Below are 461,373 nucleotides of genomic sequence, written 5' to 3' on the forward strand. Positions count from 1 at the left end.
AACATAATGCGTTGGATCTGATCAGGATTGCTCATATTAATAAAATCTATTCGCTTGTTCGGAATAAACTTGAATATCTAAATTGATATTCAAGACAAGGAACTTATTTTATCATACCCTTCCTACTATTCGAGCCAACGACAGACACAAATATAACAATGACAACTATTAGCGTTTTTAATACTCAATGGAATTTCAAAGCCCTAATCATCAGCCACCTGCTAGCCGCGTTTTGGCTAGGTTTTTTCCTAACGGATACTGGTTTTGCTGTCTGGCGGAGTATTGATCAAAACATATTCTTTCTATTGAACGGTACGTTATCGGAAGATAACAGTTGGACACGCTTCTGGGCTTGGGCCAATGTCCGTATTTTCGATCTTATTCCGCTCCTCATTATTTTAGTCAGTGTTACTTTCCCAGGTATGGGGCTAAAGCGCGATCGGCTACAACAAGGCTTTATTGGTTTTGTTCTCTTACTTGTATTGATGTTTCTTATTCGCGAATCAGTTTACGCCTATGCGCGCGCTATTGATTTGAGCGGAGCCAGCCCATCATTAATATTAGAGCCCGCTTTCAGGCTCAGTCAGATCGTGCCAGACATTCCCGCCAAAGATTCCGCCGGCCATAGTTTCCCAGGCGATCACGCAACGGTCGTCTTAACCTGGGCTGGGTATATTATATTGAATGCGAGAAGTACACTCTCAATAGGCGCGTTTCTTTTAGCCCTATTATTTATGCTACCCCGCATAGTAGGCGGTGCTCACTGGGCCAGCGATAATTTAGTCGGGGGGGCATTCGCAGCGGCCATTACATTGAGCTGGGCCTTTTGCACGCCGCTTATGCACTACTTAACCTCAGGTGCACATAAACTACTAAGCCCTTTGATTCGTTTATTTGGAAAAATCCCACTGGTGAATCAACTACCTATTCTAAAACAATCCAATTAAAACGCATGTTGAATACGTTAGTCGTTACATAAGGCAACGTAACGACTAACGTAGCAATTCTAAGTATTACTTATCAAAAATACCGCGCCCTTCGTCTTTAAAAGATATGATCTGGCGACGCTCTTTCTTATTAGGACGATTACGTGGATTCAAACCACTTCCCATAGCTTTACGTTGGGCCGCATGTTCTTCACGCTTTTTAATACTCGCTTCGGTTTCTTTATAAAGCTTTTGCGCATCAGGTGCGCCTCCCCGACGATCAGACAGCTCCACAACAACGATCTCTTTTTCATCGAACCCTTGGCGAATCGTCAAGGTGGCACCCACCTCAACATGACGACTACATTTAGTTCGCTGTCCGTTATAGTGGACTTTACCACCATCAATCATCTGCTTAGCAACTGCCCTGGTTTTATAAAACCTAGCAGCCCATAGCCATTTATCTAAACGAACCTTATCTTCAGGCTGTGTCATTCTGTTCCGTTCTATTTCGGTGTGATTTCATTGAAATGGTCGATGGCAGAAAAACCATCGATCTCTCTTTTTGGCTGCTGACTATCCGGCTGAAAGATGGAGAGTAGATAGCGGATTCCATATTCACGAGCACTTTCAAGTACCGCAAAACTATCATCCACCAGCAAAGTTCGGTCTTTATTAAACGACTCTACCTCTTGTAGTCTATCCCAAAAACCAAATGTTTCCTTAGCAAGTCCAAAATCATGTGAGCAGATAACATGATCAACCAATTGGTCTAAATTAGTCGTTTCAGCCTTAAGAGATAAACTATCCTGATGCGCATTAGTCACAATAACAGTGCGGATACCCTGCTGTTTTAAAGACAAAAGAAAGTCCTGCACATGAGGTCTAAAGGCAATTTTTTCTGCCACTTCTTTTTTTAATTCGGCAACAGGTACATTAAGCTCTCGCGTCCAAAAATCTAAGCAATACCAATTGAGCGAGCCCTGCTCCTCTATGATACGCTCATGGAGCCACTGACGAGCTTCCTCTATTTCCATGGAATGAATCTGCGCATAGCGTAAAGGAAGATGCTCAAGCCAGAAAAACGTGTCAAAGTGTAGGTCAAGAAGCGTGCCGTCCATATCTAACAACACTGTATCGATATTTTGCCAATCAAACATTACTCAGGCCATTTGTAGAAGGAGACTTCAGTATGCCGATTAAACCTGAGATTTTAAAGATTACGAACACGGCTAACAGCCGATTATTTAAAATAGAAGAGATTGAGCTCCGTTTTTCCAATGGAGCAGAACGCATTTATGAGCGTCTAGCCAATCGTGGCCATGGTGCGGTTATGATCATCCCCATCACAAAAAATAACGAAGTATTACTAATTCGAGAGTATGCGGTTGGCATAGAGGATTACACCTTAACCCTACCTAAAGGCTTAATTGACCCCGGTGAAGACGAGCACACAGCCGCTGACCGAGAATTAAAGGAAGAAGCTGGATTTGGTAGTAACCGCTTACATACGTTAAAAGTAATGTCATCCGCGCCTAACTATATGGGCCATACAGTCACCGCTGTCGTAGCACAGGACCTCTACCCATGTAGATTAGAAGGTGATGAACCTGAGGAGATGGAAGTTGTCTGCTGGCCACTAGATAAACTAGAGCAATTAATTGAAGATCCCGACTTTACCGAAGCTCGCGCAATAGCTGCTTTATATATGGTTAGAGATTTTTTGACTAAACAATCGACAAAAGGCGACTAATATAAATACAGAGATAGGTCTATGCTGATTTTATAATTAGAAGAAAGGGCCATAATGATGAATCATCAACAACTCATCAAATCGCTTATCCCTCTATGTCAGCAAGCGGGCGCAGCGATCATGCAAGTCTATGAACATAAAGACTTTGCAATTGATACTAAGCAGGATCAATCCCCCGTTACCTCCGCAGACCTTGCTGCGCATGAAATCATTCAGCAAGGGCTACTTGCTCTTACACCCAATATCCCACAGTTGAGCGAGGAAGGTAAGGCCGTTTCCTTTAAACAACGTCAGCAATGGAATAGGTTCTGGTGTATAGATCCATTGGACGGCACTAAAGAATTTATCCAAGGTAACGATGAGTTCACTGTCAATATTGCACTCATCGAAAACAATAAACCTGTGCTTGGCATCATCTATGTTCCTGTATCAAAAACCTGTTACTGGGGCAGCACACAGCTTCAAGCTAAAAAGCAAATAAATGGTCAACATTCTATTCACATTCGTAGCAGACCACTTGGGCAAGAATTAGTGATCGCAGCCAGCCGCAGGCATGGTGAGGATAATAATGACGGTCTGCTTAAACAGCTATACAAGCACTTTAGGCATGTACACAATCATGCGATGGGAAGCTCTTTAAAGATGTGCCTTATTGCTGAAGGTGTCGCAGACTTTTATCCCCGGTTATATCCAACGTCCGAATGGGATACCGCCGCTGCCCAAGCAATTGTTGAAGCCGCTGGCGGGCGTTTAGTTAATGCAACTAACTTGCAGCCTCTTGCCTACAATGAGCAGGAATCATTAGAGAATCCTTTCTTCTACGTGTGTGGCGACCCACAGTTCCCACTCGAAGAGATAACTCTACGTGATAAAACAATGTCGATCTAAATCTTAGAGATAAACTAAATCGTGCTTGGAGATGGGCAGGGATATGCACTTATCCGCATATCCCTGTCAATGGGAGTTTACTCGTAGCAGGGCAGTTACTTAACCTCGCTAAATAAAGAAAGTTTTTAATTAGAAATCATTCTACAGAACAAGCCTTTGAGCCACTGCTAACCACTTCTTCAACCTTCAGTTTGAAGTCTGGATCGCTAAGCTGATTCGACATGATCAATTTCACTTCGTTATCACTAAAATGCTTATGAACATATTTTGCCAAACAATCACAACGCTCCTCTGTTGCTCCCTCCCCTTGCATGCAGCCCTCTTTAAAAGGCTCAAAAGTGTCAGAGGTTAAAAACTGTGTTTTAACAGCCAAAATACCCAATGCAACAAACGCAATCCAAATAAGAACTTTATACATTGTTAAATAATCACTTTTTTATCGTTATATAAAATAAAACAGCCGTCATTCTAGGGCTAATAAGCAACAGTTTCAGCAAACTTTAGTCGCAGGACAACCTTAAACATAGATATTTGATAACAAATGAACGAGTAAACACACTTTTTGTACCATGAAATATAGAGTATTGAGTGCTATCATTCACCCGAATTAGTTTTTACTGGCTGCCATACCATAGTGAGAGTACTAAAATGGTGAGCAGCTGCCTGATAATCTGTCTAAAAATAGACTGACAAAATAAGGTGACACTTATGAGCTTTGAACTTCCGCCGCTACCTTATGCTAAGGATGCTCTGGAACCACACATTTCTGCAGAAACTCTGGACTTCCACCACGGCAAGCACCACAACACATACGTTGTTAAGCTAAACGGCCTTGTTCCAGGTACTGAATTTGAAGGCAAAACGCTAGAAGAGATCATCACTTCTGCGCCTGCTGGCGGCGTATTCAACAACGCAGCACAGATCTGGAACCACACATTCTACTGGAACTGCCTAGCACCAAATGCAGGTGGCGAACCAACAGGCGCTATTGCAGATGCAATTAACGCTAAATGGGGTTCTTTCGCTGCGTTCCAAGAAGCACTTAACGACAAAGCAGTTAACAACTTCGGCTCTAGCTGGACTTGGTTAGTTAAAAACGCTGATGGTTCTCTAGAAATCGTTAACACTAGCAATGCTGGCTGCCCACTTACAACAGGTCAGACACCTTTGCTGACTGTTGACCTTTGGGAACATGCTTACTACATCGATTACCGTAACGTTCGTCCTGATTACCTAAAAGGTTTCTGGGCGCTGGTTAATTGGGATTTCGTAAACGCAAACTTCGCATAAGTTTTCGTTTTACTATAAAAAGGCACCTAAGTTAGGTGCCTTTTTTTTGCCGTAGCTCATCGCTCTATGAATAACTAAACACTGAAAGCCCTAATCTATATTTTCCAATAAAGCTTCAAGGTGAGGCCAAACAGTCTCTAACAAGTAAGGCTGCCCTTTAGCATTAGGGTGAATGCCATCAGCCTGCATACGTTCTGGCACAAGCGCAACCTGCTCCATAAAAAAGGGAACGAACACAGCGCCTGTCTCGTCTGCAATATCAGGATAGATCTCTCTAAACGCTTCCGTATATGCAGCACCATAATTAGCGGGTAGTTGAATACCCAACAGGACAACATCCGCTTCAGCATCTTCAACCATATCGATCAGCCGTAGTAGATTGTTACGAATAGCAAAAGGTGGGGTGCCCCTTAAGCCGTCATTACCGCCCAATTCAATAATAACAATATCTGCATCAATCTTTTGCAATAGCAATTTGAGACGCGCTATTCCATTTTGCGTAGTATCTCCACTAACACTGGCATTAATAACATCTAATGCATAGCCTTCACGCTGTATACGTTGCTCTAAAAGATGCACCCAACCTTGTTCTGGTTTCATGTTGTGTGCAGAGGATAAACTATCCCCTAAAACAACAAGGGAACCTGCACTAGCCGGTAACGTCAAAGCAAAATGACCTAGAATGAAAAGTAGTGAAAGTAGAATTCGCACAGGGACACCTAATGAATCACAAAAAAGACACAGTTATCAGTGCTCAGCATCTCGCAAAACAGTTTAAGACTCAAGCAGGGAATTTAGAGTTATTTAAAGATCTTAATCTCGACATTCAGCGAGGAGAAACGGTAGCTATTATTGGTCCATCAGGTACAGGAAAATCATCCTTGCTGGCTATCTTAGCGGGATTAGATCAGCCCAGCGCAGGCTCGATACTGCTCAATGATACAAATCTAGAACATTTAAGCGACAAAGAGCGCGCCGAATTTCGTAACCAACATATTAGTTTTGTTTTCCAAGCCTTCCATCTACTACCCGATTTAACTGCATTACAAAATGTCATGCTCCCATTACAGATACGCAACAGTAGAAATGCAGAACAGGAAGCTGCCCGTTGGTTAGAAAAAGTGGAATTAGGGGCTCGTCTACATCACAAACCCGCTGAGCTGTCCGGGGGTGAACAACAGCGCGTTGCTATTGCCCGTAGCTTTGCTACACAACCGACTCTATTATTTGCAGATGAGCCCACAGGCAACTTAGATGAGCAAACTGGAGAGCAAATTATCCAACAGCTATTCTCATTAAATACAGAACAAAATACGACGCTGATTTTAATCACCCATGACCCCTCCCTCGCTAAACGTTGCCAACGGGCTTTACGATTACACAATGGCGAGCTAACTGAGATAAGTCTATGAGTGCAACAACACCTATTAAATTAGCCGCCCAACAAAGTATAAGCTGTCTTAAACTCAGCGAATGGCGCTCCCTAATTATCGCATTAGTCTTAGCCATTACTATCGCAAGCCTAATGGCTGTTTTAGGCGAACGAATTGAACGGACATTACTACGCCAAGGTAGCGACATATTAGGCGCAGATCTCATTCTTAGTAGTAGTCGCGGGCTTACGGATAACTCAGCGCTTGTCGCCGAAGAAATGGGAATAACGTCAAGTGAAGTCGTTCAACTCGGTACTATGGCCAGTAGCGGGGGAAACTTTTTATTAGTCACTATACGCGCACTTCAAAGCACTTACCCCCGTGGCACAATCGTTCTAGACCCTCCCCTAGATAGCGAAATACCCAATCTAGGAGAGGCTTGGGCTGAGCAAAGTGCATTAGATCGGCTAAACCTTAAACTAGGCGATCAAGTCACTTTAGGGAGCACTGCTTTTACTATCAGCGCCGTTATTAAATCAGCGCCCGACCGCGGGCGAGGTTTTATTAGCTTTAACCCGCAATTAATCATTAACCGGCAACAATTAGAGCAAACAGGCTTACTTGGCCCCGGCGCTAGATTAAGATATAGCCAACTTTTCGCGGGTACACCTGAGCAGATTAGCGCGCTAGAACAAAGTTTAGAACAACATCTAAAAACCGGCGAGAAGCTCACCTCCATTGCATCGGAAGAGGGCCAGCAGAATAGCGCACTAAGCAAAGCATCCTCCTACCTACGACTCGGGGCTCTCTTTGCACTGCTGATCTCGGCAATGACCATTTTTCTCAGCCTTCGGCGCTTTACTCAGAGTCAATACAAACGTGCCGCATTACTAAAAACCTTAGGCGTAAGCGACCATCAAATACTGCTGCTGTATATCACACAGTTTATCTTCGCTTGGGCCTTATGCTCTATAGCGGGAGTCTCCCTTGCACTCCTATTAGAAAATCTAGGTCTGACCCTTTTACAAGGTGTTCTTCCTCAACCAGTTCCAGCAGCGTCCTCTTTTACCTATTTATCGGGCCCCTTGCTGGGGATAAGCATCTTGCTATGCTTAGGTCTGCCCTCCCTCTTTAAACTACAAAAAAGTAATCCACTGCAACTTATTCAAGATCAAACGGCCTCGCTTAGCTGGGGGAGCAAGCTGCCTTACCTGATCGCTATTGGCCTACTGATCATTTCGACCACTTGGTATCTCAACAATATTCTATTAACGATCAGCTTAATTCTTTGCTTGCTCCTAATTGGAGGGCTCCTTGGTAGCTTTGGTGCTTATGTCAGCAAACAGATTACCAAGAAATTGGCTCCTCACCATCCTATGGGGAATTTGCTTCTTAGCCGTGTGCAACAGCAGCAGCGCTGGTATAGGGTACAGATCCCCGTGATCTGTCTATTATTCTCCCTGCTGAGTATTAACCTTATCGCTTTAAACGATTTACTCAGTCGTTGGCAGGATCAACTGCCAGAAGACACCCCCAATCATTTTTTAATTAACATTCAGGAGTGGGAGAAGGACGACCTACAAGTATTGTTACAGCAAAATAAGATTGATAATCCGCTGTGGCCTATCTATCGCGGCCGTTTAAACAGTATTAATGATCTGCCGCTGTCAGAAGCCCTAACAAAAAAACAGCAAGATCACCCCTCACTTAATCGCGAGCTCAATTTAACCTCTACCGCTACGATGCCCGCCCACAACACCTTAATAAAAGGGCAATGGGACACCCAGACTAAAGCAGCTGAGACACAGGATACTCAACCAGCCTCTGTTTCCATAGAGGAGAAAATCGCCTCGGAGTTAGGACTAAAATTAGGTGATATTGTCGGTTTTAATATTGGGGGAATCGAACGTAAGGCTGAAGTCCAAAGCATACGTAGAGTTCAATGGGATTCATTCCAGCCCAACTTCTATTTTATCTTCTCTCCAGGGCTGCTAGAGGATCTATCCGCCAGCTATTTAACCAGTTTTCATTTAGACAAAGATAACGCTTCAGTTAGCCGACAGTTAATGGAAACCTTTCCAACCTTAACGCTAATTGATGTACGGCAAATACTGGAACAACTGCAACACCTGCTGACTCGGTTATCAATGCTATCAAGTTTATTAATGCTACTGACGACAAGTGCAGGACTCATACTACTGTATGTCACGCTTACCCAAGAGCTTGAACAACGCCGCTATGAAAATGCACTTTTACAAACACTCGGTGCAAGCCAGCAGCAATGTAGGCAACTTGATCGTATGGAGATGGGATTAATTGGTTTAATTAGTGGATTTTTAGCGGTGGTTATTACCGAAGTCAGCTTATGGCCAATTCATCAACAACTCTTAAAACTTGATCCAGTCCTGCATCCTTACCTGTGGATAAGTTTACCTCTATTGAGCTGTGCACTATTTATGCTGATTAGCAAACTGAGTCATCGTCAACAAAGCTTAGCCAAAAGTTACAACACTCTGATCAGCCGCTAAGTCAGTAACCTGTTAGTTTTTATAACAGCCCCACAGTTCAAATACCTAACTATTTGAACTGTGGGGCGCTTACTCTAAGCTTTATAATCCTAAAGTTACTTGTGGCTTCTCTTTAGTTTGCAGATCAACTTTAGGGTAACAGCTAAATAATCGCTCTATATCAACCCCCTGTTTATCTGAAAGCTCGCTCTTAACCGCATCGCTACGCTCCTGCGCTAAAGCTTGCAAAGCGGGTTCTAACTCAAGTAACAAGATCTCCTCATCTACAGGCTTATCCCGTTCTTTATTCTCAGCCTGTAACTGCTCCCATATTGCAGGCTTATCCGCAATAACAGCTAAACCGCAAATATTCATACGCATCCCTTTACGCTCATTCATCATCTCAGCCAATTTAGCCATATAAAGTTTTGATTCGGATGATAGCGTCGTTTGCGCAGGGGAGAAAAAGACAGGCTGCAGCTTAATAAATGAACCTTTATCTTGAGCATCCATCACCATCTGGCTAATAGAAATCAACGCGCCAAAAGGTTGAAGTGCTTTAGTTAGATAACCCATAGCTGCATTTTTAAGCCCTTTTCCTGCCAGCTTATTAATAACCGTCTGATAACCAAATTTAGGATCATCCAACGAGCCATCTAAAGGTATTTGTAGATCAATATTATTATCATTATCTTGAAGAATCATGATGGCGGTGCCTAAAGGCATAGATACTTTTTTATCGAACTCTCCGCTACGTTTATTGTTACGTGCTTCCACCTCAAGCTTGTTTAGACGAATATCTGAATCTCCATCTAACTTCCGATCTTTAATTGAGCCTTTAGTGGTCAATGTTAGTTGACCACTTTGTAAATAATAACCGGTATATTCTAACGAATAAGGGCTAACTTCTGGTAACTCAAGCCCTTTAATCACCGCATCCCAATGACCACCGTAATTGCCACTAAAGAGCTCCATCGCCCCTTTTGCAGTAATCGTAGAAAACTTGCTTTTGGCTGCTAACTCAAAACTCGTTTCACCTTTAGACCCTGTATCTAAAGACCGCAGATTAATTTTGCTAATATCAAGCTTTGTTTTAAAAGCGGGTTTTACACCCTGATCGACAACACTGACCTGATTATTGCCGGAGAGTAATACTTGATTAAGTTTAACGCGGAAAGGTTTGCCACCCGCTGCTGTACTTTTAGACTCGGAATTCCCTTTGCTTGATGGGACATGAGCCAACAACCAATCTAGATCCGACAAGCTACGCGTAGACGTTAAATGTAAGCGGGTTTGACTATCATTTAAAAGGAGCTGATTAATACTAAGGGTCTGTAATTGGTTTAGCTGGATTTTTTTCGCACGAATACCCTTCCACTGAGTGAACACCCCTCCATCCCCAGCCACTTTTAACTGTTCAGTGTTCAGTTCAGCTAATGTCATCTGATCTAAACCCTGTAAAGAAGCTGACGCCAGAGTTAACCCTTTTACTGAAACAAGCGAGTCACCGGATACTGATAGGTCAACATCTGTTACATCCAGTTTAGGTACAGATAGTTGCAACTCAGGTAAGTTTGCAGCTTCAGATCCAAGTTTATGCTGCAATGATGCCGATGCTAGCGCGACACCTTTAATCGAGATCAAAGCATCTGCCGCAGATAAACCAACATCCGTTAAATTTAAGCTGGGTAAAGACACTTTCCAAACATCCATATCTGCTGTTTCAGCACTGGCAGCAAGATCTAGAGCATCGATATTGACAGCCTGATCCGCTTGCGAAAGCTTTAATTTGCTCAGGTTAAGGACTAAATCAGAGACTCTAAGTTGTTTTAAATTTTGTGCTTCAGCACTGGCATTTAGGGTCAGTGCATCGATATCGACGGCCTGATCCGCTTGTGAAAGCTTTAATTTACTCAGATTAAGGGCTAAATCAGAGACGTTAAGTTGCTTTAAACCTTGTAGGTTAATCGCTGAATTTAACTGCAGGTCATCTAATGACAACTGACTTCCAGCCTGAGTTAAATTTACCCCTTTAAGTGCTAGTTTTCCCTTAGTATTTAAGGACTTTAATTCGCTTTTGAGTAACGCCAGATTAACACTACCGCTCCACGCTAAACTTTGTTCATTGATCTTTAAATCGTCTTGCTCAAAGGCGAGATTACGTACACGTATAGAACCATTCTGTACAACATTAGTTAAATGGCTGCCTATATTACTCTGCGCTTTAATATTTAAATCAAGGTCTATATGGGCACGAAGTGTCGGTAAAAAGCCCCCTGTAACACTGTGCAATGGGAAGTTTTCTAATTTAACTTTAAGCTCTGAGCTCTTCTCTTCAGGTAAAGGTAAAGAACTAGAAGAGAGGGTTATTGGTGCATTGTTTAACTTACCATCTAGATCAATAGAAACGAGCTGATTCTGATCCCATAGATAAAAGTCAGCAACACGGCCCGTCTTTAATTGCAACTGATGTTTCTGACCTGCTATATCAGCAGACCATTTAATATCAGTTAAGCGTAATTCAGCTAAACCAAAGCTCCAATTAGATGGTTCATCATCGGTTTCCTCTTCAGGCTCTGCAGGACTATCGCTCTTCGTTAATCCATTCAGATCAATAGGGCCCAACCACAGACTTTCACCCTGCTCACGAAGACCTAGATTAATACCCATTAGCTCAACAGCAGTTAATACTATCTTTTCATCTTTTAATTGCGAGTAATCTAAATCAACGCTGAGCTGATCAACCACTAACGCCGGTTTATCTGGCGTTGACGCTTTAAGTCCATCAATAAGGATATGACCGGTAAACCAGTTAACTTTAATTGCCTTTAATTCCGCTTGCTCTGCGCCATTATTTAACAACCAAACAACAACCTGATCTCTAACAAGATAAGGCACACTGTGAAACAGTAAAGCAAGAGTAACAATGGAGATAAGAAAGAAACGCAACATAATTATTTTTCACTCATTAATCTAACGCTAGTCTATTCATCATAATAGAATTTTATGAATAGGATCCTAACGTTCTATAAAAAAATCAATATATTAATCACTAAAAGATCAGATCTTGTCAGCTAACGCAAAAAACCACATAAAAAGCAATGATATAGCACCACTATTAAGTGCTAATACACCAATATAAATAACCTATTAAATTTTAAACAATCCTGTTAAAATCCCGCGCAATTGGCGAATCTACTATAGACCACCAAGACAGTTCTATGCACATTAACACGGTTTTAGCCGTTCTCTACACCCTGCCAAAAAGAAGCTCTTAAGGGCTCAGGCTTAACATGGGTTGAAGTCATCTCTATTGATTTACTTCACAGAACAGGCTGGCATCGTTATATCTTTAATTAGGGGTGACTATCATGGCAGAACATAACGAAGATTTCCGCGACTCCTCTGGCTTCTCTTGGATCATTATTAACTTAATAGCTATGGCTTGGATTACTATGCCAGCAAGTATAGCTATTAGCCGAATGACGTTCTAAGTATTATAAGCAACTGATAAAAAAGCATTAGGCTGTTTTTAACTCACTAAGAAAACAGCCTAATATTCCCGCCCCCGCTTATACATCTCTCTATGCGCGACAGCTATCTGCATATCCTTAGTATCTCAACACGAAAAGAGACGGATAGTTTGCTTAAAAGCAGCTAACAGTAAGTCCTATTTAACCTCACCGTAATAAAACCTTAATATCATCTGTAACTGGTTTTTCGACCTTAACTATAGATTGACCCGAATACTTTGGAGTCCCATGGAAAATATAACCCCTATTGCCATTTTACTGAGTTACTGGCTGACCATTGGCCTATTGGCAAAATGGTGCGTAAAAAAAGAACAACCAATTTACGTTGCTTTTGCTATAGGAGCGATTACCTGCGTTATTAGTGCGGGTCTAGTCTTGGGCATATCAAGCATCTATCACGAAAAACTGATGCTGATAAATAACAGCCTAGCAATGACCCTATTTCTTTTTGCAGGACTTGCGATTATGGGTGGTTGGCGCTGTACCGATAGAGTAAAAAAGGCAAGCCGATCAGAATAAGTTATCCATAACAAAAAGCCCCGCAGATGCGAGGCTTTGAGCGATATAAGAGTGCCAGCGAGTTATAGAGTAATTGTCTCTACACCCGTCTCTGTGCCCATCAAGACGACATCAGCACCACGATTCGCAAACAACCCGTTGGTCACTACGCCAACAATGTTATTTAGCTGCGTCTCTAGTTCTTTGGCATGCATAATTTCCATATCATGGACATCTAAAATCAAGTTGCCATTATCAGTAACAAAACCTTCCCGCCACTCAGGCATACCATCTAATTTCACGATTTCACGTGCCACATAAGAACGCGCCATAGGGATCACTTCTACCGGCAACGGAAAAGCACCGAGCACTCCCACCTTCTTAGTACCATCCACAATACAAACAAACTCTTTCGCCACAGCAGCAACAATCTTCTCGCGAGTTAATGCGCCACCACCACCTTTAACAAGGTTTAAACCGGAGTCAAATTCATCCGCCCCATCAACATAAACGTCCATTTCAGAAACAGAATTAAGATCAAACACCTCAATACCATGTCCTTTTAGGCGTTCAGCAGTCGCTTCTGAGCTTGCAACAGCGCCATCAAACATATGCTTTATCTCTGCCAACGCATCAATAAAGAAATTTGCAGTAGAGCCTGTACCTACACCAACAATACTCTCTTTGCTTAGTTTAGGTTTGATGTATTCTACAGCAGCATCGGCAACTGCTTTTTTCATCTCATCCTGCGTCATGATTGGCACCTGTGCTTAACGGGCAGTTAAAACACCCGTATTTGCTAATAAATGTTAATTTCTGCGTAAATTATACGCTGCATCGCCTCCATCGTGTAGACGCAATACCGCTTTGCCTTTACCATTTCTACCCTATTTGGTTTTTCAGATGAAGTTATCCCTATGCCAGACCGTTATATAAAGAAAATTTTAGAAGCCCGCGTTTATGATGTAGCAATAGAAACGCCATTGGATGAAGCCAAAGGCCTGTCTGAACGTCTGGAAAATCGAATTTTACTTAAGCGTGAAGATAAGCAGCCCGTTTTCTCATTTAAGATTCGCGGGGCTTATAACAAAATGGCTCAGCTCACGGAAAAACAAAAAGCATGCGGTGTTGTGGCAGCCTCTGCAGGCAACCATGCGCAAGGCTTGGCAATGTCAGCTAAATACCTCGGTGTTAAAGCAACCATCGTCATGCCAAAAACCACACCCGACGTAAAAGTAAATAATGTACGTCGCTTAGGTGGAAAAGTGGTCCTGCACGGAGATGCATATGACGATGCGTCCAGCTATGCTCAGAAACTCGTCAAAGAGAAGGGAATGACCTACGTGCATCCTTTTGATGACCCTGATGTTATCGCGGGCCAAGGCACTGTTGCCATGGAGATATTACGTCAAGAATCAGGCCCTATAGATGCGATTTTTGTTCCTGTAGGCGGGGGCGGTTTAATCGCAGGTATCGCTGCCTACGTTAAGTACCTTCGCCCAGAGACAAAAATCATTGGCGTCGAATCTGAAGACTCCGCTTGTCTAAAAGCTGCATTAGATGCCGGTAAGCGCGTTACACTGGATCAGGTGGGCATTTTTGCTGACGGCGTTGCTGTTGCCATCATTGGTGAAAATACCTTTGAGGTTGCCAAAAAGTATGTCGATGAAGTAATCACTGTATCGACCGATGAAATTTGCGCAGCGATTAAAGATATCTATGATGATACCCGCTCTATCTGCGAGCCGGCAGGTGCCTTAGGTGTCGCGGGTATGAAAAAATATGTTAACCGAGAGCAATGTTCAGATAAAACACTGATCGCTATAGATTCTGGCGCGAATGTTAACTTTGATCGTTTACGTCATATTGCAGAACGTTCTGAACTAGGTGAAAAACGTGAGGCAATTATCGCCGCACGCATCCCTGAGCAAGCAGGAAGTTTTAAAAAGTTCTGTTCAGCCTTAGGTAAACGTAATATCACCGAATTCAACTACCGCTATAGCGATGATAGCAATGCGATTGTTTTCGCTGGAGTGCAGCTAACGCCCAACAGCAATGACCGTACTGAACTCCTCACTGAACTCCGTGAGCAAGCTTATGAAGTTGAAGACCTAACAGATAATGAGATCGCCAAACTCCACGTTCGTTATATGGTGGGAGGGCACTCACCTGACAGCCTTAATGACGAGGTTATTTATCGATTTGAGTTCCCGGAACGTCCTGGGGCACTGATGAATTTCCTTAGCAAACTAGGTGGTAAATGGAATATTTCCATGTTCCATTACCGTAACCATGGCGCAGCTTATGGACGCGTATTAGTTGGCATGCAAGTACCCAACGCTGAACGCGACCAAGTGGGTAAATTCCTATCTAAAATCGGTTACAACTACTGGGAAGAAACGGACAACACTGCTTACAAACTATTCCTTGGCTAAATCAGGAGAATTAACTACAGGTGCGAATAGGCATCTGTAGTAATTTCCACCTTTTCGTCTGGTAGTGACAGAACAACCTTAACCGCTTCTAATCGCTGATAGGGACTGCTTAGACATTGATAATCCAATGCTGAAAGCCCCTCTGTTAATCGCTGAAGATAATACCGCCCTTGATGAGCATATATTTTATCACCCAAAATGGGATGCCCTAAGTAGGCTAATTGAGCTCTAATTTGATGTTTACGCCCAGTACATAATTCACACTCAATCAGCGTATAGCCTGCTTTACGCTGCAGCACTGTAAATATTGTCTTACTGTATTTAGGCTTTTTAAAAAGATCAGCGCTATCTGGTTCAACAACGTATACCTGACTGCGAATTAAGCTACCCTCTTTTTCTGATAACTCACACTCAAACCGATGAACATCCCAGCTTGGCTCACCACTTACCCACGCATGATAGACTTTTTTTAGCATCAACTGATTAAGTTTAGGCTTCCACTTTCGATCAGCAGCCCGATCTTTAGCAAGCAGAATCACCCCCGCTGTTTCCGTATCCAAGCGATGTAGTAATTGGCACTGATCGTAGACGGTTTCACGCCGAACCAAAGAGATAAGTGTGTGGTAAAGATTGCGCGTGGTACGACTTACAGGTAAAAGATGAGGCTTATAAAGAGCAAGTAGCTCTGTATTTTCCCATAGTAGTTCCCAGCGAGTATCGACAACCTCCTCCTGATGCTCTGGCAGGAAAACTGTCACCTTTTGCCCAGCATCTAAAGCTTGATTTAAAGAAGCCGGTTGATTATCAATAAGAATACGATGAGAACTAGACAGATCGGCTAACTGTGCGCCGTGAGCATCAACTAAGCGGTGACGCAAAAACTGGAAAACTGAACGCTGCGCAGAAAACACCCTGAAGGTTAAGGAAAACTCATCAGATTCAGGAATCATATTTGCCGTTAAGGCATCTCAGGCGAGTGCTCAAAACTCTGTCCAAAAAAAGCTTGTAAGGTAAACAAGAATAACGATGTCACACCCCAAACTAAACCGGTAACAACGCCTAAATCGATAATCCCTCGCCAAGGCTGTTCAAGCTGATGAACAAGAAGAACCATCCCGACAATCCCTAACGTCAAGCAATAGGTCACTATCATCCTTTTACGCACAATGGAGAAAAAGCCCATACAAAACAACGGTGCTAAGAACACTCTTAAAGGGGAGGCGTTCTGAGAAAGATATAAAATACGTGCAGCTACCCGCGGAGCCCAAGCTTTTTGGAATCCACGATAACCTTCAGCAAACCCCATAAAAGCAATAGAAACGGCCATCGCCAACCAATGATACCACTCCAGCTCATATGTGAAGGTTTGCCAACCTATCGAACTTAACCGATAAATCGCACTGCCTAACAATAAACTGATGCCGGTAATACCCCACAGCGCTGCTAAATAACCTAACACCCTAGTATCTCTTTTCTGCCGTAAATAGTTTGAACGGCGGATTATACCTGTTGCAACACGAACTGCCCAATAGTGCTAAATAACAAAGTAGCACTAAACAAAAAAAACCACCGCAAGCGGTGGTTAAATGCACTAATCAACAGATTAGAAATGGGAAGTTTTAAGGGAAACCTCCCAGGGACGAGATTAATTAATAACCATTTAATTGGTCGATATATTCTGGCAGGAATAATGATATCTGAGGAACATAAGTAATCAGCATCAAGAAACCTAAGAGCAAACACAACCAAGGTAGACACGCCTTGATAACCCATATCATGTTTTCCCCGGTTATCCCGGCTGTGACAAAGAGATTGAGCCCCACCGGCGGGGTCAGCATCCCTATCTCCATATTCACCACCATAATGATGCCTAAATGGATAGGATCGATACCCAGCTTCATAGCAATCGGGAACAAGATAGGCGCCATAATCAACAATATTGCTGAAGGCTCCATAAAGTTACCGGCAATCAATAACAAGATATTGACTACGATGAGGAAGCCCCAAGCAGGTAAGCCCCAAGCAATAATTTGCTCAGCAATGGTATGAGGGATACGCTCTGTCGTCAGTACATGGGCAAACAGCATTGCGTTGGCAATGATAAATAGCAGCATCATTGAGACTTTAGATGCATCCAGCAACACTTTACGTACTTCCGGATCACTGATGGACTTAGGAATAGCAATAATCATCTGCACAGAGTTACGTACTGCTGCAGCAATGATATTCTCCCCCGATTTCTGCCAAGGAATGCCTTTCATAGGACCTATATCTCGGTACCCCATCACAGCAATAAAATAGCCATAAACAGCCGCAACCGCCGCAGCTTCAGTTGGCGATGCCACACCACCGTATATAGAACCTAATACGATAATAATCAGCATTAAGCCGCCTAAAGCAATCAAACCCGATTTAGCCAGCGCTTTAAAACCTGGGAAAGGCTGAGAAGGCAATCCTTTAACTCTCGCTACAATATAGATAGCGATCATCAAAATAAGACCCATCATCAAACCTGGAAGAAAGCCCGCCATAAACATGCGCGATGCAGATACTTCTGTAGCTGCAGCATAAACAAGCATCACAATCGAAGGCGGTATCAAAATACCTAAAGTACCCGCATTGGCAATAACGCCCGCAGCAAATGCTTTTGGATAGCCGGAACGCACCATACCTGCGATACAGATAGTACCTATAGCCGCCACAGTGGCAGGCGATGAACCTGATACGGCTGCAAACAGCATACAAGCCATAACCGATGCCATCGCTAAGCCGCCTCGAATATGACCAACAGTATCAACTGCAAAGTTAATCAATCGTTTAGCAACACCACCCGTTGATAGGAAGGATGAGGACAAAATAAAGAAAGGTATAGCGAGTAATGTATAGTGTTCTGATGTCGCTTCAAATAGCTTCAACGAGATTGAAGCAAGGGAATCATTTGAAAACAACAGAATCGTTGTTACAGAAGATAAACCTAGAGCAATAGCGATCGGCATACCGATCAACATGCAACCAAAAAGCATGATAAATAGCACGGCAATAGTCATTATTTATCCCCTTCTTTAGATACTTTCTGGGGCTGCTCATCACCAAGTGCTGTTTCTTTTAGCTCTTTAGCGATCTCCATAGATTCTTCCGCTTCATCAGCAAAATGAAAACCATCTGCTTGATTAGTCACAACCTTCCAGCCTAGTTGCAAGAAACGAATAATTAGTAAAACAAAACCGATGACAAGAATACTCATAGGAATCCACTTAGGTATAGGTAGATCCTCCAACTCAATTCCGATCATTTTCATCTTGCTTAGGTAGATCCAAGAACCGTAAAGAAACAGCCCGCAATAAACCAAGCATAATGCTACGGCCACTAACGTAATAAAACGGTGTGTATTTTGAGGTAATAGTTTTACGAACACATCAACGCCGATGTGTGCACCTACTTTAACGCCGTAAGAGGCACCAAAAAGGACAAACCAAGCCGCAAGAAGAAGCGTTACTTCCTGCGCCCAGTGGATGCCTGCATTAAAACCAAAGCGAGCAATTACTTCAGCAAAAACAAGCAAGGTCATTGAAACTAGAAGCGCAGATAAAAAGCCCTCTTCCAGCTTAGTTACGAGATTACGTACCATAATGGCCCCCGTAGCGACTCACGTCGTTCGATTAGAATAGTTAGGTGAAACAACATTCACAGGACAACTCCAATAAATAATATTGGTTTGTCTGAAGCTCTCCTCTGAATGTGGGAGAGATAGATACCGGGTAGAAGGAGCGAGATTCCTACCCGGTGAGAGTCCCAACTTATATTAGTTGTTAGACGCTTCGGCAGCTTTGATTAGATCGGCACCGATCTGATCTTCAAACTTTTTCCAAACTGGCTTCATCGCTTCAACCCACTGAGCGCGTTCAGCGTCAGAAAGTGTTAGCACTTCAGAGCGTTTAGAATCAATAATCTTCTGCTTATCAGAATCCGCTTTCTGAGCAGCAATAGAATTACCATGTTTAATTGCTTCATCTAGCGCTTTCTTAACTTCAACTTTCAGATTGTTATCCAAGCCCATCCAAAATTCAGCAGAAGTTACCACTAAGTAATCAAGAACACCGTGGTTCGATTCTGTGATGTACGGCTGCACTTCGAAGAATTTTTTCGAGTAGATGTTAGACCATGTATTTTCTTGACCATCAATTGCTTTAGTCTGAAGTAATGTGAATACTTCGGAGAATGGTTTTTTCAATGGTACAGCATCAACCGCTTCAAACTGCGCCTGAAGTACATCAGATGTCATGATGCGGAACTTTTTACCTGACGCATCACCTGGTACTTGTAACGGGTTGCTAGCAGAAAGCTGTTTCATACCATTATGCAGATAACCAAGACCGACAAGGCCTTTCTTCTGCAGAGCATTCAATAATTTCTGGCCTTCTGGACCGTTCTGAAATTTCTCTACCGCTGCCATATCTTTAAATAGGAACGGAAGGTCAAAAATCTGAAGCGTTTTAGTGTACTTCTGGAATTTAGACAGTGAAGGCGCAGCCATCTGCACATCACCTAACAGCATAGCTTCAAGTACTTTGTTATCACCAAAAAGCTGAGAGTTAGGAAATACTTTTACTTCAACCTTACCAGCAAGACGCTCATCAACAAGCTCTTTAAACTTAATTGCCATCTGGCCTTTAGGTGTGTTTTCAGCAACTACGTGTGAGAATTTAATCTCTACTGGAGCAGCGGAAACAGCTTGCGCTCCAAAAGTTAAAGCTAGGGTAGTGACTGCAGCAGTCAGTAAACGCATGTGAAATCTCCTGTTATGGGACTTTTATTTATCGTTCTTGTTTTTAAACTCAGCGCTATTCCACTTTTTTACGCAGACTTGCCTGAATCTATATACCCAATACAGCAAAAAGAAGGCCAACTCAGATAAAAACGTATATCGCTAAGCTGGAGAACCCATAGTTACTGATATAAATAGATAAACTACGGTTTAAAGAAAGCTCTATTCTTGAGCCGAAAACGGCGGATAACCACACATCCAAAAAAAATTTAAGGCGGATACTGACCCCTTTTTTGTAGAACAATAGTGGACGCAAAACCTTTTCCTATAGTTGTTTGATCTGCATCTATCTTATTGAGCTATAAGCGGTATACGAAAATATCACTTCACCTTAGTATAAATATACAGCTAATATGATCCCTAAACCTATGAAAAACAGGAGCTAGAGTGTGAAACTAGATGGCCTTTCAATTCAAACAAAAGTAAACCTCTCATTAGCGGCTGTTTTTCTTATTATCTTAGTCAGCTCCCTAACCGCCATCTATAGAAGTGAATCGGGACTAGTTTCAGAAGTAGTAAAAAAGAACACCAGCGATACAGCAGATTCCTATTTTGACAGTATAAATATACTGATGCTCAGTGGCGCAATGTCGAATCGTGGAGCGCTACAAAAAAAGATTTTAGCGAACCCCGATGTGTTGGAAGCAAGGATTATTCGTGGGGATATAGTCTCCAACATATACGGCCCAGGCACCGCGGATTCAAAAATTGAAGATGAGCTTGATCTTAGAGCAATGGGTGGCGAACATATAGTTGAGGAGGTTAATGATACGCAAGGACACCGCCTCACGATTATTACTCCTATGAAAGCCCTATCTGATTACAAAGGGACCAACTGCTTACTCTGCCACCAAACGGAAGAGGGTAATGTTTTAGGTGCAGTACGCGTAACCTATTCTTTTGAAAATTTAGATAACACCATTCGTAGCAATCTAATTAGCGTTGCCGTCACAGAGCTAGTGCTCTTCATTGGCGGACTCATCCTTATCAGTTTACTTTTGGGTCACCTGGTTATCCGCCCTGTACGCAAAATGGGTAACACTATTAATACCATCCATAAAGATTCTAACCTTAAGCTCAGAATCGAGGTCAACTCCAAAGATGAGATAGGCATGATGTCTAACTCTCTAAATGTCATGTTGGAAGATTTCCACGGCAGTTTAAGCAAAGTAAGTTCCACCGTTCACCAACTAAGTACATCAAGCACCTCGATTAATGATATTGCCGACTTAGCGAATAGCGCAGTTCATAGCCAACAGGTACAAACCGATGCGGTTGCGGTTGCAATGGAACAGATGGAAATATCCACCCAAAATGTAGATACGAATGCCAGCAACACAGTTTCAGCTTCTGATATGGCATTAAAACAAAGCCAAGAAGGTACCCTCATCACCGAGCAGGCACTGAATGCCATCGAGCAGCTAAAAAATAACATTGATCGTGCTCTCGAAGTTATCAACAAACTTGACCAACAAAGTCAGAGTGTCGGCACTGTTCTAGAGGTAATTCAAAAAATAGCAGAGCAAACCAACCTCCTCGCACTTAACGCCGCAATCGAAGCAGCACGCGCTGGTGAGCAAGGCCGTGGCTTCTCCGTAGTTGCAGATGAGGTGCGTACTTTAGCCAGTAAAACGCGCTCCTCCACGGAAGAGATCAATACCATTATCGAAGAACTGCAAGAAAATGCTAAAGACGCAGTAACGGTCATGGATCAAGCACATATTAGCGCTGAGGCGGGTGTCACAAAAGTACAAGAGACCTCTGTGGCTCTTACAAAGATCTCTGACGAGGTACGTAGGATCAACGATATGAACCATATGGTTTCATCTTCAGCAAAAGAGCAAACAGTGATGACTTCCAGCGTAGATACAAGCGTCCAAGAGATTGCTCGAACAGCTGCACAAACCTCATCCCGTGCTGGAAAACTAAATCAAGTGGCCCATGAACTGAATACTTTAGCTGGGCAGCTGGAATCTATGGTGCAGAAGTTCAAACTTTAAAAATACTACAAACCCAAAAGCCCCTAAACCTGAATGTTATAGGGGCTTTTTAGTATATGGGATCTCATAACAGCGATCTAACTCAGTACAAACAACTTAGTTTCACTTATTCGAGCTATTTAAAATCTTTCTTATCTAAGCCATATTTCTTCATTTTGTCGTACAGTGTTTTTCTTGGTAGGCCTAAACTGATTAATGTTTCTTTGATAGACCCTCCACAACGAGATAACTCAGCTTGGATCAACATACGTTCAAATTGGTCTACTTTATCAGGCAAGGTCATATGGTTGCTTGCGTTAACATCAGTAATCGGCCTATTTTCAAAATCGAATGAACAGCTCTCCCCGAGTAATACATAGCGTTCAGCCAAATTACGCAACTCACGCACATTGCCAGGCCAATCATGCATCATTAAACTATGCATCCGTTCAGGGGATAATAAAGGTACCTCTCGGCCATATTGAGAAGATGCTATTAAGGCAAAATGTTGAAATAACATGCCAACATCATCTCTACGCTCACGTAAGGCTGGAATATCAACCCGCACTACATTTAAGCGATAATACAGATCCTCTCTAAATTCACCTCGCTCCGCCGCTTCCTTTAAATCCACTTTAGTGGCGGCGATTACACGCAGATCCAGAGGTATAATTTCATTCGCGCCTAAGCGCTCTATTGACCTATCTTCCAATACCCTCAATAACTTAATCTGCAAAGTCATCGGCATGCTCTCTATCTCATCGAGAAATAGAGTACCTTCATTGGCATATTCAAATTTTCCGATCCGTCGAGCCTTAGCATCAGTAAACGCACCTTTCTCATGCCCAAACAGCTCTGACTCAATTAAATTTTCAGGCACCGCACCACAATTAATCGCTACAAAATTTTTATCGCTACGATAACTATGTTCATGAATATAACGCGCGAGTAGGTCTTTCCCTGTACCGGTTTCACCTAAAATCAAAATATCAGCGGGGGTATCCGCTATGGTATGCACTAAGTTTCGTACTTGGGCAATAGGTCCTGTTTTACCAATAATTCGAGGGCCCGGCACACTTTGCGCTTCAAGCTCCTGCTTTAGACGACGGTTTTCAATAATAAGATGACGCTTTTCTATAGCTCGACGTACCACATCAAGCAACAGCTCAGAGGAAAAGGGTTTTTCTATAAAGTCATAAGCACCGTCACGCATTGCGCTTACAGCCATAGATATATCACCATGTCCAGTAATCAAAATAACGGGCAGCGTGGCATCTAAAGCCACCACTTGCTTCATCAAATCTAAACCATCTATACCGGGTAGATTGATATCGGTAATTAAAATCCCTGGCCAATCAGATGTAATAATATTCAACGCTTGTTCGGCTGTTTCTAGCGCCGTAACGTCATACCCTCCAAGCTCTAAAGCCTGCCCCGCTGCCAAACGGATATGCTTCTCATCATCAACAAGAATAATGGGCAGGGGACTCTGATCACTCATATAAGATTCCAACTATCTATTTTAAGAAATAACATTATCAGGTGCTTGAGCTATAGGTAAACAAATCTTAAAGACAGCACCACCTTGGGGATGATTCTCTACTGATAATTGCCCTCCCATACTTTCAATAATTCGGAATGAGATTGATAGCCCTAAACCTAAACCTTGCCCTGCTTTTTTTGTTGTATAAAACGGTTCAAAAACTCGATTTAAATCATCTTCAGGAACCCCTAGCCCATGGTCTCTCACCAGTAGAACCGTCCACTTTGGTTCGTTATATAGTTCGATATCAACCACGGGGGCCTGTTCGCTTTCCATCGCCTGAAGCGCATTACTGATCAGATTCACTAGCACTTGCTCTAAACGCACAGTATCACCCATTACATAACTACGATCTAAGTCATGTGGCCAGTTAACCTGGGCTTTTACCTTATTAAGGCGGCCATACATTATCGACATAGCCCCATCATGTACGTTTTTAAGACAGACAGGTTCAGCATTTCCTGACGTTTTTCGTGAGAACTCTTTCAATGGATGGATAATTTTAGCCATCCTTTCCGTTAATTTACTTATCTCATTCAAATTCTTTTCAGCCGTATCCGTACGCCCTAGCTTAAGAAAAGCCTGTGCATTATCAGCATAAGTACGAATAGCCGTTAGCGGTTGATTAAGCTCATGGTTAATACCAGCTGACATCTGCCCTAATACCGCCAGTTTTGCCGTCTGAATCAACTCATCTTGTGTATTCTGATGTTTTTCAACCTCTTCCAACAGCTTTCTATTCGCATCTGTTAGATCAGCCGTTCGCTCTTCAACACGGTGTTCAAGAAGCTCTCGAGCATGCTTCAGCTCCTCTTCATACTGCTTACGTTGCGTAATATCGTGGATCGTGACAATAAACCGTTTAATCGCACCATAATCCATATGCCCAATAATTAATTCAATTGGAAAAACCGAACCGTTTTTACGTAAGCCCCGCGCCTCGGTGAATAACTCACTTTGACGATCCTCATCTGATGCGGTCAGATGCTGCCAACAGATTGCTCTATCTTCTTGGGCTAAGAGTTTACTGATATATTCAGATCTAACATTGACCTCATCATACCCAAATAGCTTCTCACCCATAGAGTTCATGCTTTCAATCCGCCCTTGAGCATCTAAGGTAATCAAGCCCGCTTGGGTATTATCAATTATCGCCCTAACTCTCGTTTCATTCTCTTCTAGTGCTTTTGTTTCAAGTAATTTAAAACGTGCCCGCTCCCGAGTAATACGCTGTCGAGTCAGTAATACCATGATCAACAAAACTAAGGCGATAAAGATAAACCCTATAGTCAAAGCGGTATAAAACATTTTAACTTTGACAGACTTAGTACTCGCTAAGACAACAACCGTAAGACCGCTATCTTCTAAGTCTCTACTTTGTAGAAGAAATTCTTTCGCTTGAACCCCGTCTAAGGCTTCGTTATTGATCCTATCCCCATCCACCAGTGTGACGAGTGTACCGCCCTCTTCACGCTCTTTTTTCTCAATAATATCTAGGGCTGTTAATTGGTGATCCCCGTACCTTAAACTTTCTGCTATTCGCTGAACCGTTTGTTGAGATAAAGGTTTAAGGGTTCGAAACTTCCAGTCGGTCTGAGTTGATATAAAAATCACCCCATCTTCATCTGTTACTAAGATGTCTAAATCAGGGTCTGTCCAATCCGATTCAATCTCATTTAAATCAATTTTAACAACCACGACACCAATAATTTGATGATGCTCGTAAACTGGGTAGGAAAAGTAATAGCCTCTTTTTTTCGACACAGAGCCTAACGCAAAATAACGCCCTGCTTTTCCTTCCATGGCATCTTTAAAGTAGGGCCTAAACGCATAGTTATTACCTACAAAAGAGCGCTCATTCGCCCAATTGCTTGCAGCAATAGTCAGCCCGAGGTTATTCATCAAATACACATCTGCAGCATTGATCGATTGATTAACCTGTTCCAGATAGATATTAGCCCGCTGTGTCGATAAATTATCCGGCCATTGAAGCGCATCGGTCAAAGTAGAATGAGATGATAAAAGTTTAGGTAGGTCTTTATAGCGATCCAACTTTTGCTGAAGGCTCAAAATATAACGGTTTAAATCAGCACTAGAACGATGCTGTAGCTCATCCAGCCCTTGAGTACGACTGATTAAGGTTGTTTGCACAACAACAACGACAAAAGTAGAAACCAGAAAGGTCACGAATAGCAATCGGTAACGACGCCAAGTTGTCGATAAAATATGAGACATAAATTTATGGCCAGTGAGGTTATCTGCTCGTTTATTAAAGCTCTTTTTATACTTAGTATCTAGAAATACTTAATTCGTACACTTAGTAGCACTATACTAGAGTCTAATGTTTCTCAAATACGGAGCAAATTTTTCTCATGTTGAAACGTACAAAAATTGTTGCCACTTTAGGCCCATCCACTGACCAGCCTGGTGTATTGGAAGAGATTCTTCGTAATGGGGTAAACACAGTCCGCCTAAATTTCTCCCATGGCAGCGCAGCAGATCACCGAAAAAGAGCCAGTGACATTAGAAAAACAGCACGTAAACTGGGATTATCCATCGCAATACTTGGTGATTTGCAAGGTCCAAAAATTCGTATTGCTCGTTTCAAAGATGATCGCATTACTCTTAAGAAAGGTGATCAATTCACATTAGATGCACAACTCGGCAACCAAGATGGCAACCAACAGCAAGTTGGAATTGATTATAAAGCGCTTCCAGAAGACAGTTCGGCTGGAGATATTTTGCTGTTAGATGATGGCCGCGTGCAGCTCAAAGTTTTGAGCATTGATGGAAGCCGAATTCTGACAGAAGTTGTGATTGGCGGCCCACTTTCAAATAATAAAGGCATCAACCGTCAAGGCGGTGGCCTTTCTGCTGCCGCCCTAACAGAAAAAGACAGAAGAGATATTAAAGTTGCTGGCGAAATCGATATGGACTACATCGCCGTATCGTTCCCTCGTAATGCAGAAGACCTGCACGAAGCCCGTAGATTATTGGATGAAGCGGGAAGCCGTGCGGAGATAATTGCTAAAATTGAACGTGCAGAAACCGTTGCCAGCAATGAAGCGCTAGATCAAATAATCCTTGCCTGTGACGGTATTATGGTTGCCCGTGGTGATCTAGGAGTAGAAATTGGGGATGCGGAACTTATCGGTGTACAAAAACATCTGATTCAACGCTCCAGAGAACTAAACCGCTTTGTCATTACCGCAACACAGATGATGGAGTCTATGATCGAAAACCCAATGCCAACCCGTGCAGAAGTTTTCGATGTTGCTAACGCTATCCTTGATGGAACCGATGCCGTCATGCTGTCAGCAGAGACCGCAGCAGGTCAACACCCTATAGAAGTCGTTAAATCAATGACCTCTATATGCCAAGGCGCGGAGAAACATCAAATAGCACGCCCAATGGAGACAAATATCTCCATAAAAATGGAACGTTTTGACGAAACTATCGCACGGTCTGCAATGTATACGGCTAACCATCTCATCGGTGTAAAAGCGATAATCTGCCTAACAGAATCAGGGTCTACTCCATTATGGATGTCACGTATCCGCTCGGGCTTACCTATATTTGCGCTAACTCGCAATGAAAGAACTATGCGCCGCACCGCACTTTATCGAGGTGTTGAACCGATCTTCTTTGATGCAACCCAGATCAGCGAGGATAAACTTAATACCGAAGTCCTTGCAGGTCTCAAAGCACGTAATCTACTCCAAACCGGCGATCTTGTTATCCTTACCCGTGGCGCAACTTTAGGAAAAGATGGCGGCACCAACTCAATGCAGGTATTAAGCGTACCCTGAGCCATTTTCATTAGAGCAGGTATTTTCTTTACCTGCTCTAATGAATTATTTCATTTAAATCCGGTCAATATTGCGAACAATTCGTTTCATTGCAGCAATTTAGCGTTTGCTCAATTATAATGCCCCCCTTCAATGAGTGACTTAAAGGATCAGCGTTTGTCTTCCACAACATCCTATTCCCAACTACAGCAGAAGCTCAGCTGGTTAAAAGAAAGTGGCCACGTTAATTTATTAACTCAGCTTCAGCATGGTTTAGAGAAAGAAGGTTTACGTGTAGATCTTGATAAAGAACTCGCACAAACTTCTCATCCTGTAGCCCTTGGGGCTGCTCTTACTCACGAATATATAACTACGGATTATTCTGAGTCGTTACTGGAGTTTATTACCCCAGTCTTTGAGCAGTCATCTGATGCATTACAATTTTTGGCGGATCTACATCGCTACACCTACCAAAATTTGGACGAAGAGCTGATCTGGCCAGCCAGTATGCCATGCCACCTTTTAGATGAATCAATAATTCCAATTGCCCGTTACGGCGATTCCAATGTTGGGAAGATGAAATACATCTATCGCGTAGGTTTAGAAAACCGCTACGGTAAGATGATGCAAACCATTGCCGGTATTCACTATAACTTTTCAATGCCTACCGACTTTTGGCCGATACTCCAAACCTACATGGGCGACAGCGGCTCCCTGCAAGAGTTCAGATCAGCCTCCTATTTTAGCCTTATAAGAAACTTTCGCCGCTACTCTTGGTTATTAATCTATTTATTTGGTGCATCACCTGCGCTTTGTAGCTCTTTCCTAAAAGGGAAGAAACACGCACTAGAGAGCTTATCAGGAGATACCCTCTATCTGCCTTATGCAACCTCTTTACGCATGAGTGATTTGGGTTATTCCAACAAAGCACAAGCGGGCCTTAATATCTGCTTTAACCACTTACATACTTATGCTAGCTCACTGAACCGAGCGATCCGCACACCCTACGAACCTTATGAAAGCTTAGGTGTTAAGGTCGATGGGCAGTACAAACAGTTAAACGCTAACGTACTGCAAATTGAGAATGAATATTACAGCGATATCCGTCCTAAGCGTGTGACACAATCTGGCGAAAAGCCTGTACACGCATTGATTGCTCGCGGCGTGGAATATATCGAAGTACGTAATACCGATATAAATCCATTTTTACCTCTAGGTATAGATCAATGCCAAGCTGATTTCTTAGACACCTTCTTGCTAACTTGCCTTCTAATGGAAGAAAGAGAGATTAGCACCGAAGAGTGCGATCAGATTAGTGAAAACCACCAGCGCGTTGTTAGCCGAGGCCGAGAACCAGGGTTAACGCTTCTCAAAAATGATCAGGAGATCGCTCTAGACCAATGGGGTAGTGAACTATTGCTAAAGATGCAACAAACAGCCGCTCTATTGGATGAAGCTTACGGAAGTACGAACTACGTACAATCGGTACAAGAACAACAAAAGAAATTAGACAATCCAGAACTCACTCCTTCAGCACAAGTACTAAAAGTAATGCGTGAGCAAAACCTAAGTCATAGCGAATTTGTTATGCAACAAGCCAAACTGCATAAACAAGCGCTCTTGTCTGACCCTATTGATCAGAACATGGAAGTTAAACTGAGAGATATGCAAGGTGACTCTCTGCAAGAACAGCGTGAGATTGAAGCGACTGACAGCCAAGATTTCGATAGTTATCTAGCTGAATACATGTCAAATTAAAGAGTTATATCTTGGAATAAAAAATGCGGGCTTAGCCAGCATTTTTTATTCCAACGAACAATATATAAGCTTACTGAACAACAAAGCTGGTAAAAAACAGGTCAGACACAAAGCTCTCGCTTTCTTCTGCAATAAGAACATCCTGTACGACTTTCAACGCTTTTTTAGCCAATATATTTTGTGCTTCAATCGTCCCAACCGTTTCATCATTTTGAGAACTTAACAAAAAGACCAAATCATTTCTGATTTGCGGCATGTGAGCATTAACCGCATGATGTGCCGATTCACTCGAAACTTGAATTGTTACTTCGCATTTAAGAAAACGAGGTTTACCTACACCATCCAAGTTCGTTGTGAATGACTTCAATTCGATATAGTTCACATAATCTTCAACTGTTTTCTCTGTATCACCTTCAGCCCAAGCCAACTGCACAGAAAAAACCAATACCATTAATAAAGCCAGTCGTTTAAACATTTATCGCCCCGTAAAATCCAACAATATTCCGAGTATAACCCGCTCAGGTAATGCCCAACAGCCGCTCTGGAGAATATTTTCACTCAAGTACAGAAAAATAGCACTGGAACCATGAAGCAACTCAATAAAAATGCGTTTTTCAGACAATGGCTGTTGCGCCTTGAAACAGCTTAGGAATATGATGGTTAAACCAAAGAGCAAAAGTATTGTTACAAACTTATTCTTATATGACTGCCTAAATTAAAGGCAGCAAAGGAGCGCATAATGTTAGAAAAATGTAAGAGCGCTAAGGAACGTTGGGGCGGTGTCAGCGAAATTATTGATAATTGGTTAGAGGGACGGCAGCGATTGATCAGCCTATTTGTCCATCTACCTGAACAACCAATCGATGATGAACTCAATCTACGTGTTCAAACCTTCTGCCAAGTAATGATGGATTACCTCTCTTCTGGACACTTTGAAGTTTATGAACAGCTACTACTTGAAGGCAGTGACTTCGCTGACGGTAGTTTAGAAGAGGGTCAAGAACTCTTACCTAAAATTCAGGTAAGTACGGACATTGCTCTAGACTTCAATGATAATTTTTCGACTTTATCTGAGCCGACCGTACAGACAATCAGAGAGTTCTCTGAGAATTTATCTAAACTCGGTGAAGCATTAGAGGAACGTTTTGAGTTAGAAGATAAAATGATCGCTGTACTGCATACTTCTCATCAAGATGCTGTAGTGGCTGAGTAAGGATTAAATCATGCCGCGTGTCGTAAAATCTATTCTAGCCGCTAGTGGTTTACTCGTCCTTGCAGGGTGTGACAGCGGCGATGCACCCTCAGCATGGAAAGAGTACGCCCTCCGAGGGGCGTACACGGCAAGCATATCCACAGAAGGAACCTACAGCGTGATCGGCTCATTCGATCACGGTGGAAGTTTATGGGAACTCGACAACCACGAGCGTCTCTACAATTGGAATCATCGAGCAAATACACCTTCTATTATTGCCGCGACCGCCTTCTCTCCTGAAGAGAGTTATGCCGCCACAGCGGACCAACAGAATCTTGTTCTTTGGAGCCTAAGCACAGGTCAGGCAGAAGGGTTCTGGAGCTCTCCAGCCGAAATCATGCAAATGGATCTATCACCCAATGGCAATTATGCTCTTTTAGGATTAGCTAACCATACCGCCGTTTATTTTGATGTGAAAAGAGGTGGGGTTAAACGGACATTTCGCCATGATGCAAGAGTAAGGAGCGTCGATCTAAGCGATGATGGTTCTTTAGCTTTAACGGGATCAGACGCTTACAAAGTCAAACTCTGGAGTGTTGAAACCGGCGAACTACTACAAGAGCTAACCTTAGGAAATGTAGTCGATACCGTTGTTCTTTCACCTAATAAAAAAACGGCCTTTAGTTCAGGTAGTTTGGATAAAGCGATTCTCTGGGATATTGATTCAGGTAATGAAATTCATACACTGAGCAACATCGCTAGTTTTTCTCAAAAGAGAATCAGTTATCTCAGTGCCCGTTTTTCCCCTGACAGCCAACAATTACTCACAGGCACCGCCTCAGGTTTAGTGCAATTATGGGATGTAAACACCGGGGAAGAGCTAAAAAGCTGGAGAGTTCACCGCAGAGACACCTACGGCCCAGTGCAAGCTGGAGTCTATGCCGTTGGCTTTGGCCAAGGAGAATATTATGCCCTTGCCTCTAATGGCATAATGAACGAACTGAAATAATAGTTCGATAAAAGCACCGCGCACTACATAACAAAAAAGGCCGCAACATTATTAAATAATGTTGCGGCCTTTTTATTAATCCAAAGAGAAGAGGTTATTTAGTTTCTTCTTTTGCTTCTTCAGCTTTTGGATTAATTTCAAGTAACTCAACTTCAAAGATCAGTGTTTCGTTCGGCCCAATAGCACCGCCCATACCACCAGGTCCATAAGCTAGCTCAGATGGAATAACTAAGCGTGCTTTACCACCCTCTTTAATAAGCTGTAGACCTTCAGTCCAGCCTGGAATAACACCATTCAGAGGGAAAGAAACAGGCTCTTTACGCGCATAAGAACTATCAAACTCAGTCCCATCAATCAACGTACCACGGTAATGAACTTTTACTATATCTTCAGCCGTTGGCTTTTTACCTTTACCCGCCGTTAGCTCTTCATACTGAAGACCTGATTTAGTTGTTTTGACAGCTTTCTTTTTGCCATTTTCTGCAAGGTACTTTTTACCTTTTTCCAGATTGTTTTGGCTTAACTCATCAAATTTCTTTTTCTGTTCGGCAACTTGACGCTCTTGGAAAGCTTTCATAATCTCTCCAACTTGATCGGGTGTCAGCTGTGGCTCTTCACCAGCATAAGTCGTCTTGGCAGCAGTGATGAAAGTATCAAAATCGAGATTAGAAATCGTTTTAAGTTGCTCGCCTACCATTAACCCAACGCTGTAGCTAACTTTCTGTTCTTCAGTTTTTAGTTCTACCGCTGTAACAGCTGGAGAGATTAACGCGGCACTAAGAGCAACCGCTAATAAAGTTTGTTTCATCTGTTCTTATCCTTATTTATTATTCATTGGAAGTCCGTATTTATAGATAACTTCCTAATAACCAAAACCATTCAAGGGCCAATGCAAACGTCTTTCCAGTCCACTTCAGTGTTGCTTAGTCCACGATTAAACCGCAAAGTTCACTCGTAAACCACCCCATTTATTCATAAGTAGTGATTTAGTGCTGAAAAAATAGGTCCAATTGCTAATTCAAGCTCCGGGCTCAATTCAACATTCACTTCTGCTATATACTGCTCAAGATTAATTTGTACTAAATAGCGTGAGCCTTTAGGCTGCATATAGAGTTTCTTTTGCTGATATAACATAGCCAATTCAACCTGCTCACAGGCAAGTTCAGCTTGTTTCAATTTATCATAACATTCAGCGAATGCTCCACAATCAGCCTTCTGCTCCCGCACCCGAAAGCGTATATCCCTCAATGCACCTGTGACCTCAAGCTGCCACTGATCAGCATCATCACTTGCACCAACCTCCGTTTTTTCACCTTGGCAGCCACACCAAACGGCATAGATAACCCGATTGATACTCAAACCAAATTGATCTTGCAGTAACAAACAAGCCGATTCAATACCGGGTTGTTGATAAAAATTGAGCGCAAAGTCCCATAGATCGTTTTTCAATTGCATCTGTATGTTAAAATCCGCCGCCATGATTCAATTACAAAAAGTAAGCTTACAACGCGGCCATAACATTTTGCTAGAGCAGGCCGACTTAACACTACACCCTGGCTGGAAAGTAGGGCTTGTGGGTGCCAATGGCGCAGGCAAAACTTCGCTATTCAAACTGATTTTAGGTGAACTCCACTGCGATAGTGGTGATTTAGAGCTACCAGGGGGATTACGTATGTCCCATATGGCTCAAGAAGTCCCTACATCCTATAGGTCAGCGCTTGAGTATGTGTTAGACGGTGATATTGAACTGCGTAAAGTCCAAAACCAATTAGCCCTCGCGGAACAAGAGCATCAACATTCCCGTATTGGCGAGTTACATGCCGAGCTAGACAATCTCGATGGTTATACAGCTGAATCTCGTGCAGCACAGTTACTGTCTGGACTTGGCTTTAGCCATACCGATATTACCCGCGGCGTAAAAGAGTTTTCAGGGGGTTGGAGAATCCGTTTAAATCTAGCGCAGGCACTGATGTGTCCCTCTGACCTTTTGTTGCTCGATGAACCCACCAACCATTTAGACCTAGATGCCACAATCTGGCTAGAGCAGTGGCTTCGACAGTACCCTGGGATGCTTATTCTTATCTCCCATGACCGCGACTTTTTGGATAATGTTGTCACTCATATTACCCATGTAGAACAGAAGAAGTTGCTGCTATATAAAGGTGGATACTCAGCGTTTGAACGCCAACGAGCAGAGCGCTTAGCTCAACAACAAGCGGCCTTCGTTAAACAGCAGCAGCGAATTAGCGAAGTAGAAGATTTTGTCCGCCGTTTTCGTGCAAAAGCGACAAAAGCAAAACAAGCACAAAGCCGTATAAAAGAGCTAGAGCGCATGGAGAAGATTGCACCTGCGCACATTGATAGCCCTTTCAGTTTTCAGTTTTGCTCTTCTGATAAGATGTCCTCACCCTTGCTCACATTATCCGATGCTGAATGTGGATATGATGGAAAAACGGTACTCAACAAAAGTTCGCTTTCTCTAACACCGGGAACACGTATTGGCCTGCTTGGCCCTAATGGCGCAGGCAAATCCACCTTAGTTAAAACCTTGGTTGGTGACTTAGCGCTCTGCAATGGGGAGCGGCAGGAGAGTGATAATTTACAAATAGGTTATTTTGCCCAACATCAGCTTGAAGCTTTAGATATGGCGGCATCCCCTCTACTCCATATCAAACGGATAACGCCCAATGCTTCAGAGCAAGAAATCCGCAATTTTTTGGGTTCCTTTGGTTTTATAGGCGATCGAGCATTAGAGCCTGTACAGAATTTCTCCGGCGGTGAAAAAGCACGTGTTGCCCTCTCTATGATCGCTTGGCAAAAGCCGAATCTATTATTAATGGATGAGCCGACCAACCATCTCGATCTTGAAGTTCGTCACGCGCTCACACTCGCCCTGCAATCATTTGAGGGGGTACTCATTTTAGTCTCCCATGACCGCCACCTGCTTAGGAATACTGTTGATGAGTTCTTATTGGTCGCTAATGGCCAAGTATCAGAATTTAAAGGTGATTTAGATGATTATCAAAACTGGCTTTTAGAACAGAAACGCCAAGACCAAAAGGCTGAAGCCGACGCCTTCTCTAGGGAAAAAACGGACGAGAAAAAATCTCTCTCGGCAACTGAACGAAAAGAGCAAAAACGCTTAGCCGCGGAACGTAGAAATCAACTACGACCTATCAAGAAGCAAATTGAAAAACTCGACGCTGATATGGAGAAACAACACGAGCAGTTAACAGCAATAGAAGCGGCGCTCAGTGAAAGCTCAATCTACGAAGCGGTAAATAAAAACAAACTGAAAGAGCTCCTGCAGCAACAAGCTAGTTTAAAGCAACAAGCAGAAATAACAGAACTTGAGTGGATAGAACAACAAGAAGCTCTGGAACGTTTAGAAGAAGAACTCAGCGAATTGGAAAAATAACACCCACAGCCACGGGGATCATTATGCGACACCGTGGCTGTAGTCCAGAGAGCCTAATCACCCAATATTTTAGTTAACTCTTTGATATTATTTTCATTACGCATTAGCTCCTGCAGCGTCTCAGCCACTTCATCTTCATTTAAGCCTAGCTCTTGGTACAACTCATCAGGTATCTTATTTACAGGCCCATCACTAAGTCCTTGCTGCCGAAGTAAGCGATTGGATAGATAGAGCAGTTTAGCGTATTGCTCATGCTCACCTTTGTACTCCAGATTATTTTGCTGCCTAATCGCGACAGTTACAGGCTCTGGAAGATCCCAGTTCGCCAACAACCAGCTCCCTATTTGCTCTCGAGTAACACTCAAAATTTGCTTCTCTATCGCATCTAAAGCGAAGTGTGGATTAGCCTCAATATAACGGGAAAGCAATGAAAAATGAGGAGGAAAAAGATGCGCTAACAACAAATAGCCGAAATTATGTAGTAAGGCAGACAGATACACTAAGCCCGGCAGTGGACGATCATCCGTCGCCATCATACGACAAAGCTTCTCTGCAAGGCTCGCATTATAGACCGCTTGCATCCAATAGGGGGTCGCACCACGAGGTAAGTCATCGGGAATAGTCAACATCTGTCCCATTGCCGTACCTAACGCCATATTGATCACAAGATCAAAACCAAGAACTCGAATCACGGCATCATCAATAGAATGCACATCCCCAGGTGCTGCATAGTAAGGCGAAGCCGCCCAACTCATAACCTGAGCAGACAAGCTAGGATCGAGTTTCACCACAGGAACTAATTCTTTAACACCCGCCTCGGGATCCGAGCGTAACATAATAATTTTCTTAACCGTTGGCGGCAACGATGGTAAGCCCAACGTATCTTCAAGTCGCTGCTGTATACGCAAAACCGTAAAACGCTCCACGGCCTTAGAGATCACAGCAGTATCACTACCTTCCGGCTGAAGCTCTGTAATCTGATCCAAAGTCAGCCCCAACTCTAAACGCTGGCCCATTTCCAACTGCTCAACGATAGCAATAAAACTTAATCCCGAATGAGGTTCAATTAGCTCCAACTGCTCATGCTGCAAGCATTCTGAAGCGATAAACAACTTCAATGAAAGCAGTTTGGCTTGCCCATCAGGGAAATTCAATGCATCTTGGCTAAAATATCGGCTTGCATCTTCACCTTTAACCGGCTGAAGCTGACGCTCGGTTTTTTTCCAAATCGCAACAAGGTTAAGGAGCGAATTAGCTGGTAATATAGCTAACGCTTTTCCTTCAGCATCATGCAATAACACTAATCGGAACTGCGGCAGTTCACCGCGTTTTTCCTGAACGCATACACCTACTGACAATTTCCTTTCTCCAAATGCTAGTCTTAGCTTAATGTTAAGAGTAGATTATTAGTAACACTTTTAGAAAGCAAAACTCTTGATTAATTATTCACTTATAAGTGCAATTTTTACCATTTTAACTATGAACTTACCGCACATACATCGAATTGTACTACTTTTTCTTCTATTTTCGCCTTCAATAACTTATGCAGTTAAGGAAGACTTAGCACCTGAAAATAGTACAGGGCTTCAAAAAAACATTATTTCAAGTGAATATAACTCCCTTGTTGTCACAGCCAATCCCCACGCAACAAAAGCCGGTTTACATATACTCAAACAAGGCGGTACTGCTGCGGATGCAGCTGTTGCCATTCAGGCAATGCTCACCTTAGTTGAACCACAATCATCTGGTATTGGTGGCGGAGCCTTTCTCTTATATTGGGATCAAACAACCGAAAAGCTAGTTGCCTTTGATGGTAGAGAAACAGCCCCTCTCGCGGCTAATCCACAACTATTCTATCGTAACAAAAAACCTATGCGCTGGGTTGATGCACTTGTGGGTGGACGTTCTGTGGGTACACCTGGTGTACTAAAAATGCTGGAGCTAACACAATCTAAGTACGGTAAACGGCCATGGAAAACCTTATTCAATGATGCAATTAACCGATCAAAAGAGGGCTTTAAAATAAGCCCTCGCCTGCACAAATTAATCGCTAGCGGCATTAACCCAGGCTTAAATAGATATCCGGAAGCACGAGAGTATTTTTATCTAAAAGACGGCTCACCATTACCTACTGGTTTTCTTCGCAAAAACCCTGCTTTGGCCGATAGCCTTGAGCTGATTGCCCAACAAGGGAGTTCAGTCTTTTATCAAGGCACTATAGGCACTAAAATCGTCAGTCAGGTTCAAAACGGAACAGATAATCCCGGCTTACTCAGTACCGCTGACCTAAAGCAGTATAAAGCGATTGAGCGCGCCCCCATTTGCTTACCCTACCAAGCGTATAAAGTTTGTGGTTTTCCACCCCCCACATCCGGCGGCGTAACTGTCTTACAGATATTGAAGTTGCTAGAGCATACAAACTACTCAGCACTCGCACCTGACAGTTCAACCGCGAAGCACCTATTTACACAAGCATCACGTCTCGCCTTTGCTGACCGTGGTCGTTATTTAGCTGATAGTGATTTTGTTGATGTGCCGGTTTCCGGCCTATTAAATGAAAACTATATTCAGCAACGTGCCCAGTTAATCAATCCCAGCAAAGATATAGGCACCTTAGCACCGGGACGCCCTCAAGGGGTAAATACTGCATGGCAAGACGACCAATCACCGGAGCTTCCCTCCACCAGCCACTTTGTCGTTGTAGATCAATGGGGTAATGCGGCCTCTATGACAAGCAGCATAGAGATGGCGTTTGGATCTACACTCATGGCGGGGGGCTTCCTACTCAACAACCAGTTGACCGATTTCTCATTTACTCCTGAAAAACAAGGTCGTTTAATTGCCAATAGAGTTCAACCGGGCAAGCGCCCACGTAGCTCTATGTCTCCTTTTATGATATTTGATTCGGAGGGCAAGCTATATGCCGCTGTTGGCTCACCCGGCGGGAGCCGTATTATTAGTTATGTTGCAGAAAGCTTATTAATGATGCTGAATACAGAGTTACCGTTGCAGCAAGCAATCAATACACCCCACGTCAGTAACCGTAATGGCATTACAGAATTAGAGGCAGAAACGGCAGCCACACAGCTGGTTGAGCCGCTGAGTCAAATGGGACATGAAATAAAAATTCGTGATCTCAACAGTGGATTACATGCATTTCGCCGTACAGATAATGGTAAATGGGAAAGTGGTGTTGATAATCGAAGAGAGGGCTTAGCCTTAGGCCAATAAGTATAATACGTGCTATTCCCGCGTGATCCGGTTAACACTCTTCAAGTTACGCAACTTTTTCATCACACGAGCCAGATGAATACGGTCAGTCACAGTTACCTCCATATGTACATTAGCTAGCGGCCCTTCATGATCTCCTATATCAATCGCTACAACATCAACACCCGCACTTGCAGCGGTTGTTGCGAGCTCAGCAATAATACCTCGATGAGACTCAACCTCAGTCTTCAAGTTAACGCTAAACTCTTCCTCTAACTTATCGGACCATTCAAGGTAGATACATTTTTCTGGATCATCACGGAGGTAGCCAATATTCCGGCAATCGGTTTGATGGATCACTAACCCTCGCCCCGTACTAATATGGCCGATGATTTTATCGCCAGGAATGGGCAAACAGCATTTCGCATATTGCAGCACCATACCCTCTGTCCCTTTAATGGACATTGGTTTTTGATTACGTAAGCGCTCACTTCCCACTTCATCGCCATTCACAGGCTGCTCGGGGCGCAGGCGTCGTGCTACCACATAGGCCATCCGGTTACCCAATCCAATATCCTCGAGCAGATCATCTAGGCTTGCAAGCTCAGCTTCATGGAGCAGATCACGTAATTTAAACGGATCTATATCATTAACCGAGGTGCCATAATTAGCGAGAAACTGGTTTAACAGGCGCTGGCCAAGCTCGACAGACTCATGCCGCTGTTGGTTTTTCAGATAGTGTCGAATCGCTGTGCGTGCTTTACCTGTTACAACAAAGTTTAACCATGCCATGTTCGGCTGTGCACTAGGCGTCGTGATCACCTCGACAGTTTGACCATTTTCCAAAGGTTGGGACAACGGCGCTAAGCGGCGATTAATACGACAGGACACACAGGAATTTCCTACATCAGTATGTACCGCATAAGCAAAATCAACTGCCGTCGCGCCACTCGGTAATTCCATTATTTTGCCTAAAGGCGTAAAGATATAAACTTCGTCGGGAAATAGGTCCGTCTTAACACTATCGATAAATTCCATGGAGTTGCCCGCACTTTGGTGCATCTCCAATAATCCTTTAACCCACTTGCGAGCGCGCTTATAGGAACCTAAAGCGCTTTCTGAAGCATCACTACCATCATCATTTTTATAATGGCTATGTTCAGCAATTCCTTGACTAGCGACAACATCCATTTCATGGGTACGAATTTGCACCTCAATAGTAATATCTCGTGCACCAAACAGGTCTGTATGCAAAGACTGGTAACCATTTGCTTTAGGAATCGCTATATAATCTTTAAAACGTCCGTGCACAGGCTTATATAAGTTATGTACTGCGCCTAAAGCACGATAACAATCATCTACGTTATCAGTAACTATGCGAAACGCAAACACATCCATAATTTCTGAAAAAGATTTACGCTGCGCTTTCATCTTAGAATAGATGCTATAAAGATGCTTTTCCCGTCCTGTGACAGTACCGCTTAGCCCCTCTTTTTCTAACCGTTTTTCAATTGTTTCCTGAATCGAGCTAATAACATCTTTACGCTGCCCCCGAGCTTGAACCACAGCTCGACGTATATATTTAGCACGCATCGGATAATGAGACTGAAATGCCAAGTCTTCTAGCTCAACTTGAACATCACGCATCCCTAAACGAGCAGCGATGGGTGCATAAATATCGAGTGTTTCACGAGCAATACGGCGCTGTTTATGAGGAGGCATCGCACCTAAAGTGCGCATATTATGTAGACGATCAGCCAACTTAACCAAAATAACGCGAATATCTTCCGCCATGGCCAAAACCATTTTTTGGAAGTTACTCGCTTGCGCTTCGGCTTTAGTTTCAAATTCAAGGTGAGTTAGTTTAGAAACACCATCAACAATATCCGCCACAGATGTACCAAACTGAGACTCGATACCGTCATAGCTGATATCTGTATCTTCAATAACATCATGCAACATCGCCGCCATTAGACTCTGATGGTCCATACGCAGCTCGGCCAAAACATTAGCGGCTGCCAATGGGTGAGTTACATATGGTTCACCACTTTTACGCTTTTGGCCATCGTGCGCCTGTTCTGCGTAAAAATAGGAACGACGCACCTGCTGGATCTGCATTGGATCCAGATAATCGCTTAAGCGTTGTGATAGTGCGTCTATTGTTTGCATTGCCTCTCCATACCACCTGCGTTATACAGAAATAATGCCGTAATAACGCCACTAGGAAAAGTCTTTAATAACGAAAACGCCCTGATAAATCAGGGCGTTTGAAAAGAAATTCTTAACTGAGTAATTAATCGCGTTCGATTTCGTCCAAAATAGAGCGTCCAGTATGGCCTTCAGCGATTTCGCGTAATGCCACAACAGTAGGTTTATCATTCTCCCACTCTACCTTAGCTTCTTTACCGCCAGTAGCCAGCTGACGTGCGCGCTTAGCAGCAACCATTACTAACTGGAAACGGTTATCTACATTTTCCAGGCAATCTTCAACTGTAACTCGTGCCATCGGTAAAACCTCGAAAATTTTGGGGTGTATTTAAAGACCGCGTAGTGTACCGCTTGATCTATATTATGACAAGAGACTAACCAGCAAATCGTGGCAATGATCTTTTTGACGATCAATCTTCATCCGTTGTGCTAAAAAGATACCGTGTAGCTCCATTAGAGCGGTATCAAAGTTGTCATTAATCACCAGATAATCATATTCGGAATAATGACTCATCTCACTTGCCGCTTCAGACATACGTAAGCCAATAACTTCCTCACTATCCGTGCCACGCCCATTCAAACGCTGCTCTAAAACTTCACGCGAAGGCGGCAGGATAAAAATAGATAAGCAATCAGGCATCAAACGCCGGATCTGTTGCGCGCCTTGCCAATCGATCTCTAAAATAACATCTTTTCCTTGTGCTAACTGAGCCTCAACCCAACGCTGAGATGTGCCATATTTATTAGTGAACACTTCAGCAAACTCAAGAAAATCAGCGTCCTCAATCATCTGATTGAATTGCGTCATCGATACAAAATTATAATCAACGCCATCGACCTCGCCAGGTCGCATATCCCGCGTAGTATGAGAAACCGATACAACGATCTCACTATCTTGTTCCAACATTGCTTTAACTAAACTAGTTTTGCCCGCACCAGAAGGGGCAGAAACAACATACAAGGTGCCTTTAGCCATTAGATCATCTACCCTAATCAATCAGATATTATTGAATATTAGTCATTACCGACATATCTATTCATGCAAGTTAGCAAGATAAACTACCCTATTATTTCACTTAAATAGATCTAAAAAATCACATCAATTATTATTTTATCACTAAAATAGTGACTACGCGCAGAGTTACAGTTAGTAAATACGGGCCTTTCAGCCATTAATAATATATGATTAAAATAATATAATTCTAATTTTTAGTATGATGGTAAATTAATGCGCTGGATTTCATCCTCAGCCAATTTTGTTACAGCACTGCCTAAAATCCACCGCAAAGCGCTGGCATTTTTAGCCGTACTGCTACTCATAGCACTCCTTCTTCCCTCTTCGAATAGCTCGGTTAGTACGCCGTTATCCCTGGATCATCTTGTAGATACTGATGCACCTTTATTTGAAACACCCACACTCAGTATCCGTCAATTAAAAGCACCTTGGGCTTTTGACTCAGTGCCCGAAAACGAAACCTTATTGGTACCTGCGGCAGGCCTGCGTAATAGCTATCAATATATTGTGCGTAAAGGCGATACCTTAAGCAGTATTTTTGAGCGTCTACAGCTGCCACAAAAAACCATGTATCAACTTTTAGAGGCCGACCTTAACGTCTTAGCCTTAGATAACTTAAAACCTGGCCATACCTTAGTCTTTGAAAAGCAAGACCAGCTGCTGCAGCGTTTAGAATTACAATTTAGCCTTGCGCACAAAGTAGTCTATCAACGTAAAGAAGGCGACGGCTTTGAGTTTAATGAAGTGCAGCTGGAAGGTGATTGGAAACAGCAACTGATAAGCGGCGAAATTCTTTATAGCTTCACAGGCTCCGGCAAACAAGCAGGTCTAAGCCAATGGGAAGCACAAACCATCACCGAACTACTCAAACAACGTGTTGATTTCCGTCGCGACATCCAACGTGGAGATAAATTTGAAGTACTACTCTCGCGCCAATATGTAGATGGCGAAGCGACTGGCGATAATAAAATTGAGGCGATTCGTATTAAAAATCGGCGCCATGAGATCAATGCCTTCCTGTTTGAAGATAACTATTACGACGAGAAAGGCCGTAATTTAGAGAAAGCCTTTCAACGTTATCCATTCAATGGAAAATACCGCCTTTCCTCTAACTTTAACCCCAAACGACGCCACCCAATTACAGGCTTAATTAGGCCTCATAATGGTACTGATTTCGCGATGCGCGTAGGCTCTCCCGTTGTAAGTATTGGCGATGGCATCGTATCTCGCGTAGTTCGCCATAAATATGCCGGCTTATATATAGAGATCCAACATGGCCAAAGTTATAAAACACGTTACCTCCATTTAAGTAAATCTTATGTAGTTAAAGGGCAACGAGTGAAACGTGGCGAGCGAATCGCCAAATCCGGTAATACAGGCCGATCTACCGGTGCTCATCTTCACTTTGAGCTGCACGTGAACGGTCGCCCAGTTAATGCGATGACCGCAAAAATCCCAATTGCAGTCTCCCTAACCGGCAAGAAAAAATCTGCATTTCAGCGTCAGTTAAAGGATTATTTAGCGAGAATAGAAACTGCCCACAAGCAACAATTAGCGTTAAATAAGCAAGACCCTAACAAACAGGAATCAACACTTTAATACCGACTCCGTAATCTGGCACAATGAGAGAGCAGGTCGATAGGCAGCCTGCTCTTCGTTCACAGCCCAAACTTTACAGTTCTTTACAGTTCCTTTAACCCTTATTTACCCTTACCCCTGTTAATTTACCTCCATTAAAATTAGAGGACGTAAAAATGGACAGGAACCTATCGGGTGCAAGGAATGTAGCTCGCTATACTTTACTGGTCGGGTTATTGACATTAACAGGCTGCTCCGTAACTGAACCCCTAACATTCAGTACTCAAGCACATAATGACCTAGACAGTATAGAGCACTGGGAACAATCAGCGGTGTCCTCCCAAACGTCAGCCAAACTACTGGACCTTATTGATTCAAAAGAGGTTGAATATCTTCTTGAGATTGGTCTAGCTAATAGCCCAGACATCAAACAAACCACCTTAGCTATGCAGATCGCCAACCTATCTGTCACTAATGTTGAGGGCAATAATCTTCCTCAAGCAAGCCTATCTCTCAACCAAGAAAAAACAGAAAGTACTGACTCCGTATTCAATTCAGCCTTACAAATTAGTTGGGCGGTAGATATCTGGGGCCAGATGCAGGACAGCATTAACGCGGAACAATCGAATCTTTCAGGCTCCATCGCTGCGGACAAATATGCTCGCGATCTACTCGCTGCCAGCATCATCGACAATTGGTTGCTGCAAACGGAACTTCAGCAACTCATCAGTATTGAACAGCAACGTACCGCTATTTTAGAAACAAATGAAGCCACTATTGAAGAGCGATACCGTCTAGGTTTAGACAATCTCTCTGACCTTGATACAGCAAAGAGCTCCACTGCCAGTTCACAAGCAACATTAACGGCTTATAAAGAGCAACTACAAGTAAGTCGGCGAGCGCTTAAAACCCTGCTCGGCGGCCATGACGAGCTCCCAGAAACAAACGCTCGCTTCCCTAAAACGAGTATCCCGCTCGCCTCTTTACCCGCACAGGATTTAGGCCGCAGACCCGACCTACAAGAAGCTTACTTAACAATCAAAAACGCTGAATTTAACGCCGATGTGGCATACAAAGCCTTACTTCCCTCCTTCTCTCTAGAAGCCGCTTTTTCAGGGAGCAACGGAAATCTAACGGACGCTCTTTATCAAAGTGCCGCATGGAGTTTATTAGGTCAACTAACCGCGCCGATCTTTCAGGGCGGAAAATTAAGAGCGCAAGCAAGCAGCGCAAAACTAGAAGCAGAACAAGCTTACTGGGCCTATCAAAAAACTTTGCTAGCCGCCGTCAACGAAGTGGAGAACGCTTTAGGGCAGGAAGCTTCGCTGAATAAACAACAACAGCATATCTCCCAAGCGCTAGCTCATGCCCAGCTCAGTAGCGATACCTATAGAGAGAAATATCGTCAAGGGCTGGTTAGTTTTCTTGATCTATTAGAAGTACAGCAGCAAACATTTAATTTAGAAGCTCAACTGACAGAGATTACCTATCAGCGACTAACAAACAGAATAACACTCGGCTTGGCCTTGGGTTTAGGTGTGTAGACAAGCCTATAGCGCTTGAGGAGATTCAACATGAAAGTTTCAAAAATACAATTAGTCATCACATTTATTGCTGCTGGTAGTATTGCCTTAGCCTTTGCGGTTAGCAGTAACGATTTAGAAAGCTTGCAGAGAAAGACCCCTCCTAAAAAGCAGGCTGAATATCCAGTTGTAACAACGGTGCCGGTTTCTACAGGTACTTACACCGCACTAGTTAAAGGGTTTGGTTCTGTCACACCCAACCAATCATTACAGCTAACATCTGAAGTCAGTGGGCGGATCGTCCATCTATCGCCAAAACTTAAAAGCGGCCAAACCTTCAAAGCAGGTGCTGAACTATTAGTCATTGATGACGTGGAGTACCAAGAGGCCGTTGCCAGCGCAAAGTCGGATTTAGCCACCACAGAAGTTGAACTGCTACAAGAACAGCTCAATCAAAAACAAGCCCAAGAGGAATGGAAACGCTCAGGTTTAAAAGGACAACCGAACTCTGATTTAGTTTTCTATATTCCCCAAGTCAAAGCGGCTCAAGCAAAAGTAGAATATGCACGTAAAGCCTTAGAAAAAGCCAAATCAGACCTAGCCTACACCCGGGTTAAAGCGCCATTCAATGCTCAGGTTATATCCCGCTCAGTTGAAACTGGAAGCTATGTGCAAACAGGAACTGAACTGGTGCAACTATACGATACAGACCTAGTGCAAATTTCAGTGCCACTCTCTTCACAGCAGTGGAATAATTTGCCAAATATAGAAGCTATGCAGGGAAAAACAGAAGTCACATTAACAAGTGCTGATGGGAACAAACACTGGACAGGCTTTGTTGCTAGGGCCGAACAGCACCTAGATAGTACAAGCCGTCAACGCTCACTTATTATCACCGTTGAAACCCCCCTCAAGTTAGATACGCCTCTCTACCCAGGTAGTTTTGTACAAGCGTCAATCCCCGGAAAGGCAGTCGGTAATCTCTGGCAGATACCTGCATCATCTCTGACCCAAGATAATAAAATTTGGTATTTGGATGCCAACAGCACACTGCAAGCGGCACAAGCCAATATTCATTTTTCTGCCAATGATTACATTTTTGTCAGTCCTATCGAGGGTTTAAAAGAAACCAATATTGTTATTCACCCCTTAAGCAGTTACCTGCCAGGCATGCGCGCAGTGGATAGAAACGCAACAAAGCAAACAACACAGCAACAACCTAATCGACCAACATCTGTTGAAACTGACAAAAGGGATCAACAATGAGTACATCCAACGAAAGACGCATAAATTACAATGGCATTATTGGTTGGTTTGCAGGTAATAGCGTAGCTGCCAATCTACTCATGATCTGCATTCTTATTTTAGGTGTACTCTCCGTCGACAATCTACGCAAAGAGGCGTTCCCCTCTCGCGAATCAGACACCATTTCCGTATCTGTAAGTTATGACAGCGGTGATGCTTTATTAACTGAAGAAGGGATCGCAGTAAAAATAGAGGAGGCATTAACTGATGTATTAGGCATTAAACGTGTCACTTCAGTATCCAACGCCAGTAGCTCTACTGTTAGTATCGAAAAGAAGAGTGACTATGATCTAGACATCCTTCTAAGGGATGTAAAAAACAAGGTTGATGCGATCTATAACTTCCCCGCGGATGCGGAAAATCCGGTTATTGCCAAACAGGAACGTCTAAATCACGCCTACTCAATTAAAATTTTTGGTGATACCGACCGCTCCACACTGCAAACCTTAGCTGAACAGCTAAAAGCCGACCTTCTTACTAAATCTGCGATCAGCAATGTCACCATTAACGGCGAAGCCGACCGACTTATCTCCATCGAAATAGACGAGAAAAAGCTCGAAGCTTATGACATTACACTGACTGATATAAACAATGCCATCAATGCCGAATCCTCTTCTCCCATATCCACCAGCTTAAGAAATGAAAACAAAGTTATTCAACTCAAAGCATCGACCCAAGCCTATTACACAAGAGCATTCTCTCAAATTCCCCTTATTACAACTGAAACAGGGGCGATTATCCGCTTAGGTGATGTAGCAAAAGTTGAAGATACCTTTGAGGATAGCAGCCTAATTTTATCCCGATATGATGGCCTTAACGGTATAGGCATTGAACTCAGCGTTGATCAAACCGGCGATATAATCAAAATTGTTGATGTGGCCAAAACCGTGGTTGAAGAGTGGAAATCACGCTCAACACTACCCGCCAATATCAGCGTTGAAACATGGAATGATGGCAGTGAAATGATCAGCGACCGCTTATCTCTGCTAATGAAAAACGCCCTCTCCGGTATCGCATTAGTTTTTCTTGTTCTTGCTCTCTTTCTCAACTTGCGTGTGGCCCTATGGGTCACCGCAGGCTTGCCTTTTATATTTAGTGGCACACTGTTTTTTATGACCGACAATTTTACCGGCATGTCGATCAATGAAATGACTACCTTCGGCTTTATTCTTGCCTTAGGTATTGTGGTAGATGACGCTATTGTTGTGGGCGAAAGTATCTACTCCACACGAAGCCAAGAGGGTGACAGCCTAAAAAGTACAATCAAAGGCACCTTAAAAGTCGCTACACCTACTATTTTTGGTATGCTGACGACTATCGCAACCTTCATCGCCTTAAGTAATGTTGAGGGCGGCCTAGGCAATGTTTATGCTCAATTTGCTGTGATTGTAACAATCTGTTTGCTTCTATCATTGGTCGAATCAAAGCTAATCCTCCCCGCTCACTTAGCCCATATTAACACCCACCGAAAACGCGGCAATGGCTGGAAAGATAGTTGGGCGCACGTTCAACACGCCTGTGATAGCGGGCTAAAATGGGTCAACCATAAGCTTTATCTACCACTTATTAAGTGGGCAATCACGTTTCGCTATGCGGCAGGCCTATTTTTTATCGCCATTTTTGTCCTCGTTATTAGCATGCCTTTTAACGGCAATGTCCGCTTAGCCTTCTTTCCAGAAATACCGGGCAGTTCTGTAGAAGCAAGCCTAACCATGCAGGATGATGCCAGCTATGGACTAACGCGAGACAACTTGCTCTACCTAGAAAAACTCGCTACAGAAACAGATAGCGAGTTGCAAAATGGTCACACCCCCAGTGCTATCACTACTGTGGAGGTCATCGCTAGTGATGATTACAACGGTTCCGTTACTATAGAGTTAGCAGATGACGCCCCCTACTCTTTAACCGAATTTGCTGCCCACTGGAAACAGCGGGTAGGTAGCCTAGAAGGGGTGAAAAAGCTCAATATTAAATCACGCTTTGGTAAAGTCGATAATTTCAAAGTAGAGCTCAAAGCTTGGGACGATCAATCCCTAAAACTGGCCGGTCAGCAATTTAGACAAGCACTAGAAAGCATCCCAGGGGTGCAAGGGATCGATGATAACTTCAACTCGGGGCAAGCCCAGCTAAAATTCACCTTAACCGAGCAGGCCTACACGCTCGGCATGACCACTGCAGAGCTATCTCGACAGCTATTACAAGCCTTTGGCGGCGAAGTTGTACAACGCTACCAACGGGGCAAAAACGAAATAAAAGTAAGGGTTCGTTACCCTGAACAATCTCGCCAAACGATTGAAGATGTAATGAATGCCAACGTACGTACTAACGATGGCACCGTAGTACCTCTATCATTAGTCGCCACCGTTACAGCAGATTATCAACAAAACACACGTACTCGAATTGGCGGGCTACCCGCCTACTATGTAAGCGCCAGTGTTGATAAAGAACTCATATCATCCAATGAGTTAGTGCAACAATTACAGCGAGACCTTGTCCCTCAGATAACGGAAGCCTATCCAGACTTATCCATTCACTTTGCGGGAGAAGCCGAAGAGCAAGCAGAAACTGCGGGATCTATGAGTGAGCTATTTATAATGGCGATGCTGGCAATCTATATACTATTGGCCGTGCCGTTAAGATCCTATATCCAGCCTATCATTATCATGACCGCTATCCCCTTTGGCTTAGTCGGGGCTATTCTAGGTCATTGGCTCAATGATATGACACTCACTATCCTTTCCTTTAACGGTATCGTGGCCTTAAGTGGAGTGGTTGTGAACGATAGTTTACTGCTGGTTTCTCGAATTAATGAGAGTTTGAATGCAGGCGAAGATATTCGCAGCGCTATTATTGAAGCCTGTACCGGACGTTTAAGAGCGGTCTTACTGACCTCATTCACGACATTTGCCGGATTAGTGCCCCTATTAAGTGAGACCTCAGCTCAAGCACAATTTATTATTCCGGCTGCCACCTCACTAGGTTATGGCATTCTCTTTGCGACTGTCATTACCCTTATCCTGATCCCTTCATTAATCATGATCCAACATGATGTGATTGCTCTATTACAAAAAATAGGTGTAATGCAAGCAAAACCGATTCTTGGCAATGACGAGACCAGCGTATTAAGCGACAGCAACGCCTGATATAGCTATCAAGGCAAACGCTCGCAGCATTTTATGCGTCCATAAAATGCTGCGACATCTCGACTAAGCCCTCTGACAACAAATTCATAGCATGAATCTATTCAGGAAAAAGAGAGACGGCCCCAAGCTTAAAAAGAGAAGTCGAACAACTGATAAGTTTTTCCTATCAGAAATAGGGTCAATTATTGATTAGACGCCTCCCCTCCTTTCAGCCATGATGACTACTAAGTATGCGTTAAAAGGAAAAGGCCTAAGCAAAATGAGCGATAAGAAAAATAGCACAATACCACTAAATCAATTTCTGGATATCCGCCATGTTGATGAAATAATGAAAGCGGATGAAAACAGTTGGTGGGTACAGCGCCGCTCTATAGGCGTAAACGGCAAGCTCAGCAGCCAATCACGTATTGTATTTTTTGCTCATACCCAAGCCGCCGCCGAACAATGGATAAGAACGCAATAAGAATCTATCCTTAATCTCGCACTACCGATCCGCTTAATAAGGGGTTCATCGTTGCAAACTTCCGCGGATAGATAACTGAAAACTATAGATTCCAGCTCACCATATATAGGGTTAGATATGACATCAGATAAAACGCCTTTACAGATTCGCCAGATGATTCGTCACGGTGAACATAATGCAAATACCTCTGGTCTAGCTCAAGGTTTCGTACAGGGTAACTTGGCCATTATGCCGCAAGACTGGGCTAATGATTTTTTAAGATTTTGCCAACTAAACCCTAAACCTTGTCCTATTGTTGGCATGTCTAACAAGCCCGGTGACTTTATGCTGCCAGATCTAGGTGAAGATTTAGATATTCGCCGCGATGTACCTAAATATCGTATCTATGAAAATGGCCAACTCACACAAGAACTTAATGATGTATCAGAGGTTTGGCGCGATGATCTTGTTACTTTTGTGCTAGGTTGCTCCTTTTCTTTTGAGGAAGCACTGATAGCCGACGGGCTAGAGATCAGAAACATTACAGAAGGCGTCAATGTGCCTATGTATCGAACCAATATTGAATGCCGTCCTGCGGGTCGCTTCAGTGGATCAACGGTTGTTAGCATGCGTCCAATGAAAGCCGCCGATGCAATTCGCGCAGTCCAGATCTGTACACGTTTCCCTTCTGTACATGGTGCGCCACTCCATTTAGGTGATCCATCACAGATTGGTATCACTGATATCAACCAACCAGACTTTGGCGATGCTGTCACAATTAAAGAGGACGAACTACCTGTTTTCTGGGCCTGCGGAGTGACACCTCAGGTCGCTATAGAGCAAGCAAAACCGCCCTTCTGTATTACACACAGCCCCGGTCATATGATCATTACTGATCTACCCAATTCTCGTTTAGCTATTCTTTAATAAGGAGCGGTCTATGTCATTACGCTTAAATTGTGATCTGGGTGAAAGCTTTGGCTCTTGGAAGATGGGCTTAGATGAAGCGGTCATGCCTCATATTGATCAAGCAAACATAGCCTGCGGATTTCACGCAGGTGATCCGTTAGTAATGCAAAAAACATTGGAATTAGCTAAACAAAATAAAGTCACTGTTGGGGCTCATCCTGGCTACCCCGATTTAGTCGGTTTTGGTCGTCGCAGTATTAAAGCCAGCAGCGCTGAATTAAAAGCTATGCTGACCTATCAGATATCGGCTATGGATGGGATGGCTAAATCCGTAGGCTTAACCTTGGAATACGTTAAACCCCACGGTGCAATGTATAACGATATGATGGCTGATAAATCGGTTCGTGAGATTGTTATGCAAACCATCGCAGATTACCACCAGCCGCTGATATTAATGTTACAAAGCACGCCTGAGGCAGAACAGCATCAACAGGAAGCCGATGCTATAGACATCAAACTCTGGTTTGAGATCTTTGCCGACCGCTGTTATGACGACGATGGCAAATTACTCGCACGCAGCCGCGAAGGTGCAGTCCACAATAAAGAAAAAATGCTCGAGCAAGTAAAACAGCTAAAAGAGACAAGTACAGTCACTACTGTCAGCGGAAGCCGACTTAAGCTTCGAGCCGATACACTCTGCGTCCACGGTGACAATATGGATGGTATTAATGCAATCCAGCAGATCCGCGAGCTTATTAGATCATGAACATTAAAGTTGCCGGTGAAAATGCACTCATCATCTACTTTGATGAAAAAACCGACCCCGCCACATCCGCCAAAGTGCAGCAAGCGGTCACTATTTTAGAAACCGAGTTGGCTGACAAACTGATCGACATGGTACCCTCATACGCCTCACTCTTAGTGATCTATGACATGCTCCGCTGTGATCACTTGGAGATTCGTAGTCAATTACGCAAACTCCTTGGCCAGCTAGAAGAAAGCAGCGCTATATCTGGAAAAATAGTGACTTTACCGGCGTACTACAGCACAGAATCAGGCCCCGACTTAGAGGCATTAGCAACACGGGCTCAACTCAATATCGAAGAGGTTATAAAGATCCACAGCGATATGGAATACCGAGTTTATGCTATAGGTTTTGCACCAGGATTTGCTTATCTAGGAGAAGTTGATCCACGTATTGCTGCACCACGTCTATCTACACCTCGCCAGAAAGTACCAAAAGGTGCGGTTGCTATCGCCGATCAGCAAACTGCTGTCTACCCGGCGGTGTCACCGGGTGGATGGAATTTAATCGGCCTTTGTCCAGCGCCTATGTTTGACCCAAAAGCCGAACCGACAATGCCTGTCCAAGTGGGTGATAGAGTTAAATTTGAACCTATTAACCGTGAACAGTTTATCGCGTTAGGAGGCCAACTATGAGTGGTTTTAAAGTACTTCAGCCCGGCCTCCTTACACTTATTCAAGATGCGGGGCGTTTTGGCCACCACCGTATTGGGCTAACAACCGGCGGCCCTTTAGATGCACAAGCCTTCAAATGGGCTAATCGTCTATTGGGAAATGCATTAAATAGCACCCTACTTGAAGTCAGCATCGGCGGGCTCGTACTAGAATCAGAAGTCGACACCCATTTAGTCGTTACTGGCGCTGAAATGCCACTGAAGATCAACGGGGTGGAACAAGATCGTTGGCATGCCCATCACATACACCAAGGAGACCGCATCGAGCTTGGCTTTTCTACTCAAGGGGCTAGAGCCTATTTAGCTGTCACTAATGGCTTTAACGTAGAACACAGTTTTTCCAGTAGCTCGACCGTCTCCCGCGAAGGCATTGGCGGGCTGAATGGCGGAAAACTACAGCAGGGTGATTATCTACGCTGCGAACCTGACACTCAAGGTCAAGCGTTTCGCTTAGCTGAGCATCATCGCCCAAGTTACACCGATAATATAAGCCTACGTGTTATTACTGGCTATCAAGAACAAGCCTTCAGCGATCTTGATAAACGTATGTTTTTTAGCAGCGAATATGAAGTAACTAATCGGGCAGACCGTATGGGCTATCGCCTTTCAGGCCCGGAAATAAAAGCATCAATGGATGGTATTTTATCGGAAGGGATCTGCCATGGCGCTATTCAAATTCCAGCCGATGGCCAGCCAATAGTACTGCTTAATGATCGCCAGACTATTGGCGGTTACCCCAAAATAGGCTCAATGATCTCCCTTGATACCGCCCGCTTAGCACAGCAATTACCAGGCTCTACCGTCTCATTTGAAGAGATCAGTATTGATGAAGCCCATAACTTACACTGCCTTGCCCACGTAAAATTTGAACGAACAACACCCGAAAACATAGGCAAGTAGTACGTTAAGAGACGAATACGCGTTCGCAGCCTAGCTGCGGGTCAACATAATTTTGGAAACAAAACCTATGCAGAACAACTCGATCAACGAAGCAGTATTAAGCAAACAAATTGAAGATCTATTAGTTGCGCGTAATCTACGTGGAATGAAAACAATACAGCCAGCACTAGCCAGCGGCTACTATCTGCGTGCCGCTCGCACACTCAACAAATGTAAAGGCCATGTATTGATTGGCACAGGCTTTCCGGTTGTTGATACGTTTGAAACCGATGGTCCTGTAGGAGCGATCGCCCTTTACCAAGCATTAGAAGCCTTAGGCGCTACCCCCGTTATTGTTTGTGGCCCTCCCGTATCCCAAGCACTAATGAACAATTACCGTATACACGAGATCAGCGTCGGTGAGCATCAAGAGCGTACGCTAGAAGCTTTCAAAGCTTTATATAACTACAACCCTGACGCAGTATTATCAATTGAACGTCCAGGACAGGCGGAAGATGGCGAATACTACAATATGCGCGGTGAAAGCATCAGCGATCGCACAGCCTGCTTCGATACCTTCGTCCGTAATGCAAAATGCCCAACAATAGGCATTGGCGATGGCGGTAACGAGATCGGCATGGGCAATATTCAAGAAGCCCTGAAAGAGCTCGATATTATGGCATCCGCCACAAAAGTAGATGAACTGCTTATTGCCGACGTCTCTAACTGGGGCGCATACGGAATTATCACGTTTCTAAGCCTCTGGAACGACAAAGACCTACTTAATGATATTAAGCCTATCGAGATTCTGAAATACCTATCAAAACTAGGTAGTGTCGATGGCGTCACCCGTGAAAACGAGCTAACCGAAGATGGTTTACCCGTTTCCGAGGGAGACAGTATTATTGCCGAACTACGTGGATTAATCGGTTATAACTAAAACCGAACGACGATTTTAAGCTATATTCGTATGCCAATCTTGGCTCTTTATGACCCTAGATTGGCTGAACAGACTTAGTTATAGTGAGTAGCTTCATTTTAATGAGATGCGCACTATGCGTCTAAGAAATCTAAACACCTTTGTAAAAGTCGCAAGACTCGGTAGTTTTCATGCTGCTGCTCAACAACTCCATGCGACTCAGCCCACAATCTCTGCTCGAATCAATTCACTCGAAGATGAATTAGGCGTACAACTTTTTATCCGCGATCAACGGGGCACTCATCTCTCTCCACGCGGCGTACAACTACTTCCTTATGCAGAAAAGATTCTCGCTATCAGTCAAGAGATGAAGGAGCAGGTCAGCGAAGAGAACCCTCAACGAGGTACATTACGTATCGGCATTACCGATACCCTCTCGTACCTGTGGCTATCTGACTTACTTAAGCACTGGCAAAAGCAATATCCACTTATATCGTTTGAGCTTATTAGTGATGTCACTACAACACTAACTAAGCAACTAGAGGAGTATCAACTCGACTTAGCACTAACCGTCTCCAACCTTACTCCCCACCCAAAACTGGTAAGCGAACCCTTATGCAGTTATCCACAGCACTGGGTTGGCTCACCCAATCACCCAAATATTGATAAAATAACCACTATCGCCGACCTTACTCGCTACTCAATTCTTAGTTTTCCCCGCAATACTCGCCCATGGGAATATATGCAGCAGCTATTTGCACCTTACAAGGACGACCCACTGCTTTTTCATACCTGTAGCTCCGTTATAAATCTATTATCCTTAGCTCAACAAGCTATTGGGGTTGCTCTACTTCCTGAGCCTGTTATCAAAGACTCCTTAGCGCAGGGATCACTTATAAAACTCGACATCGGACAACGCCCCCCCGATTTAGGTTTTAGCTGCCACTGGCGTTTAGATGACGATCGAATTTTGCCTAAACTATTAGCCGACAGCAGTCGTGAAATCATTACCGGCTAACGCCTTAAAAATTAATCATCAACAGCACGCACCTTAATGATTAGCTAAATAAACTGACATTTAATAAAAAAACAGATAAAAAACCTTTATCTTAAAACCAGAAAAGAATATTTCCTTATTTTTATTGAGGTATTGAAAGAAATAAACTTTTACTAGAAACTTCGCATCCAGCTGCTTCAGCCTAAAGATCGGCCCTGCTGTTCTGTCGATACGTAAAAATCAACAGACTCACTAAACAGCGCTCAACACATTCCAGTGGTGTGTGACTAAACAAAGCCGACTAGTGCTATGCCCTTTTATATACAACGCTATACTTAGTAAACGACTAGAAGCAGAAAACCCATAAGCATATAAGTGGAAGGAACGTTAGTATGAGCATTTCATACCTGAATGGCGAATATCAGCCCCTGTCAGAAGCACGAATTTCGCCTCTCGATCGAGGCTTTTTATTCGGCGACGGCATTTATGAAGTTATCCCATACTATGCTGGGAAATCTGTAGGCTTAATGCCCCACATCGAACGTATGATCAATGGCCTTGCCGCGATTGAGATCAAATGCACAAAGACAGCGGAGGAGTGGAAAGCTCTTCTGGATGATCTTGTTGCACGCAACAGCGACTTAGCAACTAATCTAGGCGTCTATGTTCATATCTCACGCGGAACCGACGTAAAGCGTTACCACGCCTACCCAGAAAATGTTGAGCCGACGGTCTTTGCTTTCACATTCCCAATCAAAGACCCAGAGCCTGTAGATCGCGCTAAAGTAACTCAATACAGCATGATCAGCACTGAAGATCTTCGCTGGCAGCGTTGTCACATTAAATCGACTGCGCTACTAGGTAACGTGATTCATTTCCAAGAAGGCTACGCCTCTGGAAACGATGAAGCCCTACTCTACAACGCCGACGGTGAATTGACAGAAGGCAGCTCATGCAACGCCTTTATCGTAAAAGATGGCGTCGTCATCACACCGATTCAGGACAACCAAATCCTACCGGGTATTACCCGTCGTATTATTTTGGACAGCCTAAGAGCTGACGGCTCGCTAAAAGTAGAAGAGCGTGTTGTGACAATGGACGAAGTGCGCAATGCAGACGAGCTATGGATTACTAGCTCATCGAAAGAGATCGCACCCGTAACTAAACTTGACGGCAAACCGGTCGGCAACGGTGAAGTGGGCGAAGTTTGGGAAAAAGCGTTCCAGATCTATACTGATACGAAATATGATTTCTAAAGAGTAGGCATCATCTATCGTAAAAAAACGCATCCAATGTGAAGTGACCCCCAATAGTTGGACAACCAACTCTGGGGGTTTTTATGGCAAAGTACAGCAGAGCATTTAAAATTGCTGCAGTTAAACAATACCTTAACGGTACATCTTCCCTATCATTGGGAGCTGAACTAAACGTTCCCGCTTCTCTGATTCGTTACTGGACTCAGGTTTACCGGTTTCATGGTGAGACCGCTTTTCAACCTCCCATCTCCCCTTATTGCGCACAAGATAAACTTCGCATGCTTAATAAAATGTGGGCAGAACAATGGTCTTTAGGTTATACAAGCGCATACTACAATCTCGTATCCCCTGGTACTCTCTATGTTTGGCAGCGCCGCTATAGGTCTTCAGGCATAAAGGGATTAGAACCCAGTAAACGCGGAAAAACGTTTATGACACAACAGTCGTCACCCCCTCAGTCCTCAAAAATTAGTGAGATGACGCCCGAGGAAATGCAAAAAGAGCTTGAATACCTTAGAGCGGAGAACGCTGTTCTAAAAAAGTTAGATGCCTTGTACCTGAAAAAACAATCTCAAACCAAGAGAAAGCGTTAATCGTTCAGGAACTCAAGGCGACATTTAAGCTGACGCTTCTTTTGAAAGCGTGTGAGTTATCACGCAGTGTCTTTTACTATCAGTGTCAGGCGCTGCAGAAGCCTGATAATTACGCTCGAGAGAAAGTAGTGATTCGTCAAATTTTTGATGAACACAAGGGACGTTATGGCTACCGACGGATTCTATTGGCATTACGGGCTTTCGATATATGGTTAAATCATAAGACGGTACTGCGTCTGATGACGGCGCTGAAATTAAAGTCGATCGTTCGTCCTAAGCGCTATCAGTCCTATAAAGGCGATATAGGAAAAGGAGCACCACATGTACTGCAGCGTAATTTTGATGCGCAGAAGCCTAATGAGAAATGGGTAACGGATGTCACAGAATTTAATGTTAAAGGCCAAAAGATTTATCTGTCTCCAATCATTGATCTGTTTAATCGGGAAGTAGTGACGTATAGGACAGCAAAGTCTGCACGTTTACCGTTAGTTACAGATATGCTTGAGGAGGCCGTTGAGGGGCTTAAAGAGTGTGAGTGTCCGATATTTCACAGCGATCAGGGTTGGCAGTATCGAAATCCACTGACTCAGAAAATTCTTTCTGAGAGAGGTCTTACACAGAGTATGTCAAGAAAAGGGAACTGTTTGGATAATGCGGCCGCCGAAAGCTTTTTCGCCGTACTCAAAACAGAGATGTATCATCAACAAGAGTTTAAGAATGCAGACGACCTGATAAATCAGATCGACGAGTACATCGAGTATTACAATACAAAACGTATTAAAGTAAAACTAAAAGGCCTGACTCCGGTTGAATACCGCAAGCAGGCCTTATTAACAGCCTAATAAAAAAGTGTCCAACTTTATGGGGTCACTTCACAATGGATGCGTTTTTTTTGTAGAGAACTTAATTAAGCACTGTACTAAGGCGAAGATAAATCTATTCTGTGATAAACCAAGAGAGAATAGACTCCCGCTCGCCTAAAGCGACGCGCAAGAGACTATCCATATCCTAAAACTAACTCTGAGTGCATGCCATCACTTAGTTGTAGTAGCTCAGACTTGATCTGACAGTTACCCGTTTTTTATCTGGTGTCTGTCAGTTTAGATCTGGGCTAAATTCTTCTCGGCCCAGACCCGTTTACCATCAAGCAACGTTTCCATTGGCGTTCTACCGCAACATACCTTGCCCTGATGAGTTCGTTCATTGTTGTAGTATTCCATCCAGCCGTCCAGATCTTTTTGTAGTTCCTCAAGTGATTCGTAGAGCTTTTTACGGAAAGTTACTTGATAGAACTCATTCAAGATCGTTTTATGAAAGCGTTCACATATACCATTTGTTTGTGGGGACATCGCTTTAGTTTTGGTGTGATCAATATCGTTTATAGCAAGATAAAGCTGGTAATCATGCTGATCGACCCGACCACAGTATTCAGTTCCTCGGTCTGTAAGAATACGCAGCATAGGAAGCTCCTGTTCTTCAAAGAACGGTAATACCTTATCGTTGAGTGTATCTGCAGCAGTAATCGGTGTTTTAGTGGTATAGAGCTTACAGAAAGCGATTTTGCTGTAAGTATCCACAAAGGTCTGTTGGTATATACGGCCAACGCCTTTCAGGTTACCTACGTAAAAGGTGTCCTGAGACCCCAGATAACCTGGGTGTATCGTCTCAATTTCACCGCATGCTTCATCATCAGATTTCTTTTTCTCAAGCGCTGCAACCTGAGCATCGCTCAGGATGATGCCGTCGTTAGCAACTTTATCTTCTAAAGCTTTCAGTCTCTTTTTAAAGTTCTCAAGATTATGTCGAACCCAAATTGAACGGACGCCACTACCTGATACAAAGACACCCGACTTACGTAGTTCATTACTGGTACGGTGCTGACCATGAGCGGGTTGTTCAATGGCATAAGCAACGACAGCTTGTTCTGTTGCTTCATCCACTCTGTTCTTGGGATTCGGTGCTCTACGGCTTTTGTTGATCAGGCTATCGATACCACCTTCTTCAACAAGTTCCTGATAACGATAAAACGTATCTCGTGATACGCCCATGACTTTGCATGCTTTGGACACATTCCCAAGCTCTTCTGCCAAATTCAGCAAGCCAGCTTTGTGTTTAATGATTGGATTGTTAGTATGGATCATGAGAGTTACCTTTTGTTTTGATTTAAGATTCGACACCTTTATCAAAACGGGTAACTCTCTCTTTTTCAAGATGATGTGTCAGATCTAGTCTGAGCTAATTCAACTTAGTATTTACCCACTAGATTGATAAACCAACCTTTGGCGTCATAATCCAAGTCAGTAAGATCATCAGTGAACTCAGTCGCATTGTAACCAACACCAATTTTGGTATTTTCATTCACATGTCGGTATATAGCACCTAAGAAACCATCACGGGAGTCATCCGCTGCATTCTCCGTACGACGCCTCCACTCTAAGGCCATATCCCACTCTTTAACGACATGGAAATCACTACGAATTACCACTAAACCACCTTCACTTGAGAACCAATCAGCACTGTCATCACGGCTATAACGTAACTCACCTAAACGGTAAGCGTATTTACCCCCCACAGTCCATTTAGGAGTCAGATCATAGGTTGCATCGACCGCAAACACCTGACTACGCTGTGCATAATCAACCGTTCCACTTTCAGAAGGCGTAAGTTGCTCTGGCGCAGCAAGATCATACAAATAGGTATATTTAAATAGCAGATTCAGCTCATCATTATCTACTGGACGATAAGCATAACCCCATGAACTTTCAATGTATTCGCCATCGAACTCATCTCCTCGACTTGAATTACTGTAAGACAGGTCTAGCTGTGCGATAGCCTTCCAATCATCATTAATATCCGTTGAGTAGTTATTACGCATTAACCAAGTAGTACGCTCTTCGGTCAAGCTTTCATCTTCACGATACTCCAACGCTCCGGCGTATCTATGATCATCCCCTTTGTAACTCAGGCTACCGGTTACTGCCACACGTTCTATTTCGCTAGTAGTTTCCTCATTCAACTTACCATGCTCTAACGATACACCGTAATGCCACTTTTCCGACGGCGTATAATCGACACCGTAAGCTTGCATTAAGCCTGGCTGATCACCTGTCTGTAATCGACCTTCTGCGTAAACCGACGTGTCATGGGTAATCTTAGAACGAACACCACTAACAAGCTGCCCGTTGCGACTACGATTACCATTCTCCAAATCGTCCGAGTCTTGTGAATAATTGAGGTATAGACTAGTACGATCTGACCATTGGTAGTTAACACCTAGCTTGGCACCAACCCCTTGGTTACCCGTAGATATTTCTCCATTTGCCGTCGCCTTTTCAGTCAGCTGACGTTCGGTTCCAACCCCTATGCGGTTGTTCTTACCACGTTCCTGATCTCGCTGAACCGTTCCCTGAATAAAGCCCCAGTTAGTGGTTTCCGGATCGTCACTATGAATAAGTTTTACTGCGATATCGTCACGACTACCTTCATCAACACTACTGCCTGATTGCGAGTCATGTCGGAGACCAATCCCCATATCCCAAGATTCATCAAGACTGACAATATGACTAATTTCAGCGACTTGTTTATCGTTGTTCCCATCAGTTTTAATTTCGTCATACTCAAATGCGATTTTCGAATCATCATTTAGGTCAGTAGCATAACGCGCACCAGTTTTCAGTGTATCTGTATCAGTCAAACGCCCAGGCGCTGAGAAGCCCGCCTCACGCGACTCAATATAAAAACTCCCTTCCCCTGATGCATTTTCATCCCCAGTAAGATCTGCCATAGAAAAGGAGCCATCAATACGACCCGCATTGGCAGAACCACCACTTTGCATTTTCTCGGCGTAAATAAAACCGCCATCATCTGAAATAAACTCGCTAAAGCCATTACCATGAGTATTAGCTATTTCAATATTCAACTGCGTGCTATCGGACTGACGATAAGTGAAGTCTAATCCCCTTAGCTCTTGCTTTTCACCGTTCTGGTCTTGATTACTTACAGTCAAACCAAGTTCAACATTATCGTTGAGCCAATGACTTACTCGACCATAAGTTGCCATATCGGATAAGTCCGTAGTACCCGGTGTATATTCATAATTAACGACCAAGTAAACCGGATTTCCCGCAAGGCTCCCCGCTTGTACTAAACCTGAATTAGTCGCTGTGGACGACAAGGGCTCACTTAATAAAATACGACCTTGAATTGCATCAATATCGTAATCATTACCTTCCGTCAGCGTAGTGTTTGACAACACCTCACCGGAATCTTTATCACGAATTTCAAGACTAACCAGTTCACTCCCGGTCGTAATGTCCTGATGTCGAAGGAAATAGACCGAACCACCTGTGCCACGATAATCCTCACGCGCCGCCAAAGTACCGGGTTCAGCTACAAACACACGAACTTGAGTGGCATTCTCGTTATGAGCGACCTGCGCTTCACTGTTATAGTGCAGTTGAGCACCATAGAGCGCACGATCCACCTGACTAAGCTGGGTATCTTTTTGAGATTCTTTAAAATTACCCCAGAGGATATGAGAGCGTTCATCTTCCACTTTTACATAAAGCTTACCTTGTGTCGGTGCATCTTCATGTAATGACGATCCATCACCAAACGTTGGCCAATGACGAGAGGTATCCAAGCGACGCAATAAAGCGCGAGAATTTTTTTCATCAAAGTTAGATAGCAATTGACTCAACTCTTCCTCACCAGTATCGGCACTAGCGGTCAATCGGTAACGTTCGTTTAATGGTCCCTTAGCATAAAAGGCCAAACGACCATCCACATAGGTTTTACCATCTTTATAATGTGGATTGTCTTCGTTAAGTAACTCAGCGGCTCCCGTGGTTTTATTTTGCCCTAAGGTTAAATCAGCAAAGCCGACGATGAACCAGTCATCTTGGTTCAATTCAAGGTTGCGATAATAACGCTGCTGTTCGTCCCCTTTAGCAGTAAGCACCTCAACGCGATGATAACCTTTTGGCAAGATCTGCTGAGCAACCGCTTTACCTTTATTATCAACCGGAACGGGCGAACCAAAAACAAACAAGGAGTGCTCATCCAACTCTTTTACGTTTACCGTCACCATACCGCCACTGACAGGGATTTTTTCCTCCCTCAGACGACTTTCACCATAACCAGCAAACTGTACACTTTGAGCATCTTCCGATGTCGGTTCTGACATTACCCAGATAGGTAACAATTCCGTTTCGTCATAACGCTGTTGATGGTCATAAACCCTCAACTGATAATAAAACTTATTCGTTTTAGTCAGGGTGTTTTTCCACTGGCCCTGCAGTTGTTGGTTTAAGGGTACTGTAGCAACCAGTTTCCCTCGTTTGTCCAAAATTCTAACTTCTGCTTTCTTCACCCAAAAAAGATAGTTGCTATAACCTTGAAACTCGAGGGTTTGTGAAGGCCCTATACGCCTTGTTTGGGTACTGATGTTCAAACGTTTATGTAGATTACGGCTGTCATACTGAATTTGAATCGCATTATCAGCTAATTGAACATCCTGACAGCGCTGCTGGTCTGCGACCTGAGCCGCTTCGCCCCCAGTCGGCTGACCATCAATACTTATCTGTAAATCTGACGTTGGTTGCCCTGATCGTTCACAAATAAAAGGCTCAATAACCTGCACCGGACGTGACCATACGGTAAAGGTCACTCGACGGTTTTGCGCCATACCTTCTGCCGTTTTATTAGTAGCAATGGGAGCTGAATCGCCTTGGCTCTGAGCACTAATCTGAGTATCCGTTAAGCCGAGCTGTCGCTGCAATAATTCAGCCACCGCTTTTGCTCGGTACAGACCCAACTCATAGTTATCCTTAAAGTATTGTCTCGACCTTGCCGATAAACGCTGGCTATCGGTATGACCAACAACTTCAATACGGACAATATCCTGTCCACGTAATGTTGAAACTAATTGTTCTAATGGCCCAAGATCCGTCGGGTTAACTTGAGCTAGTCCCGACGCAAAATGAAAGCGAAGGTTACTGGACTCAACCTGAACATTATCTTTCGATTGTCCCTGCTGTTCAGCCGTTTGCTCTTCCACACCCCAAAGTGTGTACGTTTTAGCAACTAACTGCTGCTCTTGATTGTTTTCGTAACCATGAATAAAAACTTGGTTATCATCATCCATCGCCCCGCGATCCGCAGACACCGTTTTATCATTATCCGACCACACCAATGAGGAACTACAAATTGCACTTAAACCGAAGCTTAAAAGAGATATTTTCTTATTCATGACTGGGCCTCCACTGACAGTACAGGCTCGATCATTTCAATCTCGATATTTAGGTCATATCCTGGTTTATCTAGCCTTTTCCATAATTCTTCCCACAATGTTTTTATGTGGTTACTAACCTGACTTGCACGAGCAGAAGCGTCACTTTCATCTTCTTGCTGACCTCGTTGATAACCTATACGAAGGACTGCGGGCTGTTGCTGTAAAATCTCCAATAATTGGTCAAGTTTCTCATGATGTTTGTCTGCGATCTCGTCGCCTTCAAACATGCGCTGATTAATATCTAACCGCACAACTCGATGCAGACTGGCACCAAAGTTAAGCTTACTGATCTTACCTTGAGTAAGACGAATCACTCGGGGATTCTCGGTAGTAACTCGGTACCCTGAAGGCAAGGTCTGAGGGTCTAATTTTAAAATGAAATTACTACCCTTCAATTCATCAGGCACCGCCGCACAAGCGATGTGATACCGACCATGCTTATCCGTTGTAATAAGCTCGCCATTGACGGTGGCAACACGCACCCCAGGCAGACCCGGCTCACCCTTATCTTGATAGCCATTAGTATTTTGATCATCAAACACTTTGCCAATAATATCGCTACACTCGAACGTAGGGTCCGGCACTAACTGTACGGTAGCAGTCGCTACATTTGAGGCCCGATTATTCTCGATAGAAGCCCAGGCCTGGTTGACATATTCACCATCGCTAACCCCTGTACCGGGTACTAATAGCAAAGTAATTGTATGAGACTCACCCGCATTAAAATCTATATTGCTCCACGTCAGCGCACGCCCCTCGACCACAGGTTCTAACGCCACCCCATCAATACGGGATGAGCCTGCAACATACTTGAAACCGGGCGGGGTTTGGTCAATTAACTCAACATCCTCAAGCCCCACAGTATAAGTATTGATGGCCTGAATAGTGTATGGAATCAATTCACCTTGGCTTACTGCGTCTTTCGCGGCAGTTTTAACCATATTGATTGCACCGCCCAAGACCGGATCCAAGGGAATATGATTATTCAGCACGTTGCCCGAAGGTAACCCAGGATCTAAAACAAAAGAGAAAAAGTATTGTGTACTATTCGCTCCTGCTGCGAACCCTGCTGATGTTGCAGGACAAGCATTAGCATCATGTAGCGCTGCACTAGAAACCGGTGCTGCATTATTGTTTTGTACTAATGCAGGATTAGGCGCTGCACCAACCGATGGCGTATTAGTACAAGCAGGAATAAAGATCGATTCTCCAGACAAATAACCGCTAGGTGATGCCACTGAAAGCGTATAAGTCCCTGCTGGAGCGCCCGCGTTTAAAAGGTATTGGTACATACCTAGACTTGATGTAGTTTGCGACAGATTACTGCTACCACCAATAAGGTGAGAATCCGCATCAAAGCCGGCTGGACCGCTAAGCGTAACGACAGCCCCTTCAACCGGTTGACGACTGATCGCGTCATAAACCACACCACTCGGATCTATAGGTAAACTCTGTTCCTCAACCGTCTCACCTGCAAGCAAGGTCATATTACTTAAAGTAAAGCCTGTATTATCTGCCCCAGCAGGGTTCGCGTTATCGTCATCAACACCTGGGGTAAAAGCAGCACCGCTTTCATTAGGCACAGGCTGGCCCAAATTATTACCTGTGCTTGGCTCTTGGAATTCAACTTCATAGCCACTACCCGGTGAAATATTAGTAAAGCTATAACTGCCATCACTGCCAGTCGTTGTGGTGGCCACGGTTTCACCATTGCGTTTTAACAAAACCTTCCAGTTTTCGAAATGAGATTCCCCCACATCACGAATACGGTCATGGTTATCGTCACGCCAAACATGACCACTAACACTCGCACCGGCATTAATCGCGGCAGGGTCCACATCCGTATTATTACCTTGCAAATGACTCGCTTCATTACCACCACTAACGACTGATTCAGCATTTAGCACTTGGCCTTCCAAACCACTACCAACACTGACATCAATAAAAATATCTTCTCCACTGCCGCCAGACGTGATCTCTGTGCTACTAGTACAAGTCACCTCTTGACCCGCGATAGAACAATTCCAATCACCATTCGATCGTGTCCCTGTAGGAGTAATTCCCGCAGGAATAGTAGTGACAACAGTCACTACGCCATTACTATCTGCATCACCAATATTAGATGGGGAGACGGTGTAATAATCATTGGATGAACCCGCAGCCAAATCAGCTGGACTATGGGTTAACTCCACTGTTAAATCGACAACGCCCGAAGGTTGCTCCGCAAAATAGTTATCCCCCGATACTTTGTTCATATCAGAAATAGTGATATTCGAAATACTACTAGGTGTGGTTGCTGTATTAGTGGCCGTACCGCCTCCGCTTCCTGCGGTAGTAATGCCATTCGTTGTATCTGCTGGCTGATCCGGCTGAGTCAGGGTGTAGCTCCCTGCTGGAAGATCATCAAAAGTAAAATTACCTTCATTATCCGTCGTGGTAGTTTCATTAACGGAGTTGCCGTTAATATCAGTACCGGTCAAGTTGATAGTTTGGCCATTGATGCCATTATCACTACTATTAGGTGAACCATTGTTGTCGTAATCAACAAACACCTTGCCCGAGATACGTCCACTATCAGGAATTTCAGCAAAGTTATTATCTGAAACTGTCGTATTCGGCGGCAGAACGATTGTGCTAATCTGGCTTGGCACTGTCGTTATAGCTGAAACTGATCCGGTCGTACCTCCATTACTTACCGTACCTGCCGTCGTGATGCCATTAGCCGTACTATCCGGCTGATTGGGTTGCCGAATACTGTATGTGCCGGGCGCTAAATCGGTAAACTCATAAAAACCGTCACTATCTGTAGTTGTACTGGCAATAACATTATCACCACTGTCCAACAACTCGATCGTTTCACCGATCAGTCCAGTATCCGCGCCATTTTTAATGCCGTTATTATTTTCATCTTTAAACACATAACCGCTTAAGATTGAAGGCACTACTTCAGCGAAATTATTACCTGTAGCACCACTAACTTCAGCAGAACCACCATCATCATTAAGTACGATACCCGTGATCTGGCTCGTTATATTAGTAGGGTTAGCAGCGGAACCAGCAGTACCAGTGCTACCGTTATTGGCAACAATGTCACCGGCACTGGCAATACCATTTTGCGTACCTGTTGGCTGCTCTGTTTGGCATACTGAATAAGTGCCAGCAGGTAATGAGCCAAAGAGATAATTACCCGAGGAGTCGGTTGTCGCAGGATTACTAACACCCGCAATCGCCACCAAGGCACCGCTACAGGAAGCACCTGATATCAGCGAAACCTCAGCGCCGGCTAACGGCGTATCTGTAGCGGTATATATGCCGTCTGGTGTGACATCATGATCCTGAAAAATTCGGCCACTGATATAACCTAGCGCACTAACAAACAGACTGCTGTTCGTGGGTGACAGATTGCTACCAGCCGACGTTTCTAAAGCCCCTGCTGGGATATTATTGACATGCTCACCTACAGCAGTAGCAGTGACGTCAACACTAATTGAACACCCCCCTGCTGGAATACTGGCCCCATTGGCGTAACTTACCAAATTAGCACCGGCATTCGCCGTTACTGACGCTAAGGTACAGTCAGTACTCAAATTAGGCGTTGTAGCAACAAGCATCGCCCCTGGAGAGGTTGGTAACTCATCCGTAAATATGGAGCTTAACGTAATAGCGCTGCTATTTTCGTTAGTGAAATTAATAGTAAGTGTTGATACTCCCCCACTCGGAATAACAGCAGGGTTAAACTCTTTTAATACCGCCGGTGGCGTTGCAATAATAAGCTCTGCTGCTGTGCCCTCTTCATTGCTCACCCCTTCGTTCGTAGTAATTTCACTAGAACCTATATCATTTACATAACTGCCTGATACGTTACTAATAACATCAACACTAACTGTACAGCTGCTGGTCGCACCCAAAGTGGCTCCCGATAATTGCACGCTGGAGCCCGTAGCGGTGGCATTCACAACACCATCGGTACAGGTTGTCGATGCATTAGGAGTTGGCGCTATAGAGACACCACTAGGTAAGGCATCCACTAAATTCATACCACTAACCGCTTCATCATTCGGGTTCTCGATATAAATGGTCATGGTCGCGGGAGTACCAGCTAAAGTAGTAGCTGAATCAGTTGTAAACCCAGCGGGATTGCCAGCATCCAACGTCTGGTCCTTAAACGCCACATGAGTAACTAGAGGTTCTTTGGCAAACAGTTCTGCAGATGCAGGCTCTTCGTTAGTTGCTGATGTGCCCCCTGACGTCGCAACAACGGCACCAGCAGGGATAGTGTTTACGTAAGTTCCGCCTATATTAGTAGTAACATCTATTTCCAAATAACAGGTTGAAACTGTTGTCCCAACCATTCCCGCCAGGCTACCACTCGTCAACGAAACCGAATTGCTACTGTAGTTCACCACACCTCCTAAACAGCTTGTTTGAGGATTAGGGCTTGCAGGAACAGTAACGTTTGCAGGCAACGTATCAGTAACAGAAACCTCGTTGATACTGAGAGGCGTGGCATTGTGAAGAGTTATGCGTAAGCGGCTACGCTCACCCGGCTCAATGACGGCAGGAGTAAACTCTTTAGTCACGCCGATATTGCTTTGCGTTGTTAAACTCGTGGTAGCGGCACCACTATTCGTGAGCCCTTGATCCGTGACCACAGCTCCCACAGGAATAATATTAGTAATACCACCCACAGTTTTCGCGGTAATATTCACACTAAAAGTACAGCTACCATTGGCAGGTAAAGAAACACCACTAATGGCGACAGATTCTCCACCGCTTTCTGCACTCAAAACACCATTAGGACAATCAGTGGTTAACCCTGGTGTCGCAGCGACAACCATGCCGCTTGCCGCTGACCCCGATAAACCGTCTACAGTAAAATAGTCAACCACTTTTAGACCCGTAGCCTCCGCCGTGCCATTGGTTAAAGTGACCGTTAATTGACTCTCTTGACCAGGAAAAGCCAATGTACTTGGGTTAGTGGTTTTGGCAACAGCAATATTAGTTGCCGCCACGAAAGTTAAGGTTGCATTCACCGCGGTCGTATTGCGAATCCCTCCATCGGCGGTAACATCGCCCGCGGCGAGCGTATTGATCCAATTGCTGCTGCCTGTCGCAACAACATCAAAAAGAACATCGCATGAACCATTACCGGCGATATTAGCACCAGTAAAACTGATAGATGAATCGCCGGGATTTGATGAGCTAAAAGAGGAACTACCCGCACAAGTGGTATACGCATTAACTGGATTTGCAAGCGTCATACCGCTCGGCAAATTATCCACCAGCGAGGCATTATTGAGCTGAATATCGCTTGTATTATTTAAAGTAATGCGAACAGTGCTTGTTCCACCAGAGCTAATAGCACTAGGCGAGAACTCTTTATTAACACTCAAAGCGCTTAAATAGGTTAATGTTGCCGTATCTGTATCAAAAGGATCCAGAGTATCTGTTACACCATTAGCAAAGGTTTGGGTCCCTGCAACTTGTGCTGTATTCGGATAAACACCGGCAGGGCCAATAACATCAACACTCAAACTACAACTACCCGGTGCGCCTGTGCCTGTCTCTTCTCGGGCAGGAACGATTGCACCATTCATAGATACTGATGTTGCACCTGGTGTAGCAGTGATAGTAGCAGGGCCACAGGTACTAGAAGCATTCGCTGGACTGGCGACTTGAAGCTGCCCGCTACCATCCGTAGGGAAAGTATCGGACAAGGAAACGTTCGTGAGAGGGTTAGCCGAAATATTTGATATTATGAACGTTAGGGTTGTAATTGTACCTTCTGAAAGGGTCTGATTTTGAGTTCCATCAAAACGTTTTGTCGCTGACGCAACCGTTGTTTCAACCGCAGTAGAACCTGATGAGCTCGTACTACTCTGATTACAATTAGCGCCTGCGTTATAACAAACATCACCGGCCTCAAGCGTATTTTGTGTCGATGAACCATCCACCGCTGCACTATCGGTCATCGCCCAGAAAGTCACACTACATTGACCCGGTGTATTCTCGTCAATACGTGTAGGAAGTGTCCCGATTACAAAGTCAGCGTCGGTGTCCCCAAGAGCACTATTAACTGCCAGTCCAGAACAACCGGTACCCGATAATATCGGGGTAAAATTGTTACTTCCTATAGTCCCCGCCAAGAACGTCATACCCGCAGGTAAGGAATCCTTAATAGTGACATTATTGATATTTGAATTAGTAAAATTCTGCGTAGTAATGGTGTATTTAACAGGACTTCCCGGAGCCGCTTTTGTTGGCGAGGCTGATTTCAACACCCGTAAATCGTCTGCCACTAAAATTGAAGCTGAACGGGTACGGCTGACAATTGCAGGATCACCAACATCCACCGCTCCTTCAGGGATCAGGTTTGTGTAAGTGATCGGTACACCCGCACTGGCGACCGTACCCACAAACTCCACCGTAATAGAACAAGATCCACCCGCAGGGATGACCCCACCTGTTAGCTTAATACCTGTATCGTTATCAATGGCAGTAACTACGCCGCCACTACAAGTGGTTAACTGGTTAGAGACTCTTAACCCGGAGGTGTTGTCGTTATCAACCCCATCGATCGGTGAATCCTCGAATTCATTGACAGTAAGATCAGTGTTTCCCGAGTTAGTCAGCGTAATAGTAAAAGAATCTGTTTGGTTGTTAGATAAGCTACTATGGGCAAATGATTTATTAACATTAAGCGGGGAAATAACTGTAATATCTGCCGTCGCATTAGATTGCGCAGGAAGACCAATATCATTGGAAAAATCGGTACTACGGTTGATAGTATTAGTTTGAGCACCGGTTGTGTAATCGCCATCGGTAGTAGCAGCTTCTATATCAACAGTGATCGTACACAGGCCATTACTGCCACCAGATTTGGCGGGAATCGTACCTGTAACCGTTATACTGCCATCCCCAGCATTTGGGCTAAATGTTGGCGACGCACCGCCATTATTACAACTGGCCGTCGCATTAGGGACTGCTGCCACCTTTATGATGGCATTACCCCCTAACATTGGGAAGGTATCAGTAATGCTGAAGCCTTCAAGGTCAACAGGGTTAGTATTGCGTAGCTCAACGGTTAAGGTCTCGGGATCACCACCGAGAACGATATTGGATGATGAAAAGCTTTTTACAATCGAAGGCTTTGTTAACGCGCTAACATTAATACTTTGACTCACTGTACCCGTATTAGCGACGGCTCCTCCATCATCATTACCGGTCACAGCACCATCAGTAATTTCGTAAGCGTATGTTGCACTACTACCCGAAGATGTACCCGCCGTTACAGGGACCAAAATGGTACAGGTACCATCAACACCATTTGACCTTGCAGGAATAACCCCGCCACTTAAATTGATCGCTTGCGAGTCAGTAGTCGCAGTCAAAACACCACTACCCACCAGAGTTGTAGGTCCTGAAGGGTCATAACAGCTATAAGTCGCCAACTCACTGATTTTTAAACCATTCGGCAAGGTACCAGGCAATGAGGTATTAAATTCAACATTACTTACCTGAGCCCCAGCATTACTGTTAGCCAAAGTGATTTCAATAATAGTTACTTCACCTGGATAAATCCCCGTAGGCTCACCGCTTTTTAGTGTGACCGACGCACCCAAAGCCGCTACAGCCTGAGAAGGCAGTACAGATAGGACGGAGATGAACAGAACGCCAGCGAACCTGGCTAGTCGATTGATAGAAAAATGCTTTGAGATATTCACGACAGTCCCTTATTTAACTAAATATTTAGTCCGTAAAACGAGCTCTAACTTCGTACCGATGATAATCCTCGGCACTTTTTAATAGTTATTTGAAAGTAACGATTGCCTGTCAAATCAAACAGACGCTTTAATTTTTATATTTCATACTCTTATTACTCATCAGTGCGACTAACAGCTTTACATTGAAAGGCCGTCTCTTTTTCAGCCAAGGAAGAAGGTACCGTCCAATATTAAGACCACTATTTAACCCACCTGATATATGGCTGATTGATTAATATAAGTACCCTCACAATAACCCCTAAAAAAAGGGGTTTAATGTTCGCCGATAGCTCCTGAATGAAAGATGAATATTTTCACTTATTATATCAAAAAGTGCGCACCATTCACTCAAGGAGCTTAACTCATAAAATTGTATATTCCTGCCTAATAAAATCAATGAGTTAAAAAGCTTGCGCTGACAGCACAAGTTTCAAAAATGATTAAAACGCTTTACATAGCAAGCAAAGAGGAAGTTTTTCGGTGTTGCCCATACACAGTTAAATGAACAATATTTTGAGGGGAAAATTTATACGGGTGCTGGCTTTAATTTATAAATAAGAGGTAGGGAATGAAATAAAAAATGAATCAGTTACCGAAAAGAAACCGCTCAAAAGCACTTATTTCTCACCACTCCCCTTGGCTTTTACTGAATGTTAGTGATACTTCTTGGCTATTGAGTGTGTAAAAACAGTGCTGTTTTCACACTGTGGTTCGGGGTAAAAAATAGCAGTGTTGAAGGGCTTTATAGAGTAATTTTTTCAACACCCCATCCAGCAATGGATACAATAATATCCACTTTCTGTTTTATTTCGCTATAATAGATATAACTGTATCCATTTGATCTTTGCGGATGAATTTTACCTTACTTGATGATACCGATGTAAGCCAGGCCTATGCGGCTTATTTACGTGAGTTACGTCAACGAGCAAAGCTATCACGAGCTGCGTTGGCTGAGCGAAGCTGTGTACCTGCGGCCACCATTAAGAAATTTGAGCTAACTGGGCAAATTTCATTTCGCCAATTATTGTTGCTTTGGCAGACCCTCGACTCATTGGATAGGCTTTATCAGCTCACACAACCTAACAAAGAGCGCGCCACTATGCCCTCTAGTATTGATGAGGTGCTAAAAGATGAGTTTTAAACCCATTCAGAAACTCACTGTAACTCGTACGTTAAGCTCAGGTGAACAGGTTACTGTAGGGGTCTTGGCGCAGAATCCGCAAGGCGTTTTTTTTCAGTATGCAGACAGCTATTTGATGCAGTTTGGCAATTTATCACCTTTTACCTTGCAAGCGAACGCGCAAGTTCAAGCCGCACCTAAAGCGCCGCATCAAGGAGTACATGGCGTATTTGGAGATTGTTTACCCGATGGTTGGGGTATGTTGTTGCAAGATCGTATTTTCCGGCAAAAGGGCATCCTGCCTAATCAATTAACGGCGATGGACCGGCTAGCCTTTGTTGGTGATAAAGGCATGGGAGCATTGTCTTTTTCTCCGGTGTCTGAGTTTTCAGCCACCACGCACGCGGATATTGATTTAGCGACGTTAGGCTTAGAAGCGCAAACGCTGTTCGATGCTTCAATGTCAGATTATATGGACGACAACCACGATGAGTTAGATGGGTATACTCAACAGGTATTGGCAGCATTAGTCGCCGGAGGTAGTTCGGGGGGGGCAAGGCCCAAGGCGCAGATTTATATGCCTGCTGGGGAAGTTCAGCATTGTCGAACCTTTGCACAGGCAGGTGATGAAGCTTGGCTGATTAAGTTTACCTCTAAAAATCTCGCGCTCGGCCATGAAGAAGGTTTGTGCGAGGCGGTCTATTTACAAATGGCTGAGCAAGCTAAGTGCCAACCACCGCTATGGCAACTCATTGAAGCACCAACTACAAGCGGTGCGTCTGCCTGGTTGGCGCTTAAGCGTTTTGATTATGTCGCTAATACCGACTTAGTCAGTAATCACAGTTCGGGCCGCTGGCATATGCACAGCGCTTGCGGACTGTTGGATGCAGACTTTCGAACGCCAAGTTTAGATTACATTGACTTGATTAAAGCCAGCCGTCAGCTGTGTAAATCCCCAGCGGCTGGACAGCTGCAATTTCGCCGTGCCGTTTTTAACCTGCTGTCGTCTAATCAAGACGACCACAGTAAAAACTGGGCGTTTTTGCAAGCGGATGACGGTCAATGGGATCCTGCGCCTTTTTACGATGTTACTTACAGCCCACATCCATTCAACGAACATGCCACTGCGTTCGGAGGTTATGGCAAAGCGCCACCGCTTAAGGTGATGCAAAAACTAGCGACCAGTGCTGGCTATGGGAGTTGGCATGATGCAAGGAAAGTCATTGAAGAAGTTGCAGAAGCCATCAGCCAATTTACTCACCTTGCACGGCAGCAAGGGATCAGTAAAACAACAGTGTCTGCGATTGCTAAGAGATTGGATCAGCGCAAACAAGAAAATGCAGCGCTTTATTATCGCTAAGGCTCATCCTAATGCTCAGTTAAACGGTGTTTGTGGCAGGGGCGCTTTTACGCCCCTTTGCGTAGCACAAACATGTGGTACCCAAACTCGCCAAGGTAGCGTTCATAAATCGCAATTTCTCGCTCGATATCTGCGATGGCGTTTGAATTAGGCATGCTTGCTTTTACTTCCGCAACCCGCGCTTTGAGTGGTTGGTAGTAATCGTGCCATGCTTGTTCCCTTAAGGTGAAATGATCAATCACATCAAAGCCTGCTTGGCGCATTTGGCTTAAGCGTTTTTCGATGGTTTGCATATCTGGGTATTCACCTTCCCAGAATGCGACTGCCTCTTGGCTTGGGTTATCGGTTAACCATACTAGGTCACTGACTACCATGAAGCCGCTACCAGTCAGCAATTTACGCCACTGGGTTAACGCTTGCTCAACACCCATTATATAAGCTGAGCCTTCTGACCAGATGCAATCAAAGCTTTCAGGTGCAAAGGACAGATCCGTCATGCCGGCGCAGCTTAAGGTAACGCGGGTATCCAACCCCTGCTCAGTGAGGCGTTCACCGAGTTCATCCAGCGCACTTTGCTCGTTATCCAGCGCCACAATCTCGGCTTGGGTGTGCTTTGCCAATAACCGGGTTGAAAAGCCTTTGCCGCAGCCAATATCAATGATCTTGGTGGATATTGTTGGCAGCGTTGATAAGGCTTTTAGCGTATCTGCATCAGAACTTGGTCCCCAGCGCTCTAAACGTTGGAATACCGTCATAAAATCGGCCATGTATTGCTCGTGTTTGTTCATATCTTTTGATAACCATTTCAAATGCAGGGCTTGTTGTTCATTAAAGCCTTGCTGCTTTAACCAGTCCAGATGGGCGTCTGGCGCTAACTTATCGGTCTGTTGGTGCCAAAGACGCAGCGAACCTCCACCAAGCAAGGCGGCAAGTAACTCGCGAGCTTGTTGCTTTTGAACGATGTCTTCGTCCAGCTGCTGCAAGCGCTTTTCAAGTACAGAGCGCTGCACCTTGCTGCCCAAAAAGGATTTACATTCCTTAAGTGTCAAACCGCCTGCTTGCAGTTGTTGTAACAAGTGCAACTGCTGAGCATCTTTATCTGAATACAGACGATAGCCGTTGGTTTGGCGAATACCCTGCAACAAACCTAGCTTTTCGTAGTAGAGCAAGGTTGACCGTGACAGCCCGACTTTTTCAGCTAACTCAGAAATGCTATACACAAATAAAACGTCCTTTCCGTTAATTTTTTACGATGTGGTGGCTGTCTCAAACAGACCAGAACACGAATGACGATAAACTATGAAGTTATAGACAGGTCAAATGTTGTTAGCAAAAAATATCGTTCAGTTTTGATTGGTTAAAAGCTTGAAGCAGCATTCAGATCCACAAATTGTTACCTATGAAGTCACTTTGTGTAGACCTCTAACCGCTGCATTTTCCCGTTCAGTAAAATACACAGATGATTACTTACCTTGCATCCCACACTTTTACGCGCAGAAAAGTGTGTAATTTTACATTTTTATGCGCATAAAAGTTTAATTTGATGGCCTTTGGCATTCAGGGATTCACATTTTCGCCTTGGCCAACGCGCAAACCAAACCTAAAAACAGGATATAAATCCAATTATATTGAGTAAAATGGGAATATAGTCCCTTTGGTTGGTGTTATGGCTAAACGTGATTTGCACAATGTACTGTTTCCAAAGCAGCGCAAAATTCTGACTCATTTTGGTGAAGACTTGCTGTTGGCTATGAAACGACGTGGTTTTACAAAAAAGCTGCTGTGTGAACGTACTGGCTTTGATCATAAAACCGTGAACAAAGTCTTCGCAGGTGATCCGGGCGTTGCCATAGGCACTTACTTAAAAGTGATGGCCGTTCTTGGCATGGAAAGCAACTTTGCAGAAATGGCCGCTCATGATGAAGTGGGTATCAAGCTGCAAAACATAAAATTGCTGGAAGGTTCAAGATGAGCCGTGAAATCGTCGAAGTCTATGCCGACTGGCAGCCAATTGAGCCCCCTTTGCTAATAGGACAGCTGACTTACAGCGATTCAAGCCGAGGTGGCGTGTTTAGTTTTGCCTACGATAAAGCATTTTTAACTTCAGCCTATCGTTTGCAAATTGATCCCATCCTGACCCTCCACTCCGGTGAACTCTACAACGATGAAGCCAATAAAAACTTTCGTGCATTTCTTGATTCATCGCCTGATAGATGGGGGCGTATTTTAATGCAGCGGCGTGCGGCCATTGAAGCGCGCAAAGGTATTCGAGCAACAAGTCGATTAAACGAGCTAGATTACCTGCTGGGCGTACACGACTCTTACCGGATGGGTGGTATTCGATTTAAGCGAACAGGCTCGGCTGCGTTCTTAGATGACAACGCTGAGTTTGCTGCGCCGCCAATGGCTTCTTTGCGAGAGCTAGAGTACGCAGCAATCCAGATTGAAAAAGACGATAACATCGACAGTGACGAGTATTACTGCTGGTTGAAAATGCTGATTTCCCTAGGCTCATCATTAGGTGGTGCAAGGCCCAAGGCTTGTGTCACAGATGAACAAGGCCACTTGTGGATTGCCAAGTTTCCCAATTTAAACGATACCCATGACGTGGGGGCGTGGGAGATGGTCTGTTATGAATTGGCGTTAGCAGCAGGTGTTGACATGTTTCCAAGTGAGATTAGGCAGTTTTCCTCTGGGTATCATACATTTTTAACAAAACGGTTTGACCGCGACGGTGAAAAGCGGCTGCATTTTTCATCGGCCATGACACAGCTTCGCTATTTTGAAAACGAAAAGTATGATGGTGAACAATCTCAAGGTGCCAGCTACTTAGAGATTGCTGAATTTATTTCCAATTCTGGTGCACAAACCAAAGCTGATTTAGCACAGTTATGGCGACGTATCGTGTTTAATATTGCGGTGTCCAACACGGATGACCACCTGCGTAACCATGGGTTTTTATTAACAAAGAATGGCTGGAAGTTATCACCCGCTTATGATTTAAACCCGATAGTGGGTAAGCATGGCCTGCATCTGAATATTACCGATGCAGACAACGCTTTAGACTACCAATTAGCGTTTGACGTAAAAGACTTCTTCCGACTTTCGCAAACCCAAGCCATGCAAATTTACGATGAAGTATTAATGGCGGTTAAGCAGTGGCAAACTGTTGCTAAGCAGCTAGGGATCAGCCGAGCAGAGCAAGCCATGAAAGAATCGGCGTTTAACGTTTAATGAGTAAGTGAAACACTATTTCATTTTTGGTTGGATAATGAAGTTATAGTTTCACGTTCATTCTTTACCTCACACTCCATGTGTTGTAACACGCCACTTACCTCTTGGGCTTTTGGGGCAGTTTGGGCAAAGCCTTAATTCACGCCATTTAGCCACACACCAACCCTGCCCGCACGGTATTTATTTTTTTGGGCATTATGTCAATTCTGGGGCAGGTTGTTAGCAATACCCTCAGAAAGCTGCACGATCTGGGCATTTATCTACTCTTCACCACCATGACGGCTCAAAAACAAAACCTGTATTGGGCCAATATGAACTTACATCAAGCCCATATCAACCTATATCAGGCCAATATTAACCTACATTAGATTTATATAAATAAAGATAATCAAATACATGGGGTCAGAATAAAATTACTTAAGTAAAGTAAAGGATAAGCGCTTTGAAGCTCGCTCTTCGGTTATCTATTTCCGCAACTTATCCCCTTAAAAGCTATCCAACGCATTGTAACTCACACCTCTCAATAAAAGAGTTTACTGCGATCATTGATAAAAACAGATCGAGTACAAGTGCACATGACATAAGGCTCATACAAACCTAATTCAGGTTTATATCTATAAATTAAAAACACAAAAAAGCCCCGAAAAACGGGGCCTTAGCTGTTCATGCTTGTTCACTTAATATCACTTAAACATCATTCTATATTTTAGATCTGCTCATTGAGCAGCGGCCTAGACCTTAATAAACTCAATGAGTTATCGAAAAGAAACCGTTCAAAAATGCCCGTTTGCCCACCAAACTGCCCACCACTTGCCTATGGCTTTTACTAAATCTTAGTGGTTAGCAATGGAAAAACAGTGCCGTTTTTACGCTGCTGTTAGGGTTTAAAAATAGCAGTTTTGAAAGGCTTTATCGAGCACGATTTCTATCAGTATAGCTTTACCATTTTTTACGCTCAAAATGAGTTGATGCTATTGCTATCTTTTGTCATTAACGTCATCAATCGCGGGTGTACAAATAATTTTTCCTTACCGGAATTTATTTCTTGCAGCACACCAATATCCGCTAACTGCTTTAAATACGTTGAAGCAGTTTGGCGTTTTGCAATGTCACGTTCAACTAGATTATTGATACGGCAGTAGGGTTGTTCAAAAATAAGCTGAACTAGCTCATAGCTATATATTTTAGGTAGCTGTGCTTTTATGTAATCGGTTGTACTTTCCATAAGTGCCCTAATCGCTGTGATCTTATCACTAGTCCATATTGCAGTTTGCTCGACACCTTTTAGCATAAATAACAGCCAATCTTCCCAATTCTGATCTTTGGTCACTTGGTTCAATAGGCGATAATAGTCTTGTTTGTTATGAACGATGAAACGGCTTAAGTACAAAATAGGTAGCGTTAAAAGGCCGCATTCAATAAGGTACAAAACGTTCAAAATACGTCCTGTTCGACCATTCCCATCATAAAATGGATGTATCGCTTCAAATTGATAATGGCTAACAGCCATCTTTATTAATGGATCTATATCATCGTCATCATGAAGAAATCGCTCCCAGTTAGTTAACAAGTCGCGGATAACGTTCTCTCCCGCAGGCGGGGTATAGATAATTTCTCCAGTCGTCTGGTTGCCTATAAAAGTCCCCGGTACTTTACGAATATCCATTTCGGAGTGCTTTAACGTGCTGCATACTTCAATGGCAGTCGCTGTGCAAAGCGGCTTTCTTTCAAGTTGTATATAACCTTGATATAACGCTGTTCTGTAACGTAAAGCTTCCTTTGTTGCATGATCAGCGCCTTTATCTTCTAGCGCATACTGAAAAAGCTTATCGGTAGTGGTGACAATATTTTCAATTTCTGAACTGTCTTTTGCTTCCAGCAAAGGCAATAAGTTAATTAGCATGCTTTGGTTAGGTATGAGTTCGCCTGCCTTTTTTAACTCTGCTACAGCGGCGCGTGCAGAAATACAGGCTTTCAGAACGGCCTTCGTTTCTATGGAATTTAGACTTGGCGGTAATGTGGGTAATTGGTTGTAAGGCTGCTCTGCTTGCCAGGTCATGTTTAAATTTCCCGTTTATATCGACATAAATGAACTATTGGGCCAGTTTATGTCGATTAGATCGACATATCAATTTTATATGTCGATTTCTTGCTGTTTTTTCGACATGACTTTCTTGTGTGTCGATACACTCGACATATCAACACTCAATCCATACGACTCACCAAAACCGAGTTTTGAGAAGGAAGCTTCAAAGTCGTAAGGCATCCCTTGGGCTTTTGGGGCAGTATGGGCAACGCCTTAATTCACGCAGCTTAGCCGCACACTAACCCTGCCCACAGGGTATTTATGACTTGGGGTATTATGTAAATACTGGGGCAAGTAGCTACTTGTACCCTCAGAAAGCTACACGATCTAGGCATTTATCTGCCTACTGTGTCCGTTTAACTCTTTAATAATAGCGGGGCAAACTCCTAAGAGAACTTAACAGATCAGTGAGGCTTATTTTGGAAAAGATAGAAACGATGAACCCAACTACACAATCACCCACAAACTCAGGACACCTAGCGCGTCAGCAGCGGATTTTGCGCTTGCCAGAGGTCAAGGCAAAAACAGGCTTTGGCTGCAGGCTACTTAATCCCCGATGGCAACCGACCACAGCGCAAAGTCAGCCTGCCCGACAACACACGCCCACGCATGTACTGTGTTAAAGGCAGCATTTTGGATGACTAAAGAGGCGATGAATCCTGTGTGGGCTTGTCGCCTTGAAGTGAACCGCCAGTCAACCTAGGGGCAGGGCGAGGATTAAAGTCCAATGCGGACAATACTGCTAGTGTACTGGCTGTGTACTTGCTGTGATTGGTGATCGCCATTGCGCTGATTGATGGAAAATAATCTTGTGATCTAATCAGTAGATGATAAGATGTCGGGCATGTATAAATGCACAGTTATCTAGGGCCGTGTAATGGAAGAGCTTAAATTTGGGTTTGATTCTCACGATATACCAGTAACGCTGGTTAACAATACATCGCCAAACGATGCTTGCGCGTCATTCTACTTTCGTCAGGATAGCGAGTACTATCTGCTTTGGGTTGAGCACCAAAATGTTGAGTATCGAGAGAGTGATGACTTACCAAGATATGCCATAAGCTGTGCCATCAATGAAGGGGATGATGAAAATCCCGAAATTTATAGCGATACATCCAAAAACGATATTTTTAGATCCGATGACGTTAAAGACTTGATCGCTTATTTCCATTCTTAGGTTTCATCTTCAATTTTTGTCAGTAGAGAAATATGAAAAACCTCAAACAATCGCGCTGCGTGATTGGCATTAAAGGGCAAACGCCCGACCCCGATTTCCCCGTTGATATCTGGTTCGATTCGCTGAAATCGGTGGCCAATGTGCTGTCGAAAGAAAACCAGCAGTTGTTAAAAGTAATCGCCGAGCAACAGCCACAATCATTGACAGAAATCGCGACTATTTCAGGAAGAGCTTTAAGCAATATAAGTCGTACGCTAAAAACTATGGAAAAGCATAGTATTGTAGAAATGATCCCTAATGGGAACTCAGTTCAAGTTAAAGTATTAGCCGATAATTGGCTTGTAGTATTAGGTAAACTCTAAATATGAAGAAAAAAGCCATGAAACCCATAAAAGTTGTATCTCTATTTACTGGTGGAGGTGGACTCGATCTGGGTTTAGAAGCTGCAGGCTTTCACACCATTTTTGCAACAGATATAGATGAGCATAGCTGTATCACTTTAAAGAGCAATAAAGAAAGATGTGCAAGTTTAAATAAAAATATCTTAGAAGATGCAATTATTATGCAGAAAGATATTAAGGAGCTTAGTTCTAATTTTATTTTAGAACAGTTAGGTCTCGTAGTTGGCGAACTTGACCTTCTGGCCGGTGGACCGCCCTGCCAAGCTTTTAGTGTGTTTGGAAAGCGTAAAGGAAAGGAAGATCCAAGGGGCTTATTAGCTTATGAATATCTACGTTTACTTTCTGAAATAGAGCCAAAAGCTTTTTTCTTTGAGAATGTTTATGGTCTGCTAACTATTGATGGTGGCAGTGTTTTTGAAGAGCTTTGTGAAAAATTAAGTAAACCAAAAAATGGTTTAAATTACACACTTTCGATTTTTAGATTGAACGCGGCTGATTATGGTGTGCCGCAATTTAGAGATCGTGTGTTTATTATAGGTAGTAGAGAAGGTAAATCAATTAAAGAAATCTCTCCAATATGTGGAGGGTCAAAATCGGAAAACAAAGAGTCTTTAATGCCATATCGTACCGTTGCTGATGGGTTAAGGAATATTCCTCCTATGGGAGAAGTTCTAGCTAACCATGTAGGCAGAAAGCATAGTGATAGAATTATTGAACGTTATGCGTCACTTAAATTTGGGGAGCGAGACCCGAAAACTAGAATTAATAAGCTTGATCCAAATAGACCTAGCTTTACCATTATCGTCGGGTCTGATAAGGGTGGTGGTAAAGGGCACGTTCATCCTTATGAGCCTAGGGAAGTTACTCCGAGAGAATCTGCTAGGATGCAGACTTTCCCAGATTGGTGGGAGTTCTCAGGTACATCTCGCCACCCGATAAGACAGGTTGGTAATGCAGTACCTCCTCTGCTGTCTGCGATGATTGGAAGAGAAATCGCCAGTTCAATTTTCGGTGAGCCTAAAGAAAAGCTTGCAAACATAATTGAAAAATTGTCCTTGGAATATTTATTTAAGGAAAATATAAATGAGATATGAGCATTGGACAAAGATAGATGATGGTGCAGAGGGGGCGTGGGCAGCTGATATATGGCTTAGTGCTTTAAGGATAATAAGTCGACATGAAGGCGAATCAATTTATGACGCTGATTCGCCAATATATGTTGAATTAGAAAGGGAGATCCCAGAACTAACTTGGCGATCATTTGAAGGTGATTCGTTCAGGCCATACTTTAGAGATTTTTCTAAACCATGGACAATACCAAACGTTGCTAGTTTCGAATCGACTTTTAAGGTTACTGAAATAGGGCAAGAGTTATTAAAAGGGAGTGTTTCAGAGTTAGAGTTTTGGATAAAGTTCTTATCAAGATACCAAGAAGGAACTGATTTTCCATTTGTAGAGCTAAGCTGTGCTTTTCTTAAGACGGATAAGTCACTAACTCTTGATGAAGTATATTGGGGTGTTGTTAGAAGTTTCCGCTCAGAAAACAATGATCAACTTGTATTTAGTGACTTACCAAATGAGGTGATTCCATCAACTGCTAAAAGACGATTGACCTTAATGTTGCAACTTATGGAGCGTACAGGTGCAATTTTAAAGATAGGCAACGGCTCGAAGCAACGATGGAAGCAGTGGGATCGTAAGACTTTAAAAAAATTGTTTAAGAAAGCTATCAATAGTGGAATTGATCGTGGCCAATACAGTGCTGTTAATAAGCCTTTCCTCCTTCTCGCAGGTATCTCAGGAACAGGTAAAACCCGCTTTGTGCGTGAGCAAGCAAAAACATCAAAGCAGTTTGCTGAAACCTATTGTTTAACCTCAGTGCGCCCTGACTGGCATGAGCCGAGTGATTTACTTGGGTATATTTCTCGTCTAGCAAAAGACGGCGAAGCCGAATATATCACTACCGATGTATTGCAATTTATCGCCAAAGCGTGGCGTGCCATTGCTGATAGTGGCTTAGCCATCGAAGTTCAAGAAAGCGAAGAGCAAGGCGAGCGCCTAGTGGTATCAGGTGAGCGTAATGTACTTGAACAGGTATTACCTTACTGGTTGTGTTTGGATGAAATGAACCTTGCCCCTGTTGAGCAGTATTTTGCCGATTACTTGTCTGTATTGGAAACCCGCGAATGGTGTTGGACAGGTGATAGCTTTACATACAGCTGTGATGCGCTATTAAAACCCGCCACCATTAATGAAGTTGCTGATATAGAAAAACTACGCAAAGCGCTAGGCTTTGATGGTGCGCAATACGATGCACTGTGGGCAGATATTTGCCAATATGGTTTAGGTATTCCGTTTAATCTGCTTGTTGCAGGCACAGTGAATATGGATGAAACCACCCATGGCTTTTCACGCAAGGTAATTGACCGAGCGCTGAGCTTTGATTTTGGTGCGTTTTTCCCTAACGATTATAACGACTTTTTCACCCCAACCAGCTGCAATAAACGCCTTAGCTATCCTATTTGGTCAAATGCCAGCAAAGCGGATTTAGCTGATACGTTTGATGTTGATGGTACCAAAACCGTTGCGTTTTTATCGGCCGTTAATGCCGTGCTAAAAAATACACCGTTTGAATTAGCGTTCCGTGCGCTCAATGAACTGCTGCTTGCGGTTGCTAGCAGCCAACCACAAGATGACCTGACCCTAAAAGCCGTATGGGACGACTTTATGATGTGTAAGGTTCTGCCGCGTATCGAAGGCGATACCGACAAGCTGACGACATCTGATGGTAAGGCTTTGTTGGTTGAACTGAATACTGTGCTGGCTGCTCAGTTAGCCCCCATTTGGTTAGCGTCTGACACAGACGAAGCCAATCAACGCCCTGACTTGTATCGTGAGAAAATAGTGGCCGACGGTGCTACTGAAGAGGAAAAAGTACTTCGCATACCTTGCCGTTCAAAAGCTAAGTTGCAGTGGATGAGCGGGCGATTAGCCAGTGCCACCTTTACCAGTTTCTGGCCTTAATGAGTCGGTGCTGTTTGATGCTTTTTGCAATGAATGCAACCTATAAGCAGAACCCGTACAGTGATGGTGTAAGGAGTGGTAGGGAATGCCAGAGTTAATACGATTACAAACCCCCGACTTTGAGTTTTCGGTCTGGGCGAATGATATTAGCCAGCGGTTGCGTGTGTACCAGAATACAGTGGCGCACAGGGCGAGCGCTAATGATGTACAACCTAGCTATGAATTGCGCTTTGCGCCAGCAGCGCAGCTGAGCAATGCTATTGAACCGCAAGGGCTAGTTGCAGATGGCTTAGTACAAAGTGGGTTAGATGAAAGTGACTTAGCCGAAAATGACCTTGTTGCCAATGACTTAGCGAAACACGCTGAGCTGACATTAAATTCCCCGCTGTTTTTTGAGAATACTCAGTACCAGTTTGAGTGGGTATTTTTTAGTGAAGTTACTAATGCGCGGCTAACTCACCGAAGCCAAAACGTGAATGAGGCATTTCGTTTTGCTCCCGAAGTAAAAACCGCAAGGGGCGTAGTGCCCGCACGTTTAACCGGCACCATTAATACTGGCAATGATGTGGGCTGGTTACGCTTGCCACTTACCTTTGAGCACAATGGCAAAACACAGACTCAGCACATAGCCTTTGAAGTGTTGCCAACCAAAATGGCACTGCACCAAGACTTGCCCGCCATGTATCAAGCCATTGATAAGGTTTACCCCCTTTGGCGCTTTAGTTTGGTAGAAAAAACCGAACAAGACGCAGCAATTAGCCAACAACGCGGGCATTTTCCACTCATGTGGTTGGCTAATTTTGCCGCGTTACGGGAGCGTTTTGAGCAAGGCTTAAAAGTGATTTGTGCCGCACCCCATAGCCGTTTGCAACCGACGGTAGCTAATATTAAAGCGGCCAAATTAAAAGGCCGCCTGCCACATAAGTTAGCCGAGAAAGTTAAGCAAGACTTTGTGAATGGCCAGTACGATAAGCGCTATGCAGTCGAAAAAAAGCAACTGAGTGTCGATACCCCAGAAAACCGTTTTATCAAAATGGCGGTGAGTAAAAGTAAGCGGCAATTAGCGGAGTTTGAACAAAAGCTTAGGCAGAGTAACCAAGCACCAGAACGGCAACGGTTGTCAGATTCATTTTTAAATGAGCTGCATAGTTGGCAACAACCGCTGCAAAAAGTGTTAGGTCAGAGTTTTTTAAAAGAGGTTGGTGCATACACAGGGTTAAGCCGTGAGTCGTTAGTGCTACAGCAAAAAACCGGTTACAGCGCGGTGTATCGCATTTGGCAGGAGCTGAAATTTTATTTAGATGTGTTTGGCAATCAGTCGAGCATTTCAATGAAATCAGTGGCCGAGATTTATGAAGTGTGGTGCTTTTTGTGTTTGAAGCAGATTTTAGAGCAGGATCTCGGCTTTGAATTGGTGGAAAACAGTGCGACTAAGCTCGCCCAAAATGACTTTTTTGAGTACCAACTAAAAGATGGGTTTGCCGGTGCCTTTCGCTTTAAGCGTAGCGATGGTGTGACCGCTAGGCTGGCACACGAGCCGAAATTTACCAAAAAGGGTCAATCAATCCGCTCGTACTTGGTGAACCAAGAGCCGGATATTGTCTTGGAAGTGACACTGCCTAAAAGCGCTCACTTAACAAAAGCAGACTCATCAGCAGAAAAGCAGTTTATTTGGCTATTTGATGCCAAGTACCGTATTAAAACTGAGAAAAATCGCTTTGATGACAGTAATGAAGATATCGAAAGTAAGGATTACGTACCAGACGATGCTATCAACCAAATGCACCGTTATCGGGATGCCTTGATTCGCCTATCAGAGCCCCGTTTGTCAGAGCCGCGCTTGTCTGAGTCACCATCCAGTAAAATCGAAGGACAACCAGCTAAAAAAAGCCGCCCAGTTTTTGGTGCGTTTGCTCTATATCCAGGCTTTTTTGATCAAGCCACAACACCCAACCCCTACGCAGCCGCGATAGAAGAAGTGGGTATTGGCGCGTTTGCCCTCTTACCTAGCCAAGATGAGCCTAGTCAAACTGATCCTACCCAGACTAAGAGCAGATATTCCGGCCATCAGTGGTTGCTAGAGTTCTTGCAAGCTCAAATTGGCACTGCGCCGAATGCACAAACAGGGCAAAACAATGAAGCCATGTATCCCGTGGCTGGCATGGCGGAAAGGCTCTATGTACAAGAAGCCGCACGCATACCGTATTACGGCATGCGTCAAGTACTGTACCCTGATTTAACGATGACAGTGGCATTGGGTGGGCAACGTGGCCGTGATAATGGCTACTTTGAACAATTTGAGCAAGGTACAGCGCAGTGGTATCACCTGCCGCAAAGCACGTTTTTGCAGAAATTTAAGCAGCATATTGCCGAGGAAATTCGCTATTTAGCGTTGGCGTCTACCTCAGACACTCAAAGTTCAACCAAGCAAATTGACAAACTTTGGCCGGTTAAACGAGTCACCGTGTTACCACGCTACGCCATTACTGAAGATCAAGCGGGTAAGAAGTCAGGTTCTGCTGATTTGTATTATTTATTTGAGTTAGGCAAACCACTGTCACTGCAAACGCCAGTGACCAACGTGCCACATCGCCCAATGAAAAACTCGATGAAACTCACCACCTTAACTCGCCTAGAGAGCGTCACTAAGTTTACCGAGGTTGAAAAAGTGTACGAAGCGGCAATGGTGTAAGGCTAAATGTTCAACTTTAACTGGATTAAATTACCATTATGGTAAATAATGCGATAAATGTAAGCGCCTATAAAGGCCTACCTCCTAGCGAAGTTGGGGATGACAGACATTATATCTCTGACGGGCCGTTATATCCGGTAAAAGATGTATTAAACCTATTGGAAGTAGGTGAGAGTGCAACTATTTTATGGACTAGGCAGTGTAAAAGTCATGTTCAGCAGCTGTCGTATGAGATAGCTGATGTGCAAAAGCTTATAAGGCAAGCTATTACTCAAGGTCAGTATGTGAATTCGCAATGGTGTGTACAAAAACCAACTGGACCTTGGGCTGCATGCGATGGTTACCGCTTGTTTCGGGATGAATGGGTGGAGTATGCGTACAAAGAAATGCGCCACGAATACTATGTGAAATTTGCGATAGGCAAGACAGGTAAATTGTTATTATTGGTTTCTTGTCATTTGTCGCGCTGAGGATATGTGATGAATAGTCAAACTTGTCCAATTTGTGAGATGGGCCAATTAACTCTCCATACTGAGAGGGTTACAGTTGAGCATTTAGGTCAACAAGGTCAAATTGAAAGCCAGTATGCAGTGTGTGATTGCTGTGGCAGTGAACAGACTGGTACTGCTGAAGCTCGCTTTAACAAGCGTGCAATGATTGCTTTTAAAAAGCAGGTGCAAGGCTTGTTAACGGGTAATGAACTCCAGGTCTTGCGTAAACGCTGGGGCTTAAAACAGGCTGATGCTGCAAAAGTGTTTGGTGGTGGCCCTGTTGCTTTTTCCAAGTACGAATCAGACGATGTGATGCAATCAGACGCAATGGATAAACTGCTCCGTTTAGCGGCGGAAGTGCCAGCTGCTTTAGATAAGTTGATGATGGATGCGGGTGTTGAGCGTAATATCCAGACAAGCTGGAAAAATGTAGCTGTAGTGGATTTCTCATCGACTGCTCGAAAGACGAGAGTTGTTGCATCGCACGAACTCGAACTAGAGGCGTGTTATGGTTAAAAAAGTATCAAAATCGTTACAACAGGCTATTGATGCTTTAGTGATACAGGATGTATACGTTAAATCGTGCCAAGCTAAGTGTGTTGAAGACTTTGACCCAAAATCCACGGAACTTGAAGCGTTGTTAGTGCAACAAATGCATGTTGTTCTTCGAAGTGAATTGATCGATATTGATGGCGATGGCCATCTGGTACGCATTTATATCCGTTTGGGGACTCGTTGGGTGAATCCTAAGGAAAATGGCGATCCTGATATTAAAGCCTTTGTTGAAGCAGACTTTATTGCAGAATACCAAGTCGCAGCAGAACTAGAGCAGGCAGCGATTGATGAATTTGCACTGAAAAATGCTAGCTACCATGTTTGGCCTTATTGGCGCGAGTTCTTGAGTACTCAATGTGAACGACTGCGTTTGCCAAGAGTTGTTTTACCAACTGTGCAATTTAGCAAACAGTAACTAAAAAGCGACATCAAATAATATCGCGCTATTTGGCGCTTTTGATATTAAAATCGCGTCAACAACACCCCTCCCGCTACCCGTTAGATCAGCGCCCTGTGAGGGGTTACTCGTTTCTGGTGCTTGTGATTTCGAGTAGTTGTAAGAGATAAGCCCCAGTCTTAACGGCGACTGAGGCGCAGCCACGAGCCAAAACGCTAGGTAAAGGCTCAACCAGCTTCAATGAGCTTGTGTGAAATTGTGGTTTTCTTCATAACAAATATCAAGCTATTTAGCCTTGTTGTTGAGTTTCCTTCTCGTCGTTAACAAAGCATTTGTTCGTAATCCACACATCATTCTCCGGCCCACAAATGTGGTGCAGCAGCGCTAAGTTAATCTGGTGGCTGATCACGTTGCCGTTTCGTTTTTGGCTTTCTTTTCGTAAACCGCTCACTAATAACCCTGTGCATGATTTTCCTATTTGCTCCGGCGAACTGGGCAGGCAAAAAGCTCGGTTTTGCTGTTTGGGGTGTAAGGTAGCGCGCTTTCCTGTTTTAGACAAAGGCGTGATGCACCAAAAAATACGGGCGTTGGCCGGTGTGTTTGCTTGCAATATTCTAGTTTGAATCGTGCCATCCCTATTTGTCGGTAACAAATGTGCCGGTAACAAAACCAACCCGCCTTGCGCGTGGCCATCAACCTCAGGTAAAGGTAGCCAATACAGGTTTGGCCATTGCTCGGGGCTTTGCCATTTTTCTACGATCACTTGTGCGCCAATGCTATTTAGCCATTGGTGAATCGGGCAGCCTGGGTGTGCTTGTTTAACGCGTGGTAACTGAAAAGTCAGCCAGCGGGTTAAGCGTTCGGCTGCATTATCGCACTGGCTTAATGCTGGGTAGAGGGTAAACGCGCCATGCCCAACCAGTAAAGCGACCACCTGCTGTATCCATTCTCTATCCCAATCGTTACCACTTGCCCATAACACGTCACTTATCACCTTATTGGTTTTTCATGCCGTCTATTTTCAGTGGTCGGGTGCAGACGCGGTGGTGAATTAGATGAAAGAAATGGCCATCAAACTAACCAGTCAAATCGGTTTTTTATGATGACCTGTGCGCGGCTAACTGTTTGATATACACAGTCCAATACAGCGCTGTTTGACGGCATTTAGCCCATGCAAAAAAATCGAGACGCCAAACGATCGTTTGCATTCTGGGTTAGAAAAAACAAACGGTTTGTACTTTGGATTCGAGGTTGGTTTAGAGTACAAAAAGTGCCAAACCTTGCTTTGAACCAGTACTGGCAAGGCCTGCCGGCTTTGGACTTCAATCGAGACGCCAAACAGTAAATGGGCTAATTTCCCTGTTTGGCGTTTCGATCCAAAAGCCAAACGGATAGTGGTTTTGGCGTATGGGGGTAAAGGCATGGGGAAGTGTGTTTGCGAACACGTGAATGATTGCTCTGTAAAACCAATCGACAAAAACGCCAACTTGGTTTATATTTTTAAAATTATTTTAGTTTTTATAAACCAGAGGTCTGTATGATTGGAGAGCGCATAAAACGAGCCCGTGCAGCCGCTGGCCTGTCGATGCAGGCCTTGGGTGAGCAAGTTGGTATTAGTGCCAACATGGTTAAGAAATACGAGCACGACCAGAGCATGCCTTCGTCGGGAGTTTTACTTAAATTGGCGACGGCTTTGTCGGTTCGTACTGAATACTTCTTTCGCCCAGCACAGGTGACTTTGGGGGAGGTGGAGTATCGTAAAAAAGCCTCAGCTTCAGCTAAGTTGCTAAAGAAGATTGAGTCTGATGTGGTTGACCAAGCTGAGCGCTGGTTATCGCTTAAAAATGTATGGCCAAACTTCCCGATAGCGAGTTTTAACTACCACCCCGAGGTTCCTGTTGTAAGCACTTTAGACGCAGTAGAACAGGTTGCTGCTAAAGTCCGTACTGATTGGCAGTTGGGTATGAATCCATTGCCAGACTTAATCGACTTGCTTGAGTCTAAAGGTATTCTTGTGATTGTCAGTAACGTACCCCAAGCCGATAAATTTGATGGGTTACAAGCCAAAATATCAGGGCAGCCAATTGTTGTAGTGTCTTCTCATTGGCCTGGTTGCCGTCAGCGGTTTACATTGGCGCATGAACTTGGCCACCTTGTTTTACATGGCTTACTAGATGAATCCATTGACGAAGAGATGGCCTGCAACCGCTTTGCTTCTGCGTTTTTACTGCCTGAAGTAGGCCTTTTTCAGCATCTAGGAGAGCGACGTTCGAACGTAGACCCCAAAGAGCTGTATTTCCTGAAACACGAATATGGCTTAAGCATGGCAGCTTGTTTGTATCGTAGTGCCGACCTTGGTGTGATCACTGAAGAGAAAAAACGCCAAATATTTATACAGTTCTCAAAAAACGGTTGGCGTAAGCAGGAGCCAGGGAATCCTTATCCACAAGAACAGACATTATTGTTTGAGCAGTTGGTTTATCGTGCATTGGCAGAGGGAGTTGTTAGTGAATCCAAAGCCGCTGAGCTGTTACAGATGTCAGTAATGGCATTGCATAAGCAGCGTCAAATGTTGACTGAGGCGGTGTAAATGTATTTGTTGATCAGTGATGCCAATATTCTCATTGATCTCGAAGAAGGCCAATTATTAGAAGTCTTTTTCAATTTGCCTTACCAGTTCAAAGTTCCAGATGTGTTATTCCACGAGGAGCTAAGCGATCAACATGGCTATTTACTCGGGTTAGGCTTGTTGCTGGGTGAGTTAAGTGCTGAGTCTATGATGTACTCATTTGAACTGAGGCAAAAGTATGCTGGCCCTAGCATGAACGATTGCTTTGCGCTTGCACTGGCGAAACAAGAACAGTGTCCATTGCTAACTGGGGATATGGCACTTAGAAAAGCAGCGGAAAAAGAAGCGATATTGGTTCAAGGTACGCTATGGGTTGTCGAGCAGCTCGTCACCCATGGTGTATTGTCAGTTGAAGAAGCTCAAGCTGCCTACGATAAAATGGCAAAAGCTGGTCGTCGCTTACCTTGGGCGCTTGCAAAACAGCGTTTAACCCAATTATAAACTTTACATAGTCCCGATTGCCCCATTCTTTGGGGCGGCTCAAATTCCTCTTATTCACCCTCTAAAGCTTGCGGTATCAAGTGTTGCCCCACTGTCCCAACTGCCCACAGTAATTGAGCGCGCATGTTACGATCTATCTATAATTGCATATCAAAAAGTACAAGATGATACATAATAGCTGATCATTCTTGTGTTTGTGGGATTGCGGTGATATGTTTTTGTATATAATTATTCTTAATTGATGCATTAAGGCGTATCGAAATGAGTTATGTAACAGAGCAGATACTAGAAAGTCTTCGAGAAGCTCGGGTACGCAAGGGGTTTAGCCAAAGAGAGTTAAGCGCGCGTTCGGGGGTGCCGCAAAGTCATATTTCGAAAATCGAGTCTGGCGGTGTTGATTTAAGAATATCCAGTTTGATTGCACTTGCCCGTGTACTCGACCTAGAGCTATTGGTTGCGCCTAAAAAGTCAGTTCCTGCCATCAAGTCGATCATTCGAAGCAGCCAAGGGATTAGCGATGAAGGTGAGGCAATGTCGCCCGCATATCAGTTAGAGGAAGACGACGATGACTAATCATGTTTCTACGCTCAACGTGTTGCTCTACGGGGAACCTATCGCAACGATCACCAACGTGGGCAATGACAGAACGCTTTTTGCCTTTATGGATTCGTACATTCATGATGAATCACGGCCCGTGTTAGGGCTGGGCTTTAAAGATTCGCTAGGTGGCTTGCTGACTAACTTTAAACCGACCCAAACCAAGTTAACTCCGTTTTTCTCTAACCTTTTGCCAGAAGAAACCATGCGAAATTACCTGGCAGAGCGTGCCGGAGTGAACCCCGCACGAGAATTTTTTCTATTGTGGGTGTTAGGACAAGATTTAGCAGGTGCGATCACGGTTGAACCTGCTGATGGCGAAGCGCTGCCGCCTAATGTGCAGCAAGACATTGACGATGAAACGAAAATAGATGTTCCAATGCGTTTTTCATTAGCGGGTGTACAGTTGAAGTTTTCAGCCGTACAACAGGCAAACGGTGGTTTGACTATTCCAGCAACCGGTCAAGGTGGCTCTTGGATTGTGAAATTGCCATCGTCTCGCTTTGACGCTGTGCCAGAAAATGAATATTCGATGATGGAATTGGCTCGCATGTTGGGGATGGATGTGCCAGAAACGCAGCTACTCCCGATTAACCAGATTGCTAATATCCCAGATGGTATTGGTAAATTTGGCGATGCTTTTAAAAATGCTCAGGCGTTTGTGATCAAGCGCTTTGATCGTGCAGGTGATCAAGCCGTACATATTGAAGATTTTGCGCAAGTGTTTGGCGTCTATCCTCAAGATAAATACAAAAAAGCCAGTATGCGCAATATTGCCCAGGTTATCGGCATCGAAGGTCAAGACGAAGACATTGCAGAATTTACGCGTCGATTGGTGTTCAATACCCTAATTGGCAATGCGGATATGCATTTGAAGAATTGGTCTGTGATTTACAAAGACAAGCGCGCAGCATCGATTGCACCTGCTTATGACTTTGTCTCGACCATTCCTTATATCCCCGATGATAGTGCATCGCTGAAGGTGAGTCGTAGCAAGAAATTCAGTGATTTCACGCTGGATGAGCTGTCACACTTGGCGGCTAAAGCCATGCTGCCAGAAAAATTGGTGTTAGATACTGCCAAGCAAACCGTGGCAGGCTTTCATGAAATCTGGGCGAAAGAAAAAGCGCATTTACCGCTCACCAAGTCAATGATTGAAGCAATTGAAAAACATTTGCGAAGCATACCGCTACGCTAAAATGAGAACCGACGCGTACAAAGATACAGAGGCGTCGGTCATATTGGTTTAAAGATTATGTTTGGTGGCTTGTTTTGTTAATCCAAGCCCCGATTGCCCCATTCCTTGGGGCAGTTTAATATCCTCTTATTCACCCTCTAAAGCTTGCGGTATCAAGTGTTGCCCCACTGTCCCAACTGCCCACGGTAAGTGACCAAATGGGGGCTTGTTAGTTTCGCCTGATGGGCCTTTTCGGCATGCGACTGCGTTTGCCATCGAAAAAGGCCAATACTCTGAACCAATAGAGTGATTCTTCATAACCTAGGCTATGCGTTGGGCGTGCTGGCGGGATGAGCCCCAGTTTGCGTCCTAGGCTGACAATCACGTAGAACGTAAGTTTTAGCGTCAGCCAAGGAGCGAGTACCACGAATACCATCAGGCAATATCGAGTCAGTGCGTAGCCTATACCATGAGGTTGATCGAGTAAGGCAATGCCAATACACCAACCAAGGCCTGCCAGCATGGCTATTGGAAAGGTAATGGGGGCGAGTCGCATCATCAGTTGCATGTTAACGCCCTCCTGTGTTGTGCTGTGAAGGGTGCTCAAAGTTCACCAGTGGTTCGATCACATCAGCCACTGTTTGATGGGCAATACGGCGCTCTTCAAAGTAGTCGTGGCGGTCGTAGATGCCCTCAACGCCTTTTAGCTTATGGTTAAGACAGCGTTCGGCCACGTTGCCTGCGATGCCTAAAGAGGCGGCAAGGCTGCGAAAGGTGCGGCGTAAATCGTGTACGGTGAAGTGTTCAAGCTTGCCCATTTTATTGGGTGGTTGCTTTTTCCGGCCTGGTTCTCGACCAAAGAGTTTAGAAATGGCACGGTTCAGCGTATCTGGCCCCATATGCGGACGGTGGCTTGCTCGTCTGGCTGGAAAAACATAAGGCGAGCCACAAGCGCGGATTTGCAGCTCGTTAAACCAAGCAATGGCTTGGCGCGGTAAAGGGATGCTAATTGGCACGCCAGTTTTACTGCGTTCTTTGGGTAGGTCCCATACGCCTGTGGTTAAATCCATTTCACGCCACATGGCTTCGCACAATTCGCTTTTGCGCACGCCCAATACCAAGAACAGGCAGCAAGCGAGGTAGTTGTCGCGGCCAAAGCTATTGATATGGGTATGAAATACGCTAAAGGCGTAGTGAATTTCCTCTTTGCTGAGCATTCTGTCTTTACTGGACTCCACGCCACCGGCATCGTCCACGGTAAAGGCTGCGGCGGGGTTGTTCAGCGTTAAGTCGAGCTTTATCGCATGTCGAAACAGCTGCTTCATGTACATCAAGGTATCGTTGGCAATGGTAGGACGGTTACTTTCTCGAATGCGCTCTAATACTTCGCGTACGTCACGTGCGGTCACCTCAGCAATACACTTTATGCCAATGACTGGGCTTATGTCTTTGGTGTAAACCCGATACGGAATCTTGGGATGCTTAGGTCGTCTACTCAGATCGGTTCGATACCAGTCATGAAACAGTTGATCCACGGTTTCAATGTCAGGTAACTCGATTTTCTGTTTTTCCAGAAGAGGATCTATGCCGTCACGTACTTCCTTTCGAAAGTATGCGCCGGCAATTCTGGCGTCTGCCAACGACATTAAAGGAAATTGCCCCAAGGTTGCTTCTCGTCTTCCTTTGGCTGTGGTGTAGCGGATCATCCAGTAAGGCGAGCCTTGTTTGCGGACGCAAAAGTATAACCCTTCACCATCTGAATATTTTTTTGGGTCGGCTTTGCTGTATGCAATAACCTGTTTTCCTGTGAGTTTTCCCATGTTTACTCCATAGTTGCTGAAATAATGGAGGGGGCAATAATGGCTGCCCACCACCGATTTGCTTATTGAATCAGCAGCTAACCTGTTGTGGTGGCGAGTTAAATGCGAAAATTGGGTAACTTACTGCCCACCAATTTGCTCACCGCAAAATGCTTATTGAGCAAAAATGAGGGGACTGCCCACCATTCTGCCCACCACTAAACAGGTAGTTGGTAACGGACATCTGCAAACCGATTTGGACGGGGAAAATAAAAAAGCCCTGTATTTACAAGCAAATAACAGGGCTTTTAAGACATTCTTGGATGGGTGAAAAAACTATTCGATGTTTTGGATCTGCTCTCGCACCTGCTCAATCAGCACTTTAAGTTCAACTGCGCATTGGGTAGTGCTGGCGACAATTGATTTTGAAGAGAGTGTGTTCGCTTCCCGGTTAAGCTCCTGCATAAGGAAGTCTAAACGGCGGCCGACGGGCCCCTTCTGTTTTAAAACACGGCGCACTTCTTGAACATGGGTGTCTAAACGATCCATCTCTTCGTCTACGTCAGCTTTTTGCGCCAGTAATGCAATCTCTTGCTCTAACCTACCTTCATCTAGGTCAGCTTTTAGTTCAGCAAGGCGCTGAGCTAAGTTTTCTCGCTGATTTTGCAGGATTTTAGGCATGCTTTCGCGCACTTCTGCCACTATAGCGCTGATAGAGTCTAGACGTTGATTGATTAATGTCGCGAGCTCGACACCTTCACGCCCTCGCCCTTCCAGCATGTCGTCCAGCGCTTTAGTAAAAAGTGCTTTTGCTGAGTTTTTAACGAGATCCATATCTAACTTGGTGTCTTGTAGAACGCCAGGCCAACGTAATAACTCTAAAGCGTCTAAGGGTTGGTGATTCTCAACCATCGCTTGTAACGACTCAGCGGCCTGAATAACTTCTTTAGCATAAGGTTTATTAACCACAAGTTGTTGCTCTGTGGCTTCTGGATTAAATCGCAGTGTGCATTCAACTTTGCCGCGACTCAGTGTTTTTCGCAGCGTTTCGCGTAAGAAGCCTTCTAATTCTTTCAAGTTATCTGGCAAACGCAAGTGAGGTTCTAGGTAACGATGGTTAACTGATCTGATCTCCCAACTAAGGGAACCCCATTCATGCTCGGCTTCCTGTCGAGCAAAAGCTGTCATGCTGCGTGTCATATGATCCATTCTCGATTAAAATGCGTTATTGAATACAATTGTAACAGTCTGGCACCGCTCTGCCACGCCATGACTGACTAGAAAATTGATTAAAGGACCGGCATGACTTCATCTATCTCAGAACAACTGCAAAATCTTGGTATCAGCAAGCATCGTCCAAGTGGACGTGAAAACGATCAGATGCGTGAGGTTAAGATCACACGTAACTTCACTATGCATGCGGAAGGCTCTGTATTAGTTGAGTTCGGCAATACCAAGGTCCTTTGTACAGCAACGGTTGAGCGTGGTGTACCGCGCTTTTTACGTGGTTCTGGCCAAGGCTGGGTGACGGCCGAATACGGTATGCTGCCTCGCGCGACCACCAGCCGTACAGGCCGCGAAGCGGCTCGCGGTAAGCAGAGTGGCCGTACGGTTGAGATTCAACGTCTGATTGGTCGTTCTTTACGTGCGGCACTGAACCTTAAGAAGATGGGCGAAAACACAATTACAATCGATTGTGATGTATTACAGGCAGACGGTGGCACACGTACGGCATCGATCACGGGTGCTTTTGTAGCCTTACAGGATGCGATTAATGTGTTGAAAAAAGATAAGCATGGCGCGATGAAGGGCGACCCCGTTGTTCAGGCGATTGCTGCTGTGTCTGTAGGCATCTATGACGGTGAGGCGGTGCTGGATTTAGATTACGCTGAGGATAGTAAAGCAGAAACCGATATGAATGTTGTGATGACAAGCAAAGGCGGCTTTATTGAGGTTCAGGGAACCGCCGAGGGCGCGCCTTATTCTCAGGAAGAGTTGAATGCAATGCTTGATCTCGCCCGTAAAGGGATTAATGAGTTAGTCGAAGCGCAAAAGATAGCATTGGCTGAATAGCCTTTCGTTAGCGCACAAAAAAAGGAGCGATTAAGCTCCTTTTTTTAATTGTGCTACGCCGTTAGCCAATATCATAATCAATAATAATCGGCGCGTGTTCGCTAAATGATTGATCTCGATAGATCCGTGCGTTTTTAACTGTCTTACGCAGATTAGCCGTAGTAATCTGATAATCTAAACGCGCACCTTCATTAAGCTTACGAGCACGATTGTAAGCCGGCCACCAGCTAAATTGACGTTCCGCCTTGTTAATCTGGCGGAATGCATCCACATAGCCCATCTCATCAAATATATCAGCCATCCAATCACGCTCAACTTGTAAAAAGCCGGAAACAGTTTGGTTGGCATACCAGTTACTTAGATCTACGGTTTTATGGGCAATATTTGTAGTACCACAGAAGATAAATTCGCGGCGTTTACGTAAGGTTTTACTTAAATGCCCTAAAAATTCGGCCATAAAAGCTTCTTTTTCTTGCTGGGCTTCTTCGCTCTTCAAACCTGAGGGGATAAAAAAGGAAGAAACACTTACATGCTCAAAGTCCGCCTGTATAAAACGGCCATGCTGGTCACATAACTCAAAGCCTAAACCGGTCATGATCGCTTTAGGTATCTCACGAGTGTAGATCGCAACGCCGCTATAACCATCTTCCCAAGCATCAAAAAAATAGGAGTGATAGCCTTCCGGATGGTAGCGTTCATCATCGAGCTGATATTCTTTTGCTCGTAAATCCTGTAAGCAAATAACATCAGCATCCTGTTGGACCATCCAATCGAAGAAGCCGTTTTCTGCAGCCTGTTCAATACCTTGAGTATTGAAGGTGATGACGCGCATAGAGTGTGTTCCTGTCTGAAAGCAGACCAATAGCAAATTAGTATTATTTTTACTCTGAGGGTCGAATTGTATAGCGAAGTGAACAAAAATGAAATTTTTTGCTGCATATCAGAACAATGGAGCCGAAGGCCGCTCACTGGTAGAATAGCCTCTGCCTATTTACCCCCTATTTTAACCTTATTAACCAGCGGAGATTGCTATGCAGGATTATCAGCGTGAGTTTATTGAATTTGCTATTGAACAGAACGTGCTACGCTTTGGCGAATTCACGCTTAAATCCGGCCGTACAAGCCCCTACTTCTTTAATGCAGGCCTATTCAACACAGGAAGTGCGCTAGCCAAATTGGGCCGTTTTTATGCCCAAGCGATTAAAAACTCGGGGGTTTCATTTGATGTTTTATTAGGCCCTGCGTACAAAGGGATTCCGCTGGCAGCAACTACCGCCGTCGCGTTGGCCGATCACCACGGCGATGATGTTCCTTATGTATTTAATCGTAAAGAAGCTAAAACCCATGGTGAAGGCGGCAGTTTAGTTGGAGCAGCACTCGAAGGCGGCGTCATGATCATTGATGATGTGATCACTGCTGGAACAGCTATTCGTGAAGTAATGACGATTATTGATCAAGCAGGCGCAACACCGGCGGGGGTTGTTATCGCACTTAACCGTCAGGAAAAAGGTAAAGGCGAATTGTCCGCGATCCAAGAGGTCGAACGAGATTACAATATGCCTGTTATCAGTATCGTGAGTTTAGGTGATCTTATCGATTACTTAACGGAAAAAGGTGATAAAGCGGAAGAGCTTGCGTCGATCCGTAAATATCGTGACGAATATGGTATAGAGGCTTAAAGAGTAATGACCTGAGTTAGAGCGGCGTTTATTGAGCCGCTCTAATGACTACACGCCTAGATGCACCATCTAAGCCATCCCCTCCACAAAACCCCGTACTATCGATAGTCCAGAACTGCCCGACAGATGAGCTCACCGTATAGTAATAAACTTCAGCGTAGCAATCTTTAAGACCCGTGACAGAAAAACGTGAGTTGGACGTTGGCCCTGGCCAATAATCCCAGCTTGTGGGCATGCTCCCAACAGCAGCAGAAGCAGTACAACCTGATACCCCATGTTCTAAACAGGTTAACTCTAACTCTATCCCTGTCTGAGCGGCTGTAATAGCTCTAGCGCCCAAAAACTCCTGTGCAGTAACATTCTGACCTATAGAAAAAAACCGTGTCATACCGGCGATAATGACCGCTAAGATGGTAATAACAAAAATTGCAGAGATGAGCCCTAATCCCTTTTGGGACTGCCGAGATACGTTCGCCTTCCAGCCGCTTTGCTTCGTATTAAGGTACATTTTTCACCTGCACCTCAAATTGGATACGGATACTTTCTTGTCTGTTGTCTGCAACGGATAACTGTTGGTTTTCAACAAAAAGGTCAAATAATACGATGCCATTACGCAGTAACGTTGCTTCACTGTATTTAAACGGAGTACTTCCCGACGGTGCAATTACATCGCTTGCCAATAATCCTCTTTGTGGCTCAGCGAGGTCTGCGAATAACGTAGCGCCATCAGGCTGATTAATCGCATAAGTATAGTTGCTTGCCGCTACTCCCTGAAAACGATATAGGTCAGTTCCAACAACACAAAAACTAACCGGTTCATCCACTATAAAATAACGTTTAGAGGGAGAATCGGTTGGAAACGCATGGTTAGAGGTTAAGAGGACATCAACCGTACCAGATGCAGATTCTAAAGCACTACTGGCACTCATCGGCGGTGAGATAATAGACCAGCTATCTAAATCGTAAATAGGGTTTGATGTACGAGTCGGCTCATCCCCATTATTTGTATCTATAGGGTACACCGCAATGCGTCCTTGACTAGGCTCCAATGCAAACGGAACAGAAACAAAGCTGTTCATCGCTGCAGAGGCCGATAGAGGTATAGATATATAACGTGAGGCCGCAAGCGAAGGAATAAACTCAATACAACTCCCCTCATTATTGACCCGAATACTATTGGGCAATGCATTTCTGATCTCTCTTGCCATACGCTCAACTGCAACCCTTACGGCTGATGACAACTGATCACGCCGTGTGAGATCCGCATAACCTTGCATCGTTGATGTGATAAAGCCCACCGTAACAAGGGAGATAATACCTAATAATGTAATAACAACGATCAGCTCAATCAACGTAAAGCCTTGTTGTGTATTACTACGAAGCCCCATTAATAATTCCCCCGTAACGCACTAAACTGCACAGGGTTTTGGCCTGTGTTTTTGGGGGGAGTCACCGTCACCACAATCTGCTTCACCAGCTCATGATTACTCGCTGAAAAATAACTATCGCCAGCATACTGCACCTGCACGCTGACTTGATAGCCGTTATAAGATTGAATGCCTCCGGCTGTAACCAGAGAGTTAAATAAACCAACAGCGTTTTCTGTTAAACCATGATAGTCGTCAACATCATCAAATGTTTCCCGTGTTTCACTACCATCTGGACCAAAACTGCCCTCAGCCGTACAGGGATCACAAAGAGGGCTCCCGCCTGCAGGCGTTAATTCGTCATAACGGCGGGATAAAATTTCTTCTAAATAGGCTTGTCCAAGATACGATACTCTGGTCTGCCACATCACATCAGAACTATGTCGTGCGATATTACCCCATCCAGCTATCGCAGCCGTTAAAGCAACACCAATAATAACAATGGTGATAACGACCTCAACCAGAGAGAAACCTTTTTCAGCGACAGGTCGATGCATAATTATAACCCGTCAAAGAGAGACAAAAATCGCCACTGCGATCACTAAACTGCAAACTACTATCCACTGAGTTCGCAACATTAGGGAAAGAACTTTCGCTAGTTAAGGCAACACCATTTTTAACACTGATCATATCGCCTAACTGATTATACAAAATCACTAGATTATCACCCGTAGAGAGTGAACCTGCTAAGCTTCCACCCGCATCTAGTGACACAGAATAGGACAGGCTAATATCACCAGGAATTGACGTTTGAAGCTGCGGCGGCGATATATCTACAGGAGGAATGCCGTCATTAGTATCGGCATCAATCACTAAGCTAATCTGCCATTCATCAAGGGAGGGACGTTCTAAAACCCAATATACCGATGATGCATGCTGAGCTAAGGCTGTTTTTTGAGCCAATCTTAAGGCTCCAAGAATGGAGCTACGAAGGGAGGACTCTTGGTAACTAGATACATTACCAATACGCGGAATGGCAACGGCTGAAAGAACGCCCAATAGAATAATTACAACAATAATCTCAACCAGCGTGAAACCACGCTGGCGAGATTGAGAGCAGCTATATTTAACTGAAGAAGATAAATGTTCACCGCTCATTTGCGTCACATCTGAGTTAGCAATTACTCGTCAGCACCGTTAACGGTTACGTTACCCGATTCTGCATCGTAAACAATCTCACGAGGATCGCCTGAAGGTGCATCTTGACGGTACGTGAATGTACACTGAGTAGCGCTATCAAAAGTTGCCTGATAATCAACCCCTGGCACTAACGAAGGATCAGCATCAGAAGCCACCGGCCTGCTACCTTGCAACACGTTATTCCAAACCTCAACGCATTCAATATTGCTATCAATTGAAGAATTTGCGCCAGATGCCCCCACCGGATAACCTGAGTTATTTACTGTTACAGCAGCCAAACCATCTAATTGAACATTAGCCCCGGAACCTGCATTTTCAACCACAGCTTTAGCTTTAGCTAAAGCTATACCTGCGGCAAAACCACCCGCAGCGCCTTTAACCGCTGCATTATGTGCATCGTCAGTTACATTAATAAAACGAGGTAGTGCAACCGCTGCCAAAATGCCTAACAGGGCAATGACGACTACCAACTCAATAATTGTAAAACCCGTTTGCTTTTTCATGGAACCCTCTGCCCCTAGCTATAAATAGTAATCAATTGATTTTTAACAAATTAAGGCTAGCTTGTATAGCTTAATCCCCGTTATCTTCCTGCCAAGAAAAATAATACAACGATTGTAAATTTATCTCGGTCGCTATCCCTTGGCCCTTATGTTTATGCTGAAACCTCACAGTGAGCTGAAATGGTAAAATCTCTGTTTGCTCAAACTCATTGATTAACTGTGTACTTCTTTTAACTTTATACACGAGCCATCGCTTATCAGAAACAAAATACCAACGCTCACTCGGCGCAATTAGTAATTCATTATAATCTAGCTCACCGCCATAATTTGTAGGTTTATGTTTCACAAGATCAATAGGGTTCTTTTTTTCCAACATCTCTTTTGAAACACGTTGCTGTTCTGCAAACCAGTATGCCACTTTTAATGTGACTTGTGCCTGAATATTGTTCCGAACCCCTTCAAAAGAGACACGCTCAACATCTTCAGCTAGACGCTCTAGCTTGATATAAGCGACGGCCATTAAAACCGCGACCACTAAAATTGAGACCACTAATTCAAGTAGCGAAAAACCTTTCTGAAAAGACCTCAACGAAGCAATACGATTAGCCATTTATTGTTGTACTCAACTCCCATAACGGTAAGAAAACACCAAGGGCTAGCACTAAAACCATTCCACCAATAGCCACAATCAAAATAGGTTCGATCGCACTGGTAAGGTTTTTAAGATCATACTCCACTTCCTGCTCATAGAAGCCCGCAGCCTCTTCAAGCATCTCATCAACTCGACCTGTTTCTTCACCTACCGCCAGCATCTGCATGACTAACGGGCTAAACATGCCAGTTTGATGTGCAGTTTGAGTAAACGACTCACCTCGTTCAATCCCTTGGCGCATTCCGGAAACTTTTTGACCTATATAACGATTACCAACAGCTTTAGAGACAATAGATAAACCTTGTTCTATTGGCACACCGGCTTTCAAAACAATACTAAAAGTACGAGAGAAGCGTCCCAAAATAACTCTATAGAATATCGACCCAACAATGGGAAACTTCAGCTTTTTCCTATCCCACGTCATATGACCAGATTCTGTTTTTCGCCAACGGTAGAAAGCGATATAATGCAGAACGCCGCCGCCAACGATTGCCCACCACCAATCAACAGTAAAGTCAGACACTGTAATTAATGCCTGCGTTTGCCAAGGCATATCACCACCAAAACTCATAAAAACAGATTTAAAGGCAGGGATAACAAACACATTTATAATCCCTATAGCAATAGAGATCGCCACCAGTACAAAAATAGGGTAGCGCGTCGCCTGTTTTACGTTTTGAACCGTTTGACGTTCTAACTCTAGATACGCAGCCATTTGCCTAAAGGACTCATCCAACTGCCCAGTATTCTCACCTACGTGGATCATACTTATATACAATTCACTAAATATTTTCGGATACTTAGCCAAAGCAGAAGAAAGTGCGTTACCCCTCTCCAACTCATCTGCCAAGCCCGCCAGAGTTTCCTCTAAAAGTGGATTGTTAACTGTATTAGCTAACCCTCTCATCGCACGCGTAATGGGAACACCAGCTTTGGTCAGGCTAAACATTTGACGGCTAAACATGATTAACTCATCAATACTAATCTTTTGGAATAACTGAAAGTTTAGTTCTTTACTGCCCGTTGATGATTGTTTCTTCTCTGCGACGGCTTCATGGATGGTTATCGGGATAATGCCATCAACAGATAGCTGTGATGCGGCCACAGCCGCCGTGCCTGCCTCTATATTGCCGGAGACTTCTTCACCTTCTCTGTTTCTGCCTCGATAACTATAAGTTGCCATCTAATTCTTTACCCAGTCATTCAAGTTCTAAACCACCGACATCCATTGAGCCAAGCTCAATTGAGGCATCAGGTGCGTCGAGATAAATAGATTCGTCCAACTGCTCTGTTACACGGAACACTTCATCTAATGAAGTTACTCCAGCGATAGCTAATTCCAAAGCGCTATAAGCTAACGGTTTATAATGTGAATCTGTTTTAGCAGCAATGGTAAAACCTGCGCTATCATTGCGGCGAAGAGCATCAGCCATATTTTCGTTTATTTCTAATAACTCAAATATACCGGTACGCCCTTTGTAGCCCGTATTATTACAATAAGTACAGCCGCGCCCTTTTTGTAGGCTGATATTATCTAATCCTAGCTCCTCTTGGCGCGTATCCAGCCATAGCCTTTCTGAATCAGTAGGCTGATAATCTTGAGTGCAGTTTTCACAGATTTTGCGCACTAAACGCTGTGCCAAAATCCCATTCAATGCAGACGCAACCAAATAGCCTTCGATACCAATATCAATTAAACGCATAGCGCTCGATACAGCATCATTAGTATGTAACGTGGACAAGACAAAGTGTCCTGTCATCGCTGCACGCAAGGCAATATCAGCGGTCTCTTTATCTCGAATCTCCCCGACTAAAAGAATATCCGGATCCTGACGCAAGGTAGCACGCAGTACTGTGGAAAAATCTAAACCTATATTGGGGTGAACCTGTACTTGGTTTACTCGAGGTAAACGATATTCCACTGGGTCTTCTACAGTAATAATCTTCTTCTGATGGCTATTTAGCTCATTAAGCGCACCATATAAAGTTGTAGTCTTACCACTACCTGTAGGACCCGTCACCAATAAAAGCCCATGGGGCTCGTGAATCATTCTACGGAGCCTATGTAACATATCATTAGGCAAACCAGCTTTTTCTAGTCCTATAATTCCACCGGACTGATCAAGCAAACGCATTACAACTGATTCACCAAACTGAATAGGTAAGGTCGAGATACGTACATCAACACTATGCCCTTTTACACTAATATTGAAACGACCATCTTGAGGCAAACGCTTCTCTGATATATTTAATGAGGCCATTAGCTTTAAGCGTAGTACAAGCGCTGAAGCTATACGTTTCTCTTTCATAACATGCTCATGGAGCACACCATCAATACGCTGCCGAATACGTAACACCGTTTCATCCGGTTCAATGTGTATATCTGAGGCACCAACTTGAACCGCATCTTCAAACAAGCTTTTCAGCAGTTTGACGACCGGAACATCTACTTCATCTGTAGCTGTTAGGGCGGCCAAATCAAATGCATCATCTGCAATTTCTTCATTTAACTGATCAGCTAAATCTTCAATATCACTGGTCTTGCGATAAAGTAGATCCATAGATTGCAGCAACTGAGCTTCAGATACGACTGCAATTTCGATAGGTTTAGGTAACACTCTTTGCAATTCATCAAACGCAAAGATATCCATTGGGTCAGACATCCCAACTAGAAAATGATCAGCATCTTCCTTTAATACTAGCGCCCTAAAGCGCCGAGCCTGAGTTTCAGGTAAACGTAAAACATCTTCCTGATTAAATGAGTAATGAGTCAACTCAACCAGAGGAATGTTCAGCTGCTGGGATAGAAAATCAAGAAACTGCTGCTCCTTTACATACCCCATAGATACCAGTGTCTTACCCAATTTCTGACGCGTCTGTTTCTGCTTATCTAGCGCTTCCATTAGCTGAGCTTCAGACAAAACACCGTTCTGAACCAGTAAGTCACCAATACGGATTTTCATTTTGGGTGCGCCCATTCGGCCCCTTCCTCCTAACGACCCACCAGCGTTTCAATACGCTGGCGAGCATAACTTTTCAACCGACTATCAATTGTCGGGATCTGTAAAGCGCTCTGATATGCATTACGAGCATCAGCATAACGCTTTACTTGTTCCAGCGCATAACCCATTCCAATCCACCATCGTGGAATGCTGTTATTCGATTGCAACAATTGGAAATAAATTCGCGCAGCATCTTCCGAATTACCGCCTTGCTGATAAGCACTTGCTAACAACTCATGGTACTCTTGATCAGTTTCTAGCAACGGGAAATCAGCACTAAGCAGATCGACTGATTGAGACGCTTTATTCTCAGCCATCCATATACGTGCCTGTAATTTCTTTAAATCACTATTATATGGATGCAGGTCGCGACTTTTCTCTATCGACTTTTGAGCTGCAGCGGTTTCACCTTTAGACAACAATAAAGTTGCTAGCAGAACTCTAGATTGTTCAGTTTTAGATGGTTCTTGAGCTATCGCCTTAGTTAATAAACTCTCAGCCTCATCCAATTTGCCTTCATTAATCATCCGCCGTGCACGCTTAGCAAACTGACTATCTGTTAATGCATTGGACGACTTAGTGACCGGCTTTGAAACAACAGGCTTCGTAGCCTGCAACGCTTCGGTAAGATTAACCTGTAGCTCAGCAGAAGATCGAATACTGTCCTTTTCACTGCCTACACTGATAACGGTTAAGGGCGTCTGTATAGTTGATACGCCAATATCAGTAATCTCGACCGTCTCAACATCAGATGGATCATTAATAACGAGAGCAGCTTCATCAGGTATTACACCAAGAATAAGGGTTGTCGGTGAGGTTTGAACACGAAAAGAAAACTGGCTTTTTCGATTGGTCGTTAATGTTAACAAGGTTCGGTTTCTATCCGGTTCAGCCTCAATATCTAAGCGCTTAATATAATTACTTGTTATCGAAGGAAGCGTCGTTCTTAAAACAGCATCATCAATAGCAATCACGATACTATTATCTTTCTGATTTAAAACTTGGATATCAGCATCGCCATCAAGCCTCACAACTAAATCACCACCAAAATCAGCCCCCGCCCATTTAATATCATTAATAGAAACGAGGCCTGTATTTTTCGGAGCTGGGGTGACAGAAAGTGGCTTCTCTATTGCCGAGGAGCCCTGTAAGCGCTTTTCAGCACTTAATTCGCTAAGTTCTGAGCCTTGTTGTTCCTCGCTGTCTGCAGCATTCAGAGATGCGGTAGATAAGCCCTTAGTGTCAGTATAGGTTTGAGTTTTTTGTATCTGATGCCACAACAACCAGCAGGTTGTAAATACTGCAACTAGACCGATCAGCCACAACGTAATTCGAGGTGCTTTACTACCGGCCTCTTCTTCAACATATTGAGCGGCTTTAACAGCTGACTGCAGCCCAGGAACCTGCTTAGCGCTTTCATTACGCTGCTCTAAGTCCCTTAGCATGTCATTAACCAAACTCATTGATTAACCCCTATATACACAAGATAAAGCGTGACTAAGAGTAAACAGCTAATAGCGCCCCATAAAAGAGGTCGACTATCCTTTGTCTTTACAATACCTTGTGTATCCTCGATAGCACGTACCACATGAGAGCTTTCTACGTTTAAAGCGCCCTTGCCATACGCAACCATCAACGCTTTATGCGCTAGAATATTGATAAGTCGAGGCGTACCAGCCGAAGCTTTCGCTATTTTACGTGACGCCTCTTTCTTAAAAAGAGAAAGCCCAGTAAAACCGGCTTTTTGTACCCGCTGTTCAATATAGTGCTCTACAGCCTCACTCTCCAGATGACTCAATTCATAACTAAAGGTAATTCGCTGTAATAACTGCCTTAAAGACGCTTGGCTCAGTAATTCATCCAGTTCTGGCTGCCCGAACAACACCACTTGAAACAACTTAGTCGTTTCTGTTTCAAGATTGGTTAACAGCCTTAAAGCCTCTATTGTTTCTTCAGGGATAGCCTGTGCTTCATCAACGAGTAGCACGACTTTACGTTTACTCTGCGCCAATTCTACAAGGCGCTGATTAATCGCATTAAGAAGATCAAAGTCTTCAAGTCCATTAACATCGAGCCCTATCTCTTGAGCAAAGCTTTTACGAAATTCGTAAGGACTTAAGTAAGGATTAGGTATGTAGGCTGTAACATATTCATCATTGTCTAATGCATTAAGCAGTTTGCGGCACAACAGCGTTTTACCTGTACCAACTTCACCTACGACTTTAACAAAGCCATCCCCACCGGCCAGAGCCACCAACATTAAATTCAGCGCTTCATGATGGGTCGGCATATTCAAAAAGAAATGCGTATTAGGTGTCAGCGTAAAAGGTAATTCGCTTAAACCAAAGTGTTCCGTGTACATCCATTAGCCTCAGCTACTGTGCAGGAGTAGGCTGCAAATTTTTAAACGACCGAAGACTACGTTTTAATTCATCTTGTAAATTATCATGATTAGCTAGTACAGGACGCAACATAATAACTAACTCGGTTTTACTTCCCGCTTGGCGCTTTTGTTTAAATAAACGTCCAATACCGGGCAAATCGCTCAAACCCGGTGCATTAGCCTCTGTATCACTATCGGTTGATTTCATTAATCCGCCGATCACAATCACTTGACCACTTTCAGCTCTTACGATGCTATCTGATTCTCGAATAGAACTTAAAGCAAGGGGGATATTAAAGTCATCTGAACCAACACTGATCTGTTTTTGTTGGTCGATAACTTCTGAAACCGTTGGGTGGATATGTAAAACAATATCTCCCTTCTCACTGATCTGAGGTGTTACATCTAAAGCAATACCTGAGAAAAAGGGCGTCAACTCTATACTGGGTGAAGAAGTCGTACTGGTACCTGTTGTTGTTGTATTTTCAACATCCGTTACGAAAAACTCATCTGTACCTACTTTAATAACTGCTTTTTGGTTATTCACCGTTGAAACTCGGGGACTAGACAGCACCTGAACATCACCTTGGCTTCCTAAAAGCTCAATCACTGAAGTGAAATCACCTAAGCTTAAATCAGCTTTAAATATTCCACCTATATCATCGTTATTAGTCAGTGTTTCTGACGACAAACTAAGCAAAGCCGTTTTTCCTGTACCGGGTTCAGCCAGCGCGGTCCAGTTAACACCCGCTTGGAAGCCATTATTTAAGGTTACTTCTAATATTTTTGCCTCAATAACAACTTGGCGATGCAAAATAAGTTCAGCTTGTGTAAGGTAATCTCTTACTGTTGCTAATTCGCTTGGCAAAGCACGAACAACAACAACCCCCGTTTGAGGCGTGACAACCACTTTACGACCTTCTCCAGAAATAATCGTATTTAAGGTACTTTGTAAAGTCCCCCAGAAGTTAGTCGATGTCTTCGTACTAATTCGTGTTCCTATAACCTCATCCGTACTCGAATTATCGCCCGACGAGCTCACAGAACCTGCACTGACTTGTGTATCCGAACTTCCTTGACGATCTATATCAAGGTAGTTTATCTGAAAGATCTGGGTTTGAAGTGAAGCAGGCATCACCTGATATAAATTACCACTACGTGTGTATTCATAACCATATACCCGTTGAATAGCGTTCATCACTTCATCTACGGAAACATCTTTTAATTCTACAGAAATAGCGCCTCCGACATCTTGATGAACAATCATGTTATAAGGTGTCCCTTGGACTAAGCCCATAAAAAATTCTCTTGCGGGTAGCGCCTCGGCAGTAATATCAAACCGTTCTTCCGAAGATGAAGCCGCTGCACCTAGATTTAGCGGGGGCAACAAAGCAATCGGAGCCGATGGAGGCGCAGGTATTTCCCGCTGCTGCTCATTAACCGCAATGGCTTCTTCAATAGCAGCAACACCGTCCTGCTGAGTTGTTGAACCAGCAATGGGCGAGACCCCCTGACAGCCACTCACAAACAGTAAACAAACAAGGACGTGGATATTGAAAATGTATTTCATAACTAATAGACCTATTTCCCACTCTTTACTTTACTGAATCCTTTCCGATCAGATAAAGAGATCAATTGTTGCTTATTTCCAATATCAAGCATGACACCTTCACGACTAATTGATAAAACCGTAGCGCTATCAATTAAATCTCCCACTTCTACACGTTGACCATTAACAACAGCCGTATTTTTTTTCTTACCTGTCACTAGAGAGCTCACTTTATAAACAGAGGCTACCCGCTTAGCTGGCGACAGATGATACATGCCCGTTGCCGGACGAGTCGGGTCAGCAGGTAAGCGCTCAGCTAAAACTGAAGAGGAGCAGATACAGAAAGACAAACCGATAACCAACTTATGCACCTAACCACCTCGCTTCAGAGCTTAAGGTATGCACTCTTATTTTTACTTTTGCTGCAGGGTATTCATCTACGGCATAGTTCAGAGTATCCCAAAAGAAAACGCCATCTAATTGCTCAATCTTTTGTAGATAATCATATATACCCTGATAGTTACCTTGTAACTCAATCTCAAAAGGGTGCGCATAAATGACAGCGGAAGGGGTAGACGATCCGGATTTTGTATTCGTATTGTTCCCGCCTAACTCTAGAGTCTCTACAGCTAAACTTTTAGCACTGAGCAAAGAAACGCCTTGCTCATTCTTTAAAACATCTTTCAGCATACTTAACATTTGATCAGGAGAGACTAAATTGGTCGCCGCTCGTCTAATATCAGCATTCGCATTTGTAAGCTCTAGACGTAATCGCTTTAGCTCTTCACGCACAGCAATATTAGGATCTACAGGCTCTTTAGCCCTTAAAAGATCCAATACCTGCTTTTTACTCGCCATCTCAATTTTCAGATCTGTAGACTTTGCATGCTGATGCTGAAGACTTATAATGCTCGGCTCAATTAGCGCAATGTAAATAAGCACAACAGGAATAACCACCGCAGAAATAATTACTAACCATCGCTCTCGCGAACTCAGTGCATCCCACTTTTGAGCAGCCTTATTCATAGGCACGTAACTCCGCAGTCGCTTTAAATAGAACACCCGATTCACCCGATTCTAAATCAAGTTCACCAATACTCAGGCCTTGAAATACTTCAGTGCGAGATACTGCTTCTAACAAAACAGGTACCGCTGGAGCCTCAACCGCACCGCCATATGCGCTAAAGCGATGTTGCGTATTATCTAATTGAAATTCAATTAGCCAACTATCAGGCTGTGATGACTCAGCTAAAGCGTAAAGGTAAGATGAAAAGCTAGTTCCGTGACTAGGCTGAATACGATATAGCAAGTTTTTAAGTTGCTGCCTTGATGCAATTTGACTTTGTATACGTTGTTTCTCAACAATCAGTTCCGCATTCGCTTCTTTCAGCGAAAAACGGGCCTGTTCCGTGTTAACCGCTGCTTTCAGTTTTTTCTGATCGCTGATTAAAGCTTCTAGCTGGCCTTGTTGGTAATTTGTATAAACCGTCAATCCTAGACCTACAACTAAAAATAGGACAACGATCGTCCCAACTAGAGTTAAGCTACCACTATAGCTCAGAGGATCGAACTTCTGTTTAGATTTATTAGAGTTGTAGAGATTAACTCGTTGTTTCATAGAACCCTGTCCACCCCTAAGCTTTCACTTCTTAATGCTGCAGCAACCGCGATCGTTGTCCATTGTTGCAGATCATCGGATAATTCAACTGAACTTGAGATAAGGTTGTTAAGATTTAATGAATGAATATCAAGATGTAAGTTTTGACGTAGTTCACTCATCAGTGGTGTATCATCTGACTGAAATGGCAACACTAACAAACGAACACAAGGCGGCTTACCAACTTGGCTTTCGTAATAATCGAGTGAGCGCTGTAACTCTAATACAGCGGCACCTGCATCAGCAGCACCGTCCGTTCGGCTATATTGTAAATGACGCGTAAAATAGAGCGAGGCATCCGACAGCAGATTTATCGAGCTACTTTCATCGCCTAAAAAGAATGCAGCTAATCCTGCTTCAGTATCAGCAAGATCTTCAGTAAGGTTCAACAACGCTAATTCAGGAACATCCACAACAATCGGTTCTAGGCCGATGCTTTCACACCATTCAACACGACGATCAATTTCATCCTGTTGGGCAGCAACGGCATACAACATACGTGATCGGCCACGATAGGCATCATCAGGCAGCTCTATATAATCGATCACCGCTTTTTCAATATCAAAGCTAACTAAATCTTTAATTTTCCAACGCAGTGCATCTCTAAGCTCTTCATCAGGAACGGATGGACGTTCAACTAGATGAATTTGATAGCTCGATTCAGGCATAACGATAAGTGCACTATTACCGTTGAGCCCTTTATCTTTAATTAATTCAGAAAAACGGGCCGACTCATTCAAAGGATTAGAAGAAAAAACATGCTCACAGAAAGATAGTTCTGGATGAGAAGCTGTTTGCTTTACATGGGCGAAAGAAACACCTTTCCCAGTAAACACAACTGAGGTTATTCCGCCAGATTTCACCTTCTTTTTAAACAGTGAAAGCAATCTTTTCACTCCTGAAGTGTTTTACTCAAATATAGACCTACAAATTTACCGGTCTTAAACTGCCGATACAATCACTTAATTGAAGATTAACAAGAAAGAACTCATTTGAATGTAATAATCGGCCGATATAGGAATAACTTAAAAGAAAAAGGGTGAATATTCTTAGCTATCATATTGTTTTGGCACAAAAATAAAAAACCCAGAGAATCTCTGGGTTAATATTTAATGAAAATAACGGAGTAAAAAGAACTTAACCTACAATACAAACACCATGATCAACATAATGTGTAGTTCCTGTCACGCCACGAGAGAGATCACTTAAGTAATACAGCGCAGCCCCCCCAACCTCTTCAGTTGTAGGTAACAGATGATCAACCGCTTTGTGTCGGTTATATTCTAGCATTGCATCAAAATCTTTTATCCCGCCAGCCGCACGAGTAGCTATAGTTCCTGGGGAGATGCAATTAACTCGAATATGCTGCGGCCCTAAATCACGCGCAAGATAGCGAGTAGCCGCCTCAAGGGAGGCCTTTGCACAACCCATGATATTATAATCACCGGTAGCTAACGCGCTTCCTAAGTAGGAGAAGTTAATTAAAGAGCCCCCTTCCGACATCAGCCCTTTGGCCATGCCTGCCATCTCAATAAATGAGTAACAGGAAACATCCATCGCCTGCAAAAAGCCGTCTCTTGAGCATTCAGAGATTGGGGCATGCAGATCCTCTAAAGGACAAAACGCCAACGAATGGATAACCCCATCTAAAGAACCCCATCGCTGCTCAATTTCTGAAAATACAGCAGACATATCCCCAGGTACTGTCACATCTAGGGGCATAAAGATACTTGCCTCGAGTTCATCTGCAAGAGGTTCTACAAAGCGTTTAGCTTTGTCATTCAAGTATGTTATCGCAAGTTCCGCACCATGTTCTTTAAGCTTTTTCGCACAGCCGTAAGCAATACTCTTATCATTGGCAATACCAACAATAAGCACTTTTTTTCCCGCCATCAGTAAGTCAGACATAAAAACTCTCTGCTAAATAGGTTAATACTAACGGCTATTACCGCACATGCACAATACAGAGAAATGACAATTGGATATAAAACAAGAAAAACAAACTTAATCAGAATTTACTTACCTAAACCTTAAATCCAAAGGCCCTAACACCAAAGCCCCACAACAAGCCCCTGACGCAAAAAACCCCGGCTACATAGTAACCGGGGTTTCTCTAAATAAATGCTTGGCGATGACCTACTCTCACATGAGGAAACCCCACACTACCATCGGCGATATTGCGTTTCACGTCTGAGTTCGGGATGGATTCAGGTGGTTCCACAACTCTATGGTCGCCAAGCAAAACTGTCACAATTAAGATTCAAATTCATTTTGATTTAGAAGGGAGTCTGTTGTCTCAACCTTGTACTTTCTACACACGCTAATTCGTTACTCTCTATCGTGTTTATTCTCTACTTAATCAATCACTTGCCAAACGCCTTAGGCGTTATATGGTCAAGCCTCACGGGCAATTAGTATTGGTTAGCTCAACGCCTCACAGCGCTTCCACACCCAACCTATCAACGTCGTAGTCTTCAACGGCCCTTTAGGGGAATCAAGTTCCCAGTGAGATCTCATCTTGAAGGAGGCTTCCCGCTTAGATGCTTTCAGCGGTTATCCCGTCCGAACGTAGCTACCCGGCAATGCAATTGGCATCACAACCGGTACACCAGAGGTTCGTTCACTCCGGTCCTCTCGTACTAGGAGCAACTCTTCTCAAATCTCAAACGCCCACGGCAGATAGGGACCGAACTGTCTCACGACGTTCTAAACCCAGCTCGCGTACCACTTTAAATGGCGAACAGCCATACCCTTGGGACCGGCTTCAGCCCCAGGATGTGATGAGCCGACATCGAGGTGCCAAACACCGCCGTCGATGTGAACTCTTGGGCGGTATCAGCCTGTTATCCCCGGAGTACCTTTTATCCGTTGAGCGATGGCCCTTCCATACAGAACCACCGGATCACTAGAACCTACTTTCGTACCTGCTCGATGTGTCTATCTCGCAGTCAAGCACCCTTCTACTCTTGCGCTCATTGCATGATTTCCGACCATGCTGAGGGTACCTTCGTGCTCCTCCGTTACTCTTTGGGAGGAGACCGCCCCAGTCAAACTACCCACCACACAATGTCCCTGATCCCGCTTAGGGACCTAGGTTAGAACCTCAATATTACCAGGCTGGTATTTCAAGATTGGCTCCACTCTATCTGGCGATAAAGTTTCAAAGCCTCCCAGCTATCCTACACAAGTAATATCAAAGTCCACTGTGAAGCTGTAGTAAAGGTTCACGGGGTCTTTCCGTCTAGCCGCGGGTAAACGGCATCTTAACCGCTATTTCAATTTCACTGAGTCTCGGGTGGAGACAGTGTGGCCATCGTTACGCCATTCGTGCAGGTCGGAACTTACCCGACAAGGAATTTCGCTACCTTAGGACCGTTATAGTTACGGCCGCCGTTTACCGGGGCTTCGATCAAGAGCTTCGGACGAATCCTAACCCCATCAATTAACCTTCCGGCACCGGGCAGGCGTCACACCCTATACGTCCTCTTTCGAGTTTGCAGAGTGCTATGTTTTTAATAAACAGTCGCAGCCACCTGGTATCTTCGACCGGCCTCAGCTTAGGGAGCAAGTCCCATCACTAAAACCGGCGCACCTTCTCCCGAAGTTACGGTGCCATTTTGCCTAGTTCCTTCACCCGAGTTTTCTCATACGCCTTAGTATTCTCTACCTGACCACCTGTGTCGGTTTGGGGTACGGTTAGTTATAACCTGAAGCTTAGAGGTTTTTCCTGGAAGCATGGCATCAACTACTTCGTTCCATATAGGAACTCGTCATCGGTTCTCAGCCTAACAAGGACCCGGATTTACCTAAGTCCTTAGCCTACTACCTTAAACGCGGACAACCAACGCCGCGCTAGCCTAGCCTACTCCGTCACCCCATCGCAGTTATAATCAGTACAGGAATATTAACCTGTTTCCCATCGGATACGCTCTTCAGCCTCTCCTTAGGGGCCGACTCACCCTGCCACGAAAAGCGTTGGACAGGAACCCTTGGTCTTCCGGCGGGGAGGGTTTTCACCTCCCTTATCGTTACTCATGTCAGCATTCGCACTTCTGATATGTCCACGGTGCCTTACGGCTTCCGCTTCAACCACTTACAGAACGCTCCTCTACCATGCACTAAGTGCATCCGTAGCTTCGGTGTTATGCTTAGCCCCGTTATATCTTCCGCGCGGGCCGACTCGACTAGTGAGCTATTACGCTTTCTTTAAAGGGTGGCTGCTTCTAAGCCAACCTCCTAGCTGTCTAAGCCTTCCCACATCGTTTCCCACTTAGCATAAACTTTGGGACCTTAGCTGACGGTCTGGGTTGTTTCCCTTTCCACGACGGACGTTAGCACCCGCCGTGTGTCTCCCGTGATTGAACTCATGGGTATTCGGAGTTTGCATCGGGTTGGTAAGTCGGGATGACCCCCTAGCCGAAACAGTGCTCTACCCCCCATGGTTAGACACGAGGCACTACCTAAATAGTTTTCGAGGAGAACCAGCTATCTCCGAGTTTGATTAGCCTTTCACTCCTATCCACAAGTCATCCGCTGGCTTTTCAACGACAGTCGGTTCGGTCCTCCAATGCATGTTACTGCATCTTCAACCTGCCCATGGATAGATCACTCGGTTTCGGGTCTACTCCTAGCGACTGGACGCCCTATTAAGACTCGGTTTCCCTACGGCTCCGCAATTGCTTAACCTTGCCACTAAAAGTAAGTCGCTGACCCATTATACAAAAGGTACGCAGTCACCGTCCTAAAACGGCTCCCACTGCTTGTACGTACACGGTTTCAGGATCTATTTCACTCCCCTCACAGGGGTTCTTTTCGCCTTTCCCTCACGGTACTGGTTCACTATCGGTCAGTCAGGAGTATTTAGCCTTGGAGGATGGTCCCCCCATGTTCAGACAGGATATCACGTGTCCCGTCCTACTCGATTTCACAATAAATAAGTTTTTGAATACGGGGCTATCACCCACTATGGCGGCGCTTTCCAGCGCCTTCTTCTAACTACATTATTGCTTAAGGGCTAATCCCCGTTCGCTCGCCGCTACTTAGGGAATCTCGGTTGATTTCTTTTCCTCCGGGTACTTAGATGTTTCAGTTCCCCGGGTTCGCCTCTAATACGCTATGTATTCACGTAAAAGATACCTATAAATAGGTGGGTTTCCCCATTCGGAAATGTCCGGATCAAAGCTTGTTTACCAGCTCCCCGAACCTTATCGCAGGTTACAACGTCCTTCATCGCCTCTGACTGCCAAGGCATCCACCGTGCACGCTTAGTCACTTGACCATATAACCCGAAGGCGTCTGGAATCATAGTAACTGATTAGTACAGTAACGATAGATTTCGCCGAATTGGCGCTTGTATGAAAAATACAAGTCAATCTAAATCAATGAATCTAAATCCAAATTGTTAAAGAGCGTTAAAGCAAAAAAGCTTTAAAAGATAAGTCACTTAGTAAACAATCTTCACTAATTGAGCTATGTTTTAAAACTCTTAATCCTTAGACTGAAGAGTTATGGTGGAGCTATGCGGGATCGAACCGCAGACCTCCTGCGTGCAAAGCAGGCGCTCTCCCAGCTGAGCTATAGCCCCTTACTTGTCCTTTTCACTTTATACGGCGTTGCACTCGTCGCTCGCTCAGTTATTACCCATTGAGGGTAACGTCTTCGCTCGCTCCAGCGTGCGCCTTGTCTAAAGCAAAAATGACTGCGTAAGTATTCTGCCTAGCAGGTTGTAGAGTGATGCAATATGGATCGGCCTGAGTGGACTTGAATCACTGACCTCACCCCCCTTTCTTTTATAAAGAGTGGGGTGCGCTCTAACCAGCTGAGCGTCTTTACTCTCAGTTCTAACTGACCACTTACTTAAGATTTTGCCAGTAAAAGTGGTAGGCCTGAGTGGACTTGAACCACCGACCTCACCCTTATCAGGGGTGCGCTCTAACCAGCTGAGCTACAAGCCTTCAATCGGTTAGAACTAATTCGCTCTCTTCACTTTCTGATCAGATAATTCGTGTGAACGCTTGCCAAGATTCGGCTTTCGTTTAAGGAGGTGATCCAGCCCCAGGTTCCCCTAGGGCTACCTTGTTACGACTTCACCCCAGTCATGAACCACACCGTGGTAACCGCCCTCCCGAAGGTTAAGCTAGCTACTTCTGGTGCAATCCACTCCCATGGTGTGACGGGCGGTGTGTACAAGGCCCGGGAACGTATTCACCGTGGCATTCTGATCCACGATTACTAGCGATTCCGACTTCATGGAGTCGAGTTGCAGACTCCAATCCGGACTACGACCGGTTTTATGAGATTAGCTTACCTTCGCAGGTTCGCAGCCCTCTGTACCGGCCATTGTAGCACGTGTGTAGCCCAACTCGTAAGGGCCATGATGACTTGACGTCGTCCCCACCTTCCTCCGGTTTGTCACCGGCAGTCTCCTTAGAGTTCCCACCATTATGTGCTGGCAAATAAGGACAAGGGTTGCGCTCGTTACGGGACTTAACCCAACATTTCACAACACGAGCTGACGACAGCCATGCAGCACCTGTCTCAGAGTTCCCGAAGGCACGAAACTATCTCTAGTAACTTCTCTGGATGTCAAGAGTTGGTAAGGTTCTTCGCGTTGCGTCGAATTAAACCACATGCTCCACCGCTTGTGCGGGCCCCCGTCAATTCATTTGAGTTTTAACCTTGCGGCCGTACTCCCCAGGCGGTCTACTTATCGCGTTAGCTTCGCCACTAAAAGATCAAGTCTTCCAACGGCTAGTAGACATCGTTTACGGCGTGGACTACCAGGGTATCTAATCCTGTTTGCTCCCCACGCTTTCGCACCTCAGTGTCAATATCGGTCCAGGTAGTCGCCTTCGCCACTGGTGTTCCTTCCTATATCTACGCATTTCACCGCTACACAGGAAATTCCACTACCCTCTACCGTATTCTAGACTGGTAGTATCAGGTGCAGTTCCAAGGTTGAGCCCTGGGCTTTCACATCTGACTGACCAATCCACCTACGCGCGCTTTACGCCCAGTAATTCCGATTAACGCTCGGACCCTCCGTATTACCGCGGCTGCTGGCACGGAGTTAGCCGGTCCTTCTTCTGTCGCTAACGTCACAGTATGCACGTATTAAGTACACACCTTTCCTCACGACTGAAAGTGCTTTACAACCCTAGGGCCTTCTTCACACACGCGGCATGGCTGCATCAGGGTTTCCCCCATTGTGCAATATTCCCCACTGCTGCCTCCCGTAGGAGTCTGGACCGTGTCTCAGTTCCAGTGTGGCTGATCATCCTCTCAGACCAGCTAGAGATCGTCGCCTTGGTGAGCTCTTACCTCACCAACTAGCTAATCTCACGCAGGCTCATCCAATAGTGCAAGGTCCGAAGAGCCCCTGCTTTCCCCCGAAGGGCGTATGCGGTATTAGACCAAATTTCTCTGGCTTATCCCCCGCTACTGGGTAGATTCCTACGCGTTACTCACCCGTCCGCCGCTCGTCAGCATCTAGCAAGCTAGATCTGTTACCGCTCGACTTGCATGTGTTAGGCCTGCCGCCAGCGTTCAATCTGAGCCATGATCAAACTCTTCAGTTTAAATCATATAGTGTCACCAGGAATATGGTGACGGCTCTAGTACTAAACAACCGGATTGCATTCGAAAATGCAAAACCTATTGTAAATCGTTTTAAATGAATTCACTTGGTTGCTTGTCTAGAAAATAAAGCTATTTGCTTCATCTCAACAAGCGCCCACACGAATTATCTGATCAAATTGTTAAAGAGCGTTGCTTGGAACCAACCTAACGCTGCGAAGCGTTTCGTCTCAAGCGAGGCGCATATTCTACTTTGCGCCGCTTCAAAGTCAACCGTTATTTTGTGTTTTTCTGAATTAATTCGCAATCAATTCCGACACAACAATCAACTCTAAAACCTTCAAACCAAATCCAACAAAACCAAAGGTTTTCAAGGAGTTAATTCAACCTTTACTTAGGTCATTCAGCGCTGCTTTGCAGGCCTCCCTTAGCAAGGACGGCGAATTATAGACACTTCCCAAACAACGTCAACAGGCAAAACTAAAAAACTGTGAAATAAAGGCAAAAAGATTAAATAAACAGGCAATAATCAGAAAACTGATTAGCCCGTGATCAGTTTAATTAAAAACTCTGTTGTAGATACAAAAATGCCGCTTAGTTACATAAGCGGCACCCGAGTATTCTCTTGAATTAAACAGAGGGGTTCTTAATCTTTCATATCTCTCACTGCCCGTTCAAAATCTTCTTCGTACGTATAGTCATCATCGTCTTCATCATCATCGCTTTTTTCTTCGCTATCGTCAGCGTCGCCATCTTCTTCATCTTTAGTAGGTTTCACAAAAATAACACCTAAGATAATTCCAGCTTCGAAGAGCAACCACATAGGCAATGCTAATAAACTTTGCGAAATCACATCTGGCGGCGTCAACAACATACCTAAAACAAAACAGCCAACAATCACATAGGCACGCTTATTCCGTAACCCTTTAACGGTGGCCGCACCTGACCAGATCAACAATAAGGTGGCTATAGGTATTTCAAAAACAATACCAAATGCAAAGAATAACTTTAGAACAAAATTTAAATAACTGCTGATATCCGTCATCACTGCCACATTTTCCGGCCCAACACTGGTAAAGAAACCAAAGATCAGTGGAAATACAACAAAATAAGCAAAGGCAATGCCTGCATAAAACAGAAAAATACTAGAAGCCAGCAAAGGGACAGCAAATTTCTTTTCGTGCTGATAGAGGCCCGGCGCAATAAATCCCCAGATTTGATGCAATATAAAAGGCATTGCTACAAAAATTGCCGCAACAAGCGTCAACTTGAATGGCGCAAAAAATGGCGAAGTCACATCGGTTGCTATCATGCTAGTGCCTTCCGGCAGCAATGCAGTCAGGGGTGTAGATAGATAGGTATAAAGGTCATTGGCAAAATAGAACAACCCTAAAAAAACACCAAAGATGATTAATAATACGTACATTAATCGCTGGCGCAGCTCAACAAGGTGACTAATTAAAGGCAACTCTTGATCTTTCTCTGAGGCTTTCTGCTGATTACTCATTACTTATCAACCTTGCCCATTTCGTCACCGGCTACCGTATCAGTCTTTGCTAACGTCCCTTCTGACTCCTTCAACTCTTCAGGCGATGTCGTTTTTGCCGCAATAGGTGAATCATCATCCAATACACCAAACGGCTGGCGCATATCGTTCAACTCTTTTTCTAGTTCATCTTTTTTAATCGATGTCGCCCTTCTTACCTCATCAATTCTAAGCTCTTCACTTATCTCTGATTGAATAGCACCGACGGTACGCCGAATACGACTCACCCAGAGGCCGAGTGTCCGTACAGCAGACGGCAGCTTTTCTGGACCCAGAACAACCAATGCGACGACCGCAACAATCAATATTTCGGCGAAACCGATATCAAACATTTATCGTGGCCAACTATTTATCAGTTTTCTGTTCTTCTTTTACATCTGCTTTATTCGCATCAGTAAAATCGGCATCATCCTGCTTTAACTGTTTATTATCAGCTTCTTCCTGAGCTTTTTCTTCATCACTCATCGCTTTTTTGAAGCCTTTGACTGCACCACCTAAGTCACTGCCAATATTTTTGAATTTTTTAGTACCAAAAATCAAAACAATAATGGCAAGAACAATCAGAAGCTGCCAAATACTAATACCGCCTAAACCCATTGTTATTCTCCGTCGTGAAATCAGAGGCGATAAGATCACCTTAATTTATCAAATAGACCTTAGCCTTTTACTCTCGATGCTTTTTCTTCTAAGCCAGAAAGGTCAAAGCGTCGCGCCAATTCATCTAATACTACCTGAGGATTCTCACCTAAATGTGACAACACAACTAGACTATGAAACCAAAGGTCGGCTGTTTCATAAATAACATCTTTGTTATCACCACTAACCTGCGCATCTTTTGCAGCCAGTATAGTTTCGGTCGCCTCTTCGCCCACTTTTTCAAGAATTTTATTCAAACCTTTCGCATGTAAGCTTGAGACATATGAACTATCTGGAGATGCAGATTTCCGCTCTTCTAATACCTTGCCCAGCTGAGTTAATACATCACTCATCTCATATCGCTCTTTTATCTATGCTAATTTTTGTTGCGGAAGCATACCCGAACAATATTACTTCCACCATACCCAGAGGGATAGCCTAATCTCGTTTAAATAAAAGTGCACCACCCAAAATAGCCAAAAGCCAACTACTTACAGGTAACTCACACAACCAAACCTGTAGTTCTGGACTCGCTGTAATAACACTACCGCCAATAAAAAGTATCGCTAGATAGGTACGATGCTTACTCTTAGCCTCTAACTCATCTTTCGCTTGTTGATAAGCACGCAGATCCCTTAGTCTAATATTATCTAAATTACGCACCTGATTTAAAGCATCAAAGACAAGTTGCGGCATATGAGGAAGTTTTTCTAACCAATCGGGGGCTTGCTGCTTAATAGTGCGGTAAACGCCTTTCGGCCCCATACGCTCTTTCATCCAGTTTTCCAGGAAAGGCTTTGCGGTTTTCCATAGATCAAGGTCGGGGTAAAGCTGTCGGCCTAGCCCTTCGATATTTAACAATGTTTTTTGGAGCAATACCAACTGTGGCTGCACTTCCATATTAAAACGCCGTGCAGTCTGAAACAGTCCAAGTAAAACCTGCCCAAAAGATATCTCTTTTAATGGCTTTTCAAATATAGGCTCACAGACACTTCTAATCGCTGTTTCAAATGCATCAACATTAGTATCTGCAGGCACCCAACCTGAATCCACATGAAGTTGAGCAACTAAACGGTAATCTCTTTTAAAGAAAGCTAAAAAGTTTCGTGCAAGGTAACTTTGATCTTCCGGTGTCAACGAACCAATAATCCCAAAATCCACCGCTATATATTGGGGCTTCGAAGGGTTGTTGCGAGAAACGAAAATATTGCCTGGGTGCATATCGGCATGAAAGAAGCTATCTCTAAACACTTGAGTGAAAAATATCTCTACGCCCCGCTCTGCAAGCAACTTCATATCTGTATGTTGAGCCGCTAATTGTTCAAGGTCGGCCACTGGAATACCGTGGATACGCTCCATAACGAGCACATTTGAACGGGTGAAATCCCAGTAAATTTCGGGAATATAGAGAATATCACTATTATCAAAGTTACGTCGTAGCTGTGAACCATTCGCAGCTTCTTTACGCAGGTCTAACTCATCAAAGATAGTTTGCTCATATTCAGCTACAACCTCTACAGGGCGAAGACGCCGTCCCTCAGCCCAAACGCCATGTACAAGGCGAGCTAAGGTAAATAAGAGATCTACATCTTTTCTAATCGTTTTGCTAATTCCCGGACGGATAACTTTAACAACCACATCCCGCCCATCAAACATAGTCGCTTCATGAACTTGCGCAACGGATGCCGACGCCAATGGTTCAACCTCAAACGAGCTAAACAGCTCCGATACCGGCTGCCCCAATGCCGTTTCAATTAAACTCTGGGCTTGTGGGCCGGAAAAAGGAGGTACTCGGTCTTGTAACTTTTTCAATTCTGCCGCGAGCTCATCAGAAAGAAGATCTCTGCGAGTGGAAAGCATTTGACCAAATTTAACAAAAACAGGTCCTAAGTCCTCTAAAGCCAATCGGATACGAACCGCTTCCGGCTTAGATGCGCGAATAAACAAACGCCAAGGTAATAACCAAAATAAAATACGAACGTACCAAGGTAAAGACAAACCTAAAAATATCGTATCAAGACGATAACGAGCAAACACTTGGACTATTCTTAGAATACGTGAAAGACGCTTCACAGCAGAGGAACCTTAATTAAAAATTATATTAATACAACAAAGACAGACGCTAGTTAGCTCGGACTAAATTACGACCATCGTCCTTAGCTTGATACAGCGCCGCATCAGCGCGGTTAAAAGCTTCCTCTAAAGAATCACCTTCTTTAATCTCAGTCACCCCGAAAGACATTGTAATCCCAACAGGCTTACCATGAAAATTAAATGGGCTTTTCGCCAATGAAAGCCTTAGTTTATTCATCGCCTGCACGGCTTCAGTGACCGATGTTGAGGGAAGGATAATAACAAACTCTTCACCTCCATAACGAGCAACAAAGTCAGTCACTCTAATACTTTTGGTAATAACCTTAGCAACTAAACGTAAAACCTTATCACCGGCAAGATGTCCAAAGTTATCATTTACACTTTTGAAAAGATCTAGGTCCGCAACAACAACAGTAAACGCCGTACGGTAGCGCGACCAACGCTCATATTCTTGGACAATATATTCATCATACGCGGCACGGTTTGGTAAGCCAGTCAACGGATCAGTCCTTGCGCGCAGACGCTCCTCTTCCATATGAGCTTTCACCTTGCGGGTTTCTTGCTCCATCTCATCAACTTTTGAGATTAGATCCTCATATCGACCTTGCAACCGACTTTCACGCTCCTCCTCTTTCTTTTTAAAGCTGTCCATTGCTCGCATCAAACCGGTTAACTGAAACGAGACCGCGTTTTTGAGATCCTTTAAATCATTCGTATTTTTAACCGTATGGTTCAGTTGCTTAACATCTTGGCGCACTTGCTGGTCAAGCTCTCGCTGATTCTGACCAATCTCTTGCTGCTCTTGACGGCTATCCACAACAAAGGTCTGAACTTCGGTCAATCTAGAGCTTAATTCTACTAAATAATTTTCAAAATCATCGCTAGTATTACTAGTCGACTTGATAACCAATTGAACAATAAGGTGAACTATCTCAGGTAAATGGGGCAGCTCAAAACCTTTTTCAATACGTTGAACTAACTCTCGTGCATCAGGCGCATCTTCTTTCGGAACGCTAAGCCCACTTATAAGCTCAAGAAGCTCGGTCCCTATATGTTTTAACAGTATGCGAACTTCGTCACCGAGCGCATCGGTAGAGGCGGTGTTGTCTAAAGAGAAATGACTCTTTTCAAAAGCCGTATCACCCTCACTGCCGCTCTCAACATGACTTTGCAACTCAATCAAGTCATCAAGTAAACCCGGCAGCCCATAAATTTTATCATTGATGTCATGACTTCGAGTTTCAAGCGAATCAAGAACATTCTGGGCACCGCTACTTTGTACTTGGGTACGTAACATGCGTACCCACTTTAACAGTGCAGCAACAACCTCTTGCGCTTGCTTATCCTTAACCTCAACTCTACTTTTAACTTGCTTTTCAACACGTTTGGTCGTTTGCCTCAAAGCAGATAGGTTTTCCATACACGCTTTCTGCAGTAGAGGCTTCAACTGGGATAATTCAGTATCAAACTGCGGACTTTCCCCTTCTAGGGCAACCGTCAAATAGCTAGCAAGTTGACGCAGCTGACTCTCAACATCGGCACTTTTGCGCTCTTGTTGTTCCAACTCTTGAGTCAATTCCCTATATTTCTTTTTCCAATCAACTTTTTCTTCTGCCACTCTAAATCCCCAGGACATCGAAACCAAAAATCCAGTCTGAACTTATGTTAGTCTAACTAACTAATTCGCACTAGGGCTTATAGCAAACAGATATAAAAAACGCCCATGAAGGGCGTTTTTTTAAATCTTTAGGTTTACTCGGCTGCGGAGCGTTCCTTCTCAATTAGGAAATTCACTACTTTTAACATCTCTTGCTGACCACCCGCCATCTGAGCACTAATGCGATACTTGCCATTAACAATCATTGCCGGTACACCTTCAACACCGTAACCACGCAGCTTAGAGTCGCCTTGCTTTAGCTTCATGTTAACCGCAAAGGAGTTATACATTTTATCAAACTGGCCACGATCAAGGCCTAAATTTGCGTAAAACTCAGAAAAGTCATTCATACCAGAAAAGCGACGACGCTCAACATGAATCGCATGAAAAGTAGCTTCATGCGTTTTATCTAACGTTTTCATAAGCTCTGATGCATAAAAAGCACGTGCCATCGGCTCCCAGCTACGCCCAAAAACTACAGGGATACGAACAAAGTTCACATCATCCGCTTGATTACTGTTCCAGTTTTTAATGTAAGGCTCGAAGCTATTACAGTGGGGACATGGATAACCAAACATCTCAACCACTTCTACCTTACTCTGATCAATCGTGCGTACAGGCGTTGTTAACTTAACGTAGTGCACACCCTCACGGTAATCTTCTGCTTGAACAAGTAACGGCAAAAACAAAGCGATCAATATAAAGCCAATTTTTTTCATTCTATTTTATGCTCCGAACAATCAACTGAATTAAGAATAGACATAACAGCAGACGATAAAGTTCCATCTTGTCAGAAAAACATCTACAAAAAAAGGCAGCTTACTGAAGTGACCCCATAAAGTTGGACACTTTTTTATTAGGCTGTTAATAAGGCCTGCTTGCGGTATTCAACCGGAGTCAGGCCTTTTAGTTTTACTTTAATACGTTTTGTATTGTAATACTCGATGTACTCGTCGATCTGATTTATCAGGTCGTCTGCATTCTTAAACTCTTGTTGATGATACATCTCTGTTTTGAGTACGGCGAAAAAGCTTTCGGCGGCCGCATTATCCAAACAGTTCCCTTTTCTTGACATACTCTGTGTAAGACCTCTCTCAGAAAGAATTTTCTGAGTCAGTGGATTTCGATACTGCCAACCCTGATCGCTGTGAAATATCGGACACTCACACTCTTTAAGCCCCTCAACGGCCTCCTCAAGCATATCTGTAACTAACGGTAAACGTGCAGACTTTGCTGTCCTATACGTCACTACTTCCCGATTAAACAGATCAATGATTGGAGACAGATAAATCTTTTGGCCTTTAACATTAAATTCTGTGACATCCGTTACCCATTTCTCATTAGGCTTCTGCGCATCAAAATTACGCTGCAGTACATGTGGTGCTCCTTTTCCTATATCGCCTTTATAGGACTGATAGCGCTTAGGACGAACGATCGACTTTAATTTCAGCGCCGTCATCAGACGCAGTACCGTCTTATGATTTAACCATATATCGAAAGCCCGTAATGCCAATAGAATCCGTCGGTAGCCATAACGTCCCTTGTGTTCATCAAAAATTTGACGAATCACTACTTTCTCTCGAGCGTAATTATCAGGCTTCTGCAGCGCCTGACACTGATAGTAAAAGACACTGCGTGATAACTCACACGCTTTCAAAAGAAGCGTCAGCTTAAATGTCGCCTTGAGTTCCTGAACGATTAACGCTTTCTCTTGGTTTGAGATTGTTTTTTCAGGTACAAGGCATCTAACTTTTTTAGAACAGCGTTCTCCGCTCTAAGGTATTCAAGCTCTTTTTGCATTTCCTCGGGCGTCATCTCACTAATTTTTGAGGACTGAGGGGGTGACGACTGTTGTGTCATAAACGTTTTTCCGCGTTTACTGGGTTCTAATCCCTTTATGCCTGAAGACCTATAGCGGCGCTGCCAAACATAGAGAGTACCAGGGGATACGAGATTGTAGTATGCGCTTGTATAACCTAAAGACCATTGTTCTGCCCACATTTTATTAAGCATGCGAAGTTTATCTTGTGCGCAATAAGGGGAGATGGGAGGTTGAAAAGCGGTCTCACCATGAAACCGGTAAATCTGAGTCCAGTAACGAATCAGAGAAGCGGGAACGTTTAGTTCAGCTCCCAATGATAGGGAAGATGTACCGTTAAGGTATTGTTTAGCTGCAGCAATTTTAAATGCTCTGCTGTACTTTGCCATAAAAACCCCCAGAGTTGGTTGTCCAACTATTGGGGGTCACTTCATTACGCTGCCTTTTTTTAACTCGAACTGAATTTATTTACTCAGTCCTTGGATATAACTAGCAACTGCTTTAATTTCTGCATCGCTTAGTTTACCAGCGGTATCACGCATCATACCTTGAGGATCGTTAGCACGTTCACCTGTACGGAAAGCATGTAACTGTTTTTCTGTATATGCAGCGTGCTGTCCACCAATAGCAGGGAAACCAGCTTGGTCGTTACCTTGACCTGTTGGAGCGTGGCATGCTGTACAAGCAGCAACACCTTTAGCAGCAATACCGGAACGGTAGATCTTCTCGCCTTGCTCAACTAAATCTTTGGCAGCGTGTCCTACTGTACCTTGCTGTTTTGCAAAGTAAGCAGCGATATCAGCTATATCTTGATCACTTAACGCATCAAGTAGGCCTGTCATTTCCACAATTGGGCGAGTGCCTGCTTTAATTTCATTAAGCTGTTTGATCAGATAAGCTTCATTCTGACCTGCTAATTTAGGGAAGTTTGCTATAGCGCTGTTACCGTCAGCACCGTGACAAGCTCCACACACAGCCGTTTTGCCTTTTCCTGCAGCGGCATCACCTGCCGCATGAGCTACACCAGTAAGACCTATGGTCACAAGCAAGCTAATCAGTAGTTTATTCATCGACGAACCCAGACTCTTGATTAAAATTATGTTTGATCTATGTAAAACACTAATAGTTTTACGTTGACCAATGTTATCCTCACTTCCCTGCAGACTAGAGCTAAATCCTGATCGCAGGTAAAATTGGCGCAATTATAAACCAATATCCACACAAACTGGAACGACAATCTCTGTTCCTTTAGTAGCGATTACCAAAAAAGCGGCCCAAAATATGTCATCAGATCAATTAACCGTTCACTATAACAGCGCACGATTTAATAAAAGCGCGGCAAAATTACATCAGTGTCCGGAAGATGTAGGCGCCGAAGTTGCGTTTGCTGGCCGCTCAAATGCGGGCAAATCTAGCGCGATTAACACACTTACAAACAACGGGAAATTAGCCCGCACATCAAAAACACCTGGCCGAACCCAGTTAATAAACTTTTTCGATCTCAATATTGAAGATTTACGTATCGTCGACCTACCAGGTTACGGATACGCTAAAGTCCCCATTGAGATGAAACAGCATTGGCAGCAACATCTTGATGAATATCTGCAAAAGCGTCAATGCTTGCAAGGAGTCGTATTAGTTATGGATATACGTCATCCGATGAAAGAGTTCGATCACATGATGATCGGCTGGTGCCAATCCTCCCATATGCCATTACATGTATTATTGACCAAAGCTGACAAGTTAAAGAAAGGGCCCGCTCAATCAACACTGCTAAAAATCCGCAAGGAACTTAGTGAAGTATTAGGTGACCTTGTGACAGTGCAAACATTCTCCGCACTGAAAAAGCAAAATGTTGATCAACTTCGTCAGCGGTTAGATAGCTGGCTTCTACCTGAGAATGATCAACCTGAAATGGAATAGCTGAGATTTAGAAGGCAAAAAAGAGCCCTGGGAATCGTTAAAAGAGTAACGACTGATACCGCAGGGCTTTAATACATACTCGCTGGAAAGAGCTACAGCTAGAATAAATGTAAAAAATATAGCTCTAAATCTGTGACGCTTGTTTATAGCAATAGTTCAATCTAAATATAAATTTAATGAGCCTGTTCCCAATTATCACCTACGCCGGCTTCAACTAAGAGTGGTACATCCAAATCAGCAGCTCCCGTCATCTGCCGCTTTACCTCGCCCACAAAATCATCAACCTGATCTTCACGTACCTCGAAGACCAACTCATCATGCACCTGCATAATCATACGAACATCATAATCAGCTCTCGCTAACCAATTATCCACAGATACCATTGCCCGTTTGATAATATCGGCAGCTGTTCCCTGCATAGGTGCATTGATCGCGGTTCGCTCTGCCGCTTGTCGACGTATCGCATTTTTAGCTTTGATCTCAGGAAGATATAACCGACGGCCAAATAAGGTTTCTACATAACCCTGCTCCTGCGCCTTAACACGCACATCATCCATATAGTTCTGCACATCAGGATAGGTAGCAAAATAATGCTCTATATATAGTCCTGCCTCTTTGCGACTAATGCCGAGCTGCTTAGCTAAACCAAAAGCCGACATCCCATAGATTAAGCCAAAGTTGATCGCTTTAGCACTACGTCGCTGATCACTGCTTACCTCGCTGAGTTCAACCTTAAATACCTCCGCTGCCGTCGCACTATGAATATCGGCTCCTTTAGAGAAGGCTTCTAACAACCCTTTATCCTGCGATAGATGCGCCATAATCCGCAGCTCAATTTGCGAGTAATCCGCAGCAACAATTTTATACCCTTCAGGCGCGATAAAAGCATGACGAATTCGGCGCCCTTCTTGTGTACGAACAGGAATATTCTGTAGATTCGGGTCCGTTGAAGATAACCGTCCTGTCGCAGTCACCGCTTGGTGATAGGAGGTATGGATACGTTGAGTACGTGGATTGATCATCAACGGCAGCTTGTCGGTATAGGTCGATTTCAATTTGCTTAGACTACGATGCTCCAAGATCAATTTAGGGAGCGGGTATTCAAGTGCTAGCTCTTGCAACACCTCTTCCGCTGTAGACGGCGCCCCTTTTGGCGTCTTTTTAATGACAGGGATTTCTTGTTCTTCAAACAATATCTGCTGAAGCTGCTTGGGCGAGGCTAAATTAAATTCTTTACCTGCAATCTCGTAGGCTTCCCGCTCCAATTCAATCATGCGAGCAGCCAGTTCAATACTTTGTTCCCCTAGCACATTAGGGTCTACTAAAGCGCCGTTACGCTCTATATGAGAAAGCACAGAAATTAATGGTTTTTCAATCTCAGAAAAGACCTTAGATAACTTTTCATCTTTGCTAAGTTGCGCAGCAATTGCTTGATGTAATCTCAGGGTAACATCCGCATCTTCAGCGGCGTAAGGGCCCGCTTGTTCCAGTTCAATCTGATTAAATGTCAGCTGTTTTTTACCTTTGCCGGCAATATCTTCAAACTTAACCGTTTTAATACCTAAATAACGATCGGCTAAACTGTCCATATCATGGCGCGATGCGGTCGAGTTGAGCACATAAGATTCCAGCATTGTATCAAAGGCAATACCTTGCATCTCAATGCCGTAATTAGCCAATACATTCATGTCGTATTTAATGTGCTGACCTACTTTCTTATGCTCACTGCTTTCCAATAAAGGTTTTAATTTTTCTAACAAGCGCTCACGACTAATCTGTTCAGGCGCTCCCATATAATCATGTGCAACAGGAACATAAGCCGCGTAGCCCGCTTCAACCGCAAAAGAAACGCCTACCAACTCAGCTTCCATATAGTTCAAACTGGTGGTTTCTGTATCAAAAGCAAACAATTCAGCTGTGGATAACTTTTCAATCCAACGATCTAATTCCGATTCTTCAAAGATAACTTCATATTCAACTTTTTCAGGCGCTACTGGCATCGCACTGTTTTCCGCAACTAACTCAGCAGAAGCTCCACCTCCGGATTGAAGATCTACAAGCCAGGAACGGAACTCGAACTCTTCGAAGAGTTTTATTAAAGCCTCAGTGTCAGGTTCAGGCTTTTTAAAGTCCGATATAGTTTCATGTAACTCAACATCAAGCTTAATCGTTGCCAATAGATAGGAGAGTTCCGCTTTATCTTTATTCTCTTCTAGTTTTTTAGCCATGGTCTTTGCACCACGGAAACCTAAATCAGCAACTTTATCGAGGTTTTCATATAAGTCTTTAATGCCACCAATACCCTGCAAGAGCGCCAGTGCCGTTTTTTCACCAACACCAGCCACCCCTGGTATGTTATCCACCTTATCCCCCATTAATGCGAGAAAGTCGATGATGAGTTCAGGTGGAATACCAAATTTTTCATTGACACCATCAACATCCATTAATGTATCGGTCATGGTATTAATGAGCGTGACATGCTTATTTACGAGCTGCGCCATATCTTTATCGCCCGTAGAAATAATCGTATCAACGCCTTGTTGGCTTGCTTGATGGGCAAGCGTTCCAATAACATCATCCGCTTCAACTCCATCTTCTACAATCAGAGGCATACCCATCGCCTTCACTATCTGGTGAATTGGTTCTACTTGACTGCGAAGATCATCTGGCATCGGCGGGCGTTGCGCTTTATAGTCGCTATAAATATCATCACGAAAGGTTTTTCCTTTTGCGTCAAAGATGACAGCTATAGGGCTATCTGGATACTGCTTAATCAGGCTTTTTAGCATAGAAGTGACCACTCGGATCGCTCCAGTAGGCACACCAGCTGAATTTCTTAAGTCTGCTTGCTGAGAAGCAAAAAAAGCGCGGTATAAATACGAGGAGCCGTCGACTAGAATAAGAGGAGAGTTGGATATTTGGCGCTGTTCGCTCATCTGTAAACCCGAGTTAGTTATCATCAGGGACTGATCATAGTCGATAAATTAAATCGCCTAAAGAAGAAGTCTTCATATATTTAAAGAAGGAAGCGTTATGAAAAAGCTACTATTAGCTGCTTTACTATTAATTACACCTCTCGCACAAGCGGAAGTACCTCCCCTTGTAGATGAAAATGAGCCACAGATCACTATCTACAATGATTCAGATAAAACCTACTACGAGTACCGCATAAACGGTGAATTAAAAGAGATTAAAGTGGTTCCAAAACAGGGCAAAGAATATTACCTAGTGCCTGCACCGGGTGAAGGCAATTTTATCCGCCAAGAAGCGTCGCAAATGTTAATCCCTAAATGGGTGCTATTCCGCTGGTAATTACAGCAATCACTAACCACTATTTGAGTAACACTTTTGGCTGTTTATACACAACTACATGAAGATGATCTGAACCAATTTCTACGCGATTTTGATCTTGGTTTTTTGGTCAACTTTAAGGGTATTGAAGGCGGTATTGAAAATACCAATTATTTCCTATCCCTGGAAAAGCAAGGCATACAAAAGGAGTATGTGCTTACTCTTTTTGAAGAGCTCGATTATGAAGAGCTTCCCTACTTTGTCGAGCTTTGCCAATGGTTATCCGATAGAGATATAGATGTGCCTTTTGCGATACATGATCGTAATGGTATCGGCCTTAAAAAATTAAAAAACCGTCCAGCAGCCATCCAACCTCGCTTCTACGGCGAACATGTTGGTCAATCAGAGTTAACAGCGGAACACTGTGCGGCTATTGGTAAAGTTTTAGGCGAGTTCCACGTTGCCGCCGCCGACTTCTATTTAAAACGGCAAGCACACCGCGGTGTTTTCTGGTGGCGTCGAGAAAGTGAGCTGATTGCACCTAAGCTATCGACGGGTGACCAAAAGTTATTAAAAGAGGAAGTACAACGCTTTGATCAACTTAGAGATAACCCGAGTGATATAAAAGTAGGCACAATTCACGGTGACCTATTCCATGACAATGTGCTTTTTCAGGGAACCGATGTCAGCGCTGTATTAGATCTATACAACGCAGCTACCGGCTTTCTGTTATTCGATCTAGCGATTGTTGCTAATGATTGGTGTAGCAACCCCGACGGTTCAATTGACCACCAACGGGAGGAGGCTCTACTCAAGGCTTACAATGAAGCTCGCCCATTCACTGAAGGAGACCGAGAAGCTTGGGCAGTGCTGAGCTGTACCGCCGCCATGCGCTTTTGGCTCTCGCGACTCATTCCTTGGTTAGATCAAAATAGTGAACAAAAACTAAAAGATCCTGATGAGCTCAAACGAATTTTACTATTCAGGCGCCAACACCCCAGCCAATTGCCCGACTAATTTACGCCAGCCCCCCCTGTATATAGATCTTTTCATCTTACAGGGGCTTTAACCTTCTATGCATTAAGGTAATTCATCTCATCCATCCCCCTTAGTTACTATTAAACTCCATAGCAACTGTTATAATCCTTCACTGATTATTTATACAGTGACTGAAGAGTAGCAATGGACGTAACCCATATAATCGATTCGCTAAATGATGCCCAGCGTAGCGCCGTAACAGCGCCCGTACAGAACCTCCTTGTCCTTGCTGGCGCAGGTTCTGGTAAAACTCGCGTACTGGTCCATCGTATTGCATGGCTTATTCAGATCGAAAAGATGTCACCCTACTCGATTATGGCTGTTACCTTTACCAACAAAGCCGCCAAAGAGATGCGTGGCCGTATAGAAGAGTTGCTCGGCATTAATCCACAAGGCATGTGGGTTGGCACGTTCCATGGTTTAGCCCATCGTTTATTACGTGCTCACTGGCAAGATGCAGGGTTACAAGAAAACTTCCAAATTATGGATAGCGATGACCAGCTTCGTGTCATCAAGCGTCTAGCAAAAGAGATGAACTTGGATGATAAGCGCTGGCCAGCGCGCCAATTCCAGTGGTACATCAACGATAAAAAAGATGAAGGCTTACGCTCAAAACATATAGAGCCCCGTAACGATCCAACTGATCGAAATATGCTTTCCATGTATCAAGCCTATGAAGCCGCTTGTGAACGAGGCGGTATGATAGATTTTGGCGAGCTATTACTACGCTCACTGGAACTACTAAGAGATAAAAACCCTGCGCTACTCGCTCACTATCAGGAGCGTTTTCGTTACATTTTAGTAGATGAGTTTCAAGACACGAATAGCATCCAATATGCATGGTTACAGATGCTATGCGGTGGGCAACGTAAACTAATGGCAGTAGGCGATGATGACCAATCCATCTATGGCTGGCGTGGCGCAAAGATAGAAAATATTCAAAATCTTTCTATCCATTTCCCCGGCACAGAAACCATTAAACTTGAACAAAATTATCGCTCGACTGAAACAATTCTACGTGCAGCCAATGAAGTCATCCGTAATAACCAAGGCCGTCTAGGGAAAGAACTCCATACCGATGCAGGCGAAGGCGAAGCTATCTCGCTCTACTCTGCATTTAATGAGCAAGATGAAGCACGCTTTATCGTCGATCAGATTAGCAAATGGGTGCAAGACGGCAATGTGCGTAGAGAATGTGCCATTCTCTATCGCTCTAATGCTCAATCCCGGGTACTTGAAGAAGCACTGATTCGCAGTGGTGTTCCCTATCGTATATATGGCGGCCAACGCTTTTATGAACGCTTAGAAATTAAAAACGCCCTCTCTTACTTACGTTTACTTAACAATAGAGATGATGATACCTCCATGGAGCGTGTTATTAATGTGCCTACACGCGGTATAGGTACACGTACGGTGGAAATCATTCGTGAACATGCCCGTAGCCAATCGATCTCGATGTGGCGCGCATCAAATGAGATTGTAGAGCTAAAACGCTTGCCCGCTCGCGCCACCAATGCTCTACAGTCATTTATCGATTTAATTAACCAAATGGCACAAGACACCGAAGACACCCTGCTCCATGAACAAACAGAACATGTGATTCAACATGCAGGTTTGGTTGAACACCATAAAAAAGAGAAAGGCGAAAAAGCCCAGTCCCGAATCGAAAACTTAGAGGAACTCGTCACCGCTGCCAAGCAGTTTAACAGTCAGTGGGATGAGTTTTTGGATGAGGAGTTTAACTCTCCACTCGCCGCATTCTTAGATCAAGCAGCCTTAGACTCCGGCGACACCCAAGCTGATGATTTCCAAGATAGTGTCCAGTTAATGACCTTACATTCAGCCAAAGGCTTAGAATTCCCTCAAGTCTTCTTAGCGGGGGTTGAGGAAGGTCTCTTTCCACACAAGATGTCTATCGAGGAACCTGGCCGCCTCGAAGAGGAGCGCCGCCTCTGTTACGTCGGGATTACCCGCGCTATGCAAAAGCTCTACATCACTTATGCGGAATCACGCCGTTTACATGGCCAAGATAATTACAACCGCCCCTCTCGTTTCATTAAAGAGATTCCAAATGAACTGATTGAGGAGGTGCGCCTCAACGCTAGCGTTAGTCGGCCAATGACTAGCCGCTACAATGATTCTGGCAGTAGTCTATTTGGTAGTAACTCACTCAGTAGCAGTGAAATTCCCGAAACAAATCTGGCGCTAGGGCAACGTGTTAACCACAGTAAGTTTGGTGAAGGTACAGTGCTAAACTTTGAAGGGTCTGGTGCTAAAGCTCGAGTGCAAGTGAATTTCGACTATGAAGGGAGTAAATGGTTAGTGGTTGGGTTTGCAAATCTACAAACTATATAAAAAAACAGCCCTATTCTATATAGGATTAGGGTTATGATTTCCCCGAGCATTTCGCTGAAAAACGCTTGGGGTTGTGCCAAGTACACGTTTAAAGAATTTGATAAAGTTCGTCGTCTCACTAAAACCTAGATAAAACCCCACTTCAGCCACCGATGCACGACTATGCGCTAAAATTCGCTGTGCCTCCAAAGCAATACGACGATCTATAACTACTTTTGCAGAGACCCCTTCATATTTTAGACAGGCGCGACTTAAAGTACTTTGTGCATAACCTAGACGCTGCGCATAATAATTCAGACTATGCTGCGCAGTATATTGTTGCTCTAACAACTGAATAAAAAGCTGGTATGTCTTTTGTGATCGACTAGGCAGGCTAACCATTGATGAGAGCTGATCCTGCCAACGGGCTAAACGAAGCAAAATACTTAATACTTCATGCCTCACCAACGCAATATCCAACTGGGAGCCATTAAAAGCAGTAAAATCCCGCCTTAGTCTTAACAATGCAGCCAATAAGTCATCATAAAGCGAGCTAGGTAATAAGGTGCAATTCTGCCAACGATCAAGTGCCAGTAAGCTGCTATCCGCTGCATACATATTATCGCCATAAGGTAACGACTTAGGATTAATCAACACCACTTCAGCATCTAACTCAGCATAATCACTCCACTCCTGAACCTGACCTGGGCGCACAAACAGCAATGAGCCCGTCGATAACCCATACTCAACAAAATCCACACTATGCTTGCCGCTACCTGCTGTCACTAATATCAATATGTAAAACTCAAGCCGCTCGGCAACCGCTGGCAACTTATCACGCATATCTTCCAGCCGAATAGGCTCAATACCTAAAGCGGTTAGTTCTTTATTTTCAAATGAGGTCTGTTTAATCGGCTCCATCACTTTCCCAAATCACATATTTTTAATAAACGCTCGATTTTGATCATTATAAACAATATAGCTACCTCTCCATAAGGCACTATTTCTAAGAAGATAGCTAAAGAAAAAGAGAACTAGACATAAATACACCACGAGCTAATAGCGGTTTCTATCTTATTTGGACATAACCCACATGAACCTAAAAAATAGTAAAACAATAATGATCAAAACCATACGCTGCACGGCAATCGCCGGATTACTCGCCACTACATGTGTATCCAACACAATGGCAGAAACAGGAGAAACGCAAATGAGTTATAAACAAAAAGTGGTCGACTTGCTTAAAAGCATAGAGACAAATGAATCAAAGCCTGTCTCCTATATAAACCCTAACCAATACACACAACACAACTTAGCAGTTGCCGATGGTTTAAGCGGTTTCGGTGCGGTCTTAGCTGCCCTACCGGCAAACTCAGCGGAGGTAAATACAGTCCGCGCATTCCAAGACGGTAACTATGTTTTCACCCATACGGAGTATAATTTCTTTGGACCTAAAATAGGTTTTGATATTTTCCGTTTTGAAGATGACTTAATTGTTGAACATTGGGATAACCTGCAAGAGACTCCGAAAACTACAAACCCGAGTGGTCGCACTATGATCGACGGTGCTCTAGAGATAACAGACCATAACAAAAGTGAAGCCAACAAAACGCTCGTTACAAACTTTGTGACTGATATTTTACTCAATGGCGAAATGAGCAAACTACAAAGTTACTTTAATGGTGATCACTATATTCAACACAACCCTAGTATTGCCGATGGTTTATCTGGATTAGGGGCGGCATTGGAAGCCCTTACAAAACAAGGTATTCAGATGAAGTATGAAAAAGTCCACCACGTTTTGGGAGAAGGAAACTTTGTTTTAGTGGTGAGCGAAGGCAGTTTCGCAGAGCAGCACACATCCTTTTATGACCTTTTTCGGGTAGAAAACGGAAAGATCGCCGAGCATTGGGACACCATCGAAGCAATACCAACCAAAGACACATGGAAAAACAACAACGGTAAATTTTAAACCTGATTAGCTTATAATCATCGGCTTATAAATAGTCACCAAAAGACCCTCTGATTTTCAGTGTCGCAGAGGGTCTCTTACACCATATAACCTAATAAAGCAGACAAGGCCTGTAGATAGATCATCCTCATTTATCTCAACCATAGCCTGATCTTACCATGCAAAAATAGACACAATTTTTTCCAGCATAAAGCTCCCTTACCTTGGTTTATCTGCACAGTTAAACCTACCTATCGAGATCAATATCAATTCAGGTTATACTTGGTAAAAAGTGCTCGTTAGCTCCATAGGAAGCAATTAAGACCATCTAAATTTTACCTTCCTCCCTCTAAATCTTATACAAAATAGATACAGACCAATCACTGCTTATGGCGAGAATTAAACGGATTTTTTATAGACCTAAACAACTCATCTGTCGATGGCTCTTGTCCTGTATAGCCTTATGCTTAACCTTTTTCAGCTATCCATTAGCGGCTGCAACGCTCGCGGTTATATACCCCGATCTGCCACCACCCTACCAACAGGTTTTTGAGCAAATACTTGAAGGGGTTGAGGCTCAGCATGCAGGGAAAGTAATTAAATACTCTATAGATAAACCGCTAGCGCCCGATGCCCTACTAAAAAAATGGAAACAGATGGTATTGACCGAGTCATCACATTAGGGCGTAGGGGCTATGCATACAACAAGATCCTCCGAGGAAAATACCCTTTTGTTACAGGGGCTCTACCCATAAAACCCAACGATATATCTGGTGTCAGCTTAATCGCCGATCCTGCAAACCTGTTTGATCAATTAAAAATACTATCGCCAAACACTCGCCAAATTCACGTGGTATACACAGACCAAAGTCAATGGCTAATTGAAAAAGCACAACGAGCAGCCGCCAAAAAGAAGCTAAAGCTGATCACCGCAAAAGTTGCTGATTTAAGTGAAGCCATTGAGCGCTATCAAAAAATTTTCCAAGAAGCAAACAGCCTTACCGACGCTATTTGGTTGCCGTTAGATACAACTACTGCTAACCAAAACGTCATATTGCCCCTATTACTGCGCGAATCATGGGATAGAAACTTTGTCGTTTTCTCGAGTAAACCAGGCCATGTCCGTCGTGGTTTCCTTTTTACCCTTTTCCCCGACAATATGCAGGATGGTTCCCGTTTGGCCCGTATGGTGGCAAATATGAAGAAGGGAGAGAAAGGTCCTGGTGTAGAACTATCCCTAACTCGACAAGTGGGTGTGAACTTGAGAACCGCCTCCCACTTAGGCTTAGAATATAACGCAACAATGAAAAACTCTTTTTATCAGACTTTTCCTCAATCCGGATTTTAGGGCATATAGATGATATTTTTTGGTCGACACAGACATAAAAGTATTTGGCAGCAACTGCTCTTGTTTCTGATTGTATCTATCTGCCTACTCTCTATTACCAGCTCAGTCACCGCGGTATGGGTCTCGTATAATCAATCCCGACAAGTTCTGCAGCAAAATTCATTACGCATAGCTGATAACTTAGCCCATCTCAGCGTGCTCTCCTTGATCACTGCAAGCAAAGAAAATGCACATGACGCTCTATCCCAGGTACTAGGCTTCAACGATGTTACTGGTGTCGCTATTTTCTCAGACAGCCTAGATCTATTGCTTAAGCAAGGGGATGTCGATTGGAAAAATTCCGACTTAGATCTTTGGTTCCCGATTAACGCCGCCACGACAGTCAAAAATACAGGAAGCGCTTGGTTTATTGCCGCCCCCGTCTACTTGGAAAATACCGATCCATTAAGCAACGATAGCGGTGCTCAAGAATTCAGTTTAGAGAACAATACAAAATCGCTACTTGGTTACGTTATGATTAAAGTGTCCAAAGAGTCCCTTGTTAAGCTGATTAATAACCTCATCATCTACAATCTGCTCGTCACGTTAATCATATCCATACTGTTAATCTGGCTCTTAAATAGAGGACTTCGTCATCTAACAAGCCCCCTTTCCCAACTATCTGAAACGATGAATGAGGCACAAACCTCAGGCGATCATCTAGTTGCAGAAATCGAAGGGCCTAGAGAAGTTCAACAAATGGCGAGAAGCTTCAATGCCATGATGAACTCCTTAGAGCAGCAAGAAAACAAGCTCATAGAATTAAACACAGGCCTTGAATCTGAAGTTGAAGTCCGTACTCATGAACTAGTCGCCGCGCGTGATACAGCATTAGTTGCCATGAGGACTCAATCGGAGTTCCTCGCCAATATCAGTCACGAACTACGCACTCCTCTACAAGCTGTAACTAGTTATATTGAATTGGTTACAGAAGAGCTTGAAATACATCCTGAATTTGACACTCAAGTTGAGGACCTTAATTCAGCCTTACATTCTTCACAGCGGCTTTTAAACCTAATTAACGCCATCTTAGATTTAGCTAAATGTGAAGCCGGTAAAATGGATCTGAGCGCACAGCAATGCTCACTCACCGATCTAATCAAAGAGACTGAAAATACTATACGTCCACTGGCCGCAAAAAATAAAAATCGTTTCACCATCGACCACCCTTCTGGGGATCTTTACTTAAATGTAGACAAAGAAAAGATTCAGCAAATATTACTCAACCTATTATCAAATGCCTGCAAATTCACAGAGCAGGGAGAGATCTCTCTTAAGTGCTATCTGGAGCAAAATAAAATTTATTGGGAAGTCGCCGATACAGGAATAGGTATTCCTAAAGAACAGCTTGCTCAAGTATTTAATAAGTTCAAACAGGTCGACGGAAGTGTAAAACGCAAGTATGGAGGCACCGGGCTAGGACTGGCTATAGCAAAACACTATGCCGAAATGATGGGAGGTTCCGTCACTGTATCAAGCAAACCCAATAAGGGTAGTGTTTTTACATTCTGGATAACTATACCCAATGAAGAAAAGTATTAAGCTGGTAATTCACTCACCAGCCACTACAATAACTTGGGGTTATTTAAAGTAGGCGTTATGAAAAAAAGGCTAAGCATACTCACACTGCTAACATCTCTCTTTGCCCAGGTTACTGCGGCTGAAGAGAACAACTTCGCCCCAGGAAGCGAATTTGCAGATTTCTTTGGCGAGGAGGCCTTAGTTAGTATTGCTACAGGAACACATACACCGATCAGCAAAGCGCCCTCAGTAGCCAGTGTTATTAACGCAGAAACGATTTCATCTATGGGTGTAACCCACCTGTTCGAAGTCTTAGAGCGTATACCCGGCCTACACTTAATGCCATCCGATTTAAGCCGCCTAGACCCCGTACTTTCAGTCCGAGGAATACAAACAGGCTTCAACCCACAGATATTAATCTTACTTAACGGTATTGAGCTAAAACATAACTACAACGGTGGCCTTGCTTTTACCTTTCGCATGCCGGTAAGCAATGTCAGCCGTATAGAGGTTATTCGAGGCCCAGGGTCAGCGGTCTATGGCGCTGACGCTTTTAGCGGCGTGATCAATATCATTACCCGCACGGCAGCAGAAAACCAACAAGGTGCAGCGGGTATACGTGTTGGCAGTTTTGACAGTAGAGACACTTGGCTACGAAAAGGATTTGTTGAGGATGACTTCTCCGTCTCATTTTCACTCGACAATCAAACCAGTGATGGAGATAGTGGCCGCATTGTAAATACAGACCTACAATCAACCTTCGATGACCTCTACGGAACCAGTGCATCCGAAGCCCCTAACGCCTTACAAACGGGCTATGACGTCACGAATCTACAACTTGATCTATCACTAGGTAATTGGTCTTGGAAAAACTGGTATTGGAAGCAGGATAGCGCAGGGGTCGGCCAAGGGGGATCTCTCGCAATAGACTCCACCGGTTATCAAAATGCAGAACAGTTTCTAACTCATCTTAACTATGACAAAGATCTAACAAATCATTTCAATTTCAAAGCTGATTTATCTTACCTGAGAACGGTTAGTGACTCTTACTTCTTACTTTTCCCAGAAGGTAGTGCCTTACCGATTGGGAGTGATGGAAACGCCTTTTCTGACCCCTTTTCCGGCCTTGTCACCTTTACTGATGGGTATATAGGCAACCCCTACTCCCTAGCTGAAACTACACGTTTAGAGCTCGCCGGTATCTATTCAGGCTACGATAATCACACTATAAGGATTGCATCAGGCTGGAGCCAAGACAAGATCCGCACTGAAGAGTATAAAAACTTTGGCCCCGGTGTTATCGATGGCTCAGAAGGTACAGTAGACGGAACACTGACTAACGTAAGCGGTAGTGCCGATATCTATCTGCAACCCCAACGAAGAACTGCATACTTTCTGTCAGCCCAGGATCAGTGGCAGTTAAATAATGACTGGTCATTTACGGCCGGCTTACGCTGGGATAACTATTCAGATTTTGGTAACACCCTCAACCCTCGACTGGCCTTGGTGTGGCTTACTCAACACAACTTAACAACCCGCCTACTTTACGGCACAGCGTTCCGTGCACCCTCTTTCAGTGAACAACATCTAATTAATAATCCAGCGGCTTTGGGTAATCCTGACTTAAAACCGGAAGAGATCGAGACCTATGAATTAGCCTTTGATTATCGCCCTCATTTCGATACCAACCTAAGACTCAGTCTATACAGTTATACCGCCACAGACCTTATTGATACGGTAACCACCGGGAGTATGATCCAATATCAAAATATAGGTAATCAAGATGGTTACGGCGCTGAACTTGAGTGGGATTGGAAAATTAATCCACAGCTCAGCCTCAACGCCAACTATGCCTACCAACATGCAACAAATGCAGATACCAATATGCCTGTTGCTAACGTACCTCAACATAGCACTTATATAGACTTAAATTACACACTGTCACCTAACTGGTCAGGCTCTCTCCAACATTATTGGATAGGCTCTAGAGAAAGAGAGGAAGGGGACAATAGAGCTAAGGTCAGCGATTACCATTGGGTCAATGCGAAGGTCACACACGACATGTTAAAAAAACAGGTACGACTCGCATTGATCGTAAAAAATCTGTTTGATACTTATGCAAGCGAACCTTCAAGCAGCTCCATTCCTGATGATTACCCACTCGAAGGCAGAAGTATTTGGGCTGAAATAGAGTATCGCTTCTAAAATTTACCTATAGAGATTTAGAGTAACCATGGTAAAAAAAGTAGATGAACATAGCCGTAACGATGCCTTCTGTGAAAAAACTAGCACATCCATCTGGCAGGAAACACCCTCAACAACCAATCCATACACTGTAAGTGAGGCACGCTGCCACGGTTACGAACACCTCGCTTTAATTAATAATCGCAGCTATACCGAAGTGCTCTTCCTTATGTTTCAGGGTGAACTACCTACTCCCGAGCAGCATCAGCTATTTGAACATTTATTAACAAGCCTTATTCATCCCGGACCTCGGCATAATGCCTGTCGAGCTGCAATGAATGCCGCTGTAAGTAAAACTCATGTTAGCCACATTCTTCCTTTGTCACTAAACGTACTCAGTGGTGAACAAGGAGGTAGCCATGAGGTGTTCCAAGCGATGAAATACCTACAAAATAATCAGCAAGTCACACCTCGAATGGGCGCACAAGCATTAACCCAAGCAGCCAAAATACTCGTAGCTCAAACCGATGAAGGAGACATTATTCCAGCGCCAGGGTTTGGTACCTTCTATGGCAGCATTGATAGCTATACACAAAAAATCGCCGATAACGTTTTTAATCACTGTTCTCCGGGCCCTCACTTACGTTGGGCGCACGCGATGCTGGACGGTATAGATGAAGAGCTAACGTTAAGCTGGAGAATCGCAGGCCTAGCTGGCGCATGTCTGCTCGACTTAGGTTTTACTCCCTATACAGGGGAACTTATTTTCCAAATAGCCTGTGCACCAGGTATTGCAGCACAAGCAGCAGAAAAATCGAATAGCCCGATTACTGAAATGCCCTTCCTAGCCGAGGAAAACTATGTCATCAAATAAGACGGATCCCTGCTGGAAGCATTGGGATCAACATCGAAATAAAATCACCAGCAATAAAGGGGGCTGGAAGATCGGCGATGCAGTCTATAACCACGGATACTCGATGATGGACGACCTAATCGGTCAAATATCTTGGTTCCAACTGCTGGTTTTAAATACCACGGGGCGTCTGCCTGATAAAAACTTAGCCACTTGGTTGGAAAACTGTTTTAGCTGTTTGAGCTGGCCCGATTCACGTATATGGTGCAATCAAATAGCGGCATTAGCCGGATCGGTAAAAACACGCCCTGTCGCAGCGATTAGTGCAGGAATCCAAGCATCAGATGCATTACTTTATGGCCCAGGCGTTATCACCCCTTGTCTAAAATTCATTCAACAAGCCCGAGAAGATAAAAATCAAGGGCAAACGCTATTTGAACTTATTCAAAACAGACAAGGGAATAATCACAGTCTCCCTGGCTTTGCCCGCCCTATAGCTAAAGGGGATGAGCGTGTTACAGCAATGTATCGCTTAAGCAGAGAACTAGGTTTCGAGATAGGCCCCCATGAGAGCCTAGCACTAGAGATCAGTGAATATTTAACGATTCAAGAAGGTGAGTCGATTAACTTTGGGGGATATATGGCAGCCTTTCTTGCCGACCAAGGTTTTTCTGATCCAGATCTAAGCCGCATTATGGCGCTTTGGGTAAGTGCTGGAGTCCACGCCTGTTATGCCGAAGCGGCAGATAATACAGCGGGAAGTTATTTGCCTTTACAGTGCCAAGATATTATCTACACAGGTGTAGCGCCTCGTGATTTGCCAAGCCCTTAACTTAAACAGCGGCTTACTTACTCGAGGCTAATCCTTTAATCCGCTCGCCCATGGGCGGCTCCTCTTCAGGGTCGATTTTTACATCAATTAATGTGGGACCCGAACGAGAAAATAGCGCGGAAAAATCAAGCTTATCTAGCGCGTCAAACGAATCTATACCTATACTCTGGATACCCATTGAAGAGGCCATCGCGGCATAATCGATGACCGGAAGCGCGAAACCTATAGGCTCAGCCCCTCCTAAACGTTGGCCATGCTTGACCATTCCTAGCGCACTATCATTTAAGATAATCATCACTAAAGGCACACCTTGCTGCTGAGCCACCGTAATTTCTTGACCACTCATAAGATAGCTACCATCTCCAGTAATACATAGATGGGGCGCATTAGGGTTGGCGATGGCAGATCCTACAGAGGAGCCTATAGCCCAGCCCATAGAACCATAACCCATAGCGATACGGTAATAACCTTGATCATCACTGCGCAACATATAATGAGTCGCCCAAGCCCAAGCATTACCTGCATCAATAAAAATTCTTGTTTGCTCAGGAAGTGTTTCACCTAAATAATGAAATAGGCGTTGCGGCTTTAAGGGTAGATCGGAGCTACGCGCAAGATCCATTTCTGCTTGGTTTAAAAGCCCTGTCTCTGTACGAGTATCACACTCCCACCAGCGGTCAACGCGTTCCTTACCCTGAAGTTGAGTCGTTAATTTCGCAAATAATTGCGGCAGAGGGCCCAACACATGAAGTCGGGCCATACTCGACTGATTGAAATACTGCGAGATACTATCAATATGAATCAGCTTGTTATTAAGTATGGAGGGCGTCCAACCATTAGTTCCTAGTTCACTTAATCGGGTACCTACCGCTAACAACAAATCATACTGCTGATCCATAACAAGCTTTCTAGCCTGATCATGGCCAGAAAAACCAAAGACACCACAATACAACGGATGTCGCTCATCGATCCAACGCTTCCCCATAGGCCCACTAATCACAGGAATGTTAAAGGTTTCAGCAAATTGAATAATCTGTTTGCCCGCCCGATAACAGTTGTCACCCAGCAGTATTACAATTCTACTGGCCGCTAAGAGCTCTTGTCGCAGTCTGTCTTGGCTAGCTGGATCATTAGTCACCAAATGCTGACGTAAGGCATGGGAGCGAACTATATGCTTCTCAACAAGGGGGGTATTAAAAATATCAGAAGGCACGCTCAGATGAGCAGGGCCTTTTGGTGCTGTATTCGCCGCCATAATAGCGGAGATAAGCACATGCTCAAATTGATCGGGATGAGAGATCAAGGTATTAAATTTAGTGCAATAACGAAACATACCTACAGTATCAATTGCGGTGCTAGAGCTATCCTGCAAAGCTTGTTTTCCAAACTTTGGAAGTGCTGTTTGAGCAGTAATAACCAGCATTGGGATATTATCCGCATAGGCACTTGCTACGCCGGTGATAAGGTTTGTCGCCCCTGGCCCTGTCGTGGCACAACACACACCGAGAGAGTGAACTTCTCGCGCATAGCCATCAGCCATAAATGCCGCTCCAGCTTCATGCCGAGCGATAACCATATCTATCTGTCTTGCATGCGACTGTCTAGCTACGGCATCAAAAAAGGGTTCAATCGCCCCCCCAGGGACACCAAAGACCTTTTTGACATTAATTTGATTGAGATACTCTACCAGTAAATCACTATAACAAGCGCCTTCACCGAGAGAGGTCGCTTGATTACTCTCCCGCGAATTCTGATCTAGAGAGTTATGATTAATATCAATAGGGAGTTCGATCTCCAACATTTTGCGACTCCGGCAAACCCCTTAGATACTAGATACCTAAAGCTTCTATGGGGGCGGGTTTACCAAGAAAATAACCTTGGGCATATTCAACCTTAAACTCTTTCAATAGGTCGAGCGTTTCTTGATCTTCAACAAATTCAGCCACTGTCATTTTTCCAAGCGTCCATGCCACGTCTCTAATAGAGCGGACTAAGGCACGATCAATATCACTATTCTTCAGCTCTTTAACAAAAGAACCATCTATCTTTACTGTCTCCGCAGGGAATGATTTTAGATAAGAGAAGGTACTAAAGCCGGTGCCAAAGTCATCGATAGAAAAAGCACAACCCATTTCAGTTAAAGTTTTCACCATAGCTTGGGTCGCACTCAAATTGGTTAAACTCGCACTCTCTGTCAGCTCAAAAATAACCCGCGCCGGATCAACATTATACTCAGCTAACTTTTGCTCTATTAAGGGTACGAGTTGCTCATTATGGAAGGCTTGAGCCGATAAATTTATTGCAAGCTTAGGCAGTCTCGGATAATCCGCTAAGGTTTTTATCGCTTTCGATATAACATGCTTATCCAATAACGACGCTTCCTGAAAACGCTCAAGAGCCGAAATAAACTCGCCCGGATACACAAGTTTATCGTCAATCACTAAACGTACAAGCGCCTCATAATAAGCAATAGTACCAGTGGGGATGTGATAAACCGGTTGATAATAAAGGACGATATCATCCCGTTCAATGGAGTGCCTTACGGTATACAACCAGTGCATACTCAAGCGTACATCATCGCCCTCTTGATCCTGTTCAGTATGTAAATGAACACCACCTGGGCCATAACGTTTAGCTACATATAAGGCGATGTCCGCTCGCTGTAAATAATCTTGTGGCTTCTCAAGACTGCCATCGATCAAGCTGATACCTACACAACAGCTAACTTTAAAAACCTGATCATCAAACTGATATTGCTCCTCCTCAATCAGCTTGCAAATATGTATAGCAATATCATAAGCCTGTTGTGAATCGGTATCACTTAAAAGGAGAATAAATTCATCACCTCCGATACGAAACAAGCTTTCTGTTTCTGTCATACGCTGCTGTAATTTCTCGGCGACATCTTTAAGAACAATATCGCCTTTCTGATGCCCCTGGGTATCATTGATCGCTTTGAAATGATTTAAATCTATATACAGCAATGCATACTGGATCTGGCTATAACGAGCAAAAGCTGCCACGCGCATTAACTCATTATCAAAGAAGTAACGGTTATGTAGCCCCGTCAAACTATCATGCATCGCTAAATGTTCTAGGCGCTGTTCAGCTCTTCGTCTAGCCGATATATCATCAACCGCTACAAAAACTGACAGCGCTTGCCCTTTACGCTGCATTCCATTGAAACGAGCCTCAACCCAAATCGCCTCGTTAAACTTATCTTTAATTTTAAATTCGAGTCGAAAACGTTCACTCGGCTTGGCAATAATACGGGTAAGCGCATGCTTAATCTCATGTGTCGAACTTAATGGGTCTATATACACAACATCAATAAAGTCACTACCCAAAGCGCTAAATTCAGTTTCACCTATCATTTGTAACCAAGCTTTGTTCACAAAAACAATACGCCCTTGGCTATCAAGTTCTAAAACACCGGTAGTCAGGTTATCAAGAATATTCCTGTGCTCTTGCGCTAAACTCTCCAGTGCCTCTTTACTTTCTTCCAGATGAGCAACCGTCTCTGCAAACTGCTCATTACTGATAAGAAAATCTTCTCTATGTGCCGCGATCTCACACACTTTACGTAATTGATTAGCTTGGAACGGTTTGCTAATAAAGTCAGCGGCACCTTGTAGCACTAAACTCTCGGCCAAATCCATAGTGCCATGAGCCGTCATTATTACAATAGTTTGCGCAGGGTTTTCAGCTAATATCTGCTCCATAACTTCAGGGCCCGACATGCCCGGCAACATCACATCAAGTAGAACAATTGGATGCTTTTTCTCACGCCATTGTGCTAAACCACTGATACCATCTGAGGCTATATCAACTTCAAAACGTTGTTGTAATATTCTCTGTACAAGGTGTGCAGTCTCAGCCGTATCCTCTATAGCTAAAATCCTATCTTTACGTAATTCCCGATGAAGAGCAGCTGGCTGTTCCAATAATTCTTTAAGGCGGGGGTACTGTTCGAAAGGTAAAAGATGGTCGATGTCGAACTCACGAGCTGTTTTTTCAGCAATGCGCTTACACCAGGTAGAGGAAACAATAATAAAAGGAATATCGGCACTACAATTAAATATGCCTGAACGAACCATACGGGCTAATCGCCAACCATCTAGTCCCTCTAAATAAATATCACTAACAACACAATGAATTCGTAACTGCTTTAACATTCCAACCGCAGCAGTACCTGAGCGTGCCACAATAACATTAAAGCCAGTATTTTCTGTTAAATAAGTAGATAGTGTCTCCGATTGTTCAAGATCACCATTAACCAGTAATAGCTGAAGATTACCCGTCATATTGCTCACAGCTATTCTGGTTAGATCTCAAGGAACGATGAGTCTGAAGAGAGAACACCCTAGTGAAACCTTTTAGCATAAAAAGGTTTTGTTTGAGATCTGTCTGCCTAATCTGATTATCCATACACTACCTATTATTATAGTAAATCAGCCCTGCCATAGACTCTCGCATTTAGTTACTCTTTTCAAGATCTAATCTTTGTAGAAAAGTAAAAACCACTAATTATCTGATAAATAAAGCCTATTTGTTACATTAAAACGATCGTTTAATAAGTAACTACAGTTTTTTTATACTAACGTAGTTATTAATAATTAAACGACATCGATTCACCGTATATCGTCCCCGTACTTACCCTTACACCATAAAACCACGTAGTAACCCTCTAATACCTCCTCTGATCTGATGCCTGTTATTTTGTGCGAAGAGATAAACCTAAATTCATACGGAGCAAACCATGAACAATAAAAAAATTCTGATGATCACCGGTGATTTCACTGAAGACTACGAAACAATGGTGCCCTTTCAAACACTTTTAGCCGTCGGTCACAGCGTCGATGCGGTCTGCCCAAATAAAGTTTCGGGAGACACTGTCGCAACAGCAATTCACGACTTTGAAGGAGATCAAACTTATACCGAAAAGCCTGGCCATAAGTTCACCCTGAATGCCTCTTTTGCCGATATTCAGCCAGACGATTACGATGCTTTAGTTATTCCAGGTGGACGGGCGCCTGAATATTTACGCCTTAATCCTAATGTTCTAAAAATGGTGAAGCATTTCTTTGAAACGAACAAACCAGTCGCTGCGGTTTGTCATGGCGCACAAATACTCTCAGCCGCTGACGTATTAAAAGGGAAAAACTGCTCCGCCTATCCCGCTTGTATGCCTGAAATAAACCAGTCCGGTGGGATTTATGCAGAGATAGCGATCGACGCCGCTATTACTGATGGGAATTTAGTAACAGCCCCTGCTTGGCCTGCTCATCCAGCATGGCTATCTCAGTTTATCGCTTTACTAAATAAGTAAGACTAAGAGCGATTACCCCTTAAGGTAGTCGCTCTTTAAAAAACCTCTATAATAAAACACCTATCCTTTAGATCAGGTAGCCGCTCTTCATGTGTAAATTATTTATCAACGCGAATCCTGAGTTATGGAAAAGCAGCACTCGCTCTCTTCGTATAGACGGTATGGTTACTAGCGTTCGTCTGGAAAATTATTTCTGGAGTACTCTAGAAAATATCGCTCAGCGGGATCAGATGAATATTCCCCAGATGCTTACCCGTCTTTATCATGAATCAATCGATGCAGGGCATGACTTAGGCAACTTTACATCCTTTCTAAGAGTCTGTTGTATGCGCTATATCGCTTTACAGTTGACTGGGGATATTCCAGTTGATGGCGAGGTTTCCATTAATACACTTGATGCAGATTCAATCTTAATGAATGAGATAGAGCAGCGACATTAGGCTACTCTACTTGACCTGAAATAACGATAACGCTCCTCATTAACATCGGAACATTTTGTATGGTCGGCTTTGGCGCTAAAGATTTTAACCTTGCTATCTATATTGCTAATAGGCCACCCCTTGATGATTACCAAAACTTATCAACCATCAAAGCACTTCGGCCCGAGGAAGCACACTACATAGGGCAAGCAACGGGTAACCATTGGCGTAAAATATTTAATGTAAGTGCTAAGTTTCTATTTGAGCTTTACCAAGAAAATAAACAATTTGATGCAACATTCACTTGGCAGGATTACCGCGACACCTTTCTATTTCAAGCAGAAAGCAGAGAAGCTTTGCTGTTCTCTCCACCCTCTTTCGAACAGGCAGATACCATCCATATAGTGGCAGGAAAGGCCTACGCTAAACAATTAAAGCTTGCTCACCTAACGTGGTTAGATGAGCATTTTGCAGTCAGTACTCAACAACCTTTGATTCTATGTCCTTATTTAGACTATCGACAACTGAGTAATGCCCGCATCACTCAGCTAGTAGCTCTAGTACGAGCCATACGCAGCGGAAACCTATAAAAGATGATTCCTATTCCGAAAGACTAGAAATAAGCTCCGCATAAAGCTCGTGAAAGTCGCTAAATTCATTATCGTTATGGCGACAGCAGCGTATGGAACCTGACTTAATATCGTAAACCCAACCATGAATCTCAATTTTTCCCGTCGCTAATTTAGCGGCAACAACAGGATGGGTGCGAAGATGTTGAACTTGTTGCAGTACATTTTCTTCAATCGCTTCATTTAAATGACAAGAATCAACTCCTTGGTTCCAAGGAATTTCATTACGCTCACGAACAATCTCCATCGCTGAACGGCAATGCCCAAGCCACTCTTTAACATGAGGCAACCCATTTAACGCCTCAATATCCAATGCGCCTTTAATCGCACCGCAGTCGGTATGACCACAGATAATAATATGCCGCACTCCTAGTACAGCTACCGCATATTCGATCGAAGCGGTCATACCACCGGTTTCATTATTATGAGGCGGAATAATATTACCTGCATTACGGCAAATAAAGAGATCCCCAGGATGGGACCCTGTAACTAGATTAGGATCAATCCGTGAATCGGAACAGGTAATGAAAAGTATTTCTGGGCTCTGCCCTTGATCAGCAAGCTCACCAAAAAGATCTTTCCGCTTTGGGTAAACATTGAGTTTAAAATCCAGCACACCCTTAATGATTTTTTCCATAATAACTCACTCGTATCTAAAAAAAGTCTGCGAAATCAATAACTCGATCCGCAGACTAATGGGGTTTTCAACCAATATCAATCAGAATCTCGCCAGGGGTAACACGGTCCCCTTTTTGAACATAAACCGCCTTAACCGTTCCATCCACGTTCGCGTGAACCTCCATCTCCATTTTCATCGCTTCAATCACCATAACCCCTTGACCTGCGGTCACTGTGTCACCCTCTTGCGCTAATACCTCAACTACATTACCCGGCATTGCCGCACTAACATGACCTGGGTCCGTTGCACGTTTTCGCCCTTTGGTATCATCAGCAACAAACTCATTTAAGGCTTCGAACACAACCTCTTCAGGCATACCATCAAGTGATATATAAAGCTTACGCTTTCCAGTACCCGCATCACCCACACCTGTAATAGCCACTTCATAGCTCTCGCCGTGAACATCGATTAAAAATTCAGACGCTGCAACGGGAGCTGGCGAACTATTAAGAGCAGTCAGAACCTCAGGCTCTAAGGTTCCCGCTTCACGCTGCTGTAGATATTCCTTGCCTAAATCAGGGAACATAGCGTAGGTCAGTACATCTTCCTCATTTTTAGCCAGCGAGCCAATCTCATCACTTAATTTTTGGAACTCAGGTACTAATAAATCCGCTGGACGTCCTTCATTGCTGACTTCTGCGCCTATGGCCTGCTGTTGTAGCTCAGCATTTACAGGCGCAGGTGGGCGGCCATATCCACCGAGTAAATAGCGCTTAACTTCATTAGTAATTGTTTTATACCGCTGCCCCGCCAATACATTATAGACTGCTTGGGTTCCAACAATTTGAGAGGTTGGCGTAACTAATGGTGGATAACCGAGGTCTTTCCTTACACGGGGGATTTCAGCAAACACATCACGAATAGAATCCAATGCGTTTTGCTCTTTTAGCTGATTTGCTAAGTTAGACATCATGCCGCCTGGAACTTGATTGATCTGTACTGATATATCCTCGCGTGTAAACTCACTTTCGAACTGATGATATTTTTTACGTACTTCTCGGAAATAATCTGCTATCTCCGATAACAACTCAAGATCTAATCCTGTATCAAACTTACTGCCCTTCAACGCAGCCACTTGGGATTCAGTCGCAGGATGGCTTGTACCACCAGCAAATGAGGAGATCGCGGTATCAATTACATCAGCACCGGCTTCAATAGCCTTCATTTGACAGAGCGGTGCAAGTCCTGATGTAGAATGGCTATGTACCACTAAAGGTAGATCAACGGCCTGTTTTATCGCTTTAACCAAAGCATAAGTATCATAAGGGCTAAGCAGACCTGCCATATCTTTTATGGCAATCGAGTCAGCCCCCATATTTTTCAGATCAATAGCTTGCTGTACAAAGAGTTCATTAGTGTGCACAGGGCTAGTGGTATAACAGATAGTTCCCTGCGCATGTTTGCCTGCTTTTTTAACGGCTTTCATCGCACGCTCAATGTTGCGAAGATCATTCAATGCATCAAAGACACGAAACACATCAATACCATTGTCCGCAGCTTTCTGCACAAAACGGTCGACAACATCATCCGCATAATGGCGATAGCCTAGTAAGTTCTGACCTCGTAGCAACATCTGAAGGCGGGTATTAGGTAAGGCTTTACGAAGTTGACGCAAACGCTCCCAAGGATCTTCTTTAAGGAAGCGAATGCAGGCATCAAAGGTTGCTCCACCCCATGCTTCCAACGACCAATATCCCACTTTATCTAATTTTTCACAAATAGGTAGCATGTCCTCTGTTCGCATACGGGTAGCGATAAGAGACTGATGCGCATCTCGCAGAACAACATCGGTAATTTCTATCTTTTTCGTAGTCATAACTTAATCCTATTTCTCTTACCAACCAGCATGGGCGGCGATAGCGCTCGCAATAGCTAAAGCTATTTCACTTGGGTGACGTTTCACGGAGTAATCCAGCAGTTCTGGATGATTCGGCACAAAACTCGTATTAAAATTGGCATCCTTAAAATCTGGATGGCGTAGGATCTGCTGATAATAATCCGCGGTCGTTTTAATACCGTGTAGACGCATGTCATCTAATGCACGCTGACCACGGGCGATCACCTGATCCCAAGATAGGGCCCAAACAACCAATTTAAGACACATCGAATCGTAATAAGGCGGTATCTCATAACCGGTATAAATAGCCGTATCGACTCGCACACCTGGGCCCCCAGGCGCGTAGTAATGACTCACTCGGCCAAAACTAGGTAAGAAGTCATTTTTCGGATCTTCCGCGTTAATTCGGAACTGCAATGCATAACCACGAAATTGAATATCATCTTGTTTGTAGCTTAACGGTAAACCCGCTGCCACTCGCAGCTGTTCTTGAACAATATCAACCCCAGTAATTTGCTCACTAATAGTATGCTCAACCTGAACACGCGTATTCATCTCCATGAAATAGACATCATCACCCGAGATCAAAAACTCCACTGTTCCCGCGTTCTCATAACCAACTGCTTTTGCCGCGCGTACCGCTAAATCACCGATATATTCCCGTTTCTCTTGGGATAACTGAGGGCTTGGTGCAATCTCAATCAGTTTCTGATTTCGGCGTTGTATAGAACAGTCACGCTCAAATAGGTGGATTACATTGCCATGGCTATCCGCTAAAATTTGGACTTCGATGTGCAAAGGATCAACAATACATTTCTCCATAAACACTTCAGCAGACCCAAACGCTTTCGTTGCCTCAGAAATGACACGGGGAAATTGGGTGATCAGTTCTTCATCACTATCGCAACGACGGATTCCTCGCCCACCCCCACCGGAGGTTGCTTTGACCATGACGGGATAGCCAATCTCTTTAGCAAGCGCCAACGCCTCGTCTAGCCCACTCAGATTGCTTTCTGAACCCGGCGTTACTGGTACATTGGCTGCTCGCATACTGTCACGAGCTTGAGTTTTATCACCCATGCCATGTATGACACTCGATTTAGGACCGATGAAAATCACACCGTTCTTTTCGCATAACCGAGCAAGTTCAGGATTTTCAGATAAAAACCCGTAGCCTGGATGAATCGCATCACAACCGGTCTCTAAGGCTAGATTTACAATCCGCAAAGGATCTAAGTAACCGGCTAATGGATCATCACCTAACGAATAAGCCTCATCAGCACGCTTAACATGCAGCCCATAACGATCCGGCTCCGTGTAGATCGCTACCGACCGGATACTCATCTCCGCACAGGCTCGTACAATACGTACGGCGATCTCCCCTCGATTAGCAATCAAAACTTTTTTCAACATAACCTTTTCCTCAACAGCGAGAATCACAGCGTAATTGGCTATCACTAAAAGAAGAAATCGTTATTTTTTTGTTTTACTATAAGGTCTACCTTATACATAGAATGAAATATAGCTTATGCAATACACAGTACCTCGCATCGCTAATCGCTTAACATTCCGACAACTTCAGGTATTTCATGCGGTTTATTCTTCACTAAATTACAGTAAAGCCGGTGAGAAATTAGGCTTAACCCAACCGGCTGTGAGTGGGCAAATCCGGCAATTAGAGCAGGCCCTTGGCTCACCTTTATTTGAATATGTTGGTAGGCGCTTATACATTACAGGTGCAGGTGAAGCCCTGGCGGTACACACTGAATCTATTTTTAGAGAACTCGAAAAACTACAAATCGATCTGAGCGAACAACAAGGTAAAGTCGCAGGCGATCTCCGACTCGTGGCGGTTAGTACTGCACAATATGTAGTGCCTTATCTGATCAAAGATTTTTCAATTTTACATCCTAATGTTCATATCACCGTTTCCGTTGTTAACCGCGCCACAGCCTTACAACGTATGGAAGAAAATAGAGATGATTTAACAATTATGGGCCTTGTACCAGAAAACAGGCCACTGAAAGTTTTACCTTTTTTAAACAATGAGCTAGTTCCAGTTGTACCTGCAAATCATCCATTTATAACGCAAAAAAACATTTCTCCGCAGCAGTTTCTTAATAGTCAGCTATTACTACGTGAAGCAGGCTCAGGTTCTCGCTTAGCCTTGGAAAATCATTGTTTCAAAAACGGCTTAAAACTGAAGGGGGTGATGGAATTAGGCTCAAATGCAGCCATTAAACATGCGGTTATCGCAGGTTTAGGGGTCGCGGTTCTGCCTAAGCTCAGCTTGCTAGCGGAACTGAGACTTAAAAATCTTCACGCTATCTCATTGAACGGTTTCCCATTAAATCGTTCTTGGTCTGTGGTTTACCCAGAATCAAAATATCCGACCCCAGCCATGAAAGCCTTTATGGACTATATGCACACAAACTTAGATACAATTGAACAGCAGTTTGAACACCTTCAAAACAGAATGGATATATAGCGGTAACATCGCTCATATCATCATCCGCTGTTTTGCTAAATAGAAACCTAGCCCATATCATTGATGTCGCGTTTCGTTATACTCAAATCGACCGTTGACCCCGACTATTAGCAGGGAATCTAATGCTACAACGCATATGGCTCAGCTTTTTTCTTATCGCCTTTAGTGCTGCCTTGTATCAGTGGCTTTGGCTAGATGATTCCGGTGTGTTTCAACGCCTTGTTCAATCTACATTTGATATGTCAAAACTCTCTGTCGAGTTATCCATTGGCTTAATTGGCACGTTAGCGTTTTGGCTAGGGATGATGAAGTTAGCTGAAAGCTCTGGGCTTGTGGATAAGTTCGCCCGCGGAATAAGTCCCTTGTTTACTCGCTTAATGCCAGACGTTCCTAAAGGCCATCCAGCCTTAGGCTCTATGACTATGAACCTCTCGGCTAATATCCTTGGGCTCGACAATGCAGCAACCCCCTTAGGACTTAAAGCGATGCGTGATTTACAGGCGCTAAATCCGCAAAAAGATACAGCCAGTAATGCACAAATTCTATTTTTAGTCCTAAATACATCTTCAGTTACCCTCTTCCCAATCACCGTCTTTCTCTACCGAGCTCAACAAGGTGCTAGTGACCCAACCTCTGTATTTATCCCTATTCTAATTGCTACATGTTGCTCTACATTAGCAGGATTATTGGCAGTAAGCTTTGTACAGAAAATACCGCTATGGGAACGTGTAACACTGCTCTACATCGGTGGGTTTATTGCCTTTTTACTCGCCTTTATCGGTTATTTCTCCACCCTCACGGTGGATCAATTACAGCGCCAATCCTCCCTTGTTGGGAACTTTACAATTTTCACCGCCGTTATCGGCTTTCTATTGATTTCGCATATAAAGAAGGTCAACGTCTATGAGACATTTATTGAGGGTGCAAAAGAGGGGTTTGAGGTAGCGATTAAGATCATCCCCTATCTACTTGCGATGCTGGTAGCTATAGGCGTACTGAGGGAGAGTGGAGCTTTAGAGGGGTTTATCTGGCTTCTGCGTGAAGGCTTAGGTGCTTTAGGGTTCGATACGCGCTTTGCTGACGCCCTCCCAACCGCAATCATGAAACCATTATCCGGCTCCGGTGCTCGGGCGATGATGTTAGAAACAATGAACACCCATGGTGTCGATTCCTTCCCTGCTTATCTCGCATCGATTATTCAAGGCTCAACCGAAACAACCTTCTATGTGCTGGCCGTTTACTTTGGTTCAGTGGGAATACGCCATACCCGTCATGCAATAGCCTGCGGGTTAACGGCTGATTTAGCCGGTATTATTGCCGCGATCAGTGTCGGTTATTGGTTTTTTGGTTAATGCTTGATCTAACAAACTTATAACGTTGCGCTATCAACAAGATTAGAAGGCATCCAAACCACGAATATGCCCATGACCGTCAATCGCAACCTGCACACACTCAGCCTCGGTCACTTTACGCAACTCCGTACCATCAGGGCAGCAACCCCAAGCTTCTACTTTGATACGCATAGAGGTATGACCTGTCTCTACCAATTGAGTATAGAACGACATAATAGTGCCCACACGAACCGGGGACATAAATGCCATCTGACCAATAGATACAGTAGAGATGCGACCTTTAGATAGACGAGCAGAAAATATCTCTGATGCTTGTACCATCTTCGCAGACACCCAACCTCCATAAACGTCACCAAACATATTTGTGGCATCACAAGCCGCTGGTAGCTGTAAACTCAGCTCACCTTCTGGCTGTAGGCTTTCATCATCATTTAATATCATTATTAAGTCACCTCGACAGGAGCGTACTAACGCTATTTAACCAACTTCACTTGGTAGCGTATGCCATCAAGCTTACAAAGCTCGCTGGGCTATTTATCAATATTAGTCGAAGACTATACAAAAGTATTAATCATTCAAACCCCATATTGAAAAAACGTTCACTTTTTAAAAAATGTTTTGTGTTGTCACATTTTTGTCATTAAAGCCCCTTATAGTTCTTCGCATATTAACTTTCACACAAATATTAAGACTCTCTGGAGCTTTACATGAAACCTATGAAAAAGTTATTTGCTGCTGTTGCTATCTCTGCAACCTGCGTAGCTGCAAATGCATCTGACCTTCTAGATAACAACCTTCCTGTTTATACTAAGGCTTCCGGTGTTTCTGGTAACCTTTCCTCAGTAGGTTCTGACACACTTGCTAACCTAATGACATTGTGGGCTGAAGAGTTCAAACGCAACTACCCTAACGTTAACATCCAAATTCAGGCTGCCGGTTCTTCTACTGCTCCACCAGCACTAACTGAAGGCACATCTAACATTGGCCCTATGTCTCGTAAAATGAAAGACAAAGAGCTAGAAGCCTTTGAGAAAAAATTCGGCTATAAACCAACACCTGTAGCTGTTGCTATCGATGCCTTAGCGGTATTCGCTCATAAAGATAACCCAGTTAAAGGCCTAACTATCGCGCAAGTTGATGCGATCTTCTCTTCTACTCGTAAATGTGGCGCTGCAAACGACATTTCTACTTGGGGTGATGCCGGCGTAACAGGCTCTTTAGCTGATAAAACAGTTCAGATCTTCGGCCGTAACTCTGTATCAGGTACGTACGGTTACTTCAAAAAGAAAGCACTTTGTAAAGGTGATTTCAAAAACAACGTTAACGAACAGCCAGGTTCTGCTTCTGTAGTTCAATCTGTATCTACTTCTTTGAACAGCATCGGTTACTCCGGTATCGGCTACAAAACAGCCTCTGTCCGCGCACTTCCTTTGACAAAGAAAGAAGGCACTGCATTCGTTGAAGCTACACCAGAAAATGCACTTAACGGCACTTACCCACTTGCTCGTTCACTTTACGTATACGTGAACAAAAAGCCAGGTCAGCCTCTAGCACCACTTGAGAAAGAGTTCCTGAAAATGGTTATGTCTAAAGTAGGTCAAGAAGTTGTAGTTAAAGATGGCTACATCCCTCTACCTTCTGCTGTAGTTAAAAAACAGATGGCTGCTCTAGGCATGTAATACGCCTCGAACACGTTTGACATCAATAAGGGGGCCTTTAGGCCCCCTTATTTCGCTTAAAGCACCCTCTGTAACATTGGTGTAACAAACTTTTAATATTGTACGCGCCGTAAATTCAGTTAACCTCAGGACCAACGCGCCATGAGTAAAGACAATATAGCTTCAGCCGAGTTGGATTTTAATACGCCAGCCGCTAAGCGAAACAGAAGCATACGCGCACTGAAAGATAAGTTTGCAGCGGCAGGCATCGCCTTCGGTGGAATCAGTGTAATCGTAGCCATTCTGCTGATCTTCTTCTATCTACTCTATGAAGTAGCGCCTCTATTTGAATCAGCAGATATAGAAAGGTGGCAGGAGAATAATCAACAGGTTGCACCCTATTCCGTCCCAGGCGAAGGTAAGACACTTTACCTTACAATGGAGGAACAAGCGGAAATAGGTTTACGGATCACAGATCTAGGCCAACTTGTGTTCTTCAATACGCTTAACGGTGATGTAATCAAGCAGGAGACTATTAATGTTCCTGCCGGTGCAACCGTTACTAGCTTTGCAATTGCGTCAGAATACAGTGGTATTTTTGCCTTAGGCTTCAGCAACGGTGAAGCGCTAGTATTTAAACAATCCTACAAATCCACATACCCTGATGGTATTCGCGTCATTTCGCCTGAGGTCGTTTACCCTCTTGGCGCTGAGCCAATCACTATAAGTGAAGGTCCAGTGGACGTTCTCGCCTTAAATGGTGGTGAAGACGAATGGACAATCGTCGGGGGTCAGAAATCTAAGCTGACAGCTACAGAGGTGACTCTTTCACTCAATATCATCACCGATGAAGTGTCTGCAGAAACCAACTCCTTTGCGCTACCTAACATGAACATCTCAGCGAAAAAGCTTTTATTGATGCCTGATCGCAACTGGATGATGATCGCTAGTGATGGTGGCAAGCTGGGTATTGTTAATATGAAGGCTGAAGGCGGCCCCGCTATTACTCAGCTTATTGACGCGACTACCGGCAATATTACTTCATTCGAAATGCTACTAGGGGGTAACTCACTGCTTATCTCTGATGATCTAGGTGTAACCAGCCAGTGGTTTTTAGTACGTAATGATAAAAACCAATGGGTGATGACTAAGGTTCGTAGCTTCGAAAATGGTAATACTGCGGTGAGCTCAATCTCAATTGAACACCGCCGTAAAGGTTTTGTCACTATTTCTGAAGAAGGACAACTGTCGTTCTTCAGCACAACGGCACATCGTACCTCATTAAGTGCAGCAATCACTGAAGGCAATGCCGATATGATTGCACTAGCGCCGCGTTCTAACGCACTGCTAGTAGAACAGGACAATATGCTAACCTTATGGGCGATTCATAACGAACATCCTGAAATTTCGTGGAGCGCTATTTGGGAAAAAGTTTGGTACGAAGGCTATGAAGAGCCTGAGTACACTTGGCAGTCCTCTGCTTCTACAAATGACTTTGAACCTAAATACAGCTTGATGCCTCTAGCGTTTGGTACTCTTAAAGCGGCATTCTATGCCATGCTATTTGGCACACCGCTTGCGATTTGCGGGGCTATTTATACCGCTTATTTCATGGTTCCAGCGATGCGCCGCAAGGTAAAACCTTTCATTGAGTTAATGGAGGCTTTACCAACCGTTATCTTAGGTTTCTTAGCAGGCTTATGGTTAGCGCCTTTTATGGAGGTCAACCTCGCCGGAATATTCGTCACACTCCTTGTCCTACCTGCGGCGATTATCGCCTTCGCTTTTGCTTGGTCTGGGGCACCAAAATCAATTAGGTATCTTATACCTGATGGCTGGGATGCCGCTCTGTTAGTACCCGTCATTATCCTAGCAACCTACTTTAGCTTTGCTATAGCGCCTTATTTAGAGCAGATGCTATTCGGTACAGAGATGCGCTACTGGGTAACCAGTGAGTTAGGTATTCCTTACGACCAACGTAACGCGCTTGTTGTAGGTGTGGCCATGGGCTTTGCAATTATCCCGACCATCTTCTCAATTACAGAAGATGCGATATTTGCTGTGCCAAAACACTTGTCCTATGGCTCATTAGCTCTAGGAGCAACGCCATGGCAAACCTTAGTGCGTGTTGTTATGCCGACCGCAAGCCCAGGTATTTTTTCTGCGGTCATGATAGGTATGGGTCGTGCGGTAGGTGAAACAATGATTGTATTAATGGCGACAGGTAATACGCCGATCATGGATGTGAATATCTTTGAAGGCATGCGTACCTTGGCAGCCAATATAGCTGTTGAGATGCCAGAGTCTGAAGTAGGTAGCACCCACTTCCGTATCTTGTTCTTGGCCGCGTTCGTATTGTTCTTATTCACCTTTATGGTGAATACGCTAGCGGAGCTGGTTCGTCAGCGCTTGCGTAAGAAATACGGCTCACTTTAACCCGTGCGTAATAGAGGATAATTCTAATGCGACAGTCTTTTTCAGAATGGACAAAATCCGGCGCACCTTGGGTATGGCTTAATGCCGGTGCCGTAGCGATCTGTCTAATCATGGTAATTGGGTTACTTTCCCTAATTGCCGTTCGTGGTTTGGGACATTTCTGGCCTGCCGATGTAGTTCAAGGTACCTATGTCGAAAATGATCACAGTGTTCGTCTAATTGGTGAACGCGTACAAACAGAGATCGTTCCTGCAGAACAGCTGCGAGGAAGCGGTGTCACCGTTGCTGAAAATGTTGAAGAGATGCATCGCTCCCTTATGAAAGTAGGTAACCGTGATCACGGTGGTACCGATTTCATTTGGATTATCGATGATTTTCTTGGAAACCAAGAAAAACCGGAAATGCTATTTACGGCAGAACGTCGTGAATGGGGTAATTTTTACGGTTACCTTCGCGGCATTAAGGAAGAAGGGAAATTAGTTGCTAGCCATGACGGTTACGAAAGCAACCCTGAATACCAGATTTTATGGGATGCCTTACAAAACCGTATTGAGCGGGTAACGTCGATTCAAGAGAAGATTGATCATATTGAGAAGGGCGAAATTAGCTCAATCAACTATGAGCTTGAACGTCTTCGTTTGAAAGAACGCTCATTACAGCTAAAAGAGGTCGTAGAGACTGCACCCTACCAAGCAATTACGGATCGCCGTCTAGAATTAGATGCTGAATACGAGAGTCTTCAGAGTGAACTACTCGCACTATACAAAGCAATTAATCGTGACAGCATTACCGCTGAGATCGCTAATGGACAAGTTGTTGAATTTAAAATAGCCTCAATTGTCCGTGCTTTCCTGCCGAATGATATGGGCCTTGGTGGCAAACTTGTGCACTACTTCCAAAAACTTTGGGAGTTCGTCTCAACAGATCCACGTGAAGCTAATACTGAAGGGGGGATCTTCCCTGCAATCTTCGGTACAGTAATGATGGTTCTCATCATGTCTGTTATCGTTACGCCATTTGGTGTGGTTGCTGCTGTATATTTACGTGAATATGCAAGACAAGGATTTGTTACCCGCCTTATCCGTATCGCGGTAAACAACTTAGCGGGTGTACCTTCGATCGTTTACGGTGTATTTGGTCTTGGTTTCTTTGTTTACTTTTTAGGTGGTCATATAGATGACGCCTTCTTCCCAGAAGCAAAGCCAGCTCCGACATTCGGAACACCCGGCCTTATGTGGGCTTCTATTACATTGGCACTGTTAACCGTTCCAGTGGTTATCGTTGCGACTGAAGAGGGCTTAACACGTATCCCTCGCGCAGTTCGTGAAGGATCTTTAGCACTCGGTGCAACGAAGTTCGAAACCCTGATGAAAATCGTTATTCCAATGGCAAGCCCCGCCATAATGACCGGTGTCATACTGGCTATTGCGCGAGCTGCCGGTGAGGTAGCGCCATTAATGTTGGTTGGTGTGGTCAAACTGGCACCAAGCCTACCATTGGATTTGAACTACCCATACCTACATTTAGATCAGAAATTTATGCACTTGGGCTTCCACATCTACGATGTAGGTTTCCAAAGCCCCAACGTTGAAGCGGCTCGTCCGCTGGTATACGCAACGGCGCTTCTGCTAGTGATCGTAATCGCATTGCTAAATTTGACAGCAATTCAGATTCGAAATCACCTGCGTGAAAAATTCAAAGCGCTTGAAATGTAACTAGAAGTCGGACTTAATTTTTTAAAAGGTTGCTAAAATGACTAGCGAAGCTAAAACACACGCAATTGATATCTCTTCTTTGCAGCGTGACCACCAAACATTAAACCTCAAGGAAGAAAACTTGGCGCTTGAGGTGAAAGATTTAAAATTGCGTTATGGCGATAACGAAGCCCTACACGGTATTGATATGCTAATCCCGAAAAATCGTGTAACAGCGTTTATCGGTCCATCCGGTTGCGGTAAATCAACATTATTACGTTGCTTCAACCGCATGAATGATTTGGTTGATGATTGCCATATCACAGGCCAGATTCTACTTGATGAAGATAATATCTATGATCGTAGTGTCGATATTGCTGAACTGCGCCGTCGCGTAGGGATGGTGTTCCAGAAACCAAATCCGTTCCCTAAATCGATCTACGAAAACGTGGCTTACGGCCTGCGTATTCAAGGCGTCACTAAAAAACGCGTTATCGATGAAACCGTTGAATGGGCACTAAAATCTGCGGCGTTATGGGACGAAGTAAAAGATCGTCTACATGAAAGTGCATTAGGTATGTCCGGTGGTCAGCAACAGCGTCTCGTTATTGCACGTACCATTGCGGTAAAACCTGAAGTATTGCTATTGGATGAGCCCGCTTCAGCATTAGACCCAATCTCTACACTAAAAATTGAAGAGTTGATCCACGAACTGAAGAAAGACTTCACTATAGTGATCGTAACTCACAACATGCAGCAGGCAGCCCGTGTATCTGATTACACGGCTTTCATGTATATGGGTGATCTGATTGAATTTGGTGTAACTGATACGCTTTTCACTAACCCTGAAAAGAAACAAACTGAAGACTACATCACTGGCCGCTACGGTTAATTTGGGGAAGGATAAAAATCATGGAACTTAAAACAGAAGATTATTCCACGCATATCTCCCAGCAATTCAATGAAGAGCTGGAACAAATTCGTACTCAGCTCCTTACCATGGGCGGCGTGGTCGAACGCCAAGTTCACGATTGTATTGATGCGCTACTAAATGGTGATGCGGAACTCGCTGAACAATCTCGTCGAGTTGATAAACAAACGAATGAGATGGAAGTTCTTATAGACGAGCAATGCACAATGATTATTGCTCGCCGTCAACCGGCTGCAAGCGATCTACGTTTAATTATTGCTGTATCAAAAGCGGTTTCAGACTTAGAAGGCATGGGCGATGAAGCAAGTCGTATCTGCCGCCATGCCATTGAGTTGGTTGAAGAAGGCAGCTCTCCTCGCGGCTACCAAGAGGTTCGCCATATTGGCAATTTAGTCCGTGAAATGGTTAAAGATGTATTAACTGCATTTGCTCGTAATGATGCGGAGCTCGCTTACCGTGTGGCAAAAATGGATAAATCTGTCGATCAGGAATACCGCTCGGCTATGCGTTCTCTTGCAACGTTTATGATGGAAGATCCACGCTCAATCTCTAGCGTTATGAATGTAATCTGGGTACTACGTAGCCTAGAGCGTATATCTGAACATGCCCGAGCGATGGCAACCCACTTGATTTACCTTGTTAGCGGTACTGATGTGCGTCACGGAAGCCTTAAACAAATTAAGCGCGCCGTTACATCTGACTCAGATGGTAATGAATAAATAGCTTAACTCATGCGATGAAAAACAGCCTTCGGGCCACTGCTATCCCACAATTTTTTAATCATAAAGGGATCCTCATCTGAGGGTCCTTTTTTGTCGCTCTGGCGGTGACGGGTTTAGCAACTCTTTCAGAGCTTTTCGTTCAAATAAGCTTAGTTGAAGTAATCCGCATTACTCTCTGTACGGTCCTCCCCTTTTTCGCACAGTGCCGCGCATACGCTAACAAGAGATAGCTGATCATTGCGATCCAGATCTGCGTCATGACTGCATTTTGGGAACTACCTAAAAATGCTTTAATTTTCAGGTTTTGCTTAATCGCTTTGAAGAACAGTTCCACCTGCCAACGGTCTTTATAAATAGCCGCAATTGTGCTGGCAGCTAATTTGAAGTTATTAGTTATAAAACGATACTGTCGCTTAGTTTCAGGGCAGGTAAATCCCACTAGGCGCAACTTGGGCGCGCCTTTTTTTTGGGCGTGCTGACTGGTTAGCCTAATACTCTGGTCATAATCAACACCTGCGCTTTGATGGTGTTCGATAACCTCATAGACCGCATTGGGTCTTAAGCGAGTCACGAAGCTAACTTCTTGTTTTGATAGTAATCCATACCAGCTGTAGTCGTTATACCCCTTATCAAATGCAACAATACGGCCTTTCGGAAAACGGAACTGACGGCCTTTGATTAGCTCGCTTTCCAGCCCGTGGCTGAGGGCAGTAAACTCAGGAATGAGTGAGGCGTTATTCAACCCGACATGTAGTTACATAGTCGCTTTAGTTTGGTGGCACTGTGCCTATGGAAAGAGCTTGAGAGACAGGTCGATCACGCTGGCATCTAATGAATAGAGAGGGTTTTTAAAGCGGAACTTATGGTTATTATCCCTTAATGAACAGCGCTGTAGTAGTTTATAAAATACAGCTTCATAAAGTTCAGCGGGTTGTTTTTCGTTCAGGCGAGCTAATGTTGTTCTGGCGATGGGTTTGGCGCCCAGATGATAAAGCTTGTGCTGCTGGCTGCGTAGACTGGATTCAATATCACGCAGGCTTTGACGGCCAGAAAGTTGTGACATGGACATCCCAATGAACTGATCCCAGCGAGATGCTGAACGTAATTTTTGCCCCTGGTGATGTTGTTTTGCAAGCGCCTCGAATTCATGTCTCGGCAGAGGTTGCAGCAACTGATGAAAAGCGGTGTTATGATGTGACAAAGCCTGAGTCCTTTGGTTTAACTGGTGTGTGGTAACAACAGTTTACCAGTGGATCTCAGGCTTTTTCATTTACCATCCAAAACTATGGGACAGCAGTGGCCTCCGGGCTGTTTTTTTTGGTTAATCTCAAAGTTCTGAAGCGATTGGTCGATATAATGATCACAACGTAATATACCAGCTTAAACATCAAGGCTTAGAAAGACGTGTAGATGCTTAGCTGTTCTCGGATTTAGGGCCTTTATGCTGCAATACACTGTCTACGCTGATCTAAATTGTCCTTTCTGTTATGCCTTGCATGAACAGTTACATGAATTCGGCCTATTACCCCAGGTCGATTGGCGTTTAGTTGAGCATGCTCCCGATATTGCTATCTACAATAAAACCGCTGAAAACCAAGCAGAATTAGCGAGCGATGTATTTGTCGTTCGCAGTCGCGTTCCTTATATAGACGTTGCCCTACCGCAAAGAAGAAGTGATAGCCATTTTGCTAACCTCTGCGTCATCCAAGCAGCAGAACATGACCTAGAAAAATCTATTAAATTACGTCATTTACTCTATCGCGCGCTCTGGATCGACGGTTTAGATATAGCCGAGATACCTGTTATCTATGACTGTCTCATCGCAGCAGGGTTACCTGCAGAAGTGACAATAGAAGAAGCACAAGAAAACCTTTTAGCCCAATGGCAACAAAGTTGGGAAGATGGCAACTTCAACTTAAGAATTCCAGTGATCTGTAGTTCAGATGGCCGAACCTCTCTTGGTTTACCTAGCACTGATGATTTGAAAGCGTTCTTTAAAGGCGAAGAGATCAGTACACTAGAGATTCGTGGCGAAGTTAAAACGAAACCTCTACAGCAAACCATCGCAATCTACTGTGACCATAATATAGAAAACATTTGGCCTTTAATCGCCTCTTTACGTAACGACTACAATATTCTTTTACCCTCAAACCGTTCAGAATTGAACCAGCTGCTACATAAAGATCACCCTGCATTATTAATGCTAAGTACAGAAAATCAATGGGATAGCATGTTTTCACTATGCAGGGACGTCACAAGTAACCAAGACGATTTATCTATCCCTGTCGCGTTCATCAATCAAGAAAACGATGATCAGCGTGAGCTAGAAGCTTATAATGCTGGCGCATCTGATTTTATGTACCTGACCCGCCCAGCCGCTGTTTTACAATCCCGCATACAGATTCTAATGCAGATGAAGCAGTCCCAAGATAAGCTAGCCCGTTCAGCGCGTATAGATGGCCTTACTCAAGTGAATAATCGTCGCGAATTTGACCGTAGCATTGACGCTGAATGGCGCAGGGCACAACGCTCTAAACGCAACTTAGTGCTTCTTATGCTCGATGTAGACCACTTCAAATCCTTTAATGATCAATATGGACACTTAGCCGGTGACGGCTGCTTAAGAACTATTGCGCAGGCGATAAAAAAAACCATTAAACGGGCTGAAGATTCTGTTTATAGATATGGTGGTGAAGAGTTTGCAGTTATACTCCCAGAAAGCACTCTGGAAGGAGCAGATATCCTTGCTGAAAAGGTTCGTGCAAATATTGAAGCCTTACAGATCAAACATCTAAACGCTGGCGACAAAAATATTGTGACAGTTAGTATTGGTATTGCGAGCTGTAAACCCTCTGAAGATATCTGCCCGAACGACTTAATCGAACAGGCAGATAGAGCACTCTATAAAGCTAAAGAACTGGGCCGGAATAGAGTTATCCTCAACACCTAATACTAGAGTTCCGGCATAGAAATAAAGCCAGGTAAGGCTTTAATGCGGTTTATCCATGCCCGAATATGTGGGTAACTTTCTAGGGAAACACCCCCTTCATGGGATAAGCCTACATAAGGCATCACAGCACAGTCAGCAATTGTTGGGCGATCTAAAGCTAACCATTCATGCTCAGTCAGTTGAACCTCAAGAATAGGTAAAATTTTAGCCGCAACGGCTAATGCACTTTCTTTATGCAGATCGAATCCAAACTTATCCACAAGCCGTGCAGCACCTGGGCCATTCTGTACCTCATTCGCCGCCGTCGACAGCCACTGTATAACTTCAGCTTGCTCAGCAGGCGTTTTAGGGTACCAACTTTCATCAGCATATTTCCCAGCAAGATAAACCAAAATAGCTTGGGAATCTCTTATCACAACCTCCCCATCAGTTAAAACAGGAAGCTCCCCTAATGGGTTTAAGTCAATCACTGGTGATTGTTTATGCTCACCGGCCATAAAATCGACGGGAACTAACTCTAGTTTAATACCCGCTAATGCAGCAAATAAACGGGCTTTGTAACAGTTACCCGATAACTCAAGATCATAAAGCTTCATGTTAAATCTCCTTGTTTTATTACCCCGAGTTCTAGCAGCTGTTCCTCACTAAAACGAGGTGTCAAATATTGTGAACAGTTCCAATCAAAAGCTTCCAACTCAATCTCGATGACAGATTCGACTCGCTCCTTTTCACTGCAATAGTCCATAACCGGCTTTAACCGCTCGGATAGGTCATCAAGAAAATGAATACGCATTCGGCCTAAAATTTTTAACCGGCGCTTATTAGCGTAGTCTACTAAGAACAACGCCACCTTATTGTTATGGGTGCTATTACCAAGCGTTTGATATTGAGAATTACCTCGATAATTAGCAAAGGCTAAGCATTGATCGTTAATGATTTGTAAAAAGCCGAGAGGGCCGCCTCGATGTTGAATATATGGCCAATCATTTTCAGAAACCGTTGCCATATAAAAACTATCCCGCTGCGCTATAAAAGCACACTCCCGTTCCCTTAAACGATCAAAGTCTGGCATACGCCCACGCATCTGCTGCATTTTTTCAAAACTGCCAAAATGCTGCTGTATTGATTCTACGGCGGGGGTGAATGTTAATTCACTAAAACGGTGGGCCATCGATCTCTCGTTTACTTTATTAGGTTAAAGTCATTATTGTTCATTCATTTATAGCAATAAATAAAAATAAACGACTTTAACTAATGCGATTTTCGCATTAATATAAACATATGAATAAACTTAAAGCGATGGCTATTTTTGTAAAAATTGTTGAAAGCGGTAGTTTAAATGGCGCAGCGGATAAACTATCGATGTCACAATCATCCGTAGTAAGAGCCCTTGCTGCTTTAGAAAATACCTTAGGCGTTCAACTTCTCTATAGAACCACTAGACGCCTGACTCTCACTGAAGAGGGGCGTGATTACTGTCAGCGCTGCCGACAAATACTGCTTGAGGTGGAAGACGCAGAAAATGCACTGACTCAACGGCAAATTAAACCGAGTGGAAAAATACGTATTACCGCCCCCATGACCTTCGGGCGTCTACACCTAGCACCTATTATTAATGACTTTTTAACCACCTTTCCTGAAACCGAGGTTGAGCTTCTACTCCTCGATCGTGTTGTAGATCTTATTGAAGAAGGTATGGATATAGCCTTGCGCATAGGCCAACTCCCCAATTCAACTTTAATTGCTAAACAGATTGGTCATATCCGTTATAAGGTCTGTGCTAGTCCTGCATACATTCAAAAAGTAGGTATACCTAGCGCCCCCACTGAACTATCCGAGTACCAATGTATACGGCTTACAGGACTAAAATCGCACTCTGAATGGGCATTTAAAGAGACCGGAAAAGTACACAAAATAAACGTATCGGGCCCTTTTAAAACGAATCATATTGAAACAGCGCTAGATGCTTGCGCCCAAGGGTTAGGCTATTGCCAGTTTTTAAGTTATCAAGTCGACCAGAGAATTGCTTCAGGAGAGCTAACACCAGTACTTGAGAGCTTTGAACCCGATCCTGTACCAGTGAATTTGGTTTACCCTCACTCACGCTTACTTTCATCAAGGAGTCGGTACTTTATTGAATGGGCAGCCCCTAGATTAAAAACACGCTTATCTTTAATCCAAAGCTAAAGGTTTATCCCGCGATAGTCACTTCTCAAAGTATTTTTCCAGAGGTGGAAAACGTTCAATAAGACCTTCACGTCCCAAAGTTTCCATTAGCGCTATGTTCCGCTCAGGGATCTCCTCTGGCGTTTTATAGTGCATTAAAACACGACTCATCTGCCCTTCACGGATAATATGAATAGTGGGGAACGGCGCACGATTGGTCCAGTTACTAATATGATCGGCATCAACGCCAGCAAAGCAGTATTGAGGATGAAAACTAGCCAACTGAAAAACCCCATCAAGACCGGCATCTTCTAACGCATCTTGGCACATATCCAATAGATCAAGAAAGCTATAAAAGTCGATGGCAGTCTCAGTAAAACTGATTAAGCTAGTGGATAGCTCAGATTCTTTACAGTTCTGAATATGCTGTAATTCGTTTAGAAAATCTTGGATTGCAACATCCAGCTCAGTCGCATGTGACACACTAAATCGGATTGCTCGTTTACGCACCTCAGGGGCCGCAAAGGGACATAAATTAAGGCCCACGACTATAGATTCAACCCACTGCTGAGTTAAAGTCGCGGCCTCTTCTGCAGGAAAAGAAAATTTTTGTATATTCATAAAAAGGGATACTACCTCAGCCTATCGGCTGGAGATACTCATACATGTTAAGATATTGGTTTTGATGAAATCTCAGGACAACTGATCTGTGCCCATAAAAGCTGCCCTTACTCGACAAAGTTTTGATACTCGTTGGAAATCACTCCGTCGTCCCTATCAACAGGTCGCCCCCCAACAATTGCGCACTTGGTTTACTGACCACGGCTCTCTGACACAACGTTTGATAAAACTAAGTAAAGGCGACTTTCGAGTTGAAGTGGTACAACAAGGTTGGTTTAGACCCACGCGCTCAGAAGCTAAAGCGCTAAAAATGGATTACCGCCAAGTTGCACTCATTCGAGAAGTTCAACTCATCGGCAATGGCCAACCTTGGGTCTTCGCTCGATCAATTATTCCAGCACAAACACTCAGCGGTGCGGAACGTCAGCTCAGAGTATTAGGCAATCGGTCATTAGGTAGTTTGCTATTCAGCGATCCAACTATGCGGCGTGGACGCTTACAAATATGTCGTTTATCGCTTAATAGTACGGAAAAAGTATGGGCGCGCCGATCTGTATTTTTTCTATCGAAAAAGCCTCTTTTGGTTTCAGAGGTTTTCCTGCCGCAACTTCTGCAGGTAAACTAAACCTAATTAGTATTTTAGTAAACGCACGTCTAATTAACGGATTAAATCGCAGACAACTTTATGGCCTCTGGAACACAAAAAAACGCCCCTTTCAGCGCAGCTAAACTGCGAGCATTTGTACAAATAATGCGTATAAATAAGCCCATAGGCAGCTATCTCCTTCTGTGGCCAGCTTACTGGGCCCTATGGATGGCAGCGGAAGGTATGCCTGCATACGACATCCTCATTATCTTCACGCTTGGGGTTTTTCTTACTCGCTCAGCAGGCTGCGTAATTAATGATTACGCAGATCGCAAGATAGATGGTCATGTTAAACGTACCGCCATGCGACCTATCCCTTCCGGCCTGGTTAGTCCAAGGGAAGCCTTAATTCTCTTTACCATCTTAATGTTGGCCGCATTTGTACTGGTACTCTTTACCAATATAGAAACCATTATTTTATCTTTAGGAGGTTTAGCATTAGCTGTCTGCTACCCTTTTATGAAGCGCTACACTCACCTACCACAAGTAGTTTTGGGCGCTGCGTTTTCTTGGGCTATTCCTATGGCTTTTACCGCAGTGACTGAAAGTGTACCTATTTATGCGTGGTTAATTTATATAGCCAATGTTTTATGGACTATCACCTATGACACTATGTATGCCATGGTCGATAAAGATGATGATCTACGTATAGGTGTTAAATCAACTGCCATACTATTTGGCGATGCAGATAAAGTTATTATAGGGATTCTCCAACTAACAACACTGATTACTCTTGCCTTAGTTGGTCAACAGATTCACTTGGATTGGCCTTACTATCTCGGTTTAATCTGCGCTGCAGGCTTCTTTATTTATCAACAGTTCCTTATCCGTAATCGCGAACGTGATCTATGCTTCAAAGCGTTTTTAAATAATCATTATGCAGGTTTAGTGATTTTTATTGGTGTCGCAAGCCATTATTTCTTAGCACAATCGGATCTTTTTAAGCTATAACTTAGTAATTCAATGCAGTCTGTAATATTTGTGTAACAGTATTGTCTTCTAATAGCCCCGTCGATAAATTGAAATATAAAGGGCAATAACACCATGTCTGATTCTAAAAGCGTACTTATCGTAGATGATGAGGCGCCTATTCGCGAAATGATCGCAGTTGCACTAGAAATGGCTGGATACAACTGTTTAGAAGCGGAGAACGCTAATGAGGCGCACAGCCTGATCGTAGACGATAAACCGGATATGGTCTTATTGGATTGGATGATGCCCGGCACTAGCGGCATTGAATTCGCTCGTCGTTTACGCAAAGATGAAACAACCGCTGATCTCCCCATTATCATGCTAACCGCTAAAGGTGATGAGGATTACAAGATCAAAGGGCTGGAAGCAGGTGTAGATGATTACATCACAAAGCCATTCTCTCCTCGCGAATTAGTAGCGCGTTTAAAAGCGGTACTTCGTCGTACAACACCTAAAGGGATTGAAGAACCGGTAAGCGTCGATGGCCTGACACTTGATCCTATCTCCCATCGCGTAACCTCAGAACAAGATCCTATTGATCTAGGGCCTACAGAGTTTCGTCTATTACAATTTTTTATGACACACCAAGATCGCGCATACTCCCGTAGCCAGCTGTTAGATATGGTCTGGGGAGGCAATGTATATGTCGAAGAGCGTACGGTGGATGTGCATATCCGTCGTCTACGTAAAGCCCTTGGCGCTCGACATGATTATCTGGTACAAACAGTGCGCGGTACCGGTTACCGATTCTCTGCCAATGTAGCCTAACGACTTTTCCGATAGCTTTTATAGGATGTAATATGCAAAAGAACCGTCACTCAATGTTGTCCAATTTAATGGTAGTGAGTGGTGCCTCTTTGACTATAGGACTAATACTAGGCTATCCAGGCTGGGCCACCAGCTTAGGGCTTATTGGCTGGTCTCTCTTGCAAATAAACCGATTCAATAAATTAATGGATTGGTTTCATAAAAATGATGACCAGATCGAACTACCGGAAACCACGGGTCATTGGGGGGAGTTGTTTGATGAGTTATCTCGCGTACAACGTCGCCAACATACGAGAGAAACACGCTTAGGTAACATAATTAAGCGCTTCCAAGATTCAACCTCCGCTTTACAAGACGCTATCATTATTATTGATAAAAATAATAATCTTGAATGGTGGAATAAATCAGCAAATCGCTTACTTGGTCTGGACGATAAAACGGACCAAGGCAAGCCTATAATGAATCTACTCCGTGATCCCCGTTTTGTCCGCTATTACAAACGTGGGCAATATAATGATCCAATTACTTTACCCTCCCCTGCACATAACGATCTTAAAATTCAATATCAGATAACGCGCTTTGGGGACGCTGATCGGCTACTGGTTGCACGGGATATTTCGCGAATTATTCGCCTAGAACAAACCCGTCAGGACTTTGTAGCAAACGCTTCCCATGAACTACGTACTCCTCTAACGGTCATCCGAGGCTATTTAGAAACCTTCTTAGACCAAGACCTCCCTCGACCTCTAATTCGCGGTTTAGGCTCCATGCAGCAGCAAGCACGCAGAATGGAAAACCTCGTGTCTGATCTACTACTGCTATCCAGACTCGAAGCCAGTCATCAGGTCTCAGATGAGCAACCTATTCAAATTCAGAATGTTATTCAGCACATTATGGAAGGGGCTGAGCAGCTAGCTCAGGAAAAAGGCCACAAATTTAGCTTAAATATTGATCCAATACATGATCTTTCCGGTCAAGAGATCGAATTGCATAGCGCATTCTCTAATCTGGTTTATAACGCCGTACGTTACACCCCCGCTGGTGGAAATATTAAAGTAAGCTGGTGGGTGGATGAACAAGGTGGGCACTTTTCAGTAAAAGACAATGGCCCTGGGATAGAATCTATTCATCTTCCTCGACTAACCGAACGCTTCTACCGTGTTGATGAAAGCCGCTCATCCGCCAGTGGCGGAACCGGTTTAGGCCTAGCAATTGTGAAGCATGTGTTGGCTCGCCACCATGGCCAGCTAACCATTAAGAGTAAAGTAGGTAAAGGAAGTACATTTGCTTGCCATTTCCCAGCTGAAAATGTCGGTGTTCGCCCCGAGCCAGGAGAAAACACCTACGAAGAGCAAAAATTGATGGGATTCCAGCAAGTCGAAGACTCTAAGGATAATCAGACTACTCCCTAAATCGTCATCATTGGGTATAGCCTGATAATTGCTTAAGACTCTAACTTTTTCTGATCTAGATCGATCTCAACCCCAGCATGAGCTTCAACCCAGTAAATCGTTGCTCCAACAACCGCCGCAGGCATCAAGATCAGATTTAAGATCGGGATCATCATCCCCAGTTGAATTAAGCCACCAAAACCAATAGACGTAAGTCGATCCGATTTCAGCATCAACTTCATATTTTTAAAGCTGACCTTATTGTTATCCATTGGATAATCGCAGTATTGAATCGCCATCATCCAAGCACCAAACAGCAACCACAAAAATGGTGCAATAATATTAATCACAGGGATAAACGACAGCACTACCAAAAACAATACCCGAGGAAGGTAATAAGCCAGTTTAGATAACTCACGTGCAATAGATCGCGGAATAAGTGCTACCACCGCTTTCCAGCCCTCATCAGTAATCACATTACCTCTTAAACGCTTCTCAACCTTCTCAGACAAGAAACCATTGAAAGGAGCCGCAATGATATTCGCAACTATAGTAAAGCTGTAATAAACCATAACAAAGACTAATAAAGCCATGATCGGCCAAAGAAGATAGTGCAGAAACGATAGCCACTCCCAATCGGGGAGAAAAGCTGAAATCATTTTATCGACCCAACCACTAAACTGGCTAAATAACAACCAAATTGCACCGATAAATAGCACGACATTCGTTAATAGGGGAACTAGCACAAAGGGCCGAATTTGCGGATCAGGTAGCATCTGCAATCCTCGCAGCAGATACCCAGCACCTCTAATAGGATTTCCTTTCATAATCGCCTTTATTAAATTAGAAAATTAATTATACGGATAGCCACTGCCGCGACCATCATAGTCAAACCAGCGCGATTCACATTAAATTCGCGCTTAGTCATATTTATAGTTGGCTTCCAAAACTCGATCAGTGATTTGTAATCTTTGGTTCTACCGGCATACATTGCTAAAGAAACAAGATAAACCAACAACCCACCCAAAAACAAAAACTGCTCTATTATTGCCAGATACATTACTCTCGCCTTTATTTGTTGCTATCAAAGAGGAACTCGTTATTATTTTATCAGTCCCTTAAGAAAGCTAGCCTACCAAAAAACAGTGTTCTCGGCTGCCCTGTATAGGTTATAAAACTTACTTTTTGGTAGGGGTTACTTATTCAGCCGCTGGAGTTGTAAATGAAAGCAATACAGATCAGTCAGTTTGGATCTAATGAAGCCTTATCCTACACAGAATTAACAGAACCAAAACTTAACTCTGGAGAAGTTTTAATAAAAAACCAGGCAGCGGGCGTTAATCCGATTGATTGGAAAACTTGTGGCGGCGGCGGTGCTGCGCCGTTTATTGGTGATCTACCTTTTATCCCAGGCTGGGAGTTTGCTGGCATAGTTGAGAAAGTCGCCAGTGATGTAACAACATTTTCTGTAGGTGACGCCGTTTTTGGGTTTATTCGTTTTCCTGAGCGTGCTGGCTGCTTTGCTGAATATATTGCAGCACCTACTGATCAAATTAGCTTACGACCCAAAGAACTTCCTGTTCACGCGGCGGCGGGTTTAGGTTTAGCCGGTTTAACTGCTTGGCAAGCTCTGTTTGATAAAGGGAATCTACAAGCATCACAACAAGTTGTTATCTTAGCCGGTGCTGGAGGTGTAGGTCATTTAGCCATTCAGTTAGCCCACTGGGCTGGCGCAAAAGTCATTACAACCGCCTCAAGTACAAATCACGATTTCCTGAAATCCCTAGGCGCCGATTTAGTTATCGATTATCACACGCAGAAAATTACTGATCATGTGGAAAATGCTGATCTAGTGATTGACTGCATGGGCGGCGACGTGGGTATTGAAGCCTTGGCTTGCGTAAAAACTGGCGGTACTTTAGTTACATTGCCTTCAGTAACCAAAGATGAAGTTATCGCTGCTGGCAACGCCGCTGGAGTTAAGGTGGAACCAATACGTGTCGAGCCTAACAGCGAACAACTCGATAAACTGGCAGGCTTGTATGTAGATAAAAAGCTGGAATTGCAGTTAGCAAACACCTACCCATTAGAAAACGTAGGAAAAGCCTTTGATGAAAGCCGGACAGGTCAAGTAAAAGGGAAAATCGTCTTAACGATCTAATCCAATCTAATCAAGGTAGATAACCAACTTAGGGGCTAACACTTAGTCCCTGATACATTGATGTTACTTTATCCATGCTTTGTGTGATTTTTTCCGCAGAGCGCATAATCAGCGGTAATAAAGCTTTATTAAAATCCATATCAGAAAGATCTTTAAAACGCTTAAAGTCTTTCTGAATTTTGTTGAGCTCATTTTTTATCTGATCACTGTTTAATTTACTACTCTCTAATACATCCCTATTTTGTTCAAACAACTGTAAGGACTCAATAAAGGGCTCTGAGTAACGGTCGTTGAAACCCCAAGCACGCAATGCATAATGACTACTAACCCGCTGAGATAACATACGTACAAACCCAGCTGTACTGATAAGGTTTCCATATGCACTCTCAGTTTTAGCATTAATCTCAGCAGTAACTAACATCCACTCTTTCAAAAGCAGTTCCGTTTGCACACGTACATTCTCAACGTTCTCCTTTGTTGGTTCTTTTTCGTACAAAGGCTTTACAACGTCCCAATGTTCCGCCGCTTTTCTAAATGCGTCACCGACCGTATCTGGTGTACTGTAAGAAAGCGATTGTTCAGAAGCATGCTTATTAACATATTTAAGTATCTCTGTTTCTGCGGCCTCGTACTCAACGATTGCTGCGTTAAGATCCTGCTCGGCCTTTCTCGCACGCACAGACATACCCACTAAAATATAGTTTTTGAGCATCTCTTGGCTAAGTCTATTTTGATTTGAGGATGAGTTAATAAGTGCTTCAACAGATGTTATTTCAGCAGAAACCACTGTGCTCATAAATAACAAACTCAATATTAAATATTGAAATCCCTTCATAAAAGCAATCCCCTTATCAGGTACAAACTTCGGCCAATAGGTCATCGATCTGATCCAATAACTGGTTTTCAGACCAAGGTTTTGTTAAATATGCAGAGACACCAGCTTCAACTGCTTCCTTTCTATGCTTTTCAGTAGAACGAGAAGTAATCATTATCACCGGCATATGCGTAGTTTCATTACGGTTTCGAATCACTGTTGCTAACTCAACCCCACCCATTCTCGGCATCTCCATATCAGTGATAACCATATCCGGCTGACGTTTACGCATCTGGTTCAATGCATCTAGGCCATCGATCGCGGTCATAACCTCATAACCAGTATCTTTTAATAGTGTCTCAATTGTCTTACGCGCACTTAGGGAGTCATCCACTATTAAGATTCTTGGTAGCTCTAATTCAGCCTCAATCTCAACCATTAATGGCTGCTCATGGAACGCTGAGCGTTTATAACGAATACGGCCGGGTAGATCGACAATCGGAGCCGCCTGTCCATTTGCCAAGATCGTTAATCCGGGTAAACCAGGTAGATCAGGGAGGTAGTCACTCATCTGTTTAAACGCGAGCTCACGATGTGCAATCACTTCTTTCACTAAAACAGCAACCCGTTCACCTTGCGCCAGATTCACAATCAAAACAGGATGAATAGCCTCAGCTTCTAGGTAGTTATAAGCGCGTTCATCAAGAAGATGCTCAAGCATATAAACGGGATAATCATCCCCTTCATACTGAAACATTAGCTCATCACCCTGATGATTGAATTGACCATCTAGTGAGATCAAGCTCTGCTCAATCCCATGACCAGCAAGGGCAAAAACCTGCTTACCGCAACGAACCAATAATGTACGGATCATCAAAGAGCTGGCAGGCATAGCTAAATGAAGCTCTGTACCTTCTCGGCTATGAGAAGAAATATCTAAGGTGCCTTGTAAACGTAGGATCTGCTGATAGACCACATCCATGCCAATACCACGGCCCGACAACTGGCTAATCTCTCCACGGGTAGAAAAACCGGGAATCAAAATCAAACGATTAATCTCATCATCGGTGAGCTCTAAGCCCGCCTCAATCAACTCTTTCTCTTCAGCAACCGCTAACACGCGCTGCGTATTAATCCCATCACCATCATCCCTACACTTCACATCAATCATGGCATCTTGGAGTGAGAATGTGAGCGTAATACAACCCTCTTCAGGCTTCCCTCTTTGGGCCCGTAAACGAGGGGTTTCAATACCATGATCAACAGCATTACGAATGATATGTAGTAATGGGTCAGCTAACTGGTTCAAGATAAAACTATCAACCAGTGTATCTTCACCTTGGATTATGAGGTTGGCTTTTTTATCAGTTGCACGGCACGCCTGACGTAATATTCGTTGCAAACGGGAGGCAATCGTTTTAACTGGAACTAATCGAGTACTTAAAACATTATCGAGGGTTTCTTTCTGCAGACCTGATTGGGCTATATGCAATGAACTCAAACTCTGTATACGCCCTTCCATCTCTTGTTGAATCTCACGTACATCGGCAACCGCTTCTTGCACACGGGAGATGGTGGTATGGATTTCGTTATAGCGATCCATCTCTAATGGATCAAAATCGTCAGAGCTTTCATCAAGCTCCGATTGCGTATTAATCTGCTCCTGAAACTGCTGCTCAAGCTCAAAAAGTACACGCTGTAATATACGGTGACGCTCGCGGTTAGTTCGTGTAAATCCTCGAAGTTGAGTAACCTCTTCATCAAGCTGTGTATTCAAAGTGCTGGATTCACCCGCCAGACGAAACAGGTTATCCAAAATAGATCGAGGAACACGGAAAACTGGCGATTCATCTAGCGCATTTTCATTTGCGGCTTTATCGTCAGAGGGTTGAGGTTGATCCGTCAGTCTTTGCTCAGCAACAATAGAGGCACCCTCAATGATGGATGAGCTGTCTTGCTCTAGGGCCGGCAAGCCTTCTGTTTTGAGTCGATAATCCCAATCCATTATTAACTGTAAAACCTGCAAAGCATTATCCGGTACAGCCGTTCCCTCTATAACACTTTCTGACATTGCCGCCAGACAGTCAGCCGCTTCAAAAAGATCATTTTTTAGGGAACCTGAGGGTAACTGATCAGCCCCTGTCAGGTACTCCATTACATCTTCAAGCCGATGCGCTAAGTTTGCCACGCCTTTAATACCCGCCATATTTGCCAAACCTTTTAGGGTATGTACGGCACGTTGGGCACTGCGTAGAGCCTCTTTATCTGAATCGGCAAAGGTTTTCTGTATATTATTTAAGAAGTCATCCGATAAAGTTGGAAGCTCATGATGAAGCATATCAAGGAGCTGAGGATCTATATCTTCTGATTCCTGCAACTCTATATCATCTACACCCGCTGTTTCTTGCTCTATATCTCCACTACTTTGCAATGAGGCTAAAGCTAAAAGCCCCATGATAAAAGAAGCTTGCTCCACTGTAGGTCGACAAGGTAACTGAGTATCAACATATTGATCGAGTAAGGTTTGTTGACGTTCATATACACTAATATCAACAAAATACTCTTGTAGACCGGTCAAACACGCATGTATAGATTCACTCGACTCGACAGTGAGCGGGATAGTATTTTCAATCAAGTAATCTAAGTTGAGTATTAACCCCTCCACCAGCACTTTCGCACCAATAAGGTTGATCGTATCTAGTGCACGAATAACCGTAGCTAACAGATCGCGGGACTCATCGAGCAATTTGGAGTTGAGTGAGTTCTCTTGCCATTGCTCAGCTAAACCGGTTACTGATTGAGAGAGCATATCAATCACTGCCGGCTCAATTTTCGGCCCTTCTTCCTGCAACAGCGTAAAATCAATCGAACAAAAGCTAGGAGGTTCAGGTAAAGGCTGGCTAGCTTCTAATGGAAGATCTGACTCGACCCCTCCATCTAAATTTTGAGATTCTAGCGGCTCAATCACCTCTTTAATTAACGCTAGTGGTTCAACACTTTCGCCCTCATCCATCTCATTCGCAACGAAGGTGCCTGAGTTCAAACGTTCTAAATCTTGTTCTAAGAGTTCACTTAAAAACTCAGTATCTTCACTAGCAACGGGCTCAGGCCAATCCTGATCGGTCATAAGGGCGAGTATAGGTGCAATCATGTCAGCTGTAGGCTGTGACAATAATCCTAAAATCGCTTGATTGAGCGCGGTTGCACAAGGTGCTGAATCCGTATCGCTTAATTGGGCTAATAACTCCCCATAAAGCGCCAGAAGATCTGAGAATCCTGACCAATCATGCTCAGAATGGATATCGATCTGCTCATAAAACTTTTCAGTATGTTCCTCACTAAAGTAAGGAAGCGCTGCCGCCATATCCGTTAATAGAGCAAAAAGGCCAGGGAAAGCACTTTCAACCACTGGTGAAGGAGCAAGAGAAGACTCGGATGATGGCTGTTCAACAGTTTGATCCGGCGTCATATCAAGGTCTAGATCAACCGATGGCGGGATAGGCGTATCCAATAACTCAGCATCGGCACGCTCCGAGTGATCCAGCTCATCGACACTATTTAACTGCCGACAATCGAGTTCCAGCAGCTCTAGCAAAAATCCACTGTCCTCTTCTGGTAGAGGTTCAGCCCAAGCAACATCCCGTAAACAGCTCACTAAACCTTGTGCCACTATCGATGGGTTACCATCAAAGACCCCATTCAACTGTTCCGCTAAACGGTGAATTACAGGGTCTACCTGTTTAATATGCTCCTCCGGCAGGGATTCTAACAACTCAGCATAAAGTGCTAAGAAATCGGCTAATCCTGGCAGATCGTGCTCACTGAACTGGTCGACATATTCATACAACTCGACGATCAACTCAGTCAGCGGCAACTCCATCTTTAGACAGAGTTTTTGTTTTGCATTCAGCCACTCGATGGCTAGTTTAGGATCAAACATTGATCTCTATCCTATTAGTGTTCAGTCGTGGCCAATTTAAATACACTGATTGATTTCTGCAGTTCTTGGGCCGCATCTACCAATTCATCAGACAGTTCAGCCTGCTGGCGCATCTCAGCATTCGTCGCTTGGGTCGTTTCATTAATGCTTGTCGCACGTTCACGAAGCTCCTCTGCCACTTTCGCCTGTTTAACTGAGCTGTGTGCAATACGCACAACAGAGTCAACCAAGGTTTGTGTAGTGGATCGTGTTTCACCCATACGCTCACCCGCTTCCTCTGCAAGACGTGTACCTTCAACAACATCACTGATTACATTGTTGATTACATTGATAGTGTCCGCAGTCTCTAACTGAATGTTGTTTACTAGGGATTCAATTTCAGAGGTTGCTTCACGGGAGTTCTCAGATAAACGCTGTACCTCATCTACCACCACCATCAAGCCTCGACCTGCTTCACCAGCCGATGCCGCGTGCATACTCGCATTAAGTGACAGCACATGGGTACGTTCTGAGATGTTGTTGATCAGGTTTACGATACCGCCGATCTCTTGCGAACGTTCACCTAGGCGTTTGATACGTTTTTCCGCCTCATGGATGGTCTGCCGTATTTTATTGATACTATCAATTGTTTGAGATACAGAATCCATGGCGGTTTCTGATGTTTTAATCGCTTTCTGAGAGGCGTTATTTGAGATCACCGCTAGCTTAGAGATTAACTCCATCGCTTTAATGGCAGAATCAAGACCATCCAGCGTTTCACCGATCTCCTCTTTCTCTCGTTCGGCATAACTAAGGACTGTTTCTGACTGTGACTTAACCTGTACAGATGCAGTGTTTACACGGCCGGAAACCACATTAACTTCGAGCAGTACTGATTCAATCGACTCAACTAGTTGGTTAACGGAGTCAGATATCGCACCCGTCACATCTTCAGCTACAGGTACTCGCACGGTTAGATCTCGTTGAGAAATTTGGAATACGTTTTGGATCAAAGAGATAATTGAGGCGTTTAGGCGTTTATTTTCCGCCTCTTTAACTTGTAGCGCATTCTCTTTCTCTTCAAGCATGCTATCCAATACAACAGATAGCTGACCAAGCTCATCTTTACTATCTAGTTTACTTCGTGCATCGACTTCGCCTTTACGTACACGGTCAATCGCATTCTGTATTTTACGCAGTGGATCAATTACACCATATTTTACGATCGACATTGATACCGCTAATGCTGTGATCATCAAACCCATTGAGACGAAGAAGTATGTTGCCATCTCTTTCGTATCATCTAGCTGCAAGTTGTCATTCTGAACTTTATATTCAGCAGCTAACTCGGTTACTTCATCAATTTTTGGTGCGAGTTGAGAAATAATGATACGAAGTTCTACAAATTTAGCATGTCCGATTTCTGTCGCTTTACTTAACTCATCAAACAAACTCGCAATGGTATCGATGTTCTTTATTATGGTATTACGTCGGGTATTAAAAGGAAGTTCGTTAAGTTCGGCTGTTAGGGTCTGTATTGTTTGATTAACTTGATCAATCACAACAACATTGCCATTAGTTGCTATATATTCATCAATCATTACTCTTACTTTATTAAATTGCTCGCGCATATCCGCGTTTAATACATCCACTAAGGGCGCGGTTTCCCACACAAGGGCACGTAATTCTTGGGCCAAACCTCCTTCATCTTGTCCTAGCCCCACTTGCATGCTGGCTTCAGATGCGTCGTAAAAAGTATCTTGGTACTGATCTATAATGGTCTGGAATTGCTCAACAAGGGCTTTATCTTCATCTGTACGTAAGTAAGATTTTAAACTGAGAATATCTGCATCAACCGTTCCCATGATGTCGTTATACATGGTTAGCTGGTTCATCTCTTTTTCAGCTTGGAAACTTTTTTCCTGATAGCGCGCTTCAGAAACATTAGTTTGAATACGACCAACTAAAAGTAGGAAGTCATTCAACTGCTGTGAACGTGCCTGTGCTTTTTCTTGCAGAACGATTGTCTGATAGTAAGAAGCACCCATAAAGATCAAGCCCGCGCACAGTAATGCCAACGCAATGGCAAACTTAATCGGTATCCGTACGTTCTTAAACTCCCAAAACGATTGCATAGATCTAACTCTCCGTACTTTTTAGAACTGTTTCTTTAAGGCTAGAAATAGAAGCCGATGATCGACTTCAAACCATTTATTTTTTTTATCGCTGTAAACATGACATACAGTGTTTTCTATAATTTCAGGTAGCCCTATGGCCACCTCATCTAGCCGTTCAGGGTCGACAACACTTTGCGGCGGAGACTTTAAAAGGATCCCTACCGTGTTGGGATGGTCATCTATCAACAAAACCCAATCTTGAGCATCTTCCTCTTCATCTAATACCCGTAAATATTTATTCAGGTCATACACTGGCACCGTTTCTCCGCGATGATTAATAAAGCCTGAAAACCAATCTGGCGTTGACGGTACAGCACAAATCGCTGGAGATTTTACAACCTCAGCTCGTGTCTGTTCAGATATTAAAAGTGGGCAACTACCCACTTCAAACCCATGCCTGATTTGATGAAACTCGGAACTACTTTCTTGATCAATACTTGTTTGCTGAGTATCCATCATTCCACTCTGTTAAGTCAGTGCATTAATCTGCGCAAGCAGGTCTTCATCCGAAAATGGTTTAGAGACCATTGCTGAAGCACCTTGAAGTTGAGCCCAAACCTTATCGGCTTCCTCTTTTTTACTCGAAACAAGCACAACAGGAATATTCTTAGTGGCCTCATCTGTAGTGATCTGCCGACAAGCAGAGAAACCATCCATCTCAGGCATTACTATATCCATAAAGATCAAATCTGGTTTTTCATTCTTTGCCTTATCTAAGCCCTGCTTACCATCACTGGCAACAATGACCTCAACACCACAACCTGCCAACACTGTACATATATGCTTCTGTTGAACAGGATCATCTTCAACTACAAGAACTTTTTTCACTGACTGTCTCCAATATCATTAAGCTTTTTGAAACTCATCAACCCAATTAGATACCCTGCTGATAACCCTTTGGAACTCGTCATGCTCTATCGGCTTGGTTAAATAGGTGGAACAACCGGACATGATTCCTTTAACCTCATCCATAGGTGAGGTTTTAGACGTCAGCATAATGATTGGGGTTTTCTTTAATTCTGAATGTTTTCTCATTTCTGCACAGGTTTCAAAACCATCAATACCCGGCATTACTACATCCAGAAAGATAAAATCATAAGAATTATTCGCGACTTTTTCTAAAGCCTCTTCACCTGTTGCTGCAAAGTGGACATTAACTGGCAAAGAAAGCTGTTGCAGTTCTGAGTCTAACGCTTGCTGCATAATTTCATTGTCATCAACAACCAACACTTGAAAGCCATTACGAGTGGAAGAAAGCTCTTCAGCTTCGGTCTCCACATTTTCATACTTGCTGAATTTATTCTCTTCAACCGTTTCGGCAACGGGACATTCCATATCCTCATTTTCACTTGTCATTTTATCTAGTGTTCGTAGAACACGTGAAGAGACAAGTGGATAACCAAGGTATGCATAACTTTTATCGGCGGGTCGACCCCGACCGACTAAAATTAATCGTGAGTGATAGCTAGAAGGAAGGTTTAAAAGCTCAGGATGGTCATTTAGATTAAAGCCGAATACCAGCATTAAATCAGGTAGGTTATTAAAATCAGGATCAACAAGGATATAGCGTGTTTGTTTGGAAAGTTTGAATATTTTTTCCAGCTTTATTCGCTGGTCTTCAGGAAAACCTATGGAACCAATCTGCATTCTAGCCCCCTACCCTAATAGTAATAGAGGGTCGGTTCACATCATAGTGAATAGCTCGATAGGCTGAAATGGTATAGGTAAAACCGCAGGCACTATTATAGGTAAGCCCAACATTAAATTTATGCTGAGATGGCTTAATTAAGACTGCAGAATTATAACTTAGTGCATCCGATGCACTAATATTGAAATTTTCTACTACCATAAGTACGCAATACCAATAGTACAACGTTGTTTCGCCCGAGCGGCTATGCTTCTGCCAGCCCCATCCATTATCTCTTTATTATTTTTAATGACGTCTTATGCGCCCTTACTACACTGTACAGCTTTTAGACAGACAAGCAAATAAAGCATTTCTAAACAGCTATTTAACTTAATAGAGAAAAGAAACTTTGTAAATTAATAAGCCAAAAAAAAGCGAACCCAATGGTTCGCTTTATATGTTTATTGTGGTTGCGTTGAGCAAAAGAATTGCTGCTGCCTCATTAATAATCGACAACCTTCCCCTCGAATATCTCTCCCCCAACAACTTTCTCTTGCCCACGTCTTGTCATCGTCTGAACGTTTTTCATTGTATGCGGGTACATCTTTACAAAAATCTGGACTCGGTGCCGCATGCTTTAAACAGGCATTTAAAAATTTCCCGTGCTTAACAGTACAAGCAAAGCCAGAACAGTGATCAAAACTACTCAATGTTTGCTCTAAACACGCTTGTTGATCATTCTCTTTACCAAAAGCGCCCCCCTGCTCTTGAAACAACTGCGTTTCTTCCGCTAGTTCTTTATTCCACTCAGGCAACCAATAATCCTGTGTTAACCATGCACCAAATATGCCTAGAACAATCAATAATATAATGCCCCAAACTAACTTTTTAATCATTTTTTAAATCCTTTTTGAGGGCGCCATAAAAGGCCTTTCATACATAAAAGCAAGCCAATAATTGATAACAACATCATGCCATTGACAAGCAAAGGGTAACGAGCCATTAAGGGAATAAATGGATGTTTTTCCTGAAGATCACATTCACTAATTTGGTAATTATATGATCCCCCTTGCTTAATACAGGCATCAACGGTGGACTGATCTATAAAAAATACTGTCATCAGAATAAGTGCGGGGAGCACAAGAAATACTAGACCTATTTTTAACATCTACTACTCGCTATCGCATATACCCAAATTACTATATCCGCCGTTATGTGCCAGCTCTCTTAGTTCTGCAAGTGCTTCTCTGCGAGGAAGGTCGTCCTGTAGGATCTCGATAATATCCGCATGAAAGTCATCTTCTTGGATCATAAGATCATGGGTATTGATATAACGTACCAGCTCTTCATCTGAGATTTGATCATCCGCATTCATCTCTATAAATGTTGCTACGGACTCACGAGACATATTGGAGACATTTAATACTTCTCCAGCATCAGCAGAAAGCACTGTATTTAATGTGGAAAATAACGCCACGATAGCGTCAAGTGCTGGTGATGCCCCATACATATCGAATTTATCAAGATCGGGCATGTTGGCTTCAACATTATCCAACTGAACGTCAAAGTTCATTTTCGCACCGCTATTGTTGAGGTGATCCCACACCCCATCAAGAATCTGACGCATTTTGGCTAACTCACCAAACTCCATCAAACGAGCAAACAATGCAAAGTTAGGAAACATACGCTCAGACATCGCGGCACAATAAGCAGCTAGTTGCCAATCTTTAAGATCGTAAAACTCTTTATCAACACGCGGTTCGGACATGTAAATCACCAGATCTATGGGAAAGTGTGTATTGTACCGATTTTATGATTATTTGCAGCGTAATATGACCCTACTAATAATTCTATTCTCCACTTAGTTAGACTAAGTAAAAAGAGACAAATTCTGTAGCTATAAAATCCACCGAAAACCGTGCTCATATTCAAATTATTATTTATAAACAAAAAAATGACTTAACCTTATAAATGAGACAATTATCAGTAAAAGATGATCTGTTATGTATAAGCTTGTTATACTTTAGAAAGGGGTTTTATCTTGATAGACAGTGAGGTGTTTAGTTGAGTTCGTTTAATCTACTTAAGTCGATTGCGGAAGCGCATGGAAGCTTAAGAAAATCTGAGCAGAAAGTCGCAGACTTTGTACTGGGCAACCCGAATGAGGTTATCCATATGCGTATTGTTGATTTGGCTTCAGAAGCGAATGTCAGTGAACCTACTGTTGTCCGTTTTTGCCGTGCACTCAACTACGACGGTTTTCAGGATTTCAAGCTAACTTTAGCTCAAGGCTTAGCGAGTAATACCAATTACGAGCAGTTTTCACTGAATACCAAAGATACAGTGATGGAGTTCAAAGAAAAAATCTTTGATTCCATGATCGGAAACCTCCTTAATATTAAAGAGCAGCTCGATACAGAAACGGTAGAAGCTGCAATAAATAGCCTAACAAAAGCACGCCGAGTTGAGTTTTACGGTTTTGGGGCATCAGCACCTGTATGTACAGATGCTGCTCACAAGTTTCACCGTTTAAAGGTATCTAGCACTTCTTATTCCGACCCTCATATGCAAGCAATCTCTGCCGTCTCTCTTGATGAACGAGATGTAGTGGTCGCAATTTCACAAACGGGGCGAACAAAAGACCTGCTACATACCGTCAACTTAGTCAAAGATACAGGAACGACGGTTATATCCCTTTGCCCAAGTAATACTCCGCTTGCAGAGGCATCAACCATATCTATCCATATTGATTTAGAAGAAGATAAAGACCTAAGTACCTTAATGTCATCACGGGTATTACATTTGGTTGTCATTGATGTTTTAGCTGTAGGTGTAGCCATGAAGTTAGGCCCCGGTTTAATTGATCACCTAAAAACGATTAAACGCAGCCTGCGCTCTTTACGCCAAAATGACAAACGCCCTCTTCTACGGAAACCATCAAACTTTCCGGAAAGCGAGAGGTAATGACTGAATAACACTAATCCATGGGATATAACCTTACTTTTATCCCATTTTTTCACCTTTCTTACATCTTTCCTTCATCTCCCTGAAACAACCTATTTTTATTATGAGCCGTCTCTTTAGATGTGCCATTCAACCTAAAACTATTTGAAATTTAGCGTCAGCTATAATAAAACTAGTTCAAGGTTGTTTTTAAACAGGGTTTGAGATCCATTAATATCTCATGCTCAATCACTAGTGCCCCTCATTGCGGTACGTAAATAATACCGACCGATGGGCCTTCTGACCGTTAGGATAAGATCAGGAGCTATTATGTTGAGAAATACCGAAAACCTAAATGAAGTACAAACCGAAGTCTTCGACCTTTTAGTAGGTTTTGAAGAAGAGGAAAAGTTATCTCGTAAAAAACTAGCATCAAGGCGAGCTTTAAAAGCACGCAGAGCGATTGAACAACGTTTTGAAGAGAAAGAGCTTGCTGCACATATTAATGAGTGTTGGTTTGGAAGTTAATAGAATTTAATACGCCAGTTCTTTGAACTGGCGTATTTCGTTAACGCTTCGCTTACCTCTAGCTACTTAATACTCTGGATAGAGAATATTCAGGGGTATAGATCGGCTGCCTTCAACAACAATCGCACAATGCTTACGCTTAAGCTTGCGTGGTTCAGTTACACCACATGAGTGCGCGATTATCTCTACTTCGTGCACAAGATGATTGTGATAATTAGCTACACGGTCCGCTTTCACTTCGGGCACTAAGCCTCGTTGTAAGTCTGGATCATGAGTTGTAATACCTGTAGGACAAGTATTTTTATTACACTGCAACGCTTGTATACAACCTAAGGCAAACATAAAACCACGCCCTGTCACCACAAAATCAGCCCCCATACATAAAGCAGCAGCCACATCCGTTGGGTTGATTAATTTACCTGAAGCAATAACACGGACACGATCCCGCAAATCATGGGCCATCAACTTATTCACCAATATAGGTAAACTTTCCCGTAAGGGTAAACCTACGCTATCCATTAAAGGCATAGGCGCCGCCCCAGTACCCCCATCAGCACTGTCTAAAGTAATAAAATCCGGTGCAGATTCTAAGCCTCTCTCTAATATGGCTTCACAAAACTCATCCAACCACTCAGTATTACCTAAGACCATTTTAAAGCCACATGGCTTACCCGTCACAGAACGAATACGTTCAATCATATCCAAAAGGTCTGAAACAGACGCTACGTCTGGATGACGATTAGGGCTAAGTGAGTCCTCACCAACAGGGATCCCACGAACAGCAGCAATCTCAGCAGTTACCTTCTCAGCAGGAAGAATTCCACCCTTACCCGGTTTAGCTCCCTGACTGAGCTTAATTTCAAACATTTTAACTTGCGGAAGCTCCGCTTTTTCTTTCAACTTCTCTTCTGAAAGTTTGCCATTGCTGTCACGTAGACCATATTTAGCAGTGCCCACCTGATAAACAATGTCACAGCCTGAATCTAAGTGAAAGGAGGATAACCCCCCCTCTCCGGTATTCATCCAACAACCCGCCTTTTTCGCCCCCTGCGCCAATGCCTGCACAGCGGGTTTTGACATAGCCCCGTAGCTCATACCCGAGATATTAAAGAAAGAAGGGGCATCATAAGGTTTATCGCAATAAGGCCCTATTCGCAGGCTTTCGGTCTGAACAGCATCTTCCTGAAGCATAGGGAAAGCACAGTTCAGAAAGTAATAAGTACCTGGGATTCTTAAATCACGAGTCGAACCAAACGCGATAGTACTATCGACATTTTTCGCTGCTCTATACACCCACGATCGCTGCGCTCTATTGAATGGCATCTCCTCACGGTCCATCGCAAAGAAGTATTGGCGGAAAAACTCCCCTATATGTTCAAAGAGATATCGGAACCGGCCAATCAATGGATAATTCCTACGGATAGTTTGTTTCGTTTGGTGTTTATCAATCTGATAAAGCACAAAAGCAGCAACCGCAAGAATTACAAAGATAGACAAAAAGGCAATACCAACAAATGCAATAAAGTTGATTGCAAAGTTAGTAATAGGGTCATTCATGCTATAGGCCTCCTATAGACACAGCAGTGAGCCCTTAATGGGCATTATTATATGTTTTTATGAGGTTACAACTTCAGAGTAAATAGTTCAGCTAAGAATTTATCGCTATACAATGTAGAAGTCCGCTTTATGAATCAAGTAATACCCCTTCAAAATGTAGTAAATTATTACCAAAAACCTTCAAGTTCTTCCTTTTTCAGCGATAAAGCGCTTAATTCATTGATTTTCTCTCCTGATATTTGCAAAACCCCTTAGGGTAGATGTATGGTACGTCGCTCTTCGTATTTATTAATACTTTAAGGCTAGAGTTGTACGAAAATATTAAATTCAAGATCCTTAATAAATAAAGTTCTGCTTTCTGTATTTTCCCTAGAGATACTTGTTTTCTCAGGAAAGTGCCCTCATGTAATTATCTATAACAGATAAAACGCAGAACAAACCAACTTAGACCTACCTAAATTGGTTTTATTTAGCCGAATTAATAAATTCAATATATAAGCTCTGATTGTTGCAACCAAAAAGTGGAAGATCCGATTCATGACCAATTTGCCTGATATAACCAGTAATCAAAATCCAGAGATCCATGGTTCTCTAGACTGGGTGGGCATGAATGGGATTACCGTCCCATTGCAGTTCGAAGACAATAAACTTGGCGTCAATAACATTGAAGCACGTGTAAATACTTACGTTAACTTGGTTAATCCCAAAGTTAAAGGTATTCATATGTCACGTCTCTACTTAGCGTTAAGCAACTTTTTTGAGAACCAAACGCTGAATGTACCTGCCTTAACTGAGTTTTTATCGCACCTACTCGATAGCCACCACGATATCAGCACTCAAGTGTTTCTAAACTTTGAGTTTGATTTCTTAATTAAAAGAGATGCACTAAAAAGCGATAACAGCGGTTGGAAAAACTACTCAACAACGCTAAGAGCAACACTTACAGGCAATGATGTAGTATTAGAACTTGCAACTCGAGTACCATACTCCTCAACCTGCCCATGTTCTGCTGCCCTATCTCGGCAGTTGCTACAACAGGCCTTTACCGCTGATTTTTCAGATAAAGGCGCTCTGAATATTGAAGATGTAGAAAAATGGCTACTCTCAGAGAAAGGTTCCTTTGCTACACCTCATAGTCAGCGCAGCCAAGCAACCGCTTGGGTTAAACTAAATAAAGAGATGGGCGCTTTCCCATTAACAGATCTTATTGATCTAGTTGAAGGAGCACTAAAAACACCTGTACAGACAGCTGTTAAACGTGCCGATGAACAAGAGTTTGCCCGTTTAAATGGACATAACCTGATGTTCTGTGAAGATTCTGCTCGCCGTCTTAAGCAAGCACTTAACAGTCAGACACAGTACTCCGATTTCTGGCTAAAAGTGGAACATTTCGAAAGCTTACACGCCCATGATGCAGTTGCTTTAGCCTCTAAAGGTGTCGAGGGTGGTTACAGCCCTGCAAATTACACTTAACCTTTTCTTAAATTAAAAAGGCTGCCAATGGCAGCCTTTTTTGTCAGGGCTATACATCTTTACCTAGACGATAATATTCCTGCAGCTCCTCTTCCGGAACCATACTCCCACCCGTAGCCCATATTATATGAGTTGCTTGCTTCATCTTACCCACTAACTGATGCTGCTCAAGGTAACTGTGCTGCTTGAATAAACGCACAACGCCAGGCGCTCCCGCTAACGCTGAGGGCTCCAGACCTATAGCTTCTTCATCCTTTAGCAACGCTAACAATCGATAAAGCTCGCGATCTTCAACCGTATAAATACCGCTCAATAACGGTGACATAAATTTGCCGACAAACCCTGATGCTCTGCCAACCGCCAAGCCATCGGCGCAAGTTTTGTTATCAATACCTATGTCTTGAACACTAATTTTATCCTGTAAACCTGTATACATCCCTAAGAGCATGCAAGGTGAATGGGTAGGTTCAGCAAAGAAACAGTGCACATTATCACCGAACTGCTGCTTTAAACCGAAAGCTACACCTCCAGGCCCTCCACCCACACCACAAGGTAGATAAACAAACAGAGGATGCTCAACATCCACCTGAATATTCTGTTCGTCTAACTGTATTTTAAGCCGTTCAGCAGCAACACTATAACCAAGAAAAAGATCCTTCGAATTTTCATCATCGACAAAATGACAGTTCTCAGTTTGCAGCGCCTGCTTACGTCCCTCCTCTACTGCTTTACTGTAATCCTCTTCATATTCAATAACCTCAACACCTTTACGTCGCAGTAAATCCTTTTTCCACTGTCGAGCGTCAGCCGACATATGAACGCTCACCTTAAAACCTAAAGCCGCGCCCATAATCCCTATGCTTAACCCTAAATTGCCGGTAGAACCAACCACTATTTGATATTGGTTGAATAAGGCTATCAATTCTGGGGAGGCTAATTTGCTGTAACAATCACTCTGTTTTAAAAAGCCTGAGGTTAATGCAACTCTTTCGGCATACTTAAGCACCTCATAGATACCTCCTCGCGCTTTTATCGATCCGGATATAGGTAACTCACTATCACATTTTAAAAAAAGCTGACCTAAAATAGGTAAGCCATACTCTTGCTCTAGTCGACCTTGAAATTGAGAAATTTTACGCAGCGGCGACTCAATCAACCCTTCATTCTCCTCTGTTTCAGGAAAACACAGGGCTATAAACGGAGCAAAACGAGTAAGCCTGCTAGCCGCATCATCAATATCTGCTACCGTTAAAGGCAGATTGGATTTTGCTTTAAAGAAAGGGATCAATTGATCATTAAGCCAGAAGCTTGGCTGAGTCGCGATTAAACGCTTAAACAAAGGATCACTATCTATCCACTGCTCAATTAATGCTCTATCGACAAAATACATGATTAAATATTCCCTCTATTCATCTGTATGTACAGAGAGGTTTTAAATAAAATAAGTAGTTACTCCAATACACCGTAATTAAAATCAATAAAAATAAAATTATTAACGATATTTATATGAGCCTTGTAGGACTAGGAGGCTTTTGAAAAAAAACAAATATATGCTATTTATTGCTTACCTTCTTTCTGTAAAAACACGTTTTTTCGCGTGATGCTTTCGCCACCATAAGATACAACCAGTAATACATAGTAATACAACAAATAGCCCAGTAAAACTAACTAATATACGGTAAGGAAGTCCCCAAATAGCAGCGATATGAAGTGTCGTTATCCATGTTGTAAAAGTATTACCTGCCGCTACTCCCGATGGAAAATATGCCCCTTTAAAGTCACCATTATAAGCATCAATATAGAGCCAACTTTGTCCAAACCTCTGATTAACATCTAAGCTAGTCGTCGTATCATCAATAAAACCTCTATCCCGAATAACCGTAGCCGTATTAAGATTCATAGGGCTGTACTGAGGATTATATAAATCAATAGCCTCGGCAGAATATAACTTAGTTGGCCTAAACCCTTTAGAATTAAAATAGTTTGCCCCAAGAATAAAGGTATGCGTCAACCTCCCAAACTCTATTTCACCGCTCACATCAGCAATTATTTCATGGTCTTTTTTGTACGTACCTTCACCAACAAATACGATACGTTCTAAGGTTCTATTATCGACCTCATCAAGGCCAAACGGTACATATTCATTCCAATCAGCATCATTACGCGTGTAGGTATAGCTCAGTCTCGCATCAATATTTTCTGTAAGCGCTTCAGTTAGACGAATATTAATCGACTTTGAATCACGCTCAGTACTACTATCATCCCCTGCCGGATTAAAAGCCGTTGAATATTGACCGTTTGGATTATATTTTATTGATCCTTCCAATGGCGCACCACCATGCATCCCTTCCCATTTATTATTAGAAAAGTTACCTTCAACGGTTAAAGATGTCGTATCTGTCAAATCTATATTGATATTTGGCGCGATAAATACACGTTGATAATGTAAATTATCTACCGATGTATCCCCATCTTGATAAGATAGGTTAAGACGCGCCCTAACACTTTCATTTAGCGGCCCCGTTACATCTAAAGTAGTTCTTACGCTATCATAAGTACCATATTCAACAACGGCATTTGTTTGATACTCATCAAGTGGTTGTTTCGTCACGATGTTAATCGTTCCCCCCGGTTCCATCTGCCCAAACAGTACTGATGCAGGTCCTTTTAAAACCTCTATGCGCTCCACATTAGCAAGGTCCGTAGGGTGATCAGTTCGTTTAAAACCTAAACCATTGGTCGATAATTCAGCATTAAAACCCCGAATAAGATAATCATCCGAAAACATATCTAATGAAGAACCACTACGACTCGCACTAGGCACAAGTTTAATAACATCTCCTACACTTTCAGCAGAACTATATTCAAAATGTTCTCTATCAAGCAGTGACACTGTCTGTGGGATGTTATGGAAAGTATCATTACGTTGGCGGCCGTAGACATTAATTGCGGGTAATTGATATACGTCAGTGAGAGCCAAGTTTATGTCAAAGCCGCCCAGACTCGGCGTCATACTTAACCCAGTACCTTGAAGCAATATATCAAGCGCTTTATGGCTGTTATAACGTCCTTTTAAACCATTACTATGCAGGCCTTGTAACTGTTTTGGTTTGTAATTTAAATTTACGCCTGAATCACGTGCAAATTGTATTAATACACTTTCCAAATGCCCTTCTGGAATTTTAAACAATTGAACTTGCGCAGGCTGAATAACTTCGCCTGCAACGACAAGTGATGGAACTAAGAGATTAATCGCAGCACTCATTACTACAATTTTGAAAGGTAATAGGATTAATTTTTTACTTTTAAATCCTATTGTTATTGAAATATGAGAGTAATTCATTCGTGCCCCTACATCAGTAAATTATCGCCATTATGACGCTCTTACTAACTAAGCCGTATGAAAACGAAAAAACCCTCACTTTACTGAAAAATAAATTATGCAGGTCGTACAACTACCCAATAAGGTGTTCTAAACTCGACAGAAACAGATTGAACTTTGGCAATAAATTGTAAAGTTGTATCGACGTTTTTCAGCTGAAAGATCCCAGAAACAAGCCTATCCTTTAAATCTGGAGAGTAATCAATAATACCAACCCGGTAGCGACTAAGTTCATCTAACAACTCACCTAAGCGAATATTCGTTCCTGCGATAGCCCCCGAAATCCATGCATCAGACTTAATGCTCGAACGATCAGCAGAGACTATTTTATCGTTCGAAAGCCAAAAACTCTCGCCATTATTTGCACTCACTTGAATCCCTGCTCGGTTGAGCAGCTCTACCTGCCCGGCTTGGACACTAACCTTTGTACGAGATTTTTGAATACGCACAGTCAAACGTGTATTCAAAGCCGAAATACGCCCAAATGGTGTCTGAATTAATAATGGACGTTTGGGATAATAATCGCTATCTGGACCTGCAGTTAGGTACATCTCTCCACGACGTAGCCTTAGCTTTCGACGCTTACTTAAAAAATCGACAGATAATGCACTATCCGTATTCAATATTACTTGGCTTTTATCTGCAAGTATAAATCTACCCTGCTCACCAATTCCCGTACTATAATCAGCTAATAGCCGCTGCCAAGGTGCATGTTCTTTACCTAGCCAAATACCACTCAAGACAACACTTGAAATGGATAACATTTTTATAGCCTGGCGACGACTAAGGCGAGATTGAGATTTTTTCCTTTCTAAGGTTTCTAATGTGTCTGCTAAAGCTATAGAAGGCAACGCAGTATAATGGTTGTGCAGACTTTTAACCCGCTCCCAAGCGCACACGTGTGTGGGTGATTGCTGTAACCAGTGATCAAACGCTACTCTTTTCGTTTTAGAGCTATCATTTATATCCAACTGAATTAACCAATTAATGGCTTCATCAATTATCTCATCAGGCAGCTCTACTTGCTCAATACTCATACACTATATCGCAAATCGTAACACCGACGTAAAGCCTTAGCCACGTAGCGCTCAGCCGTAGAGAGGGATACTTCCAATTCGCAAGCAATCTGACGACAACTGTAACCTTCTAGTTGCGACCATAAAAAAGCCTTACGTACAGGTGGAGGTAATGTTTCAAGAATTTCATCAATTTCAACAAGCGTTTCCAATAAGGTTAAACTTATCTCAGGAGATGGCACTTCCTCCATTGGAAGTTGAGACAATGTATAGTGCCATGCCTGTTCTACCTCTTTTCTGCGCCAGTGATCCGTTAATAAACCGCGCGCAATAGTTATTAAATAAGCTCTAGGCTCTTTTAAGGGTTCTTTTCTAAGCTTTTCCCGCCTTCTAATGACCCGCATAAAGGTATCTTGTACAAAATCATCAGCCTGATCAGTACAGCCTAAACGCGAAAACAACCAGTTACGAAGCCATGTATTATGCTTAGAGAATAACTTTTCTGCTAAGCAATGACTAGAAAGATCCGGCATGGGATAAACCAAATTAAAAATAAAAGATAATGCTAATGATTATTATTTATCTAATCAAGTACAATCCTCTACAACCTATTCTAACTTCATCCAATATAATCGAACGCTATATAGATGCACCCTATTTTAGGGCCTTCTTGATACTCCTCCCACAATCTTAATCGGCAGCCCTCAAATCAAGTTGAATATCTATATTTAATCAAAGCTTAAAAACCTCTGAAAAATTAGGCTGCTAATACATGACTTAGCGCTCTACGACTTAAAGAGATCTTCTAAATTTTCTTACGGCATCAACAACCTGTTTCGCGCCTGATTGAATATCATTCATGACTGATCCAGCATCATTAGAAAGCTGTAAAGCACGTTGCGCCTCTTCTAAACTTGATTCGATGACTGAAACTGCAGCCTCAGTGAGTTGCTTATTTTCAGAAACAACATCAATAATTTGTTCGGTTGCAATACTCGTTCTAGAGGCTAATTGACGCACCTCATCAGCCACAACGGCAAACCCTCGACCTTGCTCCCCAGCTCTAGCTGCTTCAATCGCTGCATTTAAAGCTAATAGATTAGTTTGATCCGCTATGCCCTTTATACTATCTACCAGTTCTGCTACTTTCGCAGATTGCACATCAAGTTCGCATATACCTTTGCTGGCACAACCCATCTGCTGAGAAAGGCCTGCCACCGTCTCTATAGTAGAGTTAATAACTGTAATTCCATTTTCGGCATCGGAATCTGTTTTTCTTTAAATATCATAAGCAATATCGGACGTTTCCGAAATTGCGATTTCCCGTTCCATCTGCTCAGTTATAACGGTAGCAAATTTAACAACTTTATAAAGTTTCCCTGTCTCATCATGAACAGGGTTATAGCTAGCTTCTAACCAAACAATATTTTTATCACGATCAATTCGCTTAAAACGATCAGATACATATTCACCGTTTCCAAGTTTTCTCCAGAATTCTGCATATTCTTTAGACTCTGCATCTTCTGGCGTACAAAAAATTCTATGATGCTTACCTACGATTTCTCCCTTGCTATAACCAACTCCTTGCAAAAAGTTATCGTTAGCATCTAAAACAATGCCATCTAATGTGAATTCGATAACAGCCGAGGAGCGATTTAAGGCAAGTAGCATATCCTCTTTCTCTCTAGACAAAGTAATCGTCCGAGTAAGCTCTGTTGAATAAATAATAAATCCCAATAGCTGGGCGTCTTTACTTCTTTTCGGTTGAATAATACCGCGCAGCCAAGTTTCATCACTATTCTTTTTAATCATCTGTAAAGCGCCATGCCAGTGCTTGCCTTGCTTAACAGCATCAAGCATACGCTGACAATGAAGCTTGCTTTTAGAACTTGGAGCCAATAAATCTTCCAATAAAATGCCGGAAATATCATGCGCCGCATAGCCCGTGGCTAAATAGAAATTATTATTGGCACTAACGAGTCTCCCTTCTGCATCCATTGAGAAACTAATCATCTCTTCTTCAAGGTCACTTTCAACTGCTTTAAACGCTTTAAGTTCTGCTTCTAGCTCTTCAATTCGGGACAATAATTTAGCATTTTTAAAAAACATAATTCCCACTTAACTCAATAGTATTTACTTAAATATCTTAATAGCTTTTATATCAATCAGGTTCAGTATTTTGACAAGGTAAGTTTAAACAACAGATGAATTTGATCTATTAAAAGTAACAATTAACCTTGATGCTGATCGCAAACGTAAACTTGCTAGTAAAAATGATTTATCAATAATCATTTTTTTTAATTTAAAAGCTTAGGCTAAATTAAGTGTAGCAACTCAGTACAACTAAGTGATGTTATGGCTTTTTCCTGTTTTTATTAGCAGCAGAGTGATAATAAATATAAAAACGCCACTAACTCACTAGTTAACGGCGTAATTAAATTAACCTGTTATTCAACTGTAACGGACTTAGCCAAGTTGCGCGGTTGGTCGACGTCTGTACCTTTCAATACTGCGACATGGTAGGAAAGCAGTTGAAGAGGAATGGTATATAACACAGGTTGCATAATCTCATCACAATCAGGCATTGTAAGCACATGAGTAGCATCTTCTGCCTGCACTCGATCAGAACCAGCAAAAACAAATAATTGACCACCTCGCGCCTTAACTTCCTGTAAATTTGCTTTTAGCTTATCAAGCATGTCGTTTTGAGGAGCCACTGCAACGACAGGCATATCTTTATCTACCAACGCGAGAGGCCCATGTTTAAGCTCACCTGCTGGGTATGATTCTGCATGGATATAGGAGATCTCTTTAAGTTTAAGCGCCCCTTCCTTTGCAATTGGATATAAAGTACCTCGACCTAAAAACAGAGCATGGTGCTTCTCAGCAAAAGATTGCGCCATCGCTTCAATATCTTTATCCATCGCAAGCGCTTGTTCAACCTGTTCAGGTAACGTTTTTAAAGCACGAATAATTTTAGCTTCCACTTCAGCAGTAAGATCATTACGACGGCCTAAGGCTATAGTGGTCAGCATTAACGCTACTAACTGAGTCGTAAACGCTTTAGTTGATGCTACCCCAATTTCAGGGCCCGCATTGGTCATTAAGCATAGATCTGATTCGCGTACTAAAGAACTTCCGGGAACATTACAGATAACTAAAGAGGCTAATACACGTGATTGAACTTCTCTTAATGCTGCTAGTGTATCTGCGGTTTCTCCTGATTGAGAGATCGTTAAAAATAAGGTTCCAGGCGGAATAACAACCGAGCGATAACGATATTCACTGGCCACTTCGATCATGCAGGGAATACCAACAAACTCTTCGATCCAATACTTAGCAATAATGCCAGCATGAAAACTAGTACCACAGGCAATGATTTGAACCTGTTTTACTTGATCAAATATAGTCGCCGCTTTAGCACCGAAACATTGTTCTAATAACCTATCACCGCTAATACGACCTTCCATACAGGCTTTGATAACAGAGGGTTGCTCATAGATCTCTTTAAGCATGTAATGCTTAAATTCACCTTTATCTGCCGCACTAATCCCATGCTCAAACTGACATACTTCACGCGTAACAATCTTATTACTAGAGTCGTATACCTCGATATCAGACGCGGTTAAAACAGCGACATCACCATCTTCCAAAAACATAAAACGGTCAGTTACCGGCAACAATGCCAGTTGATCTGATGCGATAAAGTTTTCACCTATACCGACACCAATCACTAAAGGGCTACCTTTACGGGCGGTAACAAGCTGATCAGGTTCATCTTTATGAATGACACCTAATGCATATGCGCCCTCTAATTTTGTAATAATATGAGCGACGGCACGTTGTAAGCAGGATTCTGTTTTTAAATACTCAGCAAGTAAGTGAGCAATTACTTCTGTATCGGTGTCAGAGGTAAAGGTATAGCCTTTTTCCTGTAACTCCTCTTTAAGTGCTTCAAAGTTCTCGATAATGCCATTATGTACAACCGCTAAAATATTAGCTGACATATGCGGATGCGCATTACGCTCATGAGGTACTCCGTGAGTCGCCCAACGGGTATGTGCGATACCTGTTGTTCCAATCAATGGGTTCTCAGCTAGTGCATCTGCCAAAGACTGTACTTTACCATTGCGACGGCAACGTTTAATTTCATCGTCCATATGTAACGCGATACCCGCAGAATCATATCCACGGTATTCAAGACGACGTAACCCTTCAATTAAAATATTTTGGACCGGCCGTGCAGCAACTGCGCCTACTATTCCACACATAATCTAATTCTCTTTAGTCAATTTAGTAGGACGCTTCCAGTTATTGAAAGATACCTGCTTCGCGCGTGTTAAAGCTAATTCAGCGTCATCAACATTCTTACTAATTGTCGAACCTGCACCGATAGTAGACATTTTGCCGATCTTAACTGGTGCGACTAATGCGGTGTTAGATCCGATAAACGCATTATCAGCAATCTCTGTCGTCGATTTGTTGACGCCATCATAATTACAAGTAATCGTACCAGCACCAATATTGACGTTATCACCTAAGATTGCATCACCAATGTAAGAGAGATGGTTAATCTTAGAACCTTCGCCGACGATTGCTTTCTTTGTTTCAACAAAATTACCTACTTTAGCTTTATTAGCTAACAGCGTGCCGGGACGTAGGCGCGCGAATGGCCCTATATCACAAGATTCACCAACAACCGTATCGTCGATTACCGAATTAGCTTTTATATAGGAACCTGCACCTATACTGCAGTTTTTCAAATAACAATTAGGTTCTATAACAACGTTATCACCCAGTTTTACTTCCCCTTCAAAAACAATATTGATATCCAAAATGATATCTTGGCCACAATTAACATTGCCCCTCACATCTATACGTTTAGGATCGGCTAATGTAGCACCCGATAACATCAACTGCTCAGCTTGCTGTAGCTGATACCAGCGTTCTAACTCAGCCAACTGGATACGGTTATTGACTCCTTGAACTTCCTCTTCTGCATCCGGCTGAATAGTTTTAATAACTAAACCTTGCTCAGCAGCCATAGCAATAATATCCGTTAGATAATATTCGCCTTGAGCATTTTCTGATGATAATTTCGGCAACCATTCTCGAAGATAGTGACTTTTAACCGCTAAAATACCGGTATTCACTTCTTTTATTAGATGTTGTTCCACTGTTGCGTCTTTATGCTCAACAATAGCGGTAACCGACCCCTCTCCATTGCGGACAATACGTCCGTAGCCTGTAGGATCATTAAGATTAACCGTAAGTAATGCGAAATTATCCTGTTTAGCTAACTCAACCATCTGATTCATCGTTTCCGGTTGAGTTAAGGGAACATCGCCATAAAGAACAAGAACTACGCTATCTTCAGCAACAGAAGGCATTGCCTGAGCAACCGCATGGCCTGTACCTTTCTGTTCAGTTTGTAATGCAAAATTAAGGGTTTGTCCTGCCAAGGATTCCCGTAGCAGCTCTGCCCCATGGCCGATGACCACATGGGTGATCACATCTTTCATTTTTGATGCAGCATCAATCACATGCTGCACCATCGCTTTACCGCCTACTTTATGGAGTACTTTCGGCAGGTTTGATTTCATACGGCTGCCCTGACCTGCAGCTAAAATGACAACGTCAACTGACATAGTGTCTAACTTTCCTTGTGGCAAATGCCTGATTGATAATTACTACTTTATTATCGCCTAACTTTAAAGTAATAATAGTTTCACACAATCCCTTTTGTCACAAATTTTATGACAATTATGAATAATGAAATTTTTGAACTACTTGGCCTAACCCCACGTGAAATAGTGATTTATAAAGCACTACTATCACTCGGAGCGAGTTCTATTCGATCGATTGCCTATAAATCTGGCATTAATCGCGGTAGTACCTATGAAAGCCTGAAAGAGATGCAACGAAAAGGCATTGTTACTTATCAACCAAAGGGGAAAAGGCGTCTATTCTCTCCTGTTGATCCCGATTACCTACTACAATTAGCTGAAGAAAGACGTTCTGGAATTGAAAGCGCAATAGACACACTTAAGCAAAGTATAATTCCCGAACTTCAGCACCTAAAACCCGATTTTAATACAGCTAATGTTCAATTTTATGAAGGGGATGCAGGCATTGAGCATGTTTTAAAAGATATTCTTAGCTCAGTAACCAACTCAGAGCGAGATAGTTACTCAGTCTTCTCCTCTAAACCGATTAGGAAGCATCTTTATCGCCCCTTCCCAAACTTCACAAATCAACGCATACAACGTGGTATTAGCGTACAAGTGATAGCTATAGGGGATGGTGGGGAGGATGCGGAGTTATCAGAACGTAAATGGATAAAAACTGAAGGGAAAGTTGATGCTGCCTATATAGCTATCTACCCACCTAAATGTGCAATTATCTCACTTGCTTCAGACAACTACCCGACCGCTGTAGTGATTAATTCAGCGGAAGTAGCGACTGCACAAAAAATCATCTTTGATACCTTATGGCGATTACTCTAGAAGGCCTACTCTGTGCTAATGCAACCTTAGGTATAATCGCTCCAGGGGGACAGGTCTCCCACAAACGAAAAAGGCAACCCGAGGGTTGCCTTTTGACTTGTAGATTGTAAAAAGAGATCTTAACGACCCAACTTTTTACGAATCTCCTGTAGAGTACGAAGCTGAGCTGCTGCTTCTGCAAGCTGTGTAGCTGCTTTCGAGTATTCAAACTCGGAAGTTTTATTCGCTATAGCTTGCTCAGCATCTTTCTGAGCTTCTTGCGCTGCTGCTTCATTAAGGTCTGCTGCATGCAAAGCTGTGTCTGCAAGAATAGTTACCTTATGAGGTTGAACCTCAAAGAAGCCACCGGATACATAAAAAATATCCTGTTCGCCACCCTGTTTACGTAATTCGACAGGTCCTGGTTTCAGTTCCGTCAGAAGCGGAGCGTGACCTGGGTAAACACCCAAGTCACCCAGGCTACCTGTTACGGATACGAATTCAATCAGGCCAGAGAAAATTTCATTCTCAGCACTAACGATGTCGCAATGAACAGTCATAGCCATATTTATACCTCGTAAAGGTTAGCTAAAAGCATTTACATGCTTTTAGCTTTTTCGATCGCTTCGTCCATACCGCCAACCATGTAGAACGCTTGTTCTGGTAGGTCGTCGTACTGTCCTTCAAGGATACCTTTAAAGCCACTGATTGTATCTTTAAGAGATACGTATTTACCTGGAGAACCAGTGAATACTTCAGCAACGAAGAATGGCTGAGATAGGAAACGCTGAATCTTACGAGCACGTGTTACCACTTGCTTGTCTTCTTCAGACAACTCATCCATACCCAAGATAGCGATGATATCTTTCAGCTCTTTATAACGCTGAAGAACACCCTGCACCTGACGAGCAATATCATAATGCTCTTGGCCGATAACCAATGGATCAAGCTGACGTGATGTTGAATCCAGTGGGTCAACCGCTGGGTAGATACCCAATTCTGCGATCTGACGAGACAATACTACTGTCGCATCAAGATGTGAGAAGGTTGTTGCTGGAGACGGGTCAGTCAAGTCATCCGCTGGTACGTATACCGCCTGGATAGATGTGATAGAACCAGTTTTAGTAGAAGTGATACGTTCCTGAAGAACACCCATCTCTTCCGCTAGTGTTGGCTGGTAACCTACCGCTGAAGGCATACGGCCTAACAGTGCAGATACCTCGGTTCCCGCAAGAGTGTAACGGTAGATGTTGTCAACGAACAACAATACGTCACGACCTTCGTCACGGAAAGCTTCCGCCATAGTAAGACCAGTCAACGCTACGCGAAGACGGTTACCTGGAGGCTCATTCATCTGGCCGTATACTAGAGATACTTTATCCAATACGTTGGATTCTTTCATCTCATAGTAGAAGTCGTTACCCTCACGAGTACGCTCACCTACACCAGCAAATACAGAGAAACCTGAGTGCTCGATCGCGATATTACGGATCAGCTCCATCATGTTTACTGTTTTACCTACACCGGCACCACCAAACAGACCAACTTTACCACCTTTAGCAAACGGGCAAACCAAGTCAATTACCTTGATACCAGTTTCCAGTAGGTCGTTAGACGCTGACTGTTCTTCATAAGAAGGGGCTTTACGGTGGATAGGCATACGTGCCTCTTCACCAATATCGCCACATTCATCAATTGGGTTACCAAGTACGTCCATAATACGACCCAATGTTGCCGTACCTACAGGTACAGAAATTGGCGCATTAGTGTTCGCTACTTCCCAGCCGCGGCTTACGCCTTCGGTTTGGCCCATTGCAATCGCGCGTACAACACCGTCACCCAGCTGCTGCTGAACTTCTAGTGTCAAGCCAGTTTTACCGACTGTCAACGCGTCATAAATCTTCGGTACTGAGTCACGTGGGAATTCCACGTCTACTACAGCGCCGATAATCTGAACAATAGTTCCGCTACTCATGTTCGGATCCTCTTAAAATTGAACCTGTTTACTGCATTAAACAGCCGCAGCACCACTAACGATCTCAGATATTTCCTGAGTAATCGCCGCTTGACGAGCCTTGTTATAAATCATTTCAAGCTCGTTTATCATATCGCCAGCATTATCTGTTGCATTTTTCATTGCTAGCATTCGTGCTGCCTGTTCACAGGCATTGTTCTCAACCACGGCCTGATAGACCAAGGACTCTACGTAACGTACTAGTAAGCCATTTAGAAGCTCTCTAGCATCAGGTTCGTAAAGGTAATCCCAATGATGATTGAGACGTTCATCGTCATCTTCTGCCTTAAGTGGAAGCACCTGTTCGATAGCCGGTGACTGGGTCATTGTATTAACGAATTCGTTAGATACAACAAACACTTTATCCAGTTTTCCTTCATCGTAAGCATCAAGCATGACCTTCACCGCACCAATTAGATCAGCAACTTCCGGTGCGTCACCTAGGTGTGATTTAGCAGCAACTACATTCCCGCCATAGTTCTTAAAGAACGTTGCAGATTTGCTGCCTAGTGAACAAATATCGATTTCGATATTTTGGTCATGGAACTCTTTCATGCTTTTAACAGCTGCTTTGAACGCATTCACGTTCAAACCACCACACAAGCCACGGTCGGTTGCAACAACAATGAAACCAACGCGTTTAGTCTCTCTCTCCTGCATGTACAGATGTTTGTACTCAGGATTAGACCCGGCTAGGTGCTGAATTACACCACGGATACTCCGGGCGTACGGCCGAGATGACTCCATGCGATCCTGCGCTTTACGCATCTTAGAAGCAGCAACCATTTCCATAGCGCTGGTAATCTTCCTCGTGCTCTGCACACTCGCAATCTTTGTCTTAATCTCTTTTCCGACTGCCATAGTTCCGCCTATTAACCTTGACTTAGTGTTAGATCTGCATGAATAAACTCATGCAGATCACTCACTCGTAACGAGCTCTTACCAAGTTTGAGTAGACTTGAACTTTTCAATGCCAGCTTTGAACTGTGCAGCGATCTCATCAGAGTATCCGCCAGACTTATTGATATCAGCCATCAGATCAGCGTATTCGCTGTTGAAGAAAGAGATCAATGCAGCTTCAAAGTCTAGAATCTTGTTCAATTCCACACCAGATAGGTAACCTTCGTTAGCAGCGAACAAACTCAAACCCATGTCAGCAATTGACATTGGTGAGTACTGCTTCTGCTTCATAAGCTCAGTTACAGCCTGACCATGCTCAAGCTGAGCACGAGTCGCATCATCAAGATCAGAAGCGAACTGTGCGAACGCTGCTAGCTCACGGTACTGAGCCAATGCTAGACGAACACCGCCACCTAGCTTCTTGATGATTTTAGTCTGAGCTGCACCACCTACTCGAGATACCGATAGACCAGCGTTGATTGCTGGACGTACACCTGAGTTGAATAGATCAGATTCTAGGAAGATCTGACCATCAGTGATGGAGATTACGTTTGTTGGTACGAACGCAGAAACGTCACCGCCCTGTGTTTCGATTACAGGTAGAGATGTTAAAGAACCTGTTTGGCCTTTAACTTCACCATTGGTGAATTTCTCAACGTAGTCAGCGTTAACACGCGAAGCACGCTCTAGTAGACGAGAATGCAAGTAGAATACGTCACCTGGGTATGCTTCACGTCCTGGTGGACGACGTAACAATAGAGAGATCTGACGGTAAGCCCATGCCTGTTTAGTCAGGTCATCGTATACGATCAGAGCGTCTTCACCACGGTCACGGAAGTATTCACCCATTGTACAACCAGCATAAGGAGCCAAGAACTGCATTGCTGCAGGATCAGCGGCACCGGCAGCAACAACAATGGTGTGATCCATTGCGCCGTGCTCTTCAAGCTTACGTACAACGTTAGCGATAGTAGACTGTTTCTGGCCTACGGCTACGTAAATACATTTAACGCCGGTATTTTTCTGGTTGATGATAGCGTCGATAGCAATCGCAGATTTACCAATTTGGCGGTCACCGATGATCAACTCACGCTGACCACGGCCTACTGGAACCATGGAATCGATTGCTTTCAGACCAGTCTGTACTGGCTGATCAACACCCTGACGTTCGATTACACCAGGTGCAACCTTTTCTACAGCGTCAGTTAATTTAGTTTCGATTGGACCTTTACCATCGATCGGGTTACCCAGAGCGTCGACTACGCGACCCTGCAGTTCCGGACCAATAGGCACTTCCAAAATACGACCAGTACAACGTGCAGTCGCACCCTCTACTAGGTTTTGGTAGTCGCCCAATACAACAGCACCTACGGAATCGCGCTCAAGGTTAAGAGCCATACCATAGATACCGCCAGGAAATTCGATCATTTCCCCGTACATTACGTCAGCAAGTCCGTGGATCGTAATGATACCATCGGAAACGCTAACTACAGTGCCCTCATTACGGGCTTCTGAAGTCACATCGATGTTTTCAATGCGCTTCTTGAGAATCTCACTGATCTCAGAAGGATTCAGTTGCTGCATGCTTTATTCCCCTCAGGAATTCATCGCTTCGGCCAATTTCGCAAGTCGAGCACGAACGGAGCCGTCGATCACTAAATCGTCTGTACGAACTACTACACCACCCAAAATAGCTTTATCTATTTGAGAAGTTAGTTTCACATCACGACCTAGTTTGGTTTTCAGTGCCTGTGCAAGTTTTTCCTGCTGTTCATCTAGCAGTTCAAACGCTGTTGTCACTTCAATATCTAGTGACTTTTCTTGATTCGCTTTCAGTTTATTAAACTGTGCAGAAATCTCAGGCAATAATGCCAAACGTTTGTTCCCAGCTAGAAGCTTAAGGAAATTCTTACCCGCCTCATCTGCATCTTCACAAATGCTAACCATAACGTCAGCTTTTTGTGTGTTTGTAAGAGCAGGATTACTCAGTACACTCGCTACCTTTTCATCATTAGCTGCAGCTGCAGCTAGGGAAAGTGTAGCGGACCACTGATCAAGGTTACCCTTATCCATTGCATACTCAAAAGCAGCTTTGGTATAAGGCCGAGCGACAGTGTTGACTTCAGCCATCGTTAAACCTCGCTTTAAAGCTCAGCGGCCAGTTTTTCAACAAGCTGTGCATGTGCCTTTTCATCAATAGATGCTTCTAGAATCTTCTCTGCGCCTGATAGGGCTAGAGTAGCAACCTGACCACGTAATGCTTCACGTGCTTGGTTAACTTCTTGTTCTAGTTCTGCTGTTGCTGCCGCTTTAACACGACCTGCTTCTTCAACAGCTTTCTCTTTAGCTTCTTCGACGATCTGGTTAGCCCGCTTGTTGGCCTGTTCAATGATGGCGGCTGCTTCTTCTTTGCCTTTACGCATATTTTCAGTTGCTTTTTCTTGAGCCAACTGTAAATCACGCTCAGCACGATCAGCAGCGTCCAGACCTTCTGCAATCTTCTTTTTGCGCTCTGCTAGTGCGGCCGTAATTGGAGGCCATACATATTTCATGCAGAAAACAACAAAAATAAAGAAAGCGATGGCCTGACCAATGATGGTTAGATTGATATTCACGCCATTACCTCTCGCGGTTGATTAAGTTAATCGACAAGTCAGTCTTACGACTTGTAGTTACTTACGCAACAGCGAACAGTACGTACAGACCAAGACCAACACCGATCATAGGTACAGCATCTACTAGACCCATTACGATGAAGAACTGCGTACGTAGAAGAGGGATCAGCTCAGGTTGACGAGCAGCACCTTCTAGGAATTTACCACCTAGGATACCGATACCAACCGCAGCACCCACGCTGCCTAGACCCAACATCAGCGCACCAGCGATGTACAGCAATGCCATTTCCATCAGTTTTATCTCCACTTTAAGTTTTAAATTTAAAAAAAATTCTAAAATTCGGTTTTTTACTACTTTTCTTTATCGATAACCACCTTAGTGGTGATCATACGCCATAGCCATATAAACAATTGTTAGGACCATGAAGATGAACGCCTGCAGGGTAATTACCAGGATATGGAAAATTGCCCAAGGTACAGATAGTACCCACTGCGCCCAGAACGGTAGTAAAGCGATCAGGATGAAGATCATTTCACCAGCGTACATATTACCGAACAGTCGCAATGCCAAAGATATAGGCTTAGCTAACAATCCGACAAGTTCTAAAAACAGGTTAAATGGAAGCATCCATTTGCCTAAAGGCTGGAATGATAGTTCAGCTAAGAAACCACCCAAACCTTTCTGTTTAATGCTGTAATAAATAATCAGGGCAAATACACTCAGTGCCATACCCGCTGTCGCATTTACGTCAGTCGTTGGTACCACTTTCATGTAAGAAATGCCCATTTCCGATGCAATAAATGGAATCCAATCAACTGGGATTAAATCCATTGTATTCATGAGGAAAATCCATACAAAAATCGTTAATGATAGCGGCGCAATCATTGGATTTTTATGGTGGAAGATGCCTTTAACGTTTTCATCAACAAATTCGATGATCGTTTCGACAAAATTTTGTGTACTGCCTGGCACGCCAGATGTCGCAGTTTTAGCAACTTTACTAAACAACCAAAGAAACAATACGCCAAGTACTATTGACCAGCCCATTGTATCTACGTTGATTGCCCAGAAGCCCATATCTGCTGCTTCAGTACCGTGTGCAAATGTCCAAGTACCACCCTCACCTACCACTGAGCCGTCATAACGCGTAGTGCCTTCTGACAACTTACCAAATGTTAAATTGGTTAAGTGGTGGGATATATATTCTGAGGAGGTGAGAGTTCCGCCTTCACTAGCCATTCTCAGTTTCTCTCGTTCAAAGTTTTAGGAATCTGTTATTTAATTTCATCTGTGCAAACCATGCTGATATCTGCATCAGGATGAATGTGCCAAATAGGGAAAATGGATTCAAAGGTTGAATCAAAATAAACACTGCTGAAAACCCCAGAATGCTTATTCCCATTTTCCATATTTGGCTCACATACATTTCTGCTAATGCTCTTCCCGCGCTTTGTTTATCGCGGAATCTCAGAGCACGATGCGCAAAATAAATATTAGGTATCAGGTATAAGCCTCCACCTAACAAAGCAGACCATGCGCTTACTAAGCTATCTAGCAATAATATTGCTGATAAAATCACACATAAAACTGCTTGTACTAAGAAAACTCTAAAAATTTTCTCTCGGGTTTTACGACTATGGACACCTTGCTTTCGATTAGCTTTGTCCGTTGTCATTGATTAAAACCTTTAAAACTATTTTTATCGCTTTTTTAATACGCTCTATCTTGGCGCACATATAGCCCAAAATGCGTGCCGATTATATGGGCTTAAGGCTTAAGAGACAACAGTCAGTTTGAGCATTTGCACTAATGTCTTAACAGATAATGCCATAAGTCAGTTTTATTAAGTGCGAAAGTAGTATTTATGCTCTTATTTTAATAAAGACAGTATAGTTTCTAAGGTTTCAGCATCATCATAATTGATAGTGATTTTGCCTTTACCTTTAGCATTTTCACTAACCGCAACATTAGTAGCAAAACGTATAGATAATTCACCGGCTAATTCACTTAAACGGGGATTTGGCTCTGGCTTAATTTTCTCAGGACTAGGTTCGCCGCCTTGTTGAATTTTCTTAACCAAAGCTTCAGTTTGACGTACAGACATACCTTGACCAGAAATTTCCTGAGCAGCCTGTAATTGTAGATCGCCATCAAGAGCGAGTAAGGCACGTGCGTGACCCATTTCAAGGTCGCCATATTCAAGCATTTTCTTAACTTCATCACCTAATTTCATTAAGCGAAGAAGGTTTGTAACTGCTGAACGAGATTTACCAACCGCATCAGCAACTTCTTGTTGAGTTAATTCAAATTCATCTTTTAAACGTTGAAGAGATATCGCTTCTTCAATGGGGTTTAGATTCTCACGCTGAATATTCTCGATCAGCGCCATTGCGATCGCTGCTTCATCAGGAACATCTTTCACAATAGCAGGAATTTCAACTAATCCAGCCATCTGTGTTGCACGCCAGCGGCGTTCACCTGCAATAATTTCATAACGATCAGAATCGATCGGACGAACAACAATAGGTTGCATAACCCCTTGCGCTTTAATTGAATTAGCTAACTCTTCAAGCGCTTGGGGTTCAATATCGCGTCTAGGCTGATAACGTCCACGCTGAATCAGATCAACAGCTAGTAAACGATAACCATCTAATGATTCTGCACCTTGAGTTGAAACATTATCTTCAACATCACTGACACTCGATAAAAGAGCATCCAGACCTTTTCCTAGACCACGCTTTTTAGCCATTAACTATGCTTCCTGTGATTGTTCTTTTTCTTCCAATTTGGTACGGCGAATAAGTTCACCAGCCAATGCTAAATATGCAACGGCACCGCGGGAGTTTTTATCATACAAAAGAGCCGGTAAACCATGACTTGGTGCCTCAGCTAACCTAATATTTCTTGGTATAACAGTGCGATAAACTTTATCACCAAAATATTCAACTAGGTGAGATGACACATCTTTTGTCAGACTCATCCGAGGGTCAAACATAGTACGTAAAATCCCCTCTATTTTTAGAACAGGATTTAAACGTTTATTAATTTTATCAATAGTACCAATGAGTGCTGATATACCTTCCAATGCATAATATTCACACTGCATGGGAATAATGACACCCGCAGAGGATGCCAAGGCATTTACCGTCAGTAAATTTAGAGATGGAGGGTTGTCTATCAATACAAAATCATACTCATCATCGACATCGATCAAGGCCATTTTCAGACGAAATTCACGACGTGGAATTTGAAGCAGCTCAACTTCTGCTGCGGTTAGATCACCATTGGAACCAATAAGATCGTAACCACCAACAGTATCCTTAACAATTGCTTCACGAATATGAACTTTATCCGTCAATACTTCATACACTGTATTTTCCAATGTATGTTTATCGACTCCGCTCCCCATACTCGCATTACCTTGAGGATCTAAGTCCACCAAAAGTACCCGCTTTTTGGTAGCAGCTAATGAAGCAGCCAGATTTACGCAGGTGGTCGTTTTACCCACCCCTCCTTTCTGGTTTGTGATCGTTAAGATCTTTGCCACGCCTAGTGTCTCCCTAAAACTAGCAAATGCCTTTCACCTTCTGTTTCTGGTACTTGTAAGCGGTGACAGGTTTTTAATTCAAAACCATCAGGTAATGCTGATAGTTCGTCTTCAGGATACAGTCCTTTCATTGCAAGAAAAACACCCTCTTTCTTACAAAGCTGATGAGTCCAGTTGATCATATCTTCGATTGATGCAAAAGCCCTAGATATAACCTGATCGAAAGGCTCAAACTGACAATTTTCAACACGATCATTAATAATCGTCAAATTTTCAAGCGCTAACTCAGTTTTAACCTGCTGCTGAAAGCGTGTTTTTTTGCCATTACTATCCAAAGTAGTCACTGATAACTCCGGATAACATATAGCAAGAGGTATGCCGGGAAGTCCAGGGCCACTACCTACATCGATAATTCGTTTACCTTGGATATAGGGCACTATACTTAAGCTATCCAATAAGTGCCGGTTAACCATATCCAACGGCTTTCTGACCGCTGTTAAGTTATACGCTTTATTCCACTTTATAAGTAGGTGTAAATAATTAATCAATAGGTCTATTTGCTGCTCACTAATATCTAAATCTAAGGTTTTAATGCCCTTTTTAAGGGCAGATTCTAAATCACCTTGTGCGTACTGATTCATTAACTAGCAACCTGATCTGATTTACCCGTTGTTTGCTTTTTGCTCAATTGATGCTTTTTCAAATAAACCAATAACAACGATATAGCTGCAGGGGTCATCCCTTGAATTCGAGAAGCTTGTGAAATGGTTTCAGGACGAACATCTTTTAATTTAGCTTTAAGTTCATTGGATAATCCACCGACCTGATCATAATCAAAACCTTCAGGTAATAATGTATTTTCCTGGCGACGCATCTGCTCGATCTCATCTTTCTGACGATCAATATAGCCAGCGTATTTATTATGAATTTCAACCTGTTCAGATACTTGGTTATTGTTTACACCTTCACCTTTCAAATTAGCAATATCTGCATAGCTAAGTTCTGGACGCTTTAGCAGATCTGAAAGGTTATATTCTCGCGATAATGGCGACTTAAGCTTAGGCGCTAATTGATCAGCTTCAGCTGATCCTGGTTGAACCCAAGTCTCTTTTAAGCGTTGTTGCTCACGTTCAATTGATTCACGTTTTTCACAAAAGGCCTGCCAACGTTCATCACCAACTAAACCAAGCTCTCTACCTTTTTCAGTTAAACGAAGATCTGCATTATCTTCTCTTAAAATGAGACGGTACTCAGCACGGCTGGTAAACATTCGATAAGGTTCAGAAGTACCTAAAGTGATCAGATCATCTACTAATACACCAATATAAGCTTCATCCCTACGGGGATACCATTGATCTTTATCTAGAGCTCTTAGCGCTGCGTTTGCTCCAGCTAATAGCCCTTGTGCTCCGGCTTCTTCATAACCTGTTGTGCCATTGATTTGGCCAGCAAAGTACAAACCATCCATATATTTGGTTTCAAGGGTATGCTTTAAATCCTGAGGATTGAAAAAATCATATTCAATAGCATAACCCGGACGAACGATATGAGCATTTTCAAAGCCACGAATCGATTGAACAGCGGCTAACTGAATATCAAATGGTAAGCTCGTTGAAATACCATTCGGATAAAGCTCATTAGTTGTTAAACCTTCAGGTTCAACAAAAACTTGATGCTGATCTTTATCAGCAAAACGCATTATTTTATCTTCAATTGATGGGCAGTAGCGCGGTCCGACACCTTCGATCACACCGGTGTACATAGGTGATCGATTTAAACCGTTACGTAAAATTTCATGGGTTCGCTCATTGGTATAAGTGATATAGCAACTAATTTGCTCTGGATGATCACTTAATTTACCCATATAAGACATAACCGGTGTAGGTGTATCACCTGGCTGTTCTTGCATAACCGAGAAATCTACACTTCGCGCATCAATTCTTGGAGGTGTCCCTGTTTTTAAACGATCCACTCGAAAAGGTAATTCACGTAAACGTTGAGCTAAAGCGATGGAAGGAGGATCCCCTGCCCGTCCACCTGAATGATTTTCTAAACCTATATGAATCACACCGCCAAGGAAAGTCCCAGCAGTAAGCACTACAGATTTAGCTTTAAAACGTATACCTGTTTGAGTAACAACCCCTCTTACCGATTCACCTTCAATAATTAAATCATCAGCAGACTGCTGAAAAATATCTAAATTCGGTTGGTTTTCAAGTATTTGTCTTACTGCCGCTTTGTAAAGTACACGATCAGCTTGGGCTCTTGTTGCTCGAACAGCGGGTCCTTTACGTGAATTCAATGTTCTAAATTGAATACCACCTTTGTCTGTAGCACAGGCCATAGCTCCATCTAACGCATCAATCTCCTTAACCAAATGACTTTTGCCAATACCCCCAATCGCAGGGTTACAGGACATTTGACCTAAGGTTTCAATGTTATGGGTTAACAGTAATGTTTTTGCACCAGTACGTGCTGATGCTAATGCAGCTTCAGTTCCTGCATGGCCACCACCAATAACAATGACATCAAAGTGGGTTGGAAAATCCACTGTTGTATTACCTCTAAAAAAGAATGCTGTTAGATCTGATTAAGACTTTTTAAGCACTTGTGTTGTAAACGGGTTTTGAAATGGACGCTGATTATACCTGCACTTCTCCCTATTAGGAATGAACGTTTTTTATACAACTCATAGAGAGCTCTTTTTTATATAAAGAATTATATTATTTAAAGATTATATATATGTTTTCTTATTTTAATGATTACTATTAAGTAGGCACTTTTCTGGTGATAACTTTATATTTTCTTTATATTTCAAAGTATTACAGAAATGATAAAAGGTATCTAAAGATGGATACATTGTCTGTAAAGGCTTAGTGTAAGTTGTGGATATATAGGCTGCTTACCCACAGGGGTAATTATCCACATCTTTATCCCTATGTTACTTAACTATCCTCATACAGTTTGTGCACAGCTTCTGTATATAAAAATTTAAAAAAACTTATCAACACCACTGTATATTTAGTGGCCAAGCAATTATTAATTATAAACTATTGATATATATAAATAAATTATACTTATTAGCAGAGTGATACACTTAATTAGATGTGATGTTTATAAATTTGATGTCTATTTTTTTGTGGATAATATGGTAATAACTTTTTATTTACCTGTTAAGAATAAGATAATAAGTTTTTTTACTCTAAATCTGCAAAAAATAAGTTTTTACTTAAATATTGGCTTTAATTCTTCTCTAATGTGGAGCGATCTGGGTTTTGTTCATGCTTTCATCGCTTAAGTTGGCTTTTGGTACAGAAACAGCAACTAAATATGTCCAAAGTAAAATATAGAGTTTGCAAAGAGGGATTGGTTATCATTTTGAATACAATTAAATATGATAAACAACCTGCTAGAGAGAGTGTTAGTTGTTGCCAACCTGCTGCTGACTTATTATGTGCAAATTATCGATATGAATCAGTAGATAGCAATGGTTGCTGATCTGTTGAGCGGTTAGATTTATTTTGAAGCGAGTAATGCGTAATTTCTAGTTCCGAATTGGAAAATTGCGACGGTAATGTGCATACAGATATAGAGCAATTAGAATCCGTTGTTGCTAATTTTAAAACATATAAAAAATCACTTAATTATTTTATTAAATAACGTTAGTTAGCTACTAAAAAGGCCGCTATTAGCGGCCTTTTTTATTGAATTGGTTATTTGTTAAACTATTTTTCATACATATCTATAGGTTATATAGTGTAAGTAATTAATCACTTCCCGATACAGAAAGAGCTAAATATTCGACCTAGTAAATCATCAGATGAAAAGGCGCCGGTAATTTCGTTTAAAGTGTGTTGAGCTTGACGGAGATCTTCAGCAAGCAGCTCCCCTGCTCCATTGACTTCTAACTGTGTTTGTCCAATACGTAGTAATGCATGGGCCCGTTCTAGTGCATCAAGATGGCGTCGTCTTGCCATAAAACCGCCTTCCGTCGTTGCACTAAAGCCCATGCACTGTTTTAAGTGCTCACGCAGTAGATCTACACCGATTTGAGATTTAGCGGATAAGGTGATGGTTGTATGATCTTGTGCTTCGATAATACCGATTGTTTCACCGCTAAGATCAGCTTTATTTCTGATGACGGTAATTTTGCTTGAATCCGGTAATTGGTGAACAAATTCAGGCCATATTTTTTCTGGATTATCTGTTTCTGTTGATTGGCTATCAACCATCAATAATACAAGATCGGCCTTTTTTATCTCCTGCCATGCGCGGTCGATACCTATACGTTCAACTTCATCAGGTGCATCGCGTAGGCCTGCTGTATCAATAATATGAAGTGGCATACCATCAATATGAATATGCTCCCTTAGTACATCTCGAGTTGTCCCCGCGATATCTGTGACTATAGCGGTTTCCCGTCCGGCTAAGGCATTAAGTAGGCTAGATTTACCCGCATTCGGTCTACCGGCAATCACTACGTTCATTCCCTCACGTAGTAAACTCCCCTGTTTTGCCTCGACTTGAACGTCGGCAATTTTCTCTAGGATGGTATTAAGGTCTTTGAGCACTTTGCCATCGGCCAGAAAGTCGATCTCCTCTTCGGGGAAATCAATAGCGGCTTCTACATAGATGCGCAACTGGATTAAAGCTTCTACCAAATCATGTATTCGGTTTGAAAATTCACCTTGTAGGGAGCGGATAGCGCAGCGAGCGGCTTGTTCAGATGAGCTATCTATCAGGTCAGCTATCGCCTCTGCCTGAGCAAGATCTAACTTATCGTTTAGGAAAGCTCGTTCTGAAAATTCACCTGGTTTAGCTAAACGCGCACCCAATTCTATCGCACGTCTTAAGATTAAATCGACTATCACTGGGCCGCCGTGACCTTGTAGCTCTAATATATCTTCACCGGTAAATGAATTAGGACCTGGAAAATAGAGGGCGATCCCCTGGTCTATCTCTAACCCGTTGTCATCAAAAAAAGGGCCATAATAGGCATATCGGGGCTTAAGTTCTGTTTTAAGAACCTGTGTCGCAATCTCTTTGGCCAAAGGGCCTGAAATTCGGACGATACCAACACCACCACGACCGGGAGGGGTAGCTTGAGCGGTAATCGTATCTTTGGCGGTAAGTGTCATAGTGTCTCTCTACAGATTATTTCTAATCAATCCTAAGTGTGCGCAGTCTATCACTTTAAGATAGAACGATCAGGCACAAAAAAGCCGCTAATTGTTAGCGGCTTTTTATGAGCGGATTTATCTAAGTAATATCTACTTATCGGTTCCCGCTTCAATCTGTTTATTGATCACATATTGCTGAGCTATAGACAGTATGTTGTTCACCACCCAGTAAAGGGTTAGACCTGCTGGGAACCAAAGGAAGAAGAAGGTGAACATAATGGGTAGCATCTTCATGATCTTCGCCTGCATTGGATCTGGAGGTGTTGGGTTCAACATCTGCTGGATAAACATACTTGCACCCATAATAATCGGTAGGATGAAGTATGGATCTTTAACCGATAGATCCGCTAGGTATAGGAACTCTGCATGTCTAAGGTCAACGGATTCCATCAATACCCAGTATAGCGCAATGAAGATCGGCATCTGAGCAACAATAGGTAAACAACCACCTAAAGGATTGATCTTTTCCTTTTGGTAAAGCTTCATCATCTCGGAAGACATCTTCTGGCGATCATCACCATAAAGTTCTTTAAGACGAGTCATCTCAGGGCCAAATTTACGCATTTTAGCCATAGACTTGAAGGCTTTTGCGTTTAGTTGGAATAAAGCAGCTTTCACAATAATAGTGATACCGATGATCGCAAGACCCCAGTTACCAACTATACCGTGGATCCATTTTAGCAACATATATAGAGGAGAAGCGATCCACCAAAGCACACCGTAATCTACCGTTAGCTTAAGGTTTTCATCGGCCATTTCCATAATGTCCTGATCTTTAGGACCTGCGTAGAAGTTAGCACTTACTGTTTTGCTATCGCCTGCAGTTACAGTAAAATCAGGAGATAGGAAACCTGCAATATAATTACCGTTCAACTTACGAGTTTGGTAGTTATATTCGGCACCTTTCTCTGGAATCCAAGCACTTAAGAAATAGTGCTGGGACATAGCTACCCAGCCATCTAGGCTTTTCTCTTTAAACTGCTTTTCGTCGATATCATCAAAGTCATATTTAGTGTAGTTGTTCTCTTGTGTAGAGAAAACCGGACCTAAATAAGATTGCATACCCATATCAGTTGTTGATGTAGGGTCTGCACTATTATCACGTTTAATCTGACCAAACAGGTTAGCTGACCAGCTTTCTTCAGACTGGTTGTTAACGATGAATTCAAGGCCGATTTCGTAAGAACCTTTATTAAAGGTATAACGCTTAGTGATCTGAACAGCATTCTCAGTAACGTAAGTTAAATCAACAGAGAGAGAATCTTGATCGTCTAAGATAAATTCACTCTGAGATATAGCGTAAGTTGGGCGACCATTTGCACTGGCATCTGGACCATTTTTACCAACTAGACCACTCTGAGAAACGTAAGTACGTTCTGCTGTTTGCTCAAGTAATACGAATGGAAGCTCAGAACCTAGTACCGCTTTATATTCAGGTAAAGATACCTGAATAATATCGCCGCCTTTAGTATCTATAGTTACATTCAATACGTCAGTTTTCACCTCAACTAGAGATGCTTTCTGAGCTTGAGCTGCTGTTGCTGGTAGATCACCAGCTTGAGCTGTTGCCTCTACTGCCGCCGGCAGATCAGACACTGCGGGTTGTGTTTCATAAGCAGAAACAGAGGTTGTTACTTGCTCAGCTTGAGGTTGCTGACCGTAATCTTGGTTCCATTGTAGCACCAGCATGTAGCTGATCAGGCAAAGTGCTCCAATAAGAATAATGCGCTGTACATCCATGGGTTAGGGACCAAATCAGGTTTTCTTTAACTTTCTCGATTTATTATTTAATCGGGACCAGCATTTCTTCATCAGCTTGTGGACGTCTTGATTTTCCATCTCTCCTAGGCCCTTTCGAGCAAGGATAATGATGTCCACAGCAGGCAAATTATGTTGATTCAGACGAAATGATTCGCGAATGATACGCCGAACACGGTTACGTTTCACCGCTAGACGAACATTTTTTTTAGAAATAACGAAACCAATTCGAGCTTGGTCAAGATTATTGGGGCGAGAAAGTATGAGGAGAGGCTGGTCTGGTACCTTCAACTGTACGTCGTCAAACACACTTTGAAAGTCCCGGCCGGTCAACAAACGTAACCGGCGTGGGTAACTGAATTCGGTCATTCAAATAAACCAGACCTTTTTGTCAGCCATTAAGCTGACAGGCGTTTACGGCCTTTAGCACGGCGGCGGTTAATAACCGCACGTCCAGCTTTAGTAGCCATACGTGAACGAAATCCGTGAGTGCGTTTACGTTTTAGTACGCTTGGTTGAAATGTTCTTTTCATCGGTCAATCCTGCCAACGCATTTGATGAATGAAATACGCAGCCAAATTGACTACGCGAAAAAATAGAGGCGGAATTCTAGTGAATTTGTCGGGAGGGTTCAATCTATTTTTACTAATAATCACTGTTTTTTAACAAACAGAGCCATTTATTGCCATTTTAAGGCTTTATCTGAGCTAGAGATAGGAGCAAAATCTTTAAATAGAGGTTTTTGAAATTTTTAATACTCGCTAACTTTAGCTATCGGTCTTTAAATTTTACTGTTGGCTTTTAAATTTATATGTAAGCGATAAACACTATATTCGGCCCTTTTAAAGACGGTAAATTTAGTATTTGATTGTTTTTGTTACTAACTCTGTTAGTTGTGTGGATAACTCCTGCGAGCGCTTGAAAAATATACCCCTTGTTTACTGTATAACTTTGGGGATTAAAAGTGGGTTAGTTGTGATTATAAGCATGAATTTCTTTTAATAAACAATCACCAACGTCCCTATTTATAGGGCTTTTGAGAAATGGAAAAAATATAAAAAGAATTACAAAAAAGGCCCCTGCTTTGTGGATAAGTGAAGCAGAAGTAGTTAGAATCCTTCTATACTTTGGTGTATCTCTATACATATGCAGTACATCTGCTTGCCAGAGTAAAATACTAATAATCATAATTACAGGATAGAGAAGGGCCTCTCCCTTATGTCGACGGAACTATGGGCGCGTTGTTTACATAGCCTTCAGGATGAGTTTCCGACTCAGCAATACAATACATGGATTCGACCTTTAAAAGTCGCGCCTGAAAGTGCTGATCGGTTAGTTCTGGTAGCCCCCAACCGTTTTGTACGTGATTGGGTGAATGACAAGTTCCTTTCGCGCATCCGCCAAGTGGTGTGTGATGTTAGCGGTGATATATCCACAGAAGTTGCACTAGACGTTGCTAACAATCGCGGCGTTGCTGCTCCTCGGCCACGGACTGCTGCTATAGCTGCACGTCGCCCTGCTCCACCTGCACGCCCTGCTGAAACAATTTTTAATCCAGAACAACATAACAGTTTTGAAGCTGCTACTACCTCTCCTCCTGCTGAATCTCCTAGAGAAAATATATTTCAGCCGGGTCTGGAGCCTGAGCCATCTCAGATTCAAATGCCGATGCATATGCCAACGCCTCCACCACAACAACAGCCGATGGCTGAGCGTATGGTTAATGTTGAAGGCGGACTTAAGCATCCACAATCTAAATTAAACCAGTCTTTTACCTTTGAAAGTTTTGTTCAAGGTAAATCTAACCAGCTAGCTTTAGCCGCTGCACGACAGGTCGGCGATAATCCTGGTGTTTCTTATAACCCACTCTTTATTTACGGTGGTGTTGGTTTAGGTAAAACCCACTTGATGCATGCGGTGGGTAACGAGATGTTGAAGCGCAACCCAAATGCGAAGATCGTTTATCTTCACTCTGAACGTTTTGTTGCAGACATGGTTAAAGCCCTACAGCTCAACGCGATCAATGATTTTAAGCGTTACTATCGATCTGTTGACGCGTTATTGATTGATGATATTCAGTTCTTTGCCGGTAAAGAGCGTTCACAGGAAGAGTTTTTCCACACATTTAATGCCCTGTTAGAGGGTGGTCAACAGATGATTCTGACCAGTGACCGCTATCCAAAAGAGATTAACGGTGTTGAAGAGCGTCTTAAATCCCGATTTGGTTGGGGTTTAACCGTTGCCATTGAACCACCCGAATTAGAAACGCGCGTTGCTATATTAATGAAGAAAGCTGACGAAGCCCGTGTCCGCTTACCGGATGATGCCGCTTTCTTCCTTGCTCAAAAAATCAGGTCCAATGTCCGTGAATTAGAGGGTGCTTTAAAGCGTGTAATTGCCAATGCTCATTTCACAGGTAGTGCAATAACAACACCTTTTATTAAAGAATCTCTAAAAGACCTACTGGCATTGCAGGATAAACAGGTTAGTATTGATAATATTCAACGAGTTGTAGCTGATTATTATAAAATTAAGGTTTCTGATCTGTTGTCGAAAAGACGCAGCCGTTCTGTTGCTAGACCACGCCAAGTAGCGATGAGTCTATCAAAAGAGCTGACTAACCATAGTTTGCCAGAAATTGGTGACGCTTTTGGTGGTCGTGATCACACTACTGTGCTCCACGCTTGTCGTAAGATAAAGGAGTTGCGCGAGAGTGATGCGGATATCAGAGAAGATTATAAGAATTTACTGCGCCATCTAACGGCGTAAATATACCGGTCTTAATCCGGCCATATATAAAGGTAGGTGGGTAAACGATGAAATTTGTCATCTCACGTGAAGCGCTGATTAAGCCTCTGCAACTAGTTGCAGGAGTGGTTGAGCGCCGACAGACATTGCCAGTGCTATCCAATATTTTGTTGGTGGCTGAAGGAGATCAGCTGTCCATGACCGGTACAGACCTAGAGGTCGAACTGGTTGGACGTGTGACACTGGACGAGCCTGCTGAAGCAGGTTCAGTGACAGTGCCAGCACGTAAGCTGATGGATATCTGTAAATCCTTGCCTGATTCTGCAAGAATCGAGCTGACGCTTACCGGTCAGAAAATGGTGATTAAAGCGGGTCGTAGTCGCTTTAGTCTATCAACTCTGCCTGCAGCAGAATTTCCAAACGTTGAAGATAGTCCAGAAACCCTAGAGCTATCTATGGTGCAGCAGCAGTTGCGTAACCTGATCGATAAGACGGGTTTCTCAATGGCTCAACAGGATGTGCGATACTACCTTAACGGTATGTTGTTAGAGATCGCCGATGGTCAGCTTCGCGCCGTATCTACAGATGGACACCGTTTAGCAACCAGTGTGACCAATGTTGAAGCGCAAGAAGGTCTTCAGCATCAGATCATTGTGCCGCGTAAAGGTATTCTTGAGCTTGCCCGTCTACTGCAAAGTGGTGAGGATGAGTTACGTTTAGTCATTGGTGCCAGTCATATTCGTGCCCATGTGGGTGACTTTACCTTCACATCTAAACTTGTTGATGGCAAATTCCCGGATTATGAGCGCGTTATCCCGAAAAATGGCGACAAGATTCTGTTAAGTGATCGTATGGAACTACGTCAAGTTCTAAGCCGTATCGCGATTCTTTCCAATGAGAAGTATCGTGGTGTGCGTCTTGCCCTTTCTCCCGGTTATCTACAGGTTATGGCTAATAACCCAGAGCAGGAAGAAGCGGAAGAAACATTGGCGGTTGATTATGATGGCGATAGTTTAGAGGTTGGCTTTAACGTTAACTATCTACTGGATTGCTTATCTATTCTTAACTCTGACGTTGTGCGTTTAACTTTATCGGATTCTAACTCCAGTGCGCTGGTTGAAGGGTTTGATGAGGAAGGAAACCTATACGTTGTTATGCCAATGCGTATGTAATTAACAGTATATCTTGTGATAAGTACTGAATTACATAGTGATATTTTTATCCTTGGGAGCTGTGACCAGCTCCCATACTATACTCCCTCCTGATGTCCATTTCTAAGCTCCAGATTAAATCTGTGCGTAATATCAGCTCAATTAATCTTGAGCCATCCCCTGCTATCAACATCATTTGTGGTGAAAACGGTAGCGGTAAAACCAGTATTCTCGAATCGGTCAATATTTTGGGTCTTACCCGCTCCTTCCGCACTAATAAAGCCCACCATGTAGTGCAAAATGATCAGCGCGCTTCTGTTGTGTTTGGTTCTATCGATCCGATGATGCAAGGTTTAAAACAATCCCTTGGTGTTGAGCGCCCGAGTGAAGGTGAAGCAAGAATTCGTTTTGAAGGCTCAGATATCGGTCTTTCTACCCTTGCAGAGCTCATTCCACTGCAAGTTATTAACTCCGATACATTCCTATTATTAGAAGGATCGCCTGCTATTCGGCGACAGTTTTTAGACTGGGGCGTTTTTCATGCGGATAAAGCCTTTATTCAGCTCTGGAGAGGCTTCAGAAGAGTATTAAAACAGCGGAACACACTGCTTAAATGTGGTAAGATTGACAATCAGTTACGTCAGGTTTGGGATAGTGAATTTATCGCCTTTTCAGACCAGCTAACTCGCTTGAGAAAAGAGTACCTCAGCTTGCTAAAACCGGAGTTTGATTCGGTAGTTTCACAGCTACTTGAGGGTATCAAAATCGAGTTGGGTTTTAGCTATGGTTGGGATAAAAAACGACAGTTAGATGAAGTGTTAGCAAGCAACTTTGAACGCGACCTTCGTCAAGGCTTTACCGGCAGCGGGCCTCAACGTGCCGATCTGCGTTTAAAAGTAGATGGCCATAATGCGGCTGAGCGTCTATCCCGAGGCCAAAAAAAATTAGTGGTCAGTGCCCTTAAGTTAGCTCAAGGCGCACTGTTTCAGCGGATGAACAGCCGCCCCTGTATCTATCTGATCGATGATCTACCTTCAGAGTTAGATCAGGTACATGGAGAACTGTTCTGTAAAGTGTTAGAGCAAAGCTCTAACCAGTGTTTTATAACTTGTGTCGATGACAGCGCCCTAAAGGCCTACTGGAGTCCACAAACGGAAATAGCCACTTTTCGTATAGCAGAAGGTAGCCTTTGCTAACTCACTGTACGGAAGCGTTAGGAGACTTGAATGAGCGGCGAAAATAATCAAGATTATGATTCCTCAAGTATCAAGGTATTAAAAGGCCTAGATGCAGTAAGGAAACGCCCAGGCATGTATATTGGTGATACAGACGACGGTACAGGTCTGCACCACATGGTATTTGAGGTTGTTGATAACTCGATCGATGAAGCCTTAGCGGGTCATTGTGATGAGATCAAAGTCGTCATCCACCCTGACGAAAGTGTTACGGTTTCCGATAACGGTCGTGGTATCCCAACCGATATTCATGAAGAGGAAGGGATCTCAGCTGCCGAAGTTATTATGACGGTACTCCATGCCGGCGGTAAGTTTGATGATAACTCCTATAAAGTATCCGGTGGTTTGCATGGTGTAGGTGTCTCTGTTGTAAACGCCCTCTCCTCCAAATTAAAAATGACCATCCGTCGTAACGGCAAAGTGCATGAACAAGTGTACTCACATGGTGAACCACAGTCGCCTTTAACGGTTGTTGGAGAAACTGATACCAGCGGGACTATGGTACGTTTTTGGCCTTCAGAAGATACCTTTACTAATCACATTACGTTTAAGTTTGAAGTGTTGGCCAAACGGCTACGAGAGTTATCATTCTTGAATTCAGGCGTGCGTATTGTTCTTAAAGATGAGCGTTCAGCCACTGAAGAAGTGTTTGAATATGAAGGTGGTTTAAGCTCATTTGTTGATTACCTAAACACTAATAAAACCACCGTCAACAAAGTGTTCCACTTTACCGCTGATCACGAAAGCGGCGTCGCAGTTGAAGTAGCGATGCAGTGGAATGACTCTTACCAAGAAAGTATTCACTGTTTTACTAACAACATTCCACAGCGCGATGGTGGTACCCACCTTTCAGGTTTCCGTGCCGCGCTGACTCGCTCTTTAAATACTTATATTGAAAGCGAAGGCCTTAACAAAGGCGGTAAAGTTAGCACAACAGGTGATGATAGCCGTGAAGGTCTAACCGCGATTATTTCAGTTAAAGTGCCTGATCCTAAGTTCTCATCACAAACCAAAGATAAGTTAGTGTCATCTGAAGTTAAATCTGCGGTTGAGCAAACCATGGGTGAACTGTTAGCTGATTACCTTCGTGAAAACCCACAGGAAGCTAAAGCGGTCGTATCTAAAATGATCGACGCAGCCCGTGCCCGTGAAGCTGCGCGTAAAGCCCGAGAGATGACTCGACGTAAAGGCGCACTAGATATCGCTGGCTTACCCGGTAAGCTTGCTGACTGCCAGGAAAAAGATCCTGCACTGTCCGAAATCTACCTAGTGGAGGGTGATTCTGCGGGTGGATCGGCAAAACAAGGCCGTTCACGTAAAACGCAGGCGATTCTACCGCTTAAAGGTAAAATCCTTAACGTAGAAAAAGCACGTTTCGACAAGATGCTAAGTTCAGCAGAAGTTGGCACCCTAATCACGGCGCTAGGCTGTGGTATTGGGCGCGAAGAGTACAACCCAGACAAACTACGTTATCACCACATCATTATCATGACCGATGCCGACGTAGATGGATCCCATATCCGTACCCTACTTCTGACCTTCTTCTTCCGTCAGATGCCGGAACTAATTGAACGTGGTTACATCTACATCGCTCAGCCACCGCTATACAAAATCAAAAAAGGTAAGCAAGAGCAGTACCTTAAAGATGATGAAGCGTTGGATTCCTACTTACTACAAGGCGCATTAGACGGTACAACACTACACGTTAACGCAAATGCACCAGGTATCGGCGGCCAAGAGCTAGAGACGCTTATATACGAATACCGTGCAGTTATTCGCACAATAAACCGTATGTCTCGTGTTTATCCTTTTGCGTTGCTTAAATCGTTGCTTAATGTAGCAGCACCTTTCCCACGTGAAACAATGACAGACCAATCAGCGGTTGCTGAATGGTGTGACGTGTTTGATGACGCATTGGCGGGCTTCTCCGATAAAGCAGTCAGCTACCAATGTGTCGTGGTAGAAGACAAAGAACACAGCAACTTTGTTCCTAAAGTTATGATGCTGCAACACGGCGTCTCCCATGATTACATTCTTAATGAAGAGTTCTTCGCCTCCCGTGAATACAGCTCCATTATTAAAATGGCCGGTACACTGGCTGGCTTACTTGAAGACGGCGCTTACCTACAACGGGGCGAACGCACCCGTGAGATCACCGACTTTGAAGAAGGCCTAAACTGGCTACTGGATCTATCCCGCCGTGGCCACTACATCCAGCGCTACAAAGGTCTAGGTGAGATGAACCCAGAACAACTTTGGGAAACCACCATGGACCCAGAGTCACGCCGTATGCTGCAAGTAACGATCGAAGATGCGATTACCGCCGATCAGCTATTCACCACCCTAATGGGTGACGAAGTTGAACCGCGTCGTAACTTTATCGAAGCCAACGCACTACAAGTTGCTAACTTGGATGTGTAGTTTGTAAGCATTTACTTACTCTAAAAAGCCCTGACAGCAATGTTGGGGCTTTTTTTTATCAGTCGCTAACGTAAAGATATAAACGCGCTCTGTTCTAAAAATATGCGCTCACTTAGTAAGATAGGAGCTCAGTCCCTGAGCGAATGACTGAGCAAATATCTGACCAAGCCTCGGGCAGAGATTTTTCCTCTGCTAAGTTAATGCTAAGCGCCGGTGCGCGTTTATAGAAAGAAGGTGTTCGCGAAGAAAGAAACATGGGTTGTTCTACAAAAAAAGACCTAATTCCATTGTTTGGTAAAAGTAAAAGTAAAAGTAAAAGTAAAAGTAAAAGTAAAAGTTGATTAGAGGGATCATAACTCTGATCCATTTTCACGTTTAACCGTTTTCCATGGCTAAAGCGACCTTCTTGCAAGTCGTTATGGGGAGGTAAAGCTTGCGTGTATTTTCGCAGCTAACTTCGATAAAGCCATATTGTTTATAAAAACCAACAGCATCTTCTTTTGCATCAACAAAGAGCCCTATTACTGCGGCAGGGTTCTCAGGTTGAGCAGCCAATGCTGTTTTTCTAATACATTCAAGTAGTAGCTGTTCACCGAAGCGATGCTTCTTGAAGCTTTTATCTATAGCCATACGAGCTAACGTCAGGGCTGGTGCGGGGTAAGGATAGTTTGCGAGCCGAGGAAAACCATCTGGCACAGATACAGTTGCATAGGCCAGTGTATAAAAACCGATGATTTTCTTGGGCTGTTCAGAATCAACGAGCACAAACGTTTTAGTCAATGAACGTTGATCTGAACTGCTTGCATACTTTGCTAGATAGTCGTTTAAAACATCAACACCGCAATCAAAACCTTTACGGTCGTGTTGCTTCTTATCAAGTTGAACTGTCTCCAGCATACTTAAATCCACCTTCTTCGTTAAACGTTTTGGCAGCAGTCAAAAGTTTGTTATTGATCGGCGGCGGATTGTCTAGAGCGGCAAAAACAGCTTCTGCCCCTTGCATTGAGAGGCGAATGCTTTGCTCGCTTTCATAAACCGATCGGGCCTTGGTTGTTACGGCCTCTACGATAAATTGAGATAGCGTTGAACCCGATAGATCCGCAGCATTTTTTACAAATTCCTGAACATCCTGCGGAACACGTGCAACGAGCCTTGCGTCCTTTGGTGCTACAACGGTCATTGTTCTCTCCAAATTTTTAGTCTTAGTTTTTCGCCATAGATAGCGAATGCGGTCACTCACTAAGGTTAATCATACAGATCAATACTGTGTGCTATTATGGCATACAATCCTAAATTGTCAATAATGTGTGCTAAACAGGCATACAAAGATAGAAAGAAACAACGTGGTCAAAACCCCGTAGATACTCTGTTAATGCTCAAGCTTTTTTTCACTGAAATTGAATAATTTATCAGAATCAAAAGCTTCGCATTGACGGTAAACAGTCCATAATCCCGTTACGTACTTACGCATGATAGCTACAATTGCCTGCATCTTTGTTTTTCCCCGAGAAACTAGCTGCTCTCTAAATTCATGAACATTATCATCGTAACGAGACGCTGACAGTGCAGGCATATAGAGTGCCGATCTTAAGTATGCGTTCCCTGCTTTACTTATTCGTGCAGCACCTCGAACACTGGTTCCCGATTGATGAGTTCTTATATCCAGGCCGCAGTAACGGGTAACCTGCTTAGCTTTCATGTTTTTTGGCAGTACAACAAATTCTGCAAGAATGGCGATAGCGCTGCTTTGACCGACCCCTTTGGCCGCAATCATGCATTCAAAGACAAGAGCCAATTTCTCATCTTTTTGAATGATGTTGAGCGCCGCTATAGATAGGCGGTCAATGCGGCTCTCATAAAAAGAAACACTCTCTTCCAAGTCTTCAATCAGAATAGCGGGACTGTTTTTGGACTGAAGCGCATGCAGTCGATTCTTCGCTTTTACCTTATCTTTTGTTATACGGTTAATCTGGCGTCCAATATCTTTGAGCGCCATATACTCTGATTTTGGTGGGGCCCAAGGTTCTGGTTTCATAACCGCCGCATATTCTGCTAACAAGGCCGCATCAGCTGCGTCGGTTTTGGTTTGTGATAATTTCAACTCAGCAAAGCGCTTGCTACTCAGCGGATTAATCACAGCAACAGTGATACCTGCACTTACAAGATGGACAGCTAAATCTAAGTGATAGATTCCTGTTGCTTCCATCACAACAAGTATTACCTTGTTTTTCTTTAAAATTTTAGCAGCGCGCTCGAAGTCATCAGGGTGTTGCTTGAAAGCTTGTGCTTTACCAATAGAGTTTCCACTTTTAATGACTAGATCGAATGATCTTGCACTGATATCAATACCGGAAAACGTACTCACAAGCTGACTCCATAACGTTGAATTGCTAGAATGGCTTCTGGTTCCCCAACCTCGCACTTTATACTGGCTCAACCTTGTGATGCGAAGTCTAGTACTAGCTTCATGATACTCTTCGAACTAGTAAAGAGGTGGGGAGCCCCTCTACATACAAAGTCAGAATTAACCTGCTTCAAGGAGCGGGCGGCTTCCCCAGAAACGATTACCAATGATAAATAATCGTTGAGGTTAAACATACAAGGAGCTCAGCCCCTGAGCGAATGCTGAGCAAGCCTCGCTCAAGATTTTTCCTTTGCTATTGTTGTTTAGGCAGGCAGTCTATTTTCACATAGGCTCTTTTCCTATGGATTTACAGCCTTAGCAGTCCAAAATGATAATTGTATTGCCTGCCCGCTTAGGTTAAAAATAGTGATCAATCAGACAGGTGGATGTCTGGCATGGGTCGATATACTGAGCTGCTTTTAGCTGGTTCAATGTCTATCAATTGTTAATACACATGCTCGTTTTGTCATGGAAGAGTACGATTCAATTCTTTAGTTTCTCCTTCCTTTTCAAATCACACCATCTGTTTTTAACGAATAACGCTGTGGGTAGATATACGGACCCCCGTGTATACAAATGTTAACCCTCTAGGAGAGATTGTGGCATTACTCGCGGGATTAGATTTTCATTTTGATCTGGACTTTAACGAGATTCCCCTTCAGGAAGCGGAGGTCTATCTTGAGGAGTTAACATCAAAGTATGCGAACCTTATTTATGGTCAACAAACAAAGATTTATGTTCGACTTGAAGAAGGAAGTCTCAAGGTCACTTTAGCTGTTGTTGGCGTTTTGTATATTGGTATCGGCCAATATGGTTCCTTCCGTTCTGGTATCGATTATATGATCAAAGATGCCAAATCATTGAATAGCTTGGTTACTAGTGAAATAGTTAAAAACGGAATGAATGAGGCAGACATAATTGAGAGTAAGAAAATGCACTGTGATCCTGACAGGATACGTCGTGTATTGCTTGCAATTGATCGACTTGAGTCGAAACAAGAATTATCAAAATCTGAACTAGATAAAGAATTATCTAAGATAAGAACATCAGTACGAAACATATGTAGTTCATTGAGTGAAGAGGATGCTGGATTTTTTGCCACATCAATTAAAGAAGATTACTGGCCACAGGATAGAGAAATTCCCTATTTTGTAGAACGTTATAAGTTAGTGGCTAGAGAAGAAGATATTGTACATTACCCAGTAGCAAGTATTTATATACCAAGGGTTAACAAGGCATTGCAGCGGACAAGTCGCTGAATACGGCGTTATATTTTATTATGAAAAAACTACTCGCTATCCTAATTCCCCTCTTCGCTGTTGTTGTATTGATTGCGCAAGTTGATGACGACCTAAGTGAGGAATCGATTAGGCTGATTGATCGCCTTGATAGCGAGGGGGCGAGTGAGTCCTTTCCTTATCTCTATGGGATCTTTGCCAGTGAAGCGGACGACCCGCTCAAGGTCGGTAGTCAGCTTTTAGAAGAGTATCGAAAATTAGATATCGACGCGTCTTATGCTGTTGCAGACTATCCCGATGCCGAAAAAATACCCTTACCAACGGGAGATGCGTTTTGTAACGCTTCGGAGCGTGGCTGTCTGGCGTCCCTTTTTTCATTACCATTTAATATTGAAAATCTATTAAGCGAGCACCGTTTACTGGTTGCTCGATCAAATAAATTCATTGAGTTTGATGAGTACACAACCCTTTCGAAGCCGACAATTCATGAGCTATTCCCGCCTTACCAATACATTGCTGCAGCCGAACGTATAAAGGTACTTGAAGCCATATCGGTTTATAACGGTGGGAACGAGACGGAGGCGATTGATGCGTTATCGCTTCAATTTTCCCAACTAAGACGAGCAATGGCGTTGCAGGATAACTTGATTGGGAAACTGGTGTTTCTCATGAAACTCTCAGAAATTATCGATGTTATGAGCATCATTCTGACTAATGATGAAGCTTTTATTAAACGGATTCCTGCTTTAAGTCCATCGGAAAAGAGTTTCTCCATGATCGCATCGAGAGAGTTCGGCATGTCTTACTACACGTTCAAAAGTTTAGATAAACATCCCGAGTTTTTTGAAAGTGGAAGTAACTTTCCAGGATGGATAACCCGAATGTTCTACAAGCCGAATATGACCATTAATTCGGTAGCGCCCACATACTTAAATCTAGAGCGGTTAGCTCTATTATCGCCGGCTGATTTTGCAAAACAAATCGACCTAAGTCATAGCAACTCCCCTTCTACGTCAAAACTAAGAAATTATGTAGGCAGTATTTTGATTGCGGTTTCGTCTCCTCAATATGCTGAGTATGTTGCTAGTTTCCAAGACTTCGAGGCGAAGTTAGCGCTGTTTAACCAAGTGCATCACTTTAAGCTTACGCTTGATCGTATGGAAAACCCTTACTATGGAAACGAAACGCCGAGTGAGGCTGAAGGGAGTTTGTGTTTTAGCGGACCGTTAGACGACGAAAAGTTTTTACGCTGTCTTAGAGTCAACATATAACAAACGCCTCAATTGGGCCGCTCGCAGGTTCGCATTTATAGTCCCATTTCTCGCGGTTATTTTGCAATCAAAGCTCTTATGTTAGAATCCTTCTTATGTTTAATCGTTCCTTCCTTTCGCCTAATCACAGGTTGGCTGCTATCGCTCTATCATTGATAGTGGTGCTTTTTTGTCGTGGGCTTTTGGTTGTAGAACAGAGAGCGCATTCAGTCGTTCAAAGTATTCCTCCTGCTATGCAGCTGATTGAACACGGGCACTACCATGAACCCGTGTTAGATCACTTCCATTCTGAAGACGCTAAAATATCTGACGCCAGCCATCTTTTACTTCATGCAATGGGTGTGATCGAAAACCAAATAGCTGTGCAGTTTTTTATACCCGCTCCAACGTCTGTTAGATCATCAAAAATTTCGTACTCTCCAAACATGCCATTAGAGCCCCCGCTCTCAAATCTGTTTCGCCCTCCAATAACCTAGTCCACTCCATTCTTCTTAATTGTGAATTTGTGCGTTGTATGGCGCAGAATTCGCGGTGTTCGTGATCTTATAACGGAGATTACAGAGTGTATCTGAAATCATCATATTTTCGATGGGGCTTCGCCCTGTCTGCACAACGTATATGCCTGTGCGTGTTTGTACTCATACTGTTAATGGTGGGCGTCGTGCCCATGGCGTTCCCTCATGGTGTTGCAGAAGGCGATGCTCTTTTTATCGAGCAGGCAAGTGGCACACAGTTAATACCCTATATCTACCTTGGCGCAAAGCATATGGTGACGGGGTATGACCACTTACTGTTTCTAGTGGGAGTGATTTTCTTCCTCTACCGTATGAAAGACGTAAGTATTTATGTGACTTTATTTGCGATGGGACACAGCATGACCTTGCTCTATGGTGTGCTGAGTGGAACCCATGTTAACCCCTATATCATTGACGCCATCATAGGGCTGTCCGTTGCTTATAAGGCGCTGGATAACCTTGATGCATTCCGGACGTGGTTTGGTTTTCAGCCGAATACTAAAGCTGCTGTTTTGATCTTTGGTTTCTTTCATGGGTTCGGCCTTGCTACCAAGCTTCAAGATTTTACGCTCTCTGAAGACGGCTTAGTTGAGAATATCTTAGCGTTTAATGTTGGTGTAGAGCTTGGCCAATTACTCGCGCTTAGCGCGATTCTGATCGTGATGAGCTTTTGGCGTCGAACCCAATCATTCTCTCGACAGGCTTTTGCCGCCAACGTCATTTTGATGTTGGCTGGTTTTACCTTAATGGGCTACCAGCTAACGGGTTACCTGAGTATTTCTTGAGGACATCAGTATGCAAAAAATATCCAATGTAAATAATGAAGGGCTTCCTTCGAGTAAAAGCCTTATTAAAGCTACCGCGTTTGCAGTTGTGGCAGCGATCACACTGCTTTTTACGGCCATATTACCTGCTGAATACGGTATTGATCCTACAGGTATAGGCGAGCGTATTGGCTTGACAGTACTAAATACTGCGAGTGCAATTGAAGAAGATGAGGTTGCTGTTACTCCTGATACTGGGAGTTTAAGTACAGGCTTAAACCCTGTCTGGAAAAGTGATATGCAATACCGTGCGGATAGCTTAACGGTAACCTTACAGCCAAATCAGGGCTCAGAACTTAAATCTAAAATGAAAGCGGGTGAGAACTTTTCTTTCAACTGGGAGGTTGAAGGTGGGGTTGTGAACTTCGATATGCACGGTGAAAAAATCAATGATGGGGATCGGTTTACCAGTTATTGGTTGGGTCGTAATGCATCTAGTTCTAAGGGGTCCTTCAGCGCCCCTTTTGATGGCACTCATGGCTGGTATTGGAAAAACAAGGGTACCGAACCCGTCACAATACACCTAACCGTAAGTGGGTTTTATGATGCGTTATACATGCCTTAATAACACTATGCAGATTGTAATAATGGGGGTCAGTATAAATGAGTCAGGGTATCTCTATCCGATGGACTGCTTTGGCTGACTACCGACCTGCTAGGTCGATTTAATACTATATGAGCGTTTGATTATTTCTCTCGCTCCCCTATAGGGTGAATAATATCCGATGGACCTTAAAAAGCAGCCTCCGGGCCACTGCTGTCCCACAATTTTTTAATCATAAAGGGATCCTCATCTGAGGGTCCCTTTTTTGTCGCTCTGGCGGTGACGGGTTTAGCAACTCTTTCAGAGCTTTTCGTTCAAATAAGCTTAGTTGAAGAATCCGCATTACTCTCTGTACGGTCCACCCCTTTTTCGCACAGTGCCGCGCATACGCTAACAAGAGATAGCTGATCATTGCGATCCAGATCTGCGTCATGACTGCATTTTGGGAACTACCTAAAAATGCTTTAATTTTCAGGTTTTGCTTAATCGCTTTGAAGAACAATTCCACCTGCCAACGGTCTTTATAAATAGCCGCAATTGTGCTGGCAGCTAATTTGAAGTTATTAGTTATAAAACGATACTGTCGCTTGGTTTCAGGGCAGGTAAATCCCACTAGGCGCAACTTGGGCGCGCCTTGTTTTTGGGCGTGCTGACTGGTTAGCCTAATACTCTGGTCATAATCAACACCTGCGCTTTGATGGTGTTCGATAACCTCATAGACCGCATTGGGTCTTAAGCGAGTCACGAAGCTAACTTCTTGTTTTGACAGTAATCCATACCAGCTGTAGTCGTTATACCCCTTATCAAATGCAACAATACTGCCTTTCGGAAAACGGAACTGACGGCCTTTGATTAGCTCGCTTTCCAGCCCGTGGCTGAGGGCAGTAAACTCAGGAATGAGTGAGGCGTTATTCAACCCGACATGTAGTTACATAGTCGCTTTAGTTTGGTGGCACTGTGCCCATGGAAAGAGCTTGAGAGACAGGTCGATCACGCTGGCATCTAATGAATAGAGAGGTTTTTTAAAGCGGAACTTATGGTTATTATCCCTTAATGAACAGCGCTGTAGTAGTTTATAAAAGACAGCTTCATAAAGTTCAGCGGGTTGTTTCTCGTTCAGGCGAGATAATGTTGTTCTGGCGATGGGTTTGGCGCCCAGATGATAAAGCTTGTGCTGCTGGCTGCGTAGACTGGATTCAATATCACGCAGACTTTGACGGCCAGAAAGTTGTGACATGGACATCCCAATGAACTGATCCCAGCGAGATGCTGAACGTAATTTTTGCCCCTGGTGATGTTGTTTTGCAAGCGCCTCGAATTCATGTCTCGGCAGAGGTTGCAGCAACTGATGAAAAGCGGTGTTATGATGTGACAAAGCCTGAGTCCTTTGGTTTAACTGGTGTGTGGTAACAACAGTTTACCAGTGGATCTCAGGCTTTTTCATTTACCATCCAAAACTATGGGACAGCAGTGGCCTTCGGGCTGCTTTTTGCGTTACAGGCGTAAACTTAGCTTGCTTTTGGCTCTATAAGGCCCTCTATCGGTCATTTTATTTGGTTATGCAATCAGCTAAGGGCTTCTTTAAAACCCTTCAAAAACGATTATATAAAGCCGAAATTTCCACTATTTTTTACAATAACGTCGATTAGGCGCAACAAGGTCAGGGTATTATCTGTGGTGTTAACTTAGGAGGTAAACGCTTTGTGGTAAGTTGTACTGTTGCTGTCGTGCTGTCGTGCTGTCGTGCTGTCGTGCTGTCGTTGTACTGTTGCACTCGCGGCAATTAAAAGGCATAGCGGCATTGCCCTACTCGTCTTTGGCTACGGAGTTAAAAAAGTGAATAAACTAAATGGTAAGTATTTTATGAGTGGGTATAGAATCCTTCAGCGATAAGATTGTATATCTATGCCTGCTTGCAGAAAGCCTGTGTAGGAAGTGGAAATGGAATTTTTACTTTATGATTGTTTTACGCAAAACACAGATCTGCTTTTAATAAATTCAACCGGCTAAATGTGCGGGGCTCGGTAAAAGTGCTAACGCTATTATGAGAATAATCTTAGCTATAGGAATCAGTCTGCTCGCTACCGTTGCCTTATATCTTTTATATTGGTTAGGCAGTGGGATCGCATCAGATCTTGGCTACCCTCAACGAGGGGGTGTTGGCTGGGGCATTGCTGTGTTCGTAGCCTCATTTTTTATGTTGCCGTCTGCGCTTATATATATGCTGCTTTTACGTAAGAGGACCTCTTCCTGTGTTGTTGCATTAAGCTTAAGTTTTCTTGTATTTCTATTGTTAAGCACATTGTTTATGGGAAATCAGTTTAGTGGTGGTTGGTCTCACCCCTATCGTTATATCTATTTTCAATCTTGTGCCTTGCTGGTGTTGAGTTCGTTAGTTGTTGTGCCGTTAGTCTATAAAGCTATCCGGCGGGCTTAAACTAAGCTTACTTTTTAAAGAATTAACTCTTCGTTTTCTAATCTTTCTGTCCTTGTAAAGTTGTTCCCATACCGCCTTGTATCTGCCCTTCTCTCTTTCGAATAACGCTTGTTTCACGTGAAACGTATCAGTTAATTAATAGACACGATTTAGTTGTCGGGCGTCAATAGAAGAGGAATTAGCGTGATGTATATTGCTGATATGTTGGCTTGGTAATGGTGTTGTTTGCTCCTTGAGAAATCCTTTTTTCAAGTCAAATGTTGACTCAAAATCTGTGTGCTACTTGTTCTAATGAACTAGCTGTTTGTGGTTGTTAGTTAATGGGTAGAGGAAATGGACGCGGGATGGCTGGGTCCGTTTAGTCAGTATTAGGCGAAGCAGCAACGCTTTTATTTTTGCTGTAAATTCCAATAAGAGTAAACCTATGAATATTCAAACTCTCTCTATTTTAGCTGCCTCGCTAGGATTTTTAGTGAGCGGAAATATTGCACAGGCACAGGAGCCTATTCAGCCTATTTCTACAGTTAAGGAGATTAACTTAGCTGAAGTTGAACTTGGGAAAAAACTCTATTTTGATCCTCGGTTGTCAAAATCAGGCTTCATTTCTTGTAACTCGTGTCACAACCTGAGTATGGGAGGTACAGATAACCTAAAGACTTCTATTGGGCATAATTGGCAGCAAGGTCCAATTAACTCACCGACTGTATTAAATTCCAGCTTAAATATTGCGCAATTTTGGGATGGCCGTGCTAAAGATCTAAAAGCTCAGGCGAGTGGTCCTATCGCTAATCCTGGTGAAATGGCATCGACCCACACCTTAGCAATTGATGTTTTGGAGTCAATCCCTGCTTACGTTAATGAGTTTAAAGAGGTCTTTGGTAAAGACAAAATTGATATTGATCAGGTGACTCAAGCTATTGCCGAATTTGAAAAAACACTAGTTACACCTAATTCTCGATTCGACCAATGGTTGTTGGGAGATAAGGATGCGATCACCGATAATGAATTAGCGGGTTATAACCTATTTAAAAGCAGCGGTTGTATCGCTTGTCATAATGGCGAGGCTGTTGGTGGTAACTCCTTTCAGAAAATGGGGTTGGTTGAGCCCTATGAGGCAACGAGTGCTGCTGAAGGGTTAGCTGCTGTTACAGGAAAGGATGCGGATCGTTTTAAGTTCAAGGTGCCCACATTACGCAATGTGGAAATGACCTACCCCTACTTCCATGATGGCGAAGCGGAAACAATGACTGAGGCGGTAGATATTATGGGTCGGCTACAGTTAGGGCGAAAGTTTAGTGATGACGAAAATGCGCAGATTGTCGCTTTTTTAAGAACACTAACAGGCGATCAGCCTACTTTTCAGTTGCCGATCTTGCCACCATCTACAGAGACAACTCCTAAGCCTCAGCCCTTTGATTAAATACCTTTCCTGAGTTATTTAGTTGAGCTCTAAACTCGAAGCATATTTTCGGGTTTAGAGCATATATCTTAAGTTTGAATAAATGAGATTATGAGCACCTGAAATGCTTTGGATCAACAGCGGGCAGTCTAGGTTTTAAGCGTTGAAATTAGTCAGATGAAAAGGGATTAGTGCTGGGTTAGGGCGGTCGGTTTTTACTGAGGTGTTTAAACGGAAATAGGTTTTTCATCTGTGGTTCTGTTTATAACGGCCGGAGATTTAAGGCACGCTCATTAGTCAGCATCAGTAAAATACTTTATGTGTTTCACGTGAAACCTTGTTGTTACTTCCTGCGAATTGTTGTTTTTGCCTTCCCTTTAGTTAATCCACAAGTCCGTTCTTTTGCAGTGATCGAAGATTCTCTTGGCTGTTTTGTCCAGTTTGTCTATATCCCCAAGGTTGGGTATTTCGCCCTCCTTTAAATTTTTCTCTTTATCGAGCAGTTCCATATCTAAATAATCTAAGAGCTTTTTAGCACAGCCGGTACAAGGGCCGTTACACATTAATGCAACGGGCATGTCGAATGGAGTTGTCTCTCTGATCTGTTTGATGAGTGTTTGCATGGCTTCTGTGGTATCAGGTTTCATAGCTCCCTCCTCTGTCCTTAATTTACCAAAATTGCAGTATTGGTTTCTAGCCTTATGACAAAGGTGAGTGATATGCCATTAACTTTGTAAGTGAGTGGCGGCCTTTTTAGGTTATGTTTGGATTGTTTATAGGGGCCTATATTGGGCTGCTTTTTTGTATTGATGCTCAGGTTGCGAATGGTAATGAAAACTCAAAACAGGTGCCCTGGTTGAGGGTGCTGCGTACTTTGATGGGACTGTTATGTAGTTCTAAAATCCGCTTCACTATAGCTAAACCTAGCCCTGTTGAATTATGCGCTTCTCTGCTTTTATCTGGGTTGGTGTAAAAGCGCTCGAATATATGGGGTAGATCATCCTGACTTATGCCTGCGCCATTATCGCTAATGCTGATTTTAATTGCCTTTGTTGTGAAGGTCGCTTGGGGTTCTAGTTGGAAAACAATATTCCCGTTTTGAGGGGTGTAAGCGATAGCATTACGAATTAGGTTTTCAAAGACCCGCTGAATAAGGCTGATATCTGCATGCACATTAAGGCTGTGATTGGGGATGATAACTTGGTAGTGAATTCCCTTATCTTTTAGCTCCAGCTCCAACTCTTGTAAGGTATCGTAAACGAGCTCTGCTAAGGAGAAGGTTTCAAATTTTGGGGCTACGTTAAAGGCCTCTAGTTTTGATAGTTCAAATAGATCCCCGATTAACTGGCCTAAACGACTTGTGCTGCTGATCGCTGTTTTTAGATAGTGTAAGCGCTCCTTGTCGGTAAGCTGTTTGTCTTTGATGAATAAAGTTTCTAAGTAGCCTTGGGTCGATGCTAAAGGGGTTCTTAGGTCATGGGATACATTGGCAATCAGTTCACGGCGTGAATTGTCGGCGTCCTTTAGTTGATCAAACTGTTGCTCAATCTGTGCTGCCATCTGAGCAAAGGTTTGTTGTAGTTGGTCGATCTCATCTTTAGCAGGTTGCGGCTTTGAGGGTTTGCTTAGAGATCTATGTTTGCTCTCTAGTGTCTTCCCTAGTTGCTGTTCGGAAAATTGACCTATCCTTTTGCTTGGCTTGCTGAGGGGATTTATCAGTAAGCTAAAGATTAAGAGACCTGCTGTGACGGCAGCTAGACTGATCATAGAAAGGGTCATAACCGCCATAGAGCGGCTGTGGCTGGACTTTATATCTTTACCCATTTCTTGGTGTATCTTGCTGCCTAATACCACGTACAGGTAGCCCTGAGGCGTTCCATTGTTAAGCACTTGGGCGGCGGAAAATATTTTAGTCTGTGTGGGATCGCGAGGGTCAATGCCATGGAGTGGAAATTCAGCATCGCCATTAATAAAGGTTTTAATTGGCCCTAAAGGGATTGTTCTTTGCTGAATACTGGTTTCCGGTAATGCGTGGGCGATGATCCTGCCCGTACTGTCCAGTAGATAAACTTCGGCTATGGGGTTGATGATCATCGCTTGGCGAGAAAGTTTTTTTATCACATCGAGATTAGGCTTTTCGTCATCTTTGTCGATCAGTTCGTAGGCGTCCGTAACGTACATTGCGATACTGGCATTTATCTTCTGGGTTATCTCTTCGTTGTAGCGTTTCATCCAAAATTGGCCAGCAAAGAACATAGCGACACTGGATGATATGAGGATGAGTATAAGTGCAATGGATAGCTTGCTGCTGAGTGTGCGAGTTATGCCTGCACTTAAAGGGGATCGGATAAGCATAGGTTGGCTCATAGGTTAGTGCCTAAGGTTTCCAATTTATAACCTACACCCCAAATGGTGACGATCTGTTTTGGATTGTTCGCGTCCTGCTCTATTTTCGCTCTAAGTCGATTTATATGAGTATTGACGGTATGTTCGTAGCCGTCATGACCATAGCCCCAAACTTGATCTAAGAGTTCTGAACGCCTAAAAACTCGCCCTGGGTGTGAGGCGAAATGTTTGAGTAGATCGAACTCGCGTGCCGTTAGATCGATCTCTTCCTTGCCTAAAAATACACTGCGCTGATCTTCATTTATTGTTAGCTCTCCTGCTTTTATTATTCGCTTGTTGCTGTTGGTTGTTTTATGCATGGCTGCTTCACGGCGAAATACTGCTCGGACACGGGCGATAAGCTCCATTACACTGAAGGGTTTTGTGATGTAATCATCGGCACCTAGATCTAGGCCAAGCACCCTATCCAATTCGCTTGATCTTGATGTGAGTAATAACACAGGTATATAGATTTGCTCTCGCCTAACGCGGCGGCAAATTTCTAACCCTGAAGGTCCAGGAAGTTGTATGTCGAGAATGATTAAATCCCAGCTTTCGGTTAGTGCTTTTTGTAGCCCATCATTACCTTCGCTAGAAAGTGTCACCATCGCGCCTAAATCACCGAGATGAAGATTCAACAGGTCGGCTATATCTTTTTGGTCCTCTACAATTAGTATTTTTTTTGTTTTCCATTGGTATCAGCTCGTAGGTGAGAATCTATTTTTTCTTGTTGTGCTTAGTTGGTATGACAGCTAATTGGTGATTTAATTCTATCGATCAGTTCTCACAGGAGTATCACGAAATATGGGTTATTTGGTTTTTCTGTGATAACTCTGGATAGAATTAACACCTAATTGTTAAATGCCCTTGATACCTTCTCCCGTCCTCTTTTTTAAACTAGTTCCGATCTGAAATTATATGGCGGCCTCTGTTTGGTCGTTTAGACGGAGAGATTTAATGAACAGTTCTAAAGCTAAATTAAGTGCGGTTGTTTCTGCTGTTGTTTTGTCGTCGGTGATGAGTGCGGGCGCTATGGCTGCTGATGGTTTTTACGTGGGTGGCCAGTTGCAGAGCTCTACGTTTGGTCACAGCATCGAACGTAATACGGGTAGCGCTACTAGCCCAAGCATTACTAGTTTTGCAGAAGAAACGGATGTGGCTGTTGGTGTACATCTTGGTTATAAATTGCATTTAACGGATGATGCATTCGTTGTGGCGGAAGCGTTTTATAATGATGAAAATGCTGAGACAACTAACATCAATAATATGCTGCAAACTCAGTTAGAGCTTAATAGCTCTTATGGTATTAACTTTAAAGCTGGGGTTGATGTAACAAGTAAGTTTTCTGTTTACGGAATTGCGGGCGCGACAGTCTTAGATTTTGATATCCACAATAGTTATCCATTTGCCCCGCCTATGCGAAGTGGTGATACGTCAGAAGTTGGCCTGTCTTTGGGGGCGGGCTTTGAATATCAAGTGGATAAGCAGTGGTCAGTTAAGGGTGAGTATATTCAGATCAATGATCTAAGTTTCGATCCTCTACCTGAGGTTGCTGTGCCGGGTAAATTGAATCCTAACGAAGTTGATTTTGACAGTCTTAAGTTGTCAGTGAGCTACGCTTTTTAAGCTTTGCTAACAATAATTCCGTGTAAGCCCCCTTCCTTGCTTTGCGGTTTTTTATAAGACCGACTAGCAGGAAAATTATCTCGGCATTCTTTGTCTTAGTTTTTGAGTGAGTGACTGGAGAGTAAATGCTTTGCGAAGGCGTTAAGATCATCAAAGATTAATGTGTTTTCTGGATGGTTTTTTGCCGAGATTGTTTTCAGTCCTTTACCTGTTTTTACCAAAACCGGCTGGCTATTGAGTTCGCATCCTGCGACAAGATCGCGGGCACTGTCACCAATGGTGTATGAGCCTGACAGATCTGAAAGCTCAAAGGTCTCTGCAATTTTTTTAAACATGCCAGGAAGTGGTTTGCGGCATTCGCAATTATCGTCAGGGCCGTGAGGGCAGTATTCTATTGTGTGTATGATTCCGCCCTTTTTACTGACTAGATTCGTTAGCTTCTTATGCATTGCATGTAGCGTGCTTTCATCAAAATAATTTCTGGCTAGTCCTGATTGGTTGGTTGCCACACAAAGGGTGTAACCGCCTTTTGATAGGTCAGCGATCGCTTCGATACTTCCTTTGATTGGAAGCCATTCCTCTAGTGATTTTACATACTGGTCTGAGTCTTCGTTGATGACACCATCACGGTCAAGAATAATAAGTTTGTTTGGATCGATAAGTGCCATAGTTTTTGCCATTGTTAAGTTGGTCTGTGTTTCACGTGAAACGTCAATAAAAAAGCCGGCGTAATGGCCGGCTTTTATTATAACTGAGTGCGGAGTCTTATCCGAGAACGGAGATGTCTGCTACACCCAAGAATAGAGCGCGAAGCTGACTAAGCAGTGCTAGACGATTATTTTTAACCGCCTCGTCATCAGCCATAACCATTACGTCTTCGAAGAATGCATCAACAGGCGCGCGAAGGCCTGCTAGTGATTCTAGGGCTTCTTGATATTTACCTTCGGCAAATAGTGGCGCTAGAACTGCTTTCTGTGCATCAATTGCGCTTGCTAACGACTTCTCTGCTGCTTCAGATAGAAGAGCTGGATTAACATCAGATATGCCAGTTACACCCTGTTTGGAAAGGATGTTGGATACACGCTTGTTGGCTGCTGCCAATGCGTTGGCTTCTGTTAGACTGCGGAAATGATTCACGGCTTTGACGCGACGATCAAAATCTAACGGACGAGTAGGTTTGATTGCCAGTACAGCCAAGAACACTTCGGCATTGATCTTTACATCTTCATACCATGCGCGGAATCGCTCAAGCATAAAGTCGAGAACTTTATCTTCCAAGCCATCACGAGCCGGTAAGCTTGTGTGGTTGTTGGCAGCGATAGTTAATAGTTCGCGAAGATCTAAATCAAGGTTGCGATCTACAATAATACGTAGAACACCTAAAGCCGCACGACGTAAAGCAAAAGGATCTTTAGACCCTGTCGGTGGCTGATTGATACCGAAAAGCCCTGTTAGAGTGTCCAAGCGATCCGCAATGGCTACAGCGATACCAGGTGCTGTTTCTGGTAGTTCATCACCAGAAAAACGTGGCATGTATTGTTCGTTTTGGGCAAGCGCCACCTCTTTATCTTCGCCATCGTTTAGCGCGTAGTGGTAACCCATTAGGCCTTGCAGGTCGGTGAACTCATAAACCATATCTGTCATTAGATCGGTTTTTGCTAAAAGCCCTGCCCGTTCTGCTTTGGCTTGATCTTCACCGAGTACGGAAGCCACTTTACCAGCAAGGGTGCTGATACGTGACGCTTTATCATGCAGAGTGCCGAGGTCTTTCTGGAAGACAATGCTTTTTAATTTTTCAACGCGGGACTCAAGTGTGTTCTTCTTGTCGGTCTCAAAAAAGAATGCCGCGTCGGATAGACGTGGGCGAATAACTTTTTCATTCCCTTCTATAACCTGCTGCGGATCGTTTGAAACGATATTGCAGATGGTTGTGAAGTTCGGCAGCAACTTGCCTTCGCTGTCTAAATGATGGAAATATTTCTGATGCTCTTTCATTGAAGAGATCAGTGCTTCCGCAGGTACATCTAAAAAGCGCTCTTCAAAACGACCGGTTAGAGCAACGGGCCACTCATTCAGTGCGGTTACTTCATCCAGTAGATCCTCATCTATTTGAGCAGTGGCGCTGATTTTTTCACCCTCAGCAATGACTTGCTGGCGAATTAGTTCAAGACGTTCTTCGTAATCCGCAATGACCATGCCGGGTGTTTTTAGCGTTGCCGCATATTCAGATGGTGTGATTAACTCAATATCGTTGTTGTAATGGAATCGGTGACCACGGGTTTTGCGCCCTGATTTAAGCCCTAGAATTTCACAATCAATAACGTCATCGCCTAATAGCATCACTAGCCAGTGAACCGGACGGACAAACTCAACCCGTGAAGAACCCCAACGCATACGTTTAGGGATAGGTAGTTTGTTTAGTGAGTTTTCAACTAAGGTTGGAAGAAGAAGTGCTGTTGCTTTCCCCTCTTCTGTATTGCGGAAGTTGAAGTAATCACCTTTATCCGTTGAGATGGTTTCTAACTGATCGGCGCTAACACCGCAAGAACGGGCAAAGCCTTCGACAGCCTTTTCTGGTGCTTTCACTGATGGGCCGCGACGCTCAATATCTCGGTCGGCCTGTTTCTCATCTAGTGCGCTAATCAGTACAGCAAGTCTGCGTGGTGAAGCGTAGCTTTTAACGTCGCCAAAACCTACACCCGCTTCTTTTAGACCCGAGGTAATGCCTTGGGTAAACGCGTTAGACAGCGTTTTAAGTGCTTTAGGTGGTAGCTCTTCGGTACCTAGTTCTACGAGAAAATCCTGATGTGACATTATTTGCTCTCCTCGCAGTTAGCCAGTACTTCCTGACGAATTGCTTCAGGTGCTAGCGGGAATCCAAGTTCTTTACGCGTATTGAAATATGCGTTTGCAACTTCACGTGCCAAAGTACGTACACGTAGAATAAAACGTTGGCGTTCAGTTACTGAGATCGCATGGCGAGCATCTAATAAATTGAAGGTATGAGATGCCTTTAGAACCTGTTCGTAAGCGGGTAGAGGTAACGGCTTTTCAAGTTGAAGTAGCTTGTTACACTCAGCTTCGCAATGATCGAATAGTTCAAATAGTTTAGGTACATCGGCATGTTCGAAGTTGTAAGTAGATTGCTCAACTTCGTTTTGGTGGAATACATCGCCATAAGTAACGACTGTGCCATCTGAGTTTTTAGCCCAAATAAGATCGTATACGCTATCAACATTTTGTAGATACATAGCAATACGTTCTAAACCGTAGGTGATCTCACCAGTAACAGGGTAGCATTCAAGCCCACCGGCTTGTTGGAAGTAGGTGAACTGAGTCACTTCCATGCCGTTAAGCCATACTTCCCAGCCAAGGCCCCAAGCGCCCAGAGTTGGTGATTCCCAGTTGTCCTCTACGAAACGAACATCATGGATACCTAGATCTACACCCATGTGTCGGAGAGAGCCAAGGTAAAGCTCCTGAATGTTATCTGGGGATGGTTTCAGTACAACTTGGAATTGGTAGTAATGCTGAAGACGGTTAGGGTTTTCACCATAACGGCCATCGGTTGGTCGGCGGCTTGGCTGAACATAAGCCGCGCGCCAAGTTTCTGGTCCGATGGCACGAAGAAAAGTAGATGGATGGAAGGTGCCAGCACCAACCTCCATATCAAGCGGTTGTACGATCACACAACCCTGCTCTGCCCAGTATTCCTGGAGAGCAAGGATCAGCCCCTGAAATGTGCTTACGTCTGGGGTTGCCTTATCAGTCACAGAGTTCACCATTGTAAAATTGGCCGAAAAATTAGCCGGCAATTATACAACAAAAAATGATCAATCGGTCTTAGGAATGCAGAGAAGATGGTATAAAAAGGGTGTTTTAGTGAAAAGATTGAGCAGAACTATAGTCTGCCCAATCTCAAGGTGGAAAATTAGTAATCTAAACAGAGGTATTTAAGGGTCTCAATAACCTGTTCGGTGTTTTCTGCAACGGCATGAGCACAGGCATCGATCTCTTTGAGTGGATGGGTTAGTTCTGGTGCGTGTTCCACAATAAGCGATTTTCCATTAGCAATAGCAAAGCCCGCATCAAAAGCTGCATTCCATTGGCGGTATTTATTGCCAAAACGAACAATCACTATATCTGCGCGTTTGATAGCGGTCATGTGGCGCATAGTATTCATTTTTGCTGATTTGTGATCGGTCCAGAATTTGGACTCTTCAGGGCCTAAAATTTCGGTAGCGCAACCATCACTTGATTCATGGTCTGTGTTGGGTGTTAAGACGTCGATCGGTAGGCCGTTTTGATTAATAGCTTTTTTGATCTGGTCGCGCCAGTCGGAATGAATTTCGCCAGAAAGGTATACGGTATAACGCATGGTTTAGGTCTCAACTTTTTAATAACTTAAAATCTATTTTACAGGTTATTTATCGTTTCCAGAATATAGGTGTAAATAATACAAGCAGTGTAAATACTTCTAATCGTCCTAGCAGCATTGCAAAACAAAGCACCCATTTTGCTGGCTGATTTAAGTCACCGTAATGGGTTGAAACCCCACCAAGGCCAGGACCTAAATTGTTCAAGGTTGCACCTACGGCTGACCAAGCTGTTACTTGATCTAAACCGGTAGCGAGTAATGCAAGTAGCATGACAACGAATACGATCATATAAACCGAGAAAAATCCCCAGACCGCTTCTAATACGCGATCGGATACGGGCTTTTTACCCAGTTTAACGGGAATAATCGCGTTAGGGTGAACGAGACGTTGAATCTCACGATAACCCTGTTTGAGTATAAGTAAAACACGTATCACTTTCATACCGCCGCCGGTTGAGCCTGCACAGCCGCCGGCAAAGGTGGCGACGAAGAGAAGAAATGGCAGCATGACTGGCCAGTGGGCAAAGTCAGCAGTCGCGAATCCGGTTGTTGTGGCGATAGAGACTACCATGAAGAGAGCTTTACGAAGAGACTCTGCAGGCTCATAAGTATTAGTGACGATTAAGGCTATAAGGGCAATTATTGTGATGCCGACCAATGTTGAAAGGTAAAATTTAAATTCGGGGTCTTTAAAATAATGGCTGATAGAGCGTTGGCGCCAAGCAAAGAAGTGTAAACCGAAGTTAGCGGTCGAGACAATCATAAAGAACACGCAAATCAGCTCTATAGTGACTGAATTGAAGTGACCAATACTGGCATCGTGGGTTGAAAATCCACCAATCGCGACGGTGGAGAAGCTATGACTCACCGCGTCAAATACGTCCATGCCTGCTAGCCAATAACCTACACCACAAACGATTGTTAGGGATAGATAGATATACCAAAGGGCTTTGGCAGTTTCAGTAATACGCGGCGTAAGTTTAGAATCTTTTACCGGCCCAGGTATCTCTGCCCTGTATAGCTGCATGCCCCCGATACCCAGCATTGGCAGAATCGCCACAGCTAATACGATGATACCCATACCGCCTAACCATTGGAGTTGTTGACGATAGAAAAGAATCGATTTAGGGAGATAATCAATACCGGTTATAACGGTTGCTCCGGTGGTGGTTAAACCAGACATAGATTCAAACACAGCATCGACGAAAGAGAGGTGGGGATCCTCCGTGATCATAAAGGGGAAAGCCCCAAAAAAACCTAACACTGCCCAGAATAATACTGTGATTAAAAAACCATCTCGCGTGCGAAGATCTTGTCTAACACGGTAAACCGGAATCCAGATAATAAACCCGGTTATTAGTGTGATAAAAAAACCAGCGATAAATGCGAATTCAGCGCCGTCCGCGTAAATATATGAGATAGCTAAAGGCGGCAACATGGAAAAGCTGAATATCATCAGCAAAATACCAAGAATGCGCAGAATTACTTTGTAATGCATTTGATCAATTACCGCTTAGAAGAAAGTTAAGCCAACTTGGAAAAGTCGCTCAACCTCTTTAATTCGTCGTTTGTCTACAAGGAATAAGATCACATGGTCGCCACTTTCCACGACAACATCATCGTGAGCGATTAGTACTTGATCGTTACGAACAATAGCTCCAATGGTTGTGCCTTCAGGTAGCTTGATCTCTTCGATAGCTTTACCTACTACCTTTGATGATGAGCTATCGCCATGGGCAACCGCCTCTAAGGCTTCTGCTGCGCCTCGTCGTAAAGCATGTACTGCAACAACATCACCTCGTCGCACATGGGTTAGCAGTGCGCCAATAGTTGTTTGTTGGGGGGATATGGCAATATCTATGGCGCCGCCTTGTACTAGATCTACATAAGCGGGGTTATTGATAAGGGTCATTACTGTGCGAACACCTTGGCGCTTTGCGAGCATTGAGGCCATGATGTTGGCCTCATCATCGTTAGTCAGAGCGCAAAATACATCGGTATCTTCGATATTCTCTTCGATTAGAAGCTCTCTATCGGAGGCGCTTCCTTGAAGTACAATGGTTTTATCTAAGGTGCGGGCCAGTTTGTTACAGCGTTCGAGGTTCCGTTCAATAATCTTTACTTGGTAGCGATCTTCTATAGATTCCGCTAAGCGGGCACCTATATTACCGCCACCGGCGATGATGATTCGTTTGTAGGGATTGTCGAGGCGGCGTAGCTCGCTCATTACTGCCAAAATATCTTTCCGTGCAGCGATAAAGAAGACTTCATCGTCTGCTTCAATCACTGTATCCCCTTTGGGGATAATGGGGCTGCCACTACGGAAAATAGCTGCAACGCGGGTATCAACGGCGGGCATATGTGCACGTAGATAAGATATTTCGCGTCCTACCAGTGGGCCGCCATAATAGGCTTTTACTGCTACAAGTTGTGCTTTTCCATCGGCAAAATCGAGAACCTGTAAGGCGCCTGGGTTTTGAATAAGGCGTTTGATATGTTTGGTAACTAAAAATTCAGGGCTGATTCGCACATCAATTGGAATGCCTGTTTCACCAAAAATTTTCTGGTTTTTATTGAGATAGTCATGCTCGCGAACACGGGCGATTTTTGTTGGTGTGTTGAACAGTGTTTGTGCAATCTGACAGGCGAGCATATTAACTTCGTCAGAATTGGTAACTGCAATCAACATATCAGCATCTACCGCACCGGCTTGTTCTAGTACCGTTGGATATGAGGCTTTGCCTTCGATGGTACGAATATCGAGTCTGTCTTGAAGCTCTCGCAGTCGATTCGTATCAGTGTCGACGACAGTGATGTCGTTATCTTCTCGGGCTAAATTCTCAGCCAGTGTGCCACCAACTTGCCCGGCACCTAGAATAATAATCTTCATTATCAGCCTTTTACTGCTGCTAGAGGCGGTAGAGTCGCCGTTTTAGTGAGCTTACTCTGTTTTTCCAGCAGTGCATAATAGAAACCATCATGGCGATTGATTTGTGGAAATAATTGACGTCCATGCTCGCGGGCAATTCCCCAAGGTGCATCAATTTTTATCTCTGTTACATTGTCTGTTTGTGCAATAAAGCGCTTTATCTGTCGCTCATTCTCTTGCGGGAAAATGGAGCAAGTTGCATAGAGTAATTTTCCGCCGGGTTTGAGCATCGACCAGCAGTTTTCTAAGATAGATAATTGTAGTTTAGATGTTTCATGAATATCTTCACCTTGGCGTAAATATTTAATATCTGGATTGCGTCTAATAACGCCGGTGGCTGAACAGGGTGCATCTAATAGAATTCGATCGTAGAGTGTTCCGTCCCACCACTCTTGATGTGAAGCGTCAGCAATAATTACATTGGCATCTAAATCTAAGCGCTCTAGGTTTTCCTCGATTCGCCCTGCTCTTCTCTCTTCTAGTTCAACGGCATCAACGGAGGCTAGAGCGGGTTCGCTTTCCAATAGGTGGCATAGTTTTCCACCTGGGGCCGCGCAAGCATCGAGAACGGTTTGACCTGCCTGCAAATCTAGTAGTTGGGCCGATAGTTGGGCCGCCTCATCTTGCACACTAAAGGCGCCTTCCTCATAACCGGGCAGTGATTCAATATTTAATGAGGTGGATAGGCGAATTCCTGTGGGACTAAATTCGGTTTTCTCTGCATCAACGATGGGTTCAAGCTGAGTTAAATAGCGTTCTCTATCTGTTTTGAGTGCGTTGATTCTTAACGTTAGAGGGGCTTGTTCATTGTTGGCTTTTAGGATCTGTTGCCAATGATCCGGCCAGTTGTTTTTTAATTTAGCGATCATCCACTCGGGGTGGTTAAATTGGTAAGATTCGTTGTCTGATAATGAGTCGATCAACTCCTCTTGTTCCCGTTGAAAGCGACGTAAAATGGCATTAACAACTTTACCTGCCCACTCCTTATCTAAATCCCTGCAAGCCTCAACACTTTCACTAATGGCTGCATGGGCGGGAATGCGTGTATATTGAAGTTGGTATAAACCTAGTAACACAATCGCTTTAATATCTATATCGCGGAATTTGAAAGCGCGATTTTGAAGCAGTTTTATTATGCAATTTAACTGCGGGTGGTGACGCATAGTGCCATAGCAGAGTTCGCGAAGTAAGGCGCGATCTTTCTCTGGGCAACGTCGCTCAATGGCGGGAAGCTGGGTGTTGAGTGAACCTTTGTTTTGTAATAAAGGAGTCAACACTTGAGCGGCTAAGACACGGACATTGGATGTCATTATAGTTATCCTAGTTGTACGCCAGCACTAAACTGTTCACGTTTAGAGTTGAGTACTGAAGCTGCATCCATAGGTTTTTTACCGGGGAGTTGCAGCCTCTTTATTTTGATAGCCCCTTCCCCGCAGCCAACAACGATGCTTTTTTTATCAGAGGGAAGAATTTGTCCTGCAGCACCTTGTTGATCTAGTCGTTCGCATTCAAGCAACTTAACTGTTTCACCTTCTAGCTGGAAAGTAACCGCTATACGTGGGCTCAATGCGCGAATCTTTAGATCAATAGCTTCTGCTGATTGGTTCCAGTCGATCACGCCCTCTTCTTTGCTGAGCTTGTGGGCATAAGTTGCTAACTCATTATCTTGCATTTCAGCAGCAATGTTTCCTTCACATAGGCCGTTTAATGTTTCAATTAAGGCGGTTGCACCTATGCCACTTAAACGATCAAAAAGGGACGCTGCTGTATCTGTTTCATTTATAGGTGTTGCGGCTTTTAAAAGCATGTTGCCGGTATCTAAACCTTCATCCATCTGCATGATGGTGACGCCGGTTTCTGCATCACCGGCTAACATAGAGCGTTCTACAGGGGCGGCACCTCTCCAGCGTGGCAGAAGTGAGCCATGCACATTAATACAGCCTAAACGGGGAGTTTCTAAAATAGAGGGTGGTAAGAGCATTCCATAAGCAACAATAACCATAATGTCGGCTTCAAGGTTAGCAAGTACTTGCTGTTCCTCCTCGGTTTTTAAGCTGGTGGGCTGGAAAACAGGGATATTGTGGGCTTCGGCAAGGTCTTTTACGGGCCTTGGGGCGATCTGATTTTTGCGTTTCCCTTTTTTATCAGGCTGGGTATATACCGCTATTACTTGGTGTTCGCTATCAAGCAGCGCCTGTAAATTGTACGCGGCAAAGTCTGGCGTTCCTGCAAAGACGATACGAAGTGGGGTATTAGCCATAAAAAGTTATCCAAATCAAATAAAACAGGCCTGCGGTGTTAAGCGCAAGCCTGAGAATAGAGTGTAGTCGATTGCGCTTATGCGTGCTTTGCCATTTTGTGCTGCTTTTCAAGCTTACTCTTAATGCGATTGCGCTTAAGCATGGAGAGGTAATCTACAAAGAGTTTGCCATTTAAATGGTCTAATTCATGTTGAATACAAACCGCTAAAAGGTCGTCAGCAATAAGTTCGTATGGCTCACCATTGTAATCGAGCGCCGTTAACTTAACTTTTTGTGGGCGCTGTACATCTTCATAGAAGCCAGGAACAGATAAGCAGCCTTCCTGATATTTGTGTAACTCTTCTTCAAGTATTTCAAATTCAGGGTTAATCAGAATTAAAGGCTCGTTTTGTTCTTCTGAAATATCGATAGTAACAATACGCTTATGAATATTTACCTGCGTTGCTGCTAAACCTATGCCGGGGGCGGCATACATAGTTTCGAGCATGTCATCAATTTGAGCACGTACGGCATCATCAACCGTTTCTACAGGTTCTGCGATAGTACGCAGGCGAGGATCTGGGTATTCTAGAATGGTTAATATTGCCATGGTTTAATGTCTATTCTACAGTTGTGTGAGGCTATCTAGCAGGTATCTCTCATTGATACATGCTAACGTTAGAAAGAAAGTAACTTTGTTTCTAATTAAATTGCTCGATTTTTCAGCAGATTGGCCGAAATAATATGTCGAGATCGATAGCGAAAAATATTATTCTGCCTATTATACTGATTAGAACGCTCAATGCATTGTCGTTACCTCATTAGCTTGATAGTTTTATGGCTTGGGGTAATAAGGGAACTGGACATGAAAAAATTGTTATGTGGATTACTTGCCTTTGTGGTGCTTTCTATTACGCATGTTAGTGCTGAAACACGCGAGGATAGTTTGCTTCTTCGTGATGACTATCCACAAGAATATGTTGTTGTTAAAGGCGATACTTTATGGCACATATCGGGGCGCTTTCTGCAAAGCCCTTGGAAGTGGCCTGAAGTTTGGGGCGTAAACCCACAAGTTGATAATCCGCACCTTATTTACCCTGGTGATGTTATCTATTTAACTTGGGTGGATGGTAAGCCTCGCCTTGGTGTTCGTCGAGATAGTGGAATCTATCCTCGTGCGCGAACCTCTCCGCTAGATCAGGCTATCCCTGCGATACCCCTACGCGATATTATCAGCTTTTTGAATGATAACCGTGTGCTAGAGGAAGATATTCTCAAGGATGCACCTTATGTATTAGGTGGTAAGAGTGCACGCATCATCGCCGGTGCGGGTGATCGTATTTATGCTCGAGGTAGTTTGTTAGAAGAGCAGCGTCGACAAGGCATCTATCGTGCAGATGGCGAATACGTAGATCCTGATACGGAAGAGGTTTTAGGTTTCGAGCTAACTAAAGTAGCGGATGCTGATGTGAAAACTCACACAGAGGATGTTATTACCCTTGATGTTGTGAAATCTAAAAAAGAGATTCGAGTATTGGATCGAGTGGTACCGACCGAAGAGGTTCGTATACAGTCTATCTTTTATCCTCAACCCTCTCCTGATGGAATTGAAGGTAAAATTCTTAAAGTGCTTGGTGGTGTTAGAGATGGTGGACAGTTCAATGTTGTTGCCATTAACCGCGGTGTCCGTGAAGGTTTAGAGCCTGGGCATGTTTTTGCTATTTACCGTAAAGGTGAGCGTCTTAAGGATCCTGTGACTAAAGAGTTCGTCACTTTGCCTAGTGAACGCTCGGGCGAATTGATGGTGTTTAAAGTATTCGAAAAAGTAAGCTATGGTTTAGTTATGCAAAGCACAGATGTCGTTTCTATTGGCGATACTTTGCGCCAACCATAATTTAAGGAAATAAAAATGACGGCAGATCCAAGGGACTGGATCGCCGTTGCCGCCCTGCCCAGCCTTGGGCCGGCTTCGATTAAAACGTTATGGGAGAAAGGCTGGACGCCAGAAAAGCTTCTTAACGCGCCTTTAATCGAATGGCAGCGGTTAGGTCTTAAACAGAAAACTATAGATGCGCTGTGTGAATATCAGAGCTCCTCTCAAGGGCTTGTTCATCAAGCTATAGATACTGCGTTGCAGTGGCAAGCATCTTTTGATGACGCATATATCCTACCTATCACCGACTCTGATTATCCCCAATTACTTCGTGAAATTTATGATCCTCCTCCTATTCTGTTTGTTCGTGGGAATGTTCAAGCACTTAATCTACCCCAGATAGCGATTGTCGGTAGTAGGAACGCGTCTGTAAGTGGTTTAAAGCAAGCTTATGGGTTTGCCTTAGAATTCGCTAAAAATGGCGTTGTTGTTAATTCGGGATTGGCTTTGGGGGTTGATGCCGCGGCCCATAAGGCGTGTATTGATATTGAGAAGCCTACTGTCGCTGTTTTTGGTACCGGCATTGATCGGATCTATCCAGCCCGAAATCGATCGTTAGCTGTAGATATTTTAAGAAACGGAGGTGCTTGGGTAAGTGAATTTTTCTTAGGCTCCCCTCCTATAGCGCCCCATTTTCCAAAAAGAAATCGCTTAATTAGTGGTATGAGTGTAGGTGTGCTGGTTGTTGAGGCTGCTCCGAAAAGCGGATCTTTAATTACAGCTAGAATGGCGATGGAGCATGGTCGAGAGGTTTTTGCCCTACCGGGCCCATTAAATAATCCTTTAAGTCGAGGTTGCCATTTGCTAATTAAAGAGGGGGCAGTATTGGTAGAAACAGCGCAAGAGATGATTGATCAACTTGCGCCCTTATTAGGTTATTATCTAAATGAGGAGTTTGATCAAAATAGAGGAAGCCCAGACAATAGTGCCCAGAGTAATTTACTGGTTGAATTGAGTGGTGCCGAGAGCCGCGTTTTAGAACAGATAGGCTATGAGGTTTGTTGCATAGATGAGCTAAGTGTTCAAAGTGGTTTAAGCATTGCTGAGTTGAGCCAGCTACTTGTCTCTATGGAATTGAAAGGCGTTATAGAGCAAAGAGAGGGTGGTTATATTAAGTGCTAAAAGAGCTTGGATCGCCTAACATGAAATAAAAAGGAATATCAGTCGATTTTTCTATATATTTTTCGTCTATATCTATGACCGAACAGTTGTTGCAAAGCAGGCTTTGAACATTTAGTGTTCAGCATCCTAACTTAACTATCCGAGAGAGACATGAGCAAACCATTCCTTGCTATTCTAATGGGGTCGGATTCTGACCTACCTGTAATGACCGCTGCGGTTGACGTATTGCGCTCATTGGACGTTGCGTTCGAAATTAAAGTTAGCTCTGCACACCGTACTCCGGTTCAGACGCATGATTATGTTAAAGATGCCGATGCTCGTGGTGCTGTAGCTTTTATTTGTGCTGCCGGCATGGCTGCTCATTTAGCAGGAGCCGTAGCTGCGAATACAACTAAACCTGTTATTGGTGTGCCAATTAATTCATCGCTTGATGGTTTAGATGCATTGCTTTCTACTGTTCAGATGCCGGGCGGCATTCCTGTTGCTACAGTTGCTATAGGCAAAGCTGGCGCTAAAAATGCTGCCTACCTGGGTGCACAGATTATGGCTGTAGCGGATGCTGATCTTGCGGAACGTTTAAAGCAAGAGCGACAAGCTAATACTGATTCTATTGTTGCAAAAGATGCAGCACTGCAGGAAAAGCTCCAGAACGGTGAACTGTAATAAGAATTTAGGCTGGTGGCATATTCACCAGTCTGTTCGGGCGATAGAACATGGAGGTGTTATCGCCTATCCTACCGAAGCGGTTTGGGGATTAGGGTGTGACCCTTTTAACCAAGACGCAGTCTCCCACCTGCTCAAAATTAAACGACGCCCTGTCGATAAAGGGCTTGTTTTGGTTGCGGGAAACCTGTCTCAAATACAATTTCTGTTAGATGACCTCAGTGCGGAAGAATACGATAAAGTAACGGCTAGTTGGCCGGGGCCTTATACGTGGGTTTTACCGGACAAAAAAGATATAATCCCCAGATGGATTAAAGGGAAACATAGCTCAGTTGCTGTAAGAGTGAGTGATCACTTACTTGTTAAAAGCTTAACTGAAGCTTACGGATCTTTCATTGTTTCCACTTCTGCTAATCCTTCAGCTCATTGTCCGGCCAAAGATATATTGAGAGTAAATACTTACTTCGGCAGTGAGCTTGATTATGTTTTGCCTGGTTGCTTAGGCGGATTGTCTCAGCCAACCCAAATTAAAGATTTAAAATCGGACCGTATCGTTAGGGTCTGAATATATAAGTGAGTGAGTACTATGTCCGCCCCAAATATCGAAGCTGTAAAAGAATATCTGTTAGGCCTTCAGGACGCTATTTGTGATGCCCTTGAAAAGGTTGATGGCGGTGGTGAATTCTTTGAGGACGAATGGCAGCGTGAAACAGGCGGCGGTGGGCGAACTCGAGTATTAGCGGATGGAGCCATCATTGAAAAAGGCGGGGTTAACTTCTCCCATGTTTTTGGTGATAAGTTACCGGGCTCTGCTACTGCACATCGACCTGAGTTGGCCGGGCGTAACTTTCAGGCGATGGGTGTTTCCTTAGTTATCCATCCAAGAAACCCTTACATCCCTACTTCGCATGCTAACGTACGCTTCTTTATTGCAGAAAAAGAAGGGGAAGATCCTGTTTGGTGGTTTGGTGGTGGTTTTGATTTAACGCCTTACTATGGCAATGATGAAGACTGTAAATTTTGGCATCAAACCGCTAAAGACGCATGTGACCCGTTTGGCGAGGATATCTATCCACACTTTAAAAAATGGTGCGATGAGTATTTTCATCTGAAGCATCGTGATGAGCCAAGAGGAATAGGCGGGTTATTTTTTGATGATCTAAATGAGTATGGTTTCGAAAAAAGCTTTGCTTTGATGCAATCTATTGGTAACGCTTATAGTAAAGCTTACATCCCAATTATTGAGCGTAATAAAGGTAAGGAGTACGGCGAGCGTCAACGGGATTTCCAACTACATCGTCGTGGACGTTATGTTGAATTTAATCTTGTGTATGATCGCGGAACGCTTTTTGGTCTTCAGTCTGGCGGGCGCACAGAGTCAATTTTAATGTCACTGCCTCCCGAAGTGCGTTGGGGCTATGATTGGAAACCCGAAGCAGGCACTGAAGAATCTGTTCTATATGAGCGTTATTTAAAACCTACAGATTGGTTGAATGTTTAACATTACGCAAGCAATGTAAAGAGTCCAGATATATGACAGATCGTTATGCCGTTTTTGGTAACCCTATATCGCATTCAAAGTCACCGCAGATTCATACGGCTTTTGCTGAAAATACAGGTCAAGATTTGATCTATGAGGCGATTGCTGTAGCGGAAGATAAATTTGCTGAAACTGTTGAATCATTTTTATCCGGTGATGGGCAGGGGTTGAATATCACTATACCCTTCAAGCAGGAAGCTTGGGCGTTAGCTACCGTGCGATCTCCTCGTGCAGAACTTGCCGGAGCAGTGAATACACTCTATCGCGATGAGCAGGGGCAGCTCTGTGGTGATAACACTGATGGTGTAGGTATGGTGCAAGATATTGTGCGTAACCATGGCGGCAAGATTGAAGGTAAGCGGGTTCTTATTCTGGGTGCTGGTGGTGCGGTGAGGGGCGTGTTGCAGCCTGTTTTAGAGCAGAAGCCACAGCGATTAGTGATTGCAAACCGAACTGTTTCAAAAGCGGTTGAATTGGCCGAACTGGTTGCTCATTTAGGTAATGTTTCCGGATCTGGATATGATACATTGGGTGGACAATGTTTTGATTTGATTATCAATGGGACCGCTGCAAGCCTTCAGGGAGAAGTGCCTCCCATTCCTGATTCTGTTTTAGCTGATCATGCTTGGTGCTATGACATGATGTATTCCGCCTCCCCTACTGCTTTTTGTCAGTGGGCTTCAGATAAAGGCGCAGAAAAATCAATTGATGGATTAGGTATGCTCGTTGAGCAAGCCGCACAATCCTTTCAAATATGGCGCGGAATTGAACCTGATTCTCAGTCGGTAATTAAACAGCTTCGTAATCTATTAACTGATTGATTTTAATACAACTGTTATCTTTCCTTGTTTTTCCATCAGAGCTTGCAAGCGGCGCTTCTGGGGGGTATAACTTCAAGAAACACAGGTAAAAATTGTGATTTCTTAATGACCCCAGTCATCAGCGGGAGCGCCATATGGTAACGGAAACCCGACTATCCACTGAGCAGCTCTATTGTAGCTGTGATCCTGAACTACTACCTTTTAAAACCACATCAACACTTGAACCTTTTACCGGCTTTTTTGGGCAGGATCGGGCGCTTGAGGCGATGGAGTTTGGTATTGGTATGCGCCGTCCAGGTTATAACCTGTTTGTTATGGGAACGCCTCATACTGGACGCTTTTCTTTTGCTATGGAAAACCTAAAAGCGGTTGCCAAAAAAGAGAAGAAACCGACCGATTGGATCTACCTTAATAATTTAAAAGATAATCGCCACCCTTTGGCCATCAGTTTTCCCGCCGGGAAGGCACAGCAGTTTAAGCGTGATATTAAACATATTATTGAAGGCGCTTTAACTGAGATGCCCGCGGCGTTTGAAAGCCCAACTTATCAGCGCATGAAAAGTAAAATCGAGCGCGATTTTAATCGTTATTATGATCATGCGATTGATGCCGTTGAGCGCGAAGCGCGTGAACACAGTATTGCTGTCTATAGAGATGCTGGGACTATAGGGTTTACTCCCGTTGCTGATGGGCAGGCAATGGATGAGGCAGCTTTTTCTCAGCTAACTGAAGAGGCACGAGCTGGATTTACTCGAGCTATTTCTGAGTTAGAAGATCAGCTAAATGAAGCACTAACTGGCTTGCCTCAATGGCGTCGTGAAGCGGCGGAAAAGTTAAAAAACCTTGATCGAGACACAACTAGAGAAGCGATCTCCCCCCTATTCCAACCGATTAAAGAGAAATATGCCAATCTCTCTGCAGCCATGGACTATTTGGCTGAGATGGAAAACTCGTTGGTCAAAAACTGTAGTGAAATTGTCGGTGATGACAAAGTTTTAGAACCTGTAACTGATGCTGCCCGACGTAACTATATGGAAAGCAATTACGGGGTTAATCTGCTAGTTGATAATGTTAAAACCAAAGGCGCTCCCGTTGTTTACGAGGCTCATCCGAGTTATGAGAATCTATTTGGCCGCGTTGAATATAATACGGAGATGGGTGCGCTATCGACCAACTATAAGCTTATTCGTCCTGGTGCATTACATCAGGCTAATGGCGGTTATTTGGTTATGGAAGCGGAAAAATTATTGGAGCAGCCTTTTGTCTATGGTGCATTGAAACGAGCACTGAAATCCCACGAGATTAGTATCGAAAGTCCTGCCAGTGAATATACAGGGATCAGTACTATCACCCTGTTGCCGCAAGCGGTGCCTTTGACAGTAAAGATTGTGCTAGTCGGTTCTCGTGATATTTATTACTTATTACAAGAGCTCGACCATGACTTTGAAAAGATGTTCAGAGTGGTGGTCGACTTTGATGAGGATGTAAAACGTACACCTCAGATGGTACGCAGTTATGCACGGCTAATGAAAACTTTAGCTGATGAAGAGGGTTTGGCCCCGCTAACACGCCGTGCAGTCGCTCGGTTGGTGGAACATAGTTCTCGGCAGGCTCAAAACCAAGAGTTGCTCTCCGCCCATATTGGTGAACTCGTTGATCTGCTCTGTGAAGCGGATTTTAAACGGATCAAAGAGGAAGATGAGCTAATCAATGCTGATCATGTGGAGATGGCATTGAATGCGAAAGAGCGTCGTACAGCACGGATGGCGGAGAAAATTGAAGAAGGTATCGTAGAAGAAACAGTACTGATCGATACTGAAGGTGAAGCTATAGGTAAAGCTAATGGTTTAACTGTACTTCAAGTAGGTGATGTGGCATTTGGTACACCTGCACGCATTACTGCGACGGTATATCCCGGTAATCGCGGTATTGTGGATATTGAGCGGGAGGTGACTTTAGGTCAGCCTATTCACTCGAAAGGGGTACTTATCCTCAGTGGTTTCCTGGGCAATCAGTACGCTAAAGATTTCCCTATGGCGATGTCTGCGAGTATAGCTCTAGAGCAATCTTACGGTTATGTTGATGGTGATAGTGCTTCATTAGCAGAGGTTTGTACTTTAATTTCTGCGCTTACCCATATCCCAATCAGTCAGAATTATGCAACCACGGGTTCAATCAATCAGTATGGTGAAGTACAGGCCATTGGTGGTGTTAACGAGAAGATAGAAGGTTTCTTTAATCTATGTAAGGCACGAGGCTTGAATGGCGAACAGGGAGTGGTTATTCCTAAGGCAAATATTCGTAATTTAATGTTAAAGGCTGAAGTGGTTGAAGCGGTTAGACAAGGTGAGTTTTCTGTTTATGCAGTTTCCCACGTGGATCAATGCCTAGAAGTCTTGATGGGGCGTAAAGCCGGTAAGCGGAAAGAGGATGGTACATTTACCCAGCGAAGTATTAATGCCCAAGTGGTTAAACGCTTACGCGAAATATCTAGTGCTAAAGCGGACTAAACCTTATACCTTGTGATTAAAAAGTGTAAAAGTTGGTGTAAGTTAGTTCCATGCCTGACGCTTTACAGATAATATGCACGCTATTAGTGCAACGGGAACGTTGACACTATGGCTATACCAAATTGTGACGACCGGCATTGATGATAGAAGGGGGATTCAATGCCGGTCTGTCACACTCCAAACAAACCACAGTGTTGATCCACGGTTTGCTCAGATTTATGCCACTAAACCTTTAGGTATAGCTACTTAGAACTCTGTCACAAGGACAAGGTTTAAAGTATCAGTTTCTTCATTGCTGTATGATTCTTCACGTACGTACTCAGCAACAACAGATGCATTTTCACCGAATGAGCGCTCTACACCTAGAACAATACGTTCTTCAGCTAGGTCTACAACATTCTGGCCATCATCTGTTTCGCTGTAGCCTGCGAAAATTTGACCGTCAGCGCCAAACACGTTAGTTGCATAACCTGCATTTAGGTGTAGGAACGTTGGATCGATAGAAGTGTTGTCAGCATCAATATCAATATATTCTGCAGAAAGGGCTAGAGCACCGGCTTCATATAGGCCGTTTAAACGCCATGCATCACCTGCAGGAAGGCCGTTTAGATCAGCAACATCGCTTAGATAACCTGCACCAAAAGACAAGCCTTCAGTTACAGCGAAATCTGCGCCTAGGCCTACAGTATCAAGGGTATCGCCATCTTCTGCGCCATTAAAAGTATAAGCGTCTAGTGTTAGGCTATCGTTACCCCAGCTAACCATCGCCATACCTTCTTTGATATCGAAAGCATCGTCAGTTAGTGGATCAGTCCATGAGTTGCTGTTAATAACAGCGAATGGAACAGGTGCTTTACCTACAGTAAGGGCTAGGTTGCTATCTGGAGCACCAATTACAGCATAAGCTTCAGTTACGTCTAGTTTGTCGTCTTCATACTCAATTAAAGAAGAAAGCGTTACGTTTTCATTAATTTTAGCTTCAATGCCTAATTCAAATGTGTCAAGAACGACATCATTTGTGCTATTGCCGCCGTCTTCTTCAGAGTGAGTAGCAAGAATTTCCATTGCTCCAGAAACGCTTACATTATCAGCAAAACCACCAGAGCTAGTGTTAGAAACGTTTTTTTGCTTAGCTAGCGTTTCTTGCTGAGTGGCTAGTTGAGATTCAAGCTGTGCAATGCGTGCTTTCATTGCTGCTAATTCTTCTGCAACGTCCGCAAATGCAGGAGATGATATTGCTAGAGCCGCTGCAACACATGTGGCGATGGCTGTTTTTTCATGGTTTTTCCCTTCATCTTTATGTAATAGTAGTAAGTTATATTGTAATATTTTGTTAACATATATGTGTATCGCTGAGGCCGCTAAAAATAATGAACCTAGGCTTAGATTGCGGTCGCCTAGGCTAAAATTTTTGACATGTGGTTATCCCAAGCAGTCTGTACAGGGATATTGAGCTTTATCTTGTGTTTGCTTTGGGTTTGACAGTTATAGCGATAGCAGTATCCCCTGCCCGTACTGATTAAGAACTCTTCAGGTTTCTCTGTTTGCGCTAAACCGCAACCATCTCTGCTTGTGGTTGATGTAATAAATTGCTGGGTGTCTGCATGCCAAAAGGTAATTAAGTTGCCACGAGGGGCTGATATCGCTGCAACTTTTCCGCTTTTATCAAAACGAGCACTACCGCAATACTGTTTCATTGCCATATTGGTGCTAATCGGTGCGCGAACTAATGCTAGAGGTTGTCCTTGGGTATGGAACGCAACTAAAGGGACATCGTCTGTTTTGTCTCCTTGGTATTGCAGTCCTATGACAACCCTGCCTGTTTGATTAATATCAAAGTGGCGAATGCTCAGCTGGTGGTACTCTTCTGGCATAAAGACCTGTTCTTTCAATTGACCTGTCTTGATGTCTATATAGGCTAGTGATGGGCGCATAACATCTATATTGAGTTTTGCCCTGCCTTGGTCAGGATGGGTAAGAATTCCCCCATTAGCAACAACTAAAGTATTCCCGTCGGCCATCATTTTTAGTTCATGGGGGCCAATGCCCGCAGAGCTAAATTGTTGTACAACAGCATAGTTATGTAGAGCATCACGAATAACAATTAGTCCCTGCCCTGTTGCAATCTCGTTTTCAGTTGAGATCAGCCAGCGACCATCTGCAGAATAAATTGCATGGCCGTAAAAGTGCTGTCCTTGAGCGCTTCTAATGCGAGTTTCTAGCTGCTTTGTTTTGTAGTTGACCACATCAATAAATATTTCTGGGCGACGACCTACAGCGGCTAATAGCGGTTTATGAGGATGGGCCGCAATGTGATGCGCTCGTGCTGGTAACTCATGACGTAAGTGCAGACGCCCTGCCTGATCGATCACCAGTAATTCATATGCACCATTGGATGCTTTTGCAGCGGAAGCAAATAAAGACTGTTTCCCATTTGCAAGCAGTGAAGAGCTTAGTAAAGAGCAACCTAACAGCAGGCTAAATTCTCTACGACTAATCCCCGTCACGACTGTTAAATCCTAGCTGAAGACCTAGTGCAGGCATGGTTTTATCAAGGCTTTCGTGTAGTTGTTTAAGCTCTTGAGCGATAAGTAATAGCTGTTCTTTCACCTTTGGCTCTTTAAGGTGCAGCGATAGTGGCGTAGGTATCTTTCCTAAGGTGGTTTCTATAGTGATGAATTGCTGTTCAATACTGTCTGCTAAATCGTTCGCACCTTCCTCTTTCAGCAACTGGAAAAGATTGTAATCTTTAAGGCCGCTGTAGAGGTGATGGAGTGATTGGATATTCATCTGTATATTTTGAAGTGCATTTTTACTACGCCAGCTTTCTAAGCGACGAGCCTTTGCTTTACCTTTATTACCTAGTGGTCTAAGTATTTTTAGATCGCGAATCACTTCCAGTGGTTCGACTTGAGCTTTCATAATATCAATGCTCGCTTCTTGAGCATTTTCGTAGATACCTTCTTCGGAAATGAGTGTACTAAATTCCTGCTTGTACTCTTGCCATTCCTTATTAGTATTGTCCGTTTGAATGACTAGATAATCACTCACCGATTGTAGGAATTGGCAACGATATGGATTCTCTTCTATCTGTTTTAACGCGTCATCAGCAAAGAGAATTCGCTCCATGGCAGGTAAGCCTTTCACTGCAATACTTGCTGTTCTGAAAAATTCAGGCTCCAGTGATGCTGGATCTTGATTTTTAAGAATAATATTCAGTTGTTTTGAAGTGAGGTTTTTCTTGTCTGGCCAAAATTGAATCGTAAAATTACGCATTAATAGTTCAATAGGGCCAAACTGCACATGCTGTATACCCTGCCATGCATTCAGTGTGTCAATAAAGTGGGCTTCAGCATTCCTCAAATTTTCTTCGGATGGCGCTGCACACAGTGAGGCGCTAGCCATCGCTAAGGTTTTGCTTTTTTCCGCTAAAGCATTGTAGCTTGGAAGTATGTGCTCATTTACAGCGGCTTGATTGAGTTTTAACCAACGCTCTTGGCTGATTTCTGCTGCTGTAATTGGCGCATTCAGTAAAAATACTAGGCTGAGTGCGCTGTATCGGGTAATAGATAGCAGGCTCATTTATAGAGACTCCAGGAATTTAATAAGGTTATTTCGATCAGCTTTTGACATATTTGTCACGGACAGTTTTGCTTGTTCCGCTTCTCCTCCGTGCCAGAGGATTGCCTCAAGTAAAGTGCGTGCACGACCATCATGTAAGTAGTGGGTTTTTCCACTCACAACGTCCGTTAGACCAATGCCCCATAACGGAGGTGTTCGCCACTCAAGACCGTTAGCTAAATACTCGGCGCGATTATCGGCTAAATCTTCCCCCATGTCATGTAATAGAAGATCTGTATAAGGCCAGATTAATTGATTACTTAATTCAGGTAGCTCGGGTATGTTTGCTGTTGTAAATCTTGGCTGGTGGCAGTTAGCGCAACCGCTGTTATAGAAAATTTCTTTGCCCGCTAAAACCTCTGGATCGTCAGCATTTCTGCGAGCGGGAACGGCAATATGACGTGTATAGAAGAGTAATAGCTCTATCATGCTTGCGGATGCCTCAACGCCGTCAAGATGAGCACTATTTCCATTGGGCATGTTTAAGCAGCTTTCTTGCTGTTGTGTGCACTCGCCATAAGGACTTGTTGCATAGGGAGTGGATATGCCTATATCTCCATTAAAAGCGGTATTGTTCTGTTGGTTTAGAGTTGGTGTGCCGGCCTTCCAGTCAAATCGCCCGAGTGCTGTTGACTGGGTTTGTTGGTTCCAAACCCAGTTTGCCCTGCCTGAAATACCATCGTTATTAAGATCATTAGGATCGCTTAGGGCTAAAATGCTGGCCTCAGGAATACTTTCTAAGAGACCTAAACCAATCATCGCGGGGGCGATACGAGGTGATAATAAAGTCTCTGGATGTAGAGGGCCATATCCGAGATCGCTGATTGAGTATTTGGGGCGACGTAAGGAAACGGATTCTCCGTCCGCTAAGGTGATCTCTGTCTCGCTATAGCTTATTTGTATGTGTCCTTCGGCATTTAATCCTGCTACCGCAAAGTCTTGCAACTGAGTACCGTAAGTCGGTTCAGGGATAACACCGACCTCCCCTGTAGCTAAGGCTTGCTCTTGCTGTTGATTTTGAGGTGGGATACTTAAACGTAAGAAAAGTGAAACTGCGTTATCTTCTGGCCAGTTGCTTTCCGGCGTATGCCCTCGGCCGTCTCTTATATGACATTGCATGCAGGAGCGAGCATTATAGAGGGGGCCTAAGCCATCACTAGCGGTGGTTGAGGATGGCGCAGGTACCCACAACTTTTTGAATATGCTATTCCCTAGCTTAAAATCTAACTCTTTTTTAAATGCGAGATTAGCGGCTGGGTGGCTGAAGCTGTGTCTATTATTTCCATTATGATGAGTTGTTGCACCACCCTGCTCGATCTCTTCTGTTGTAAAACCTACCGTTGAACTCTCTGATGCGAAGAGCTGGAAGGAAAAAAGTAGATATAGGAGTGGAAATAATTTGTGCACAGTTTTTTTAATCGTCTATGAAAAGAAAAATCCGAGGCTTAGGCCCCGGATTTTATGATTAGCCTTCAGCTTGGTTACTCAGCACTAATTGATGCTGGGTTATCTAAACTATCTGAACCTTCTAGCTCAATGCCTTCAAGTTTCAACGCCGCGATTGCGTCTTCAATAGATTCAGCTTCAGCGACGAGCGCATCGACAAAAGTCTGAACTACTTGATTGCCTTCTTTGTTGTTCGCACCGATAAGTACGTCAAAAGTATTGCCTTTTGCTGCCTCATCAACCATTACTTGAGCAGCGCTTTCGGTTTTGTCTAGATTGTTTCTAAGATCCTTATCAACAGTAGGGGCTTGGTGTTTGATCAGTTCCGCAAGGCTAGCACCAGAAACTGTGGAGCCATCAACGCGGGTATATTCGCCTAAATAGACATTTTTAATCCCTTTCGCATCGTAGAAATGGGAATTATGTGTATTATCGGAGAAACAATCATGTTCCTCTTCAGGATCATGCAGCATTAAGCCTAGCTTAGTGCGTTCTCCCGCCAGTTCACCGTACGCTAAGCTACCCATGCCTGTTAGAATTGTTGCTATACCTTCTGCAGGTGCCTTGGATAATAGTTCAGTACGCGCAGGTCCTTGGGGAGCCCAATTGTTTGTCATCTCTTGCAGATCATCGATCAGAAGCTCTGTCGCAGCCATTAAATAGTCGCGACGACGATCACAGTTACCATGTGTGCAATTTTCAAGGTCAAAATCAGTCGCTGGGCGATTACCAGCACCTGGGTTGTTGCCATTTAGATCTTGGCCCCATAAAAGGAACTCAATGGCATGATAACCCGTCGCTACATTGGCTTCTACTTCGTCTATCTCATGTAGCGTTTCTGCGAGTAGCTTCTTATCTATTTTAGATGCGTCAATCTCAACGCCACCTACTTTAAGTTTACTGTTGGCAACAATATTTGCTGTATAGAATGGATTTTCATCTGATTCCGCACCATAACCTGCTGCTACGTAATCGATTAGTCCTTCATCTAGTGGCCAAGCATTAACTTTGCCTTCCCAATCATCAACTATAGGGTTACCAAAGCGGAAAGCTTCCGATTGCTGGTAAGGTACGCGTGCTGCAATCCACGCTTCACGAGCTTTTTTTAGATTCTCTTCGGTAGGTTTGGCAAGGAAAAGATTAAGAACTTTATTGAGCTCTTGAGCCGTTAGTAGCGAATCTTCATAAGTCGCTTGTGCAATGTTAGCGTAATTGTCGAGTATATCGGACTGGGCGGGCGTTGAAGCAAGAGCTGGACCGCATACGATAGCCGATATAGCTGCCGCTACGAATGACTGGCGAAAATTCATAAATCAAATCCTATTTATTTACAGTAATAATAAGTTTCCTCGAAGGATAATCGTAATGAGAATAAATATCAATAGCGAAAAGGCTAATATAATCTATTTATGGCGTTGCGCCTGAAAGCCAGTGCTCTGATTCGATAATCCATGCGGCTTCTCCATTAGGGCGAAACCAAGAATCTACTGCATAAGCATGGTCTGTATCGTTCTCAATCACTGCGGCACTATTGTGGGGAGCGTGAAGAGTGAACAAGCCGCGGTGCATATTACCGCCAACTCGGTGGTATTTAAGCAGTTCTAAGCTCTGTAGAAGGAGTAAATAAGTACTTGTGTTGTTTGATTCGGCAACACAGTCGAGTTGATTGCTTTCAAAGCTAAAGCCAAAAGCATTTTTAGCTAAATCGTTTTCCGTGCCTATTCTGGGGCCTGTTATCTTTTCTAATAGTCCGATCGCTTGAGCGATCCTTTCTCGTTCTGCCGCAGCGTTAGTAGGTAATGGGGTGAACAGTAATTGAACGGGTTTAAGTTCATCGGTTGATAACTGTATAGATTTGGATTTAGTGCAACCAAAGTTTTGGCATAAGGTCATCTCTCCTAAGTCTGTAGGTGTTGATAAACCATGTGTTTTTAGCCAAGAATCGGGCGTACTTTGGGTGTTATAACTACAGCCGCTGCAACCGATAAGAACAGCGAGGGCGCTATAAATTAGCGTATGTTTCTTCAAGGTGCTTATCCTTTAGGTTCACATAATTAGATGCGCTGTAACTGAAAAAGGCGCGTTCTTTTTCAGTTAATGGACGTTGTTGTTTGGCTGGGCGCCCCACGTATAGATAACCGCTTTCTAGTCTTTTTCCAGGGGGAATTAAAGAGCCTGCGCCTATAACCACTTCATCTTCAACGATGACGCCATCCATAATCATAGCGCCCATACCGACAAGAACTTTATTGCCAATAGTGCAGCCGTGTAACATCGCTTGGTGGCCGATAGTGACATCAGAGCCGATGATAAGCGGATAGCCGTCAGGATTGTAAGGGCCTGCATGAGTAATATGTAGCACGGAACCATCTTGTACGCTTGTACGATCGCCTATGCTGATACGGTGCATATCGCCACGAATGACCGTGAGAGGCCAAACTGATACATCGTTTCCTAAAGTCACATCACCAAGCACGACCGCCGTTGGATCGACAAATACACGTTCTCCTAGTTTAGGGGTCATGCCTTGATAGGTACGGATTTTCATACTTTATTACTCGAATATGATTTAAAGGAAAGCATTATCGCAAATTTATAAGAGGAAGTTTAAATAGAATTATAATTGAAAAATTCATTTTTGATCCCATTAAAGAGATATCACCCCTCTTCTTTAGGAGCATATTAGATGAGCAACCCAATGCTTGAGCCGCAATTATTACCTGCTTTTAGTTCGATTAAACCTAATCATATTGAAGCAGCGATCGATCAGTTATTGGCGGATGGCCGAGCAGAAGTTGAGACAATCTTAGGCTCAATGACATCGCCTACATGGGATAATCTTGTGGCTCCGTTGGAGGAGATGAATGATCGCTTGGCAAAAGCTTGGTCACCGGTGTCGCATATGAATGCGGTGGTTAATACGGATGAGTTGAGAGACGCCTATAACGCCTGCCTGCCTAAATTGTCCCAATACTGGACTGAGATGGGACAGAATCAAGCGCTTTACCAAGCGTTCAATGATTTTGCTGAGAGTGAAAATTTCAAACAGTTAGATGAAGCTCAACAGAAAGTCGTTACTAACACCCTAAGGGATTTTCGTTTATCCGGTATTGCATTAAATGGTGATGATCAAAAACGTTATGCAGAGCTGCAGCAGAAGCTCTCAGAGCTAACGACGAAGTTCTCCGAGAATGTATTAGATGCCAGTAACGCATGGAATAAACTACTTAGCGACGAAAGCGAGCTGGCAGGTTTGCCGCCGATGGCTTTGGCTGCGGCAAAACAGATGGCTGAAGCAAAAGGTTTAGATGGGTGGTTAGTCACTTTAGATTTCCCCTCATACCTGCCAACGATCACTTATGCGGATAATCGTGAATTACGCAAAGAAGTTTATACCGCCTTTGCGACACGGGCATCAGATCAGGGGCCTGGTGAGGGGAAATGGGATAATTCGTCTGTAATGACGCAGATTCTTGAGCTCCGTTTAGAGTTGGCGAAGCTATTAGGTTTTGATAACTACGCTGAATACTCCCTTGCTACTAAAATGGCAGAAACAACCGATCAGGTTGTACAGTTCCTAAATGATTTAGCCGAGAAAAGCTTGCCTGTAGCTAAGCAAGATTATCAGCAGCTGTGTGATTTCGCTAAAGAGGAATATGGGGTTGAGGATCTGCAAGCGTGGGATCTTGCTTACTTTAGTGAAAAACTAAAACAGGCTAAATACGCTATTTCTGAAGAGCAGATTCGCCCTTACTTCCCGCTACCTAAAGTGTTGAACGGTTTGTTTACTGTGGCAGGAAAACTGTTTGATATTGAGATCAGTGAAGTGGATGAGTTCGACCGTTGGCATAAAGATGCACGGTTGTTTGAAATTCGGCGTAAAGGCGAGGTGATTGCACGCTTCTTCTTAGACCTTTATGCCCGTGAAAAGAAACGGGGCGGCGCTTGGATGGATGACTGCCGTGTGCGTCGCCGATTAGCGGACGGTACGCTTCAGCTTCCCGTTGCGTATTTAGTGTGTAATTTTAGTTCGCCGGTGGGGGATGATCCCGCTTTATTGACCCATAATGAAGTGACCACCATGTTCCATGAGTTTGGCCACGGGTTACACCATATGCTGACTCAGATCGAATCGGCTGATGTCAGTGGTATTAATGGTGTTGCTTGGGATGCGGTTGAGTTGCCTAGTCAGTTCTTAGAAAACTGGTGTTATGAGCCGGAAGCTTTAGCGCTTATTTCTGGTCACTATCAGACGGGTGAAACCTTACCTCGTGCCTTATTAGACAAAATGTTGGCGGCGCGTAATTTTCAATCCGGTATGATGATGGTGCGTCAGCTTGAGTTTTCGCTATTCGATTTTTGCTTACATCGAGACTATGAGCCCGGTGTCACAGATGTGCAGAGCTATTTAAACGATATCCGTAGTCGTGTGGCGGTGATTACACCACCTGATTTCAATCGTTTCCAGCATAGCTTTAGTCATATTTTTGCTGGTGGCTATGCCGCAGGGTATTACAGTTACAAATGGGCTGAAGTCTTGTCTGCTGATGCCTTTTCCCGCTTTGAAGAGGATGGCGTATTTAGTAAAGAAGCGGGTAATGACTTCCGTCAACATATTTTAGAGATGGGTGGGTCTCGTGAGCCAATGGAGCTGTTTGTTGCCTTCCGTGGGCGTGAGCCACAAGTGGATGCACTGCTTCGTCATTGCGGTATCCAAACCGCAGCTTAAACCCTAAAAAGGTAAGGGACCTTTCAGGCCGCTTACCTGCACCGACAAGGTGAGTTAGAGATAAAATTATGAGTATTGTAAAACGATTTATTGCTGGTGCTGTTTGTCCCCGGTGTGGTGAGATGGATTGTATCCGGACCTTTCGAGATGATGAGCGGGAGTATAAAGAGTGCGTCCGCTGTGATTATGAAGACTCCATGCGATTAGATGGAACACCGGATATTGAAGAGTTAGAAACGCGAGTAAACCGCAATACTGGGCCTCAAATTGAAGAGGGTGCACAACCCTTACTGTTCACAGAGAATCTAGGTAGCGCACGAAAAGATCATTAGTATTAGATAAATAATACCGCACGACTAAGGCGGTATTATTTATTATCGGCTACCTTTCTTTCTTGGAAAGGCGATAAATGACGCCTGCATGATCATCTGATATCAAGAGACTACCTTCGGGTGTCTCAATGATGTCATTAGGTCTTCCCCAATATTCCTCATTTTTTAGCCATCCGCTAATAAAGGGTTTGTGACTAATCACTTTATTATTTTTTATCTGCAGTTCTACAACGCGATAGCCTACTTTTTGACTTCTATTCCATGATCCGTGCTCAGCAATATATAGCGTTTGTTGAGCTTCTGTTGAGGCGTTGACGGAGAATGTCATACCTAGAGGCGCAACATGCGCACCGAGTTTATAGGCGGCAGGAGTATAGCTGAGCGGCTGTTGGTCGGTATACTGATCTTTACCGTATTTGGGATCAGCTAATCCTTGAGCGTGAAAAAAAGGGTAGCCAAAATGCTCGCCGTTATCTGTTACATGGTTGAGCTCATCGGAAGGCTGATCATCCCCTAAGTGATCTCGCCCATTCTCCGTAAACCATAGTTGCTGGTTTTGAGGGTTCCAAGCAAAGCCGACACTGTTGCGCACGCCTTGGGCGATAAGTGTGGTGTTCTTGTGGCTATCCAGCTTCATAATGGTTGCAAAGGGCTGTTCAGGCAAGCAGATATTACAGGGAGCGCCAATGTTGAAATACAAGGTTCCGTCTGGGCCAAACTTAAGATATTTCCAACCATGGTGTGTCTTGTCAGGGAGCTTGTCGTAGTAAGTTTCAGGAGAGAGTTTAATAGAAGATTTTAGCGGTAAAATCTCTTTATATCTGAGAATGCGAGATACCTCCGCCACATAGAGGTCGTTCCCTTTTACCGCGATACCACTGGGCATATTAAGGTTTTTAGCTAAAATAACCGTTTTTTCGTAGATCCCATCTTTATCTTGATCGATAAACCCGTATAGGTTTCCCGCTCGACGGCTTCCCGCAAATAGAGTCCCGTCCTCTGCTAGAGCAAGTTGGCGAACATTCGGTGCTTTTGCCACAACCTCGATCTTATATGAAGGCGGGAGGGTTAATGTTTCTAGTGGTAACTCACTTACTCCAGAAAAAGAGATCAGTATGCTAAGTGACGTAATCATCAATTTATCCAACGCTTATGTTTGCAGTTCGTCCAGTAAACATAGCCGCCAGAGAGCGCTCTTGCCACAAAAAGAGCAAGAAATGAGAACCACAAACCTTGATTTCCATAGCTTTGAGTCAACCACCATAAAGGTAGAAAAACGATGAAAACAGAGAACAGCATCGTATTTTGCATCGCTTTAAATTGGGTTGCGCCAACAAAAATACCGTCGAGCAGAAAACTCCAGACACCAATTAAGGGTAAGACGATAATCCAGGGCAAGTAGGCTTTAGCAATGATACGTACGCTTTCAATGCCGGTGAGTAGATTAATAATAAGATCGCCAGCTAACCAAAATGCCAGCGAAAGTAGGGCTGCTGTACCTACAGACCAGCTTAAAGCGCTGACCAATGATTGATAAAATGTGGTTAGCTTTTTCGCCCCGATATACTTACCTGATAGAGCTTCGGTTGCATGTGCAAACCCATCGAGCCAGTTAGAGATTAATAATAAAAAGTTAAGTAGAACCGCATTAGCAGAGAGAATATCCGTGCCTTGTTTGGCTCCTTGGGCAGTAAAAAAGGCAATGGAGCCTAAAATACACAGTGTACGAATAAAAAGATAACGGTTTACCGCAATCAAATTTATATAATCACTGAGCCGTTTTAGGCAGGCTATCTCAAGTTGAGATGAAACATTTTTCAGATGTTTCTTCGCGAGGTAGAGGCCGAGAAAAAGCGCGAAATATTCAGAAAAAACGGTGGCCGCCGCAACCCCATCTGCATGCATACCTAAGCCATAGACTGCGAGTATATCTAACAACATATTGATGATGTTGGTGACCAATAATATGAGGAGGGGGATACGTGTATTTTGGTTGCCGACAAACCAGCCCAGCAATGCGTAGTTACATAGCACTGCTGGGGCGCCTAAAATGCGGATCTCACTATATTTTTCCGCTTCTGTGGTTACTAAAGGCTCAGCCCCCATTAGTGACAGAGCTAAACTGATAATAGGCGTGCGAAATAATAAAATAAGCAACCCTATCGCCGTTGCCAATATGATCGATTGCGCGAGGAGTTGGCGGTTTAAGGCGCCATTATTATCACCTAAAGCTTGGGCTGTCATGCCCGTAGTTCCCATGCGTAGAAACCCAAAGGCCCAGTAGAGAACGGTAAAAATCATACTGCCGACAGCTACCGCCCCTAAATGATGACTTTCTGGCAGATGACCAATAACAGCGGTATCGACCAAGCCTAATAGAGGTACAGTGATATTGGATAGCATTAGAGGCCAAGCTAATGCCCATACTTGTCTGTGACGCTGCTTGTCGGGCCAATATTTATACAGCGATGCGATCATGCTTGTTGTTTAGTTGGTAGGCTGTAGAGTGCAATGAAGAGCGCTAAAGATACGACTACCACTGAAGGGCCTGCCGGTGTATCAAAGTACCAAGATAGGCTTATCCCGCCCAAGATTGATAGGCACCCTATAACGCCGGCACCAATAGCCATCTGTTCAGGTGTGCGAGCTAAGCGCCGAGCCGCGGCAGCTGGAATTATCAAAAGAGAGGTAATGAGCAGTAAACCCACTATTTTCATTGCTATAGCAATGACTACTGCAATTAACAGCATCAAAATCAAACGGATAAGCGGTACGTTGACGCCCTCCACATGAGCTAGCTCTTCATTGATCGTGATCGCAAGTAGGGGCTGCCAGAGTAATTTTAGGAGTAGTAAAACTGCAACGCCACCACCGTATATCCAGAAGAGGTCTTGCGGACTGACCGCCAACAGGTCACCAAAAAGATATGACATTAAGTCAACACGGATTTCCAGCAACGCGACAGCAACCAAACCAAGGGAAAGCGCACTGTGGGCCATTATGCCCAATAAAGTGTCTGTAGCGACCATACGTTGACGTTGCAAGGCAACAAGTACAAGCGCCAAGCCTACGCAGCAAATAATAACGGATAAGTTGAGATTAATGTCGAGTAAAAAGCCAATGGAGACCCCTAGTGACGCTGAGTGGGCGAGGGTATCACCAAAATAAGCCATACGACGCCAAACTACAAATGAGCCTAGAGGCCCTGCGACTATTGCTACACCTAAGCCGCCGAGTAGCGCGTAAATAAGAAAATCAGGCATTAGCAGCAATCCTTGTGACTCGAGCTGCTCGTGCGCTCATTTTCTGGAATGATATTTCCGTGCTCATCATGCCGATGATTATGGTGGTGACTGTAGACGGCTAGTTGTTCGCTTCCTTTAATGCCAAATAGCTCAGTAAAGGATGGGTCATTGGTAACGTGCTCTGGGTGACCTGAGCAGCAAACGTGATGGTTTATGCAAACTACATGATCTGTTGATGCCATGACTAAGTGGAGGTCATGACTGATCATTAATACGCCACAGCCGCGCTCATCTCGTATACGAGAGATAAGGTTATAAAGTTCTAGCTGCCCGTTAATATCCACCCCTTGTACAGGTTCATCTAAAACGAGTAAGTGGGGATCACGCAATAAAGCGCGGGCTAGTAAAATTCGCTGCATCTCTCCGCCTGATAAATGGTGGATAGATTGTTTGAGTAATAGAGATGCGCCTACATCATTTAGTGCGGACTGCATCTGCTCCTGATTGCAGTTTTGGGCTGTTTTTAAGAAACGTTCGACCGTTAAAGGAAAGGTTTTATCGACTTGCAATTTTTGTGGCATATAGCCAATACGAAGATTGCTTTCTTTCCATATAGTACCGCTATCGGGTTTTAATAAGCCAAGAATAACCCTAACTAAGGTGGTTTTCCCCGCACCGTTGGGGCCGATGATCGTTGTTATACAGCCTTTATGGAGTTCGGTGCTGATATTTTGCAAAACATGATTCTGGCCAAAATGAAGGTTAACCATGTCCAGCTTAATTAGAGGTTCATGGCGATGTGGCTGATTCATTATGGGCTTACTCGCTGACATTCAGGGCAGATGCCTAAAACTTCGATAGATTGCTGTTCTGGGATAAATCCCAATAGCCCAGCTTGTTTATTGACCTCTTTGCTTATCCCTGAGGTTTCAATCTCAACGGCATTATTGCATTGGCTACAGATTAAAAAGGAGCTTTCGTGAGCTTTCTGTGGGTGAGGGCAGCCAATAAAAGCATTGAGCAGTGCGATTCGATGGACAAATCCCTGCTCCTGTAAAAAATCAAGAGCGCGGTACACAGTCGGTGGTGCTGAGTTAAATCCCGCCTCTGCTAAGGTGGGAAGTAGTTCATAAGCACCTAGTGGTTTATGACTTTGCCAAATCGTTTTAAGGACAAGTTCACGGATAGGTGTAAAACGTAGTTTCCGTTCGGCGCATAGCTCACGAGCCTCAGATAATGCATGCTCTATACAGTCACTGTGGTCATGTTCAGATCGAAAAGCAAGTTGAGATTTTGGCATAAAAGTTATCATTTATTGTTTTATGTTATATTATAACTGAAAATTATCTGAGATGTATTATATCAATGAAAAAGCTAGCCTTTGTTACAGCCATCTTTTTATTATCTCCAATGCTAATTGCCCAAGAGCGTTTGCAGTTGGTGGCGAGTGTAAAACCACTTCAGTTAGTTGCGCATGCTATTGTGGCAGATTTAGGGGAGGTTGATCTACTAATTCCACCGGGCGCTTCGCCTCATCATTATTCCTTAAAGCCATCTAATATTCGTACACTGCAAAAGGCCGATCTTGTGATATGGGTAGGGCCAGAAATGGAACAGTTTCTGGAAAAGACGCTGTTGCGCTCCGATCGACCTGTTCTTCAGCTCTTAAAAACTGAAGAGGATGATGGTGATCATCATGAACATGAACACCAAGCTGCGTCCCATAAGGAACACGAACACGAAGAGCACAACGAACACGACGAACATGAAGAGCACGACGAACATCACCATCATGGTGACGTTGACCCGCATATCTGGATGGATCCTATTTATATGTTGGAGGCCGCTGAGCAGATTAAAGATATGTTGCAACAGCAGTCGCCGGAATTGTCGGAGAAATTAGAACAGAACTATCAAGCCTTTAAGCGTGATCTATTGCAAGCGGATAAGCAGATTCAGCAGCAGTTGGCGCCTTACCAAAAGAGTGGTTTTGTTGTTTTTCACGATGCGTTTTCTCTTTTTGTTGAACACTATGGGCTAAATCAGAGAGCGTTTTTTACAGTTGATCCAGCTCGATCACCGGGCGCTAAAAAACTAGCAAGAATTGAAAAAATATTAAACGAGCCAGCTGTTCGTTGTGTATTTGTTGAGCCTCAGTTCGAAGCACCTATTGTAGAGCGAATTGTTGCCGACCTGCCTGTTAATTTAGGACGTTTGGATCCATTGGCTACTGATATGTCGCTTTCTCAGGGGTATGCTGGCTACCTTAAAGACCTTGCGAATAGTATCGAAAGCTGTTTGAAATAAGGCCAATCTTTGAATAAATACCGTTATCACATCGTTCTTGAGCTGTGGTAGCGGTATTTGCTTTCTCCCGCTCTCTCGTTGTATCGCTTATGACTAGTCTAAGAGGATGATTTTACTGAAATCGGGCGTATTTTCTTGTGGAACTAATTCTCTATCAATCGCCCATTGAGCTTGATTCTTTACCGAGCTGAGCAAAGGCTCATTCAATAATAGCTTAAAGGTATAGTCTTGCCAGACCCAGTCGATAAAGTGCTGACTAAGCTTTAAGTGACGGCGCAGAATCAGTTGGGATCTTTCTGGATTAATAGCGATAAAGCGGACTGCTTTATTCAATGCTTCTGTGATTTTTTGTTTGGTCTGTTTTTGATTGCCTAAGGTTTGCGTGGATGTGAGCAAAGGTTTGTCTCGCAAGCCAATAAGGTTAAAGGATAAGTTGTAGAGTCCTTTAGTGTTCATGATCTCTATATCATTATTAGACTTGTTTATTTGGTAGGCAAAAGGTTCCCATACCGAAATCGCATCAACTTTACCTTGCTCAAGTACAGTGGGTAGTTCGTTGGCAAAATAAGATTTTACATCTACCTCCGCAATATCTATTTCTGACTCGCTTAGCCAAAGATGAAAGAAATATTCGCTTGCACTGCCTTTTACAAGGCCGACAGTTCTTCCTCTTAAATCATGGGCTGTACGAATATTCTTTTGTTTAAAAGAAACGATTTTTAAGTCGTTATCTGATTTTGCGAAGCTAGAAATTACTTCAAAGTTTGAGTGCTTAAAGCTATTAAACATGATCACAGAGTTAGATACAGTGGCCATGTCAGCTTTTCCTGTTTGTAATGCTGTAAAACATTGATCCCCACCATCGATTTCTAAGATAGAAACATCAAGACCTGCATTAATAAAATAACCTTTAACTTTTGCAATATATACAGGTGCGGAAAGGGGGGTTGTTGATACTGCGATCTTTATTTTAGGAAGTGGGCTCAAGTGTTGCCCCCCGTGAATAATCGAACTAAAAAGGGCTAACACAGCGATACAAAGGGGCAGGCTAATTTTCAAAGTTCCATCCATGGTGTCTCTATTATCTGAAAAATAGATGAGTGGTTGAGTGCTGTGCCAGTTAATCTTATAGAGCGTGGCTAAAGCACGAATAAAGCTTTTGCTTTATGGATTATAGGAGAACTTTCTCTTTCTTGTATAAATAATGCGTATTAAGTGCGAGGCCGATTAGGAAAAGATCAGATACTGTTGAGGGACAGTATCTGATTGATCTTTTTTTCTTACATGTGGGCGCTGTTTGCAAGCTACTTGGGGTTAGTTAGCGAGTAATACTATTTGCACTATGGCAGGTAAAATCGCAACAACTAAGCCTCCGAGAACCATCAAAACTGATGGAGCGATTCCGATGACTTCAACATTTTCTTCAACATGGCTCATGGCTAAGCTCCTAGATATGTTAATAAGTTACTAGGACTAAGCAGAGATAGTGCCAGTTATATAACCCTTTGTTATTCGGGGTTTTTTGTTGTGTTTATATAGGGGAATCCTATATTTGTCATGTCAATTATGACGTATAGATTATTTTTGTGTCTAAAGTGGCAGTTTTTATAGAGTGTTAAAAACGAGTTGTATGCTGTTTAATTAAGGCTCGGCTGTTGCATTACTCTTACTGACTTGCTGAAAAATCTGTATGGCCGACCAGCTAAATAATCCTGCCATAATTGAAGCAACAATAAGGTCTGGCCATGCGGAAGCGCTTTGCCAAACGCCAAGTGCTGCGACCATAACTGCAATATTACCAATAGCATCGTTACGGCTGCACAACCAAACGGAGCGAACGTTGGCATCCCCATTTCTAAAACGCAGTAGGATCATGACACTAATTAAGTTGGCAGTGAAAGCGAGTGCGCCAACAGATCCCATAGTTACTGCTTTGGGGGTTTGCATATATATCACTTTATAAAGTGTTATGCCGAATACCCCTATGCCCATAATCATCAAGCTGGTAGCTTTAAATAAAGCGGCCCGATTACGGACCTGTAAAGATTTTCCAATGACGAGCAAAGATAGAGAATAAGTTGCTGTGTCGCCTAAAAAGTCTAAGGCATCCGCTTGCAATGCTTGTGAGTTAGCTTGGATACTAGCGCCCATTTCAATAAAAAACATGAGGGCATTAATTGCGATAACCCACCATAAGGCGCGTTTATATTCTGTTGATGCTCCATCGAAGTGGTTATTGTTGTTACAGCATGAGCCCATATATACACCGCAGTTTTAAGATGTTTAGCGAATCCTTTTTAGATCCATTATAGACGGATATTGTACCCAAGTAGCATGGTGGATGTTTTATATCCTCCTACACTTAATTACACCGTTTGTTTTTGTGAGAAAAAATTATGGCTGGGCTCTATAGATTACAACCTATATTAATGACCTTATTGCTTACATGTATCTCATTTAATAGTTTTGCGGATGCTTTAATTGGCAAAAAGCAGGTTTTGCTTGTGGATAAAAAAGGCCAAGAGGTTTTGGTTGGCGATATCACTTTTTCTCCGGAAGGAGAGCATAGTCGATACAAGTTACATATGAATCATGACAAATTTAAGGATTTTTTTCTTTCTATGAAGGAGATGAAGTGCCTTGAGGGCCCTGAGTTGTGGTGTCATCTTGCTTATCCATATCAGCAGCCTCATAAGGTATCCTCTGGGGATATGAGTTGGTTGTCTCATGATCTGTTGTTTATGTTTAAAAAGAAGAAAGACTTCGGCGCCAACTTTTGGAATGGTATTTACTATGATATGAGAATTGATGGCGAATCAATTCGAGGTGAAGCACAAGCCATCGATCTTAATGTCTTGGCTTCCCCTCCTGATGACCTTAATACCCCTCCGATAGGTATAGGCGAGCGGGATGAAATTGATAGAAATCAACGTTGGTTGCCTGATCTAATTATTCGTTGATTCATTCTCTTTGTATTCAGCTTTACAGAGCTATGCTGAGTTTTATAGGTGGATAGGAGTCTCGCTTAGTGGAAGCAAAGAGATCGAGTAAAAGTGTTGTTTTAATTTCCTTAGTTGCTCTGTTATCAGGCTGCGCAAGTTTAAGTGAAGAGGAGTGTGTAACCGGTGATTGGTATGGCATAGGTTATAGTGACGGCTTACAGGGCCGTTCAGAGACCTTTCTTTCTAATCACCAAGAGGCATGTGCAGAATATACAATTGCTTTTGATGTTAAGCCTTATTTGATGGGGCGTGAAGAGGGCTTGAAGCGTTATTGCCATCAAGATAACGGCTATAGATTGGGGCGAAGTGGCGCTAAGTATCATTATGTTTGCCCTGAAGATTTAGAACCTGCTTTTTTAGAAACCTACCAGAGTGGTCGTCAGGTTTATCAACAAGAGCAGCAGGTTCGAGAATTAGAAAAAGAGCTTGAACGACAAGAAAAAGAGCTGCATGAAGTGGAATTACAAGCTCAACGGACAGAGAAACGTTTAATCAGTCGTGGACTTTCAAGTGCAGAGCGAGAAGATCTTTTATTTAAGTTAAGAGAGTTTGAGCGTGAGCAGCGGACTTCGTATTACCAGTTGCAGCATTTAGAGCATCAGCTCTTGCAAGAAAGGTCAAAGCTTGAATATATGGATTAACCCAACTTAGATTTCATACGGTCTGTCTCTAAGTGAAAATCTTAGCTCCAAGGAGGCTTGGCAGCGAACTGTTCAGTTAGGTAATCCAAAAAGACTCGCACTTTAGCCGATAGGTGTTTGCGATGGGGGTACACGGCATTAATTTTTTGCTGGGGAATGCCATAATTCGTCAATAAAGGAATAAGACGACCCGCCTCTATATCTTTATTAATCATAAAACTGGATAGCCGTGCAATGCCTCCGCCTAGCAGGGCATATTCATGTAAACCATCGACATTATCGGTTACAAAACTGCCTGTTACATTGAAGGTTTCCACCTTAGTTTCGCCTGATTGATGGCTGGTAAACTGCCAGTGATTAAATATCTCATTAGTGGATAGGCGTAAACAGTTGTGCTCTAAAAGGTCAGAGGGTTTTTGTGGTATGCCTTTGGAGTCAATATAGTGTGGGCTTGCACAGACTAAGCGTTCACTCTCTCCTAGTTTCCGAGCAACTAAGCTGGTGTCTTTTAGTTCTCCTAACCGGATCGCTAGATCAACCCCTTCTGCAATAAGGTCGACCGCTTGGCCGCTAAGCTGGAACTCCAATTTTATCTTAGGGTAGCGTGCTTGAAACATCGGCATTATTGGCAAAAGCTGATGTTTTGCAAACCCGTGGGTACTGTTGATGCGAAGCGTTCCCGCTGGCTCCTGTACTAAGCCTGTTAACGCGTCTTCTACATCGCCTATTTCGGCCAAAATATCAACGCAGTGGTTGAAGTATATCTGGCCCCCTTCTGTCAGGCTCAACATGCGGGTAGTACGGTTGAGAAGTCGGACGCCCAAGCGGGTTTCTAGCCTTGTTAAAAGCTTGCTGACTGCTGAAGGTGATAGATCTAATTGCCGACCAGCAGCGGAAAAACTGCCCTGCCTAACTGATTCGACAAAAACCTGCATCTCAGTCCACTTAGCCAAGTATGACTCCTATTATTGAATTATATTCACATATTTTATGACAGTTTTGATATTTATCAAAAATAAGCCCTAGGGATAAACTGAGATCTAACAATAATTCTGGGTTTTAGGTGAACCCAACTTATTCCATCTAATGAGAAAGGTACTGTCATGCTTGAGCTATATACCCACCCAATGTCTCCATGCGCTCAGAAAGTTCGTATTGTCTTAGCAGAAAAGGGATTAGATTGGACTAAACACACCGTTGAGCTGTCCCAAAAAGAGAACTTGCGGCCAGAATATTTGGCACTAAACCCTCTCGGTGTTGTACCAACGCTTGTTGATAAGGGGCGTCCCATAATTGAATCCAGCATCATTTGTGAATATTTAGATGATACTTTTTCTGCCCACAGCTTAAAGCCATCCTCCTCTTATCAGGTTGCTCAAATGCGTCTTTGGATGAAGCATGTGGATACTAAGCTTCATCCTTCATGTGGTGCGCTCCAATGGCCTATAGTCATGCGTCCTGCCTTAATGGAAAAAAGTCAGAGTGAGCGTGATAAGTTGTTGGAGAAAATACCTGAAAAGCCTCGTCGTGAGCGGCAAAAGCGTTTAGTTAAGTATGGTCTTGATGCGCCAGATGTGATTGATGGGATTAATCTTTATCGTAAAACTATTCTCGATATGGAGGCTGCTTTATCTGAACATCAATGGATAGTAAGTGATAACTTTAGTCTTGCTGATGTGTGTTTAGCGCCTTATTTTCAAACGATTTATCAGTTTGGTTGGAGTGATATGTATAAAGATTGTCCTCGGGTCGCTGCTTGGTTTGAGCGTTGCCGAGGGCGAGATTCCTACCTGACGTCAGTTATTGCTGATTTCTCTCCTGAGATTGAGGCGGATCTATTAGCGAAAGGTCAGCCCGCATGGAAGATTATTAGTGCACATCTTGCAGCCCATCGCTGATAGATACCGAGATTAATTATTTTGCTCGGTTGGAACTGTGCTTCACCTTAAGTGTCAGAGCCATAGTGACTGATAATTGGTGGGGCGTTAAATGAGCATGTGGTTAATCTTTCTAGTGTCTGGCTTGGCGCTGGTATCTATTTTCCTGTCTAGAAAAGCGACTCAAGAAGGTGGTTTTTTTAGAGGTGAATCGGCAGATGGTAGAGCGCCTACACTGCTTGCTTTAACCTTCTCGCAAGTGACCACTTGGATATTTGCTCGCTCTTTACTCAATGCTGCTATTTTGGGGTTCTATTACGGTATTTGGGGGGCTTTAGCCTACGCAGCCTACTATCTTTCTTTTCTTACTGGTGGCCGGATTATTGACCATCTCCGTTTTGAGCAAGGCTATGACAGCGTACAAGGGTTTTTAAGTGATCGTTTCGGTGCTTGGGGCGGACGCTGTTATAACTTTGTGGTGGGGATACGGTTGGTCAGTGAGGTCTTTGCCAATTTATTAGTCATTGGCATTTTATTTGGTGCGGCAGGTTCTCAGTCATACACTTTAGCCGTTATAGGGTTAGCCGCCGTAACGCTCCTTTATTCAGTGCTTGGCGGTTTATACGCTTCGCTACGTACTGATGTTATGCAGATGTGGGTGTTTTTAGTCGTGCTTAGTATTTTGCTAGGCATCGTGATTAGTGGAGGCCACTTTACGACTGAGCTGCTGACATTTAAACCGTTCGATATTAGTCAGCCTGGGCCAATTTTGCTGCTGGTGGCATTGCTACAGGTCTGGAGCTATCCAATGCATGACCCCGTTATGATGGATCGAGGTTTTCTTGCCGATAGAGAGACGACAAAACGTAGTTTTCTGCATGCGGGCTGGATCAGTAGTGTCAGTATTCTTGCGTTTGGTTCTTTAGGTGTAATCGCTGGCGCTAATGGTTTGGAAGGCGAAGATATGAATCAGGTTTTGAGCCGACTATTGGGTGAATTCCCTATGTTCCTATTTAGCGCATCTCTGGTTATCTCTGCCATGTCTACGCTAGACAGTACTTTGACTAGCTCGGCAAAAATGATTGTGCTTGATATGCGCCTTATGTCTGTAAGTCTTAGAAATGGGCGGATGGTTATGGCCATCTTTATGTTACTGGGTTTGTTATTAGTGTTTGTTGGGAATAAAGATATCTTCAGCGCTGTTGCCGTTAGCGGAACGGCCTCAATGTACCTTGTACCTGTTATCTTCTTTAGTCTCTGGGGGGATCGGCGTGATATCCCTGTGTGGAGTTATATCGGCAGTTTCTTCTTAGCTATCAGTGGTTCACTCCTGTATTTCACTGAGTCCTCCTCTTACACCATGTTTTTAGGTGAGGTGCATAAATACACTAAATTGTTGTGGATCTGTATTGCTGTGATGGTTGGCGGGTGCGCTCTTTTTATGATCGGTGGCGCAAGCCAAAAACAACTACAACCTCTTGCTAATCATTAATAGGAATAGAAGAGCGATTATGGATCTTGGTAAGTTGTCTGGCCCTGTGCTGATTTTTGGTGGACCGTATAGCAATTTAGCGGCAACTCGCGCGATGCAAGCTGAAGCGTCCCGTCTTGGTATTTCAGCGAAGCAGGTTATTTGTACCGGTGATTTGGTGGCTTATTGCGCCGAGCCTGAAGCCACTGTTCAATTGATTCGTGATTGGGGTATTCCTGTCGTGATGGGAAATTGTGAAGAGTCTTTAGCTCAAAATGCCCCCGATTGTGGATGTGGTTTTGATCAAGGGAGTGCATGCTCCCTATTGGCGGTTGAATGGTATAACTTCAGCAATCAGCGCTTGTCTCAAGATGATAAGCACTGGATGGCAGCTTTGCCGCGAGAGATTCGATTTAGCTTGAATGGTCGGACTGCTACGGTTATCCATGGTAGCTATGAGCGGATAAATGAGTTTGTCTTTGCTAGTGGAGATAAGGTTGTTAAAAATAAACAGCTAAACTTAGCGGGTAGCGATCTGCTTATTGGAGGCCATTGTGGTTTGCCTTTTGGGTCTGAGTTAACGGATGGTTATTGGTTAAATGCGGGCGTGATTGGGATGCCGGCTAATGATGGCACAACGGATGGTTGGTATATGCTACTGCAACCGGTCGATGATCAAATAGAGGTGAGTTGGCATCGTTTGGCCTATGATGCCAGCGGTGCCGCAGAAAGCATGAAACAAGCGTCCCTGTCTCAGGCTTATGCTAAAGCTTTAGTGACGGGCCTTTGGCCGAGTGTGGATATATTGCCAGCGCCGGAATCTGCACAGACCGGCGTGAAACTTCATCTGCAAACACGCAGTATTTAACGCTTAGATTACGCATCGTTGTTAGTTCAAGAAAATTTTCACCTTCTTTAGGCGTTGCACTAAAGGCGTTGCACTAAAGGTGTTATTGAACGATCATAAAAGATATTTTTATTGTTGATTAGTAGTGGCTAATATGGAGACATAATATAATAAGAAGTTGTTGTTGCGATGAACTATATTACTGCGGTTCTGTTTTCTTTCTTTGAACGTTTGCGGATACTCCTATCCTCCTTAAAAACGTTAATGACTCTCCTTGGCTTCGCCTTCCTTATCTTTTGTAACCTTGCTCAAGCAGGGGTGATGGATAAGGCAGCGATGGAGAAAGCATTCCCTTCTCCCTATGTGGTTGGTGATAAAGATGAGGCCTTACCTATTTGGCCGCTTTATCAGCAAATATCTACAGACACCCCGCTTGTTGGTTACGCCTTTGAATCGATTGATCTTGCAGCAATCCCAGGTTTTGCCGGTATCCCTTTTAATCTATTGGTTGCTATTGATCCTGATGGTCGTTTTATAGATGTTCGCGTTTTATCCCATCATGAACCAGTCTTTTTAGAGGGACTTGGCGAAAAACCATTGATCGACTTTTCTAAACAGTACAAAGATGTTTCGTTGATGCAAAACATCAAGATTGATGCGAAACCGGGTTTGGGCGGCGCTAACAATAGCGCCAATGTTTATATTGATGGCGTGACTAAAGCCACCGCTTCAGTTCGTATTTTCAACCAATCTTTGCTTGCTTCTTCGTTAAAGGTGGCCCGTGAGAAATTAGGTTATGCCAAAGGACGTGATCCTGACCTTATTGCACGTATTAAACCTGATTTATTTGAGTCGATGTCTTGGCAGGAATTGCTAGATGAGGGGCTGATTGTTAAATACGCCTTCAGCAATAAAGAGGTGGAAGCGCGGTTTGTGGGAACAATTGGGGAAGGCGAAGACCCTGAAGGGCTTGAGGCACCGGATGAAACCTTTGTTGAGATTTATGCTGCAAATTTGACCATACCGACGGTTGGTCGAAACCTATTACTACCTACCGCATGGGACTATGTAAAAGAGAATGTCGCCAATAATGATCAGTTGCTACTTATTCTAAGTCAGGGCCGATATTCATTTACCGGAGAAAATTTTGTGCGCGGTAAAGTGCCTGAGCGTATCAGTTTGCACCAAGCTGAGTTGCCCATAGAGATGCGTGACTTTGACCTAGATGATCGTTTAAATCTTTTTGATCTTGAGTATAAACTTAACTTGCCTGAGGAGCTGGAGGGTTTCGAATGGAAGCTCTTTCATGTGATTGGTCAGGCAGGCCTAGATCCGGCGTATCCTGCCGAATTTAAGCTGAATGTCGTACGGCAAAAAGGTTGGTTATACCCTGAAAGTGTGACCGAAGGGCTCGATTTTAAATTACCTATTCCTGAGCAATATATTCTTGCTGCGGAGAGTGATAACAAAACATGGCATAGCTTATGGGCCGGTCGTAAGACGGATATAATAATTCTACTTACCGGCTTGTTGATCTTAACTGTTGTGTTAGTGAAGCACCGTATACTGACAGGGTCTAAGCACCGCTTACGTTGGTTCCGTCCTTTATATTTACTGTTTACCTTAGTATTTATTGGTTGGTATGCCCAAGGGCAGCTGTCGATTGTTAATATCACGGGTGTATTACAGGCTTTAGTCGCAGGACGAAGTTTAGAGTTCTTCCTATATGACCCGATGACGGTATTACTTTGGGCCTATATTGGTATCACTTTCTTTGTCTGGGGGCGTGGTACTTTCTGTGGTTGGTTATGTCCTTTTGGTGCATTACAAGAGTTGATCGGTAAGCTATTGGCCTTTCTTAAACTACCACAAATCAAAGTATCACCTCTGTTAGATTCACGCTTGAAGTGGATTAAATATATTGTTCTTGCGGGCATATTGGTTGTGGCTGTTGTTTCTATTCCCCTAACAGGTAGTGTGGTTGAGATTGAGCCCTTTAAAACGAGTATTACATTAATCTTTGACCGGTCATGGCCATTTGTTCTTTGGGCCTTAGTGCTGTTAGTGCTAAGTTTGTTTGTCTACAAAGGTTACTGCCGTTATATCTGCCCCTTAGGTGCAGGTTTAGCTATTTTTGGTAAGCTGAGAATATTCAACTGGCTTCCACGTCGTAATGAGTGTGGCCAGCCATGTCAGCTTTGTAAACACCGCTGTGAATATCAGTCGATCGAGCAAACAGGCAAGATTGATTACGATGAGTGCTTTCAATGTTTAGATTGCGTTGAGATCTACGAGAGTGATGATCTTTGTGTACCGCTGATTGTTGAAAAGAGAAAAGGGCGTAAACTCAAAACGCGCCAAGATAACGATAATATAATTGCATCTAGTTAATTCCTGCGACCTATGCATCGGCAGAGTGTAGAGCGTAGACCTCTCTACGCTCTATCCGTTTTAATATTGGGTATACGGATTTAATGGTTGATGGGGCACCTTCACCCCATCAATCTGATACCACCCTCAGATGGTTGATAGATCGACTCCGTAGTTGAGTTCCTCTGCGAAGTCCGGCAGTCCGTAACCGATGGTTTTCTTGTAGAAAGGAGAGACCTTCGCAGTCGGTGCCTTCTTCTTGTGCTTCGTGGTGTAGAGCATTCGTGCCCGCATCACCTCGAAGGAGTAACCGCGCCCTTCACGGTTCTTGTCCTTGGCCAGTCGGTTGATGGACTCCGTGTAAGCGTTGGTGACGGGCATGTCCGTCTCGAAGTAGGTCATGGTCTCTTCGCGCCAGTTTCCCACTGCCCTGACCAGATCGCTCCAGACTTCCTTTTGGCCCTTCGGGATGGTGGCTATCCACTCGTCCAGGGCGGCTTCTGCCTGGAGCCGTGTGGTGGCGTCCCAGATGCCGTAGAAGCGCTCCTTGTGCTCGTAGGCGGCCAGCAGTTACGGGAACGCGCCTGTCCAGGTCTCCATGATGAGGCGCTCCCGGTCTGAGACTTCGTGAGCGCGTTTCAGCAGGATTTTCCGGTCTCCCTTGAGAGTCCGGCTCTGGGACGGTTTCAGCTCCTTTCTGAGGCCCTTGCGCACTCTCTCTAGGGCATCGTTGGCCATGCGCACCACATGGAACTTATCGACCACGATACGGGCCTGGGGCAGCACAGCCTTGACCGCTGCCCGGTAGGGGTTCCACATGTCCATGCTGACGATCTCGACCTTCTGCCGGTCTTTCAGCTTCATCAGGTAGTTGGTCACCACGTCCTGGCGGCGGGTGGCCAGCAGGTCGAGCAGGGTTCGCTCCTCAATGTTGGTCAGAATGCAGCGGTAGCGCTTGTTCAGGTATAGCTCGTCAATGCCCAGGATGCGGGGCGTCTCGAAGCGGTGCCAGCGCCCCAGGAACTCGGCGCGGGCGTTGAAGATGTCGCGCACCGTCTTCTCGTCCAGGCCGGTCTGTGCCGCCACAAAGGTGTAGGGGTGGTTGAAGGATTCCTTCTCCACGTACTCATGCAGCCGCAGTGTCATACGGAATCCGTCCACCATCTCCGGTAGCTGGGGCCTGAATGTTGTCTTGCAGGCCCGGCAGGTGTATCGGCGGCGGACCACCCAGAGAGTGACCCGCTTGCCGTGGATGGGCAGATCACGATAGGGAACGTCACGCTTGCCGAACCGTACGAACTCACCCTGCACGCCGCATTCCTCGCAGGCGATGGGATCGGGCACGTCCACCTGGAAGTGCATTTCGTCGTCGGTTGATTTGCAGCCCAGTACTTGGTATTGCGGCAGGTGAAGGATGTTGTCGGGAAGTTCGGTCATGGTGTTGTATAGGCGTAGGTGTCAGTCAGATCCATCCGACTCGGCATTGGTGTTTGCTTTTTTACCCAACAAGCTGCTGGAAACGAAAAGTAAGGCACCGAGGACAATTGCAATATCAGCCAGGTTGAAGGCCGGCCAATGCCAGTCTCGCCAATAGAAATCAAAGGAATCCACAACATAGCCGCGAAAGACCCGGTCAATCAGGTTGCCCATGGCGCCACCGAGGATAAGACTGTAAGCGATGGCTTCTCCTTTATGACGATTTTTAAGGATCAGCTTGATCAGAAAAATCGAGACCACTACCGCGATTCCGATAAAAAAGTAGCGCTGCCAGCCTCCACCATTCGCAAAAAGACTGAATGCGGCACCGGTGTTCCATAGGTGCACCCAGTTAAAGAACGGGGTCACCGAAACATACTCGCCATAGGCCATTGATTGCTGCACCAGCCACTTTACAGCCTGATCAGACGCTGCCAGCAGGCCCGATATGGACAATAGGGCATACGGCGAGAGCTTTTTGCCAATAATGAGCATTATTTAACCCTTCAACGCCAAAATGCGTCTGGCACCGTTAAGTACAATGCCCCCCGCGATGGTGCCGATAATCAGATCCGGATAATTGGAACCGGTCCACGCGACCAGGGCGCCGGCGGTGATGACCCCCAGGTTGATCACCACGTCGTTGGCCGAGAATATCCAGCTTGCCTTCATGTGCGCCCCGCCTTCCCGATGTTTGGATATGAGCAGCAGACAACTGGTATTGGCAATCAATGCGACGAATGCGATAGCCATCATCACCAGCGATTCAGGCTCACTACCGAATACAAAGCGTCTCACCACCTCTACGAGCACGCCCACAGCCAAGATCAGTTGCAGTACACCAGCAAGATGCGCGGCACGTACCTGCATTTTCACGCTATGTCCAACTGCATAAAGGGCAAGCCCGTACACCGCCGCATCGGCAAAATTGTCCAGGGATTCTCCAATCAGGCCGGTGGACCGGGCGATCAGACCGGCAGTCATTTCCACCACGAACAGAAGTGCATTGATGCCGAGCAACCAGCGCAGGGTCCCGGATTCTTGCTTAGCAGAAGCTGCCGAAAACTCAGCGGCCTTGATGGTCTCCGGATTTGCAGCGACGGTTTCCTGAAGCGAGGCGCCTAGCCCCAAGGTCTTCAGTTTCGAGGTGACGGGCTCGACCTCGCCGTCATGCACGACCTTCAGCCGGCGGTTCGACAAGTCGAAGGACAGCGCCCGAATCTCCTCAAAGCCGTTCAGGGCTAGGCGAATCATTCGTTCTTCTGATGGACAGTCCATCTTCGGCACGGCATAAACACTGACCCATCTCCCTGGCGCCTCGGAGGAGGCCTGTATATCGGTATCCGCTGCGGACGTTGCATCACCGCCACAGGCGCCACCACAGGATTTGCTCATGATACGACTCCACTTGAACAATGTTGTGGTACCATTTTAAACTATAAAGCTACTATAAGGTCAATAGAGTAAAGAATCCGTTGGGGAGGAGGCTGATGCGCATTGGTCAGTTGGCGCAGTTGGTAGGGGTCGAAACACAGACGATCCGCTTCTATGAACAGCAGGGCTTGTTGCCGCCGCCTGATCGGCAGGACAACGGTTACCGTGTCTATACCGAGAAGCATGGTGAGGGGCTGGCCTTCATCCGTCGCTGCAGAATCCTGGGCCTGTCACTGGCTGAGATTCACGAACTACAGAGCTATCAGGACGACCCTCATCAGCCTTGTACCGCCGTCAACACCTTGCTCGATGATCACATCTCTCATGTGCGGTCGCAGATAACCGCTCTGCAAGCGCTTGAGAAACAACTCGTTTCACTGAGAGCGAGTTGCAACGATGACCGGGAAGTTGAGGCGTGTGGGGTTCTTGCTGGAATTAGCGAAGGAAACATGCACCAGCAGTAGGTGAAGCATCAACCAGATAATCCGATGAGATGCCGGTCTGTCTCACTCTCATGCAAAGGTAAGATCAACCATTTAATCCGCTTACCCTTAATATTTAAACTCTCCCTACAATTTCGGTGAGCATAGGACAATATCGACTGTTCTATATTTGCTGATGAACCTTAAGTTTCCCTTTTAAGGCTGGTATAAGGCTAATTTCCTATTGGATTTAGCTTTTATTCTAGGCAATCTGTTTACGGTCTAATGGTTTAATTAATATATAAACTTTTACAGTAATAGAGATCGAAATAAGTTAAGGCGATTCTGATTGATTGTTCCGCCTATAATTTTTAACGATAGGAATGTTTGAATGAGTTGTGTGTTGTTTAACGAATATCCTACCCAAGATGGTAAGCGAATAGTTGAGATCTGTTTAAATGCGGAACGCTCTTTAAATGCTCTAACACTGGATATGATCGACCTGATCCAGCCTAAGCTCGATCAGTGGCAAGACGACGACAGGGTTGTCGCTGTTATTTTAGATAGCGCAGGTTCTAAGGCTTTTTGTGCTGGTGGTGATGTTGTCAGTATTTATAAAGCGATTAGTGAAGACTCTAATGCCAAGTATCCTAAAGCTTTTTTTACCCGTGAATATACCCTTGATTACACTATACATACCTATAGCAAGCCTATTATCTGCTGGGGCAGCGGTATTGTAATGGGTGGGGGTATGGGACTTATGAATGGTTGTAGCCATCGTATAGTGACTGAAACTTCCCATTTAGCTATGCCTGAAGTAACCATTGGTCTTTATCCTGATGTTGGAGGGAGTTGGTTCCTAAATCATATGCCGGGCCGAACGGGGCTCTTTTTAGGTTTAACCGGAAACCCCATGAATGCCGCGGATGCCCTGTTTTTGGGATTAGCTGACCGGTTTGTGGCGACAGAGTTGCGGGAGCTTATGTTAGAGCGCCTTCAGGCAGAGTTATGGGGTGATGCTAATGCTGCTGTTAATCGAGTGTTGCGTAGTTTAGAGCAAGAATCTCAAGCCTGTTTTAGTTCAGAGTCACCGGTAAGGCACCATTATGATTTTATTCAACAGATTACTGACCATGATTCTGTGGCGGGTTTTGTCGATAGTTTATTAAGTGTTGAAAGTGATGATAAATGGATAAAGCGAGCCCAAAAGGCCATTCATCATGGCAGCCCGTTGGCGATTAATTTAATAAAGAAGCAGCTCGAAGTGACTAAGCATATGTCCTTGAAAGAGGTGTTTTGTGCAGAGCTTATCTTATCGGTGCAATGCTGCCAGCATAAGGAGTTTCCTGAAGGGGTTCGTGCTTTGCTTGTGGATAAAGATGCTGACCCTCAGTGGCGCTTTAAAACGTTAGCGGATGTGGATAACACTTATGTGGATAAGTTTTTCCTCTCGCCTTGGCAGAAAAACCCATTGGCTGAGATGTAGTCGCATCAAACAAAAAATATAATAATTAAGGGAATCATCAATGGGATCGGTAATTAAAAAAGGGATTTACCAGTTGGTTAAAGAGGCAAACCAAGTGGTGCGAGAGATTTCGGTATCTGAAGCGATCGCTCTGTATGGGAAGGAGGGTGTGCAGTTTGTTGATCTTCGCGATATTCGTGAATTAGAACGTGAAGGGGTTATTCCTGGGGCTTATCATTGCCCAAGGGGTATGTTGGAGTTTTGGGTTGATCCGGAAAGTCCTTATGCTAAAGAAATATTTCAGCAAGAACTGACCTTTGTCCTCTTTTGTGGTGGGGGTTTACGCTCTGCATTGGCTGGAAAGGCGATTATAGAGATGGGATTGACGGATGTGCTACATATCCACGGCGGTTACGCAGGGTGGAAAAAGGGGAAGGGTCAGACTGCCGAATTTATAACTAAAGGTCATGCCTAGCGGTAATCTAGAGATGTCGGGTATGGTTTTTTCTGTTTTACCTTTGGTCTTCTTTTAAGCGGAAGCCTTTTGTTCAAGCACTATAGATAATGAGTTAACTTTTAAGTAAACCTATTTAATTTCCATATTAAGTAGGTTTTTTTTATGCTTCTTTTGGGTCAGCTCCAACTATCAATTTATTTATGGTAGGAATGCAGGGATAATTGTGTACCTTTTTTCCACTTAAGTTCAAATCGGGAACTAAAGATGCACGTTTTACTTCTGAGCCTTATTGGTCTCGCTTTCGTCTTAATTATTATTGAAGACCTTATTCACCTAAATAAAGCTAAATCGACTCTGTTTATTGGCACGTTGGTTTGGATATTAGCCTTTGTTTTCCCAGAGCATAGCGTTGCACATATCAAAGAGGGGTTAAATGAAAACCTCTTAGATATAGCGACATTGTGGCTGTTTTTAATGGCGGCAATGACATTTGTTGCGTACTTGAACCAGCAGGGGTTGATTACTCAGTTAGTTTATCGGTTACTCCCCACTAAATTGACGCTGCGAACGTTGATGATCTTAATGGCCCTAATGGGGCTTATGTTCTCCTCTTTAGCGGATAACATCACTGCATCTTTGATCATGCTCTCGTTATTAACCTCACTTAAGTTGGATAAGAAACAAACACTTAAGTTTGCCACGCTGATTGTCTTCGCGGTGAACTCCGGAGGTGTTTCCTTGATTACGGGGGATGTAACTACCTTAATGATCTTCTTGGCAGGGAAGGTCGATATCACTGACCTATTCCTTTTAATTGGTCCAGCTTGTGCGGGTGTTATCTCTTTAGCTTTGTTACTTATGTGGGGGACAAACGAAGAGGTTACATTACCGAAGTTTAAGCGCCCAATTGCAACAGTTGATAAGTTAATCGCGGTTCTATTCCTTTTGACTATTTTTAGCACTCTCTTTATGAGTGTTGCGTTTTCTGTACCGCCAGTATTGACCTTCCTGTTCGGATTATCGGTGATGTTTATCTCTCATCGTTTGTTCCATCGTAGTGAGAAATCACCTGATATCTTAGAGTCTGTGCGAGAGATCGAGTTTGATACCTTGCTGTTTTTCTTAGGGGTATTGCTGCTGGTGGGGATGCTTAAAGAGCTTTCTGTCTTGGAGTTTTTGTTACAGCTTTACGATATTTTACCCACTTATTTGGCTAACTTTGTTGTTGGTATATTGTCGGCGTTAGTGGATAACGTTCCATTAACTGCGGCTATTTTGAAATCAGGTATTAGCATGAGCACTGCTGAATGGCTGGGGCTCACTTATGCTGTAGGTGTTGGTGGCTCTATCTTGATTATTGGCTCCGCCGCCGGTGTTATCGCGCTGAGTAAACTGGAAGAGGTCTCTTTCATTACTTACCTACGTTTTATTCATTGGCTGCTGCTGGCGTACACATTAGGTTATGTGTCAGTGATGTTTATCGCTAATTTATAAAAACGCTGCAAACTCTCTCGAAAAGGCTTAGTACTCATTACTAAGCCTTTTTTTTGGCTAACTGATTAGTGCGACAGATTTTATTTGTGTCCATAGCTTTTTGCCCGGCTCCAATTGGAGGCGGTCAATGGATTTACAGGTTAAACGCGCTATAAGGTACTCGCTCCCTGTTTTTAAGCGTATTAATGCCATTGCCTCATCAGTGTCGGCTGCTATTTCATCTACAGTAACGGCTAATCGATTAAGGATGCTTGAGTCATTATCGGGTGTTAAGGTTAGACTAACATCCCGTGCGAGTACCCGAACTCTTACTGCTTGATTGAGTTCATCTCCTCGGTCTCTTACCCAAAGCTCACCATCGGAAAATGCAATACGAGCCAAGTGCCATTTCCGGTCACGTTCAATTACATGGCCTTGAAGAACTACACCAGTATCATCACCATAATCTAAAGGTAGATCGATTTGTGAAAAAACTTCGGTGAGCCCCCCTTGTGCGCTGACCTTACCTTGCTTTAGAACCACAACATGGTCTGCTAAACGAGAGACCTCATCCATAGAATGGCTGACGTAAATAATAGGGATCTCTAAGCTAGAGCCTAGACGTTCCAAATAGGGGATAATCTCTTGTTTGCGCTGTTTATCTAAAGAGGCAAGCGGCTCATCCATCAGCAGTAATAGAGGGTTGATTAGCAAGGCTCGGGCGATAGCGACACGCTGCCGTTCACCGCCAGATAGTTGTTGTGGGTAACGGTGTAAAATATCGTGGATCCCCATAATATCAATGGCGTGATCATACAATTGATTAGAGACTTTTTTGCCTGCTCGCTTGCGAGCATAGTTGAGATTGCCGAGTGCGGTTAGATGCGGGAAGAGGCTTGATTCCTGAAAGACATATCCTAAAGGGCGTTTGTGGGTCGGCATAGATAGTGAAGCATTTTGCCATATCTCTCCATTAATGCTGAGCTGCCCCTTATCTGGTTCCTCTAAGCCTGCAATACAGCGTAGTAGTGTGGTTTTGCCTGAACCTGATGGGCCAAAGATCACTGTTACCCCCTGACTAGGCAAAGTCAGATCTATATCCAGAATAAAGCTGTTATCGTGAGCTTCAGGGTGCTTTAACTGGAATGAGGCCTGTATATGGTTGTTACTGATATCAGATTGCATAGATAAGAGGCCTCATCTAGTTTAAAAGCGAAACTTTTTGTTTACGCTGGAGCCAATACAGCGCTAAAAGTACCGAGAAAGAGAAAATAAGCATAGCGCCAGACAGGGCATGTGCCTGCATAAACTCCAGTGCCTCGACATGATCATATATCTGTACAGATATGACGCGGGTCTCTCCCGGAATATTGCCACCTATCATTAATATAATGCCAAACTCTCCCACTGTATGTGCGAAACCAAGAATCGATGCGGTTATAAACCCAGGCTTTGCTAGCGGTAGAACAACGGTAAAAAAGCGATCAAAAGGGCCTGCTCTCAGCGTGGCAGCAACCTCTAAAGGACGTTCTCCTATAGCTTCCATCGCGTTCTGGATCGGCTGTACAACAAAAGGCATAGAATAAAATACAGAGGCGATGACAAGTCCCCAGAAAGTAAAGGGCAGCGTACCTAAGCCTAGGCTCTGAGTAAATTGGCCAAAGAAACCATGAGGGCCCATCGCTATGAGAAGGTAGAAACCAAGTACAGTGGGCGGCAGTATCAGAGGTAGGGCAACTATAGCTGCTATAGGTGCTTTCCAGACCGAACTTGTTCGAGCTAGCCACCAAGCGATAGGCGTGCCTATTATTAACAGTAACAAGGTAACCGTTGTCGCTAGACGCAATGTTAGCCAAATGGCCGCTAAGTCCGCTTCCGAAAAACTCATGGATTAGCTGCTAAAGGTTTATAACCATAAGATGTCATGATCTGTTTTACTTGCGGCTCTTTGATGAAACTGAGGAGTGCTTGGGCAGCAGGACTATTTTCTCCGCGTAATAATAACACTACATCCTGTTTGATTGGATTATATAAATTTTCAGGAATAACCCAACTAGACCCGGTTTTTAATTTTCCATCTTTTAATATTTGAGAGAGGGCTACAAAGCCTAGTTCAGCATTTCCAGTGCTGACAAATTGATATGTCTGGGCAATGTTCTCACCTTGTACCCATTTATTTTGAGTTGCTTCAATTAATGAGAGCCGTTCTAGCACTTCTATGGCTGCTACTCCGTAAGGAGCCAGTTTCGGGTTTGCGAGTGCCAGTTTGTTAAATTGGAGCTGTTTCAACCGTTCCGCATTTCCTTTAACAAAGCCTTTCTGCGATGACCAAAGCGCAAGGCGACCTCTTGCGTAAGTAAAACGGCTAGAGGGTGCTATAAGCCTATCCCGTTCAAGTTGTTCAGGTTTTTTTTGATCGGCGGAAAAAAAGACTTGGAATGGGGCACCATGTTTTATTTGCGCATAAAACTTACCGGAGGATCCAAAAGATAAGCGTACTTTATGGCCGGTGGATTGCTCAAATAAAGAGGCTATCTCTTTCATCGGTGCTGTAAAGTTAGAGGCTACTGCGACGCTAATCTCTTCCGCCTTAGCGGTGGGAAGTAACAAACTAAGTACAAGAAGGCAGATAATCGAGATAGATCGCATCGATTTTCTCCGTAATTCACTATTTACTTATAAGTGAATTTAATAATGAGTGGTGGTTTTGGTTATATGGTAGCGGATATATAAGATGATCAAAAGTGATAGGGAGAGCGCGTCTGTTATTAGCTGGCTTTTGGTCGGTAGTAAGAGAGAAGAGGTGACCGTTTTTGGGCCACCCCCTTTTCGCCCAATACCAAAAACCTTACTTTAAAGGGAGAGTTAGGCGGTATAAATGGCAACTAAGTCAGACATAGATAGAGTGCCTACTATATTTTGTTCTGGATCCATTAGGTCGTATAGAGTGCCGCCGGAGGTGTTATCAAAAATACTGAACAAGATAATAGTGCCTCCGTCACCACCACATTCAGCATGAGGAGCATCGGATGGTTGTGCAACAGTGTAGCTTCCTGTTGCTCGTACCTCCGACAGCGTACCATCAGCATCATAGATGTGATGTTCTCCTTTAAGGACTAACAATTTATTCAGTGAATTATGACGATGAAGAATGATCGGCTTATGGGGTTCAAATTTAAATAGGATTTCTGCGCGCTGCTGTTCTTCGTCGATGTGGAGAATTGAGTAACGAAAGTGCTCTAAATCACCAAATTGGTTCCATTCAACAACATCTTCAATGTATTGCGGGCTCATGACTTATCCTCTTATTATAGTTAACCACGACTTCAGCTTTAGCATTGTCATGGGGGCAGTGGTGGTACGTTAGCTTGGATCTTGTTGTCATGTCACAGCCAAATTGACTAAGAGGGGCGGGTATATAGCCCGATACATTAAGTCGATGGTTTTTTTAGAATGAATTCTTAATAACTTATAAAGTGCTTACTATGCGACTGATCAAGCTTAATACATTGTTGATGTTACTCGTTATCTTCACCGGTTCAGTGGCGATGAGTGTATCGGCGGTTGTAGCCTTGTACCAATCGAACAAAGAGGCGCAAGATCAGGCCGCCCAAATTGCTAACTCGGTTAAACAGCAGTTAGAGTGGCAACTTTTAAAAGCACATAACCTAATGCAACGTCCTACCGACTTTCCCGATTTTTTTCTTTGGCAGAATAGTAATAGTAGTATTTCAGGTTTTTGCATTCAGTATGAAACGTTAGAGGGACGGCTTGAACGCAGTTTATGCAAAGGGGATGTTTCAGAAGAGATTTGGCCTGCGTGGTTTAAAACTCTTTATCTCTATCAGTTTGGGACTGAGCAGGGCAGCCAACGTGATGTAGTGTTTAACGAGGAAGTTAAAGGTCGGATTAATGTTACACCCAGCTTTTTAGTAATGCTGCACCGAGCGTGGCGAGATATGAGCAACTTAATGGAGATGTCCGTTATTACGGTTATGACCTTATGTATCTTGCTTTATATTACATTAGGGTGGGTACTGAAGCCTGTACATTTGACGACCGCTGCTTTAGGTAAAATACAGGCGGGGGATCTCTCGGTTCGGTTACCAGATTTAAGGGTTAAAGAGTGGCAGGACACGGCTCAAAGTATTAATGCGATGGCATCCACATTGCAGGAAACTTTTGAGGAACGAAAGCAATTATCGATGAAGTTACTGCATCTGCAAGAGGAGGAGCGGCGGCATCTTTGCCGAGAGTTACATGATGAATTAGGTCAGTCCTTAACTGGTTTAAGAGCCATCGCTTATTACATGGAGGGCGAGGCTAAGGATCATTGTCCCTCACTTCTACCTAAAGTGTCTCAAATCACAGAGATTGCCCAACAGATGATGGGATTGGTTAAGACCTTGCTGTTTAAATTACGCCCTGCGGATTTGGATGAACTGGGATTGATGGAAAATCTCAGCTCTATGATTGATGAGTGGAACACTAAGCATCAAGAGGTGGATTGTCATGTGGTGACCGAGGGGCGGTGTGATGAAATACCTGCGGCTATAGCGGTCAATTTATTGAGAATCGTACAGGAAAGTCTGACAAATGTGGTAAAGCATGCGTCAGCGTCACGTGTTGAGGTATTTCTCTGTTGCCCTTATTCAGGGAGGGAGCAGTTATTATTGCAGATCGAGGACAATGGGAATTTAACCCGCGCCGAAACATTGTTGAAACCGGGTAATGGTTTATTAGGTGTCAAAGAGCGTGTTAATGCGTTAAATGGTGAGGTTAACTTTGCGCGTTCTGCTCTTGGTGGCTTGAAGGTTGAGGCGATTATACCTGTGCTCGGATATGAGGTGGCCGATGGGACTCATTAATATTTTATTGGTCGATGACCATGCAATTGTGCGTGAAGGTTATCGATCTTTATTAAATAAACAGCCGAGCTTAAATATTATTGCAGAAGCTGAAAGTGGTGAAGATGCTTATGTGCTTTACCGTCAGCATAAGCCAGATCTGTTAATCCTTGACCTATCCCTGCCAGGGAAAGGGGGGTTAGCAACTTTGATTCAAATTCGTCAGTTAGATCCTAAAGCTAAAGTATTGGTGTTTAGTATGCATCAGAATCCTTCTATGGCGAAAAAAGTCATTGAGGCGGGGGCTAAAGGGTATATTACGAAAAGTAGTGCGCCGGCAGAACTGGTTCAAGCGGTAATGGATGTTGTAAACGGAAGGTTAGCTATTAGCGAAGATATAGCAAGAGCTATAGCGATGGATAGTTTGCATGGCAAGTCAGCGATAGTGAATAAGCTGTCCACTCGAGAGTACGAGATTCTTCGTATGTTAGCCGAAGGGAAAACCAAGGCAGATATTGCCGAAACCTTATCTATTAGCGTTAAAACAGTTTCAAACGCTTATTACATTATTAAAAGTAAGCTTGAGGTGAAAACAGATCTTGAATTAATGCATGCGGCATTACAGGCAAGAGTCGTTTCTGTTTCTGATTATCTATAGTGAGTAAGCTCTTCTTTTCTGTAGGAGAGGCATATTAATAATTATATTTTTTGGCTACGGTTACTGGTGAGGGAAGAGCTCTCTCGCTCAAAGCTGGTTGAATTTATGGACTATTTTTGATTTCTCTTCAGATTCAAGAATGTTTTGTTGGTAGGGATTACATTGTGCGGAGCAATATTTCAGGTTGAATGCTTGAGGAATACCTTAAGTTGAACTAGGTTTTATTGTGCAAGTGCTCAAAAAATTATAAGACAGCAATCCATCTTCACTCACTTAATGGATTAAATCGGTGGCGAAAAAGAATGTACCTAATATAGCTTATGAGCTTGAAAAGTTAACAGACAGTATTGAACAAGAAGACTTAACGTCTAAAGTTTGGAGCTTACCTAGCGTCTTTTATCTGAATTAGCTCAGACTAGATCTGACACATCATCTTGAAAAAGAGAGAGTTACCCGTTTTGATAAAGGTGTCGAATCTTAAATCAAAACAAAAGGTAACTCTCATGATCCATACTAACAATCCAATCATTAAACACAAAGCTGGCTTGCTGAATTTGGCAGAAGAGCTTGGGAATGTGTCCAAAGCATGCAAAGTCATGGGCGTATCACGAGATACGTTTTATCGTTATCAGGAACTTGTTGAAGAAGGTGGTATCGATAGCCTGATCAACAAAAGCCGTAGAGCACCGAATCCCAAGAACAGAGTGGATGAAGCAACAGAACAAGCTGTCGTTGCTTATGCCATTGAACAACCCGCTCATGGTCAGCACCGTACCAGTAATGAACTACGTAAGTCGGGTGTCTTTGTATCAGGTAGTGGCGTCCGTTCAATTTGGGTTCGACATAATCTTGAGAACTTTAAAAAGAGACTGAAAGCTTTAGAAGATAAAGTTGCTAACGACGGCATCATCCTGAGCGATGCTCAGGTTGCAGCGCTTGAGAAAAAGAAATCTGATGATGAAGCATGCGGTGAAATTGAGACGATACACCCAGGTTATCTGGGGTCTCAGGACACCTTTTACGTAGGTAACCTGAAAGGCGTTGGCCGTATATACCAACAGACCTTTGTGGATACTTACAGCAAAATCGCTTTCTGTAAGCTCTATACCACTAAAACACCGATTACTGCTGCAGATACACTCAACGATAAGGTATTACCGTTCTTTGAAGAACAGGAGCTTCCTATGCTGCGTATTCTTACAGACCGAGGAACTGAATACTGTGGTCGGGTCGATCAGCATGATTACCAGCTTTATCTTGCTATAAACGATATTGATCACACCAAAACTAAAGCGATGTCCCCACAAACAAATGGTATATGTGAACGCTTTCATAAAACGATCTTGAATGAGTTCTATCAAGTAACTTTCCGTAAAAAGCTCTACGAATCACTTGAGGAACTACAAAAAGATCTGGACGGCTGGATGGAATACTACAACAATGAACGAACTCATCAGGGCAAGGTATGTTGCGGTAGAACGCCAATGGAAACGTTGCTTGATGGTAAACGGGTCTGGGCCGAGAAGAATTTAGCCCAGATCTAAACTGACAGACACCAGATAAAAAACGGGTAACTGTCAGATCAAGTCTGAGCTACTACATTTTATCTGATCTCCTTCCAGCTTTCGGCCCTTGCGGCTATTCTCTCTGTAGTTGTTTTATATGGCTATTGGATGGATGTTGAGTTTTTATATCGACCTATAATGCAGGAGCCCGCTACGCACCCCGTCACCGCGTTATTATCTTTATCTCTTGGTATCTCCATTTTCTTGCCGAATCATCAACCCATTATTAATTCCACTAAAAAAGTAGTTGTAATAGTCTGTGGAATTATCGTCCTTATGGTCATTATTGACTATGTCTTTAATACAGACCTTATGCCGCCTAATATTATTTTTAAGCAAGAGGTGTTTGATTCTAATGGCTCTGTTTTTGTTAATTACTTAAGTGTTAATACTGCAATTATGCTCTTGATGATCAGCAGCGCGGTGCTGGCTGATATATATGGGAGACAGAATGTTCAGCAGCTAATAGCTTACTTGGCAATCTCTATCCCATGTATTTCCTTTATTGGATATGCTTATGGGCTGGAAACATTCTATAGCCATATGTCTTTATATACGGCGATAATTGGCTTTCTATTGGGGTGGGCTGTGTTAGCGAGAACCTCAAACTATGGTGGTTTAAAAGCGATTTTAAGTCCTTATTTAGGTGGGAGTATCGCTCGCTATCAATCAATCAGTGGGATGTTACTACCGTTCTCTGTTGGTTTGTTTTTTGTCTCATTATCTAATGAGCTGAATTCTTCTTATATAGCGATGTTTGTTATATTTGTGACATGGTTTCTTGTGTTAATGGTTGGCATCTCAGCTTATGTTCAAGAAAAAATTGACGCCGCTCGACGGGAAGTGACTGAAAAGTTAATTTTAGCCGCTATTACAGATCCTTTGACCGGTTTGTATAATCGCCGTCAGTTTTTTTATTTGGGCATGAAGGAGTTGAGAAGAGCGCATCGTTCGGGTAGTGCTGTAGCTGTATTGATGATTGATATAGATGATTTCAAAATCATTAATGATACTGCTGGCCATGATGTAGGGGATCAAGTACTGATTGCTGTTTCAAATACCCTGTCTGCCGTTTTACGAGAATTCGATTTAGTTTGTCGGTTTGGTGGGGAGGAGTTTTGTGTTCTCATTACCGATACTTCGAAACAAGGGGTTGAAGAGGTTTGTAATAAAATCAACTCAACAATTCGCGGTTTAGATATTAATTCTTGGACTGATTTACATGGTCCGGTAACTGTGTCTATAGGTGCTTGTTTAATTGAGAAAAAGATAGATTTAGAATCTGCCTTGAAGGTTGCTGATGCGGCTATGTATCAGGCTAAGAGCTTGGGTAAAAACCAAACCTATTATTCTCTAACGTTTTTGAGTGTCGATAATGGGTTGCAATAAGAGTATTTATGGATAATTTTTACCACGAGCTAGAAGGTTTTTCTAATACGGTTCAGATTGTTGACAATCGTCACTATCAATCTATACCTGATGATTGGTTTATCTCTGTTATTGATGTGCGAGCTTCGACTGAAGCTATTAAGGCAGGGCGCTATAGGGATGTTAATTTTGTTGGCGCGGCGGCTATTACCTCCCATTTGAACCTTATTAGCCGTGATCTGCCATTTATGTTTGGTGGTGACGGGGCAACGATTTTAATTAAAAAAAGTATGTATGGAGTTGCGCAGGAAGTACTTCAATCTTTGAGCTTTTACGCTAAAGAGAGTTTTGACTTTGACCTGCATGCAGGGCTTGTGCCTGTTAGTGCTGTTCGTGCAATGGGTCGAGATGTAAAGGTTGCTAAATATTTATCAGGTGAGAGTCCTCCGCAAGCTATGTTTAAGGGCGGCGGGGTTAGTTTAGCTGAGTCTTTAGTGAAGTCCTCCCCTGAGTATCGAGTGGCTCCAAAATGCTGTTTTTCTAAAGAAAAAATATTTGCTGGCTTGTCTTGTCTTGTCGCTGGAAGCCAATCCCATCGTCGACAGGGGTGACTTTGTCGATTTTAGTTCAGCCTATGCAGCTCGATGATGAACAAGCCGTTAAAAGGGCAATTGCAAAGTTTGAGAGCCTGCTAGGGACCTCTTTATCCTGCCTGAATCCAATCAATATGCAGCAGGCGAGTTATGAGTCGTTTTTTAAGAACTTTAAACGCCAACTAAGTATTTCCGAGATCAAACCGAGCAAAGCCTTTTTCGCAGCAATGGGTGAAGTGTTTATTTCGATCCCATTATTCCGTTTGGGGCTGTATAAATATTTTCCTCAACTAAAAAACTATATGGAAAAGATCTCTACTCATTGCGATTTTCATAAATACGATGACACCTTAAGAATGGTGATTAATTGCTCGGAACGGGAGCATAGAGCGCTGGTTGCTTATTTGGAATCAGAATATGAGCAGCAGCAGATCTTTTTTGGGGTCAGTGCATCTGATGCCGCTCAAATGACTTGTCATGTTGAGAGTATTGCCGACGGCGAGCATTTGCACTTTATTGATGGTTCGGATGGAGGTTATGCGATGGCCGCGGTTGGCCTGAAAAATCAACGTTTGGCGGCTCAGCAGTGATCAAAGTTGCTTTTTAACGGCATCAAGCTTCTCTTTGAGGATTTCAATTTTTCCGACTGTATTTGCTTTTTTCGGGCGGCTTTCATCTACGGTATTTATGCTTTTTAATAAGGTGGAAAGTTCCCTGGAGCGCAGTTTGAGCTCTTTTTTAACCTGTTTATCAATATAACCTAGCTCCTTTAGTGCTTGTGTCGCTTCATGCATTAGCTCAGGCAAAATATCGATAATATTTTTTTCATTAGGCATCTCTTCTAAATGCTCTTGAAGAGTGTCTCTCGCAGTAAGCCAGGCTTCGAGCTCATTAATCTCATATGTGGATAAGAGCGCTGCTACATGAGGGGCTACTTGGTTTACATTAATATCAAAATCGACGATCAGCTTCTCTTGCCCTGCTATTTCGCGAATACATTTTACTTTGCTGTCGGTGGTAATAAACTTCATACAGCTCCCCTCTATTCAATAAGTGGTTTGTGCGCATCTAGCTCCATTACCAGTTGCATAATTTCTGGGTTCTTTTCGAAACGCTCTTCTTCTTTTGCTTGGCGGAGATACTCTTCTGATACGTCAATTGCCCGAAGTAAATATTCATACGCTATATGATCTGCTTGTAGATCAGAAAATGCGCAAGCTAATTGGAAGAAAGCGTGGCCATTATCGGCCTCTAGCTCCAATGCTTTGTTACATAAAGCGATCGCCCACTGTGGGTTGTCTAGTTCAAGTGCTGCGTCAGCTTTGTACGTTAGTGCTTCTGCACTGTCGGGTCTTAATTCAAGAATTTGGTCATAGAGCTTTATTTTCTGCTCCCAGGATGCTTCTTGTCCTGCTTTTAACCAGTAGGCTTGCACTTCGTTGGTTGTTTCAATTTCTTGCTGATTTTCCTTGATGACGGCGGATTTAGAGATCAAGCCTCTTTCAAGTTCATCTAGTCGAGATTCATAGTCGATAATGAGCTGACTAATTTTGGTTTCAGCATGGCCTTGAATGTTGTTGCGTATATCACGCAAAGAGTTCCAGCCGACGAGTAGCAAAGCAGAGCTTGTCGCAGCAATAAGATAGAAGAAGTAAGTGACAGTATCTGTGGCATAAGTGGCTGCAATTTCCGCTACATGAAGCTGCCGGTCTGTGATCTCTTTGGTGTATTCAACCCTAAGATTTTGCTGTTCAATCCTAAGCTGTTTGAGCTCATCAATAATGTAGCGCTCTATAAATGGGTTATATAAAGGTTGTTCTAGTGTATTGATTTTGTCTTCAGATACAGTGTTTTTAACTGTCTCAGTAGATGAAGTTTCTGCCCAGACGGCATTAAGGCTTAAAATAATGAATGAGATGAGTAGGATAGATATTCTTCTGAACACAGTGTTTAAGCCTTGAGTTGGTTTTTAGTCATATGCCGATGTTCCACCCTATATGCAGAAAAGGTGATGCTTTTGCATTGGTAGTTAGGCTGGGGTACCTGTTCGAGCGTCGCTCTTAGCCACACTGACATAGAGATACCCCAGCGTCTACGCTGCTGATCACTTTACTGCTCTTTTTAGCGGTTAAACAGCTATTTTGCGGATAACATCGCCGTGGTTTTCCTCTTCAATTAGCGCGACATGAAGTGCTTTTATCCCCTTCTCATAGTCGCTTTGTTCCACTATACACTGCATCTCTACTTGTCTAACGGATTGATGGAGGGCGAGAATGTTGATATCAGCGTTTGATAACGCCGAGATAGTTTTTGCCAGAATACCTTTTACTTTTATATCTGAGCCAACTGCAGAGATTATAGCGATCTTATGCATGCTTACTTCTGCAGAGGGATACTGCTGTTCAATTAATCTCATCACACGGTTAATTTTTTTCCGTGTACTAACCGCATAAAACGTAATGCTGTTGGCATCGGCATCTTTATTGACGATGGATATTTTTAACTCTTTCATCAGTTTTGAGATATAAATATCGTAGTCTGGGCTGCCCAGCATTTCTTGGTCAAAAATTTCGATGCCGACTGCGTCGTTACGTCCTGTAATAATCTCTACGCAAGGCCGAGGGTTACAGTAATTGTTATCAATAACAGTACCTAAGTGTTCAGGCTCGAAAGTATTTTTAATACGAATGGGAATGCCCGACTTACGAATCTCTCGTGCGGCTCTAGGGTGGATTGCTTCCATACCTAAATTGGAGAGTTGATCAGCAACGTCAAAATTAGTCATACCTATAGTGACGACATTCTCTTCGCCTACTAATTTAGGGTCTGCGCTGCTTAAGTGAAACTCTTTATGAATAACTGCTTCGCGGGCATTTGTTAAAGCCGCAATTTTTGCGAAGGTCATCTCACTATAACCGCGATCAAAGGTTCGCATCAGCTGTTCTTCGCAATGAGTATAGCCGGTTACAATTAATAGCTCTTTACTTGGGTCTAATGGCAGCAGGTGATGTTTTATCATTTCATCGACAGGTAGGGACTGCTCTTGCTTCCAGCCAGTTAGATCGACAAACCGCGCAGGGAGCTCATTCTGTTGGAGTAGTTTGACTGTATTGTAAGCACTGTGCGCTTCGCCAATAGAGGCAAGCATCTCACGTATCGTGGATAAGTGTTCTTCCAGTTGAAAATGACCATAGGAACACAAGTTATGTAGATTTTTCATACAGCGTTCAGTATCGGCTATGCGCGCAGAAATAAAGGTGTTAGCAGCGCTGAGATCATCTCCGGTAAACATAAGCTCATTGATTTCTAACAGCTTTGTTTTTACTTTAGCAAGCTGATCGATCCATGCATCTTCTTCTTCGGCTTCAGCAAAGCAGCTATATACCCCGGCATCACCTGTCTTTTTATGTTCGAGTAACAGGTCTGTAACGCCGCTATAAGCGGAGACAACAAATATGCGGTTAAATAGGCTGCCATTTTTTTTGCGTAACAAAATATTATTTAATACTTCTGTAAAACGGCTCATTGAGGTGCCGCCAATCTTTTCTACTGTATGTGTCATTGTGTTTCCCTAAGGTGTTGATCCTTCTTTCTTTTGTTAGATGATCTGTTTAGGAAAACCTTCGCCTATGGTTTTTCACTGAAAATCGGATCTAACATCGTGCGGTTAAGAGTTGCGATTTACCCGTTTACTGAATCTTTGGGGGTGGCGGTCGCCTGTGTTTTTTAGACAGAAAAGAACAGTAAATACTTTCTTTAGCAAAGACTGCCTCTATTCAAGAGGGTTTGAAAACCACCTAATGAAGAGCCCTATCAGGTATGTTACTTATCTAAATGAATTACAAATTTACAATGTAATTCATTTAGATGAGTCATGTCGTGCTTAGTTGTGGGCGTGGTGATTCTATTTTGCTCTGCTTAAGATTAGCTTTCGTCTATTGGATAAACGCCATTCTCATCATGAACTTCCAGCCCTGTTAAAGGCGGGTTAAATACGCAAGCGAGTTTCAATTCTGTATGTGCCCGCAGCATGTGTTCATCATTTTTGTCTAGAATATAAATAGTGCCAGGTTTAATAGAATGAATCGCTGCGTCTTCTAGCGTCTCTACTTCACCTTCTCCACTAATACAGTAAACAGATTCCAAATGGTTTTGATACCAAATATGGGTCTCTGTACCCGCGTAGATAGTGGTGATATGGAAGGAAAAACCCATATTATCTTCTTTAAGCAGTAGTCGAGTGCTTTCCCAATGTTTGTCTGGGGATACTACGCGTCGTGCGCTCTGTTCAGCTTCTTTCAGTGTTCTAACAATCATTCTTGGTATCCTTAATTAGCCGATTTCGTGATAAACGTCGTCAAAGTAACAATTATCTTCTGGCATTTTTGATTCAATGGCACAAACTGCTTTAACTGCATTCTCAACGATATCTATGCCTCGTTTGAGATTTTCGTCACTGATAGTTAATGGGCAAAGAAACTTAATGACCTGGTCATCGGCACCGCTGGTTTCAATCATTACACCCTGTTGGAATGCGATACGTGTAATTTTACTAGCCAGTTCACCATTTACGCAGTTGATTCCTTGGAACATACCGCGACCACGGGTACTGAAGTTCCCTTCACCATATTCTGCAACAATGCTGTTTAGACGTTGTGAAATATAGTTGCCTTTACGTTTAACGCTGTCTGCGAATGTGTTGTCCGACCAATAATGATCGATGGCCGCTTTAGCAGTGACGAAGGCAAAGTTATTACCACGGAATGTACCGTTATGTTCACCGGGTTTCCATTGATCGAGCTCTGGGCTAATCAGTACCACAGCAAAGGGTAAACCGTATCCACCAAGTGATTTTGATAGCGTGATGATATCAGGTTTTATACCAGCTTCTTCAAAGCTGAAGTAGCTACCTGTTCGTCCACAGCCTGCTTGGATGTCATCTACGATCAGAAGGATTTTGTGCTTTTTACATACGGCTTCTAAATTACGTAGCCATTCGAAGCTTGCGGCATTAATGCCACCTTCACCTTGAACTGTTTCTACGATGACAGCGGCGGGCGTATCAATACCACTACTTGAGTCCATGAGTAGTTTTTCTAGATAAGCTGTTGTGTCAATGTTTTCACCAAGGTAGCCGTCATAAGGAACACGGCTAACGCCATTTAAACTTACGCCTGCAGCACCACGGTGGTGGGAGTTACCTGTTGCAGCCAGTGCGCCTAAGCTTACACCGTGAAATCCATTAGTGAAGGCAATAATGTTTTCTCTACCAGTAATGTTGCGTGCTAATTTTAATGCAGCTTCAACCGCATTGGTGCCTGTTGGCCCAGTAAACTGAACAACATAGTCGAGATCCCTAGGTTTAAGGATTTTTTCGTTGAATGCCTCTAGGAATTGTCCTTTGGCTGTAGTATGTAGATCCAAGCCATGCGTAATGCCATCGCTTTGAATGTATTCGAGGAGTTTTTCTTTAAATAGGTCGTTGTTGTGCCCATAATTTAACGTACCTGCACCTGCTAAGAAGTCGAGATACTCTGTGCCGTCTTCTGAATAAAGGTACTCGCCTTTAGCGCGGTTAAAAACACGCGGAAATGAACGGGCATAGGACTGAACTTCTGATTCGATCTCATCGAAAATTTTCATTATGTAAATCTCTTAATTAACTTTTTGTAACACTCTTTAACGCTATTTTCTAAGCGGTAAGAGGATCAAATGATTTAGCGGGGCCTGCTAGATAAAGTACTTCATCTTCATGATCTTTATCTAAGTGCACACCGCTTTTGAATAAGGTCTTACTGTCAACGTCCATTAGATGGTCGTTAAAGAAGCGTTCAAATAGCTGTTTAGAAGCAGAGTTACTTGGTGAGATTGTGGTCTCAAGGTAACGAATGCCAGGATTGCGACTAAATAATTGGGCGAGCATTTTTTGTGCAATGCCTTTGCCTCTGAACTCTTTATCTAATGCGACCTGCCAGATGAATAAGGTTTCTGGGCGATTTTGGGGAATGTATCCAGAAATAAATCCGACAATCTTATTGCTAGATGTTTCAGCAATAATAGAAGTATTTGAAAAGTCCCTGCACTGGATCAAATTACAATAAAGGGAATTTTGATCTAGAGGAGGGCAGCGCTTTATAAGTTGATGTACATCCTGTCCATCAGCTATTTGGGGTTTTCTGTATGTGATTTTATCCATAGTATTCATATCGATTAGCCTTGCTAATGTTTAGTAATACTAAACATTTTAAAGCATTTTTTCAAGAATTATTCACTAATATCCCAGAATATTACTGATTTTATGTGTTTTTTGGCGAGTTTCTATGATTTATATATTTAGTTTTACGAAGTAAATTGTCTCGTATATACTTTTGACTGTACTATTTTTGCAAAATTTGATGAGTGCTTTTGATAGATGGAAAAGAGTCAAGAGGCGTTAGTTTTGTTGCGCCAAATTATTAGAGTAACCGATATGCAGGAAAAAGAGATTAGCCGTAGTACGGGGTTGACTCTTCCGCAATTGATGGTAATGCAAACCCTGCGTCAGATGTCGCCTATCACTACAGGTGAATTAGCCAAGGAGATCTCCCTTACCCAAGCAACGGTTACAAGTATCTTGGATCGTTTAGAGAAAAGGGGCCTTGTCTCCCGTGAGAGGGGGGTGGAGGATAAACGCAAAGTTTGGATTAATTTAACCGAGCAAGGGTTGGATTTAATGAAGGGTGCGCCAACCACTCAACAAGATATTTTTTCCCGCCGTTTTGATGATATGCAACAGTGGGAACAATCAATGGTTGTGGCTGCTTTAGAGCGAGTTGCTTTTATGCTTGATGCGCAACATCTTGATGCTGCACCTGTGCTTGGTATAGGTCAGCTTGATAGAGGAATGAACTAACTAAGTCTGCACTCTGTTACTTAGGGTTGAGTCTATTAGACTCAATCCATCTTGCTTTACAATCTTTTTTACTTCTTCTGCGATCCCGATTCCTGTCGCTTTTTTTAGCACCGCTTTGTTCTTTAGCTATAGCTTTTATACTGCTAAAACAGATCGTTTGTGCGACGCAAAAAAATAAGCCCCGAAGATTAGGTTGTGACCTTCGGGGCTAACTTATCAGGTAGCTAAACTGTTGTTAGGCGGCTGAAGTTGGAGTGTGCTCTTCTGTCGGGGCTGTTTTCTTCGTTGTCAGGTACAACCAAATAAACCCCGTTACACCCGCAGAAAGAGAGGCGAATAAAATGCCTGTTTTGGCCATTAATAAATCTTCCGGGTAGTCGGCAAAACCTAATTCTGCAATAAATATCGACATTGTGAAGCCGATCCCCCCCATAAATGCGACACCAATAATGTGATGCATATTGAGGCCTTTAGGAAGGTTGCAGACGCCGAGCTTGACTGCAACCCATGTGAAACCGGCTATACCGATTAATTTACCTGCAACTAAGCCAGCACCAATACCCATTGCAACGGGATGGACAATGATTCCGCCAATATTTGACCAATCAATCGGAACTCCAGCATTAGCTAACGCGAAGATAGGGATCACTATATAAGCGGTTAATAGGTGCAGTTTGTTTTCTAGAATTTGAGCAGGTGCTTGCACTAAGTTGACACCATCTCCTAACGCGCGAACTCTTGAGCGAAGCGCATCGTTGACAATGATGTTCTCATCTTGCTTGTAAGCATCTTTAATTTTTTGCACGCCACCATTTATAAGCGATAAAAAGCGCTTGGGGTCGTATTTGGGTTTCATTGGGATGATAAACGCGAGAATAACACCGGCAAGTGTTGCATGAATTCCGCTCTTTAGCATGGCAATCCAAAGGAGTACACCTATCAATAGGTAGGGCGATAGCCTGCGTACTCCCGCTAAGTTTAAAGCGATAAGTGTGAATATAAAGAATCCTACGAGTGCTAGCGCCATCATATTCAAGGTGTCGGTATAGAAAAGAGCGATGACGATAACGGCACCTAAGTCATCTACGATTGCCAAGGCAACCAAGAACATAAGTAGACTTTGGGGAACGCGGTTTCCAAGTAAGGCTAATGCTCCTAATGCGAAAGCAATATCAGTTGCCATTGGAATGCCCCAACCATCACTAACGTGCCCTGTTGGATTAATAATAACGTAGATTAATGCAGGTACTAACATGCCTCCTACTGCCGCAATAATAGGGAGTAGAGCCTGTTTTACATTGGCTAATTCGCCAACCAGTAGTTCCCGTTTTAATTCTAAGCCTACAATAAGAAAAAAGATGGCCATCAAGCCATCATTAATCCAATGATGCAATGACTTAGAAAGTTGGAAATTTTCTAGGCCAATGATTAAATGGGTTGTGAATAAATGGTGGTACATATCTCCAAACTGGCTATTGGCAATAATCAAAGCAATTACCGCACAGAGCATCAATAAGACACCACTGGTTGTTTGTCGATGGATGAACTCTTCTAATGGGGATAAAACCTTATCAAAAGCACGTTCCCAAGGTGCAATATATTCCTTTCCCAAAAGTCGACGTTTCTGCTTCATCTTACTCTCCCGCTTAATAACCATTTTGATATTAAGCCCTTCAACGTTATTGTTCGTTGATAGGGTTAATATTCAAGTCGTATAACACTCATAATACTGTAATTTCTATTTATAACTACAGATCTACATAGCGAACTCTTGTTTAAGATACTGTGTTCTTGGATAAATAAATACAAATGAAAAAGCTAAACTAAGCTGTACAGATTAAAGTCTGAAGTGCTTAATAAATTATGCAGATCAGTTTAGACTACTTTTGATAATTCTTCTTCAAAAATAGAGAGTTACTTATTGCTCTCTTAAGGGTAAATCTATACTCCACAGCTTGTGATGAAAATACTTGATGGCAAATATTTTTTATCTGCATTTGTCATTAATTTCGATTTGTTTTTTGCATATTACCAATCGGATTGCTTTTTTATACGGCGGTGGCCGATTTAAAGGTGAAAAGATAGTTTAACCAAAGGTAAATCAGAGGTTAGGTAACTGTTTGGGGAATTGGATTTTAAAATAACTATGTGTATTTAAAGTTTTTTTGTGGTGTGAGCAGGTTGAAAGGCGCTTGCGGACAAACCCCTTTCTATGTCTTTTAGGTTGGAGTTTTATGCATCGTAATTTTGTGGATAAAGTGCTTTCCGTGCTTTCCGTGCTTCATCATCTAATACTGATTTAAACTCTGAATTCGTGTGGATTTCTCTTGCCTGTGTCACGGAGGGTCGACTATTAATGGCATAAAACCAGCGATTAAGGTTGGGGTATTGCTTTAAGGCATCGTCACCGAGTATAGGGATAAATTTATCGATCCAGCCCCGCGCAGCCATATCAACAATGGTGTAGCTATTGTCCACGATAAACTCAGCATTTTTTAGTTGCTTATCAAGCACCTGTAGTGGCGTTAATTTCGCTGCATTTTTTTGAGCGGTTGTTTTTTTGGTAGCCTAACCTCTTTTAAATGGTTGTTCAAAATCAATTTAATTTAAGATCAAGTAATACAGCCCATATAGAGAAATATGCTGTGCGTGAAGTGATCTTCTGTATTGGCGAATAGACTACATACTCGATTTATGCATAAGATTTAAAACGTATTTATAGGTGCTTTAGTAGGATCTAGTCATATTTGGTAGTTAAAGAAGGGTATGTATTAAGTGAGCTGGATAGCACGTTTTTTAGAGATGCAGATTTTTTAGAGATGCAGAAAAGGTGAGTGAGCTAGAAATGAGTTGTAAGGGAATTTAAGAAGTGGTGCCCAGAGACGGAATCGAACCGCCGACACGAGGATTTTCAATCCTCTGCTCTACCGACTGAGCTATCTGGGCATGATGAGTCGATCCAGAGACAAAAAAGGCCTGCGATTTAATATGCAAGCCTTCTATGTAAGTGGTGCCCAGAGACGGAATCGAACCGCCGACACGAGGATTTTCAATCCTCTGCTCTACCGACTGAGCTATCTGGGCTACTCAAGTGGCGCGTATTAAACCGTCTTCACGTAAAACTGTCAACCACTTGTTAGAAAAAAACTATTTCGAAGGAGGCACATAGCCTTCGGCCTTCTCGTAGTCACCGCCCGTCATGAATTTTTCCATCTCGGATTGTAGATATTCACGGGTTGACGGGTCCATTAAGCTCAAATGTTTTTCGTTAATAATCATGGTTTGGTGGTCGGTCCACTCTTTCCATGCTTTTTTGGATACGTTGTCATAAATATCTTGGCCTTTCGAACCAGGATAAGGAGGACGGTCTAGCCCCTCAAGTTCCTCTTTGTATTTTCGACATAAAACAGTACGGCTCATTTGTAACTCCGAAAGCGTTCAATTCTGGGTGAGTTGGCGAGTGATTCCAGTAGTTTTTTAACTGGTGCAGCTAAGCCAACATTGTCTGGTTGCTGTATGTTATACCAGAGCATAGGTTTTCCTTCCATGACACAGTCTGTAGGGGTATTTATTTGTGCTTGTACCGGTGTGATATCTAAATGGAAGTGACTAAAAGTATGGCGGATTGGAGCTAAGGTTTGAATCGACGCCTGGTCTAGCTCTAAGCCTGTTTCATTGAAAGTATCTCTAAGATCAGCCACTTGTGGAAAACTCCATAAGCCGCCCCATAAACCACTAGGTGGGCGCTGATAAAGTAGTACTTCATCTTCTTTATGTTGTTGCAGGATCAACATATAAGTTTGTTTAATTGGCAGGGTCTTTTTCGGCTTAGGTGTAGGCAATTGATCGGTTTTACCTAGCTCCCATGCTTTGCACCCTTGTTGTAGTGGGCAGAGTAAGCAGCTAGGTTTGCTTCGAGTACAAAGGGTGGCACCTAAGTCCATCATCGCTTGGGTGTAGTCTGCTACTCGTTCTTGAGGCGTATTTTGTTCTGCATATTGCCACAAGGTTTTCTGGTTTGCGGTTGTACCTGGCCAGCCTTCTATTGCATAGAAACGCGCGAGTACTCTTTTAACATTGCCATCAAGAATGGGGGCCCACTTGCCCGTGCTGATCGATAATATAGCACCAGCAGTAGAGCGGCCTATTCCAGGTAGTGCTTCTAGTTCAAGAACGGTTTCGGGGAACTGTCCGTTGAGTTCATTGGCGACTATTTGGGCCGTTTTATGAAGATTGCGGGCACGGGCGTAATAGCCTAAGCCTGTCCATAAGTGGAGTACTTTATCTTGCTCAGCTTTAGCTAAAGAGCCTACAGTAGGAAAGCGTTTAATAAAGCGCTGGTAGTATGGAATAACTGTAGTGACTTGGGTCTGTTGAAGCATTATCTCCGAGATCCAAGTGTGGTAAGCGTCTTTGTTTTGCTGCCATGGAAGGTCATGGCGGCCGTGCTGGTCAAACCAGTCCAGCACGGCGCTTGAGAAGTTCTCAGAGAGCATTATATTTAGAAGAGCCCTTTAAGTTTGCTATCAAGCTTATCTTTAAGTTTCTCTTTGGCTTCTTCCTTTTTGGCATCAACTTTTTCTTTCACTTCTGCTTTTTGAGCCTCAACTTTTTCCTTTACCTGATTTTTTAGCGCATCGCTAATAAAGCTGAAATCAGGTTTACACAGTTTTACCGGATCGCTATCAAAGCTACCTTTACAATCGACTGGAATCTCTACGCCTTCAAGTTTGTCAGGGAAGGAGCAGGTTTCCTTAAATAGATTCTTTTCGACCATAAAGCCTAAACGGTAATCAAGAAGCTGTTTAGGTAGGTTTACTGTGCCTTTGCCGCTTAAGCTCATCGCATCCAGAGCGGCTTTTAAGTCTTGGTTATTAATGACACCATTTTTAATATTGGCGGATGCACCCATATTGGCAAACGGAGTGGATTTATCCACTTCCTGAGTGTTTACGCCGAGAGAGCTTATATTGTTAAGGCCCTGACAAACCGTTTGGGCCATATCGATACCGTGCAGTTCGCCATCTTTCATGTTGACGTCTGCTGTACCTGTAACGCTGTTAACAAAATCAAATACAGAGTTACCGCGTAAGGTTAAATTGGATTTAGAATTTAATGAACCGGTAAGCTGATCTACATCCGCTAGTGCTTTGAGCATCTCACCGATCTGGATACCTGAGATAGATTTCTGTGAAGTAATGACCGGAGTGTTGTTGCGCACATCAAGAGTCACATTATTTCTAACGCTACCTTTGTACAGATCCGCATCAATTTTGCTCGCTTTTATTAACCCATTATGAGCACTTACTTTTACTAAAATATTACTTACATCGAGGTTTGCGACATGCAATGATTTTAAGCCAACGCTAAGGTCGAGAGCTAATGAGCGGAGAGTATCGATGGGTAATATTTCATCTTTTGAATAGCCGGTATTAGCCGTTGTTGAAGCACTTTTTTCCGCTGTAGAGGCGTCTGATGCTTTTTTATCTGTTGCTGGTGGCATGTAGCGATCAGCATCTAGTTTGTCTCCTTGAATATTCAGGCTGATGTTGCTGTTCGCTAAGTTAAAAGCTGCTGAACCACTGAACTTAGTGTCATCCAAGGTCAGGTTCAATGTTTTAGCTGTTACAGTGTTGGCGGGACCTGCCAGCTCTGTATTGAAGCTAATTGCTGAGAGAGCATCAGAATCTGTAGTTTCAATCTCGGCTTGTCCTATAGCGGTCAATAATTTATTGAGATCAAAGGATGCTACAGATAGTTTACCTGTGATAATCGGTGCCGCGAAGCTACTTACCGCTAAATTACCTGTAGCCTTTAGATTTGCTAAGGAAAGGGTTAGGTCAGCTAGGGTTAGCTGTTGTGTTGCTAAATTAGCTTCTATGTTTGCTGTGCTTGTGATCTCTAAGCTTTTACCCGCTAAAGGTTTGCCCGATAAAGTAAACTTACTATCTAGGCCTTTAATTTTGTAAAGCTGGTTATCAAGATCTAAGAAAAACTCAGCAGATAGATTAGCCGCAGCTTTTACCTGTTCTTCACCTTTGACTAGTTGCGTTGCATTGAAACGTAACTCTGCAGGGAAAAAGGCATTAGTAACGACTTGGCCAGAACTCATATTAAAATCACTTAGCAGTGCTTGAGTCTCTGTGCTTTTATCTAAATAGTTAATATTACCGTTGCTTATTTGGATACTCTCTATATTAAGAGCAATCGCTGGAGATGATGACTTTTCCGTGCTGACTTCAGTTTTTGTACTTGTCTCACCTTCACTAGAGACTGTACTGCTAACCTCTGCGAGCCAGTTTGTTGAACCATCTTTCTCTTTAACAAGGTTTAGCTGAAGTCCATCGACAACGATGCTCTTCATCTCAACCTTACCTGAGATCAGTGCGGGAATACGAACCGCTAACTGTGCCTTGTTTAAGCTAGCCAGATCGTTTTTACCTGGAAACTTAACATCAATTTTATTAACTTCTAGCCCAAGCCAAGGAAAAACTGACCAGCCTATATCGCCATTGATCTTAAGCTCAATGCCGCCTTCTTTTAACGCTGCTTTTTCAATTTCAGGCTTATATTCATTTGGGTCGAAAAACGCGCCGAGAATAGCACCACCGGCGACAATCAATACAACCACCAGTACGCCTAATCCGGCAACAAGTTTCAGCAAACCTTTCATTATTCTCTCCTTGGCTAGGGGTTTGATCTGTGAGGATAAACAGTATTAGTGAAGTTTCAATCTTTTACGCTTAAGAGGGGATGAATAAATTTTAATAGCAGACTTGGTTTTTGCCATTTTCCTTAGCTTTATAGAGAGCTTTGTCGGCTTGTTTTAGCATTAGCTCTTGATCTGGGAAGTTTAAATCCAACTCGCCGATACCCATACTTGCTGTAATGGTTAAGCTATCACTGCTGGTGATTTGGACGTTTAATTGTTCAAGTAGCAATCTATAGCGCTCGGCGATATTAATAGCTCCAGCTGCTGTAGTTTCTGGAAGTATGATTAAAAACTCTTCACCGCCATAACGGCAGATGATATCGCTGGTTCGTGAATTGTGTTCAAGCGTTTGAGCAGCCATTTTTAAAACCACATCACCTGAACCGTGACCATAAGTGTCATTAATACTCTTGAAGTTGTCTAGGTCTAATATGATAAGGGATAGTGGTCGCTTTTTTCGTATCGCATCTGTGCAAAGGTTTATTAACTGTTTGGTCCCTTCTCTGCGATTATAGATACTGGTTAGATCGTCATAGGAAGCTAAGCGTTGGAACTTGTTTTCTAGGTTCTTCTGTTCAGTAATATCAATAATTGCACCAATTAAGCCGGCAACAGCTCCCGTCTCATCACAAAAGGTTGCCTTGTGCAGTTTGACATAGCTGCTATCTTTATCGGAACGATGAATAGGTGTTTCATTAATCTGAACACCCGGTTCATTGATCAACTGTTTATCTAAGATGGTAAAAACATCTGCAACCTCTGGGGCAAACAGTTGATAAGCGGTTTTGCCAATAATAACTTCCCTTTCGACCCCAGCATATTCGGTATAGGCTTTATTGCAACCAAGGTATCTGCCATGAATATCTTTGTAATAGATAGGAAAAGGTAAAGCGTCTATCACTAAGAGTAGCGCTTTATTATTGTCCCGCAAAAGTTGATGTAGCTTTGTATCATCCATCTGAATTATGTGCCTAGCTTATTTGCTCTCCTTTCAAGATAGTTCATCTATGCAACTTTTGCTTGAAACGAATGCTGATGTAACGGTGCATGGAGATGACTATGGTTGTATAATTGCTGCTCTGATAATACTAGCGGGAGATAACCATGGCGGAACGCACAGCCAAGGTAAGCCGAAACACTTTAGAGACACAAATTACTGTGTCCGTAAATATTGATGGTACTGGCCAATTTAAGGCAGATACCGGTGTGCCTTTTTTAGAGCATATGATGGAGCAGATCTCCCGTCATGGCCTGATTGATCTGGATATCCAGGCGAAGGGTGATAACCACATTGATGATCACCACACCGTAGAAGATATAGGGATTACCTTAGGTCAAGCGTTTAAAGAAGCGGTAGGTGATCGTAAAGGCATTATGCGTTATGGCCATGCTTATTGCCCGCTGGATGAGGCCTTGTCGCGTGTCGTTATCGACTTTTCCGGCCGTCCAGGTTTAGAGATGAAGGTTGATTTTACCCGTGGAAATATAGGGCGTTTTGATACTCAGCTGTTCTGGGAGTTCTTCCAAGGTTTTGTAAATCATGCGGGTGTTACGCTGCATGTGGATAACTTGAAAGGTTTTAATGCTCATCATCAAGCAGAAACGATTTTCAAAGCTTTCGGTCGTGCGCTACGTTATGCATTAGAGATAGATGCGCGTGCGGCTAATGTCATGCCTTCTACAAAAGGGTGCTTATAAACTATGTCGAGCGTAGCTGTAATCGACTATGGAATGGGCAACTTACACTCAGTTGCCAAAGCGTTGGAGTCTGTTGAGCCGGGTGTTGAGGTTCGAGTAACGGCGGATCCAGCGCTGGTGGCTAGTGCTGATCGAGTTATTTTACCCGGAGTGGGTGCTATTCGTGATTGCGTTGCTGAGATGTTGCGTCTTGGGGTTGATAAAGAAGTCACAGAGGCTATTGAATCGGGTAAACCGTTTTTAGGTATTTGTGTCGGTATGCAGGCGCTGATGAAGCATTCCGAAGAGAATGGTGGTGTTGAATGCTTGTCGCAGTTCGACGGAAATGTGAAATACTTTGGTGATAACTTAGAAGAAAATGGCCAGCGCCTAAAAGTACCACATATGGGCTGGAATGAGGTTTCTCAGTTAGGTGACCATCCGTTGTGGGCTGATATAGCTGATGGCAGCCGCTTCTATTTTGTCCACAGCTATTATGTGGAAGCAAAGCGCCGCGATCTTGTGGCGGGTGTTTGTCATTATGGTAAGCAGTTTGATGTGGCGTTGGCGAGGGGTAATGCTTTTGCCGTGCAGTTCCACCCAGAAAAAAGCTCAAAAGCGGGGCTGCAATTGTTGAAGAACTTCCTTAACTGGGACGGTAAAATCTAATGGCATTAGCAAAACGCATTATTCCCTGCTTAGACGTAGAAAACGGTCGCGTTGTTAAGGGTGTTCAGTTTGTCGATATTCGTGATGCAGGGGATCCTGTGGAAGTAGCTAAACGCTATGATGAACAGGGGGCTGATGAGATCACTTTTCTTGATATCACTGCAACTCACGAAGGTCGTGACACTATGGTTCATACGGTGGAACGTATGGCTTCTCAAGTGTTTATCCCGCTGACTGTTGGCGGCGGTATTCGTACCTGCGATGATATACGCACTATGCTTAATGCAGGAGCAGATAAAGTCTCGATTAACTCTGCTGCAGTATTTAATCCTGAATTTGTAAAAGAAGCCGCCGACCGCTTTGGTTCTCAGTGTATTGTGGTCGCAATTGATGCCAAGAAAGTTTCTAACGAGGGTGAAGAGAACCGTTGGGAGATTTTTACCCATGGTGGGCGAAAACCTACAGGCATTGATGCGGTCGAATGGGCGCAAAAAATGGTTGATTTAGGTGCTGGCGAGATATTGCTAACCTCTATGGATCAGGATGGGGTGAAAAATGGCTATGATCTTGAGGTCACGCGTGCAATCAGTGAAGCGGTAAATGTGCCGATTATTGCTTCTGGTGGTGTTGGTAATTTAGATCATCTTGTTGAAGGCTGTATTGAAGGAAAAGCGGATGCCGTTTTAGCGGCTTCAATTTTTCATTTTAATGAGTACTCTATTCCTCAAGCAAAAGAGCATATGCGTAAAAATGGTATAGAGGTTCGCCTTTAAAAATGTTTTCCTAGGCTACTTGATAAGTAAAGCTCCGAAAGGGGCTTTTTTATTGTCTGCGGTAAGGGTGATTGGCCATTTCCTGATTCAGCTTTACTCAGGATCTGGGGCTTATTCGTTATGATTTATGTAACTGTTGAACTAAATCAATTCTTATTATTAATAATATACGATTGTTTTATTGATGATACTTGTTGATAGAGGCTAAAGTACTATGACATGTTATTTTCATAGAGGTCCGGCATGAACACTAAAAACAATAAACGTCTTTATAGTCGCGCTAAGGCTCAGCTTTGTTTAGCGATCGCTATTGGTCTTACCTCCTTTTCAGCTTCTGCTGCTTTACTTCAGATGCATGAAGGCGAACTGTTAAATTCTTGTCATCTGTTACATAAAAATTCAGCTTCAGCAGAAGCGCTTGCTTGTGCGACCTATATCAGCGGGTTTTTAGATGGTGCGTTAATTACAGATAAGAACAACGCTGACGAACTAAAACAGGCGGAAAAAAGTGGCTTTATGGAGCGGGCATTACGTACGCGATTGGGTGATCGAGGTTCGGATGATAGCTACCTTCATTTTTGTGTGCCGAGTTCAAAAGCTAGGGCGGATGTGATTGAGCAATTAGCACCTTATCTTTCTGATAGAGATGATGATGCGATAGCACTTAAAAATTCTATTTTTACCGGCCTTAAATCAGAATTTCCCTGCCAAAAAACACCTAAATAATAGCGTTCTTTCCCTTCCCGAGACAGAGGGAAGGGTTTTTATGTCCTTACGTCGTTAGGCAAGTAGAAGAACTTTCTTCACCAGCTTTTCGATACCTGTCGCTGCTTCTGTAATTGAGCCTGCAAGCATATAAGCGGGGGTTGTTACGACGTTTAGGGCTTCATCGACCACAATATCGTCAACTGCGCAGTTGATATGAGTGCCTCCCATCGTTTCTGCAGCATTAATTGTGTCTATATCATTCCCTAGGGTGAATTTAACGGTATTTCCGAATAGCAGTGGGCTAATCGCTGGCGTTATACAGATTAAACCTACCGGCTTGCCTGCTTTATGCATTGCCTGAGTGAATGCGGCAACGTCGCTATTCACTTGGCAATTAGAACCGTTGATGGCGAAATCTGATAAGTTTTTAGCTGCACCAAATCCACCTGGGATGATTAAAGCATCATAATCTGCAGCTTTGGCCATCGCTAAGTCGATAATGTCTCCGCGAGCTAAACGCGCGGCCTCTATTAAAACGTTGCGCGTGTCACCTTCGGTCACTTCACCTGTCATGTGGTTGATAGTATGTAACTGATCAATATTAGGAGCCATACATTGATATTCAGCCCCATTTTTTGCAACTTCTAATAGAGTGAGTACTGATTCATAAATTTCAGAACCATCGTAAACACCACAGCCTGATAAAATCACAGCGATTTTTTTCATAACTTTAAGTCCTTTAACTTTGCATCATATGAGTTCGGTCATACCCTTTTGGGTAGAGATTAAGATAAGATCTATTTTATTACTATTATGATAAAGAATGACCGAAAAATAGGTTTAAACTCAGTTTTAAGTCCTGATGTCATATGCTTGTCATCTTTTTTATGTCCAATTCACCTATACATATTAGAAGGGAGTTGTCGTGTCCTTTAATAACAGCCAACGTTTTTTTCCAGAAACCCGTATGCGTCGTATGCGTGCGAGTAATTTTTCGCGTCGCCTTATGCGTGAAAATGTTTTGACTCCAGATGACCTTATCTATCCCGTTTTTGTGATTGAGGGGGAGAACGAAACAGAGCAAGTGGCTTCAATGCCGGGCGTGGAACGCATGAGTATTGATTTGTTGGTAAAAGAAGCTAAAGCGCTTGAGTCGCTCGGTGTGCCTGCGATGGCGTTATTTCCGGTAACGCCTTTAGATGTAAAAACTGAGTTCGCCGAAGAAGCTTACAATCCCGATGGGCTTGCGCAGCGAGCGGTTAAAGCGATTAAGGATGCTTGCCCTGAAATGGGCATTATGACGGATGTGGCATTAGATCCATTTACCACCCATGGACAGGACGGCATTATCGATGAAACCGGTTATGTTTTAAATGACCGTACCGTTGATACACTCATTAAACAAGCAGCTTCCCATGCAGAAGCGGGGGCTGATGTTATTGCTCCTAGCGATATGATGGATGGTCGTATAGGTGCGATTCGTGATGAGCTAGAAAGTGAGGGTTTTGTTAATACCCTTATTATGGCCTATTCTGCTAAGTATGCGAGTACTTACTATGGCCCTTTCCGCGATGCAGTTGGTTCTGCTGGAAATATTGGTAAAGGTAATAAGTTTAGTTATCAAATGGACCCCGCGAACAGTGACGAAGCTTTGCATGAAGTTGCATTGGATTTAGCTGAAGGCGCAGATATGGTCATGGTTAAACCAGGGATGCCATATTTAGATATTGTCCGTCGCGTAAAAGATGAATTAAAAGCCCCTACCTATGCTTATCAGGTCAGTGGTGAATACGCTATGCATATGGCGGCCTTTCAAAATGGTTGGTTGGATGAGCGTAGTGTGATGTTGGAGTCGCTGGTCGCATTTAAGCGGGCTGGGGCTGATGGTGTGTTGACATATTTTGCTAAGCGTGTCGCGCAGTTATTAAATGAATAGTTGTCCCAATATATCTTGGGGCGCACTGATCTAGGAAATAGGCTGAGTTTGTATGGTTGATACAGTTGGACAAAAAAAAGCAGAAGCTGCGCTAACACAAAGTGAGGTTGCTGCTGCGTTTGAGCACAGTGAAGCTGCGGCCGCACTGCTTGAAAGCCGTGAAAATGTAGCGATTACAGAGCAAGAGGTTGAGGAAACACCGGTAGACCTAAAAGCGCCAGAACTATATATCAACCGCGAACTTAGCCATCTTCAATTTAATATTCGAGTGCTCGAACAGGCGCTGGATGAACAGCACCCTCTGCTTGAACGTTTGATGTTTCTGTTAATCTTCTCTAGCAACCTTGATGAATTTTTTGAGATTCGTGTTGCTGAGCAGATGAAACAGCTGAAATATGGCCGAGAAGCAGTAGGGCCTGATGCGATGCACCCTAATACAGTGTTAGATCGTATTAGTGATATCTGTCATTTGGTTGTTGATCGTCAATATCGAATTTTAAACGATATGCTCTTTTTGGAGATGGAAAAGGAGAATATCCATTTTATCCGTCGTCACCTATGGACAAAAGAGCAACGGGCTTGGGTTGAAGCCTATTTCCAAGAGAAAGTGGTACCGGTGATTAGTCCCGTAGGACTTGATCCATCACACCCATTTCCTCGTCTTGTTAATAAAAGCCTAAACTTTATCGTTGAGCTTGATGGAAAAGATGCCTTTGGTCGTGAAACGGGCATGGCTATTATTCCTGCGCCTCGTTCCCTGCCGCGCTTAATTCGCCTGCCTGATGAGTTGTGTGATGGTGGGGATAACCTGATCTTCCTGTCTTCTATTATCCATGAATTCGCAGATGAGCTGTTTCCTGGTATGAAAGTCGAAGGCTGTTTTCAGTTCCGTATCACCCGAAATGCTGATATGTCATTTGATATAGAAGAGGTGGAAGATCTAGCAAACACCTTACGTGGTGAACTTCATTCGCGTAAATATGGTGATGCTGTACGACTAGAGGTTGATCAGCGTACACCAGAAAAATTAATTGAGTTTCTGCAAAAAGAATACAAGCTTGATGAGTCTCAGACCTACCGTGTTAATGGCCCGGTGAACCTGACGCGTCTAATGGCTGTTCGAGATTTAGTTGAGCGTAATGACCTTCGTTGGAAGCCATTCTCACCGGGTGTGCCTGGTAAACTTAAAGGTGATAATGTTTTTGATGCATTGAAATCTGGCGACCAACTGTTAATGCACCCATTCCAATCGTTTACGCCAGTGGTCGATTTACTACGTCAAGCGGCTAAAGATTCAGATGTTGTTGCTATCAAACAAACGCTTTACCGTACGGGTGTTAAATCCGATATTGTTAATGCTCTAGTTGAAGCTGCTCGGTCAGGTAAAGAGGTGACAGTTGTAATCGAGTTGAGAGCTCGCTTTGATGAGGAGAGTAATCTGCATTTAGCGGCACGCCTGCAAGAAGCCGGCTGTCTCGTTGTGTACGGTGTAGTGGGTTACAAGTGCCATGCGAAAGCGGTGCTTATTATCCGTGAAGAGGGACAAAAGCTAGTACGTTACTCCCATTTAGGTACAGGTAATTATCACTCGGGAACAGCTCGCCTTTATACCGATTATAGTTATTTAACTGCCGATCAAGAGGTGGGTGAAGACGTACATAAAGTCTTTCAGCAGCTAACGGGTATGGGTAAGATACAGAAGCTTAAAAAACTGTATAACGCACCCTTTACATTGCATGCAAAAATGATCGAGCTGATTCGTAATGAAGCCCGTTTAGCTAAATCAGGAAAGCCAGGTCATATTATGGTTAAAGTTAACGGCTTAACTGAGCCTAAAATGATTCGAGCGCTTTATGAAGCCTCGGCTGCGGGTGTTAAAGTTGATCTAATTATTCGTGGTATGTGTCGCTTACGTCCGGGCATCGAAGGCTTATCCGATAATATTCATGTACGTTCCATTATTGGACGATTCCTTGAACATACTCGGGTCTATTATTTTGGTAATAACGGTAAACCAGAAGTATTCTGTGCAAGTGCCGATTGGATGGAGCGTAACATGCTTAATCGTGTGGAAACCGGCTTCCAAGTATTTGGCAAGCATGCAGAACGCTTAAAACGCGAACTTGATTACTATATGAAAGATAACTGTCAAAGCTGGGAATTGCAGGCAGATGGTAGTTATCTGCAAAATCAGCCAGGTGAGAATGAAGAGGTTTTCTCTGCACAGCAGACATTATTGGAAGAGTTTGCTCGATAAAGAGAGCTGTAGTTTTAGAGTAATAACAAGCCCAACCTAAGTGTTGGGCTTTTTTATTCTTACCAGATTTAAGTGATCTTAATTATCCCTATTTTAATAAAGCGGTGTAACCTTCTTTATAGTTGGGGTATTTAAAGATGTAGCCACTCTCTTTTAAACGTCGGTTGCTGCAACGTTTACTACCGGCTCGTCGGGTTGCAGACTCAGAGGTTATCTTGGTATTGAGTCGCTGAGCCATCCAATGGGTTACATCATACATTGTGGCCGGAGTGTCATCGGTGGCGAGATAAATAGTCTCCAAGGGTTCGCCAGCTAAGGCTTTTGTGATTAAGTGTGCAAGCACGCCAGCACAGTCATCACGATGAATTCTATTTGTAAATTGTATAGGGGAATTTGGAGCCGCATCTCCCCAGCTTACCCTGTTTAATAAGTGATTACGCCCCGGTCCATAAATTCCAGTAAAGCGTACCACCGTCGCTGGGTATTCTGTACTTAACGCTGTTTCTTCCGCTTCTAACATTATCTGCCCACTAAACGTAGAAGGTAAACAAGGACTTTGTTCATCAACCCAGCTGTGATCATTTTGGTGGTAGACACCTGAGCTAGAGGTAAAAAATAGATGTTTAGGTGGAGCGTCTAGGCTGTTAATAATTTTTTTTAGGCCATCTACATAAGTTTGTTGATAATCTTCAGGGGTAAAGCTAGGTGCAGAGGCCGCATAAACGACAATATCGCAATGAATATCTTGTAACTTTGCTTTCAGATCATCAAATTGTGATAGATCTGCGCTTATTCCTTGGATGCCTTGCGGAAGCTGGTTTATATTACGTCTCAGGCCAATGACTTTTTTTCCTTGAGTAGTTAATAACTGACCTAAGGTTGAACCTACATCGCCACAACCTGCGATCAGAATAGTGTGTTGTTGTGTATTCAGTTGCATAAGGCCTCCAATTAACCAAATGGCATCATAGCAAAGGATAACGCTGAATGACTCTAACAGAACTGCGATATATTGTGACGTTGGCCCGAGAACAGCATTTTGGCCACGCTGCAGAAAAATGCTTTGTCAGCCAGCCCACCTTATCTATCGCGGTCAAAAAATTAGAAGAGGAACTCGGTGTCCCTCTATTTGAACGGAGTAAAAACTCAGTCCGTTTGACGCCAGTAGGTGAGAAAGTTGTCCAGCAGGCGCAACGTGTTCTAGAGCAGGCTGATACAATCAAAGACTTGGCGCTGGAAGGAAAAGATCAATTAAAAAGCCCGTTAAGGGTCGGAGCAATTTATACGATTGGACCTTATCTATTTCCACATCTTGTATCAGAAGTGCAGAAGTTAGCACCGAATATGCCGCTGTATATCGAAGAAAACTTCACAGAAAGCCTGCGTTTGAAGATTCGTAATGGTGAGCTAGATGCGATTATTGTTGCTTTGCCTTTTAGTGAGCCGGATATCCTTACACGCCCTTTATATGATGAAGATTTTGAAATGTTGATGCCAAAGACCCACCCTTGGGCTCAATATAAAACGATTAATAGTGAAGAGCTGCCACAAACACCTTTGTTATTGCTGGGTGAAGGACACTGTTTTCGCGATCAAGTATTGGAATCCTGCCCAACGCTTTCGCAAACCATGCATGATCAACATACCATCACCGAGGGAAGTTCACTTGAGACAATACGTATGATGGTGGGGTCAGGGTTGGGGTGTTCAGTATTACCCCAGTCAGCTGTTTATGGCCCCGCTACTTCTGATCTTGTTGTTACGCGTCCCTTTAAAGATCCCGTGCCGCAGCGAACTGTTGGGGTAGCATGGCGTGCGAGCTACCCTCGGCCACAAGCAATCGATGTATTGATTGAGGCGATTGGTAGTTTTAACCCTGCGAGTAAACGATGACGACATCTCTAGCCGATATACCGGTTAGCGAGCTTAAAGGTGTAGGAGTTGCACTAGAAATTAAGCTCCATAACTTAGGTATTCGTACCTTGCAGGATCTCCTTTTTCACCTGCCTTTACGATACCAAGATCGAACGCATATTGTGCCTATAGGTGCTTTAAGGCCGGGAGATGAATGTGTTATTGAGGGTGAGGTAAAGCTGGCTGATGTGAGCAAAGGGCGCCGCCGTAGTTTGCTTTGTCGGATTCAAGATGGGACAGGTATGCTGACCCTACGCTTTTTTCATTTCTCTGCGGCACAGAAGAATAACCTTAAACCGGGGGTACGGATCCGCTGTTTTGGTGAGGCACGTACTGGTGCGAATGGTTTAGAGATTGTTCACCCTGAATATAAAAAGGTTGATCCTGCTGACCTTGTGCCAGTGGAAGAACACCTTACGCCGGTCTATCCCACGACTGAAGGACTTCATCAAGGACGTTTAAGAGCCTTAACTGAACAGGCGTTAGGCTATCTTGAACAGGGCGCTTTACAAGAACTTGTCCCCGAATCGTTAAGGCAAGGTTGGCAGTTTCCGGGGTTGGATAGCGCCGTTGCCTTTCTACATCGACCTCCGGTTGATGCAGAAAAACAACTTTTATTAGAAGGTATGCATCCAGCGCAGAGACGTTTGGCGTTTGAGGAGCTGCTAGCCCACCACCTATCGCTGTTGAAGCTACGTCAAAAAACTCGTCAAAAAGGCGCACCAGAGTTACCGGGCAGTGGTGAGCTGAAAGATAAGTTTCTACACCAGTTACCTTTTCCGCTGACGGGGGCTCAAGCTCGAGTGAGTGACGAAGTCGCTGCTGACCTCTCTCAAGCCTTCCCTATGCTGCGTTTGGTTCAAGGGGATGTAGGTTCAGGTAAAACGGTTGTGGCGGCTCTCGCGGCTATTCAGTCCGTCGAGAGTGGGCTTCAAGCTGCGGTCATGGCTCCAACTGAGATCCTTGCGGAACAGCATTTTTTGAATTTTAGCCAATGGCTAGAACCTTTAGGGGTTAAGGTCGCTTGGTTAGCGGGAAAGCTCAAAGGTAAAGGGCGGAAAGAACAGCTTGAGTTAATCCGTAGCGGTGAGGCACGGGTGGTTGTAGGTACCCATGCGCTCTTTCAGGAAGAGGTGGTGTTTTCTGACTTAGGATTGATCGTGATTGATGAACAGCATCGTTTTGGCGTGCATCAACGCTTATCTTTGCGGGAGAAGGGGCGCAATGGTGAATTGGCGCCTCATCAGTTAATTATGACGGCGACACCTATTCCGCGAACCTTAACAATGAGCGCTTACGCCGATTTAGATTGCTCAATTATTGATGAATTACCACCCGGTCGAACACCTGTTAATACAGTGGTAATTGCTGATAACCGCCGCGAAGAGGTTATTCAGCGGGTGAGGAATGCCTGCAAAGAAAAGCGTCAGGTTTATTGGGTGTGTACGCTGATCGAAGAATCTGAAGCTTTACAATGTCAAGCAGCAGAGGTCACAGCTGAAACGTTAAAAGAAACTTTATCCGAACTAAGAGTGGGCTTAGTGCATGGTCGTATGAAGCCGGCAGAAAAAGCAGAAATTATGCGTCAGTTTAAAGCGGCTGAGTTAGATTTGCTGGTGGCCACTACGGTGATTGAAGTGGGTGTGGATGTACCTAATGCTAGCGTGATGATTATTGAAAACCCCGAGCGGCTTGGTTTAGCTCAGCTCCATCAGCTACGAGGACGTGTAGGGCGAGGCTCGGTAGAGAGCCATTGTGTGTTGATGTACCATGCGCCACTTTCTAATCAGGGGCGTGAGCGGTTAAGTGTGATGCGGGAAACTACCGACGGTTTTCGTATTGCCGAGAAAGACCTTGAATTGCGTGGCCCCGGTGAAGTTTTAGGAACAAGACAGACAGGCGTAATGCAGTTTAAAATGGCGGATCTACAACGGGATTCTGACCTGTTAGTGCGGGTCAAAGCCTTAGCCTCTCAAATGCAAGATTGGCCTGACAGTTCTGAATCTCTGGTCCAGCGCTGGTTGGGTCGGGGTGAGGATTATGGCAACGTATAATTATCCCAAATATCAATAAGCTTTTGCTGATAGATAGTTGTGATATTCCATTGATAATGAGAAGTGCTTTGATTAAACCGACAGAACAGCAATTAGAACTTATATGCCAGCAACTAGGGCGTACACCACGAGGTTTAGCAGGAATTGCCGTACAGAATGAGCAGGGTGTTCCCCTCGTTTTACAGATGGAGGCTTTAGTTGATGATAAGCCGTTTCCGACTCTATTTTGGTTATCGAGTAAAGATATCTACCAAGCGATAGCGGAGATTGAGACTTCAGGAACTGTAAAGCAGTTGGAGCAGGAGTTGCTGGAAGATGAAGCTCTTCTTTCTGAGCACCTTGCCGATCAGCAACGTTATGTGGATCTGCGCTGGTCCACCGTAACTGATGATCAAAAATTACGAATTGATCATTTAGGTTTTACTCATCTCTATCAACAGTATGGGATCGGCGGTATCTCCCAGTGGGATAAAATCCGCTGCCTGCATATGCAGTATGCCTATCATCTGGCTGAAGGCTCCGTGATTGGACGAATATTAGATCAGCGCTTTGATCTTGCCTCCCTAAAAGTAACACGTTAAATGACCAGTAGAAATCTTATCTACGGAAAGTTGCTAACTTCTTGTTTATACTCAAGGGGCCGTTGTCGTTAATTACACAGGAGTTTTAAATGCTTAGCCGGACTATGCGCAGCATGTGTGGGTGTTTTTTAGTACTCTTTGGTTTATCACTGCATCTTAACGCGGCTACGGTTACTTATGATTTTAGTTCTGGTAATCACACCTCTTTACGAGGTAGTAATACAACGCTTACTGCGACTAGTGATCTAAGCAGCTTTACTGACTCCAATATAAATACTCAGAACGGTTCAAGTGCCAGTTATAGCGCCTCTACTCGCCGCCATTATCCGAAAATGTTGTATCGATTTTCGATCAATGAAGATGCAGCCGATATTAATTCCATTGCCGCTACATGGGTCGGGCTGGGTGATCATTCGAGTAATGGTCAGCGGGGCGCTCGACTCTATATCCGTAATTTTAATGGTAGTTTTGAGCAGCTTGATAGTAGCAGAAGCTCAAGTCTTGATACGTTGACTGGATCGGTCTCTTCTAATATCTCTAATTACATCGATAATGGAGAAATTGAAATATTATCGGTTAACCGTGGGCGGAAACAGAATAATAATCAAAGCGCTACACACTATACCGATTATGTGAAAATTGAGTTAGAAACCACGTCAATAGCTCTGCCTAGCCCGCGTTTAGAGTATCAGTTTGATGACTGTTCACTGGCAACGGGTGTAACCGATAGCGCAAGTTTTTATGATGGTACGGCAAATAGTGCCGATAGCACAGATAGTGTGGCGCAGATTAATCGAAGTTTAGATCTTAGCGAAACCGGCGCGCTTGATTGGATTACTGTGCCGCAAAGCGCAGTAAACGGGTTAAATGACTTTAGTTTCTCTGTTTGGATTAAAACCGCCGTTTCTAAATCTCAGCAAGAGATTTTTCATGCCTTAGGAAGTTCTACCAGTGATGATGAGATTGAGATCTATCTCGTTAATAGTACTCAAGTGAGGCTGAACGTAGGAGATAGCGGTACGACAATCAACGCGGGCACTACACTGACCGATGACAGTTGGCATCATTTACTCGTAACCCGTAGCGGCAATGGGATGTGCCTCTATGTCGATGGCGGGCTCGCGGGTTGCCACACCTCAGGTAGTGCAGGACAGATTTCGATCAATAATGCTTCGGCGGTTGTGATAGGACAAGAGCAAGACGCCTTTGGCGGGAGTTTCAGTAGCAGCCAAGCTTTTGATGGTTATATGGATGAATTTAAAATTTATGCTGCTGAGTTAGATGCCTCTCATGCTAGCCAAATCTATATGAACGAAGGTAATGGTTTAAATGCCGACGGCAGTGCCCGCGAACCAGTAACCTGCATTAGTGTATTACCGACGCCATTAGCAGAATATCGTTTAGATGAAGGGAGTTGGAGCGGTGCCAGTGGTGAAATATTAGATAATATGGGCAGTAATAACGGCTCTATTGTTGATACTGGTAGCGGAAATGTCAGCAGTATTTTTGACGGTAAGATCTGCCGAGCAGGGGCTATCGGCCAAAATACATCAACCGCTGAACAGTATGCGATTGATACCACAATCGACATTGATGACCAGGTAGGTAATACAGGGACGATCAGCTTTTGGTACCGGTCTTCTACCACATGGGGTTCAGATGGTCGTAAAGTATTACTTAGTGCTGCAACAGCGAATCCAAACAATAAGTATTTTTTCTTAACAGAAGAGACAAATAGCCGTTTAAGGTTTGGTTTGGAAAATGCCTCGGACGCTGATTATCGCTTCTTCTCCTCAAATACATTTAGCTATGGTTCATCTGATTGGGTGCACCTTGTTGTAACATGGGATATGAACAACCAGCAAATGCAGCTATTTGTAAATGGGGTACAGGAGATAAACAGCAGTATTCCATCAAATCAGGATATTGGTGAACTGCTGTCGCTTTATGTAGGTGATAATCGTGGTAGTTATATTGCGGGTGCAGGTGCCAATTCTGCACATGGTGATGTGGATGAAATACTTATCTTTGATTCTGTATTAAGCAACGCAGATATATCTACTATCTACACTAATCAAAATGCAGGCAAAAACTATGATGGTTCTTTGCGGTCCGGTTGTGTTGCGTTAGCCGATTGGCATTTTGATGAAAGTGGTTGGAATGGAACCGCTGACGAAGTTGAAGATAGTAGTAATGATAACCACGGAGTGGCTCAAAATGCTGATACAATTTCCTCTGGAGCTATTTGTCGGGCGGGTGATTTCGATGGTATTGCGGATTATTTATCGGCTACTGATCTGTCGCAGTTACAGACGACTGCGAGTTTGAGCTTTTGGATTAAAACCACTCAAGTTGGAAATAATGTAGCTTGGCGAGCACCGGGAGTGGCAGGTATAGAGGAAAACGGTGGTGCTGATGATATCTTTTGGGGGTGGATCGATGCATCAGGGCATATAGGGTTGACCGTGGGAGATGATTACGGGACGACCAAGTCTAATGCAGTGATCAATGATGATGATTGGCACCATGTGGTTTTAACACGAGAGGCAGTGTCGGGTGAATATAAAATTTACATCGACGGAGCGTTGGATAAAAGCGGAACAAGCTCTACGGGTGATATTGGTAATGGCTTTTCATCCATCGGACGTATGGAGAATACCCAAGGGACGCCCGTTTACTTCGAAGGTCAGTTGGATGAAGTTATTATTTTTGAAGATGTATTAGCCGATAGTGATGTCAGCGATATCTATGCCAATCAAGTTGCGGGTAAAAACTGGAATGGTACTCTTCGAGAAGAGTGCGCTTCGGCAGTCTCCTACTACGAGATCAGCCATAGCTCACCTGCTCTTACCTGTGAAGCGGCGACTGTAACCATTACAGCTAAAGATGAAACAGGACAAAGTATTGCGCCTGAAAGTGGCACCACGATTAGCTTATCGAGTGAATTAGTTTCTGGTGCTAATGTAGCCAATACCTTTAGCCCAGCAACCTACACCTTTGATGGCACATCCATGGCGACCACGGTTCAGTTGATACGTACCTCCGTTGGAGTGCTTGATATCGATGTGGATGATGGCTCGGCAACGGATCGTGACGGAGATATTACTGATCCCGATATTGAGTATGCTGACGCCGCATTTAAGTTTTATGCCGATGGAGTGTTGGATGGGATCGATATTCAGATTGCCGGTAAGCTGAATAATATCGCGCCGAACGCCCAAGTTGTAACAATTAAAGCGATTCAGACTGACCCTGACACGGGTAGATGCACGGCATTGAAGCCCGGATCGGGCATTAATGTTGGATTTGGTTACCAATGCATATCGCCCAATACGTGCGCTGCTGATGATGCCTTGTTTGTGAACGGTAATGGGACTCCTGCGCCTGGTGTTGATCTAGCAGGAACTCCAACTTATGTTACTTCTGCTGTTGATTTCAATGCTGCCGGTGAGGGTGAAATCGTTTTTGATTATAGAGATGCTGGGCAAATTCAGCTGTTTGCGCAAGCCGAGGTAGAGGTGACCGGAGGGAGCGGTACAGCGACAATTGCGGGCAGTAGTAACTCGTTTATCGTTAGACCTTTTGCCTTTGGGTTTTCTTCTATTCAGGCCGGTTCAGTAGATAATCCACAAGGTGATGAGACTTCAGGTTCTGGCTTTACCTCTGCTGGAAGCGATTTCGATGTCACTGTTAATGCCTATCTTTACCAAACGGCTTACGACACAGATCAAAATGGTGTGCCTGATGCAGGTGTGGATGTCACTGTAGGTAATGACGTGACGCCTAATTTCGCTGGCGATGTTGAGTTAAGTGTTGATTCTTTTACACCGGCGAGTGGTATAGAAGGTAATTTAACAGGTGAGACTCCTCTAACGTTTGAGTCATATTTAACCCGAGGTGGCACGGCAGTCACCGGAACCCTTCAATATGATGAAGTGGGTAGTATCAATATAAAAGCATCCCTTGCTAATTATCTGGGTAGTATCGCCGGGGATGTTACCAGTGTGCCAGTCAAGATTGGGCGTTTCTACCCCGACCACTTTGCGATTGTTAGTGATAGTATTGTGGCAAGTTGCTCATCTTCATTTACTTATATGCAGCAACCTTTTGCTGAGTTTAAGTACACTATAGAGGCTCGGCCAGCAGGGGTAACTGATAGTACGGCGAGTGATGAGCGTCGGATTACTCAAAATTATGATTATAACGAATACAGCGGGACTGCAACTATTCAAGCAGAAGCTGAAAATGATAATTTAGGTATAGATTTAGGCGGGAGGCTGGGAGGTTATTCTAATAGTGATAATTGGCAATTGGGTGAATATACCTTTGATAGCACAAGCACCTTCTTTAGCCGAAATCCAGATGCGGCGGGGCTAGAAGATGGCCCGTTTAATAAACTTCAGCTAGGCCTAAGTATTTCAAGTGAGCGAGATACTAGAGGGTTCTCTACGAGCGAACTTACAATGAATGCTGCAGATAATAACGATTGCGTTGTCGATGGTAACTGTTCAGCGGCCGCTATAGGTGGAGAGCAAATTCTGCGTTATGGCCGCCTGCAAATTCAATCAGTTCATGGGCCTGAGAGTGAAGATCTTGAGGTACCTTTCTCTGTGCAATATTGGGATGGTAGCGCTTTTGTAACTAGCCTTGACGACAGTTGTACGGTAATACCTTTAAGCTCAATTGCTTTCGATAGTACTCTAAGTGGAGTGACTGATGCCGAGCGAACAGTGTCTGTTGGCGATGGTAGTACGATAGGCTCGTTAAATATTACAGGTGTTAATGCTGCGGCAACCGCGGGTGAATTTAATTTAGGCTTTAGTGCGCCGGGCGTTGGAACTGGAGGCGATGATAATACAGGATCTTTCCCTGTCGCAGTGGTCAATCTTGATGCTTGGTTACGCTATGATTGGAATCAAGATGGTAGTGGCGATGATGCTAACCTTCCGGATGCAATAGTGACGTTTGGACGTGCACGCGGCAGTGATCGTATGATCTTCTGGCAGGAGCGTTACCAGTAAGCTTGGGTGGTCTTTAGACAATAAAAAAGCAGGCTAGGTGAAGTGACCCCCAATAGTTGGACAACCAACTCTGGGGGTTTTTATGGCAAAGTACAGCAGAGCATTTAAAATTGCTGCAGCTAAACAATACCTTAACGGTACATCTTCCCTATCATTGGGAGCTGAACTAAACGTTCCCGCTTCTCTGATTCGTTACTGGACTCAGGTTTACCGGTTTCATGGTGAGACCGCTTTTCAACCTCCCATCTCCCCTTATTGCGCACAAGATAAACTTCGCATGCTTAATAAAATGTGGGCAGAACAATGGTCTTTAGGTTATACAAGCGCATACTACAATCTCGTATCCCCTGGTACTCTCTATGTTTGGCAGCGCCGCTATAGGTCTTCAGGCATAAAGGGATTAGAACCCAGTAAACGCGGAAAAACGTTTATGACACAACAGTCGTCACCCCCTCAGTCCTCAAAAATTAGTGAGATGACGCCCGAGGAAATGCAAAAAGAGCTTGAATACCTTAGAGCGGAGAACGCTGTTCTAAAAAAGTTAGATGCCTTGTACCTGAAAAAACAATCTCAAACCAAGAGAAAGCGTTAATCGTTCAGGAACTCAAGGCGACATTTAAGCTGACGCTTCTTTTGAAAGCGTGTGAGTTATCACGCAGTGTCTTTTACTATCAGTGTCAGGCGCTGCAGAAGCCTGATAATTACGCTCGAGAGAAAGTAGTGATTCGTCAAATTTTTGATGAACACAAGGGACGTTATGGCTACCGACGGATTCTATTGGCATTACGGGCTTTCGATATATGGTTAAATCATAAGACGGTACTGCGTCTGATGACGGCGCTGAAATTAAAGTCGATCGTTCGTCCTAAGCGCTATCAGTCCTATAAAGGCGATATAGGAAAAGGAGCACCACATGTACTGCAGCGTAATTTTGATGCGCAGAAGCCTAATGAGAAATGGGTAACGGATGTCACAGAATTTAATGTTAAAGGCCAAAAGATTTATCTGTCTCCAATCATTGATCTGTTTAATCGGGAAGTAGTGACGTATAGGACAGCAAAGTCTGCACGTTTACCGTTAGTTACAGATATGCTTGAGGAGGCCGTTGAGGGGCTTAAAGAGTGTGAGTGTCCGATATTTCACAGCGATCAGGGTTGGCAGTATCGAAATCCACTGACTCAGAAAATTCTTTCTGAGAGAGGTCTTACACAGAGTATGTCAAGAAAAGGGAACTGTTTGGATAATGCGGCCGCCGAAAGCTTTTTCGCCGTACTCAAAACAGAGATGTATCATCAACAAGAGTTTAAGAATGCAGACGACCTGATAAATCAGATCGACGAGTACATCGAGTATTACAATACAAAACGTATTAAAGTAAAACTAAAAGGCCTGACTCCGGTTGAATACCGCAAGCAGGCCTTATTAACAGCCTAATAAAAAAGTGTCCAACTTTATGGGGTCACTTCACTAGGCCTGCTTTTTTATTGTACCAAGGGAAATACAATTAGCCGGTAAGCTTAGTGTACTTTTCCATTAGCTGTGCTTCAGTTTCAACATGATCCGGATCTTTAGGGATACAGTCGACTGGGCAAACTTCAACACACTGTGGTGTGTCGTAATGACCTACACACTCAGTACATTTTGAAGGCTCAATCTCATAAATTTCATCACCTGGAGAGATTGCCTCGTTAGGGCATTCCGGCTCACATACATCACAGTTGATGCATTCGTCAGTAATGATCAATGCCATGGTGGCTACCTCACTATCACTCTATAAATTAATGGTCCAGGTGCTCACTCAGGACCTTTGCCACCGAAGGGTGTACAAACTTACTTACATCTCCACCCAAGCTTGAGATCTCACGGATCAGCGTGGAGGAAACAAAAGATAAGTGTTCCGCCGGTGTTAAAAAAATACTTTCTACATTGGGTGTCAAATGTCGGTTCATCGCAGCAAGTTGAAACTCGTACTCAAAATCCGATACTGCACGTAACCCACGCAAAATAATATTAGCGTTCTGTTGCTCAAGTAGTTCTGCTAATAGACAATCAAAACCTACAATGACGATGTTATCAAGGTGTTCAGTCACTTCACGAACCAATGCTACACGTGTTTCTAAGGATAGCATGGGTTGTTTTTTGGGGCTTTCAGCAACTGAGACAACGACTTTATCGAAAAGTTTGGCTGCACGTTGAATAATATCAGCATGGCCATTCGTTATTGGGTCAAAAGTTCCTGGATAAACAGCAATATTCATATATGGTTCACAGGAGTTATTGTCTACTTAAAACTCGCTAATCAAGTTCTAGTGACATAGCAAGTTTGCGATTGCGGCATATTATCCGAATTGTTCGGGCTGTACAAATACTATAATGGAATGTGTTGATCTCTATCGGTTATAAAAAAACAATTTATTATTACAAATAACTATAAGTATTTTAGGGGTATTAGTGTGATTCGGTCATGGAGAATAGGTTTTGTTGCTCTGATATTGGTCGCTTTATCAGGGTGCCAAGCTTTGCAAAAAGTTGATCAGGGTTTATATCAAGTGGCGGAGTCTGTTAGTGAGCGTGATCGCATTACTGGGCGGCGTAGTTTGAGTATGGCTAATCGTAGTGCGCAGATCGAGCAGGGAAATGCCTATGTTGAAAAGATCATCGCACAAGAGCAAAAAAATAAACGTCCGATCAATGCAGCAATTAGCCGGACGCAATATCAGCGCCTTGTTCGTGTCTTTGACCGTATTCACCAAGTCTCTCATCTGAAGCAAGAGCGTTGGCAGCCGCTGCTAATTAAGCGTAATTCATTTAACGCATTTACTACAGGTGGCACTTATATTGTTGTTCACTCGCAGTTGATGACGGATTTGAAAGATGATGCCGAGCTTGCCGCTGTACTGGGGCATGAGATAGCACATACTGTGGCTAATCATGTTTATGAGCGTCAAACACATGCACAGGTTAGTGCCTTGGTTGGTTCTAATTCTGCGGGCCGTAGTGGATATCAAGCTGCATTTACCCATGAAAGTGAGCGAGAAGCGGACCGTATTGGTATTTTGTATACAGCGCTGGCGGGTTATGACCCTCTCGCTGCAAGCCGTATTTGGCAGCGTAAATATACGCAGGAGGGGAATGCTCGTGCGCTGTTTCACCATGATCACCCTGTGAATGCCGAACGTTATCAAGAAGCAAAAGCTGTAGGTACAAAGGTACTGCCCTATTACAAAAAGAATCAAATTAATCCACGCGCTGCTGCCCTGCTAGATAATAATGTGCTGTGGCAAAAAAATAATAATGAAGTTGCTGCAGGTGAAGGGGGTGGGGTTACAGCATTGTTATCGACTGCTCTAGGCGCATATGTTCAGCATCAGCAAGCTAAAGGTGAAGAGTTACGTCAGCTTCAGCAAGCGAATTTTGTTAAGTCGGTGGAGTCTGTTCTCAAGGTTGAGTCAACGCGTAAGGCGGGGTCTCATCTTTTAGATACCCGTTGGCGCTATGCTGCTAATGGACCTACTTTAACTAATGTTGTGATGGGGTTGTATCTAAAACGTAATGGAAAAATAGAGCGTTATGTTTCCCATGTGAACGGGTATATAAAACCAGGACAAGTTTTTACAGCGAAGTTTTCACTGCCAAACTCGCTTAATGTTGATGACCTTAAAAAATACAGCGCCAAGTTATATTTAGACGATGTGCAAGCTGCACGTTAATTTTACTTTATATAAGTGTTTTTATAAGAGACTTAATCTTTCTGTAACTTATTGAGTGTAGTGACTACTATATAATGCGTATCTGATTTAGTGGACGGTAGTTAAAGGTATATGTCACGAAGGACCAAAGAAGAAGCAGAACAAACACGCCAGTTGCTTTTGGATACAGCATTAACTTTATTTGCTGAGAGAGGTATCTCTAATACTAGCTTGAAGGATGTTGCGTCAGCGGCGGGGCTGACTCACGGTGCGCTTTATTGGCATTTTAAAAACCGTACCAACCTTGTTGAGGCGCTGTATGATGAATGTCGTTTTCCTATAGACGATATATTTATCGATCAGCTGCAATCGGCACGACAAGATGCGTTAGAGTCATTGGGTGAATTTATCACGCAGTGGAGCGCGCTCATATTAGCCGAAGGGCGCCCTGCACGTATCTGGCAGGTTTTCCATCAAGGTGTTGCTCACACAGTTGAGCTACAAGCAATCTCGGATAAGATTCGGGATGAACACCGAGAGTGGTTACATCTATTAGCAAAAATTGTTAAAAAAGCACGTAAGCAGAAGCGGATTGCTCAGAAGCCTTCACGGGGAGGCGATCCTATACCGGCCGCAGCTTTAGGTTTGATTATGGGTATTACAACAAGTATTCGTAATACGGGATCTGGATTGGTCGATAGTAAGCAGCAAATTAAATATCTTACTCAGCACTTTTTATATGGTTTGGAGATATAAGCAGAATAATAAATGCTTATATCTCAGATTCTGAGATTCGTTGATATAGGCGGTAAGTAACCTGCCCCGCCGTTTTTTTACGATGCTCATGCCAATGGGCTGGAACGTTGGGGTCTATAAGTTCTGCTTCGGTTTCAATGTAGATATAAGCGTTGTCGCGGAGCAAATTTCTCTTTTCCAGTAGTTCACAGCAGGGAGCTATTAGGTTTTTCCTAAAGGGTGGGTCCATAAAGATTAGGTCATACTGACTTTCCTGATCTTGTAGTCGAGACTCCAGCCATTCTAGTACATCAGCTTGAATAACCTCTCCATTTTGAGCTTTTAAACGCTGTAGATTGTTATTTAATTGACGAGCGGCTGCCGTATCTTTCTCTATAAAGGTGGTACGTTCCGCTCCTCGAGAGAGAGCCTCCAAGCCCAGAGCACCACTACCGCTAAACAGATCTAAAGATTGAGCGCCGGGTACAATCGTTTGTATCCAATTAAATAGTGTTTCTCTGACACGATCAGGTGTAGGGCGTAAGCCTTCTATGGCTAAAAACTCAAGTTTACGTCCTCTCCATTCACCACCAATAATACGTAGCTGAGAGCTTGGTGCAGATGGTTTGCCTTGTTTGCGACGAGGTGGGTTTTTATGGCTCATTTATGGTCCTTAAAGCACTGGTGATTGGAAAAGGCTAATAGGTTGCGATCTATCCAGTGCTTGCTGTGTCTGCTTAATAATATCATCCGCGTCTTGATCTAGAATCTGATCAATATAGATTTCCATTGTATCAGTTGGCAGCTGATAAAAAGCGATTAAGCTCAAAGCGGTGACTTGGTTCATATTGTCACGCATACGTTCTTGCCAGTTTGCTGCGAGTCGGTTTTTACTCTGCTCAACTAAATCCTCATTAATCTGTTGCTGTAGTTGAGGCAGAATAGGCTCGGGGTTCTGCTCGCCTTCAAAAATAAGCGCCTGAAAACCTATATCCTTGAGGGAAGCCCAGAGAATGCGGAAGTTTAGTTTGTGTTGTTCTTTGTATTCGGTCAGTAGATCTTGCACGACTTGAGCGGTAATGCGGTGCGTAACAAAGTCCTGTGATGCTCGCGGAGGAAGAGATTGCCCAAGCAGTAAACGGAATCTATCGCCTAGGCTTTGTTCGCGAACCAGCGCGGCGCTATTAATTTGAGCTTTTTGGGTTTGGTGTGATTGTAGCGAGTGTGGCAGTTGCTCCTCAATAACCTCAACATAATCCTCCGCATCCTCTCCACTGATAGCAAATATAGGTGCGTCAAATAACCCAAGATAGGCGTCGTTAAGCAGACTGAGTACGGCAGTATTATTACTGGGTTGGAGTTGTTGATAGAAATAGTTAATCAATTTTTGTTCTTCTGATTGATCAGCCAAATAGTAACGTGCCTGAATTTTTGTAAACGGCTCCTTCCAGCGAACACTATCAACCGGCTTATTTAGGGTTTGCCATATAGTGTTGAGCTCTGGTAATGGTTGGCCGCTAGCCCAAGATAAAGTAACTTCGATACGGTCTTGCTTAGGATTGACGTTATAACTATAGGTGGGGCTGGCTAAAGACCGTAAACGTTGCTGTAAAATTAAGCTTTTTAATTGCTGAAGTTGTTGTTGAGTATTATTGAGCGCTGGCTGAGTAGCTAAAAGAAAAACCAGCTGCATCGGTTGGTCGTCCAGTTCCATCCAATAGATGGTTTTACTGTCGTTGTTTTCGATGCTGTGATACTTAACCGCACCGGGTCCCATCGATGAAAGAATAAGAATGGCAATGAGGCTGAACCATACTAAGCCTACAAGATATTTGCGATTGAAAATGGGGCGGTACTCGTTTGTCATCTTGAAGATTCTCAGGCACTAAATGTTCATATAACGGCGCTTTGGCTTAAACCAATTTGGCCTAAGCATAAAGATAGAACCGCTTGGGTCTCTGATCTGGGTTATGCTGCCGATTTACTGTGATAAGATACCAGACTTTGTCGATGAACTGCTGATTTTTCAGTTGTTATAAGGTAATTGAGAGTGGATAGCGGATGTTAAGTTTACAAGAGATGTTTGTTGATAAAGGTTGGGATACCAGTTACATCGCTTATGCCGGTGCCTTTATTACAGTTGTCGTGTTGGCGGGTATCTATCGTTATCTTCGTGATGACAATTCATCCGATTGATTTGCTATTGGCAATAATCGAATTTTTTAAGCTGAGGTTGGGGTTGTCTAACGCCTTAGCATGAGGACGTTAAATGTTTAAAAAACTGAAATCCATGTTCGGAGGCTCTTCAGCTGAAGAAACCGTTGAACATAGTGAAGTAGAAAATAACTCAGTTGAGAAAGTTGAAGAGAGCCAGCAGCCGATCGCTGAGCTAAAAGAGAATCAAGCAGAGCAGCCAGCGGTTGCAAAAGCTATAGATGAGCAAGATTCTGTTGCTACGGAAAATGTTGAACCAGAAATAGAAACCGTTGAGCCGGAAACCGTTCCTGAAACTATTGCCGCCGAGGTTTTTGAAGAGACGCCTACGCTCTCTGAGGAGCCGGCTGAAAGAGAAGAGATAGTTGATGCGATCATAGATGAAATACCTGAACCTAAAGAAGCAGAGGTCGACCTGAAAAGCGAAGATCAGGTGGAGGAGAAAAAAGGCTTCTTTGCGCGAATCAAAAAGGGTTTAAGTAAAACTAAAGCAAGCTTAACTGAGCAGCTAGGTAACATCTTTTTAGGCGCTAAGGAGATCGATGATGATCTACTTGAAGAGATTGAAACCCTACTGTTAATGGCCGATGTTGGGGTTGAAGCAACCTCCGATATTATTGGTCGTTTGACAGAAAAGGTTGCCCGTAAGCAGTTGGGCGATCCACAAGCATTGCAAGCGGCCTTAAAAGAGGAGTTATCAACTCTTTTACATCAATCAGAACAACCATTGCAGATTGATTGCAGTCAAAAGCCTTATGTTATTTTGATGGTAGGTGTTAACGGTGTCGGTAAAACGACGACCATCGGTAAGTTGGCTAAGAAGTTCCAGAGTGAAGGTAAGTCGGTCATGTTGGCTGCGGGTGATACTTTCCGTGCTGCTGCGGTAGAACAGCTACAGGTGTGGGGCGAACGTAATGAGGTTCCCGTCGTAGCTCAACATACAGGAGCCGATTCTGCCTCGGTTATCTATGACGCTGTACAATCGGCACAAGCGAAGAATATCGATATTTTGATCGCTGATACGGCAGGTCGTCTACAGAACAAAGATAACCTGATGCAAGAGCTTGAAAAGGTTGTGCGAGTAACGCAAAAGCTATCGCCGAAAGCGCCCCATGAAGTTATGTTAGTACTTGATGCCGGTACAGGCCAAAACGCACTGAGCCAAGCTAAGATTTTTAAAGAGAGCGTTGGCGTCACAGGTATCTCACTGACCAAGTTAGATGGTACAGCTAAAGGTGGGGTAATCTTTGCTATAGCTAAGCAGATGGATCTGCCGATTCGCTTTATCGGTGTTGGTGAGCAGATTGATGATTTGCGTCCCTTCAACTCCCAAGAGTTTGTTGACGCTTTGTTTGATTAACCCTGTTTAGCTAACTTTTATACACGTGATTGGGCATAACCGTAAGCGATGATTAAGTTTGATAAGGTCTGCAAACGCTACCCTGAAGGGCATGATGCCCTTCGTGATGTTAGCTTTAGTCTCAATCGAGGGGAGATGGCTTTTCTGACCGGACATTCGGGTGCAGGGAAAAGTACGTTACTGAAGTTAATTATGCTGATGGAGCGGGCTAGTCGAGGGCATGTTTCTGTCGCCGGCCAAGATCTGGCTCAATTTAGCCATGACGATATTCCCTATCATCGACGTCGTATAGGTGTTGTTTTTCAAAATCATCAACTTCTTTTTGATCGGAGCGTATTTGAAAATATCGCTTTGCCGCTACATATTTCTGGGTATGAAGATGCTGATATTGGAAAGCGTGTAAGGGCTGCACTAGATAAAGTGGGCTTATTGTATAAAGAAAAGCTCAACCCTATTACTTTATCCACAGGTGAGCAGCAGCGTATAGGTATTGCCCGTGCGATTGTGCATAAACCTCAAGTTCTATTAGCGGATGAGCCGACAGGTAACTTAGACCCTGCGTTGTCTGAAGAGATTATGCGTCTGTTTATGGAATTTAATCTCCACGGTACTACGGTTTTAATCGCAACCCATGATTTGGCTCTAGTATCACGTATGGCCTATCGGACGCTGACCCTTGATCAAGGGAGATTGATTAATGTCTAACCGTGAGCCGATTAAACGAGGGGCGGAACGTCAGAGGCCACCAGAAAAACCCGCAGTTGACGGAACTGTTGCTCCTACACATAAAGGGGCAGCAAAGCACAAGGTTGATTTTGTCGCAGAGTTTAAAAGCTGGGTTCGTCATAACAAAAGTACGGCAAAGCAATCATTGCAGCGCTTGTGGTTAACTCCTCTGCCTAGTTTTATGACATTGGCGGTGCTTGCTATCGCTTTGGCGCTTCCTGGTTTAATGTTTGTTGGCCTAAAAAATATAAATCAGCTAAGTGGTGAATGGAAAGGCGATCCGCGCATATCTCTCTATTTACAAAAGACTCTGCCTGCAGAAGAAGCGGAACGCTTTAGTCAGAAAATGTTACTACGAACGGATTTAGCGGCGGTTGAGTTAGTCACTAAAGAACAAGGTCTGCATGAATTTCAGCGCATATCAGGCTTTTCGGATGTGCTGGAGTTCCTCGATAAAAATCCGTTGCCAGCGGTTGTTGTTGTACAGCCATTGGATAACAAAAAGTCTGTCCTAGCCGCGCTTCAGCAAGAACTTATCGCACTTCCAGAGGTGGAGGACGCAGTACTTGATATGGTGTGGGTTGAACGTTTAGCTTCCTTTGTTCGTTTGGCAAATCGTTTAGTATTGGTCTTAGGCGCCTTATTAGCACTTTCCGTTTTGCTGGTGGTGGGTAATACAATTCGGTTGTCTATAGAAAGTCGTAAAGATGAAATTCAAGTGGCTAAATTAGTAGGCGCTACAGATGCTTGGGTTAAGCGGCCATTTATCTATACAGGCTTTTGGTTTGGGCTGATCGGCTCATTTATCGCTTGGATATTTGTGGAGATTAGCTTTCTTTTGATTAGTGCCCCAGTAGGGCAACTTATTGAGCTATATCAAACAGACTTTGAATTACAACGCTTAGGCTTTATGGATAGTCTATCCTTGATTGGTGTTGGAGTTCTGCTTGGTTTGTTTGGGGCGCGATTAGCGGTTGGCCGTCATTTGAGAGAGATAGAACCCCAGTAAATCGATTTCATCGAGCGGTAACATTTGCGTTTTATCCTTTTCCTCGCTATATTTTCCGGTCCGTTATACTTAGTAACGGAAATTAGATTGAACTTTTGTACTATAAATTGAGTCATATTTGCGAACTTTAGAAGATGCAAAAATGATGCGAGGTCATTAATGAGCACTAGCTTACAAGTTATTGATACACTTTCTCCGGGACGTAATCTGGATGCATATATGCAGTCTGTGACTGCTATACCAGTATTAAGCGCCGAAGAGGAGCGTTCTTTGGGTGAGCGTTTGCATTTTGATGGTGACGTAGAAGCGGCCCGCCGTTTAGTTATGTCTCACCTACGCTTTGTTGTTCACGTTGCTAAAACCTATTCTGGTTATGGTTTACCTTTAGGGGATCTAATTCAGGAAGGTAATGTCGGATTGATGAAAGCCGTTAAGCGCTTTGATCCTACCATGGGCGTGCGTTTGGTCTCTTTTGCTGTGCATTGGGTTAAAGCCGAAATGCATGAGTTTATCCTGCGTAACTGGCGCATTGTTAAAGTGGCCACCACTAAAGCTCAGCGTAAGTTATTCTTTAACCTTCGTTCAAAGAAAAAAGGCTTAGGCTGGATGACTACGGATGAAGTTAATTCTATCGCAGAAGATTTAGGTGTAGATGCTAAGGTTGTACGTCAAATGGAAGGTCGCATGGCATCCGTTGATACGGCATTTGATGCGCCTGAAGGCGCTGATGATGAACAGGCTGCTTGGGCGCCTGCGCACTTCCTTGAAGATAAAAGTGCAGATCCATCGCAGCAAGTAGAAGATAGCAACTGGGAGCAGGACTCTCAGCGACGTTTGATGAGCGCCATGTCTGATTTGGATGAGCGCAGTAAAGATATTCTAGCGCGTCGTTGGTTGTCTGATGATAAGGCGACTTTGCATGAGTTAGCTGCGGAATATGAGGTTTCAGCCGAACGTATCCGCCAGTTAGAAAAGAATGCGATGAAGAAGATCCGCATCTCTATGGAAGCGTAGCCAGGACTATTTTAGAAAAAGCCGCGCAAAGCGGCTTTTTTGTGCCTGCAATCTAAGTGTTTGGTGCAGATCTCCTAGCTACATGGATGAACTATTTCGGTATAATCTTTAATATATCTGGGTTCCTAATGTCAAAAAAACTTATATTAATGATCTCGGCAATGAGCGGTTTCTTTGCCGTTGCCTGCGGAGCGTTCGGTGCGCATGGCTTAAAAGATCTGCTTGAGCCAAGCTTATATGCAGTCTATCAAACCGGTGTGGAATATCAGTTTTATCACACTTTTGCACTGCTATTTATTGCGTCAGCTCCGGCGAACTTATCCAGTAAGTATTTAGGATGGGCGGGTATCGCATTTACATTAGGGATCCTACTTTTTTCCGGCAGTCTTTATCTGTTAGCGTTGACGGGCATTAAGGTGCTTGGGGCGATAACCCCATTAGGTGGCGTGGCTTTCTTATGTGGGTGGGCGCTCGTCGGCTATACAGCAATTATTTCGAACAGGAGATAAATCAATGCAGATTCAGGTAAATGGTGAGATGCTGCAAGTGCAGGATGAGATCACCCTTACTGGCCTGATTTCACAGCTTGAGCTTGGTGATAAACGCATTGCTATTGAGCTTAATTTAGAAATCATTCCCCGTAGTGAACATGCAGAAACAGTATTGAAAGAAGCGGATCGCGTTGAAATTGTCCATGCGATTGGTGGAGGTTGAGGTCGATCGTTTTAGGCCTAAAATCGACTCATAATTACTACAACTTTTTTGGATATAGATCATGTCTCATCAGAATGACCCATTGATTATCGCAGGGCAGAGTTACAACTCACGTTTGTTAATTGGTACTGGTAAATACAAAGATTTAGAAGAAACCCGTATCGCTATTGAGGCAAGTGGTGCCGAGATTGTGACTGTAGCCGTTAGGCGTACCAATATCGGGCAAAACCCAGATGAGCCAAATTTATTGGATATCATCACACCTGATAAATACACAATTTTGCCTAACACAGCAGGCTGCTTTAACGCCGAAGACGCAGTGCGTACCTGTAAATTAGCGCGTGAGTTAATGAATGGTCACGATCTAGTAAAACTTGAAGTTTTAGGTGACCAGAAAACGCTTTACCCAAATGTGGTTGATACCATTAAGGCAGCTGATAAGCTGGTCCAAGATGGTTTTAAAGTCATGGTTTATACCAGTGATGATCCCATCGTGGCGCAAGAGCTAGAGAGCCTTGGCTGTGTAGCTATCATGCCATTGGGTTCTATGATTGGTTCTGGCTTAGGCATTTTGAATCCGCATAACATCAACGTCATTATGGAAGACGCGAAAGTGCCTGTATTAGTGGATGCTGGTGTAGGTACGGCTTCTGAAGCGGCTGTGGCAATGGAGATGGGTTGTGATGCGGTGTTGATGAACTCAGCTATTGCCGGTGCCCGTAACCCTGTTTTAATGGCGTCAGCTATGCGCAAAGCCATTGAAGCGGGCCGTGAAGCATTTCTTGCGGGTCGTATGCCACGTAAACGCTATGCCAGTGCATCTTCACCAATGGATGGCACTATTATTGGCTAGGCTGCTGTCATTACCGCAGTAACTACAGCATTACGCTCAATTACGGAATATTTTTTAGCCTGATCGCAAGATCAGGCTTTGCTTTTTAGGTCAGGTTGATGTCAGAAAAGAATAAGATCGAACAGCAGCAGGAAAGTAATTCTGCTGAAGAACAACACATGCGCACAGTCAAAAGCTTTGTTCTACGCGCGGGCCGTATGACTGAAGGGCAGCAGAAGGCGATGGATGATGTCTGGCCAACCATGGGGCTAGAGCTGAAAAATGGTCTACTGGACTTTAACAAAGTGTTTGGCCGCGAAGCGCCTGTGGTTTTAGAGATCGGTTTTGGTATGGGCGACTCATTGGTTGAAATGGCCAAAGATCAGCCTGAAAAAAACTATATAGGCGTTGAAGTTCACCGTCCGGGTGTAGGCCGTTTACTCAGCAATGCGGAAAAGGAAGGCCTAACCAATATCCGTGTCTTCTGTGAGGATGCCATTGAAGTCCTAGCCCAATGTATCCCAGATGATAGCCTAGACTGCATACAACTGTTCTTTGCTGACCCCTGGCATAAAAAGCGTCATCATAAGCGCCGTATCGTACAACCTGAATTTGCACAAACCCTACGCCAGAAGCTAAAAGTAGGCGGAGTCTTCCATATGGCGACCGACTGGGAAAACTATGCGGAACATATGATGGAGGTGATGAGCGCCGCTGACGGCTATGCTAATGCCGCTGGCGAGGGCCAGTACTCGCCTCAACCAGAGTGGCGTCCGGTGACCAAATTCCAGAAGCGCGGAGAGCGTTTAGGCCATGGGGTTTGGGATTTAATGTTTGAGAAAACAAGCTAAATTATTTTCGTTTCGTCGCAGATAAAAATAAAAAGGCTGATGCAGTGCATCAGCCTTTTTTTATTGCCGAAGAGGTCTGGGCTGTCTCTTTGTGTTGTCTTTAACGCCCTAGGCCGTGTACTTGTTTTGCGATCTCGACTGCGTTACAAAGGTAAGCAGATCAGACAGGTGGATGTCTGGCATAGGGAAATATACAGAGCCTTTATTATTGAGGTGTATATCAACTTCTAATACCTATGCTTATTTTGTCACGGAAGATAGGGATTCAACTCTTTAGTTTTTCCTTCCTTTTTTAATCGCCACCCGTTTTTGCTTACACTGGGGAGATACGGTCCTCTTATGTGCAAATGTTAAAGCGCAACCTGCTCGACCCCTGGTTGTTTTGAGTGTAAAATTCACCCTAAGGGTGAATGCCATTGGGAGGGTTGCCCAAAAGGTATCCTATTTTGGAAATAGATTTTAGAACAAATAAACTTGAAAAATGCTTCAGAAATAGTGGCCAAGCGAATAAAGAGTTCGGTGTCCAGGTTGGCCGTAAGTACATTCAACGTATTAACTTGATTAAAGCGGCTAAAGACCTAAATGCAGTGATGAAACTGCCTGGTTTGCGTTGTCATCCTTTAAAAGGTGACCGGAAAGGTCAATACGCAGTAAACCTTACAGGTTTTTATCGGCTAATATTTACGGTAGAAGGCGATAAGCTAAATATCGCAATGATTGAAGATGTGAGTAAACATTATGATGACTGATCAAAGTTATATGTCTGATTTAGCCATTCCTCCAGGTGAATACTTGGAGGAGGTACTTGATGATCTAGAGCTTAGTCAGGCTGAGCTAGCTCGTAGAATGGGAAGACCTCCACAGGCTATTAATGAGATTATTAAGGGTGAAAAAGCAATTACGCCTGAGACAGCTATTCAACTAGAGCAAGTTGTAGATGTGCCTGCTGAATTTTGGAATAATTTAGAATCTGGATATCGTTTAGTTCTCGCAAAAGAACAAGAAATGCTTAAAGCTCAACAAGAAATCGAGGTTGTTTCTAAATTCCCATATCTTGAAATGAGCAAGCTTGGCTTGGTAAAGAAAACTCGTAATGCTATTGAAAAGGTAAAAGAACTCCAAAAATTTTTTGGGGTATCTTCTTTATTTAATATTGAAAATGTCAAAGAGTATTCTCCCGCCTTTAGGTTATGGGAGAACGAAACAATTAGTAGAGAGGCAATTGCGGCTTGGTTGAGAACAGGGCACTTATTGGCGTCTTGGCAAGATGTTGCTGATTTTGATAGGAACACTCTCAAAAATAACATAGCAAATATAAGAGCTTTAAGTTTAGAGTCAGACCCTAAGAAAATGCTGAGTTCTTTGAAATCTCTATTGGCTGTTTGTGGTGTCGCATTGGTTGTTATTCCGCATTATCCCCGAACTTACGTTACTGGTGCTACGTTTTGGTATGGAAAGAATAAGCCGGTGGTAATGATGTCTATGCGGGGAAGTTGGAGTGATATATTTTGGTTTAGTTTAATGCACGAGCTGGGTCATATATTACTTCATAATAAGAGAATTACTTTTATTGAAGGGGGTAATAATAGCAGTCAAGATTACAAGGTTCAGGAAGAGGATGCTGACTATTTCGCTCAAGAAATATTAATTCCGAAACTTTCTTATGATGAATTTGTATCTAAGTTTGATTTTGGTCCGGCTTCCATAGCTATATTTGCTGAGTCTATAGGTATACATCCGGGTATAGTCACAGGCAGGCTTCAGCACGATAAATACCTAAGCCATTTACAACATCATCATAGAACTAGGTATAAGTGGAAATAACACTTTAACATGGTATTGAAGAGAGGCTTGTAACGTTGGGAGTTTTTTAGGGGTGTTTTTGGCGATTAGAACACAACAGGGGCAGGTCTCGCTTTTTCCACCTCTTTAAGAAAATATCACGCCGATCAATCGTTTGCTAGGTACAGAGCTATGTCGAAAAAAGTTGTTACTTTTGAGTACGAGAAAGAAACTAAGAATAGTGTGCGTTATAAGGAAGTACCTGACGAAGGGACAGCCCCGATTGTTGGTTCTCTTTATGTTCAGAAATGGTTTGCCGGCGAGAGTAAAACCCTTGAAGTAACGATCGAGAAAAAAGACTAGAACCTATCGATAAGCCGCTTCTAAATTGCTAAGAATTAATCGACTGCTGTTGTTATGATGGGTATGCCTTCTAAGTTGATAGTGTCGGGCAAAAAAAGGCCCGCTTGGGGGGCGGGCAAAAGTCTGACTAGAGGAGCTTATGACAATAAGTTAGTGCTAATTTGTAGTAGCTCAGACTTGATCTGACAGTTACCCGTTTTTTATCTGGTGTCTGTCAGTTTAGATCTGGGCTAAATTCTTCTCGGCCCAGACCCGTTTACCATCAAGCAACGTTTCCATTGGCGTTCTACCGCAACATACCTTGCCCTGATGAGTTCGTTCATTGTTGTAGTATTCCATCCAGCCGTCCAGATCTTTTTGTAGTTCCTCAAGTGATTCGTAGAGCTTTTTACGGAAAGTTACTTGATAGAACTCATTCAAGATCGTTTTATGAAAGCGTTCACATATACCATTTGTTTGTGGGGACATCGCTTTAGTTTTGGTGTGATCAATATCGTTTATAGCAAGATAAAGCTGGTAATCATGCTGATCGACCCGACCACAGTATTCAGTTCCTCGGTCTGTAAGAATACGCAGCATAGGAAGCTCCTGTTCTTCAAAGAACGGTAATACCTTATCGTTGAGTGTATCTGCAGCAGTAATCGGTGTTTTAGTGGTATAGAGCTTACAGAAAGCGATTTTGCTGTAAGTATCCACAAAGGTCTGTTGGTATATACGGCCAACGCCTTTCAGGTTACCTACGTAAAAGGTGTCCTGAGACCCCAGATAACCTGGGTGTATCGTCTCAATTTCACCGCATGCTTCATCATCAGATTTCTTTTTCTCAAGCGCTGCAACCTGAGCATCGCTCAGGATGATGCCGTCGTTAGCAACTTTATCTTCTAAAGCTTTCAGTCTCTTTTTAAAGTTCTCAAGATTATGTCGAACCCAAATTGAACGGACGCCACTACCTGATACAAAGACACCCGACTTACGTAGTTCATTACTGGTACGGTGCTGACCATGAGCGGGTTGTTCAATGGCATAAGCAACGACAGCTTGTTCTGTTGCTTCATCCACTCTGTTCTTGGGATTCGGTGCTCTACGGCTTTTGTTGATCAGGCTATCGATACCACCTTCTTCAACAAGTTCCTGATAACGATAAAACGTATCTCGTGATACGCCCATGACTTTGCATGCTTTGGACACATTCCCAAGCTCTTCTGCCAAATTCAGCAAGCCAGCTTTGTGTTTAATGATTGGATTGTTAGTATGGATCATGAGAGTTACCTTTTGTTTTGATTTAAGATTCGACACCTTTATCAAAACGGGTAACTCTCTCTTTTTCAAGATGATGTGTCAGATCTAGTCTGAGCTAATTCAAGTTAGTGCTAATTCCCTTTACAGGAACATGCGATTAACGGCATTTCTTTTCACCGTGACGACCATCTTTGTGGTCTGGACGATGTTTGGATTTTTTATTATCCATTTCACTTTTTAATTCGATAAACTGTTTCTCCTGTTCGGGTGTTAGGATCTCAAACAGTTTCTCTTTCTGTTCCGCTTTTTCCAAAATTATAGATTTAGTCTGATCTTGGGCTTGTAAAACTAGACTATTTAGCTGGGCCTGATAATCGTTTGTGCTTGGGTCCAGTTGTACTAGCTGTTTAAAGATATCTCTGCGGGATTTCTGTTTATCTTTACGTTTGTCCTGTTGGCTTAACATCTGCTCTTTTAGCTGAACTTGCTGTTCTGTGGTTAGGCTTAGTTTTTTTGTTAAGTGCTCAATGCGATGCTCTATACGGTGTTCGTGACGTTTTTGCATACGCTCTTCATCGTCGGCATGGGCTAATGTAAAACCAGCGCTAGATAAAGTGATGATCGCTGCAGAGATACCTACAATAAGTTGTTTACGCATTTTTTTCTCTCCGGTGTTGTCTGTTTCGATGTAGTGAAGTTTGGGTGATGTCACTGCAAAGTTGGGTATAGGCGTTGTAAAGTTTGGTAAATGCGGAAGACTTGCAAGGTTTTTTAAAGTTAAAAGCTCTATTATTTAATGGCAGTATTGATAACTAATAGTTGGGAAGTATAAGCATGGGTGACAAACAACGACTACTGATGGTCGATGACGATAGAGAGCTATGTGAGTTGATAGGTGACTACCTCGAACATGAGGGCTATCTGATGGAATACGCCCATAATGCTGATGAAGCCTGTGAGCAGTTGGCCCGTGCCGATCGCTATGATCTGATGATTTTGGATGTGATGATGCCGGGTAAAAGTGGCTTAGAGCTGTTACAGCAGATTCGTCCTAAGGTTCAGCTTCCCGTCATTATGTTAACGGGTCGGGGTGAGGATATAGATCGTATTCTTGGGTTAGAAATGGGGGCAGATGATTACCTGAGTAAGCCCTGTAACCCCCGTGAGTTGCTTGCACGTATTAAAGCTGTGCTTAGACGCGTTGAGCCACAACAGCGAGCAACGCTCTTCCCTGAAGGTTTGATCACGGTTAGCGGTGTTAGTCTAGATCCAGGTATCCGTGAAGTGAAAGTGAATGGAAATGAAATTGAGCTTACAGGCACCGAATTTAATGTACTAGCTTATCTTATTGCTAATGCGGGCGTTGTTTTAGAGAAAGAGCAGCTTACTGAACTGGTGCTTCATCGGAAACTCGCTGCTTATGATAGAGCTATTGATGTTCATGTAAGTAGGGTTAGGCAAAAGTTAGCAGAGCATCTATCAGGTAAAGAGCTTATCAAGACTGTGCGTGGCGTGGGTTACCAATTTGTTAAAGGTGAGAAATGAAGTGGTATAAGCGTTTATTCTGGAAAGTTTTTGCCTCTATTTGGGCGGTAAGCTTTATCGTGCTGCTGGCAACAATTTTCTTTGTCGGTGCTGTTGCTGAGCAAGATCGGTTTAAGGAGGTCGTGACAGCTAAAGCACAGGGATATGCAGAGGTCATGGTTGAGAAGTATGAGCGAAAAGGGTTTCAAACCTTGTTGCCTCGCCCACCTCGTCCACCGAAGCCGGATGATAGTAGGGGGAGGTATGAGCATGATAAGCATAAGAAAGAAAAACGGGATGATTTCCGACGTTCTGTTTGGTTAAACATTTCCGAACGCGTTTTTATTACTGATCTAAAGCAAAAGAAAAAAGTAATCGGTTTTAATCACTTTCGGCGGGGCAGCGACTCGACTTATATTTTTAATATGAATTCGGATAGTGGAAATGCTTATCAAGTTGAAGTTGATCTAAATTGGGAAGCTTCGCCATTTACCCACGTTTTCGCGACGATTATCTCTGTACAAATGGTACTTATTCTTCTGATTGCTTCTGCCGGCGCGTTGCTCGTTTCGATGATCATCACACGGCCATTAAATTTGCTGCGAGAGCATAGTCAGGCGATTTATCGTGGAGAATTAGAGCGTCGTACTGATAAAAAGCTGCGTAAAAGAGGGGATGAATTAGGTGAGCTAGCCCGTGATTTTGATCGCATGGCTGATTATGTACAACAGACAATTACATCGCATCAGCGTTTAATGCAGGATGTTTCCCATGAGCTTCGTGCTCCTTTAGCCCGTTTGCAGGCAGCTGCGGGTATAGCTGAACAGCGCATGGGAGAAGATGATAAAGCGGTACAGCGAATTATTCGTGAATGTCAGCGTTTAGATCAATTGATCGGGGAAATTCTATCTTTGTCTCGCCTTGAGCAGATGGAAGGGCTTGGTGAAAATGTATGGCTCTATCCTTTGTTACAGGAATGGGTGGATGATGCACATTTTGCTTATCCTAAGCGAAGCTTTCACCTTAATATGAAATCGGATTGTGAAGTAGGTGTGAATGTAAAATTACTCGAGAGAGCGATCAATAATATTCTTGGTAATGCTTGTAAACACACACCTGAAGGCACTCAAATTGATTTAACGGTGGATAAAGCAGATCAGTGTGTTGTTTGTATTCGAGATCATGGTCCGGGTGTTACTGAAGCGCAATTGACACAGTTATGTAACCCCTTCTATAGAGGGCAGAGTCAAACAGAAGGGTATGGCTTAGGCTTAAGTATTGCGCAGCGCGCGATAGAGCGCTTAGGCGGAACGCTCGTTTTGCAAAATCATCCTGAAGGGGGGTTAGAAGCTATAATCCGCTTGCCTTGTGCACGTAATCAGTAAAAGATAATTTACCTAAGACTAGGTACTTTTAACGGGACACTGTTATAGACAATTATCGGATTCTCACTAATCCCAATCGGTGTCCGTAAGATCTGCAGGCGTTAAATCATAACGCCTTAAGATCGTTTGGATTTTCCCTTGTCGATAGAGTTGTATCAATTGCTGATTGAACCTACCAACTAGATCTTTAGAAAATCTGCTTTTCGATAGCCCTACGTAATAGAAAACATGCTTATAGAAACCTGCAGGGCGTATAGATGCAAGCTGTAGTTCTTTGATAATTGCTTTTACTACATCTACGTTACCGAAAACCAAATCACATCGGGCACCATTGACCATCTTGATGGCGGTAGGGAAGTTGGTTGTAGTGATGATTTTAATCGGTTCTATGTTACTAGACACCATCTCCTCTCTGATGTCGTTTAAACGATTCTGCATGTTAGAGGGTGAATTTACGGCGACACATAAACCCGTTAAGCTCTCTAAGCGGGTGTAGTTGACATTCAGACTGCTATGGGAGAAAAAACCGTAACCTGTTTCTAAAATAGGTGGACTGAAGTACAACCATTTTGCTCTATCGCGATTTTTACCTACTAGGAATAAACCGTCAGCCGTACCTCTCTTGACTGCTTGCTGGGCACGTCGCCATGGGAGTATCTCAAAGTGACATTCTAACTGCTCAGCTTTGCATGCTTCTGCAATAATCTCTTTGCCAGGTCCTCTACATTTCCATCTTTAATGAACATAAAGGGAGGTAAATGAGTTGTTTTAAACTCAAGTGGTGCAGTGTGCGACTGTGCTGGGAAGGCGAGCAATAGCCATATATACCCTAAAACTAATTTAGCCATAAAACGCTCAAAATTCTTTATATTTATTAATATTATTTAACATTGTAGACCACTACTTAGAGAGTGTTGGATGGTGGCCTAATATTAAACGAACTTTTATAGGATATATGCTCGCGATATATAGACAGAGAACAGTGTTGATTCTTATTCTAATAGGGCCGGGCTTTGCTTTCCGGTTAGTCGTTTTTAATTGAGAAAAGACGCACCTTTTTCGGCATCCTGTTTTAATGCGCATATTTCATATTCTTTACATACCCCGCAATGAAACTGACAGGTCTGGTACAGTGTTTTGAATGCTTCAAAACTGATGGGGCGGCTAAATAGGAATCCTTGCATCATCATGCAGTCTATCTTTTGAAGAAAGAGCATCTGCTCTTTAGTTTCTACGCCTTCTGCTACTACACTTAAGCCCAGTTGTTTTGCCATGGCGATAATGGTTGATGTAATAGCAATATTGTCTTTATCGGCAGGGATATCTTGTAGGAAAGAGCGGTCTACTTTTAATAGGTCTACGGGCATTTTCTTTAAATGACTTAATGATGAATAGCCTGTTCCAAAATCATCTATAGCTAAGCTGATACCCATCATCTTTATTTTTTTAAGTGTCTCTATAGCATGCTGCATATCACGCATTAGCATACTTTCGGTGATCTCTAATTCTAGCCATTCCGAGGCCAAGCCGGATTTAGAAATAGCTTCCTCAATATGTTCAATTAGATCGGGATCATCGAACTGTCGGGCGGATAAATTTACACAGACCTTTAAAGGCGGCAAGCCTTCATCTTGCAACTGTTGGGCTGCTTTGCAAGCTTCTAGTAATACCCAGCGGCCAATAGGAATAATCGCCCCTGTTTCTTCTGCATGGGGAATAAACTCATCGGGTGGAATCGTCCCTCTGGTCGGATGTTCCCAGCGTAAAAGGGCTTCTATTGCAGAAATTCGCCCATCCTTTCCATTAACTTGAGGTTGGTAGGCCAAGGATAATTGCTTGCCTGTGAGAGCGTTTCTTAAATCGTGCTCGATACTTAGTATTCGTTGAGCTTTTTCATCCATATGTGTTTCATAAAAAGCAAAGGTGTTTCGTCCGAGTTGCTTAGCATGATACATAGCCAAATCTGCATTTCTCAACAGGTCGCTCGGATCTTGGCTATCAGCACCAATTAAGGTTATCCCTATGCTGACGGTGATTCTCACATCATGGAAGCCTATTTGTACTGGCTGTGAGAGGAGTCTCAGAATCTCATTTACATTATGGATAATTAAGTCAGGATCATTCAGCGCATGGAATATGATGGTAAATTCATCGCCGCCTAATCTAAAGACAGAGGCCTGATCTGGCACGCAATAGCAGAGCCTATTAGCGATGGTGTTGAGTAAAGCGTCGCCTGCTTCATGCCCCATAGTGTCGTTTATCTGCTTAAAGTGATCTAAATCCAGAAGTAGAAGTGCATGGGCACCCTCATTGGTTGGGCTTTGCAGATATTGATCAAGGGTTCGTCTGAAGTTTCGACGATTGCCTAAATTGGTGAGCGGGTCAAAATAAGCCATTTTTTCCAGTTGCTGATCATGCTCTTTTATTTTAGAGATATCTTCACTGACTGAGACAAAGTTCGTTATATTTCCTCGCTCATCATGTATTGGCGATATATTTTGTAAAGACCAATATGTAGTGCCGTCCTTCCGTTTATTTAGAAGTGTTCCATGCCACTTTTTGTGACGACTAATGGTTTCCCATAGGTTGTCATGGGCTCCCTTTGATGTTGTGTCTGAGCGTAAAATACTGGTTTTTTTACCCTGTATCTCAGGAAAGCTATAACCGGTAATATCGCTGAAACGAGTGTTGGCGTACTCTATTTCACCTTGAGCATTCGTAATAACTACAGCGCTTCCTGTGTTTTCTACAGCATTCCTAAACAGTTTGAGCTCTCTTGCTAGATGAGCATTTTTACTCGCATTACGAAGGGTAATGAAAAAGCCTTGTTCTGTTTGGTCTATTTCGACTAGAGAGCATTCGATCTTGAGTAGAATAGAGGATGAATTAGGTTGCTCTATAAGCTGATAATCGGAGTGATGTTGAATATCAGTATTTTTCAGGTGGTCTAAGTGAGCCTTGATCTTTTGTTTAAATAATTGAGGCAATTCACTTTTTGACTCGGCTGTTTGTGCGGATCCCCAAATGAGTTCGAGCGCGTAGGGATTACTCGCCACCGGTTGCAGTGAGTGATCAAGTAACAAAATACCGATACTGGATTGGCTAAACCAATCGATCAGCATTTTGATGTTATTTTTAGACAGCAATAGTTTCGACATTATATTATTTTTGTTTTAATTATTTACTGAAGATCACTAGATAATGAGCTTTATTTCATTTAAATAGTTTGATTTGGCTCAGCGTTTTGTCTTTTAGTAAAAAAAAGCGCCGTTAGGCGCTTTTTGTTTTTAAAGGGCGTCAGGCCCGCTTTCGCCTGTACGTATTCGTATCACTTGTTCAAGGGGGGCAACAAATATTTTCCCGTCCCCGATCTTTCCAGTATTAGCTGTTTTTGCAATAGATTCGATCACTTGTTCAACCATATCTGTATCAACAGCAATTTCGATTTTAACTTTTGGTAAGAAGTCTACTACGTACTCTGCGCCACGATAGAGTTCAGTGTGGCCTTTCTGACGGCCAAAGCCTTTAACTTCTGTAACGGTAACGCCTTGAATACCAATATCAGAAAGAGCTTCACGTACATCATCAAGTTTAAATGGTTTAATCACCGCCGTGACCAGTTTCATTATGCGATTCCTCAGTTTGTACCTGCGTTAAGTGTTTAGCTCAACACTTAGCAGTTTTAACTACAGTGAACTATGAGGATAAGTATACCTAGAAAAATGCAGAGTGGTATATCAGATTTACAGGAGGGGGCTCAAAAGCGTTTGTTAATAATACAAAAAAAGGGTGCCGAAGCACCCTTTTTAAATCTACGTGAGATTATTTAGCAGATGTGAACTCTGGGTATGCTTCCATACCACATTCAGAGATATCAACACCCTCGTACTCTTCTTCTTCGCTTACACGTACACCGATCACTGCTTTGATTACAAACCATGCAATCAAGCTTGTTCCGAATACCCAACCGAAGATAGTTAGTGCACCAATGATCTGGCCAGAGAATGCAGCGCCATCGTTAGTTAGTGGTACTAGTAGAAGACCAAGAAGACCTACAACACCGTGTACAGAGATCGCACCGACTGGGTCATCAATCTTCATTTTATCAAGTGTTAGGATACTGAAGACTACTAATATACCACCTATCGCACCAAACAATGTAGCTTGTAGTGCAGAAGGGGTTGATGGTTCAGCAGTGATAGCAACTAGGCCTGCTAGCGCACCGTTAAGTGCCATTGTTAGATCCGCTTTACCAAACAGTAGGCGAGCAACAATTAGCGCAGCAACAACACCACCGGCAGCCGCCGCGTTAGTGTTCATGAAAACAACAGCAACAGCGTTTGAGTTTTCAACGTCGGATGTAGCAAGTACAGAACCACCGTTGAAACCGAACCAACCCAACCACAAGATAAATGTACCTAGTGTAGCCAGAGGAAGATTTGCACCAGGGATAGCGTTAACGCCACCTTCTTTAGTGTATTTGCCTTTACGAGCACCAAGAACCAGAACACCAGCAAGAGCTGCAGCAGCACCAGCCATGTGAACGATACCAGAACCTGCGAAGTCAGAGAAACCTAGATCGCCAAGCGTGTACATGCCGAACACTGCATTGCCGCCCCAAGTCCAAGAACCTTCCATTGGATAGATGAAACCAGTCATTACGATAGCGAAAGTAAGGAAAGCCCAAAGCTTCATACGCTCAGCAACGGCACCCGAAACGATAGACATTGCAGTTGCTACGAATACTACCTGGAAGAAGAAATCGGCTGATGGAGCATAAGTAGCAGGTTCTTCAGCACCAGTGAATCCATCACCAGTAATGCCAGAAAGTAGGTAGTCACCACCGTACATGATTGCGTAACCGCAAACTAAGTACATGATGCATGACACCGCGTATAACGCGACGTTTTTAGTTAGAATTTCTGTGGTGTTCTTAGCGCGAACTAAGCCAGACTCAAGCATGGCAAAGCCAGCCGCCATCCACATTACTAATGCGCCACATACTAAAAAGTAGAAAGTATCGAGGGCATATTTCAGCTGAGTAACATCAGCAGCTGTTGTATTTAATAGTTCTTCCATTGGTTGGTTCCTCCAGAAGCAATCACTAATCTATGTTTAAAGCGCTTCAGTGCCGGTTTCGCCGGTACGGATACGCACTACTTGTTCAATAGAAGTAACGAAAATCTTACCGTCACCTATTTTGCCGGTTTGAGCGGCTGAACTGATCGCTTCTACGACCTGATCTACAATATCGCTAGATACAGCGGCATCTACACGTACTTTCGGTAGAAAATCGACTACGTATTCGGCGCCACGGTATAGCTCAGTGTGACCTTTTTGACGTCCAAAGCCTTTTACTTCTGTAACGGTGATACCTTGAACACCGATTTCAGAAAGCGCTTCACGGACATCATCCAATTTGAATGGTTTGATGACAGCGGAGACCATCTTCATTTTGTTATCCCCCATAGATACTAAATTCAATACAAATACTTAAATCGCTAAGTAAATGGTTAATTACCGATTCTTGCTCTGACTAAAGCGAAGGGTGTGCCATGTTTTTAAATCTCTTTAATATCAATGGATTAACTGGTTTATTTTGTCTTTGGTTAGTTTTTGTGCAATATTTTAGGGCGGTTGTTTGAGTGCTGCCTTCAGGTCTGCACCATGGTGGTGCCTATATTTGAAAGGCTGGTTTGTTATGGGTTTATTGCTATAGTTGGAGTCGTGTTTTATCTGATTTTAGAGGTACAAAATGATCAAGCCACATTTAATTGAAGGCTTAGCAGAACAGTTTTCTCAGTTATTCTCTGGTGAAGCGAAAGTGCTAGACCAAGAAAACGTTAAGGCGCAGGTGAAATCCCTACTACAAGGTACGTTTGATCGATTGGATATTGTCAGTAGAGAAGAGTTTGATGCGCAAAAAGCGGTTTTGTTGCGAACGAGAGAAAAAGTTGAAGCATTAGAATTGCAGTTAAAGGCGTTAGACGAAACCTTACAGAAAAAGCCGTAGTCTTAAATAGAAAAGTTAAGCCGTTTTACATGTTATCTCATTTACATTTAACCCAGACGGGGTTGGTTTTTTATAATGAAAGATTTTGAGCAGCAGTTGTTTCTATGTTCTCCTCAGGCTGTGATTGTGACTGATAGGGATAATAATATTATTCGGGTGAACCCGGCCTTCCAACAAATTTCCGGTTATAGCTTTGATGAGGTTGTGGGTCAGAAACCGAGCGTCTTAGGTGCTGGTAATCTATCAGCTACTGACTATGAGCAAGCTTGGCTTGATCTTAATGATACTCATGTATGGCAGGGTGAACTGTTCAATAGGCATAAAAATGGTTCTGTTTATCCCGCTTGGTTTAATGTGATAAAGATAACCAATAACGACAATGAGTTTGTTGGTTATATTGCTCAATTTTTTAACATGAGTCAGCTAAAAACTAGCGCTGAAGCGCCGTCACAAATTCCTCAATATGATGAGCTTACACGTCTACTTAATTGGGAGATGTTTCAAAGCATACTGGATAAGCGACTGGAAAAATCTAAAGCAGATAATGAACAGCTGGCTGTAATGCTGGTTGATTTGGACCGTTTTAAATGGATTAACGATAATTTAGGGCGCGATGTTGGCGACAATTTGTTGCAGGAGGTCGCACGTAGATTAGGCTCAGTGGTGCGTGATGAAGATGCATTAGCACGCTTAAGTAGTGATGAGTTCGTGATGATGCTACCGGCTGTTGATGGTATGGATGCGGCTGTTAAAGTGGCACAAAGGGTTGTTGAGCAGCTATCCCATGGTGTGTTTGTTGACCATCGAGAGATTTTTATTAGTGGTAGTGTAGGTATATCACTCTATCCCGAACATGCAGAGCGGGGTAAAGATCTGGTTAAAAAAGCAGATGTTGCGATGTATGCAGCTAAGCAGGGTGGGCGGAACACGTTTAGAGCCTATAGTGCATTGATGGAGAGAAGCAAAGGCCCTCAGATTCTCCGAGAGGAGGATCTGGTGACTGCGCTTGTCAGCCATGAAATCCAGATGACCTATCTGCCTATTTACAGTATTTATAGTCATCGGGTTGTGGCTGTACATGCAAGGCCTAGTTGGATTCATCCTGAGTTAGGCTTAGTGCCATTTTCTGAATTTTCAGCACTTTTAGAGCATTCCGATTCCATCGAGCAATTTGAACATTGGATCGATTCAGAACTACGCTCTTTAGATGTGGTTTGGCAACGTTTCCCTAGCCTTCGTTTTATCTCTTTTCGTATTGAATCTCAGCAGCTATCGAGTAAAGAAAGCATTCAGCGTTGGGTTAATCAGTTAAGTCAATATCAGCAAATAGGGCGGGTAATGATTGACGTGGATATTCAAACCGCGCTGGAAAAAGAGGGCGCCCTGTTTGATCTGTTGACTAGTGAAGCTCTTTTATCCATAAGCGGGTTTGTTTGTGAGGCGCCAGTTCTGGAGAAAATACGTGATATAGATCCTGATTTTATTAAACTCGACGCAGGCCTAGTCACTATGATGAATAGTGATGAGGGGCGCCATAAAATTATTGATAACGTTTTAAAAATTGCGGATAAGCTGGATCTTGAAGTGTTGGCCGATGGTGTTAGCACTGAGGGTCAACGAGGACAGTTATCAGAGCAAGGTTGTATGCTAATGCAGGGGCGTTATTTTGGTATGCCACTAACTTTGCAGCAGCTTCTTGAACATTTGGCGGTTGAGCATTAATCGGCCCTCCAATAATCATGGATAAGAAGGGCCCTTTTCAAGTTTCTGTTTAGCGGTTATCTTTAGTTTATTCTTCAATATTCTTCCAAGGATGGAAGCTTATGTCATTAGCGATTGTTTATACCCGTGCGCAGGTGGGGATTGATGCTCCACTTGTGACCGTTGAGGTCCACCTATCGGGTGGGCTACCTAGTTTTTCAATAGTGGGCCTGCCTGAAACGGCGGTGAAAGAGAGTCGAGAACGGGTCCGCAGTGCTTTAATAAATTCTGGATATGATTTTCCTCAACGTAGAATTACAGTAAATCTCGCGCCTGCAGATCTTCCTAAGGAGGGTGGGCGTTATGATCTTGCTGTCGCCATTGGTATTTTAGCTGCGAGTGGCCAATTACCGGTGGAGCCCCTGAAATCCCTAGAGCTGATTGGTGAACTTGCTCTTTCTGGTGAGCTCAGACCTGTTGCGGGTGTATTGCCTGTAGCACTTGCTTGTCGTGAGGTTGGTCGGGGTTTGTTTCTTCCTTTGTCCAATGGAGATGATGCAACGCTTGCCTCAGGGTTGAGTGTTTATCCTGCTTCTCATCTGTTGGATGTTTGCGCTCATTTAAAAGCAGAGCAATTGATTAACTGTGCGGTCGCTAATCCCAGAACGCATACATATAGTGCAGTCTATCCCGACCTGAATGATGTTAAGGGGCAGCTTCAAGCGAAAAGGGCTCTAGAGATTGCAGCGGCGGGTTCGCATAACCTTTTGTTAGTGGGACCTCCTGGTAGTGGTAAGAGTATGTTAGCGAATCGTTTACCGGGTTTACTTCCGGAAATGACAGAGTCTGAACGTTTACAGGTGGCTTCAATACACTCGATTGTTCAACGTAGTGGCGGTGAAGGACTTATCTGTCAGCGGCCTTTTCGTGCGCCACATCACACCGCATCCTCTGTTGCTTTGGTGGGTGGGGGTGGAAATCCGAAGCCGGGTGAGATCTCTCTCGCTCACCAAGGGGTTTTGTTCTTAGATGAGCTGCCTGAGTTTAGTCGTAAGGTTTTAGAGGTGCTGCGTGAGCCTATTGAATCGGGTGAGATCTTAATTTCTCGCGCTGCCCGTCAATCTGTATTCCCAGCTCGATTTCAATTAGTTACCGCAATGAATCCTTGTCCATGTGGTTACTACAATGATGGTACTGAGCGTTGCCGTTGTAGTCCTGATCAAGTACGACGTTATCAGTCCCGAGTATCGGGCCCATTGTTGGATCGTATTGACTTGCAGCTAAGTGTTCAAGCCTTGTCACAGAAAGAGCTCATGGCCTACCCTGATTCTGAAGAAACAAGTGAGCAGGTAAGAGAACGCGTTATTCTTGCAAGATCAGAACAGATGGAACGCCAAGGCTACCCAAACCAGATGTTGGAGGGTAAACAGCTTGAACAGATCTGTTGTATTAGTGATTTAGACAAAGATATGTTGGCTAAGGCGTTGGAGAAACTACAGTTGTCAGCTCGTGCGTATCATCGTGTTTTAAGGGTGGCGCGAACCATTGCGGATCTTGCTGGTGCGGAAAAGGTGGAGAGTAAGCATCTACTGGAAGCGTTGAGCTATCGAGTATCTGCTAGGGCTTTATTAAGATAAAGCTGATAGCGCAGCGGTAATATTGTATTAGCTCGAAGAGGTTTTTTGTTGCTACTCAGGTTTAGGAAGCATTCGCTTAAAATCACTGAAGCTAACGGGAGGGCTGTAGAAGTAGCCTTGGATCTGGTCGCAGTTATCTTGAATCAAAAAGTCTAACTGCTCCCTTGTTTCAACGCCCTCAGCGACAACTGTTAATTTCATATTATGGGCAAGGCTAATAATAGAACGCACAATCTCCTCGGCTTCTGAAGACTCATTGAGGTGACTTACAAATGAGCGATCGATTTTTAACGCATTGATGGGGAGTTTATGCAGTAATGAAAATGAGGAATAACCGGTTCCAAAATCATCTAATGAAAAAGTAATCCCCTCTTCTGCCAAGGAATCGAGGCACTCTCTAACATGGTTCTCATCATTAAAAATGGCTGACTCTGTTAACTCAAATTCGAGAACCGATGTATCTATATCTTCCTGTTTGATAATACGTTTGATGGTATCGACTAACATATCATCCTTAAACTGCCGGAAGGATAAGTTGACCCCCAGACGATCAATATGGATGCCTGCTTCTTTTAATTCTTTAAGGTGTAAGCCTGCCTGCCTAATGGTCCAGTACCCTATAGGGACAATCAAACCATTCTGCTCACATAGAGGGATAAAATCGCTAGGCATTATCATTCCACGGGTTGGATGTTGCCAGCGAATGAGCGCTTCAGCCCCGACAATCTTGCCAGAATGGAGATCGACACGAGGTTGGTAAAAGAGCACAAACTGTTCTGCTCTTAAGGCGGTCATTATTTCCGATTCAAGACCTACGGTTTTATCAGACGTTAATTCCATACCAGGGCGATAGATTGAATAACTACAGCCATGAATCTGTTTTGCTTGCATACGAGCCATGCTGGCTCGCTTGGTAAGTAGATCAACTTCACTGCCATGTTCAGGCGCCAATACCGCGCCAATGCTACAGTCTATTTGGGTCTGAGACTGACTGTGAGTATAGGAGGACTTTAGTGTGTTGATAAGCTTACCCAGTAGGGATTTTACGGTGTCTAATAGTGGTGCTGTACCGGGTAGGTCTAAAATAATAGCGAATTCATCGTTGCCTATTCTTGCGACCATTGCATCGTTACTAACGCTACTTTGTATACGTTTGCCTAACTCTAAAACAACTTCATCACCTGCTGAAAAACCATAACGGGTATTAAATTTACGGAAATGGTCAAGATCAACAGTGATTAGGGCAAGTTGGCGGCCTTGTTGTATTAGGGAGTTGAGTTTGTATAACAGGGTTAAATAGAAGAATTGGCGGTTACCAACAGGCGCTAAAGTATCTGAGTGACGTAAAAGCTGTATCTCTGTGCTTTGTTTGATGGTGAGCTCTGCGTGGCGTAATGTTCTTAAAAGTATCTCTGTATTTAGCGTCTCATAAGATAAAAAATCGGTGGCATTAGCTGTTAAGAGTTTCTGCCCCTGTTCTTCGGTAATATGAGGGCTGAGAGCAATAATTGGTGTGTTCGGACGAAATTTATGCAGGTCTGCAATTATAGTTGTGCAAGGGAGGGGCGAGTTGTTACAGCTGAGTAAAATAAAATCAATAGAAGACTGCTGCAGAATCAGTAACGCTTCCACATGGTCGTTGCAGCGCGTTAGTTGATACAGTGGATGCTGCTCCAGTATCGACTTAAGCCTGCTTTGATTCTCCTGATGACTATCGATCAGTAAAATCTGTTTATGTTTATCGGGTAACTGCTGTAGCGCTGAGCACATCGCCAACTTCCCAGTGTGACACTTTATTTAAGACACAAATTTTATAAAGAGATGTCTCCCTGTAAAATTTTCGTGTCATAATTACCATTAAGTATTACTTTACTCAGATTAACACTCTACAAGAATTATTCAAACACTTGTTTTATTTTTATATATCAAAGGGTTATCTGAATTTTATAGTTGGTGTTACCCCAGTCGCATCCTTTGTGTTTCGGCTGAGTGTTCTTAAGCTTTAGCTGTTTTTGAAGGTTTTTTAAAGAATGTCTCGTTTAAATCCACGACAGAAAGAAGCAGTGGACTATATTGGCGGTCCATTATTGGTACTTGCAGGTGCTGGTTCCGGTAAAACCAGTGTAATCACACGTAAGATCGCCTATTTGATCAATGCTTGTGGTATTGCTGGGCGAAATATTGCCGCAGTTACATTTACTAATAAAGCATCACGGGAGATGAAAGAGCGTGTTAACGCATTATTAGAGGGGAATCCCGCAGGTAAAGGATTAACCGTTGCTACCTTTCATAACTTAGGTCTTACGATTATTAAACGTGAGCACAAGCACCTTGGTTTTAAGTCGGGCTTCTCTATTTTTGATGATCAAGATACAAAAGCCCTGTTAAAAGATCTGATGCTACAGAACAACGAAGAAAGTGATCAGGTTGATATAGTCCGAAATCAGATATCCAGTTGGAAGAACGAGATGCTAACGCCAGCTCAAGCCTTGGCATCAGCACAATTACCGCAAGATATTTTATGTGCCCGTGCCTATGAGCAATACGAGCAACACTTGCGCGCTTATAACGCAGTAGACTTTGATGATCTAATTCTTGTTCCTGTTCGCCTGTTTGAAGAGCACCCGAAAGTCCTAGAACGTTGGCAAAACCGGTTACGTTATTTGCTGGTGGATGAGTACCAAGATACTAACCTTTCTCAATATCGCTTAGTAAAACTCTTAGTTGGGCATCGAGGAGCGTTAACGGTTGTAGGGGATGATGACCAATCTATCTATGCTTGGCGTGGCGCGCGGCCTGAGAACTTAGTGCAGCTTGAGAAAGATTACCCAAGTTTAAAAGTCGTTAAACTTGAACAAAACTACCGTTCCACTAGCCGTATTCTTAAAGCCGCTAATACATTGATCGCCAATAACCCTCACGTGTATGAAAAAACACTGTGGAGTGATATGGGTATGGGAGATCCTATAAGGGTGATACACACCCGAAATGAAGATGCGGAATGCGATCGAATCGCTACAGAAACCTTAGATCTGCACCTGCGGAATAATATCCAGTTTAAGGATATGGCTATTCTCTATCGCGGTAATTTCCAAGCGCGGTTATTGGAGATGAAGCTGCAGCATTATCAAGTGCCCTACAAACTCAACGGGGGGACCTCATTTTTTGCTCGTGCAGAAATTAAAGATCTAATGAGCTACCTAAAGGTGCTGGTTAATCCTGATGATGACAACGCTTTTCTACGTATTATCAATCTGCCGCGCCGAGAGATTGGTCCGAGCACGCTACAAAAGCTAGGGCAGTACTCGGTTGAACGCCAAATCAGCATGTTTAACGCCTGCGAAGAGCTTGGTTTAGAGCAAGTGATGCCTGCCAATGCTTTAGAGCGCTTGCGCCGTTTCTGTAGCTGGATGCAACATATCTACCGTCAATGCCATCAGGGTGACCCTATTGCCGCGATCTATGAAATGATGCGCGATATTGATTACGAAGGCTGGATTGCACAAAACAGCTCAAGTGATGCCATGGCCGAAAAGCGAATGCAGAATGTACATTTCTTAATGGACTCACTTAAGTCAACAATGGAACGATTGCAGGAAGATGAACCTGACGCGGGCATTCAGGAGGCGATTAACCGCTTAATATTGATCGACATGCTGGATCGGCAAGAGGAGGAAGATGATTCAAATCGTGTCCAGTTAATGACCCTGCACGCGTCTAAAGGACTCGAATTTCCTCATGTATTTCTTATGGGTATGGAAGAGGAGCTACTTCCCCATAGGAACAGTATAGAAACCGATAATATCGAAGAGGAGCGACGCTTAGCCTACGTAGGTATTACGCGGGCGAAACGCTGTTTGACCATTACCTTAGCGAAGCAACGTAAGCAATATGGTGAAGTGTTGGACTGCCTACCAAGTCGCTTTTTAGATGAACTACCGCCTGAAGATTTAGAGATAGAGGGAGCGGGAGAGAAGTGCCCCGTGCAAAATCAGAAACGGGGCCAAGCTACGCTGAATAGTTTAAAAAATATGTTTGACTAGATTTGTTATAAGACAAAGATAAAAAAAGCCGCTTATGCGGCTTTTTTTATATCAGAACGGCGCTTAATTACTGAGCGCTATCCATCATATGCTGAATCGCACCTTTTAGCTCATCATCAGAACAATCAGCACACAAGCCACGTGGTGGCATAGCATTTAAGCCATTAATCGCTGAAGCAAGTAGAGCGTCAATACCTTTAGCACCACGGTCTGCCCACTCAGAAGTTCCAAATTTCGGTGCACCTGCAACGCCCGCATCATGGCAAGCTGCACACTTAGTTGCGTACACTTTTTCACCACTACGTGCAGCAACAGGTGCTGCTACAGCTGCAGCGCCGCCACAACTATCATCGCCCTCTATACAAACAGAACCGACAGCTTTAATGCGTTCTGCTACAGCTTCATCGCTGTTAGATGTTGCTTGTACGGATGTGCTTAATGCAACCCCCAAACCTAGAGCAACCAATGCTGAAGTGATTTTTTTCACAGTCACGACCTCTCAATAAATCACAAATTAATATGGGCAGCGCGATCTGTCAGGATGCCTAGCCGCAACAAATGTTGCTCTGGGGCGGGAATTCAGACTCGACTGCTCAAAGTTTCACCGGCTGCGGATTATAACGATAAATAAACACAACTGAAATGGGGCTTTGGCAGGAGAGCACAGCAATCTGCTGATTTAGGGCAATTTTTTATAGTTAAAAAGCAATAAACCAGAAATTTAAGGCTGAATTGATAAAAAAATAGATTTTATTAAACTAAAGGAGTACAAGTACTTTAATACTAAGGTCTAGAAATAAATAGCGGTGTGATGAATGACCAGCAACGGAATGTATGAAAATTGTGTTTGCCGAACGTTGGAAGGTGAACCAAGTCAAACAGCCAAGCTAACACTTTTAAGCTCTATCCCTAATCAAAAAATCTACAGATGTTGTAATTGCCACGCGTTTTTAGCGTATAAAGAAGACAAAAAACAATGGGAGGTCATTATGCAAGGGGACCTCGAAGAAGAACTAAAAAGCCTATATTGTCGCTCCTCTAACAAAGCACAAGCAAATTGAACTGAAAAAACCTTGGCGAATAAGCAGCGCATCGGTAGAATACGCCCCGCAAATACTTCTTGAGTGCGCCTGTAGCTCAGCTGGATAGAGTAGCAGGTTCCGATCCTGTTGGTCGGGGGTTCGAATCCCTCCAGGCGCGCCACTTTTTATTGTTTATCTTATTGATTTTTAATAATAAATTTCAAATTTTAATTTTAAAATACCCTAAAATATACCCTAGTCTAAAATAGGTGCTCAAAGTTTAGAAGCTTCCTTGTTGGGTATGTTGGCTTTAATATTAGTTTGGGCTCAATCTTGCTCTGTGTAGCTTGCTGTCTAGCTTCGTCAGGTTTGTTCCACCCAAGCTCATAGATCTCTGCTATATCCTTTTTTTGAAGGCTCAGAGGACCAGTCAAGCAGTCTTTGCATCGTTACTTTAAACTCGTCATCATCATCGAGGGCATCAAGGAACTTTTGAGAGTGGTTAGGCAGCTTATCTAACTGAACATATTGATCTACAGTCACTACGCCTTCAGGAAACCAGCTTTTAATTTCTTCCAGCTCAGATGGTTCAAAGTACCTACTGGATAGCTTTAATGTCTTTAGCCCCGTCAACTCAGAAAGCCCTTCAGGGAGCTTTGATATTTTGGTATCTCTTAGGTCCAATACTTGAAGCTTGTTTAGTTTTACTATTTCTTCAGGCAGTTCAACTAGGGGCTTGTTATCGCACAAAACCAGCACTCTGAGTTGTTTTAAGTTACCAATCTCACTAGGCAGTCTTGTAATAAAATTGTCGTGAAAGAAAAGTTTACGAAGGTTTGGTAGCTCTGTTATTTCTACCGGGAACTCTTCAAGCATATTTTTTCCAAGGTATAGGAACCTGAGCTTTTTTAACCTACTGATTCCTGAAGATAGATTCTTAAGCCTATTGTTAGTAGCTGTAAGCTTAAGAAGCTTTTCTGTTGGCATGTTGTTGAAGGGTAAATCAGAAAGCAGATTGTTAGAGATATTGATGTCTCTAATATTCTTAAAGTCTTTAATCTTGTTCGGGATAGCCTCTAGTTCACACGCAGCGAGATCCAGAGCCTTAAGCTGTTCACATTCACCCTGTTCCAGCATGAAGACTTCAGGATTACGAATGTATTTAATTTTGCTCATATGACTACTCCCTGTCTTTGAATGATGAAGATAGTTTCCAATTTACATCAACATTCAATATCTTATCACGAAGGGTTAAAGCATTTTTTACAGCATCCCTTCTGTCGCTTGTATCGAATTAATTTTTTCAACCTAGTGTGCTATCCCTTCATTTTATGGTTAACTGATCAGGACAGCAAAAGGATTTAGGAGCAAAAATATGGGATTGTTCAGTAAACTATTTGGCGATAGTTCCGGCGATATAGAAGCAGCCATAAAAAAATCTTATAGCGTAAAAGGCTTTAATAAAACTCAAATAGCTTGGAATAGTGCGTTTAAATTTGCGAAAAGTCGTAGTCAGTTTTCTGAGTTTTATGAAGATAACGATATTGATGTGGATTTTTTTACTCACCTTGATTCCGAGGAAGTGCATGTTAGATTCTTGAGAAATCCCAGAAATGGTACAACAGTCATCTCTGTAGAAAACGCAGAAGTGCATAGGAGTATCGTTAGAGATATGGAGTCTGGGAATTATGACCCGTCTAAGCACCCTTCTTATGAGTTAAAATTTTAAGTAACGAGAGGGCTTCTATAGAGAGCCCTACTGTCATTGTTTACATTAGGCATAATGGATCTCCAATGTTTACAGCTATAGTAATTATCCTTTCTCTAATTTTTCTGATTCCTACTTCAGGGCTGTCTTTGGTAGGCCTTGGAATTTATTTATTCATAAAATTCTATACAAAACATTCAAAAATAGAGGGGGCTATTGCTCAAATTGCCAACCTCAACTCTGGAGGCTATTGCGTTGAAATTCCATACAGTGAAGTAATCGCTTATGCGCAAGGAATCGACAAGATTATAAACATCCAAGGTGAGATGGTGACGTTTATGGCCTGTATAAAGAGTGTGGAGTATGAGGTTAGAGTGAATCGTGAACCTCTTGGAAACCGAGCAATAATTGACGCCAGTCAATCCTATTAATTTAAAGATACTTGTTTTTCTAACTACGAGCGTTCTGATAAGAAGGGAAAATAAATTATGGAATGGATTATCGGGGTTATTGTTGTATGGGTTGTATGGAGGCTTTTAACGGGGAAGCCTCGAAGAGAAGCAATGGTTAAAGATGCCATTCATAGGGCATATGTTGCTAATGCTCAGCTAGGCAGGGAATGGATTAGTACGCCAATTTATTGGGAAGCAGCAGAAAAATTTGCAAGAGACCGAGGTGTGCGCATATACGATGATGCAGCTCATTTTGATATGAAAGTTAATGGGGAGACGGTATCAGTTGTATTGATGAGAAATAGAATGAATGGCACTACAGATGCCAGTGTAAGCGAAAAATAAGATTCCTATATTAGTAATCAGAGTGCCTAGATTACTTCTGCGGGTTGTCGTGAATGGAGTTACGATGTGTTACCAAGAAGGGGATAAAAAGCTAAATAGTGAGTTGCAGCGCATTATTAGTTGGGCCATCGACAATGAGATACCTGACTTGGTATCAACTAATGAGGGATATTGGAGTGGTTTGCCAAGAGATTACGACAAGTTAAGAAGTCTAGACTCTCTTAGAATAAAATGTGAGAACCTTACATGCTTACCCCCTGAAATAGGTTGTTTAACATCTCTAAAAGAACTTCATGTATTCTCCAAGTCGCTAGCCTCTTTGCCTAGCGAGATAGGTCAGTTAAAGCAACTTGATACCCTCTGTTTGATAGGAGGTGAGCTTACCAGCTTGCCAGATGAGCTATGTCAGCTAACTAACCTAAAAAAGTTAGAACTCTCAGGTAATAGGTTTGCGGAAATTCCTAATCAGATTTTTAAGTTAAAAGGGCTTGCAGAGCTTAGGGTTGCTGGATGTGGACTCAGACACATACCAGAAGAGATAGGGCAGCTGAAGAACCTAATATGGCTTGATCTAAGAAATAATAAGTTAACAGAGATTCCAGAGGTGATTTTTGAGTTAAGTGGCCTTAATTTTTTATTGTTGGGGTCTAATCGGTTAACTAGTTTATCTACTAGTGTTGGTGAATTAGAGAGTTTGATGTGGCTGGATTTAATAAAAAATAATTTGAAAACCCTACCAAGTGAGATTCATAGATTGCAGAATTTGGTAACGCTTAGCTTAAAAGGTAATAGATTCACCTGTTTGCCGGAAGGGGTATTTGTGTTGCCGAACCTTGATGATAAAACTAGGGAACAATTAGAAACCCTCTAAAGGCTAAATTCCTTTTATGTAGCCAAGGATAAACATGTATGTCTTTGTACGTAACGCAAGCTATTTATCAACATCTAGAGTATAGGTTCCGCTGCCTTTTGAGATGCCTTTATAAGCGCAGTTGAAAACTGTGTTTGTGAAGGTATCCGACAACCGAAGGGCGTCAGTAGATTTGCTAGCAGAGTGACATAACAAGCACTCGGGGGGGGCTTGTTTATAACATTGTTATCAGCAATATGAGTACTACTCTCATACCAAAAAACAAAAACGTAACGCGAACTTGGACTGTATAGCCATGTACGTTATTGCTTTTGTATGAGAGGGCACCCACTTAAGAAAAATTCACTACTGACAGTTAACTACATTACCCACTTGTAGTAGCTCAGACTTGATCTGACAGTTACCCGTTTTTTATCTGGTGTCTGTCAGTTTAGATCTGGGCTAAATTCTTCTCGGCCCAGACCCGTTTACCATCAAGCAACGTTTCCATTGGCGTTCTACCGCAACATACCTTGCCCTGATGAGTTCGTTCATTGTTGTAGTATTCCATCCAGCCGTCCAGATCTTTTTGTAGTTCCTCAAGTGATTCGTAGAGCTTTTTACGGAAAGTTACTTGATAGAACTCATTCAAGATCGTTTTATGAAAGCGTTCACATATACCATTTGTTTGTGGGGACATCGCTTTAGTTTTGGTGTGATCAATATCGTTTATAGCAAGATAAAGCTGGTAATCATGCTGATCGACCCGACCACAGTATTCAGTTCCTCGGTCTGTAAGAATACGCAGCATAGGAAGCTCCTGTTCTTCAAAGAACGGTAATACCTTATCGTTGAGTGTATCTGCAGCAGTAATCGGTGTTTTAGTGGTATAGAGCTTACAGAAAGCGATTTTGCTGTAAGTATCCACAAAGGTCTGTTGGTATATACGGCCAACGCCTTTCAGGTTACCTACGTAAAAGGTGTCCTGAGACCCCAGATAACCTGGGTGTATCGTCTCAATTTCACCGCATGCTTCATCATCAGATTTCTTTTTCTCAAGCGCTGCAACCTGAGCATCGCTCAGGATGATGCCGTCGTTAGCAACTTTATCTTCTAAAGCTTTCAGTCTCTTTTTAAAGTTCTCAAGATTATGTCGAACCCAAATTGAACGGACGCCACTACCTGATACAAAGACACCCGACTTACGTAGTTCATTACTGGTACGGTGCTGACCATGAGCGGGTTGTTCAATGGCATAAGCAACGACAGCTTGTTCTGTTGCTTCATCCACTCTGTTCTTGGGATTCGGTGCTCTACGGCTTTTGTTGATCAGGCTATCGATACCACCTTCTTCAACAAGTTCCTGATAACGATAAAACGTATCTCGTGATACGCCCATGACTTTGCATGCTTTGGACACATTCCCAAGCTCTTCTGCCAAATTCAGCAAGCCAGCTTTGTGTTTAATGATTGGATTGTTAGTATGGATCATGAGAGTTACCTTTTGTTTTGATTTAAGATTCGACACCTTTATCAAAACGGGTAACTCTCTCTTTTTCAAGATGATGTGTCAGATCTAGTCTGAGCTAATTCACCCACTACAAAGCAGTTTGTCCCATCATCGCCTGTAACTGTATTTCCATTGATGTTGTAGTAATTATAGAGACCTGAACTGCTTCTATTACTATTGTTTCTGCTGGAACTACTACGCCCATACGGATCTGTATTGTAGTTATAGCTTTGATTGTTAATAGAGTTTGCACTATCCATCATACTTCGTGAATAGCTATTCAGCGAATTATTCAATGAGTTTAAATTTCTCGTTGCTCTAGCTACAGCTTCTCTTGAGCTTTGCTGATTTTCTCTAAGTGTTTCAGCTTTAGTAATTAGCTTGTAGCTCTCTAGTTGTACGTCCAAACAGGTAGATTCAGTTGCAACAATGCTTGATAATGATGCGTTTGCCACTCTATTTAATTTTTCGTAATCGACATTTCTTCTACTTAATAAATCACCCAAAGCATTTTGAGACTTTGCATACACCTGGTGATCAATATACCCCTTCTTAGAGCACTCATCCATGTAATTGGCATATTTGCCAATTTCGAAATAATGCTGATATGTCATCGCCTTCCCAGCGCACCCTGCTAGTAGAAAAACTGAGAGACTACTTAATAACTTAAATTTCATTGTAAACTTCCTTATTTAAAGCAGTAGTAGCTAGAGTAACGTACAATCCATATTAATGGTGATTATAACATGAAGACAATCATGACTTTATACAACTCCAACAATTTGCAATTCGGTAGAGTCCTCGAATCCTCTCAATTTAACTATTAGCACTCCACTACACCCAATTTCCTCACCATCGCGGTCATCTTTCACGTGTGCCGTTAACCATAAGTGAAGGAGGAACGCAGTGACTGCTGTAACGCAATGAGTTAAAAAGGCAAAGCGTGATAGATGATGACACTACGTCAGTAGTGGAAAGCATAACTAGCGCAGAGCCATCGCCTTGAAATACTATAAAAAATAGTTCTGTTTTTTCTATTGTTAACAGATCTGATTTGACGGGCTATCCAGACAAACTGGAAACTTCCAGTCTTGGCCTAAACTAGAAAAGAACCTCAAAGTTCATTGGGTCGATTCCCCTATTTATTAAAATTCCTTTCCAATTTTGCATGCCGATCTGAGCTATATCCGTATTTTTAGAGGGAAATGTCAGTAAATATTTATCAGTCCGTCTCCACATTTGTAATGACAAGTGTGGATCGAGTTGGTCGTTAATCGTATTGCTCGCGATATTACCGATCAAGGAATTAAAGAAGAAATCAGCTGTTTGATAATTTGCTTCTTCTGGATCTCTTTCAAGGTAAACTGCAGTAACTGTTTCCATAATTTCGCGTACTTGTTGGTCATCGAGAAAATCGGCGTTATAGGCGAAACTAGAGGTGAGTTCAGCTAATTCACGTAGGAATTTATCATCTTTTTGTTTTTGCTTGTTCTTTCCAAAACCAAACATGGATTATCCTTTTCCAGTTGATAAAAATTCAATGTTAACTGAATCGCTCCTGGCTTACTAGGCACCTCTCGGCGATAGAGAATAGCTTTACAAAAGGTGTTTTATGGGCAAATCCACCCCTCTCCACGATATGCGGACGGATTTACCCTAAGAGCTCCATGGCATTTATATTGGAATGGCTATTACGGCAAAGTAGCAACGTCCTAGTTTCCTAGATGTAGACGGCTATCTATAGCTGTGCTTTCAGGCGTTAGACTTAAAACATTTGTAGGTCGGGTTAATATTTAACTTCATTGCAAGCTTTTATTGTAATGCCATTTATTTCATCCTCAAAATAATGATGTTTTATTTTGCCGTATTTTGTTTTCACCATATGTATTAATGGAGTTTTTTTCTCATCTCTATAATAATACGGTTTACCTGCGCTATCTAAATAGACCGTATTATCCTCACCTCTTCCAATTGGCCAAGAGTATCTAGCAGAACATTGGAATTCTGTTGCTGAAACTGCTGAAGTTGCTGAAACTGCTATTAATAAAATTAATTTCTTCATTATTTACCTTTTATTAAAAAAATACTTCAATTGAGAAATGTTACTTTGAAGCGTTTTTGTCTAAAACCAAAATTTTCAGACTGGCTCATTAATTTCATCAACAGCGTCGTTAAAAGCAGCTGTTGCTTCGATATTACCTAGGATGTAGTCGCCAAGGAACCTACGATTTAGTCCCTTCTTCTGAGCAGTTTTGCTGATCCAGCCGTATTGGCGGTGCTATTTACCGATATTTGACCGTTTATCACCGTTCGAATGCCTATTTCTCAGCGGACGGATTTTCCCTAGGGGGTATCCGTCTGTCCGTCTTGGCATCTATGAATCTGAGTCAATTACATAACACTCATCATCAGTGACTGATATCTTGCCGGCTCCAAGTAGCCCATCAATAACTCCTCTAAAGCGCTTCTTTTTCGAGTCAGCCTTTGACTTGTCTTCACAGGCCTCAACAAATGCTTCCTGCCATAAGGGCTTTTCTGGATTAAAAGTATCAATTGCTAATTGCTCGTAATCGATACCTTTGGTCATACTAATACTGGGCATGTCATTAGCTTCAACTATACAAGCTCCCGTAATAGCGTTCCCATTGGTATCTGTTTCCCCTAGTTCAACTCCTTTAATTAGAAAGTGTTTAGCTGGTAGGTCGTCATCAGCATCTTTTTGTTTATCACAGGTCAACCTGCATATTTTGTTGTCGCCCTTTTGTACTGCAAAGCTAAAGTCGATATTAGCTTTTAAGGCTGAAGCCCCTCTGGCTCCTTGCTGGCTAGACTTTCCGGTATGGTGAACAACCAAAACAGTGCATTCATACCTATGCCTAAGTTGTTCAAGTCTATTGATAAACTGAGCCATGTCGTCATTGCTGTTCTCAGCACTCTTTAACAAGTGGCGTGACAATGTATCAATAACTATCAGATCAAGATCTCTGCCCAAGTTGTCTATGGCGGTAACGGCATCATCAAAGCCTTCATCAGTATCCAGTCCTATAGGTCTCTCTGAAAAGAAAATCCTTTCCGGGTTAATGGTTGTTTCATGCTCTGCCTCAATAGCTTTGAGTCTTCTCTGAAGGCCGTTATTGCCTTCACCTGCAAGTATTAATACGTCGCCTTCTTTAGTTCTTTGATCAAACCACTTAGTCCCGTTAGCTATAGAGACTGCTAGACTTAAAGCGATATGAGACTTTCCCGACCCAGAAGCACCAAATAACATTCCTATCGAATCTGAAGGTATGTAGTCTTCTACCAGCCAATCAATCTCTAATGGTTGGCTGTATAACTCGTCTAATTTTATTAAGTTGTAATCAGTAAATTTATTCATAGTTTGTTTTCCTGATTACCGTTGATAAAAAAATGGAAGTGAATTACTTGCTGTGCCGGTATAGGACAGCTTATATTCAGCTTGTTTAACCCGGTTCGGGTCCTCTAGGCTTCTTCTTTCAACATATCTACTTCCAATGCGGTACCCTAACTTTCTTAGCCGGTAGATTACTGCGCTAGGTGACTTAACCCCTAGAGAGCGAAACTGATCTGTAGTTGTCGGGCCTTTTATTTGAAGTATTGCTAGTACTAGTTCAGCTTGGGTGTACCGTTTAGAAGATAAGCTACGCACCCAGTTCGTTCTGAAAAGAGTCATACAGATGCCCCTATATCACGTTGAGCAATACGAGTGTCTATCCACTCCTGGACTTCAGACTCGACCCAGGCGCTAGAACGCTCTGTTAGCTTGACTGGTTTAGGGAAGCGTTCCTGCTGAGCAAGGGCGTAGATGTGAGATCTGGATAGCCCTGTAATGGCTAGCACATCTTTTAATTTGATAAGTTTGTGTGTCATCTTTAAATACCTTGTAATCATTTTATTTCCCGTTTCCGGGGTGAGTGCTGATTACAAGGTTTTTCGACTTTCCCTCCCTCACAGGTGGGGGAAGAGGATTCCCCAGGTGGGGATTTGTGCAGCTAGTTCTTTTGGTCTTCCAAGTAGTTCATGGCATCTGCTAGAAGGCGCTCATCTACCTTGCTTAAACCGTAATTGTTAACGTCTAGCTCTTCTGCTAGATCTATGAGCAGTTCTTTTATCTGGCTTTTATTAGGGGATGTTCCTGAAGCGTATCTTGGGCTCTTTGCTAGATGGTGCATTAAGAGACCAATTACTTTTAGCGAAGTTCTGGATGCTGTTTCAGTATTGCTCGGCGTTACATCAGTGACTTCTGTCTTTTCAACTTGTAGGAGAAGCTCCCTATCCAAAACATAAACATCGTCTAATGTGATCTCAGGGTATCGTGGAAAGCCTTTTTGGAAGTCAAAAACTTCACGCTCACTTTTCCAGAAGTCCATTACAAGATCTTCTCGTGCGGTAGCGAGAGGTTTGTATAGCTCAACCTCTGAGAATTGTTGATTTACCGTTAGCTCTTTTATCTGTTTTTCAGGGATGGCAAGAATTTGACCTATCTGTATATCGATAAGCTCTTTGTGGTCGAATAGAGGCTCGAATTGATGGATATAAGAACCGTTGGCCTCATGGGTGCCTTTATCAATACAAGGGATTAGGCACTCTCGGTATTCCTTTTTTGATACAGTTAACAAGGTCAGATTTCCGTCTAGCGCATCAAAGAGAATATCGTTGATAGCAACGCCATGCTTGATCGTTGCGTCATTTATTTTTATCAGGTCCCTAAGTTTCATGTTTGTCCTTTCAGCTCATCCAAATAGTCAGCCCATTCTTGCATCATTGTAGTTCTCTCTGGCAAGAGTTCGGCTTTGTTGTAAGTGGCTCTAATACGGTCCTTAGATGCGTGTGCAAGTTGTAGCTCTATGGCATCAGAATTGTAACCTAACTCATTAAGCATGGTTGAGGCGGTATGCCTAAAGCCATGAGAGGTCATTATTCCTCTGCCGATAGGCTCGCCTGTTTGCTCATCTTTAATGCGGATAACGGCTTGGTTAAGAGTGTTTTCACTCATTGGTTTACCGGTTCTCAAACCATAAGCGGAGAGAAAAACATATTCATTTTTTTTTGAAAGATAACTGGCTTGATTCAATATATCTATCGCTTGGTTTGATAGTGGAATTTTATGTTCTCTCTCCATCTTCATCTCGTCAGCAGGGATTGTTATAAGCCTGTTTTCTATATCTACGTACTCCCATTTCATAAAGCGTATGTTATAGGGACGTAGCATGACAAGGGGCATTAATTGCAGAGCCTGTTTGATTGATATGTCACCTTCATAGGTGTCTATGCCACGTAGTAACTTAGCAAGTTCTTTTGGGTTTGTTATGTGTGCGAAGTTGGCTGATTTCTTTGGTTTGGGTAGTAGTTCAGCAATTGTGGCAGCAGGGTTGTTCTCTATTAGTTGGAGGCTTAATAGGTAGTTGAATGTTTGGCGGCAGTACGTAGCTAAATCTTTGGTGGTTTCTCGTTTTCCTTTATCAGCAATGGGCTTTAATAAGTTAAGTAAATCAACGGCCGTTATCAGGTGAACTGGCTTGGTATCAAGTGGTTTGAATAAGTGCCGTTCCATTTTAGCTAACTTCTTTTTTGCCGTTGTAGGTCTAAGATCCTGTGTTGACATCATCTCTTGTGCATAGAAGCTGAAGGGCTTCTCTAAGAGTTTCTCAGCGTCTTTTTGTGCTCTTGGGTCTATGTTGTTTAGGACTTCGTTGTATGCCTTCTCGTGAAGCTTACGGGCCTCTGAGAGAGATAAGTTGGGGTACTGCCCAAGTGTGATAGTGGCGTACTTGTCTTGATGCTTGAAGTCGTAACGAAAAGACTTGGTTCCTTTGGTGTTAGTGAACACGTAAAGACCACCGCCGTCTGCTGTCTTATAGCCTCTATCTTTAGGTTTTAAGTGTTTGACCTTGGCATCTGTCAGCTTTCTTTGCATGGGTGTGTCCTGTAGAGTCTGATACCCTAAATAATACCCTAAATTGATCTGGATTTGTTAGGTTTCTATTGGACTGAAGAAGATTGAATGTGCTGTAATATAGGGGTTTGTAGGTCGATTTTGGATAGTTAAGGATATTGGTTTGACTTTCTCCAGGCGCGCCACTTTTTTATATGTCTCCACATCTTTCAGTTTCCTCCTCACCGAAATTCAGTGCACCAAACTGGAGGGTGAGAACCCCCGATGGGTTCGAGCCGAGCGAAGCGAGACAACGGAGCTTGCGACGGCCCGAAGGGTGAGCGCAGCGAATAATCCCTCCAGGCGCGCCACTTTTTTTATATGTCTTCACATCTTTGATGTTTCCTCCTCACCGAAATTCAGTGCACCAAACTGGAGGGCGAGAATCCCCGATGGGTTCGAGCCGAGCGAAGCGAGACAACGGAGCTTGCGACGGCCCGCAGGGTGAGCGCAGCGAATAATCCCTCCAGGCGCGCCACTTTTTTATATGTCTCCACATCTTTCAGTTTCCTCCTCACCGAAATTCAGTGCACCAAACTGGAGGGTGAGAACCCCCGATGGGTTCGAGCCGAGCGAAGCGAGACAACGGAGCTTGCGACGGCCCGCAGGGTGAGCGCAGCGAATAATCCCTCTTTTTTCTTTATGTGTGTTTTTGTTGAGTTATTGGTTATCCATCCGAGCCAAAGGCGCACTCAAGAACCGTTTTTTTGGGCGTAATTGTGTATTGGTCACAGTGCCGGTGTGGGAGTCTTTAGATCCCTTCTCAGTGGCGAAGGGCGACAAGTGTGATAGAGGTTTGTGTTTAGGTAGTTTTAAAAACTGTTCTGATTCTATGGCTTTTAAAGAGCTATTCAAGTTTAGTGTGCTTGATTATATTAAGTCTTTCTTAGAATTTCTAAGTCTTTCTTGGGATTTCTAAGTCTTTCTTGGGATTTCTAAGTCTTTCTTGGGATTTCTAAGTCTTTCTTGGGATTTCTAAGTCTTTCTTGGGATTTCTAAGTCTTTCTTGGGATTTCTAAGTCTTTCTTGGGATTTCTAAGTCTTTTTAGAGATTTATAAAGCGGCTTGAAGTATTCTATTCTGCATAAGCCGACTGACTATAGACTCTATCGACTTAGTAAACGGTACCTTTAGCTCAAGCTTTTTAGTAAAAGAGTGGAAGGGTAACAAGAGTTCTACAGTATAAGTACTTAAATGGATATGTCAAAAGGTCATTAGTTCAATGAAGGCAGTAGGATACAGCTACCTCAATCTGTACTACAAACTAGTACTTCCAAAATTAGGGGCTGAGGTCTATCAAGACCTGAAAGCAGATAAGGAATGTATCAAGCAGTACGGAGCCTCTGTTCGTAAAATAATTCCAGGCACATGGAAGGTTGTCGATTCTCCATATGAGCATATGGTTTTGGCAATAAAGCACCAAGGAATCCGCTTACATTACTTTGCTGCTGTATTTAAACATGTAAATACAGCAGAACTTGCACTGTTTATAAAAAGTAAACCTACATCTATCTATAATCGTGTTATCTGGTATTTGTATGAGTGGCTTACAGGTGAGCTACTAGACATTGATGATGTTAGATCAGGGAATTATATTCAGCTCTTTGATGATCGTTATTACTACACTTTACAAGATGGAGAAAAAGATAAACGAACACGAGTTATAAATAATGCCCTAGGTACAAGAGAGTTTTGCCCGACTATAAGGAAAACTTCTCGTATTCTTGAGATTGAACAGACGAATGTTTATGAAACAGCGTATGCAGAAATGCAGAATATAGGAGCTGACTTAAAGGCAGATGTCATTGGACGATCCATCAATTACCTGTATACAAAAGAATCTAAGTCATCTACTGAAATTGAAAAAGAAACGCCAACTAAGCAGAAAATGAAGCGTTTCTTAAATACAATAAAAAATGCTGGCTTATTCGAGTTAACTAAAGAAAAGTTGATTGATATTCAAAACCAGATAGTTGAAGAGAGTAAAAAGTCTGATGACTATAGGCAGAATGAAATTTATGCCGGTGCAACTATCCAGCGTTTAGGTGGATTAGATGAAGATGTACATTACATCGGACCGTTGGCTAAACATGTATCTAGTATGATGGATGGCTTGTTTGCTACGCATGAAAAACTAATGTTAGACGCTAGCCTGCCTTCGTTAATGCATGCGACAGTAATTTCGTTTGGAGAGGTGTATATCCATCCATTAGTGGACGGTAACGGAAGGACTCACAGGTACCTTATTCATGATGTAATGAAGCAGAGGGAGCTAAGACATGAGTTTATTATTCCGATTTCAGCTGCAATTCTTAAAAACTCGATTGAGTATGATCGAGTTCTCGAGACTATTTCTCGACCTATTATGTCCATGTTGGATTATGAATTGGATGCAGATAACGATAATCAAGCGATTATTCATAATGATATAGATTATATGTACCGCTATCCGGACTATACGGAACATGTTGTCTTTGTGTACGACATGATGAATGCGGCTATATCTACAGAGTTGGTTGAGGAAATTTGTTTGCTTCTAGTATTTGATAAGATTAAAGGGGCGATTAATGATAGAAGCGATGTTCCGAATGATAAGCTGGATACAATCGTTTCTATCATCATTAACGGCGCTGGAGTGGTATCAAAAGCAAAACAAGATTTTGTAAGTCAGTTCTTAGGGCCGGGAGTCCTTCTCGAAGTAGAAGATATTTCTAGTGAATTTATCAATGAAGTTAGAGAAAAGTTTGAAGTTGATGTACAGGAATTGATGCAGAGAGGGTAGTTTTGAAACCTATGTTCCACCTGCCGAAGAACGGGTTGCGAGCCCATTGCTTAGTCTAATGAATAATAAAGAAGGGGAACCAGTAATCATGCTGGTTCCCCTTTGTTTGTTTAATCGTATGATTAGTTTTCCAATAGGTGTGGCCACAATATCAGTGCAAAGTTGGCCTCAATGGGTGGTGCGTGAGCTAATTCCTGCTAGCCATGTATCGAGAGCTTCTTTCGTGCATAGTTTTTTCTATTCCCCCATATTTGTCGAGCAGCGAACAACCTGTTGGTCCACAGATATTTGTAACAATGTAGATGTCTGTTCTATCTGCTATATTTCACTCAGTATTCGAGGTTAATGAACTCAAGGAACTCCCTATGCTGATAACATTTTCAACCGATGCATATAGCAGTATTACGATGTTTGGTGATGTAGGTCTTTCCATGCTGAAAATGATGGGACATAGCGCTACCGTACCTGGCGCAATTCTGGCCGAAGATGTGCCTGAAGCACTGAGCAAGTTATCCGCTGCAATTGATGCGGATAAAAACCAGTCGCCCGTGATGGACGAGGATACTGAGGAGGCAGAGGTGAGTATCACCAATCGTGCACTTCCGCTAATTGAGCTTCTTACTGCTGCTGCGAAGGACAAATCAGACGTTATGTGGAAATAGTTACAGCGCTGGATTACTTTAAGCCTTTAGTGAGGCTTAAGGGTGGAGGTGAAAACATCAACTAAGTATCGGTCTTTTTGTTCTTAGTATCCGAGAAATAGATACCGCCCTCATTCTCACCTATATCCAAAACGACAAGGGGAAGTGGTAACCATACAGTTCCCCTTTGTTTTATCTGCTTTTAGATAATCTCCTATGCTTTGGCCACAACGTCAAATACCAAGCAATTAATATGACTGCACCCCATGCTTCAATAGCATACGAGGCAGAACATCATCTAAGTTCTGAACGTCCTTATCTTCAAGTTCGATTAACTTAAAGCCGTATTGTTTATAAATTTCCTGCTTCTGTGCTTTTCTGTGTAGATATTTTGAATCGTTTTCGTAGCCCCAGTACTCGATGTAGACCTTGCCTGTAGGGATGTAGAAGTCGCAGTAGACCTCCTCTTCAATAGGTAGTTTTCGCTCATAGGCATGAACTATTTCAGCCATGTATAACCAATTATCTATTAGCATTTCTGCTTTGGAGCGAACGTAATGTCCATCGGTAGTACGAAGTTTTGCTTCAAATTTGTCACGGAAGTTTGAGTCATCACTCGTTTCTTGTTTTGCTTCTTCGGATGCCGCTTCACCTTGGACTTCGCTGATGGTGGTTTTTAACGCTTTGTTTTCAGTGATGGAATTAGGCCAAACAACATAAGGGATACCGGAACGGAAATCCTCTTTTTGTTCACCACCAGAGGCTTTGCCGGAAGAGGTGATGGTCCAGCCTTTGAGTGCTTTATCTATCCAGCCCAGTTCTGACAGGATTGAATTCATTCGATTTGCTGACAGGTTGAAGGTTTTACCGATCACCGTAGCCGTAACAAGCTTTTCTGAACTTGAATTTGTTGGGTCTGAAGATGAGCTTTCGAGTGATAGATCTTCGGGCCAAGTAATGTACTTGCCGTACTTTGGGTGATTAATATATTGGCCGCCTGCATTCTCTCCGGCAGGGAGTAGCTTCCATTCGTTGTCTTTACGTTGAATGAAGCCGCATGCCTCTAATTGTGCAAATAGTTCTTTACCTGAGATGGCTCTGTTTTTGGCAAGTGCCGATGTTGAAAGTGTTTTGCTCATACTGAGATACATCCTTGAATCCTGTTTATGCGCTCATATCATATCGCACTTTAGGTTCTTCATCGTTTTAATGGTGCTCTAATATTGTTCATTACCCAAACGATCTTAAATATTATTCTGAAAATAGATATTTTGTGCGGTGCAGTTATTGTTTTTTGTGATTTTTACATCTATTTGCATAGGCGCCCTTGAATTCAATCCCTTTGGCCATATTAATTGTTATGCTGCATTGCACAAAAATATGATGACTTTTCGTTGTTAGTTGGTTGCTTTATATACAGGCTGTTAGGGGTTAGAGAGTATTACGTCAGTACAAACAGAGAGATTGATCTCTGGTTGCCTGCCGCTAAGTCCTTATAATAAGAGCTAGATAGTAAATTTGATAAAGATAAAAACATAGAAGAGTAGTTAGTTGTTTATATCTATACAGGATTGCGCTTTTGAAGACGAGAATCGCTGGAGATATGAGCAGCAGCAAAGGTTTTACTTAATAAACTTTCACAGTTCAGCTGTGAGGAGCTTAAAACATGAGCATACCTACTTCTATGAGTTTGAACGAACTAATAGAGCGGACCCATTCGCTCACTGAAACACATCATGAAATTCTATCGACTTGTGAGTCTATAGAGGAGATTATCTCCCTTAATAATTGGTATTGGAATGCTATGAATTCTCTATGGCAGCAAGTAAATGCGCCGGAGTGTGCGGCATGATCTACTGTCTAATTAGCCCTTATCATATTTAATAAGGTTGCTTGATGCCTGTTTTGGCAGGGAGTAACTGAATTAGGGTTTCTACTTTTTCTTTAGGGTTGCAAATAATTTATGTAAAGGGGCTACATAGGCCTTCACATATATCATGCTAAGTAAGCGCATTAGTATAAAGTGCTGCTGGGATTGTCGTTTTAGTTTGCACTGTAATTTCATTTCTGTTGAAGTCTGCTAGGCTTATTCAGGTGTGGAATGCTTGATGTGGGAGTTTGGACGTTAGAGTCTTGGAGTACGCCTAATAAGCGAAACAATAATGAATAGGCCTCGAACGATTCTATAACCTCCGTAAACCGCGTAAATTAGCATTTTGATTTCTCTCTTTACTGATGCTCCGTTGGAACTGGAAACAGCAGCTACATATGGCCAACGGTAATACATGAATGTCATTACGGAAAAAGGATCTAGGGTCATTAAGGCGTTTATCACGGCATTTTTCATTGTTAGTTTAGCCGCTGGTATAAGAGCATGGCCTTTACAAGGGCTGGAGTCGGAACTTACTTGGCTAACATTTTATCCTGCTGTGATCGGGGTTACGATTTATGCGGGATTTTACGCAGGTTTATTAACAACGTTATTTTCATGTTTGGTAGTCACATTCTTGTGGCCATTATTGTTTTCACATCTTTTAGTAGAGTCTATGTTTGATTTTATTGATATGGCCATGTTTGCCATCATATCAGGTGCTATGGCGTATTTTGTTAGTCATTTCTGCACTCTTCGTCAAAGGCTCAGAAAGGCTGAGCAGGCGTTACAAGAATCTGTTGAGCGTGAGAAGTTTATTAACTCTATTATTGACGCTTCGCCGAGTATGATTGGTTACTGGGGTAAAGATCTTCGCTGTTTGTATGCTAATAATGCTTACCAAGAGTGGTTTGAGAAAAAGCCTGAAGAAATTGTAGGGATCGCATTCCAAGATTTGGTTGATGAGGAACTGTTTGCTTTAAATGAGCCTCATATTAGTCGAGCACTTGCCGGTGAGCCACAACGTTTTGAGCGGACTCTTAATAAAGTTGATGGCAGTGATGGGCATATCATCGGGCATTATATTCCAGATTTCGATGATGAGGGCAGCGTCAAAGGGTTTTCGATTTTAGCTAATGAAGTGACTGTTTTTAAAGAAACCGCGGAAGAGCTTGAACTCGCAGCCTGTGTTTTTGATAACACGTTGGATGGTGTTCTTATTACCGATACAAATGGCGCTATTTTATCAGTTAATCCTGCTTTTACTGATATTACAGGTTATAGCGAAGACGATGTAATTGGAAAAAACCCTCGTATCCTGCAGTCTAACCGGCATGATGAAGAGTTTTATGTGTCCATGTGGGAAGAGATTCAAACGAATAGTCGTTGGAGTGGCGAAATATGGAACCGTCGTAAAGATGGGGATCTTTATTTAGAAAGTATGACCATCAGTATGGTACGTGATGAAAACGGTGAACCTGTTCGTTATGTGTCGGTATTCAATGATATTACTGCTCTTAGACGTAAAGATGAGCATCTTAAACATTTGGCTTTTCATGATGCTTTGACTGATCTGCCTAATCGCACACTATTGATGGATCGTATCAACCAAAAACTTATCAATTCTAATCGTGAGCAGTTTAGCCTTGCCGTGATGTTTTTAGATCTTGATGGCTTTAAAGCTGTTAATGACCGATTTGGTCATAATGTTGGCGATGAGTTATTAAAAGAGGTTGCCAAGCGCTTACTTGCGTTAGTGCGGGAGTCGGATACCGTTGCGCGTGTGGGTGGTGATGAATTTATGTTTATCCTCAATAACCCTGAGGGCAAAGATGAGGTTGAGTATGTGGCTAAGCGTGTTGTTGAATCTATTAATGAACCTATAACGGTGTGCAGTGATGTGCTGAATATAGGGGCATCTGTTGGTATTGCTATGTTCCCTGATGATGGAGATTCTTCTATAGATTTAATCAATAATGCAGATATAGCTATGTATGCTTCTAAACGCTTAGGTAGAAATAATATTAGTTTTTTCTCATCGGATAGATGCATTGCCCAAAAAGGGAATGGCGGTTCGGGTACTGACCGCTTATGAGTCGTTACACCTGTAAGGTTTTTCTACCTCCTCGCTGTTTGACCTAATTTTTATCTGATAGGCTTTTATGCTCCTTTTGTCTGTTTCTAAAAGAAAATTTTCTCTAAAATATTCGAAAAAATCCTAAGGACATCCGATGCAGCTGATTACCCTTACCCCGATTCGAAGCCACCTGAATTTGAAGGTGGGTGTTAATGAACAAAGTCAGGGGTATAAGACGTTCCTTGATAGCCTGTCACAAGCTGCCCCCTCTATCCGAGTGCAGCAATTTCGTAATGAAAAAGCCTACGAAAAGATAAATGTGGATGACCGAAATACACTTTGCTTATTCCGACTGAAACAAGATTACCCTGAGCTACAGGCTCAGTTAGATGTTCAGGTTTATAGTAACTGTATGAGCATTGTTTCGATCTGTTTCGATCTTGAAGATACGGCATATGGGAGTGAGTTGGAAGCGTATTTACAGGAGAAAACAACCGAGTTAATTGACTGTTTTTATCGAGAGATTCTTTTCCCATTGCTTAAAAGCCTTCCCCAGTCTGTGCAGCCATCTTATTTGGAAACCGTGGGTCAGTTCACGGGCTTCACGGATATTAATATGCCCTTCACTGATTGCTCTGAGGTGGAGCAGCTGTGGAGCTCGAGTTTAATGCGCCTTGGTGATGCCGAAGTAGCAGAGAATAAACAGACTATAGTTGCTTGGCTACGAGATACGCCCTGCCCTGAAGATGCAAATAAAATAATACGCGGCGAAAAAAATCATGCTCTTTCTTGGCTTCACTATGTTGTAGTGGAAAAACAGAAGGGTGAACTAGATTACATGCTCGAAGCTATGTGCTTATCTCAGTATGTATATGCGGTGCAGGATGTATGCAATACGCATTTATACCGTGCGATCTCTGATGCATATTTAGAAAATAATACCCATAATGCAGAGCAAACCTTAGATGGTATTCGTGCAATTACAAGAATGCATACTTGTGCTTACCAGGAAAGTTTAAAATATCTACAGCGGGATAAGAAGCAGCTTGTCGAGCAGATTCTTAGTGGGTGGGATTTCAATAAAATAACTGAAAACTCTCAGCGTTTATTGGATACCTGCTCGAGTCGTCTTAAAGATATTCACACATCACGTTCAGAAAAAAGTACCTTTTATACTGACCTGATTTTAGTGGGTATAGGTTTTATTAGCTTATTTGATCTTGCTGTATCGCTTTCTCAATATAGCCGCGCATACACATCAAATGCAACGCTAGGTTATAGGGATGTGGAACCGTCCGGCTTTTTGACTGAAATAGCGAGTTGGGAAACGGATAACTTGCTGATGTTAAGTTGCGTTATGATCCTTTCATTATTAGGAGGCTATTGGTATGCCAAAAGCCGCTAATTTATTACGTGCTGGGTTAGTAAGTTTTTTATTTTTCTGCTTACCCCTTAAGGCCCAGCCATTTGCGCCATCAGAGGTCTATACCGCTCACTGGCCCCCTTATGTGAATAAGCCCGGTATGGAATTAGGTACCGCAGCAAGCATAGTGCAGATGGTTTATTATCAGATGGAGTTGTCCCCCTCTTGGCAAGAGCTGGATTATTACTTTAGTTATCAACAGGTGGCGAAGAGCGGTGTTAAGGCTAGTTTTCCCTATTTCTGGACACAGCAGCGAGCGGATGAGGTGTTGTTCTCTGCACCGTTGATGAAGGTTGAGAATGGTGTTTTTTACTCAACGCAAAGCAATTTAGTTGAGCCCGATCTGACTAATATTAGTCACTTAAAAGTAGGCCGAGTTGCTGGCTATAGTTATGGCGAAAAGTTAGCATTTTTACTTAATGATGCGACGGTCTTTAGTGGAGAGGTAATGGCGATTACAGCCCTGGTAAAGGGCGAAATAGACCTGTTACCTATCAGTGTCGAAGTTGCACGTAATTTGATACAAGAGTACTACCCCCATCGTATTCACGAATTTAAATTATTAGCAGGGTACAGTTCAAAAGATGCTATTCACCTAATCGCGCCTAAAACTGAGGAAGGTGCTGCGTTTATCACTAACTTTAATAAGGCGTTGGCGACTCTAAAGCAGAAAGGGATGATTGACCAAATTTTAAGTGCGCCTAAATTAGGTGGAGGTAGCGGTTATGTTAGGCTTGTCCCAACGGAGGGCTTTCCTGTTGTCACCGGTTTTGAGCTAACTTCTGAGGAGCCTGACAAGCTTTTTTATGTGGTTCCTCAAGGCAGTCGAGCCGTAGTGTTGAGCTGGGATCAGGTTGTATTAAAACCTCATGCCACCGAGAAAATTTTCGACGGCATGATGAATTACTCAAAAGTACGGATTGTAGATGGCCCCCACGCGGGGCGAGAACTCTATGTGCGAAATATGCATTTAGAGGTTGATTAATTAGTGCTTGAATTAACCTTAGGTTGGGCGGGGACCGCCTTATATATACTTGCACATGGATGGATATCGATTTTAAAACGTAGTTCAGATAGGGGTTACTATGTAATCAATTTTTGCGCTGCTGTACTTGTCGTTGTCTCCTCTATGATTCTCTCATCATGGCAGCCGGTATTGATTAACGCTTTTTGGGCATTGATCAGTCTTGCTGCGCTATATCGGTATAAGTTGCCGGCACTTTTTCTGACTAACCGCTATCTCACTTTTCTTGTTTCTATTGTTTTTTGTATTGGTTGTATCTGGTTTTGGTTAGTTAATCAAATGGCTGGCTTATATATTTTGGCGTGGAGTTCGGTGATTGCTTTTTGCCTATCTTATTGGCGTTTTTCTAGTCGGCAATTACCACAAAAAGGTTATTTTCTATTTAGTGCTTATGCTGCCTTTATTCTGTTGCCTCAACTCTATTTAGATGAAAATTGGCCTGTGTTTTTGTTAGAGGTGCTGTGGGGAAGCTTATCTGTTATTGGTTATTTAAGGCTTCGAGCATGATTAATATGCTAAGGCGGTTAGATAAATTTTGGCTAGTGGTTTTTATAGCCGTGTTTGTGGAACTTTAGACACGGTATGTGTGGTTAAGATGTGGTTAAGATCTCATACTTTTTTGCCAAACTCTTTTTGTAATTCTTCCGCTTTATGAAGTAGCTCTTCAGAACGTTTTAATGCGTCTTTTAAGTTCTGAAAGCAGCGAAAGTTAGTTCTGTTTTTTGGGGGTGATACTAGAGAAGGCTCGGATTGTAGCTGCTCAGTTTTACGTAACTTATTACTGTAGCTAATCATATGAAATCAACTCTTAAGTAGTATTTTGTAACACCATAGTCCTTATTTGTTTTTGTGCAAGCTTATATCTAGTTAATTGCTACTTATGTAGTATATTTTGCTTGTTTAGGCCATTTTAGTATTCTTTTTAGGCTTAACTAGAGCGGTTTTTATATTATATACATTAGGTGTTTTTAAATTAGATATATCTTCTGTTGTCGTTCTTTTTGTATAGAACAAAGCGTTTGAATTTTAGTAAACGGCTTTGCGTATGAAGGTAAAACCATACCAATATTACGACGATAGAATCGGTTAGTTTTTTTTGGGGAGCTTCGTTTTAATTTATATGAAGTAGGGTAAGTTTGAGTACTCTATTATTTGTAATATCAGAGTAGTAAAACATAGATATAGACCTGAATTTTTTTAGCTTCTAGGATGAAAAAAAGTACAAATCGCGTGACTCTTTTCTTTTTAGCTAGATAAGTGGGCGCAGTGTCGTTTTATTTATAGGTATATTGTGATGTTGCGTAATTTTTTTCTAATAATTGGTTCTCTCTTTTTTTGCATAGTATTAAGTAGCTGTTCTAAGCCTGAAGCTAATCAAGCGAAGAAGAAAAAAGAGCATCTGGTCCAAATCGTTGCTGCATCAAAAGTTAGTACCTCTATAGAGAGAGAACGAACAGGTACATTACGAGCCCACCAAGATATACACATTTATAGCCAAGAAGAGGGCAGTATTACGTTTTTACCTTTTTATGAAGGTGATCGGGTAAAGGCCGGGGATATGGTTGCACGTCTTGATGATCGTTTGTTAAAAGCACAGTTCAAACGCGCACAAGCCTTACGCAGTAAAGCGGAAAAGGATTTAAAGCGTATCCGTGGCTTAGCGAAGCGTAAATTAGCGGCGGAAATAGAATTAACTCGGGTTGAAACTGAATTGGCAGTTGCTCAAGCAGACGAGCAGCTTTTAGCGACTCGGTTAGATTACACACAAATAAGAGCACCGATTGATGGGGTCATTAGTGAGCGTTTAACCGAGCAAGGAAACATAGTTGAAAGCTATAGCCATTTGTTAACGATCTCCGATCAAAGCTCATTGATTACTGAGTTAAATGTATCGGCCTTGTTGATTAATAAACTGCATTTAGGTGATGCGGTTTCTATGACTATCGATGCACTTGCTGGTGGCCAAGATTTAGCAGAACCTTTTGTTAAAGGAAAAATAACCCGTATCTATCCAACACTTAATCCGGTTACGCGTACCGGAATCGTAGAAATTGCATTGTCCCCTGTACCTAAAGGCGCTCTGCCTGGACAGTTGGCACGGGTTAAATTAAAAACTCAGGAAGCTATTCGTCTGTTGATTCCTTTCGCTGCGCTTAGACGTTCTTCGCAGGGGGAATATGTCTACATTATTGGTGATGATAATCGGGCGGAGATTCGACCGGTTGTGAGTGGATTGAAAATAGGCGAACAAATAGAGATTTTAAGAGGCCTTGAAGAGGGTGAAAGAATAGTAACTCGGGGCTATACGAATTTACGCAATGGTACGCAGGTCAAAGTTATTGCATCGAATACAGTGCCCGCAGAACTTAATAACAACCTTCGCATAGACTCTCCTAATGAATAACCATCGTAAAAGCATTGCCAGTTGGTCCATTCGGCATCCTGTTGGGGTGAGTATGATTGCTGCAGCTGTGATTGTCTTGGGATTATTTACACTTAGCCGTTTAGCTATCGATCTTTTACCTAATATTATTTATCCAGAAGTGCGTGTGCGCATTATCGATAGCGGTGTACCTGTCTCTGTGATGGAGGATAAAGTAACTCGTCAGCTTGAAGAGCAATTAGCAATTACAGAAGATGCAATTAGTGTTCAATCTAATACAACACGCGGGCTTGCAACGGTTGATTTGGCGTTTGATTACGGAAAAGATATTGATATTGCCCTACGTGATGCCAGTACACGATTAGACCGCGCAAAAAGATTTCTTCCTGATAGCATTGATCCTCCTATTATTTATAAGCTCGATCCGTCTCAAATTCCCGTTATGGAGTTTGTTATTAGTTCTCAATTCAGAAACGGGGTTGAGCTTCGCCGTTGGGTCGATGATGTATTTGCTAAATGGTTTTTGAATTTGCCGGGTGTTGCTGCTGCTGAGGTGGGTGGTGGACTCGAGAGAGAAATTCAGATTATTCCTGACCAAAGTCGCTTAGTGGGCTTAGGGCTGAGTTATCAAGATGTTATTAATACTTTGGAAAAATCTAATAGCGATGAGCCCATAGGGCGATTGCAGATGCCCGCCCATGAAATTACGGGCCGTATTAGTGGTCGCCTTAAAAGTGTGGAGGGGATCAGGCAACTTCCAGTGGCCCAGCATGCTGGGAACACCGTCTATCTTAGTGATGTTGCTGAGGTGCTTGATACCCATGAGGATGAGCGTATTAAAGTTCGTGCTAATGGTATTGGTGGCATCAAATTATCTATCCAGAAGCAGCCTACAGCTAACACCACGTCAGTAGTTAATGTAGTTCAAGAGCGATTGCGTTGGCTCAAAGAGCAGAAAATTTTACCTGAAGATGTCAGGGTAACTACTGTATCTGATCAGTCTGTTTATATTTATCAATCTTTACAAAATGCTAGTTTAGCGGCTATTAGTGGTGCTTTGTTGGCGATGTCGGTTGTGTATATCTTCCTAGGCAATTTACGTCGCACGCTGATTATTGGTAGCGCTATTCCTATTGCCATTATGTTTACCTGTGTCTTGATGGGGCTCGGTGGACTAACTTTAAACGTGATGACCTTAGGTGGTTTAGCGTTAGGCGTAGGGATGTTGGTAGACAATACGATTGTGATGTTGGAAAACATATATCGACATCAATGTGAGCACGAAAAGCCTGCGGATGCGGCCTCTGATGCGGCTACAGAGGTAAATGGGGCTATCATCGCCTCCACTTCTACTAACTTGTCTGCGGTATTACCTTTTCTATTTATTGGTGGGCTGACGGGCTTGTTGTTTCGGGAGCTGATTTTCACTATCTCTGCGGCCATTTTTGCCTCAATGATTATTGCGTTAACGCTAGTGCCAGCCTATGCCGCAAAAGTGACTAGCTTGAATACAAACTGGCTGCGTAAACAGGTGGATAAGGGGGTTAACCACTTGCAGGAGTTTTACGCGGTTATCATATCTAAAATACTTCAAGTGCGTTGGCTTACGGTGATTTTATTTGTCCTTGGTTTAGCGGCCAGTATTCCTATTTTTATGAGTGGTAAACAGATATTTTTACCACAGCTGGATGATGGACGTATTCGAGTGATTGTCTCTGCTGATATTGGTATTTCATTGGCCGAGATGGATGAGAAAGCGCATATCATTGAAAGTTTGTTTGCTAAACAACCAGAAATCGATACTGTTTTTACTTTAGTGGGTGGTTCCGTCGTTGGTCGAACGCAGAGGGAAACGCCTAGCCGTACCACCATCATTGCCCAGCTTAAACCTTTATCTGAGCGCTCAGTGAGTAGTCATGAGTGGATGGAGCGTATGAACAAGCAGATAAATAACCTTCAGTTGGCAGGTTTTAAGATTAATATGTCTCAACGAGGTATTCGAGGCATCAGAACAAATAGAGGCGATGATGACCTCAGTTTGAGAATACAAGGTAGTGATAATGAACAACTTAAGCTGATTGCTGATGAGATCAGCGCGAAAATGGCTAATATCCCAGGTTTGAGTAATATTGCCCATTCCGCCGAGGATGAGCAGTTTGAAATTGCCATTACTTTGGATCGAAAGCGGGCCGCACAATTAGGTTTAAATCTACAGGATCTTACTCAAGCCACACAAATTGCTTTGCAAGGTACTGTTGTGAGTGATTTTCTTGAGGGGGATCGATCCTACGATATCCGCCTCCGCTTAGCGCAAACAGAGATAATTTCTCCACAGGATTTAGAGTCTATTATTCTTTTTCCAGCATCGGATGAATCACCACCAGTTTACCTTGGTACGGTTGCGTCCATCGAATTGTTAGAAACACCCGCTACAATTAAACGTGATAACCAGATGCGTATTGTCGAGGTAACTGCATCGTTGACTGGTAATGCTACCTTAGGGGAGGCGGTTCAAGCCTTAGATCAATTAAGAGAGCAGATTGAAATACCAGCTGGATATACTTTGTATGATGGTGGTTCTAAACAAGCGTTAGCTGAACAGCAAGAACTAACAGATATTTTATTACTTTTGGCGCTCTTTTTAGTGTTTGTCGTGATGGCTATTCAGTATGAGTCACTAGTGAACCCATTAATTATTATTTTGAGTGTGCCATTTGCTTCTGTGGGGGTGGCGTTAGGTATTTATGCATTGGCTCTGCCGCTGTCTATGCCCGTTTGGCTCGGTATGATCATGTTAGTTGGTATTGTAGTGAATAATGCTATCTTAATGGTCGAGTATATCGAGTTGGAACGTGCGCGAGGTGCAGAGTTATCTGAATCGATTGTTACGGCTGCACGATTGCGTTTAAGGCCGATTTTAATGACGACATTAAGTACGGTTGTCGGCATGTTGCCTTTGGCCTTAGGTTGGGGTGATGGTGCTGAAATGTTACAGCCCTTGGCTGTGAGCGTTGTGTGGGGACTAAGCTTTTCTATGTTAGTGAGCCTAGTGCTCGTGCCTATTATGTATCATATTTTCCATTCTTTCCGGTTAAAACCATTACCGCTAGAAACACAAACACCGTTGTAATAAAAATGTGGGGGGTGATGCGCTTTTTTAGCTTCCCCACAAATCTATCTTAGTCTTCGCTTTCGATCACAACTTTGCCGAAATGTTTAGCTTGCGCCATCCATTCATAAGCATCGAGTGCCTGAGAGAATGGGAACTTTTTATCAATTTGAGGATGAATCTTATGGGTTTCCATAGCTGAGATAAGCTGTGTAAGCATCTCTGTGCTGCCAACAAAAATACCTTGAATCCGTAATAGGTTGAAAATAGTCATCAAACTAATAGAAGGGCTTTCAAGACCGGTAAGCATGCCTATTAGGGAGACCGTTCCATTGGGTTTTACGCAGGCTGAAGATTTTTCAAATGTACCTGCACCACCAACTTCAAGTACGTTATCTACACCTTCTCCGTTAGTGACTTTTAGTACTTCTTCTTCCCAATTTGGATGAGTTTTATAATTGATTGTGTGATCTGCGCCAAGTGTACGCAAGCTGTTCATCGCTGGAAGAGGTGATAATCGTCTTGGCACCAAGGGCCTTGGCAATTTGCAATCCAAAGATAGAAACGCCAGTACCCAAGAGTAGAACTGCATGGTTAGGCTTTAACTCACCAACAGAGACAAGTGAATGCCATGCAGTTGTTGCTGCGCAAGGTAGTGTTGCAGCTTCAGCATATGCGAGATAATCAGGAATTTTGACACTACAATCGGCTTTAAGGATAAAGTAGTCGGCAAGCACACCATTTATACTGCCGCCCATTGCAGAATTAAGTCCTGCATCATCAATTTTCCCCTCTTTCCAGGCTTGGAAAAAGTTGCCAATAACGCGATCACCTATTTGAAAGTTGGTGACAGACTTACCCACGCTAACATCTTCGCCTGTACCATCAAAATAGAGGGATGATTGGGCGTATGTCATTCCTTACATATCCACCCATGGTGATCAGTATGTCGCGATAGTTGAGTGGACAGGCTTTCATTTTTACCAAAATTTCATCAGCAGCTGGGGTAGGAATATCTATTACTACTTGTTGGAGCGCATTGATGCTATCAGCAGTTGTTACTTGATAAGCGCGCATTATTTTGTTCTCCGAACAAGGTGAGTAATTAGGCTTACATGGTAAAGCGTATGCCGCAACTCTTTGTCTAAGAATTGGTTCTATTTATCTAAGAGCTTGTTCTAAAGTAGGTTTTTGCAATGCTCTTTTATAGAACCTTAATCGACCAAATTTAACGTTCGTTCAATTTCATTGTCAAGAAATATGTCGAAGGTCGGATGGGTTATAAAAATACTAGGTAGATCTATCAGAAGGGAATAATGTTAAAGAAAAGTTATTTTTTTAAAAAAGGGGCTTGATTCGCAGATAAAAAATCCCTAAGATTCGCGTCCTCAGTGTGCCGGTATAGCTCAGTTGGTAGAGCAACTGACTTGTAATCAGTAGGTCCGGGGTTCGACTCCTCGTGCCGGCACCATTTTTTCCTTGTTCTAGGAAAGCTCTTCAATCACTTTATTACGTCCTTAAACTATATATATGTTTAGATTACCAGTTGTTTAGGCGTCTACTTGATTAAGTTCACTATCTGCACTGTTTTGATTAATCGCTCCGGCTTCTGCAGCATCTAAGCTAATGGTTTTATTTCGGTCGCTATTTTTTGCGGTATATAGCGCGACATCCGCTCGCTTTATAGAGTTTTTGATATCATCATGGCTAGGCTGATTTTATGCATCCAGCGATGATGATCGATCGGCCAAGGCTGTTTTGATCTCATTAGATAGCCGTTCAACATCTGCTTGATCACGGCGCTCTAGTAATGATGCGAACATTTGGTTTTCGCTCTGTTTTTTATTAAAACATACCCTACTCTAATGCTAGTTGGTATGAATGAGGCCGCCAATATATCCGTGTGATAATGTGATTGAGATCAGTAAGGGTTAAATCATTTTTTGGAAAGTGGCCCAAACTATGTCCGGCGTTAACGGAGCAAAAACGGCAGGTTCAGCTTTGTGTGTGTTGAGAGGATAATTTTTAGCTTCTAAGCATTGCTGATTTTTGCCGTAACCACCCACTAAACCGGGGTCGGTTGGGCCAAAAAGTATTAAGTTGGGTGTATCAAGCGCGGCAGCGAGGTGAGATAAGCCTGTATCTACTGAAACGCACCCTGTGGCACTAACAAGCACAGTTGCTACTTCTGACAGCGATAGTTTAGGGAGAACTTCTACGTGTGGTTGGTTGTGCGCTAAGCGCTCGGCACGCTCTTTCTCTGCTTCACTACCCCAAGGGAGTTTAATCTTCCAATCACTGGCTTTTTCGATGAGTGAGATCCAATACTCTTCAGGCCAATGCTTATCAAATCGAGTTGTACTGTGTTGGAATACTAGATAGGGCTCTGTCGGTGATGTTGGTACAAAATGTGGGCGAATGGAAAAATCACCTAGCTGCTTAGGTAGGGGGTAATTTAGAGCTTTGGCAAATAATTGACGTATACGCTCGACTGCATGTAGGTTTTTATCTACATAAATGGGGTTGTCGTAAAAGCGGGCAGCCAACGGTTCTTTAGCAGACTCTTTATCTAGGCCATAGCTGGGGCCGTGGGCAAGTTTAGAAACTAGAAGCGCGCTTTTTAATAGTCCTTGAGCATCAATAACAAAATCGTAATTTTGTGCCTGTAATTGAGCTTTATAAGCTGACCATTCACCCTTTTTTAAGGTTTGAATAATGCTTTTGCGCCACCGTCTAATCGCAACAGGAATGACGTTGTCCACTTGGGGATGCCAATGGGGGATCTCTTGAAACCCCTCCTCCACTACCCAATCAAAGCGAATATCAGGATAGGCAGCAGCGGCATCAGTTAATGCAGGAAGTGTATGGATGACATCGCCCATAGAGGAAGTTTTTACGATCAGTACTTTCATTATTTTAACCACTGTTGCAGTGCTGTATAAGCCATATCTGGGCGGATATCGATGAGGCTTTGATGGTAGCCTTGGTCTGCATCGCCTTTTCTTATTTTGTGAAAACCATCAATCAAGCGGATTATTTCTGCTTGTTGAGATAGCGGCGGGGTGAAGTCTGGGCTGGTGGGCCCATAAAGGGCTACTAGCGGTGTATTAACGGCTGCTGCAATATGCATTAGACCTGAATCGTTACTGACAGCTGCTTTACACTGCGAAATGAGGTCGATCGCTTGGGGCAAGCTGGTCTCTCCGGCTAGATTATGGCAGCTTGCTTGTTCGTTGCTTGTTAGCTGGTTCTGTATTTGTTGGCAGGTATCATGGTCTTTTGCTGAGCCAAATAACCAAATCTGATAGCCGTCGGCAATTAGTTTTTTCGCGAGTGACGCATAATGGTAATCGGGCCAACGTTTAGCCGGGCCAAATTCTGCACCTGGGCAGAAAGCAATGGCTTGATCGGTTGTAAGGCTGAACTGCTCTAAAGCTTTTATACGCTGTTTATCGTCTACGGTAAGGCGTGGATAGAGTATGTTATCTAATGCTAAGGCTGATGTTTCTGATGGTTGTGATAAAGCGACATAACGTTGGACCATCAAGGGAAATGCGTCTTTATCTAATACGCGTAGATCATTTAGCAATCCGTAGCGCATCTCCCCACGCCATCCTGTGCGTGTTGGGATCTTCGCAAACCAAGGGATTAATGCGGACTTTAAGGAGTTGGGCAGTATAAATGCTTGCTCATAGCCTGTTTGGGCGAGTTGTTTGCCAATTTTTTTCCTCAGTGACCATTGTAAACTAGCATGGCCTACCGGCATCTCAATTGCTTGATTGATCTCGGGCATTCTAGCTAAAACAGGACGGCACCAGTTAGGCGCTAATACATCGATTTCTCGTGCAGGGTTTTGTTGCTTTAGATGCTTGTAGAGTGATTGACTCATCAGCATATCGCCAACCCATGAAGGTCCGATAATCAGTATTTTCATTTGAAGCGACCTAGCATTTGATAAGTAAACGCAGCATTAGCAAACATAATCTAAGGCTCATTGTGGTTTGTTGGTTTTAGGCGATGATCAAAAATAGCTCGATATTCTGCGGCCATCTCTTTATAGGGAATGATGGTTTTTCCATCAGCCAGCGTAGCGCTTTGTCGATCAAAATCGATATAGATATAGCTGAGGTTCGGCATAATAAGAACTGCATTTGGCTCATTGTGGAGCGTTTTCATATAAGCGGATACAACACGTAGCCTTGTTGGGGCGATAGCCGTTCTCAAATCGATGCCGTTGATTTCTGATACAGGTTCAATCTGCATCAAATTAATAATAGTTGCAAAAATGTCCGCTTGGCTAACCGGCGCCGTTTCATTGATTCTCAGTGTTTCCAAGAATTCTGCCGGTGGGAATACCATTAGCGGGTTGTGTATAACGCCGGACCCATAGCCTGAGTTGAATGATGTTTTGTTTTGCGAGATATCTTGGCCATGATCGGAAGAATAGAATACCCAGGCATTTGGGTCTCGCTGCCTGATATTTTTGACCAATGTCTCAAGGTATAGGTCTGTGTATAACACAGTGTTGTCGTAGGCATTAATACCGTTAGGCTTCTCTTCTGGAAGGAATTTTTTGATCGACTCAGGCGAGTGGTTGCTATAGGGGTAATGACTACCGTTCATCTGCGCCACTAAAAGCATAGGTGCTTTTTGATGATCACCTAATGATGAGTCAAGGAAGGGAATAATACCTTCTTTAAGTACTTTCATATCATCCGCCCCTTCTGAGACGGAAACTGAGACGCTGAAGTCTGTACCTGGTTTGTAGAAATCTAAGTCTTGATCAACAAATATTTGATCTACATTTCGCCACTGAAAGTCTTGAGCCGTTATTAACGCCGTTCTGTATCCCGCCGCTTTGGCGTAATTGAAAATAGTGGGGCTACTATAGACGAGGCCGTGAGGATCGATTCCTTGTAAGCCTGTGAGCATATAAGGCACTGAGCTAAGTGTACGTGTGCCTATACTGACTGCATTGCGATACAACAGCATCTCGCCACGTTCCATCATCCCTTGTAATCTTGGTGTTGTTTGCCGTTCATATCCGGCAATACCTGTGTGATCTAGGGTAAGGGATTCACCAACTACAAAAACTATATTGGGTGCGTTACTGGCGGGTTCTTGAGCGGTTAACACTGGTTTGTCAGCTAACTTGCCTTCAAAGGCATTTCTTTCGATAAGGTTAGGAAACACGCCAGCGTAGGCGACTGAACTAAATTGATATTTGCTAATGCCATACCAGCTAAATGAGACAAGTAAAAAGAACAGTGATGCAACAATAAAGCTACCGCCTCTAACCCACCATTTAGGTTTGAGGTTTAAGCGGAAAAGTAACATTAAGAGCGGGAGCTCTATCGCAAGTAATAAGATCGGTTTGAATATAATGGCGTTATCAAGCCATAACTCTAAGGTCAGTAAGGGATCGGCAGCGACAAATCGTAGATCAAAGACCGTGACAAAATTTCGATAAATGGAAAAGTAAGATTGTTGGGCGATTTGGGTGCCCAAGATAAAAAATAGAAATATAGATCGAACCGGGCCGTTTTTACTTGGCGAGATGATCAGCATAAGGAGCAATAATGAGATTAGGCTGAAGCTATAATTAACCCAAAACCGTTTTCCCTCCCAATTTTCTATGAGCCAGTTTATATCGCGAACTAACAATAGATCACATAGCGCGAGACAAAGAAAAATAACTAGGAATGCACGTTTGGGTGCAGATCTTCCTAGGTTTACTAGCTTAATGAATAATTGTTCCATTGTTTCTCGATTAAAGGTTGTTTTTATTTATCTAAAAGCAACCGAGTAAAATAAGGTCTTGGCTCACGCTGATGGTGGCCTTGTTTGGTAAATTGGGCCAAAGAATCGATTATTTAAAGTTGAGAATCATACAATAATTAGCAAAAAACACCCAATTTCTATGCAAAAATAGGGCTAGAGCGTTTTTTTTATAGAAGAGGGCAAGTTAGCGACTGAGATAATTCCAATTTGTTCTATTGAGGATTAGAATGTCAGCCCTATTTACACTCATCATTTTTTCATCTCTGTCGCTTTGCCCCGTGTAAGGGGATTCATAGGCACAGCAGGTAATTACTTAAAGGAAGGTATCATGGCTACTGCATTTGGCTCCGTTTTTATGCCGGAAATGTCAATCACTTGGTTTGACGGTTCAAGCTGGAGTGCGGTCGAAATGGTCCCGAGTAATAGTATTCAGCTACACCCTGGTGCCCATGTTTTACATTATGCCAGCACCTGTTTTGAGGGGCTTAAGGCATTTCGACATGACGATGGCTCAGTTAAAGTATTCCGTATTGATCGCAATGTAGCTCGTTTGGCACAAAGTGCACGTTTATTGGCACTACCTGAATTAGATGAAAAATTTGTGACTGATATGATTTTGAACACGGTTAAACGTTTTGCGTCTGATGTGCCACAGCCTCCGGGTTCAATGTATATTCGTCCTACGTTGTTTGGTACTGAGCCCGCTGTAGGTAAAGCCGCCGCACCTTCTGAAACCGCTTGTTTTTACGTGTTGTTATCGCCGGTAGGGGATTATTTTGCGGGTGGTGATCGTGCGTTACGTATTTTGGTAGAAGATCAAGGTCTGCGCTGTGCACCTCATAATGGCATGATCAAAAGTGGTGGCAACTACGCGAGTGCGCTTTTACCCACCATGAAAGCTAAAGCGGAGCATAAGGTCGATCAGGTTTTATTCTGTCCAAATGGGGATGTTCAGGAAACCGGCGCGGCAAACTTCCTATTAATTGATGGTGATGAAGTGATCACCCGCTCCCTTGATGATAGTTTCTTGCACGGCGTTACTCGTGACAGCGTTTTAACGATTGCTCGCGATTTAGGTATGAAAGTTTCGGAGCGTACAATTACCGTTGATGAGATGCTTGAACGCATTAAAAAGCCGGGTTGTGAAGCTGCTTTGTCAGGCACTGCTGCTGTTCTAGCACCTGTTGGTACTATGGTTTACCAAGATAAAGAATACAAAGTAGGTAACGGTGGTATTGGTGAGACTACCGTTAAACTACGTACTGCTTTGAATGATATTCAGTGGGGAAAAGCTGAAGATAAGCATGGTTGGCTGACTGACGTTTAATTTAAACACCTTGTGTTTTGCAAAGGCGGACTTTTTAAAGTCCGCCTTTTTTATTATTTGTTGATCGCTTTTTGCCAAACCGTGGCGACCGCTTCCCTTAGGTCCTTCATCTCTGAAGCTGATATTGTATTTGTTAGGTCTTGCATTGATTGTGTATGGCCTACGGCACGATAAGCTTTATAGGCTTCTCGTAGTATTTCAGCCTCTTGCTTTTCCAGTAGGCCTACATTCTCAACGGCATCCAAAATTCGAATATTATCGGTAAACTGGTACAGTTCGGGGTATTGATTTGAGTAATTGAGTACGAGGTATTGTACTAGAAACTCAATATCTACAATGCCGCCTCGATCATGTTTTAAATGAAAAACTTGATTGCTTTCGCTCTCTTTGCTGCCTAAATGCTGACGCATTTTTTCACGCATCTCAGTGACATCATCTATCAACTGCTCGGTATTACGTTTTTTGCTGAGGATCTCGCCGCGAACCCGTTCAAAACGTGTTTGTAGTGCTTTATCACCAGCGACGACCCGCGCACGCACTAACGCTTGATGTTCCCATGTCCATGCTTCTTTCTGTTGGTATTCAGCAAAGGCTTTTAATGAGCTGACTAACAAACCTGAGTTACCGGAAGGACGGAGTCGCATATCCACTTCATATAACTGGCCTGAGGTAGTAAAGGTGTTGAGTATATGGATTATTTTTTGCCCTAAGCGGGTATAAAAAACGGCATTGGCGATCTGTTTCTCTCCATCAGTAAAGAGATTTGGGTCTGCATCATGGATAAAGACAAGGTCCAAATCGGATCCATAGGAGAGCTCTATACCACCCATTTTACCGTAGCCCAAAACGATAAAATCAGGGCTGCAGGGAACGCCAGCTGTTTTTTGTGGTAAACCGTGCTTTTCGGTCATGAGTCTCCAAGCGATATCAACAACCGCTTCGAGTATAACTTCAGCCGTCCAAGTTAAGTAATCACTTACTTTCATTAGAGGAAGAGCACCGGTTATCTCTGATGCCGCAACTTTTAAGACGTGGGCATTTTTGAAGTAACGTAACGCATCCATGAGTTGTTCGGTATCTTCTTCGGGTATACGTAATAGCTGCTGGCGTAGCTCACTATCTAACTGTTGCTTGTCAGGTGGAGCGTAAAGTGTGTTTTGATCGATCAGCTCATCCAGCAATATTGGGTGTGTTTTTAGCTTCTCTGAAAACCAGCTTGAGGCTGAGCAAAGCTTAACGAGTTGCTGTAGAGCGTTGGGGTTTTCAGCTAAAAGTACTAAGTAAGCGGAACGACGTAATATGGCTTGAATTAACTCAAAAACACGGCTTAATGTTTCAGTTGGATTGTTAGTTTTAGTCACTTCCTGAAAAAGAACTGGCAGCACTAAGAGTAAACGGTCTTGTGCTATTTTCTGGAGCATTTGTACTGTCTTTGATTGGCGTAGGCTATCAATAAGTGCCCATGCCTTTTCTGGGGTATCAAAACCTTGTTCTTTTAAAATAGCTTCTGCTTGAGTGTTTTCTAACTCGTCATTCCAGAGTGATAGCCATAATTGTTGATCGGTTAACGTTTGCTCTGGGTCTTCCTCTTCGCAAGGAGCGATCAGATCAGCAAAGTGCTTACGCACATTTTTTCGCTGTTCTTCGAGGCTGTTTGAAAAGTCGTCCCATCTGTTAAATCCCATGCTAAATGCAAGCCTGAGTTGTTCTATTTCTGTTGTAGGAAGCTCTGAGTTTGTTTGTCAGCAACCGCTTGAATAGCATGCTCTGTATTACGTAAAAACTCATAAGCTTGCATTAGTTCATCGGAAGCTACTTGAGGCATACCGACGGCTTCAGGAAGGAGAGGGAGAATGTTACATAACTCCCTTTGTTGTAGCCTTGAGTCTCTGCCGCCACGTAAAAGTTGGAATACTTGTGCGATAAATTCAACTTCCCGTATGCCGCCAGAACCGAGTTTAACGTTATTGTTTAACCCTTTGCGACGGACTTCACGATTGATCATATCCTTCATTTCCCTTAGGGAATCAAAGGCGCTGAAGTCTATATATTTGCGATAGACAAAGGGACGAAGAATCCCCATAAGTTCATAGCCTGCATCTTTGTCGCCAGCCATGACGCGAGCTTTAATCATGGCGTAGCGTTCCCACTCACGGCCATGCTCTTGATAATATCCTTCCATCGCATCAAAGCTAATAGCTAAAGGTCCCGCTGACCCGAAGGGGCGTAACCGCATATCGACACGAAAAACAAAGCCATCAATGGTTGTGTTATCGAGAGCTTGAATGAGCTTTTTGCCTAAGCGAATAAAGAAATCTTGGTTATCTAGGCATTTTTTACTGCCGTCGGTCTCGCCGTTTTCAGGATAGACAAAGATGAGATCTATATCAGAGGATAAATTCAGTTCGTTTGCGCCGAGTTTGCCCATACCCAGTACCACCATGCGTTGTGGCTTTTTGCTCTCGCGGCCTATAGGTTTTCCCCAGCGTTCACTGGCTTGTTGATAGAGCCAGTTCATCGTTTGCTCGACACAGGCGTCGGCTAACCAGGAGAGTTCGCGGGTGGTTGTGCGCATATCGCTGAAACGGTTTAAATCTCGCCAGATTAAGCGTACTTGTTCGCGTTGCCTAAAACAGCGTACGGTTTTATGTAGCTGTTCTTCAGTTTCTAATGGCGCAAAGAGTGATTTTAAACTGTTTTGATAGTGGTCATACTCATAAGTGGAATATAGATCGCCACTGGTGAGTAGTTCAGGAAGCATTTCAGGGTTACGACTCAGCTGTTCAGCAACAAATGTGCTACCCGTTAATGCTCGGGTTAAGTCATCGGCAAAGGATGTAGGGGATGACTTAATCTGCTCTAAGACAGGCGCAACTTGATCCCAGTTTTGTTGTAAGAGGGGGTGAAGCGCTTTGGGTAGTTGTTCCAGCTGCGGTTTCAGCATGAGTAATATGGCTCCTGAGAAGAATTCCTTAATCGTATCAGTGCTCGTTTGCCCAGTTCCTGATTGTGGTCAGGCACTGGGCGATGATTAAATACTTATTTATCAAATAGCGTTTGCTTCGCGAGCTGTTTATGGTTGTCATTCCAGCGGTTGCGCCAGGTTTTCTCGATTAGCTGCTCTGAAATTAATAGAGCAAGCACACCAGGCTCTGCTGTTTGTAATAGAACATTGATTCTGGCTGTAGCTTGTTCGGCCTGCTGTTTGAACCAGCGATTATCTTTATGTCCTGAGAGTAACGCTGTTCTACGCCATGCGTCTATATCTCTAAGTTGACGTATTAATTTTGTGAGTAGTTTATCTATTACCCCATCGGGTTCTGTAGGAATAATAGTGCTAAAACTTTCATAGCACGCACTTACATTTCTCAATGACTCGAGGGCAAGAGGTATGAATTTCCAGTTATTGGTAAAGTGCCAAGCTTCAAAGTAGCGAGGCCACAAGCTAAGTTCATTTTTTAGCAGTTGAATAAAGCCCTGTTCAAGGTTGGTGGTAGCATCAAGTTGTGCTGCCGTGCGATAGACCTCATAGTTTTCTGGTTGCAATAAGCGGTAGCCGCGCTCTGCTTTGCTTACATCACTAATATAGAGCGGAACATGTTTAGCTAACTTAAGAGCGAATTTTACTAACTCTGATCCATTACCTTCTAGTAATTCGAGCTCTAATTCACAGATTGTGTCTTCTTTACCAGCCGCAGTTACAGTGCCTTGATCTAATGCTATCTCTGCTTTTAATACCTCTCCTTGGCTATCTAAGCTATCTAAGATCCAAGTCGTACGTTGGAAGTCAGTTGTAAATACCGGCGCTATATTACTCTGTAGGGTTTTACTATCGAGCGCTTTTGGCCATTCAGCAGAAGCGAGTAATTGGAAATCTAATTCCGGTGAATTGAGCAGCCACTCCCACTCATTCCTGCTGTGCAAGCCCGCTTCAGAAGTGCCGCTACTTTTTAGCGTTTGAATCAGTTGCTCTCCTTTTTTACGAATACGTAAGGCAACCTTATGCTGTGTGAGCAGCTGGTCAGGGGTGTCATAGTAGGTGTTGCCCAATTGCTCCGTTTTTAGCTCTCGAATTTGTTGAGACCTAAACAGCGGTTGACGCTTTAGGGATTCAATATGGTGTGGGCTTAAGGTTAGTTTGAGTTCTACTTCAAGTGCCATCGTTTTATTCTCTATACTCTGGAGTCAGGGAATTTTTTATTTTTCTTATTATTTAAGTTCAGACTTCGGCATTAGATTAATATTAATGCGGGCGGTCTAATATGGTGCAGTTTACCTCAGCTGCAGCGGGAAAACCCTATCTAAACTGAACCGCTAGGCTTAAAATGGTTTTTAGACCTTATCCGCCATGATAATTATATTAAAGGCGTTAAATCTATCTTTGTTTGGAGTTGCTGATGTCGAAGAAATGCCCTGATCTGGTCGCTATGTTGTCGCAGTTGATCGCAAGTCCCTCGGTCAGTTGTACTCAAGCTGATTGGGATCAAAGCAACCTGCCTGTTATTGAACTGTTGGAAGGCTGGTTATCTCATTTGGGTTTTGATACTGAAGTGATTCCTGTTGAAGGACACCCAGGTAAAGCCAACCTTATAGCGACTTTAGGAAAAGGCCCTGGTGGATTAGTGCTGTCTGGCCATACGGATACAGTCCCTTTTAATGCTGAACGTTGGCAAAGTGATCCATTGACGTTGACGGAAAAAGATAACCGTTTTTATGGCTTAGGCACTTGTGATATGAAAGGTTTTTTTCCAATAGCAATTGAGGCCGCGAAGACGTTTCTGGATCAGCCGTTAAAGCAGCCGCTTATTATATTGGCGACTGCAGACGAAGAGAGTTCTATGAGCGGTGCTCGTGCCTTAGCCTCAACAGGCAAGCCTAAAGCCCGTTACGCTGTGATTGGTGAACCTACAGGGATGAAGCCAATCTATATGCATAAAGGCATGATGATGGAATCAGTTAAAATTGAGGGGAAAGCCGGCCACTCGTCAGACCCCTCACTGGGGGCCAATGCATTAGATGCGATGCATTCTGTGTTGTCAGAGCTGATCTCTTTTCGGAATGAAATGAAGCGTGATCATCAGAATAGTGCTTTTAAAATTGCAGAACCAACGCTTAATTTGGGATGTATTCATGGCGGTGATAATCCGAATCGTATCTGTGGACATTGTGAGTTGGAATATGATCTTCGCCCTCTACCCGGAATGAGCTTAGATAATTTACGAGAAGATGTCAGTCGGCGTTTGGCTCCCTTTGCAGATCAATTCGGTGTTGCGATAACGACAACATCACTGTTTCCTGGCATTCCCTCTTTTGCAAACCAACGGGATTCGGAGCTGGTGCGAACCGCTGAAAAGTTAACTGGCTTCCAAGCGGAATCGGTTGCGTTTGGAACAGAAGCGCCGTTTTTACAAAATTTAGGCATGGATACGATTGTGATGGGGCCAGGGTCGATTGATCAGGCGCATCAACCGGATGAGTATTTGGCTTTTGATCAGATAAAGCCTACAGTAGCCATACTAGAGAAAATGATCACTCAATACTGTTTGTAGACTGCCGTGAACGACGAAACTAAACAATACGTTAATTGGTTCCGCCACTCCTCTCCATATATTAATGCTCATCGTGGAAACACCTTTGTATTGATGTTGAGTGGGGAGTCGGTTGCCGAGCCTAACTTTGCTAACATTGTGCATGATATTGCGCTGCTGAACAGCCTTGGAGTGAGGTTGATTTTAGTGCATGGATCACGCCCACAAATTAGTGAACGGCTACAACAGAAGTCGATTCCATCACAGTTGCACCATCATCTGCGGGTGACGGACCAAGAGACGATGACCTGTGTAATTGAAGCATCAGCCATTGTGCGTGCTGAGATTGAAGCACGTTTGTCACTAGGGCTGCCGAATACACCTATGGCAGGCTCTCGTATAAAGGTCATTTCTGGCAATTTTGTAACGGCCAAGCCCGTTGGTGTTTTAGATGGTATTGATATGGCCCATACGGGTGAAGTTCGCCGTATAGATCATGAAGCAATTGTCCAGCAATTGGATGATGGCAATATCGTTCTTTTATCCCATTTAGGTTACTCACCTACAGGTGAGTTGTTCAATTTATCAGTCGAAGATGTTGCTACTTGTGCAGCAACAGCATTGAATGCGGATAAATTAATTATTTTTGGTGCTGATAATGGGGTGTTTGATAGTGCAGGGGTGCTACGCAGCGAACTCTTAACACGTAAAGCTGAACGGTTGGTGAGTCATTACTTGTCTTCATTAGAGGATACAGATCAACCGCATACTGAACTTTCACGTCATTTAGAAGCGGCCGTTGATGCATGTCGTAAAGGGGTTAAACGGTGCCACCTCATTAGTTTCAAAGAGGATGGTGCCTTATTAGCGGAGCTGTTTACCCGTGATGGCTCTGGAACGATGATCCTCTCTGAATCTTATGAACAGCTAAAGAAAGCAAGTATAGAGGATGTAGGTGCTGTATTAGAGTTGATCCGTCCTTTAGAAGAGAATGGGACTTTGGTACGCCGTTCCCGTGAGGTCTTGGAGAACGAGATAGAGCGTTTTACCTTAATTGAGCGTGACGGCGTTGTTATTGGCTGTGCTGCTCTATATCCGTTTGCAGATGAGAAAGTTGGCGAGCTGGCCTGTGTTGTTGTTGCCTCTGAATATAAAGGCGGGGCAAGGGGCGATGAGCTATTACGCGCGGTGGAGAAACAAGCTAGAGGACAAGGTTTAGAAAAGTTGTTTGTTCTGACGACAAAAACAGCTCATTGGTTTATTGAGCGTGGTTTTGTTGAAAGCAATGTTGATCAACTCCCTAAAGAGAAGAAGGCGCTTTTTAACTTACAACGGAACTCTAAAGTTTTTATACGGGACTTGGGCTAACTTTTTTGTATAAGGTTAGTCAGGAAAACGGATAATAAAACAGGCGCCACCTAAAGGTGAGTTTTGCACTTCAATCTCTCCCTGGTAGCTACTGATAATATCGGTGGCTACTGACAGACCTATCCCTTGGCCTTGAATCGAAGTATCTAAGCGCTCCCCGCGTTGTAGGATAACCTGACGCATATCTGGGGTAACGCCCGGTCCATCATCACAGATAGAGAGCTGTAATTCGTTATTAAGATGAGTGCCGGATACGCAGACTTGACTGTGACCATATTTAAACGCATTTTCCATAATATTGCCGAGCACTTCCATTAAATCTCGTTCATCACCGTAAAAGAGCAGATTATCAGCAAGTTGCACGTCTGTGCGTACCGCCTTATGTCTATATACCTTACCTAGGGCTGCAAGCATTCGTTCAATAATCGGTGTCACTTGTACCGATTTCCCTAGAGGTTTTTGATGGCTTTTTACTGCACGAGTGAGCTGATATTGAACGATCTGATCCATTCGTTCCACCTGCTCAGCGACTAATGTTTGGTAAGTGTGCAGTTCATGTTCTTCGAGCTCTGCTCCTCTCATTACAGCGAGTGGCGTTTTTAAACTATGGGCAAGATCTCCTAAGGTATTGCGATATCGTTCCCGTTGCTTCCTTTCGCTTTCGATCAGTTCATTTAGGTTTTCTGTGACCGGTTGAACTTCATCAGGATAGTGCCCACCTAATTTATCGGCGTTGCCTGATTTAATCGCTTTTAGATCTTTCGCTAATCGTCTTAGCGGCGTTAAGCCCCAGCTTAAAATCAGTGTTTGTGCGAGCAGCGCGACAAGAAAAATAATCCCTAGCCAGACAATTAATTGCTGCTCATAGGCGGTGATGTCGCGTGTAACTAATTCGTCGGACTCCATCACAGTAAAGAGGAATGAGTGCTCTTTTCCTTCAGTTTCCCAAATAACACGTAATTGGAAACTGAAAATTCCTGCGTCGTGTTTATGCTCGAAAAGTGGCTCGCCGGTATTAATCCCCCCTAAACTGATAACTTCAGATAGTTTTGGATCATCCAATAGAATGGAGGATAAAGAGCGCCAAAGAAGCTTACCATTATTGTCATGAATCGCAGCGTATAGACCTGAATTGACTTGTTCATAGCGTGGTTCCTGAAGGCGCTCAGGGAAGATTATATGGTCTTCTTTTAGCTCTACAGCACCTAAAAGTAGATAAACTTGCAGTTGGAGACGGTCCTTAACTGCATTTTCTAAACTGTAGTTATAAGCTTTACTTAAGGCAATACCAGCAATGAGAAGCACAATTGGTAATATGACAGCTGAGGCAATAAGTAAGCGCCCCTGCAATGAGTGCAGGGGGGATTTTACATTCACTCGTTATCCTTAGATGTATTTAACGCAAAGCGATAACCTAGCCCGCGAACCGTTGTAATTGGGTCTAGGTTTTGATCGGGGTCTAATTTTTGACGTAGGCGACGAACAAAGACTTCTAAAACATTACTATCACGGTCAAAATCTTGATGGTAAAGATGCTCGGTTAATTCGCTTTTTGAAATGGTTTTTCCCGCATTTAAGACTAAGTATTCAAAGGTACGATATTCATAACTTGTGAGCTTTACCGCTTCATCGTTACGATAAACAACACGTCCTGTGGTATCAATTTTAATGGGACCAAATTCGAGAATCGGTTTTGAATGCCCCGCTGCACGTCGTAACAAAGCATTAAGGCGGGCGGTCAGCTCTTCCATATGGAAAGGTTTAACTAGATAGTCATCTGCACCGGCCTCTAAACCTTCTACTTTGTCCTGCCAGTCCCCACGTGCAGTGAGAATGATAATAGGAAACTCTTTGCCTGCCGCACGCCAGCCTTTGATTACTTCAATGCCTGATAACTTAGGTAGTCCTAAGTCGACAATGGCCAGATCGTAGGGATACTCTTCACCCATATAAAGTGCTTCTTCACCGTCAGCACTTTCTTCTACAGTGTAATTATTACTGCCCAATGCCGTTACGAGTTGGCGGCGTAGATCTGGATCATCTTCAACAACGAGTAATTTCATGTCTGATTTAGTCCTTTTCAGGCTTGACTATTTTACCGTTGAGGCTATCTACCAAGATATCCTTAACACGGCCTTCGTTTACAATACGGATTACGTATACGGCTCTGCCATTATGCTCAGATGCTTCTGTTTTGATTACATTCCCTTCTGCATGTTTAGTAGCAATTTCCATCGCTTGTTTTGGCGATAAAACATTCTCTTGTCCATTTGCAAATGCATTATGACTAAAACCTATAAGGAGAGATGTAAATAACACAGCAACACGTAAATGCTGGTTGAGCATTGTAGAACCTCATACTTTATTGATGGGAATAGTATCCCGTATCCGCTATCAAGTAGTAAATAGAAATGTTTATTTAACTTAACGGTGCGTGTTGGAAGTATAGAGGTAAGTCTAATGCGTATAAACTGTATAGGGAGTGAATAGTGAATAGTGAAGAGGGTATTGATTGCCTACAGGGAAATAAATGGGATGAGTCGGTTAACTCATCCCATAAAACGATGTTGATTACTCGCTATTCTTTGCAGCGTTTACAGGTACTAATACCCAGTATTTTGTAGAGAGGGCACCAGCCAAACACTGCGATGAGAATGACAGGTACACCTATCCAACCCCAGGGGCTTTGTGGTCCAACAAAGACCAAAGCAATCAGCACCAATCCGATGGTGATGCGTATTGCTTTATCAACATTACCAATATTTCTATCCATTATACTTTACCTATATTAGATAACACTGATAATACTATAGTCGATCTATATCTTAAGTGGAAAGTTACCGGAGGTTTATTTCTCTTTTGCCTGCTTCGCTTTGATTTGACGTACCGAGAGAATGACAAACCGAACATTGTAGATCATACCCAATGTGAGTGCGGTGGCTGCTGTGATGATGAACAAGTTACCTAGTTCTGGAATTTTAAAATACCAACCCACCCATAATGAAATAATGCTAATAAGGGCAATAGGGAGTCCGGTTTTTATTAGTAAGTTCATCCATTTATCTGAACGAATCTCTTTTTTATCGATACTTGACATGCTTAACCTCAAACTTTTAGATGTTTTACAGGGTAGAGTGCAGTCATCCAGTGATCAAGAGGTTATCAATAATTTATAGTTCAGTTGTAGCATGGAGCGGTAGATTAAAGGCGGTTGCGACACCTTTGCAAAACAGTTTGCCCTTAGCAATATTGAGTCCTTTTGCAAAGTTTTCATCTCTTTTGAGAACGCTTTCCCAGCTATTATTTGCCAATTGAATAATATAGGGCAAAGTTGCGTTGGTGAGTGCCATTGTAGATGTGCGTGCGACGGCTCCTGGCATGTTAGCGACGCAATAATGCACTATGCCTTCTTTTGTGAATGTGGGTTCTGTATGGGTTGTGGCATGGCTACTTTCAAAACATCCTCCTTGGTCTATAGCAACATCAACTAACACTGTTCCCTTTTGCATATCTTTTAGATGATCATTTAACACTAGCTTAGGGGCGGCTGCGCCAGGAATAAGGACCGCGCCGATAATTAGATCGCTGTGGGTAACGGCTTTATATATGCTATCACTCGTTGCGTATTGGGTTTTTAATCTGCCGTGGAAGAGTGTATCGAGTTCACGCAGTCTATCTGGTGAATTATCGAAAATAGTAGTATCTGCGCCTAAGCCTAAGGCCATCATCGCAGCGTTCGTTCCCACCATACCACCACCTAGAATTGCAACTTTTCCTGCTGCAACCCCAGGAACGCCTCCGAGCAAAACGCCCCGACCTTGTTGAGATATTTCTAAACAGTGGGCGCCGGCTTGGATGGACATTCGACCGGCGACTTCGCTCATGGGGGCTAGTAAAGGTAATCGGTTGTTTTTATCCGTGATTGTTTCATAGGCGATAGCTGTACATCCGGAGATTAAAAGGCCATCGGTAAGAGGCTGGTTGGCGGCTAAGTGTAGATAGGTAAATAAAACATGATCTGGGCGTAAAAAGGGTATTTCGGAACTAAGTGGTTCTTTTACCTTAACGATAAGCTCAGCATGCTTCCATATCTCCTCTGCTTGGTGACAGATCGTTGCGCCAGCTTGTTGGTATTGCTGATCACTAAAGCCTATTTGTTCACCCGCGTTTGTTTCGATAAAAAGAGTATGCCCTTCTTGGGTGAGTGATTTTACACCGGATGGGGTGAGTCCAACGCGATACTCATGGACTTTAATTTCTTTAGGAATGCCAATACGCATAATATTACCTTCCTTTTGTTTCTTTATTTACAGTTTAGACAAAGAATGGGTAAATCAATTATTGGCATGTTCTGTTGCATAGAAAACAATGTATAGGCAGGTTGCTTAACGGCGCATTCTGCTATAATCGGCAATTAGCTAAATAAAACTTTATAACTTCAAAGGTCAATCTAATGCCTCAATATCGCTCTAAGACATCGACTGCGGGTCGTAATATGGCGGGTGCGCGTGCGCTATGGCGTGCGACCGGTATGAAGGATGAGGATTTCCACAAGCCTATTATTGCTGTGGCTAACTCGTTTACTCAATTTGTTCCAGGTCACGTACATCTTAAAGACATGGGACAGCTTGTTGCACGCGAAATTGAAAAGGCGGGTGGCGTAGCAAAAGAATTTAATACGATTGCGGTGGATGATGGTATCGCAATGGGTCATGACGGCATGCTTTATTCTTTGCCGTCCCGAGATATTATTGCCGACTCTGTTGAGTATATGGCGAATGCCCATTGTGCCGATGCGCTCGTGTGCATCTCTAATTGCGATAAAATAACACCGGGAATGCTCATGGCATCGATGCGCCTGAATATCCCTGTTATTTTTGTAACCGGCGGCCCAATGGAAGCGGGTAAAACTAAACTCGCAGAGCATAAGCTGGATCTGGTTGATGCGATGGTGTTGGCTGCCGATCCTAAAGCGTCAGATGAAGAGGTGGATGCGGTAGAGCGTTCAGCTTGCCCTACTTGTGGTTCTTGCTCCGGTATGTTCACGGCGAATTCAATGAATTGCCTTGCAGAAGCCCTCGGTCTGGCTTTACCGGGTAACGGTACTGTAGTCGCTACCCATGCTGATAGGGAAAAGCTTTTCCTTAAAGCTGGTCGCACGATTGTTGATCTAGCAAAGCGTTATTATGAACAGGATGATGAAAGCGTATTACCACGCTCTGTTGGTTTAAAAGCGTTTGAAAACTGTATAACGCTTGATATTGCCATGGGAGGCTCTACTAACACCATCTTGCATTTACTGGCGATTGCTCAGGAAGCTGAGATTGATTTTACGATGAAAGATATTGATCGTATGTCACGAGTAGTACCGCAGTTATGTAAAGTCGCACCTAATACGCCGGAATATCATATTGAAGATGTACACCGTGCGGGCGGTATTATGGGTATTTTGGGTGAGCTTGATCGAGCCGGTAAACTGCATACTGATGTACCAACCGTACATGCGCCAACGCTTAAAGATGCGCTGGATGAGTGGGATATTATGCGAAACCCAACACCTGACGTGATGGAGTTTTATAAAGCAGGTCCTGCGGGTATTCCGACACAGACTGCGTTTAGTCAAGCAACTCGTTGGCCTACATTGGATGGTGATCGTGAGCACGGTTGTATCCGTTCTATAGAGCATGCTTTTTCTTTAGAAGGTGGTTTAGCTGTATTGCACGGTAACATTGCTTTGGATGGCTGTGTGGTTAAGTCTGCGGGTGTGGATGAATCAATTCTTGTGTTCGAAGGTCCTGCACATATTACGGAATCTCAGGATGAAGCGGTTGCTAATATTCTGGATGATAAAGTAAAAGCCGGAGATGTTGTCATTGTCCGTTATGAAGGTCCTAAAGGAGGGCCTGGCATGCAGGAGATGTTGTATCCAACGTCGTACATTAAGTCTAAAGGCTTAGGCAAAGCATGCGCACTGCTAACTGACGGTCGTTTCTCTGGTGGTACTTCTGGTTTATCGATCGGTCATGCATCACCTGAGGCGGCAGCGGGTGGCGCCATTGGTTTGGTGCGTAATGGGGATATAATTCGTATTGATATACCTAACCGAACAATTGATGTTTTGCTGTCTGATGAAGAGTTAGCAGCCCGTCGTGTTGAGCAAGATAAGCTGGGTTGGAAGCCTGCAGAAGCGCGGCCGCGTAAAGTCTCGGCGGCATTGAAGGCTTACGCTAAGTTGGTTACTTCTGCTGACACGGGTGCAGTCCGCGATTTAAGCCTGCTCGATTAAGGTTTTTGCACAATCTAATAAGGGCTGGTGGATATTCCATCGGCCCTTTTTTGTCTTTAGTTTATGATTTTTTTATCAGAGTAAGCTCTCAACCGCTTGCCACAGTAAGCGTATGGCGAGCAAGGTAATCACGACTCTAAAAATATTGGAAAAGTACTTAGTGGGTATTTTATGTAACATTTTCAGCCCTAGCCAAGTGCCGAAGATGCCACCTAAAATCATCAATATGGCTAAAGGTAGCCACTCCCAAAATGCAAAGCCAACAAATGTAAATACAAGTATTTTTAAAAGATGTTGCAGACTCATACAGGTTGCAAAAGTGCTGGTCGTGGTAAATTTATCGTAGCTTTGGCGATGCACAAAACCTGCAACAAGGGGGCCGGTTGCGCCAACAAACATTGAGATCAGTGTTGTCCCTACCCCAGCCAATAGATAACCTTTATTACCCATCTGTTGCTGTTTTGGTTTTGGTCCCCAAATTAGATATAAAATGAAGAACGCTACGCTCAATTGAATCAAAACAAGTGGAAGCTGAATCACAATAAATGAGGCGCAAAGGGCACCTAGCAACGCGCCGATGGAGAAGAATTTAACCATAGTCCAGTCGGTATGCTGTTTGGTCATCCAAGCCCTGTTTCCATTTGAACCAAGCTGGACGAGGCCGTGGACAGGTATAAGGGCCGCTGGCGGGAGAACTGAGGCTAGAATAGCTAAGAGAAGCACACCTCCGCCTATTCCCATCGCTGCAGTTATAAATGAAGTTACTGCAGAAGATAGGATTAGGAGTAGGGATAACTCAATATTATCTAATAAGTGCATTAGAGTTCGAAAAGGTGTTATTTATCACTAAGTGATGTCATAACTTGCTGAGACCAGTTTAAACTATGTCGATAAGCGGTCTCATAGTAGGCTTTATCTAGTAGAAAGGTCATTTTATCAAATTCACCACTTTCATATTGGCAAACTTGCTCTAAGATCTGCCCTAATTGACCTTCGTGGTTTAGCAGTGCAGCTTTAACATCGTTCTGAAGAGAGACTTGTGTTAGCAGGTCAGGCATCTCCATATCGAGTAGTGCATCAAGTTTGGAAAATAACCCTGCAATAAAGTTATTAATAGGTTGCTCTCTGCCAAGCATTTCGGCAAGCAGCTCGCACATACGTCCTCTTACTAGCATAGAGCGAGTTAATTCTTCCGGTTTTTCTTGGGTATCGGTGACTAAGAAGAGGCTGACCCATTTACGAATTTGATCAAATCCCAATAAGCTAATCGCATGAGATAAAGATTCGATCTCTCTTGGAAAATTGAATGCCGCAGAGTTGACCACGCGTAAGATTCGATAGGTGAGTAAAGGATCATTAATAACGATCTGTTCAACCGATTGAGCTGTTGCTTGAGGGCTTTGTAGCTCCACCATCATCTGTAAGAGTAGAACCTTGCTGCTGCCTAGTTTTTTGCCTTTGACAGGTTCTGGCTTACTTAAAAAATACCCTTGAAAAAGCGCAAAGCCGAGTTCATAGCACTGACGAAACTCTTCTTTTGTCTCGACTTTGTCTGCTAGTAATTCTAGGTTATACGGACGAAGATGTTTAACAACAGCAGGTAAAGCATCTAAGCCTATGGATCGTAGATCAAGTTTAAGAATATGAACGAGGTTAAGAAGAGGCTCAAATTTAGGTTCTGGCTTATAATCTGATAGTGCTAAACGGTAGCCCTGCTCGCCTAATTCTTTTACGCGCTCAACAAGTTCCGGGGTGATTTCTGAATGACCTAATATTTCAAGAATGAAATTTTCTTTGGGTAATTCAGGGAAATTTTCCGCCATTAAGGTTGTGTCGGTTAATTTCAGATAACAGGGTAATGAGCGAACTTGACCATGTTGGCAGATGCTCGTATAGGTATTAAGGATTACTGAGGAAGTAGCCAGATGATCATTAATTGTTACAGAGTTATCGTCATTACGATAAAGTAGCAAATACGCAACAACGTCCTGACTTTTATTAAATACAGGCTGACGGGCTAATAGGAGATCCATTGGTTCATCTGCATCAATACTATCTGTCATTCTCGGTTCCTTAGCTGTATACGTATATTAATAATTATATCTTTGTTTATGCTTATTTCTGTAAAAAACCACGATTTTGTAGAAATGCGAGCATATGCGGTCTTGCTTCTTTTTGTAACATGCTAGAGATCTGTTCACTCCATGTCATATCTTTTTGACCACCGGTCCTATTTAAATAATATTCACGGACTTTATGGTCATATTCGCTGATGAGTTCTTTGTCTTGAGTGCTATTATAGGTATCTTGTTTTAATACCATATCTAAGGGTAATCGGGGTTTAACTTCAGGGTTTTGGTCAGGATAGCCTAAACACATACCAAAAACTGGATAAACGAGCTCGGGCAAATTTAAGGTTTCAGAAACTAAATCTATCTTGTTACGAATCCCGCCAATATAGACGATACCTAATCCCTCTGATTCGGCAGCGATTGCAACGTTTTGGGCGAAGAGCGCGCAATCAACAGTAGCGGTAATAAACTGTTCGGTGAAGCCCGATAACATCTCTGCATCATGCATATCACAGCTTATTTTATGACGATTCATATCGGCACAAAAAATGAGAAAGGTTGGAGCGTCGTTAACGTAAGTTTGATTGCCTGCCCACTCCGCAATATTTGCTCTATTCCCATCGTCATTTACTTGAATAACGGTGCAAGCCTGAATGAAACTGGAGGTTGCTGCGGCTTGTCCTGCTTGAATAACGTTATTGATTAATGATTGCTCGATCTTTTGATCTTTAAATTTTCTGATAGAGCGATGGGAGTTAAGTAGCTCGATAACTGTATTCATAATTGCCCATAGAATATTAAAAAGATTGTAGTGAATAAAACTTTTAAAGTGCTATTTGTAACATAGGGTTATAGCTAGAAGAAGCCTTATAGCTAAGCAGTGTTGCATTGGGTCATTCTTTCTCCCATTTTGAACTATCCGTTTATGCTTAGGTCAATAGCTTAACTGTTTTGCGTGGAAATATAATTAGTGAATAATAAGTATCAACAGGAAGGCGCCACCCTGCTCGTATTTTGTAAACAACCGAGACTCAATCAGGGGAAGCAACGAATAGCTGCCACACTGGGAGCTGAGACAGCGTTTAATCTGGCATCTGCTTTGTTGAATTGTGCATTGGAAGACGCCACTAAGTGGAGAGGTCCTGTAGTGCTATCGCCAGCAGGCCCAGAAGAGGTTGAGTGGGCGCAAGGTCTCTTAACAGGCGCTGAGGTACTTGCCCAGCCGCAGGGTAGTTTAGGGCAACGGATCATGGCAGTTGATCAGCAGTTACGTGATCAAGGCCATAAAAAAATAATTATTATAGGTACTGATGCTCCTATCTTAAATGAGAGGATTTTTAGCTGTGCTTTGGATGCCTTAAAAACCCAAGATGTTACTTTTAGTGCCGCCGAAGATGGGGGGGTCACTTTAATGGGAAGCAATAGCCATTGGCCTGAAATTGCTGACCTTCCTTGGAGTACCGATCGTTTAGGTGAGGCTCTTTATCATGTTTGCATCGATGCTAAACGTTCAGTTGCCTATGCTCCACCAAGTTATGATATTGATTACGAGAAAGACCTGCACAAGTTAATAGTAGATTTAGCTGGTGATGTAAGACCATCACGGCAAGCCTTGTTAAGGCTTGTTCAATCTATTACTCATAACGACACTATTAAAGTGACAAGTTAACCCCAGTTAGGCGATTAAAAAATGCAACGTATTCATACAGATAACTGGTTTATCACGCCTGATGGAAAACCTAGAGGTTATATAGAGCCTCATGCGCTACGAGAACTTTGGTTTCATACCGGCACTGCGTGTAACTTACAATGTTCTTTTTGTTTGGAAGGTTCAGGGCCTGGTGACACCCGATTAGATTTAGTCAAGTTTGCGGATGTTAAACCGCTGATTGATGAAGCATTAACCTTAGATGTAGAGCAATTTTCTTTTACCGGCGGAGAGCCTTTTCTCGCAAAGCAACTTGTACAAATTTTAGCTTACGCGGCTAAGTTTAAACCTTGCCTTGTGCTCACTAATGGTACCGATGCCCTTCAGCAAAGAATGGATGAAGTGCGTTCACTGCAAGATGCTGAACACCCTGTTAGTTTTCGTATTAGTATAGATTACGCTGCTGCGAAACAGCATGATGCTGGACGAGGAGAGGGTAATTTTGATAAAGCGATGGAAGGCCTTAAAGCATTATACGATTTAGGGTTCTCCGTTTCTGTTGCACGACATATGGAAAAAGAGGAACAGCGTGAAGAGGTTGAGGCGTCTTACCGTGACCTGTTTATTGCTTACGGTTTACCGGAAGATCTGCATATTGTTGCTTTCCCTGACTTTGCTACCCCTGGAAGCTTACCTCATGTCCCTCAAGTGACGACAAGTTGTATGACTACTTATCAGACCGAAAAGAGCCGGAAGGACTTTATGTGTGCTTTTAGCAAAATGGTTGTGAAAAAGCAGGGGCAGATGAAAGTGTATGCTTGTACGCTGGTGGATGATGATGAAGAGTATGATCAAGGGTTTAGTTTAACTGAAAGTTTAAGTGAAAGAATTAGCATGAAACATCATCGTTGCTATAGTTGTTTTGCTTATGGCTCCTCATGTAGCGAGGCGTAGCTATTTGAGATGTTAATGATGATTCATTTAAATAAGGGGACATAAGTGTTAGGAATTATTGGTGGTACAGGGATCTATCAATTAGAGGGTTTAGAAGTTGTTAGCGAGCACGATGTTGATACGCCTTTTGGGAAACCGTCAGCACCGATTATTGAGGGTAAAAGGGGAAGCAGAACCTTGTTCTTTTTACCTCGACACGGTCGCCAACATCAGCTTCTTCCTTCTGAGGTAAATTATCGCGCTAATATTTGGGCGTTAAAGTCTTTAGGTGTGACTCAGGTTGTTGGTCTTTCTGCAGTGGGTAGTTTGCAAGAAGAGATTGCGCCGGGAGATCTGTCACTCCCTAGTCAGTATTTTGATTTTGTAAAAGGGAATCGAGAGAAAACTTTTTTTGGTAAAGGTTTGGCTGCACATGTTTCAACAGCAGAACCTACATGCCATTGTTTGTCAGAAAGTTTAGTTGCTGCAGGTGAAAGCGTTGATATAAAACTTCATACTGATAAAACCTATGGTTGTGTCGATGGGCCGCGTTTAGGTACACGAGCAGAGAGTTTCTTTCTGAGAGGGGCCGCAGGTTGTGATTTGGTTGGAATGACCAATGTGCCTGAGGTCTTTTTAGCGCGTGAAGCACAACTTTGCTATTGCACTATCGCTATAGCTACCGATTATGATTGCTGGTTGGATGATCCTGATCAGCATGTATCAGTAGAGCAGGTTATTGCCCGTTATGGAGCAAGTTTAGAAAAAGCTAAAACCTTACTGACTGCTTTTATTGATCAAGATGAAGTGGAATATACTTGCACTTGCCGAACCAGTTTAGCGGCTGCAGTGTTGACCCCTAAAGACGCGTTAAACGCCGAGCAACGCTCTTTACTCGAGGTGTTAAGTTCCTAAGTATGGAGCACTCTCTATCTGTTTCTATTGTTATTCCCATCGGGCCTGCGGAGTCCATTATTCCTGTGGGGTTGATCGAGGACCTTCGAGCAATCCCTTCTGCAAGTGAAATTATCTTTGTTGTCTGTCATCAACGATTCGATGACCAATATAAGCAAGATATTGTGGCAACCTTGGCGCCTTTTCAGGTAAGTTGGCTTGAATCAGGTCAAGGGCGGGCAGTGCAGATGAATTATGGTGCCCAAGCGGCGCAAGGTGAGTTCATTTGGTTTCTGCATGTCGATAGTCGCTTTAGCGTTGAGTTAGTCGAAAGCTTATGGGTTAATTTATCGAGGGCACCGGATAAACTGCATTACTGTTTATTACAGTTTTTGGCGGATGGTTCTAATGGTATGGCGTTAAATGGTTGGGGCGCTAATCTGCGCTCTCGGCTATTAGGCATACCGTTTGGAGATCAAGGCTTTGCGATTAGTAAAACGCTTTTCGCACAAGTGGGAGGCTATCCTGAAGATGCATCTTATGGGGAAGACCATCTGTTTGTGTGGTACGCAAGGCAGCGGGGAATAAAGTTAAAATGTTGTACTCAATATCTGCAAACGAGTGCTAGAAAATACAGAGACAAAGGCTGGTGGTATCTTACCTGCCGTTATCAATATTTATGGATAAGGCAGGCAATTCCTGAATTACTTAAGCTGTTAAAGCAGCGCTATTTCTCAGCACGCTGCCAGCGATGAAACTTTTCTAACCACTGTAAAACTTTCTGAGGCGCATGAGCTCGCTTCCACTCTCCCGCTGCATATTTGTTCGCTTCACTTAAGGTTGGATAAATATGGATCGTCCCTAGTAACTTGTTAAGACCTAAGCCATGTTTTATCGCAGTGACGAACTCAGTGATTAACTCACCGGAGTGTGGTCCAACAATAGTTGCACCTAAGATTTTATCTTTGCCGGGCACTGTGAGTATTTTTACCATACCGTGGGCATCATTATCTGCAATAGCGCGATCAAGCTCCGCTAAATCAAAGCGAGTGACTTCATAAGCTATATTTTGTGCTTTTGCTTCTTGCTCGTTTAGACCGACGCGCGCGACCTCAGGGTCCGTAAAGGTTGCTGCAGGTATAACGGAATAATCGACTTTGAATTTCTTAAATTTGCCAAACAATGCGTTGACCGCTGCGTACCACGCTTGATGTGCTGCGGCATGAGTAAATTGGAAGGGACCAGCGACATCTCCACAGGCATAAACATTAGGGAATCTTGTTTGTAGGTATTCATTTACATCAATTGTACCGTTGCCTGTGATATCTATATTAAGATTTTCTAGGCCGAAACCTTCAATATTGGCTTGTCTTCCTATCGCCACGAGAAGTTGGTCGAACGGGATTTCTTCGATTTGCCCTTTATATTCGCTGATCAAAATCTTTTCGCCATCGCGTTCTATAAATTCACGCATCTTTCTATCATTTAAGATATTAATACCTTCTGCGCTGAAGCGTTCAGTTACTAGGGCTGAAACATCTTCATCTTCTCTCGACATGATCCGCCCATCGGGCAGTAAGATACTGACTTCAGAACCAAAGCGAGCAAAACACTGGCTTAATTCACAGCCAATCGGACCACCACCGATCACTAATAAGCGTTTAGGCAGTTCACGAATTTTCCATAAGTTATCTGATGTAAGAGGATTCATCGCTTCTATGTTTTTTACGGCGGGCATACGTGGGCGAGCACCTGTCGCGATAACAATATTGCGGGTTGTAATAATTTCGCCATTCACCACGACTTCATAGGGATTCAATATAGTTGCAGTACCTTGAATGCAATCCACACCTAGACCTGTGTAACGTTCAATTGAATCGTGGGGTTCTACTGTTTTAATAACCTCTTGAACTCGTTCCATCACGTCTGCGAAATTGAAGCTGACTTCGCTCTTTTCTATACCGTATTCCTTACAGCGTTTATTGTCTGATACAAATCGGGCTGAGCGAATGAGTGCTTTTGACGGTACGCAACCAGTATTCAAACAGTCGCCTCCCATCAGGTTTTTCTCGACTAAGCTGACTTTTGCTTTTATCGCCGCCGCAATATACGACGTTACTAAGCCTGCTGAACCTGCGCCAATAACAACGATATTCGTATCGAATTTTGTTGGTTTTTTGATGCCTGCGTAAACTTTTTTGCTTTGTAGCAGCTCGATTATTTTCTTTGCAATCAATGGGAAAACGCCAAGGAGGGTAAAGGATGCCAGCATACTGGGGGATAATATTCCGGATAGGCTTTCTAGTTGGCCTAGCTGAGTGCCTGCATTAACGAAGACAATTGTTCCCGCTAACATTCCTAGCTGGCTCACCCAATAAAATGTCCATGTTTTTATGGGAGTAACTCCCATGACTAAGTTGATAACGAAAAAAGGAAATAGAGGAACCAAGCGAAGTGTGAATAGATAAAATGCGCCTTCTTTCTCGATGCCTTTATTAATAGCGGATAATTGACTAGCAAAGCGATTTTGGATGCTGTCGCGCAAGATAAAACGGGAGAAAAGAAAAGCGAGCGTTGCCCCAATTGAGCTGGCAAAGGATACAAGAAGTAACCCCGTTGTTAAGTCAAATAGGGCGCCCGCCGCAAGTGTCATTATTGCTGCACCAGGGAGGGATAAGCCCGTCACGAGTATATAAAGCCCAAAGAAAATTGCTGCGGTGGCTAGAGGGTTTTCTGCGTATTGCTGGTCAAATTTAGTTTGATTCGCTTTGAGAAAGTCTAAATTTAAGTATTGGTCTATGTCAAAAAAGAAAAAGGCCGTGATGGCTAACGCAATCGTCAATATAAGAGGTAATTTTTTCATCAACAGTGTTCTCAAAGAAAGTTATTGATCAATTAGTCACTTATATTGGAAAATAAGTTCAATAATCAGACTAAGTTGAGTGTCATTATTGGGCTTTCTCTGACATTAATGCGAGCTTGGCATATTTGTAATAGGTTGATTCTGCATTAGAAATAGCCAACATTACACCGTGTTTTCCATCAAGAAAGCCTCGACGAAGAAGATAAGTTCGTATAAAAGCCCAGAAGGACTTGTACAGTGCAGTGCCTAGTCCGCATCGTTTCCCGCGGGCGTATAATTGCTCAGCGCCTAAGGTTGAGTATTGATCAACTTTACGTAAAACTTGTTCTAAGTTTTCGTACGAATAGTGCTGCATCGGGTTAGAAAGTTTATGAGTTTTTCCGTTTAAAATTACCCGTTCATGGACTTTGTCATCAGAAAACACAGCTTTTTCTCGTTTGAATAAACGAAGTACATAATCAGGCGTCCAGCCGGAATGATCAATAAAACGGCCACAATATTGCGAATGGCGGGGGATCTTAAAACCATCGTATTGGGTTTGTTCGATGGCGTTTAATATCTCATCCTTTAAGGCATTATCAATTCTTTCATCAGCGTCTATAGATAACACCCATTCATTGTTTGCCAGTGCTAAGGCCCTATTTTTCTGTTCACCAAACCCCGGCCAATCTGTTTCTACTAAGGTACAGTTAGCTGTTTTATGGCAGATCTCTTGGGTGCCATCTTCACTGCCTGAGTCTACAACAATGATCTCATCTGCCCATGAAACTGAGTCGAGACAGTCTTGGATATTATGGGCTTCGTTTTTTGTAATGATTATGACTGAGAGCATGAAACACTTTTTTCTGCATTTAGGCCCGATATTAAAATGATCATAAACATTGTAAACATTATTATTCCACTATTATGGTTAAACATGCTTTGAGTTAAGTTATATGAAGAAAAGCTTAAACTTAAAATAACTAAAGAGTATGCGTAAGCTTTTATTCTTGTATTTGTACTATTTAAATTTCTCCATGCTATGAGAAAAGGAGTGAATAGTAAACTTAGCAAACCTACTAGGCCTATTATTCCGCGGCGAGCGGCAGTATCAAAATAAGCGTTATGTGCATGGTTGTACTTTTTTAATTGTATTGCGATCTCTCCGTTGTCAGCTTTTTGTTGCTGAGTATGTAAATAAACACTTTTCCCAACACCAACTATAGGGCTGGAAATGAAAATTTCAAATGCGACTTTCCACATGGCAAGGCGTTGGCCTGTAGAAGTTGAGTTGTCTCCTTGTGAGAATTTATGAATATCTGTAGATATCATCTCAATTCGAGGCGTTATATTTGTTTGTGAAATAATTGTCGTGACAGTTATAAAGGTAATTATTAAAGCTATCAGTGTTTTTTTTGGATATTTTATAATGCTATCTTTGTATTGAAATCCGAGTAAAAAAATTCCTATAGGTATTATTATCCACCCCCCTCGGCTAAGGGAAAGAAACGAAGCGGATAAGCCAGAAATTCCGCCAATAATAAGCAGAAAGATAAGTGCTTTTTTCTTCTCGTTTGTTAAAGATTTGATAAGGAAAAAAGAAATAAGGCCCATAACGCTTGCGGTGTTTCCAAATTGAATTGGATTTATACCTCCTCCTGAACGAGGAATATCCATTATATTTCTTTCATAAAAGGCTATTAAGAAAAGTACTATTGAACCTATAGCAAAGCCGATAGGAATAATTAATTGTTTTGATTCTAATCTGCATAATAGAAAAAGGAATGGCGCAAATAAAAACACTTTGCTTGCAGGATCGAACTCCCTGAATTCTTCCTTGTGAATAAGTAGTTCTGATAACATACTGGCAATATATAGCATGCAGCCGACTATGAATATAATGTGACTTCTATTTAGATAGAGGCTTTTTCGGATTGTAGGTAAAGTAAATAATATATACGAAAAAAGAATTAGGATCCCAGAAAATTTGTAACTTCCGTGGAATGAAACAGATAAGATCAAAAAAATAAATAAACATGCTGTTATTATAAAATCGCTAGCCCTTTCAGTGTTAAAACCTATAAGGGTGTTTTGAGGGGTGTTGTTCATTTTATTAACCCCTTTGACAGAACTTGTATATGGTTTGATGTTTTTGGGCAAGAGCAGACCAGTGTAAATTTAGATTATCAGCTTTACTGTCGTTTAATTTTTCCTTTATAGCGGAAGCCCACGTATTAGTGTTAGCTGTTAAGGGTAAAACTTCCCCTATATCATTTTTGATCAATTCTGCAATACCGCAGCAGTCTGATATTACCACAGGTAAGCCCGCCGCATTTGCTTCTGCTACAACCATTCCAAAGGGTTCTACCTCTGCAGGATGAATGAGGAGGTCTATGTACGGTAATATATCTTCTGAGCGTTGCCAGCCTTTTAGCTGGTAGTTGTCCTTAGGCCAATCGGTAAATAGATGTTCTATCTCTTCTGGTTCAGGCCCAGTCACAATAAATGTTATTTGAGGGTTTTGGTCGATTAAGGATTTAACCACCTTGACTGCAAATTCTAGTCCTTTTCGTTGCCACTCTTTACCAATAAAACCAATGGTATGACCGTTGGATTTGCGTGAGAGTTGAGTAAATTGTTCTGACACGCCTGGGTAGGCGGGAAAGCCAAGTTTATGTGCTGCTGCGGGATATAATTTAGCTAGCTGATCTGAAACGAGCAGTGAGTTAGGCAGTACAGTATAAACATTTTTACCAAACAGCTCACGCTTTTCTAAATATTCCCAAGTTGCAATACGGGGGGAAATAAAATCTAAAAACCTTTTCTTCCGCATTAAGATAGAGGGGCCATGGAACGTAGTCACGTGGTGTTCTGCGCAACGTTCATGGCTGTGGATCACCCATTTATCTGTATCTATGCTGTTAAGATATTTAGAAACACGATTAGAAAACTTGATCATAGCAAGCCAACGAGGTTTTGGTTTTACCTCGCCGAGTTCTATAACGTCTATATTATTGTCGCATTGTTCATAAGCGCGCTCACAAATGATTTTTACCCTTTGTCCCTGCTTGGCTAATGCATGGGTAAGCTCCCACACATAGCGTTCCATACCGCCAACAGGGCCATATCGACGAACAATGTGGATTGAAGATGTTTGTATATTCAAGGGTTACTTATCCAGATCGGTATAGTGTTTTTTGCTGATCTCAAGACCAAACATATCTTCAATTTTTAGCTTTAAACGAACTTTCTTGTCACGTTTGGTTAGTGTGTAATCTGGGTTAGGTTTGAAATCCCATTCGGCATCGGTTTTTAGCCAATCTTCTACGACCGCTGGATGAGTACCCTTAAAAGGTCGCAGAACCGCAGGGTCTATATCACCATATCCAGGAAAAGGTGCAGGCTTTTCATTCCAGTATTGGGAAACTTGGTTGATCTTTTCTTGCATCTTTGCAACGTTTCTTACATGACCGTAATGGTAGACATTACCGCCTGCATGGCGGGCTTTTGGATAGCGGCCACGTTTGTTTTTATCGAGTACAACAAAGAACAAACCATCTGGCGCATAGCTACGAATTGAGTTTCTAATAATACGGGGCGCTCGACGGTATCCTGAAATACCTACTTGATCCGGTCGTCCATAAAAGTGGTAGAAATCAAAGTAGAATGCTTCAGTTTCTGGATCATCGAGATATTTTTCCATATTGCCACGAATCGTTTTGATCTCGTTTTCGTGTAAGACTTCATCGCCTTCAATATACAGGGCCCAGTCTCCTGTACAGTTGAAGTGGGCAATCATTTTTTGCTGGCCATAGACGTAGCCGCGGTCCTGCATTTTATCATTCCATGTTGTATGGATAATGCGGATTTTCGGATCGTCAATTTTATTTAGGAGCGCTTCTGTATCATCATCGCAGTCCCCTAATGCAATAATAAACTCATCACATAAAGGTAGGGCTGAGCGAATACTCTCTACAAAAGGGTAGCCTAGTGTCGAACCGTTTTTTAAAAAAGTAAAACCGCTGACTTTCACACGCGTCTCCTAAAATTAGCGTTCTTTCGTGTTATATAGTTTTTGGTCGCCGTCGGGCTGTGTTTTGAAACGTTTATGTACCCACATGTACTGGGTGGGTGCTTTCCTTACTCCCGCTTCTATCGCTAAATTCATTAAACGCGCGTCTTCAACTTCATCGCCACTGGGAAAGTCTGGAACAGGAACAATCTCCATAATATAGCCTGAATCATCCTCTTTTCTGCGTAGATGCAAACAAACAATCGGCGAATTGTTAAACCTAACCATATTAGTGGTGGCTGTGATTGTTGCGGCTGTTTGGCCAAAAAAGGGCACAAATACAGAGTTTTTTCGCCCAAGGTCCTGATCAGGGGCGTACCAGATAATGAGGTTCTGTTTTAGCTTTCTGATTATCTCGCGTATTTTTTTTCGTTCGACAGGGATGCTAAAAGAGGAACGCCCTTTAGTGATCATTGTATCCATAAGAGGATTGTTATGCTCCCTATAAGTGGTCGCTATTGGGGTTTTGTAAACTGAAAACAATAGACCGCCCAAGTCGAGTTGTGAGTAATGTCCCCCGAGTAAAATCGCACCGCGGCCAAGGCTAAGGGCGTCATCGAGGAGTTCGAAACCTCTGTATTCGGTACGCGCGATGAGCCTTTTTTTGTTACCCCAATAGGCCCATGCGGTTTCAACGATACCTATACCGTTATTTTTGAATACATCTTTTACGAACTGCTCACGTTCTTGGGGCGTTAATTCGGGGAAGCATAGTTTACAGTTAACGTCGGTAACATGACGTCGTTTAGGTAGTAGATAATACAGTGTAATACCGATTAATCGGCCAAAGCCCAAGCCTAGCCTATAGGGCAGCAAGGCAAGTAGCCTTAATACTAGAATGCCTAGCCATGTTGGCCAGTATTTGGGTGCAAAGAAAGAAGTTGATGTATTCACGATTTATGTATGTCTCTAGAATCAGTAGGGGATTATACCTATGTCAGCAATACTCAGCTAGATGGAAGGTTGGGCAACAGAGGCTAGCAAGGTACAATACGACTAATTATTTGTAATATAAGATAGATCTATATGACTGATCAGGTTCCAGCATCAGGAACAGGGATGAAGATATACCTTCGTCTCCTTGCATACGTACGGCCATACTGGCTGCCTTTTTCCCTAGGTATTATCGGTTTTATTATTTATGCCGCGACGCAAACTGGGTTTGCTGCCCTTATGGAATATCTTGTTGATGCTATAGGTGAGCAGAAAGAGGATGCCTATATATATGGGCCGCTTGCATTAATAGGGATCGCTTTTGCTCGCGGTTTAGGGACGTTTATGGGTAACTATTTTACCGCTTATGTAGCGAGGAATATTGTCCATCAACTACGCGTAGTGATGTTTGATAAGCTGCTCGTTATCCCTTTAGATTATTATCACAATAATGCATCAGGTCATATTCTTTCGAAAATATCTTATAACGTTGAGCAAGTCACTAATGCTGCAACGGAGTCGTTAAAAATTAGTGTCAGGGAAGGCATGACTGTGATCGGTTTGCTTGTGTACCTGTTGTATCTCAATTGGCAATTAACTTTAGTGTTTGCCGCCGTGTCCCCATTTATTGCGCTCGTCGTGGCTGTTGCCTCTAAACGTTTTCGCCGTTTAGGTCACCGTATTCAAGATTCCATGGGAGAAGTAACCCATGTAGCGTCTGAAAACGTACAGGGTGTGCAGGTAGTGCGTATCTTTGGTGGCAGCGATAAAGAGCGCCACCGTTTTGAGCAAGCAAGTGGGCAAAACTTGCGTCAGAGCTTGAAGATGGCAACCACTGAAGCGCTGAGCACACCCATTGTACAGCTCATTGTTTCGAGTGCTTTAGCGCTCCTGATATTTCTCGCGTTACACCCGCTAATGAGCACCGGTATGAGTGCGGGGCAGTTTATTGCCTTTATTACCGCCGCCGGTTTGATCGCTAAACCCTTGCGCTCGCTAACTGAAGTTAATGGCGCAATTCAGCGAGGTATTGCTGCTGCGCAGAGTATCTTTGAACTCATTGACGAGGAAACAGAGAAAAATAGTGGTTCGTTAGTGAGTGAGCGAGGTGAAGGTCGCTTGCAACTGCAGAATTTAAGTTTCTCTTACCTGCCCAATAAACCGGTATTGACCAACCTTAATCTGTCGATCGCTCCTGGACAAACAGTGGCTTTTGTCGGTAAATCGGGCAGTGGTAAGTCTACCTTAGCAAATTTGTTGCCTCGATTTTATGAGCCAACTTCAGGTGATATCTTGCTGGATGGTCAATCCCTTGCCGAGTATGACTTAGCCTCATTACGAAGCCAGATTGCATTAGTGACGCAGAGTGTAGTTCTCTTTGATGGCACAATTCGAGACAATATTGCTTATGGTGCCATGCCTAATGTGAGTGAGGAAGATATTCTTGCCGCCGCGGAAGCCGCTCATGTAATGGAATTTGTGGCCAGAATGAGTGACGGCTTGGACACGGAAGTGGGTGAGAAAGGCACTAAATTGTCCGGTGGGCAACGTCAACGTATTGCTATAGCGCGGGCTATTCTTAAAAATGCTCCAGTGCTTATTCTTGATGAGGCAACATCGGCTTTAGATACTGAGTCGGAGCGGCATATTCAAGCGGCATTGGAAAATGTGATGCAAGGACGAACCACTTTGGTTATAGCACATCGGTTATCGACCATAGAGTCAGCAGACCAGATTGTGGTGATGGAACAAGGTCAGATCATTGAGCAAGGGACTCATAAGGAGTTATTGGCCATGGGACGTACCTATGCCGGTTTATATAAAAAACAGTTTAGTGAAACTGCAGGGTCCTCAAAAGAAAGTACTGGAGATATTGAATGAAAATCCATATGCCACGTTTTGATAAAGCTCAGGTACTTGTGGTTGGTGACCTGATGCTTGATCGTTATTGGCAGGGGCCGACTTCACGCATCTCTCCTGAAGCGCCTGTACCTATTGTAAAAGTGGAACAGCATGAAGATCGTCCCGGTGGGGCAGCAAACGTCGCCCTTAATGTCACAGCACTAGGTGCCGGTGTTTCACTGGTAGGGTTGGTAGGTGATGATGAGGCGGGGGTAGCGCTTGAAAAACAGTTGCAATCGGCCCGTGTACACTGTGCTTTTTCTAAGGCGGAGAATGAGCCGACAATTACTAAGCTACGCGTGATTAGTCGCCATCAGCAATTGATTAGGTTGGATTTTGAAGAACCTTTTTCCCATGACTATAGTGAGCAGCTAGCCAATGCTACTTCGTCTCTTTTAGAGAATGTTGGTGTTTTGGTGCTGTCTGATTATGGGAAAGGGACGTTATCTGATTGTCAGAGCCTGATTCGTGACGCTAAAAGTAATAATGTAACTATATTGGTGGATCCTAAAGGGTGTGATTTTAGTCGCTATAAAGGAGCCACACTGCTAACGCCCAATCTTTCTGAATTTGAGGCGATTGTTGGTGTTTGTAAAACAGAAGAGGAGTTGGTCACACGAGGTCAGGCACTCGTTAAAGAGTTGGACCTTGAAGCGTTACTGATTACTCGCAGTGAACAGGGCATGACACTCATTCGTGCTAATAAAGAAGAGTTACATTTTCCTGCACGTGCTCGAGAAGTGTTTGATGTGACAGGTGCGGGGGATACCGTCATCTCAACGTTAGCGGCTGCATTGGCTTCAGGTGAAGATCTCCCTAATGCCGTTGCGCTATCTAATATTGCTGCCAGTATTGTTGTTGGTAAGCTGGGTACAGCGGCGATTAGTGCGCCAGAACTTCGTCGAGAGGTTAGCAAGGAGCAAGGTGCAGAGAAAGGGGTCGTGACTGAAGAGCAGCTACTTATAGCCTTAGCTGATGCTCGAGCGGCAGGGGAGTCCATCGTTTTCACTAATGGTTGCTTCGATATTCTTCATGCTGGCCATGTAGGTTATTTGGCGCAAGCCCGTGCTCAAGGTGATCGTCTTGTATTAGCGATAAATAGCGATGAGTCAGTGAGTCGTCTCAAAGGCCCAGGTCGGCCTATTAACCCTGTCGAACGGCGAATGGCCGTTCTCTCCGGTTTAGAGGCGGTGGATTGGGTGCTTTATTTTGATGAAGACACACCTGAACGCTTATTAGAACGGGTTCGTCCTGATGTACTTGTTAAAGGCGGTGATTACGGTATTGAAGGCGTTGTAGGTGGGGAATTTGTGCGTGGCTATGGCGGTGAAGTCAAAGTACTGTCATTTCTTGATGATTGCTCGACAACGGCAATAGTAGAAAAAATTCAGCAAGATAGCGACGCATAAACCGTAAAGGGTAGGAACGCTATCTTCGGTTGATAGCGTTCTCTGCTGCAGCTATGTTCTTGCGTAAATGGTCAGGGTTGATGGTGCCAATAATCGCGGATGTTACGCCTGGATGAGCAAAGATATAGTCAAAACTGGCTTGTACAGGGTCTCCGTTTGAAGCCGCACAAATATGCCCTGATGCGAGTGCCTTTTTTAGTAAAATACCTTTGTTATTTTGTGCAGCATAATCAAGCACAGGTTCCTCCTCTGTGTGATCTAAGTTATACGTGACCATTGCACAATCTGATTGTTGCAGCGCTAAAAGTCCACCCTCGATAGTTTTGGTCGACATCCCGCTTGCGCGTATCTTTCCTTGAGCTTTTAACTCATTTAACGCTTGAAGTGTGCCGTAGCGCTCTATGATTTCTACATCATTACCGTCGGAATGGATTAGCAACATATCAATATAATCGGTATCAAGGCGTTTTAAGCTACGTTCTACACTAAATTGCAGATGTTCAGGGGTGAAAATATAGCTGGATTGACCTGTTGAGTTATCAAACTCTTCGCCTGCTTTTGAACAGATAATCCAGTCTTGCCGCTGTCCTTTGAGTAACTTACCTAAACGCTCTTCACTATTTCCATAAGCGGGCGCTGTATCGATTAAATTAATCCCTAACTTTTTAGCTAGAGCAATAAGATCGCTGGCTTCCTTATCGCTAGGCAATACAAAATGTGTAGGATATTTTACGCCCTGATTTCTGCCGAGCTTGACGGTTCCCAAGCCAAGGGGGGAGATATTTAAACCCGTATTAGCCAACTGACGTTTTAGCAAAATAGAGTCTCCCAAACAGGCTCTGCGGTTTCAGGTTTTGGCAGTATTTGTAGGGGCTGTAAGCTATTACTTTCTACTGTTTGGCTAGGTTGATCACATAAAGATAATACTTGATCGGCAAGGTCGGGAGAGAGCGCTAGTTTAGTGGGCCAAGCCACAATACAGTTACCTACTTTTTCTGCATAAGCGGAATCTGGCCTTACCAGTGCTGATTGTTTAGGTTCTGCACGGTTAATATGGAAAGCGGCCCATTCTGCTTTAGATAGATCAACCCAAGGCAGCAGTGTGGCAAGCTCCTCTTTCGCGAAGGCTATCTGTTCTTGCTCTGTACGGTCCATGCCTGTTTCTGCGACGTTACCCCCTAAATACCATATATGTTTACCATCTTTACAGGGGTGCGTTGTGATGGTTGCGACTGGTTTACTGCCGGTGCCAATACAGTGGGCATAGGTTGGTAGGTCGTATTGGTGTTTGACCATTACCATATGCAAAGGGCGACGCTGCATTTCGGGTTGGCGGATATCTAGTGTTTTAGCTAGTGCTTCAAAACCTTCACCTGAAGTGAGTACTAAATTATTAGCTTCTAAGTGGAGATTTTGGGTAGGAAAGAAAATTCCTTTGATGGTTTTACCGTCGCTCTTAATCTGAGCGTTAGTGATATCGGCCTGATAGATTCTATTTTCTACTGGTTGGCGTAGCTTGTTGATGACACTAGGGATGTCTAAAACCAGCTCATTTAGACGATATAGCGAACCTTTGAACTGTTTGTTTTTGAATACCTGTGGGCGCTCATTAGCGGAAACTTCTTCAACCCTCCCTCTAAAAGCTTTGGTCGCAAAGAATGTTGTCATGCGAGAGCCAAGAGAGCCTTTTGACCACATATAGTGGGCATCTGAAAGGATATTTACACCGTTTAGGTTGATCTCACCTTGGCCATCTAAGCAGTCACGCCAGCGTTGAGGCATCTCTTTAATTGTATTTGAGGCCTGTGTCAGAACACCGCTCAGTGCGTATTTGGTGCCGCCATGAATAATGCCTTGAGAGCGTATTGATTGCCCTCCACCTAAGGTGCTTTTTTCCAGCAAAATAGCATTAAAACCTGCGTTAACTGCACGATTTAATGTCCATAGGCCCGCGATACCGCCACCTATAATAATTAGGTCAAGCTTTAGGGTGTTCATAAAAGGCTTCGTTGCAAAAGTTTAGTGGGTCATTATAGGCAAGTGCAGGGGGCGCTGGCTAGGTTATCAGGATTGATGAGAAAAATGACTTAAGGTATAGAAACCATGTAAGCATGATATAATTGCTGTCTTTTGTTTGTGGCTGAAAAACTGTAATGAATCGTCTGCTCTATACCTTTTTATTTTATCTCGCGCTGCCTTTTATTTTAGGCCGGTTATGGTGGCGAGGTTTGAAGGCACCCGCTTATAGAGAGCGCTGGCTAGAACGGTTGGGTTTGTTTAAACCTAAAAACAAGATGGGCAAGCAGCCGCTCTGGATTCATGCTGTTTCTGTCGGTGAGGTTCTAGCTATAGTGCCTCTGGTTAAGCTGATTCAGGCGCGTTATCCAGATATACCTATTGTGATGACAACTATGACGCCGACAGGGGCTGAACGAGTAAAGGTAAATTTTGCTGATACTGTGACCCACTACTACTGTCCATATGATCTTCCTTGTGCTCTCAAACGTTTTATTAAAAAGCTAAATCCTCGGGCCTGCGTAATTGTAGAAACTGAGCTATGGCCGAATCTTGTTAATAGTTGCGCACACAGTGGTATTCCTTTACTGGTTGCGAATGCACGGTTGTCTGAACGCTCAGCTAGAGGTTATATGCGATTTAGTACATTGGCGCGGCAGATGTTAGAACAGATCAATATGATAGCCGTACAAAATGAGATTGATGGCCAACGGTTTTTAGATTTAGGTCTGCCTTCTCGCTCTATGTCGGTCACTGGGTCAATCAAATTTGATGTTAAAGCGCCAGAAGGAAGTGAACGTTTGGCCTACGCATTGCGCCAGATGTGGGGCGAATCACGGAAAGTCCTCATTGGTGCGAGCACCCATGAGGGAGAGGAATCAGAATTGATTGCGGTTTATCAGCAACTACTATCCGATTACCCCGATCTTTTATTAGTGGTTGTGCCGCGTCATCCTGAACGTTTTGATCGGGTAGCAGAGCTAATTAAGCAAGCGGGTCTGAAATTAGCGAGGCGTAGTTTAGGGCAGCAGCCGGAGAGTCGCACCCAAGTTTATCTGGGCGATACTATGGGAGAGTTAATGAAACTATTGGCTGCTGCAGATATCGCTTTTGTTGGCGGCAGTTTGGTTGAGCGTGGCGGACATAACCCACTGGAACCTGCGGTGTTAAAAAAGCCCGTTATTATGGGACCACACTATTTTAACTTTCAGTTGATCTGCGACTCTCTTCAGCAAGCTGGTGGCTTAACGGTTGTGAGTGATGCCGATGGACTTGCTGGCGAGCTAAGGCGTCTGTTAGACGATACGGAGCGGTTGAGCAGCCAGGGGCAGGGAGGGTATCAATTTGTTATGCAAAATCAGGGCGCATTAGAGAAACTATACGCCCTGACGGATGAATACTGCTTAAAGGATTAAGCGTTTTCTGACGTTCGGCGATCCATCTCTTCACATAACCAGTGGCCGATAAAAATATGAGCTTCTTGGATGCGTGCGGTTTCATCGGATGGTATACGGATGAGCTGATCAGCAATCTCATTGAGTTGGCCGCCATGAGAACCCGTCCAAGCCCAGGTTTTGCAACCTATTTCAGATGCTGCTTTGATGGCATCAATAATATTTGCGCTATTACCTGATGTAGATATACCAATGATGAGATCTTCTGGTTTAGCTAATGCTTGAATTTGGCGGGTAAAAACAGTGTCAAAGCTGTAATCATTACTATGGGCGGTCAGTATTGATGTGTCTACCGTCAGGGCGATGGCTGATAAAGGCTTTCTTTCGGCTTTGTAACGAACAACAAATTCGGCGGCTAAATGTTGGCTGTCAGCTGCGCTACCGCCATTGCCCATAAAAATAAGTTTACCGCCTTTTTGAAGGCAAAGATCGATCTGCTCTACCAGTTGCTCGGTTTCAGCTTTGATTGTTTGTAGTTTGTTAAAGGTATCGAAGTGGCGCTGCAATGCATTATCAAATGACATGTTTATGCCCCTGCCAAATCAAATTCAAGGGTCTCGCCCGCTTGTTCACTAAATGCGCGGGTCAGGAAGGGACTGAGTTGCTCTCCATTACTGTCTAATACCCAGCTGGCTTGTTCCGCATCATAGTCAAAATGGTAACCGCCGCTTTTAGTGGCAAGCCAGAGCTGTTTAACAGGAGCTTGTCGGGTGAAAATAAGCTGAGTTTTGTTTTCGCAGATAATGGTCAGTATGCCACCACCTTGTAGTACATCTATATCTGTTTCAGCTTCATCTAGAATCTCTTCAATTTGTTCTAAGGTTGCGTCAACACGATCGTTAAATTCACTCTCAGTCATTTCTCACTCCGGCTAGTTAAAGCCTTCAAACATGGGCTATGGCATAGGAGTATATCAAGCTAAACTGAAAATCCGAAGAATGATTCTCATTATACCGTCGTGTTTCTGCCTGCATTTAGCTAAAAAAGGTTATTTTATTTGTCTTTAAATAAGGTTTTTTTAACTAAATTTGAAAACGGTTTTATGAATATTTCTGGTTATAGGTATAATCGATAGATTATGCCGTTTATTTGGGGAAAGCTGCTGTGAAAGCACAGACGAAATGTATTGGGTTGGTCATGTTGTTAAGCTTACTTATCTTGGGTGGTTGTGGTCAAAAAGGCCCTTTGTATCTGCCTAGTGAAGAAGCAGATAAAAATTCACAGCAGAAATAGAATGTTAAGAGATTTTTAATGGATACATTTGAGTATAGAAACGAACAGCTTTGCTGTGAAGAAGTGGCTTTGACGCAAATTGCTGAAGAGTTTGGCACCCCAACCTATGTTTATTCAAGAGATGCACTAGAACGCGCTTATCTTGCTTATGCAGAAGCTTTAGAAGGGCGAGATGCTCTCGTATGCTATGCAGTAAAAGCGAATTCTAATATTGCAGTATTGAATGTATTAGCTCGTTTAGGCGCTGGTTTTGATATTGTTTCTGCAGGTGAGCTTGAACGGGTTTTAAGAGCGGGTGGCGATGCTTCTAAAGTCGTTTTTTCAGGGGTAGGCAAACAGCCTTACGAGATTATTCAAGCGCTTAATGCGGGGATCCGCTGTTTTAATATTGAGTCAGAAGCTGAATTAGTTCGTGTTAATGATGTGGCTGCTGCTGAAGATAAAATTGCCGCTATATCATTTCGTGTAAATCCTGATGTTGATGCGGGTACACACCCTTATATATCTACAGGGTTAAAAGATAATAAATTTGGTATTGATATTAATGAAGCTGTACGGATTTATAAGCGTGCAGCAGAGATGAGCAATGTTGATATTGTTGGTATGGATTGCCATATCGGTAGTCAGTTGACTGAAGTTGCGCCATTCTTGGATGCTCTTGATCGTGTTTTGGTTTTAGTTGATAAGTTGGCTGAAGAAGGCATTAAGGTTAAACATTTAGATTTAGGTGGGGGACTTGGTGTTTGTTATACCGACGAAGAACCGCCTACTCCGCAAGAGTATATCGCTGCTGTTTTAGAGAAATTAGGTGATCGTGAGTTAGGGTTGATTTTTGAGCCGGGCCGTTCGATTGCTGCAAATGCTGGCGTGATGCTAACGCGAGTTGAGTTTTTGAAGTGCACGGATGAGAAAAACTTCGCCATAATTGATGGCGCAATGAATGACCTTATACGCCCTGCGCTATACAGTGCTTATCAAGATATTATTCCAGCCCTTTTGCGGGAGGGTGGAGAAACTAAATCTTGGGATCTAGTGGGCCCGGTTTGTGAAACGGGTGACTTTTTAGGTAAAGATCGCGCTCTAAATTTAGAGCCAGGTGACCTGTTGGCGGTTTGCTCTGCCGGTGCTTATGGTTTTGTGATGGCATCTAATTACAACAGCCGTGGTCGCCCAGCTGAAGTGATGGTTGATGATAGTCAGCACTATCTTATTCGGAAACGTGAAACTTTGACGGATCTTGTTAGAGGTGAGCAACTTTTACCTAAAGATCGTTAGGAGCTTTATCTATGTTAGTTCGTTTCACTAAAATGCATGGGTTAGGTAATGACTTTATGGTGCTGGATCTTGTTACTCAGCGTATTAAAGTGACACCTAAACTTGTAAAAAAGCTCAGTGACCGGCACTTAGGTGTTGGTTTTGATCAGCTACTCATTGTTGAGCCGCCGACAGAGCCCGATGTTGATTTTCGTTATCGGATTTTTAACCAAGATGGCTCGGAGGTTGAAAACTGCGGTAATGGCGCTCGCTGTTTTGCTAAGTTTGTGCGTGATAAACGGCTTACAGGTAAAACGACTATTACTGTGCAGACGGCCAATGGACGTGCACAACTGAAGGTTCATCCCGATAAAAAGGTTGAAGTGGATATGGGGGCGCCTATTCTTCAACCGGAGGCTATTCCATTTGTAGCTAATCAGCAGGCAATTACCTATTCCGTTGATCTGGATGTGAAAGGTGAGACACAGACTGTTGAGCTGAGTGCTGTTTCTATGGGTAACCCTCATGCTGTTTTGTTGGTTAATAGTACAGATGAAGCCCCGGTAGAAGTCTTGGGGCCGCTTTTGGAGGCTCACCCACGGTTCCCAGCCAAAGCTAATATTGGCTTTATGCAGGTACTTAATCGTAATGAAGTTAATCTACGTGTATTTGAGCGTGGCGTAGGGGAGACCCAAGCCTGTGGCACAGGTGCCTGTGCAGCCGTTGTTGCAGGGGCATTGCGTGGTAAGCTTGATATGCCAGTTACTGTTCATCTACCTGGTGGTGATTTGCAAATTGAATGGCATGGTGAGGAACAGCCCGTTATTATGACTGGGCCTGCAACAACAGTTTTTGAAGGACAGGTTTTTATATGAGTGATCAATTAGAACAGCTGACAGAGGCAAAGGTTGCTGATTTTTTACAGCAGAATCCGGACTTTTTTACTCGTAATGCTAAGTTGCTAGAAAAGTTATATGTACCTCATGATACAGGTCGAGCTGTTTCGTTAGTCGAGCGCCAGACGACTGTATTGCGCGAGAAAAATCAGAATCTTACGTCACATCTTTCAGATCTGATCGATATTGCTCGTCATAATGATGTTCAGTTTGAAAAAACTAAACGCATGGTACTTGCCTTGCTCGAATCTGAAACATTAGATGATATAGCTGTCGCTATTGATGAAAGTCTTTGTCAGGATTTTGCGAGTGATACAACCTCATTGATTTTATTTACCCATAAACCTTTGGATGTCAATAATTTGCGTCTGATGGATCAAGATAGCGCTAGTGTTATCAGTGGGTTGATGAGTACCAATCTTCCGAGCTGTGGACAATTAAGTAAGGCTGAAAACGAGTTTATTTTTGCGGCTGACGCGATCAAAGTGCAATCTGCGGCGGTAGTGCCTTTAGTTCAGGGAGAGGCTTTAGGTTTATTGGCTGTCGGTAGTTTTGATCCTAATTATTTCACAAGTAGCCAAGGAACTGTTTTGCTTAGTTACGTTGGTGAAGTGTTAAGTCGTGTTGCTTATCGGATTATGCGCCAACAGGAATATTAAATTTTCACACAACAAGATGGAGAAGATAGTTTGAAGGAAGCTCAGCTTGAGCAGTTTTTGCACTATCTCTCTACTGAAAAGCAACTGTCTCATCATACGCTGGATAACTATGCACGTGATCTTGCAAAGTTTAGTGACTTCATTGATGAGCAGGACCTATCTCAGTGGGCTGATGTAGAAGCCAAACACGTTCGCCAGTTTGTGGCTAAAATTCATCGGCAGGGGCTATCTGGCGCTAGTATTCAACGGGCGCTGTCTGCTACGCGTAGTTTTTATCGTTTTCTTGCCCGAGAGCGCCTAGTCGAGCAAAACCCTGCGCTTGCGGTTCAGGCGCCAAAATCATCACGTAAACTTCCTAGTACACTGGATGCAGATCAGATGGTCCAGTTATTAGATATTCCTATTATTGATGCAGTATCTGCTAGAGATACTGCAATTATGGAGTTGATCTATTCATCGGGTTTGCGTATCTCTGAACTTGTTAGCTTAGATATGCATAGTATCGATTTAGCGGACCATAGCTTAAGAGTTACCGGTAAAGGCAGTAAAATGCGTATGTTGCCTATTGGCGGTAAAGCGATTGCGGCGATTGATCGCTGGTTGGATTATCGGCATGAGCTGGCCGATTATAGCGAGAGTGCGCTTTTTGTTAGCAAACGGGGTAGTCGTATCTCGGTTAGGGCCGTGCAGCAGCGTATGGATTACTGGGGTAAACGGTTAGGGCTGCAAGGCAAAGTTCACCCTCATCGCTTGAGACATAGTTTTGCGAGTCACATGTTGGAATCCAGTGGAGATCTACGTGCTGTGCAAGAACTTTTGGGGCATGAAGATATCTCCACGACCCAGATCTATACTCACTTAGATTTTCAGCATTTAATGCAGGTTTATGAAGGTGCGCATCCTAGGGCACATAAAAAGGCAAAGAAATGATTAAATGTATTACCTTTGATCTTGATGACACTTTATGGGCTGTTGATCCCGTTATAAAACAGGCCAATCAGACAATGTTTGATTGGTTGGCTCAATATGCGCCTGCGTTTACTCGCTGCTATCAGTTAAAGGATTTAGCCCTATTAAGAACGATTGTTTTGTCGGAACAGCCTGATATTGCCCATAGTGTGACTCAAATTAGAATGGCTCAATTACGCTTTGGTTTAGAGAAGGCGGGCTATTCGGCGCAAGATGTTGAGTTATTAACAGAGCAAGCCTTTGATGTTTTTTTACATGCGCGCCAGCAAATTAGTTTTTTTGAACATGCCCGCGAGATGTTGTCGGCGTTAAAGGAACAAGGTTATTTACTGGGTGCGTTAAGTAATGGGAATGCAGATATACATAAAGTGGGTTTGTCAGATCTTATGGATTTTCAGTTCAAAGCCGATGATGTAGGTGCGATGAAGCCCCACCCGCTCATGTTTGAGCAGATGTTAGCGTATACAAACTTGCGTCCCGAGCAAGTTGTACATGTAGGTGACAACCCAGAGCATGATATTGTGGGAGCTGAAGCCGCAGGTTTGTGGACAATCTGGGTTAACCTGAAGCAAGACGCTCATATCCCAAATGCCAGCAAAGAAGTAAATTGCTTGAGTGAAATAGTGGTAAAAGTTGAAGAAATTAGTGAGGAGGCTGTTAATAAGGTGGTTTTGTAAGTATCCATTCCAAATGGATTATAAAGTACAACCTGTTGTCCTATCCTTTTTTAATGTCAGTTTTCTTACTTTACTGTGAACAATTTATTAATTCTTTTGTCTTAAGTGCAGTTTCCTATAAAATGAGCTCCACTTTAGTGCACCAAAGGCAGCGGTACGTTGCTAACTTCAGACTCGGGGTATGGTGTATTCTTTCTAGCTATTTGAATTAAATGGATTATTGTAATGCAGTCATTTGCAATGCTAATGCTACGCTCTCTGTTTTATTTATTATTTATTGTGGGTGTAGTGCACGTTTTTTCAATGGAAGGCTACTCCCAATTGAGGAACAGTGATTATGGTGAGCATTCGACCACTGAATATATGCATGACGCGTTTGCATTTATTAGCTGTGTGGTGTTTTTTATAGCGGCAAAATTAAGCCAGTCGCTCAGGCCTGCACTTGTAGTGGTGGCGACATTAGTTGGTTTAATGCTGATCCGAGAATTTGACGCATTTCTGGACGATAACTTTTTTGATGGGGCTTGGCAGGTATTAGTTTACAGTTCTATCGCAGCGTCGGCATTTTACTTGTTTAAGCAGTCTTATCCCATCAAGGAGTCCTTGATTGAATTTTCCCGTTCTGCCAGTGCTGGTATTTTTCTGAGCGGGATTCTGGTTGTTTTGGCCTTCTCAAGATTGTTTGGCCGAGGTTCGTTTTGGGAAGCTGTCATGGGTGATGGTTATGTGCGAGTGGTAAAAAATATAGCGGAAGAAGGTACAGAGTTAATGGGTTATTCGTTGCTGGTTATCGCAGCAGTGGAACTTTTGTGGCAAGTAATTAGCAAAAGACGAGCGGATAAGGTTTAACAAAGACTCAGCAGATGGGCATAAAAAAAGCGTGGTATGAAGTGACCCCCAATAGTTGGACAACCAACTCTGGGGGTTTTTATGGCAAAGTACAGCAGAGCATTTAAAATTGCTGCAGCTAAACAATACCTTAACGGTACATCTTCCCTATCATTGGGAGCTGAACTAAACGTTCCCGCTTCTCTGATTCGTTACTGGACTCAGATTTACCGGTTTCATGGTGAGACCGCTTTTCAACCTCCCATCTCCCCTTATTGCGCACAAGATAAACTTCGCATGCTTAATAAAATGTGGGCAGAACAATGGTCTTTAGGTTATACAAGCGCATACTACAATCTCGTATCCCCTGGTACTCTCTATGTTTGGCAGCGCCGCTATAGGTCTTCAGGCATAAAGGGATTAGAACCCAGTAAACGCGGAAAAACGTTTATGACACAACAGTCGTCACCCCCTCAGTCCTCAAAAATTAGTGAGATGACGCCCGAGGAAATGCAAAAAGAGCTTGAATACCTTAGAGCGGAGAACGCTGTTCTAAAAAAGTTAGATGCCTTGTACCTGAAAAAACAATCTCAAACCAAGAGAAAGCGTTAATCGTTCAGGAACTCAAGGCGACATTTAAGCTGACGCTTCTTTTGAAAGCGTGTGAGTTATCACGCAGTGTCTTTTACTATCAGTGTCAGGCGCTGCAGAAGCCTGATAATTACGCTCGAGAGAAAGTAGTGATTCGTCAAATTTTTGATGAACACAAGGGACGTTATGGCTACCGACGGATTCTATTGGCATTACGGGCTTTCGATATATGGTTAAATCATAAGACGGTACTGCGTCTGATGACGGCGCTGAAATTAAAGTCGATCGTTCGTCCTAAGCGCTATCAGTCCTATAAAGGCGATATAGGAAAAGGAGCACCACATGTACTGCAGCGTAATTTTGATGCGCAGAAGCCTAATGAGAAATGGGTAACGGATGTCACAGAATTTAATGTTAAAGGCCAAAAGATTTATCTGTCTCCAATCATTGATCTGTTTAATCGGGAAGTAGTGACGTATAGGACAGCAAAGTCTGCACGTTTACCGTTAGTTACAGATATGCTTGAGGAGGCCGTTGAGGGGCTTAAAGAGTGTGAGTGTCCGATATTTCACAGCGATCAGGGTTGGCAGTATCGAAATCCACTGACTCAGAAAATTCTTTCTGAGAGAGGTCTTACACAGAGTATGTCAAGAAAAGGGAACTGTTTGGATAATGCGGCCGCCGAAAGCTTTTTCGCCGTACTCAAAACAGAGATGTATCATCAACAAGAGTTTAAGAATGCAGACGACCTGATAAATCAGATCGACGAGTACATCGAGTATTACAATACAAAACGTATTAAAGTAAAACTAAAAGGCCTGACTCCGGTTGAATACCGCAAGCAGGCCTTATTAACAGCCTAATAAAAAAGTGTCCAACTTTATGGGGTCACTTCAGTATGCCACGCTTTTTTTATGTGTAACAGTTTATGTCGCTGCAAATGTAGGTCAACGTAGGCTGTTATGGGGGCTTATCTGGACTGATGGTGACTTGATTTTTAATCGACAAGCTAAGGTCATTATTGCCTTTGCTATCTAGCTTAAAGAAATATCTCTAGCAGATCATTTAAGAATAAGCGGCCTTGTTGAGTCGGTACTAAGCGATTATGGGATGCGCTTAGTAGCCCTCTCTTTATTGCGCTATCGAGCAGTGGTGATAGTGTGGGTAGTGGGATACCTGTACGTTCAGAAAATAACTGTTTAGGTACTCCTTTATGTAAGCGCAGGGCGTTCAACATAAACTCAAAAGCACGATCACCTTGTTCTATAAGCTCATGACCTACCAGTCGGCTACTAGGTTGCATATAAGCTTTAGGTTGTTTCTGTTTCCAACGACGAATAATTTGTTGTTCTTCTAATAAAGTGATTTTGCCGTGGGCACCTGCCCCTATGCCTATGTAATCACCGAAGGTCCAATAGTTTAAGTTATGTTGTGATGGAGTATTCCCTTTAGTGTAAGCGGATATTTCATATTGTTCGAATCCTGCTTGTTGGATGTGCTGGAGCCCTTTTTCTTGAATGGACCATAGTGTTTCATCCACCGGAAGTTGAGGTGGTTTGGCATGAAACTCTGTATTTGGCTCGATAGTGAGCTGATACCACGAAAGGTGATCGGGTTGAAGATCAATAGCTTGCTGTAGATCGGCTAAGGCATCATCTTCTGTTTGGTTGGGTAAACCGTGCATAAGATCTAAATTCAGCTTAGGGAAGAGCTCACGCGCTAAGGCTGCTGCTTTTATCGCTTCGTCTGCACAATGAATACGTCCTAGGGCTGTTAGCTGTGAATCATTAAAGCTTTGGATGCCGATAGACAGGCGATTGATGCCTGCTTCTCTGTAGCCAATAAATTTATTTCTCTCAAAAGTACCTGGATTTGCCTCCAGAGTAATTTCTGCGTCGGTGCGGATAGGAATGATAGTGTGGATTTTCTGTAGTAAGTGTTTATAGCTATCGGCACTGAATAAGCTGGGGGTTCCTCCACCAATAAAGATACTCTGTATCTCACGGCCTTGGGCAAATTGGCGCTCGTCATTTAAGTCATCAAGCAGTGTTTTAATATAACCGGCTTCGGGTAAAGCCTCACGCTGAGCATGGGAATTAAAGTCACAATAGGGGCATTTCTGCACACACCATGGTACGTGTATATAAAGTGAGAGTGGTGGGAGTAGAAGGCTCATAGGAGATATTAATCGCTCAGTTCGATGTTTTAATCGATGCTAAATAAGGAGCTATCGTCTTTTTGAGCAGTGCTACAGCTTGCCCACGGTGACTGACTTTGTTTTTCTGTGTTGGGCTTAGTTGAGCTGATGCGCTATTTAATTCAGGCACCCAAAACAGCGGATCATAACCAAAGCCTTGTTCTCCGCATTCTTTTTCAAGAATGATGCCGTCCCAGGTTCCTTGGCAAATTAAAGGGGTGGGATCGGTTGCATGGCGCATAAAGGCAAGTACACAGCGAAAACGTGCGCTGCGTTGCTCTGCCCCTAAACCAGTTAGTTTTTCTAATAGCAATGCATTATTTTTTGCATCGTTGGCATCTAAACCTGAGAAACGGGCAGAATAGATTCCCGGGGCTCCATTGAGGGCATCGACTTCAAGACCTGAATCATCTGCTAGTGCAGGTAAACCGGTAATTTTTGCGGCATGACGGGCTTTTAAAATTGCATTTTCAACAAAGCTTTGACCTGTTTCGTCGGCATCGGGGACATCAAATTGGGCTTGTGGAATGACTTCTACATTGAGTTCACTTAGTGCGTGGTTGAACTCATTTAGTTTCCCTTTATTTCCACTAGCTAAAACAATCTTCTGGACCATGTTTGCTGCCTTTTTCTTATGTAGCGCTTTTAATTAAGTGGGGGTATACAAAAAAAGTGTGCATGATATGCACACTTTTTCATGACCTTTAGTGAAGTTTAGTCTTCGTAAAAACGTTGTTCAAACTTAACCGTGAAGGCGGGTTGATTTGGATCGGGCTGTACATCTAGAGCCAAACGAAAGACTTGGCTGTTGGTGAATCCAAAATGAGCTAAATAGTAGATTGCGCTACCTTCATCTATTTTTTTAAACGCTAGTTTCTGAGGTTGATCCGCCAGGTTAGTGGCTGTTCCGGTGACAACTGCTTGTACAGGTATTTTTTGATTGCCGTCAACTTTAAGAACTGAGACGTTGATTAATGCTCTGCGTTTGCTTCGTGATATGCCAATGTTTTTAGCAACATCAGGTTGTATAAAGGTGCTATTAAAGGCGTTGTAATGTATCTCATAGTTTCCATGGGATACATATTGATCTGCAAATAGCGGTTGGCTGATTAAAGTGACCACTGCTAGTAGTGTCGTAACTGCCCATTTAGCTAGTTGATTCATAATTTCCCCATTTATTTTGTGATTCTATAAATAGCAATTTCACCCAGCATATTTGGCCATAGATGAATCCACCAACGATGCTGGTGTTCATTATCTACAACTGTTCGTTCCATGATATATATATTGCGTTCTACACATAGTCGCTCAAAGTCTTTAAATGTACAGAAGTGGGTATTGGGTGTGTTATACCAAGTATAGGGTAGGAACTTAGAAACAGGCATTTTTCCGCGGAATGCAAGGTAGCCTCGTGCTCGCCAATGGCCGAAATTTGGAAAAGTGACGATACATTCTTTGCCTATGCGCAGCATTTCATCAATGATTTCATCGGGACGCATCATGATTTGAATCGCTTGGGTCATGATGACGGTGTCAAAAGTATTATCTTTGATTGAGGCTAGGCCTTCCTCGATATCTTTTTCAATAACGTTAACGCCTTTGCCTATACATTCGGTAATGTTCTCTGGGCCTATTTCTAAGCCGTAACCTGATGCTTTTTTCTCGCTATGTAAATAGTGCAGAAGCTCACCATCACCACAGCAGAGGTCGAGAACTCGCTTTCCGGGCTCTACCCAGTCTTTAATTAAGTCTAAATCTGCGCGCATTATGAGGGCTCCTTGCTGGTCAGGCTGCTAGTATCAGCTTCTACCCGTTGCATATAGGCGTTAAAGACATCAAGGTAGCGAGGAATCGGGATTAAGAAAGCATCATGGCCTTGCGCCGCTTCGATTTCCGCATAACTAACCTGTTTATCGGCATCAACTAAGGCGTCCACAATCTCTCGTGAGCGTTCAGGAGAGAAGCGCCAATCAGTGGTAAAAGAGATCACCATAAATTTCGCTTTTGCTTTTGCCAGCACCTCAGACAAGGGCTTGCCCTCTGTAGCGGTTGGATCAAAGTAATCCAATGCTTTTGTCATAAGCAGATAAGTATTGGCATCAAATTCAGTAGAGAAGCGCTCTCCTTGATAGCGAAGGTAAGATTCCACCTCAAATTGAGGGGTGAAATCATAACTAATTTGACCTGATCGAAGTTCTCGACCAAATTTACTCCGCATACCATCATCAGAAAGGTAGGTAATATGCCCCAGCATGCGAGCGAGCATTAAGCCAACTTTCGGCACTTCATCTTGAGCATAGTAATGGCCATCATGAAACTGTGGGTCTTTACTGATTGCTTGTCTTGCCACTTCGTTAAAGGCGATATTTTGTGCAGAGAGCTTGGCTGCAGCGGCGATGACCATACAATGGCGAAGACGGTCTGGGTAATTGATCGACCATTGTAACGCTTGCATGCCGCCTAAACTTCCGCCGATAACGGCTGCAAATTGTTCGATCCCAAAATGGTCAGCTAAACGGGCTTGGCTCTCTACCCAATCATCAACGGTGATGATTGGGAAATCCGGGCCGTAAGGCTGACCAGTTTCAGGATTGGGTTGATTTGGGCCACTGGAACCATGACAACCACCAAGGTTGTTAAGGCCGATAACGAAAAACTTATTTGTATCTATCGCTTTGCCTGGACCTATAGCAGAATCCCACCAGCCGGGTTTTTTATCTTCGTGACTGTGGTATCCAGCAACATGATGGTTTCCAGAGAGTGCGTGGCAGATCAAAATAGCGTTGGAACAGTCTGCGTTTAGCTCGCCATAGGTTTCGACCATAAGGTGGTAGCTATCAAGTACTCGGCCGCAACTGAGTTGTAAGGGTTCATTAAAATCAATTTTTTGAGGTTGGACGATTCCAACAGAATCTTCTGGAATAACAGCTGGCATTTCTCAACTCGACTCTTTAAATACTATCTATCAACAGGCCATGTAATGACCTTAAGCTTATCCATTTTCTTTAGGCGAGCGTCACATCTCATAAAAGATGAGCAGGTGATTGAGAGGGATGTAAGATAATGCAGCCACGTTATTGAATCTCGATATTCAGTTGTTCAGGAATTTTCTTTGGTTGAGCTATTTTAACGCGTTTTTGACGTGCAAGCTCACCCTTGATAACACTTACTGCATTCTTAGCTACGCCAAACTGTTTAGCAAGGAATTTAATAAGATGAGCGTTTGCTTTGCCATCCACTGGGGGAGCGGTAATGCGAATTTTTAGGCTATCGCCATGTAAACCGTAGAACTCATCTTTACTTGCTTTAGGTTGTAAATGGCAGTTCAGTAAAAGGTTATCTGACTGCCATTGGTACCAGTTCATATTAATAGAGCAACCTGCCTAATTGAGACTGTAAAATTTGGATGACGATAAAGATTAGAATAGGCGATAAATCTAAACCACCAATAGGTGGGATCACTTTTCGGGCTAAAGAGAAGACGGGTTCTGTTAACTGTTGAATCAACTGAGGACCCGGATGGTAGCTTCCTGGAGCAATCCAACTGATAACTACAGAGGCTAGTACAGCCCAAAAGTAGATATTTAAGATAGCATCGATGACACCTACAACAGAATACATTGATAATTGTAGGATATTAGGCATAGCTAAGCCTGATACAAGAACAAGCAGAGAAACTACGGCCATCTTCACGGCGACAGCATAAAGCAGGGCCGAGGGATCAATTTTACCTATCCGTGGAATGATGCGACCTATCGCGATAATAGGAACATTGGTTAATTTGGCAATCGCTTGTGAAATCGGATTGTAGTAGTCAGCATGGGATACCTGTAACAAAAAGCGAAGGACAACGATAAATGCGTACATCTCGCCTAGTGTTCGGATAATCAAAATGATTGGATCCTGTGCCATGATAATTCCTATATGACTAAATTAAGTTAAAGAGAACAAGCCCCTGTTTTGCAACAGTATAAAAGTATAAGAGTATAGAAGCTTGTCTCATCGAGTTGAAATTTATATTAGGTTTCGTATGTTAATCTTTGCCCAGTTCTTCAGCCAGTTCAACTGAGCGATCATTACAGGCTTTCATTGCCGTATCAAACAGGTCCGGTAAGCCGCCCTCTATAAAACGTAATATAGCTTGCTCAGTGGTACCTTTAGGTGATGTGACACGACGACGGAGTTCAGCTGGATCTACATCACTATTTAAGGCCATTTTTGCAGCGCCGAGTGCAGTTTGTAGTGTAAGTTGAGTCGCTGTCTCATCGGATAAGCCTAAGTTTTTACCCGCAGCAATCATCGATTCCATCACTAGGAAGTAGTAAGCAGGGCCAGAGCCTGATACTGCGGTGACGGCATCCAGTTGTGATTCCTGTTCAACCCAAATTGCGATGCCTATAGCTTGCAGCACGGTTTCTGCTTGTAAGCGTTGTTCTGGGGAAACTTGATGGTTGGCGTATAGAGCACTCGCACCTGTTTTTACCAAGGCGGGTGTATTTGGCATGCAACGTACAATGGCAATGTCACTGCCTAGCCATTTATCAATACTTGGAGCAAGAATGCCGGCAGCAATAGAAACGATTAACGGTTTCTGTGTCTGAACTGTTGCTGCAATACCCTGTGCAACTGTCTTTAATACTTGAGGTTTAACGGCTAAGACAACTAAATCAGCGGCGGCTACAGCTGCATTATTATCTGATGTCGTGTGTAAGCCCTGCTTGGCAAGATCGGCTAAGCCTGTGATATCTGGCTCACTTGCCCATATCTTATCTGCTGGGTAGCCATTACTAAGTAAGCCGCCAATAATAGCACGAGCCATATTGCCAACACCGATAAATGCAAGAATGGGTTGTGAGTTCACAGTTAATTCCTTACTTATAAATTTAATGGGGTATTCATCTCAAATACAGAGCTTACTTTTACTAGTTTTTTGGCCGTTGACCAAAAATGGCAGTGCCTATTCTAACGATGGTTGCACCTTCTGCAATGGCTGTATCCATATCGCCAGACATACCCATAGATAATGTATCAAGGTGAGGGTAAACCGCTTGTAATTCAAGCTGTAAGGATTTCATTTTAGCAAAGGCTGCTTTTTGCTCATTAATATTATCGGTTGCTTTCGGAATAGCCATTAAACCTCGTAAACAGAGGTTAGGTAATCTGTGAATATCAGCGGCTAGAGTGGGTAACTCCTCAGGTAAACAGCCGGATTTACTCTCTTCCTCGCTAATATTAACTTGTATGCAGATATTCAGTGGTGGAAGTGCTGTTGGACGTTGCGCTGAAAGGCGCTGTGCTATTTTTAAGCGTTCTATTGTATGCACCCAGGTGAAATTTTCTGCAATCGCTTTGGTTTTATTGGATTGGATAGGACCAATGAAATGCCAACAGATATCGAGGTCAGTTAATTCTGCAATTTTATCGAGGCTCTCTTGTAGATAATTCTCACCAAAATTTCGCTGTCCCTGTTGATAAGCTTCTCTCAGATCTCCTGATGGGCGTGTTTTACTGACTGCGAGCAGGGTTATTTCACTGGCTGTTCTGTGGGCGTTTTGAGCGTTTATTTCCAATTGTTGGCGAACTTGAATCAGGTTCTCTGCTATTCTTGACATATATTTGTGACCTAAGCGATTGGATTGCGCGCGGCTTTCTGCTAGAACTAACATAAATAAAAGCAGCTCCGGTTTACAGGAACGTTATGGATATTACCGAACTTTTATCATTTACCGTACAGCAAGGCGCGTCTGACCTACATATTTCTGCTGGTATGCCTCCCATTATTCGTGTTGATGGCGAGGTTCGTCGTATTAAACTTCCCTCTTTAGATCATAAACAGGTGCATACGCTGATTTATGACATTATGAACGATAAACAGCGTAAAGAGTATGAAGATACGCTTGAAACTGATTTCTCGTTTGAGGTGCCAGGTCTTGCACGTTTTCGTGTTAATGCGTTTAACCAAAACCGTGGTGCGGGCGCTGTTTTTCGTACAATCCCGAGTAAAGTATTGACGCTAGATGACCTCGATATGGGGAAAGTTTTCAGAGACCTATCTGAGCTTCCAAGGGGACTTGTACTTGTGACTGGGCCCACAGGTTCGGGTAAGAGTACAACCTTAGCGGCAATGATTGATTATGTGAACGACACCCGCGCCGATCATATTCTTACTATTGAAGATCCCATCGAGTTTGTGCACGAAAGTAAGAAATGTTTAGTCAACCAGCGAGAAGTGCATCGAGATACCCATAGTTTCGCAAATGCATTGCGCTCAGCGTTACGTGAAGATCCGGATATTATTCTTGTCGGTGAGATGCGAGATTTAGAAACTATTCGTCTTGCTTTAACTGCGGCAGAAACGGGGCATCTCGTCTTTGGAACACTACATACCACCTCGGCGGCTAAAACAATTGACCGTGTGATCGATGTTTTCCCAGCAGCAGAGAAAGATATGGTCCGCTCAATGTTATCTGAGTCGCTGATGGGCGTTATCTCCCAAACGCTATTGAAAAAACCTAAAGGGGGGCGTGTTGCTGCCCATGAAATTATGATTGGTACGCCTGCCATTCGTAACTTAATTCGTGAGGCTAAAGTTGCGCAGATGTATTCAGCGATACAAACGGGTGCTTCGTTTGGTATGAAGACATTGGATCAATCTCTGCAAGAATTGGTTCAAAAAGGTATGATATCCCGAGAAACGGCCCGAGAACGTGCAGCAAATCCGCAGCAGTTTTAAGTACGTGGCTTATCTGGAGTTTAGGAGAAGAGCGTGGATTTTACGCAATTACTGAAAGTAATGGTAGAAAGGGATGCTTCGGATCTCTTCGTGACTGCGGGTGCGCGTCCGACGATAAAGGTCGATGGTACGTTAAAGCCGTTAACTAAAGATACGTTAAAGCCGTCTCAGGCACGGGCGTTAGTCTATAGTACGATGAACGACAAACAGCTGGCCGAGTTTGAAGGTTCGCATGAGTGTAACTTTGCGATCAGTGCACCGGGTTTAGGTCGTTTCCGTGTGTCAGCCTTTTTTCAGCGAAACTCTGCCGGTATGGTCCTTAGGAAGATTAATAATCATATCCCCTCTTTAGAAGAGCTAAATCTCCCTCCTATTCTCCGTGATCTTTCCATGACAAAGCGCGGTTTGATTCTGTTTGTGGGGGGGACCTCAACCGGTAAATCTACTTCCCTAGCTTCAATGATTGATTACCGTAATACCAATCATCGCGGACATATCATTACGATCGAAGACCCGATTGAATATATCCATGAGCATAAGCAAAGTATTATTACTCAGCGTGAAGTGGGTATAGATACAGAATCTTTTGATACTGCGTTGAAAAATACGCTGCGTCAGGCTCCTGATGTCATTTTGATGGGGGAAATTCGTACGCGAGAAACGATGCAGCATGGTATTGTATTTGCTGAAACAGGTCATCTTACGTTGGCCACGCTACATGCGAATAATGCCAACCAAGCGTTAGATCGAGTGATTAGTTTCTTTCCAGCAGAACACCATGATCAGTTGTGGATGGATCTATCATTGAACCTGAAAGCGATTATAGCTCAGCAACTCCTACCGACTAAGGATGGTAAGGGACGTCGAGCCGCGATTGAGGTCTTGATTAACACACCTTTGATTCAAGACCTTATCCGTAAAGGTGAAGTCCATGAGATAAAAGAGGTGGTGAAAAAATCTACAAACTTGGGGATGCAGACGTTTGATCAGGCTCTTTTTGCGCTCTATAAAGATGGTGAAATTACTTATGACGTAGCTTTGGCCCATGCAGACTCACCTAATGATCTTCGCTTGATGATTAAACTCAATTCAGATACAAATCCGGGTTTAGGTGTGGATGATGGGCAGTCTTTCCATCTTCAGGAAGAGGAAGATTATCTTCATAATGAAGGTGATGCTAACGTCAGCGGGATGTAGCTTTTAATAGGTTGTATGTTGTAAAAAGCCGGCGTAATCACTCCGGCTTTTTTGTGTGTCACTTATATAACTTACAGGTCTAATTGGCTGAATAGACAACTTGGCCATTATGAAGCGTATTAGTTACTTTCCCTTTTAGAGGATGGTCCATAAACGGGGTGTTTTTGCCTCGGGAGTAGCTTGTTTCAGGTGTCAGCATCCATTCCGCTTTAGGATCGAAAATACATATGTCTGCTTTACGTCCAATGGCTAAATTACCTGCGTCTAAACCTAATATAGCCGCTGGCGCTAGTGTTAGTTTCTCAATCAGTTGTGGCAGGTCTAACATCTCTTGCTCTACAAGCCATAAAGATAAAGATAGTAAAGTTTCAAGCCCAATCATACCTGGCTCTGTATCAGCAAAGGGCGCTTCTTTTGCAGCTCGCTCGTGGGGCTGATGGTCGGAACAGATTGCTTGAATTGTGCCGCTTATTAAACCTTGGATCAAACCGGCTCTGTCCAATTGACTGCGAAGCGGAGGTATTAGGTGGAAATTATTATTGAAGCCATTAACGTTTTCATCAGTTAACAATAAATTTTGAATAGATACATCGGCAGTGACTGGAAGTCCTCTCTCTTGCGCTTCTGCGATCATGCGTACGGAGCGTTCACAGGAAAGCTGTCCAAAGTGTGCTCTTACGCCGGTTTGCTCTGTTAACAGCAAGCAGCGAGCGACTTCGACGGTTTCTGCAGACTCAGGGATACCATTGAGGCCCAGACGAGTACAAGTACTGTCATCATGCATACAACCACCCTGTGCTAACGCTGCATCTTGAGCTTGAAATACGACTAAGAAGTCATGAGTTGCTGCGTACTCTAAACAGCGGGTAAGCACAAGGGAGTTAGCAATAGCGTTGCGGCTGTTTGTAAAAGCTATGCAGCCTGAGGAGGCAAGTGCATGCATAGGTGAGAGTTGCTCACCCTCAAGTGCTTTTGTTAAAGCACCCATGGGATGAATCGTAAGTTTTCCAGCCTCTGTGCAGCGATCTTTAATGAGCTTGGCAACGGCGGGTGTGTCGATAATTGGATTGGTTGTGGGTGGGGTGATCATCGTAGTGATCCCACCGGCAACCGCTGCCATTGATTCTGTTTTTATAGAACCTTTCTGAGATGGGCCTGGCTCACGAGCGTGGGCGCATATATCAATTAAACCGGGGCAGACAATTTTATCACTGGCATCGATTAACTCATCAGCTACAAAGCCTTCAGGCGCTGTGTTTATGCTGGCAATATGACCATTAGAAATATAGAGATCAGTAATGCTGTCGATCTTATTGGCTGGATCGATGAGTCGTCCGTTTTTAATAAGGATATTCATGAATCTTATACCTCCGTCCCATTATTATTGGAACGGCTCTTTGTTTGTCCGCTTACAGCCATAGACATCACAGCCATTCTAACGGCAATGCCATTGGTTACTTGGTCGAGAATCAATGATCGATCACAATCGGCCACTGATGAGGCAATTTCGACACCGCGATTAATGGGGCCGGGGTGCATTACAACCGCATCTGGCTTAGCTAGAGCTAATTTATCCATAGTTAAACCGTACAGTTTGTAAAATTCACTTTCGCTTGGTAATAGCGCGCTATTCATACGTTCTTTTTGTAGTCTAAGCATCATTACTACATCTACATCTTTAATGCCTTGTTGCATGTTGGTGTAGACCTTTACGCCAAGACTTTCTATATGGTGAGGGAGTAAAGTATTCGGTGCAATGACGCGAATGTCCTCCACGCCTAATGTGCGGAGAGCGTGAATTTGTGAGCGAGCAACCCGTGAGTGCAGAATGTCGCCGACAATAGCAACAGATAGCGGCTCAAATGCACCTTTTGCTTGGCGAATGGTAAGCATATCTAACATTGCTTGGGTTGGATGAGCGTGGCGACCATCCCCTGCATTAATTACGGCAACGTCTGGGGTAACATGCTCCGCGATAAAATGGGCCGCTCCGCTGCTTGAATGGCGTACAACAAACATATCCGAGTGCATCGCATGGAGGGTCATTAAGGTGTCCTTTAATGTTTCCCCTTTTGATGTGGATGAGGTGCTTATATTGAGATTAAGTACATCGGCAGAGAGTCGTTTAGCCGCGAGTTCAAAAGTTGATAGCGTGCGGGTACTGGCCTCAAAAAATAGGTTTACGACGGTTTTTCCGCGTAACAGAGGAACCTTTTTTACCTGTTTGGCACCCAGATCTACAAAAGAGTCGGCGGTATCTAGAATTTCAGTTAACACCTCTCGAGAGAGGTGTTCCGTTGTAATGAAGTGTTTTAACTCGCCATCTTTAGTGAGTTGAACCTGACTAGGATCCGTGTGTTCAAGCATGATGTTCACTCAGTCTTTTGATCTGTTACGGATTTCCAGGGCAAGAGGCTCTGGACCGGTAAGTTTTACTATTTGATCTGGATTTATCACTAAGTTCCCGCCGATGATATCGGCTTGTATAGGAAGTTCGCGTTGTTGCAGATCAAGCAGTGTAATAAGGGTAACGGAGGCTGGGCGTCCGTAATCGAATAGTTCGTTTAGCGCTGCTCGGATTGTCCTACCGCTCATAATAACATCGTCGACGAGTAAAATGTGTCGGCCTTCTGTTGTGCAGGGAAGGTTAGATGGTTGAACTTTGGGGTTTAAACCCGCTTGATCAAAGTCATCACGGTGAAATGATATATCTAAAGTGCCAAGGGGGCTCTTGATGCCTAAGTCTTGATGCAGCTTTTGAGCTAGCCATGCGCCTCCTGTATGTATACCGATCATCAGAGGGTCAGTTTTGTTGTTTTTGGCTAGCAGATCGGTAAGTTCCTGCTTCATTTTATCTAGCAGTGCTGAGGTGTTAAGGGTGCTTGAGATCATATACTTCTTCCAAACGAGTATGGCTAGGAATGTGAATATCGCAATTAAACCAGCTTTCTAGAATAAGTTGAGCAGCAATTCCATCGACGGATTCTTTTTTGAAATTGTCGCTACCGCCTGCGGCGAAATGTATCTCTTTGGCTTCGGCGGTTGATAGACGCTCATCCATCAAGAAGCATGGAATTTTGTAGCGTTCATTTAGGCGGTTTGCAAACTTACGGGCACGGTAGGCCATATCGCTGATTGTCCCGTCATAGTTGAGAGGGATACCTACGATCAGAGCATCAGGAGCCCAATCTGAGATTATTTTGGCTAATTGCTCCCAGTTGGGGATGCCGTCTCTAGCTGCTATAGGTTCAAGTGGGGTCGCGGTGCCAGTAATGGATTGGCCCGTTGCTATACCTATACGTAAAGTGCCGAAGTCAAAGGCCAATGCCTGTTTAACAGAATTGCTCATTTATGCTTAAAACCTTAAAACAGTGGCTCAACTAAGTTGCGTTATAATGATCAGTCTTAAGCGTGCCCCGAATGTGTTGACAGTAGGTCAAGATCTACGCCTAAAATGGATGCTGCTGCCTGCAGCCGTTTACTTGCAGGCATATCGAATAGTATATCTGAATTTGCAGGGCAGCTTAACCATACATTATCAATCATCTCTTCTTCCAATTGATTCGGCCCCCAACTCGCGCAGCCTAAAGCGATTAAGTAATGATGATTGAAGTGGCCTTTTGCCGCCGCTTCTATTGATTCTGTTGATGTGCTGAGACAGATATCGTCGGCAATAAGATGGCTTGATGTCCACTCTAAAGGAGAGTTTGCTTTATGTAATACATAGCCTCGATCACTGTGGAGAGGGCCGCCGCTATAAATCTCTGTTTGTTGGTCAGGCAGTGAGGAGTAGGGTAGGTTGAGGTGTTTGCATAGTTCAATCAGGGTTAAACCAATAGGGCGATTAACAACTAAGCCAAGAGCGCCATACTCACTATGGTCGCAAATATAAGTGACGGTTTGTGAGAAGTTAAGGTCATTTAAATGGGGCATTGAAATTAAAAAATGATTACGTAAACAGTAGCATGAAGAGGTCATAGGTGAGGCTCATATTAAATGCACTGTATTAAGGCTTAGTATACGTATGCTTTTTTCTCAAATTTCCACGTACGAATTATCTCAAGAAGATCGGTGCTTTTTCTCATTTCTACAGGGAAGGGCTGGAAGGGAGCCGCCAGCCGCACGATGCGAATGGCTGCATCATCAAGAATGGGTTGGCCGGAGGATTCGAGTACCTCAATGCTTTTAACTGCACCATCAGGCTTTATCGCTACTAATAGGCGCAAACTACCATACATTTTGTTACGCCGTGCCTCTTCTGGGTAGTGTAAATTACCAATGCTTTCTATCTTCTTACGCCAATTTTCTAAATAGAGGGCGTCTTCTCTTTTCTTTGTAGAGGCGGAGGTCAGTCGTCTAATTTTGGGCTGCTTAGCCATGAGTTGACGATGATTATCTATCTCGGCTTGTAAGCTCGCTATCTCTAAGCTCCGAGCGAGTAGTGAGGTTGAGCCTACCGGTGTTGCTGGTGCCGGTTGTTGCGTTTGTGGTTTTTGTGATTTTTTTGCAATTTTCTTCTGACTCGGTTGAGTTGTGGTAACGACTTTTTTCTTCACCTGACTTGTATGTAGAGGTTTCTTTTGTTCTTTAGATACAGTCTTTTTCTCAATCGGGGCGGATTGTATTTCCGCCTTAGCGGGCGAAATTGCAGTTTGCTGAGCAGCTTGCGGATTGATTTTTAAATCTTGAAAGTCTGCTTGTTGATTGCTAGTGGGAAGATGTTTATTGAGGCTTTGACCGCTGCCGGTTTGATTGGCTTGGGCAATAAAATCAACTTCCTTAGGTGCTTCTTTTTGCTGGTGTTGAGCTAAGGTTATCTCAATGGTTTTTTGAGGAGGTGTGTAGTTGTCCGCAGAAAAGGTGATGCCAATGATAGCAATAGCGTGAAGGGCAGTGGCAAAGAAAAGAATGAAACCGAAACGTTCAGTAACTGAAGCGGTCTGTGTCGCAGCGGTATTCACTCTTTATATAGCCTTTTTTGTCCGATTAGTATTTAGCTTAATTTTGCTTCGATGGCATCCATTAACTGCATCCCAATATCAAGACCATATTGGTTGTCGATCTCTCGAATACATGTAGGGCTGGTGACATTTATCTCTGTTAAATAATCACCGATCACATCTAAGCCTACAAATAATAATCCCTTTTCTTTTAAAGTTGGAGCTATTTGCTTGCAGATCCAATATTCCCGTTCAGTCAGCGCTCGTCCTTCTCCGCGGCCTCCCGCAGCTAAGTTGCCCCGTGTTTCACCATTGGTTGGGATACGTGCAAGCCCATAAGGGATGGGTTCGCCATCTATCATCAGAATGCGTTTATCGCCGTCTACAATTTCAGGGATATACCTTTGAGCCATGATCGTTTGTTTGCCATGATCAGTAAGTGCCTCTATGATTACCCCTAAATTCAATCCATCCTCTTTGATGCGATAGATCTGAGAGCCGCCCATACCATCGAGTGGTTTGAATATGACATCACCGTGCTCTTTATGGAACGCACGTAATAGCTCATCGTGTTTGCTAACTAATACCGGTGGACAGCACTCTGGAAAATGTGTGGCAAATAGCTTTTCATTATAGTCACGTAAGCTTTGAGGCTTATTAACAATTAATGTGCCTTCTTTCTCTGCCTGTTCAAGTAGATAGGTGGTGTAGATAAATTCATTATCAAACGGAGGGTCTTTGCGCATTAAGATAACATCTAGATCCGATAGATCCCGTGTTTGGTACTCTTGGCGGGTGAACCAGTCATCTTCATTCATGGCGACGGAAAGGGGGGCCATTTTGGCTTGGGCTTTGCCATTAAGAGAAAATAGATGGTGTTGTTCCATATACCACAGCTCCCAACCTTTTTGTTGAGCTGCCCAGAGCATTGCTAATGAACTGTCTTTTTTGAAAGTGATGTCATCAATCGGGTCCATCACTATGCCAAGTTTAATTGCCATTTGTTATAAGTCCTATTTGATTACCTAGCTTCAAGCAGGTAAGGCTGAGGCGAGGAAGTTAACTTAAATCGCCCCATAGATAATTTAGTAGGGTTAGCGCAGCGACCGGTGCCGTTTCTGTGCGCATCACTCTCGGGCCTAATGTCAGCGGTTTGAACCCATGACGGACGGCTAGTTCAACTTCTTCTTCAGTTAATCCGCCTTCAGGGCCTATTAGCAGGGCTACCGAATTAGGTCTTTCCATCTCCTGCAAAGGTTGTTCACTATGGTGATGTAGAACAAGTTTAAGTTCTGCATCTTGCAGGAGTAACCATTCTTTTAATTGCTTAGGTGCTGTAATTTCCGGAGGCGATACGCGACCAGACTGTTCGCACGCGCTAACTGCAATTTGGGTCCAATGGCTAATACGTTTAGCTTGCCGCTCTTTTGGTAATTTGACTTCACAGCGCTCTGAAAACAGAGGTGAAATTGCCTGTGCTCCCATCTCTGTACTTTTTTGAACGGCATAGTCCATGCGTTCGCCACGGGATATGCATTGTCCAATGCTTATTTGTAGCGGGCTTTCAGTATGGACGGTTATTAATGATTGTATATGGGCATGAACTGTACGTTTTTCAACATGGGTGAGCTTAGTTTTATATTCGAATCCGTCACCATTAAATAGAATGATGTATTCGCCCGGTTTCATGCGCAGTGCTCTGGAGACGTGTTGAACTACGTCGTCACTTAATTCAATGTCATCGCCCTCTGAGAGTGGTTGAGGGTCGTAAAATCTAGGTATTCTCATAGAGGTGTATTGTCCGGCCGGTCTTTTTTATTCAGTCGCCTTCAATAATAAGGTCTTCATCGATCAATGCTTCAAAGTCAGAAACCGAAAGGGGGCGGCTGAGTAGATAGCCTTGAACTATATCGCATTTCGCTTCACGTAAAATAGATAGTTGTAGTTCAGTTTCTACGCCTTCTGCAACTACTTTAAGTTGTAGCCCTTGAGCCATCAGTATGATGGCCTGAACTATTTTCAGATCTTGAGTATCTACATCCAGATCATCAATAAAAGACTTATCAATTTTAATATGATCTATAGGTAGATTCTTAATACGGCTTAGGGATGAATAACCAGTACCAAAATCATCAATTGAGATGCTAGCGCCAGTTTCTCTTACCCGATGGAGTTTGTCTTGGATACGAGCAAGATCTTCAATTAAGACGCCTTCAGTAAGCTCTAGCTCTATATGTTGAAGAGGTACGTTATATTGCTTGAATATATTGTGGAGCTTATTCTCAAAATTACTGCGTAAGAAACTAATGCCTGATAGGTTGATAGCAATTTTTGGAAAGACTAAGTCGGTATTTAGCCATTTTCTGCATTGCTTGGCAACGGCATCAAGTACCCAGTCATCTAAACGGGAGATGAGTCCACTTTGTTCAGCAAGGGGAACAAATACAGCTGGAGATATGGGCCCTAAATCGGGATGGTTCCAGCGTAATAACGTTTCTGCAGAGAGGGCTGCATTGTTATTCAGATCAAACAATGGTTGAAAAACTAGATATAACTGGTCTTCATCTATAGCGGTTGATAGGTCCTGCCATAGTTCCATTTTTGTCTCGACCTGCTGTCCCTTTATTTGGCTGAAATACAACCAGCTTTGTTCTTGTTTACGGGCAGTTTTAGCTGCGATTTCAGAGCGGCCAATAAGCTCAAATTGCTGATCACCATCTTCAGGATAAGAGGTGACCCCTATACGAGCGACTATCTGAATATGAAGGTTTTGCAGTTTAATCGGGCACTCTATGGCTTGGAGTATCGTTTCTATTAAATCATCAACTTTTGTTTCTTCTGGTTTGTTTATGAGCATCAAGCCAAAACAACCTTCTGAAAGTCTAGCTAAACGATGGTTTATAGATAGGATCCCTTTAAGTCGGTTTGCTGTTTCAATTAAGATCTGGTCTCTTTGTTCATCGCCTAACTCTATTGTTAAATTTCTGAGTAGATCTAAACGGATGAAAAGAAAGTAGATTTGTCCTTGTGTCTCGGAATTTCGAATGATTTCACGTTCTAATGATTCGCCCATAGCTCGACGGTTATACAAACGTGTTACAGGGTCGAAGTTCTCTAGAAATTGAACATGCTCTTGGGCATATCTGAGGCGTTTGTTTTCAATTAAATATTCTCTGAATCGTTCAAGAGTTCGTGCCATCTGCCCAATTTCATCACGGTGGTTAGTGAATCTGACGGTTTGATCGGTATCTCCTTCCGATAGTTTTTCCATTTGAGATGATAAATTAATGATTGGACGAACAATGTTCCGTGAGATAAGTAGGGCTACGGCAATGGATGCGAGTAATACAGTAAGGGTAATGATTAAGTAGCTTAACGCGCGTTTTATATAGAGAGGTAAGAGGTCATCTATATATACACCCGTGCCGAGTATAAAGTCGGTATCAGGTATATGCTGTGCGTAGATGAGTTTAGCAACTGGGACTTGGCTGTTAGGTTTTGGCCAATAGACAAGCCAGCTATGGGATTTGTCAGTCTTTTCCTTGAGTTGTTTTAACCCATCAAGCATCAATGTGCTATCAACTGGGCTATCCAGCTGTCCTATATACTGCCCTTCAAGATCACTACGCTTAGGGTGTAGATATATTTGAGTCTCATTTTTTAGCAAGTATAGGTAGCCATGTTGACCGTAGGCTGTACTGTAAATTAGATCATGTAGACGTGTATCAAATTCTTCTGCGCTTATTTCAAGTGATCGTTTTCGTTGATTAAGTAATATGATCTGACTTGTAGCGGATTGAACGATGCTTCGGATCTGTTCTTGTTTTCCAGATCGGGTGTCTTGGTATGAAAAGTAAAAGGCTAAGCACGAGGTCGTGACTATTCCTAAAGCAAGGATTAGTACGAGGCCTATTAATTTTTGTCTTATTGTAAAGTTACTTAGCGTCATCACTTACAGCAAGTTGTCTATTAAGCATTAAGCTACCATTATTGACATATAAAAATATGTAGGCAATAAAAAAGCACCTGAAAGGCATTGCTGTCCCATAGTTTTGGATGGTAAATGAAAAAGCCTGAGATCCACTGGTAAACTGTTGTTACCACACACCAGTTAAACCAAAGGACTCAGGCTTTGTCACATCATAACACCGCTTTTCATCAGTTGCTGCAACCTCTGCCGAGACATGAATTTGAGGCGCTTGCAAAACAACATCATCAGGGGCAAAAATTACGTTCAGCATCTCGCTGGGATCAGTTCATTGGGATGTCCATGTCACAACTTTCTGGCCGTCAAAGCCTGCGTGATATTGAATCCAGTCTACGCAGCCAGCAGCACAAGCTTTATCATCTGGGCGCCAAACCCATCGCCAGAACAACATTAGCTCGCCTGAACGAAAAACAACCCGCTGAACTTTATGAAGCTGTATTTTATAAACTACTACAGCGCTGTTCATTAAGGGATAATAACCATAAGTTCCGCTTTAAAAACCCTCTCTATTCATTAGATGCCAGCGTGATCGACCTGTCTCTCAAGCTCTTTCCATGGGCACAGTGCCACCAAACTAAAGCGGCTATGAAACTACATGTCGGGTTGAATAACGCCTCACTCATTCCTGAGTTTACTGCCCTCAGTCACGGGCTGGAAAGCGAGCTAATCAAAGGCCGTCAGTTCCGTTTTCCGAAAGGCAGTATTGTTGCATTTGATAAGGGGTATAACGACTACAGCTGGTATGGATTACTGTCAAAACAAGAAGTTAGCTTCGTGACTCGCTTAAGACCCAATGCGGTCTATGAGGTTATCGAACACCATCAAAGCGCAGGTGTTGATTATGACCAGAGTATTAGGCTAACCAGTCAGCACGCCCAAAAACAAGGCGCGCCCAAGTTGCGCCTAGTGGGATTTACCTGCCCTGAAACCAAGCGACAGTATCGTTTTATAACTAATAACTTCAAATTAGCTGCCAGCACAATTGCGGCTATTTATAAAGACCGTTGGCAGGTGGAATTGTTCTTCAAAGCGATTAAGCAAAACCTGAAAATTAAAGCATTTTTAGGTAGTTCCCAAAATGCAGTCATGACGCAGATCTGGATCGCAATGATCAGCTATCTCTTGTTAGCGTATGCGCGGCACTGTGCGAAAAAGGGGTGGACCGTACAGAGAGTAATGCGGATTCTTCAACTAAGCTTATTTGAACGAAAAGCTCTGAAAGAGTTGCTAAACCCGTCACCGCCAGAGCGACAAAAAAGGGACCCTCAGATGAGGATCCCTTTATGATTAAAAAATTGTGGGACAGCAGTGACCTGAAAGGTGCTTTTAATTAATTAAATCTATGTATTCGCACTTTTTTATAGGTTTGCAGCCTGACGTAGTGCATCAGCCTTATCCGTGCGCTCCCATGTAAACGTGGTAAAGGACTCGCCTTTATATTCCATCTCAAATGGGTTACGACCGAAGTGACCGTAAGCTGCTGTTGCCTGATACATTGGATGTAGTAGATCCAGCATAGTGGTAATAGCATAAGGGCGTAGGTCAAAGTGTTCATTGATGAGTTGGATAATCTTCTCATCAGATATTTTTCCAGTTCCAAATGTATTAATTGCGACGGATGTTGGTTGAGCAACGCCTATAGCGTATGAAATTTGGATTTCACAACGATCGGCAAGACCTGCCGCAACAATATTTTTAGCAACGTATCTGCCTGCATAGGCAGCAGAACGGTCCACTTTTGAAGGGTCTTTGCCGGAGAAAGCACCACCACCATGACGCGCCATACCCCCATAAGTATCAACAATGATCTTACGACCGGTTAAGCCACAATCACCAACAGGGCCGCCAATAACAAAGTTACCGGTTGGGTTTATATGGAATTTTGTGTCTTTGGTGATCCATTCCGGAGGGATTACATGTTTTACTATAAGTTCCATTACCGCTTCGCGTAAATCAGCTTGAGATACTTCAGGATTGTGCTGTGTAGAAAGCACTAAAGCATCGACTGCAACCGGCTTACCATTCTCATAGCGGAACGTTAACTGTGATTTTGCATCTGGGCGTAACCAAGGCAGTAAGCCGGATTTACGCGCTTCTGCTTGGCGCTCGACCAGACGGTGCGCATAGGTAATAGGTGCAGGCATCAATACATCCGTTTCGTTTGATGCGTAACCGAACATAAGGCCTTGGTCGCCCGCGCCTTGATCTTCTGGTCTTGAGCGGTCAACACCTTGGGCAATATCGATAGATTGTTTACCAATAATATTGATAACGCCGCAGGTTTCACCGTCATAACCAACATCGGATGACGTGTATCCGATGTCGCAGATAACGTTACGGACAAGGTCTTCAAGATCTACCCAAGCGGATGTGCTTATTTCGCCTGATACTACAGCTACACCTGTTTTTACCATGGTTTCGCAGGCTACACGGGCATATTTGTCTTCAGCAATGATTGCATCAAGTACGGCATCAGAGATCTGGTCGGCAATCTTGTCCGGATGGCCTTCGGAAACAGATTCTGATGTAAATAAGCTGTATTCGCTCATCGTTAAAATACCTTTGTGAACAAGTGGTCAAGGTCGGCTCAATTTCATACTCAAAAGAGAGTTTAAAGAAGAAATACAGTCTGGCCGTATGAGCCTGCCTAAAAATTAAGGACGTATTCTACTCGTGAGATTAGCCAAATGCATATTATTAAGAGGCTCTTATGGTGAGAATTTTAACTTTTTGCATGAAAAACACTCATTTTTGTCAATAAATGCTAAATCTTATTTGATGCGAGTCGCTATCTGCGAGAAAATTGCGCGCAAATTATCCTGAATCTTCAAATTGGGCTATCTGCCCAGGAGCTTAGTTAATGTCTTCTCGTAGAGAACTTGCCAACGCGATCCGCGCGCTGAGCATGGATGCCGTACAGAAAGCAAAATCTGGTCACCCGGGTGCCCCTATGGGTATGGCTGATATCGCCGAAGTGTTATGGAACGATTTCATGACACATAACCCAGCTAACCCTCAATGGTTTGATCGTGACCGTTTTATTTTGTCTAACGGACATGGCTCTATGCTGATTTACAGTCTGTTACATTTAACGGGCTATGATGTCTCCATTGAAGATCTTAAGAATTTTCGCCAATTACATGCTAAAACCGCAGGACATCCTGAATATGGTTACTGCCCCGGCGTTGAGACAACGACCGGTCCTTTAGGCCAGGGTGTGACTAATGCAGTTGGTTTTGCCATTGCTGAAAAAACCTTAGCGGCGCAGTTTAACCGTGAAGGTCATCAGATCGTTGATCATAATACCTATGTATTTATGGGCGATGGTTGCATGATGGAAGGGATCTCCCATGAAGCTTGTTCTCTTGCGGGAACCTTAGGTCTTGGTAAGTTGATCGCTTTTTGGGATGACAACGGCATCTCTATCGATGGTGAAGTTGAAGGTTGGTATACGGATGATAACATTAAACGTTTTGAAGCATATGGCTGGCAGGTAATTCCTGCGGTTGATGGACACGATGCTGACCAGATCCGTGCTGCGATTACCCAAGCCCAAGAAAATACAGAACAGCCGACTTTGATTTGTTGTAAAACAGTGATCGGTTTTGGTTCACCTAATAAAGAAGGCAAAGAAGATTGCCACGGCGCTCCTTTAGGCGACGATGAAATCGCGTTGACTCGTGAACGTTTAGGTTGGACACATCCTGCTTTTGAAATTCCTGAAGATATAGCGGCGGATTGGGATGCAAAAGAAGCGGGTGTTCATGCAGAGAATGAGTGGAATGATCGTTTTGCTGCTTATCGTGCAGAATACCCTGAAGAGGCCGCTGAACTTCTACGTCGTATTTCAGGCGATCTTCCAGCCGATTTCTCTGATAAAGCGGATGCTTGGATCAACGAAATTAATGAGAAAGGCGAAACGATTGCTTCTCGTAAAGCGTCTCAGAACGCACTGAATGCCTATGGCCCATTATTGCCTGAACTTTTAGGTGGTTCTGCTGACCTTGCGGGTTCTAACTTGACCCTTTGGTCTGGCTGTAAAGGTGTGACTAAAGATGATCCTAATGGTAATTACCTTTTCTACGGTGTTCGTGAATTTGGTATGTCCGCAATCATGAATGGTATTGCTCTTCATGGTGGCTTTATTCCTTACGGCGCGACGTTCTTAGTCTTTATGGAATATGCACGTAATGCTTTACGTATGGCGGCATTGATGAAGCTGCGTGCAATACATGTGTATACCCATGATTCTATAGGTCTGGGCGAAGATGGCCCGACCCATCAGCCGATTGAACAGATCTCAAACCTTCGTCATACTCCAAATATGAGCTGCTGGCGTCCATGCGATGCAGTTGAGTCTGCGGTTGCTTGGAAAGCTGCATTAGAGCGCGTTGATGGCCCTACAGCGATGGTGTTCTCACGTCAGAATTTACCCCATCAACTGCGTACAGCGGAACAGATAGAGAATATTAGGAAAGGTGGTTATATCCTTCGTGATACTGATGGTCAGCCTGATGCTATTCTTATAGCGACAGGTTCAGAAATCGGTTTAGCTATGGATGCTGCAGACGCTTTAGCAGCGGAAGGAACTAAGGTTCGTGTAGTTTCAATGCCTGAAACTAACTTGTTTGATAAACAAAGTGCGGAATATCGCGAATCGGTTCTGCCTTCAGCAATCACAGCACGTGTTGCTGTTGAGGCTGCGCAAGCTGATTTCTGGTACAAGTATGTAGGATTGGATGGAGCGATTGTGGGTATGCGTACCTTTGGTGAGTCGGCTCCGGCGGGTGACTTATTTAAGTACTTTGGTTTTACAATAGAAAATGTTGTAGATACCGTTAAATCAGTACTTTAATCACCTATTGAAACTTAAGGCCCAGTCTAGACTGGGCCTTTTCTGTTCTATTTTAATCTACTATATAGGTAAATAGATTGAACTATCGCGTTGCAATAAATGGCTATGGTCGAATCGGTCAATGTGTACTGCGAGCAATCTATGAGAATGGCCTACAAAATATTTTTAAGGTCGTTGTTATCAACGAGCTTTCCGATATAGAAACGGTAACTTATTTAACGCGTTATGATACGACCCATGGACGCTTTCCCGCCTCAGTGGAGCATGATGGTAAGAAATTAATCATCAATGGCGATAAAATTGATGTTATTAATGAATCTGAGGTTAAAAACCTGCCTTGGTCTGAGCTAGATATAGATCTTATTTTTGAATGTTCTGGGTCTTTTAAATCTAGAGAGGCTGCAGATGAACACCTGAAGCAGGGCGCAAAAAGGTTGCTTTTTTCGCAGCCCGCTACGACAGATGTGGATGCAACAATTGTTTATGGTTTGAATGAACAAGAGTTAAGAGCTGAGCATCAGATTGTCTCTGCTGCATCTTGTACCACTAACTGTATTATCCCTGTTTTGGATCTGCTAGATAGAGAACTAGGTATTCAGAATGGCGTGACGACAACGATTCACTCAGCGATGAATGATCAGCCGGTAATCGATAGTTATCATCAAACCGATCTGCGATTAACCCGTAGTGCAATGCATTCTATAGTGCCGGTTGATACAGGTTTAGATAAAGGTATTGATCGTTTGCTGCCGCATTTAGAAGGTAAGTTTCAATGCCTGCATATTCGTGTTCCTACGATTAATGTATCGATGATGGATATGTCGATTAATGTTGATAAAGA

The 461,373-nt window shown here is 43.3% G+C and carries 414 protein-coding genes, 6 tRNA genes, 3 rRNA genes, 3 other RNA genes and 5 pseudogenes (2 of these 431 running past the window's edge); 194 read left to right on the top strand and 237 right to left on the bottom strand.

What is annotated here, in order from left to right; genetic code table 11:
• Positions 1–35: the start of an Hsp33 family molecular chaperone HslO gene (gene hslO / locus ACOQOE_RS00300; protein WP_420554626.1), read on the bottom strand. 838 nt of this gene lie to the left of the window's left edge; only the first 35 of its 873 coding nucleotides appear in the window; its start codon is at positions 33–35; the stop codon falls past the left edge of the window.
• A gap of 123 nt (positions 36–158) precedes the next feature.
• Here hslO and ACOQOE_RS00305 point away from each other — a divergent pair, with 123 nt between their 5' ends.
• Positions 159–947, top strand: a complete 789-nt coding sequence (locus tag ACOQOE_RS00305) for a phosphatase PAP2 family protein (RefSeq protein WP_067863012.1) — start codon at positions 159–161, stop codon at positions 945–947.
• A gap of 66 nt (positions 948–1,013) precedes the next feature.
• On the opposite strand, the gene hslR is transcribed toward ACOQOE_RS00305, so the two are convergent.
• On the bottom strand, positions 1,014–1,421 hold the full coding sequence (gene hslR, locus ACOQOE_RS00310) for a ribosome-associated heat shock protein Hsp15 (RefSeq protein ID WP_067863015.1): 408 nt from the start codon (positions 1,419–1,421) through the stop codon (positions 1,014–1,016).
• An 11-nt stretch (positions 1,422–1,432) separates the two neighbouring features.
• The gene (gene yrfG / locus ACOQOE_RS00315; protein WP_067863017.1) at positions 1,433–2,086 is read right to left on the bottom strand and encodes a GMP/IMP nucleotidase; all 654 of its coding nucleotides are present in this window, start codon (positions 2,084–2,086) and stop codon (positions 1,433–1,435) included.
• Positions 2,087–2,118: 32 nt separating this feature from the next.
• Here yrfG and nudE point away from each other — a divergent pair, with 32 nt between their 5' ends.
• Both nudE and cysQ read left to right on the top strand, forming a co-directional pair.
• Positions 2,119–2,679, top strand: a complete 561-nt coding sequence (gene nudE / locus ACOQOE_RS00320; protein ID WP_067863020.1) for an ADP compounds hydrolase NudE — start codon at positions 2,119–2,121, stop codon at positions 2,677–2,679.
• 54 nt (positions 2,680–2,733) lie between these two features.
• Positions 2,734–3,567 carry a 3'(2'),5'-bisphosphate nucleotidase CysQ gene (gene cysQ / locus ACOQOE_RS00325; RefSeq protein ID WP_231867923.1) on the top strand — a complete coding sequence of 278 codons (834 nt, stop codon included), beginning with the start codon at positions 2,734–2,736 and terminating at the stop codon, positions 3,565–3,567.
• A 136-nt stretch (positions 3,568–3,703) separates the two neighbouring features.
• Here the strand turns inward: cysQ and ACOQOE_RS00330 are convergent, their stop codons facing one another.
• Positions 3,704–3,985: a hypothetical protein gene (locus ACOQOE_RS00330; RefSeq protein WP_067863026.1), complete on the bottom strand. Its 282-nt coding sequence runs from the start codon at positions 3,983–3,985 to the stop codon at positions 3,704–3,706.
• A gap of 290 nt (positions 3,986–4,275) precedes the next feature.
• On the opposite strand from ACOQOE_RS00330, the gene ACOQOE_RS00335 reads away from it, so the two are divergent.
• On the top strand, positions 4,276–4,857 hold the full coding sequence (locus ACOQOE_RS00335) for a superoxide dismutase (protein WP_067863030.1): 582 nt from the start codon (positions 4,276–4,278) through the stop codon (positions 4,855–4,857).
• Between the two features lie 90 nt (positions 4,858–4,947).
• Here ACOQOE_RS00335 and ACOQOE_RS00340 read toward each other — a convergent pair whose 3' ends face one another.
• Positions 4,948–5,568, bottom strand: a complete 621-nt coding sequence (locus ACOQOE_RS00340; RefSeq protein ID WP_231867924.1) for an arylesterase — start codon at positions 5,566–5,568, stop codon at positions 4,948–4,950.
• Between the two features lie 11 nt (positions 5,569–5,579).
• Between ACOQOE_RS00340 and ACOQOE_RS00345 the strand changes: the two genes are divergently transcribed.
• Entirely contained in the window at positions 5,580–6,269 is a 690-nt protein-coding gene (locus tag ACOQOE_RS00345; protein WP_067863033.1) for an ABC transporter ATP-binding protein, read from the top strand.
• A complete protein-coding gene (locus ACOQOE_RS00350; RefSeq protein WP_420554627.1) occupies positions 6,266–8,758 on the top strand; it encodes an ABC transporter permease in 2,493 nt (830 codons plus the stop codon). Before ACOQOE_RS00345 ends, ACOQOE_RS00350 begins: the two co-directional genes overlap by 4 nt.
• 81 nt (positions 8,759–8,839) lie before the next feature.
• Here the strand turns inward: ACOQOE_RS00350 and ACOQOE_RS00355 are convergent, their stop codons facing one another.
• Complete coding sequence (locus tag ACOQOE_RS00355) at positions 8,840–11,689, bottom strand: DUF748 domain-containing protein (RefSeq protein WP_420554628.1); 2,850 nt, start codon at positions 11,687–11,689, stop codon at positions 8,840–8,842.
• Positions 11,690–12,108: 419 nt separating this feature from the next.
• Between ACOQOE_RS00355 and ACOQOE_RS00360 the strand changes: the two genes are divergently transcribed.
• The gene (locus ACOQOE_RS00360; protein WP_269454594.1) at positions 12,109–12,231 is read left to right on the top strand and encodes a hypothetical protein; all 123 of its coding nucleotides are present in this window, start codon (positions 12,109–12,111) and stop codon (positions 12,229–12,231) included.
• Between the two features lie 267 nt (positions 12,232–12,498).
• On the top strand, positions 12,499–12,789 hold the full coding sequence (locus ACOQOE_RS00365) for a hypothetical protein (RefSeq protein ID WP_067863043.1): 291 nt from the start codon (positions 12,499–12,501) through the stop codon (positions 12,787–12,789).
• Between the two features lie 62 nt (positions 12,790–12,851).
• On the opposite strand, the gene rpiA is transcribed toward ACOQOE_RS00365, so the two are convergent.
• Positions 12,852–13,523, bottom strand: coding sequence for a ribose-5-phosphate isomerase RpiA (gene rpiA / locus ACOQOE_RS00370; protein ID WP_067863047.1), 672 nt, complete (start codon positions 13,521–13,523; stop codon positions 12,852–12,854).
• Between the two features lie 162 nt (positions 13,524–13,685).
• Here rpiA and ilvA point away from each other — a divergent pair, with 162 nt between their 5' ends.
• Positions 13,686–15,203, top strand: coding sequence for a threonine ammonia-lyase, biosynthetic (gene ilvA, locus ACOQOE_RS00375; protein ID WP_420554629.1), 1,518 nt, complete (start codon positions 13,686–13,688; stop codon positions 15,201–15,203).
• Positions 15,204–15,217: 14 nt separating this feature from the next.
• On the opposite strand, the gene ACOQOE_RS00380 is transcribed toward ilvA, so the two are convergent.
• The 5 genes from ACOQOE_RS00380 to ACOQOE_RS00400 all read right to left on the bottom strand — a co-directional run bounded on the left by ACOQOE_RS00380 (position 15,218) and on the right by ACOQOE_RS00400 (position 19,989).
• Complete coding sequence (locus ACOQOE_RS00380; RefSeq protein WP_420554630.1) at positions 15,218–16,153, bottom strand: RluA family pseudouridine synthase; 936 nt, start codon at positions 16,151–16,153, stop codon at positions 15,218–15,220.
• Positions 16,154–16,161: 8 nt separating this feature from the next.
• Complete coding sequence (locus ACOQOE_RS00385; RefSeq protein WP_420554631.1) at positions 16,162–16,662, bottom strand: hypothetical protein; 501 nt, start codon at positions 16,660–16,662, stop codon at positions 16,162–16,164.
• Positions 16,663–16,852: 190 nt separating this feature from the next.
• Positions 16,853–18,250, bottom strand: coding sequence for a TRAP transporter large permease (locus tag ACOQOE_RS00390; protein ID WP_067863055.1), 1,398 nt, complete (start codon positions 18,248–18,250; stop codon positions 16,853–16,855).
• Entirely contained in the window at positions 18,250–18,831 is a 582-nt protein-coding gene (locus ACOQOE_RS00395; protein ID WP_303418178.1) for a TRAP transporter small permease, read from the bottom strand. The genes ACOQOE_RS00390 and ACOQOE_RS00395 overlap by 1 nt, the downstream gene beginning before the upstream one ends.
• Before the next feature lie 174 nt (positions 18,832–19,005).
• Positions 19,006–19,989: a TRAP transporter substrate-binding protein gene (locus tag ACOQOE_RS00400; protein ID WP_420554632.1), complete on the bottom strand. Its 984-nt coding sequence runs from the start codon at positions 19,987–19,989 to the stop codon at positions 19,006–19,008.
• Positions 19,990–20,417: 428 nt separating this feature from the next.
• On the opposite strand from ACOQOE_RS00400, the gene ACOQOE_RS00405 reads away from it, so the two are divergent.
• Entirely contained in the window at positions 20,418–22,028 is a 1,611-nt protein-coding gene (locus ACOQOE_RS00405; protein WP_067863065.1) for a methyl-accepting chemotaxis protein, read from the top strand.
• Between the two features lie 115 nt (positions 22,029–22,143).
• On the opposite strand, the gene ACOQOE_RS00410 is transcribed toward ACOQOE_RS00405, so the two are convergent.
• On the bottom strand, positions 22,144–23,508 hold the full coding sequence (locus ACOQOE_RS00410) for a sigma-54-dependent transcriptional regulator (protein ID WP_067863068.1): 1,365 nt from the start codon (positions 23,506–23,508) through the stop codon (positions 22,144–22,146).
• 21 nt (positions 23,509–23,529) lie between these two features.
• On the bottom strand, positions 23,530–25,785 hold the full coding sequence (locus ACOQOE_RS00415) for an ATP-binding protein (protein WP_420554633.1): 2,256 nt from the start codon (positions 25,783–25,785) through the stop codon (positions 23,530–23,532).
• Positions 25,786–25,922: 137 nt separating this feature from the next.
• On the opposite strand from ACOQOE_RS00415, the gene pyk reads away from it, so the two are divergent.
• Positions 25,923–27,359: a pyruvate kinase gene (pyk, locus tag ACOQOE_RS00420; protein ID WP_420554634.1), complete on the top strand. Its 1,437-nt coding sequence runs from the start codon at positions 25,923–25,925 to the stop codon at positions 27,357–27,359.
• A 132-nt stretch (positions 27,360–27,491) separates the two neighbouring features.
• The gene (gene gshA, locus ACOQOE_RS00425; RefSeq protein ID WP_067863074.1) at positions 27,492–29,096 is read left to right on the top strand and encodes a glutamate--cysteine ligase; all 1,605 of its coding nucleotides are present in this window, start codon (positions 27,492–27,494) and stop codon (positions 29,094–29,096) included.
• 70 nt (positions 29,097–29,166) lie between these two features.
• Here the strand turns inward: gshA and ACOQOE_RS00430 are convergent, their stop codons facing one another.
• Positions 29,167–29,571, bottom strand: coding sequence for a flagellar basal body-associated FliL family protein (locus tag ACOQOE_RS00430; protein ID WP_067863081.1), 405 nt, complete (start codon positions 29,569–29,571; stop codon positions 29,167–29,169).
• A gap of 264 nt (positions 29,572–29,835) precedes the next feature.
• Between ACOQOE_RS00430 and rsd the strand changes: the two genes are divergently transcribed.
• Positions 29,836–30,309, top strand: a complete 474-nt coding sequence (rsd, locus tag ACOQOE_RS00435; RefSeq protein ID WP_420554635.1) for a sigma D regulator — start codon at positions 29,836–29,838, stop codon at positions 30,307–30,309.
• A gap of 10 nt (positions 30,310–30,319) precedes the next feature.
• A complete protein-coding gene (locus ACOQOE_RS00440) occupies positions 30,320–31,297 on the top strand; it encodes a WD40 repeat domain-containing protein (protein ID WP_420554636.1) in 978 nt (325 codons plus the stop codon).
• A 94-nt stretch (positions 31,298–31,391) separates the two neighbouring features.
• On the opposite strand, the gene ACOQOE_RS00445 is transcribed toward ACOQOE_RS00440, so the two are convergent.
• Both ACOQOE_RS00445 and ACOQOE_RS00450 read right to left on the bottom strand, forming a co-directional pair.
• Positions 31,392–32,105 carry an FKBP-type peptidyl-prolyl cis-trans isomerase gene (locus tag ACOQOE_RS00445; RefSeq protein WP_420554637.1) on the bottom strand — a complete coding sequence of 238 codons (714 nt, stop codon included), beginning with the start codon at positions 32,103–32,105 and terminating at the stop codon, positions 31,392–31,394.
• A gap of 164 nt (positions 32,106–32,269) precedes the next feature.
• Positions 32,270–32,752, bottom strand: coding sequence for a TIGR02444 family protein (locus ACOQOE_RS00450; RefSeq protein WP_420554638.1), 483 nt, complete (start codon positions 32,750–32,752; stop codon positions 32,270–32,272).
• Between the two features lie 22 nt (positions 32,753–32,774).
• On the opposite strand from ACOQOE_RS00450, the gene abc-f reads away from it, so the two are divergent.
• Positions 32,775–34,715, top strand: coding sequence for a ribosomal protection-like ABC-F family protein (gene abc-f, locus ACOQOE_RS00455; protein ID WP_420555453.1), 1,941 nt, complete (start codon positions 32,775–32,777; stop codon positions 34,713–34,715).
• 53 nt (positions 34,716–34,768) lie between these two features.
• On the opposite strand, the gene ACOQOE_RS00460 is transcribed toward abc-f, so the two are convergent.
• Positions 34,769–36,073, bottom strand: a complete 1,305-nt coding sequence (locus ACOQOE_RS00460) for an HDOD domain-containing protein (protein WP_067863096.1) — start codon at positions 36,071–36,073, stop codon at positions 34,769–34,771.
• A 121-nt stretch (positions 36,074–36,194) separates the two neighbouring features.
• Here ACOQOE_RS00460 and ggt point away from each other — a divergent pair, with 121 nt between their 5' ends.
• The gene (gene ggt, locus ACOQOE_RS00465) at positions 36,195–37,946 is read left to right on the top strand and encodes a gamma-glutamyltransferase (protein WP_420554639.1); all 1,752 of its coding nucleotides are present in this window, start codon (positions 36,195–36,197) and stop codon (positions 37,944–37,946) included.
• Between the two features lie 12 nt (positions 37,947–37,958).
• Here ggt and ACOQOE_RS00470 read toward each other — a convergent pair whose 3' ends face one another.
• The 3 genes from ACOQOE_RS00470 to gmk form a co-directional block, all read right to left on the bottom strand.
• Positions 37,959–40,094 (bottom strand): RelA/SpoT family protein, encoded by a 2,136-nt coding sequence (locus tag ACOQOE_RS00470; RefSeq protein ID WP_420554640.1) that lies wholly within the window; start codon positions 40,092–40,094, stop codon positions 37,959–37,961.
• Positions 40,095–40,218: 124 nt separating this feature from the next.
• Positions 40,219–40,431: a DNA-directed RNA polymerase subunit omega gene (gene rpoZ, locus ACOQOE_RS00475; protein ID WP_067863102.1), complete on the bottom strand. Its 213-nt coding sequence runs from the start codon at positions 40,429–40,431 to the stop codon at positions 40,219–40,221.
• A 63-nt stretch (positions 40,432–40,494) separates the two neighbouring features.
• Positions 40,495–41,109: a guanylate kinase gene (gene gmk, locus ACOQOE_RS00480; protein ID WP_067863105.1), complete on the bottom strand. Its 615-nt coding sequence runs from the start codon at positions 41,107–41,109 to the stop codon at positions 40,495–40,497.
• 252 nt (positions 41,110–41,361) lie between these two features.
• On the opposite strand from gmk, the gene ACOQOE_RS00485 reads away from it, so the two are divergent.
• The 14 genes from ACOQOE_RS00485 to ACOQOE_RS00550 all read left to right on the top strand — a co-directional run bounded on the left by ACOQOE_RS00485 (position 41,362) and on the right by ACOQOE_RS00550 (position 57,012).
• Entirely contained in the window at positions 41,362–42,747 is a 1,386-nt protein-coding gene (locus tag ACOQOE_RS00485) for a peptidoglycan DD-metalloendopeptidase family protein (protein WP_420554641.1), read from the top strand.
• Between the two features lie 155 nt (positions 42,748–42,902).
• Positions 42,903–44,270 (top strand): TolC family protein, encoded by a 1,368-nt coding sequence (locus tag ACOQOE_RS00490; protein WP_067863111.1) that lies wholly within the window; start codon positions 42,903–42,905, stop codon positions 44,268–44,270.
• Between the two features lie 30 nt (positions 44,271–44,300).
• Positions 44,301–45,515: an efflux RND transporter periplasmic adaptor subunit gene (locus ACOQOE_RS00495; protein ID WP_420554642.1), complete on the top strand. Its 1,215-nt coding sequence runs from the start codon at positions 44,301–44,303 to the stop codon at positions 45,513–45,515.
• Positions 45,512–48,697, top strand: a complete 3,186-nt coding sequence (locus ACOQOE_RS00500) for an efflux RND transporter permease subunit (RefSeq protein ID WP_420554643.1) — start codon at positions 45,512–45,514, stop codon at positions 48,695–48,697. The genes ACOQOE_RS00495 and ACOQOE_RS00500 overlap by 4 nt, the downstream gene beginning before the upstream one ends.
• Positions 48,698–48,956: 259 nt before the next feature.
• Positions 48,957–49,160 carry a hypothetical protein gene (locus tag ACOQOE_RS00505; protein WP_067863120.1) on the top strand — a complete coding sequence of 68 codons (204 nt, stop codon included), beginning with the start codon at positions 48,957–48,959 and terminating at the stop codon, positions 49,158–49,160.
• 117 nt (positions 49,161–49,277) lie between these two features.
• Complete coding sequence (locus ACOQOE_RS00510; RefSeq protein ID WP_067863122.1) at positions 49,278–50,066, top strand: putative hydro-lyase; 789 nt, start codon at positions 49,278–49,280, stop codon at positions 50,064–50,066.
• Between the two features lie 13 nt (positions 50,067–50,079).
• Positions 50,080–50,814, top strand: coding sequence for a 5-oxoprolinase subunit PxpA (locus tag ACOQOE_RS00515; protein ID WP_067863126.1), 735 nt, complete (start codon positions 50,080–50,082; stop codon positions 50,812–50,814).
• Positions 50,811–51,488, top strand: coding sequence for a 5-oxoprolinase subunit PxpB (gene pxpB, locus ACOQOE_RS00520; RefSeq protein WP_420554644.1), 678 nt, complete (start codon positions 50,811–50,813; stop codon positions 51,486–51,488). The genes ACOQOE_RS00515 and pxpB overlap by 4 nt, the downstream gene beginning before the upstream one ends.
• Positions 51,485–52,426, top strand: coding sequence for a biotin-dependent carboxyltransferase family protein (locus tag ACOQOE_RS00525; protein ID WP_067863133.1), 942 nt, complete (start codon positions 51,485–51,487; stop codon positions 52,424–52,426). The genes pxpB and ACOQOE_RS00525 overlap by 4 nt, the downstream gene beginning before the upstream one ends.
• Before the next feature lie 67 nt (positions 52,427–52,493).
• Positions 52,494–53,345, top strand: a complete 852-nt coding sequence (locus ACOQOE_RS00530) for a DUF4392 domain-containing protein (protein ID WP_420554645.1) — start codon at positions 52,494–52,496, stop codon at positions 53,343–53,345.
• A gap of 115 nt (positions 53,346–53,460) precedes the next feature.
• The gene (locus tag ACOQOE_RS00535) at positions 53,461–54,342 is read left to right on the top strand and encodes a LysR family transcriptional regulator (RefSeq protein ID WP_420554646.1); all 882 of its coding nucleotides are present in this window, start codon (positions 53,461–53,463) and stop codon (positions 54,340–54,342) included.
• Between the two features lie 371 nt (positions 54,343–54,713).
• The gene (locus ACOQOE_RS00540) at positions 54,714–55,577 is read left to right on the top strand and encodes an aminotransferase class IV (protein ID WP_420554647.1); all 864 of its coding nucleotides are present in this window, start codon (positions 54,714–54,716) and stop codon (positions 55,575–55,577) included.
• Positions 55,578–55,660: 83 nt separating this feature from the next.
• A complete protein-coding gene (locus ACOQOE_RS00545) occupies positions 55,661–56,170 on the top strand; it encodes a helix-turn-helix domain-containing protein (protein ID WP_420554648.1) in 510 nt (169 codons plus the stop codon).
• Positions 56,170–57,012, top strand: a complete 843-nt coding sequence (locus tag ACOQOE_RS00550) for an IS3 family transposase (protein ID WP_420555454.1) — start codon at positions 56,170–56,172, stop codon at positions 57,010–57,012. The genes ACOQOE_RS00545 and ACOQOE_RS00550 overlap by 1 nt, the downstream gene beginning before the upstream one ends.
• 258 nt (positions 57,013–57,270) lie before the next feature.
• Here ACOQOE_RS00550 and ACOQOE_RS00555 read toward each other — a convergent pair whose 3' ends face one another.
• The 3 genes from ACOQOE_RS00555 to ACOQOE_RS00565 form a co-directional block, all read right to left on the bottom strand.
• Positions 57,271–58,311, bottom strand: a complete 1,041-nt coding sequence (locus ACOQOE_RS00555) for an IS481 family transposase (protein WP_420553798.1) — start codon at positions 58,309–58,311, stop codon at positions 57,271–57,273.
• Positions 58,312–58,415: 104 nt separating this feature from the next.
• On the bottom strand, positions 58,416–62,420 hold the full coding sequence (locus ACOQOE_RS00560; protein WP_420554649.1) for an OmpA family protein: 4,005 nt from the start codon (positions 62,418–62,420) through the stop codon (positions 58,416–58,418).
• Complete coding sequence (locus ACOQOE_RS00565) at positions 62,417–70,186, bottom strand: SdrD B-like domain-containing protein (protein WP_420554650.1); 7,770 nt, start codon at positions 70,184–70,186, stop codon at positions 62,417–62,419. Before ACOQOE_RS00565 ends, ACOQOE_RS00560 begins: the two co-directional genes overlap by 4 nt.
• Before the next feature lie 889 nt (positions 70,187–71,075).
• Between ACOQOE_RS00565 and ACOQOE_RS00570 the strand changes: the two genes are divergently transcribed.
• Positions 71,076–71,366, top strand: a complete 291-nt coding sequence (locus tag ACOQOE_RS00570; RefSeq protein ID WP_321277106.1) for a helix-turn-helix transcriptional regulator — start codon at positions 71,076–71,078, stop codon at positions 71,364–71,366.
• Entirely contained in the window at positions 71,356–72,705 is a 1,350-nt protein-coding gene (locus ACOQOE_RS00575) for a type II toxin-antitoxin system HipA family toxin (RefSeq protein WP_420554651.1), read from the top strand. Before ACOQOE_RS00570 ends, ACOQOE_RS00575 begins: the two co-directional genes overlap by 11 nt.
• 47 nt (positions 72,706–72,752) lie before the next feature.
• On the opposite strand, the gene ACOQOE_RS00580 is transcribed toward ACOQOE_RS00575, so the two are convergent.
• Positions 72,753–73,925 carry a MerR family transcriptional regulator gene (locus tag ACOQOE_RS00580; protein ID WP_420554652.1) on the bottom strand — a complete coding sequence of 391 codons (1,173 nt, stop codon included), beginning with the start codon at positions 73,923–73,925 and terminating at the stop codon, positions 72,753–72,755.
• Positions 73,926–74,371: 446 nt separating this feature from the next.
• Here ACOQOE_RS00580 and ACOQOE_RS00585 point away from each other — a divergent pair, with 446 nt between their 5' ends.
• Complete coding sequence (locus ACOQOE_RS00585; RefSeq protein ID WP_004249763.1) at positions 74,372–74,677, top strand: helix-turn-helix domain-containing protein; 306 nt, start codon at positions 74,372–74,374, stop codon at positions 74,675–74,677.
• Positions 74,674–75,939: a type II toxin-antitoxin system HipA family toxin gene (locus ACOQOE_RS00590; protein WP_420554653.1), complete on the top strand. Its 1,266-nt coding sequence runs from the start codon at positions 74,674–74,676 to the stop codon at positions 75,937–75,939. The genes ACOQOE_RS00585 and ACOQOE_RS00590 overlap by 4 nt, the downstream gene beginning before the upstream one ends.
• A gap of 955 nt (positions 75,940–76,894) precedes the next feature.
• Here the strand turns inward: ACOQOE_RS00590 and fic are convergent.
• Entirely contained in the window at positions 76,895–77,998 is a 1,104-nt protein-coding gene (gene fic / locus ACOQOE_RS00595; RefSeq protein ID WP_273608437.1) for a protein adenylyltransferase Fic, read from the bottom strand.
• Positions 77,999–78,902: 904 nt separating this feature from the next.
• Between fic and ACOQOE_RS00600 the strand changes: the two genes are divergently transcribed.
• The 8 genes from ACOQOE_RS00600 (at position 78,903) to ACOQOE_RS00635 (ending at position 86,780) form a co-directional block, all read left to right on the top strand.
• Positions 78,903–79,202 carry a hypothetical protein gene (locus tag ACOQOE_RS00600; RefSeq protein ID WP_420554654.1) on the top strand — a complete coding sequence of 100 codons (300 nt, stop codon included), beginning with the start codon at positions 78,903–78,905 and terminating at the stop codon, positions 79,200–79,202.
• Positions 79,203–79,234: 32 nt separating this feature from the next.
• Complete coding sequence (locus tag ACOQOE_RS00605) at positions 79,235–79,564, top strand: helix-turn-helix domain-containing protein (RefSeq protein WP_420554655.1); 330 nt, start codon at positions 79,235–79,237, stop codon at positions 79,562–79,564.
• Positions 79,565–79,566: 2 nt separating this feature from the next.
• Positions 79,567–80,697, top strand: a complete 1,131-nt coding sequence (locus ACOQOE_RS00610; protein WP_420554656.1) for a DNA cytosine methyltransferase — start codon at positions 79,567–79,569, stop codon at positions 80,695–80,697.
• Positions 80,687–82,627, top strand: a complete 1,941-nt coding sequence (locus ACOQOE_RS00615) for an McrB family protein (protein WP_420554657.1) — start codon at positions 80,687–80,689, stop codon at positions 82,625–82,627. Before ACOQOE_RS00610 ends, ACOQOE_RS00615 begins: the two co-directional genes overlap by 11 nt.
• 85 nt (positions 82,628–82,712) lie before the next feature.
• On the top strand, positions 82,713–85,319 hold the full coding sequence (locus tag ACOQOE_RS00620) for a DUF2357 domain-containing protein (protein WP_420554658.1): 2,607 nt from the start codon (positions 82,713–82,715) through the stop codon (positions 85,317–85,319).
• A 38-nt stretch (positions 85,320–85,357) separates the two neighbouring features.
• On the top strand, positions 85,358–85,789 hold the full coding sequence (locus ACOQOE_RS00625) for a hypothetical protein (protein WP_420554659.1): 432 nt from the start codon (positions 85,358–85,360) through the stop codon (positions 85,787–85,789).
• Positions 85,790–85,798: 9 nt separating this feature from the next.
• Entirely contained in the window at positions 85,799–86,326 is a 528-nt protein-coding gene (locus tag ACOQOE_RS00630) for a type II toxin-antitoxin system MqsA family antitoxin (RefSeq protein WP_420554660.1), read from the top strand.
• Positions 86,319–86,780 carry a preprotein translocase subunit SecB gene (locus ACOQOE_RS00635; protein ID WP_222774405.1) on the top strand — a complete coding sequence of 154 codons (462 nt, stop codon included), beginning with the start codon at positions 86,319–86,321 and terminating at the stop codon, positions 86,778–86,780. The genes ACOQOE_RS00630 and ACOQOE_RS00635 overlap by 8 nt, the downstream gene beginning before the upstream one ends.
• A 271-nt stretch (positions 86,781–87,051) precedes the next feature.
• Here the strand turns inward: ACOQOE_RS00635 and ACOQOE_RS00640 are convergent, their stop codons facing one another.
• Positions 87,052–87,744, bottom strand: a complete 693-nt coding sequence (locus tag ACOQOE_RS00640; protein WP_420554661.1) for a hypothetical protein — start codon at positions 87,742–87,744, stop codon at positions 87,052–87,054.
• Between the two features lie 555 nt (positions 87,745–88,299).
• Between ACOQOE_RS00640 and ACOQOE_RS00645 the strand changes: the two genes are divergently transcribed.
• From ACOQOE_RS00645 to ACOQOE_RS00660, 4 genes are all read left to right on the top strand, one after another.
• Positions 88,300–89,352, top strand: coding sequence for a helix-turn-helix domain-containing protein (locus tag ACOQOE_RS00645; protein WP_224638917.1), 1,053 nt, complete (start codon positions 88,300–88,302; stop codon positions 89,350–89,352).
• Positions 89,353–89,832, top strand: a complete 480-nt coding sequence (locus ACOQOE_RS00650; RefSeq protein WP_224638918.1) for a DUF3368 domain-containing protein — start codon at positions 89,353–89,355, stop codon at positions 89,830–89,832.
• A gap of 261 nt (positions 89,833–90,093) precedes the next feature.
• Positions 90,094–90,405 (top strand): helix-turn-helix domain-containing protein, encoded by a 312-nt coding sequence (locus tag ACOQOE_RS00655; RefSeq protein ID WP_250661661.1) that lies wholly within the window; start codon positions 90,094–90,096, stop codon positions 90,403–90,405.
• The gene (locus ACOQOE_RS00660) at positions 90,398–91,627 is read left to right on the top strand and encodes a type II toxin-antitoxin system HipA family toxin (protein ID WP_420554662.1); all 1,230 of its coding nucleotides are present in this window, start codon (positions 90,398–90,400) and stop codon (positions 91,625–91,627) included. Before ACOQOE_RS00655 ends, ACOQOE_RS00660 begins: the two co-directional genes overlap by 8 nt.
• Before the next feature lie 208 nt (positions 91,628–91,835).
• Here ACOQOE_RS00660 and ACOQOE_RS00665 read toward each other — a convergent pair whose 3' ends face one another.
• The 3 genes from ACOQOE_RS00665 to ACOQOE_RS00675 form a co-directional block, all read right to left on the bottom strand.
• Positions 91,836–92,165: a hypothetical protein gene (locus tag ACOQOE_RS00665; RefSeq protein ID WP_420554663.1), complete on the bottom strand. Its 330-nt coding sequence runs from the start codon at positions 92,163–92,165 to the stop codon at positions 91,836–91,838.
• Between the two features lie 10 nt (positions 92,166–92,175).
• Positions 92,176–93,426, bottom strand: a complete 1,251-nt coding sequence (locus ACOQOE_RS00670; protein ID WP_420554664.1) for a tyrosine-type recombinase/integrase — start codon at positions 93,424–93,426, stop codon at positions 92,176–92,178.
• Positions 93,427–93,741: 315 nt separating this feature from the next.
• The gene (locus ACOQOE_RS00675) at positions 93,742–94,605 is read right to left on the bottom strand and encodes a YicC/YloC family endoribonuclease (protein WP_420554665.1); all 864 of its coding nucleotides are present in this window, start codon (positions 94,603–94,605) and stop codon (positions 93,742–93,744) included.
• Between the two features lie 102 nt (positions 94,606–94,707).
• Here ACOQOE_RS00675 and rph point away from each other — a divergent pair, with 102 nt between their 5' ends.
• Positions 94,708–95,478, top strand: a complete 771-nt coding sequence (rph, locus tag ACOQOE_RS00680; RefSeq protein ID WP_067863210.1) for a ribonuclease PH — start codon at positions 94,708–94,710, stop codon at positions 95,476–95,478.
• Positions 95,479–95,539: 61 nt separating this feature from the next.
• Here rph and ACOQOE_RS00685 read toward each other — a convergent pair whose 3' ends face one another.
• A complete protein-coding gene (locus ACOQOE_RS00685; RefSeq protein WP_067863213.1) occupies positions 95,540–96,310 on the bottom strand; it encodes an exodeoxyribonuclease III in 771 nt (256 codons plus the stop codon).
• Between the two features lie 199 nt (positions 96,311–96,509).
• Here ACOQOE_RS00685 and pyrE point away from each other — a divergent pair, with 199 nt between their 5' ends.
• The gene (gene pyrE / locus ACOQOE_RS00690) at positions 96,510–97,157 is read left to right on the top strand and encodes an orotate phosphoribosyltransferase (RefSeq protein WP_067863216.1); all 648 of its coding nucleotides are present in this window, start codon (positions 96,510–96,512) and stop codon (positions 97,155–97,157) included.
• A gap of 28 nt (positions 97,158–97,185) precedes the next feature.
• Here the strand turns inward: pyrE and ACOQOE_RS00695 are convergent, their stop codons facing one another.
• From ACOQOE_RS00695 to ACOQOE_RS00845, 31 genes are all read right to left on the bottom strand, one after another.
• Positions 97,186–97,665 (bottom strand): hypothetical protein, encoded by a 480-nt coding sequence (locus tag ACOQOE_RS00695; protein WP_067863219.1) that lies wholly within the window; start codon positions 97,663–97,665, stop codon positions 97,186–97,188.
• Positions 97,655–98,545 carry a PulJ/GspJ family protein gene (locus ACOQOE_RS00700; protein WP_067863222.1) on the bottom strand — a complete coding sequence of 297 codons (891 nt, stop codon included), beginning with the start codon at positions 98,543–98,545 and terminating at the stop codon, positions 97,655–97,657. Before ACOQOE_RS00700 ends, ACOQOE_RS00695 begins: the two co-directional genes overlap by 11 nt.
• On the bottom strand, positions 98,545–99,081 hold the full coding sequence (locus ACOQOE_RS00705; RefSeq protein WP_420554666.1) for a prepilin-type N-terminal cleavage/methylation domain-containing protein: 537 nt from the start codon (positions 99,079–99,081) through the stop codon (positions 98,545–98,547). Before ACOQOE_RS00705 ends, ACOQOE_RS00700 begins: the two co-directional genes overlap by 1 nt.
• Positions 99,062–99,682 carry a pilus assembly FimT family protein gene (locus ACOQOE_RS00710; RefSeq protein WP_420554667.1) on the bottom strand — a complete coding sequence of 207 codons (621 nt, stop codon included), beginning with the start codon at positions 99,680–99,682 and terminating at the stop codon, positions 99,062–99,064. Before ACOQOE_RS00710 ends, ACOQOE_RS00705 begins: the two co-directional genes overlap by 20 nt.
• Before the next feature lie 23 nt (positions 99,683–99,705).
• A complete protein-coding gene (locus ACOQOE_RS00715; RefSeq protein WP_420554668.1) occupies positions 99,706–100,227 on the bottom strand; it encodes a type II secretion system protein in 522 nt (173 codons plus the stop codon).
• Between the two features lie 70 nt (positions 100,228–100,297).
• Positions 100,298–100,837 carry a type II secretion system protein gene (locus tag ACOQOE_RS00720; protein WP_420554669.1) on the bottom strand — a complete coding sequence of 180 codons (540 nt, stop codon included), beginning with the start codon at positions 100,835–100,837 and terminating at the stop codon, positions 100,298–100,300.
• Positions 100,830–102,062: a type II secretion system F family protein gene (locus ACOQOE_RS00725; RefSeq protein WP_420554670.1), complete on the bottom strand. Its 1,233-nt coding sequence runs from the start codon at positions 102,060–102,062 to the stop codon at positions 100,830–100,832. Before ACOQOE_RS00725 ends, ACOQOE_RS00720 begins: the two co-directional genes overlap by 8 nt.
• Before the next feature lie 16 nt (positions 102,063–102,078).
• Positions 102,079–103,857, bottom strand: coding sequence for a GspE/PulE family protein (locus ACOQOE_RS00730; RefSeq protein WP_067863242.1), 1,779 nt, complete (start codon positions 103,855–103,857; stop codon positions 102,079–102,081).
• A 14-nt stretch (positions 103,858–103,871) separates the two neighbouring features.
• Complete coding sequence (locus tag ACOQOE_RS00735) at positions 103,872–105,344, bottom strand: tetratricopeptide repeat protein (protein ID WP_420554671.1); 1,473 nt, start codon at positions 105,342–105,344, stop codon at positions 103,872–103,874.
• Complete coding sequence (locus tag ACOQOE_RS00740; protein WP_067863248.1) at positions 105,341–106,243, bottom strand: ExeA family protein; 903 nt, start codon at positions 106,241–106,243, stop codon at positions 105,341–105,343. Before ACOQOE_RS00740 ends, ACOQOE_RS00735 begins: the two co-directional genes overlap by 4 nt.
• Positions 106,244–106,256: 13 nt before the next feature.
• Positions 106,257–107,834 (bottom strand): pilus (MSHA type) biogenesis protein MshL, encoded by a 1,578-nt coding sequence (gene mshL, locus ACOQOE_RS00745; RefSeq protein ID WP_420554672.1) that lies wholly within the window; start codon positions 107,832–107,834, stop codon positions 106,257–106,259.
• An 11-nt stretch (positions 107,835–107,845) separates the two neighbouring features.
• On the bottom strand, positions 107,846–108,184 hold the full coding sequence (locus ACOQOE_RS00750; protein ID WP_156473646.1) for a hypothetical protein: 339 nt from the start codon (positions 108,182–108,184) through the stop codon (positions 107,846–107,848).
• Entirely contained in the window at positions 108,177–108,839 is a 663-nt protein-coding gene (gspM, locus tag ACOQOE_RS00755) for a type II secretion system protein GspM (RefSeq protein WP_420554673.1), read from the bottom strand. Before gspM ends, ACOQOE_RS00750 begins: the two co-directional genes overlap by 8 nt.
• A complete protein-coding gene (locus tag ACOQOE_RS00760; RefSeq protein ID WP_420554674.1) occupies positions 108,832–109,431 on the bottom strand; it encodes a hypothetical protein in 600 nt (199 codons plus the stop codon). The genes gspM and ACOQOE_RS00760 overlap by 8 nt, the downstream gene beginning before the upstream one ends.
• On the bottom strand, positions 109,428–110,357 hold the full coding sequence (pilM, locus tag ACOQOE_RS00765; RefSeq protein WP_420554675.1) for a pilus assembly protein PilM: 930 nt from the start codon (positions 110,355–110,357) through the stop codon (positions 109,428–109,430). The genes ACOQOE_RS00760 and pilM overlap by 4 nt, the downstream gene beginning before the upstream one ends.
• A 250-nt stretch (positions 110,358–110,607) precedes the next feature.
• Positions 110,608–111,378, bottom strand: a complete 771-nt coding sequence (fabI, locus tag ACOQOE_RS00770) for an enoyl-ACP reductase FabI (protein WP_067863266.1) — start codon at positions 111,376–111,378, stop codon at positions 110,608–110,610.
• 215 nt (positions 111,379–111,593) lie between these two features.
• Positions 111,594–111,709: ribosomal RNA gene (gene rrf / locus ACOQOE_RS00775) — 5S ribosomal RNA — on the bottom strand.
• A 151-nt stretch (positions 111,710–111,860) separates the two neighbouring features.
• Positions 111,861–114,748: ribosomal RNA gene (locus ACOQOE_RS00780) — 23S ribosomal RNA — on the bottom strand.
• 230 nt (positions 114,749–114,978) lie between these two features.
• Positions 114,979–115,054, bottom strand: a tRNA-Ala gene (locus ACOQOE_RS00785).
• Positions 115,055–115,347: 293 nt separating this feature from the next.
• A tRNA-Ile gene (locus tag ACOQOE_RS00790) sits at positions 115,348–115,424 on the bottom strand.
• Between the two features lie 82 nt (positions 115,425–115,506).
• A 16S ribosomal RNA gene (locus ACOQOE_RS00795) occupies positions 115,507–117,047 on the bottom strand.
• Together the 16S, 23S and 5S rRNA genes with 2 tRNA genes alongside form the textbook arrangement of a ribosomal RNA operon.
• Before the next feature lie 644 nt (positions 117,048–117,691).
• Positions 117,692–118,552 (bottom strand): twin-arginine translocase subunit TatC, encoded by an 861-nt coding sequence (gene tatC, locus ACOQOE_RS00800; protein WP_420554676.1) that lies wholly within the window; start codon positions 118,550–118,552, stop codon positions 117,692–117,694.
• Positions 118,552–118,923, bottom strand: coding sequence for a Sec-independent protein translocase protein TatB (tatB, locus tag ACOQOE_RS00805; protein WP_067869146.1), 372 nt, complete (start codon positions 118,921–118,923; stop codon positions 118,552–118,554). The genes tatC and tatB overlap by 1 nt, the downstream gene beginning before the upstream one ends.
• 13 nt (positions 118,924–118,936) lie before the next feature.
• Positions 118,937–119,188: a Sec-independent protein translocase subunit TatA gene (gene tatA, locus ACOQOE_RS00810; protein ID WP_067869143.1), complete on the bottom strand. Its 252-nt coding sequence runs from the start codon at positions 119,186–119,188 to the stop codon at positions 118,937–118,939.
• Between the two features lie 59 nt (positions 119,189–119,247).
• Positions 119,248–119,580: a phosphoribosyl-ATP diphosphatase gene (locus tag ACOQOE_RS00815; protein ID WP_067869140.1), complete on the bottom strand. Its 333-nt coding sequence runs from the start codon at positions 119,578–119,580 to the stop codon at positions 119,248–119,250.
• 85 nt (positions 119,581–119,665) lie between these two features.
• Positions 119,666–121,300, bottom strand: a complete 1,635-nt coding sequence (gene ubiB, locus ACOQOE_RS00820) for a ubiquinone biosynthesis regulatory protein kinase UbiB (protein WP_420554677.1) — start codon at positions 121,298–121,300, stop codon at positions 119,666–119,668.
• Between the two features lie 49 nt (positions 121,301–121,349).
• Positions 121,350–122,939 (bottom strand): diguanylate cyclase, encoded by a 1,590-nt coding sequence (locus ACOQOE_RS00825; protein WP_420554678.1) that lies wholly within the window; start codon positions 122,937–122,939, stop codon positions 121,350–121,352.
• 134 nt (positions 122,940–123,073) lie between these two features.
• On the bottom strand, positions 123,074–123,697 hold the full coding sequence (locus tag ACOQOE_RS00830; protein ID WP_420554679.1) for a thiol:disulfide interchange protein DsbA/DsbL: 624 nt from the start codon (positions 123,695–123,697) through the stop codon (positions 123,074–123,076).
• A 137-nt stretch (positions 123,698–123,834) separates the two neighbouring features.
• Complete coding sequence (locus ACOQOE_RS00835; RefSeq protein ID WP_420555455.1) at positions 123,835–124,701, bottom strand: IS3 family transposase; 867 nt, start codon at positions 124,699–124,701, stop codon at positions 123,835–123,837.
• On the bottom strand, positions 124,677–125,186 hold the full coding sequence (locus tag ACOQOE_RS00840) for a helix-turn-helix domain-containing protein (RefSeq protein WP_420554680.1): 510 nt from the start codon (positions 125,184–125,186) through the stop codon (positions 124,677–124,679). Before ACOQOE_RS00840 ends, ACOQOE_RS00835 begins: the two co-directional genes overlap by 25 nt.
• A gap of 75 nt (positions 125,187–125,261) precedes the next feature.
• Positions 125,262–125,867, bottom strand: a complete 606-nt coding sequence (locus ACOQOE_RS00845) for a c-type cytochrome (RefSeq protein ID WP_067869128.1) — start codon at positions 125,865–125,867, stop codon at positions 125,262–125,264.
• A gap of 211 nt (positions 125,868–126,078) precedes the next feature.
• Here ACOQOE_RS00845 and yihA point away from each other — a divergent pair, with 211 nt between their 5' ends.
• On the top strand, positions 126,079–126,720 hold the full coding sequence (gene yihA, locus ACOQOE_RS00850) for a ribosome biogenesis GTP-binding protein YihA/YsxC (RefSeq protein ID WP_067869125.1): 642 nt from the start codon (positions 126,079–126,081) through the stop codon (positions 126,718–126,720).
• A gap of 173 nt (positions 126,721–126,893) precedes the next feature.
• Here yihA and polA read toward each other — a convergent pair whose 3' ends face one another.
• The gene (gene polA / locus ACOQOE_RS00855; RefSeq protein ID WP_420554681.1) at positions 126,894–129,656 is read right to left on the bottom strand and encodes a DNA polymerase I; all 2,763 of its coding nucleotides are present in this window, start codon (positions 129,654–129,656) and stop codon (positions 126,894–126,896) included.
• Between the two features lie 97 nt (positions 129,657–129,753).
• Here polA and ACOQOE_RS00860 point away from each other — a divergent pair, with 97 nt between their 5' ends.
• The 3 genes from ACOQOE_RS00860 to uvrD all read left to right on the top strand — a co-directional run bounded on the left by ACOQOE_RS00860 (position 129,754) and on the right by uvrD (position 133,404).
• Positions 129,754–130,032 carry a DUF2782 domain-containing protein gene (locus ACOQOE_RS00860; RefSeq protein WP_067869122.1) on the top strand — a complete coding sequence of 93 codons (279 nt, stop codon included), beginning with the start codon at positions 129,754–129,756 and terminating at the stop codon, positions 130,030–130,032.
• Positions 130,033–130,068: 36 nt separating this feature from the next.
• Positions 130,069–131,028 (top strand): homoserine kinase, encoded by a 960-nt coding sequence (locus ACOQOE_RS00865; protein ID WP_420554682.1) that lies wholly within the window; start codon positions 130,069–130,071, stop codon positions 131,026–131,028.
• Positions 131,029–131,193: 165 nt separating this feature from the next.
• Complete coding sequence (gene uvrD / locus ACOQOE_RS00870) at positions 131,194–133,404, top strand: DNA helicase II (protein WP_067869115.1); 2,211 nt, start codon at positions 131,194–131,196, stop codon at positions 133,402–133,404.
• Positions 133,405–133,419: 15 nt separating this feature from the next.
• On the opposite strand, the gene ACOQOE_RS00875 is transcribed toward uvrD, so the two are convergent.
• Positions 133,420–134,304, bottom strand: coding sequence for an AraC family transcriptional regulator (locus tag ACOQOE_RS00875; RefSeq protein WP_420554683.1), 885 nt, complete (start codon positions 134,302–134,304; stop codon positions 133,420–133,422).
• Positions 134,305–134,593: 289 nt separating this feature from the next.
• Here ACOQOE_RS00875 and ACOQOE_RS00880 point away from each other — a divergent pair, with 289 nt between their 5' ends.
• The 7 genes from ACOQOE_RS00880 to ACOQOE_RS00910 all read left to right on the top strand — a co-directional run bounded on the left by ACOQOE_RS00880 (position 134,594) and on the right by ACOQOE_RS00910 (position 142,111).
• Positions 134,594–135,355 (top strand): nuclear transport factor 2 family protein, encoded by a 762-nt coding sequence (locus tag ACOQOE_RS00880; RefSeq protein ID WP_420554684.1) that lies wholly within the window; start codon positions 134,594–134,596, stop codon positions 135,353–135,355.
• Positions 135,356–135,723: 368 nt separating this feature from the next.
• Complete coding sequence (locus tag ACOQOE_RS00885; protein ID WP_420554685.1) at positions 135,724–136,017, top strand: hypothetical protein; 294 nt, start codon at positions 135,724–135,726, stop codon at positions 136,015–136,017.
• On the top strand, positions 135,981–136,682 hold the full coding sequence (locus ACOQOE_RS00890) for an ABC transporter substrate binding protein (protein WP_420554686.1): 702 nt from the start codon (positions 135,981–135,983) through the stop codon (positions 136,680–136,682). Before ACOQOE_RS00885 ends, ACOQOE_RS00890 begins: the two co-directional genes overlap by 37 nt.
• 9 nt (positions 136,683–136,691) lie before the next feature.
• The gene (locus tag ACOQOE_RS00895) at positions 136,692–138,263 is read left to right on the top strand and encodes an ATP-binding protein (protein WP_420554687.1); all 1,572 of its coding nucleotides are present in this window, start codon (positions 136,692–136,694) and stop codon (positions 138,261–138,263) included.
• Positions 138,264–138,320: 57 nt separating this feature from the next.
• A complete protein-coding gene (locus tag ACOQOE_RS00900) occupies positions 138,321–140,447 on the top strand; it encodes a TonB-dependent receptor plug domain-containing protein (RefSeq protein ID WP_067869103.1) in 2,127 nt (708 codons plus the stop codon).
• Positions 140,448–140,475: 28 nt separating this feature from the next.
• Positions 140,476–141,300 (top strand): citrate/2-methylcitrate synthase, encoded by an 825-nt coding sequence (locus ACOQOE_RS00905; protein ID WP_303417524.1) that lies wholly within the window; start codon positions 140,476–140,478, stop codon positions 141,298–141,300.
• Positions 141,287–142,111: a citrate/2-methylcitrate synthase gene (locus ACOQOE_RS00910; protein ID WP_067869096.1), complete on the top strand. Its 825-nt coding sequence runs from the start codon at positions 141,287–141,289 to the stop codon at positions 142,109–142,111. The genes ACOQOE_RS00905 and ACOQOE_RS00910 overlap by 14 nt, the downstream gene beginning before the upstream one ends.
• A gap of 13 nt (positions 142,112–142,124) precedes the next feature.
• Here the strand turns inward: ACOQOE_RS00910 and ACOQOE_RS00915 are convergent, their stop codons facing one another.
• Both ACOQOE_RS00915 and ACOQOE_RS00920 read right to left on the bottom strand, forming a co-directional pair.
• Entirely contained in the window at positions 142,125–143,912 is a 1,788-nt protein-coding gene (locus ACOQOE_RS00915; protein ID WP_420554688.1) for a thiamine pyrophosphate-binding protein, read from the bottom strand.
• A gap of 28 nt (positions 143,913–143,940) precedes the next feature.
• Positions 143,941–146,415 (bottom strand): EAL domain-containing protein, encoded by a 2,475-nt coding sequence (locus ACOQOE_RS00920; RefSeq protein ID WP_067869093.1) that lies wholly within the window; start codon positions 146,413–146,415, stop codon positions 143,941–143,943.
• A 455-nt stretch (positions 146,416–146,870) separates the two neighbouring features.
• Here ACOQOE_RS00920 and ACOQOE_RS00925 point away from each other — a divergent pair, with 455 nt between their 5' ends.
• The 3 genes from ACOQOE_RS00925 (at position 146,871) to ACOQOE_RS00935 (ending at position 148,449) form a co-directional block, all read left to right on the top strand.
• On the top strand, positions 146,871–147,440 hold the full coding sequence (locus ACOQOE_RS00925) for a DJ-1/PfpI family protein (RefSeq protein WP_067869091.1): 570 nt from the start codon (positions 146,871–146,873) through the stop codon (positions 147,438–147,440).
• Between the two features lie 89 nt (positions 147,441–147,529).
• Positions 147,530–147,880 (top strand): ribbon-helix-helix domain-containing protein, encoded by a 351-nt coding sequence (locus tag ACOQOE_RS00930; RefSeq protein ID WP_067869088.1) that lies wholly within the window; start codon positions 147,530–147,532, stop codon positions 147,878–147,880.
• A gap of 59 nt (positions 147,881–147,939) precedes the next feature.
• Positions 147,940–148,449, top strand: a complete 510-nt coding sequence (locus ACOQOE_RS00935; RefSeq protein WP_420554689.1) for a DUF6942 family protein — start codon at positions 147,940–147,942, stop codon at positions 148,447–148,449.
• 10 nt (positions 148,450–148,459) lie between these two features.
• Here ACOQOE_RS00935 and ACOQOE_RS00940 read toward each other — a convergent pair whose 3' ends face one another.
• The 3 genes from ACOQOE_RS00940 to ACOQOE_RS00950 form a co-directional block, all read right to left on the bottom strand.
• Complete coding sequence (locus ACOQOE_RS00940) at positions 148,460–149,125, bottom strand: carbonic anhydrase (protein ID WP_420554690.1); 666 nt, start codon at positions 149,123–149,125, stop codon at positions 148,460–148,462.
• A 67-nt stretch (positions 149,126–149,192) separates the two neighbouring features.
• The gene (gene oadA, locus ACOQOE_RS00945) at positions 149,193–150,983 is read right to left on the bottom strand and encodes a sodium-extruding oxaloacetate decarboxylase subunit alpha (RefSeq protein WP_420554691.1); all 1,791 of its coding nucleotides are present in this window, start codon (positions 150,981–150,983) and stop codon (positions 149,193–149,195) included.
• An 18-nt stretch (positions 150,984–151,001) separates the two neighbouring features.
• Positions 151,002–152,417 (bottom strand): acetyl-CoA carboxylase biotin carboxylase subunit, encoded by a 1,416-nt coding sequence (locus ACOQOE_RS00950; protein WP_067869076.1) that lies wholly within the window; start codon positions 152,415–152,417, stop codon positions 151,002–151,004.
• A 115-nt stretch (positions 152,418–152,532) separates the two neighbouring features.
• Here ACOQOE_RS00950 and ACOQOE_RS00955 point away from each other — a divergent pair, with 115 nt between their 5' ends.
• Together ACOQOE_RS00955 and ACOQOE_RS00960 are read left to right on the top strand one after the other, a co-directional pair.
• Positions 152,533–153,492: a LysR family transcriptional regulator gene (locus tag ACOQOE_RS00955; protein ID WP_067869073.1), complete on the top strand. Its 960-nt coding sequence runs from the start codon at positions 152,533–152,535 to the stop codon at positions 153,490–153,492.
• Between the two features lie 122 nt (positions 153,493–153,614).
• Positions 153,615–154,844 (top strand): nucleoside recognition domain-containing protein, encoded by a 1,230-nt coding sequence (locus ACOQOE_RS00960; RefSeq protein ID WP_067869070.1) that lies wholly within the window; start codon positions 153,615–153,617, stop codon positions 154,842–154,844.
• A gap of 42 nt (positions 154,845–154,886) precedes the next feature.
• Here ACOQOE_RS00960 and ACOQOE_RS00965 read toward each other — a convergent pair whose 3' ends face one another.
• Complete coding sequence (locus ACOQOE_RS00965) at positions 154,887–155,285, bottom strand: acyl-CoA thioesterase (RefSeq protein WP_067869067.1); 399 nt, start codon at positions 155,283–155,285, stop codon at positions 154,887–154,889.
• A gap of 266 nt (positions 155,286–155,551) precedes the next feature.
• On the opposite strand from ACOQOE_RS00965, the gene ACOQOE_RS00970 reads away from it, so the two are divergent.
• From ACOQOE_RS00970 to phoU, 5 genes are all read left to right on the top strand, one after another.
• Entirely contained in the window at positions 155,552–156,523 is a 972-nt protein-coding gene (locus ACOQOE_RS00970; RefSeq protein ID WP_420554692.1) for a PstS family phosphate ABC transporter substrate-binding protein, read from the top strand.
• Between the two features lie 141 nt (positions 156,524–156,664).
• Positions 156,665–158,938 carry an ABC transporter permease subunit gene (locus tag ACOQOE_RS00975; protein WP_420554693.1) on the top strand — a complete coding sequence of 758 codons (2,274 nt, stop codon included), beginning with the start codon at positions 156,665–156,667 and terminating at the stop codon, positions 158,936–158,938.
• 26 nt (positions 158,939–158,964) lie between these two features.
• Positions 158,965–160,653 (top strand): phosphate ABC transporter permease PstA, encoded by a 1,689-nt coding sequence (gene pstA, locus ACOQOE_RS00980; RefSeq protein WP_197468074.1) that lies wholly within the window; start codon positions 158,965–158,967, stop codon positions 160,651–160,653.
• A 37-nt stretch (positions 160,654–160,690) separates the two neighbouring features.
• Complete coding sequence (gene pstB / locus ACOQOE_RS00985) at positions 160,691–161,524, top strand: phosphate ABC transporter ATP-binding protein PstB (protein ID WP_067869055.1); 834 nt, start codon at positions 160,691–160,693, stop codon at positions 161,522–161,524.
• A 20-nt stretch (positions 161,525–161,544) separates the two neighbouring features.
• Complete coding sequence (gene phoU, locus ACOQOE_RS00990; protein ID WP_067869052.1) at positions 161,545–162,282, top strand: phosphate signaling complex protein PhoU; 738 nt, start codon at positions 161,545–161,547, stop codon at positions 162,280–162,282.
• Between the two features lie 61 nt (positions 162,283–162,343).
• Here phoU and ACOQOE_RS00995 read toward each other — a convergent pair.
• Positions 162,344–163,486, bottom strand: a pseudogene (locus tag ACOQOE_RS00995) (IS4 family transposase).
• 240 nt (positions 163,487–163,726) lie between these two features.
• Here ACOQOE_RS00995 and ACOQOE_RS01000 point away from each other — a divergent pair.
• Entirely contained in the window at positions 163,727–165,235 is a 1,509-nt protein-coding gene (locus ACOQOE_RS01000; protein ID WP_067868040.1) for a diguanylate cyclase domain-containing protein, read from the top strand.
• A gap of 2 nt (positions 165,236–165,237) precedes the next feature.
• Here ACOQOE_RS01000 and ACOQOE_RS01005 read toward each other — a convergent pair whose 3' ends face one another.
• Both ACOQOE_RS01005 and ACOQOE_RS01010 read right to left on the bottom strand, forming a co-directional pair.
• A complete protein-coding gene (locus tag ACOQOE_RS01005) occupies positions 165,238–165,831 on the bottom strand; it encodes a glutathione S-transferase family protein (RefSeq protein ID WP_067868037.1) in 594 nt (197 codons plus the stop codon).
• Complete coding sequence (locus ACOQOE_RS01010) at positions 165,828–166,406, bottom strand: pyridoxamine 5'-phosphate oxidase family protein (protein WP_067868034.1); 579 nt, start codon at positions 166,404–166,406, stop codon at positions 165,828–165,830. The genes ACOQOE_RS01005 and ACOQOE_RS01010 overlap by 4 nt, the downstream gene beginning before the upstream one ends.
• Before the next feature lie 110 nt (positions 166,407–166,516).
• Here ACOQOE_RS01010 and ACOQOE_RS01015 point away from each other — a divergent pair, with 110 nt between their 5' ends.
• Positions 166,517–167,422: a LysR family transcriptional regulator gene (locus ACOQOE_RS01015; protein WP_420554694.1), complete on the top strand. Its 906-nt coding sequence runs from the start codon at positions 166,517–166,519 to the stop codon at positions 167,420–167,422.
• 18 nt (positions 167,423–167,440) lie between these two features.
• Here ACOQOE_RS01015 and ACOQOE_RS01020 read toward each other — a convergent pair whose 3' ends face one another.
• Positions 167,441–168,022: a DUF1415 domain-containing protein gene (locus tag ACOQOE_RS01020; protein WP_067868028.1), complete on the bottom strand. Its 582-nt coding sequence runs from the start codon at positions 168,020–168,022 to the stop codon at positions 167,441–167,443.
• Between the two features lie 88 nt (positions 168,023–168,110).
• On the opposite strand from ACOQOE_RS01020, the gene ACOQOE_RS01025 reads away from it, so the two are divergent.
• The 4 genes from ACOQOE_RS01025 to phoR all read left to right on the top strand — a co-directional run bounded on the left by ACOQOE_RS01025 (position 168,111) and on the right by phoR (position 171,820).
• Positions 168,111–168,647: a chorismate--pyruvate lyase family protein gene (locus ACOQOE_RS01025; protein WP_067868026.1), complete on the top strand. Its 537-nt coding sequence runs from the start codon at positions 168,111–168,113 to the stop codon at positions 168,645–168,647.
• Between the two features lie 60 nt (positions 168,648–168,707).
• The gene (ubiA, locus tag ACOQOE_RS01030; protein ID WP_067868023.1) at positions 168,708–169,619 is read left to right on the top strand and encodes a 4-hydroxybenzoate octaprenyltransferase; all 912 of its coding nucleotides are present in this window, start codon (positions 168,708–168,710) and stop codon (positions 169,617–169,619) included.
• A gap of 93 nt (positions 169,620–169,712) precedes the next feature.
• Positions 169,713–170,408, top strand: a complete 696-nt coding sequence (gene phoB, locus ACOQOE_RS01035; protein WP_067868020.1) for a phosphate regulon transcriptional regulator PhoB — start codon at positions 169,713–169,715, stop codon at positions 170,406–170,408.
• A gap of 32 nt (positions 170,409–170,440) precedes the next feature.
• Entirely contained in the window at positions 170,441–171,820 is a 1,380-nt protein-coding gene (gene phoR, locus ACOQOE_RS01040) for a phosphate regulon sensor histidine kinase PhoR (protein ID WP_067868017.1), read from the top strand.
• A 32-nt stretch (positions 171,821–171,852) separates the two neighbouring features.
• On the opposite strand, the gene cysZ is transcribed toward phoR, so the two are convergent.
• Both cysZ and ACOQOE_RS01050 read right to left on the bottom strand, forming a co-directional pair.
• Positions 171,853–172,626 carry a sulfate transporter CysZ gene (gene cysZ, locus ACOQOE_RS01045; RefSeq protein WP_067868014.1) on the bottom strand — a complete coding sequence of 258 codons (774 nt, stop codon included), beginning with the start codon at positions 172,624–172,626 and terminating at the stop codon, positions 171,853–171,855.
• A gap of 11 nt (positions 172,627–172,637) precedes the next feature.
• Complete coding sequence (locus tag ACOQOE_RS01050; RefSeq protein WP_067868011.1) at positions 172,638–172,859, bottom strand: hypothetical protein; 222 nt, start codon at positions 172,857–172,859, stop codon at positions 172,638–172,640.
• A 162-nt stretch (positions 172,860–173,021) separates the two neighbouring features.
• Between ACOQOE_RS01050 and ACOQOE_RS01055 the strand changes: the two genes are divergently transcribed.
• Complete coding sequence (locus ACOQOE_RS01055) at positions 173,022–173,960, top strand: NADP-dependent oxidoreductase (protein ID WP_420554695.1); 939 nt, start codon at positions 173,022–173,024, stop codon at positions 173,958–173,960.
• Between the two features lie 28 nt (positions 173,961–173,988).
• Here ACOQOE_RS01055 and ACOQOE_RS01060 read toward each other — a convergent pair whose 3' ends face one another.
• The 9 genes from ACOQOE_RS01060 to ACOQOE_RS01100 all read right to left on the bottom strand — a co-directional run bounded on the left by ACOQOE_RS01060 (position 173,989) and on the right by ACOQOE_RS01100 (position 184,265).
• Positions 173,989–174,795 (bottom strand): hypothetical protein, encoded by an 807-nt coding sequence (locus tag ACOQOE_RS01060; protein ID WP_156473711.1) that lies wholly within the window; start codon positions 174,793–174,795, stop codon positions 173,989–173,991.
• A gap of 16 nt (positions 174,796–174,811) precedes the next feature.
• Positions 174,812–178,714: a hybrid sensor histidine kinase/response regulator gene (locus ACOQOE_RS01065; RefSeq protein WP_420554696.1), complete on the bottom strand. Its 3,903-nt coding sequence runs from the start codon at positions 178,712–178,714 to the stop codon at positions 174,812–174,814.
• A 14-nt stretch (positions 178,715–178,728) separates the two neighbouring features.
• A complete protein-coding gene (locus ACOQOE_RS01070) occupies positions 178,729–180,828 on the bottom strand; it encodes a methyl-accepting chemotaxis protein (RefSeq protein ID WP_067867998.1) in 2,100 nt (699 codons plus the stop codon).
• A 21-nt stretch (positions 180,829–180,849) separates the two neighbouring features.
• Positions 180,850–181,329, bottom strand: a complete 480-nt coding sequence (locus tag ACOQOE_RS01075; RefSeq protein ID WP_082792435.1) for a chemotaxis protein CheW — start codon at positions 181,327–181,329, stop codon at positions 180,850–180,852.
• Positions 181,330–181,338: 9 nt separating this feature from the next.
• Positions 181,339–181,698: a response regulator gene (locus ACOQOE_RS01080; RefSeq protein ID WP_067867992.1), complete on the bottom strand. Its 360-nt coding sequence runs from the start codon at positions 181,696–181,698 to the stop codon at positions 181,339–181,341.
• A gap of 18 nt (positions 181,699–181,716) precedes the next feature.
• Positions 181,717–182,517: a response regulator gene (locus tag ACOQOE_RS01085; RefSeq protein WP_067867988.1), complete on the bottom strand. Its 801-nt coding sequence runs from the start codon at positions 182,515–182,517 to the stop codon at positions 181,717–181,719.
• A gap of 441 nt (positions 182,518–182,958) precedes the next feature.
• The gene (locus ACOQOE_RS01090; protein ID WP_067867985.1) at positions 182,959–183,393 is read right to left on the bottom strand and encodes a hypothetical protein; all 435 of its coding nucleotides are present in this window, start codon (positions 183,391–183,393) and stop codon (positions 182,959–182,961) included.
• Entirely contained in the window at positions 183,390–183,665 is a 276-nt protein-coding gene (locus ACOQOE_RS01095) for a hypothetical protein (protein WP_067867981.1), read from the bottom strand. Before ACOQOE_RS01095 ends, ACOQOE_RS01090 begins: the two co-directional genes overlap by 4 nt.
• Before the next feature lie 3 nt (positions 183,666–183,668).
• Positions 183,669–184,265, bottom strand: a complete 597-nt coding sequence (locus ACOQOE_RS01100) for a YjaG family protein (protein ID WP_067867978.1) — start codon at positions 184,263–184,265, stop codon at positions 183,669–183,671.
• A 296-nt stretch (positions 184,266–184,561) separates the two neighbouring features.
• On the opposite strand from ACOQOE_RS01100, the gene ACOQOE_RS01105 reads away from it, so the two are divergent.
• A complete protein-coding gene (locus ACOQOE_RS01105; protein WP_067867975.1) occupies positions 184,562–185,461 on the top strand; it encodes an SIS domain-containing protein in 900 nt (299 codons plus the stop codon).
• 309 nt (positions 185,462–185,770) lie between these two features.
• Positions 185,771–185,968 (top strand): PA3496 family putative envelope integrity protein, encoded by a 198-nt coding sequence (locus tag ACOQOE_RS01110; RefSeq protein ID WP_067867972.1) that lies wholly within the window; start codon positions 185,771–185,773, stop codon positions 185,966–185,968.
• Between the two features lie 66 nt (positions 185,969–186,034).
• Here the strand turns inward: ACOQOE_RS01110 and ACOQOE_RS01115 are convergent, their stop codons facing one another.
• Complete coding sequence (locus ACOQOE_RS01115; RefSeq protein ID WP_067867966.1) at positions 186,035–187,525, bottom strand: FMN-binding glutamate synthase family protein; 1,491 nt, start codon at positions 187,523–187,525, stop codon at positions 186,035–186,037.
• 537 nt (positions 187,526–188,062) lie between these two features.
• Between ACOQOE_RS01115 and folE2 the strand changes: the two genes are divergently transcribed.
• Positions 188,063–188,998, top strand: coding sequence for a GTP cyclohydrolase FolE2 (folE2, locus tag ACOQOE_RS01120; protein ID WP_420554697.1), 936 nt, complete (start codon positions 188,063–188,065; stop codon positions 188,996–188,998).
• Between the two features lie 49 nt (positions 188,999–189,047).
• Here folE2 and ACOQOE_RS01125 read toward each other — a convergent pair whose 3' ends face one another.
• From ACOQOE_RS01125 to glmU, 8 genes are all read right to left on the bottom strand, one after another.
• Positions 189,048–190,388, bottom strand: a complete 1,341-nt coding sequence (locus tag ACOQOE_RS01125) for a D-serine ammonia-lyase (protein ID WP_420554698.1) — start codon at positions 190,386–190,388, stop codon at positions 189,048–189,050.
• 174 nt (positions 190,389–190,562) lie between these two features.
• Entirely contained in the window at positions 190,563–192,341 is a 1,779-nt protein-coding gene (locus ACOQOE_RS01130) for a TonB-dependent receptor plug domain-containing protein (RefSeq protein ID WP_420554699.1), read from the bottom strand.
• Between the two features lie 95 nt (positions 192,342–192,436).
• Positions 192,437–193,417 (bottom strand): FecR domain-containing protein, encoded by a 981-nt coding sequence (locus ACOQOE_RS01135; RefSeq protein ID WP_420554700.1) that lies wholly within the window; start codon positions 193,415–193,417, stop codon positions 192,437–192,439.
• On the bottom strand, positions 193,414–193,929 hold the full coding sequence (locus tag ACOQOE_RS01140) for a sigma-70 family RNA polymerase sigma factor (protein WP_420554701.1): 516 nt from the start codon (positions 193,927–193,929) through the stop codon (positions 193,414–193,416). Before ACOQOE_RS01140 ends, ACOQOE_RS01135 begins: the two co-directional genes overlap by 4 nt.
• A gap of 259 nt (positions 193,930–194,188) precedes the next feature.
• On the bottom strand, positions 194,189–194,614 hold the full coding sequence (locus ACOQOE_RS01145; RefSeq protein WP_420554702.1) for a methyl-accepting chemotaxis protein: 426 nt from the start codon (positions 194,612–194,614) through the stop codon (positions 194,189–194,191).
• Between the two features lie 60 nt (positions 194,615–194,674).
• The gene (locus tag ACOQOE_RS01150) at positions 194,675–195,505 is read right to left on the bottom strand and encodes a PAS domain-containing protein (protein WP_420554703.1); all 831 of its coding nucleotides are present in this window, start codon (positions 195,503–195,505) and stop codon (positions 194,675–194,677) included.
• Between the two features lie 338 nt (positions 195,506–195,843).
• A complete protein-coding gene (gene glmS, locus ACOQOE_RS01155; RefSeq protein ID WP_420554704.1) occupies positions 195,844–197,667 on the bottom strand; it encodes a glutamine--fructose-6-phosphate transaminase (isomerizing) in 1,824 nt (607 codons plus the stop codon).
• A 3-nt stretch (positions 197,668–197,670) separates the two neighbouring features.
• Positions 197,671–199,044 (bottom strand): bifunctional UDP-N-acetylglucosamine diphosphorylase/glucosamine-1-phosphate N-acetyltransferase GlmU, encoded by a 1,374-nt coding sequence (gene glmU / locus ACOQOE_RS01160; protein WP_420554705.1) that lies wholly within the window; start codon positions 199,042–199,044, stop codon positions 197,671–197,673.
• A gap of 117 nt (positions 199,045–199,161) precedes the next feature.
• On the opposite strand from glmU, the gene ACOQOE_RS01165 reads away from it, so the two are divergent.
• The gene (locus ACOQOE_RS01165) at positions 199,162–199,902 is read left to right on the top strand and encodes a TrmB family transcriptional regulator (protein ID WP_420554706.1); all 741 of its coding nucleotides are present in this window, start codon (positions 199,162–199,164) and stop codon (positions 199,900–199,902) included.
• A 119-nt stretch (positions 199,903–200,021) separates the two neighbouring features.
• On the opposite strand, the gene ACOQOE_RS01170 is transcribed toward ACOQOE_RS01165, so the two are convergent.
• From ACOQOE_RS01170 to rpmH, 17 genes are all read right to left on the bottom strand, one after another.
• On the bottom strand, positions 200,022–200,447 hold the full coding sequence (locus tag ACOQOE_RS01170) for a F0F1 ATP synthase subunit epsilon (RefSeq protein ID WP_067867948.1): 426 nt from the start codon (positions 200,445–200,447) through the stop codon (positions 200,022–200,024).
• 32 nt (positions 200,448–200,479) lie between these two features.
• Complete coding sequence (atpD, locus tag ACOQOE_RS01175; RefSeq protein ID WP_067867945.1) at positions 200,480–201,856, bottom strand: F0F1 ATP synthase subunit beta; 1,377 nt, start codon at positions 201,854–201,856, stop codon at positions 200,480–200,482.
• Positions 201,857–201,892: 36 nt separating this feature from the next.
• Positions 201,893–202,756 (bottom strand): F0F1 ATP synthase subunit gamma, encoded by an 864-nt coding sequence (atpG, locus tag ACOQOE_RS01180; RefSeq protein ID WP_067867942.1) that lies wholly within the window; start codon positions 202,754–202,756, stop codon positions 201,893–201,895.
• Between the two features lie 78 nt (positions 202,757–202,834).
• Positions 202,835–204,379 carry a F0F1 ATP synthase subunit alpha gene (atpA, locus tag ACOQOE_RS01185; RefSeq protein WP_067867939.1) on the bottom strand — a complete coding sequence of 515 codons (1,545 nt, stop codon included), beginning with the start codon at positions 204,377–204,379 and terminating at the stop codon, positions 202,835–202,837.
• Positions 204,380–204,391: 12 nt separating this feature from the next.
• Positions 204,392–204,925, bottom strand: a complete 534-nt coding sequence (locus ACOQOE_RS01190; RefSeq protein WP_067867936.1) for a F0F1 ATP synthase subunit delta — start codon at positions 204,923–204,925, stop codon at positions 204,392–204,394.
• Positions 204,926–204,939: 14 nt separating this feature from the next.
• Positions 204,940–205,410, bottom strand: coding sequence for a F0F1 ATP synthase subunit B (locus ACOQOE_RS01195; RefSeq protein WP_067867934.1), 471 nt, complete (start codon positions 205,408–205,410; stop codon positions 204,940–204,942).
• A gap of 61 nt (positions 205,411–205,471) precedes the next feature.
• The gene (gene atpE, locus ACOQOE_RS01200) at positions 205,472–205,702 is read right to left on the bottom strand and encodes a F0F1 ATP synthase subunit C (RefSeq protein ID WP_067867929.1); all 231 of its coding nucleotides are present in this window, start codon (positions 205,700–205,702) and stop codon (positions 205,472–205,474) included.
• 84 nt (positions 205,703–205,786) lie between these two features.
• Entirely contained in the window at positions 205,787–206,650 is an 864-nt protein-coding gene (gene atpB / locus ACOQOE_RS01205) for a F0F1 ATP synthase subunit A (protein ID WP_067867926.1), read from the bottom strand.
• 16 nt (positions 206,651–206,666) lie between these two features.
• Complete coding sequence (locus tag ACOQOE_RS01210; RefSeq protein ID WP_067867923.1) at positions 206,667–207,086, bottom strand: ATP synthase subunit I; 420 nt, start codon at positions 207,084–207,086, stop codon at positions 206,667–206,669.
• A gap of 195 nt (positions 207,087–207,281) precedes the next feature.
• On the bottom strand, positions 207,282–208,160 hold the full coding sequence (locus tag ACOQOE_RS01215; protein WP_420554707.1) for a ParB/RepB/Spo0J family partition protein: 879 nt from the start codon (positions 208,158–208,160) through the stop codon (positions 207,282–207,284).
• Between the two features lie 3 nt (positions 208,161–208,163).
• Entirely contained in the window at positions 208,164–208,958 is a 795-nt protein-coding gene (locus tag ACOQOE_RS01220) for a ParA family protein (RefSeq protein ID WP_067867916.1), read from the bottom strand.
• A 2-nt stretch (positions 208,959–208,960) separates the two neighbouring features.
• Positions 208,961–209,599 carry a 16S rRNA (guanine(527)-N(7))-methyltransferase RsmG gene (gene rsmG, locus ACOQOE_RS01225; RefSeq protein WP_420554708.1) on the bottom strand — a complete coding sequence of 213 codons (639 nt, stop codon included), beginning with the start codon at positions 209,597–209,599 and terminating at the stop codon, positions 208,961–208,963.
• A complete protein-coding gene (mnmG, locus tag ACOQOE_RS01230; RefSeq protein WP_420554709.1) occupies positions 209,599–211,509 on the bottom strand; it encodes a tRNA uridine-5-carboxymethylaminomethyl(34) synthesis enzyme MnmG in 1,911 nt (636 codons plus the stop codon). Before mnmG ends, rsmG begins: the two co-directional genes overlap by 1 nt.
• Before the next feature lie 1,219 nt (positions 211,510–212,728).
• On the bottom strand, positions 212,729–214,096 hold the full coding sequence (mnmE, locus tag ACOQOE_RS01235; protein WP_067867907.1) for a tRNA uridine-5-carboxymethylaminomethyl(34) synthesis GTPase MnmE: 1,368 nt from the start codon (positions 214,094–214,096) through the stop codon (positions 212,729–212,731).
• Positions 214,097–214,228: 132 nt separating this feature from the next.
• Positions 214,229–215,878 (bottom strand): membrane protein insertase YidC, encoded by a 1,650-nt coding sequence (yidC, locus tag ACOQOE_RS01240; protein ID WP_067867904.1) that lies wholly within the window; start codon positions 215,876–215,878, stop codon positions 214,229–214,231.
• Positions 215,879–215,893: 15 nt separating this feature from the next.
• Positions 215,894–216,205, bottom strand: a complete 312-nt coding sequence (gene rnpA / locus ACOQOE_RS01245) for a ribonuclease P protein component (RefSeq protein WP_231867983.1) — start codon at positions 216,203–216,205, stop codon at positions 215,894–215,896.
• Between the two features lie 89 nt (positions 216,206–216,294).
• Entirely contained in the window at positions 216,295–216,429 is a 135-nt protein-coding gene (gene rpmH / locus ACOQOE_RS01250; RefSeq protein WP_067867899.1) for a 50S ribosomal protein L34, read from the bottom strand.
• A gap of 685 nt (positions 216,430–217,114) precedes the next feature.
• Between rpmH and dnaA the strand changes: the two genes are divergently transcribed.
• From dnaA to gyrB, 4 genes are all read left to right on the top strand, one after another.
• Positions 217,115–218,665 carry a chromosomal replication initiator protein DnaA gene (gene dnaA / locus ACOQOE_RS01255; RefSeq protein WP_067867893.1) on the top strand — a complete coding sequence of 517 codons (1,551 nt, stop codon included), beginning with the start codon at positions 217,115–217,117 and terminating at the stop codon, positions 218,663–218,665.
• A 47-nt stretch (positions 218,666–218,712) separates the two neighbouring features.
• On the top strand, positions 218,713–219,816 hold the full coding sequence (gene dnaN / locus ACOQOE_RS01260) for a DNA polymerase III subunit beta (protein WP_067867890.1): 1,104 nt from the start codon (positions 218,713–218,715) through the stop codon (positions 219,814–219,816).
• 122 nt (positions 219,817–219,938) lie between these two features.
• Entirely contained in the window at positions 219,939–220,991 is a 1,053-nt protein-coding gene (gene recF / locus ACOQOE_RS01265) for a DNA replication/repair protein RecF (RefSeq protein ID WP_420554710.1), read from the top strand.
• Between the two features lie 30 nt (positions 220,992–221,021).
• Positions 221,022–223,451, top strand: coding sequence for a DNA topoisomerase (ATP-hydrolyzing) subunit B (gene gyrB / locus ACOQOE_RS01270; RefSeq protein ID WP_420554711.1), 2,430 nt, complete (start codon positions 221,022–221,024; stop codon positions 223,449–223,451).
• A gap of 375 nt (positions 223,452–223,826) precedes the next feature.
• Here gyrB and ACOQOE_RS01275 read toward each other — a convergent pair whose 3' ends face one another.
• The 3 genes from ACOQOE_RS01275 to ACOQOE_RS01285 form a co-directional block, all read right to left on the bottom strand.
• A complete protein-coding gene (locus ACOQOE_RS01275) occupies positions 223,827–224,348 on the bottom strand; it encodes a GNAT family N-acetyltransferase (RefSeq protein ID WP_342854866.1) in 522 nt (173 codons plus the stop codon).
• A complete protein-coding gene (locus ACOQOE_RS01280) occupies positions 224,326–224,631 on the bottom strand; it encodes a DUF1778 domain-containing protein (RefSeq protein WP_067867856.1) in 306 nt (101 codons plus the stop codon). Before ACOQOE_RS01280 ends, ACOQOE_RS01275 begins: the two co-directional genes overlap by 23 nt.
• Positions 224,632–224,820: 189 nt before the next feature.
• Positions 224,821–225,816, bottom strand: coding sequence for an IS110 family transposase (locus ACOQOE_RS01285; protein WP_420553827.1), 996 nt, complete (start codon positions 225,814–225,816; stop codon positions 224,821–224,823).
• Between the two features lie 638 nt (positions 225,817–226,454).
• Between ACOQOE_RS01285 and ACOQOE_RS01290 the strand changes: the two genes are divergently transcribed.
• The 5 genes from ACOQOE_RS01290 to ACOQOE_RS01310 all read left to right on the top strand — a co-directional run bounded on the left by ACOQOE_RS01290 (position 226,455) and on the right by ACOQOE_RS01310 (position 230,268).
• Positions 226,455–227,114 (top strand): hypothetical protein, encoded by a 660-nt coding sequence (locus ACOQOE_RS01290; RefSeq protein ID WP_420554712.1) that lies wholly within the window; start codon positions 226,455–226,457, stop codon positions 227,112–227,114.
• A 20-nt stretch (positions 227,115–227,134) separates the two neighbouring features.
• On the top strand, positions 227,135–228,364 hold the full coding sequence (locus ACOQOE_RS01295; RefSeq protein ID WP_420554713.1) for a hypothetical protein: 1,230 nt from the start codon (positions 227,135–227,137) through the stop codon (positions 228,362–228,364).
• A 95-nt stretch (positions 228,365–228,459) separates the two neighbouring features.
• A complete protein-coding gene (locus tag ACOQOE_RS01300) occupies positions 228,460–228,840 on the top strand; it encodes a hypothetical protein (protein ID WP_420554714.1) in 381 nt (126 codons plus the stop codon).
• Between the two features lie 173 nt (positions 228,841–229,013).
• Positions 229,014–229,664 (top strand): HupE/UreJ family protein, encoded by a 651-nt coding sequence (locus ACOQOE_RS01305; protein ID WP_420555456.1) that lies wholly within the window; start codon positions 229,014–229,016, stop codon positions 229,662–229,664.
• Between the two features lie 10 nt (positions 229,665–229,674).
• Complete coding sequence (locus ACOQOE_RS01310) at positions 229,675–230,268, top strand: hypothetical protein (protein ID WP_420554715.1); 594 nt, start codon at positions 229,675–229,677, stop codon at positions 230,266–230,268.
• A gap of 211 nt (positions 230,269–230,479) precedes the next feature.
• Here ACOQOE_RS01310 and ACOQOE_RS01315 read toward each other — a convergent pair.
• Positions 230,480–231,622, bottom strand: a pseudogene (locus ACOQOE_RS01315) (IS4 family transposase).
• 669 nt (positions 231,623–232,291) lie between these two features.
• Between ACOQOE_RS01315 and ACOQOE_RS01320 the strand changes: the two are divergent.
• Both ACOQOE_RS01320 and ACOQOE_RS01325 read left to right on the top strand, forming a co-directional pair.
• Entirely contained in the window at positions 232,292–232,684 is a 393-nt protein-coding gene (locus ACOQOE_RS01320) for a hypothetical protein (RefSeq protein WP_420554716.1), read from the top strand.
• 424 nt (positions 232,685–233,108) lie between these two features.
• The gene (locus tag ACOQOE_RS01325) at positions 233,109–234,104 is read left to right on the top strand and encodes a cytochrome-c peroxidase (protein ID WP_082792445.1); all 996 of its coding nucleotides are present in this window, start codon (positions 233,109–233,111) and stop codon (positions 234,102–234,104) included.
• Positions 234,105–234,460: 356 nt separating this feature from the next.
• Here the strand turns inward: ACOQOE_RS01325 and ACOQOE_RS01330 are convergent, their stop codons facing one another.
• The 3 genes from ACOQOE_RS01330 to ACOQOE_RS01340 form a co-directional block, all read right to left on the bottom strand.
• The gene (locus tag ACOQOE_RS01330; RefSeq protein ID WP_420554717.1) at positions 234,461–234,730 is read right to left on the bottom strand and encodes a hypothetical protein; all 270 of its coding nucleotides are present in this window, start codon (positions 234,728–234,730) and stop codon (positions 234,461–234,463) included.
• A gap of 166 nt (positions 234,731–234,896) precedes the next feature.
• Positions 234,897–236,450: a sensor histidine kinase gene (locus tag ACOQOE_RS01335; protein ID WP_420554718.1), complete on the bottom strand. Its 1,554-nt coding sequence runs from the start codon at positions 236,448–236,450 to the stop codon at positions 234,897–234,899.
• On the bottom strand, positions 236,447–237,145 hold the full coding sequence (locus ACOQOE_RS01340) for a response regulator transcription factor (RefSeq protein ID WP_420555457.1): 699 nt from the start codon (positions 237,143–237,145) through the stop codon (positions 236,447–236,449). Before ACOQOE_RS01340 ends, ACOQOE_RS01335 begins: the two co-directional genes overlap by 4 nt.
• A gap of 280 nt (positions 237,146–237,425) precedes the next feature.
• Here ACOQOE_RS01340 and ACOQOE_RS01345 point away from each other — a divergent pair, with 280 nt between their 5' ends.
• Positions 237,426–238,094 carry an outer membrane protein gene (locus ACOQOE_RS01345; RefSeq protein ID WP_420554719.1) on the top strand — a complete coding sequence of 223 codons (669 nt, stop codon included), beginning with the start codon at positions 237,426–237,428 and terminating at the stop codon, positions 238,092–238,094.
• 95 nt (positions 238,095–238,189) lie between these two features.
• On the opposite strand, the gene gmhB is transcribed toward ACOQOE_RS01345, so the two are convergent.
• The 9 genes from gmhB to def form a co-directional block, all read right to left on the bottom strand.
• Positions 238,190–238,762 carry a D-glycero-beta-D-manno-heptose 1,7-bisphosphate 7-phosphatase gene (gene gmhB, locus ACOQOE_RS01350; protein ID WP_420554720.1) on the bottom strand — a complete coding sequence of 191 codons (573 nt, stop codon included), beginning with the start codon at positions 238,760–238,762 and terminating at the stop codon, positions 238,190–238,192.
• A gap of 97 nt (positions 238,763–238,859) precedes the next feature.
• On the bottom strand, positions 238,860–240,908 hold the full coding sequence (gene glyS / locus ACOQOE_RS01355) for a glycine--tRNA ligase subunit beta (RefSeq protein ID WP_420554721.1): 2,049 nt from the start codon (positions 240,906–240,908) through the stop codon (positions 238,860–238,862).
• The gene (gene glyQ / locus ACOQOE_RS01360) at positions 240,908–241,879 is read right to left on the bottom strand and encodes a glycine--tRNA ligase subunit alpha (RefSeq protein WP_303417360.1); all 972 of its coding nucleotides are present in this window, start codon (positions 241,877–241,879) and stop codon (positions 240,908–240,910) included. The genes glyS and glyQ overlap by 1 nt, the downstream gene beginning before the upstream one ends.
• A 146-nt stretch (positions 241,880–242,025) precedes the next feature.
• Positions 242,026–242,472: a YtoQ family protein gene (locus tag ACOQOE_RS01365; protein ID WP_420554722.1), complete on the bottom strand. Its 447-nt coding sequence runs from the start codon at positions 242,470–242,472 to the stop codon at positions 242,026–242,028.
• 49 nt (positions 242,473–242,521) lie between these two features.
• Positions 242,522–243,970 (bottom strand): TrkH family potassium uptake protein, encoded by a 1,449-nt coding sequence (locus ACOQOE_RS01370; protein WP_067868590.1) that lies wholly within the window; start codon positions 243,968–243,970, stop codon positions 242,522–242,524.
• 15 nt (positions 243,971–243,985) lie between these two features.
• Positions 243,986–245,362: a Trk system potassium transporter TrkA gene (gene trkA / locus ACOQOE_RS01375; protein WP_067868589.1), complete on the bottom strand. Its 1,377-nt coding sequence runs from the start codon at positions 245,360–245,362 to the stop codon at positions 243,986–243,988.
• Between the two features lie 2 nt (positions 245,363–245,364).
• Complete coding sequence (gene rsmB / locus ACOQOE_RS01380; RefSeq protein WP_420554723.1) at positions 245,365–246,711, bottom strand: 16S rRNA (cytosine(967)-C(5))-methyltransferase RsmB; 1,347 nt, start codon at positions 246,709–246,711, stop codon at positions 245,365–245,367.
• A 5-nt stretch (positions 246,712–246,716) separates the two neighbouring features.
• Entirely contained in the window at positions 246,717–247,661 is a 945-nt protein-coding gene (fmt, locus tag ACOQOE_RS01385; protein ID WP_420554724.1) for a methionyl-tRNA formyltransferase, read from the bottom strand.
• 77 nt (positions 247,662–247,738) lie between these two features.
• Complete coding sequence (gene def / locus ACOQOE_RS01390) at positions 247,739–248,251, bottom strand: peptide deformylase (protein WP_420554725.1); 513 nt, start codon at positions 248,249–248,251, stop codon at positions 247,739–247,741.
• A gap of 255 nt (positions 248,252–248,506) precedes the next feature.
• Between def and ACOQOE_RS01395 the strand changes: the two genes are divergently transcribed.
• The 7 genes from ACOQOE_RS01395 (at position 248,507) to ACOQOE_RS01425 (ending at position 256,230) form a co-directional block, all read left to right on the top strand.
• Positions 248,507–249,535 carry a LysM peptidoglycan-binding domain-containing protein gene (locus ACOQOE_RS01395; RefSeq protein WP_067868578.1) on the top strand — a complete coding sequence of 343 codons (1,029 nt, stop codon included), beginning with the start codon at positions 248,507–248,509 and terminating at the stop codon, positions 249,533–249,535.
• A 15-nt stretch (positions 249,536–249,550) separates the two neighbouring features.
• On the top strand, positions 249,551–250,696 hold the full coding sequence (gene dprA / locus ACOQOE_RS01400; RefSeq protein WP_067868575.1) for a DNA-processing protein DprA: 1,146 nt from the start codon (positions 249,551–249,553) through the stop codon (positions 250,694–250,696).
• 150 nt (positions 250,697–250,846) lie between these two features.
• Entirely contained in the window at positions 250,847–251,359 is a 513-nt protein-coding gene (gene purE / locus ACOQOE_RS01405) for a 5-(carboxyamino)imidazole ribonucleotide mutase (protein WP_067868572.1), read from the top strand.
• Positions 251,349–251,924: an L-threonylcarbamoyladenylate synthase gene (locus tag ACOQOE_RS01410; protein WP_420554726.1), complete on the top strand. Its 576-nt coding sequence runs from the start codon at positions 251,349–251,351 to the stop codon at positions 251,922–251,924. Before purE ends, ACOQOE_RS01410 begins: the two co-directional genes overlap by 11 nt.
• 21 nt (positions 251,925–251,945) lie before the next feature.
• Positions 251,946–252,860 (top strand): oxygen-dependent coproporphyrinogen oxidase, encoded by a 915-nt coding sequence (hemF, locus tag ACOQOE_RS01415; RefSeq protein WP_067868566.1) that lies wholly within the window; start codon positions 251,946–251,948, stop codon positions 252,858–252,860.
• A 32-nt stretch (positions 252,861–252,892) separates the two neighbouring features.
• The gene (aroE, locus tag ACOQOE_RS01420; protein WP_067868564.1) at positions 252,893–253,720 is read left to right on the top strand and encodes a shikimate dehydrogenase; all 828 of its coding nucleotides are present in this window, start codon (positions 252,893–252,895) and stop codon (positions 253,718–253,720) included.
• Positions 253,721–253,854: 134 nt separating this feature from the next.
• Entirely contained in the window at positions 253,855–256,230 is a 2,376-nt protein-coding gene (locus ACOQOE_RS01425; RefSeq protein WP_067868561.1) for a Lon protease family protein, read from the top strand.
• A gap of 246 nt (positions 256,231–256,476) precedes the next feature.
• Here ACOQOE_RS01425 and ACOQOE_RS01430 read toward each other — a convergent pair whose 3' ends face one another.
• From ACOQOE_RS01430 to ACOQOE_RS01460, 7 genes are all read right to left on the bottom strand, one after another.
• Entirely contained in the window at positions 256,477–257,421 is a 945-nt protein-coding gene (locus ACOQOE_RS01430; RefSeq protein ID WP_420554727.1) for a hypothetical protein, read from the bottom strand.
• Between the two features lie 206 nt (positions 257,422–257,627).
• The gene (locus ACOQOE_RS01435; RefSeq protein WP_420554728.1) at positions 257,628–258,737 is read right to left on the bottom strand and encodes a DUF1513 domain-containing protein; all 1,110 of its coding nucleotides are present in this window, start codon (positions 258,735–258,737) and stop codon (positions 257,628–257,630) included.
• Positions 258,724–259,812, bottom strand: a complete 1,089-nt coding sequence (locus ACOQOE_RS01440; RefSeq protein ID WP_420554729.1) for an imelysin family protein — start codon at positions 259,810–259,812, stop codon at positions 258,724–258,726. The genes ACOQOE_RS01435 and ACOQOE_RS01440 overlap by 14 nt, the downstream gene beginning before the upstream one ends.
• Positions 259,813–261,258, bottom strand: a complete 1,446-nt coding sequence (locus tag ACOQOE_RS01445; protein WP_420554730.1) for a di-heme oxidoredictase family protein — start codon at positions 261,256–261,258, stop codon at positions 259,813–259,815.
• A gap of 74 nt (positions 261,259–261,332) precedes the next feature.
• A complete protein-coding gene (locus tag ACOQOE_RS01450) occupies positions 261,333–262,607 on the bottom strand; it encodes an imelysin family protein (RefSeq protein WP_067868545.1) in 1,275 nt (424 codons plus the stop codon).
• Between the two features lie 97 nt (positions 262,608–262,704).
• Entirely contained in the window at positions 262,705–263,325 is a 621-nt protein-coding gene (locus ACOQOE_RS01455) for a hypothetical protein (RefSeq protein WP_420554731.1), read from the bottom strand.
• The gene (locus ACOQOE_RS01460; protein WP_420554732.1) at positions 263,300–263,845 is read right to left on the bottom strand and encodes a gamma carbonic anhydrase family protein; all 546 of its coding nucleotides are present in this window, start codon (positions 263,843–263,845) and stop codon (positions 263,300–263,302) included. The genes ACOQOE_RS01455 and ACOQOE_RS01460 overlap by 26 nt, the downstream gene beginning before the upstream one ends.
• A 138-nt stretch (positions 263,846–263,983) precedes the next feature.
• On the opposite strand from ACOQOE_RS01460, the gene prlC reads away from it, so the two are divergent.
• Complete coding sequence (prlC, locus tag ACOQOE_RS01465) at positions 263,984–266,026, top strand: oligopeptidase A (protein ID WP_420554733.1); 2,043 nt, start codon at positions 263,984–263,986, stop codon at positions 266,024–266,026.
• A 68-nt stretch (positions 266,027–266,094) separates the two neighbouring features.
• A complete protein-coding gene (locus tag ACOQOE_RS01470; protein ID WP_420554734.1) occupies positions 266,095–266,358 on the top strand; it encodes a YheV family putative zinc ribbon protein in 264 nt (87 codons plus the stop codon).
• Between the two features lie 49 nt (positions 266,359–266,407).
• Here the strand turns inward: ACOQOE_RS01470 and ACOQOE_RS01475 are convergent, their stop codons facing one another.
• The 5 genes from ACOQOE_RS01475 to ACOQOE_RS01495 are packed head-to-tail and all read right to left on the bottom strand — an operon-like array spanning position 266,408 to position 270,903.
• Positions 266,408–267,493, bottom strand: a complete 1,086-nt coding sequence (locus tag ACOQOE_RS01475; RefSeq protein WP_420554735.1) for a PQQ-dependent sugar dehydrogenase — start codon at positions 267,491–267,493, stop codon at positions 266,408–266,410.
• Positions 267,493–268,836, bottom strand: coding sequence for an MATE family efflux transporter (locus ACOQOE_RS01480; protein WP_067868528.1), 1,344 nt, complete (start codon positions 268,834–268,836; stop codon positions 267,493–267,495). Before ACOQOE_RS01480 ends, ACOQOE_RS01475 begins: the two co-directional genes overlap by 1 nt.
• Positions 268,833–269,621, bottom strand: coding sequence for a zinc ABC transporter permease subunit ZnuB (gene znuB, locus ACOQOE_RS01485; RefSeq protein ID WP_420554736.1), 789 nt, complete (start codon positions 269,619–269,621; stop codon positions 268,833–268,835). The genes ACOQOE_RS01480 and znuB overlap by 4 nt, the downstream gene beginning before the upstream one ends.
• Positions 269,621–270,415, bottom strand: a complete 795-nt coding sequence (gene znuC, locus ACOQOE_RS01490) for a zinc ABC transporter ATP-binding protein ZnuC (protein ID WP_420554737.1) — start codon at positions 270,413–270,415, stop codon at positions 269,621–269,623. Before znuC ends, znuB begins: the two co-directional genes overlap by 1 nt.
• Entirely contained in the window at positions 270,415–270,903 is a 489-nt protein-coding gene (locus tag ACOQOE_RS01495; protein ID WP_420554738.1) for a Fur family transcriptional regulator, read from the bottom strand. Before ACOQOE_RS01495 ends, znuC begins: the two co-directional genes overlap by 1 nt.
• 65 nt (positions 270,904–270,968) lie before the next feature.
• Here ACOQOE_RS01495 and znuA point away from each other — a divergent pair, with 65 nt between their 5' ends.
• The gene (znuA, locus tag ACOQOE_RS01500) at positions 270,969–271,910 is read left to right on the top strand and encodes a zinc ABC transporter substrate-binding protein ZnuA (protein WP_420554739.1); all 942 of its coding nucleotides are present in this window, start codon (positions 270,969–270,971) and stop codon (positions 271,908–271,910) included.
• A 93-nt stretch (positions 271,911–272,003) separates the two neighbouring features.
• Here the strand turns inward: znuA and ACOQOE_RS01505 are convergent, their stop codons facing one another.
• From ACOQOE_RS01505 to ACOQOE_RS01515, 3 genes are all read right to left on the bottom strand, one after another.
• Entirely contained in the window at positions 272,004–272,981 is a 978-nt protein-coding gene (locus ACOQOE_RS01505) for an ABC transporter substrate-binding protein (protein WP_420554740.1), read from the bottom strand.
• 243 nt (positions 272,982–273,224) lie between these two features.
• Positions 273,225–273,347, bottom strand: a complete 123-nt coding sequence (locus ACOQOE_RS01510; RefSeq protein ID WP_269454620.1) for a hypothetical protein — start codon at positions 273,345–273,347, stop codon at positions 273,225–273,227.
• A gap of 204 nt (positions 273,348–273,551) precedes the next feature.
• Positions 273,552–274,169: a cation transporter gene (locus ACOQOE_RS01515; RefSeq protein ID WP_067868510.1), complete on the bottom strand. Its 618-nt coding sequence runs from the start codon at positions 274,167–274,169 to the stop codon at positions 273,552–273,554.
• Between the two features lie 137 nt (positions 274,170–274,306).
• Between ACOQOE_RS01515 and ACOQOE_RS01520 the strand changes: the two genes are divergently transcribed.
• Entirely contained in the window at positions 274,307–274,870 is a 564-nt protein-coding gene (locus ACOQOE_RS01520) for a hypothetical protein (RefSeq protein ID WP_067868508.1), read from the top strand.
• A 68-nt stretch (positions 274,871–274,938) separates the two neighbouring features.
• Entirely contained in the window at positions 274,939–275,553 is a 615-nt protein-coding gene (locus ACOQOE_RS01525; RefSeq protein ID WP_420554741.1) for a DUF2799 domain-containing protein, read from the top strand.
• A 41-nt stretch (positions 275,554–275,594) separates the two neighbouring features.
• On the opposite strand, the gene ACOQOE_RS01530 is transcribed toward ACOQOE_RS01525, so the two are convergent.
• Positions 275,595–276,506, bottom strand: coding sequence for a LysR family transcriptional regulator (locus tag ACOQOE_RS01530; RefSeq protein ID WP_420554742.1), 912 nt, complete (start codon positions 276,504–276,506; stop codon positions 275,595–275,597).
• 150 nt (positions 276,507–276,656) lie between these two features.
• On the opposite strand from ACOQOE_RS01530, the gene ACOQOE_RS01535 reads away from it, so the two are divergent.
• From ACOQOE_RS01535 to ACOQOE_RS01550, 4 genes are all read left to right on the top strand, one after another.
• Entirely contained in the window at positions 276,657–277,451 is a 795-nt protein-coding gene (locus ACOQOE_RS01535; protein ID WP_420554743.1) for a glutathione S-transferase family protein, read from the top strand.
• Between the two features lie 91 nt (positions 277,452–277,542).
• Positions 277,543–278,922 carry a sodium:solute symporter family transporter gene (locus ACOQOE_RS01540; protein WP_420554744.1) on the top strand — a complete coding sequence of 460 codons (1,380 nt, stop codon included), beginning with the start codon at positions 277,543–277,545 and terminating at the stop codon, positions 278,920–278,922.
• Positions 278,923–278,941: 19 nt separating this feature from the next.
• The gene (locus tag ACOQOE_RS01545; protein WP_420554745.1) at positions 278,942–279,769 is read left to right on the top strand and encodes a metallophosphoesterase family protein; all 828 of its coding nucleotides are present in this window, start codon (positions 278,942–278,944) and stop codon (positions 279,767–279,769) included.
• Between the two features lie 168 nt (positions 279,770–279,937).
• Positions 279,938–282,139, top strand: coding sequence for a 4Fe-4S binding protein (locus tag ACOQOE_RS01550; RefSeq protein WP_420554746.1), 2,202 nt, complete (start codon positions 279,938–279,940; stop codon positions 282,137–282,139).
• 126 nt (positions 282,140–282,265) lie between these two features.
• Here ACOQOE_RS01550 and ACOQOE_RS01555 read toward each other — a convergent pair.
• The 3 genes and pseudogenes from ACOQOE_RS01555 to ACOQOE_RS01565 all read right to left on the bottom strand — a co-directional run bounded on the left by ACOQOE_RS01555 (position 282,266) and on the right by ACOQOE_RS01565 (position 284,989).
• Positions 282,266–283,555, bottom strand: a pseudogene (locus tag ACOQOE_RS01555) (ISL3-like element ISPpu12 family transposase).
• 21 nt (positions 283,556–283,576) lie between these two features.
• Positions 283,577–284,089: a signal peptidase II gene (gene lspA / locus ACOQOE_RS01560; protein ID WP_420554747.1), complete on the bottom strand. Its 513-nt coding sequence runs from the start codon at positions 284,087–284,089 to the stop codon at positions 283,577–283,579.
• Between the two features lie 3 nt (positions 284,090–284,092).
• On the bottom strand, positions 284,093–284,989 hold the full coding sequence (locus tag ACOQOE_RS01565) for a cation transporter (RefSeq protein WP_004364974.1): 897 nt from the start codon (positions 284,987–284,989) through the stop codon (positions 284,093–284,095).
• A 95-nt stretch (positions 284,990–285,084) separates the two neighbouring features.
• Here ACOQOE_RS01565 and cadR point away from each other — a divergent pair, with 95 nt between their 5' ends.
• The 4 genes from cadR (at position 285,085) to nhaD (ending at position 288,866) form a co-directional block, all read left to right on the top strand.
• Positions 285,085–285,492 carry a Cd(II)/Pb(II)-responsive transcriptional regulator gene (cadR, locus tag ACOQOE_RS01570; protein WP_007148576.1) on the top strand — a complete coding sequence of 136 codons (408 nt, stop codon included), beginning with the start codon at positions 285,085–285,087 and terminating at the stop codon, positions 285,490–285,492.
• Between the two features lie 349 nt (positions 285,493–285,841).
• Entirely contained in the window at positions 285,842–286,936 is a 1,095-nt protein-coding gene (locus ACOQOE_RS01575; RefSeq protein WP_067868486.1) for an enoyl-CoA hydratase/isomerase family protein, read from the top strand.
• Between the two features lie 40 nt (positions 286,937–286,976).
• Positions 286,977–287,390: a rhodanese-like domain-containing protein gene (locus ACOQOE_RS01580; RefSeq protein WP_420554748.1), complete on the top strand. Its 414-nt coding sequence runs from the start codon at positions 286,977–286,979 to the stop codon at positions 287,388–287,390.
• 246 nt (positions 287,391–287,636) lie between these two features.
• A complete protein-coding gene (gene nhaD, locus ACOQOE_RS01585) occupies positions 287,637–288,866 on the top strand; it encodes a sodium:proton antiporter NhaD (protein ID WP_067869976.1) in 1,230 nt (409 codons plus the stop codon).
• 57 nt (positions 288,867–288,923) lie between these two features.
• Here nhaD and modC read toward each other — a convergent pair whose 3' ends face one another.
• The 4 genes from modC to ACOQOE_RS01605 form a co-directional block, all read right to left on the bottom strand.
• Positions 288,924–290,030 (bottom strand): molybdenum ABC transporter ATP-binding protein, encoded by a 1,107-nt coding sequence (gene modC / locus ACOQOE_RS01590; RefSeq protein WP_420554749.1) that lies wholly within the window; start codon positions 290,028–290,030, stop codon positions 288,924–288,926.
• Between the two features lie 16 nt (positions 290,031–290,046).
• On the bottom strand, positions 290,047–290,733 hold the full coding sequence (modB, locus tag ACOQOE_RS01595) for a molybdate ABC transporter permease subunit (RefSeq protein WP_067869969.1): 687 nt from the start codon (positions 290,731–290,733) through the stop codon (positions 290,047–290,049).
• Entirely contained in the window at positions 290,730–291,494 is a 765-nt protein-coding gene (modA, locus tag ACOQOE_RS01600; RefSeq protein ID WP_420554750.1) for a molybdate ABC transporter substrate-binding protein, read from the bottom strand. The genes modB and modA overlap by 4 nt, the downstream gene beginning before the upstream one ends.
• A 216-nt stretch (positions 291,495–291,710) precedes the next feature.
• Positions 291,711–292,139 (bottom strand): cupin domain-containing protein, encoded by a 429-nt coding sequence (locus tag ACOQOE_RS01605; protein ID WP_067869963.1) that lies wholly within the window; start codon positions 292,137–292,139, stop codon positions 291,711–291,713.
• 191 nt (positions 292,140–292,330) lie between these two features.
• Between ACOQOE_RS01605 and ACOQOE_RS01610 the strand changes: the two genes are divergently transcribed.
• The 6 genes from ACOQOE_RS01610 (at position 292,331) to ACOQOE_RS01635 (ending at position 298,466) form a co-directional block, all read left to right on the top strand.
• Complete coding sequence (locus tag ACOQOE_RS01610; protein WP_420554751.1) at positions 292,331–293,713, top strand: histidine kinase; 1,383 nt, start codon at positions 292,331–292,333, stop codon at positions 293,711–293,713.
• Positions 293,700–294,350, top strand: a complete 651-nt coding sequence (locus ACOQOE_RS01615; RefSeq protein WP_420554752.1) for a response regulator — start codon at positions 293,700–293,702, stop codon at positions 294,348–294,350. The genes ACOQOE_RS01610 and ACOQOE_RS01615 overlap by 14 nt, the downstream gene beginning before the upstream one ends.
• Positions 294,351–294,853: 503 nt before the next feature.
• Complete coding sequence (locus ACOQOE_RS01620) at positions 294,854–295,894, top strand: IS481 family transposase (protein WP_420553798.1); 1,041 nt, start codon at positions 294,854–294,856, stop codon at positions 295,892–295,894.
• A gap of 129 nt (positions 295,895–296,023) precedes the next feature.
• Complete coding sequence (locus tag ACOQOE_RS01625) at positions 296,024–297,304, top strand: GGDEF domain-containing protein (RefSeq protein ID WP_420554753.1); 1,281 nt, start codon at positions 296,024–296,026, stop codon at positions 297,302–297,304.
• A gap of 8 nt (positions 297,305–297,312) precedes the next feature.
• A complete protein-coding gene (locus ACOQOE_RS01630) occupies positions 297,313–297,894 on the top strand; it encodes a DUF3095 family protein (protein WP_420554754.1) in 582 nt (193 codons plus the stop codon).
• 2 nt (positions 297,895–297,896) lie between these two features.
• Complete coding sequence (locus ACOQOE_RS01635; protein WP_420554755.1) at positions 297,897–298,466, top strand: DUF3095 family protein; 570 nt, start codon at positions 297,897–297,899, stop codon at positions 298,464–298,466.
• Here the strand turns inward: ACOQOE_RS01635 and ACOQOE_RS01640 are convergent, their stop codons facing one another.
• The 6 genes from ACOQOE_RS01640 to ectA form a co-directional block, all read right to left on the bottom strand.
• A complete protein-coding gene (locus tag ACOQOE_RS01640; RefSeq protein ID WP_067868755.1) occupies positions 298,467–298,907 on the bottom strand; it encodes a hypothetical protein in 441 nt (146 codons plus the stop codon).
• Positions 298,908–298,918: 11 nt separating this feature from the next.
• Positions 298,919–299,821, bottom strand: a complete 903-nt coding sequence (locus ACOQOE_RS01645) for a hypothetical protein (RefSeq protein WP_067868758.1) — start codon at positions 299,819–299,821, stop codon at positions 298,919–298,921.
• A 183-nt stretch (positions 299,822–300,004) separates the two neighbouring features.
• Positions 300,005–301,438, bottom strand: coding sequence for an aspartate kinase (locus ACOQOE_RS01650; protein ID WP_067868760.1), 1,434 nt, complete (start codon positions 301,436–301,438; stop codon positions 300,005–300,007).
• Positions 301,439–301,800: 362 nt separating this feature from the next.
• A complete protein-coding gene (locus ACOQOE_RS01655) occupies positions 301,801–302,193 on the bottom strand; it encodes an ectoine synthase (RefSeq protein ID WP_067868762.1) in 393 nt (130 codons plus the stop codon).
• Between the two features lie 15 nt (positions 302,194–302,208).
• The gene (ectB, locus tag ACOQOE_RS01660; RefSeq protein WP_067868765.1) at positions 302,209–303,519 is read right to left on the bottom strand and encodes a diaminobutyrate--2-oxoglutarate transaminase; all 1,311 of its coding nucleotides are present in this window, start codon (positions 303,517–303,519) and stop codon (positions 302,209–302,211) included.
• Positions 303,520–303,568: 49 nt separating this feature from the next.
• Positions 303,569–304,081, bottom strand: coding sequence for a diaminobutyrate acetyltransferase (ectA, locus tag ACOQOE_RS01665; RefSeq protein ID WP_231867993.1), 513 nt, complete (start codon positions 304,079–304,081; stop codon positions 303,569–303,571).
• A 207-nt stretch (positions 304,082–304,288) separates the two neighbouring features.
• Here ectA and ACOQOE_RS01670 point away from each other — a divergent pair, with 207 nt between their 5' ends.
• Positions 304,289–304,768, top strand: coding sequence for a MarR family winged helix-turn-helix transcriptional regulator (locus tag ACOQOE_RS01670; RefSeq protein WP_420554756.1), 480 nt, complete (start codon positions 304,289–304,291; stop codon positions 304,766–304,768).
• Between the two features lie 235 nt (positions 304,769–305,003).
• Here ACOQOE_RS01670 and nhaA read toward each other — a convergent pair whose 3' ends face one another.
• From nhaA to ACOQOE_RS01710, 8 genes and pseudogenes are all read right to left on the bottom strand, one after another.
• Positions 305,004–306,401, bottom strand: coding sequence for a Na+/H+ antiporter NhaA (gene nhaA, locus ACOQOE_RS01675; RefSeq protein ID WP_067868864.1), 1,398 nt, complete (start codon positions 306,399–306,401; stop codon positions 305,004–305,006).
• Between the two features lie 599 nt (positions 306,402–307,000).
• Positions 307,001–307,318 (bottom strand): annotated as a pseudogene (locus ACOQOE_RS01680) (glutathione binding-like protein); the annotation flags it as partial.
• Positions 307,319–307,638: 320 nt separating this feature from the next.
• Positions 307,639–307,714: transfer RNA gene (locus ACOQOE_RS01685), tRNA-Phe, on the bottom strand.
• A gap of 62 nt (positions 307,715–307,776) precedes the next feature.
• Positions 307,777–307,852, bottom strand: a tRNA-Phe gene (locus ACOQOE_RS01690).
• Between the two features lie 63 nt (positions 307,853–307,915).
• Complete coding sequence (locus ACOQOE_RS01695; RefSeq protein ID WP_067868771.1) at positions 307,916–308,188, bottom strand: oxidative damage protection protein; 273 nt, start codon at positions 308,186–308,188, stop codon at positions 307,916–307,918.
• Complete coding sequence (gene mutY / locus ACOQOE_RS01700; protein WP_420554757.1) at positions 308,185–309,264, bottom strand: A/G-specific adenine glycosylase; 1,080 nt, start codon at positions 309,262–309,264, stop codon at positions 308,185–308,187. Before mutY ends, ACOQOE_RS01695 begins: the two co-directional genes overlap by 4 nt.
• A gap of 5 nt (positions 309,265–309,269) precedes the next feature.
• A complete protein-coding gene (locus ACOQOE_RS01705) occupies positions 309,270–311,441 on the bottom strand; it encodes an AsmA family protein (RefSeq protein ID WP_420554758.1) in 2,172 nt (723 codons plus the stop codon).
• Between the two features lie 91 nt (positions 311,442–311,532).
• On the bottom strand, positions 311,533–312,438 hold the full coding sequence (locus ACOQOE_RS01710) for a diguanylate cyclase (RefSeq protein WP_420554759.1): 906 nt from the start codon (positions 312,436–312,438) through the stop codon (positions 311,533–311,535).
• A 146-nt stretch (positions 312,439–312,584) separates the two neighbouring features.
• On the opposite strand from ACOQOE_RS01710, the gene hisB reads away from it, so the two are divergent.
• The 4 genes from hisB (at position 312,585) to ACOQOE_RS01730 (ending at position 315,325) form a co-directional block, all read left to right on the top strand.
• Complete coding sequence (hisB, locus tag ACOQOE_RS01715; protein WP_067868783.1) at positions 312,585–313,178, top strand: imidazoleglycerol-phosphate dehydratase HisB; 594 nt, start codon at positions 312,585–312,587, stop codon at positions 313,176–313,178.
• A 3-nt stretch (positions 313,179–313,181) separates the two neighbouring features.
• Positions 313,182–313,826: an imidazole glycerol phosphate synthase subunit HisH gene (gene hisH / locus ACOQOE_RS01720; protein WP_067868785.1), complete on the top strand. Its 645-nt coding sequence runs from the start codon at positions 313,182–313,184 to the stop codon at positions 313,824–313,826.
• The gene (gene hisF / locus ACOQOE_RS01725; protein WP_067868787.1) at positions 313,826–314,599 is read left to right on the top strand and encodes an imidazole glycerol phosphate synthase subunit HisF; all 774 of its coding nucleotides are present in this window, start codon (positions 313,826–313,828) and stop codon (positions 314,597–314,599) included. The genes hisH and hisF overlap by 1 nt, the downstream gene beginning before the upstream one ends.
• Before the next feature lie 243 nt (positions 314,600–314,842).
• The gene (locus tag ACOQOE_RS01730) at positions 314,843–315,325 is read left to right on the top strand and encodes a hypothetical protein (RefSeq protein WP_067868789.1); all 483 of its coding nucleotides are present in this window, start codon (positions 314,843–314,845) and stop codon (positions 315,323–315,325) included.
• Between the two features lie 54 nt (positions 315,326–315,379).
• On the opposite strand, the gene elbB is transcribed toward ACOQOE_RS01730, so the two are convergent.
• The gene (gene elbB / locus ACOQOE_RS01735; RefSeq protein ID WP_067868799.1) at positions 315,380–316,033 is read right to left on the bottom strand and encodes an isoprenoid biosynthesis glyoxalase ElbB; all 654 of its coding nucleotides are present in this window, start codon (positions 316,031–316,033) and stop codon (positions 315,380–315,382) included.
• Positions 316,034–316,232: 199 nt separating this feature from the next.
• Between elbB and hemB the strand changes: the two genes are divergently transcribed.
• Both hemB and ppk1 read left to right on the top strand, forming a co-directional pair.
• Positions 316,233–317,243 carry a porphobilinogen synthase gene (gene hemB, locus ACOQOE_RS01740; RefSeq protein ID WP_067868802.1) on the top strand — a complete coding sequence of 337 codons (1,011 nt, stop codon included), beginning with the start codon at positions 316,233–316,235 and terminating at the stop codon, positions 317,241–317,243.
• Between the two features lie 52 nt (positions 317,244–317,295).
• A complete protein-coding gene (gene ppk1 / locus ACOQOE_RS01745) occupies positions 317,296–319,500 on the top strand; it encodes a polyphosphate kinase 1 (protein ID WP_231867994.1) in 2,205 nt (734 codons plus the stop codon).
• Positions 319,501–319,588: 88 nt separating this feature from the next.
• Here ppk1 and ACOQOE_RS01750 read toward each other — a convergent pair whose 3' ends face one another.
• Positions 319,589–320,440 (bottom strand): SDR family oxidoreductase, encoded by an 852-nt coding sequence (locus ACOQOE_RS01750; protein ID WP_420554760.1) that lies wholly within the window; start codon positions 320,438–320,440, stop codon positions 319,589–319,591.
• A 47-nt stretch (positions 320,441–320,487) separates the two neighbouring features.
• Here ACOQOE_RS01750 and ACOQOE_RS01755 point away from each other — a divergent pair, with 47 nt between their 5' ends.
• From ACOQOE_RS01755 to ACOQOE_RS01780, 6 genes are all read left to right on the top strand, one after another.
• Complete coding sequence (locus ACOQOE_RS01755; RefSeq protein ID WP_420554761.1) at positions 320,488–321,393, top strand: hydrogen peroxide-inducible genes activator; 906 nt, start codon at positions 320,488–320,490, stop codon at positions 321,391–321,393.
• Entirely contained in the window at positions 321,390–323,468 is a 2,079-nt protein-coding gene (gene recG, locus ACOQOE_RS01760) for an ATP-dependent DNA helicase RecG (RefSeq protein ID WP_420554762.1), read from the top strand. Before ACOQOE_RS01755 ends, recG begins: the two co-directional genes overlap by 4 nt.
• A 68-nt stretch (positions 323,469–323,536) precedes the next feature.
• Positions 323,537–324,049 (top strand): DUF501 domain-containing protein, encoded by a 513-nt coding sequence (locus ACOQOE_RS01765; RefSeq protein ID WP_420554763.1) that lies wholly within the window; start codon positions 323,537–323,539, stop codon positions 324,047–324,049.
• Between the two features lie 89 nt (positions 324,050–324,138).
• Positions 324,139–329,070, top strand: a complete 4,932-nt coding sequence (locus ACOQOE_RS01770; RefSeq protein ID WP_420554764.1) for a DUF6701 domain-containing protein — start codon at positions 324,139–324,141, stop codon at positions 329,068–329,070.
• Positions 329,071–329,152: 82 nt separating this feature from the next.
• Positions 329,153–329,662 carry a helix-turn-helix domain-containing protein gene (locus ACOQOE_RS01775; protein ID WP_420554209.1) on the top strand — a complete coding sequence of 170 codons (510 nt, stop codon included), beginning with the start codon at positions 329,153–329,155 and terminating at the stop codon, positions 329,660–329,662.
• Positions 329,662–330,504: an IS3 family transposase gene (locus ACOQOE_RS01780; RefSeq protein ID WP_420555454.1), complete on the top strand. Its 843-nt coding sequence runs from the start codon at positions 329,662–329,664 to the stop codon at positions 330,502–330,504. The genes ACOQOE_RS01775 and ACOQOE_RS01780 overlap by 1 nt, the downstream gene beginning before the upstream one ends.
• 70 nt (positions 330,505–330,574) lie before the next feature.
• On the opposite strand, the gene ACOQOE_RS01785 is transcribed toward ACOQOE_RS01780, so the two are convergent.
• Both ACOQOE_RS01785 and coaD read right to left on the bottom strand, forming a co-directional pair.
• A complete protein-coding gene (locus ACOQOE_RS01785; protein WP_067868824.1) occupies positions 330,575–330,820 on the bottom strand; it encodes a YfhL family 4Fe-4S dicluster ferredoxin in 246 nt (81 codons plus the stop codon).
• Positions 330,821–330,848: 28 nt separating this feature from the next.
• Positions 330,849–331,328: a pantetheine-phosphate adenylyltransferase gene (gene coaD / locus ACOQOE_RS01790; protein WP_067868826.1), complete on the bottom strand. Its 480-nt coding sequence runs from the start codon at positions 331,326–331,328 to the stop codon at positions 330,849–330,851.
• Between the two features lie 195 nt (positions 331,329–331,523).
• Between coaD and ACOQOE_RS01795 the strand changes: the two genes are divergently transcribed.
• Positions 331,524–332,780 carry a M48 family metallopeptidase gene (locus ACOQOE_RS01795; protein WP_231867995.1) on the top strand — a complete coding sequence of 419 codons (1,257 nt, stop codon included), beginning with the start codon at positions 331,524–331,526 and terminating at the stop codon, positions 332,778–332,780.
• 111 nt (positions 332,781–332,891) lie between these two features.
• Complete coding sequence (locus ACOQOE_RS01800; protein WP_067868828.1) at positions 332,892–333,515, top strand: TetR family transcriptional regulator; 624 nt, start codon at positions 332,892–332,894, stop codon at positions 333,513–333,515.
• Between the two features lie 16 nt (positions 333,516–333,531).
• On the opposite strand, the gene rsmD is transcribed toward ACOQOE_RS01800, so the two are convergent.
• On the bottom strand, positions 333,532–334,158 hold the full coding sequence (gene rsmD / locus ACOQOE_RS01805) for a 16S rRNA (guanine(966)-N(2))-methyltransferase RsmD (protein ID WP_067868830.1): 627 nt from the start codon (positions 334,156–334,158) through the stop codon (positions 333,532–333,534).
• Positions 334,159–334,167: 9 nt separating this feature from the next.
• Entirely contained in the window at positions 334,168–335,361 is a 1,194-nt protein-coding gene (locus tag ACOQOE_RS01810; protein WP_420554765.1) for a hypothetical protein, read from the bottom strand.
• A gap of 194 nt (positions 335,362–335,555) precedes the next feature.
• Between ACOQOE_RS01810 and ACOQOE_RS01815 the strand changes: the two genes are divergently transcribed.
• From ACOQOE_RS01815 to ACOQOE_RS01870, 12 genes are all read left to right on the top strand, one after another.
• Entirely contained in the window at positions 335,556–335,690 is a 135-nt protein-coding gene (locus tag ACOQOE_RS01815; protein ID WP_269454622.1) for a hypothetical protein, read from the top strand.
• 73 nt (positions 335,691–335,763) lie between these two features.
• Entirely contained in the window at positions 335,764–337,068 is a 1,305-nt protein-coding gene (gene ftsY / locus ACOQOE_RS01820) for a signal recognition particle-docking protein FtsY (protein ID WP_420554766.1), read from the top strand.
• Between the two features lie 48 nt (positions 337,069–337,116).
• Positions 337,117–337,773, top strand: a complete 657-nt coding sequence (ftsE, locus tag ACOQOE_RS01825) for a cell division ATP-binding protein FtsE (protein ID WP_420554767.1) — start codon at positions 337,117–337,119, stop codon at positions 337,771–337,773.
• On the top strand, positions 337,766–338,803 hold the full coding sequence (gene ftsX / locus ACOQOE_RS01830; protein ID WP_067868841.1) for a permease-like cell division protein FtsX: 1,038 nt from the start codon (positions 337,766–337,768) through the stop codon (positions 338,801–338,803). The genes ftsE and ftsX overlap by 8 nt, the downstream gene beginning before the upstream one ends.
• 159 nt (positions 338,804–338,962) lie before the next feature.
• A complete protein-coding gene (rpoH, locus tag ACOQOE_RS01835) occupies positions 338,963–339,817 on the top strand; it encodes an RNA polymerase sigma factor RpoH (protein ID WP_067868843.1) in 855 nt (284 codons plus the stop codon).
• A gap of 128 nt (positions 339,818–339,945) precedes the next feature.
• On the top strand, positions 339,946–340,326 hold the full coding sequence (locus ACOQOE_RS01840; RefSeq protein ID WP_067868845.1) for a DUF423 domain-containing protein: 381 nt from the start codon (positions 339,946–339,948) through the stop codon (positions 340,324–340,326).
• A 4-nt stretch (positions 340,327–340,330) separates the two neighbouring features.
• Positions 340,331–340,531, top strand: coding sequence for a sulfur carrier protein ThiS (gene thiS, locus ACOQOE_RS01845; RefSeq protein WP_067868849.1), 201 nt, complete (start codon positions 340,331–340,333; stop codon positions 340,529–340,531).
• A gap of 61 nt (positions 340,532–340,592) precedes the next feature.
• Positions 340,593–341,384, top strand: a complete 792-nt coding sequence (locus ACOQOE_RS01850) for a thiazole synthase (protein ID WP_303417771.1) — start codon at positions 340,593–340,595, stop codon at positions 341,382–341,384.
• 98 nt (positions 341,385–341,482) lie between these two features.
• The gene (gene trmB / locus ACOQOE_RS01855; protein WP_420554768.1) at positions 341,483–342,214 is read left to right on the top strand and encodes a tRNA (guanosine(46)-N7)-methyltransferase TrmB; all 732 of its coding nucleotides are present in this window, start codon (positions 341,483–341,485) and stop codon (positions 342,212–342,214) included.
• Between the two features lie 446 nt (positions 342,215–342,660).
• On the top strand, positions 342,661–342,963 hold the full coding sequence (locus tag ACOQOE_RS01860; RefSeq protein WP_067868879.1) for a type II toxin-antitoxin system RelE/ParE family toxin: 303 nt from the start codon (positions 342,661–342,663) through the stop codon (positions 342,961–342,963).
• Entirely contained in the window at positions 342,953–344,038 is a 1,086-nt protein-coding gene (locus ACOQOE_RS01865) for a HigA family addiction module antitoxin (protein ID WP_067868858.1), read from the top strand. The genes ACOQOE_RS01860 and ACOQOE_RS01865 overlap by 11 nt, the downstream gene beginning before the upstream one ends.
• 150 nt (positions 344,039–344,188) lie before the next feature.
• On the top strand, positions 344,189–344,359 hold the full coding sequence (locus ACOQOE_RS01870) for a hypothetical protein (RefSeq protein WP_197462746.1): 171 nt from the start codon (positions 344,189–344,191) through the stop codon (positions 344,357–344,359).
• Between the two features lie 219 nt (positions 344,360–344,578).
• Here ACOQOE_RS01870 and ACOQOE_RS01875 read toward each other — a convergent pair whose 3' ends face one another.
• Together ACOQOE_RS01875 and ACOQOE_RS01880 are read right to left on the bottom strand one after the other, a co-directional pair.
• Complete coding sequence (locus tag ACOQOE_RS01875) at positions 344,579–345,619, bottom strand: IS481 family transposase (RefSeq protein WP_420553798.1); 1,041 nt, start codon at positions 345,617–345,619, stop codon at positions 344,579–344,581.
• 136 nt (positions 345,620–345,755) lie between these two features.
• A complete protein-coding gene (locus ACOQOE_RS01880) occupies positions 345,756–346,256 on the bottom strand; it encodes a Spy/CpxP family protein refolding chaperone (protein ID WP_067869821.1) in 501 nt (166 codons plus the stop codon).
• A gap of 176 nt (positions 346,257–346,432) precedes the next feature.
• Between ACOQOE_RS01880 and ACOQOE_RS01885 the strand changes: the two genes are divergently transcribed.
• Together ACOQOE_RS01885 and ACOQOE_RS01890 are read left to right on the top strand one after the other, a co-directional pair.
• Positions 346,433–347,143, top strand: coding sequence for a response regulator transcription factor (locus ACOQOE_RS01885; protein WP_067869818.1), 711 nt, complete (start codon positions 346,433–346,435; stop codon positions 347,141–347,143).
• Positions 347,140–348,507: a sensor histidine kinase gene (locus tag ACOQOE_RS01890; protein WP_420554769.1), complete on the top strand. Its 1,368-nt coding sequence runs from the start codon at positions 347,140–347,142 to the stop codon at positions 348,505–348,507. Before ACOQOE_RS01885 ends, ACOQOE_RS01890 begins: the two co-directional genes overlap by 4 nt.
• Before the next feature lie 66 nt (positions 348,508–348,573).
• On the opposite strand, the gene ACOQOE_RS01895 is transcribed toward ACOQOE_RS01890, so the two are convergent.
• The 5 genes from ACOQOE_RS01895 to ACOQOE_RS01915 all read right to left on the bottom strand — a co-directional run bounded on the left by ACOQOE_RS01895 (position 348,574) and on the right by ACOQOE_RS01915 (position 353,961).
• Positions 348,574–349,212 carry a substrate-binding periplasmic protein gene (locus tag ACOQOE_RS01895; protein WP_420555458.1) on the bottom strand — a complete coding sequence of 213 codons (639 nt, stop codon included), beginning with the start codon at positions 349,210–349,212 and terminating at the stop codon, positions 348,574–348,576.
• 329 nt (positions 349,213–349,541) lie between these two features.
• The gene (locus tag ACOQOE_RS01900) at positions 349,542–351,665 is read right to left on the bottom strand and encodes a putative bifunctional diguanylate cyclase/phosphodiesterase (protein ID WP_420554770.1); all 2,124 of its coding nucleotides are present in this window, start codon (positions 351,663–351,665) and stop codon (positions 349,542–349,544) included.
• Between the two features lie 129 nt (positions 351,666–351,794).
• A complete protein-coding gene (gene glnK / locus ACOQOE_RS01905) occupies positions 351,795–352,133 on the bottom strand; it encodes a P-II family nitrogen regulator (protein WP_067869806.1) in 339 nt (112 codons plus the stop codon).
• A gap of 196 nt (positions 352,134–352,329) precedes the next feature.
• On the bottom strand, positions 352,330–353,586 hold the full coding sequence (locus ACOQOE_RS01910; protein ID WP_420554771.1) for an ammonium transporter: 1,257 nt from the start codon (positions 353,584–353,586) through the stop codon (positions 352,330–352,332).
• 36 nt (positions 353,587–353,622) lie between these two features.
• Complete coding sequence (locus ACOQOE_RS01915; RefSeq protein ID WP_067869800.1) at positions 353,623–353,961, bottom strand: P-II family nitrogen regulator; 339 nt, start codon at positions 353,959–353,961, stop codon at positions 353,623–353,625.
• 301 nt (positions 353,962–354,262) lie between these two features.
• Between ACOQOE_RS01915 and ACOQOE_RS01920 the strand changes: the two genes are divergently transcribed.
• The 3 genes from ACOQOE_RS01920 (at position 354,263) to ACOQOE_RS01930 (ending at position 357,858) form a co-directional block, all read left to right on the top strand.
• Entirely contained in the window at positions 354,263–354,520 is a 258-nt protein-coding gene (locus ACOQOE_RS01920; protein ID WP_067869797.1) for an accessory factor UbiK family protein, read from the top strand.
• A 75-nt stretch (positions 354,521–354,595) separates the two neighbouring features.
• On the top strand, positions 354,596–356,242 hold the full coding sequence (locus ACOQOE_RS01925) for a diguanylate cyclase domain-containing protein (protein WP_420554772.1): 1,647 nt from the start codon (positions 354,596–354,598) through the stop codon (positions 356,240–356,242).
• A 101-nt stretch (positions 356,243–356,343) separates the two neighbouring features.
• The gene (locus ACOQOE_RS01930; protein ID WP_420554773.1) at positions 356,344–357,858 is read left to right on the top strand and encodes a YifB family Mg chelatase-like AAA ATPase; all 1,515 of its coding nucleotides are present in this window, start codon (positions 356,344–356,346) and stop codon (positions 357,856–357,858) included.
• 51 nt (positions 357,859–357,909) lie between these two features.
• Here ACOQOE_RS01930 and ACOQOE_RS01935 read toward each other — a convergent pair whose 3' ends face one another.
• On the bottom strand, positions 357,910–359,628 hold the full coding sequence (locus ACOQOE_RS01935; RefSeq protein ID WP_420554774.1) for an EAL domain-containing protein: 1,719 nt from the start codon (positions 359,626–359,628) through the stop codon (positions 357,910–357,912).
• 260 nt (positions 359,629–359,888) lie between these two features.
• Between ACOQOE_RS01935 and rep the strand changes: the two genes are divergently transcribed.
• A complete protein-coding gene (gene rep, locus ACOQOE_RS01940) occupies positions 359,889–361,901 on the top strand; it encodes a DNA helicase Rep (protein ID WP_420554775.1) in 2,013 nt (670 codons plus the stop codon).
• Between the two features lie 67 nt (positions 361,902–361,968).
• Here rep and ACOQOE_RS01945 read toward each other — a convergent pair whose 3' ends face one another.
• Positions 361,969–362,388: a c-type cytochrome gene (locus ACOQOE_RS01945; protein WP_067869781.1), complete on the bottom strand. Its 420-nt coding sequence runs from the start codon at positions 362,386–362,388 to the stop codon at positions 361,969–361,971.
• A 639-nt stretch (positions 362,389–363,027) separates the two neighbouring features.
• Between ACOQOE_RS01945 and ACOQOE_RS01950 the strand changes: the two genes are divergently transcribed.
• Positions 363,028–363,104: transfer RNA gene (locus ACOQOE_RS01950), tRNA-Arg, on the top strand.
• Between the two features lie 203 nt (positions 363,105–363,307).
• Here ACOQOE_RS01950 and ACOQOE_RS01955 read toward each other — a convergent pair.
• Positions 363,308–364,099 carry a leucine-rich repeat domain-containing protein gene (locus tag ACOQOE_RS01955; protein WP_420554776.1) on the bottom strand — a complete coding sequence of 264 codons (792 nt, stop codon included), beginning with the start codon at positions 364,097–364,099 and terminating at the stop codon, positions 363,308–363,310.
• Positions 364,100–364,298: 199 nt separating this feature from the next.
• On the opposite strand from ACOQOE_RS01955, the gene ACOQOE_RS01960 reads away from it, so the two are divergent.
• From ACOQOE_RS01960 to ACOQOE_RS01975, 4 genes are all read left to right on the top strand, one after another.
• Entirely contained in the window at positions 364,299–364,652 is a 354-nt protein-coding gene (locus ACOQOE_RS01960) for a hypothetical protein (RefSeq protein WP_420554777.1), read from the top strand.
• 65 nt (positions 364,653–364,717) lie between these two features.
• A complete protein-coding gene (locus tag ACOQOE_RS01965) occupies positions 364,718–365,062 on the top strand; it encodes a hypothetical protein (protein ID WP_420554778.1) in 345 nt (114 codons plus the stop codon).
• Positions 365,063–365,119: 57 nt separating this feature from the next.
• Entirely contained in the window at positions 365,120–365,428 is a 309-nt protein-coding gene (locus ACOQOE_RS01970; RefSeq protein WP_420554779.1) for a hypothetical protein, read from the top strand.
• 64 nt (positions 365,429–365,492) lie between these two features.
• Positions 365,493–366,299, top strand: coding sequence for a leucine-rich repeat domain-containing protein (locus ACOQOE_RS01975; protein ID WP_420554780.1), 807 nt, complete (start codon positions 365,493–365,495; stop codon positions 366,297–366,299).
• A 430-nt stretch (positions 366,300–366,729) separates the two neighbouring features.
• Here the strand turns inward: ACOQOE_RS01975 and ACOQOE_RS01980 are convergent, their stop codons facing one another.
• From ACOQOE_RS01980 to ACOQOE_RS02020, 9 genes are all read right to left on the bottom strand, one after another.
• A complete protein-coding gene (locus ACOQOE_RS01980) occupies positions 366,730–367,770 on the bottom strand; it encodes an IS481 family transposase (RefSeq protein WP_420553798.1) in 1,041 nt (346 codons plus the stop codon).
• A 65-nt stretch (positions 367,771–367,835) separates the two neighbouring features.
• A complete protein-coding gene (locus ACOQOE_RS01985) occupies positions 367,836–368,465 on the bottom strand; it encodes a hypothetical protein (RefSeq protein WP_420554781.1) in 630 nt (209 codons plus the stop codon).
• Positions 368,466–368,889: 424 nt separating this feature from the next.
• Positions 368,890–369,297, bottom strand: a complete 408-nt coding sequence (locus ACOQOE_RS01990) for a hypothetical protein (protein ID WP_420554782.1) — start codon at positions 369,295–369,297, stop codon at positions 368,890–368,892.
• 277 nt (positions 369,298–369,574) lie between these two features.
• Complete coding sequence (locus tag ACOQOE_RS01995; protein WP_420554783.1) at positions 369,575–369,850, bottom strand: hypothetical protein; 276 nt, start codon at positions 369,848–369,850, stop codon at positions 369,575–369,577.
• A gap of 312 nt (positions 369,851–370,162) precedes the next feature.
• Positions 370,163–371,164: an AAA family ATPase gene (locus tag ACOQOE_RS02000; RefSeq protein ID WP_420554784.1), complete on the bottom strand. Its 1,002-nt coding sequence runs from the start codon at positions 371,162–371,164 to the stop codon at positions 370,163–370,165.
• Positions 371,165–371,179: 15 nt separating this feature from the next.
• Positions 371,180–371,479 carry a helix-turn-helix domain-containing protein gene (locus ACOQOE_RS02005; protein ID WP_420554785.1) on the bottom strand — a complete coding sequence of 100 codons (300 nt, stop codon included), beginning with the start codon at positions 371,477–371,479 and terminating at the stop codon, positions 371,180–371,182.
• On the bottom strand, positions 371,476–371,676 hold the full coding sequence (locus tag ACOQOE_RS02010) for a helix-turn-helix transcriptional regulator (RefSeq protein WP_420554786.1): 201 nt from the start codon (positions 371,674–371,676) through the stop codon (positions 371,476–371,478). Before ACOQOE_RS02010 ends, ACOQOE_RS02005 begins: the two co-directional genes overlap by 4 nt.
• A gap of 122 nt (positions 371,677–371,798) precedes the next feature.
• Positions 371,799–372,524 carry a hypothetical protein gene (locus tag ACOQOE_RS02015; RefSeq protein WP_420554787.1) on the bottom strand — a complete coding sequence of 242 codons (726 nt, stop codon included), beginning with the start codon at positions 372,522–372,524 and terminating at the stop codon, positions 371,799–371,801.
• Positions 372,521–373,723, bottom strand: coding sequence for a tyrosine-type recombinase/integrase (locus ACOQOE_RS02020; protein WP_420554788.1), 1,203 nt, complete (start codon positions 373,721–373,723; stop codon positions 372,521–372,523). The genes ACOQOE_RS02015 and ACOQOE_RS02020 overlap by 4 nt, the downstream gene beginning before the upstream one ends.
• 210 nt (positions 373,724–373,933) lie before the next feature.
• Here ACOQOE_RS02020 and ACOQOE_RS02025 point away from each other — a divergent pair.
• The 5 genes from ACOQOE_RS02025 (at position 373,934) to ACOQOE_RS02045 (ending at position 377,185) form a co-directional block, all read left to right on the top strand.
• Positions 373,934–374,052, top strand: a non-coding RNA gene (locus ACOQOE_RS02025) — RtT sRNA.
• A 48-nt stretch (positions 374,053–374,100) separates the two neighbouring features.
• Positions 374,101–374,219: non-coding RNA, RtT sRNA (locus tag ACOQOE_RS02030), on the top strand.
• 46 nt (positions 374,220–374,265) lie between these two features.
• Positions 374,266–374,384: non-coding RNA, RtT sRNA (locus tag ACOQOE_RS02035), on the top strand.
• A gap of 579 nt (positions 374,385–374,963) precedes the next feature.
• On the top strand, positions 374,964–376,523 hold the full coding sequence (locus ACOQOE_RS02040) for a Fic family protein (protein ID WP_420554789.1): 1,560 nt from the start codon (positions 374,964–374,966) through the stop codon (positions 376,521–376,523).
• Between the two features lie 365 nt (positions 376,524–376,888).
• Positions 376,889–377,185, top strand: coding sequence for a DUF1840 domain-containing protein (locus tag ACOQOE_RS02045; protein ID WP_067866783.1), 297 nt, complete (start codon positions 376,889–376,891; stop codon positions 377,183–377,185).
• A gap of 227 nt (positions 377,186–377,412) precedes the next feature.
• Here the strand turns inward: ACOQOE_RS02045 and ACOQOE_RS02050 are convergent, their stop codons facing one another.
• Entirely contained in the window at positions 377,413–378,303 is an 891-nt protein-coding gene (locus ACOQOE_RS02050) for a hypothetical protein (protein WP_420554790.1), read from the bottom strand.
• A gap of 527 nt (positions 378,304–378,830) precedes the next feature.
• Between ACOQOE_RS02050 and ACOQOE_RS02055 the strand changes: the two genes are divergently transcribed.
• The 5 genes from ACOQOE_RS02055 to ACOQOE_RS02075 all read left to right on the top strand — a co-directional run bounded on the left by ACOQOE_RS02055 (position 378,831) and on the right by ACOQOE_RS02075 (position 384,065).
• The gene (locus tag ACOQOE_RS02055) at positions 378,831–379,016 is read left to right on the top strand and encodes a hypothetical protein (protein WP_067866780.1); all 186 of its coding nucleotides are present in this window, start codon (positions 378,831–378,833) and stop codon (positions 379,014–379,016) included.
• Between the two features lie 694 nt (positions 379,017–379,710).
• On the top strand, positions 379,711–381,129 hold the full coding sequence (locus ACOQOE_RS02060) for a diguanylate cyclase domain-containing protein (RefSeq protein ID WP_420554791.1): 1,419 nt from the start codon (positions 379,711–379,713) through the stop codon (positions 381,127–381,129).
• A 136-nt stretch (positions 381,130–381,265) separates the two neighbouring features.
• Positions 381,266–382,516: a hypothetical protein gene (locus tag ACOQOE_RS02065; protein ID WP_420554792.1), complete on the top strand. Its 1,251-nt coding sequence runs from the start codon at positions 381,266–381,268 to the stop codon at positions 382,514–382,516.
• Positions 382,500–383,519, top strand: a complete 1,020-nt coding sequence (locus tag ACOQOE_RS02070) for a substrate-binding periplasmic protein (protein WP_067866776.1) — start codon at positions 382,500–382,502, stop codon at positions 383,517–383,519. The genes ACOQOE_RS02065 and ACOQOE_RS02070 overlap by 17 nt, the downstream gene beginning before the upstream one ends.
• A 3-nt stretch (positions 383,520–383,522) precedes the next feature.
• Positions 383,523–384,065: a CBU_0592 family membrane protein gene (locus ACOQOE_RS02075; RefSeq protein WP_067866774.1), complete on the top strand. Its 543-nt coding sequence runs from the start codon at positions 383,523–383,525 to the stop codon at positions 384,063–384,065.
• A 102-nt stretch (positions 384,066–384,167) separates the two neighbouring features.
• On the opposite strand, the gene ACOQOE_RS02080 is transcribed toward ACOQOE_RS02075, so the two are convergent.
• The gene (locus ACOQOE_RS02080; RefSeq protein WP_067866772.1) at positions 384,168–384,353 is read right to left on the bottom strand and encodes a hypothetical protein; all 186 of its coding nucleotides are present in this window, start codon (positions 384,351–384,353) and stop codon (positions 384,168–384,170) included.
• A 499-nt stretch (positions 384,354–384,852) separates the two neighbouring features.
• On the opposite strand from ACOQOE_RS02080, the gene ACOQOE_RS02085 reads away from it, so the two are divergent.
• On the top strand, positions 384,853–385,962 hold the full coding sequence (locus ACOQOE_RS02085) for an efflux RND transporter periplasmic adaptor subunit (protein WP_067866766.1): 1,110 nt from the start codon (positions 384,853–384,855) through the stop codon (positions 385,960–385,962).
• Positions 385,955–389,071 carry an efflux RND transporter permease subunit gene (locus ACOQOE_RS02090; protein ID WP_420554793.1) on the top strand — a complete coding sequence of 1,039 codons (3,117 nt, stop codon included), beginning with the start codon at positions 385,955–385,957 and terminating at the stop codon, positions 389,069–389,071. The genes ACOQOE_RS02085 and ACOQOE_RS02090 overlap by 8 nt, the downstream gene beginning before the upstream one ends.
• Positions 389,072–389,120: 49 nt before the next feature.
• On the opposite strand, the gene ACOQOE_RS02095 is transcribed toward ACOQOE_RS02090, so the two are convergent.
• The 3 genes from ACOQOE_RS02095 to ACOQOE_RS02105 are packed head-to-tail and all read right to left on the bottom strand — an operon-like array spanning position 389,121 to position 390,127.
• The gene (locus ACOQOE_RS02095; protein ID WP_420554794.1) at positions 389,121–389,540 is read right to left on the bottom strand and encodes a zinc-binding dehydrogenase; all 420 of its coding nucleotides are present in this window, start codon (positions 389,538–389,540) and stop codon (positions 389,121–389,123) included.
• Positions 389,503–389,967, bottom strand: a complete 465-nt coding sequence (locus ACOQOE_RS02100) for an alcohol dehydrogenase catalytic domain-containing protein (protein ID WP_420554795.1) — start codon at positions 389,965–389,967, stop codon at positions 389,503–389,505. Before ACOQOE_RS02100 ends, ACOQOE_RS02095 begins: the two co-directional genes overlap by 38 nt.
• Positions 389,936–390,127, bottom strand: coding sequence for a hypothetical protein (locus tag ACOQOE_RS02105; protein ID WP_420554796.1), 192 nt, complete (start codon positions 390,125–390,127; stop codon positions 389,936–389,938). The genes ACOQOE_RS02100 and ACOQOE_RS02105 overlap by 32 nt, the downstream gene beginning before the upstream one ends.
• A 318-nt stretch (positions 390,128–390,445) precedes the next feature.
• Between ACOQOE_RS02105 and ACOQOE_RS02110 the strand changes: the two genes are divergently transcribed.
• A tRNA-Thr gene (locus tag ACOQOE_RS02110) sits at positions 390,446–390,521 on the top strand.
• A 460-nt stretch (positions 390,522–390,981) separates the two neighbouring features.
• Here ACOQOE_RS02110 and rfaC read toward each other — a convergent pair.
• From rfaC to ACOQOE_RS02125, 3 genes are read right to left on the bottom strand one after another with little or no spacing between them, the layout of a single operon-like run.
• Entirely contained in the window at positions 390,982–391,962 is a 981-nt protein-coding gene (gene rfaC / locus ACOQOE_RS02115; protein WP_420554797.1) for a lipopolysaccharide heptosyltransferase RfaC, read from the bottom strand.
• Positions 391,962–392,984, bottom strand: a complete 1,023-nt coding sequence (waaF, locus tag ACOQOE_RS02120) for a lipopolysaccharide heptosyltransferase II (protein WP_420554798.1) — start codon at positions 392,982–392,984, stop codon at positions 391,962–391,964. Before waaF ends, rfaC begins: the two co-directional genes overlap by 1 nt.
• 50 nt (positions 392,985–393,034) lie before the next feature.
• Positions 393,035–394,618, bottom strand: a complete 1,584-nt coding sequence (locus tag ACOQOE_RS02125) for a phosphoethanolamine transferase (RefSeq protein WP_420554799.1) — start codon at positions 394,616–394,618, stop codon at positions 393,035–393,037.
• A gap of 541 nt (positions 394,619–395,159) precedes the next feature.
• On the opposite strand from ACOQOE_RS02125, the gene ACOQOE_RS02130 reads away from it, so the two are divergent.
• Positions 395,160–396,158, top strand: a complete 999-nt coding sequence (locus tag ACOQOE_RS02130) for a branched-chain amino acid aminotransferase (RefSeq protein ID WP_067866752.1) — start codon at positions 395,160–395,162, stop codon at positions 396,156–396,158.
• Positions 396,159–396,211: 53 nt separating this feature from the next.
• On the opposite strand, the pseudogene glnE reads toward ACOQOE_RS02130, so the two are convergent.
• Together glnE and ACOQOE_RS02140 are read right to left on the bottom strand one after the other, a co-directional pair.
• A pseudogene (gene glnE, locus ACOQOE_RS02135) lies at positions 396,212–399,102 on the bottom strand (bifunctional [glutamate--ammonia ligase]-adenylyl-L-tyrosine phosphorylase/[glutamate--ammonia-ligase] adenylyltransferase).
• A gap of 95 nt (positions 399,103–399,197) precedes the next feature.
• Positions 399,198–400,319, bottom strand: a complete 1,122-nt coding sequence (locus ACOQOE_RS02140; RefSeq protein ID WP_420554800.1) for an inorganic triphosphatase — start codon at positions 400,317–400,319, stop codon at positions 399,198–399,200.
• A 236-nt stretch (positions 400,320–400,555) separates the two neighbouring features.
• Here ACOQOE_RS02140 and argE point away from each other — a divergent pair, with 236 nt between their 5' ends.
• Positions 400,556–401,707: an acetylornithine deacetylase gene (argE, locus tag ACOQOE_RS02145; RefSeq protein WP_067866743.1), complete on the top strand. Its 1,152-nt coding sequence runs from the start codon at positions 400,556–400,558 to the stop codon at positions 401,705–401,707.
• Positions 401,708–401,713: 6 nt separating this feature from the next.
• Complete coding sequence (gene argA, locus ACOQOE_RS02150) at positions 401,714–403,054, top strand: amino-acid N-acetyltransferase (RefSeq protein ID WP_067866742.1); 1,341 nt, start codon at positions 401,714–401,716, stop codon at positions 403,052–403,054.
• Between the two features lie 15 nt (positions 403,055–403,069).
• Here argA and ACOQOE_RS02155 read toward each other — a convergent pair whose 3' ends face one another.
• The 6 genes from ACOQOE_RS02155 to ald all read right to left on the bottom strand — a co-directional run bounded on the left by ACOQOE_RS02155 (position 403,070) and on the right by ald (position 407,334).
• Positions 403,070–404,431, bottom strand: a complete 1,362-nt coding sequence (locus tag ACOQOE_RS02155; RefSeq protein ID WP_420554801.1) for an ATP-binding protein — start codon at positions 404,429–404,431, stop codon at positions 403,070–403,072.
• The gene (locus ACOQOE_RS02160; protein ID WP_420554802.1) at positions 404,428–405,117 is read right to left on the bottom strand and encodes a response regulator transcription factor; all 690 of its coding nucleotides are present in this window, start codon (positions 405,115–405,117) and stop codon (positions 404,428–404,430) included. Before ACOQOE_RS02160 ends, ACOQOE_RS02155 begins: the two co-directional genes overlap by 4 nt.
• 7 nt (positions 405,118–405,124) lie before the next feature.
• Positions 405,125–405,400, bottom strand: a complete 276-nt coding sequence (locus ACOQOE_RS02165; RefSeq protein WP_303417678.1) for a PepSY domain-containing protein — start codon at positions 405,398–405,400, stop codon at positions 405,125–405,127.
• 232 nt (positions 405,401–405,632) lie between these two features.
• The gene (locus tag ACOQOE_RS02170) at positions 405,633–405,827 is read right to left on the bottom strand and encodes a YgaP family membrane protein (RefSeq protein ID WP_067866736.1); all 195 of its coding nucleotides are present in this window, start codon (positions 405,825–405,827) and stop codon (positions 405,633–405,635) included.
• 75 nt (positions 405,828–405,902) lie between these two features.
• Positions 405,903–406,151 carry a hypothetical protein gene (locus tag ACOQOE_RS02175; protein WP_067866735.1) on the bottom strand — a complete coding sequence of 83 codons (249 nt, stop codon included), beginning with the start codon at positions 406,149–406,151 and terminating at the stop codon, positions 405,903–405,905.
• A gap of 73 nt (positions 406,152–406,224) precedes the next feature.
• A complete protein-coding gene (gene ald, locus ACOQOE_RS02180) occupies positions 406,225–407,334 on the bottom strand; it encodes an alanine dehydrogenase (RefSeq protein ID WP_420554803.1) in 1,110 nt (369 codons plus the stop codon).
• Positions 407,335–407,507: 173 nt separating this feature from the next.
• Here ald and ilvD point away from each other — a divergent pair, with 173 nt between their 5' ends.
• Positions 407,508–409,340 carry a dihydroxy-acid dehydratase gene (ilvD, locus tag ACOQOE_RS02185; protein WP_067866728.1) on the top strand — a complete coding sequence of 611 codons (1,833 nt, stop codon included), beginning with the start codon at positions 407,508–407,510 and terminating at the stop codon, positions 409,338–409,340.
• 75 nt (positions 409,341–409,415) lie between these two features.
• On the opposite strand, the gene ACOQOE_RS02190 is transcribed toward ilvD, so the two are convergent.
• From ACOQOE_RS02190 to nfsA, 3 genes are read right to left on the bottom strand one after another with little or no spacing between them, the layout of a single operon-like run.
• A complete protein-coding gene (locus ACOQOE_RS02190; protein ID WP_420554804.1) occupies positions 409,416–410,159 on the bottom strand; it encodes a sulfite exporter TauE/SafE family protein in 744 nt (247 codons plus the stop codon).
• 17 nt (positions 410,160–410,176) lie between these two features.
• Positions 410,177–411,403, bottom strand: a complete 1,227-nt coding sequence (locus ACOQOE_RS02195) for an EAL and HDOD domain-containing protein (protein ID WP_067866723.1) — start codon at positions 411,401–411,403, stop codon at positions 410,177–410,179.
• 52 nt (positions 411,404–411,455) lie between these two features.
• Positions 411,456–412,193: an oxygen-insensitive NADPH nitroreductase gene (gene nfsA / locus ACOQOE_RS02200; RefSeq protein ID WP_067866721.1), complete on the bottom strand. Its 738-nt coding sequence runs from the start codon at positions 412,191–412,193 to the stop codon at positions 411,456–411,458.
• A 189-nt stretch (positions 412,194–412,382) separates the two neighbouring features.
• On the opposite strand from nfsA, the gene ACOQOE_RS02205 reads away from it, so the two are divergent.
• Genes ACOQOE_RS02205 through ACOQOE_RS02220 form a run of 4 tightly spaced genes read left to right on the top strand, consistent with a single transcriptional unit; the run spans position 412,383 to position 415,642 of the window.
• Positions 412,383–413,081, top strand: a complete 699-nt coding sequence (locus ACOQOE_RS02205; protein ID WP_067866718.1) for a DUF2064 domain-containing protein — start codon at positions 412,383–412,385, stop codon at positions 413,079–413,081.
• 21 nt (positions 413,082–413,102) lie between these two features.
• Positions 413,103–414,014 (top strand): radical SAM protein, encoded by a 912-nt coding sequence (locus tag ACOQOE_RS02210; RefSeq protein ID WP_420554805.1) that lies wholly within the window; start codon positions 413,103–413,105, stop codon positions 414,012–414,014.
• A gap of 45 nt (positions 414,015–414,059) precedes the next feature.
• On the top strand, positions 414,060–414,908 hold the full coding sequence (mtnP, locus tag ACOQOE_RS02215) for an S-methyl-5'-thioadenosine phosphorylase (protein ID WP_067866715.1): 849 nt from the start codon (positions 414,060–414,062) through the stop codon (positions 414,906–414,908).
• Between the two features lie 2 nt (positions 414,909–414,910).
• Positions 414,911–415,642 (top strand): glycosyltransferase, encoded by a 732-nt coding sequence (locus ACOQOE_RS02220; protein WP_067866713.1) that lies wholly within the window; start codon positions 414,911–414,913, stop codon positions 415,640–415,642.
• Here ACOQOE_RS02220 and lpdA read toward each other — a convergent pair.
• The 6 genes from lpdA to ACOQOE_RS02250 form a co-directional block, all read right to left on the bottom strand.
• Positions 415,615–417,750, bottom strand: coding sequence for a dihydrolipoyl dehydrogenase (lpdA, locus tag ACOQOE_RS02225; RefSeq protein WP_420554806.1), 2,136 nt, complete (start codon positions 417,748–417,750; stop codon positions 415,615–415,617). The two genes, ACOQOE_RS02220 and lpdA, sit on opposite strands and share 28 nt — an antisense overlap.
• Before the next feature lie 85 nt (positions 417,751–417,835).
• Positions 417,836–418,582 (bottom strand): glycosyltransferase family 2 protein, encoded by a 747-nt coding sequence (locus ACOQOE_RS02230; protein WP_420554807.1) that lies wholly within the window; start codon positions 418,580–418,582, stop codon positions 417,836–417,838.
• A complete protein-coding gene (locus tag ACOQOE_RS02235) occupies positions 418,567–419,838 on the bottom strand; it encodes an O-antigen ligase family protein (protein ID WP_420554808.1) in 1,272 nt (423 codons plus the stop codon). Before ACOQOE_RS02235 ends, ACOQOE_RS02230 begins: the two co-directional genes overlap by 16 nt.
• 4 nt (positions 419,839–419,842) lie before the next feature.
• Positions 419,843–420,895: a glycosyltransferase family 4 protein gene (locus tag ACOQOE_RS02240; protein WP_420554809.1), complete on the bottom strand. Its 1,053-nt coding sequence runs from the start codon at positions 420,893–420,895 to the stop codon at positions 419,843–419,845.
• Between the two features lie 3 nt (positions 420,896–420,898).
• The gene (locus ACOQOE_RS02245) at positions 420,899–421,762 is read right to left on the bottom strand and encodes a glycosyltransferase family 2 protein (protein ID WP_067866706.1); all 864 of its coding nucleotides are present in this window, start codon (positions 421,760–421,762) and stop codon (positions 420,899–420,901) included.
• 15 nt (positions 421,763–421,777) lie between these two features.
• Positions 421,778–422,695 (bottom strand): lysophospholipid acyltransferase family protein, encoded by a 918-nt coding sequence (locus ACOQOE_RS02250; protein WP_067866705.1) that lies wholly within the window; start codon positions 422,693–422,695, stop codon positions 421,778–421,780.
• Between the two features lie 132 nt (positions 422,696–422,827).
• On the opposite strand from ACOQOE_RS02250, the gene msbA reads away from it, so the two are divergent.
• On the top strand, positions 422,828–424,615 hold the full coding sequence (gene msbA, locus ACOQOE_RS02255; RefSeq protein WP_420554810.1) for a lipid A export permease/ATP-binding protein MsbA: 1,788 nt from the start codon (positions 422,828–422,830) through the stop codon (positions 424,613–424,615).
• Positions 424,612–426,045: a bifunctional D-glycero-beta-D-manno-heptose-7-phosphate kinase/D-glycero-beta-D-manno-heptose 1-phosphate adenylyltransferase HldE gene (gene hldE, locus ACOQOE_RS02260; RefSeq protein ID WP_420554811.1), complete on the top strand. Its 1,434-nt coding sequence runs from the start codon at positions 424,612–424,614 to the stop codon at positions 426,043–426,045. The genes msbA and hldE overlap by 4 nt, the downstream gene beginning before the upstream one ends.
• A 19-nt stretch (positions 426,046–426,064) precedes the next feature.
• Here the strand turns inward: hldE and ACOQOE_RS02265 are convergent, their stop codons facing one another.
• Together ACOQOE_RS02265 and ACOQOE_RS02270 are read right to left on the bottom strand one after the other, a co-directional pair.
• Positions 426,065–426,862, bottom strand: a complete 798-nt coding sequence (locus ACOQOE_RS02265) for an aldo/keto reductase (protein ID WP_420554812.1) — start codon at positions 426,860–426,862, stop codon at positions 426,065–426,067.
• On the bottom strand, positions 426,856–428,043 hold the full coding sequence (locus ACOQOE_RS02270; protein ID WP_420554813.1) for an FAD-dependent oxidoreductase: 1,188 nt from the start codon (positions 428,041–428,043) through the stop codon (positions 426,856–426,858). The genes ACOQOE_RS02265 and ACOQOE_RS02270 overlap by 7 nt, the downstream gene beginning before the upstream one ends.
• Before the next feature lie 155 nt (positions 428,044–428,198).
• Here ACOQOE_RS02270 and waaA point away from each other — a divergent pair, with 155 nt between their 5' ends.
• Positions 428,199–429,476, top strand: a complete 1,278-nt coding sequence (gene waaA / locus ACOQOE_RS02275) for a lipid IV(A) 3-deoxy-D-manno-octulosonic acid transferase (RefSeq protein WP_420554814.1) — start codon at positions 428,199–428,201, stop codon at positions 429,474–429,476.
• Here the strand turns inward: waaA and ACOQOE_RS02280 are convergent.
• Together ACOQOE_RS02280 and cyaY are read right to left on the bottom strand one after the other, a co-directional pair.
• Complete coding sequence (locus tag ACOQOE_RS02280; RefSeq protein ID WP_420554815.1) at positions 429,473–430,039, bottom strand: D-sedoheptulose-7-phosphate isomerase; 567 nt, start codon at positions 430,037–430,039, stop codon at positions 429,473–429,475. The genes waaA and ACOQOE_RS02280 overlap by 4 nt on opposite strands.
• 2 nt (positions 430,040–430,041) lie before the next feature.
• Entirely contained in the window at positions 430,042–430,374 is a 333-nt protein-coding gene (cyaY, locus tag ACOQOE_RS02285; protein WP_067866692.1) for an iron donor protein CyaY, read from the bottom strand.
• Between the two features lie 245 nt (positions 430,375–430,619).
• Between cyaY and lptM the strand changes: the two genes are divergently transcribed.
• The 9 genes from lptM (at position 430,620) to ACOQOE_RS02330 (ending at position 437,485) form a co-directional block, all read left to right on the top strand.
• Entirely contained in the window at positions 430,620–430,748 is a 129-nt protein-coding gene (gene lptM, locus ACOQOE_RS02290; protein ID WP_075107950.1) for an LPS translocon maturation chaperone LptM, read from the top strand.
• Positions 430,749–430,766: 18 nt separating this feature from the next.
• Complete coding sequence (gene lysA, locus ACOQOE_RS02295) at positions 430,767–432,023, top strand: diaminopimelate decarboxylase (RefSeq protein WP_067866691.1); 1,257 nt, start codon at positions 430,767–430,769, stop codon at positions 432,021–432,023.
• Positions 432,024–432,034: 11 nt separating this feature from the next.
• Positions 432,035–432,877: a diaminopimelate epimerase gene (gene dapF / locus ACOQOE_RS02300; protein WP_067866690.1), complete on the top strand. Its 843-nt coding sequence runs from the start codon at positions 432,035–432,037 to the stop codon at positions 432,875–432,877.
• Positions 432,874–433,557: a DUF484 family protein gene (locus tag ACOQOE_RS02305; RefSeq protein WP_067866688.1), complete on the top strand. Its 684-nt coding sequence runs from the start codon at positions 432,874–432,876 to the stop codon at positions 433,555–433,557. The genes dapF and ACOQOE_RS02305 overlap by 4 nt, the downstream gene beginning before the upstream one ends.
• A gap of 30 nt (positions 433,558–433,587) precedes the next feature.
• Positions 433,588–434,487: a tyrosine recombinase XerC gene (gene xerC, locus ACOQOE_RS02310; protein WP_420554816.1), complete on the top strand. Its 900-nt coding sequence runs from the start codon at positions 433,588–433,590 to the stop codon at positions 434,485–434,487.
• A complete protein-coding gene (locus ACOQOE_RS02315) occupies positions 434,484–435,203 on the top strand; it encodes an HAD family hydrolase (protein WP_067866686.1) in 720 nt (239 codons plus the stop codon). The genes xerC and ACOQOE_RS02315 overlap by 4 nt, the downstream gene beginning before the upstream one ends.
• 225 nt (positions 435,204–435,428) lie before the next feature.
• The gene (locus ACOQOE_RS02320; RefSeq protein WP_420554817.1) at positions 435,429–436,052 is read left to right on the top strand and encodes a hypothetical protein; all 624 of its coding nucleotides are present in this window, start codon (positions 435,429–435,431) and stop codon (positions 436,050–436,052) included.
• An 81-nt stretch (positions 436,053–436,133) separates the two neighbouring features.
• Positions 436,134–436,643 (top strand): helix-turn-helix domain-containing protein, encoded by a 510-nt coding sequence (locus ACOQOE_RS02325; protein WP_420554680.1) that lies wholly within the window; start codon positions 436,134–436,136, stop codon positions 436,641–436,643.
• Positions 436,643–437,485 (top strand): IS3 family transposase, encoded by an 843-nt coding sequence (locus ACOQOE_RS02330; protein ID WP_420555454.1) that lies wholly within the window; start codon positions 436,643–436,645, stop codon positions 437,483–437,485. Before ACOQOE_RS02325 ends, ACOQOE_RS02330 begins: the two co-directional genes overlap by 1 nt.
• Before the next feature lie 176 nt (positions 437,486–437,661).
• Here ACOQOE_RS02330 and hemW read toward each other — a convergent pair whose 3' ends face one another.
• The 9 genes from hemW to ACOQOE_RS02375 form a co-directional block, all read right to left on the bottom strand.
• Positions 437,662–438,798, bottom strand: a complete 1,137-nt coding sequence (gene hemW, locus ACOQOE_RS02335) for a radical SAM family heme chaperone HemW (RefSeq protein ID WP_420554818.1) — start codon at positions 438,796–438,798, stop codon at positions 437,662–437,664.
• A gap of 16 nt (positions 438,799–438,814) precedes the next feature.
• Entirely contained in the window at positions 438,815–439,435 is a 621-nt protein-coding gene (locus ACOQOE_RS02340) for an XTP/dITP diphosphatase (RefSeq protein WP_067866683.1), read from the bottom strand.
• 98 nt (positions 439,436–439,533) lie between these two features.
• A complete protein-coding gene (locus ACOQOE_RS02345) occupies positions 439,534–439,983 on the bottom strand; it encodes a DUF4426 domain-containing protein (RefSeq protein ID WP_067866682.1) in 450 nt (149 codons plus the stop codon).
• Between the two features lie 11 nt (positions 439,984–439,994).
• Positions 439,995–440,585, bottom strand: coding sequence for a methionine biosynthesis protein MetW (gene metW / locus ACOQOE_RS02350; RefSeq protein WP_420554819.1), 591 nt, complete (start codon positions 440,583–440,585; stop codon positions 439,995–439,997).
• The gene (gene metX / locus ACOQOE_RS02355; RefSeq protein WP_420554820.1) at positions 440,585–441,754 is read right to left on the bottom strand and encodes a homoserine O-succinyltransferase MetX; all 1,170 of its coding nucleotides are present in this window, start codon (positions 441,752–441,754) and stop codon (positions 440,585–440,587) included. The genes metW and metX overlap by 1 nt, the downstream gene beginning before the upstream one ends.
• A gap of 139 nt (positions 441,755–441,893) precedes the next feature.
• On the bottom strand, positions 441,894–442,184 hold the full coding sequence (locus tag ACOQOE_RS02360) for a DUF167 domain-containing protein (protein ID WP_420554821.1): 291 nt from the start codon (positions 442,182–442,184) through the stop codon (positions 441,894–441,896).
• Position 442,185: 1 nt separating this feature from the next.
• Positions 442,186–442,731, bottom strand: a complete 546-nt coding sequence (locus tag ACOQOE_RS02365; RefSeq protein ID WP_067866677.1) for a YggT family protein — start codon at positions 442,729–442,731, stop codon at positions 442,186–442,188.
• 121 nt (positions 442,732–442,852) lie between these two features.
• Positions 442,853–443,680, bottom strand: coding sequence for a pyrroline-5-carboxylate reductase (gene proC / locus ACOQOE_RS02370; RefSeq protein WP_420554822.1), 828 nt, complete (start codon positions 443,678–443,680; stop codon positions 442,853–442,855).
• A 61-nt stretch (positions 443,681–443,741) separates the two neighbouring features.
• Positions 443,742–444,431 (bottom strand): YggS family pyridoxal phosphate-dependent enzyme, encoded by a 690-nt coding sequence (locus ACOQOE_RS02375; RefSeq protein WP_067866785.1) that lies wholly within the window; start codon positions 444,429–444,431, stop codon positions 443,742–443,744.
• Between the two features lie 86 nt (positions 444,432–444,517).
• On the opposite strand from ACOQOE_RS02375, the gene ACOQOE_RS02380 reads away from it, so the two are divergent.
• Both ACOQOE_RS02380 and ACOQOE_RS02385 read left to right on the top strand, forming a co-directional pair.
• Positions 444,518–445,552 (top strand): type IV pilus twitching motility protein PilT, encoded by a 1,035-nt coding sequence (locus ACOQOE_RS02380; protein ID WP_067866669.1) that lies wholly within the window; start codon positions 444,518–444,520, stop codon positions 445,550–445,552.
• 33 nt (positions 445,553–445,585) lie between these two features.
• Positions 445,586–446,749: a PilT/PilU family type 4a pilus ATPase gene (locus ACOQOE_RS02385; RefSeq protein ID WP_067866668.1), complete on the top strand. Its 1,164-nt coding sequence runs from the start codon at positions 445,586–445,588 to the stop codon at positions 446,747–446,749.
• A 79-nt stretch (positions 446,750–446,828) separates the two neighbouring features.
• On the opposite strand, the gene ACOQOE_RS02390 is transcribed toward ACOQOE_RS02385, so the two are convergent.
• Genes ACOQOE_RS02390 through ACOQOE_RS02430 form a run of 9 tightly spaced genes read right to left on the bottom strand, consistent with a single transcriptional unit; the run spans position 446,829 to position 455,638 of the window.
• The gene (locus ACOQOE_RS02390; protein WP_420554823.1) at positions 446,829–448,106 is read right to left on the bottom strand and encodes a dihydroorotase; all 1,278 of its coding nucleotides are present in this window, start codon (positions 448,104–448,106) and stop codon (positions 446,829–446,831) included.
• A 5-nt stretch (positions 448,107–448,111) separates the two neighbouring features.
• Positions 448,112–449,116: an aspartate carbamoyltransferase catalytic subunit gene (locus ACOQOE_RS02395; protein WP_067866663.1), complete on the bottom strand. Its 1,005-nt coding sequence runs from the start codon at positions 449,114–449,116 to the stop codon at positions 448,112–448,114.
• 9 nt (positions 449,117–449,125) lie between these two features.
• Positions 449,126–449,641, bottom strand: coding sequence for a bifunctional pyr operon transcriptional regulator/uracil phosphoribosyltransferase PyrR (gene pyrR, locus ACOQOE_RS02400; protein ID WP_420554824.1), 516 nt, complete (start codon positions 449,639–449,641; stop codon positions 449,126–449,128).
• Entirely contained in the window at positions 449,622–450,098 is a 477-nt protein-coding gene (gene ruvX / locus ACOQOE_RS02405) for a Holliday junction resolvase RuvX (RefSeq protein WP_067866659.1), read from the bottom strand. The genes pyrR and ruvX overlap by 20 nt, the downstream gene beginning before the upstream one ends.
• Positions 450,099–450,154: 56 nt before the next feature.
• Positions 450,155–450,727, bottom strand: coding sequence for a YqgE/AlgH family protein (locus tag ACOQOE_RS02410; protein WP_067866657.1), 573 nt, complete (start codon positions 450,725–450,727; stop codon positions 450,155–450,157).
• A 35-nt stretch (positions 450,728–450,762) separates the two neighbouring features.
• Positions 450,763–451,710, bottom strand: a complete 948-nt coding sequence (locus ACOQOE_RS02415; RefSeq protein ID WP_067866654.1) for an energy transducer TonB — start codon at positions 451,708–451,710, stop codon at positions 450,763–450,765.
• A 32-nt stretch (positions 451,711–451,742) separates the two neighbouring features.
• Complete coding sequence (gene gshB / locus ACOQOE_RS02420) at positions 451,743–452,690, bottom strand: glutathione synthase (RefSeq protein ID WP_420554825.1); 948 nt, start codon at positions 452,688–452,690, stop codon at positions 451,743–451,745.
• A 58-nt stretch (positions 452,691–452,748) separates the two neighbouring features.
• Positions 452,749–453,477 carry a 16S rRNA (uracil(1498)-N(3))-methyltransferase gene (locus ACOQOE_RS02425; RefSeq protein WP_420554826.1) on the bottom strand — a complete coding sequence of 243 codons (729 nt, stop codon included), beginning with the start codon at positions 453,475–453,477 and terminating at the stop codon, positions 452,749–452,751.
• Positions 453,478–453,508: 31 nt separating this feature from the next.
• Positions 453,509–455,638, bottom strand: a complete 2,130-nt coding sequence (locus ACOQOE_RS02430) for an EAL domain-containing protein (protein WP_067866649.1) — start codon at positions 455,636–455,638, stop codon at positions 453,509–453,511.
• Between the two features lie 183 nt (positions 455,639–455,821).
• On the opposite strand from ACOQOE_RS02430, the gene ACOQOE_RS02435 reads away from it, so the two are divergent.
• On the top strand, positions 455,822–456,964 hold the full coding sequence (locus ACOQOE_RS02435; RefSeq protein ID WP_420553815.1) for an IS4 family transposase: 1,143 nt from the start codon (positions 455,822–455,824) through the stop codon (positions 456,962–456,964).
• A gap of 71 nt (positions 456,965–457,035) precedes the next feature.
• Here the strand turns inward: ACOQOE_RS02435 and metK are convergent, their stop codons facing one another.
• Positions 457,036–458,226, bottom strand: a complete 1,191-nt coding sequence (metK, locus tag ACOQOE_RS02440; RefSeq protein WP_067866647.1) for a methionine adenosyltransferase — start codon at positions 458,224–458,226, stop codon at positions 457,036–457,038.
• 311 nt (positions 458,227–458,537) lie between these two features.
• On the opposite strand from metK, the gene tkt reads away from it, so the two are divergent.
• Complete coding sequence (gene tkt / locus ACOQOE_RS02445) at positions 458,538–460,532, top strand: transketolase (protein WP_420554827.1); 1,995 nt, start codon at positions 458,538–458,540, stop codon at positions 460,530–460,532.
• 77 nt (positions 460,533–460,609) lie between these two features.
• A protein-coding gene (locus ACOQOE_RS02450; RefSeq protein ID WP_067866640.1) for a type I glyceraldehyde-3-phosphate dehydrogenase crosses the window boundary here: on the top strand, positions 460,610–461,373 show its 5' portion. It continues 256 nt past the right edge of the window; the window shows 764 of its 1,020 coding nt (coding positions 1–764); it begins with the start codon at positions 460,610–460,612; its stop codon lies off the right edge, out of view.

It is taken from the genome of Neptuniibacter marinus (assembly GCF_965223595.1).
GTDB lineage: Bacteria > Pseudomonadota > Gammaproteobacteria > Pseudomonadales > Balneatricaceae > Neptuniibacter > Neptuniibacter marinus.

Bases quoted from the DNA above. Each gene is read 5' to 3' on its own strand.
- ACOQOE_RS00305 (WP_067863012.1), top strand. From the start codon at position 159: ATGACAACTATTAGCGTTTTTAATACTCAATGGAATTTCAAAGCCCTA.
- hslR (WP_067863015.1), bottom strand. From the start codon at position 1,421: ATGACACAGCCTGAAGATAAGGTTCGTTTAGATAAATGGCTATGGGCT.
- yrfG (WP_067863017.1), bottom strand. From the start codon at position 2,086: ATGTTTGATTGGCAAAATATCGATACAGTGTTGTTAGATATGGACGGC.
- nudE (WP_067863020.1), top strand. From the start codon at position 2,119: ATGCCGATTAAACCTGAGATTTTAAAGATTACGAACACGGCTAACAGC.
- cysQ (WP_231867923.1), top strand. From the start codon at position 2,734: ATGATGAATCATCAACAACTCATCAAATCGCTTATCCCTCTATGTCAG.
- ACOQOE_RS00330 (WP_067863026.1), bottom strand. From the start codon at position 3,985: ATGTATAAAGTTCTTATTTGGATTGCGTTTGTTGCATTGGGTATTTTG.
- ACOQOE_RS00335 (WP_067863030.1), top strand. From the start codon at position 4,276: ATGAGCTTTGAACTTCCGCCGCTACCTTATGCTAAGGATGCTCTGGAA.
- ACOQOE_RS00345 (WP_067863033.1), top strand. From the start codon at position 5,580: ATGAATCACAAAAAAGACACAGTTATCAGTGCTCAGCATCTCGCAAAA.
- ACOQOE_RS00350 (WP_420554627.1), top strand. From the start codon at position 6,266: ATGAGTGCAACAACACCTATTAAATTAGCCGCCCAACAAAGTATAAGC.
- ACOQOE_RS00355 (WP_420554628.1), bottom strand. From the start codon at position 11,689: ATGTTGCGTTTCTTTCTTATCTCCATTGTTACTCTTGCTTTACTGTTT.
- ACOQOE_RS00360 (WP_269454594.1), top strand. From the start codon at position 12,109: ATGGCAGAACATAACGAAGATTTCCGCGACTCCTCTGGCTTCTCTTGG.
- ACOQOE_RS00365 (WP_067863043.1), top strand. From the start codon at position 12,499: ATGGAAAATATAACCCCTATTGCCATTTTACTGAGTTACTGGCTGACC.
- rpiA (WP_067863047.1), bottom strand. From the start codon at position 13,523: ATGACGCAGGATGAGATGAAAAAAGCAGTTGCCGATGCTGCTGTAGAA.
- ilvA (WP_420554629.1), top strand. From the start codon at position 13,686: ATGCCAGACCGTTATATAAAGAAAATTTTAGAAGCCCGCGTTTATGAT.
- ACOQOE_RS00380 (WP_420554630.1), bottom strand. From the start codon at position 16,153: ATGATTCCTGAATCTGATGAGTTTTCCTTAACCTTCAGGGTGTTTTCT.
- ACOQOE_RS00390 (WP_067863055.1), bottom strand. From the start codon at position 18,250: ATGACTATTGCCGTGCTATTTATCATGCTTTTTGGTTGCATGTTGATC.
- ACOQOE_RS00395 (WP_303418178.1), bottom strand. From the start codon at position 18,831: ATGGTACGTAATCTCGTAACTAAGCTGGAAGAGGGCTTTTTATCTGCG.
- ACOQOE_RS00400 (WP_420554632.1), bottom strand. From the start codon at position 19,989: ATGCGTTTACTGACTGCTGCAGTCACTACCCTAGCTTTAACTTTTGGA.
- ACOQOE_RS00410 (WP_067863068.1), bottom strand. From the start codon at position 23,508: ATGAGTGATCAGAGTCCCCTGCCCATTATTCTTGTTGATGATGAGAAG.
- ACOQOE_RS00415 (WP_420554633.1), bottom strand. From the start codon at position 25,785: ATGTCTCATATTTTATCGACAACTTGGCGTCGTTACCGATTGCTATTC.
- pyk (WP_420554634.1), top strand. From the start codon at position 25,923: ATGTTGAAACGTACAAAAATTGTTGCCACTTTAGGCCCATCCACTGAC.
- gshA (WP_067863074.1), top strand. From the start codon at position 27,492: ATGAGTGACTTAAAGGATCAGCGTTTGTCTTCCACAACATCCTATTCC.
- ACOQOE_RS00430 (WP_067863081.1), bottom strand. From the start codon at position 29,571: ATGTTTAAACGACTGGCTTTATTAATGGTATTGGTTTTTTCTGTGCAG.
- rsd (WP_420554635.1), top strand. From the start codon at position 29,836: ATGTTAGAAAAATGTAAGAGCGCTAAGGAACGTTGGGGCGGTGTCAGC.
- ACOQOE_RS00440 (WP_420554636.1), top strand. From the start codon at position 30,320: ATGCCGCGTGTCGTAAAATCTATTCTAGCCGCTAGTGGTTTACTCGTC.
- ACOQOE_RS00445 (WP_420554637.1), bottom strand. From the start codon at position 32,105: ATGAAACAAACTTTATTAGCGGTTGCTCTTAGTGCCGCGTTAATCTCT.
- ACOQOE_RS00450 (WP_420554638.1), bottom strand. From the start codon at position 32,752: ATGCAATTGAAAAACGATCTATGGGACTTTGCGCTCAATTTTTATCAA.
- abc-f (WP_420555453.1), top strand. From the start codon at position 32,775: ATGATTCAATTACAAAAAGTAAGCTTACAACGCGGCCATAACATTTTG.
- ggt (WP_420554639.1), top strand. From the start codon at position 36,195: ATGAACTTACCGCACATACATCGAATTGTACTACTTTTTCTTCTATTT.
- ACOQOE_RS00470 (WP_420554640.1), bottom strand. From the start codon at position 40,094: ATGCAAACAATAGACGCACTATCACAACGCTTAAGCGATTATCTGGAT.
- rpoZ (WP_067863102.1), bottom strand. From the start codon at position 40,431: ATGGCACGAGTTACAGTTGAAGATTGCCTGGAAAATGTAGATAACCGT.
- gmk (WP_067863105.1), bottom strand. From the start codon at position 41,109: ATGGCTAAAGGCACCTTGTATGTTGTTTCTGCCCCTTCTGGTGCGGGC.
- ACOQOE_RS00485 (WP_420554641.1), top strand. From the start codon at position 41,362: ATGCGCTGGATTTCATCCTCAGCCAATTTTGTTACAGCACTGCCTAAA.
- ACOQOE_RS00490 (WP_067863111.1), top strand. From the start codon at position 42,903: ATGGACAGGAACCTATCGGGTGCAAGGAATGTAGCTCGCTATACTTTA.
- ACOQOE_RS00495 (WP_420554642.1), top strand. From the start codon at position 44,301: ATGAAAGTTTCAAAAATACAATTAGTCATCACATTTATTGCTGCTGGT.
- ACOQOE_RS00500 (WP_420554643.1), top strand. From the start codon at position 45,512: ATGAGTACATCCAACGAAAGACGCATAAATTACAATGGCATTATTGGT.
- ACOQOE_RS00505 (WP_067863120.1), top strand. From the start codon at position 48,957: ATGAGCGATAAGAAAAATAGCACAATACCACTAAATCAATTTCTGGAT.
- ACOQOE_RS00510 (WP_067863122.1), top strand. From the start codon at position 49,278: ATGACATCAGATAAAACGCCTTTACAGATTCGCCAGATGATTCGTCAC.
- ACOQOE_RS00515 (WP_067863126.1), top strand. From the start codon at position 50,080: ATGTCATTACGCTTAAATTGTGATCTGGGTGAAAGCTTTGGCTCTTGG.
- pxpB (WP_420554644.1), top strand. From the start codon at position 50,811: ATGAACATTAAAGTTGCCGGTGAAAATGCACTCATCATCTACTTTGAT.
- ACOQOE_RS00525 (WP_067863133.1), top strand. From the start codon at position 51,485: ATGAGTGGTTTTAAAGTACTTCAGCCCGGCCTCCTTACACTTATTCAA.
- ACOQOE_RS00530 (WP_420554645.1), top strand. From the start codon at position 52,494: ATGCAGAACAACTCGATCAACGAAGCAGTATTAAGCAAACAAATTGAA.
- ACOQOE_RS00535 (WP_420554646.1), top strand. From the start codon at position 53,461: ATGCGTCTAAGAAATCTAAACACCTTTGTAAAAGTCGCAAGACTCGGT.
- ACOQOE_RS00540 (WP_420554647.1), top strand. From the start codon at position 54,714: ATGAGCATTTCATACCTGAATGGCGAATATCAGCCCCTGTCAGAAGCA.
- ACOQOE_RS00545 (WP_420554648.1), top strand. From the start codon at position 55,661: ATGGCAAAGTACAGCAGAGCATTTAAAATTGCTGCAGTTAAACAATAC.
- ACOQOE_RS00555 (WP_420553798.1), bottom strand. From the start codon at position 58,311: ATGATCCATACTAACAATCCAATCATTAAACACAAAGCTGGCTTGCTG.
- ACOQOE_RS00560 (WP_420554649.1), bottom strand. From the start codon at position 62,420: ATGAATAAGAAAATATCTCTTTTAAGCTTCGGTTTAAGTGCAATTTGT.
- ACOQOE_RS00570 (WP_321277106.1), top strand. From the start codon at position 71,076: ATGAATTTTACCTTACTTGATGATACCGATGTAAGCCAGGCCTATGCG.
- ACOQOE_RS00575 (WP_420554651.1), top strand. From the start codon at position 71,356: ATGAGTTTTAAACCCATTCAGAAACTCACTGTAACTCGTACGTTAAGC.
- ACOQOE_RS00585 (WP_004249763.1), top strand. From the start codon at position 74,372: ATGGCTAAACGTGATTTGCACAATGTACTGTTTCCAAAGCAGCGCAAA.
- ACOQOE_RS00590 (WP_420554653.1), top strand. From the start codon at position 74,674: ATGAGCCGTGAAATCGTCGAAGTCTATGCCGACTGGCAGCCAATTGAG.
- fic (WP_273608437.1), bottom strand. From the start codon at position 77,998: ATGACCTGGCAAGCAGAGCAGCCTTACAACCAATTACCCACATTACCG.
- ACOQOE_RS00600 (WP_420554654.1), top strand. From the start codon at position 78,903: ATGGAAGAGCTTAAATTTGGGTTTGATTCTCACGATATACCAGTAACG.
- ACOQOE_RS00605 (WP_420554655.1), top strand. From the start codon at position 79,235: ATGAAAAACCTCAAACAATCGCGCTGCGTGATTGGCATTAAAGGGCAA.
- ACOQOE_RS00610 (WP_420554656.1), top strand. From the start codon at position 79,567: ATGAAGAAAAAAGCCATGAAACCCATAAAAGTTGTATCTCTATTTACT.
- ACOQOE_RS00615 (WP_420554657.1), top strand. From the start codon at position 80,687: ATGAGATATGAGCATTGGACAAAGATAGATGATGGTGCAGAGGGGGCG.
- ACOQOE_RS00620 (WP_420554658.1), top strand. From the start codon at position 82,713: ATGCCAGAGTTAATACGATTACAAACCCCCGACTTTGAGTTTTCGGTC.
- ACOQOE_RS00625 (WP_420554659.1), top strand. From the start codon at position 85,358: ATGGTAAATAATGCGATAAATGTAAGCGCCTATAAAGGCCTACCTCCT.
- ACOQOE_RS00630 (WP_420554660.1), top strand. From the start codon at position 85,799: ATGAATAGTCAAACTTGTCCAATTTGTGAGATGGGCCAATTAACTCTC.
- ACOQOE_RS00635 (WP_222774405.1), top strand. From the start codon at position 86,319: ATGGTTAAAAAAGTATCAAAATCGTTACAACAGGCTATTGATGCTTTA.
- ACOQOE_RS00645 (WP_224638917.1), top strand. From the start codon at position 88,300: ATGATTGGAGAGCGCATAAAACGAGCCCGTGCAGCCGCTGGCCTGTCG.
- ACOQOE_RS00650 (WP_224638918.1), top strand. From the start codon at position 89,353: ATGTATTTGTTGATCAGTGATGCCAATATTCTCATTGATCTCGAAGAA.
- ACOQOE_RS00655 (WP_250661661.1), top strand. From the start codon at position 90,094: ATGAGTTATGTAACAGAGCAGATACTAGAAAGTCTTCGAGAAGCTCGG.
- ACOQOE_RS00660 (WP_420554662.1), top strand. From the start codon at position 90,398: ATGACTAATCATGTTTCTACGCTCAACGTGTTGCTCTACGGGGAACCT.
- ACOQOE_RS00665 (WP_420554663.1), bottom strand. From the start codon at position 92,165: ATGATGCGACTCGCCCCCATTACCTTTCCAATAGCCATGCTGGCAGGC.
- ACOQOE_RS00670 (WP_420554664.1), bottom strand. From the start codon at position 93,426: ATGGGAAAACTCACAGGAAAACAGGTTATTGCATACAGCAAAGCCGAC.
- ACOQOE_RS00675 (WP_420554665.1), bottom strand. From the start codon at position 94,605: ATGACACGCAGCATGACAGCTTTTGCTCGACAGGAAGCCGAGCATGAA.
- rph (WP_067863210.1), top strand. From the start codon at position 94,708: ATGACTTCATCTATCTCAGAACAACTGCAAAATCTTGGTATCAGCAAG.
- ACOQOE_RS00685 (WP_067863213.1), bottom strand. From the start codon at position 96,310: ATGCGCGTCATCACCTTCAATACTCAAGGTATTGAACAGGCTGCAGAA.
- pyrE (WP_067863216.1), top strand. From the start codon at position 96,510: ATGCAGGATTATCAGCGTGAGTTTATTGAATTTGCTATTGAACAGAAC.
- ACOQOE_RS00695 (WP_067863219.1), bottom strand. From the start codon at position 97,665: ATGTACCTTAATACGAAGCAAAGCGGCTGGAAGGCGAACGTATCTCGG.
- ACOQOE_RS00700 (WP_067863222.1), bottom strand. From the start codon at position 98,545: ATGGGGCTTCGTAGTAATACACAACAAGGCTTTACGTTGATTGAGCTG.
- ACOQOE_RS00705 (WP_420554666.1), bottom strand. From the start codon at position 99,081: ATGCATCGACCTGTCGCTGAAAAAGGTTTCTCTCTGGTTGAGGTCGTT.
- ACOQOE_RS00710 (WP_420554667.1), bottom strand. From the start codon at position 99,682: ATGAGCGGTGAACATTTATCTTCTTCAGTTAAATATAGCTGCTCTCAA.
- ACOQOE_RS00715 (WP_420554668.1), bottom strand. From the start codon at position 100,227: ATGAAAAAGCAAACGGGTTTTACAATTATTGAGTTGGTAGTCGTCATT.
- ACOQOE_RS00720 (WP_420554669.1), bottom strand. From the start codon at position 100,837: ATGGCTAATCGTATTGCTTCGTTGAGGTCTTTTCAGAAAGGTTTTTCG.
- ACOQOE_RS00725 (WP_420554670.1), bottom strand. From the start codon at position 102,062: ATGGCAACTTATAGTTATCGAGGCAGAAACAGAGAAGGTGAAGAAGTC.
- ACOQOE_RS00730 (WP_067863242.1), bottom strand. From the start codon at position 103,857: ATGGGCGCACCCAAAATGAAAATCCGTATTGGTGACTTACTGGTTCAG.
- ACOQOE_RS00735 (WP_420554671.1), bottom strand. From the start codon at position 105,344: ATGAGTTTGGTTAATGACATGCTAAGGGACTTAGAGCAGCGTAATGAA.
- ACOQOE_RS00740 (WP_067863248.1), bottom strand. From the start codon at position 106,243: ATGTACACGGAACACTTTGGTTTAAGCGAATTACCTTTTACGCTGACA.
- mshL (WP_420554672.1), bottom strand. From the start codon at position 107,834: ATGAAATACATTTTCAATATCCACGTCCTTGTTTGTTTACTGTTTGTG.
- gspM (WP_420554673.1), bottom strand. From the start codon at position 108,839: ATGAATAAGGCTGCTCAAAAGTGGGATGCACTGAGTTCGCGAGAGCGA.
- ACOQOE_RS00760 (WP_420554674.1), bottom strand. From the start codon at position 109,431: ATGAAACAACGAGTTAATCTCTACAACTCTAATAAATCTAAACAGAAG.
- fabI (WP_067863266.1), bottom strand. From the start codon at position 111,378: ATGTCTGACTTACTGATGGCGGGAAAAAAAGTGCTTATTGTTGGTATT.
- tatC (WP_420554676.1), bottom strand. From the start codon at position 118,552: ATGAGTAATCAGCAGAAAGCCTCAGAGAAAGATCAAGAGTTGCCTTTA.
- tatB (WP_067869146.1), bottom strand. From the start codon at position 118,923: ATGTTTGATATCGGTTTCGCCGAAATATTGATTGTTGCGGTCGTCGCA.
- tatA (WP_067869143.1), bottom strand. From the start codon at position 119,188: ATGGGTTTAGGCGGTATTAGTATTTGGCAGCTTCTGATTGTTCTTGCC.
- ACOQOE_RS00815 (WP_067869140.1), bottom strand. From the start codon at position 119,580: ATGAGTGATGTATTAACTCAGCTGGGCAAGGTATTAGAAGAGCGGAAA.
- ACOQOE_RS00830 (WP_420554679.1), bottom strand. From the start codon at position 123,697: ATGAAAAAAATTGGCTTTATATTGATCGCTTTGTTTTTGCCGTTACTT.
- ACOQOE_RS00840 (WP_420554680.1), bottom strand. From the start codon at position 125,186: ATGGCAAAGTACAGCAGAGCATTTAAAATTGCTGCAGCTAAACAATAC.
- ACOQOE_RS00845 (WP_067869128.1), bottom strand. From the start codon at position 125,867: ATGAATAAACTACTGATTAGCTTGCTTGTGACCATAGGTCTTACTGGT.
- yihA (WP_067869125.1), top strand. From the start codon at position 126,079: ATGTCATCAGATCAATTAACCGTTCACTATAACAGCGCACGATTTAAT.
- polA (WP_420554681.1), bottom strand. From the start codon at position 129,656: ATGAGCGAACAGCGCCAAATATCCAACTCTCCTCTTATTCTAGTCGAC.
- ACOQOE_RS00860 (WP_067869122.1), top strand. From the start codon at position 129,754: ATGAAAAAGCTACTATTAGCTGCTTTACTATTAATTACACCTCTCGCA.
- uvrD (WP_067869115.1), top strand. From the start codon at position 131,194: ATGGACGTAACCCATATAATCGATTCGCTAAATGATGCCCAGCGTAGC.
- ACOQOE_RS00875 (WP_420554683.1), bottom strand. From the start codon at position 134,304: ATGGAGCCGATTAAACAGACCTCATTTGAAAATAAAGAACTAACCGCT.
- ACOQOE_RS00880 (WP_420554684.1), top strand. From the start codon at position 134,594: ATGAGTTATAAACAAAAAGTGGTCGACTTGCTTAAAAGCATAGAGACA.
- ACOQOE_RS00885 (WP_420554685.1), top strand. From the start codon at position 135,724: ATGGCGAGAATTAAACGGATTTTTTATAGACCTAAACAACTCATCTGT.
- ACOQOE_RS00890 (WP_420554686.1), top strand. From the start codon at position 135,981: ATGGAAACAGATGGTATTGACCGAGTCATCACATTAGGGCGTAGGGGC.
- ACOQOE_RS00895 (WP_420554687.1), top strand. From the start codon at position 136,692: ATGATATTTTTTGGTCGACACAGACATAAAAGTATTTGGCAGCAACTG.
- ACOQOE_RS00900 (WP_067869103.1), top strand. From the start codon at position 138,321: ATGAAAAAAAGGCTAAGCATACTCACACTGCTAACATCTCTCTTTGCC.
- ACOQOE_RS00905 (WP_303417524.1), top strand. From the start codon at position 140,476: ATGGTAAAAAAAGTAGATGAACATAGCCGTAACGATGCCTTCTGTGAA.
- ACOQOE_RS00910 (WP_067869096.1), top strand. From the start codon at position 141,287: ATGTCATCAAATAAGACGGATCCCTGCTGGAAGCATTGGGATCAACAT.
- ACOQOE_RS00915 (WP_420554688.1), bottom strand. From the start codon at position 143,912: ATGTTGGAGATCGAACTCCCTATTGATATTAATCATAACTCTCTAGAT.
- ACOQOE_RS00920 (WP_067869093.1), bottom strand. From the start codon at position 146,415: ATGACGGGTAATCTTCAGCTATTACTGGTTAATGGTGATCTTGAACAA.
- ACOQOE_RS00925 (WP_067869091.1), top strand. From the start codon at position 146,871: ATGAACAATAAAAAAATTCTGATGATCACCGGTGATTTCACTGAAGAC.
- ACOQOE_RS00930 (WP_067869088.1), top strand. From the start codon at position 147,530: ATGTGTAAATTATTTATCAACGCGAATCCTGAGTTATGGAAAAGCAGC.
- ACOQOE_RS00935 (WP_420554689.1), top strand. From the start codon at position 147,940: ATGGTCGGCTTTGGCGCTAAAGATTTTAACCTTGCTATCTATATTGCT.
- ACOQOE_RS00940 (WP_420554690.1), bottom strand. From the start codon at position 149,125: ATGGAAAAAATCATTAAGGGTGTGCTGGATTTTAAACTCAATGTTTAC.
- oadA (WP_420554691.1), bottom strand. From the start codon at position 150,983: ATGACTACGAAAAAGATAGAAATTACCGATGTTGTTCTGCGAGATGCG.
- ACOQOE_RS00950 (WP_067869076.1), bottom strand. From the start codon at position 152,417: ATGTTGAAAAAAGTTTTGATTGCTAATCGAGGGGAGATCGCCGTACGT.
- ACOQOE_RS00955 (WP_067869073.1), top strand. From the start codon at position 152,533: ATGCAATACACAGTACCTCGCATCGCTAATCGCTTAACATTCCGACAA.
- ACOQOE_RS00960 (WP_067869070.1), top strand. From the start codon at position 153,615: ATGCTACAACGCATATGGCTCAGCTTTTTTCTTATCGCCTTTAGTGCT.
- ACOQOE_RS00965 (WP_067869067.1), bottom strand. From the start codon at position 155,285: ATGATATTAAATGATGATGAAAGCCTACAGCCAGAAGGTGAGCTGAGT.
- ACOQOE_RS00970 (WP_420554692.1), top strand. From the start codon at position 155,552: ATGAAACCTATGAAAAAGTTATTTGCTGCTGTTGCTATCTCTGCAACC.
- ACOQOE_RS00975 (WP_420554693.1), top strand. From the start codon at position 156,665: ATGAGTAAAGACAATATAGCTTCAGCCGAGTTGGATTTTAATACGCCA.
- pstA (WP_197468074.1), top strand. From the start codon at position 158,965: ATGCGACAGTCTTTTTCAGAATGGACAAAATCCGGCGCACCTTGGGTA.
- pstB (WP_067869055.1), top strand. From the start codon at position 160,691: ATGACTAGCGAAGCTAAAACACACGCAATTGATATCTCTTCTTTGCAG.
- phoU (WP_067869052.1), top strand. From the start codon at position 161,545: ATGGAACTTAAAACAGAAGATTATTCCACGCATATCTCCCAGCAATTC.
- ACOQOE_RS01000 (WP_067868040.1), top strand. From the start codon at position 163,727: ATGCTGCAATACACTGTCTACGCTGATCTAAATTGTCCTTTCTGTTAT.
- ACOQOE_RS01005 (WP_067868037.1), bottom strand. From the start codon at position 165,831: ATGAAGCTTTATGATCTTGAGTTATCGGGTAACTGTTACAAAGCCCGT.
- ACOQOE_RS01010 (WP_067868034.1), bottom strand. From the start codon at position 166,406: ATGGCCCACCGTTTTAGTGAATTAACATTCACCCCCGCCGTAGAATCA.
- ACOQOE_RS01015 (WP_420554694.1), top strand. From the start codon at position 166,517: ATGAATAAACTTAAAGCGATGGCTATTTTTGTAAAAATTGTTGAAAGC.
- ACOQOE_RS01020 (WP_067868028.1), bottom strand. From the start codon at position 168,022: ATGAATATACAAAAATTTTCTTTTCCTGCAGAAGAGGCCGCGACTTTA.
- ubiA (WP_067868023.1), top strand. From the start codon at position 168,708: ATGGCCTCTGGAACACAAAAAAACGCCCCTTTCAGCGCAGCTAAACTG.
- phoB (WP_067868020.1), top strand. From the start codon at position 169,713: ATGTCTGATTCTAAAAGCGTACTTATCGTAGATGATGAGGCGCCTATT.
- phoR (WP_067868017.1), top strand. From the start codon at position 170,441: ATGCAAAAGAACCGTCACTCAATGTTGTCCAATTTAATGGTAGTGAGT.
- cysZ (WP_067868014.1), bottom strand. From the start codon at position 172,626: ATGAAAGGAAATCCTATTAGAGGTGCTGGGTATCTGCTGCGAGGATTG.
- ACOQOE_RS01050 (WP_067868011.1), bottom strand. From the start codon at position 172,859: ATGTATCTGGCAATAATAGAGCAGTTTTTGTTTTTGGGTGGGTTGTTG.
- ACOQOE_RS01055 (WP_420554695.1), top strand. From the start codon at position 173,022: ATGAAAGCAATACAGATCAGTCAGTTTGGATCTAATGAAGCCTTATCC.
- ACOQOE_RS01060 (WP_156473711.1), bottom strand. From the start codon at position 174,795: ATGAAGGGATTTCAATATTTAATATTGAGTTTGTTATTTATGAGCACA.
- ACOQOE_RS01065 (WP_420554696.1), bottom strand. From the start codon at position 178,714: ATGTTTGATCCTAAACTAGCCATCGAGTGGCTGAATGCAAAACAAAAA.
- ACOQOE_RS01070 (WP_067867998.1), bottom strand. From the start codon at position 180,828: ATGCAATCGTTTTGGGAGTTTAAGAACGTACGGATACCGATTAAGTTT.
- ACOQOE_RS01075 (WP_082792435.1), bottom strand. From the start codon at position 181,329: ATGATGGATACTCAGCAAACAAGTATTGATCAAGAAAGTAGTTCCGAG.
- ACOQOE_RS01085 (WP_067867988.1), bottom strand. From the start codon at position 182,517: ATGCAGATTGGTTCCATAGGTTTTCCTGAAGACCAGCGAATAAAGCTG.
- ACOQOE_RS01090 (WP_067867985.1), bottom strand. From the start codon at position 183,393: ATGATTAAAAAGTTAGTTTGGGGCATTATATTATTGATTGTTCTAGGC.
- ACOQOE_RS01095 (WP_067867981.1), bottom strand. From the start codon at position 183,665: ATGTTAAAAATAGGTCTAGTATTTCTTGTGCTCCCCGCACTTATTCTG.
- ACOQOE_RS01100 (WP_067867978.1), bottom strand. From the start codon at position 184,265: ATGTCCGAACCGCGTGTTGATAAAGAGTTTTACGATCTTAAAGATTGG.
- ACOQOE_RS01110 (WP_067867972.1), top strand. From the start codon at position 185,771: ATGTTGAGAAATACCGAAAACCTAAATGAAGTACAAACCGAAGTCTTC.
- ACOQOE_RS01115 (WP_067867966.1), bottom strand. From the start codon at position 187,525: ATGAATGACCCTATTACTAACTTTGCAATCAACTTTATTGCATTTGTT.
- folE2 (WP_420554697.1), top strand. From the start codon at position 188,063: ATGACCAATTTGCCTGATATAACCAGTAATCAAAATCCAGAGATCCAT.
- ACOQOE_RS01125 (WP_420554698.1), bottom strand. From the start codon at position 190,388: ATGTATTTTGTCGATAGAGCATTAATTGAGCAGTGGATAGATAGTGAT.
- ACOQOE_RS01130 (WP_420554699.1), bottom strand. From the start codon at position 192,341: ATGAATTACTCTCATATTTCAATAACAATAGGATTTAAAAGTAAAAAA.
- ACOQOE_RS01135 (WP_420554700.1), bottom strand. From the start codon at position 193,417: ATGAGTATTGAGCAAGTAGAGCTGCCTGATGAGATAATTGATGAAGCC.
- ACOQOE_RS01140 (WP_420554701.1), bottom strand. From the start codon at position 193,929: ATGCCGGATCTTTCTAGTCATTGCTTAGCAGAAAAGTTATTCTCTAAG.
- ACOQOE_RS01150 (WP_420554703.1), bottom strand. From the start codon at position 195,505: ATGTTTTTTAAAAATGCTAAATTATTGTCCCGAATTGAAGAGCTAGAA.
- glmS (WP_420554704.1), bottom strand. From the start codon at position 197,667: ATGTGTGGAATAGTAGGCGCAGTTGCTGCACGGCCGGTCCAAAATATT.
- glmU (WP_420554705.1), bottom strand. From the start codon at position 199,044: ATGTCAGTTGACGTTGTCATTTTAGCTGCAGGTCAGGGCAGCCGTATG.
- ACOQOE_RS01165 (WP_420554706.1), top strand. From the start codon at position 199,162: ATGAATAATGAAATTTTTGAACTACTTGGCCTAACCCCACGTGAAATA.
- ACOQOE_RS01170 (WP_067867948.1), bottom strand. From the start codon at position 200,447: ATGGCTATGACTGTTCATTGCGACATCGTTAGTGCTGAGAATGAAATT.
- atpD (WP_067867945.1), bottom strand. From the start codon at position 201,856: ATGAGTAGCGGAACTATTGTTCAGATTATCGGCGCTGTAGTAGACGTG.
- atpG (WP_067867942.1), bottom strand. From the start codon at position 202,756: ATGGCAGTCGGAAAAGAGATTAAGACAAAGATTGCGAGTGTGCAGAGC.
- atpA (WP_067867939.1), bottom strand. From the start codon at position 204,379: ATGCAGCAACTGAATCCTTCTGAGATCAGTGAGATTCTCAAGAAGCGC.
- ACOQOE_RS01190 (WP_067867936.1), bottom strand. From the start codon at position 204,925: ATGGCTGAAGTCAACACTGTCGCTCGGCCTTATACCAAAGCTGCTTTT.
- atpE (WP_067867929.1), bottom strand. From the start codon at position 205,702: ATGGAAATGGCATTGCTGTACATCGCTGGTGCGCTGATGTTGGGTCTA.
- atpB (WP_067867926.1), bottom strand. From the start codon at position 206,650: ATGGCTAGTGAAGGCGGAACTCTCACCTCCTCAGAATATATATCCCAC.
- ACOQOE_RS01210 (WP_067867923.1), bottom strand. From the start codon at position 207,086: ATGACAACGGACAAAGCTAATCGAAAGCAAGGTGTCCATAGTCGTAAA.
- ACOQOE_RS01215 (WP_420554707.1), bottom strand. From the start codon at position 208,160: ATGGCTAAAAAGCGTGGTCTAGGAAAAGGTCTGGATGCTCTTTTATCG.
- rsmG (WP_420554708.1), bottom strand. From the start codon at position 209,599: ATGAATCAGTACGCACAAGGTGATTTAGAATCTGCCCTTAAAAAGGGC.
- mnmE (WP_067867907.1), bottom strand. From the start codon at position 214,096: ATGACACTTACCGCCAAAGATACGATTACCGCTCAAGCTACCCCTCCC.
- yidC (WP_067867904.1), bottom strand. From the start codon at position 215,878: ATGGATGTACAGCGCATTATTCTTATTGGAGCACTTTGCCTGATCAGC.
- rpmH (WP_067867899.1), bottom strand. From the start codon at position 216,429: ATGAAAAGAACATTTCAACCAAGCGTACTAAAACGTAAACGCACTCAC.
- dnaA (WP_067867893.1), top strand. From the start codon at position 217,115: ATGTCGACGGAACTATGGGCGCGTTGTTTACATAGCCTTCAGGATGAG.
- dnaN (WP_067867890.1), top strand. From the start codon at position 218,713: ATGAAATTTGTCATCTCACGTGAAGCGCTGATTAAGCCTCTGCAACTA.
- gyrB (WP_420554711.1), top strand. From the start codon at position 221,022: ATGAGCGGCGAAAATAATCAAGATTATGATTCCTCAAGTATCAAGGTA.
- ACOQOE_RS01275 (WP_342854866.1), bottom strand. From the start codon at position 224,348: ATGCTGGAGACAGTTCAACTTGATAAGAAGCAACACGACCGTAAAGGT.
- ACOQOE_RS01280 (WP_067867856.1), bottom strand. From the start codon at position 224,631: ATGACCGTTGTAGCACCAAAGGACGCAAGGCTCGTTGCACGTGTTCCG.
- ACOQOE_RS01295 (WP_420554713.1), top strand. From the start codon at position 227,135: ATGAAAAAACTACTCGCTATCCTAATTCCCCTCTTCGCTGTTGTTGTA.
- ACOQOE_RS01300 (WP_420554714.1), top strand. From the start codon at position 228,460: ATGTTTAATCGTTCCTTCCTTTCGCCTAATCACAGGTTGGCTGCTATC.
- ACOQOE_RS01305 (WP_420555456.1), top strand. From the start codon at position 229,014: ATGGTGGGCGTCGTGCCCATGGCGTTCCCTCATGGTGTTGCAGAAGGC.
- ACOQOE_RS01310 (WP_420554715.1), top strand. From the start codon at position 229,675: ATGCAAAAAATATCCAATGTAAATAATGAAGGGCTTCCTTCGAGTAAA.
- ACOQOE_RS01320 (WP_420554716.1), top strand. From the start codon at position 232,292: ATGAGAATAATCTTAGCTATAGGAATCAGTCTGCTCGCTACCGTTGCC.
- ACOQOE_RS01325 (WP_082792445.1), top strand. From the start codon at position 233,109: ATGAATATTCAAACTCTCTCTATTTTAGCTGCCTCGCTAGGATTTTTA.
- ACOQOE_RS01330 (WP_420554717.1), bottom strand. From the start codon at position 234,730: ATGAAACCTGATACCACAGAAGCCATGCAAACACTCATCAAACAGATC.
- ACOQOE_RS01335 (WP_420554718.1), bottom strand. From the start codon at position 236,450: ATGAGCCAACCTATGCTTATCCGATCCCCTTTAAGTGCAGGCATAACT.
- ACOQOE_RS01345 (WP_420554719.1), top strand. From the start codon at position 237,426: ATGAACAGTTCTAAAGCTAAATTAAGTGCGGTTGTTTCTGCTGTTGTT.
- gmhB (WP_420554720.1), bottom strand. From the start codon at position 238,762: ATGGCACTTATCGATCCAAACAAACTTATTATTCTTGACCGTGATGGT.
- glyS (WP_420554721.1), bottom strand. From the start codon at position 240,908: ATGTCACATCAGGATTTTCTCGTAGAACTAGGTACCGAAGAGCTACCA.
- glyQ (WP_303417360.1), bottom strand. From the start codon at position 241,879: ATGGTGAACTCTGTGACTGATAAGGCAACCCCAGACGTAAGCACATTT.
- ACOQOE_RS01365 (WP_420554722.1), bottom strand. From the start codon at position 242,472: ATGCGTTATACCGTATACCTTTCTGGCGAAATTCATTCCGACTGGCGC.
- ACOQOE_RS01370 (WP_067868590.1), bottom strand. From the start codon at position 243,970: ATGCATTACAAAGTAATTCTGCGCATTCTTGGTATTTTGCTGATGATA.
- trkA (WP_067868589.1), bottom strand. From the start codon at position 245,362: ATGAAGATTATTATTCTAGGTGCCGGGCAAGTTGGTGGCACACTGGCT.
- rsmB (WP_420554723.1), bottom strand. From the start codon at position 246,711: ATGACATCCAATGTCCGTGTCTTAGCCGCTCAAGTGTTGACTCCTTTA.
- fmt (WP_420554724.1), bottom strand. From the start codon at position 247,661: ATGGCTAATACCCCACTTCGTATCGTCTTTGCAGGAACGCCAGACTTT.
- def (WP_420554725.1), bottom strand. From the start codon at position 248,251: ATGGCAATATTAACCATTCTAGAATACCCAGATCCTCGCCTGCGTACT.
- ACOQOE_RS01395 (WP_067868578.1), top strand. From the start codon at position 248,507: ATGAAAAAATTGTTATGTGGATTACTTGCCTTTGTGGTGCTTTCTATT.
- dprA (WP_067868575.1), top strand. From the start codon at position 249,551: ATGACGGCAGATCCAAGGGACTGGATCGCCGTTGCCGCCCTGCCCAGC.
- purE (WP_067868572.1), top strand. From the start codon at position 250,847: ATGAGCAAACCATTCCTTGCTATTCTAATGGGGTCGGATTCTGACCTA.
- hemF (WP_067868566.1), top strand. From the start codon at position 251,946: ATGTCCGCCCCAAATATCGAAGCTGTAAAAGAATATCTGTTAGGCCTT.
- aroE (WP_067868564.1), top strand. From the start codon at position 252,893: ATGACAGATCGTTATGCCGTTTTTGGTAACCCTATATCGCATTCAAAG.
- ACOQOE_RS01425 (WP_067868561.1), top strand. From the start codon at position 253,855: ATGGTAACGGAAACCCGACTATCCACTGAGCAGCTCTATTGTAGCTGT.
- ACOQOE_RS01430 (WP_420554727.1), bottom strand. From the start codon at position 257,421: ATGAAAGCACGCATTGCACAGCTTGAATCTCAACTAGCCACTCAGCAA.
- ACOQOE_RS01440 (WP_420554729.1), bottom strand. From the start codon at position 259,812: ATGAGCCTGCTATCTATTACCCGATACAGCGCACTCAGCCTAGTATTT.
- ACOQOE_RS01450 (WP_067868545.1), bottom strand. From the start codon at position 262,607: ATGAATTTTCGCCAGTCATTCGTAGCGGCAGCTATATCGGCTATCGTA.
- ACOQOE_RS01460 (WP_420554732.1), bottom strand. From the start codon at position 263,845: ATGAAAATCCGTACCTATCAAGGCATGACCCCTAAACTAGGAGAACGT.
- prlC (WP_420554733.1), top strand. From the start codon at position 263,984: ATGAGCAACCCAATGCTTGAGCCGCAATTATTACCTGCTTTTAGTTCG.
- ACOQOE_RS01470 (WP_420554734.1), top strand. From the start codon at position 266,095: ATGAGTATTGTAAAACGATTTATTGCTGGTGCTGTTTGTCCCCGGTGT.
- ACOQOE_RS01475 (WP_420554735.1), bottom strand. From the start codon at position 267,493: ATGATTACGTCACTTAGCATACTGATCTCTTTTTCTGGAGTAAGTGAG.
- ACOQOE_RS01480 (WP_067868528.1), bottom strand. From the start codon at position 268,836: ATGATCGCATCGCTGTATAAATATTGGCCCGACAAGCAGCGTCACAGA.
- znuB (WP_420554736.1), bottom strand. From the start codon at position 269,621: ATGCCTGATTTTCTTATTTACGCGCTACTCGGCGGCTTAGGTGTAGCA.
- znuC (WP_420554737.1), bottom strand. From the start codon at position 270,415: ATGAATCAGCCACATCGCCATGAACCTCTAATTAAGCTGGACATGGTT.
- ACOQOE_RS01495 (WP_420554738.1), bottom strand. From the start codon at position 270,903: ATGCCAAAATCTCAACTTGCTTTTCGATCTGAACATGACCACAGTGAC.
- znuA (WP_420554739.1), top strand. From the start codon at position 270,969: ATGAAAAAGCTAGCCTTTGTTACAGCCATCTTTTTATTATCTCCAATG.
- ACOQOE_RS01505 (WP_420554740.1), bottom strand. From the start codon at position 272,981: ATGGATGGAACTTTGAAAATTAGCCTGCCCCTTTGTATCGCTGTGTTA.
- ACOQOE_RS01510 (WP_269454620.1), bottom strand. From the start codon at position 273,347: ATGAGCCATGTTGAAGAAAATGTTGAAGTCATCGGAATCGCTCCATCA.
- ACOQOE_RS01515 (WP_067868510.1), bottom strand. From the start codon at position 274,169: ATGGGCTCATGCTGTAACAACAATAACCACTTCGATGGAGCATCAACA.
- ACOQOE_RS01520 (WP_067868508.1), top strand. From the start codon at position 274,307: ATGGCTGGGCTCTATAGATTACAACCTATATTAATGACCTTATTGCTT.
- ACOQOE_RS01535 (WP_420554743.1), top strand. From the start codon at position 276,657: ATGCTTGAGCTATATACCCACCCAATGTCTCCATGCGCTCAGAAAGTT.
- ACOQOE_RS01540 (WP_420554744.1), top strand. From the start codon at position 277,543: ATGAGCATGTGGTTAATCTTTCTAGTGTCTGGCTTGGCGCTGGTATCT.
- ACOQOE_RS01545 (WP_420554745.1), top strand. From the start codon at position 278,942: ATGGATCTTGGTAAGTTGTCTGGCCCTGTGCTGATTTTTGGTGGACCG.
- ACOQOE_RS01550 (WP_420554746.1), top strand. From the start codon at position 279,938: ATGAACTATATTACTGCGGTTCTGTTTTCTTTCTTTGAACGTTTGCGG.
- lspA (WP_420554747.1), bottom strand. From the start codon at position 284,089: ATGCTCATTATTGGCAAAAAGCTCTCGCCGTATGCCCTATTGTCCATA.
- ACOQOE_RS01565 (WP_004364974.1), bottom strand. From the start codon at position 284,989: ATGAGCAAATCCTGTGGTGGCGCCTGTGGCGGTGATGCAACGTCCGCA.
- cadR (WP_007148576.1), top strand. From the start codon at position 285,085: ATGCGCATTGGTCAGTTGGCGCAGTTGGTAGGGGTCGAAACACAGACG.
- ACOQOE_RS01575 (WP_067868486.1), top strand. From the start codon at position 285,842: ATGAGTTGTGTGTTGTTTAACGAATATCCTACCCAAGATGGTAAGCGA.
- ACOQOE_RS01580 (WP_420554748.1), top strand. From the start codon at position 286,977: ATGGGATCGGTAATTAAAAAAGGGATTTACCAGTTGGTTAAAGAGGCA.
- nhaD (WP_067869976.1), top strand. From the start codon at position 287,637: ATGCACGTTTTACTTCTGAGCCTTATTGGTCTCGCTTTCGTCTTAATT.
- modC (WP_420554749.1), bottom strand. From the start codon at position 290,030: ATGCAATCTGATATCAGTAACAACCATATACAGGCCTCATTCCAGTTA.
- modB (WP_067869969.1), bottom strand. From the start codon at position 290,733: ATGAGTTTTTCGGAAGCGGACTTAGCGGCCATTTGGCTAACATTGCGT.
- modA (WP_420554750.1), bottom strand. From the start codon at position 291,494: ATGCGATCTATCTCGATTATCTGCCTTCTTGTACTTAGTTTGTTACTT.
- ACOQOE_RS01605 (WP_067869963.1), bottom strand. From the start codon at position 292,139: ATGAGCCCGCAATACATTGAAGATGTTGTTGAATGGAACCAATTTGGT.
- ACOQOE_RS01610 (WP_420554751.1), top strand. From the start codon at position 292,331: ATGCGACTGATCAAGCTTAATACATTGTTGATGTTACTCGTTATCTTC.
- ACOQOE_RS01615 (WP_420554752.1), top strand. From the start codon at position 293,700: ATGGGACTCATTAATATTTTATTGGTCGATGACCATGCAATTGTGCGT.
- ACOQOE_RS01620 (WP_420553798.1), top strand. From the start codon at position 294,854: ATGATCCATACTAACAATCCAATCATTAAACACAAAGCTGGCTTGCTG.
- ACOQOE_RS01625 (WP_420554753.1), top strand. From the start codon at position 296,024: ATGGATGTTGAGTTTTTATATCGACCTATAATGCAGGAGCCCGCTACG.
- ACOQOE_RS01630 (WP_420554754.1), top strand. From the start codon at position 297,313: ATGGATAATTTTTACCACGAGCTAGAAGGTTTTTCTAATACGGTTCAG.
- ACOQOE_RS01640 (WP_067868755.1), bottom strand. From the start codon at position 298,907: ATGAAGTTTATTACCACCGACAGCAAAGTAAAATGTATTCGCGAAATA.
- ACOQOE_RS01650 (WP_067868760.1), bottom strand. From the start codon at position 301,438: ATGACACATACAGTAGAAAAGATTGGCGGCACCTCAATGAGCCGTTTT.
- ACOQOE_RS01655 (WP_067868762.1), bottom strand. From the start codon at position 302,193: ATGATTGTTAGAACACTGAAAGAAGCTGAACAGAGCGCACGACGCGTA.
- ectB (WP_067868765.1), bottom strand. From the start codon at position 303,519: ATGAAAATTTTCGATGAGATCGAATCAGAAGTTCAGTCCTATGCCCGT.
- ectA (WP_231867993.1), bottom strand. From the start codon at position 304,081: ATGAATACTATGGATAAAATCACATACAGAAAACCCCAAATAGCTGAT.
- ACOQOE_RS01670 (WP_420554756.1), top strand. From the start codon at position 304,289: ATGGAAAAGAGTCAAGAGGCGTTAGTTTTGTTGCGCCAAATTATTAGA.
- nhaA (WP_067868864.1), bottom strand. From the start codon at position 306,401: ATGAAGCAGAAACGTCGACTTTTGGGAAAGGAATATATTGCACCTTGG.
- ACOQOE_RS01695 (WP_067868771.1), bottom strand. From the start codon at position 308,188: ATGAGCCGTACTGTTTTATGTCGAAAATACAAAGAGGAACTTGAGGGG.
- mutY (WP_420554757.1), bottom strand. From the start codon at position 309,264: ATGCTCTCTGAGAACTTCTCAAGCGCCGTGCTGGACTGGTTTGACCAG.
- ACOQOE_RS01705 (WP_420554758.1), bottom strand. From the start codon at position 311,441: ATGAAAGGTTTGCTGAAACTTGTTGCCGGATTAGGCGTACTGGTGGTT.
- ACOQOE_RS01710 (WP_420554759.1), bottom strand. From the start codon at position 312,438: ATGGATGATACAAAGCTACATCAACTTTTGCGGGACAATAATAAAGCG.
- hisB (WP_067868783.1), top strand. From the start codon at position 312,585: ATGGCGGAACGCACAGCCAAGGTAAGCCGAAACACTTTAGAGACACAA.
- hisH (WP_067868785.1), top strand. From the start codon at position 313,182: ATGTCGAGCGTAGCTGTAATCGACTATGGAATGGGCAACTTACACTCA.
- hisF (WP_067868787.1), top strand. From the start codon at position 313,826: ATGGCATTAGCAAAACGCATTATTCCCTGCTTAGACGTAGAAAACGGT.
- ACOQOE_RS01730 (WP_067868789.1), top strand. From the start codon at position 314,843: ATGAACACTAAAAACAATAAACGTCTTTATAGTCGCGCTAAGGCTCAG.
- elbB (WP_067868799.1), bottom strand. From the start codon at position 316,033: ATGAAAAAAATCGCTGTGATTTTATCAGGCTGTGGTGTTTACGATGGT.
- ppk1 (WP_231867994.1), top strand. From the start codon at position 317,296: ATGGTTGATACAGTTGGACAAAAAAAAGCAGAAGCTGCGCTAACACAA.
- ACOQOE_RS01750 (WP_420554760.1), bottom strand. From the start codon at position 320,440: ATGCAACTGAATACACAACAACACACTATTCTGATCGCAGGTTGTGGC.
- ACOQOE_RS01755 (WP_420554761.1), top strand. From the start codon at position 320,488: ATGACTCTAACAGAACTGCGATATATTGTGACGTTGGCCCGAGAACAG.
- recG (WP_420554762.1), top strand. From the start codon at position 321,390: ATGACGACATCTCTAGCCGATATACCGGTTAGCGAGCTTAAAGGTGTA.
- ACOQOE_RS01770 (WP_420554764.1), top strand. From the start codon at position 324,139: ATGCTTAGCCGGACTATGCGCAGCATGTGTGGGTGTTTTTTAGTACTC.
- ACOQOE_RS01775 (WP_420554209.1), top strand. From the start codon at position 329,153: ATGGCAAAGTACAGCAGAGCATTTAAAATTGCTGCAGCTAAACAATAC.
- ACOQOE_RS01785 (WP_067868824.1), bottom strand. From the start codon at position 330,820: ATGGCATTGATCATTACTGACGAATGCATCAACTGTGATGTATGTGAG.
- coaD (WP_067868826.1), bottom strand. From the start codon at position 331,328: ATGAATATTGCTGTTTATCCAGGAACTTTTGACCCAATAACGAATGGC.
- ACOQOE_RS01800 (WP_067868828.1), top strand. From the start codon at position 332,892: ATGTCACGAAGGACCAAAGAAGAAGCAGAACAAACACGCCAGTTGCTT.
- rsmD (WP_067868830.1), bottom strand. From the start codon at position 334,158: ATGAGCCATAAAAACCCACCTCGTCGCAAACAAGGCAAACCATCTGCA.
- ACOQOE_RS01810 (WP_420554765.1), bottom strand. From the start codon at position 335,361: ATGACAAACGAGTACCGCCCCATTTTCAATCGCAAATATCTTGTAGGC.
- ACOQOE_RS01815 (WP_269454622.1), top strand. From the start codon at position 335,556: ATGTTAAGTTTACAAGAGATGTTTGTTGATAAAGGTTGGGATACCAGT.
- ftsY (WP_420554766.1), top strand. From the start codon at position 335,764: ATGTTTAAAAAACTGAAATCCATGTTCGGAGGCTCTTCAGCTGAAGAA.
- ftsE (WP_420554767.1), top strand. From the start codon at position 337,117: ATGATTAAGTTTGATAAGGTCTGCAAACGCTACCCTGAAGGGCATGAT.
- ftsX (WP_067868841.1), top strand. From the start codon at position 337,766: ATGTCTAACCGTGAGCCGATTAAACGAGGGGCGGAACGTCAGAGGCCA.
- rpoH (WP_067868843.1), top strand. From the start codon at position 338,963: ATGAGCACTAGCTTACAAGTTATTGATACACTTTCTCCGGGACGTAAT.
- ACOQOE_RS01840 (WP_067868845.1), top strand. From the start codon at position 339,946: ATGTCAAAAAAACTTATATTAATGATCTCGGCAATGAGCGGTTTCTTT.
- thiS (WP_067868849.1), top strand. From the start codon at position 340,331: ATGCAGATTCAGGTAAATGGTGAGATGCTGCAAGTGCAGGATGAGATC.
- ACOQOE_RS01850 (WP_303417771.1), top strand. From the start codon at position 340,593: ATGTCTCATCAGAATGACCCATTGATTATCGCAGGGCAGAGTTACAAC.
- trmB (WP_420554768.1), top strand. From the start codon at position 341,483: ATGTCAGAAAAGAATAAGATCGAACAGCAGCAGGAAAGTAATTCTGCT.
- ACOQOE_RS01865 (WP_067868858.1), top strand. From the start codon at position 342,953: ATGATGACTGATCAAAGTTATATGTCTGATTTAGCCATTCCTCCAGGT.
- ACOQOE_RS01870 (WP_197462746.1), top strand. From the start codon at position 344,189: ATGTCGAAAAAAGTTGTTACTTTTGAGTACGAGAAAGAAACTAAGAAT.
- ACOQOE_RS01875 (WP_420553798.1), bottom strand. From the start codon at position 345,619: ATGATCCATACTAACAATCCAATCATTAAACACAAAGCTGGCTTGCTG.
- ACOQOE_RS01880 (WP_067869821.1), bottom strand. From the start codon at position 346,256: ATGCGTAAACAACTTATTGTAGGTATCTCTGCAGCGATCATCACTTTA.
- ACOQOE_RS01885 (WP_067869818.1), top strand. From the start codon at position 346,433: ATGGGTGACAAACAACGACTACTGATGGTCGATGACGATAGAGAGCTA.
- ACOQOE_RS01890 (WP_420554769.1), top strand. From the start codon at position 347,140: ATGAAGTGGTATAAGCGTTTATTCTGGAAAGTTTTTGCCTCTATTTGG.
- ACOQOE_RS01900 (WP_420554770.1), bottom strand. From the start codon at position 351,665: ATGTCGAAACTATTGCTGTCTAAAAATAACATCAAAATGCTGATCGAT.
- glnK (WP_067869806.1), bottom strand. From the start codon at position 352,133: ATGAAACTGGTCACGGCGGTGATTAAACCATTTAAACTTGATGATGTA.
- ACOQOE_RS01910 (WP_420554771.1), bottom strand. From the start codon at position 353,586: ATGGAAGAACTATTAAATACAACAGCTGCTGATGTTACTCAGCTGAAA.
- ACOQOE_RS01915 (WP_067869800.1), bottom strand. From the start codon at position 353,961: ATGAAGATGGTCTCCGCTGTCATCAAACCATTCAAATTGGATGATGTC.
- ACOQOE_RS01920 (WP_067869797.1), top strand. From the start codon at position 354,263: ATGATCAAGCCACATTTAATTGAAGGCTTAGCAGAACAGTTTTCTCAG.
- ACOQOE_RS01925 (WP_420554772.1), top strand. From the start codon at position 354,596: ATGAAAGATTTTGAGCAGCAGTTGTTTCTATGTTCTCCTCAGGCTGTG.
- ACOQOE_RS01930 (WP_420554773.1), top strand. From the start codon at position 356,344: ATGTCATTAGCGATTGTTTATACCCGTGCGCAGGTGGGGATTGATGCT.
- ACOQOE_RS01935 (WP_420554774.1), bottom strand. From the start codon at position 359,628: ATGTGCTCAGCGCTACAGCAGTTACCCGATAAACATAAACAGATTTTA.
- rep (WP_420554775.1), top strand. From the start codon at position 359,889: ATGTCTCGTTTAAATCCACGACAGAAAGAAGCAGTGGACTATATTGGC.
- ACOQOE_RS01955 (WP_420554776.1), bottom strand. From the start codon at position 364,099: ATGAGCAAAATTAAATACATTCGTAATCCTGAAGTCTTCATGCTGGAA.
- ACOQOE_RS01960 (WP_420554777.1), top strand. From the start codon at position 364,299: ATGGGATTGTTCAGTAAACTATTTGGCGATAGTTCCGGCGATATAGAA.
- ACOQOE_RS01965 (WP_420554778.1), top strand. From the start codon at position 364,718: ATGTTTACAGCTATAGTAATTATCCTTTCTCTAATTTTTCTGATTCCT.
- ACOQOE_RS01970 (WP_420554779.1), top strand. From the start codon at position 365,120: ATGGAATGGATTATCGGGGTTATTGTTGTATGGGTTGTATGGAGGCTT.
- ACOQOE_RS01975 (WP_420554780.1), top strand. From the start codon at position 365,493: ATGTGTTACCAAGAAGGGGATAAAAAGCTAAATAGTGAGTTGCAGCGC.
- ACOQOE_RS01980 (WP_420553798.1), bottom strand. From the start codon at position 367,770: ATGATCCATACTAACAATCCAATCATTAAACACAAAGCTGGCTTGCTG.
- ACOQOE_RS01985 (WP_420554781.1), bottom strand. From the start codon at position 368,465: ATGAAATTTAAGTTATTAAGTAGTCTCTCAGTTTTTCTACTAGCAGGG.
- ACOQOE_RS01990 (WP_420554782.1), bottom strand. From the start codon at position 369,297: ATGTTTGGTTTTGGAAAGAACAAGCAAAAACAAAAAGATGATAAATTC.
- ACOQOE_RS01995 (WP_420554783.1), bottom strand. From the start codon at position 369,850: ATGAAGAAATTAATTTTATTAATAGCAGTTTCAGCAACTTCAGCAGTT.
- ACOQOE_RS02000 (WP_420554784.1), bottom strand. From the start codon at position 371,164: ATGAATAAATTTACTGATTACAACTTAATAAAATTAGACGAGTTATAC.
- ACOQOE_RS02005 (WP_420554785.1), bottom strand. From the start codon at position 371,479: ATGACTCTTTTCAGAACGAACTGGGTGCGTAGCTTATCTTCTAAACGG.
- ACOQOE_RS02010 (WP_420554786.1), bottom strand. From the start codon at position 371,676: ATGACACACAAACTTATCAAATTAAAAGATGTGCTAGCCATTACAGGG.
- ACOQOE_RS02015 (WP_420554787.1), bottom strand. From the start codon at position 372,524: ATGAAACTTAGGGACCTGATAAAAATAAATGACGCAACGATCAAGCAT.
- ACOQOE_RS02020 (WP_420554788.1), bottom strand. From the start codon at position 373,723: ATGCAAAGAAAGCTGACAGATGCCAAGGTCAAACACTTAAAACCTAAA.
- ACOQOE_RS02040 (WP_420554789.1), top strand. From the start codon at position 374,964: ATGAAGGCAGTAGGATACAGCTACCTCAATCTGTACTACAAACTAGTA.
- ACOQOE_RS02045 (WP_067866783.1), top strand. From the start codon at position 376,889: ATGCTGATAACATTTTCAACCGATGCATATAGCAGTATTACGATGTTT.
- ACOQOE_RS02050 (WP_420554790.1), bottom strand. From the start codon at position 378,303: ATGAGCAAAACACTTTCAACATCGGCACTTGCCAAAAACAGAGCCATC.
- ACOQOE_RS02055 (WP_067866780.1), top strand. From the start codon at position 378,831: ATGAGCATACCTACTTCTATGAGTTTGAACGAACTAATAGAGCGGACC.
- ACOQOE_RS02060 (WP_420554791.1), top strand. From the start codon at position 379,711: ATGTTTGATTTTATTGATATGGCCATGTTTGCCATCATATCAGGTGCT.
- ACOQOE_RS02065 (WP_420554792.1), top strand. From the start codon at position 381,266: ATGCAGCTGATTACCCTTACCCCGATTCGAAGCCACCTGAATTTGAAG.
- ACOQOE_RS02070 (WP_067866776.1), top strand. From the start codon at position 382,500: ATGCCAAAAGCCGCTAATTTATTACGTGCTGGGTTAGTAAGTTTTTTA.
- ACOQOE_RS02080 (WP_067866772.1), bottom strand. From the start codon at position 384,353: ATGATTAGCTACAGTAATAAGTTACGTAAAACTGAGCAGCTACAATCC.
- ACOQOE_RS02085 (WP_067866766.1), top strand. From the start codon at position 384,853: ATGTTGCGTAATTTTTTTCTAATAATTGGTTCTCTCTTTTTTTGCATA.
- ACOQOE_RS02090 (WP_420554793.1), top strand. From the start codon at position 385,955: ATGAATAACCATCGTAAAAGCATTGCCAGTTGGTCCATTCGGCATCCT.
- ACOQOE_RS02100 (WP_420554795.1), bottom strand. From the start codon at position 389,967: ATGACATACGCCCAATCATCCCTCTATTTTGATGGTACAGGCGAAGAT.
- ACOQOE_RS02105 (WP_420554796.1), bottom strand. From the start codon at position 390,127: ATGCGCGCTTATCAAGTAACAACTGCTGATAGCATCAATGCGCTCCAA.
- rfaC (WP_420554797.1), bottom strand. From the start codon at position 391,962: ATGAAAGTACTGATCGTAAAAACTTCCTCTATGGGCGATGTCATCCAT.
- waaF (WP_420554798.1), bottom strand. From the start codon at position 392,984: ATGAAAATACTGATTATCGGACCTTCATGGGTTGGCGATATGCTGATG.
- ACOQOE_RS02125 (WP_420554799.1), bottom strand. From the start codon at position 394,618: ATGCTGATCATCTCGCCAAGTAAAAACGGCCCGGTTCGATCTATATTT.
- ACOQOE_RS02130 (WP_067866752.1), top strand. From the start codon at position 395,160: ATGGCTACTGCATTTGGCTCCGTTTTTATGCCGGAAATGTCAATCACT.
- ACOQOE_RS02140 (WP_420554800.1), bottom strand. From the start codon at position 400,319: ATGGCACTTGAAGTAGAACTCAAACTAACCTTAAGCCCACACCATATT.
- argE (WP_067866743.1), top strand. From the start codon at position 400,556: ATGTCGAAGAAATGCCCTGATCTGGTCGCTATGTTGTCGCAGTTGATC.
- ACOQOE_RS02160 (WP_420554802.1), bottom strand. From the start codon at position 405,117: ATGAAATTACTCGTTGTTGAAGATGATCCAGATCTACGCCGCCAACTC.
- ACOQOE_RS02165 (WP_303417678.1), bottom strand. From the start codon at position 405,400: ATGCTCAACCAGCATTTACGTGTTGCTGTGTTATTTACATCTCTCCTT.
- ACOQOE_RS02170 (WP_067866736.1), bottom strand. From the start codon at position 405,827: ATGGATAGAAATATTGGTAATGTTGATAAAGCAATACGCATCACCATC.
- ACOQOE_RS02175 (WP_067866735.1), bottom strand. From the start codon at position 406,151: ATGTCAAGTATCGATAAAAAAGAGATTCGTTCAGATAAATGGATGAAC.
- ald (WP_420554803.1), bottom strand. From the start codon at position 407,334: ATGCGTATTGGCATTCCTAAAGAAATTAAAGTCCATGAGTATCGCGTT.
- ilvD (WP_067866728.1), top strand. From the start codon at position 407,508: ATGCCTCAATATCGCTCTAAGACATCGACTGCGGGTCGTAATATGGCG.
- ACOQOE_RS02190 (WP_420554804.1), bottom strand. From the start codon at position 410,159: ATGCACTTATTAGATAATATTGAGTTATCCCTACTCCTAATCCTATCT.
- ACOQOE_RS02195 (WP_067866723.1), bottom strand. From the start codon at position 411,403: ATGACAGATAGTATTGATGCAGATGAACCAATGGATCTCCTATTAGCC.
- nfsA (WP_067866721.1), bottom strand. From the start codon at position 412,193: ATGAATACAGTTATCGAGCTACTTAACTCCCATCGCTCTATCAGAAAA.
- ACOQOE_RS02210 (WP_420554805.1), top strand. From the start codon at position 413,103: ATGCAACGTATTCATACAGATAACTGGTTTATCACGCCTGATGGAAAA.
- ACOQOE_RS02220 (WP_067866713.1), top strand. From the start codon at position 414,911: ATGGAGCACTCTCTATCTGTTTCTATTGTTATTCCCATCGGGCCTGCG.
- lpdA (WP_420554806.1), bottom strand. From the start codon at position 417,750: ATGAAAAAATTACCTCTTATATTGACGATTGCGTTAGCCATCACGGCC.
- ACOQOE_RS02230 (WP_420554807.1), bottom strand. From the start codon at position 418,582: ATGCTCTCAGTCATAATCATTACAAAAAACGAAGCCCATAATATCCAA.
- ACOQOE_RS02235 (WP_420554808.1), bottom strand. From the start codon at position 419,838: ATGAACAACACCCCTCAAAACACCCTTATAGGTTTTAACACTGAAAGG.
- msbA (WP_420554810.1), top strand. From the start codon at position 422,828: ATGACTGATCAGGTTCCAGCATCAGGAACAGGGATGAAGATATACCTT.
- hldE (WP_420554811.1), top strand. From the start codon at position 424,612: ATGAAAATCCATATGCCACGTTTTGATAAAGCTCAGGTACTTGTGGTT.
- ACOQOE_RS02270 (WP_420554813.1), bottom strand. From the start codon at position 428,043: ATGAACACCCTAAAGCTTGACCTAATTATTATAGGTGGCGGTATCGCG.
- waaA (WP_420554814.1), top strand. From the start codon at position 428,199: ATGAATCGTCTGCTCTATACCTTTTTATTTTATCTCGCGCTGCCTTTT.
- ACOQOE_RS02280 (WP_420554815.1), bottom strand. From the start codon at position 430,039: ATGTCATTTGATAATGCATTGCAGCGCCACTTCGATACCTTTAACAAA.
- cyaY (WP_067866692.1), bottom strand. From the start codon at position 430,374: ATGACTGAGAGTGAATTTAACGATCGTGTTGACGCAACCTTAGAACAA.
- lysA (WP_067866691.1), top strand. From the start codon at position 430,767: ATGGATACATTTGAGTATAGAAACGAACAGCTTTGCTGTGAAGAAGTG.
- dapF (WP_067866690.1), top strand. From the start codon at position 432,035: ATGTTAGTTCGTTTCACTAAAATGCATGGGTTAGGTAATGACTTTATG.
- ACOQOE_RS02305 (WP_067866688.1), top strand. From the start codon at position 432,874: ATGAGTGATCAATTAGAACAGCTGACAGAGGCAAAGGTTGCTGATTTT.
- ACOQOE_RS02315 (WP_067866686.1), top strand. From the start codon at position 434,484: ATGATTAAATGTATTACCTTTGATCTTGATGACACTTTATGGGCTGTT.
- ACOQOE_RS02320 (WP_420554817.1), top strand. From the start codon at position 435,429: ATGCAGTCATTTGCAATGCTAATGCTACGCTCTCTGTTTTATTTATTA.
- ACOQOE_RS02325 (WP_420554680.1), top strand. From the start codon at position 436,134: ATGGCAAAGTACAGCAGAGCATTTAAAATTGCTGCAGCTAAACAATAC.
- hemW (WP_420554818.1), bottom strand. From the start codon at position 438,798: ATGAGCCTTCTACTCCCACCACTCTCACTTTATATACACGTACCATGG.
- ACOQOE_RS02340 (WP_067866683.1), bottom strand. From the start codon at position 439,435: ATGGTCCAGAAGATTGTTTTAGCTAGTGGAAATAAAGGGAAACTAAAT.
- ACOQOE_RS02345 (WP_067866682.1), bottom strand. From the start codon at position 439,983: ATGAATCAACTAGCTAAATGGGCAGTTACGACACTACTAGCAGTGGTC.
- metW (WP_420554819.1), bottom strand. From the start codon at position 440,585: ATGCGCGCAGATTTAGACTTAATTAAAGACTGGGTAGAGCCCGGAAAG.
- metX (WP_420554820.1), bottom strand. From the start codon at position 441,754: ATGCCAGCTGTTATTCCAGAAGATTCTGTTGGAATCGTCCAACCTCAA.
- ACOQOE_RS02360 (WP_420554821.1), bottom strand. From the start codon at position 442,184: ATGAACTGGTACCAATGGCAGTCAGATAACCTTTTACTGAACTGCCAT.
- ACOQOE_RS02365 (WP_067866677.1), bottom strand. From the start codon at position 442,731: ATGGCACAGGATCCAATCATTTTGATTATCCGAACACTAGGCGAGATG.
- ACOQOE_RS02375 (WP_067866785.1), bottom strand. From the start codon at position 444,431: ATGTCAAGAATAGCAGAGAACCTGATTCAAGTTCGCCAACAATTGGAA.
- ACOQOE_RS02380 (WP_067866669.1), top strand. From the start codon at position 444,518: ATGGATATTACCGAACTTTTATCATTTACCGTACAGCAAGGCGCGTCT.
- ACOQOE_RS02390 (WP_420554823.1), bottom strand. From the start codon at position 448,106: ATGAATATCCTTATTAAAAACGGACGACTCATCGATCCAGCCAATAAG.
- ACOQOE_RS02395 (WP_067866663.1), bottom strand. From the start codon at position 449,116: ATGCTTGAACACACGGATCCTAGTCAGGTTCAACTCACTAAAGATGGC.
- pyrR (WP_420554824.1), bottom strand. From the start codon at position 449,641: ATGATCTCAAGCACCCTTAACACCTCAGCACTGCTAGATAAAATGAAG.
- ruvX (WP_067866659.1), bottom strand. From the start codon at position 450,098: ATGAGCAATTCTGTTAAACAGGCATTGGCCTTTGACTTCGGCACTTTA.
- ACOQOE_RS02410 (WP_067866657.1), bottom strand. From the start codon at position 450,727: ATGACCTCTTCATGCTACTGTTTACGTAATCATTTTTTAATTTCAATG.
- gshB (WP_420554825.1), bottom strand. From the start codon at position 452,690: ATGGCAATTAAACTTGGCATAGTGATGGACCCGATTGATGACATCACT.
- ACOQOE_RS02425 (WP_420554826.1), bottom strand. From the start codon at position 453,477: ATGAGAATACCTAGATTTTACGACCCTCAACCACTCTCAGAGGGCGAT.
- ACOQOE_RS02430 (WP_067866649.1), bottom strand. From the start codon at position 455,638: ATGACGCTAAGTAACTTTACAATAAGACAAAAATTAATAGGCCTCGTA.
- metK (WP_067866647.1), bottom strand. From the start codon at position 458,226: ATGAGCGAATACAGCTTATTTACATCAGAATCTGTTTCCGAAGGCCAT.
- tkt (WP_420554827.1), top strand. From the start codon at position 458,538: ATGTCTTCTCGTAGAGAACTTGCCAACGCGATCCGCGCGCTGAGCATG.